At 60.2% G+C, this 461,373-nt stretch carries 414 protein-coding genes, 3 tRNA genes, 1 other RNA gene and 1 pseudogene (2 of these 419 running past the window's edge); 170 read left to right on the top strand and 249 right to left on the bottom strand.

Annotated features, from left to right (window positions below; all coding sequences use genetic code 11):
- The 15 genes from ACODTD_RS06435 to ACODTD_RS06365 form a co-directional block, all read right to left on the bottom strand.
- Positions 1-359, bottom strand: partial view of a phage tail tape measure protein gene (locus ACODTD_RS06435; protein WP_489104612.1) — the beginning only. Its footprint begins 2,113 nt before the window's first position; 359 of the gene's 2,472 nt are visible here — the first part of the coding sequence; its start codon is at positions 357-359; its stop codon lies off the left edge, out of view.
- 128 nt (positions 360-487) lie between these two features.
- Positions 488-1,069, bottom strand: coding sequence for a phage tail assembly protein (locus tag ACODTD_RS06430; protein WP_011332718.1), 582 nt, complete (start codon positions 1,067-1,069; stop codon positions 488-490).
- Between the two features lie 80 nt (positions 1,070-1,149).
- Complete coding sequence (locus ACODTD_RS06425; RefSeq protein WP_011332717.1) at positions 1,150-1,656, bottom strand: phage major tail tube protein; 507 nt, start codon at positions 1,654-1,656, stop codon at positions 1,150-1,152.
- Positions 1,656-2,822, bottom strand: coding sequence for a phage tail sheath protein (locus ACODTD_RS06420; protein WP_011332716.1), 1,167 nt, complete (start codon positions 2,820-2,822; stop codon positions 1,656-1,658). The genes ACODTD_RS06425 and ACODTD_RS06420 overlap by 1 nt, the downstream gene beginning before the upstream one ends.
- Before the next feature lie 2 nt (positions 2,823-2,824).
- Complete coding sequence (locus tag ACODTD_RS06415) at positions 2,825-3,010, bottom strand: hypothetical protein (RefSeq protein ID WP_221615122.1); 186 nt, start codon at positions 3,008-3,010, stop codon at positions 2,825-2,827.
- A gap of 100 nt (positions 3,011-3,110) precedes the next feature.
- On the bottom strand, positions 3,111-3,659 hold the full coding sequence (locus ACODTD_RS06410) for a DUF4376 domain-containing protein (protein ID WP_489104611.1): 549 nt from the start codon (positions 3,657-3,659) through the stop codon (positions 3,111-3,113).
- Between the two features lie 25 nt (positions 3,660-3,684).
- On the bottom strand, positions 3,685-6,162 hold the full coding sequence (locus ACODTD_RS06405) for a phage tail-collar fiber domain-containing protein (RefSeq protein ID WP_489104610.1): 2,478 nt from the start codon (positions 6,160-6,162) through the stop codon (positions 3,685-3,687).
- Positions 6,163-6,798 carry a phage tail protein I gene (locus ACODTD_RS06400; RefSeq protein ID WP_201816887.1) on the bottom strand — a complete coding sequence of 212 codons (636 nt, stop codon included), beginning with the start codon at positions 6,796-6,798 and terminating at the stop codon, positions 6,163-6,165.
- A complete protein-coding gene (locus ACODTD_RS06395; protein ID WP_285356606.1) occupies positions 6,795-7,790 on the bottom strand; it encodes a baseplate J/gp47 family protein in 996 nt (331 codons plus the stop codon). Before ACODTD_RS06395 ends, ACODTD_RS06400 begins: the two co-directional genes overlap by 4 nt.
- Positions 7,787-8,119 carry a hypothetical protein gene (locus tag ACODTD_RS06390; protein WP_007954853.1) on the bottom strand — a complete coding sequence of 111 codons (333 nt, stop codon included), beginning with the start codon at positions 8,117-8,119 and terminating at the stop codon, positions 7,787-7,789. Before ACODTD_RS06390 ends, ACODTD_RS06395 begins: the two co-directional genes overlap by 4 nt.
- 14 nt (positions 8,120-8,133) lie before the next feature.
- Positions 8,134-8,742 (bottom strand): phage baseplate assembly protein V, encoded by a 609-nt coding sequence (locus ACODTD_RS06385; protein ID WP_285356603.1) that lies wholly within the window; start codon positions 8,740-8,742, stop codon positions 8,134-8,136.
- Positions 8,743-8,745: 3 nt separating this feature from the next.
- Entirely contained in the window at positions 8,746-9,267 is a 522-nt protein-coding gene (locus ACODTD_RS06380) for a hypothetical protein (RefSeq protein WP_285356601.1), read from the bottom strand.
- Positions 9,268-9,337: 70 nt separating this feature from the next.
- Complete coding sequence (locus ACODTD_RS06375) at positions 9,338-9,676, bottom strand: phage holin family protein (RefSeq protein ID WP_011332709.1); 339 nt, start codon at positions 9,674-9,676, stop codon at positions 9,338-9,340.
- Positions 9,677-9,801: 125 nt separating this feature from the next.
- Positions 9,802-10,242, bottom strand: coding sequence for a tail fiber assembly protein (locus tag ACODTD_RS06370; protein WP_011332708.1), 441 nt, complete (start codon positions 10,240-10,242; stop codon positions 9,802-9,804).
- 527 nt (positions 10,243-10,769) lie between these two features.
- Positions 10,770-11,504, bottom strand: a complete 735-nt coding sequence (locus ACODTD_RS06365; protein WP_041475154.1) for an XRE family transcriptional regulator — start codon at positions 11,502-11,504, stop codon at positions 10,770-10,772.
- A gap of 210 nt (positions 11,505-11,714) precedes the next feature.
- On the opposite strand from ACODTD_RS06365, the gene mutS reads away from it, so the two are divergent.
- The gene (mutS, locus tag ACODTD_RS06360) at positions 11,715-14,297 is read left to right on the top strand and encodes a DNA mismatch repair protein MutS (RefSeq protein WP_489104609.1); all 2,583 of its coding nucleotides are present in this window, start codon (positions 11,715-11,717) and stop codon (positions 14,295-14,297) included.
- A gap of 163 nt (positions 14,298-14,460) precedes the next feature.
- Positions 14,461-14,784 (top strand): ferredoxin FdxA, encoded by a 324-nt coding sequence (fdxA, locus tag ACODTD_RS06355; protein ID WP_007908827.1) that lies wholly within the window; start codon positions 14,461-14,463, stop codon positions 14,782-14,784.
- A 489-nt stretch (positions 14,785-15,273) separates the two neighbouring features.
- On the opposite strand, the gene rpoS is transcribed toward fdxA, so the two are convergent.
- From rpoS to ACODTD_RS06315, 8 genes are all read right to left on the bottom strand, one after another.
- Positions 15,274-16,281, bottom strand: a complete 1,008-nt coding sequence (rpoS, locus tag ACODTD_RS06350) for an RNA polymerase sigma factor RpoS (protein ID WP_007954831.1) — start codon at positions 16,279-16,281, stop codon at positions 15,274-15,276.
- A gap of 106 nt (positions 16,282-16,387) precedes the next feature.
- Positions 16,388-17,269, bottom strand: a complete 882-nt coding sequence (locus ACODTD_RS06345) for a peptidoglycan DD-metalloendopeptidase family protein (protein WP_011332705.1) — start codon at positions 17,267-17,269, stop codon at positions 16,388-16,390.
- Between the two features lie 212 nt (positions 17,270-17,481).
- Positions 17,482-18,117: a protein-L-isoaspartate(D-aspartate) O-methyltransferase gene (locus ACODTD_RS06340; RefSeq protein WP_181457888.1), complete on the bottom strand. Its 636-nt coding sequence runs from the start codon at positions 18,115-18,117 to the stop codon at positions 17,482-17,484.
- Between the two features lie 41 nt (positions 18,118-18,158).
- Entirely contained in the window at positions 18,159-18,908 is a 750-nt protein-coding gene (gene surE / locus ACODTD_RS06335) for a 5'/3'-nucleotidase SurE (RefSeq protein WP_007954824.1), read from the bottom strand.
- Positions 18,896-19,954: a tRNA pseudouridine(13) synthase TruD gene (truD, locus tag ACODTD_RS06330; RefSeq protein WP_201816913.1), complete on the bottom strand. Its 1,059-nt coding sequence runs from the start codon at positions 19,952-19,954 to the stop codon at positions 18,896-18,898. Before truD ends, surE begins: the two co-directional genes overlap by 13 nt.
- Positions 19,951-20,424, bottom strand: coding sequence for a 2-C-methyl-D-erythritol 2,4-cyclodiphosphate synthase (gene ispF / locus ACODTD_RS06325; RefSeq protein ID WP_039762489.1), 474 nt, complete (start codon positions 20,422-20,424; stop codon positions 19,951-19,953). Before ispF ends, truD begins: the two co-directional genes overlap by 4 nt.
- Positions 20,425-20,477: 53 nt before the next feature.
- The gene (gene fghA / locus ACODTD_RS06320; protein ID WP_085748121.1) at positions 20,478-21,323 is read right to left on the bottom strand and encodes an S-formylglutathione hydrolase; all 846 of its coding nucleotides are present in this window, start codon (positions 21,321-21,323) and stop codon (positions 20,478-20,480) included.
- A 54-nt stretch (positions 21,324-21,377) separates the two neighbouring features.
- Entirely contained in the window at positions 21,378-22,490 is a 1,113-nt protein-coding gene (locus ACODTD_RS06315; RefSeq protein ID WP_007954819.1) for an S-(hydroxymethyl)glutathione dehydrogenase/class III alcohol dehydrogenase, read from the bottom strand.
- Positions 22,491-22,606: 116 nt separating this feature from the next.
- On the opposite strand from ACODTD_RS06315, the gene ACODTD_RS06310 reads away from it, so the two are divergent.
- The gene (locus ACODTD_RS06310) at positions 22,607-23,503 is read left to right on the top strand and encodes a LysR family transcriptional regulator (RefSeq protein WP_011332699.1); all 897 of its coding nucleotides are present in this window, start codon (positions 22,607-22,609) and stop codon (positions 23,501-23,503) included.
- Here ACODTD_RS06310 and ispD read toward each other — a convergent pair.
- From ispD to rpsB, 23 genes are all read right to left on the bottom strand, one after another.
- Positions 23,500-24,207: a 2-C-methyl-D-erythritol 4-phosphate cytidylyltransferase gene (gene ispD, locus ACODTD_RS06305; RefSeq protein ID WP_201816916.1), complete on the bottom strand. Its 708-nt coding sequence runs from the start codon at positions 24,205-24,207 to the stop codon at positions 23,500-23,502. The genes ACODTD_RS06310 and ispD overlap by 4 nt on opposite strands.
- Complete coding sequence (gene ftsB, locus ACODTD_RS06300) at positions 24,204-24,482, bottom strand: cell division protein FtsB (RefSeq protein WP_003222158.1); 279 nt, start codon at positions 24,480-24,482, stop codon at positions 24,204-24,206. The genes ispD and ftsB overlap by 4 nt, the downstream gene beginning before the upstream one ends.
- A 171-nt stretch (positions 24,483-24,653) precedes the next feature.
- A complete protein-coding gene (eno, locus tag ACODTD_RS06295) occupies positions 24,654-25,943 on the bottom strand; it encodes a phosphopyruvate hydratase (RefSeq protein WP_007954808.1) in 1,290 nt (429 codons plus the stop codon).
- Between the two features lie 156 nt (positions 25,944-26,099).
- Entirely contained in the window at positions 26,100-26,945 is an 846-nt protein-coding gene (gene kdsA, locus ACODTD_RS06290; protein ID WP_007954807.1) for a 3-deoxy-8-phosphooctulonate synthase, read from the bottom strand.
- 5 nt (positions 26,946-26,950) lie between these two features.
- On the bottom strand, positions 26,951-28,582 hold the full coding sequence (gene pyrG / locus ACODTD_RS06285) for a CTP synthase (protein WP_011332696.1): 1,632 nt from the start codon (positions 28,580-28,582) through the stop codon (positions 26,951-26,953).
- A gap of 274 nt (positions 28,583-28,856) precedes the next feature.
- Entirely contained in the window at positions 28,857-30,185 is a 1,329-nt protein-coding gene (gene tilS, locus ACODTD_RS06280; RefSeq protein ID WP_489104608.1) for a tRNA lysidine(34) synthetase TilS, read from the bottom strand.
- Between the two features lie 146 nt (positions 30,186-30,331).
- Positions 30,332-31,279 (bottom strand): acetyl-CoA carboxylase carboxyltransferase subunit alpha, encoded by a 948-nt coding sequence (locus ACODTD_RS06275; protein ID WP_011332694.1) that lies wholly within the window; start codon positions 31,277-31,279, stop codon positions 30,332-30,334.
- Positions 31,280-31,418: 139 nt separating this feature from the next.
- Entirely contained in the window at positions 31,419-34,940 is a 3,522-nt protein-coding gene (dnaE, locus tag ACODTD_RS06270; protein WP_489104607.1) for a DNA polymerase III subunit alpha, read from the bottom strand.
- A 76-nt stretch (positions 34,941-35,016) separates the two neighbouring features.
- A complete protein-coding gene (gene rnhB, locus ACODTD_RS06265; protein ID WP_489104616.1) occupies positions 35,017-35,643 on the bottom strand; it encodes a ribonuclease HII in 627 nt (208 codons plus the stop codon).
- Between the two features lie 11 nt (positions 35,644-35,654).
- Positions 35,655-36,785 carry a lipid-A-disaccharide synthase gene (gene lpxB, locus ACODTD_RS06260; protein WP_011332691.1) on the bottom strand — a complete coding sequence of 377 codons (1,131 nt, stop codon included), beginning with the start codon at positions 36,783-36,785 and terminating at the stop codon, positions 35,655-35,657.
- 2 nt (positions 36,786-36,787) lie between these two features.
- Positions 36,788-37,564, bottom strand: a complete 777-nt coding sequence (gene lpxA, locus ACODTD_RS06255) for an acyl-ACP--UDP-N-acetylglucosamine O-acyltransferase (protein ID WP_007954792.1) — start codon at positions 37,562-37,564, stop codon at positions 36,788-36,790.
- Positions 37,561-38,001, bottom strand: a complete 441-nt coding sequence (fabZ, locus tag ACODTD_RS06250) for a 3-hydroxyacyl-ACP dehydratase FabZ (RefSeq protein ID WP_003222142.1) — start codon at positions 37,999-38,001, stop codon at positions 37,561-37,563. Before fabZ ends, lpxA begins: the two co-directional genes overlap by 4 nt.
- A 106-nt stretch (positions 38,002-38,107) precedes the next feature.
- On the bottom strand, positions 38,108-39,163 hold the full coding sequence (gene lpxD, locus ACODTD_RS06245; RefSeq protein ID WP_011332690.1) for a UDP-3-O-(3-hydroxymyristoyl)glucosamine N-acyltransferase: 1,056 nt from the start codon (positions 39,161-39,163) through the stop codon (positions 38,108-38,110).
- A gap of 3 nt (positions 39,164-39,166) precedes the next feature.
- A complete protein-coding gene (locus ACODTD_RS06240) occupies positions 39,167-39,670 on the bottom strand; it encodes an OmpH/Skp family outer membrane protein (protein WP_003222140.1) in 504 nt (167 codons plus the stop codon).
- A 45-nt stretch (positions 39,671-39,715) separates the two neighbouring features.
- Positions 39,716-42,106 (bottom strand): outer membrane protein assembly factor BamA, encoded by a 2,391-nt coding sequence (bamA, locus tag ACODTD_RS06235; RefSeq protein WP_011332689.1) that lies wholly within the window; start codon positions 42,104-42,106, stop codon positions 39,716-39,718.
- A 74-nt stretch (positions 42,107-42,180) separates the two neighbouring features.
- Positions 42,181-43,533, bottom strand: coding sequence for a sigma E protease regulator RseP (rseP, locus tag ACODTD_RS06230; RefSeq protein ID WP_011332688.1), 1,353 nt, complete (start codon positions 43,531-43,533; stop codon positions 42,181-42,183).
- A 53-nt stretch (positions 43,534-43,586) separates the two neighbouring features.
- Complete coding sequence (gene ispC, locus ACODTD_RS06225) at positions 43,587-44,777, bottom strand: 1-deoxy-D-xylulose-5-phosphate reductoisomerase (RefSeq protein ID WP_201816927.1); 1,191 nt, start codon at positions 44,775-44,777, stop codon at positions 43,587-43,589.
- Positions 44,774-45,580 carry a phosphatidate cytidylyltransferase gene (locus tag ACODTD_RS06220; RefSeq protein WP_011332686.1) on the bottom strand — a complete coding sequence of 269 codons (807 nt, stop codon included), beginning with the start codon at positions 45,578-45,580 and terminating at the stop codon, positions 44,774-44,776. The genes ispC and ACODTD_RS06220 overlap by 4 nt, the downstream gene beginning before the upstream one ends.
- Positions 45,580-46,335: a polyprenyl diphosphate synthase gene (uppS, locus tag ACODTD_RS06215; RefSeq protein WP_064379010.1), complete on the bottom strand. Its 756-nt coding sequence runs from the start codon at positions 46,333-46,335 to the stop codon at positions 45,580-45,582. Before uppS ends, ACODTD_RS06220 begins: the two co-directional genes overlap by 1 nt.
- A gap of 14 nt (positions 46,336-46,349) precedes the next feature.
- On the bottom strand, positions 46,350-46,907 hold the full coding sequence (frr, locus tag ACODTD_RS06210; protein WP_011332684.1) for a ribosome recycling factor: 558 nt from the start codon (positions 46,905-46,907) through the stop codon (positions 46,350-46,352).
- Entirely contained in the window at positions 46,904-47,647 is a 744-nt protein-coding gene (pyrH, locus tag ACODTD_RS06205) for a UMP kinase (protein WP_011332683.1), read from the bottom strand. The genes frr and pyrH overlap by 4 nt, the downstream gene beginning before the upstream one ends.
- A 211-nt stretch (positions 47,648-47,858) precedes the next feature.
- Positions 47,859-48,722 carry a translation elongation factor Ts gene (gene tsf / locus ACODTD_RS06200; protein ID WP_011332682.1) on the bottom strand — a complete coding sequence of 288 codons (864 nt, stop codon included), beginning with the start codon at positions 48,720-48,722 and terminating at the stop codon, positions 47,859-47,861.
- Between the two features lie 190 nt (positions 48,723-48,912).
- Positions 48,913-49,650: a 30S ribosomal protein S2 gene (rpsB, locus tag ACODTD_RS06195; protein ID WP_008052780.1), complete on the bottom strand. Its 738-nt coding sequence runs from the start codon at positions 49,648-49,650 to the stop codon at positions 48,913-48,915.
- A 374-nt stretch (positions 49,651-50,024) separates the two neighbouring features.
- On the opposite strand from rpsB, the gene map reads away from it, so the two are divergent.
- The 5 genes from map (at position 50,025) to ACODTD_RS06170 (ending at position 56,547) form a co-directional block, all read left to right on the top strand.
- Positions 50,025-50,807, top strand: coding sequence for a type I methionyl aminopeptidase (gene map / locus ACODTD_RS06190; protein ID WP_011332681.1), 783 nt, complete (start codon positions 50,025-50,027; stop codon positions 50,805-50,807).
- 40 nt (positions 50,808-50,847) lie between these two features.
- The gene (locus ACODTD_RS06185; RefSeq protein ID WP_007954768.1) at positions 50,848-53,550 is read left to right on the top strand and encodes a [protein-PII] uridylyltransferase; all 2,703 of its coding nucleotides are present in this window, start codon (positions 50,848-50,850) and stop codon (positions 53,548-53,550) included.
- 43 nt (positions 53,551-53,593) lie between these two features.
- A complete protein-coding gene (dapC, locus tag ACODTD_RS06180) occupies positions 53,594-54,793 on the top strand; it encodes a succinyldiaminopimelate transaminase (protein ID WP_108559814.1) in 1,200 nt (399 codons plus the stop codon).
- A gap of 165 nt (positions 54,794-54,958) precedes the next feature.
- Entirely contained in the window at positions 54,959-55,693 is a 735-nt protein-coding gene (locus tag ACODTD_RS06175; protein ID WP_011332679.1) for a M12 family metallopeptidase, read from the top strand.
- A gap of 182 nt (positions 55,694-55,875) precedes the next feature.
- The gene (locus ACODTD_RS06170) at positions 55,876-56,547 is read left to right on the top strand and encodes a M12 family metallopeptidase (RefSeq protein ID WP_201816933.1); all 672 of its coding nucleotides are present in this window, start codon (positions 55,876-55,878) and stop codon (positions 56,545-56,547) included.
- 24 nt (positions 56,548-56,571) lie between these two features.
- Here ACODTD_RS06170 and ACODTD_RS06165 read toward each other — a convergent pair whose 3' ends face one another.
- Complete coding sequence (locus tag ACODTD_RS06165) at positions 56,572-58,203, bottom strand: Na+/H+ antiporter (protein ID WP_011332677.1); 1,632 nt, start codon at positions 58,201-58,203, stop codon at positions 56,572-56,574.
- Between the two features lie 181 nt (positions 58,204-58,384).
- Here ACODTD_RS06165 and ACODTD_RS06160 point away from each other — a divergent pair, with 181 nt between their 5' ends.
- The 4 genes from ACODTD_RS06160 (at position 58,385) to ACODTD_RS06145 (ending at position 61,545) form a co-directional block, all read left to right on the top strand.
- Complete coding sequence (locus tag ACODTD_RS06160) at positions 58,385-58,747, top strand: ArsC family reductase (RefSeq protein WP_003222107.1); 363 nt, start codon at positions 58,385-58,387, stop codon at positions 58,745-58,747.
- Between the two features lie 31 nt (positions 58,748-58,778).
- Complete coding sequence (gene dapD, locus ACODTD_RS06155) at positions 58,779-59,813, top strand: 2,3,4,5-tetrahydropyridine-2,6-dicarboxylate N-succinyltransferase (protein WP_011332675.1); 1,035 nt, start codon at positions 58,779-58,781, stop codon at positions 59,811-59,813.
- A 125-nt stretch (positions 59,814-59,938) separates the two neighbouring features.
- Entirely contained in the window at positions 59,939-61,144 is a 1,206-nt protein-coding gene (locus ACODTD_RS06150) for an aminotransferase class V-fold PLP-dependent enzyme (protein WP_041475152.1), read from the top strand.
- Entirely contained in the window at positions 61,141-61,545 is a 405-nt protein-coding gene (locus tag ACODTD_RS06145) for a SufE family protein (protein WP_201816935.1), read from the top strand. The genes ACODTD_RS06150 and ACODTD_RS06145 overlap by 4 nt, the downstream gene beginning before the upstream one ends.
- A 24-nt stretch (positions 61,546-61,569) precedes the next feature.
- Here ACODTD_RS06145 and tcdA read toward each other — a convergent pair whose 3' ends face one another.
- Positions 61,570-62,388, bottom strand: a complete 819-nt coding sequence (gene tcdA / locus ACODTD_RS06140; RefSeq protein ID WP_039762445.1) for a tRNA cyclic N6-threonylcarbamoyladenosine(37) synthase TcdA — start codon at positions 62,386-62,388, stop codon at positions 61,570-61,572.
- 274 nt (positions 62,389-62,662) lie between these two features.
- On the opposite strand from tcdA, the gene ACODTD_RS06135 reads away from it, so the two are divergent.
- The 4 genes from ACODTD_RS06135 to ACODTD_RS06120 all read left to right on the top strand — a co-directional run bounded on the left by ACODTD_RS06135 (position 62,663) and on the right by ACODTD_RS06120 (position 67,767).
- Positions 62,663-65,254: a glycosyltransferase gene (locus tag ACODTD_RS06135; protein WP_041475151.1), complete on the top strand. Its 2,592-nt coding sequence runs from the start codon at positions 62,663-62,665 to the stop codon at positions 65,252-65,254.
- A 99-nt stretch (positions 65,255-65,353) separates the two neighbouring features.
- Positions 65,354-66,505, top strand: a complete 1,152-nt coding sequence (gene dapE, locus ACODTD_RS06130) for a succinyl-diaminopimelate desuccinylase (RefSeq protein ID WP_011332670.1) — start codon at positions 65,354-65,356, stop codon at positions 66,503-66,505.
- Entirely contained in the window at positions 66,505-67,314 is an 810-nt protein-coding gene (locus ACODTD_RS06125; protein WP_489104606.1) for a putative RNA methyltransferase, read from the top strand. The genes dapE and ACODTD_RS06125 overlap by 1 nt, the downstream gene beginning before the upstream one ends.
- Positions 67,315-67,389: 75 nt before the next feature.
- The gene (locus ACODTD_RS06120) at positions 67,390-67,767 is read left to right on the top strand and encodes a hypothetical protein (protein WP_011332668.1); all 378 of its coding nucleotides are present in this window, start codon (positions 67,390-67,392) and stop codon (positions 67,765-67,767) included.
- A 57-nt stretch (positions 67,768-67,824) separates the two neighbouring features.
- Here the strand turns inward: ACODTD_RS06120 and ACODTD_RS06115 are convergent, their stop codons facing one another.
- Positions 67,825-68,034: a cold shock domain-containing protein gene (locus ACODTD_RS06115; RefSeq protein WP_007954750.1), complete on the bottom strand. Its 210-nt coding sequence runs from the start codon at positions 68,032-68,034 to the stop codon at positions 67,825-67,827.
- A 237-nt stretch (positions 68,035-68,271) separates the two neighbouring features.
- On the opposite strand from ACODTD_RS06115, the gene plsB reads away from it, so the two are divergent.
- The 3 genes from plsB to ACODTD_RS06100 are packed head-to-tail and all read left to right on the top strand — an operon-like array spanning position 68,272 to position 71,940.
- On the top strand, positions 68,272-70,776 hold the full coding sequence (gene plsB, locus ACODTD_RS06110) for a glycerol-3-phosphate 1-O-acyltransferase PlsB (protein WP_489104605.1): 2,505 nt from the start codon (positions 68,272-68,274) through the stop codon (positions 70,774-70,776).
- A gap of 51 nt (positions 70,777-70,827) precedes the next feature.
- Positions 70,828-71,226 (top strand): YbaY family lipoprotein, encoded by a 399-nt coding sequence (locus tag ACODTD_RS06105; RefSeq protein WP_011332666.1) that lies wholly within the window; start codon positions 70,828-70,830, stop codon positions 71,224-71,226.
- 24 nt (positions 71,227-71,250) lie between these two features.
- Positions 71,251-71,940 (top strand): DUF4197 domain-containing protein, encoded by a 690-nt coding sequence (locus ACODTD_RS06100; protein WP_221615112.1) that lies wholly within the window; start codon positions 71,251-71,253, stop codon positions 71,938-71,940.
- On the opposite strand, the gene ACODTD_RS06095 is transcribed toward ACODTD_RS06100, so the two are convergent.
- The 3 genes from ACODTD_RS06095 to ACODTD_RS06085 form a co-directional block, all read right to left on the bottom strand.
- On the bottom strand, positions 71,937-73,331 hold the full coding sequence (locus ACODTD_RS06095; RefSeq protein WP_489104604.1) for a Fic family protein: 1,395 nt from the start codon (positions 73,329-73,331) through the stop codon (positions 71,937-71,939). The two genes, ACODTD_RS06100 and ACODTD_RS06095, sit on opposite strands and share 4 nt — an antisense overlap.
- 638 nt (positions 73,332-73,969) lie before the next feature.
- A complete protein-coding gene (locus tag ACODTD_RS06090) occupies positions 73,970-77,038 on the bottom strand; it encodes an efflux RND transporter permease subunit (protein WP_201816980.1) in 3,069 nt (1,022 codons plus the stop codon).
- A gap of 6 nt (positions 77,039-77,044) precedes the next feature.
- Positions 77,045-78,145 (bottom strand): efflux RND transporter periplasmic adaptor subunit, encoded by a 1,101-nt coding sequence (locus ACODTD_RS06085; RefSeq protein ID WP_011332662.1) that lies wholly within the window; start codon positions 78,143-78,145, stop codon positions 77,045-77,047.
- 94 nt (positions 78,146-78,239) lie between these two features.
- Between ACODTD_RS06085 and ACODTD_RS06080 the strand changes: the two genes are divergently transcribed.
- On the top strand, positions 78,240-78,875 hold the full coding sequence (locus tag ACODTD_RS06080; protein ID WP_489104603.1) for a TetR/AcrR family transcriptional regulator: 636 nt from the start codon (positions 78,240-78,242) through the stop codon (positions 78,873-78,875).
- Positions 78,876-78,920: 45 nt separating this feature from the next.
- On the opposite strand, the gene ACODTD_RS06075 is transcribed toward ACODTD_RS06080, so the two are convergent.
- Positions 78,921-79,703 (bottom strand): class I SAM-dependent methyltransferase, encoded by a 783-nt coding sequence (locus ACODTD_RS06075; protein ID WP_007954738.1) that lies wholly within the window; start codon positions 79,701-79,703, stop codon positions 78,921-78,923.
- A gap of 93 nt (positions 79,704-79,796) precedes the next feature.
- Here ACODTD_RS06075 and ACODTD_RS06070 point away from each other — a divergent pair, with 93 nt between their 5' ends.
- The gene (locus tag ACODTD_RS06070) at positions 79,797-80,411 is read left to right on the top strand and encodes a hypothetical protein (RefSeq protein ID WP_011332659.1); all 615 of its coding nucleotides are present in this window, start codon (positions 79,797-79,799) and stop codon (positions 80,409-80,411) included.
- 4 nt (positions 80,412-80,415) lie between these two features.
- On the opposite strand, the gene ACODTD_RS06065 is transcribed toward ACODTD_RS06070, so the two are convergent.
- The 7 genes from ACODTD_RS06065 to ppc all read right to left on the bottom strand — a co-directional run bounded on the left by ACODTD_RS06065 (position 80,416) and on the right by ppc (position 87,660).
- On the bottom strand, positions 80,416-81,108 hold the full coding sequence (locus ACODTD_RS06065; RefSeq protein ID WP_489104602.1) for an extensin-like domain-containing protein: 693 nt from the start codon (positions 81,106-81,108) through the stop codon (positions 80,416-80,418).
- A gap of 2 nt (positions 81,109-81,110) precedes the next feature.
- Positions 81,111-81,947 (bottom strand): isocitrate lyase/PEP mutase family protein, encoded by an 837-nt coding sequence (locus ACODTD_RS06060; RefSeq protein ID WP_489104601.1) that lies wholly within the window; start codon positions 81,945-81,947, stop codon positions 81,111-81,113.
- A gap of 32 nt (positions 81,948-81,979) precedes the next feature.
- Positions 81,980-82,840, bottom strand: a complete 861-nt coding sequence (locus ACODTD_RS06055) for a DUF72 domain-containing protein (RefSeq protein ID WP_011332656.1) — start codon at positions 82,838-82,840, stop codon at positions 81,980-81,982.
- Positions 82,840-83,148, bottom strand: a complete 309-nt coding sequence (locus ACODTD_RS06050; protein WP_201816990.1) for a hypothetical protein — start codon at positions 83,146-83,148, stop codon at positions 82,840-82,842. Before ACODTD_RS06050 ends, ACODTD_RS06055 begins: the two co-directional genes overlap by 1 nt.
- A 173-nt stretch (positions 83,149-83,321) precedes the next feature.
- Entirely contained in the window at positions 83,322-83,996 is a 675-nt protein-coding gene (gene tsaB, locus ACODTD_RS06045) for a tRNA (adenosine(37)-N6)-threonylcarbamoyltransferase complex dimerization subunit type 1 TsaB (protein WP_007954718.1), read from the bottom strand.
- Between the two features lie 94 nt (positions 83,997-84,090).
- Positions 84,091-84,741 carry an adenylate kinase gene (adk, locus tag ACODTD_RS06040; RefSeq protein ID WP_007954716.1) on the bottom strand — a complete coding sequence of 217 codons (651 nt, stop codon included), beginning with the start codon at positions 84,739-84,741 and terminating at the stop codon, positions 84,091-84,093.
- Between the two features lie 288 nt (positions 84,742-85,029).
- Positions 85,030-87,660, bottom strand: coding sequence for a phosphoenolpyruvate carboxylase (ppc, locus tag ACODTD_RS06035; protein WP_011332655.1), 2,631 nt, complete (start codon positions 87,658-87,660; stop codon positions 85,030-85,032).
- Between the two features lie 214 nt (positions 87,661-87,874).
- Here ppc and ACODTD_RS06030 point away from each other — a divergent pair, with 214 nt between their 5' ends.
- From ACODTD_RS06030 to lptF (ACODTD_RS06020), 3 genes are all read left to right on the top strand, one after another.
- Positions 87,875-88,219 (top strand): hypothetical protein, encoded by a 345-nt coding sequence (locus ACODTD_RS06030; protein WP_011332654.1) that lies wholly within the window; start codon positions 87,875-87,877, stop codon positions 88,217-88,219.
- 364 nt (positions 88,220-88,583) lie between these two features.
- Positions 88,584-88,988 (top strand): DUF4398 domain-containing protein, encoded by a 405-nt coding sequence (locus tag ACODTD_RS06025; protein WP_011332653.1) that lies wholly within the window; start codon positions 88,584-88,586, stop codon positions 88,986-88,988.
- Positions 88,989-89,043: 55 nt separating this feature from the next.
- Positions 89,044-89,832 (top strand): lipotoxin F family OmpA-related lipoprotein LptF, encoded by a 789-nt coding sequence (gene lptF, locus ACODTD_RS06020; RefSeq protein ID WP_285356526.1) that lies wholly within the window; start codon positions 89,044-89,046, stop codon positions 89,830-89,832.
- A gap of 65 nt (positions 89,833-89,897) precedes the next feature.
- Here lptF (ACODTD_RS06020) and ACODTD_RS06015 read toward each other — a convergent pair whose 3' ends face one another.
- The 15 genes from ACODTD_RS06015 to ACODTD_RS05945 form a co-directional block, all read right to left on the bottom strand.
- Complete coding sequence (locus ACODTD_RS06015) at positions 89,898-90,227, bottom strand: PA3694 family proteiin (protein WP_285356524.1); 330 nt, start codon at positions 90,225-90,227, stop codon at positions 89,898-89,900.
- Positions 90,224-91,138 (bottom strand): alpha/beta hydrolase, encoded by a 915-nt coding sequence (locus tag ACODTD_RS06010; protein WP_011332650.1) that lies wholly within the window; start codon positions 91,136-91,138, stop codon positions 90,224-90,226. The genes ACODTD_RS06015 and ACODTD_RS06010 overlap by 4 nt, the downstream gene beginning before the upstream one ends.
- Before the next feature lie 58 nt (positions 91,139-91,196).
- Positions 91,197-92,474 carry a flavohemoglobin expression-modulating QEGLA motif protein gene (locus tag ACODTD_RS06005; RefSeq protein ID WP_011332649.1) on the bottom strand — a complete coding sequence of 426 codons (1,278 nt, stop codon included), beginning with the start codon at positions 92,472-92,474 and terminating at the stop codon, positions 91,197-91,199.
- A 33-nt stretch (positions 92,475-92,507) separates the two neighbouring features.
- Complete coding sequence (locus tag ACODTD_RS06000) at positions 92,508-93,062, bottom strand: hypothetical protein (RefSeq protein ID WP_221615105.1); 555 nt, start codon at positions 93,060-93,062, stop codon at positions 92,508-92,510.
- Between the two features lie 72 nt (positions 93,063-93,134).
- Complete coding sequence (locus ACODTD_RS05995; RefSeq protein ID WP_011332647.1) at positions 93,135-93,839, bottom strand: TetR/AcrR family transcriptional regulator; 705 nt, start codon at positions 93,837-93,839, stop codon at positions 93,135-93,137.
- A 118-nt stretch (positions 93,840-93,957) separates the two neighbouring features.
- Positions 93,958-95,460 carry a lysine--tRNA ligase gene (gene lysS / locus ACODTD_RS05990; RefSeq protein WP_039769614.1) on the bottom strand — a complete coding sequence of 501 codons (1,503 nt, stop codon included), beginning with the start codon at positions 95,458-95,460 and terminating at the stop codon, positions 93,958-93,960.
- A gap of 115 nt (positions 95,461-95,575) precedes the next feature.
- Positions 95,576-96,671, bottom strand: a protein-coding gene (gene prfB, locus ACODTD_RS05985; RefSeq protein ID WP_102621447.1) for a peptide chain release factor 2 whose coding sequence is annotated in 2 segments (ribosomal slippage) — positions 95,576-96,598 and positions 96,600-96,671 — 1,095 coding nt in all. Because the reading frame shifts where the segments join, the coding sequence is not laid out codon by codon here.
- A 106-nt stretch (positions 96,672-96,777) separates the two neighbouring features.
- On the bottom strand, positions 96,778-97,779 hold the full coding sequence (locus ACODTD_RS05980) for a response regulator (protein WP_011332645.1): 1,002 nt from the start codon (positions 97,777-97,779) through the stop codon (positions 96,778-96,780).
- A gap of 48 nt (positions 97,780-97,827) precedes the next feature.
- Positions 97,828-98,838 carry a chemotaxis response regulator protein-glutamate methylesterase gene (locus ACODTD_RS05975; protein WP_011332644.1) on the bottom strand — a complete coding sequence of 337 codons (1,011 nt, stop codon included), beginning with the start codon at positions 98,836-98,838 and terminating at the stop codon, positions 97,828-97,830.
- Positions 98,835-101,129 (bottom strand): hybrid sensor histidine kinase/response regulator, encoded by a 2,295-nt coding sequence (locus ACODTD_RS05970; protein ID WP_011332643.1) that lies wholly within the window; start codon positions 101,127-101,129, stop codon positions 98,835-98,837. Before ACODTD_RS05970 ends, ACODTD_RS05975 begins: the two co-directional genes overlap by 4 nt.
- The gene (locus ACODTD_RS05965; RefSeq protein ID WP_011332642.1) at positions 101,126-101,809 is read right to left on the bottom strand and encodes a chemotaxis protein CheW; all 684 of its coding nucleotides are present in this window, start codon (positions 101,807-101,809) and stop codon (positions 101,126-101,128) included. Before ACODTD_RS05965 ends, ACODTD_RS05970 begins: the two co-directional genes overlap by 4 nt.
- Positions 101,806-103,083 carry a CheR family methyltransferase gene (locus ACODTD_RS05960; protein ID WP_011332641.1) on the bottom strand — a complete coding sequence of 426 codons (1,278 nt, stop codon included), beginning with the start codon at positions 103,081-103,083 and terminating at the stop codon, positions 101,806-101,808. Before ACODTD_RS05960 ends, ACODTD_RS05965 begins: the two co-directional genes overlap by 4 nt.
- Complete coding sequence (locus ACODTD_RS05955; RefSeq protein WP_011332640.1) at positions 103,080-103,616, bottom strand: chemotaxis protein CheW; 537 nt, start codon at positions 103,614-103,616, stop codon at positions 103,080-103,082. The genes ACODTD_RS05960 and ACODTD_RS05955 overlap by 4 nt, the downstream gene beginning before the upstream one ends.
- Positions 103,616-105,238, bottom strand: a complete 1,623-nt coding sequence (locus tag ACODTD_RS05950) for a methyl-accepting chemotaxis protein (protein WP_074691247.1) — start codon at positions 105,236-105,238, stop codon at positions 103,616-103,618. Before ACODTD_RS05950 ends, ACODTD_RS05955 begins: the two co-directional genes overlap by 1 nt.
- A 259-nt stretch (positions 105,239-105,497) precedes the next feature.
- Positions 105,498-106,220 carry a tellurite resistance TerB family protein gene (locus ACODTD_RS05945; RefSeq protein ID WP_011332638.1) on the bottom strand — a complete coding sequence of 241 codons (723 nt, stop codon included), beginning with the start codon at positions 106,218-106,220 and terminating at the stop codon, positions 105,498-105,500.
- A gap of 177 nt (positions 106,221-106,397) precedes the next feature.
- On the opposite strand from ACODTD_RS05945, the gene ACODTD_RS05940 reads away from it, so the two are divergent.
- The 8 genes from ACODTD_RS05940 (at position 106,398) to ACODTD_RS05905 (ending at position 116,308) form a co-directional block, all read left to right on the top strand.
- The gene (locus ACODTD_RS05940; RefSeq protein ID WP_065259672.1) at positions 106,398-107,312 is read left to right on the top strand and encodes a LysR family transcriptional regulator; all 915 of its coding nucleotides are present in this window, start codon (positions 106,398-106,400) and stop codon (positions 107,310-107,312) included.
- Between the two features lie 99 nt (positions 107,313-107,411).
- Positions 107,412-108,899 carry a gamma-aminobutyraldehyde dehydrogenase gene (locus tag ACODTD_RS05935; protein ID WP_064593679.1) on the top strand — a complete coding sequence of 496 codons (1,488 nt, stop codon included), beginning with the start codon at positions 107,412-107,414 and terminating at the stop codon, positions 108,897-108,899.
- Between the two features lie 82 nt (positions 108,900-108,981).
- Positions 108,982-110,133, top strand: coding sequence for a putative ABC transporter substrate-binding protein YdcS (gene ydcS, locus ACODTD_RS05930; RefSeq protein WP_011332636.1), 1,152 nt, complete (start codon positions 108,982-108,984; stop codon positions 110,131-110,133).
- A 297-nt stretch (positions 110,134-110,430) separates the two neighbouring features.
- Entirely contained in the window at positions 110,431-111,468 is a 1,038-nt protein-coding gene (locus tag ACODTD_RS05925) for an ABC transporter ATP-binding protein (RefSeq protein WP_011332635.1), read from the top strand.
- Between the two features lies 1 nt (position 111,469).
- Entirely contained in the window at positions 111,470-112,405 is a 936-nt protein-coding gene (locus ACODTD_RS05920) for an ABC transporter permease (RefSeq protein ID WP_007954664.1), read from the top strand.
- Complete coding sequence (locus tag ACODTD_RS05915; RefSeq protein WP_007954663.1) at positions 112,395-113,204, top strand: ABC transporter permease; 810 nt, start codon at positions 112,395-112,397, stop codon at positions 113,202-113,204. The genes ACODTD_RS05920 and ACODTD_RS05915 overlap by 11 nt, the downstream gene beginning before the upstream one ends.
- 50 nt (positions 113,205-113,254) lie before the next feature.
- The gene (locus ACODTD_RS05910) at positions 113,255-114,679 is read left to right on the top strand and encodes a gamma-aminobutyraldehyde dehydrogenase (protein WP_489104600.1); all 1,425 of its coding nucleotides are present in this window, start codon (positions 113,255-113,257) and stop codon (positions 114,677-114,679) included.
- Positions 114,680-114,823: 144 nt separating this feature from the next.
- A complete protein-coding gene (locus ACODTD_RS05905) occupies positions 114,824-116,308 on the top strand; it encodes an APC family permease (RefSeq protein ID WP_011332633.1) in 1,485 nt (494 codons plus the stop codon).
- A 61-nt stretch (positions 116,309-116,369) separates the two neighbouring features.
- On the opposite strand, the gene ACODTD_RS05900 is transcribed toward ACODTD_RS05905, so the two are convergent.
- Both ACODTD_RS05900 and ACODTD_RS05895 read right to left on the bottom strand, forming a co-directional pair.
- A complete protein-coding gene (locus ACODTD_RS05900; RefSeq protein WP_011332632.1) occupies positions 116,370-116,996 on the bottom strand; it encodes an RloB family protein in 627 nt (208 codons plus the stop codon).
- A gap of 2 nt (positions 116,997-116,998) precedes the next feature.
- Positions 116,999-118,264, bottom strand: coding sequence for an AAA family ATPase (locus tag ACODTD_RS05895; RefSeq protein ID WP_041475508.1), 1,266 nt, complete (start codon positions 118,262-118,264; stop codon positions 116,999-117,001).
- A gap of 295 nt (positions 118,265-118,559) precedes the next feature.
- Between ACODTD_RS05895 and ACODTD_RS05890 the strand changes: the two genes are divergently transcribed.
- Entirely contained in the window at positions 118,560-119,072 is a 513-nt protein-coding gene (locus ACODTD_RS05890; protein WP_011332630.1) for a BRO-N domain-containing protein, read from the top strand.
- Positions 119,073-119,171: 99 nt separating this feature from the next.
- Positions 119,172-119,375 carry a hypothetical protein gene (locus tag ACODTD_RS05885; RefSeq protein ID WP_489104599.1) on the top strand — a complete coding sequence of 68 codons (204 nt, stop codon included), beginning with the start codon at positions 119,172-119,174 and terminating at the stop codon, positions 119,373-119,375.
- Between the two features lie 10 nt (positions 119,376-119,385).
- On the opposite strand, the gene ACODTD_RS05880 is transcribed toward ACODTD_RS05885, so the two are convergent.
- Positions 119,386-119,571, bottom strand: a complete 186-nt coding sequence (locus ACODTD_RS05880; RefSeq protein ID WP_007954656.1) for a hypothetical protein — start codon at positions 119,569-119,571, stop codon at positions 119,386-119,388.
- Between the two features lie 403 nt (positions 119,572-119,974).
- On the opposite strand from ACODTD_RS05880, the gene ACODTD_RS05875 reads away from it, so the two are divergent.
- Positions 119,975-121,603, top strand: coding sequence for a glucan biosynthesis protein D (locus tag ACODTD_RS05875; RefSeq protein WP_085711631.1), 1,629 nt, complete (start codon positions 119,975-119,977; stop codon positions 121,601-121,603).
- 12 nt (positions 121,604-121,615) lie between these two features.
- On the opposite strand, the gene ACODTD_RS05870 is transcribed toward ACODTD_RS05875, so the two are convergent.
- From ACODTD_RS05870 to ACODTD_RS05855, 4 genes are all read right to left on the bottom strand, one after another.
- On the bottom strand, positions 121,616-122,149 hold the full coding sequence (locus ACODTD_RS05870; protein ID WP_221615100.1) for a GNAT family N-acetyltransferase: 534 nt from the start codon (positions 122,147-122,149) through the stop codon (positions 121,616-121,618).
- Positions 122,150-122,240: 91 nt separating this feature from the next.
- Entirely contained in the window at positions 122,241-123,347 is a 1,107-nt protein-coding gene (locus tag ACODTD_RS05865) for an NADH:flavin oxidoreductase/NADH oxidase (protein ID WP_221615099.1), read from the bottom strand.
- A 233-nt stretch (positions 123,348-123,580) separates the two neighbouring features.
- Positions 123,581-125,290: a single-stranded-DNA-specific exonuclease RecJ gene (gene recJ, locus ACODTD_RS05860; protein WP_221615098.1), complete on the bottom strand. Its 1,710-nt coding sequence runs from the start codon at positions 125,288-125,290 to the stop codon at positions 123,581-123,583.
- 54 nt (positions 125,291-125,344) lie between these two features.
- On the bottom strand, positions 125,345-125,887 hold the full coding sequence (locus ACODTD_RS05855) for a YaeQ family protein (protein WP_011332624.1): 543 nt from the start codon (positions 125,885-125,887) through the stop codon (positions 125,345-125,347).
- A 146-nt stretch (positions 125,888-126,033) separates the two neighbouring features.
- On the opposite strand from ACODTD_RS05855, the gene ACODTD_RS05850 reads away from it, so the two are divergent.
- Together ACODTD_RS05850 and ACODTD_RS05845 are read left to right on the top strand one after the other, a co-directional pair.
- The gene (locus ACODTD_RS05850) at positions 126,034-127,233 is read left to right on the top strand and encodes a CaiB/BaiF CoA transferase family protein (RefSeq protein WP_248738214.1); all 1,200 of its coding nucleotides are present in this window, start codon (positions 126,034-126,036) and stop codon (positions 127,231-127,233) included.
- A gap of 13 nt (positions 127,234-127,246) precedes the next feature.
- Positions 127,247-128,140 (top strand): TIGR02285 family protein, encoded by an 894-nt coding sequence (locus ACODTD_RS05845; protein ID WP_489104598.1) that lies wholly within the window; start codon positions 127,247-127,249, stop codon positions 128,138-128,140.
- A gap of 174 nt (positions 128,141-128,314) precedes the next feature.
- Here the strand turns inward: ACODTD_RS05845 and ACODTD_RS05840 are convergent, their stop codons facing one another.
- The 7 genes from ACODTD_RS05840 to xerD all read right to left on the bottom strand — a co-directional run bounded on the left by ACODTD_RS05840 (position 128,315) and on the right by xerD (position 135,461).
- Positions 128,315-128,596 (bottom strand): DUF3509 domain-containing protein, encoded by a 282-nt coding sequence (locus ACODTD_RS05840; RefSeq protein ID WP_011332621.1) that lies wholly within the window; start codon positions 128,594-128,596, stop codon positions 128,315-128,317.
- A 164-nt stretch (positions 128,597-128,760) separates the two neighbouring features.
- The gene (locus ACODTD_RS05835) at positions 128,761-129,168 is read right to left on the bottom strand and encodes a response regulator (RefSeq protein ID WP_041475150.1); all 408 of its coding nucleotides are present in this window, start codon (positions 129,166-129,168) and stop codon (positions 128,761-128,763) included.
- A 118-nt stretch (positions 129,169-129,286) separates the two neighbouring features.
- Positions 129,287-130,657 carry a transporter substrate-binding domain-containing protein gene (locus tag ACODTD_RS05830; RefSeq protein WP_201817372.1) on the bottom strand — a complete coding sequence of 457 codons (1,371 nt, stop codon included), beginning with the start codon at positions 130,655-130,657 and terminating at the stop codon, positions 129,287-129,289.
- A 119-nt stretch (positions 130,658-130,776) separates the two neighbouring features.
- A complete protein-coding gene (gene thrC / locus ACODTD_RS05825) occupies positions 130,777-132,186 on the bottom strand; it encodes a threonine synthase (protein ID WP_064382412.1) in 1,410 nt (469 codons plus the stop codon).
- 66 nt (positions 132,187-132,252) lie between these two features.
- Complete coding sequence (locus ACODTD_RS05820; RefSeq protein WP_018926703.1) at positions 132,253-133,557, bottom strand: homoserine dehydrogenase; 1,305 nt, start codon at positions 133,555-133,557, stop codon at positions 132,253-132,255.
- Between the two features lie 132 nt (positions 133,558-133,689).
- Positions 133,690-134,421: a bifunctional protein-disulfide isomerase/oxidoreductase DsbC gene (gene dsbC / locus ACODTD_RS05815; RefSeq protein WP_007954633.1), complete on the bottom strand. Its 732-nt coding sequence runs from the start codon at positions 134,419-134,421 to the stop codon at positions 133,690-133,692.
- A gap of 143 nt (positions 134,422-134,564) precedes the next feature.
- Positions 134,565-135,461, bottom strand: a complete 897-nt coding sequence (gene xerD, locus ACODTD_RS05810; RefSeq protein ID WP_011332616.1) for a site-specific tyrosine recombinase XerD — start codon at positions 135,459-135,461, stop codon at positions 134,565-134,567.
- Between the two features lie 107 nt (positions 135,462-135,568).
- Between xerD and ACODTD_RS05805 the strand changes: the two genes are divergently transcribed.
- A complete protein-coding gene (locus ACODTD_RS05805) occupies positions 135,569-137,377 on the top strand; it encodes a cation:proton antiporter (RefSeq protein WP_011332615.1) in 1,809 nt (602 codons plus the stop codon).
- A gap of 27 nt (positions 137,378-137,404) precedes the next feature.
- Here the strand turns inward: ACODTD_RS05805 and ACODTD_RS05800 are convergent, their stop codons facing one another.
- The 6 genes from ACODTD_RS05800 to ffh form a co-directional block, all read right to left on the bottom strand.
- The gene (locus ACODTD_RS05800; RefSeq protein ID WP_489104597.1) at positions 137,405-137,818 is read right to left on the bottom strand and encodes an acyl-CoA thioesterase; all 414 of its coding nucleotides are present in this window, start codon (positions 137,816-137,818) and stop codon (positions 137,405-137,407) included.
- A gap of 90 nt (positions 137,819-137,908) precedes the next feature.
- Positions 137,909-138,259, bottom strand: coding sequence for a 50S ribosomal protein L19 (gene rplS, locus ACODTD_RS05795; protein ID WP_003175895.1), 351 nt, complete (start codon positions 138,257-138,259; stop codon positions 137,909-137,911).
- Between the two features lie 45 nt (positions 138,260-138,304).
- Positions 138,305-139,057, bottom strand: a complete 753-nt coding sequence (trmD, locus tag ACODTD_RS05790; RefSeq protein WP_003221981.1) for a tRNA (guanosine(37)-N1)-methyltransferase TrmD — start codon at positions 139,055-139,057, stop codon at positions 138,305-138,307.
- 3 nt (positions 139,058-139,060) lie between these two features.
- On the bottom strand, positions 139,061-139,597 hold the full coding sequence (gene rimM, locus ACODTD_RS05785; protein WP_011332613.1) for a ribosome maturation factor RimM: 537 nt from the start codon (positions 139,595-139,597) through the stop codon (positions 139,061-139,063).
- 5 nt (positions 139,598-139,602) lie between these two features.
- Positions 139,603-139,854 carry a 30S ribosomal protein S16 gene (gene rpsP, locus ACODTD_RS05780; RefSeq protein ID WP_003185073.1) on the bottom strand — a complete coding sequence of 84 codons (252 nt, stop codon included), beginning with the start codon at positions 139,852-139,854 and terminating at the stop codon, positions 139,603-139,605.
- A gap of 249 nt (positions 139,855-140,103) precedes the next feature.
- Entirely contained in the window at positions 140,104-141,480 is a 1,377-nt protein-coding gene (ffh, locus tag ACODTD_RS05775; protein WP_011332612.1) for a signal recognition particle protein, read from the bottom strand.
- A gap of 209 nt (positions 141,481-141,689) precedes the next feature.
- On the opposite strand from ffh, the gene ACODTD_RS05770 reads away from it, so the two are divergent.
- The 3 genes from ACODTD_RS05770 to ACODTD_RS05760 all read left to right on the top strand — a co-directional run bounded on the left by ACODTD_RS05770 (position 141,690) and on the right by ACODTD_RS05760 (position 145,308).
- Positions 141,690-142,502: a cytochrome C assembly family protein gene (locus tag ACODTD_RS05770; protein WP_221615094.1), complete on the top strand. Its 813-nt coding sequence runs from the start codon at positions 141,690-141,692 to the stop codon at positions 142,500-142,502.
- 12 nt (positions 142,503-142,514) lie between these two features.
- A complete protein-coding gene (locus tag ACODTD_RS05765) occupies positions 142,515-143,756 on the top strand; it encodes a transporter associated domain-containing protein (protein ID WP_011332610.1) in 1,242 nt (413 codons plus the stop codon).
- Between the two features lie 235 nt (positions 143,757-143,991).
- Positions 143,992-145,308, top strand: a complete 1,317-nt coding sequence (locus ACODTD_RS05760; RefSeq protein WP_221615092.1) for an MFS transporter — start codon at positions 143,992-143,994, stop codon at positions 145,306-145,308.
- Positions 145,309-145,355: 47 nt separating this feature from the next.
- Here the strand turns inward: ACODTD_RS05760 and purT are convergent, their stop codons facing one another.
- From purT to ACODTD_RS05735, 5 genes are all read right to left on the bottom strand, one after another.
- Positions 145,356-146,537: a formate-dependent phosphoribosylglycinamide formyltransferase gene (purT, locus tag ACODTD_RS05755; RefSeq protein WP_039769540.1), complete on the bottom strand. Its 1,182-nt coding sequence runs from the start codon at positions 146,535-146,537 to the stop codon at positions 145,356-145,358.
- Positions 146,538-146,637: 100 nt separating this feature from the next.
- A complete protein-coding gene (locus tag ACODTD_RS05750; protein ID WP_011332607.1) occupies positions 146,638-147,105 on the bottom strand; it encodes a preQ0 transporter in 468 nt (155 codons plus the stop codon).
- A gap of 64 nt (positions 147,106-147,169) precedes the next feature.
- The gene (locus ACODTD_RS05745; protein ID WP_007954618.1) at positions 147,170-147,385 is read right to left on the bottom strand and encodes a DUF1289 domain-containing protein; all 216 of its coding nucleotides are present in this window, start codon (positions 147,383-147,385) and stop codon (positions 147,170-147,172) included.
- A complete protein-coding gene (locus ACODTD_RS05740) occupies positions 147,382-147,906 on the bottom strand; it encodes a gamma carbonic anhydrase family protein (RefSeq protein WP_011332606.1) in 525 nt (174 codons plus the stop codon). Before ACODTD_RS05740 ends, ACODTD_RS05745 begins: the two co-directional genes overlap by 4 nt.
- Before the next feature lie 47 nt (positions 147,907-147,953).
- On the bottom strand, positions 147,954-148,553 hold the full coding sequence (locus tag ACODTD_RS05735) for a CoA pyrophosphatase (protein ID WP_011332605.1): 600 nt from the start codon (positions 148,551-148,553) through the stop codon (positions 147,954-147,956).
- 147 nt (positions 148,554-148,700) lie between these two features.
- On the opposite strand from ACODTD_RS05735, the gene ACODTD_RS05730 reads away from it, so the two are divergent.
- The 7 genes from ACODTD_RS05730 to nagE all read left to right on the top strand — a co-directional run bounded on the left by ACODTD_RS05730 (position 148,701) and on the right by nagE (position 157,364).
- Positions 148,701-149,252, top strand: a complete 552-nt coding sequence (locus ACODTD_RS05730) for an NUDIX hydrolase (protein ID WP_011332604.1) — start codon at positions 148,701-148,703, stop codon at positions 149,250-149,252.
- A gap of 102 nt (positions 149,253-149,354) precedes the next feature.
- Positions 149,355-149,870 (top strand): L,D-transpeptidase family protein, encoded by a 516-nt coding sequence (locus ACODTD_RS05725; RefSeq protein WP_011332603.1) that lies wholly within the window; start codon positions 149,355-149,357, stop codon positions 149,868-149,870.
- Between the two features lie 331 nt (positions 149,871-150,201).
- Positions 150,202-150,933, top strand: a complete 732-nt coding sequence (locus tag ACODTD_RS05720) for a GntR family transcriptional regulator (RefSeq protein ID WP_007954613.1) — start codon at positions 150,202-150,204, stop codon at positions 150,931-150,933.
- Positions 150,934-150,963: 30 nt separating this feature from the next.
- The gene (gene nagA / locus ACODTD_RS05715) at positions 150,964-152,070 is read left to right on the top strand and encodes an N-acetylglucosamine-6-phosphate deacetylase (RefSeq protein WP_011332601.1); all 1,107 of its coding nucleotides are present in this window, start codon (positions 150,964-150,966) and stop codon (positions 152,068-152,070) included.
- The gene (locus ACODTD_RS05710; RefSeq protein WP_086776357.1) at positions 152,051-153,073 is read left to right on the top strand and encodes an SIS domain-containing protein; all 1,023 of its coding nucleotides are present in this window, start codon (positions 152,051-152,053) and stop codon (positions 153,071-153,073) included. Before nagA ends, ACODTD_RS05710 begins: the two co-directional genes overlap by 20 nt.
- A gap of 35 nt (positions 153,074-153,108) precedes the next feature.
- On the top strand, positions 153,109-155,622 hold the full coding sequence (gene ptsP / locus ACODTD_RS05705; protein ID WP_285356454.1) for a phosphoenolpyruvate--protein phosphotransferase: 2,514 nt from the start codon (positions 153,109-153,111) through the stop codon (positions 155,620-155,622).
- Between the two features lie 23 nt (positions 155,623-155,645).
- Positions 155,646-157,364 carry an N-acetylglucosamine-specific PTS transporter subunit IIBC gene (nagE, locus tag ACODTD_RS05700; RefSeq protein WP_011332598.1) on the top strand — a complete coding sequence of 573 codons (1,719 nt, stop codon included), beginning with the start codon at positions 155,646-155,648 and terminating at the stop codon, positions 157,362-157,364.
- A gap of 681 nt (positions 157,365-158,045) precedes the next feature.
- Here nagE and ACODTD_RS05695 read toward each other — a convergent pair.
- Together ACODTD_RS05695 and purL are read right to left on the bottom strand one after the other, a co-directional pair.
- Positions 158,046-158,357, bottom strand: a complete 312-nt coding sequence (locus ACODTD_RS05695; RefSeq protein WP_201817050.1) for a YqfO family protein — start codon at positions 158,355-158,357, stop codon at positions 158,046-158,048.
- A 5-nt stretch (positions 158,358-158,362) separates the two neighbouring features.
- A complete protein-coding gene (gene purL / locus ACODTD_RS05690) occupies positions 158,363-162,259 on the bottom strand; it encodes a phosphoribosylformylglycinamidine synthase (RefSeq protein ID WP_064382426.1) in 3,897 nt (1,298 codons plus the stop codon).
- Between the two features lie 285 nt (positions 162,260-162,544).
- Between purL and mltF the strand changes: the two genes are divergently transcribed.
- Complete coding sequence (gene mltF / locus ACODTD_RS05685; RefSeq protein WP_011332593.1) at positions 162,545-164,005, top strand: membrane-bound lytic murein transglycosylase MltF; 1,461 nt, start codon at positions 162,545-162,547, stop codon at positions 164,003-164,005.
- A 53-nt stretch (positions 164,006-164,058) separates the two neighbouring features.
- Here mltF and pdxJ read toward each other — a convergent pair whose 3' ends face one another.
- From pdxJ to lptF (ACODTD_RS05645), 8 genes are all read right to left on the bottom strand, one after another.
- Complete coding sequence (gene pdxJ / locus ACODTD_RS05680; protein ID WP_201817053.1) at positions 164,059-164,802, bottom strand: pyridoxine 5'-phosphate synthase; 744 nt, start codon at positions 164,800-164,802, stop codon at positions 164,059-164,061.
- 39 nt (positions 164,803-164,841) lie between these two features.
- Positions 164,842-165,531: a DNA repair protein RecO gene (gene recO, locus ACODTD_RS05675; RefSeq protein WP_011332591.1), complete on the bottom strand. Its 690-nt coding sequence runs from the start codon at positions 165,529-165,531 to the stop codon at positions 164,842-164,844.
- Positions 165,532-165,698: 167 nt separating this feature from the next.
- On the bottom strand, positions 165,699-166,601 hold the full coding sequence (gene era, locus ACODTD_RS05670) for a GTPase Era (RefSeq protein ID WP_011332590.1): 903 nt from the start codon (positions 166,599-166,601) through the stop codon (positions 165,699-165,701).
- Entirely contained in the window at positions 166,594-167,283 is a 690-nt protein-coding gene (gene rnc, locus ACODTD_RS05665; protein ID WP_011332589.1) for a ribonuclease III, read from the bottom strand. Before rnc ends, era begins: the two co-directional genes overlap by 8 nt.
- Before the next feature lie 182 nt (positions 167,284-167,465).
- Positions 167,466-168,320, bottom strand: a complete 855-nt coding sequence (gene lepB / locus ACODTD_RS05660; protein ID WP_011332588.1) for a signal peptidase I — start codon at positions 168,318-168,320, stop codon at positions 167,466-167,468.
- Between the two features lie 9 nt (positions 168,321-168,329).
- Positions 168,330-170,126 (bottom strand): translation elongation factor 4, encoded by a 1,797-nt coding sequence (gene lepA, locus ACODTD_RS05655; RefSeq protein WP_039769508.1) that lies wholly within the window; start codon positions 170,124-170,126, stop codon positions 168,330-168,332.
- Between the two features lie 172 nt (positions 170,127-170,298).
- Entirely contained in the window at positions 170,299-171,360 is a 1,062-nt protein-coding gene (lptG, locus tag ACODTD_RS05650; RefSeq protein WP_085688950.1) for an LPS export ABC transporter permease LptG, read from the bottom strand.
- Positions 171,353-172,474, bottom strand: coding sequence for an LPS export ABC transporter permease LptF (gene lptF, locus ACODTD_RS05645; protein ID WP_011332585.1), 1,122 nt, complete (start codon positions 172,472-172,474; stop codon positions 171,353-171,355). Before lptF (ACODTD_RS05645) ends, lptG begins: the two co-directional genes overlap by 8 nt.
- A gap of 307 nt (positions 172,475-172,781) precedes the next feature.
- On the opposite strand from lptF (ACODTD_RS05645), the gene ACODTD_RS05640 reads away from it, so the two are divergent.
- The 5 genes from ACODTD_RS05640 to rlmF all read left to right on the top strand — a co-directional run bounded on the left by ACODTD_RS05640 (position 172,782) and on the right by rlmF (position 179,367).
- On the top strand, positions 172,782-174,272 hold the full coding sequence (locus ACODTD_RS05640; protein ID WP_011332584.1) for a leucyl aminopeptidase: 1,491 nt from the start codon (positions 172,782-172,784) through the stop codon (positions 174,270-174,272).
- A gap of 60 nt (positions 174,273-174,332) precedes the next feature.
- The gene (locus tag ACODTD_RS05635) at positions 174,333-174,761 is read left to right on the top strand and encodes a DNA polymerase III subunit chi (RefSeq protein ID WP_011332583.1); all 429 of its coding nucleotides are present in this window, start codon (positions 174,333-174,335) and stop codon (positions 174,759-174,761) included.
- 8 nt (positions 174,762-174,769) lie between these two features.
- Positions 174,770-175,165 (top strand): hypothetical protein, encoded by a 396-nt coding sequence (locus tag ACODTD_RS05630; protein ID WP_011332582.1) that lies wholly within the window; start codon positions 174,770-174,772, stop codon positions 175,163-175,165.
- A 199-nt stretch (positions 175,166-175,364) separates the two neighbouring features.
- Positions 175,365-178,211, top strand: coding sequence for a valine--tRNA ligase (locus tag ACODTD_RS05625; RefSeq protein ID WP_011332581.1), 2,847 nt, complete (start codon positions 175,365-175,367; stop codon positions 178,209-178,211).
- Positions 178,212-178,344: 133 nt separating this feature from the next.
- Positions 178,345-179,367 (top strand): 23S rRNA (adenine(1618)-N(6))-methyltransferase RlmF, encoded by a 1,023-nt coding sequence (gene rlmF / locus ACODTD_RS05620; protein ID WP_011332580.1) that lies wholly within the window; start codon positions 178,345-178,347, stop codon positions 179,365-179,367.
- A gap of 122 nt (positions 179,368-179,489) precedes the next feature.
- Here the strand turns inward: rlmF and ACODTD_RS05615 are convergent, their stop codons facing one another.
- Positions 179,490-179,771, bottom strand: coding sequence for an HU family DNA-binding protein (locus ACODTD_RS05615; RefSeq protein ID WP_003221909.1), 282 nt, complete (start codon positions 179,769-179,771; stop codon positions 179,490-179,492).
- 396 nt (positions 179,772-180,167) lie between these two features.
- Between ACODTD_RS05615 and yejK the strand changes: the two genes are divergently transcribed.
- Together yejK and ACODTD_RS05605 are read left to right on the top strand one after the other, a co-directional pair.
- The gene (gene yejK, locus ACODTD_RS05610; protein WP_007957356.1) at positions 180,168-181,172 is read left to right on the top strand and encodes a nucleoid-associated protein YejK; all 1,005 of its coding nucleotides are present in this window, start codon (positions 180,168-180,170) and stop codon (positions 181,170-181,172) included.
- Positions 181,172-181,522 carry a glutaredoxin family protein gene (locus ACODTD_RS05605; RefSeq protein WP_064593565.1) on the top strand — a complete coding sequence of 117 codons (351 nt, stop codon included), beginning with the start codon at positions 181,172-181,174 and terminating at the stop codon, positions 181,520-181,522. The genes yejK and ACODTD_RS05605 overlap by 1 nt, the downstream gene beginning before the upstream one ends.
- Before the next feature lie 31 nt (positions 181,523-181,553).
- Here the strand turns inward: ACODTD_RS05605 and ACODTD_RS05600 are convergent, their stop codons facing one another.
- The 5 genes from ACODTD_RS05600 to ACODTD_RS05580 form a co-directional block, all read right to left on the bottom strand.
- Positions 181,554-182,489 (bottom strand): glutathione S-transferase family protein, encoded by a 936-nt coding sequence (locus ACODTD_RS05600; RefSeq protein WP_489104596.1) that lies wholly within the window; start codon positions 182,487-182,489, stop codon positions 181,554-181,556.
- Between the two features lie 467 nt (positions 182,490-182,956).
- Complete coding sequence (locus ACODTD_RS05595) at positions 182,957-183,259, bottom strand: GIY-YIG nuclease family protein (protein WP_011332577.1); 303 nt, start codon at positions 183,257-183,259, stop codon at positions 182,957-182,959.
- Between the two features lie 39 nt (positions 183,260-183,298).
- Positions 183,299-183,772 (bottom strand): nuclear transport factor 2 family protein, encoded by a 474-nt coding sequence (locus ACODTD_RS05590; RefSeq protein ID WP_064382440.1) that lies wholly within the window; start codon positions 183,770-183,772, stop codon positions 183,299-183,301.
- Positions 183,773-183,872: 100 nt separating this feature from the next.
- The gene (locus tag ACODTD_RS05585) at positions 183,873-185,177 is read right to left on the bottom strand and encodes a CynX/NimT family MFS transporter (RefSeq protein ID WP_011332575.1); all 1,305 of its coding nucleotides are present in this window, start codon (positions 185,175-185,177) and stop codon (positions 183,873-183,875) included.
- Positions 185,167-185,826 carry a FadR/GntR family transcriptional regulator gene (locus ACODTD_RS05580; RefSeq protein WP_489104595.1) on the bottom strand — a complete coding sequence of 220 codons (660 nt, stop codon included), beginning with the start codon at positions 185,824-185,826 and terminating at the stop codon, positions 185,167-185,169. Before ACODTD_RS05580 ends, ACODTD_RS05585 begins: the two co-directional genes overlap by 11 nt.
- 166 nt (positions 185,827-185,992) lie before the next feature.
- Between ACODTD_RS05580 and ACODTD_RS05575 the strand changes: the two genes are divergently transcribed.
- Entirely contained in the window at positions 185,993-186,304 is a 312-nt protein-coding gene (locus ACODTD_RS05575; RefSeq protein ID WP_201819108.1) for a type II toxin-antitoxin system MqsR family toxin, read from the top strand.
- The gene (locus tag ACODTD_RS05570; RefSeq protein ID WP_127796992.1) at positions 186,301-186,786 is read left to right on the top strand and encodes a type II TA system antitoxin MqsA family protein; all 486 of its coding nucleotides are present in this window, start codon (positions 186,301-186,303) and stop codon (positions 186,784-186,786) included. Before ACODTD_RS05575 ends, ACODTD_RS05570 begins: the two co-directional genes overlap by 4 nt.
- Positions 186,787-186,838: 52 nt before the next feature.
- Here ACODTD_RS05570 and ACODTD_RS05565 read toward each other — a convergent pair whose 3' ends face one another.
- The 4 genes from ACODTD_RS05565 to ACODTD_RS05550 all read right to left on the bottom strand — a co-directional run bounded on the left by ACODTD_RS05565 (position 186,839) and on the right by ACODTD_RS05550 (position 191,001).
- A complete protein-coding gene (locus ACODTD_RS05565; protein ID WP_007957337.1) occupies positions 186,839-187,603 on the bottom strand; it encodes an amino acid ABC transporter ATP-binding protein in 765 nt (254 codons plus the stop codon).
- A gap of 11 nt (positions 187,604-187,614) precedes the next feature.
- Positions 187,615-188,712: an amino acid ABC transporter permease gene (locus tag ACODTD_RS05560; protein ID WP_064382444.1), complete on the bottom strand. Its 1,098-nt coding sequence runs from the start codon at positions 188,710-188,712 to the stop codon at positions 187,615-187,617.
- Positions 188,713-188,722: 10 nt separating this feature from the next.
- Positions 188,723-189,904: an amino acid ABC transporter permease gene (locus tag ACODTD_RS05555; protein WP_285356424.1), complete on the bottom strand. Its 1,182-nt coding sequence runs from the start codon at positions 189,902-189,904 to the stop codon at positions 188,723-188,725.
- Positions 189,905-189,969: 65 nt separating this feature from the next.
- On the bottom strand, positions 189,970-191,001 hold the full coding sequence (locus ACODTD_RS05550) for an amino acid ABC transporter substrate-binding protein (RefSeq protein ID WP_011332571.1): 1,032 nt from the start codon (positions 190,999-191,001) through the stop codon (positions 189,970-189,972).
- 467 nt (positions 191,002-191,468) lie between these two features.
- Between ACODTD_RS05550 and ACODTD_RS05545 the strand changes: the two genes are divergently transcribed.
- The 5 genes from ACODTD_RS05545 (at position 191,469) to ACODTD_RS05525 (ending at position 196,646) form a co-directional block, all read left to right on the top strand.
- Complete coding sequence (locus ACODTD_RS05545) at positions 191,469-192,125, top strand: alpha/beta hydrolase (RefSeq protein WP_039769482.1); 657 nt, start codon at positions 191,469-191,471, stop codon at positions 192,123-192,125.
- A gap of 96 nt (positions 192,126-192,221) precedes the next feature.
- Positions 192,222-193,700, top strand: a complete 1,479-nt coding sequence (rhlB, locus tag ACODTD_RS05540; RefSeq protein ID WP_489104594.1) for an ATP-dependent RNA helicase RhlB — start codon at positions 192,222-192,224, stop codon at positions 193,698-193,700.
- 124 nt (positions 193,701-193,824) lie between these two features.
- Positions 193,825-194,769, top strand: coding sequence for an ornithine cyclodeaminase family protein (locus tag ACODTD_RS05535; RefSeq protein WP_489104593.1), 945 nt, complete (start codon positions 193,825-193,827; stop codon positions 194,767-194,769).
- 14 nt (positions 194,770-194,783) lie between these two features.
- A complete protein-coding gene (locus tag ACODTD_RS05530; protein ID WP_489104592.1) occupies positions 194,784-195,911 on the top strand; it encodes an NAD(P)/FAD-dependent oxidoreductase in 1,128 nt (375 codons plus the stop codon).
- Positions 195,912-196,004: 93 nt separating this feature from the next.
- The gene (locus ACODTD_RS05525; protein ID WP_007957327.1) at positions 196,005-196,646 is read left to right on the top strand and encodes a helix-turn-helix transcriptional regulator; all 642 of its coding nucleotides are present in this window, start codon (positions 196,005-196,007) and stop codon (positions 196,644-196,646) included.
- Positions 196,647-196,683: 37 nt separating this feature from the next.
- Here ACODTD_RS05525 and ACODTD_RS05520 read toward each other — a convergent pair whose 3' ends face one another.
- The 6 genes from ACODTD_RS05520 to ACODTD_RS05495 all read right to left on the bottom strand — a co-directional run bounded on the left by ACODTD_RS05520 (position 196,684) and on the right by ACODTD_RS05495 (position 201,780).
- On the bottom strand, positions 196,684-197,460 hold the full coding sequence (locus ACODTD_RS05520) for an ABC transporter substrate-binding protein (RefSeq protein WP_011332566.1): 777 nt from the start codon (positions 197,458-197,460) through the stop codon (positions 196,684-196,686).
- A 181-nt stretch (positions 197,461-197,641) separates the two neighbouring features.
- Positions 197,642-198,094 (bottom strand): molybdopterin synthase catalytic subunit MoaE, encoded by a 453-nt coding sequence (gene moaE / locus ACODTD_RS05515; protein WP_085746993.1) that lies wholly within the window; start codon positions 198,092-198,094, stop codon positions 197,642-197,644.
- Positions 198,095-198,097: 3 nt separating this feature from the next.
- Positions 198,098-198,340 carry a MoaD/ThiS family protein gene (locus ACODTD_RS05510; protein ID WP_085608143.1) on the bottom strand — a complete coding sequence of 81 codons (243 nt, stop codon included), beginning with the start codon at positions 198,338-198,340 and terminating at the stop codon, positions 198,098-198,100.
- Positions 198,337-198,810: a cyclic pyranopterin monophosphate synthase MoaC gene (gene moaC, locus ACODTD_RS05505; protein WP_007957321.1), complete on the bottom strand. Its 474-nt coding sequence runs from the start codon at positions 198,808-198,810 to the stop codon at positions 198,337-198,339. Before moaC ends, ACODTD_RS05510 begins: the two co-directional genes overlap by 4 nt.
- Before the next feature lie 101 nt (positions 198,811-198,911).
- A complete protein-coding gene (locus ACODTD_RS05500) occupies positions 198,912-200,306 on the bottom strand; it encodes a PhoH family protein (protein ID WP_011332563.1) in 1,395 nt (464 codons plus the stop codon).
- A 349-nt stretch (positions 200,307-200,655) separates the two neighbouring features.
- Positions 200,656-201,780: a polysaccharide deacetylase family protein gene (locus ACODTD_RS05495; protein WP_041475145.1), complete on the bottom strand. Its 1,125-nt coding sequence runs from the start codon at positions 201,778-201,780 to the stop codon at positions 200,656-200,658.
- A 138-nt stretch (positions 201,781-201,918) separates the two neighbouring features.
- On the opposite strand from ACODTD_RS05495, the gene yaaA reads away from it, so the two are divergent.
- The 13 genes from yaaA (at position 201,919) to ACODTD_RS05430 (ending at position 219,871) form a co-directional block, all read left to right on the top strand.
- Positions 201,919-202,698 (top strand): peroxide stress protein YaaA, encoded by a 780-nt coding sequence (gene yaaA / locus ACODTD_RS05490; protein ID WP_011332561.1) that lies wholly within the window; start codon positions 201,919-201,921, stop codon positions 202,696-202,698.
- A gap of 810 nt (positions 202,699-203,508) precedes the next feature.
- Positions 203,509-204,825, top strand: coding sequence for a nucleotide sugar dehydrogenase (locus ACODTD_RS05485; RefSeq protein WP_011332560.1), 1,317 nt, complete (start codon positions 203,509-203,511; stop codon positions 204,823-204,825).
- A gap of 83 nt (positions 204,826-204,908) precedes the next feature.
- Positions 204,909-206,390, top strand: a complete 1,482-nt coding sequence (gene alg8, locus ACODTD_RS05480; RefSeq protein WP_176247718.1) for a mannuronan synthase — start codon at positions 204,909-204,911, stop codon at positions 206,388-206,390.
- Positions 206,391-206,425: 35 nt separating this feature from the next.
- A complete protein-coding gene (locus ACODTD_RS05475) occupies positions 206,426-207,595 on the top strand; it encodes an alginate biosynthesis protein Alg44 (protein WP_011332558.1) in 1,170 nt (389 codons plus the stop codon).
- Between the two features lie 9 nt (positions 207,596-207,604).
- A complete protein-coding gene (algK, locus tag ACODTD_RS05470) occupies positions 207,605-209,011 on the top strand; it encodes an alginate biosynthesis TPR repeat lipoprotein AlgK (protein WP_201819100.1) in 1,407 nt (468 codons plus the stop codon).
- Positions 209,008-210,489, top strand: a complete 1,482-nt coding sequence (locus tag ACODTD_RS05465) for an alginate export family protein (protein WP_201819094.1) — start codon at positions 209,008-209,010, stop codon at positions 210,487-210,489. The genes algK and ACODTD_RS05465 overlap by 4 nt, the downstream gene beginning before the upstream one ends.
- Before the next feature lie 26 nt (positions 210,490-210,515).
- Entirely contained in the window at positions 210,516-212,087 is a 1,572-nt protein-coding gene (gene algG / locus ACODTD_RS05460; RefSeq protein ID WP_201819093.1) for a mannuronan 5-epimerase AlgG, read from the top strand.
- Between the two features lie 10 nt (positions 212,088-212,097).
- Entirely contained in the window at positions 212,098-213,549 is a 1,452-nt protein-coding gene (locus ACODTD_RS05455) for an alginate O-acetyltransferase (RefSeq protein WP_221615080.1), read from the top strand.
- A gap of 8 nt (positions 213,550-213,557) precedes the next feature.
- The gene (locus ACODTD_RS05450; RefSeq protein ID WP_201819092.1) at positions 213,558-214,682 is read left to right on the top strand and encodes a mannuronate-specific alginate lyase; all 1,125 of its coding nucleotides are present in this window, start codon (positions 213,558-213,560) and stop codon (positions 214,680-214,682) included.
- 210 nt (positions 214,683-214,892) lie between these two features.
- Complete coding sequence (locus ACODTD_RS05445; RefSeq protein ID WP_011332552.1) at positions 214,893-216,458, top strand: MBOAT family O-acyltransferase; 1,566 nt, start codon at positions 214,893-214,895, stop codon at positions 216,456-216,458.
- 10 nt (positions 216,459-216,468) lie between these two features.
- Positions 216,469-217,641, top strand: coding sequence for an alginate O-acetyltransferase (locus ACODTD_RS05440; RefSeq protein WP_489104591.1), 1,173 nt, complete (start codon positions 216,469-216,471; stop codon positions 217,639-217,641).
- Between the two features lie 15 nt (positions 217,642-217,656).
- Positions 217,657-218,313 (top strand): alginate O-acetyltransferase AlgF, encoded by a 657-nt coding sequence (locus tag ACODTD_RS05435; RefSeq protein ID WP_011332550.1) that lies wholly within the window; start codon positions 217,657-217,659, stop codon positions 218,311-218,313.
- Positions 218,314-218,419: 106 nt separating this feature from the next.
- A complete protein-coding gene (locus ACODTD_RS05430; protein ID WP_011332549.1) occupies positions 218,420-219,871 on the top strand; it encodes a mannose-1-phosphate guanylyltransferase/mannose-6-phosphate isomerase in 1,452 nt (483 codons plus the stop codon).
- A gap of 80 nt (positions 219,872-219,951) precedes the next feature.
- On the opposite strand, the gene ACODTD_RS05425 is transcribed toward ACODTD_RS05430, so the two are convergent.
- Positions 219,952-222,780 carry an RHS repeat domain-containing protein gene (locus tag ACODTD_RS05425; RefSeq protein ID WP_011332548.1) on the bottom strand — a complete coding sequence of 943 codons (2,829 nt, stop codon included), beginning with the start codon at positions 222,778-222,780 and terminating at the stop codon, positions 219,952-219,954.
- Between the two features lie 189 nt (positions 222,781-222,969).
- Positions 222,970-225,651 carry an RHS repeat domain-containing protein gene (locus ACODTD_RS05420; protein WP_011332547.1) on the bottom strand — a complete coding sequence of 894 codons (2,682 nt, stop codon included), beginning with the start codon at positions 225,649-225,651 and terminating at the stop codon, positions 222,970-222,972.
- A 181-nt stretch (positions 225,652-225,832) separates the two neighbouring features.
- Here ACODTD_RS05420 and ACODTD_RS05415 point away from each other — a divergent pair, with 181 nt between their 5' ends.
- Positions 225,833-226,297: a hypothetical protein gene (locus ACODTD_RS05415; RefSeq protein ID WP_011332546.1), complete on the top strand. Its 465-nt coding sequence runs from the start codon at positions 225,833-225,835 to the stop codon at positions 226,295-226,297.
- Between the two features lie 35 nt (positions 226,298-226,332).
- Positions 226,333-227,157: an SDR family oxidoreductase gene (locus tag ACODTD_RS05410; protein WP_011332545.1), complete on the top strand. Its 825-nt coding sequence runs from the start codon at positions 226,333-226,335 to the stop codon at positions 227,155-227,157.
- 7 nt (positions 227,158-227,164) lie between these two features.
- On the opposite strand, the gene ACODTD_RS05405 is transcribed toward ACODTD_RS05410, so the two are convergent.
- Positions 227,165-228,046: a LysR family transcriptional regulator gene (locus tag ACODTD_RS05405; protein WP_011332544.1), complete on the bottom strand. Its 882-nt coding sequence runs from the start codon at positions 228,044-228,046 to the stop codon at positions 227,165-227,167.
- A gap of 110 nt (positions 228,047-228,156) precedes the next feature.
- On the opposite strand from ACODTD_RS05405, the gene ACODTD_RS05400 reads away from it, so the two are divergent.
- Together ACODTD_RS05400 and ACODTD_RS05395 are read left to right on the top strand one after the other, a co-directional pair.
- Entirely contained in the window at positions 228,157-229,527 is a 1,371-nt protein-coding gene (locus ACODTD_RS05400) for an MFS transporter (RefSeq protein WP_489104590.1), read from the top strand.
- Positions 229,524-229,922, top strand: coding sequence for a DUF4440 domain-containing protein (locus ACODTD_RS05395; protein ID WP_011332542.1), 399 nt, complete (start codon positions 229,524-229,526; stop codon positions 229,920-229,922). The genes ACODTD_RS05400 and ACODTD_RS05395 overlap by 4 nt, the downstream gene beginning before the upstream one ends.
- A gap of 44 nt (positions 229,923-229,966) precedes the next feature.
- Here ACODTD_RS05395 and ACODTD_RS05390 read toward each other — a convergent pair whose 3' ends face one another.
- The 4 genes from ACODTD_RS05390 to ACODTD_RS05375 are packed head-to-tail and all read right to left on the bottom strand — an operon-like array spanning position 229,967 to position 234,752.
- Positions 229,967-230,830, bottom strand: coding sequence for an efflux RND transporter periplasmic adaptor subunit (locus ACODTD_RS05390; protein ID WP_011332541.1), 864 nt, complete (start codon positions 230,828-230,830; stop codon positions 229,967-229,969).
- Positions 230,831-230,847: 17 nt separating this feature from the next.
- Positions 230,848-231,048, bottom strand: a complete 201-nt coding sequence (locus tag ACODTD_RS05385) for a DUF1656 domain-containing protein (protein WP_003221811.1) — start codon at positions 231,046-231,048, stop codon at positions 230,848-230,850.
- On the bottom strand, positions 231,038-233,230 hold the full coding sequence (locus tag ACODTD_RS05380) for an FUSC family protein (protein WP_201819091.1): 2,193 nt from the start codon (positions 233,228-233,230) through the stop codon (positions 231,038-231,040). Before ACODTD_RS05380 ends, ACODTD_RS05385 begins: the two co-directional genes overlap by 11 nt.
- A gap of 10 nt (positions 233,231-233,240) precedes the next feature.
- The gene (locus tag ACODTD_RS05375; protein ID WP_201819089.1) at positions 233,241-234,752 is read right to left on the bottom strand and encodes an efflux transporter outer membrane subunit; all 1,512 of its coding nucleotides are present in this window, start codon (positions 234,750-234,752) and stop codon (positions 233,241-233,243) included.
- Between the two features lie 182 nt (positions 234,753-234,934).
- Between ACODTD_RS05375 and ACODTD_RS05370 the strand changes: the two genes are divergently transcribed.
- From ACODTD_RS05370 to ACODTD_RS05360, 3 genes are all read left to right on the top strand, one after another.
- Complete coding sequence (locus ACODTD_RS05370) at positions 234,935-235,903, top strand: LysR family transcriptional regulator (protein ID WP_011332538.1); 969 nt, start codon at positions 234,935-234,937, stop codon at positions 235,901-235,903.
- A gap of 593 nt (positions 235,904-236,496) precedes the next feature.
- Positions 236,497-237,471, top strand: coding sequence for a 2-hydroxyacid dehydrogenase (locus ACODTD_RS05365; RefSeq protein WP_041475144.1), 975 nt, complete (start codon positions 236,497-236,499; stop codon positions 237,469-237,471).
- Positions 237,472-237,618: 147 nt separating this feature from the next.
- Positions 237,619-238,128, top strand: coding sequence for a DUF2165 family protein (locus tag ACODTD_RS05360; RefSeq protein WP_011332536.1), 510 nt, complete (start codon positions 237,619-237,621; stop codon positions 238,126-238,128).
- Positions 238,129-238,147: 19 nt separating this feature from the next.
- Here the strand turns inward: ACODTD_RS05360 and ACODTD_RS05355 are convergent, their stop codons facing one another.
- Entirely contained in the window at positions 238,148-239,050 is a 903-nt protein-coding gene (locus ACODTD_RS05355; protein WP_011332535.1) for a DMT family transporter, read from the bottom strand.
- A 231-nt stretch (positions 239,051-239,281) separates the two neighbouring features.
- On the bottom strand, positions 239,282-239,761 hold the full coding sequence (locus tag ACODTD_RS05350) for a hypothetical protein (RefSeq protein ID WP_041475143.1): 480 nt from the start codon (positions 239,759-239,761) through the stop codon (positions 239,282-239,284).
- 220 nt (positions 239,762-239,981) lie between these two features.
- On the opposite strand from ACODTD_RS05350, the gene ACODTD_RS05345 reads away from it, so the two are divergent.
- Positions 239,982-240,857: an AraC family transcriptional regulator gene (locus tag ACODTD_RS05345; RefSeq protein WP_221615070.1), complete on the top strand. Its 876-nt coding sequence runs from the start codon at positions 239,982-239,984 to the stop codon at positions 240,855-240,857.
- Here the strand turns inward: ACODTD_RS05345 and ACODTD_RS05340 are convergent, their stop codons facing one another.
- From ACODTD_RS05340 to ACODTD_RS05315, 6 genes are all read right to left on the bottom strand, one after another.
- Positions 240,858-243,287, bottom strand: coding sequence for a TonB-dependent siderophore receptor (locus tag ACODTD_RS05340; protein ID WP_489104589.1), 2,430 nt, complete (start codon positions 243,285-243,287; stop codon positions 240,858-240,860). It lies immediately after the preceding gene.
- Positions 243,288-243,391: 104 nt separating this feature from the next.
- Positions 243,392-244,381: a FecR family protein gene (locus ACODTD_RS05335; protein ID WP_489104588.1), complete on the bottom strand. Its 990-nt coding sequence runs from the start codon at positions 244,379-244,381 to the stop codon at positions 243,392-243,394.
- Positions 244,378-244,944: an RNA polymerase sigma factor gene (locus tag ACODTD_RS05330; protein WP_011332530.1), complete on the bottom strand. Its 567-nt coding sequence runs from the start codon at positions 244,942-244,944 to the stop codon at positions 244,378-244,380. The genes ACODTD_RS05335 and ACODTD_RS05330 overlap by 4 nt, the downstream gene beginning before the upstream one ends.
- 1 nt (position 244,945) lies before the next feature.
- Positions 244,946-245,272, bottom strand: coding sequence for a DUF3325 domain-containing protein (locus ACODTD_RS05325; protein WP_011332529.1), 327 nt, complete (start codon positions 245,270-245,272; stop codon positions 244,946-244,948).
- The gene (locus ACODTD_RS05320; RefSeq protein WP_201819081.1) at positions 245,272-246,861 is read right to left on the bottom strand and encodes a PepSY-associated TM helix domain-containing protein; all 1,590 of its coding nucleotides are present in this window, start codon (positions 246,859-246,861) and stop codon (positions 245,272-245,274) included. Before ACODTD_RS05320 ends, ACODTD_RS05325 begins: the two co-directional genes overlap by 1 nt.
- Positions 246,858-247,163 carry a DUF3649 domain-containing protein gene (locus ACODTD_RS05315; protein WP_007957267.1) on the bottom strand — a complete coding sequence of 102 codons (306 nt, stop codon included), beginning with the start codon at positions 247,161-247,163 and terminating at the stop codon, positions 246,858-246,860. The genes ACODTD_RS05320 and ACODTD_RS05315 overlap by 4 nt, the downstream gene beginning before the upstream one ends.
- Before the next feature lie 175 nt (positions 247,164-247,338).
- Between ACODTD_RS05315 and ACODTD_RS05310 the strand changes: the two genes are divergently transcribed.
- The 3 genes from ACODTD_RS05310 (at position 247,339) to fecA (ending at position 251,223) form a co-directional block, all read left to right on the top strand.
- A complete protein-coding gene (locus ACODTD_RS05310; protein WP_285356980.1) occupies positions 247,339-247,827 on the top strand; it encodes a sigma-70 family RNA polymerase sigma factor in 489 nt (162 codons plus the stop codon).
- Positions 247,824-248,753 carry a DUF4880 domain-containing protein gene (locus ACODTD_RS05305; protein WP_201819079.1) on the top strand — a complete coding sequence of 310 codons (930 nt, stop codon included), beginning with the start codon at positions 247,824-247,826 and terminating at the stop codon, positions 248,751-248,753. Before ACODTD_RS05310 ends, ACODTD_RS05305 begins: the two co-directional genes overlap by 4 nt.
- A 136-nt stretch (positions 248,754-248,889) precedes the next feature.
- The gene (gene fecA / locus ACODTD_RS05300) at positions 248,890-251,223 is read left to right on the top strand and encodes a TonB-dependent Fe(3+) dicitrate receptor FecA (RefSeq protein ID WP_489104587.1); all 2,334 of its coding nucleotides are present in this window, start codon (positions 248,890-248,892) and stop codon (positions 251,221-251,223) included.
- 70 nt (positions 251,224-251,293) lie between these two features.
- On the opposite strand, the gene ACODTD_RS05295 is transcribed toward fecA, so the two are convergent.
- Positions 251,294-251,701, bottom strand: a complete 408-nt coding sequence (locus tag ACODTD_RS05295; protein WP_011332524.1) for an HPF/RaiA family ribosome-associated protein — start codon at positions 251,699-251,701, stop codon at positions 251,294-251,296.
- Positions 251,702-251,901: 200 nt separating this feature from the next.
- Entirely contained in the window at positions 251,902-252,849 is a 948-nt protein-coding gene (locus ACODTD_RS05290; protein WP_011332523.1) for a LysR substrate-binding domain-containing protein, read from the bottom strand.
- Between the two features lie 135 nt (positions 252,850-252,984).
- On the opposite strand from ACODTD_RS05290, the gene ACODTD_RS05285 reads away from it, so the two are divergent.
- The 3 genes from ACODTD_RS05285 (at position 252,985) to ACODTD_RS05275 (ending at position 256,243) form a co-directional block, all read left to right on the top strand.
- The gene (locus ACODTD_RS05285; RefSeq protein WP_011332522.1) at positions 252,985-254,361 is read left to right on the top strand and encodes an L-serine ammonia-lyase; all 1,377 of its coding nucleotides are present in this window, start codon (positions 252,985-252,987) and stop codon (positions 254,359-254,361) included.
- Positions 254,362-254,424: 63 nt separating this feature from the next.
- Positions 254,425-255,726 (top strand): HAAAP family serine/threonine permease, encoded by a 1,302-nt coding sequence (locus tag ACODTD_RS05280; protein WP_489104586.1) that lies wholly within the window; start codon positions 254,425-254,427, stop codon positions 255,724-255,726.
- Positions 255,727-255,925: 199 nt separating this feature from the next.
- Positions 255,926-256,243, top strand: coding sequence for a DUF3509 domain-containing protein (locus ACODTD_RS05275; RefSeq protein WP_489104585.1), 318 nt, complete (start codon positions 255,926-255,928; stop codon positions 256,241-256,243).
- On the opposite strand, the gene ACODTD_RS05270 is transcribed toward ACODTD_RS05275, so the two are convergent.
- The gene (locus ACODTD_RS05270; protein WP_007957255.1) at positions 256,240-256,740 is read right to left on the bottom strand and encodes a phosphate-starvation-inducible protein PsiE; all 501 of its coding nucleotides are present in this window, start codon (positions 256,738-256,740) and stop codon (positions 256,240-256,242) included. The genes ACODTD_RS05275 and ACODTD_RS05270 overlap by 4 nt on opposite strands.
- Before the next feature lie 293 nt (positions 256,741-257,033).
- Here ACODTD_RS05270 and ACODTD_RS05265 point away from each other — a divergent pair.
- Positions 257,034-257,291: pseudogene (locus tag ACODTD_RS05265) on the top strand (YebG family protein); the annotation flags it as partial.
- A 155-nt stretch (positions 257,292-257,446) separates the two neighbouring features.
- On the opposite strand, the gene ACODTD_RS05260 reads toward ACODTD_RS05265, so the two are convergent.
- On the bottom strand, positions 257,447-258,466 hold the full coding sequence (locus tag ACODTD_RS05260) for a Glu/Leu/Phe/Val dehydrogenase family protein (RefSeq protein WP_011332519.1): 1,020 nt from the start codon (positions 258,464-258,466) through the stop codon (positions 257,447-257,449).
- A gap of 184 nt (positions 258,467-258,650) precedes the next feature.
- Between ACODTD_RS05260 and ACODTD_RS05255 the strand changes: the two genes are divergently transcribed.
- On the top strand, positions 258,651-259,454 hold the full coding sequence (locus tag ACODTD_RS05255; protein ID WP_011332518.1) for a SirB1 family protein: 804 nt from the start codon (positions 258,651-258,653) through the stop codon (positions 259,452-259,454).
- On the opposite strand, the gene ACODTD_RS05250 is transcribed toward ACODTD_RS05255, so the two are convergent.
- The 4 genes from ACODTD_RS05250 to hmgA form a co-directional block, all read right to left on the bottom strand.
- A complete protein-coding gene (locus ACODTD_RS05250; protein ID WP_011332517.1) occupies positions 259,378-260,775 on the bottom strand; it encodes an MFS transporter in 1,398 nt (465 codons plus the stop codon). The two genes, ACODTD_RS05255 and ACODTD_RS05250, sit on opposite strands and share 77 nt — an antisense overlap.
- A gap of 81 nt (positions 260,776-260,856) precedes the next feature.
- Positions 260,857-261,495 (bottom strand): maleylacetoacetate isomerase, encoded by a 639-nt coding sequence (gene maiA / locus ACODTD_RS05245; RefSeq protein ID WP_011332516.1) that lies wholly within the window; start codon positions 261,493-261,495, stop codon positions 260,857-260,859.
- A gap of 12 nt (positions 261,496-261,507) precedes the next feature.
- Positions 261,508-262,812 (bottom strand): fumarylacetoacetase, encoded by a 1,305-nt coding sequence (fahA, locus tag ACODTD_RS05240; RefSeq protein ID WP_011332515.1) that lies wholly within the window; start codon positions 262,810-262,812, stop codon positions 261,508-261,510.
- A 3-nt stretch (positions 262,813-262,815) separates the two neighbouring features.
- Positions 262,816-264,111, bottom strand: coding sequence for a homogentisate 1,2-dioxygenase (gene hmgA, locus ACODTD_RS05235; protein ID WP_221615062.1), 1,296 nt, complete (start codon positions 264,109-264,111; stop codon positions 262,816-262,818).
- 163 nt (positions 264,112-264,274) lie between these two features.
- On the opposite strand from hmgA, the gene ACODTD_RS05230 reads away from it, so the two are divergent.
- Positions 264,275-265,069 (top strand): IclR family transcriptional regulator, encoded by a 795-nt coding sequence (locus ACODTD_RS05230; protein ID WP_011332513.1) that lies wholly within the window; start codon positions 264,275-264,277, stop codon positions 265,067-265,069.
- Positions 265,070-265,084: 15 nt separating this feature from the next.
- On the opposite strand, the gene ACODTD_RS05225 is transcribed toward ACODTD_RS05230, so the two are convergent.
- The 4 genes from ACODTD_RS05225 to ACODTD_RS05210 all read right to left on the bottom strand — a co-directional run bounded on the left by ACODTD_RS05225 (position 265,085) and on the right by ACODTD_RS05210 (position 274,532).
- On the bottom strand, positions 265,085-268,516 hold the full coding sequence (locus ACODTD_RS05225) for a dermonecrotic toxin domain-containing protein (RefSeq protein ID WP_221615061.1): 3,432 nt from the start codon (positions 268,514-268,516) through the stop codon (positions 265,085-265,087).
- Between the two features lie 139 nt (positions 268,517-268,655).
- A complete protein-coding gene (locus tag ACODTD_RS05220; protein WP_489104584.1) occupies positions 268,656-271,208 on the bottom strand; it encodes a helix-turn-helix transcriptional regulator in 2,553 nt (850 codons plus the stop codon).
- Positions 271,209-271,347: 139 nt separating this feature from the next.
- A complete protein-coding gene (locus ACODTD_RS05215) occupies positions 271,348-272,715 on the bottom strand; it encodes a DUF1329 domain-containing protein (RefSeq protein WP_011332510.1) in 1,368 nt (455 codons plus the stop codon).
- A 23-nt stretch (positions 272,716-272,738) separates the two neighbouring features.
- A complete protein-coding gene (locus ACODTD_RS05210; protein WP_011332509.1) occupies positions 272,739-274,532 on the bottom strand; it encodes a DUF1302 domain-containing protein in 1,794 nt (597 codons plus the stop codon).
- 718 nt (positions 274,533-275,250) lie between these two features.
- Between ACODTD_RS05210 and ACODTD_RS05205 the strand changes: the two genes are divergently transcribed.
- Complete coding sequence (locus ACODTD_RS05205; protein ID WP_262415121.1) at positions 275,251-277,428, top strand: S-type pyocin domain-containing protein; 2,178 nt, start codon at positions 275,251-275,253, stop codon at positions 277,426-277,428.
- Positions 277,412-277,675: a bacteriocin immunity protein gene (locus tag ACODTD_RS05200; RefSeq protein WP_041475141.1), complete on the top strand. Its 264-nt coding sequence runs from the start codon at positions 277,412-277,414 to the stop codon at positions 277,673-277,675. The genes ACODTD_RS05205 and ACODTD_RS05200 overlap by 17 nt, the downstream gene beginning before the upstream one ends.
- 48 nt (positions 277,676-277,723) lie before the next feature.
- Here the strand turns inward: ACODTD_RS05200 and ACODTD_RS05195 are convergent, their stop codons facing one another.
- From ACODTD_RS05195 to ACODTD_RS05175, 5 genes are all read right to left on the bottom strand, one after another.
- Positions 277,724-278,635, bottom strand: a complete 912-nt coding sequence (locus ACODTD_RS05195; protein WP_011332507.1) for an SDR family oxidoreductase — start codon at positions 278,633-278,635, stop codon at positions 277,724-277,726.
- A gap of 152 nt (positions 278,636-278,787) precedes the next feature.
- Positions 278,788-279,690 carry an alpha/beta fold hydrolase gene (locus ACODTD_RS05190; protein WP_285356341.1) on the bottom strand — a complete coding sequence of 301 codons (903 nt, stop codon included), beginning with the start codon at positions 279,688-279,690 and terminating at the stop codon, positions 278,788-278,790.
- Positions 279,690-280,472, bottom strand: coding sequence for a class II aldolase/adducin family protein (locus ACODTD_RS05185; RefSeq protein WP_039769359.1), 783 nt, complete (start codon positions 280,470-280,472; stop codon positions 279,690-279,692). Before ACODTD_RS05185 ends, ACODTD_RS05190 begins: the two co-directional genes overlap by 1 nt.
- Before the next feature lie 132 nt (positions 280,473-280,604).
- Positions 280,605-281,291 carry an LrgB family protein gene (locus ACODTD_RS05180; protein ID WP_489104583.1) on the bottom strand — a complete coding sequence of 229 codons (687 nt, stop codon included), beginning with the start codon at positions 281,289-281,291 and terminating at the stop codon, positions 280,605-280,607.
- On the bottom strand, positions 281,281-281,667 hold the full coding sequence (locus tag ACODTD_RS05175) for a CidA/LrgA family protein (protein WP_489104582.1): 387 nt from the start codon (positions 281,665-281,667) through the stop codon (positions 281,281-281,283). The genes ACODTD_RS05180 and ACODTD_RS05175 overlap by 11 nt, the downstream gene beginning before the upstream one ends.
- A gap of 95 nt (positions 281,668-281,762) precedes the next feature.
- Here ACODTD_RS05175 and ACODTD_RS05170 point away from each other — a divergent pair, with 95 nt between their 5' ends.
- Complete coding sequence (locus tag ACODTD_RS05170) at positions 281,763-282,650, top strand: LysR family transcriptional regulator (RefSeq protein ID WP_011332503.1); 888 nt, start codon at positions 281,763-281,765, stop codon at positions 282,648-282,650.
- On the opposite strand, the gene ACODTD_RS05165 is transcribed toward ACODTD_RS05170, so the two are convergent.
- Positions 282,640-283,095 carry a flavodoxin gene (locus tag ACODTD_RS05165; RefSeq protein WP_064382505.1) on the bottom strand — a complete coding sequence of 152 codons (456 nt, stop codon included), beginning with the start codon at positions 283,093-283,095 and terminating at the stop codon, positions 282,640-282,642. The two genes, ACODTD_RS05170 and ACODTD_RS05165, sit on opposite strands and share 11 nt — an antisense overlap.
- A gap of 153 nt (positions 283,096-283,248) precedes the next feature.
- Between ACODTD_RS05165 and ACODTD_RS05160 the strand changes: the two genes are divergently transcribed.
- Positions 283,249-283,725 carry a PAS domain-containing protein gene (locus tag ACODTD_RS05160; RefSeq protein ID WP_011332501.1) on the top strand — a complete coding sequence of 159 codons (477 nt, stop codon included), beginning with the start codon at positions 283,249-283,251 and terminating at the stop codon, positions 283,723-283,725.
- A 55-nt stretch (positions 283,726-283,780) separates the two neighbouring features.
- Positions 283,781-284,386 (top strand): hypothetical protein, encoded by a 606-nt coding sequence (locus ACODTD_RS05155; protein ID WP_007957217.1) that lies wholly within the window; start codon positions 283,781-283,783, stop codon positions 284,384-284,386.
- Between the two features lie 3 nt (positions 284,387-284,389).
- On the opposite strand, the gene ACODTD_RS05150 is transcribed toward ACODTD_RS05155, so the two are convergent.
- Positions 284,390-285,349 (bottom strand): MerR family transcriptional regulator, encoded by a 960-nt coding sequence (locus tag ACODTD_RS05150; RefSeq protein WP_011332500.1) that lies wholly within the window; start codon positions 285,347-285,349, stop codon positions 284,390-284,392.
- Positions 285,350-285,560: 211 nt separating this feature from the next.
- Between ACODTD_RS05150 and ACODTD_RS05145 the strand changes: the two genes are divergently transcribed.
- From ACODTD_RS05145 to ACODTD_RS05120, 6 genes are all read left to right on the top strand, one after another.
- A complete protein-coding gene (locus ACODTD_RS05145) occupies positions 285,561-286,130 on the top strand; it encodes an antibiotic biosynthesis monooxygenase (protein ID WP_489104581.1) in 570 nt (189 codons plus the stop codon).
- 56 nt (positions 286,131-286,186) lie between these two features.
- Positions 286,187-286,897 carry a dihydromonapterin reductase gene (gene folM / locus ACODTD_RS05140; protein WP_011332498.1) on the top strand — a complete coding sequence of 237 codons (711 nt, stop codon included), beginning with the start codon at positions 286,187-286,189 and terminating at the stop codon, positions 286,895-286,897.
- A 22-nt stretch (positions 286,898-286,919) separates the two neighbouring features.
- Positions 286,920-287,480, top strand: coding sequence for a GTP cyclohydrolase I FolE (folE, locus tag ACODTD_RS05135; protein ID WP_011332497.1), 561 nt, complete (start codon positions 286,920-286,922; stop codon positions 287,478-287,480).
- On the top strand, positions 287,481-287,852 hold the full coding sequence (gene folX, locus ACODTD_RS05130) for a dihydroneopterin triphosphate 2'-epimerase (RefSeq protein WP_007957207.1): 372 nt from the start codon (positions 287,481-287,483) through the stop codon (positions 287,850-287,852).
- 68 nt (positions 287,853-287,920) lie between these two features.
- Complete coding sequence (locus ACODTD_RS05125; protein WP_064382510.1) at positions 287,921-288,217, top strand: DUF1244 domain-containing protein; 297 nt, start codon at positions 287,921-287,923, stop codon at positions 288,215-288,217.
- Positions 288,210-288,548, top strand: coding sequence for a HopJ type III effector protein (locus ACODTD_RS05120; RefSeq protein ID WP_011332495.1), 339 nt, complete (start codon positions 288,210-288,212; stop codon positions 288,546-288,548). Before ACODTD_RS05125 ends, ACODTD_RS05120 begins: the two co-directional genes overlap by 8 nt.
- A 64-nt stretch (positions 288,549-288,612) precedes the next feature.
- Here ACODTD_RS05120 and trxB read toward each other — a convergent pair whose 3' ends face one another.
- The gene (gene trxB / locus ACODTD_RS05115) at positions 288,613-289,575 is read right to left on the bottom strand and encodes a thioredoxin-disulfide reductase (protein WP_039769336.1); all 963 of its coding nucleotides are present in this window, start codon (positions 289,573-289,575) and stop codon (positions 288,613-288,615) included.
- Positions 289,576-289,885: 310 nt separating this feature from the next.
- Here trxB and cysZ point away from each other — a divergent pair, with 310 nt between their 5' ends.
- Together cysZ and ACODTD_RS05105 are read left to right on the top strand one after the other, a co-directional pair.
- Positions 289,886-290,638: a sulfate transporter CysZ gene (gene cysZ, locus ACODTD_RS05110; RefSeq protein WP_011332493.1), complete on the top strand. Its 753-nt coding sequence runs from the start codon at positions 289,886-289,888 to the stop codon at positions 290,636-290,638.
- Between the two features lie 42 nt (positions 290,639-290,680).
- The gene (locus ACODTD_RS05105) at positions 290,681-291,901 is read left to right on the top strand and encodes a glycosyltransferase family 4 protein (protein WP_489104580.1); all 1,221 of its coding nucleotides are present in this window, start codon (positions 290,681-290,683) and stop codon (positions 291,899-291,901) included.
- On the opposite strand, the gene ACODTD_RS05100 is transcribed toward ACODTD_RS05105, so the two are convergent.
- The 3 genes from ACODTD_RS05100 to ACODTD_RS05090 all read right to left on the bottom strand — a co-directional run bounded on the left by ACODTD_RS05100 (position 291,870) and on the right by ACODTD_RS05090 (position 294,222).
- Complete coding sequence (locus ACODTD_RS05100) at positions 291,870-292,973, bottom strand: NADH:flavin oxidoreductase (protein WP_489104579.1); 1,104 nt, start codon at positions 292,971-292,973, stop codon at positions 291,870-291,872. The genes ACODTD_RS05105 and ACODTD_RS05100 overlap by 32 nt on opposite strands.
- Before the next feature lie 157 nt (positions 292,974-293,130).
- Positions 293,131-293,613 carry a glutathione peroxidase gene (locus ACODTD_RS05095; protein ID WP_007959082.1) on the bottom strand — a complete coding sequence of 161 codons (483 nt, stop codon included), beginning with the start codon at positions 293,611-293,613 and terminating at the stop codon, positions 293,131-293,133.
- Between the two features lie 123 nt (positions 293,614-293,736).
- Positions 293,737-294,222: an FKBP-type peptidyl-prolyl cis-trans isomerase gene (locus ACODTD_RS05090; protein ID WP_011332490.1), complete on the bottom strand. Its 486-nt coding sequence runs from the start codon at positions 294,220-294,222 to the stop codon at positions 293,737-293,739.
- On the opposite strand from ACODTD_RS05090, the gene ACODTD_RS05085 reads away from it, so the two are divergent.
- Genes ACODTD_RS05085 through yihG form a run of 3 tightly spaced genes read left to right on the top strand, consistent with a single transcriptional unit; the run spans position 294,221 to position 297,596 of the window.
- Positions 294,221-294,529 carry a DUF3565 domain-containing protein gene (locus ACODTD_RS05085; protein ID WP_080511033.1) on the top strand — a complete coding sequence of 103 codons (309 nt, stop codon included), beginning with the start codon at positions 294,221-294,223 and terminating at the stop codon, positions 294,527-294,529. The two genes, ACODTD_RS05090 and ACODTD_RS05085, sit on opposite strands and share 2 nt — an antisense overlap.
- A 60-nt stretch (positions 294,530-294,589) precedes the next feature.
- Entirely contained in the window at positions 294,590-296,689 is a 2,100-nt protein-coding gene (gene pta, locus ACODTD_RS05080) for a phosphate acetyltransferase (RefSeq protein ID WP_011332488.1), read from the top strand.
- Positions 296,690-296,693: 4 nt separating this feature from the next.
- On the top strand, positions 296,694-297,596 hold the full coding sequence (gene yihG / locus ACODTD_RS05075) for a 1-acylglycerol-3-phosphate O-acyltransferase, YihG family (protein WP_221615049.1): 903 nt from the start codon (positions 296,694-296,696) through the stop codon (positions 297,594-297,596).
- 111 nt (positions 297,597-297,707) lie between these two features.
- On the opposite strand, the gene cysN is transcribed toward yihG, so the two are convergent.
- The 3 genes from cysN to ACODTD_RS05060 all read right to left on the bottom strand — a co-directional run bounded on the left by cysN (position 297,708) and on the right by ACODTD_RS05060 (position 301,440).
- Positions 297,708-299,606 (bottom strand): sulfate adenylyltransferase subunit CysN, encoded by a 1,899-nt coding sequence (gene cysN, locus ACODTD_RS05070; protein ID WP_011332486.1) that lies wholly within the window; start codon positions 299,604-299,606, stop codon positions 297,708-297,710.
- Positions 299,607-299,615: 9 nt separating this feature from the next.
- A complete protein-coding gene (gene cysD / locus ACODTD_RS05065) occupies positions 299,616-300,533 on the bottom strand; it encodes a sulfate adenylyltransferase subunit CysD (protein ID WP_007912374.1) in 918 nt (305 codons plus the stop codon).
- Between the two features lie 148 nt (positions 300,534-300,681).
- Positions 300,682-301,440 carry a Nif3-like dinuclear metal center hexameric protein gene (locus ACODTD_RS05060; RefSeq protein ID WP_489104578.1) on the bottom strand — a complete coding sequence of 253 codons (759 nt, stop codon included), beginning with the start codon at positions 301,438-301,440 and terminating at the stop codon, positions 300,682-300,684.
- A gap of 103 nt (positions 301,441-301,543) precedes the next feature.
- Here ACODTD_RS05060 and algW point away from each other — a divergent pair, with 103 nt between their 5' ends.
- The 3 genes from algW to ACODTD_RS05045 all read left to right on the top strand — a co-directional run bounded on the left by algW (position 301,544) and on the right by ACODTD_RS05045 (position 305,626).
- On the top strand, positions 301,544-302,701 hold the full coding sequence (gene algW, locus ACODTD_RS05055) for a Do family serine endopeptidase AlgW (RefSeq protein WP_011332484.1): 1,158 nt from the start codon (positions 301,544-301,546) through the stop codon (positions 302,699-302,701).
- 87 nt (positions 302,702-302,788) lie between these two features.
- Positions 302,789-304,894, top strand: coding sequence for a TonB-dependent siderophore receptor (locus ACODTD_RS05050; protein ID WP_201819045.1), 2,106 nt, complete (start codon positions 302,789-302,791; stop codon positions 304,892-304,894).
- Positions 304,895-304,906: 12 nt separating this feature from the next.
- Complete coding sequence (locus ACODTD_RS05045; protein WP_011332482.1) at positions 304,907-305,626, top strand: DUF4198 domain-containing protein; 720 nt, start codon at positions 304,907-304,909, stop codon at positions 305,624-305,626.
- 48 nt (positions 305,627-305,674) lie between these two features.
- On the opposite strand, the gene hisC is transcribed toward ACODTD_RS05045, so the two are convergent.
- The 10 genes from hisC to ACODTD_RS04995 form a co-directional block, all read right to left on the bottom strand.
- On the bottom strand, positions 305,675-306,727 hold the full coding sequence (gene hisC / locus ACODTD_RS05040) for a histidinol-phosphate transaminase (protein WP_011332481.1): 1,053 nt from the start codon (positions 306,725-306,727) through the stop codon (positions 305,675-305,677).
- Between the two features lie 2 nt (positions 306,728-306,729).
- Positions 306,730-308,055, bottom strand: a complete 1,326-nt coding sequence (gene hisD, locus ACODTD_RS05035) for a histidinol dehydrogenase (RefSeq protein WP_221615048.1) — start codon at positions 308,053-308,055, stop codon at positions 306,730-306,732.
- Positions 308,056-308,180: 125 nt separating this feature from the next.
- A complete protein-coding gene (hisG, locus tag ACODTD_RS05030) occupies positions 308,181-308,816 on the bottom strand; it encodes an ATP phosphoribosyltransferase (RefSeq protein WP_007953554.1) in 636 nt (211 codons plus the stop codon).
- Positions 308,817-308,943: 127 nt separating this feature from the next.
- The gene (gene murA / locus ACODTD_RS05025; RefSeq protein ID WP_007953555.1) at positions 308,944-310,209 is read right to left on the bottom strand and encodes a UDP-N-acetylglucosamine 1-carboxyvinyltransferase; all 1,266 of its coding nucleotides are present in this window, start codon (positions 310,207-310,209) and stop codon (positions 308,944-308,946) included.
- Positions 310,210-310,231: 22 nt separating this feature from the next.
- Complete coding sequence (locus ACODTD_RS05020; RefSeq protein ID WP_007953556.1) at positions 310,232-310,471, bottom strand: BolA family protein; 240 nt, start codon at positions 310,469-310,471, stop codon at positions 310,232-310,234.
- Positions 310,472-310,586: 115 nt separating this feature from the next.
- Positions 310,587-310,892, bottom strand: a complete 306-nt coding sequence (locus tag ACODTD_RS05015) for an STAS domain-containing protein (RefSeq protein ID WP_007953557.1) — start codon at positions 310,890-310,892, stop codon at positions 310,587-310,589.
- Positions 310,889-311,539 (bottom strand): MlaC/ttg2D family ABC transporter substrate-binding protein, encoded by a 651-nt coding sequence (locus tag ACODTD_RS05010; protein WP_011332479.1) that lies wholly within the window; start codon positions 311,537-311,539, stop codon positions 310,889-310,891. Before ACODTD_RS05010 ends, ACODTD_RS05015 begins: the two co-directional genes overlap by 4 nt.
- Positions 311,540-311,550: 11 nt before the next feature.
- Positions 311,551-312,018, bottom strand: a complete 468-nt coding sequence (gene mlaD / locus ACODTD_RS05005) for an outer membrane lipid asymmetry maintenance protein MlaD (RefSeq protein ID WP_007953559.1) — start codon at positions 312,016-312,018, stop codon at positions 311,551-311,553.
- Complete coding sequence (gene mlaE, locus ACODTD_RS05000) at positions 312,018-312,815, bottom strand: lipid asymmetry maintenance ABC transporter permease subunit MlaE (protein WP_007953561.1); 798 nt, start codon at positions 312,813-312,815, stop codon at positions 312,018-312,020. The genes mlaD and mlaE overlap by 1 nt, the downstream gene beginning before the upstream one ends.
- Positions 312,815-313,627 carry an ATP-binding cassette domain-containing protein gene (locus tag ACODTD_RS04995; RefSeq protein ID WP_011332478.1) on the bottom strand — a complete coding sequence of 271 codons (813 nt, stop codon included), beginning with the start codon at positions 313,625-313,627 and terminating at the stop codon, positions 312,815-312,817. Before ACODTD_RS04995 ends, mlaE begins: the two co-directional genes overlap by 1 nt.
- 275 nt (positions 313,628-313,902) lie before the next feature.
- On the opposite strand from ACODTD_RS04995, the gene ACODTD_RS04990 reads away from it, so the two are divergent.
- From ACODTD_RS04990 to ACODTD_RS04945, 10 genes are all read left to right on the top strand, one after another.
- On the top strand, positions 313,903-314,877 hold the full coding sequence (locus tag ACODTD_RS04990; RefSeq protein ID WP_011332477.1) for a KpsF/GutQ family sugar-phosphate isomerase: 975 nt from the start codon (positions 313,903-313,905) through the stop codon (positions 314,875-314,877).
- On the top strand, positions 314,878-315,402 hold the full coding sequence (locus ACODTD_RS04985) for a KdsC family phosphatase (protein WP_011332476.1): 525 nt from the start codon (positions 314,878-314,880) through the stop codon (positions 315,400-315,402).
- A gap of 8 nt (positions 315,403-315,410) precedes the next feature.
- The gene (gene lptC, locus ACODTD_RS04980; RefSeq protein WP_011332475.1) at positions 315,411-315,983 is read left to right on the top strand and encodes an LPS export ABC transporter periplasmic protein LptC; all 573 of its coding nucleotides are present in this window, start codon (positions 315,411-315,413) and stop codon (positions 315,981-315,983) included.
- Positions 315,970-316,515, top strand: a complete 546-nt coding sequence (gene lptA / locus ACODTD_RS04975; RefSeq protein ID WP_011332474.1) for a lipopolysaccharide transport periplasmic protein LptA — start codon at positions 315,970-315,972, stop codon at positions 316,513-316,515. Before lptC ends, lptA begins: the two co-directional genes overlap by 14 nt.
- Positions 316,515-317,240 carry an LPS export ABC transporter ATP-binding protein gene (lptB, locus tag ACODTD_RS04970; protein ID WP_011332473.1) on the top strand — a complete coding sequence of 242 codons (726 nt, stop codon included), beginning with the start codon at positions 316,515-316,517 and terminating at the stop codon, positions 317,238-317,240. Before lptA ends, lptB begins: the two co-directional genes overlap by 1 nt.
- Positions 317,241-317,426: 186 nt before the next feature.
- Positions 317,427-318,920 carry an RNA polymerase factor sigma-54 gene (locus ACODTD_RS04965; protein ID WP_011332472.1) on the top strand — a complete coding sequence of 498 codons (1,494 nt, stop codon included), beginning with the start codon at positions 317,427-317,429 and terminating at the stop codon, positions 318,918-318,920.
- A 73-nt stretch (positions 318,921-318,993) separates the two neighbouring features.
- Positions 318,994-319,302: a ribosome hibernation-promoting factor, HPF/YfiA family gene (gene hpf, locus ACODTD_RS04960; protein WP_011332471.1), complete on the top strand. Its 309-nt coding sequence runs from the start codon at positions 318,994-318,996 to the stop codon at positions 319,300-319,302.
- Positions 319,303-319,313: 11 nt separating this feature from the next.
- Positions 319,314-319,778, top strand: coding sequence for a PTS IIA-like nitrogen regulatory protein PtsN (gene ptsN, locus ACODTD_RS04955; RefSeq protein ID WP_007953580.1), 465 nt, complete (start codon positions 319,314-319,316; stop codon positions 319,776-319,778).
- A gap of 2 nt (positions 319,779-319,780) precedes the next feature.
- Positions 319,781-320,638, top strand: coding sequence for an RNase adapter RapZ (rapZ, locus tag ACODTD_RS04950; protein WP_064382531.1), 858 nt, complete (start codon positions 319,781-319,783; stop codon positions 320,636-320,638).
- A gap of 15 nt (positions 320,639-320,653) precedes the next feature.
- Positions 320,654-320,929 carry an HPr family phosphocarrier protein gene (locus tag ACODTD_RS04945; RefSeq protein ID WP_007953585.1) on the top strand — a complete coding sequence of 92 codons (276 nt, stop codon included), beginning with the start codon at positions 320,654-320,656 and terminating at the stop codon, positions 320,927-320,929.
- Positions 320,930-320,968: 39 nt separating this feature from the next.
- Here ACODTD_RS04945 and ACODTD_RS04940 read toward each other — a convergent pair whose 3' ends face one another.
- The 6 genes from ACODTD_RS04940 to pmbA form a co-directional block, all read right to left on the bottom strand.
- Complete coding sequence (locus ACODTD_RS04940) at positions 320,969-321,862, bottom strand: ZIP family metal transporter (protein ID WP_201819039.1); 894 nt, start codon at positions 321,860-321,862, stop codon at positions 320,969-320,971.
- Between the two features lie 30 nt (positions 321,863-321,892).
- Positions 321,893-322,504 (bottom strand): superoxide dismutase, encoded by a 612-nt coding sequence (locus tag ACODTD_RS04935; protein ID WP_011332468.1) that lies wholly within the window; start codon positions 322,502-322,504, stop codon positions 321,893-321,895.
- Position 322,505: 1 nt separating this feature from the next.
- Complete coding sequence (locus ACODTD_RS04930) at positions 322,506-322,946, bottom strand: DUF2753 family protein (RefSeq protein WP_011332467.1); 441 nt, start codon at positions 322,944-322,946, stop codon at positions 322,506-322,508.
- Positions 322,947-322,973: 27 nt separating this feature from the next.
- Complete coding sequence (locus ACODTD_RS04925) at positions 322,974-324,350, bottom strand: class II fumarate hydratase (protein WP_041475139.1); 1,377 nt, start codon at positions 324,348-324,350, stop codon at positions 322,974-322,976.
- Positions 324,331-324,738 (bottom strand): hypothetical protein, encoded by a 408-nt coding sequence (locus ACODTD_RS04920; RefSeq protein ID WP_011332465.1) that lies wholly within the window; start codon positions 324,736-324,738, stop codon positions 324,331-324,333. Before ACODTD_RS04920 ends, ACODTD_RS04925 begins: the two co-directional genes overlap by 20 nt.
- Positions 324,739-324,899: 161 nt before the next feature.
- Positions 324,900-326,246, bottom strand: a complete 1,347-nt coding sequence (gene pmbA, locus ACODTD_RS04915) for a metalloprotease PmbA (protein WP_011332464.1) — start codon at positions 326,244-326,246, stop codon at positions 324,900-324,902.
- 108 nt (positions 326,247-326,354) lie between these two features.
- Between pmbA and yjgA the strand changes: the two genes are divergently transcribed.
- Complete coding sequence (gene yjgA, locus ACODTD_RS04910) at positions 326,355-326,879, top strand: ribosome biogenesis factor YjgA (protein WP_007953598.1); 525 nt, start codon at positions 326,355-326,357, stop codon at positions 326,877-326,879.
- 51 nt (positions 326,880-326,930) lie between these two features.
- Here the strand turns inward: yjgA and tldD are convergent, their stop codons facing one another.
- The 8 genes from tldD to mreB form a co-directional block, all read right to left on the bottom strand.
- Positions 326,931-328,373, bottom strand: a complete 1,443-nt coding sequence (gene tldD, locus ACODTD_RS04905) for a metalloprotease TldD (protein ID WP_011332462.1) — start codon at positions 328,371-328,373, stop codon at positions 326,931-326,933.
- A 5-nt stretch (positions 328,374-328,378) separates the two neighbouring features.
- Positions 328,379-329,239 carry a carbon-nitrogen hydrolase family protein gene (locus ACODTD_RS04900; RefSeq protein WP_011332461.1) on the bottom strand — a complete coding sequence of 287 codons (861 nt, stop codon included), beginning with the start codon at positions 329,237-329,239 and terminating at the stop codon, positions 328,379-328,381.
- Positions 329,240-329,297: 58 nt separating this feature from the next.
- Entirely contained in the window at positions 329,298-333,101 is a 3,804-nt protein-coding gene (locus ACODTD_RS04895) for a YhdP family protein (protein ID WP_489104577.1), read from the bottom strand.
- Between the two features lie 75 nt (positions 333,102-333,176).
- Positions 333,177-334,634: a ribonuclease G gene (gene rng / locus ACODTD_RS04890; protein ID WP_007953605.1), complete on the bottom strand. Its 1,458-nt coding sequence runs from the start codon at positions 334,632-334,634 to the stop codon at positions 333,177-333,179.
- A gap of 57 nt (positions 334,635-334,691) precedes the next feature.
- Positions 334,692-335,288: a Maf family protein gene (locus tag ACODTD_RS04885; RefSeq protein WP_489104576.1), complete on the bottom strand. Its 597-nt coding sequence runs from the start codon at positions 335,286-335,288 to the stop codon at positions 334,692-334,694.
- A gap of 43 nt (positions 335,289-335,331) precedes the next feature.
- Positions 335,332-335,823, bottom strand: coding sequence for a rod shape-determining protein MreD (gene mreD / locus ACODTD_RS04880; protein WP_064593386.1), 492 nt, complete (start codon positions 335,821-335,823; stop codon positions 335,332-335,334).
- Complete coding sequence (gene mreC, locus ACODTD_RS04875) at positions 335,823-336,947, bottom strand: rod shape-determining protein MreC (RefSeq protein WP_201819118.1); 1,125 nt, start codon at positions 336,945-336,947, stop codon at positions 335,823-335,825. The genes mreD and mreC overlap by 1 nt, the downstream gene beginning before the upstream one ends.
- Positions 336,948-337,087: 140 nt before the next feature.
- Positions 337,088-338,125: a rod shape-determining protein MreB gene (gene mreB / locus ACODTD_RS04870; protein ID WP_002555108.1), complete on the bottom strand. Its 1,038-nt coding sequence runs from the start codon at positions 338,123-338,125 to the stop codon at positions 337,088-337,090.
- Positions 338,126-338,336: 211 nt separating this feature from the next.
- On the opposite strand from mreB, the gene gatC reads away from it, so the two are divergent.
- The 6 genes from gatC to ACODTD_RS04840 all read left to right on the top strand — a co-directional run bounded on the left by gatC (position 338,337) and on the right by ACODTD_RS04840 (position 343,556).
- Complete coding sequence (gatC, locus tag ACODTD_RS04865) at positions 338,337-338,624, top strand: Asp-tRNA(Asn)/Glu-tRNA(Gln) amidotransferase subunit GatC (RefSeq protein ID WP_007953612.1); 288 nt, start codon at positions 338,337-338,339, stop codon at positions 338,622-338,624.
- Between the two features lie 16 nt (positions 338,625-338,640).
- Entirely contained in the window at positions 338,641-340,092 is a 1,452-nt protein-coding gene (gene gatA, locus ACODTD_RS04860; protein WP_011332456.1) for an Asp-tRNA(Asn)/Glu-tRNA(Gln) amidotransferase subunit GatA, read from the top strand.
- Positions 340,093-340,102: 10 nt separating this feature from the next.
- The gene (gatB, locus tag ACODTD_RS04855; RefSeq protein ID WP_201819028.1) at positions 340,103-341,548 is read left to right on the top strand and encodes an Asp-tRNA(Asn)/Glu-tRNA(Gln) amidotransferase subunit GatB; all 1,446 of its coding nucleotides are present in this window, start codon (positions 340,103-340,105) and stop codon (positions 341,546-341,548) included.
- Positions 341,549-341,696: 148 nt separating this feature from the next.
- On the top strand, positions 341,697-342,071 hold the full coding sequence (locus tag ACODTD_RS04850; RefSeq protein ID WP_011332454.1) for a septal ring lytic transglycosylase RlpA family protein: 375 nt from the start codon (positions 341,697-341,699) through the stop codon (positions 342,069-342,071).
- 46 nt (positions 342,072-342,117) lie between these two features.
- The gene (locus tag ACODTD_RS04845; protein ID WP_011332453.1) at positions 342,118-343,179 is read left to right on the top strand and encodes a calcium/sodium antiporter; all 1,062 of its coding nucleotides are present in this window, start codon (positions 342,118-342,120) and stop codon (positions 343,177-343,179) included.
- On the top strand, positions 343,176-343,556 hold the full coding sequence (locus ACODTD_RS04840; protein ID WP_011332452.1) for a carboxymuconolactone decarboxylase family protein: 381 nt from the start codon (positions 343,176-343,178) through the stop codon (positions 343,554-343,556). The genes ACODTD_RS04845 and ACODTD_RS04840 overlap by 4 nt, the downstream gene beginning before the upstream one ends.
- A 9-nt stretch (positions 343,557-343,565) precedes the next feature.
- Here ACODTD_RS04840 and ACODTD_RS04835 read toward each other — a convergent pair whose 3' ends face one another.
- The 5 genes from ACODTD_RS04835 to kdgD form a co-directional block, all read right to left on the bottom strand.
- Positions 343,566-344,507, bottom strand: a complete 942-nt coding sequence (locus ACODTD_RS04835) for an AEC family transporter (RefSeq protein ID WP_011332451.1) — start codon at positions 344,505-344,507, stop codon at positions 343,566-343,568.
- Positions 344,508-344,604: 97 nt separating this feature from the next.
- Positions 344,605-346,158, bottom strand: a complete 1,554-nt coding sequence (gene garD, locus ACODTD_RS04830; RefSeq protein ID WP_007953621.1) for a galactarate dehydratase — start codon at positions 346,156-346,158, stop codon at positions 344,605-344,607.
- Positions 346,159-346,169: 11 nt separating this feature from the next.
- Positions 346,170-347,534 carry an MFS transporter gene (locus ACODTD_RS04825; protein ID WP_041475503.1) on the bottom strand — a complete coding sequence of 455 codons (1,365 nt, stop codon included), beginning with the start codon at positions 347,532-347,534 and terminating at the stop codon, positions 346,170-346,172.
- Positions 347,535-347,633: 99 nt separating this feature from the next.
- Positions 347,634-349,073, bottom strand: coding sequence for an aldehyde dehydrogenase family protein (locus ACODTD_RS04820; RefSeq protein WP_011332449.1), 1,440 nt, complete (start codon positions 349,071-349,073; stop codon positions 347,634-347,636).
- Positions 349,074-349,134: 61 nt separating this feature from the next.
- Positions 349,135-350,046, bottom strand: a complete 912-nt coding sequence (kdgD, locus tag ACODTD_RS04815; protein WP_011332448.1) for a 5-dehydro-4-deoxyglucarate dehydratase — start codon at positions 350,044-350,046, stop codon at positions 349,135-349,137.
- Between the two features lie 233 nt (positions 350,047-350,279).
- Here kdgD and ACODTD_RS04810 point away from each other — a divergent pair, with 233 nt between their 5' ends.
- From ACODTD_RS04810 to ACODTD_RS04800, 3 genes are all read left to right on the top strand, one after another.
- A complete protein-coding gene (locus tag ACODTD_RS04810) occupies positions 350,280-351,593 on the top strand; it encodes a phospholipase (RefSeq protein WP_201819020.1) in 1,314 nt (437 codons plus the stop codon).
- A gap of 11 nt (positions 351,594-351,604) precedes the next feature.
- Positions 351,605-351,796 (top strand): hypothetical protein, encoded by a 192-nt coding sequence (locus ACODTD_RS04805; RefSeq protein ID WP_011332446.1) that lies wholly within the window; start codon positions 351,605-351,607, stop codon positions 351,794-351,796.
- Between the two features lie 101 nt (positions 351,797-351,897).
- Positions 351,898-352,272 (top strand): hypothetical protein, encoded by a 375-nt coding sequence (locus tag ACODTD_RS04800; protein ID WP_489104575.1) that lies wholly within the window; start codon positions 351,898-351,900, stop codon positions 352,270-352,272.
- 4 nt (positions 352,273-352,276) lie between these two features.
- On the opposite strand, the gene ACODTD_RS04795 is transcribed toward ACODTD_RS04800, so the two are convergent.
- The 5 genes from ACODTD_RS04795 to ACODTD_RS04775 form a co-directional block, all read right to left on the bottom strand.
- On the bottom strand, positions 352,277-353,023 hold the full coding sequence (locus ACODTD_RS04795; RefSeq protein WP_181457905.1) for a FadR/GntR family transcriptional regulator: 747 nt from the start codon (positions 353,021-353,023) through the stop codon (positions 352,277-352,279).
- A 131-nt stretch (positions 353,024-353,154) separates the two neighbouring features.
- A complete protein-coding gene (locus tag ACODTD_RS04790; RefSeq protein WP_201819016.1) occupies positions 353,155-354,882 on the bottom strand; it encodes an ABC transporter ATP-binding protein/permease in 1,728 nt (575 codons plus the stop codon).
- A gap of 96 nt (positions 354,883-354,978) precedes the next feature.
- A complete protein-coding gene (locus ACODTD_RS04785) occupies positions 354,979-355,539 on the bottom strand; it encodes a response regulator transcription factor (protein ID WP_003221630.1) in 561 nt (186 codons plus the stop codon).
- Positions 355,532-356,794, bottom strand: a complete 1,263-nt coding sequence (locus ACODTD_RS04780; RefSeq protein WP_011332442.1) for an ATP-binding protein — start codon at positions 356,792-356,794, stop codon at positions 355,532-355,534. The genes ACODTD_RS04785 and ACODTD_RS04780 overlap by 8 nt, the downstream gene beginning before the upstream one ends.
- 216 nt (positions 356,795-357,010) lie before the next feature.
- Complete coding sequence (locus ACODTD_RS04775) at positions 357,011-357,199, bottom strand: hypothetical protein (protein WP_146615300.1); 189 nt, start codon at positions 357,197-357,199, stop codon at positions 357,011-357,013.
- Positions 357,200-357,447: 248 nt separating this feature from the next.
- On the opposite strand from ACODTD_RS04775, the gene ACODTD_RS04770 reads away from it, so the two are divergent.
- Positions 357,448-358,164 carry an SIMPL domain-containing protein gene (locus ACODTD_RS04770; RefSeq protein WP_011332440.1) on the top strand — a complete coding sequence of 239 codons (717 nt, stop codon included), beginning with the start codon at positions 357,448-357,450 and terminating at the stop codon, positions 358,162-358,164.
- Between the two features lie 184 nt (positions 358,165-358,348).
- On the opposite strand, the gene ACODTD_RS04765 is transcribed toward ACODTD_RS04770, so the two are convergent.
- Positions 358,349-358,708 (bottom strand): DUF6124 family protein, encoded by a 360-nt coding sequence (locus ACODTD_RS04765; protein ID WP_011332439.1) that lies wholly within the window; start codon positions 358,706-358,708, stop codon positions 358,349-358,351.
- A gap of 970 nt (positions 358,709-359,678) precedes the next feature.
- On the opposite strand from ACODTD_RS04765, the gene ACODTD_RS04760 reads away from it, so the two are divergent.
- From ACODTD_RS04760 to ACODTD_RS04720, 9 genes are all read left to right on the top strand, one after another.
- Positions 359,679-361,280: an ABC transporter substrate-binding protein gene (locus ACODTD_RS04760; protein WP_489104574.1), complete on the top strand. Its 1,602-nt coding sequence runs from the start codon at positions 359,679-359,681 to the stop codon at positions 361,278-361,280.
- Positions 361,281-361,540: 260 nt separating this feature from the next.
- Positions 361,541-363,166 (top strand): ABC transporter substrate-binding protein, encoded by a 1,626-nt coding sequence (locus ACODTD_RS04755; protein WP_285356270.1) that lies wholly within the window; start codon positions 361,541-361,543, stop codon positions 363,164-363,166.
- Between the two features lie 293 nt (positions 363,167-363,459).
- Positions 363,460-365,058: an ABC transporter substrate-binding protein gene (locus tag ACODTD_RS04750; protein ID WP_201819010.1), complete on the top strand. Its 1,599-nt coding sequence runs from the start codon at positions 363,460-363,462 to the stop codon at positions 365,056-365,058.
- A gap of 177 nt (positions 365,059-365,235) precedes the next feature.
- A complete protein-coding gene (locus ACODTD_RS04745; RefSeq protein ID WP_489104573.1) occupies positions 365,236-366,651 on the top strand; it encodes an OprD family porin in 1,416 nt (471 codons plus the stop codon).
- Positions 366,652-366,729: 78 nt separating this feature from the next.
- Positions 366,730-368,325, top strand: coding sequence for an ABC transporter substrate-binding protein (locus ACODTD_RS04740; protein WP_489104572.1), 1,596 nt, complete (start codon positions 366,730-366,732; stop codon positions 368,323-368,325).
- Positions 368,326-368,398: 73 nt separating this feature from the next.
- Entirely contained in the window at positions 368,399-369,409 is a 1,011-nt protein-coding gene (locus ACODTD_RS04735) for an ABC transporter permease subunit (RefSeq protein ID WP_007953665.1), read from the top strand.
- Positions 369,410-369,420: 11 nt separating this feature from the next.
- Positions 369,421-370,347, top strand: a complete 927-nt coding sequence (locus tag ACODTD_RS04730; RefSeq protein WP_011332434.1) for an ABC transporter permease subunit — start codon at positions 369,421-369,423, stop codon at positions 370,345-370,347.
- A 10-nt stretch (positions 370,348-370,357) separates the two neighbouring features.
- A complete protein-coding gene (locus ACODTD_RS04725) occupies positions 370,358-371,326 on the top strand; it encodes an ABC transporter ATP-binding protein (protein ID WP_011332433.1) in 969 nt (322 codons plus the stop codon).
- Complete coding sequence (locus tag ACODTD_RS04720; RefSeq protein WP_007953682.1) at positions 371,326-372,306, top strand: peptide ABC transporter ATP-binding protein; 981 nt, start codon at positions 371,326-371,328, stop codon at positions 372,304-372,306. Before ACODTD_RS04725 ends, ACODTD_RS04720 begins: the two co-directional genes overlap by 1 nt.
- 107 nt (positions 372,307-372,413) lie before the next feature.
- Here the strand turns inward: ACODTD_RS04720 and ACODTD_RS04715 are convergent, their stop codons facing one another.
- Both ACODTD_RS04715 and ACODTD_RS04710 read right to left on the bottom strand, forming a co-directional pair.
- Positions 372,414-372,674 carry a hypothetical protein gene (locus tag ACODTD_RS04715; protein ID WP_011332432.1) on the bottom strand — a complete coding sequence of 87 codons (261 nt, stop codon included), beginning with the start codon at positions 372,672-372,674 and terminating at the stop codon, positions 372,414-372,416.
- Positions 372,675-372,942: 268 nt separating this feature from the next.
- Positions 372,943-374,526: a peptide chain release factor 3 gene (locus ACODTD_RS04710; protein WP_285356258.1), complete on the bottom strand. Its 1,584-nt coding sequence runs from the start codon at positions 374,524-374,526 to the stop codon at positions 372,943-372,945.
- Positions 374,527-374,883: 357 nt separating this feature from the next.
- On the opposite strand from ACODTD_RS04710, the gene ACODTD_RS04705 reads away from it, so the two are divergent.
- From ACODTD_RS04705 to ACODTD_RS04690, 4 genes are read left to right on the top strand one after another with little or no spacing between them, the layout of a single operon-like run.
- Entirely contained in the window at positions 374,884-375,573 is a 690-nt protein-coding gene (locus tag ACODTD_RS04705) for an ABC transporter permease (RefSeq protein WP_169844036.1), read from the top strand.
- A 21-nt stretch (positions 375,574-375,594) separates the two neighbouring features.
- On the top strand, positions 375,595-376,488 hold the full coding sequence (locus tag ACODTD_RS04700) for a glycine betaine ABC transporter substrate-binding protein (RefSeq protein ID WP_085654604.1): 894 nt from the start codon (positions 375,595-375,597) through the stop codon (positions 376,486-376,488).
- Positions 376,489-376,501: 13 nt separating this feature from the next.
- Positions 376,502-377,155, top strand: a complete 654-nt coding sequence (locus ACODTD_RS04695) for an ABC transporter permease (RefSeq protein ID WP_007953690.1) — start codon at positions 376,502-376,504, stop codon at positions 377,153-377,155.
- Positions 377,152-378,312: an osmoprotectant ABC transporter ATP-binding protein OsmV gene (locus ACODTD_RS04690; RefSeq protein ID WP_011332429.1), complete on the top strand. Its 1,161-nt coding sequence runs from the start codon at positions 377,152-377,154 to the stop codon at positions 378,310-378,312. The genes ACODTD_RS04695 and ACODTD_RS04690 overlap by 4 nt, the downstream gene beginning before the upstream one ends.
- Before the next feature lie 156 nt (positions 378,313-378,468).
- On the opposite strand, the gene ACODTD_RS04685 is transcribed toward ACODTD_RS04690, so the two are convergent.
- Positions 378,469-379,575 (bottom strand): DUF3472 domain-containing protein, encoded by a 1,107-nt coding sequence (locus ACODTD_RS04685; protein WP_181457906.1) that lies wholly within the window; start codon positions 379,573-379,575, stop codon positions 378,469-378,471.
- Positions 379,576-380,453: 878 nt separating this feature from the next.
- Between ACODTD_RS04685 and ACODTD_RS04680 the strand changes: the two genes are divergently transcribed.
- Positions 380,454-381,617 carry a type III PLP-dependent enzyme gene (locus tag ACODTD_RS04680; protein ID WP_007953693.1) on the top strand — a complete coding sequence of 388 codons (1,164 nt, stop codon included), beginning with the start codon at positions 380,454-380,456 and terminating at the stop codon, positions 381,615-381,617.
- A gap of 60 nt (positions 381,618-381,677) precedes the next feature.
- On the opposite strand, the gene ACODTD_RS04675 is transcribed toward ACODTD_RS04680, so the two are convergent.
- Both ACODTD_RS04675 and ACODTD_RS04670 read right to left on the bottom strand, forming a co-directional pair.
- Complete coding sequence (locus tag ACODTD_RS04675) at positions 381,678-382,379, bottom strand: tetratricopeptide repeat protein (protein WP_221615234.1); 702 nt, start codon at positions 382,377-382,379, stop codon at positions 381,678-381,680.
- Between the two features lie 57 nt (positions 382,380-382,436).
- Entirely contained in the window at positions 382,437-383,117 is a 681-nt protein-coding gene (locus ACODTD_RS04670; protein ID WP_011332426.1) for a Fe2+-dependent dioxygenase, read from the bottom strand.
- Between the two features lie 207 nt (positions 383,118-383,324).
- Here ACODTD_RS04670 and ACODTD_RS04665 point away from each other — a divergent pair, with 207 nt between their 5' ends.
- Together ACODTD_RS04665 and ACODTD_RS04660 are read left to right on the top strand one after the other, a co-directional pair.
- On the top strand, positions 383,325-385,646 hold the full coding sequence (locus ACODTD_RS04665; RefSeq protein ID WP_489104571.1) for a TonB-dependent receptor: 2,322 nt from the start codon (positions 383,325-383,327) through the stop codon (positions 385,644-385,646).
- Positions 385,647-385,778: 132 nt separating this feature from the next.
- The gene (locus ACODTD_RS04660) at positions 385,779-388,307 is read left to right on the top strand and encodes a PepSY domain-containing protein (protein WP_489104570.1); all 2,529 of its coding nucleotides are present in this window, start codon (positions 385,779-385,781) and stop codon (positions 388,305-388,307) included.
- Between the two features lie 122 nt (positions 388,308-388,429).
- On the opposite strand, the gene ACODTD_RS04655 is transcribed toward ACODTD_RS04660, so the two are convergent.
- The 4 genes from ACODTD_RS04655 to ptsP (ACODTD_RS04640) are packed head-to-tail and all read right to left on the bottom strand — an operon-like array spanning position 388,430 to position 395,578.
- Positions 388,430-389,971, bottom strand: a complete 1,542-nt coding sequence (locus tag ACODTD_RS04655) for an alkaline phosphatase D family protein (RefSeq protein ID WP_489104569.1) — start codon at positions 389,969-389,971, stop codon at positions 388,430-388,432.
- Positions 389,972-390,030: 59 nt separating this feature from the next.
- A complete protein-coding gene (locus tag ACODTD_RS04650) occupies positions 390,031-391,764 on the bottom strand; it encodes a PTS fructose-like transporter subunit IIB (protein ID WP_197871373.1) in 1,734 nt (577 codons plus the stop codon).
- Positions 391,765-391,775: 11 nt separating this feature from the next.
- Entirely contained in the window at positions 391,776-392,717 is a 942-nt protein-coding gene (gene pfkB, locus ACODTD_RS04645) for a 1-phosphofructokinase (RefSeq protein WP_489104568.1), read from the bottom strand.
- A complete protein-coding gene (ptsP, locus tag ACODTD_RS04640; protein WP_489104567.1) occupies positions 392,717-395,578 on the bottom strand; it encodes a phosphoenolpyruvate--protein phosphotransferase in 2,862 nt (953 codons plus the stop codon). Before ptsP (ACODTD_RS04640) ends, pfkB begins: the two co-directional genes overlap by 1 nt.
- Positions 395,579-395,884: 306 nt before the next feature.
- On the opposite strand from ptsP (ACODTD_RS04640), the gene cra reads away from it, so the two are divergent.
- Positions 395,885-396,880 carry a catabolite repressor/activator gene (gene cra / locus ACODTD_RS04635; protein WP_197871367.1) on the top strand — a complete coding sequence of 332 codons (996 nt, stop codon included), beginning with the start codon at positions 395,885-395,887 and terminating at the stop codon, positions 396,878-396,880.
- A gap of 3 nt (positions 396,881-396,883) precedes the next feature.
- Positions 396,884-397,660, top strand: coding sequence for a TatD family hydrolase (locus ACODTD_RS04630; protein ID WP_489104566.1), 777 nt, complete (start codon positions 396,884-396,886; stop codon positions 397,658-397,660).
- Here the strand turns inward: ACODTD_RS04630 and ACODTD_RS04625 are convergent, their stop codons facing one another.
- From ACODTD_RS04625 to ACODTD_RS04605, 5 genes are all read right to left on the bottom strand, one after another.
- Entirely contained in the window at positions 397,661-398,050 is a 390-nt protein-coding gene (locus ACODTD_RS04625) for a hypothetical protein (protein WP_489104565.1), read from the bottom strand. It abuts the gene before it with no gap.
- 154 nt (positions 398,051-398,204) lie between these two features.
- Positions 398,205-400,235: a methyl-accepting chemotaxis protein gene (locus tag ACODTD_RS04620; RefSeq protein WP_489104564.1), complete on the bottom strand. Its 2,031-nt coding sequence runs from the start codon at positions 400,233-400,235 to the stop codon at positions 398,205-398,207.
- A 157-nt stretch (positions 400,236-400,392) separates the two neighbouring features.
- Positions 400,393-401,226, bottom strand: a complete 834-nt coding sequence (ampE, locus tag ACODTD_RS04615; RefSeq protein ID WP_064382581.1) for a regulatory signaling modulator protein AmpE — start codon at positions 401,224-401,226, stop codon at positions 400,393-400,395.
- Complete coding sequence (ampD, locus tag ACODTD_RS04610; RefSeq protein WP_011332414.1) at positions 401,223-401,783, bottom strand: 1,6-anhydro-N-acetylmuramyl-L-alanine amidase AmpD; 561 nt, start codon at positions 401,781-401,783, stop codon at positions 401,223-401,225. Before ampD ends, ampE begins: the two co-directional genes overlap by 4 nt.
- Before the next feature lie 64 nt (positions 401,784-401,847).
- Positions 401,848-404,037 carry a DUF1631 domain-containing protein gene (locus tag ACODTD_RS04605; RefSeq protein ID WP_489104563.1) on the bottom strand — a complete coding sequence of 730 codons (2,190 nt, stop codon included), beginning with the start codon at positions 404,035-404,037 and terminating at the stop codon, positions 401,848-401,850.
- A 255-nt stretch (positions 404,038-404,292) separates the two neighbouring features.
- On the opposite strand from ACODTD_RS04605, the gene nadC reads away from it, so the two are divergent.
- Positions 404,293-405,141, top strand: a complete 849-nt coding sequence (nadC, locus tag ACODTD_RS04600) for a carboxylating nicotinate-nucleotide diphosphorylase (protein WP_011332412.1) — start codon at positions 404,293-404,295, stop codon at positions 405,139-405,141.
- Positions 405,142-405,192: 51 nt separating this feature from the next.
- Here the strand turns inward: nadC and ACODTD_RS04595 are convergent, their stop codons facing one another.
- The 17 genes from ACODTD_RS04595 to rlmE all read right to left on the bottom strand — a co-directional run bounded on the left by ACODTD_RS04595 (position 405,193) and on the right by rlmE (position 421,242).
- Positions 405,193-405,492 (bottom strand): DUF6388 family protein, encoded by a 300-nt coding sequence (locus tag ACODTD_RS04595; RefSeq protein ID WP_041475501.1) that lies wholly within the window; start codon positions 405,490-405,492, stop codon positions 405,193-405,195.
- 234 nt (positions 405,493-405,726) lie between these two features.
- Positions 405,727-405,802, bottom strand: a tRNA-Thr gene (locus tag ACODTD_RS04590).
- 131 nt (positions 405,803-405,933) lie between these two features.
- Positions 405,934-408,039 carry a polyribonucleotide nucleotidyltransferase gene (gene pnp / locus ACODTD_RS04585; protein ID WP_011332410.1) on the bottom strand — a complete coding sequence of 702 codons (2,106 nt, stop codon included), beginning with the start codon at positions 408,037-408,039 and terminating at the stop codon, positions 405,934-405,936.
- A 194-nt stretch (positions 408,040-408,233) separates the two neighbouring features.
- The gene (rpsO, locus tag ACODTD_RS04580) at positions 408,234-408,503 is read right to left on the bottom strand and encodes a 30S ribosomal protein S15 (RefSeq protein WP_011332409.1); all 270 of its coding nucleotides are present in this window, start codon (positions 408,501-408,503) and stop codon (positions 408,234-408,236) included.
- Between the two features lie 141 nt (positions 408,504-408,644).
- Positions 408,645-409,562 carry a tRNA pseudouridine(55) synthase TruB gene (gene truB / locus ACODTD_RS04575; RefSeq protein ID WP_221615029.1) on the bottom strand — a complete coding sequence of 306 codons (918 nt, stop codon included), beginning with the start codon at positions 409,560-409,562 and terminating at the stop codon, positions 408,645-408,647.
- A 4-nt stretch (positions 409,563-409,566) separates the two neighbouring features.
- Positions 409,567-409,968, bottom strand: coding sequence for a 30S ribosome-binding factor RbfA (gene rbfA, locus ACODTD_RS04570; RefSeq protein WP_007953741.1), 402 nt, complete (start codon positions 409,966-409,968; stop codon positions 409,567-409,569).
- A gap of 159 nt (positions 409,969-410,127) precedes the next feature.
- Positions 410,128-412,644, bottom strand: coding sequence for a translation initiation factor IF-2 (gene infB, locus ACODTD_RS04565; RefSeq protein ID WP_007953742.1), 2,517 nt, complete (start codon positions 412,642-412,644; stop codon positions 410,128-410,130).
- A 27-nt stretch (positions 412,645-412,671) separates the two neighbouring features.
- Entirely contained in the window at positions 412,672-414,153 is a 1,482-nt protein-coding gene (gene nusA / locus ACODTD_RS04560; protein WP_003221546.1) for a transcription termination factor NusA, read from the bottom strand.
- A 47-nt stretch (positions 414,154-414,200) separates the two neighbouring features.
- Positions 414,201-414,659: a ribosome maturation factor RimP gene (gene rimP, locus ACODTD_RS04555; protein WP_041475500.1), complete on the bottom strand. Its 459-nt coding sequence runs from the start codon at positions 414,657-414,659 to the stop codon at positions 414,201-414,203.
- 138 nt (positions 414,660-414,797) lie between these two features.
- A tRNA-Met gene (locus ACODTD_RS04550) sits at positions 414,798-414,874 on the bottom strand.
- A 97-nt stretch (positions 414,875-414,971) separates the two neighbouring features.
- Positions 414,972-415,057: transfer RNA gene (locus ACODTD_RS04545), tRNA-Leu, on the bottom strand.
- 22 nt (positions 415,058-415,079) lie between these two features.
- A complete protein-coding gene (secG, locus tag ACODTD_RS04540; protein ID WP_011332406.1) occupies positions 415,080-415,463 on the bottom strand; it encodes a preprotein translocase subunit SecG in 384 nt (127 codons plus the stop codon).
- A 4-nt stretch (positions 415,464-415,467) separates the two neighbouring features.
- Positions 415,468-416,223 carry a triose-phosphate isomerase gene (gene tpiA, locus ACODTD_RS04535; RefSeq protein ID WP_007953744.1) on the bottom strand — a complete coding sequence of 252 codons (756 nt, stop codon included), beginning with the start codon at positions 416,221-416,223 and terminating at the stop codon, positions 415,468-415,470.
- A 65-nt stretch (positions 416,224-416,288) separates the two neighbouring features.
- Entirely contained in the window at positions 416,289-417,626 is a 1,338-nt protein-coding gene (gene glmM, locus ACODTD_RS04530) for a phosphoglucosamine mutase (RefSeq protein ID WP_285356224.1), read from the bottom strand.
- A gap of 16 nt (positions 417,627-417,642) precedes the next feature.
- Positions 417,643-418,494, bottom strand: coding sequence for a dihydropteroate synthase (folP, locus tag ACODTD_RS04525; RefSeq protein WP_201818983.1), 852 nt, complete (start codon positions 418,492-418,494; stop codon positions 417,643-417,645).
- Positions 418,495-418,502: 8 nt separating this feature from the next.
- Positions 418,503-420,410, bottom strand: a complete 1,908-nt coding sequence (ftsH, locus tag ACODTD_RS04520) for an ATP-dependent zinc metalloprotease FtsH (RefSeq protein WP_285356218.1) — start codon at positions 420,408-420,410, stop codon at positions 418,503-418,505.
- Positions 420,411-420,612: 202 nt separating this feature from the next.
- The gene (rlmE, locus tag ACODTD_RS04515; RefSeq protein ID WP_489104562.1) at positions 420,613-421,242 is read right to left on the bottom strand and encodes a 23S rRNA (uridine(2552)-2'-O)-methyltransferase RlmE; all 630 of its coding nucleotides are present in this window, start codon (positions 421,240-421,242) and stop codon (positions 420,613-420,615) included.
- Positions 421,243-421,343: 101 nt separating this feature from the next.
- On the opposite strand from rlmE, the gene ACODTD_RS04510 reads away from it, so the two are divergent.
- Positions 421,344-421,652 (top strand): YhbY family RNA-binding protein, encoded by a 309-nt coding sequence (locus ACODTD_RS04510; RefSeq protein WP_011332401.1) that lies wholly within the window; start codon positions 421,344-421,346, stop codon positions 421,650-421,652.
- A 9-nt stretch (positions 421,653-421,661) separates the two neighbouring features.
- On the opposite strand, the gene ACODTD_RS04505 is transcribed toward ACODTD_RS04510, so the two are convergent.
- The 8 genes from ACODTD_RS04505 to grpE form a co-directional block, all read right to left on the bottom strand.
- Positions 421,662-422,066, bottom strand: coding sequence for an MFS transporter (locus ACODTD_RS04505; protein WP_440780404.1), 405 nt, complete (start codon positions 422,064-422,066; stop codon positions 421,662-421,664).
- Positions 422,067-422,094: 28 nt separating this feature from the next.
- Positions 422,095-422,571 carry a transcription elongation factor GreA gene (gene greA / locus ACODTD_RS04500; protein WP_064382590.1) on the bottom strand — a complete coding sequence of 159 codons (477 nt, stop codon included), beginning with the start codon at positions 422,569-422,571 and terminating at the stop codon, positions 422,095-422,097.
- Positions 422,568-425,789 carry a carbamoyl-phosphate synthase large subunit gene (gene carB, locus ACODTD_RS04495; RefSeq protein WP_039769162.1) on the bottom strand — a complete coding sequence of 1,074 codons (3,222 nt, stop codon included), beginning with the start codon at positions 425,787-425,789 and terminating at the stop codon, positions 422,568-422,570. The genes greA and carB overlap by 4 nt, the downstream gene beginning before the upstream one ends.
- A gap of 125 nt (positions 425,790-425,914) precedes the next feature.
- Positions 425,915-427,051: a glutamine-hydrolyzing carbamoyl-phosphate synthase small subunit gene (carA, locus tag ACODTD_RS04490; protein ID WP_041475137.1), complete on the bottom strand. Its 1,137-nt coding sequence runs from the start codon at positions 427,049-427,051 to the stop codon at positions 425,915-425,917.
- Between the two features lie 256 nt (positions 427,052-427,307).
- Positions 427,308-428,114 carry a 4-hydroxy-tetrahydrodipicolinate reductase gene (dapB, locus tag ACODTD_RS04485; RefSeq protein WP_489104561.1) on the bottom strand — a complete coding sequence of 269 codons (807 nt, stop codon included), beginning with the start codon at positions 428,112-428,114 and terminating at the stop codon, positions 427,308-427,310.
- Between the two features lie 9 nt (positions 428,115-428,123).
- Complete coding sequence (gene dnaJ / locus ACODTD_RS04480) at positions 428,124-429,248, bottom strand: molecular chaperone DnaJ (protein ID WP_041475136.1); 1,125 nt, start codon at positions 429,246-429,248, stop codon at positions 428,124-428,126.
- Between the two features lie 297 nt (positions 429,249-429,545).
- Positions 429,546-431,462, bottom strand: coding sequence for a molecular chaperone DnaK (dnaK, locus tag ACODTD_RS04475; protein WP_011332395.1), 1,917 nt, complete (start codon positions 431,460-431,462; stop codon positions 429,546-429,548).
- 102 nt (positions 431,463-431,564) lie between these two features.
- Positions 431,565-432,134, bottom strand: coding sequence for a nucleotide exchange factor GrpE (grpE, locus tag ACODTD_RS04470; protein ID WP_011332394.1), 570 nt, complete (start codon positions 432,132-432,134; stop codon positions 431,565-431,567).
- Between the two features lie 240 nt (positions 432,135-432,374).
- Here grpE and recN point away from each other — a divergent pair, with 240 nt between their 5' ends.
- Positions 432,375-434,048, top strand: a complete 1,674-nt coding sequence (gene recN / locus ACODTD_RS04465) for a DNA repair protein RecN (RefSeq protein WP_221615027.1) — start codon at positions 432,375-432,377, stop codon at positions 434,046-434,048.
- 75 nt (positions 434,049-434,123) lie between these two features.
- Here the strand turns inward: recN and fur are convergent, their stop codons facing one another.
- Complete coding sequence (gene fur / locus ACODTD_RS04460; RefSeq protein WP_011332392.1) at positions 434,124-434,528, bottom strand: ferric iron uptake transcriptional regulator; 405 nt, start codon at positions 434,526-434,528, stop codon at positions 434,124-434,126.
- 97 nt (positions 434,529-434,625) lie between these two features.
- Here fur and ACODTD_RS04455 point away from each other — a divergent pair, with 97 nt between their 5' ends.
- Positions 434,626-435,153, top strand: coding sequence for an outer membrane protein assembly factor BamE (locus ACODTD_RS04455; protein ID WP_011332391.1), 528 nt, complete (start codon positions 434,626-434,628; stop codon positions 435,151-435,153).
- 61 nt (positions 435,154-435,214) lie between these two features.
- Here the strand turns inward: ACODTD_RS04455 and ACODTD_RS04450 are convergent, their stop codons facing one another.
- From ACODTD_RS04450 to ACODTD_RS04440, 3 genes are read right to left on the bottom strand one after another with little or no spacing between them, the layout of a single operon-like run.
- Positions 435,215-435,529, bottom strand: a complete 315-nt coding sequence (locus ACODTD_RS04450) for an RnfH family protein (RefSeq protein ID WP_011332390.1) — start codon at positions 435,527-435,529, stop codon at positions 435,215-435,217.
- Positions 435,522-435,956: a type II toxin-antitoxin system RatA family toxin gene (locus ACODTD_RS04445; protein ID WP_201818980.1), complete on the bottom strand. Its 435-nt coding sequence runs from the start codon at positions 435,954-435,956 to the stop codon at positions 435,522-435,524. The genes ACODTD_RS04450 and ACODTD_RS04445 overlap by 8 nt, the downstream gene beginning before the upstream one ends.
- A 7-nt stretch (positions 435,957-435,963) precedes the next feature.
- On the bottom strand, positions 435,964-437,367 hold the full coding sequence (locus ACODTD_RS04440; protein ID WP_011332389.1) for a sodium-dependent transporter: 1,404 nt from the start codon (positions 437,365-437,367) through the stop codon (positions 435,964-435,966).
- 119 nt (positions 437,368-437,486) lie between these two features.
- Here ACODTD_RS04440 and smpB point away from each other — a divergent pair, with 119 nt between their 5' ends.
- Positions 437,487-437,969, top strand: coding sequence for an SsrA-binding protein SmpB (smpB, locus tag ACODTD_RS04435; protein ID WP_007953781.1), 483 nt, complete (start codon positions 437,487-437,489; stop codon positions 437,967-437,969).
- Between the two features lie 50 nt (positions 437,970-438,019).
- On the opposite strand, the gene ACODTD_RS04430 is transcribed toward smpB, so the two are convergent.
- On the bottom strand, positions 438,020-438,787 hold the full coding sequence (locus tag ACODTD_RS04430) for an FCD domain-containing protein (RefSeq protein ID WP_007953782.1): 768 nt from the start codon (positions 438,785-438,787) through the stop codon (positions 438,020-438,022).
- Positions 438,788-439,048: 261 nt separating this feature from the next.
- On the opposite strand from ACODTD_RS04430, the gene ACODTD_RS04425 reads away from it, so the two are divergent.
- From ACODTD_RS04425 to ACODTD_RS04360, 14 genes are all read left to right on the top strand, one after another.
- The gene (locus tag ACODTD_RS04425) at positions 439,049-440,743 is read left to right on the top strand and encodes a lactate permease LctP family transporter (RefSeq protein ID WP_011332388.1); all 1,695 of its coding nucleotides are present in this window, start codon (positions 439,049-439,051) and stop codon (positions 440,741-440,743) included.
- Positions 440,744-440,893: 150 nt separating this feature from the next.
- Positions 440,894-441,718, top strand: a complete 825-nt coding sequence (locus ACODTD_RS04420) for a (Fe-S)-binding protein (protein WP_011332387.1) — start codon at positions 440,894-440,896, stop codon at positions 441,716-441,718.
- Positions 441,715-443,169 carry a LutB/LldF family L-lactate oxidation iron-sulfur protein gene (locus tag ACODTD_RS04415; protein WP_011332386.1) on the top strand — a complete coding sequence of 485 codons (1,455 nt, stop codon included), beginning with the start codon at positions 441,715-441,717 and terminating at the stop codon, positions 443,167-443,169. The genes ACODTD_RS04420 and ACODTD_RS04415 overlap by 4 nt, the downstream gene beginning before the upstream one ends.
- The gene (locus tag ACODTD_RS04410) at positions 443,169-443,840 is read left to right on the top strand and encodes a LutC/YkgG family protein (RefSeq protein WP_011332385.1); all 672 of its coding nucleotides are present in this window, start codon (positions 443,169-443,171) and stop codon (positions 443,838-443,840) included. Before ACODTD_RS04415 ends, ACODTD_RS04410 begins: the two co-directional genes overlap by 1 nt.
- Positions 443,837-446,659, top strand: a complete 2,823-nt coding sequence (locus ACODTD_RS04405; protein WP_489104560.1) for an FAD-binding and (Fe-S)-binding domain-containing protein — start codon at positions 443,837-443,839, stop codon at positions 446,657-446,659. The genes ACODTD_RS04410 and ACODTD_RS04405 overlap by 4 nt, the downstream gene beginning before the upstream one ends.
- A gap of 130 nt (positions 446,660-446,789) precedes the next feature.
- Positions 446,790-447,068, top strand: coding sequence for a hypothetical protein (locus tag ACODTD_RS04400; RefSeq protein WP_011332383.1), 279 nt, complete (start codon positions 446,790-446,792; stop codon positions 447,066-447,068).
- Positions 447,069-447,163: 95 nt separating this feature from the next.
- Positions 447,164-447,553: a transfer-messenger RNA gene (ssrA, locus tag ACODTD_RS04395) on the top strand.
- A 187-nt stretch (positions 447,554-447,740) separates the two neighbouring features.
- Positions 447,741-448,997: an integrase domain-containing protein gene (locus ACODTD_RS04390; RefSeq protein ID WP_489104559.1), complete on the top strand. Its 1,257-nt coding sequence runs from the start codon at positions 447,741-447,743 to the stop codon at positions 448,995-448,997.
- A 1,028-nt stretch (positions 448,998-450,025) separates the two neighbouring features.
- Positions 450,026-451,426 carry a YfjI family protein gene (locus ACODTD_RS04385; protein WP_489104558.1) on the top strand — a complete coding sequence of 467 codons (1,401 nt, stop codon included), beginning with the start codon at positions 450,026-450,028 and terminating at the stop codon, positions 451,424-451,426.
- Positions 451,410-451,760 (top strand): hypothetical protein, encoded by a 351-nt coding sequence (locus ACODTD_RS04380; RefSeq protein ID WP_489104557.1) that lies wholly within the window; start codon positions 451,410-451,412, stop codon positions 451,758-451,760. Before ACODTD_RS04385 ends, ACODTD_RS04380 begins: the two co-directional genes overlap by 17 nt.
- Positions 451,747-452,727, top strand: a complete 981-nt coding sequence (locus tag ACODTD_RS04375; RefSeq protein ID WP_489104556.1) for an integrase domain-containing protein — start codon at positions 451,747-451,749, stop codon at positions 452,725-452,727. The genes ACODTD_RS04380 and ACODTD_RS04375 overlap by 14 nt, the downstream gene beginning before the upstream one ends.
- Positions 452,724-452,993 (top strand): hypothetical protein, encoded by a 270-nt coding sequence (locus ACODTD_RS04370; RefSeq protein WP_489104555.1) that lies wholly within the window; start codon positions 452,724-452,726, stop codon positions 452,991-452,993. Before ACODTD_RS04375 ends, ACODTD_RS04370 begins: the two co-directional genes overlap by 4 nt.
- Positions 452,994-453,291: 298 nt before the next feature.
- The gene (locus ACODTD_RS04365) at positions 453,292-456,018 is read left to right on the top strand and encodes an N-6 DNA methylase (RefSeq protein ID WP_489104554.1); all 2,727 of its coding nucleotides are present in this window, start codon (positions 453,292-453,294) and stop codon (positions 456,016-456,018) included.
- Entirely contained in the window at positions 456,019-456,906 is an 888-nt protein-coding gene (locus tag ACODTD_RS04360; protein WP_489104553.1) for a hypothetical protein, read from the top strand.
- A 145-nt stretch (positions 456,907-457,051) separates the two neighbouring features.
- Here ACODTD_RS04360 and ACODTD_RS04355 read toward each other — a convergent pair whose 3' ends face one another.
- The 3 genes in view from ACODTD_RS04355 to ACODTD_RS04345 are tightly spaced (at most 51 nt apart) and all read right to left on the bottom strand, a layout consistent with a single transcriptional unit that may run on beyond the window.
- Entirely contained in the window at positions 457,052-460,240 is a 3,189-nt protein-coding gene (locus tag ACODTD_RS04355) for a type I restriction endonuclease subunit R (protein WP_489104552.1), read from the bottom strand.
- A 51-nt stretch (positions 460,241-460,291) separates the two neighbouring features.
- Positions 460,292-461,227: a GIY-YIG nuclease family protein gene (locus ACODTD_RS04350; RefSeq protein WP_489104551.1), complete on the bottom strand. Its 936-nt coding sequence runs from the start codon at positions 461,225-461,227 to the stop codon at positions 460,292-460,294.
- Positions 461,224-461,373, bottom strand: partial view of a restriction endonuclease subunit S gene (locus tag ACODTD_RS04345; protein ID WP_489104550.1) — the final stretch only. It continues 1,188 nt past the right edge of the window; 150 of the gene's 1,338 nt are visible here — the last part of the coding sequence; its start codon lies beyond the right edge, outside the window; it ends in the stop codon at positions 461,224-461,226. Before ACODTD_RS04345 ends, ACODTD_RS04350 begins: the two co-directional genes overlap by 4 nt.

Raw genomic sequence — 461,373 nt, 5'->3', positions numbered from 1 at the left:
TGCCTGAGCTGGGCCATGGCGGCTTTCAGGGCCATGTCCGATTGCAGGTAGGCCGGAGGCGAGCGCTGTTCAATCTCAGCCTTGAGCTTAGACTTGCTCTCGCCGCCTGCCGCCGGTGCGGCAGTTACAACCGGCACCTTGAACGATGCCAGAGCTGTGTTCAGCCCCAGGACAACGGCGCCGAGCTTGATCTGTTCACGCACCAGACTGCGGATGTCGACACTGGCCGTGAGCAGCGCCTCTTTCAGTTCGGACAGTGGTTTGATCAGGCTGTCCGTGGCCGATCCCGCTGCCGACAAACCGGAACCCGCACCTGCGGTTTGCGCGGCGTACATCAGCGAAAACGATGTGTCTGCCATGCCGCTCTACTCCTTTTTCACGCCAAGGCGAGTGATCGCTATGTCGTAGCGGCGCAACGCCTTTTCGGCGTCCCACTCCAGAATTTCCGCCTCACTTACCGGGTAAATGAGCGGCACGATATCGAGGATTACTTCGATGTCGCGTTCTGAAAGAAGGCCGCCGGCTGGTTTAAAAAATCGTCGATGCGCACCTGCAATTGCGTCCAGTCCGGGACGGTCATCAGAGCCAGATCGGGGATCATCAGACCGGTGCAATGGGCGGTGATGAACTCGGCGCGTTCCTTGGCCGTTTTCAGTTTCTTCATCACTTTGGTGGCCCGCAGCGCCGGCATTTCCAGGCTCAGCGAAGTCACGGTGCGGCCGGTGACGGCGAGCGGTTGCAGCAATTGCACCTGGTCGGGATCGTCGGATTTCTCCGCGTCTTCGACCTGATCGAGAAAGTACGACGCCGGACGGGTCGACATCTCGTGCACGTATTGCGCGATGGTCACGTAGTCCGGACGCTTGAGCTGGTCGAGTTCCTTGACCGACAAGCCGGTGGCCAGCAGCGCCAGTTCGAAGAACTGATCGTCTTCATCGTCGCCAGCGCGTTCCAGCGCTTCTTTCTGGGCGGCGTAGAACAGCGGTTTGAGCTGGATCGATTCGATCTGCGAGCCGTCGTCACCGGTGATCGGCGACAACAGGACATGCTTGGGTGGCATCCACGACATGAAAGGAATTCCTTGGGTGTTCTTGAAGATTCCTGTGGGCATGAACGCCCACAGGTTTTGTGCCTGATCTGCCGAAAGGCTTACGGCATCAGCACCGCACGACGGGCATCACCAAGGATGTCGACGCCGTTGAGCACGAACTTCTGGGTGCGCACGTCGATGTCGATCACCGGAATGCCGTTTTCCAGGCGGTTGTAGGTGCGGCAGGAGAACTCAAGAGTCGTCAGGGCTTTGCCACCCATTTTGATTGCTTCCTCACCCATGGTTTTGAGCTTGCCGCCGATGGTGTGATAGGTGAACCAGGTGTTGCCGTCCTGATCCTGACCGGCTTCGCGCACGTTCAGCAGAATGTCGTCGCCCAGTTTCACGCCCATCGCCAGCAGCACTTCAGCGCCGGTGCCTTGCAGCTTGAGCGTGGCATTCAGTGCCTTGGCGCTCTTGGCCATTTCCTCAACGATGAAGCGCCCGCCCGTCATGCTTTCCATGTCGAAGTCGATCTTCGGCGGAGTGAATTCCTCCACGGTCGCCGACAGCGGCAGGCCTTGCAGGGTGGCCGCGATGGCCTGTCTTACGCGGTTGGTAAACATTAGAGAACGTCCTCCAGGAACTGCTCGATGATTTCATCGCGGGCGTTGAGTTGATAAACCATGTGTTCGTTCGGCGCGTAGCGGCCGTAGTCGATGACCACGTACCAGGTGCCGTTCTTGTACTTCTCGACGCTGTTGAGTTCCGGGTGCAGATATACGCTGCCGCCGGGAATGGTTTCGTCGGCGACCAGGGTTTGCAGCCAGTCGTTGATGCGTTTGACTTCCTGATCCATGAACGACTTGGTCAGGTTCTTGGCCATGGCTTTCTGGCCGGCCTTCACCAGCTTGCGGCTGATGGCGTCTTCCAGACCGACGTAGCTGATGAACTTGCCGGTGATCGAACGGTTGCCCAGCAGCGAGAAGCCGCCAAGGATGGTGCGGGCGTAATAGCTGACGCCGTAGCGGTTGAGCAGATCGCCTTCGGTGGAGGTGTCGAGGATGTTGTATTCCACGACCCGCGACACGTCTTCGGCGTAGGTCACCTGGTTGCCCGGGCTTTCCCATTGCTTGACCTTGGCCAGCGCGGCGATCGCCAGGCTCGATGGCGCGAGGAACACGTTTTTCTTCGCCGCTTTCGAGTACACGGCCGGCATGTTGTGCACCACCAGGCAACGGTCGAAACCGAGGTCAGCGCCGCCCAGTTCCTGGCTATACAGCACCTGATCGGCGACCGAGACGTCCTTGCCGTCCAGCACCACACGGGCCTTGATGCGCTTGCCGAACGAGGCGAACTCGCTGGCCACCGCTTTAGTGCCGGTGAAGCCCGGTGCGCCGATGATGGTCAGGTCTTCCGGGACGCTGCCCAGTGCCGCCAGACCGAGTTTGCGACCGGTGGTTGGATCAACGCCGCCGATCACCGCGTTGACGGTGTCAGCCGGAGTCGCGCCCGCTTCGACGATCACCACGTACACCGGCACCTTGACCACTTTGAGGATCTGGTAGACGGCGTGGTACAGGGTGCCCTCTTCCGAACCGGTCGGATCGAGCAGCGCATGGGTGGTGAAGCTGTTGATGCGAAACGGTGCGTTACGCGGAATCAGCGGATCGGCTTTCGGCGCGGTGCCGACCAGACCGATGACGTTGTCGCCCAGGCCACCCATGGCCTCGGGGGATTCGGTGGCATTGACGGTAATGCCGTTGTGCTCGAAGTTCAGAACCTCAGCCATAGTCAGTCAGCCTTCTTGGCAGCGGCCTTCACGGCCTTGGTGGTAGGTGTTTTCAGCTCCAGTCGACCGGCGCTGTGCAGGGCACTGGCCTCGACGTCGAGCAGATCGAGTTCCTGGCCGAGGCTCGACCAGTGCCCACCGCCGGTGGGGAATGGAACGAGCACGGTGTAGGTTTGGCGGGTTGCCATTTTTCGTTTCTCCATAAACGGGAAAGCCCCTCAAAGGGAGGGGCTTGGCGGGTGTTGAATGTGTTGGGCGGACAAGAAAATGCCCCGGGGAGCGGGGCGCTTATTGAAGGGTTGAGTCTGAGGTGCTTGGCGAGGAATCCGGCCAGCCATCCTTCAGCATTTCATCGGTGTAGGTGCCGGCCTCAAGTGCTTCCAGCAGGATCAGTTCACGGTCGAAGCAAGCCTGCACATGAGCCCGGACAGCCTTGGCAATGGCGAGAATCTGCTCGGAACCAATTTCGATAAAACCGTTAAGGGTTTTAAAGTTGCAGCGGTATTGCGGATCAAGAAGCGCGGAGAGACCTGTACTCGCGATCAAAGCCTGACTCTCACGAGTGGTTTCGATGCGCAATCCTTCTACGGCAATACCTGAGGCTTCCCGGGTGAAACGCTCAGCCGCAAACAGGGCCGCATAATCGCGTTCGATGTGAGGGAAAGGTAACTTGACCACGTTACCGTCAACCAACTTCCAGACACCGTCCCTCTCTGTTCTGGTCGCCAGAAATAATGCGTCACTGAGTTCAATTGCCTGCTCAGGAATCACGCTATGAATATCGGAGTCATACCGTCCGGTAAGGTCTCCGTGCTCATCAAATGTTGCGAATTTCATATATAGCCCTCGTCACTCCGTTGTATTAGCGACCCACTGCAAAGTAGTAAAACTGTGCAGATGCCTGACCCAGGTTACGAATGGTCACGTTCGCTTTACTGATCCCTTTGATTTGCCCGATGTAGGTCGATCCGACCGGGGCATCTGTGGCCGTATTGGGGTAAGTGATAAATACAGACGGATTGATCATTGGGTAGGCGACCGGAAAGGCCTGCAAATAATTGGCGCCCGATGCGATGGCATTCGTCATCCCCCACTGGAGAATCAAACCTCCGAGCCAGGTCGGAAAAACGACATAGCTGCCGCTCATGTCGCCGGACACACTGATGGAGAAACCCCAGCGCATTTTTTTCGGGGTCACGAAGGTTTTATCGTCGGCACCTGCATCGACCTGTGCCTGGGTCGCTACCTTCGCGGTGCCTTGATTGAGTTCGGTAGCCTGCTGCGCCAGATCGGACAACGCAGCTACATCAATACTTCCTTGATTGACCGGGGCGTTCCAGGCCTTAATGCACCACATCACCGCTAGGTTGCGTGGACGCGTTTCAGTGCCACCTTTTTCCGCTGCCGGACCGTGAATGCTTGAGGTGAGCGTTGCTCCCAGTACCCCGGCTCCCGCTGGCTTGGGGATCGGCGCCAAGTTGGTAAAGCTACCTACCAGATTGCCAGCAATGGGATTAAGCACTCCTCCGGCATCGGCAGTTAGAACCGTGTGGTAGTGATCGACCATCGACTGGCCTTGATTCGTACCTATCCCACGTCCTACATCCACACCGCGCCCATGATCCCAGCCTCGCAGGAACTCACCGCGAGACTCCGGCAACCGGAAGTTGCCTGCACCCTCATCACCTTTGTTGTAAGTGGTGCCGAGATATGCCGCCAAATCCGGATAAGTCGAAGTGTTCTGCACACTGCCATTCAGCTCAAGAAAGCCAGGAGGCACTATCCCCGTCGGGAACGCCATGACGGCACCTACCGGAACGGCAGATCCGAGCCGCGAGACTTCCTTGACCAGTGCCGCTACGTCGATGTTTCCCTGATTGACCGGGGCGTTCCAGGCCTTGATGCACCACATGACGGCGATGTTGCGGGGACGGGTTTCTGTAGCGGCGCCGAAGTTATAGGTTCTTACACGACCGATACTCAGCTCAGCATTGTCACCTTCCGTACGCAATACCCAGTCAGCAGCCGTATCCTTCAACACTACTGTCGGAATCTCTCCATTCGGGTCAACGGCCTGTCCACCTCCCGAGCCTGTCGGAATTAAGTGGTAGTGAGCCTTCAGACTATCCGTCTGAGAACTTCCTTGAGCACGTCCGCCATCTACCCCACGCCCATGATCCCAACCGCGCAAAAATTCCCCACGCGCCTCCGGCAACCGGAAATTCCCGACACCCTCATCCCCCTTGTTGAACTTGCCGCCCAGATAGGCGCTCAAGTCCGGGTAGGTCGCGCTGCTCTTGACGCTGTTGTCCAGCTCCAGAAAACCCGGCGGCGGCGTATCGACAGGGAACGCGACAATCGACCCCACCGGCAACGCCGACGCCTTGGCAATCAACGATTCGACTTCAGCCTTGGTGTACGAATCCTTGATGCCGAAACCGGCCAGCGTGTCAGGATTCGAGCCGGCTGTCGCGCGGCCGTATTCGTCGACGCTCAGACTTTTGTAGGTACCGGCGGCAATCCCGGTGCGCCCGGCCAGCATCTTGAATGTCAGCGCGGTAGTGCCGAGCGTGATCGGTGCGTTGGTGGTCAGGTGCCACAGCGAATCGCCGTTGAGCGTGCCCTCCTCCACCATCACCGTCAGGCCCGGTGTGACCTTGGCGCTGACGTTGGCATCGTTGGCCCGAACCCAGTCGCCGTTGGTGACGATCCACAGACCATTGTCCTTGGCCAGGGTCTGATTCGGCAGCAGCACACGGTCGCCAGCAACCACTGCAACACCGTCGATTTGCTGTGCACCGTTCAACACGACATTGCCAGTCGCAGCTACGCGAACCGACTGTTTGCCATCCAGTTTGCCAAGTTCTTCGGCGAGGTAGCTCATGACCCACGCACGAGTGGCCTTTACCACCGTGTCATCGATCACCAGCGTCACCAGCGAGGCATTGCTGGTCTCGAAAATCGAGCGGATGTAGAACTCTTTGCCCGAGCCGGACGTGGCCAGCACCGGTTTGAACGACTCCGGGTATTTGACGATCGCGTAGAGAATGCCGGTGTCGGTCCACAGACCGGCTTCACGCACGTACCAGCCACCGACGTCCGGCGGGATGGTGACTTCGGCGAGCAGCCAGCTCGGATTTTTCTCGTCCTGGAACAGCGCATTGAGCGGTCCGCGCCAGACTTCGCGTTTCAGCGCGGTAGCCGTCGCGGCCGGGTTGTAGACCGCGCCGCCGCCATCGCCGACGGAAATCTGCGTCAGCTTGATCGGTACGCCCGCTGCCTTGCAGGCGGTTTCGTAGGCAATCCCTGCGTTGGTGAGCAGGGTGTAATAGTCAGCCATTCAGGCCCCCTGAGGATAAATAGTGGATGTTTCGACGGTGTACATGCCCGCGCCCAAGAACGCCTCTCCCGAGGTTTCGAGCCCTTCGATGAACACCGGATAAACCGTGGTCAACTCACCGCAGAAGGTCGCGGCGCCGATGACGTGATTGCCGAAGGCGCTGAGGCCGACCGACACCGACAGCACGTCCCGCTCGCTCTTGGCATCAGCCAGGCGCCGGTCGAGACGGGCGTCGATTTCTTCGCTGTAGGGTTGTTCGCTGAAGGCCCGCACGGAAAAGCTGTAGGGCTCGCCGGGCGGTGTCTGCTCGTACCAGGCGCGGATTTCCGGCCTGAGCTGCAAACCCTTGGCGGCGTTCTCCAGCGCCTTGCGAGTGCCGGCCTGGCGCGCGGTGGGCCAGGCCAGTTCGACGGTCAGGCGCTTTTCCGCTTCCGGTGCGTCGGTGCTCCATTCGGCCACTCCACGATCCGCTGCGAGATACGGCAGGAAGGCGACGGGGGTTGAGGCCGGGTTCATCAGTTCTGGAAACGGCGGCGCGACGCGATCAAGCAGTGCGCCGAAGCCGATGTCGAGGGCCCGTTCCAGCGCCGAGCTGTTGGCCGGCAGCAGAGTTGGACGCGGTGTCTGATCGGTCATAGCGTCTGCACCTCGACCTCGACCGCCGTGCAGTACGGCGCTTGAAACGCCGAGCACACAACGGAACCCAGAGGTTCAAGAATCTGCAATTGCACGGCGCCGGCGCTGTGCAGCGTGTAGTCGATCCAGCTCGGATCGACCCGGCCTTCCAGGCGATGGCAACTGTCGGCGTAGGCCTGCAAATGCTGCTGCGCGGCGACCTTGGTCAGGCCCGAATCCGGACCGGAATTGATCTTCGCCACCACGCGGATTTTGTAGCGCTGAATCTCGGCGGCCTGCACCGTCACCTTGTCCGTCTCGGGACAAACGTCGGGCCGTGCGAAGTGTCGACGTACGCCTTCGAGCAGCGTCGGGGACGGTGTACCGTCGCCCTCGCGGGCAAGCACGGTGACTTGCACTTCGCCAGGCGCGGTGCGGCGACCGTTGCCGTCTTTGACCTGCGCAGCAAGGCCGTCCGGGTCGAAGGTGTAGGTAACGTTCACCACACCGGCCTCGGTGGATTCGACTTTCACCGTCGGCCGTTCACCGAGGGTGAAGACCTCGCGGCGATACTGCATCCGCGAACCCGCCGCCGGCGCATGGGGTGCCAGGTAATAGCGCAGCCGGGCGTCATCGTCGCTTTCGTAGATCGCCGGCACCGGCGGGAATGCCGCCGGATCACCCGGGTCGAGCAACTGGCGCTCCAGGCCCATGTCCGCCAACCGCGCATCAAGATTGCTGCCGGTGGCCCACCACGCCAGCATCTGCTTGATCCGGGCGTTGTATTTGCGTTCGTGGGTTTGCAGGCGAACGCAAAAGGCCTCCAGAGCCAGGGTCAGCAGTTCGCTTTCGTTTTCCAGGCTGGTCTTGAGTTTTTCCGCGTTCTGCGGCGAGCGCGCGCCGACGTACTCGACCACGAAGGTCTTGAACTCGGCGAGCAGATCCTCGAAGGCATCGACCTTGATCAAGGAGGGTTCGGCCAACTGGTTCTGGCCGGGGATCAACATGCTCATGTCACGACCTCGAAAGTCTGTTGGCGGTTTTTCCAGGTGCCGGCAAACCGCAGCAGCAGACCGGCGCCCTGACGGGTGGCGACAATCACGCCGGGCTGGAAATCGCCGATACCGTTTTGCGGGTTGTAGAACGCCTGGGCCGCGTGGCTCTGGGCGAGTAACAGGATGTCGTCGCCCAGGTTCTGCCCCAGCAGCGTGGGGATCAGCGAACCGTACAAGGGCCGTTTTTGCCGGGTGCCCAGCGGCGTGGTCAGGGCCCGGGTCGCGCGCTGCACGAATTGCAGCCAGTCGTCGACCGTGGCCCCGCTGTCTCTATCGATTCCGATCATGGGAAGCTCTTGATTCAGGGGCTGATGACGCGGCCCTGGTGATCCACCAACGGGCCGCTGAAGTGCACGCCCGAGGCGTCGATGCTCAGGCCGACCGCGCCCAGTTGCAGGCTGATCGCTTGCGGGGTCATCGCCAGCCGTGCCGGACCGATGCTCAGCTCAAGCGACTCGCGAGAACCGTTGAAGGCGGCCGGCCCGTTTTGCCAATGCAGCGTGTGCGTGGCGTCGTCGTAGCCGCTTTCGCTGCCGTCCTGATGAACACGACGAGTCAACGTCGGCACCGTCGAGGTTGGTGGAAAACGGTCACTGTTCAGGCCGAACAACGCCACGCTTTGCGCACCGCTTTCACCACTGCCGTAGTTCAGCAGCAGGCACTGCTCGCCCACCGTCGGGATCCGCGACTCGCTCTGTGCTCCAGCGCTCGGGTTGAAAAATCGGATGGCCGGGGTGAGCAATCCACCGTGGCTGACCCGGCAGGTATTGCTCGCGGCGTCGACGTCCTGACAGATGCCGATGCGGCAATAACTCTCGGCACGCCGGTGCAGGTCTTCAATCTCCGCTTCCATTTCCGCCAGTCGCTCGATGATCGGGCCTAGTTGCATTCGCAGTAACGCGTCGAACATCGGTCAGGCCTCCAGCGTGGTGTACTGATCCGGATCGTCGATGTCGCTGACTTCCCAGGTGCGGGCGAATTTCGGTGTACCCAACGGATCGTCCAACAGGGCCGGGCCCAGGTAGAGCGTCTGGTTGAACGACAGCGTCCAGGCTTTGTTCGGCTGGTCGGCGCGGATGAGCAATGACGGCAAGCCATCGATGTTCATCGGCAGATCGCATTGATCGCCGGGCAAGCCCCAGCGGTTGTCGGTGACCAGATTCTTCAAGGCGGCGATCAGGTCGCAGGCAGCAAACGCCGTGGCGGACAGCGCCGGAATAACTTGCAGCGACAGCGTCAGCACATGAGCGATTCGCCCATTGGCGGCACGCTCTCCCGGTGCATTTCGCTCGATGTCGATCAGCACCCAGGCCTGCTCGCCCGGCGCATCAAAATCCCCGCGGCTGCCGACCTTGAGGTCGAGTCCGGCGGTGTTGCGCAGTGTCGTCGCGATGGCGGTGAACAGTTGCGACGGCTGCTGGATCGGTGTGGGCATAGATGACCTCCTTTTCATTCGTCCACGCGAAGCCCTGCCGCCGAAATGGCGGCATGGGGAAAATTGAAATTCAAGGCTGGTCGCGTGGCGGGACTTCGCAGACGCCAATGCGCTTGGCCGCCCAGCGCTCGTACAGACCGATGGCGACGTCGGCCCCGGCCATGGCCGTCAGGCAACCGAATGCGCCGGCAGCCCAGATCGACAGCCCGGCGGCATACAGCAGCATGATCGCCGAGACACCGCAGATCATGCAGGCGCCGGAACGCAAGGCCAGGCGCCGCAACAGTGACCAGCCGCGAGCGCCCTCCTTGTCGGCGCGCCACATTTCGCCGGACACCCCGCCGACCACGGCGAGGAGGATCACCAACCAGATCGGCATGTCCGCCAACGCTTGTTGCTCGTTTGTCATGTCACGCCTCCGGGAGTAATGGGTGAGTGTTGTGTGTAGGGTTCAAACGTTTTCTCTTGAGGCAGGCATTCCAAAAAGCCCGGCGCAAGGCCGGGATTTTCAGTAATGCGCACTCGTGGCTGAAACTAGAAGGGAGCTACCGGCCAGTTGATAGTGGCCGGATAGCCAGGCTGTTTTTTGACTTCGCTGACGGCAACGAAGTATTGCTTGTAAGCAAGTAACGCAGCTTCGTCCGCCGGCGTAGCGACGCCAAGATCCAGCTTGTATTGCAAAGGATTGAATGTCAGCCAGAGTGCAGCGACATCAAACCGCTCTTGCATGCGGGCAGCGTTGATTGCGAGATGCTCTTCGTGGGTCGGCTCGACGAAGAGCAAACCGTCTTCTTCCAGTTTAAAAAAAACCTTCCATCCCACGTGAGCCGTAGTATCTCCGGTGATGTCATACCACTCTGCGTCCGCTATCCCAACCGGAAGAGTCGTCGGCATGGGCTCATCCGATTCCAGAATCTGCAGCGCGACTTGATAACCGGACTTATAAACACGTCCTACCAAAACGTAACGATTCATTCGCTTTACCTCTGATGATTTCCAATACACGCTGCGCGTCCTTCTGCACACCTCTTGAATATCAGGCAGGCATTCCAAAAAGCCCGGCAACTCGCCGGGCTTTTCAGTAATGCGCTCCTTCGCCTTCCTTCTGTCCATTGTTCAAAGAAGGAAGCTGACTTTTCGGCGCTACTGGCGCGGTACGAGTCCATTCAAATTGTTTTTCCGACCGCGGTCCCTGCCCGCCGGATAACTGCTTCTGGTGCTTTACGCTGCACACCCGGGTCAGTTGCCAACCCTCTGAACCGTTGAGGCCGGTTCATCGCTGCCTGTTCTTGTGGAACTAAAGAGCTGTTGTTGCCAGCCGCTTTGTCGAGCGGCTTGGTGGCAAGAATATGCATGGATGCATATACAGTCAATGCGTAAATGCATTTATTTATGCACGAGAAATGCGCGGATGCATGGAAGCCCCGCCAATCAAGGGTTGCCCGGTTTTCTACAGGCGAAAAAAAACCCGCCGAGGCGGGTTTTATCCGAAAGGGATCGGGTTACCGGGCGTACATGCCCCACCAGAAAACGTGACCGAGGATGACGATCTGCTCTTCCTGCATGTCCTGGAAGCTGTAGTCCTCGTCCGGATGCTCATCGCGATTGAAGCTGCGCAGACGGATACCGGTAGGCAGGCGATAAAGCTGCTTCACCCGCAGTTGACCGTTGTGGTTGATCGCATAAAGGTCGCCATCGATGATGTCGCCGATCCCGCATTTTCCCGCGTTGACCCCGACCGTGGCACCGTCGCGCAGCACCGGCAACATGCTGTTGCCCCGCACCGTCACGCATTTGGCCTGGTCGAACTGCACACCGTTATGGCGCAGGCTGCGCTTGCCGAAGCGCAGGCTTGAGCGTTCGCTCTCTTCGATGACGAATCTTCCTGATCCAGCAGCCAATTCAACCTCGCGAAGAAAGGGCACCGACACCTCGTCGTCATCGACGGGGGTGTCGTCGTCCCACAGGCTTATGTCCTTGAGTTCGGAATGCAACTCGTCGCGTCCGGCGTTGGCGGCGGGCGCAACATCCGCGCGCCCGCGCAACTGGTCGGTGCTCACGGCAAAGTACTCGGCGATCTTCGAGATGTGCTTATCTGAAGGATCGACGATCTTCCCGCTGAGAATCCGCGAGAGCGTGGATTGAGGCACGCCGGTGCGACGGTGGAGCTCCGTGGGGGAGATCCCGTGCTGGTCGAGCAGTGCTCTTAAGACGGTAGATACGTTGCGTTTTTGCATAACGCGCATAGTGCTTGAAGTTTTTCGCGAAGACAAATGCTGATTTGCATAAATCGTGCATAGTCGACGTTTTTGCACCAGATAGATGTCACCCGGCCGCGATGCCTGCGTCCGACAGACCGCCCATGGTAACCTTGCGCCCATCGCGGAAAAGCCCGGCGACTGCCCCGCTTTTGCCCCACACCTTCCAACGAGTTGCCTGACAATCCGATGAATAAAGCCGTCTCCGACCTGTCCTCCCACACCCCGATGATGCAGCAGTACTGGCGCCTGAAGAATCAGCACCCGGACCAGCTGATGTTCTACCGCATGGGCGACTTCTACGAGATCTTCTACGAAGACGCGAAGAAGGCGGCCAAGTTGCTGGACATCACCCTGACCGCGCGCGGGCAGTCGGCGGGTCAGGCGATTCCGATGTGCGGGATTCCTTATCACGCGGCGGAAGGCTATCTGGCGAAGCTGGTCAAGCTCGGCGAGTCGGTCGTGATCTGCGAGCAGGTTGGCGACCCGGCCTCCAGCAAAGGCCCGGTGGAACGTCAGGTGGTGCGGATCATCACCCCCGGTACGGTCAGCGACGAAGCGTTGCTGGATGAGCGTCGCGACAACCTGATCGCGGCGGTGCTGGGCGACGAGCGTCTGTTCGGTCTGGCGGTGCTGGACATCACCAGCGGCAACTTCACCGTGCTGGAGATCAAGGGCTGGGAAAACCTGTTGGCGGAGCTGGAGCGGGTCAACCCGGTCGAGTTGCTGATCCCGGATGACTGGCCGAAGGATCTGCCGGCGGAAAAACGCCGTGGCGTACGTCGTCGTGCACCGTGGGATTTCGAACGTGATTCGGCGCTGAAAAGCCTCTGCCAGCAATTCTCCACCCAGGACCTGAAAGGTTTTGGCTGCGAAACCCTGACCTTGGCCATCGGCGCCGCCGGTTGCCTGCTGGCGTACGCCAAGGAAACCCAGCGCACCGCCCTGCCCCACCTGCGCAGCCTTCGCCATGAACGGCTGGACGACACCGTGGTGCTCGATGGCGCCAGCCGCCGTAACCTGGAACTTGACACCAACCTGGCCGGTGGCCGCGACAACACCCTGCAATCTGTTGTCGACCGTTGCCAGACCGCCATGGGCAGCCGCTTGCTGACCCGTTGGCTCAACCGCCCGCTGCGCGATCTGACCGTGCTGCTCGCTCGCCAGAGTTCGATCACTTGCCTGCTCGACCGCTATCGCTTTGAAAACCTGCAACCGCAGCTCAAGGAAATCGGCGATATCGAGCGGATTCTGGCGCGGATCGGCCTGCGCAATGCCCGCCCTCGCGACCTCGCTCGCCTGCGCGACGCGCTCGGTGCGCTGCCTGAACTGCAAGTGGCGATGACCGATCTCGAGGCGCCGCACCTGCAACGTCTGGCGACCACCACCAGCACTTATCCGGAACTGGCGGCGCTGCTGGAAAAAGCCATCATCGACAACCCGCCGGCGGTGATCCGTGACGGCGGCGTGCTGAAAACCGGTTACGACAGCGAGCTCGACGAGCTGCAATCGCTGAGCGAGAACGCCGGCCAGTTCCTGATCGATCTGGAAGCCCGGGAAAAGGCCCGTACCGGCCTCGCCAACCTGAAAGTCGGCTACAACCGCATTCACGGCTACTTCATCGAGTTGCCGAGCAAGCAGGCTGAATCAGCGCCGGCAGACTACACCCGTCGTCAGACCCTCAAGGGTGCCGAGCGCTTCATCACCCCGGAACTGAAAGAGTTCGAAGACAAGGCGTTGTCGGCCAAGAGCCGCGCCCTGGCTCGCGAGAAAATGCTTTATGAAGCGCTGCTGGAAGATTTGATCAGCCAGCTGCCGCCGCTGCAGGACACCGCAGGTGCCCTGGCCGAGCTGGACGTGCTGAGCAACCTCGCCGAACGTGCGCTGAATCTCGACCTGAATTGCCCGACGTTCGTCAGCGAACCGTGCATGCGCATCTCCCAGGGCCGTCATCCGGTGGTCGAGCAAGTGCTGACAACGCCGTTCGTGGCCAACGACCTGAGCCTGGACGACAACACCCGCATGCTGGTGATCACCGGTCCGAACATGGGCGGTAAATCCACCTATATGCGCCAGACTGCACTGATCGTGCTGCTGGCACACATCGGCAGCTTCGTGCCGGCAGCCAGTTGCGAACTGTCGCTGGTGGACCGGATCTTCACCCGGATCGGTTCCAGCGACGACCTCGCCGGCGGACGCTCGACCTTCATGGTGGAAATGAGCGAAACCGCGAACATCCTGCACAATGCCACCGAGCGCAGTCTGGTGCTGATGGACGAAGTCGGGCGCGGCACCAGCACCTTTGATGGTCTGTCCCTGGCGTGGGCGGCGGCGGAGCGTTTGGCGCAGCTGCGGGCCTATACTCTGTTTGCGACGCACTATTTCGAATTGACCGTGTTGCCGGAAGCCGAACCGCTGGTGGCCAACGTGCACCTCAACGCCACCGAGCACAATGAGCGCATCGTATTCCTGCACCATGTGTTGCCGGGGCCGGCGAGCCAGAGTTATGGCCTCGCGGTTGCACAACTGGCCGGAGTGCCGAGCGAAGTGATCGTGCGTGCTCGTGAACACTTGAGCCGCCTGGAAGATACCGCGCTGCCACATGAGGCGCCGAAGCCGGCCGCCAAGGGCAAACCGGCAGCGCCGCAACAGAGCGACATGTTTGCCAGCCTTCCGCATCCGGTGCTGGATGAGTTGGCCAAACTGGATCTGGATGACGTTACACCGCGTCGTGCGCTCGAAATGTTATATGCACTTAAGAACCGGATCTAAGCACCGACGAACCGGATATAACGCAAACGGCTTCAAGCTGTTAGAATCTCGCGCGGTTCGGGATGCTGCTGGCTAATAGCCTGGCTGGCAGACATCGCTCCCGAACCTGGCGACCCCAACCGTGAAGGGGCAACGCTGCCGCCGCCTGAGGAGAAAATTAGAAATGACCTTCGTCGTCACCGACAACTGCATCAAGTGCAAGTACACCGACTGCGTAGAAGTCTGTCCGGTGGACTGCTTTTACGAAGGCCCGAATTTCCTGGTGATTCACCCGGATGAGTGCATCGACTGCGCCCTGTGCGAACCGGAATGCCCGGCCGTGGCCATTTTCTCAGAGGACGAAGTTCCGGAAGAGATGCAGGAGTTCATTCAATTGAACGTCGAGTTGGCCGAAATCTGGCCGAACATCACCGAGAAGAAAGAATCGCTGCCGGATGCCGAAGAGTGGGATGGCGTCAAAGGCAAGATCAAAGACCTCGAACGCTGATCTGTCCCGCGCTCGAATGAAAAGGCCCCTCGCGGGCCTTTTTGTTTTTGCGGGTCTGGCTTTTCTTCAGGCAAAAAAAGGGGCGGTTTGACCCGCCCACATTTTTTCCCTATTCCCTGTGTTCCTTTTCATCGTCCTGATGAATCGCTTCCTGCGATGTCCATTCCCCTCTTCCTTGAAGGGCGTGTCTATCCGTCGACACAACCCAGATACTAGCGAGTTCCCCGCAGGGGGCAACCGGCCCTCAGCGCGTGAACCTGTTGTCATAAGCCCTTAACATTAAAAAATAACCATATAAATCATTGTGTTACCCGAAGATGATGAGCGCAATCGCCTTCGGCAGCAGTGTAAAAATAACGAACACTTACGATACAGTCAGCAAAGGCTTACAGCGCAAACCTACAAGGTGGGAATACCTGCCGCTTTCAGCACACAAACAAAAAGCCCCGAACCAGTCGGGGCTTTCTGCATGGCGGTCAGGCGGGCGGCTTATTGAAACAGCGACTCGCTCGACAGGCCGTTTTTCTCGAGAATTTCCCGAAGGCGCTTAAGGCCTTCCACCTGGATCTGTCTCACCCGTTCCCGGGTCAGGCCGATCTCCAGGCCTACATCTTCCAGCGTGCTGCTCTCGTGGCCGCGCAGACCGAAGCGGCGTACCACCACCTCGCGTTGCTTGTCGGTCAGCTCCGAGAGCCATTGATCGATGCTCTGCGACAGATCGTCATCCTGCAGCAGTTCGCACGGATCAGTCGGACGGTCATCCGTCAGGGTGTCCAGCAGGGTTTTATCCGAATCCGGGCCCAGCGAGACGTCGACCGAAGAAACCCGCTCGTTCAGGCCCAGCATGCGCTTGACCTCGCCCACCGGTTTTTCCAGCAGGTTGGCGATTTCTTCGGGTGAAGGTTCGTGGTCGAGCTTTTGCGTCAGCTCCCGTGCAGCCCGCAGGTACACGTTGAGCTCCTTGACCACATGAATCGGCAGCCGGATGGTCCGGGTCTGATTCATGATCGCGCGTTCGATGGTCTGACGAATCCACCAGGTTGCGTAGGTCGAGAAGCGGAAGCCGCGCTCAGGATCGAACTTTTCCACCGCTCGGATCAGTCCGAGGTTGCCCTCTTCGATCAGATCCAGCAGCGACAGCCCCCGATTGACGTAACGCCGGGCGATCTTGACCACCAGCCGCAGGTTACTTTCGATCATGCGCTTGCGCCCGGCCGGGTCGCCACTTTGCGACAAGCGCGCAAAATGAACTTCTTCTTCCGGGGAGAGCAGAGGGGAAAAGCCGATTTCGTTGAGGTACAGCTGCGTGGCATCGAGTGCCCGAGTGTAATCGATGTACTTATGTTGTTTAAGTGAAGCGGAGTGTTTGGATTTGGCACGAACGGAAGGTGGAGCAGCCCCTTCATCATTCGACATCGAATCCGAATCGATGCCGGTCTCCATCAGGAGAACCTCATCGTCGATGTCAAACTCCGGCACTTCTTTACTGAGAGCCATTGTTATAGTCCTTTGGTGAGTTCGACCCCAAGCTCAAGCGGCGCCTTTATCCTTGGCAACGCTGGAGCCTGTCCCCTCTACGTGACGGAACAGGCTGGTCTGCAAATCAACGTCTTGGCAGGAACTGCAGCGGATCTACAGGTTTACCTTGTCGGCGAATCTCAAAATGCAGTTTCACCCGGTCTGTACCCGTTGACCCCATTTCGGCAATTGTCTGTCCGACCTTGACCTGCTGCCCCTCCCGTACCAACAGCCGACGGTTGTGTCCGTAAGCACTGACGTAGGTTTCGCTGTGTTTGATGATGACCAATTCGCCGTAGCCCCTTAAGCCACTCCCGGCGTATACCACCGTCCCATCAGACGCAGCTAAAACAGGCTGTCCCAAATCTCCGGCGATATCAATTCCTTTATTCAAACTACCGTTTGAAGAGAATTTTCCAATGAGAATGCCATTAGATGGCCATCCCCAGCCGGTCGGGGCCGGGCCCGGTGGAGGCAGCGGAGCGGGTGTTTGCTTGTTGGCGACGGACGGTACAACCGTCGTCGAAGCTGCGCCGGAACCCGTGGTCGTGGTGGTTGTCGTGCCATTTGCCTGGCGCCGGATAACCGTGGTTTTGCTGGACGAAGACGCTGAAGAACCGGAGTTGCTGACGACCGCAGTCGACGTTGAACCGGTACGGCCGTCGAAGCGAATCGTCTGACCCGGATGGATCGTGTATGGCGTAGGAATGTTGTTCCGGGCGGCGAGGGCTTTGTAGTCCCAGCCGTAGCGAAAAGCGATGGAAAACAAGGTATCGCCCGGACGGACTACATACTGCCCGGTCGTCACGACCGGACGCTGGGCCACCGCATTGTTGCGATCCACGACCCGAACGTTGCTCGATTTTGTGCTGGAGCAACCGACCAGCAAGGTGCTCAAGACAAGGCCAGTCACCAGGCGCTGAAAGCTCGTGTTACCCATACGCTGCGCAATGACTGTGAGACTCACCCGCCGCTCCCTTTGTGGTGGCTGAAAAAATTTGGAATGCCGATTCCGGCATGAAACTTCGCAAGTATAACGAGCGCAACCGGCTTTACCTTTATAGAAGCGCTATCGCTCGGCGCACACGTTTGCTTGTAGACGATCCTTTCTGTTTAAACACTCGCCGCCGCTGTAAGACAGGCGCGTTCGACAGGAATTCAGCGGCCTCGAACAAATGCTCAGGCCAGCGGACCGTTGAGCAATGGCACGAAACGCACCGCCCCCAGAACGTGTCGGGAGAAACCGTTTTCTTCGCGCACGATCAGCATCAATTGCTGCACTTCGCCCGAACCGACCGGGATCACCATCCGCCCACCCGGTGCCAGTTGATCAAGCAAAGCCTGAGGCACATCGGTGGCGACCGCCGTGACGATGATGCCGTTGTACGGCGCTAGCGCCGGCCACCCTTCCCAACCATCGCCCCAGCGAAATACCACGTTGCGCAGGTTGAGCTCGATCAGGCGTTCCTTGGCCCGATCCTGCAGCACCTTGATGCGCTCTACCGAGAACACCCGCTCGACCAACTGCGACAACACTGCCGTCTGGTAACCGGATCCGGTGCCGATCTCCAGCACCTTATCCAGCGGCCCGGCTTCCAGCAGCAGCTCGCTCATGCGCGCCACCATATAAGGCTGGGAAATGGTCTGGTTGTTGCCGATCGGCAGCGCGGTGTCTTCATAGGCACGATGCGCCAGCGCTTCATCGACGAACAGGTGTCGCGGGGTGCGGCGGATCACTTCCAGCACGCTGGCGTTGGAAACGCCCTCTTCGTACAGACGCTGGATCAGGCGCTCACGGGTTCGCTGGGACGTCATCCCGATGCCGCTGCGCAGCCTGTCGTCTTGTTCACGAGCCATCAGTTGAGCCCCTCCAGCCAGCCGTCGAGACTTCTGAAGGCATCATTGAAGGTGCGATCGAGCTGCAACGGAGTGATGGATACGTAACCCTGCATCACCGCATGGAAATCGGTGCCCGGCCCGCCGTCTTCCGCATCACCTGCCGCTGCGATCCAGTAACCGGCCTTGCCGCGCGGGTCCACGACTTTCATCGGTGCCGCCGCACGGGCGCGATGGCCGAGACGGGTCAGTTGAATGCCGCGAATGTGATCGATCGGCAGATTAGGAATGTTCACGTTCAACACCGTGCGCGGTGGCAGATCGAGCCCGGCGTGGGCCTCGACCAGTTTGCGCGCAAAGTAGGCGGCCGTGGGCAAGTTGTCGACCTGCCGCGAAACCAGCGAGAAGGCAAACGACGGGCGCTCGAGAAAGCGGCCCTCGAGGGCGGCTGCCACCGTTCCGGAATACAGCACGTCATCACCCAGGTTGGCGCCAAGGTTGATACCCGAAACCACCATGTCCGGCTCGCGTTCGAGCAAACCGTTGAGCCCCAGATGGACGCAGTCGGTCGGTGTGCCATTGAGGCTGATAAAGCCGTTGGCCAGGTACTGCGGGTGCAGCGGACGGTCGAGTGTCAGCGAACTGCTGGCACCGCTCTTGTCCTGTTCCGGGGCGATAACCACGCACTCGGTGTAATCCGCCAGCGCAGCATATAGCGCGGCAAGACCGGGCGCAGTCACCCCATCGTCGTTAGAAATCAGAATACGCATGGGCTGTCCGTCTGCCCCACCGGCACCAGATCAACGAGCTCGCGCACCAATACGGTGGCGAAGCATCCGGCCGGGAGGACGAATTCCAGTTGCAGAATGTCAGGCTCGGGATAATGCCACGTCAACCCGCCAATGGGCAGCCGCAGGATGCGACGTTCGTGGCTCATACCGGCATTAATCAACCAATCGCGCAGATCCGCCTCGCGTGCGGCAATCCCCTGCTCCAGATCATGGACAACCCCGGCCGCCGGCGAGTCACCTTCGCCCCACTGCGGACCGGTCGGGTGCAGGTCAAGAATGGCCAGACGCGGATCGCTGCACTCGGCTTCACCGGCCGGAAAAAAGCTGCGGCTGTCGGTGAAGGCCAGCAGATCGCCGACCTGGGCGCGCTGCCAGGTGCCATCGGCCACCCGCGCCGCGAGCACCTGATTGAACAGAAAACTGCGCGCGGTCGACAGCAGGCGCGAGCGCACATTGCGCTGCTCCGGCAGTGCCTTGCGCGCAGCCCACGAACGGGCATCGACCACATTGCCACCGTCATGGCCGAAACGCTGGGCGCCGAAATAATTCGGGATACCTTGTTTGGCGATCAGTCGCAGGCGCTCGTCGATGGCCGCCTTGTCGCCATTGAACTGAGTCAGGCGCAGGGTGAAACCGTTTGCCGAATGCGCACCGCGTTGCAGCTTGCGCTTGTGGCGGGTGGTCTTGAGGATTTTCAGCGTGTCGTTTTCCGCCGCCGACAGATCCGGATCGGCCTTGCCCGGCAATTGCACGCTGAACCACTGACGGGTCAGCGCCTGACGGTCTTTCAGACCGGCATAGCTCACCGTACGCAACGGTACACCGGCCGCCTTGGCGATACGGCGTGCAGCCTCTTCGGTATTCAGGCCGCGCTTTTCCACCCAGATCCACAGGTGCTCGCCGTCACCGCTGAACGGAATATCGAGGACTTCATCGACCTGGAAATCTTCAGCGATGGCTTTCAGTACCGCGGTGCCGAGGGCGTCGCCATAGGCCCGCGGGCCGAGCAGTTGCAGTTCGTTCATGCGCGCAGCAACAAGGCAACGGAATGCACGGCGATGCCTTCTTCGCGACCGACGAAGCCGAGCTTTTCGGTGGTGGTGGCTTTCACGTTCACTTGATCCAGTTCTACTTGCAGATCCGCGGCAATCAGCGCGCGCATCGATTCGATATGGGGGGCCATTTTCGGAGCCTGGGCAACGATGGTGTTGTCGACGTTGCCGACCTTCCAGCCTTTGGCATGGATCAGACTGACCACGTGACGCAGCAGCACTCGGCTGTCGGCACCCTTGAATTGCGGGTCGGTGTCCGGGAAATGCTTGCCGATATCACCCAGCGCCGCCGCGCCGAGCAAGGCATCGCTCAAGGCGTGCAGCAGGACGTCACCGTCGGAGTGAGCGAGCAGCCCGAAGCCGTGTGCGATTTGCACGCCGCCCAGAGTAATGAAATCGCCTTCAGCGAAACGGTGCACATCATAGCCGTGGCCAATACGCATAAAAAAACGCCCCGAATTTTGTCAGGGCGTGATTCTACCTGCTTTGTCAGGCGTTAGGCGCCTAGAGCGCGCGCGTGATGCTGCAAGTGGTCGTCAATGAAGCTCGCGATAAAGAAATAGCTATGGTCGTAGCCCGGTTGCAGGCGCAACGTCAGCGGGTGGCCCGCTTGTTTTGCGGCTTGTTGCAGGGCTTCCGGTTTGAGTTGGGTGGCGAGGAAATCGTCACGGTCACCCTGATCGACCAGCAATGGCAGCTTCTCGTCCGCTTCGGCGATCAGTGCACAGGCATCCCATTCGCGCCATTTCGAACGGTCTTCGCCCAGATAGCGGGTGAATGCCTTCTGGCCCCACGGGCAGTCGATCGGATTGTTGATTGGCGAAAACGCCGATACCGACTGATAACGCCCTGGATTGCGCAACGCACAGACCAGCGCACCGTGACCGCCCATGGAGTGGCCGCTGATGCTGCGCTTGTCCGACGCCGGGAAATGCGCTTCAACCAGTGAAGGCAATTCCTGCACGACGTAGTCATGCATCCGATAGTGCCGCGACCACGGTTCCTGCGTGGCATTCAGATAAAACCCGGCACCGAGGCCGAAATCCCAAGCCCCGTCAGGATCACCCGGTACATCCGGGCCGCGCGGACTGGTGTCCGGCGCCACGATGATCAGGCCTAGCTCGGCCGCCATGCGCATCGCACCGGCCTTCTGCATGAAGTTCTCGTCCGTACAGGTCAGGCCCGACAGCCAGTACAGCACCGGCAACTTGCCGCCCTGCTCTGCCTGCGGCGGCAGGTACACGGCGAACACCATGTCACAACCGAGCACTTCGGAACGATGGCGATAACGCTTGTGCCAACCGCCGAAACTTTTCTGACAGGAGATGTTTTCCAGACTCATGTAGGACTCCTACGCAACCACGGCCGCGCGCTGGCGGCCATGGTTCGCGATTGATCAGAAATGAATGACGGTACGGATGCTCTTGCCTTCATGCATCAGATCGAAGGCCTTGTTGATGTCTTCCAGACCCATGGTGTGGGTGATGAAAGTATCCAGCGGGATTTCGCCGCTTTGCGCCATGTCAACATAGCTTGGCAGTTCGGTACGGCCACGCACGCCACCGAACGCCGAACCGCGCCAGACGCGACCGGTCACCAGCTGGAACGGACGGGTGGCAATTTCCTGGCCGGCGCCGGCAACACCGATGATCACCGACTCGCCCCAGCCCTTGTGGCAGCACTCAAGGGCCGCACGCATCAGTTGCACATTGCCGATACATTCGAAGGAGAAGTCGACGCCGCCATCGGTCATGTCGACGATCACTTCCTGGATCGGACGATCGAAGTCTTTCGGGTTCACGCAGTCGGTGGCACCCAATTGTTTGGCGATTTCGAACTTGGCCGGGTTGATGTCGATGGCGATGATGCGCGAGGCCTTGGCCTTCACCGCGCCGATCACGGCCGACAGTCCGATGCCGCCGAGACCGAAGATGGCCACGGTGTCACCCGGTTTGACCTTGGCGGTGTTGATCACCGCACCGATACCGGTGGTCACGCCGCAACCGAGCAGGCAGACCTTTTCCAGCGGCGCATCCTTGGAGATCTTGGCCACGGAGATTTCCGGCAGCACGGTGTACTCGGAGAACGTCGAAGTACCCATGTAGTGGAAAATCGTTTGGCCCTTGTAGGAAAAGCGCGAAGTGCCGTCCGGCATCAGGCCCTTGCCCTGGGTGGCGCGAATCGCCTGACACAGGTTGGTCTTGCCCGACTTACAGAATTTGCACTGACCGCATTCCGGGGTGTACAGCGGAATGACGTGATCGCCGACCGCCACGGATGTCACGCCTTCGCCGATCGCTTCGACGATGGCGCCGCCTTCGTGGCCGAGGATCGACGGGAAGATACCTTCCGGGTCCGCGCCGGACAGGGTGTAAGCGTCAGTGTGGCAAACCCCGGAAGCCACCACGCGCAGCAATACTTCACCGGCCTTGGGCATGGCGACATCGACTTCTACGATTTCCAGCGGCTTTTTGGCCTCGAAGGCAACGGCGGCGCGCGACTTGATCATGCTGACTCTCCAGTGAATCCATTGAATAAAAAACCAGACGGTCAGTGTAGTTCAGCGCCGCTTGATGAATAATCCGGACAAAAGCAAAACATTATTGCCATACAGGGATAATCCCCATGTCCGAAAATCGCTGGGAAGGTATCGACGAGTTCGTCGCCGTTGCCGAATGCAGTCAGTTCACAGCCGCTGCCGAACGCCTGGGCGTTTCTTCCTCGCACATCAGTCGACAAATCGTACGACTGGAAGAGCGTTTGCAGACGCGACTGCTGTATCGCAGCACCCGGCGCGTCACCCTGACCGAGGCCGGCCAGACCTTTCTGCAACATTGCCAACGTCTGCAGGACGGACGCGAAGAAGCCTTGCGCGCGGTCGGCGATCTGACCAGCGAACCCAAAGGCATGCTGCGCATGACCTGTGCCGTGGCGTATGGCGAGCGTTTCATTGTGCCGCTGGTGACGCGGTTCATGGGGCACTACCCGCAACTGCGCATCGATATCGAACTGACCAACCGGCAACTCGATCTGGTGCATGAAGGCCTGGACCTGGCGATCCGTCTTGGCCGGCTTCAGGACTCCCGGTTGGTGGCGACCCGGCTGGCACCGCGGCGCATGTATCTGTGTGCGTCGCCTTCCTACCTGGAACGGTACGGGCGCCCACACAGTTTGTCGGAACTGGGGCGGCACAATTGCCTGATCGGCAGCTCGGATATCTGGCAACTTGAACAAAACGGGCGGGAATTTTCCCAGCGGGTGCAGGGAAACTGGCGCTGCAACAGTGGGCAAGCGGTGCTGGATGCGGCGCTACAAGGCGTCGGACTGTGTCAGTTGCCTGACTATTACGTGCTGGAACATCTGCACAGCGGTGCGTTGGTTTCTTTGTTGGAGACGCATCAACCGCCGAATACGGCGGTGTGGGCGCTGTATCCGCAGCAGCGGCACCTGTCGCCCAAGGTGCGCAAACTGGTGGATTTTCTCAAGGAAGGTTTGGCCGAACGGCCGGAATATCGAGCTTAACGACGGTTGGTCCAGCGCTGACGCAACCATTCGAGGTCTTCGGGGCGGGTGACTTTCAAGTTATCCGCGCGGCCCTCGATCAGACGCGGCGCCATGCCAGCCCACTCCATCGCCGAAGCTTCATCGGTGATGACTGCATCCGCCACGAGACTGTCGGCCAAAGCCCGGTGCAGCGCACCGAGGCGGAACATCTGCGGCGTATAGGCTTGCCAGATCACACTGCGATCGACGGTTTCCACCACCCGACCGTGCTTGTCGACCCGCTTGAGAGTGTCCTTCGCCGGCACAGCCAGCAAACCACCGACCGGATCGTTCGCCAGCTCAGCGAGCAATTTGTCGAGATCGTCACGGCTCAGATTGGGCCGCGCCGCATCGTGCACCAGCACCCAGTCCTCGTCGTCGGCACCTTGGGCGTGCAGATGCAGCAAGGCATTGAGTACCGAGCCGGAACGTTCGGTGCCACCGTCGACCCGTTGAATTCGCGGATCACTGGCGCTGGCCAGGTTCGGCCAATAAGGATCATCAACGGCAAGACTGACCACCAACCCCTTGAGTCTCGGGTGATCGAGGAAACAGCCGAGGCTGTGTTCGAGAATTGTGCGCCCGCCCAGTTGCAGGTATTGCTTGGGACGGTCCGCGGCCATACGGGCACCGACGCCCGCGGCAGGAATCACGGCCCAGAAGGCCGGCAGGGAATCGATCATTGGGCCAACTGGTAAAGGGTTTCGCCGTCCTTGACCATGCCCAGTTCGTGACGAGCCCGCTCTTCAACGGTCTCCATGCCTTTCTTCAACTCGCTGACTTCAGCGTCCATCACTCGGTTGCGCTCCAGCAAGGCTTCGTTCTCGGCGTGTTGATCAGCAATTTGCTGATTCAGTTCGGCGACTTGCGCCAGACTGCCATTGCCCACCCACAGGCGGTACTGCAGACCGGCCAGCAGCAAGAGCAAGACGAGAAACAACCAGTAAGGACTGCGCATCGAATATCAGGTATCCAGTGAAAAAAGACAGCCACACAAAAACTTTGAAGCATCTGATAGCACGAAGCCTGGAATATCCAGGCTTGTGCATATAAGGCATCAGATTAGTGGCAAATCCATCGCTGTCACGACTTTTCCGACACAATCCGGTGTCTTTCTATCATTTACTGCTCAGCCGCGAAACTCGCTGCGACCGTTGTACTTGGCCTTGCCATTCAACTGCTCTTCGATACGCAGCAGTTGGTTGTACTTGGAAACGCGGTCGGAACGGCACAGCGAACCGGTCTTGATCTGGCCAGCCGAAGTACCCACGGCCAGGTCGGCAATGGTCGAATCTTCGGTTTCGCCCGAACGGTGCGAGATCACGGCGGTGTAACCGGCAGCCTTGGCCATCTGGATGGCTTCCAGGGTTTCGGTCAGGGTACCGATCTGGTTGAACTTAATCAGGATCGAGTTGGCGATCTTTTTATCGATGCCTTCTTTGAGGATCTTGGTGTTGGTCACGAACAGGTCGTCGCCGACCAGCTGGGTCTTCTCGCCGATCTTGTCGGTGAGGATCTTCCAGCCAGCCCAGTCGGACTCGTCCAGACCGTCTTCGATCGAGATGATCGGGTAACGCTCGGTCAGACCTTTGAGGTAGTCGGCGAAACCTTCAGCGGTGAACACCTGGCCTTCGCCGGACAGGTTGTACTTGCCGTCTTCGAAGAATTCGCTGGCCGCACAGTCCAGAGCCAGGGTCACGTCGGTGCCCAGCTTGTAACCAGCGTTGGCGACTGCTTCGGAGATCACTTTCAGTGCGTCTTCGTTGGAAGCCAGGTTCGGCGCGAAACCGCCTTCGTCACCGACGGCAGTGCTCAGGCCACGGGCCTTCAGCACGGCTTTGAGGTGATGGAAAATCTCGGTGCCCATGCGCAGACCTTCCGAGAAGGACTTGGCGCCAACCGGCTGAACCATGAATTCCTGGATGTCGACGTTGTTGTCGGCGTGTTCGCCACCGTTGATGATGTTCATCATCGGAACCGGCATCGAGTAAACACCCGGGGTGCCGTTCAGGTTGGCGATGTGTGCGTACAGCGGCAGGTCCTGATCCTGTGCAGCCGCCTTGGCCGCAGCCAGGGATACGGCGAGGATGGCGTTGGCGCCCAGGGTCGCTTTGTTTTCGGTACCGTCGAGCTTGATCATCGCGTGATCCAGCGCTTTCTGGTCGCTTGGGTCGGTGCCCAGCAGCAGATCGCGGATCGGACCGTTGATGTTGGCTACCGCCTTGAGCACGCCCTTGCCCAGGTAACGGCTCTTGTCGCCATCACGCAGCTCGAGCGCTTCACGCGAGCCAGTGGATGCACCGGACGGCGCACAGGCGCTGCCGATGATGCCGTTGTCGAGAAGCACGTCCGCTTCCACGGTGGGATTGCCACGGGAGTCGAGAACTTCACGACCTTTGATGTCGACGATTTTTGCCATTGTTGTAAACACTCCAAAGTTGACGAAAACGACGCAGCTAGAGGAAATCTTTTTACCGTCGGCAAGTGGTGTGCAGCGGGCAGCTTGCAGACGACAACGCTCATACCCGAGGGCATGAGCGACAAATCGTGCGGTACTTTACCGGAGAATTGAGGTTTACGCGGTTTCTACCGTCGGAAAACTCTTCACCAGTTCGTCCAGGGCTTTGAGCTGGGCCAGGAATGGCTCCAGTTTGTCCAGACGCAAGGCGCAAGGGCCGTCGCATTTGGCGTTGTCCGGGTCCGGGTGCGCTTCGAGGAACAGCCCCGCCAGCGACTGGCTCATGCCAGCCTTGGCCAGGTCGGTGACCTGGGCGCGGCGACCGCCGGCGGAGTCGGAACGACCGCCCGGCATTTGCAGCGAATGGGTCACGTCGAAGAATACCGGGTACTCGAACTGCTTCATGATGCCGAAGCCGAGCATGTCGACCACGAGGTTGTTGTAGCCGAAGCTCGAACCGCGCTCGCAGAGGATCAACTGATCGTTACCCGCTTCCACGCACTTGTTCAGGATGTGTTTCATTTCCTGAGGCGCGAGGAACTGGGCTTTCTTGATGTTGATCACAGCGTTGGTCTTGGCCATCGCGACGACCAGATCGGTCTGGCGCGACAGGAAGGCCGGCAGCTGGATGATGTCGCAGACCTCAGCGACGACCGCAGCCTGGTCAGGCTCGTGGACGTCGGTGATGATCGGCACGCCGAAGGCTTGTTTGATGTCCTGGAAGATGCGCATGCCCTCTTCCAGGCCAGGACCGCGATAGGAGGTCACAGAAGAACGGTTGGCCTTGTCGAAGCTGGCCTTGAACACGTAAGGGATGCCGAGTTTTTCGGTGACCTTCACGTACTCTTCGCAAACCTGCATGGCCATGTCACGGCTTTCCAGCACGTTCATGCCGCCGAACAGCACCATGGGTTTGTCGTTGGCAATCTCGATGTCGCCGACGCGGATGATCTTCTGTGCCATCGGGGTTACGCCTTCTTCTGGTGTTGAGCCAATGCCGCTTTGACGAAGCCGCTGAACAGCGGATGGCCATCGCGTGGCGTCGAGGTGAACTCTGGGTGGAACTGGCAAGCGACGAACCATGGATGATCCGGTGCTTCGACCACTTCAACCAGCGCTGCATCGGAAGAGCGACCGGAAATCTTCAGGCCGGCTTCGATGATTTGCGGCAGCAGGTTGTTGTTCACTTCGTAACGGTGACGGTGACGCTCGACAATCACATCCTTGCCGTAGCAGTCGTGCACCTTGGAGCCGGCTTCGAGCAGGCATTCCTGAGCGCCGAGGCGCATGGTGCCGCCCAGGTCGGACGCTTCGGTACGCACTTCAACGGCACCGGTGGCGTCTTCCCACTCGGTGATCAGACCGACAACCGGATGGCCGCTGGCACGATCGAACTCGGTGGAGTTGGCGTCTTTCCAGCCCAGCACGTTACGGGCGAACTCGATGACCGCCACTTGCATGCCCAGGCAGATGCCCAGGTATGGAACCTTGTTTTCGCGAGCGTATTGAACGGCGGTGATCTTGCCTTCCACGCCACGCAGACCGAAGCCGCCCGGTACGAGGATCGCGTCGACGCCTTCCAGCAGGGCAGTGCCCTGGTTTTCGATGTCTTCGGAATCGATGTAGCGCAGGTTGACCTTGGTGCGGTTGGTGATGCCGGCGTGACTCATCGCTTCGATCAGCGACTTGTAGGCGTCCAGCAGCTCCATGTACTTGCCGACCATCGCGATGGTGACTTCGTGCTCTGGATTGAGCTTGGCATCAACGACCTTTTCCCACTCGGACAGGTCGGCGCCATTGCATTGCAGGCCGAAACGCTCGACGACGAAATCGTCCAGACCCTGAGCGTGCAGCACGGCCGGGATCTTGTAGATGGTGTCGACGTCTTCCAGGGAGATCACCGCACGCTCTTCAACGTTGGTGAACAGCGCGATCTTGCGACGCGAGGACACATCCACCGGATGGTCGGAGCGGCAGATCAGGACGTCTGGCTGCAGGCCGATCGAACGCAGTTCCTTCACGGAGTGCTGGGTCGGCTTGGTCTTGGTCTCGCCAGCGGTGGCGATGTACGGAACCAGGGTCAGGTGCATCAGCATCGCGCGCTTGGAGCCGACTTCCACACGCAGCTGGCGGATGGCTTCGAGGAACGGTTGCGACTCGATGTCGCCAACAGTACCGCCGATTTCCACCAGGGCCACGTCGGCGTCGCCGGCACCCTTGATGATGCGACGCTTGATTTCGTCAGTGATGTGCGGAATCACCTGGATGGTTGCACCCAGGTAGTCACCACGGCGCTCTTTGCGCAGCACGTGCTCGTAGACACGGCCGGTGGTGAAGTTGTTGTTCTGGGTCATGGTCGTGCGGATGAACCGCTCGTAATGGCCCAGGTCCAGGTCGGTCTCGGCGCCGTCGTGGGTGACGAACACTTCACCGTGCTGGAACGGGCTCATGGTGCCCGGGTCGACGTTGATGTACGGATCCAGCTTCAGCATGGTGACCTTAAGCCCCCGCGCCTCCAGGATGGCCGCCAATGAAGCCGATGCAATGCCTTTCCCCAAAGAAGAAACAACACCGCCCGTGACGAATATGTAGCGCGTCATGAAAAACCCTAGAAGTCTGCGTTAAAGCGGTCCGAGCCGCCGGGGAAAGCGAAGGAAGGCCGAAGCCCCCGATCACCTGCATTAATCACAGTGCACCTTTCAAAAAAACCGCCGCGTTGGGACAGACCGGAAGTGAAAACACCGGTACGTTGCTCGCTACACATTTTTTGGAATCGCCCAGCAAAGACTGCTTGGTAATCGGCAACTCCTGCAATTCAGGCGAATCCACAGAAGTTGTATCAAGAAGGGAGCGTAGTCTACCGGAATGCCCCCTTCATCTCAAACCTTGATCTTCGTCCGAAGGCTGCCAATGCAATCGCCAGCCTTCCAGCGCATTGCCGTCGAGCCCCGGCAGGTTCGCCACGGCGAGCAATTCTTCACCGCGAAACAGCAGCGGCAATCTGCCACGCACGAAGCCCGGCACCGCGCGCTCATTGAGCAGGCGCTTGAGATCGCGATGACCGCGACCCGCCAGGTCCATTACCTCGCCGCCCTGCCGATAGCGGATGTGCAGCGGCCCGACGGGAGTCTGGCCGCTGAACATGACACGTCCGTTATCGGGCAAGCGTAGCGCTGACGACAGGTCATGCCAGTCGCCGCTGACCACCGGTGTGCGTAGCCATTCTCCGCTGAGCCACCACAAGCGGCCGGCGCTTCGATGCAGCTCGCCATCCGCCAGACGCCAGATCGGCGAGGCATCGTTGCCGGCGTCACGCACATCGACCCAACCCGACCAATGGTCGGTATCCGGCAGTCGGGTCAACGGCTCAAGCCAGTGGCTGAGTGCATTTCGCTGACGGGCATCGGACAATTTCGCGATGGCCGCAAACTCCAGCGATGGCAATCCCGACCATTCGAACTCGCTGGGCAAACTTGCTTGAGTCAGATCGATTTGTGCCAGCTCATCAAGCAAGCCCTGCGCCTCACGCAGATGCGCCGCGCTGCGGGCCATGCTGGCGTGTGCCTGCGGCCAGCGGCCGATCAGCAGCGGCATGATCTGATGGCGCAGATAATTGCGAGAGAACTGTCGATCCTGATTCGACGGATCCTCGATCCAACGCAGGCCATGGTCCCGCGCATAGGCTTCCAACTCTGCGCGTGTGACGTCGAGCAACGGCCGCACCAGACTGCCCTGCCCCAGCGCTCGCGTGGCCGGCATTCCGGACAACCCACGCACGCCGGCGCCACGCAGCAGACGGAACAACAGCGTTTCAGCCTGATCGTCGCGATGCTGCCCGGTCAGCAGCACGTCATTGGCCTGAGTCGCCGCACTGAACGCCGCATAGCGTGCATCCCGTGCCGCGCGCTCTACACTCGCCCCCGGCTGCACCTGCACACGCTGCACTTGCAACGGCACCGCCAGTTCCTCGCAAACAACCTGACAATGCGCAGGCCATGCGTCGGCCGCAGCCTGAAGACCGTGATGGACATGGATGGCGCTTAGCGCAGGAAGGGATTCGGTTTTGGCGAGATTGGCCAGAAGATGCAGCAGAACGGTGGAATCGAGGCCACCGGAGAAGGCGATCCGCCAATGGGAAGCACCGAGCCAGGGCTTGAGATTGCGCAGAAGCCTGGAAGGCAAATCAATCGAGGGCTGACCCATTTTTCTACCTTTTCACAAACCAAATGTGGGAGCGGGCTTGCTAGCGAAAGCGGTGAAACAGCCAACACAGTCGTTGAATGTTACATCGCATTCGCGGGCAAGCCCGCTCCCACAGTGTTTTGCATCGCTGGTCGGAACGGCTCGACTTAGAGACCGTAGCTCATCAGACGATCGTAACGACGCTTGAGCAGCGCTTCGTTGTCGAACTTCTTCAGCATCGCCAGTTGCGAGCTCAGCTCGGCGCGGATCGATGCGGCAGCAGCGGCCGGATCACGGTGGGCGCCGCCCAGAGGCTCGCTGATCACCTTGTCGACAATGCCCAGGCCTTTCAGACGCTCGGCGGTGATACCCATCGCTTCAGCAGCATCCGGCGCCTTCTCTGCGGTTTTCCACAGAATCGAAGCGCAACCTTCCGGCGAGATCACCGCGTAGGTCGAGTACTGCAGCATGTTCAACTGGTCGCACACACCGATTGCCAGTGCACCGCCGGAACCACCTTCACCAATCACGGTGGCGATGATCGGGGTTTTCAGGCGGGCCATGACGCGCAGGTTCCAGGCGATCGCTTCGCTCTGGTTGCGCTCTTCGGCGTCGATCCCAGGGTAGGCGCCCGGGGTATCGATGAAGGTCAGGATCGGCATCTTGAAACGCTCGGCCATTTCCATCAGGCGGCAAGCCTTGCGGTAGCCTTCCGGACGCGGCATGCCGAAGTTGCGGCGTACCTTTTCACGCACTTCACGGCCCTTCTGGTGACCGATCACCATCACTGGCTGGTCTTCCAGACGTGCAACGCCGCCCACAATGGCCGCGTCGTCGGAGAAGTGACGGTCACCGTGCAGTTCGTCGAACTCGGTGAAAATGTGCTCGATGTAGTCCAGGGTGTAAGGACGTTTAGGGTGACGCGCCAGACGTGCGATCTGCCAGCTGGTCAGCTTGCCGAAGATGTCTTCGGTCAGCGTCTTGCTCTTGTCCTGCAGGCGGGAGATCTCATCGCCGATATTCAGCGAATTGTCATTACCGACCAAGCGCAACTCTTCGATCTTGGCTTGCAGGTCGGCGATCGGCTGTTCGAAATCTAGAAAATTCGGGTTCATAGGCGTCCGTCTTGGGTCGTGTCCCAAGTGAGCTTGGGCCGGCCGGTTGTCTATTCGCGCCCTACCATAAGGGAGAGGCGCGCTGAGGTCGAGATTAAAAATTCAGGTTGTGGGCAGGCGCTTTGATTGCACCTGCCGGTCAACGGTATTGGAGGAAGACGTTGTCTCGCCCGAACTGGTCACGCAGGGCTTGAATCAAGGCATCCGCCGGGTCGATCCGCCAGGTCTCGCCAAACTGCAGCAAGGTCTTCGCATCGGGACTGGTGTATTCCATGGTGATCGGGCACGCCCCGCGATGACGCTTGAGCAAATCACCCAACCAGCGTAGCTGATCGCCCTTCAGATCCTGGGTCTGCAACTTCAGGCGCAGGCTCTCGGCCAGATTGGTGCGCGCATCTTCCATGCTCATCACCCGCTTGACCCGCAGGCGCAGGCCGCCGGAGAAGTCGTCGTTGCTGACCTCGCCTTCGACCACCACCATTGCGTCGGTCTGCAGCAGCGACTGCGCGGAGTGGAACGCATCGGCGAACAGCGACGCCTCGATCCGCCCGGAGCGGTCGTCGAGGGTGATGAAGCCCATCTTGTCGCCTTTTTTGTTCTTCATCACCCGCAGGGCGATGATCATCCCCGCCACGGTCTGGGTATCCCGGGCCGGTTTCAGGTCGATGATGCGCTGACGGGCGAATCGGCGAATTTCGCCTTCGTACTCGTCGATCGGGTGACCGGTCAGGTACAGGCCCAAGGTGTCTTTTTCACCTTTGAGCCGTTCTTTGAGGGTCAGCTCTTTCGCCTTGCGATGAACCGCGTAAACGTCCGCGTCCTCCTCGACGAACAGCCCGCCGAAAAGATCGGCGTGGCCGCTGTCACGGGTGCGCGCGGTCTGCTCGGCCGACTTGATCGCCTCTTCCATCGCCGCCAGCAGAACGGCGCGGTTGCGGTCGATGTTGGCCTGATAGGCCTTCTGCTCGTCGTGGAAGTACGGGCCGAGGCGATCCAGCGCACCGCTGCGGATCAGACCGTCCAGCGTGCGCTTGTTGATACGCTTGAGGTCAACTCGGGCGCAGAAGTCGAACAGGTCCTTGAACGGACCGGCCTGACGGGCCTCGGTGATCGCTTCCACCGGGCCTTCACCGACGCCTTTGATCGCGCCCAGGCCGTACACGATGCGTCCCTCGTCGTTCACCGTGAACTTGAATTCCGACGTGTTCACGTCCGGCGCATCGAGGCGCAGCTTCATCGTGCGCACTTCCTCGATCAAGGTCACGACCTTGTCGGTGTTGTGCATGTCCGCCGACAGTACCGCAGCCATGAACGGCGCCGGGTAGTGAGCCTTCAGCCAGGCAGTCTGATACGAGACCAGGCCGTAGGCGGCGGAGTGGGATTTGTTGAAGCCGTAACCGGCGAACTTTTCCACCAGGTCGAAAATGTTACCGGCCAGATCCGCGTCGATATTGTTCGACGCACAACCCTCAATGAAACCGCCACGCTGCTTGGCCATTTCCTCGGGCTTCTTCTTGCCCATCGCCCGACGCAGCATGTCCGCGCCACCGAGGGTATAACCGGCCATGACCTGGGCGATCTGCATCACCTGTTCCTGATACAGGATGATGCCGTAGGTCGGTGCCAGTACCGGCTGCAAACCTTCGTACTGGTAATCCGGGTGCGGATACGCCAGTTCTGCGCGACCGTGCTTACGGTTGATGAAGTCATCCACCATGCCGGACTGCAGCGGGCCCGGACGGAACAGGGCCACCAGTGCGATCAAGTCTTCGAGGCAGTCGGGCTTGAGCTTTTTGATCAGCTCTTTCATGCCGCGGGATTCGAGCTGGAACACCGCGGTGGTTTCAGCCTTTTGCAGCAGCTGATAAGTCGGCTTGTCATCCAGCGGGATGAACGCGATGTCCAGCGGCGGCTCGTTGACCTTGGCGCGGTCGCGGTTGATGGTCTTCAGCGCCCAGTCGATGATCGTCAGGGTCCGCAGGCCGAGGAAGTCGAACTTCACCAGACCGGCCGCTTCGACGTCGTCCTTGTCGAACTGGGTCACCAGACCGTCGCCGGCCTCGTCGCAGTAAATCGGCGAGAAGTCGGTCAGCTTGGTCGGCGCGATCACCACACCACCGGCGTGTTTACCGACGTTACGCACCACGCCTTCGAGCTTGCGCGCCATCTCCCAGATTTCCGCCGCTTCCTCATCGACCTTGATGAAGTCGCGCAGGATTTCTTCCTGCTCGTAGGCTTTTTCCAGGGTCATGCCGACTTCGAACGGAATCATCTTCGACAGGCGATCCGCCAGGCCGAACGACTTGCCCTGGGCCCGCGCCACGTCCCGCACCACAGCCTTCGCCGCCATGGAACCGAAGGTGATGATCTGGCTCACCGCATTGCGGCCGTATTTTTCGGCCACGTAATCGATCACCCGGTCGCGACCATCCATGCAGAAGTCGACGTCGAAGTCGGGCATCGATACCCGTTCCGGGTTGAGGAAACGTTCGAACAGCAGGTCATATTCCAGCGGGTCGAGGTCGGTGATCTTTTGCACATAGGCCACCAGCGATCCGGCACCCGACCCCCGGCCTGGGCCCACCGGCACGCCGTTGTTCTTGGCCCACTGGATAAAGTCCATCACGATCAGGAAGTAACCGGGGAACCCCATCTGGATGATGATATCCAGCTCGAAATTCAGCCGGTCGACGTAGACCTGACGCTTGGCCTCGTAATCCTCGGTGGTGTCCTTGGGCAGCAGCACGCTGAGGCGCTCTTCCAGACCATCGAACGAGACCTTGCGGAAATACTCGTCAATGGTCATGCCATCGGGAATCGGGTAATCCGGCAGGAAGTGCTTGCCCAGTTTCACGTCGATGTTGCATCGCTTGGCGATCTCGACGGTGTTCTCGATCGCATCGGGCAGGTCGCTGAACAGCTCGGCCATTTCCTCGGCGCTTTTCAGGTACTGCTGGTCGCTGTAGTTCTTGGATCGCCGTGGATCGTCGAGGGCCCGGCCCTCACCGATGCAGACACGGGTTTCGTGGGCGGCGAAGTCTTCCTGCTTGATGAAGCGTACGTCGTTCGTAGCTACCAACGGCGCGCCGAGCTTTTCGGCCAGGGCGACGGCACCGTGCAACTGCTCTTCGTCGTTCGGACGGTTGGTACGCTGAATTTCCAGATAGAAACGATCCGGGAACACCGCCATCCATTCGCGGGCCAGCGCCTCGGCTTCGGCGGGGTTGCCGCCGATCATGGCCATGCCGATCTCGCCTTCTTTGGCGGCGGACAGCATGATCAGGCCTTCGTTGGCCTCGGCGACCCACTCGCGCTCGATGATGACCATGCCGTTACGCTGACCGTCGATGAAGCCACGGGAAATCAGCTCGGTCAGGTTGCGATAGCCCTGGGCATTCATGACCAGCAGGCTGATCCGGCTCAGCGGCCCGTCCGGGTCCTTGTTCGACAGCCACAGGTCGGCGCCGCAGATCGGCTTGATCCCGGCGCCCATGGTGTTTTTATAGAATTTGACCAGCGAACACATGTTGTTCTGGTCGGTCACCGCAACGGCCGGCATGCCCATGCCGGTCAGGGCCTTGACCAACGGCTTGATCCGCACCAGCCCGTCGACCAGGGAGTATTCAGTGTGCAGGCGTAGATGAACGAATGAAGCCGGCATAGTGATCCTGTCCAGTTACATAGAGACAACAAGGCCCGGATTGTACCGGGCCCCGAACAAAACATCAGCCTCGCCGCTAAACCTGCACGAGACCTTCCAGCGCTTCATAAGCCTGACGAACCGGGGCAAAAGAACGCCGGTGAATCGGCGTCGGCCCCAGGCGCACCAGCGCTTCCAGATGAACGGGCGTCGGGTAGCCTTTGTGGCCACCGATGCCGTAACCCGGGTAAATCAACTCGAACGCCGCCATCTCGCGGTCGCGGCTGACCTTGGCCAGAATCGAGGCCGCGGCGATGGCCGGAACCTTGCTGTCGCCCTTGACCACCGCTTCGGAACGCATCGGCAGTTTCGGGCAACGGTTGCCGTCGATCATCGCCAGTTTCGGCTGGATGTGCAGGCCAGCGACAGCGCGCTGCATCGCCAGCATGGTGGCGTGAAGGATGTTCAGTTCGTCGATTTCTTCGACCTCGGCGCGGGCGATGCACCAGCTCAGCGCCTTCTCGCAGATTTCATCGTAGAGCTTTTCGCGCTTGGCTTCGGTGAGTTTCTTCGAGTCGTTGAGGCCGAGAATCGGGCGGTTCGGATCGAGGATAACCGCGGCCGTGACGACCGCGCCGCACAGCGGGCCACGACCGACTTCATCGACACCGGCCACCAGTTCTTCGACTTCGGCGACCAGGGTAAAATCCAGCCCCATCTGCATGCTTGTCTTGCTCATCGTGTTTGCCCGATCAGGTTGAGAACGGCATCAGCCGCCTGATTGGAAGCGTCCAGGCGCAGGGTGCGATGGATCTCGTCGAAGCCGCGGGTCTGCTCTTCGCCACCGTCGATCAACGGCGACAGGGTCTGGGCAAGCGCCTCGACAGTCGCATCATCCTGCAACAATTCCGGGACCAGCAATCGCTGGGCCAGCAGGTTCGGCAGGGACACGTACGGGCTCTTGACCATGCGCTTGAGAATCCAGAACGTCAGCGGCGCAAGACGGTAGGCCACGACCATCGGACGCTTGTACAGCAGCGCTTCCAGGGTTGCCGTGCCCGACGCGATGAGAACCGCGTTGCACGCTGCCAGAGCCAGGTGGGATTTGCCATCGAGCAGAGTCACCGGCAGGTCGCGGCCAGCCAACAGCTCTTCGAGCTGGGCACGACGCTCGGGATTGGCGCAAGGGATGACGAAACGCACACCCGGGCGCATGGCACGCAGACGTTGGGCGGTATCAAGAAACAGCGCCCCCAGACGACTGACTTCGCCACCCCGACTGCCGGGCATCAATGCCACCAGCGGACCGTCCGGCAGACCGAGTTCGGCACGCGCAGCGGCGCGATCGGCCTCCAGCGGAATGGTGTCGGCCAGCGTATGGCCGACGAACCGCACCGGGACGCCTTTCTCTTCATAGAATCTGGCTTCGAACGGCAGCAGCGTGAGCATCAGGTCGCAGCCTTCGCGGATCTTCAGCACCCGCTTCTGCCGCCACGCCCATACCGAAGGGCTGACGTAGTGCACGGTCTTGATTCCGGCCTGACGCAGCTTGAGTTCGATATTGAGGTTGAAGTCCGGTGCGTCGATACCGATGAATACATCCGGTTTTTCAGCGATAAGCGTGGCGATGAGGTCCTTGCGGCGCTTGAGCAGTTCACGCAACCGCCCCAGGACTTCCACCAGCCCCATGACCGACAGACGTTCCATCGGAAAATAGGAGGTCAGGCCTTCGGCCTGCATCAGCGGACCGCCGACACCGATGAACTCCACCGCAGGGTGCTGTGCCTTGAGGGCGCGCATGAGACCGGCGCCCAGAATGTCACCGGAAGCCTCACCCGCCACCAGCGCAATACGCAGATTAGCCATGGTCAGCGGGTGATGCCGCGGGTCGACGACTGGATGGAGTCACGGAACATCGCGACTTCCGGGAACTGTGCAGACGGCTCGGCCAGTTCGGCCAGCGCCTGCTCGACGGTCAGGCCCTGGCGATACACCGTTTTGTACGCACGGCGCAGGGCGTGAATGGCGTCTTCGCTGAAACCACGACGGCGCATGCCTTCGAAGTTCATGCTGCGCGCTTCGGCCGGGTTGCCGAATACGGTGACGAACGCCGGAACGTCCTTGCCGATCGCCGTGCCCATGCCGGAAAAGCTGTGGGCGCCGATGTGGCAATACTGATGCACCAGGGTGAAACCGGACAGGATTGCCCAGTCATCAACGTGCACATGGCCGGCCAGCGCGGTGTTGTTGACCAGGATGCAGTGGTTGCCGATGACGCTGTCATGTCCGATGTGGGCATAGGCCATGATCAGGTTGTGATCACCCAGGGTCGTTTCGGAACGATCCTGAACGGTGCCACGATGAATCGTCACGCCTTCGCGGATGACGTTGTGGTCACCGATCACCAGGCGGGTTTCTTCGCCCTTGTATTTCAGGTCCGGCGTGTCTTCGCCTACCGAGGAAAACTGGTAGATGCGGTTGTGCTTGCCGATACGGGTCGGACCTTTGAGGATCACGTGTGGCCCGATGACCGTTCCCTCGCCGATTTCCACACCTGCACCGATGATCGACCACGGGCCGACCTCGACGCCATCGGCCAGGACGGCCGATGGATCGATGATTGCGCGAGGGTCAATCAAACTCATAGCTTGCGTTCCGCACAGATGATTTCAGCCGAGCAGACCGGTTTGCCATCGACCGAAGCCTGGCATTCGAACTTCCAGATCTGACGCTTGCAACTGATGAACTTGGCTTCGAGGATCAACTGATCGCCCGGCAGCACTGGCTGGCGGAAACGCAGTTTGTCGGAGCCAACGAAGTAATAAAGGGTGCCGTCGGCCGGTTTCACGTCAAGCATCTTGAAACCGAGGATCCCGGCAGCCTGAGCCATGGCTTCGATGATCAGCACGCCCGGCATGATCGGGTGCGCCGGGAAGTGACCGTTGAAGAACGGCTCGTTGATGCTGACATTCTTGTAGGCGCGAATGCGCTTGCCTTCCGTATCCAGCTCCACTACCCGATCCACCAGCAGGAACGGGTAACGGTGAGGCAGGTATTCGCGAATCTCGTTGATGTCCATCATTTCGGGGGGAAGCCTATGTAAAGATTGGGAGCGCGACTGACGCGCACTCCTCTAGCAAATCAAGGAGGCAGTCCAGAGGCTGTGCACACTTGATATGGAAATGGTATCAGCCTTCAGATGAAGCATTACCGTCGGGGGTCACTTCCCCGGACCGCTTTTCCAGCTGTTTCAAACGTCGCGCGATGTCATCGAGCTGACGAATACGGGCCGCGCTTTTGCGCCATTCGGCCGCAGGTTGCATAGCTGTGCCGGAAGAATAGGCACCCGGCTCGGTAATCGAGTGGGTCACCATGGTCATCCCGGTCAGGAATACGTTGTCGCAAATATCGATGTGCCCTACCAGGCCAACACCCCCGGCGAGCATGCAGTGCTTGCCGATTTTGGTGCTGCCGGAAATCCCCACGCACGCGGCCATGGCGGTGTGGTCACCGACCTGCACGTTGTGGGCGATCTGAATCTGGTTGTCGAGCTTCACACCATTGCCGATCACGGTATCGGCCAGCGCACCGCGGTCGATGGCAGTGTTCACGCCAATCTCCACATCGTCACCGATGGTCACGCCGCCGATCTGGGCGATCTTCTGCCAAACACCCTTCTCGTTGGCAAAACCGAAGCCTTCACCGCCGAGCACGGCGCCGGACTGGATCACCACCCGCTTGCCGATCCGCACATCGTGATACAGCGTGACTCGCGGGGCCAGCCAGCCGCCCTCGCCGATTTCGCTGCGGGCTCCGACAACGCAATGCGCGCCGAGTGTCACATCTGCGCCGATTCGAGCACCGGCTTCGATCACCACGAAGGGACCGACACTGGCGCTCGGATCGACCACGGCATCCTCGGCAATCACCGCCGTCGGATGAATGCCGGCAGTGGCCTTGGGCTTCGGATCGAACAGATGGGAAATACGTGCGTAAGCCAGGTAAGGATCCGGCACCACCAGCGCATTACCGGCATAACCTTCCGCGTCGGCAGCCTTGAGCAACAGGGCTGCGGCTTGCGTGCCAGCCAGGTATTTACGGTATTGGGGGTTTGCCAGAAAGCTCAACTGAGCTGGGCCAGCCTCCTGCAAGGTGGCTAGCCCAGTGATTTGCTTCTCGGGGTCGCCACTCAGGGTGGCGCCGAGGAACTCGGCCAACTGGCCGAGCTTGATAGTCACGGTCATGGGTTACTTCAGCTGATTCATGCGCTCGATAACCTGGCGCGTGATGTCGTACTGAGGTTTGACATCGATCACTGCGCCACGCTCGAACACCAGGTCAAAACCACCTTTCTTGATGACTTCTTCCACTGCGCTATCCAGTTTCGGCTTCAGTTGCTTGAGCATTTCGCGGTCGGCAACGGCCTTGGCTTCGTTCAGTTCCTTGGACTGGAACTGGAAGTCACGAGCCTTTTGCTTGAACTCAAGCTCCAGACGCTCGCGCTCGCCTTGCTGCATCTTGTCGCCACCGGCCATCAGACGATCCTGAATGCCCTTGGCGCTGCTTTCCAGGGTCTTGAGCTTGGTCAGTTGCGGACCGAATTTCTTCTCGGCATCCACGGCGTACTTCTTGGCCGCGTCGGATTCCAGCAGCGCCATCTGATAGTTCAGAACGGCAATTTTCATGTCGGCAAATGCCGGGCCTGCCACCAGTACGGAGGCCAGGAGAACCAATTGAGTCAACTTACGCACGATGCACTCCTACAAAATCCATTGTCGTTGTCTTGGGTCAGACGCTTAGAACGTCTGGCCGAGGGAGAATTGGAACACTTGAGTTTCAGCGTCATCCGGTTTCTTGATCGGCATCGCCAGTGCAAAGCTCAGCGGGCCCAGCGCAGTGACCCAGGTCACACCGACACCGACGGAGCTGGCCATGTTGCTGAGGCTGATGTCGTTGCATTGGGTGGCAGAAGTCGAGCCGACAGTCGCGTTGGTGGTCTTCTCGCACTTGGAGTCGAATACGTTACCCACATCCCAGAATACCGAAGTACGCAGGGAACGCTGATCCTTGACGAATGGCAGCGGGAACAACACCTCGACACCACCCTGGATCAACACGTTACCACCGAACGGCAGCGGATCCTGATCCGGGTCACGCAACGTACCAGCGTTACCGGTCACATCCGCACCACGGCTAGGGGTACTGCGCGGACCCAGGGTGCTGTCCTTGAAGCCACGTACCGAGTTGAAACCACCAGCATAGTAGTTTTCATAGAACGGCAAGCCATCGGTCGAACCGTAACCGTCGCCATAACCCAGCTCGGTGTGCAGGCGCATGGTGTAGTTTTCGCTCAGTGGCTGGAACAACTGGCCACGGTAATCGAGCTTGAAGAACGACAGGTCGCTGCCTGGAATCGTGGTTTCCAGGGTCAGGCTCTGGGAACGACCACGGGTTGGCAATACACCCTTGTTCAGGGTGGATTCGGACCAGCCGGCCGAAGCCTTGAAGTTCAGGTAGTTGTCGCCTTCACGCTTAACGAAGTCGAAAATCTCGTCAACGGTGTATTGACCGGTCTTGATCTTGTCCTGTTGAGCGGACAGACCAAAGGTCAGACGCGAAGTCTCGCTGATCGGGTAGCCCACGTTCACGCCGGCGCCCAGGCTGTCTACCGCGTAGCTAGCTACGTCGACGTCAAGGTCTTTGTAGTCGGTGGTGCGGTAGAACGCGTTGTAACCCAGGCTCACGCCATCGGCGGTCCAGTAGGGGTCAACGTAGCCAAAGTTGTAGCGGCTCTGGTATTCGCTGCGGGTCAGGCCGACGCTGACGCGGTTACCGGTACCGAGGAAGTTGTTCTGGGTGATCGAACCACCGAGGATCAGACCGGCACTTTGGGCGAAACCGACGCTGGCGGTGATCGAACCGGAGGCCTGCTCTTCCACGCTGTAGTTCACGTCAACCTGGTCGTCGACACCTGGCACGGCCGGGGTTTCGACGTTGACCTCTTTAAAGAAGCCCAGACGCTCCAGACGGGTCTTGGACTGATCGATCAGGTAAGTAGAAGCCCAGCCACCTTCCATCTGACGCATTTCACGGCGCAGCACTTCGTCCTCGGACTTGGTGTTGCCACGGAAGTTGATGCGGTTGACGTAGGCACGCTTGCCCGGATCGACGGCAAACAGGATATCGACGGTGTGATCTTCGTCATGCGGTTGTGGCACGCCGTTAACGTTGGCGAAGGTGTAACCCTCGTTACCCAGACGCCGGGTGATCAGTTCGGAAGTGGTGGTCATCAGCTTGCGCGAGAACACCTGGCCTTTCTGCACCAGCAACAGGGACTTGACCTGATCTTCAGGAACCTTCAGGTCACCGCTGAGCTTGACGTCACGAACGGTGTACTTCTCGCCTTCGTTGACGTTGACAGTGATGTAGACGTGCTTCTTGTCCGGGGTGATGGACACCTGGGTCGAAGCGATATCCATGTTGATATAGCCGCGGTCCAGGTAGTAGGAACGCAGACGCTCCAGGTCACCGGACAGTTTTTCACGGGCGTACTTGTCGTCGTTCTTGAAGAACGACAGCCAGTTGGTGGTTTTCAGTTCGAACAGGTCGGTCAGGTCTTCCTCGGGGAAAACCGTGTTGCCCACCACGTTGATATGCTGAATGGCAGCGACGGTGCCTTCGTTGATCTTCACTTTCAGGCCGACACGGTTGCGCGGCTGCGAGACCACTTCGGTATCGACGGTAGCCGAGTAACGACCTTGTGCAACGTACTGACGTTGCAGCTCGTTACGCACGCCTTCAAGGGTCGCGCGCTGGAAGATCTCGCCTTCGGCCAGACCGGATTGCTTGAGGCCTTTCATCAGGTCTTCGGTAGAGATCGCCTTGTTGCCTTCGATCTCGATGCTGGCGACCGAGGGACGTTCGACGACAGTGATCACCAGAACGTTGCCTTCGCGGCCCAGCTGGATATCTTGAAAGAAACCGGTTTTGAACAACGCACGAGTGGATTCCACCAGGCGACGATCATCCGCCTGCTCGCCGACGTTCAACGGCAAGGCACCAAAGACGCTACCCGCGGAGACCCGCTGGAGGCCATTGACGCGAATATCAGAGATAGTGAAGGACTCGGCGTGAACTTCGGCGATCATCAATACGGTGAGAACCGCAGTTAGCAGCAGACGTTTCATGAAGTCCTTTCTTATTCCAACTGGCAATAAACAAACTGCCGCAAAATGCGGCAGATTCGCAATTCAGCGAAGCGTTACAGACGACCCAGATCGTTGACCAGAGCAAGCAACATCACCCCGACCACCAAACTGATACCGATCTGTATCCCCCAACCTTGCACCCGATCCGACAAGGGACGACCACGCGCCCACTCGATCAGATAAAACAACAAATGCCCCCCATCCAGTACAGGAATGGGCAGCAAATTCAGAACCCCCAGGCTAATACTCAGATAAGCAAGGAAATTCAGGAAATCAGCGACGCCCGACTGGGCAGAAGCGCCCGCCACTTTAGCAATGGTTATCGGTCCACTCAAGTTTTTTACCGAGAGCTCGCCGAAGAGCATTTTCTTCAGTGAATCCAGCGTCAGGACGCTCATGGTCCAGGTACGACGGGCACCCTCGCCAATCGCCGCCAAAGGACCGTAGCTGACCTCGCGGATCATTTCCGGTGGCCAGTCGACAGCCTTGACGCCCGCCCCCAGGTAACCGCTTGGCGACTTCTTCTCGCCACGTGCAGCCAATGTCACAGGGACGTCGATTTGAACACCGTCGCGCTCGACGCGCAGCACGATTTTGGTATCAGGACGCGTACGAACGGTGTCGACCACCTGCTGCCAGTCATCCAGCGCCTTGCCATCCAGTGTCAGCAGACGATCGCCGGTTTTCAGCCCGGCTGCCTGGGCCGGACCTTTGGGATCAAGTTCGGCCAGCACCGGCGGCAATGCCGGGCGCCAAGGGCGAATGCCGAGAGAGCGAATCGGATCCGGCTCGTCAGCCCCCTTGAGCCATTTATCGAGTGCCAGTTCACGAGGCGAATCAGCCGTAGAGCCCTGCTCGCGCACCAGTACCTGCAAGGAACCGCTTTCCCCGAGACGTCGCACCAACTGCAGGTTGACCGCCGCCCAGCCCGAGGTCGGCTCGCCGTCGATCGCGACGATTTCCTGACCGGCGCTCAGCCCAGCCGTAGCGGCGATGCTGCCGGACTCCACCGAACCGATGACCGGGCGAATCTGTTCGCTGCCGAGCATCGCCAGCACCCAGAAGAACACCAGCGCAAGCAGGAAGTTGGCCACAGGGCCGGCCGCGACGATGGCGATACGCTGACGTACGGACTTGCGATTGAATGACTGATGAAGCTGATCGGCCGGTACTTCGCCTTCGCGCTCATCAAGCATTTTGACGTAGCCACCCAGCGGAATGGCCGCGACCACGAACTCGGTGCCCTGCTTGTCATGCCAGCGCAGCAGCGGCATGCCGAAGCCCACGGAGAAACGCAGAACCTTGACGCCACAGCGACGCGCGACCCAGAAATGGCCGAATTCGTGAAAGGTGACCAGCACACCCAGAGCGATCAGGGTGCCGGCAATCATATAGAGCGCGCTCATCTACTTTCTCCGCAATCCTGTCCAGTGCCGCGTGAAGCCATGTATTGCAAGACCTATCGGCCGTGACGACTCAACCACTGCCCGGCCAATGTCCGGGCAGTCGCGTCAGCGGCGAATACCGCATCGAGATTGTCCAGGGCCACCACAGGCTCGAGATTCAAGACTTCCTCGATGATACTCGCGATTTCCAGGTAGCGAACCCGTCCGTCGAGAAACGCGGCCACCGCCACTTCATTCGCCGCATTGAGCATGGCCGGGGCGCTGTTTCCCGCCTCGGCCGCCTGCCGCGCAAGCCGAAGGCACGGGAAGCGCTCTTCGTCGGGCGCTTCGAAATCCAGGCGTGCTACAGCGAATAGATCCAGCGGCGCCACGCCCGAGTCAATGCGCTCAGGCCAGGCCAGGGCATTGGCAATCGGCGTGCGCATGTCGGGATTGCCCAACTGCGCCAGCACCGAACCGTCCACATAATCGACCAGCGAATGAATCACGCTTTGTGGATGAATCACCACTTCGACTTGCGAAGGCTTGGCATCGAACAACCAGCAGGCTTCGATCAATTCGAGCCCTTTGTTCATCATGCTGGCCGAATCCACGGAGATCTTGCGGCCCATCGACCAGTTCGGGTGGGCACAGGCCTGGTCCGGTGAAACATGCGCCAGTTCGGCCATTGGCGTCTGCCGGAAAGGGCCACCGGAGGCCGTCAGCAAAATCCGACGGACCCCGACATTGCTCAACCCGCGAGCAAAGTCCTGCGGCATACACTGGAAAATCGCGTTGTGCTCGCTGTCGATCGGCAACAGGACCGAACCGCTCTTGCGCACCGCCTGCATGAACAAGGCGCCGGACATGACCAGCGCTTCCTTGTTGGCCAGAAGAATCTTCTTGCCCGCCTCGACAGCCGCCAGAGTCGGGCGCAAACCCGCCGCGCCGACAATGGCCGCCATGACGGCATCCACCTCAGGCGCAGCAGCGACCTGACACAAGCCTTCCTCGCCAACCAGCACCTGCGTCGACAGGCCAGCGGCTCGTAAATCGTCCTGCAGGTTGCGAGCAGCACCGGCCTCCGGCACTACCGCATATTCAGGAAGATGACGGACACACAGGGCAAACAGTTCGCTCAGACGGGTAAAACCGCTCAGGGCGAAAGCCTGATAACGATCCGGATGCCGGGCGATAACGTCCAGCGTACTCAGACCGATCGATCCGGTCGCGCCCAGGACGGTAATCTGCTGTGGGCGACTCACGATGCCGCCATCCACAACAGCACCGCAAAGACCGGGATCGCCGCCGTCAGACTGTCGATGCGATCCAGCACGCCACCATGCCCCGGCAGCAGATTACTGCTGTCCTTGATGCCGGACTGGCGCTTGAACATGCTTTCGGTCAGATCACCCACCACAGAGATGAAGACAATCACCGCTGCACCGATCAACCCCTTGAACAGTTGCGCCACCGTCCAGTCACGGAACAGTGCGACCAGCGTGGTGATAACCAGGCTCAGCGCCAGACCGCCATACACGCCTTCCCAACTTTTGCCGGGACTGACTTGCGGCGCCAGCTTGCGCTTGCCGAATGCACGACCGGAGAAGTACGCCCCGATATCAGCCCCCCAGACCAGCACCATCACCGCCATGATCAACCAGTTACCGAGCGGGTACTGCTTGATCAGCACCAGCCCCTGCCAGGCGGGCAACAGAATCAGCAAACCAATCACCAGTTTGCTGGCGGCACTGGACCAGCGCTCGCTGGAACGCGGGTACGTCAGCACCAGCCAGGTCGCCAATGCCCACCAGATTACCGAAGCACCCAGCACCCAAGGCGCCAGCCCCGGAAGGATATACATGACAAACAGCATCAGCGCGACGACCGCCGCGTAGCCGACACGAAATGCCTGCGCGGTGAAACCGGCCAGACGCGCCCACTCCCAGGCACCCAGACTCACGACCAGACCGATGAACAGGGCAAAACCGGAACCCTCGAGCAGGAAAAATCCGCCCAGAGCGATCGGCAACAGAATCAGTGCAGTGATGATGCGTTGTTTAAGCATTAAACCCGGGCTCCAGCTTCGACCTGCTCGCTCGTTTTACCGAAGCGACGCTGGCGCAAAGCGAAATCGGCCAGCGCATTGCGCATGGCTTCGTGTTTGAAGTCCGGCCAGAACAGGTCGGAGAAGTACAACTCGGCGTAAGCCAACTGCCACAAGAGGAAGTTGCTGATGCGATGCTCGCCGCCGGTGCGGATGCACAGGTCGGGCAACGGCAGATCACCAGTGACCAGACAGGTCTGCAGCAGATCCGGCGTGATGTCTTCCGGTCGCAGATGACCCGCCTGAACTTCACGCGCCAGACGCTGCGCCGCTTGCGCAATGTCCCACTGACCGCCGTAATTGGCGGCGATCTGCAGAATGAAGCGGTTGGCACCAGCGGTCATCGCTTCTGCTTCACGCATGGCTGCCTGAAGCTCGGGATGAAACCGCGTACGGTCGCCGATGATGCGCAGACTGATGTTGTTGTCGTTCAGGCGCTTGGCTTCACGACGCAGCGCCTTGAAGAACAGGTCCATCAAGGCGCTGACCTCGTCAGCCGGACGCTGCCAGTTTTCACTGGAAAAGGCGAACAGGGTGAGCACTTCGACCTTGGCCTCGGCACACACCTCGATCACCGCCCGCACAGCATCCACGCCAGCCTTATGCCCGGCGACACCCGGCATAAAGCGTTTTTTCGCCCAGCGATTATTGCCATCCATGATGATCGCGACATGGCGCGGCACCGTGGACGGCGCAGTCTGCTTGGTCTTGTCCATTTAAAACTCGACCCTTATACGGCCATCAGGTCTTTTTCTTTCTCGGCCAGCTTGGCGTCGATTTCAGCCACGAACTTCTTGGTCAGATCGTCGATCTCGCCTGCGGCGCGACGCTCTTCGTCTTCGCTGATTTCCTTTTCCTTGACCAGATCCTTCAGGGAGCTGTTCGCATCGCGACGGATGTTGCGCACGGCAACACGGGCGTCTTCTGCCACGTCACGCGCCTGCTTGGTGAAACCGCGACGGGTTTCTTCGGTCAGGGCCGGCATGCTGATCAGCAGCAGCTCACCCAGGTTGGTCGGGTTCAGATTCAGACCTGCACTGCCGATAGCCTTGTCGACGGCGCCCAGCATGTTGCGCTCGAACGCAACGACTTGCAGGGTACGAGCGTCCTTGACGGTGATGTTGGCCACTTGCTTGATCGGGGTGTCAGCGCCGTAGTAAGGCACCATCACACCCTCCAGGATGCTTGGGTGCGCCTGACCGGTGCGGATACGACCGAAGTTGTGAGCCAGGGACTCAACGGACTTGGTCATGCGCTCTTTAGCGTCTTTCTTGATTTCGTTGATCATTGTTGGACTTCCTCGATCAGAGTGCCTTCAGCGCCACCATGCACGATGTTCAGCAGGGCGCCCGGCTTGTTCATGTTAAATACGCGCAGCGGCATCTTGTGATCGCGGCACAGGCAGATAGCCGTCAGATCCATTACACCCAGCTTGCGATCCAGTACTTCATCGTAGGTCAGATGATCGAACTTCTCGGCATGCGGGTCTTTGAACGGGTCAGCGGTGTAGACGCCATCAACCTTGGTCGCCTTGAGCACGACGTCCGCGTCGATTTCAATGGCGCGCAGGCAGGCTGCCGAATCCGTGGTAAAGAACGGATTGCCGGTACCGGCCGCGAAAATCACCACGTCCTTGGAGTTCAGATGACGCATGGCCTTGCGACGGTCATAGTGATCGGTCACACCAACCATCGAGATGGCCGACATCACGATCGCCGAGATATTGGCACGTTCCAGCGCGTCGCGCATGGCCAGGGCGTTCATCACAGTGGCCAGCATGCCCATGTGGTCGCCCGTGACCCGATCCATGCCGGCCTTGCTCAGCGCTTCACCGCGGAACAGGTTGCCACCACCGATCACCAGACCGACCTGAACGCCGATACCGACCAGTTGGCCGACTTCCAGCGCCATGCGATCCAGCACTTTCGGATCGATCCCGAACTCTTCCGAGCCCATCAGGGCCTCGCCGCTAAGCTTGAGTAGAATGCGTTTATAGCGAGCCTGATAACCACTGCCCTGCTGAGCCATTGCGAATCTCTCCTGCGGCGTATTTTAAAAATTCTTTGCGAGCTGTTTACAGCTGGCGTTCACTCTAGCTTGGCGCTGCTTCAGCGCCATCGGAACATGGCTTTGTAAGTCAGTTCCAAGGGGAAACCAATTAAAAATTGGTAACCCTATCTGAAAAGAGGCTGCGCGCGTGAGCGGGCAGCCTCTTTCGGGCGACAGTTGAAAAACCGTCTTATTGCTTGGCGGCAGCCAGCTGAGCAGCAACTTCTTCAGCGAAGTTGTCGACCGGCTTCTCGATGCCTTCGCCTACTTTGAAGTAGGTGAAGGAAACGATTTCAGCGCCGCCTTTCTTGGCCAGCTCGCCAACCTTGATTTCAGGGTTCTTGACGAACGCCTGCTCAACCAGGCTCGCTTCTGCCAGGAACTTGCTGATACGGCCCTTGACCATGTTCTCAACAATGTTTTCTGGCTTGCCTTTGATTTTTTCTTCGTTCAGCTGCAGGAACACAGCCTTTTCACGCTCGATCGCTTCGTCGGAGACTTGCGAAGGCAGCAGGAACTCAGGGTTGCTTGCAGCAACGTGCATTGCGATGTCTTTGGCCAGCTCGACGTCGCCACCTTTCAGGACAACAGCAACACCGATCTTGTTGCCGTGCAGGTAGGTGCCGACTACGTCGCCTTCTACGCGCACCAGGCGACGGATGTTGACGTTCTCGCCTACTTTGGCAACCAGTGCTTCGCGAGCGGCTTCTTGAGCAGCGATCAGCGGAGCTGCGTCGGTCAGCTTGTCAGCGAATGCTTTGTCAACGCTGGCAGCAACGAAGTTTTTGAAGTCGTCTTGCAGAGCCAGGAAGTCGGTCTGCGAGTTGACTTCGATCAGAACGGCAGCCTTGCCGTCGTCCTTGATGGCGATAGCGCCTTCAGCGGCAACGTTGCCAGCTTTCTTGGCAGCCTTGATGGCGCCCGAAGCACGCATGTCATCAATGGCTTTTTCGATGTCGCCGCCAGCCTTTTCCAGGGCTTTCTTGCAATCCATCATGCCTTCGCCGGTACGCTCGCGCAGTTCTTTGACCAACGCTGCAGTAATTGCTGCCATTTTAAAATTCCTCTTGGATAGGTTTTCAACCATTCCACCCGATCGAACGGGCGTTCAATTCTTCCCGAGCCACCTTGTAGCCGCTGCACGTTACAGATGCTGTAGCTGCGCTGCCGACAAATGGTTTTCGAGGTGGCAAAAAGGGGGCCAAGCCCCCTTTTTGCTTACTGAGTCAACGCCAGGGCGTCAATTACTCAGCTGCAGCCTGAGTTTCTTCAGCTGCGAATTCTACAGTACCGCCAGCAACGTTGTTGCGACCGCGGATCACTGCGTCAGCCATCGAACCCATGTACAGCTGGATAGCGCGGATTGCGTCATCGTTGCCTGGGATGATGTAGTCAACGCCTTCCGGGCTGCTGTTGGTATCGACAACGCCGATGACCGGGATGCCCAGCTTGTTGGCTTCGGTGATCGCGATGCGCTCGTGGTCAACGTCGATCACGAACAGTGCGTCTGGCAGACCGCCCATGTCCTTGATGCCGCCCAGGGAGCGATCCAGCTTCTCAAGATCGCGAGTGCGCATCAGCGCTTCTTTCTTGGTCAGCTTGGCGAAAGTACCGTCTTCGGCTTGTACTTCAAGGTCACGCAGACGCTTGATGGAAGCACGGATGGTCTTGAAGTTGGTCAGCATGCCGCCCAACCAGCGGTGATCGACGTACGGCGAACCGCAACGTGCTGCTTCTTCAGCAACGATCTTGCCAGCGGAACGCTTGGTGCCGACGAACAGAATCTTGTTTTTGCCCTGGGCCAGACGCTCTACGAAAGTCAGAGCTTCGTTGAACATTGGCAGGGTTTTTTCAAGGTTGATGATGTGAATCTTGTTACGCGCGCCGAAAATGTACTTGCCCATTTTCGGATTCCAGTAACGGGTTTGGTGACCGAAGTGCACACCGGCCTTCAGCATATCGCGCATGTTGACTTGGGACATGATAGTTCCTTGATAAGTCGGGTTGGGCCTCCACGTATCCCAATGACCAACCATTGATCCGAGGATCAAAGGCACCCAGGCCATCGTGTCGACACGTGTGTGGGTTAATGCTCCCGGGGCTATCCCCGGAAAGCGGCGCATTTTATACCACAGGGACGACGCAAACGGAACCCGGAATCTGCAATCGCGTCAGGGACATGCGCGCCAGCCCCTTGGAATCGGGACAATGCACCGCATTGTATAGAGTGAAGCGATGCACGCAGGCGCGGATTTGCGCCTTTGGTCTGTTAGAATCGCATTTTTCGGGGCCGCCAAATCAACAGCTGCGCCCCTGTTCGTATCAGCAAGCGCCGCCGAGCGCAGAGAGAGTCTGTATGACCGTCACCCTCAAAACTCCCGAGGACATCGCTGGCATGCGTGTCGCCGGCAAACTGGCCGCCGATGTGCTGGAAATGATTGCCGAACACGTAAAACCGGGCGTGACCACCGATGAGCTGAACCAGATCTGCCACGACTATATCGTCGACGTGCAGAAAGCCATCCCTGCCCCGCTCAACTACAAGGGCTACCCGAAGTCGATCTGTACCTCGATCAACCATGTGGTCTGCCACGGCATCCCGAACGACAAGCCGCTGAAAAACGGCGACACCCTGAACATCGACGTCACCGTGATCAAGGACGGCTACCACGGCGACACCAGCCGCATGTTCCACGTCGGCACCGTGCCGGTCTGGGCCGAGCGCCTGTCGCAAGTCACCCAGGAGTGCATGTACAAGGCGATCGAAATCGTCAAACCCGGCTGCCGCCTCGGTGACATCGGCGAAATCATCCAGAAGCACGCGGAAAAGAACGGCTTCTCGGTGGTGCGCGAGTTCTGCGGCCATGGCATCGGCAAGGTATTCCACGAAGAACCGCAAATCCTGCACTACGGTCGCGCCGGCACCGGCATGGAACTGAAGGCCGGCATGACCTTTACCATCGAACCGATGATCAACCAGGGCAAGGCCGACACCAAAGTACTGGGCGACGGCTGGACCGCGATCACCAAGGATCGCAAGCTGTCAGCACAGTGGGAACACACTTTGCTTGTCACCGACACCGGCTACGAGATCTTCACCCTGCGCAGCGACGACACCATCCCGCGCATCTCGGCCTGACCCAGACACCGTTCCCAGCCTATAGAAGGAAAGCCAATCGATGCCGCAGGTGGATCCCGAACTCTTCGACCGCGGCCAGTTCCAGGCTGAACTGGCCCTGAAAGCGAGTCCCATCGCGGCGTTCAAGAAGGCGATCCGCCAGGCCCGCGAAGTGCTCGATGCACGTTTTCGGGCCGGTCGCGACATCCGCCGGCTGATCGAAGACCGGGCGTGGTTCGTCGACAACATCCTGCAAAAGGCCTGGGACCAGTTCGACTGGAGCGAAGACGCCGACATCGCGCTGGTCGCGGTCGGCGGCTACGGTCGCGGTGAGCTGCACCCCTACTCCGACATCGATCTGCTGATCCTGCTGGACAGCGCCGACCACGAAATCTTCCGCGATTCCATCGAGCGCTTTCTGACGCTGCTGTGGGATATCGGCCTGGAAGTCGGTCAGAGCGTTCGCTCGGTCGACGAATGCGCCGAAGAGGCCCGCGCCGACCTGACGGTGGTCACCAACCTGATGGAAAGCCGCACCATCTGCGGCCCCGAGCGCCTGCGCCAGCGCATGCTCGATGTCACCAGCACTGCGCACATGTGGCCAAGCAAGGATTTCTTTCTGGCCAAGCGCGCCGAGCAGAAGGCTCGCCACCACAAGTACAACGACACCGAATACAACCTGGAACCCAACGTCAAAGGCTCGCCCGGCGGACTACGGGATATTCAGACAATTCTGTGGGTAGCCCGTCGTCAGTACGGCACCCTGAACCTGCGCGCCCTGGCCGGCGAAGGCTTTCTGGTCGAGAGTGAAAACGCCTTGCTCGCGTCCTCCCAGGAATTCCTCTGGAAGGTGCGTTACGCCCTGCACATGCTGGCCGGTCGCTCCGAGGACCGCCTGCTGTTCGATCACCAGCGCACCATTGCCGGGCTGCTGGGGTTTGAAGGCGACGACGCCAAACAGGCCGTCGAAAACTTCATGCAGCAGTATTTCCGGGTGGTGATGAGCATCGCCCAGCTCAGCGACCTGATCATCCAGCATTTCGAGGAAGTCATCCTCGCCCCGGAAGACGAAGCGCCACCGCAGCCGATCAACTCGCGTTTCCAGCTGCACGACGGCTACATCGAAGCTCGCAACGACAACGTATTCCGCCGCACGCCGTTCGCCATGCTCGAGATCTTCGTGCTGATGGCCCAGCAACCGGAAATCAAAGGTGTGCGCGCCGACACCATTCGTCTGCTGCGGGAAAACCGTCACCTGATCGACGACAACTTCCGCAACGACATCCGCAACACCAGCCTGTTCATCGAACTGTTCAAGTGCAAGATCGGCATCCACCGCAACCTGCGGCGGATGAACCGTTACGGCATTCTCGGGCGCTATCTGCCGGAGTTCGGCTTCATCGTCGGGCAGATGCAGCACGACCTGTTCCACATCTATACGGTCGATGCGCACACGCTGAACCTGATCAAACACCTGCGCAAGTTGCAGTACACCCAGGTGTCGGAGAAATTCCCGCTGGCCGCCAAGCTCATGGCCAAACTGCCGAAGCCTGAACTCATTTATATGGCCGGCCTGTACCACGACATCGGCAAGGGCCGGCATGGCGATCACTCGGAAATTGGCGCAGTGGATGCCGAGGCGTTCTGCCAGCGCCACCAACTGCCGGTGTGGGACAGCCGCCTGATCGTGTGGCTGGTGCAGAACCACCTGGTGATGTCGACCACCGCCCAGCGCAAGGATTTGTCCGACCCGCAGGTGATCCATGACTTCGCCCTGGCGGTCGGTGACGAAACCCGTCTCGACTACCTGTACGTCCTGACCGTGGCCGACATCAACGCGACCAACCCGACCCTCTGGAACTCGTGGCGTGCCAGCCTGTTGCGCCAGCTCTACACCGAAACCAAGCGTGCCCTGCGCCGTGGCCTGGAGAATCCGGTGGATCGCGAAGAGCAGATCCGCCAGACCCAGAGCGCAGCGCTGGACATACTGGTACGCGGCGGCACCGATCCGGATGACGTCGAGCAATTGTGGGCGCAACTGGGCGATGACTACTTCCTGCGCCACACCGCCGGCGACGTGGCCTGGCACACCGACGCGATCCTTCAGCAACCGGCAGACGGCGGTCCGCTGGTGCTGATCAAGGAAACCACCCAGCGCGAATTCGAGGGCGGCACGCAGATCTTCATCTATGCGCCGGACCAACACGACTTCTTCGCCGTGACCGTGGCCGCGATGGACCAGCTCAACCTGAACATTCACGACGCCCGGGTCATCACATCCAGCAGCCAGTTCACCCTCGATACCTACATCGTGCTCGACACCGATGGCGACTCGATCGGCGACAATCCGGTCCGGGTCAAGCAGATTCGCGACGGCCTGACCGAAGCCCTGCGCAACCCGGCCGACTACCCGACGATCATCCAGCGTCGAGTGCCGCGCCAGCTCAAGCATTTCGCATTCGCCCCGCAGGTGACGATCCACAACGATGCCCAGCGCCCGGTGACGGTGCTGGAACTCACGGCACCCGATCGCCCGGGCCTGCTGGCACGGGTCGGCGGGATTTTCCTCGAATTCGACCTGTCGCTGCAGAACGCCAAGATCGCCACCCTGGGCGAGCGGGTGGAAGACGTGTTCTTCATCACCGACGCCCACAATCAACCGCTGTCCGACCCGCTGCTGTGCAGCCGTTTGCAGGATGCCATCGTCGAACAGCTGAGCGTCAATCAGGAACCCGATATCAAACTGTCGCGCATCAGCATTTGATTGCGCGCCCGGATTCAACCGCTTTGCACGAGATCCCGCACCGATGAACAACGCTCTGTCCCAGCTTCAGCCCTACCCGTTCGAAAAGCTCCGCGCCCTGCTCGGCAGCGTCACGCCAAACCCGGACAAGCGCCCGATCGCGCTGTCCATTGGCGAACCGAAGCATCGCTCGCCAAGCTTTGTCGCCGAGGCGCTGGCGAACAATTTGGAGCAGATGGCGGTGTACCCGACCACCCTCGGCATCCCGGCCCTGCGCGAAGCCATCGCGGCTTGGTGCGAACGTCGTTTCAACGTGCCGAGCGGCTGGATCGACCCGGCGCGCAACGTGCTGCCGGTCAACGGCACCCGTGAAGCGCTGTTCGCTTTCACCCAGACCGTGGTCAATCGTGGCGACGACGCGCTGGTGGTCAGCCCGAATCCGTTCTATCAGATCTACGAAGGCGCGGCGTTTCTCGCCGGCGCCAAGCCGCACTACCTGCCATGCCTGGACGAGAACGGCTTCAACCCGGACTTCGACGCGGTATCGCCTGACATCTGGAAGCGCTGCCAGATCCTGTTCCTGTGCTCGCCGGGCAACCCGACCGGCGCGCTGATTCCGGTCGACGTGCTGAAAAAGCTCATTGCCCTGGCCGACGAATACGACTTCGTGATCGCCGCCGACGAGTGCTACAGCGAGCTGTACTTCGACGAACAGACCCCGCCGCCGGGCCTGCTCAGCGCCTGCGCCGATCTGGGTCGCAAGGACTTCAAGCGTTGCGTGGTGTTCCACAGCCTGTCCAAGCGCTCGAACCTGCCGGGCCTGCGCTCCGGTTTTGTCGCCGGCGATGCCGACATCCTCAAGGGCTTCCTGCTGTACCGCACCTACCACGGCTGCGCGATGCCGGTTCAAACCCAACTGGCCAGCGTCGCCGCATGGAATGACGAAGTGCATGTTCGCGCCAACCGTGCGCTGTACCGCGAAAAATTCGATGCCGTGCTGGCGATCCTCAGCCCGGTGATGGATGTGCAGCGTCCGGATGGCAGCTTCTACCTGTGGCCGAATGTGCAAGGTGACGATGCCGCGTTCTGCCGGGATCTGTTTGCTGAAGAGCACGTGACTGTGGTGCCGGGTTCGTATCTGTCGCGGGACGTCGATGGCGTCAATCCGGGCGCCGGGCGCGTGCGCATGGCGCTGGTAGCCCCCTTGGCGGAGTGCGTGGAAGCGGCCGAGCGCATTCGCGATTTCGTCTTGCGCCATAAGTAATCGCTCACGCCCGTGCCGGGCAATCCGGCACGGGCGATCAAACATGACGTAACACTTCCCCCGCTTTTTCTACCCCACCTTTACGCTGGCCCGACGTTAGTCTTGAGTCGCGTCATTCTGCGCATCACCCAAAATCAATCTGCAACTTCATGGAAGAAGTAAATAATGAAAGAACTTCTGGATTGCCAACTGATTCAATGGCCTGACAACCAGGCGGCTTACATCGCCGCCATCAACGAGAACCCGGCGAATGCCGGCACCCAAAGCACAGCAGGCTCTCGCCGCAAACGCTCTGTGGTCAACTATTCGAAACTCTGGGCAAATGGCCGAACATTGAAAATTGCTTTCATGGACGCACCCGACGCCGATCATAAGACAAGGATTATCAACGCGGCTCGTAAATGGCTGGCTTATATCAACCTGACATTCGAATTCGTCGAAGATCTGAAAGGCGATATTCGCATCGCAACCCGAAACAATGACAACAGTTCAATGCTGGGTACCGATGCCCTGTTGATACATCCCGACCATCCAACGATGAATCTGGGCGTCAAACCAGAGCATCCCGATTTCGAGACCATCGTGATCCACGAGTTCGGCCATGCACTGGGCGCCCTGCATGAACATCAGCACCCTCAAGCCAATATTCCGTGGGACAAACCCAAGGTTTACGAGTTTTACCGGAATCGGGAAATGAATCCGCTGACTCACGAACAGGTCGACCGCAACCTGTTCGCGACCTTCGATACGCTGGATGCGATTTATACGAACTACGACAGGCGATCGATCATGCATCATCCTGTATCGAACGATTTGACCATCGGCAACTGGGAAGTACCGACAAACCGCAAGATCAGTAAAAAAGACAAACAATTGATGAAGCTGCTTTATCCAAAATAATTCGGACATTTCAAACTAAAAAGTTTGCCAGGTGCAACGCCTGGCAAACTTGAATTGAAAACACACAACCTTACATCAAACAACTTTCACAAACCAACATCTACCACTAACTTCAACACCACCCGAACCCATCGAGCTCCGGGAAATTCAACTATCAATTCTACAAGCAAGGACATTTGAACATGAATCCGACTTTCACCGCCCCCCGTCGTAAAAAACGTGCAATTGGCAAACCGGCTCACTTCTGGACACCGGGTCAAACATTACGCATTGCCTTCTTAAACGGCGACCAGCCGTTCAAGGACGCGGTCAAGGCTGCTGCCAGCGAATGGCTGTCGTACATCAATTTGAACTTTGATTTCGTCGAGGGTGAATCGGGAGATATCCGAATCAGCAGCGAGCCCGGGATTTACTGGTCGATGATTGGCACCCACGCACTGCTGATCGAGGACGGCCCGACCATGAGGCTGTCGCCGGATCTGCAGGCACCGGCGTTTTTCGCCGCCAACGTCATGCACGAGTTCGGGCATGCGCTGGGGGCCGAGCATGAGCACCTGCATCCGGAATCGAACATCCCCTGGAACAAGGCAGCGGTCTATGCCGCGCACTGGGTCAAAGAAAACGCCGACGAAGACGATTACGCCCGCCGGTCTGTCGATGAACGCTACTTCAACCTGCTCGATGCCAGCGATTTCGACTATTCACCCTACGATCCGAAATCGATCATGCACTACGCCGTGCGTCAGGACTGGACTCACGGCGACTTCAAGATTGATCTGAATCTGGAGCTCAGTGAAAAGGACAAGACGTTCATGTCGAAAGCCTACCCCTACCCTGCTGAACAAGCGGAGTAACCCATTCGGACCAACGTGACGCCATTATTTGACCGACCCCAGATTCGCCTCACTCAAGTCCAGTTCGCCCAACACTTCACGCAGAACGTCATCGCCAATCTGGTGCTGACGACTGAGGCTGTATAACTCAAGGCGTTGCGCGCGCAGTGCCTTGAGGCGCAAGCGGCGTTCGAGCAGATCCATCTGGAACGCCAGCGCCTGGGCTTCGGCCGAATCGTTGAAGACCTCCAGTTGATGGCGATACTCGGACATGATCCGCGCCTTGAGCTCCGCTGCCAGCGCGGCTTGCGCGGCGTCCTGCGGGTTGACCTCTTCGGTTTCCAGCGCATGGATCGCCGCTTCCGCCGTCTTGCGCCAGGCGTCGCGCACTTCCTGACGACGCTTGTCGTCCGGACTTTTTTCGATACCGCGCAACAGCAACGGCAGCGCAATACAGGCCGCCACCAGCGATAACAGAATCACCCCGGCGGCGATGAAGATCAGCAGATCGCGCTCGGGGAACGCCTCGCTCCCCATCAGCATTGGCACCGACATCACGCCCGCCAGGGTCACCGCACCGCGCACGCCGCCGACGGTCAGCAGCCAGCAGGAACGGGCGGTCGGCACCTGCGTCAGATCACCCTTGCCGCGCAAGCGACGCAGCAGCACCGACAGCCGCCAGATGCTCTGCACCCAGATGAAGCGCAACAACACCAGCGCCAGAAAAATCGCCACCACATCGAGACAGCGATAGAACAGGGTCGGCCATAACGATGTCTCGTGGCTGACCACCGCTTTAACGATGTCCGGAAGTTGCAGGCCGAGCAGCAGGAAGATCAAACCGTTGAAGGCAAACTCCAGCAACGACCAGACGCTGCGGTTGAGCAACCGGGTGCTGGTCTGGCGCGGCAGCAGATCGAGCCAGCTCTGCATCATCCCCGCCGCCACTGCCGAAAGAATGCCCGACGCGCCAAGCCGCTCGGCCAGCACGTAAGCGGCGAATGGCAGCAGCAACATGAACACCACGTGGGTCGCCGGATCGTCCCAGCCCCGGGCAATCATCCAGGCGCGCAACCTTCCGACCAGCCAGCTCAGCGCCACGCCGACCGCCAGCCCGCCGACGGCCACCAGCACGAAGGTCAGGCTGGCATTGGCCAGGGAAAACGCACCGGTCACCGCCGCGACCAGCGCGAACTTGAACGTCACCAGACCCGAGGCGTCGTTCATCAACGCCTCGCCCTGCAACATGTGCATCAACGGCGTCGGCAGGCGGTTCTGTGAGATGGCCGAGACTGCAACAGCATCCGTCGGCGACAGCACCGCCGCCAGCGCAAAGGCCACCGGCAAAGGAATCGTCGGCAGCAGCCAGTGAATGAAGTAGCCGGCACCGACCACGGTAAACAGCACCAAACCCACCGCCAGCGTCAGCACCGGCCCGCGCAGGCGCCACAATTCGCGCTTGGGCATGCGCCAGCCATCGGAAAACAGCAGCGGCGGCAGGAACAGAAACAGGAACAGTTCGGGATCGAGGGCCACGTGCAGGCCGAGAGTCGGCCAGGCCAGCAAGGCACCGGCGGCAATCTGCACCAGTGGCAGCGGCAGCGGAATCACCCGTCCCACCAGGCGCGAGACACTGACCAGCATCAGCAGGATCAGGACGGTATAAGCAGTTTGCATAAAGCGGAAATCCCGGACAATCGACAGCGTTGAACTGCCATATTAGCCGCTTAGGCTGTGCGTGACCGTTGCACCTATGTCGCAGCCCGCTCAGCAAAAGCAACCTCGGCGCCGCGAAACCGTCTGGTCATGGCATAATCCGACACCATTTTTTTCCAGCACCTGTAAAGGGGGCAATTCCTTGACCGTTTCAAGCAAAACGTTGCACCTTTTCGGCATCAAAGCCTGCGACACCATGAAAAAGGCGCGCACCTGGCTCGATGAACACGCTGTCAGCTATGACTTCCACGATTACAAGACCGCCGGCATTGACCGCGAGCACCTGACCCAATGGTGCGACGAACATGGCTGGCAAACGGTGTTGAACCGCGCAGGCACGACCTTTCGCAAACTCGACGACGAACGCAAAGCCGATCTCGACCAGTCGAAAGCCATCGAACTGATGCTCGCTCAACCCTCGATGATCAAGCGCCCGGTGCTCGATCTCGGTGACCGAACCCTGATTGGCTTCAAGCCAGACATCTACGCGGCCGCCCTCAAGTAAGCAGCCCGTCACATTTTGTAGAGGTATTCACATGTCCAACTCCCTGTTCAGTATCGCCTTCGGCGTCGGCACCCAGAACCGTCAAGGCGCATGGCTGGAAGTGTTCTACGCCCAGCCGCTGCTCAATCCTTCGGCTGAACTGGTCGCCGCTGTTGCCCCGATCCTCGGCTACACCGAAGGCAACCAGGCCATCACCTTCACTACTGCACAAGCCGCCCAACTGGCTGAAGCCGTGAAAGGCATCGACGCGGTACAAGGCAAACTGCTGACCCGTCTGGCTGAAAGCCACAAGCCACTGGTCGCCACCCTGCTGGCCGAAGACGCTCAGTTGACCTCGACTCCTGAGGCTTATCTGAAGCTGCACTTGCTGTCCCATCGTCTGGTCAAGCCGCACGGCGTGAGCCTGGCCGGGATCTTCCCGCTGCTGCCAAACGTGGCATGGACCAGCCAGGGCGCCATCGACCTGAGCGAACTGGCCGAGCTGCAACTCGAAGCCCGTCTGCGTGGCGAACTGCTGGAAGTGTTCTCGGTGGACAAATTCCCGAAAATGACCGACTACGTGGTACCGGCCGGCGTGCGTATCGCTGACGCCGCGCGTCTGCGTCTGGGCGCCTACGTGGGCGAAGGCACCACCGTGATGCACGAAGGCTTCATCAACTTCAACGCCGGCACCGAAGGCCCGGGCATGATCGAAGGCCGCGTTTCCGCTGGCGTATTCGTCGGCAAGGGCTCGGACCTGGGCGGCGGCTGCTCGACCATGGGCACCCTGTCGGGCGGCGGCAACATCGTGATCAAGGTCGGCGAAGGCTGCCTGATCGGCGCCAACGCCGGTATCGGTATCCCGTTGGGCGACCGCAACACCGTCGAGTCGGGCCTGTACGTGACCGCCGGCACCAAAGTCGCACTGCTGGACGAGAACAACAATCTGGTCAAAGTGGTCAAGGCCCGTGAACTGGCCGGTCAGACCGACCTGCTGTTCCGTCGCAATTCGGAAACCGGTGCCGTGGAATGCAAAACCCACAAATCGGCGATCGAACTGAACGAAGCACTGCACGCTCACAACTAAGCGCCAGAAGCTCACCTGAGGGAGCCAGCCTGTTTGCGATGGCGTTCGACCGATCGTCATCGCGGGCAAGCCCGCTCCCACAGGGTTCGGCGTTAACCCGCCCATCTTCACCAGGGCTTGAAACCGTGATGATTCCCTCCCCCTGGCGCGCCGATTTCCCGGCCATCGCCGCCCTGCAACGGCAAGACCAGACCTATCTGGACAACGCCGCCACCACGCAAAAACCCCAGGCCTTGCTCGACGCGCTGGCGCATTACTACGCCAACGGCGCAGCCAACGTGCATCGTGCCCAGCACTTGCCCGGCGCCCATGCCACGCAGGCGTTCGAGGACAGCCGCCTGAAGGTTGCCCAGTGGCTGAATGCCGGTGACAGCGGGCAGATCATCTTCACCCACGGCGCCACCAGTGCGCTGAATCTCCTGGCTTACGGCCTGGAACATCTTCTCCATCCGGGCGATGAAATTGTCATCAGCGCCCTGGAGCATCACGCCAACCTGCTGCCTTGGCAGCAACTGGCACAACGTCGCGAACTCAAACTGGTGATCCTGCCGCTGGACGATGACGGCGTGATCGACCTCGCCGCCGCCGTTCACCTGATCGGCCCGCGCACTCGCTTGCTGGCGGTCAGTCAGTTGTCCAACGTGCTTGGTGCCTGGCAACCGTTGCCGGCATTGTTGGCGATGGCCAAAGCACACAACGCGCTGACCGTGGTCGATGGCGCTCAAGGCGTGGTCCACGGCCGGCATGACGTGCAGGCGCTGGGTTGCGACTTTTACGTGTTTTCCAGCCACAAGCTGTACGGCCCCGATGGCCTCGGCGTGCTGTTCGGGTGCAACGCAGCGCTTGAGCAACTGCGCCCGTGGCAATTTGGTGGCGAGATGGTGCTGGAAGCCAATTATCACGACGCTCGTTTTCGTCCGGCGCCACTGGGCTTCGAGGCCGGAACGCCACCGATTGCCAGCGTGATCGGCCTGGGTGCGACCCTCGACTACCTGGCCGGTCTGGATCAGGACGCCGTGTCCGCCCACGAAGCCGCGCTGCACGATTACCTTTTGCGAGGCCTCGCCGCCCGCAATGGCATCCGTCTGCTGGGCAAGCCGCAACTGGCGCTGGCCAGTTTTGTCGTCGAAGGCGTGCACAACGCCGATCTGGCGCATTTGCTGACCGAGCAAGGCATCGCCGTGCGTGCCGGGCATCACTGCGCGATGCCGTTGCTCAAGCGCTTTGAACTGGCCGGGGCCATCCGCGTGTCGCTGGCGCTGTACAACGATTCCGAGGATCTGGAGCGGTTCTTTGAGGCGCTGGATCAGGCGTTGGAGTTGTTGCGATGAGCCTGCCGGTAGAAGCCGCCGAGGCGCTGCAAACGTTTCAGAACGCTGCCGGTTGGGAACAACGGGCGCGGCTGTTGATGCAGTTCGGTGATCGCCTGCCGCCGTTGAGCGATGCGGACAAGTGCGACGCCAACCGGGTGCACGGCTGTGAAAGCCAGGTGTGGCTGGTTGGCGAGTTGAGCGACGGCCACTGGCAATTCGCAGCGAGCAGCGATGCACGGATGATTCGCGGGTTGGTGGCGTTGCTGCTGTTGCGGGTCAACGGCTTGACCGCGAGGGAGCTGCAGCAGGTGGATCTGCCGGACTGGTTCAATCAGTTGGGACTGTCGCGGCAGTTGTCGCCGTCGCGCAGCAATGGCTTGAATGCCGTTCTGCAGCGGATGAACGAGCTGGCGCAGTAAAGGGCTGCTGCGCAGCCCTATGCTTCAGGCCTGAGGCTTGACCCGATCCGCCGGGCGCCGAACACCCGCCACAATCTTGTCTACAGCCTTGGTCGCCGCGACCATGCCGAACGTCGCCGTCACCATCATCACCGCGCCAAACCCGCCGGCGCAGTCCAGCTTCACGCCATCACCGACAAAACTCTTCTGCAGGCAAATGCTGCCGTCCGGTTTCGGATAGCGCAGCTGTTCGGTGGAGAACACGCACGGCACGCTGTAATGGCGAGTCACAGTGCGCGAGAAACCATAGTCACGACGCAGCGTGGAGCGCACTTTCGAGGCCAGAGGATCATTGAACGTACGGTTGAGGTCGCAGACCTGAATCAGCGTCGGATCGATCTGCCCGCCCGCCCCGCCGGTGGTGATGATCTGGATCTTGCGCCGTTTGCACCAGGCGATCAGCGCGGCTTTTGCGTTGACGGCGTCGATGCAGTCGATCACGCAATCGATGTTCGGCGTGATGTATTCGGCCATGGTGTCGCGGGTGACGAAATCCGCCACGGCGTGCACCGTGCAGTCAGGGTTGATCCCGCGCAGACGCTCGGCCATCACCTCGACCTTGGGCTTGCCGACCGTGCTGTCCAGCGCGTGCAACTGGCGGTTGGCGTTGCTGACGCAGACGTCGTCGAGGTCGAACAGCGAAATTTCGCCCACCCCGCAACGGGCCATGGCTTCCGCCGCCCAGGAACCGACGCCGCCAACGCCGACAATCGCCACGTGGGCTGCACGCAGGCGCTCGAGGCCCTCGATGCCATACAAACGGGCGATGCCTGCAAACCGCGGATCTTCTGTACTCATGACCATTACCCTGAAAACCGGCGCGCATTATAGGGCCGTCGGCGGCCAAGAGCATCTTTGCGCTATGAACGGCGAATGCGCCTGCTTTAATTAAAGCTGCACGTAACAAAGATTTGTCTTACACGCTGAAACGAAAGAACTTAAGTCAGGTTGGATTGCCCAACGTCCGGCATTTCCCTGTCTCTTGTAGGACTAGGCGAACTGCCGGTGTAGGATGCGCGCCCTCTTGGCGTCAACCAGCCGACCCTTCGTTCCACAGCCTTTGGAACCCGACACAGCTATGTCATCGCGTAAATTTGGACTCAACCTGGTGGTGGTTCTGGCAATCGCCGCCCTGTTCACCGGTTTCTGGGCGCTGATCAATCGCCCCGTCTCCGCGCCGAACTGGCCGGAGCAGATCTCCGGTTTCTCCTATTCACCATTCCAGCAAGGACAGTTCCCACAGAAGGATCAGTATCCGTCCGACGATGAAATGCGCCGCGACCTGGAGATCATGAGCAAGCTGACGGACAACATCCGCATCTACTCGGTCGACGGCTCCCTGCAGGACATCCCGAAACTGGCGGAAGAATTCGGCCTTCGCGTGACCCTGGGGATCTGGATCAGCCCCGACCAGGAACGCAACGAGCGGGAAATCACCCGCGCCATCGAACTGGCCAACACCTCGCGCAGCGTAGTTCGCGTAGTGGTCGGTAACGAAGCGATCTTCCGCAAGGAAATCACTGCCCAGGAACTCAGCGTGTTGCTCGACCGCGTGCGCGCGGCAGTCAAAGTGCCGGTGACCACCTCCGAACAGTGGCACGTCTGGGAAGAGCACCCGGAACTGGCCAAGCACGTCGACCTGATCGCCGCGCACGTGCTGCCTTACTGGGAATTCATTCCGGTGGACAAGGCCGGGCAGTTCGTTTTCGACCGCGCTCGCGACCTGAAAAAGATGTTCCCGAAAAAGCCGCTGCTGCTGTCCGAAGTGGGCTGGCCGAGCAACGGCCGCATGCGCGGTGGCGCCGATGCGTCGCCGGCGGATCAGGCGATCTACCTGCGCACGCTGGTCAACAAACTCAACCGCCAGGGCTTCAACTACTTCGTGATCGAAGCGTTCGACCAGCCATGGAAGGCCAGCGACGAAGGTTCGGTCGGCGCTTACTGGGGCGTGTTCAACGCCGCGCGCCAGCAGAAATTCAACTTCGAAGGCCCGGTGGTGGCGATCCCGCAATGGCGCGTGCTGGCCATCGGTTCGGTGGTGCTGGCGCTGTTGTCGCTGACCCTGCTGATGATCGACGGCTCGGCCCTGCGTCAGCGCGGCCGTACCTTCCTGACCTTTATCGCGTTCCTCTGCGGTTCGGTGCTGGTGTGGATCGGTTACGACTACAGCCAGCAATACAGCACGTGGTTCAGCCTGACGGTGGGCTTCCTGCTCGCGCTCGGTGCGCTCGGGGTGTTCATCGTGCTGCTGACCGAGGCCCACGAACTGGCCGAGGCGGTGTGGATTCACAAACGCCGGCGTGAATTCCTGCCGGTGGTCGGCGACTCCGACTACCGCCCGAAAGTCTCGATCCACGTGCCCTGCTACAACGAGCCGCCGGAGATGGTCAAACAGACCCTCAACGCCCTGGCCAACCTCGACTATCCGGACTTCGAAGTCCTGATCATCGACAACAACACCAAGGACCCGGCGGTCTGGGAACCGGTGCGCGACTATTGCGAAACGCTCGGCCCGCGCTTCAAGTTCTTCCACGTCTCGCCCCTGGCCGGTTTCAAGGGCGGTGCGCTGAACTACCTGATCCCGCACACCGCCAAGGACGCCGAAGTGATCGCAGTGATCGACTCCGACTACTGCGTGCACCCGAACTGGCTCAAGCACATGGTGCCGCACTTCGCCGACCCGAAAATCGCCGTGGTGCAGTCGCCGCAGGATTACCGCGACCAGAACGAAAGCACCTTCAAGAAGCTCTGCTACGCCGAATACAAAGGCTTCTTCCACATCGGCATGGTCACCCGCAACGACCGCGACGCGATCATCCAGCACGGCACCATGACCATGACCCGTCGCTCGGTTCTGGAAGAACTGGGCTGGGCCGACTGGTGCATCTGTGAAGACGCCGAGCTTGGTCTGCGGGTATTCGAGAAAGGCCTGTCGGCGGCGTATTACCACGACAGTTATGGCAAGGGTCTGATGCCGGACACCTTCATCGACTTCAAAAAGCAGCGTTTCCGCTGGGCCTACGGTGCGATCCAGATCATCAAGCGCCACACCCGCAGCCTGCTGCGCGGCAAGGACACCGAGCTGACGCGCGGCCAGCGTTACCACTTCCTCGCGGGCTGGCTGCCGTGGGTGGCGGACGGCATGAACATCTTCTTCACCGTCGGCGCGCTGTTGTGGTCGGCGGCGATGATCATCGTGCCGCAACGGGTCGACCCACCGCTGCTGATTTTCGCGATCCCGCCGTTGGCGCTGTTCGTGTTCAAGGTCGGCAAGATCATCTTCCTCTACCGTCGCGCCGTGGGCGTGAACCTCAAGGATGCGTTCTGCGCGGCACTGGCCGGTCTGGCGTTGTCGCACACCATCGCCAAAGCGGTGCTGTACGGCTTCTTCACCAGCAGCATTCCGTTCTTCCGCACCCCGAAAAACGCCGACAACCATGGCTTCTGGGTGGCGATTTCCGAGGCCCGGGAAGAGCTGTTCATCATGCTGCTGTTGTGGGGCGCGGCGCTGGGGATCTTCCTGGTGCAGGGCATTCCGAGCAACGACATGCGCTTCTGGGTGGCCATGCTGCTGGTGCAATCGCTGCCGTATGTAGCGGCGCTGATCATGGCGTTCCTGTCGTCGCTGCCAAAACCTGCGGCTGCGCCTGAACCGGCACCAGTGGTCTAAATCCTCACCGATGCACTAAACGGCGGCCAATGGTCGCCGTTTTGCTTTAAGATAACCGCCATTTTGCGCGCCTTGCCCCCCCAGCTTTCGGAGTTTTCCATGACGGCCCACGCCGACCTTTCGCCGACCCTCCAACTCGCCATCGACCTGATCCGCCGTCCGTCCGTGACGCCGGTCGACGCCGATTGCCAGAAGCAGATGATGCAGCGCCTGGGCGATGCCGGTTTCCAGCTGGAACCGATGCGCATCGAAGATGTGGATAACTTCTGGGCGACTCACGGCAAAGGCGACGGCCCGGTGCTGTGCTTCGCCGGCCACACCGACGTGGTGCCGACCGGCCCGGTGACTGCCTGGCAGATCGACCCGTTCAACGCGGTGATCGACGAGCACGGCATGCTCTGCGGCCGTGGGGCGGCGGACATGAAAGGCAGCCTGGCCTCGATGACTGTGGCAGCCGAGCGTTTTGTCGCCGACTACCCGGATCACAAGGGCAAGGTCGCGTTCCTGATCACCAGCGACGAAGAAGGCCCGGCGCATCACGGCACCAAGGCCGTGGTCGAGCGTCTGGCCGCCCGTAACGAGCGTCTGGACTGGTGCATCGTCGGCGAACCGTCGAGCACCACTTTGGTGGGCGATGTGGTGAAGAACGGTCGTCGCGGCTCCCTCGGCGCCAAACTGACCGTGCGCGGCGTGCAGGGCCACGTGGCCTATCCGCACCTGGCGAAGAACCCGATCCACCTCGCCGCCCCGGCTCTGGCCGAACTGGCCGCCGAGCATTGGGATCATGGCAACGATTTCTTCCCGCCGACCAGTTTCCAGATTTCCAACGTCAATTCCGGCACCGGCGCGACCAACGTGATTCCGGGTGATCTGGTGGCGGTGTTCAACTTCCGTTTCTCCACCGAATCCACCGTGGAAGGCCTGCAAAAGCGCGTCGCCGATATTCTCGACAAACATGGCCTGGACTGGCACATCGACTGGGCGCTGTCCGGTCTGCCGTTCCTCACCGAGCCGGGCGCACTGCTCGACGCGGTGTCTTCGAGCATCAAGGACATCACCGGCCGCGAGACCAAGGCATCCACCAGCGGCGGCACCTCCGACGGTCGTTTCATCGCGACCATGGGCACGCAGGTTGTTGAACTGGGCCCGGTCAACGCGACCATCCACCAGGTCAACGAGCGCGTACTGGCGGCCGATCTCGACGTGCTGACCGAAATCTACTACCAGACCCTGATCAAGTTGCTCGCCTGATGCTCGCGTGCCCGATCTGCAGTGAACCGCTGAACGCGGTGGAAAACGGCGTGATCTGCCCTGCCGGCCACCGCTTTGACCGCGCGCGCCAGGGTTATCTGAACCTGCTGCCGGTGCAGCACAAGAACAGCCGCGATCCCGGCGACAACCAGGCGATGGTCGAGGCCCGCCGCGACTTTCTGAACGCCGGGCATTACGCGCCGGTGGCCAAGCGCCTGGCGGAGCTGGCGGCGGGTTATGCGCCGGCGCGCTGGATCGATATCGGCTGTGGCGAGGGTTACTACACCGCGCAGATCGCCGAAGCATTGCCGAACGCTGACGGCTACGCGCTGGACATCTCGAAGGAAGCGGTCAAACGCGCCTGCAAACGCAATCCGGCGCTGACCTGGTTGATTGCGAGCATGGCCCGGGTGCCACTGGCCTCCGGCAGTTGCCAGTTTCTGGCCAGCGTTTTCAGTCCGCTGGACTGGGAAGAAGCCAAGCGCCTGCTCAGCGTTGGCGGCGGTCTGATGAAAGTCGGCCCGACCAGCGGCCACCTGATGGAACTGCGCGAACGCCTGTACGACGAAGTGCGCGAATATACCGACGACAAGCACTTGGCCTTGGTGCCGGAAGGCATGGCGCTGGCGCACAGTGAAACCCTGGAATTCAAACTGACGCTGGACAAGCCCGAGGATCGCGCCAACCTGCTGGCGATGACACCCCACGGCTGGCGCGCCAGTGCCGAGCGCCGCGCGGCGGTCATCGAACAGGCCGAGCCGTTCGTGACCACTGTCTCGATGCGCTACGATTATTTCGTTCTTCAATAACTTTTGGACTCGGGCGAGTGCCCGGGGCCGGCTAAATCCGCGAATGGATTTTTCAGACCCGCAGTGAGGATATCCATGCGCCAACCGGACATCGAGATTTACCTGAAAGACGCCGACGTCGACCACAAGGCCATTTCCGCCTGGCTGGGCGCCGCCCTCGGCCCGTGCAGCGACTGGGTACAGAAAGGCCAGACCTGGAAGTGCAAGGCCGGCAACATCCCGGTGACCTGGCTGCCGAAAGCCGTAGGCAAGTGGAACAGCCTGTACCTGGAAAGCGATGCGACCCCTTGGGACGACGACATCGCCTGCGCCCGCGCAGCCTTTGCCGCGCTGAACGTCGAAGTGCGCTGCGCGCCGGGGACGTGGGTCGAGGAAGAAGGTGAGGAGACGGCGGATCGCTGGATCCGGATCAGCGCCGATGGTGAAGAAGAGATCACCTGGAAAACTGCCTGACGCTGATCGCTTGATCGTTCCCACGCTGCGCGTGGGAACGATCAGCTCGAAGTTGGCTTACAGACCTACAACATCTTCAGCCTGCAACCCCTTCTGCCCTTCCACCACCGCGTATTCAACCTGCTGACCCTCGGTCAGCGAACGGTGGCCTTCGCCGCGAATCGCACGGTAGTGCACGAACACGTCCACCCCGTCTTCGCGCTGAATGAAGCCGTAGCCCTTGGCGTCGTTGAACCACTTCACGTTGCCGGTTTCACGTGTTGCCATCTGTTCATACTCCTTTTTTATTATTGAACAGGCTTTTCGCAGGAAAGCCTTTGCGGAACGTCAGCCTGCGTCCGACGTCCATAAAAGGGCCCCGGCGACAGATCGCCGAGTATATGACAGGCGGCAAAACTCTCAACAGGAGATTACTTCGCCGCTTTTTTGCCGATTTTCGAGTAATCCGGCAAACTGTCGCCCTCCCGAGCAAACGCTCGGTTTATCCACTCACGCAGAAGCCGTATGACCCGTTCCCCGTTCCGCCGTCTTGTGTTTGGCACCTTGCGCCGACTGTTGTATCTCTGGGTTCGCTCCGAGACGATCAACCAGTCGTCGTTCACCCTCAACCTAGACCGCAGTCGTCCGGTGTTCTACGTCCTGCAAAACCCATCGCTGACTGATCTGGCGGTGGTCGACACCGAGTGCACCAAGGCCGGTCTGCCGCGCCCGGTGCTGCCGGTGTCCGTGGGTTCGCTGATCGAACCGGCGGCGTTCTTCTACCTGACGCCGGACCCGGACTGGCTCGGCCGCCAGGACAAGCGCGGCGCGCCGCCGACCCTGACCCGCCTGGTCAGCGCCCTGAGCCAGAACGCTGCCGAAGATGCACAGATCATTCCGGTCAGCGTGTTCTGGGGCCAGTCGCCGGACAGCGAGAACAGCCCATGGAAACTACTGTTCGCCGACAGCTGGGCCGTCACCGGACGCCTGCGCCGGCTGCTGAGCATCATGATTCTGGGGCGCAAGACCCGCGTGCAATTCTCCGCACCGATCCACCTGCGCGAACTGATCGAACACAACAAGGGCCACGAACGCACCGTGCGCATGGCCCAGCGGATCCTGCGGGTGCACTTCCGCAACCTGAAAGCTGCGGTGATCGGCCCGGACATTTCCCACCGCCGCAACCTGGTCAAAGGCCTGCTCAACCAGCCGCTGGTCAAGCAAGCGATCCTCGACGAAGCCGAGCGCGAAAACATCTCCCCGGAAAAAGCCAAGGCCCAGGCCCTGCGCTATGGCAACGAGATCGCCTCGGACTACACCTACACCGCGATCCGTTTTCTGGAAGTGGTACTGAGCTGGTTCTGGAACAAGATCTACGACGGGATCAAGGTCAACCACATCGAAGGCGTGCAGAAGGTCGCCCAGGGTCACGAAGTGATCTACGTGCCGTGCCATCGCAGCCATATCGACTACCTGCTGCTGTCGTACCTGCTGTTCCGCAACGGCCTGACCCCGCCGCACATCGCCGCCGGAATCAACCTGAACATGCCGGTGATCGGCAGTCTGCTGCGCCGTGGCGGGGCGTTTTTCATGCGCCGCACGTTCAAGGGCAATCCGCTGTACACCTCGGTGTTCAACGAATACCTGCACACCCTGTTCACCAAAGGTTTCCCGGTCGAGTACTTCGTCGAAGGCGGGCGCTCGCGTACCGGGCGCATGCTGCAACCGAAAACCGGGATGCTCGCAATCACCATGCGCAGTTTCCTGCGTTCGTCGCGGATGCCGATCGTGTTCGTGCCGGTGTACATCGGTTATGAGCGCGTGCTCGAAGGCCGCACCTACCTCGGCGAACTGCGCGGCGCGAGCAAGAAGAAAGAATCGATCTTCGACATCTTCAAAGTCATCGGCGCGCTCAAGCAGCGCTTCGGCCAGGTGGCGGTGAACTTCGGCGAGCCGATCAAACTGGCGGAATTCCTCGACAGTGAACAACCAGGCTGGCGCCAGCAGGAACTGGGCCCGCAGTTCAAACCGGCGTGGCTCAACGAAACTACCAACCGCCTCGGCGAAAAAGTCGCGCAGCACCTGAACGAAGCGGCGGCGATCAACCCGGTCAACCTGGTGGCGCTGGCGCTGCTGTCGACCACCCGCCTGGCACTGGATGATCGGGCCATGGCGCGGGTGCTGGATCTGTATCTGGCGCTGCTGCGCAAGGTTCCGTATTCGCCGCACACCACCTTGCCGGAAGGCGATGGCCGCGCGTTGATCGAGCATGTGAAGGACATGGATCTGCTGTCCGAGCAGAACGATGCGCTGGGCAAGATTCTGTATCTGGACGAGCAGAACGCCGTCCTGATGACCTATTACCGCAACAACGTGCTGCACATCTTCGCCCTGCCGGCGCTGCTGGCGAGCTTCTTCCAGAGCACCTCGCGCATGAGCCGCGAACAGATCCTGCGCTACACCCGCGCGCTGTATCCGTATCTGCAATCGGAACTGTTCATCCGCTGGACCCTGGACGAACTGGATGCAGTCATCGATCAGTGGCTGGAAGCGTTCGTCGAACAAGGCCTGCTGCGTTTCGAGAAAGACGTGTACCTGCGCCCGGCACCAAGCTCGCGGCATTTCGTGCTGCTGACCCTGCTGTCGAAGAGCATCGCCCAGACCCTGCAACGCTTCTACATGACGGTTTCCCTGCTGCTCAACAGCGGCCAGAACAGCATCAGCGCCGAAGAACTGGAAGACTTGTGCACGGTCATGGCCCAGCGCCTGTCGATCCTGCATGGCCTGAACGCGCCGGAATTCTTCGACAAGAGCCTGTTCCGCCACTTCATCCAGACCCTGCTCGACCTCGACGTGCTGCGTCGCGATGAAGCCGGCAAGCTGAGCTATCACGAACTGCTCGGCGAACTGGCCGAAGGCGCAGCCAAACGGGTGTTGCCGGCGGAGATTCGCCTATCGATCCGTCAGGTAGCCCTGCATCGCAGCGAAGATGCGGCCGATCAGGTCGCCCCTCCTGTGCAAAACGACTAAATTCCTACAGGCGCCAGGCTTCTTCTGGCGCCGTCGATACGGAGATCTGCGATGAAAAAACTCTCTCTGCTGGCCGCCGCCACCCTGCTCAGCGCCTGCCAGTCGACCTCTCCGGCCGGCAAGGTCAGCCTCGACGGCGAAGTGTTTTACCTGCAACGCATCGCCCTGCCACCCAGTGCGACCTTGAGCGTGAGCCTGCAGGACGTTTCGCTGGCCGACGCTCCGGCCGTGGTACTCGACGAACAGACAGGCCCGGTCAAAGGCCAGGTGCCGCTGCCGTTCCACTTGAGCTACGATCCGGCCCAGGTCAAGCCCGGCCACCGCTACTCGGTCAGCGCACGCATTGAAGTCAACGGCGAGCTGATGTTCATTACCACCGAAAACCATGCCGTGCAGCTCGATGGCAAGGATCCGCAGCCACTGAAGATCCGCGTCGACGCCGCCCGCTGAATCTCTCCCAACAAGGAAGCCGCCATGCTCCGCCCCACCCTTCGCTTCGCCGGCCTGTGCGCGGGCCTGATGATCTCCGCCAACGCACTGGCCCTGTCCCTCAGCGACCTGTCGCAAGGCGACGCCACCGGCGGTCTCAAGGATGCCCTGACCCAGGGCGCGCAACTGGCCGTCAAACAACTCGGCACCCCGGGCGGTTTCAGCAACAACCCGGACGTGAAGATCGAACTGCCGGGCAAACTCGGCAAAGTCGCCGGCAAGATGAAAGCCTTCGGCATGGGCGCCCAGGTCGAGGAGCTGGAAACCGCCATGAACAAGGCTGCGGAAACCGCCGTCACCAAGGCCCAGCCAATCCTGGTCGACGCCGTGAAGAAAATGAGCGTGGAAGACGCCAAAGGCATCCTCAGCGGCGGCAACGACTCCGCCACCCAATACCTGGACAAATCCAGCCGCGAACAGATCCGCACCAAGTTCCTGCCGATCGTCAAACAGGCAACCGACAAGGTCGGCGTAGCCCAGAAATACAACGCCTTCGCCGGCCAGGCCGCGACCTTCGGCGTGGTCGATGCGAAAAGCGCCAACATCGAAAGCTACGTCACCGAACAAGCGCTCAACGGCCTGTTCGAAATGATCGGCAAACAGGAAGAAACCATCCGCAAGAACCCGGCCGCTGCGGCGACGAGTCTGGCGAAGAAAGTGTTCGGTACGCTCTAAACCGGCACCACACGGGAGTGAGTTTTCTCACTCCCGTTGTTCAATCCGTCGCCAGCAGACACACGTAAAAAGTACACCCACTCGCGTCCCATTTTCTTCTTCTCGAAAACCTGCAGCTCAACCAACCCGCTCAACGTCAACACCGCTGTGTTGTAGGCACAACCAAGATGCTCCTTGACGTTCCCCGCCGTGAACTCCTTCGCCACCCCGCTCCTGGCCACCTGATAAATCGCCCGCTGCCGCTCTGTCAGCCGATCAAAAAAGCCCGAACAGGTCAGCCAGCGCTCGAAGCCTTCGCTGTACGCCACACGCTTGCGGTACGCGTCGGTAAAACCCTCCACCGCCCGCAAAATCACCGAACACTGAAACTCGATGAAGTACGTCAGGTCGAGCTCATCAGCTTCGCTGTGCAAATACGACCGCCCGTACTTTACCGGCGCGTTGCGCAGTAAAAGACTGATCGCGATATAGCGGAATGCCGAAAACTCGTGCTTGAACATGAGCCAGTAAAACAGCGCCCTGGCGACCCGCCCGTTGCCATCGCGAAAGGGATGTTCATAGCCCAGGGCAAAGTGCAGCGTGATCGCCTTGATCAGCGGATGCAGGTAGTTTTTTTGCCGAGGTGAACCCTGTGGTTGATTGACCCACTGCGAGAGCAAATCCAGTCGCCTCACTAATCCGGCGGCAGGCGGTGGCGAGTGGACGGTATTCCCTTCGCCGTCCTGCACCACCACTTCATCGTTGGTCCTGAAAAGCCCGGGGTCGTACTGCTCGTCATCAATACCCTCGACACCGACCCGATGCATCGACGCAATCAACTCCACGCTCAAAGGCTCGTAACGTTTTTCCCAGGAGAAATTCATCATCCGGAAATTACCCATGACCATCCGCTCATCCGGCGTCCGGGGCTGGCGCCGTTGCTTGAGCATGTCCTTGGCAACACGGGTAGTGGTCGCGGCGCCTTCCAGCTGACTGCTGCTGATCGCCTCATCCTCGATCAAATCGTTAAGCAAATAACTGAAATGCGCCCGCTCGCCTATCTGGCTGGTCATGTACTCCAGCGACGCCGTCGTGGTTTGCCGATCAACCACTGAAAGGGCCTTCTGCGCGGTTGGCGTCGGCACAAACTTCCCCCACTGGGCCGGCTCCCCCAAAGGCAGAAGATGAATGTACTGAGCGGCCCGCGCCTTCTTGACCAACGCCCAACACAAACGCGAATCCAGCCCGCTGGCCCAGCGATACCGCAAATCCTCAAAAGGCAGATACCGCCCGTGATCATCCAGCGGCTTGAGCAACGCAAGATAGTCCGCCAGACGCTGCTTGTGAGGCGCGCGCATCAACAACTCAAAGACCGGATCGGCCCGACCTTTCAATACCGGCGGTTTCTTCATCAACGCTGCTCAACCAAGGCTGAAAAACAGCCTCGAGTACAGCACCGCCAACACAGCGACTCAATATCGGAGGCGTCTGAAAAAAACGTAGGAGACGACACAGAGTCCTACACCATTGTTTTGCTCAGCTGTCAGGCTGACATCGCTAGCAGGCCAGCTCCGACAAGATTGAGTCCAACCGATAGAGCATGGTTGGCAGACAGGCCGCCTTCGCGAGCAAGCTCGCTCCCACAGAAACGCGCAAAACCCTACACTCCGATGCGCTTCGCTTCTAACCACTCAACACGATGAGCGTTAGCTCGAGTACCGCTCTTGACGTGCTGGCCCCTTCGGCCGGCTGAGTGGAGGGATTTATCCGGGGTAGGCGCGTAGCGCCGTTCGACGAAGTCGAACACATCGAGAGGAGGTGCAGCGAAGCAAACCGGAGGCGATGCCCCCGGATGAATCCCGGAACGAAGGAACCCCGAGCCCCAGCGAGGGGCCGAACGCCGGGGCCCAGCGTTTTGCTTACTTTTGGGCGTTTGCAAAAGTGAGCCGCTGTAAGAGCGAAACCGCCAGCCGCAACACCCGCAGAAACGGATATTCCCCCAAAACCCCAAGAGCCTGGTCGGCCCAAAGGCCGCCAAGCTCAAACAGCCTCAAGCCTCCTTGCGAACCCGGAACCAAGCCGCATACAACGCCGGCAAAAACAAAAGCGTCAACGCCGTAGCAACAATCAACCCGCCCATGATCGCCACCGCCATCGGCCCGAAAAACACACTGCGAGAAAGCGGAATCATCGCCAGCACCGCTGCCAGCGCCGTCAGCACAATCGGCCGAAACCGCCGCACGGTCGCCTCGATAATCGCCTGCCACGGCTTGAGCCCGGCGGCGATGTCCTGCTCGATCTGATCCACCAGAATCACCGAGTTACGCATGATCATCCCCGACAGCGCGATCGTCCCGAGCATCGCCACAAACCCGAACGGCTGACGGAACACCAGCAGAAACAGCGTCACCCCGATCAACCCCAGCGGCGCGGTCAGAAACACCATCGCCGTGCGCGAAAAACTGCGCAACTGCACCATCAGCAACGTCAGCACCACGACAATGAACATCGGCACGCCCGCATTCACCGACTTCTGCCCACGCTCCGAATCCTCCACGGTACCGCCGACATCCAGCAGATAACCGTCCGGCAATTCGGCGCGGATCGGATCAAGCGTCGGCAGGATCTGCTTCACCAGCGTCGCCGGTTGCTCCTTGCCGTAAATGTCCGCGCGCACGGTTACGTTCGGCAGGCGATTGCGGTGCCAGATGATGCCTTCCTCGAAGCCATATTCCAGCGTGGCAATCTGCGACAGCGCGACGCTGCGACCGTTATCGGTGGGCACCGCCAGACTCGGCAGCAACGACAGTTCGGTGCGCTCGTGCACGGTTCCGCGCAAAAGGATTTCGATCAGTTCGTTGTCCTCGCGGTACTGGCTGACGCTGGATCCGGTCAGCGAACTCTGGAGGAATTTCGCCAGATTCGCCGTGCTCACACCCAGGGCCCGGGCGCGATCCTGATCGATGTTCAGGTACACGACCTTGCTCGGCTCTTCCCAGTCCAGATGCACGTTCACCACATGCGGGTTCTCGCGCACCTTGGCCGCGACTTTTCGGGCCAGCGCACGAACTTCCTCAATGTGCTCACCAGTGACGCGGAACTGCACCGGGTAGCCAACCGGAGGACCGTTCTCCAGACGCGTGACCCGCGAGCGCAGGGCCGGGAACTGCTCGTTCAAGGTGTCGATCAGCCACGTGCGCAGCGCTTCGCGTTCCTCGATGGTTTTCGCCAGCACGACGAACTGGGCGAAGCTCGCCGCCGGCAGTTGTTGATCCAGCGGCAGGTAGAAACGTGGCGAACCGGTGCCGACGTAAGCGACGTAGTTATCGATGCCAGCGTGATCCTTGAGCATCGCTTCCAGGCGTTTGACCTCACCCGTGGTATTGGCCAGCGAGGCGCCCTCGGCGAGCTTCAGATCGACCATCAGCTCCAGACGGCCGGAAGCCGGGAAGAACTGCTGCGGCACGAACCGGAACAACGCCACCGACGCCACGAACAGCAGCACGGTGAGCACGATCACGGTTTTACGCCGACGCACACACCACTCCACCAGACGCCGCACCCATTGGTAGAACGGCGTGCCGTAGGGATCGGTCTGGCCGTCCGCCGTACCGTGTTTGGCCGCGTGAATTTTCGCCAGATCCGGCAGGAGTTTTTCCCCCAGATAGGGCACGAACACCACGGCGGCCACCCAGGATGCGAGCAAGGCGATGGTCACCACCTGGAAGATCGAGCGGGTGTATTCGCCGGTACCGGACTGCGCCGTGGCGATCGGCAGGAAACCGGCGGCGGTGATCAGCGTACCGGTGAGCATCGGGAACGCGGTGCTGGTCCAGGCGTAACTGGCAGCCTTGATCCGGTCGAAGCCCTGCTCCATTTTGATCGCCATCATTTCCACGGCGATGATTGCGTCGTCCACCAGCAGGCCCAGTGCGAGCACCAGCGCGCCGAGGGAAATCTTGTGCAGGCCGATGCCGAGGTAATACATGCAGGCGAAGGTCATCGCCAGCACCAGCGGAATGGTCAGCGCCACCACCATGCCGGTGCGCACGCCGAGGGAGAAGAAGCTCACCAGCAACACGATGGCCAGCGCTTCGACCAGCACCTGAACGAACTCGCCGACACCGGTTTTCACGGCGGCGGGCTGGTCGGAGACCTTGCGCAATTGCATGCCGGCCGGCAGGTTTTTCTGGATCCGGGCGAATTCGATTTCCAGGGCCTTGCCCAGCACCAGAATGTCGCCGCCGTCCTTCATCGCCACCGCGAGACCGATGGCGTCTTCGCCCATGAAGCGCATGCGCGGCGCCGGAGGATCGTTGAAACCACGCCGCACGTCGGCGACATCGGAGATACGGAACGTACGATCACCGACCCGGATCGGGAAGTTCTTGATCTCGTCGACTGTCTGAAAATTCCCCGAAACCCGTAGCTGCAATCGCTCGCTGCCGGTTTCGAAGAAACCGGCGGTGGACACGGCGTTCTGTTCTTCCAGCGCCTGCTGCACCGCCGCCAGCGGCAAGCCGAGGGTGGCGAGTTTGACATTGGACAATTCGACCCAGACCTTCTCGTCCTGCAAACCAAGCAAGTCAACCTTGCCCACATCCTTGACCCGCTGCAGCTGGATCTGGATGCGGTCAGCGTAATCCTTGAGCACCGCGTAGTCGAAACCGTCGCCGGTCAGCGCATAGATATTGCCGAAAGTGGTGCCGAATTCATCGTTGAAAAACGGCCCCTGAATCCCCGGCGGCAAGGTCTGGCGAATGTCGCTGACTTTCTTGCGCACCTGGTACCAGAGATCCGGAATCTCTACCGAATGCATGGAGTCGCGGGCAATGAACGTGACTTGGGATTCACCGGGACGCGAGAACGAGACAATGCGCTCGTACTCGCCGGTTTCCATCAGCTTCTTTTCGATGCGCTCGGTGACCTGACGCGAAACTTCCTGGGCCGTGGCGCCCGGCCAGCGGGTCTGAATGACCATCGCCTTGAAGGTGAACGGCGGGTCTTCGCTCTGGCCGAGCTTGGTGTAGGACAAGGCGCCGACGATCGCCAGCAAAAGCATCAGGAACAGTACGATCTGGCGATTGCGCAGCGCCCAGGCGGAAAGATTGAAACCCATCGGGGATTACTCCTTGTCCGCCAGATTGACCACGCGGTTGGAGCGATCCACCGGACGCACCTGCTGCCCTTCCAGCAGCACATGGACGCCAGCGGCGACCACCCAGTCGCTGGCGTTCAGGCCTTCGAGCACCGGCACGGTTTTCTCACCGAACGGGCCGACGCGCACCGGGGTCTTTTTCAGGGTGTTGTTGGCGCTGACGACCCAGACGTAGGTCGCGCCGTTCTCGGCCGTCAGCGCCGAGAGCGGCACAGACAGCGGGATGACATCGGCGGTCTGCACGAAGACCCGGGCGCTCTGACCCAGTTCCGCAGGGACTTTGCCGGAGGTGAATGAAATGCGTGCGGCAAAGGTGCGGGATTTCGGATCGGCGGCTGGCGACAGCTCGCGGATCTGCCCGGCGAAGCGCTGGTTCTGTTGTGTCCACAGCTCTACCGACACCGGCTGGCCGACCTTGAAGCGACCGAAGCTCTGCTCCGGCAGGCTGATCAGCACTTCCCGTTCGCCGTCAGTGGCGAGGGTGAAAACGGTCTGCCCAGCGGCAACCACCTGCCCGACTTCCACCGAACGCTTGGCCACCACGCCATCCTGGGGCGCACGCAACACGGCGTAACTGGCCTGATTGGTCGAGACGTTGAATTCGGCTTTGATCTGTTTGAGGCGGGCTTCGCCGGAGCGATAGAGGTTCTCGGCATTGTCGTAGGCCGAGCGGCTGACCATCTGCCGTTCCATCAGGGTCTTGTAGCGGTCACGTTCGGCACGCACCAGGTTCAGGTTGGCTTCGGCGGCCGCAACCTGGGCCCGGGTGGCTTCCAGTTGCAGGCGTACATCCTGCGGATCGAGTTCGGCGAGTGGTTGATCGGCCTTCACGCGCTGGCCTTCATCGACCAGTCGTCGGCTGACTTTGCCGCCGATGCGGAACGCCAGATCCGGTTCGTAGCGGGCGCGAACCTCGCCCGGATAACTCTCCATCGCCTGCGCCGAAGGCTCTGGCTGCACCACCATGGCCGGTCGCACGCTGACTGGCGTCACCTCTTCCTTGCCACACGCCGACAACAAAAACGCCAGACTGACTGGCACCGCAAAGGACAACGCATGGCGGAACATGGTGAAGGACCTTTCGCTAAGGAGGCTTGGAATAATTATACTGGCCGGTATGTTATTAATAGCAAACTCACCAGTCCAGTATTAAAAGCGAAGAATGTCGAACAATCTTTCCACTCCAAACGGCCCCGGCCGACCGAAGGATCCGGCCAAGCGCCAGGCGATTCTCGAGGCGGCGAAAATCCTGTTTCTGAGTCATGGCTATGCCAACACCAGCATGGACGCGGTAGCCGCCGAGGCCGGGGTGTCGAAGCTGACGGTGTACAGCCATTTCAACGACAAGGAGACGCTGTTCTCCGCCGCCGTGGTGGCTAAATGCGAGGAGCAATTACCGCCGCTGTTCTTCGAATTGCCGGACGGCATTGCGGTGGAAAATGTGTTGCTGAACATTGCGCGAGGCTTTCACCATCTCATCAACAGTGAGGAATCGGTGAACCTGCATCGCCTGATCATGGCCTTGGGCAGTCAGGATCCCAACCTGTCGCTGATCTTCTTCGAGGCCGGCCCCCAGCGCATGGTGCAAGGCATGGAACGATTGCTGCGGCGGATTCACGAAACCGGCGTGCTGAGCATCGACAACCCGCACAACGCCGCCGAGCACTTCTTTTGTCTGATCAAGGGCGCCGGGAATTTCCGCCTGTTGTACGGCTGCGGTGAGCCGCTGACCGACGAGGCGGCGGAAAGTCATGTGCAGGAAGTGGTCGGGCTGTTCATGCGGGCCTATCGCCCCTGAAAACAAAAATCCCACGCCATGCGTGGGATTTTCTTATGCGACGGCTCAGGCCTTGAGCGCTTTCTTCGGGTAGATGTCATAGCGGCTGGATTTGCCGTCCAGCGCATGACTCGGTTTCGGCCCTTCGATACACGGCGCCTTGCGCGGTCGCTTGACCACCACCCGGTGGGTGGCCAGTGCCAACGCCGCTTCCAGCAAGGCCGGTGCATCCGGATCATCGCCCACCAACGGGCGAAACAGGCGCATTTCCTTCTTCACCAGCGCGGTTTTCTCACGATGCGGGAACATCGGATCGAGGTAGATCACCTGCGGGGGTTCGCCCTCCCAATTGCGCATCACCTCGATGGAGTTGCCCTTGAGCAGCTTCATCCGCGCCACGATCGGCGCCACATCGAAGTCTTCCGCCGCTCGGGCCAGACCATCCTCCAGCAACGCGCCGATCAATGGCTGGCGCTCGATCAGGCTCATCTCGCAGCCGAGACTGGCCAGCACGAAGGCATCCTTGCCCAGCCCCGCCGTGGCATCCAGCACCCGCGGACGTACGCCCTGGGCGATGCCGACCGCCTTGGCGATCATCTGTCCGCTGCCACCGCCGTACAACCGGCGATGGGCCGCGCCACCCTCGACGAAGTCGACCCGCACCGGCCCCGGCGCATCCGGTCCCAGTTGTTGCAGCTGCAAACCCTGCTCGCCGACCTGCAGGGCAAACTCGCCGTCAGCCACCTGCAACGGCAGGTTCAGGCGTTGCGCCCACTGCTCGGCCTGCGCTTCGAACGTCGGGCCGAGGGCCTCGACATGGATGCGGCAGGCCGCGGGTTGCTCAATCATGGAAAACACGCTCAAAAAAGTTAAGGATCGGCAAAAACCGCCGATAACCCAATCAACGCGCATTTTGCCAGAGCTGAGCGTCAACCGAAAAAAATGTCAGGCATTCTTCCCACATCGATTGGCTACCTTTCGCCCACAGGCGATTTCAGCCGTCATAACACTCAAGCATTGGGCGGCGTCAGCCACCTGTGGCAGGATTTTTTTGCCCAGGCGCTGGCCGAACAATCGAGTGATGTGGTGCCGGCCTGCGGCACTTTTCCGCCGGTTGACCTGGAAAGCCCTGAAGAACCGACCGTCGGCAGTGAACTGCATGCGCACATCATCAGCCAGCGCGAATGCGATGTGGTGGAAACCCAGGTGCGTCCGCCGGAGCCGCTGTTCCTGCCGATCGCCGAAATCGACATGACACTGGCCGAGCCGTACCCTCCATTCCCGCCGGAAGCCATCAAGACTCAGCAAAAACAGCAGGAATTCGACAGCAGCTGGGTTCGCCCGATCGTGATCAACAACGGTCAGCCGATTCCGGAACCGGGCCCTGCCCCGCAGAAAAAACCGCTGTACCTGCCGATTGCCGAATTCGATCTGGATCTGCTGCAGCCTTACCCGCCGTTCCCGCCGGAAGCCATCGTCGAGCAGCAGAAAGCCTTGGACTTCGATAACGGCTGGGTGCGCCCGATCGTTCAGCAGAACCTGCGCATCGCCGCCTGATTTCTCAGCGACACACGCTCCAGCGTCCGACATCGACATGAAAGTGGTTGCGATGGGCGGCGTTGTAATCCGGACTCAACACCACACTGAACGACTCGCAGGCACCATCGCGCACCTGACGTAGAAACTGCGCGTCCTGATTTTGCTTCGGCCAGTCCTTGAGTACGCTGATCGCGCGACCATCCGCCAGACGGAAGCCGGCAATGTCCAGCGCATCGGCGCTGGCGTGGCGACTGAGCGCGCCGTTCTCGCGGTTGTAGACGTTGCGGCAGGCGAAGCTGCCGAGGTGATCGACCCGCGCCACCGGCTGACCATAGGCCCGCTGCGCCGCCGGTTGCAGCGTATGGCGCTCGAACATCGCAAACGCCACGGCCAACGGGCAACTGGCGAGAAAGCTGCTGCTGAGCCCCACCCCGCCACCCTGCACGCGCAAGGCGCCGATCAACGGGCATTTGGCATCGGGGCTGTCGGCCTGTGGCGAAACCCGCAGACCGGAGCTGCCCAATGCCTGCTCGCACAAGAGCGGATCGCTGCGCAGGCGCATCAACTTGTAGCCCGTGAGCCAGTTGGGCGTCGCCTGCACGTCCAGCGGCGCCCACGGATTCCACCGCGGCGGCACATCGAGCCAGCCGCGCCAGACGCCGATCAGGCTGCCACCAATGATCAGCAGCCCTGCCAACAGCAGCCAGCGCCCCATGCTCATCCCTTGAAGAATTGATTGGCCTTGGCGTACGGCATCGAACGAGAGGTGAAGGTGAACGTGCCGGACTGCTGGATTTCTTCAGCCGCGCGGAAAAACTCGCCGAACGCCGCCAGGGCCAGCGCCGAACCGGTACTGACCCGCTTCACGCCCATTTCCTCGAGCTGCTGCACCGTCAGCTTCAAGCCGCCGGACATCAACACATTGACCGGTTTCGGCGCAACCGCGCGCACCACCGCCAGGACTTCTTCGGCGGTGCGCAGGCCCGGCGCGTACAGCACGTCGGCGCCGGCTTCGGCAAAGGCCTGCAGACGGCGGAGGGTGTCGTTGAGATCGGGATTGCCGTGCAGATAGTTTTCCGCACGGGCCGTCAGGGTGAAGGGAAACGGCAAGCTGCGCACGGCAGCGACGGCGGCTTCGATCCGCGCCACAGCGTGTTCGAAACAGTAGATCGGCGAGTCTTCCCGGCCGGTGGCATCTTCGATCGAGCCGCCCACAGCGCCCGCCTCGGCGGCGCGGATCAGACTCTGCGCCGATTCGGCCGGGGCGTCGGCGAAACCGTTTTCCAGATCCACCGCCACCGGCAGATCGGTGGCCGCGACAATCGCCCGGACATTGGCCAGGGTATCGTCGAGGCTCAGGCCGCCATCGGGATTGCCCTGGGAAAACGCATAGCCGGCGCTGGTGGTCGCCAGCGCCTGATAGCCGAGACTGGCGAGCATCTTCGCGGAACCGGCATCCCATGGATTGGGAATCACGAAAATCCCGGGGCGTTCGTGCAGGGCTTTGAAGGCTTCGGCTTTACGGGCTAGTTGTTGACGGGCTTGAGCGTCCATCGGCAGGCTCCTGGGCAGGAAAGAAATCCGCCTCAGAGCAGGCCAAGTTGCTCGGCGGCGGGTTCTCTGTATAGCTCAGGCAGGGACGGCAGGCCAGGCAAACGTTGCATCAGTTGTGCGTGAAAACGTTGCGCCAGCTTCGCCGCAAGAATGTTGTCGGCGGTGTGCAGGAAGATGTACGGCGTGCGCCCCTCTTCGATCCACTCGGCGATCTTCGCCACCCACGGCACCAGAAACGGATCGTTGGCCTCAAGCTCCGGATGGCCAATGAAGCGCACCTGCGGGAATTGAGTGAACGCTGCCGGCCGCGTCGGTACGCGGGGCTTTTTCGATTGGGCGTGGATCACCGACGATTCGGTGGACAGGCAACTGAACAACGCGCGGGGATCAAGACAGATACGCTCCACGCCGCGATCCAGCAACAGCCGGTTGAGCAGTCGCTCACTCTCGCCCTTGGCGAAGAATTGTTCGTGGCGCACTTCCACCGCCAGCGGGCAATCCAGCGCATCGATGAACGCAGCAAGCTCCGGCAAGCGGTGTGGCGTGAAGCTTTTCGACAGTTGCAGCCACATTGGCGAGACACGCTCACCGAGCGGCTTGAGCAACTGGAGGAAGGTTTCGGCGGCGGTCAGTTGATCGCGCAAGTCGCCGCTGTGGCTGATGTCACCGGGGAACTTGGCGGTGAAGCGAAAGTGTTCCGGCATCACCTCGGCCCAGCGCTGCACGGTGGCCGGCGACGGGCTGGCGTAGAAGGTCGTGTTGCCTTCCACGGCGTTGAACACTTGTGAATAGAGGCCGAGCAAATCGGAGGTCTTGGCGTCCACCGGATACAGGTACTCGCGCCAGGCGTTTTCGCTCCAGGACGGGCAACCGAGGTAGTAAGGCAGATCCATCAGATGTACAGATCGAGGCCCAGCACGTCTGCATCCCAATCGACAAAACCGGCGGTGCTCAGGTAGCTGGCCAGGGCCATGGCCACGCTTTTCTTCATCGCGCGGTGATAAATCATGTCTTGTTGGCGGGCGGGCAGATTGCTCAGGCGTTGCGCGGTAGCTTTGGCGACACGGGCAGCCAGTTGCTCTTCGGTCGGGAATTCCAGCTCGCCGTCGATATCGTCGACGGACTCATCCAGCGCCGGATTGCCTTTGCGAGGCTTGCGCTTGATGGGGTAGGAATGAGTGGAAACGCCGTCTATACGCATAAAGTCATGCTCGGTATCGATGATGGCAATTTAGCGGCACCTGACCGACTTAGCAAATCGCCGAGTGATAACTAGAACACATAAAAGACAAAAGGTTTAAAGCGCGGGGTTAGAAACGGACGATTGGCAGGAACAGGGAGAACCCTGCGGCGAATGCCACAGGGTGAATAGCCTCAGCGTGCTTTCGGGGTGGCCACTTTGTCGCGCAGGTAAACCGGCTGGGCATCGTCCGCCGGAATCGCTTCACCGCGCTCCCAAGCAAATCGCGCCAGGGTCAGCAGGTCTTCGGCGTGGGGCAGCATGCCCGCATCGGACCCGCTCAGGTTTACAGCGATGCGTTCGCCATAACCCCAGCCAGTGCCGGCACCGAACCAGTCACCGGAAGCATCGTCCGGCAGCGCGGCGACTTCCGGCGGCAGCACCGCCTCGGCGCCGACCAGACGCATCTCCCCGGCCGTCTCGCGGTAGCAGCCCCAATACACCTCATCCATGCGCGCATCGATGGCGGCCGCGACCTGGCTCACGCCGTGCTCGCGATAAGCCCGCTGTGCCAGCACGGCCAGGTTCGACACCGGCAACACCGGGCGATCCAGCGCAAACGCCAGGCCTTGCACCACGCCAATGGCAATCCGCACGCCGGTGAAAGCGCCCGGGCCACGGCCGAAGGCGATGGCATCCACCGCTTGCAGGGTGGTGCCGGCATCGGCCAGCAGTTGCTGGATCATCGGCAGCAGTTTCTGCGCATGCAGGCGCGGGATCACCTCGTAATGGCTCGTGACCTTGCCGTCATGCAGCAAGGCAACGGAGCAAGCTTCAGTCGCGGTGTCCAGGGCCAGCAAGGTGCTCATCGATGTGTCCGTAAATCAGGTGGGGAAAAAGTGCGCCAGTATAAACAACTACGGCCCGCAAGCGGGCCGTGGATGATGCAGCGGATCAGGTTTTTCAGCTCAGGGCTTCAAGCACCTTGGCAGTGATCGCTTCAACCGAACCGACGCCAGGGATGTGGCTGTACTTCGGCTTGCCACCGTTCTTGGCGGACAGGTTCTGGTAGAACTCCACCAGCGGCTTGGTCTGCGAGTGGTAGACCGACAGGCGATGACGCACGGTTTCTTCGGTGTCGTCCTTGCGCTGTACCAGCTCTTCGCCGGTGATGTCGTCTTTACCGGCAATTTTCGGCGGGTTGTAGACGATGTGGTAAACGCGGCCGCTGGCCTCGTGAACGCGACGACCGGCGATACGCTGAACGATTTCTTCGTCTTCAACGGCGATTTCGACCACGGCGTCCAGCTCGACACCGGCAGTCACCAGCGCTTCAGCCTGAGGAATGGTGCGCGGGAAGCCATCGAACAGGAAACCCTTGGCGCAATCGGCTTGAGCGATACGGTCTTTGACCAGCGCGATGATCAGGTCATCCGACACCAGGCCGCCGGCATCCATGATGCTCTTGGCCTTGATGCCCAGCTCGGTGCCGGCCTTGACCGCGGCACGCAGCATGTCGCCGGTGGAGATTTGCGGAATGCCGAATTTCTCGGTGATGAACTTAGCCTGAGTACCTTTACCGGCCCCGGGAGCTCCCAGCAGAATGACGCGCATCGATGTGCTCCTCAATTTTTTATATAAAAAACAACGGATTCGCCTCGTGGGGCCAATCTCATAAAACGGGTCGTGGCCGCCCAAACGGCCAAAGGCTGATCAAGATACACAGCAGGCTGCGCCCACACAAGACGCCAAAAGTCGGAGAAACCGGCGCCCGCCGCGACCTTGCGACGCGGTTCCCCAAGTCGCAACCCCATCATTAACTGTCGCCTGACCGCATTTTTCCCACGGTCGATAAACGGCACCCGAGGTTCGCCCCGGGTGCCCCGCCCCACGCAGAAAACCTTAGCCGGTATTTCGCAAACCGGCGGCAATCCCCGCCACAGACACCAGCAGCGCCTGTTCCACCGGGCTGCCCTGCTCGACATTCTGTCGCCGCGAACGCGCCAGCAACTCGGCCTGCAATAGATGCAGCGGGTCGAGGTAGGTGTTGCGCAGGCGGATGAATTCCAGGGTGTCCGGGCTATGTGCCAGTAGCTGCGACTGGCCGGTCAGGCCGAGGACGACGGAACACGCCTGCGACAATAGGTCGCGTAAGTGCGCACCCAAAGGTAGCAAGTCCGGCTCCACCAATCGTTCGTCGTAGGACAGCGCAATGTCGGCGTCGGCTTTGGCCAGCACCATTTCCAGCATGTCGATGCGCGTGCGGAAGAACGGCCACTGCTCACGCATCTGCCCGAGCAATTCGCCTTCGCCGCGCTCCAGCGCCTTGCTCAACGCGGTTTCCCAGCCAAGCCAGGCCGGCAGCATCAGGCGAGTCTGGGTCCAGCCGAAGATCCACGGAATCGCCCGCAGGCTCTCGATGCCACCGGCACGGCGCTTGGCCGGACGACTGCCCAATGGCAAACGCCCCAACTCCTGCTCCGGGGTCGACTGGCGGAAATACTCGACGAACTGTGGATTCTCCCGCACCACCGCGCGGTAGGCGGCGACACCGTCAGCGGCCAGTTCGTCCATCAAATGCCGCCATTCAGGCGTCGGTGGTGGCGGTGGCAACAGGGTCGCTTCGAGCACCGCCGCCAGATACAGATTGAGGTTTTGCTCGGCGATGTCCGGCAGGCCGAATTTGAATCTAATCATTTCCCCCTGCTCGGTGGTGCGGAAACGTCCGGCCACCGAACCCGGCGGCTGCGACAGAATCGCCGCGTGCGCCGGGCCGCCGCCACGGCCCACGGTGCCACCGCGACCGTGAAACAGCAGCAGTTCGACTTGCTGCTCGCGGCAAATTTCCACCAGCCGCTCCTGCGCCCGGTACTGCGCCCAGGCCGCCGCAGTGGTGCCGGCGTCCTTGGCCGAATCGGAATAGCCGATCATCACTTCCTGCGGGCCTTGCAGCCGCGCACGGTAACCCGGCAGCAGCAACAGGCGCTCGATCACCGGGCCGGCGTTATCCAGGTCGGCGAGGGTTTCGAACAGCGGCACCACGCGCATCGGCCGCAGTACGCCGGATTCCTTGAGCAGCAATTGCACCGCCAGCACATCGGAAGCGGCACCGGCCATGGAGATCACGTAGGAGCCCAGCGAAGCGCCCGGCGCGGCGGCGATTTCCTTGCAGGTGGCGAGCACTTCGGCGGTGTCGGCCGAAGGTTTGAAATGCGCCGGCAGCAACGGCCGACGGTTTTGCAGCTCGCGAGTGAGGAAGCTGATGCGCTGTTCTTCGTCCCACTCCTCGTATTTGCCGAGGCCGAGGTAATCGGTGATTTCGGTCATGGCCGCGCTGTGACGGGACGAATCCTGACGTACATCGAGGCGCACCAGGAACAGGCCGAAGGTCACGGCCCGGCGCAGGCAATCGAGCAACGGCCCGTCGGCAATCACACCCATGCCGCATTCGTGCAGCGAGTTGAAACACAGCTCCAGCGGATCGAGCAGGTCGCGGTTGTTGTGCAGCACATCGGCAGGCGCCGGCGTGGTCGCCGTCAAAGATGCATGGGCCCAGTTGCGCGTGGCGCGCAGCCGTTCACGCAATTGCTTGAGCACCGCCCGATACGGCTCGGCACTGTCGCCGGCCCGGGCCTTGAGCGCGTCGCTGGCCTGCTGCATCGACAGTTCGGCGGCCAGGTGATCGACGTCGCGCAGGTACAGATCCGCCGCCATCCAGCGCGCCAGCAACAACACTTCGCGGGTCACGGCAGCGGTCACGTTCGGGTTGCCGTCACGGTCGCCACCCATCCACGAAGCGAAGCGGATCGGCGCGGCTTCCAGTGGCAAACGCAAACCGGTGGCCGCAAACAGCGCCTGATCGGCCTTGCGCATATGGTGGGGAATCGCCTGCCACAGCGAGTGTTCGATCACCGCAAAACCCCACTTGGCTTCGTCCACTGGAGTCGGCCGGGTGCGGCGGATTTCTTCGGTGTGCCAGGCCTCGGCGATCAGGCGTTGCAGGGTGTTGTGGATCTGCTCGCGCTCGGCCGTGGTCAGGTCACGGTGATCCTGAGCCGCCAGTTGCGCGGCGATCGCGTCGTACTTCTGGATCAGCGTGCGCCGGGCCACTTCGGTCGGGTGCGCGGTGAGCACCAGTTCGATTTCCAGCCGCGCCAGTTGCCGCGCCAGGGATTCGGCGCTGTGCCCTTCGTTGCGCAAGCGGGCGAGCAGTTCCGGCAGTACGCGGGACTCGAACGGCGCAGCCTGGGTCTCTTCGCGGCGATGGATGAGCTGGTATTGCTCAGCGATGTTCGCCAGGTTGAGAAACTGGTTGAAGGCCCGCGCCACCGGCAGCAGTTCGTCTTCGCTCAATTGATTGAGGCTGGCGCTGAGTTCGGCGTCCATCGAGCCACGCCGGTCGGCCTTGGCGCCTTTGCGGATCTGCTCGATCTTGTCGAGAAACGCCTCGCCGTACTGGTCACGAATGGTGTTGCCCAACAGCTCACCGAGCAGGTGAACGTCTTCGCGCAAGCGTGCATCAATATCGGTCATCAGCATCTCTCCAGCAGTAATCGGTGACGGATCGCAAGTGAGTGGATGAACAGAGAGTGCCGCTCTGGGACGCTTCTTACAAGCAGACGACGAAGGGACTTTAAACCTTGAGGGTTGAAGCTAGTCTCAAGGGTAAGCCGCACAACGGCTTGCCGCCGGCTGACGGCGGACACTCACCAAGACCTGCCATGAGCAGGTGCGACATGAGGTTTTTATGAAAATCCGTGAACTCGCCCAGCATTGGGAAGAAACCGCCAAGGGTCGCCTGACCGACACCGGCTACACGATTCATCTGGATGTGGAAGCTGCCGCACGCCTGGCGGCAATCGCCGAGATGTACCCCAAACGCCACGCCGAAGAACTGCTCGGCGAGCTGATCGGCGCCGCCCTCGAAGAGTTCGAAGCGAGCCTGCCGTATGTGAAAGGTTCGACCGTGGTCGCCACCGACGAGGAAGGCGATCCGCTGTATGAGGATGTCGGCCCGACGCCGCGTTTTCTCGCCCTGTCGCGGCGTCATCTGCACGACTTGTCGGCCGCTGCCGGCAAGCAAAAACACTGATCCCTGATACTTCAAGACGGTGGGAGATGGTTTGCCTCGATGGCGTCAATTCAGCCACAAACGGGTGAATTTAATGGCCTCATCGCTGGCAAGCCGGCTCCCACAGGGACTGTATTGCCCCTCCGCTTTTGCGCCATTTTTCGCCCGCGCGTACCTCTCTCCCCCGCCAAAGTTCCCGGTTTAGAGCCCTGTCCGTTCGGTCAAAGTTTTTTTTGGCGATGGGCCATCTTTTCTGAACTTTTGAAAAATGCCTTCGGTCGGAACAGGTAACCACGCCTGGAACGAGCGTTTCAAAACGCGCTGACACATGACGGTTGTCACTCCTCGACCAGGATGGATTTCGAAGCTTCCAAGGAGTTAACCAATGGAGTTGAAGACCATGAAGACCCAAACCTCGTTCTCCCACCTGCGCGGTCTGAAACTGGCCGCTCTGGCCATCGGCACCAGCTTCGTACTGGCCGGCTGCGCCGGCAATCCACCGACCGAGCAGTACGCCGTGACTCAATCGGCGGTCAACAGCGCGGTCAGCGCCGGCGGTACCGAGTTTGCCGCCGTGGAAATGAAGCAGGCACAGGACAAGCTGAAACAAGCCGAAATCGCCATGCACGACAAGAAGTATGACGAAGCCCGTCGCTTGTCCGAGCAGGCCGAGTGGGATGCCCGCGTTGCCGAACGCAAGGCTCAGGCAGCCAAGGCCGAACTGGCTGTGAAGGACTCCCAGAAAGGTGTTCAGGAACTGCGTCAGGAAAGTCAGCGCCCAGTGCAGTAAGCGCGCATCCCGACCGCAAGGCTGAAACTCTTATCGATATAAAGGACGAACGATTATGCGTAAACAACTGATGATCCCCGCTCTCCTGGCCGCAAGCGTTGCCCTGGCTGCCTGCTCCACGCCGCCCAACCCGAATCTGGAACAGGCACGCACCAACTACGCCGGCCTGCAGGCCAACCCGCAGGCAAGCAAGGTCGCAGCGCTGGAAACCAAGGACGCCAGCGACTATCTGGACAAGGCCGACAAGGCTTATCTGGATAAAGAGGACGCCGCCAAGGTCGATCAACTGGCTTATCTGACCAACCAGCGCGTGGAAGTGGCCAAGCAGACCATCGCCCTGCGTACCGCTGAAAACAACCTGAAGAACGCCGCCGCCCAACGTGCCCAGGCCCGTCTGGACGCTCGCGATCAGCAGATCAAGCAGCTGCAGGACAGCCTCAACGCCAAGCAGACCGATCGCGGTACGCTGGTGACTTTCGGTGATGTGCTGTTCGCCACCAACAAGGCCGACCTGAAATCCAGCGGTCTGGTGAACATCAACAAACTGGCACAATTCCTCCAGGAAAACCCGGATCGCAAAGTGATCGTCGAAGGCTATACCGACAGCACCGGTTCGGCGAGCTACAACCAGTCGCTGTCCGAGCGTCGCGCGACCTCGGTGCAGGTTGCGCTGATCAAGATGGGTGTAGACCCTTCGCGCATCGTGGTGCAGGGCTATGGCAAGGAATACCCGGTTGCGGATAACGGCAGCGTGTCGGGCCGTGCCATGAACCGTCGGGTGGAAGTGACCATTTCCAACGACAACCAGCCAGTGATGCCACGTTCGGCTGTCAGCTCGAACTAAGCGTTACGCGGTAACGAACAAGCCCCTCCTGATTTGATCAGGCGGGGCTTTTGTTTGCCGCAGGTTTACTCTTCCAGCTTCTGCGGCGTCTCCTGCCCCATGCAGCGCACGGCTTTTTTCTGCGCATTGACCAGCACGCCGGTCAGGCCTTTCTGTTCGGTGTCGAACAGCACCAGCACGCCATCGATGCATTGCGCCACTTGCGGCGCCGGCGTCAGCGAGACCTTGTAGTCTTCGCCGGGAACGGTCTTGAGCATGGTGAAGTCGTTGAGCAGCAACGCATCCTCGGGTTTGGCGAAGTGCAGGTAGCCGTAGTACCACAGGGCGCCGACGGTGCCGAGGATGCTGCAGATACCGGTGATGATCAGCGGGATGGCGTTGCGTTCTTCACTCATTGCGGACTCTCTGGTGGTTCGTCTTCAGAATTCGGGGGTGTTGGATAGTTCGGGATCTCGCCGAGACGGCGCAGGCCGTTGAAGTGTTCGGGGTCGTCGAGGTAACGCAGCATCACCTGACGCCAGACCGGGTCGCCGAAGGTCTGCACATGGCCGCCGCGAGTCAGCTGCAGCACGCGCGGTGGCGGCGCAGCTTGATACAGACGGATGCCGTTGGAAAGGGGCACCAGCGGATCGTCGAGGCTGTGGAAGATCAGTTTCGGCACGCCGTTGAGCTGCGGCATGGCGTTGATCGCACTGTCGCCATCCGGCACCAACCACGACAGCGGCACCTGAAACGGCCATGTCAGCCAAGAGGTGCTGAGGGCGTATTGGCCGACGCTGCGGTAACTGGCGGGCACGCCGTCGAGCACCAGGGCCTTGAGCTGCTTTTGTCTTTGCGGATGTTGCACCAGCCAGTGCACGGCCATCGCCCCGCCCAGGCTTTGACCGAGCAGCACCAGCGGTTTGCCTTTGACCTCCGGCGCCTTGTCCAGCCAGGCGAAGGCGGCATCGATGTCCTGATAGATCGCCGGCAGACTCGGTACACCCTCGGACAAGCCGTAACCGCGATAGTCCACCAGCAGCACTTGATAGCCGTTTTTCGGCAGCCACCAGCTCCCGCCCAGGTGCATCGGCAGGTTGCCGCCGTTGCCATGCAAGTGCAGCACCGTGCCCTTGACCTCGACCCCGGGTTTGGCCGGCAGCCACCAGGCGTTCAGTTTGAGGCCGTCGGCGGTGGTCAGGGTGACGGTGCGGTATTCGAGTTTGGCCTTTTCCGGCGTGAAGATCTGACCCGGCTCGGGGTAGAACAGCAAAGAGCTGCAACCACCGAGGGTCAGGAGCAGGCAGAGGATGCCGAGGATTCTCATCCGGTGAAACCTCGCAGGGTTCGGATTCCCGCGCGCAGCGCGGGAATGATCAATGGGCCTACAGGATGTTGGAGTAATCGGCCTCGATCCGGTCCAGGCTCAAGTGATTGAGGAAGTTGGAGAAGCACATCCACGCCGACAACGCGTTCATGTCACGGAACTGGTCCGGCAGGTACTTGGGCGGCACCACCAGGCCTTCGTCCACCAGCTGACGCAGGGTTCGCATGTCTTCCAACGTGGTCTTGCCACAGAACAACAGCGGGATCTGCTCGAGCTTGCCCTTGCGCACGGCCAACTGAATGTAGTTGTAAACCATGATGAAGCCCTTGAGGTAGGACAAGTCTTTGGTGAATGGCAGACCGGTCGGCGTCGAGCCACGGAAAACCCGACTGGCGTTGCCGTAGCTTTCCGCCATCTCGAAGCCCTGCTCGCGGAAGAACTCGAAAATCTGCAGGAAGTCCGCGCCCTCCTCGACCATGTGAATGGCGCGGGTGCGGTTGGTCAGTTTGCGCAGGCGGCTGGGGTAGGAGGCGAAGGTGATGATTTCCATCAGGATCGCCAGGCCTTCCTGAGTCACCGTCGACGAGGGCGGGCCCTTGGACAGGAAGGTGCAGATCGGCTGGTTCAAACCGTTGAGCGTGGTGCCGACGTGCACCAGCCCTTCGTGGACTTCCAGCGCGCGCACGTCACGGTCGTTGAACATCGCATCGGTGCGGATCTTGATGTAGTCGGCACCCGCCGCCGCGTCGGCGACGATGCCGTCGGACTCGAACACGCGGATGGTTTCCTCGGCCTCGCCGAACACTTTGTTCAGGCGGGTTTGCAGCAGGTGAACGGCGTCCTTGGCGGTAAGGGTCTTCGGTTCGTCCTTCAGGTCGCCACGACCGTCGATGTTGTTCAGATAGTCCGACATCATCAGGCCAAGATCGGCCAGGGTCGGGTCACCGGCGTGAAACGCATCAGACGCGGCGCCGTACAATTCCTGGGAAATCAGACCGAAATCTTCGGTGCCGCGCGCTTCGAGCATGCGCACCACCATCCGGTATTCCTTGCACATGCGACGCATGATCTGGCCGACCGGGTTGAACTGGCCGAGCTGGCGGGTGATGTCGCGCTCGATGTTCTGGAATTCCAGTTTGACCTTGCTCGAATCGAAAGACAGAGGCCGATTGAGGTAGTAGTCGCGATCCACCGCCGGCAATTCCTTGCCCTTGGCCTTGAGGAACCCCTTGCGGATGTTCTCGTCCCACTTGACCGCGTCGAGCACGCGGATCGGCGTCTGCGCCAGCACTATGCGATCGGACAGAATGCGTATCGTCTGCTGGTAATCGTCCACCCGAAACTCCTGTAGAAAACGTGACGAACTGAATTATTTGGCTTTGGCCTGATGCTGATAGCGCGCCGCTTCGACGAAAACGTCGGAATTGGCCGGGTCGTCGAGGTAAGCAAAGACCTTTTCAAGCGGGCTGTCGACCTGCACGCCCTCGCCGTCGTCGGTCTGGAAGCCCTGGCCGTCTAGGGTCTTCTGGGCGATGGCCTGGTTGATCTGTTCGAGGTCGAGGTTGTAGATCACCAGTTCGCGCTTGTCGGTGATCTCGAAGCCGGCGATGGTGAAGTGCCCGCCGTATTGCGCCGGCACCTTCGCCGACAGATACCAGCGGTTGCCGTGGCGCGACACCGTGAACGGATAGGCTTCACGCTCGCGGGGTTTGGCTTTGAAATACGCAACCGCCTGATAGCGATCGTTGCCCAGGTGCGTCAGCTCCAGATTCATCGGCTCGCCCCAGGCATTGGTGCTCGACCATTGGCCGAGTAGGCCCTTGGGCGCCGGTTCACTGGCGGGCAGCGGCTCGCGGAAGGTCACCAGACAACCACTGAGCAGCAGGAACGACAAGGCGATCAGCACGCCACGCCAGGCTTTCATTCGACACTCCCTTGAACACCCGTTACACCTGATCGTTCCTACGCTCTGCGTGGGAACGATCATGGTCGAGAATTACACCGACGCGAGTACCAGGTGCATATAGCGCGTCAGAATGCCGAGCATGTCCTCTTCAGCCAAAGGCTCGGCGTCGTTGAGCAGGCCCTGATATTCCATCCGTCCGATAATCGCCGTCAACACCTTGGCATCCTGCTGCGGCTCGCGCGAGCCCAATACCTGGAACAACTGGCAGGTGCCCTGCAACAGAATCTGCTGATGGGAACGCACCAGTTCCGCCAGACGCGGGTTGAGCAGCGCTTCCTGGCGGAATGCCTGTTCAGCCATCAAATGCTCGCGACGGTTGACCAGTTGCCGATGCACGTAATCAGCCATCAAACGCGCGATATCGTCGGCCAGTTGCGAACGGGACTCCGGGCTGCCGTCACCGCTGACCACCATTTCGCGCAGCAGGCCTTCGTTGTTGATCCACAGCTTGGCCATGTAGGCCGCGCTGCGTTCGACGTACTGGGCGAAGGTATCGGTGAGCAGGTCATCGATGTCCTTGAAGTAATACGTGGTGGCCGACAGCGGCACACCGGCCTCGGCCGCCACCGCACGGTGACGCACGGCCCGCACGCCATCGCGCACGACAATGCGCATCGCCGCATCGAGAATGTCCTGTCGACGCTGTTCACTGCCCTGCCGGCTGGCCTTGCGGCCCTGGTACTGAACACTTTCAGCGACCGCAGTGGCGATTCCCGCTGCACCCTCTTGAGCCATTGCACCGATCACGACAGGCATACCTCTGTTGTTTTCTTCAAAATTAACCATTTGATACGTTTGTACCAGACAGGCAATAAAAAGCCGCCCATTTCAGGCGGCTTTTTTATTGAAACACTTACGCTTGTGGCCGCATGTGCGGGAACAGGATCACGTCGCGGATCGACGGGGAGTTGGTCAGCAGCATCACCAGACGGTCGATGCCGATACCTTCACCGGCCGTCGGCGGCATGCCGTACTCCAGCGCGCGAACGAAGTCGGCGTCGTAGTGCATCGCTTCGTCGTCGCCGGCGTCCTTGTCGGCCACCTGGGCCATGAAGCGCTCGGCCTGGTCTTCCGCGTCGTTCAGCTCGGAGTAAGCGTTGGCGATTTCACGACCGCCGATGAACAGCTCGAAGCGGTCGGTGACGTTCGGGTTGTCGTCGTTGCGACGGGCCAGCGGCGACACTTCGAACGGATACTGGGTGATGAAGTGCGGCTGCTCCAGCTTGTGCTCGACCAGCTCTTCGAAAATCATCACCTGCAGCTTGCCCAGACCTTCGAAGCCCAGCACCTTGGCGCCGGCCTTCTTGGCGATGGCGCGCGCCTTGTCGATGTCGTTCAGGTCATCGGCGGTCAGCTCGGGGTTGTACTTGAGGATCGAGTCGAACACCGACAGACGCACGAACGGCTCGCCGAAGTGGAACACCTTGTCGCCGTACGGCACGTCGGTGCTGCCCAGAACCAGCTGCGCCAGTTCGCGGAACAGCTCTTCGGTCAGGTCCATGTTGTCTTCGTAGTCGGCGTAAGCCTGGTAGAACTCCAACATGGTGAACTCAGGGTTGTGACGAGTCGAAACGCCTTCGTTACGGAAGTTGCGGTTGATCTCGAACACTTTTTCGAAGCCACCAACCACCAGACGCTTGAGGTACAGCTCTGGCGCGATACGCAGGAACATTTCCATGTCCAGCGCGTTGTGGTGGGTTTCGAACGGCTTGGCCGCGGCGCCGCCAGGAATGGTCTGCAGCATCGGCGTTTCGACTTCGAGGAAGTCGCGCTTCATCAGGAAGCTGCGGATGTGCGCGATCACTTGCGAACGCACGCGGAAAGTCTGACGCACGTCTTCGTTGACGATCAGGTCAACGTAGCGCTGACGGTAGCGCTGTTCGGTGTCGGTCAGGCCGTGGTGCTTGTCCGGCAGCGGGCGCAGGGATTTGGTCAGCAGGCGCACGCTGGTCATCTCGACGTACAGGTCGCCCTTGCCGGAACGGGCCAGGGTGCCTTCGGCGGCGATGATGTCGCCCATGTCCCAGGTTTTCACCGCGGCCAGGGTTTCTTCGGACAGGGTCTTGCGGTTGACGTAGACCTGGATGCGACCGGTCATGTCCTGGATCACCATGAACGAGCCACGGTTGAGCATGATGCGACCTGCAACCTTGACCGGGATCGCCGCCTCTGCCAGCTCTTCCTTGGTCTTGTCCGCGTACTGTTTCTGCAGCGCATCGCAGTAGTTGTCGCGGCGGAAGTCGTTCGGGAAGGCATTGCCCTTGGCGCGCTCGGCAGCAAGCTTTTCCTTGCGCAGAGCGATCAGGGAGTTTTCTTCCTGTTGCAGGGCTTGCGGATCGAGTTGTAGGTCGCTCATGTCTTTAAATATTCCATCACAGGTTCGTTGCCCCCGGGCCTTTCGGCCCGAGGATCGCCAGCAGGCTGGCTCCTACAGGGATCGAGTTGAATCAGCCGATCCTGTATTGCGTTTCTTACAGGCCCGATTTCAGGCTGGCTTCCAGGTATTCGTCGATGTCGCCGTCGAGTACCTTGTCGCAATCGCTGCGTTCGATGTTGGTACGCAGATCCTTGATCCGCGACGCATCGAGCACATACGAACGGATCTGGTGACCCCAGCCGATGTCCGACTTGGTGTCTTCCAGCGCCTGGGACGCCGCGTTGCGCTTCTGCATTTCCTGCTCGTACAACTTGGCCCGCAGCATTTTCATGGCGGTGTCCTTGTTGGCGTGCTGGGAACGTTCGTTCTGGCAGCTCACCACGGTGTTGGTCGGTACGTGGGTGATACGTACGGCCGAGTCGGTGGTGTTTACGTGCTGACCACCGGCACCGGAGGAACGATAGGTGTCGATCCGCAGGTCTGCCGGGTTGATTTCGATTTCCACCTTGTCATCGATCTCTGGCGAGACGAAAACCGCGGAGAACGAGGTGTGGCGACGGTTGCCGGAGTCGAACGGGCTCTTGCGCACCAGACGGTGCACGCCGATCTCGGTACGCAGCCAGCCAAAGGCGTATTCACCCTTGATGTGCACGGTCGCACCCTTGATCCCGGCGACTTCACCGGCCGACAGCTCCATGATGGTCGCGTCGAAACCGCGCTTGTCGGCCCAGCGCAGGTACATGCGCAGCAGGATGTTGGCCCAGTCCTGGGCTTCGGTGCCGCCGGAACCGGCCTGGATGTCCAGGTAGGCGTTGTTCGGGTCCATCTCGTGGCTGAACATACGGCGGAATTCGAGCTTGGACAGGGACTCTTCGAGACCTTGAAGGACTTCGACGACGTCGTTGACCGCGCCCTCGTCGTTCTCTTCAACAGCCATGTCCAGCAGCTCGCGGCAATCGGCCAGGCCACCGTTCAGTTCGTCGAGGGTATCGACGATCTGCGCCAGCGCAGCGCGCTCGCGGCCCAGTTCCTGGGCGTATTCAGGTTTGTTCCAGACGGCAGGATCTTCAAGCTCGCGATTGACTTCGATCAGACGCTCATGCTTTTGATCGTAGTCAAAGATACCCCCGAATAGTTTCGGAGCGCTCGGACAGGTCCTTGATGGTGTTCAGGATCGGGTTGATTTCCATGACGGGCAGCACTCGTTGGCGAACTTTTGAAAGCCGGTGAGTATAACGTAATCACGCTGTCACGGCAGCCCGTCTGGCGGCTCTTGAGGCGAATGAACCCAATGGTTCATTCAATCCCCACCTGATTGCGCCCGTTGTTCTTGGCCAGGTACAGGCCGCGATCCGCCGCCGAGATCAGCAACCGGCAGTCGCTGCCCGACTCCGGCACCATGGTCGCCAGGCCGATGCTGATGGTCAGGCTCGATCCTTCGGCCGGGGCATTGTGCGGAATCTTCAGCGCCGCGACCGTCTGGCGCAGCTTTTCCGCCACCAGCCGTGCCCCGCCCGGCGAGGTGTTGGGCAGCACCAGCGCAAACTCTTCGCCGCCATAACGCGCCGGCAGGTCGGACGGCCGGGCACTGGCTTCGCGAATCGCCGTAGCAACCTTGCGCAACGCTTCGTCGCCTTCGACGTGCCCGAACGTGTCGTTGTAGGACTTGAAGTAATCGACGTCGATCATCAGCAGCGACAACTGGCTCTGGTCACGCAGCGAGCGGCGCCATTCCAGCTCCAGGTATTCGTCGAAATGCCGGCGGTTGGACAGTCCGGTCAGGCCGTCGGAGTTCATCAGGCGCTGCAACACCAGATTGGTGTCGAGCAATTGCTGCTGGCTGACCCGCAACGCGCGATAGGCCGCGTCCCGTTGCAGCAACGTCATGTAGGAGCGTGAGTGATAGCGGATGCGCGCCACCAGTTCGATGTTGTCCGGCAGTTTCACCAGGTAATCGTTGGCCCCGGCGGAGAACGCCGCGCTCTTGATCAGCGGGTCTTCCTTGGTCGAGAGGACGATGATCGGAATGTCCTTGGTCGCCGGGTGATTGCGGTATTCGCGCACCAGGCTCAGACCGTCGAGGCCGGGCATCACCAGATCCTGCAGGATCACGGTGGGTTTGATCCGCACCGCGTGGGCCACGGCAAGATGCGGGTCGGAGCAGAAATGGAAGTCGATGTTCTCTTCATTCGACAGCCCACGGCGCACGGCTTCGCCGATCATCGCCTGATCGTCCACCAACAACACCATGGCGGCGTTCTCGTCGGTTTTGATGTCATCGATCTGTAAGTCATTCATGGGCGGTCACCTGAGTGTTGCGGGGGCCAGGAATGCGGAGGAACACGTTCATTTGGGGAATATCTCCAGCAATCGTGGCGCTATCTTTTCCAGTGGACGGATTTCTACGGCCGCGTCGATGGCTGCGGCAGCCTTGGGCATGCCGTACACCGCACTGCTTTGCTGATCCTGCGCGATGGTCAGATAGCCCTGTTGACGCATGAGCTTAAGCCCTTGAGCCCCGTCGCGTCCCATCCCTGTCAATAAAACCCCTACTGCGTCACCATTCCAGTAGTTGGCGACGCTTTCGAAAAACACGTCGATCGAGGGGCGGTAGATCTCGTTGACCGGCTCGGCGGTGTAGGCCAGCGTGCCGTTCTTGAGCAAACGAATATGGTGGTTGGTGCCGGCCAGCAACACCGCGCCGGCCTGCGGCGGTTCGCCTTCGCGGGCCAGACGCACATCCAGACCGCTGGCGCTGGCCAGCCATTCGGCCATGCCGGCGGCGAACACCTGATCAACATGCTGCACCAGCACGATGGCCGCCGAAAAGTGGCGTGGCAGGCCCTTGAGCAAGACTTCCAGCGCCGCCGGACCACCGGCCGAAGAGCCGATCGCCACCAGCCGCTGGCGCGAGGCGGTACTGCGCGGTGCCGCAGGTGCGGGGCGCGAGCGGGCGGTTTTCTCGCCGATCAGCCAGCCGATATTAAGGATTTTACGCAGCAGTGGCGCCGCCGCTTCCTGAGGGTTGCCACCGCCGATGGCCGGGGTGTCGACCACGTCCAGCGCGCCGTGGCCCATGGCTTCGAACACCCGGTGCACGTTCTGCTGGCGGTCCACGGTGACGATGACGATCGCGCACGGGCTCTCGGCCATGATCCGGCGGGTGGCCTCGACGCCATCCATCACCGGCATGATCAGGTCCATCAGGATCAGGTCCGGGGTGTTTTCCGCGCACAGGCGCACCGCTTCGGCGCCGTTGCTGGCGACCCACACCACCTGATGCGCCGGCTCGAAGGCCAGCGCACGACGCAGGGCTTCCACCGCCAGAGGCATGTCATTGACGATTGCGATCTTCATGCCCGCGCTCCTCCGATGAGCTCAACCACCGCGTCGAGCAGGGCGTCGTCATGAAAACTGGCCTTGGCCAGATAATAGTCGGCGCCGGCGTCCAGTCCACGGCGGCGATCTTCCTCGCGATCCTTGTAGGACACCACCATCACCGGCAACGATTGCAGACGGTTGTCGCGGCGCAGCAGCGAGACCAGTTCGATGCCGTCCATGCGCGGCATGTCAATGTCGGTGATCAGCAGATCGAAGTCCTCGGAGCGCAGGGCGTTCCAGCCGTCCATGCCGTCCACCGCAACGGCCACGTCGTAGCCGCGATTGAGCAGCAGCTTGCGTTGCAGCTCGCGCACGGTCAGCGAGTCGTCGACCACCAGAATCCGTTTGCGCGCGGCTTCCGCGGCCTGATTACCGTGGCGGGCAATGCGCTCCAGACGCCCGGTATTGAGCAGTTTGTCCACCGAACGCAGCATGTCTTCAACATCGACGATCAGCACCACCGAGCCATCGTCGAGCAAGGCCCCGGCGGAAATGTCCTGCACCTTGCCCAGCCGTTCGTCCAGTGGCAGCACCACCAGCGTGCGCTCGCCGATGAAGCGCTCGACCGCCACGCCGTAGATCGCATCACGCTCGCGGATCACCACGACCTTCAGGGTCTCGCCGCTGTTCTGGCTGGCCGGGCGTTGCAACAACTGACTGGCCGCCACCAGCCCGACGTGCCGGCCTTCGTGCCAGAAATGCTGGCGCCCTTCGACCTGCACGATGTCCTCCGGCGCCAGGTCGCACATGCGCTCGATGTGCGCCAGCGGGAAGGCATAGGCCTCGTCGCCGACCTCCACCACCAGGCTGCGCACCACCGACAGGGTCAGCGGCACTTCGAGATAGAAACGACTGCCCTCGCCCGCCGTCTGCTCCAGCACCACCGCACCGCGCAACTGGCGGACCATGTGCTGAACAGCATCGAGACCGACGCCACGACCCGACACTTCGGTGACCTTGTCGCGCAGACTGAAACCCGGCAGAAACAGGAAGGTCAGCAGTTCCTCTTCACTCAACTGGGCGGCGGTTTCCGCGGGCGACAACTGGCGTTCGACGATGCTGCGGCGGACTTTTTCCAGATCCACACCATTGCCGTCGTCGCTCAGTTCCAGCACCAGCAGACCGGCCTGATGCGAGGCGCGCAGACGGATCAGGCCTTCCTCGGGCTTGCCCTTGAGCAGGCGTTCCTGTGGGGTTTCGATGCCGTGATCGACCGCGTTGCGCAGCAGGTGCGTCAGCGGTGCTTCGAGTTTTTCCAGTACATCGCGGTCGACCTGAGTCTTCTCGCCCTCGATCTCCAGCCGCACCTGCTTGCCGAGGCTGCGGCCGAGGTCGCGCACCATCCGCACCTGACCCGACAGCACATCGGCGAACGGCCGCATGCGGCAGGCCAGCGCGGTGTCATAGAGCACTTGCGCACGCTGACTCGCCTGCCAGGCAAACTCGTCGAGTTCGGCGTTTTTCTCTGCCAGCAACTGCTGGGATTCGGCGAGCAAACGTCGCGCGTCTTCCAGCGCCTCTTGAGCTTCAAGGCTCAGGGCGTGTTCCTTGAGATGAACGTTAAGACTTTCCAGCGCCCGCAGGCCGTTGTTCTGCATGCGTTTGAGGCGCTGCATGGTGGCCAGGTGCGGCTTGAGGCGCTGGGTTTCCACCAGGGATTTGCTCGACAGGTCGAGCAGGCTGTTCAGGCGTTCGGCGGTGACCCGCAGCACCCGCTCGCCACCTTCAGTGGTGCGTTTGCTCTTGCGCGGCGCGGGCTCCGGCTCGGTCACCTCGACCGAGACTTCAACCGGCGCTGGCTCAACCACCGGCAGTGGCTGAAGCTGAAACTCGGCCATCGGCGGTGCGCTCTGAGCGGCGGGCACCACGGCCGGTGCCGCCGGGTCGAGCAAACCGCCCATCAACGCCACATAAGCCTCGATGTCCGCCGGTTGCGGGCCGTTGGCCGGGGTGGCGATGCGCATCAGCAAATCGGTGCCCTGCAACAACGCGTCGATATGCTCCGGACGCAGGAACAACCGCCCCTCCTGCGCACTGACCAGGCAATCTTCCATCACGTGGGCGACGCTGACGCCGCTGTCGATGCCGACGATCCGCGCCGCGCCTTTCAACGAGTGCGCCGCGCGCATGCACGATTCGAGCTGATCGGCCTGGGTCGGATTGCGCTCCAGCGCCAGCAGCCCGGCGCTGAGCACCTGGGTCTGGGCTTCGGCTTCGAGGCTGAACAGCTCGAGCAAGGAGGCGTCGCGCATTTGCTCGGGGGTCATGTGAGGCTCCGGGACACGGCGGACAACAGCTGTTCTTCATCCAGCCAACGCAGGCTGCGACCTTTGAAAGGCAACACGCCTCGGGTGTATTTGGCACTGGCCTGTGCGCCGGAACGTGACGCGGCGTCGAGGATTCGCTCGTCGATGGCGTGAATCCCGTCGACTTCGTCAACCGGCACCACCACCGGCCCGCCCTGGGCCGCGATGATCAGCATGCGCGGCATGATCCGCGCGCCGGTCGCCGGGGCTGCGCTGCTGTCGAGATCGAGCAGTTCGACCAGTGACAGGCACGCCACCAGCGCACCGCGCACGTTCGCCACGCCGAGCAAGGCCCGGGAGCGCTGGTGCGGCAGCGAGTGAATCGCCTGCAACGGCGCGACCTCCACCAGACTGCGGGTGGCCAGACCGAGCCATTCTTCGCCGAGGCGGAACATCAGCAGCGAACGGGTCTTCAGCTCGGTCTCGACCTGGATCGCCACCGGATCGCGCTCGTCCTGCTGCAACGCATAGCGGTCGAGCAGGCGCGTGGCGGCGGCGGAATACACCGAGCAATTGCGGCAATGGATGTGCTCATCCAGCAGCGGACAGGACTTGTCGCCGTGGATGCCGATGCGGTTCCAGCAATCGTCGATGGCCCGGGCGTCTTCGTGGGTGACGTTCAAGGTGTCGGACGGGATCATCGTTTACGCTCACTGTCGGCGGTGCGGCCGCTGCGGGCGGCGCGCTCCTGCAATCGTCTGGCGCCGGCCGTGTCGCCCTGGGCCTGCAGCAACGCAGCCAAGTGCATCAAGGCTTCGGGGTGTTGCGGTTCGAGGTAGAGCGCCTTGCGGTAAAAGCCCTGGGCTTCGAGGGCGCTGCCGGCGACATCGCTCAACAGGCCGAGCCAGTAAAACACCTGGGCCACCGGCTCATGGCTGCGCAAATACTGTTCGCACGCAGCCCGGGCCTCTGCGCTTTTGCCTTCGTTGGCCAGGGCGGCGATGTTGGCCAACAAGGTCGTGGCGTCGGGATTTGTGCTTTTAGCCGTCGCGGGCAAAGGCGTCACGCCAGCAAACGGACGGTTGCGCACCGGCGTCGGTGGCGTGCTGCGCAGCGGCTGGCGCACAGGCAACGGCAGCGGAATAGCGGTCGGCATCGGCAACGGTTCGGGCTGCGGTTCGCTGTGACGACTGAAGGCGAACGACTGCGGAATTCCGATCGAACGCATGCCGAGCCGCCCGAGCAGGCTGCCTTCGGCCGGGCCGATAAACAGCACGCCATCGACATGGGTCAGGCGCTTGAGCACGGCAAATACCTGCTGCTGGGTTGGCTGATCGAAATAGATCAGCAAGTTGCGGCAGAACACGAAATCGAACGGCGGCTCGTTGACCAGCAATGACGGATCGAGCACGTTGCCAACATGCAAGCGCACCTGCTCGCGGACGCTTTCACTCACCCGGTAACCTTCGTTCTCGGCAGAAAAATGCCGCTCGCGAAAATCCAGCTCCTGGCCGCGAAACGAGTTCTTGCCGTACAGCGCCCGCCGCGCCTTGTCCACCGACAACGGGCTGACGTCCATGCCATCGACCTTGAACTGATGGGGCTTGAGACCGGCATCGAGCAACGCCATGGCAATCGAATAGGGTTCTTCACCGGTGGAACACGGCAGGCTGAGGATGCGCAGCGCGCGCATGTTGTTCAATTCGCCCAGGCGTTTGCGCGCCAGTTTGCCCAGGGTGGCGAAGGATTCCGGGTAACGGAAAAACCAGGTCTCGGGGACGATCACCGCTTCGATCAGCGCCTGCTGTTCATCCCGCGAGCCTTGCAGGGTCTGCCAGTACTCATCGGCATTCACCGTTTGCGACAGGGTGATGCGCTGGCGCACGGCCCGCTCGATGATCGCCGGCCCGACCGAAGCGACGTCGAGGCCGATGCGTTCCTTGAGAAAGTCGAAGAAGCGCTGGTCGCTGCTCATGGCTGCTCCTCAAGCCGCGCCGGATCCAGCGGCGGTGTCGGGAACAACAGCGTGCGCACCGACTCGTCGAGCAAGTCGTTGACCCGTACCCACTGCACCAGCCCTTGCGCGTCTTCGCGCACCGGGCCCAGGTACGGTGCCTGACGATTGTCGAGGCCGTACGACTGAAACTCATCCGGGTTGCAGCGCAGGGTGTCGGTGGCCTGTTCGAGGATCAGTCCCAACCACTGCGCGGGTTGCGAGTCTTCCGCGCGGTAATGCACCAGCACCAGTCGCGTGCTGGTGCGCGCTTGCGCAGGATGGCCGAAGGTCAGGGCACTGAGGTCGATCACCGGCACCACCGTGCCGCGATAGGCGAACACCCCCGCCACCCAGTGCGGCGCCCGGGCAATCGGCTTCAACGGCAGGCGCGGCAGCACTTCGGCTACTTCCGTGGCGCGCAGGGCGTAGCGTTCGCTGCCGATGCGAAACAGCAGAAACAACGCCTGCTTCGCCACCGGTGCAGCGCTGCGTTTGGCGGTGATTTCGCTCATCAGACTTTGAATCGCGAAACGCCGCTGCGCAGGCCCACGGCCACCTGGCTCAGTTCGTCGATGGCGAAACTGGCCTGACGCAACGACTCGACGGTCTGGCTGCTGGCATCACCCAGCTGCACCAGCGCATGGTTGATCTGCTCGGCGCCGGTGGCCTGGGCCTGCATGCCTTCGTTGACCATCAATACCCGCGGCGCCAGCGCCTGCACCTGATGGATGATCTGCGACAGCTGCTCGCCGACCTGCTGCACTTCAGCCATGCCGCGACGCACTTCCTCGGAGAACTTGTCCATGCCCATCACCCCGGCGGACACCGCCGACTGGATCTCGCGGACCATCTGTTCGATGTCATACGTGGCAACAGCGGTCTGATCCGCCAGACGCCGCACTTCGGTGGCGACCACGGCAAAACCGCGACCGTATTCGCCGGCCTTCTCCGCTTCGATCGCAGCGTTCAGGGAAAGCAGGTTGGTCTGGTCGGCGACCTTGACGATGGTCACCACCACCTGATTGATGTTGCCGGCCTTCTCGTTGAGGATCGCCAGTTTGGCGTTCACCAGATCCGCCGCGCCCATCACCGAATGCATGGTGTCTTCCATCCGCGCCAGGCCTTGCTGCCCGGAACCGGCCAGCACCGAGGCCTGATCGGCGGCGGTGGAGACTTCGGTCATCGTGCGTACGAGATCGCGGGAGGTCGCCGCAATTTCGCGAGACGTCGCGCCGATTTCAGTGGTGGTCGCAGCGGTTTCGGTGGCGGTGGCTTGCTGTTGCTTGGAGGTCGCAGCGATCTCGGTCACCGAGGTGGTGACCTGCACTGACGAGCGCTGGGCCTGGGACACCAGCGAGGTGAGCTCGGTCATCATGTCGTTGAAGCCGGTTTCCACGGCGCCGAACTCGTCCTTGCGGTCGAGGTTCAAGCGGCTGCTCAGATCGCCGGTGCGCATGATGTCGAGGATCTGCACGATGCGGTTCATCGGCGCCATGATCGCGCGCATCAGCAGCAGACCGCAGAAGCCGGCGGCCAGCACGGCCACAAGCAGCGAGACGAACATACTGACCTTGGCCGCCGCCACGGCCTCATCAATGTTGGCCATGGCCTTGTCAGCGACTTTCTTGTTCTCGCCAATGATGTCGTTGAGCTTCATCCGGCCCGAGTACCAGGTCGGTGTCAGTTGTTCGTGGAACAGCTTTACAGCGTCGGCTTCGAGATTGCGCTTGTGCAGGTCGAGCACCGCATCCTGAATTTTCAGGTAGGCGTCGTGATATTTCTCGAACGCCGCGAATTCGAGCTTGTCCTCGTCCGTGACCACCGTGCCACGGTAATTGGCCATCTGTTCCTGAAGCCGAGATTCGAAAGCCTTGTAATCGGCCGCATCTTCGCTGCTGATGCCCTGCCCTTCCTTGAGCCCCAGCAGTTCCTGGGTCTGCAGGTAGCTGTCGACCCACGCGCCACGAATCATCGAGCTGTAATAGACGCCGGGAATCGCGTCGTCACGGACGCTGTTTTCACTGGCCTCGATCTTCAGCAGCCGCGAATACGAGACGACCACCATCAGCAGCATGATGGCGATAATCACCGCAAAGCTCGCCAAAATGCGTTGGCGCAACGTCCAGTTCTTCACAGTCAGTCCTCGGGGCGGGTCGAAATGCGGGGGAGTATAGCTGAGGGCGGTGTTTCATTTATAAGACGGTTTGCCGCGCTCTGGCCTTTCGCTCATGAAACGCGATGGGCTCTGGACTGGGACTTTCCGGCAATCGGAGGTCGGCGTGCCAGTGACGCAATGGCAAAAAGGGGCGATGGATTGGTCATTTCAGCTGCTGCAACGAAAGAACCCGCCATCCTGTGCGGGATTGCGGGTTCTGATATCGCTGACAACAGTTTTACTGGGTAGCTACACGGACCTGCTTCTCCAGCTCCACCTTCAACCCCGGCTCCAGCTTCAACTGCCGCGCCAGTTCATCCAGATAGCTCTTCTCCATGAAGTTCTCCTCATCCACCAGCATCACGCTCGCCACGTACATCTCGGCGGCCATCTCCGGCGTACTCGCCGCGCGGGCGACGTCGGTGGGGTCGAGGGGTTTGTTGAGTTCGGCGTGGAGCCAGTGTTTGAGTTCCTGATCGTTGTCGAGCTTGGTGAACTCGCCTTCGATCAGTTGGCGTTCGCGGTCGTCGATGTGGCCGTCGGCCTTGGCGGCGGCGACCAGGGCCTTGAGGATCGCCTGGCTGTGTTGTTCGACTTGCGCCGGTGGCAGGCGATCGAGGGTTTGCGGTTCGCTTTGTGGGGCAGTGCCTTTCTGGGCGTTCCAGTTGCCGTAGGCTTTGTAGGCGATCACGCCCAGTGCGGCGAGGCCGCCGTAGAGGGCGACTTTACCGCCAACCTTGCGGGCCTTTTTACTGCCCAGCAGCAGGCCCATGGCGCCAGCCGCCAGGGCACCGCCGCCTGCGCCTGACAGCAAGCCGCCGAGTGCGCCGTTACTGGAAGATCCGCCCAGCAAGCCGCCCAAACCGCCGGCCGCCGGTTTGTTCTGCGCCCCGCCCGCCTTGTTCTGCAGCAGATCCTGGCCGGACTTGAGGAGTTGATCGAGCAATCCACGGGTGTTCATGTTCCGTCTCCAAACAGGGGGTTATCCGGATCAATAAGGCCCTCAGCCTAGTTCGAAAGTGCCCGTCATTTGGGTGCGAGTGTGCTTCCAGATGTTGCCTGGCTCAGAGCAGCCCTTCGCGAAAATAGATATACACTCGAGGCAATCTATAAAAACCGCCCACTGGGTAAACCTTCCATGATGACCTTGCGTCAGATCCGCCATTTCATCGCCGTGGCCGAGACCGGCTCGATCTCCGCCGCCGCGCAAACCGCGTTCATTTCCCAATCGACCCTGACCCTGGCCATCCAGCAACTGGAGGAAGAGATCGGTGTCAGCCTGTTCAACCGCCACGCCAAGGGCATGACGCTGACCCATCAGGGCCACCAGTTCCTGCGCCAGGCGCACCTGATTCTGGCGACCGTAGACAACGCCAAACGCAGCCTGCAACAGAGCACCGATCAGGTCGCCGGGCAGCTGATCGTCGGCGTGACCAGTCTGGTGGCCGGTTATTACCTGGCGGATTTGCTGACCCGTTTCCAGCGCGCCTATCCCAATGTCGAGATCCGGGTGATGGAGGACGAGCGGCCGTACATCGAGCATTTGCTGGTCAGCGGCGAGATCGATGTAGGTGTGCTGATCCTGTCCAACCTCGAAGACCGCCACGCTTTGCAGACCGAAGTGCTGACCCATTCGCCGCACCGTTTGTGGCTACCGGCCCAGCATCCGCTGCTGGAACACGACAGCATCAACCTCGCCGATGTCGCCCGGGAGCCGTTGATTCAGCTGAACGTCGACGAGATGGATCGCAACGCCCAACGCCTGTGGCGCGGGGCCGGACTGCAGCCGAAGATCACCCTCAGAACTGCGTCCACCGAGGCCGTACGAAGTCTGGTCGCGGCGGGTCTCGGCGTTTCGATCCAGCCCGACATGACCTACCGCCCTTGGTCGCTGGAAGGCGACATCATCGAAGCCCGGCCGATTGCCGACCTCAGCCAGACCCTCGACGTCGGTCTGGCCTGGCGTCGCGGCACAGCGCGCCCCGCGCTGGTCGATCCTTTCCTGACCGTGGCCCGCGAACAGCCTCACGGCGGACGCAAGCCATCTATTTAATCGAACGCCACCTTCAGTATTTAGAATTTGTCGACCCCGGAGCCGCGCACTAGTCTTGCTGCATCGATAAGACGGTCGGCTCCCGGAACAGGGAGCAACATGGCCATACAAGAAAAGAGATCACGGAAAATGGCTGGCGCGCAGACCCACATGCATACCGCGTTGCTGATCGACGGCGAACTGGTCGCCGGCCAGGGTTTTGTCGAACCGATCCTCAACCCGGCCACCGGCGAAGTCCTGACCCAGATCGCCGAGGCCAGCACCGAGCAAGTCGAAGCCGCCATCCTTGCCGCCCACCGCGCCTTTGCCGAATGGTCGCGCACCACCCCGCAACAACGCTCGAACCTGCTGCTGGAAATCGCCAACGCCGTCGAAAAGCACGCTGACCACCTCGCCCGCCTCGAAGCACTGAACTGCGGTAAGCCGCTGCATCTGGCGCGGCAGGACGATTTAACCGCGACCGTCGATGTGTTCCGCTTCTTCGCCGGCGCCGTGCGCTGCCAGACCGGCCAGCTCAGCGGCGAATACGTACCCGGCTACACCAGCATGGTGCGTCGCGATCCGATTGGCGTTGTCGCCTCGATTGCACCGTGGAACTACCCGATCATGATGGCCGCGTGGAAGATCGCCCCGGCCCTCGCCGCCGGCAATACGCTGGTGTTCAAGCCGTCCGAGCACACGCCGCTGTCGATTCTGGCGCTGGCTCCGGCATTGGCCGAGATCCTGCCGCGCGGGGTGATCAACATCGTCTGCGGTGGCGGCGAAGGCGTTGGCAGTCACTTGGTCGGGCATCCGAAAGTGCGCATGGTGTCGCTGACCGGCGATATCGTCACCGGCCAGAAAATCCTCCAGGCTGCCGCAAAAACCCTTAAACGCACCCACCTCGAACTCGGCGGCAAGGCCCCGGTGATCGTGTGCAACGATGCGGATCTCAAAGCCGTGGTCGAAGGCGTGCGCACTTATGGCTATTACAACGCCGGGCAGGATTGCACGGCGGCTTGCCGGATTTACGCCCAGGCCGGGATTCACGACAAACTGGTGGCTGAACTCGGCGCGGCGGTCAGTAGCCTGCGCTTCGCCGGCAAACGCGATGCCGATAACGAAATCGGCCCGCTGATCAGCACGCGCCAGCGCGACCGCGTGGCCAGCTTCGTCGAGCGCGCCCTCGGCCAGCCGCACATCGAGCGGGTGACCGGCGCGGCGGTGCATTCCGGCGCCGGGTTCTTCTATCAGCCAACCCTGCTGGCCGGTTGCAAACAGAGCGATGAAATCGTCCAGCGCGAAGTGTTCGGCCCGGTGGTGACCGTGACCCGCTTCGACGAACTGGCGCAAGCGGTGGACTGGGCCAACGACTCGGAATACGGCCTCGCCTCGTCGGTCTGGACCCAGAACCTGGACAAGGCGATGCAGGTCGCCGCACGCCTGCAGTACGGCTGCACCTGGATCAACAGCCATTTCATGCTGGTCAGCGAAATGCCCCACGGCGGGTTGAAACGCTCCGGTTACGGCAAAGACTTATCCAGCGATTCGCTACAGGACTACAGCGTGGTGCGGCACATCATGGCCCGCCACGGCCAGCATCTCTGACTACGCTAATAACAAGCCGACCACGGCATGCTTCACCGCGTTCACAACTGCCCCGACCATAATTTGAAGAAGAGGGTTCACCATGTTCGTGCACAAGACCGCACTGCTCAGTGCAATCACCATGGCCCTGCTGGCCAGCGCCAGCCTGCAGGCCGCCGAGCCGCTGAAAGCCGTCGGCGCCGGCGAAGGCCAGCTGGATATCGTCGCCTGGCCCGGCTACATCGAACGCGGTGAAAGCGACAAGGCCTACGACTGGGTGACCGGTTTCGAGAAGGAAACCGGCTGCAAGGTCAATGTGAAAACCGCCGCCACCTCTGACGAAATGGTCAGCCTGATGGCCAAGGGCGGTTACGACCTGGTGACCGCGTCGGGCGATGCCTCGTTGCGGTTGATCGTCGGCAAGCGTGTGCAACCGATCAACACCGCGTTGATCCCGAACTGGAAATCCCTCGACCCGCGCCTGAAAGACGCACCGTGGTACGTCGTCAACAACCAGACCTTCGGCACCCCGTACCAGTGGGGCCCGAACGTGCTGATGTACAACACCAACGTGTTCAAGACCGCGCCGACCAGCTGGAACGTGGTGTTCGACGCGCAGAACCTGCCGGACGGCAAGCCGAACAAGGGCCGCGTGCAAGCCTACGACGGCCCGATCTACATCGCCGATGCGGCGCTGTACCTGAAATCCACCAAGCCTGAGCTGGGGATCAAGGATCCGTACCAACTCACCGAAGATCAGTACAAGGCTGTGCTGGAACTGTTGCGCGCCCAGCAGAAGCTGATTCACCGCTACTGGCACGACACCACCGTGCAGATGAGCGACTTCAAGAACGAAGGCGTGGTCGCGTCCAGCGCCTGGCCGTATCAGGTCAATGGGCTGATCAACGAGAAACAGCCGATCGCTTCGACCGTGCCGAAAGAAGGCGCCACCGGCTGGGCCGACACCACCATGCTGCACGCCGAAGCCAAGCACCCGAACTGCGCGTACAAGTGGATGGACTGGTCGCTGCAGCCGAAAGTCCAGGGTGATGTGGCGGCATGGTTCGGTTCGTTGCCGGCGGTTCCGGCGGCGTGTCAGGGCAGTGAGTTGCTCGGGGCTGAAGGCTGCAAGACCAACGGCTTTGATCAGTTCGACAAGATCGCTTTCTGGAAAACCCCGCAGGCTGAGGGTGGGAAGTTTGTGCCGTATAGCCGGTGGACGCAGGACTACATTGCGATTATGGGCGGTAGGTAGCACTCCGGAACGACTCGGTCTGCCCCCTTTCCCCTCGCCCCCCCTGGGGGAGAGGGCTGGGCGGGCGGCGTGCCGATGAGGGGGTAGCTTTTGACTTTGCTTTTGAAATTGGAGCAATGGCTGAAATAGCTGCCCTCACCCCCCGCCCTCTCCCGGAGGGAGAGGGAGCTAAAAGCGAACCGCGTCGCCCTCATCAAAGGTGAGCCAACACGGGCATACACCGCCAAACGATCCAGTTTTTTCAGAAGTCCAGGCAGGGCCGCTGCGACGGCCTTCGCCTTTTCGGAGCACCGCACCATGACGCTTGCAGTCCAGTTCACTAACGTTTCCCGGCAGTTCGGCGAAGTGAAAGCCGTTGACCGGGTTTCCATCGATATCCAGGACGGCGAGTTCTTTTCCATGCTCGGCCCCTCCGGTTCGGGCAAGACCACGTGCCTGCGCCTGATCGCCGGGTTCGAGCAACCGAGCGCGGGCTCGATCCGCATTCACGGTGCCGAAGCCGCCGGCCTGCCGCCCTATCAACGCGACGTCAACACCGTGTTTCAGGATTACGCGCTGTTCCCGCACATGAACGTGCTGGACAACGTCGCCTACGGTTTGAAAGTCAAAGGCGTAAACAAAACCGAACGCCACAAGCGCGCCGAAGAAGCCTTGGACATGGTCGCCCTCGGCGGCTACGGTGCCCGTAAACCGGTGCAGTTGTCCGGCGGTCAGCGCCAGCGTGTCGCCCTCGCCCGCGCCCTGGTCAATCGCCCGCGAGTGTTGTTGCTCGACGAGCCGTTGGGCGCTCTCGACCTGAAGCTGCGCGAACAGATGCAAAGCGAGCTGAAGAAGCTGCAACGCCAGCTCGGCATCACCTTCATCTTCGTCACTCACGACCAGACCGAAGCGCTGTCAATGTCCGACCGCGTGGCCGTGTTCAACAAGGGCCGCATCGAACAGGTCGACACGCCGCGCAATCTGTACATGAAACCGACCACTACCTTCGTCGCCGAATTCGTCGGCACTTCGAACGTGATTCGTGGCGATCTGGCGCGCCAGCTCAGCGGTCATCCGCAGCCGTTTTCGATCCGCCCGGAACACGTGCGTTTCGCCGAAGGCCCGCTGGCCAGCCACGAGATCGAAGTCAGTGGTCTGCTCCACGACATCCAGTATCAGGGCAGCGCCACGCGCTATGAACTGAAGCTGGAAAACGGCCAGACCCTGAGCATCAGCCAGGCCAACAATCAGTGGATCGACACCAGCTCGCAGCACCAGACCGGTCAGCGCATCAGCGCGCGCTGGGCGCGGGAAGCGATGATTCCGTTGCACGACACCGTTGCGAGCGGGGTGTGACATGACCGCCCTCGCCCTCCCGCAATCGGCGCCGTTGCGCAGGTTTTCCAACCTGCTCTATCGCAAGCCGAATCTGTATCTGTCGATGCTGCTGGTGCCGCCGCTGCTGTGGTTCGGCGCGATCTATCTGGGCTCGCTGCTGGTGCTGTTGTGGCAAGGTTTCTACACCTTCGACGACTTCACCATGGCGGTCACCCCGGACCTGACCCTGGCCAATTTCGCCGCGCTGTTTCAGCCGTCGAACTTCGACATCATCCTGCGCACCCTGAGCATGGCCGTCGTGGTGTCGATCGCCAGCGCCATCGTCGCGTTCCCGATTGCCTACTACATGGCGCGCTACACCACCGGCAAGACCAAGGCGTTTTTCTACATCGCGGTGATGATGCCGATGTGGGCCAGTTACATCGTCAAGGCCTACGCCTGGACGCTGCTGCTGGCCAAGGGCGGCGTGGCGCAGTGGTTCGTTCAGCACCTGGGGCTGGAGCCGGTTCTGCAGTTCATTCTGGGGATTCCCGGGGTCGGTGGCAGCACCTTGTCGACCTCGCATCTGGGGCGGTTCATGGTGTTCGTCTACATCTGGCTGCCGTTCATGATCCTGCCGATCCAGGCCTCGCTGGAACGCCTGCCGCCATCGTTGCTGCAAGCCTCCGCCGACCTCGGGGCCAAGCCGCGCCAGACCTTCATGCAGGTGATTCTGCCGCTGTCGGTGCCAGGGATTGCGGCCGGTTCGATCTTCACCTTTTCGCTGACCCTGGGCGACTTCATCGTGCCGCAACTGGTGGGCCCGCCGGGCTACTTCGTCGGCAGCATGGTTTACGCGCAGCAGGGCGCGATCGGCAACATGCCAATGGCTGCGGCGTTCACCCTGGTGCCAATCGTGCTGATCGCCATTTACCTGTCCATCGTCAAACGTCTGGGGGCCTTCGATGCACTCTGAAAAGGCTTCAATAGGCTTGCGCATTGCAGCCTGGGGCGGGCTGGTGTTTCTGCACTTCCCGATCCTGATCATCTTCCTCTACGCCTTCAACACCGAAGACGCGGCATTCAGCTTTCCACCGAAAGGCTTCACGCTGCATTGGTTCAGCGTGGCGTTTTCCCGGCCGGACGTGCTGGAAGCGATCAAGCTGTCGTTGCAGATCGCGGCCATCGCCACGCTGATCGCAATGGTGCTCGGCACCCTCGCTTCCGCTGCGCTTTATCGCCGGGACTTCTTCGGCAAGCAGGGCATTTCGCTGATGCTGATCCTGCCGATTGCACTGCCGGGGATCATCACCGGGATCGCGTTGCTGGCGACTTTCAAGACGCTGGGGATCGAGCCGGGGATGTTCACCATCATCGTCGGCCACGCGACCTTCTGCGTGGTGATCGTCTACAACAACGTCATCGCCCGCTTGCGCCGCACCTCACACAGTTTGATCGAAGCGTCGATGGATCTCGGCGCCGACGGCTGGCAGACCTTCCGCTACATCATCCTGCCGAACCTCGGCTCGGCGCTGCTCGCGGGCGGCATGCTCGCGTTTGCGCTGTCGTTCGACGAAATCATTGTCACCACTTTCACCGCCGGCCATGAGCGCACCTTGCCGCTGTGGTTGCTCAACCAGTTGAGCCGCCCACGGGACGTACCCGTGACCAACGTTGTGGCGATGCTCGTGATGCTGGTGACCATGCTGCCGATCCTCGGCGCCTACTACCTGACCCGGGGTGGCGAGAGTGTGGCCGGCAGCGGCGGTAAATGATTTCCCTGACCTTTCCCACCCTGAATTTGCAGTAGAAAGAGGACAACAACATGCAAACCAAACTCTTGATCAACGGCCAACTGGTCAACGGCGAAGGCCCGGCGCAATCGGTGCTCAACCCGGCACGCGGTGACGTGCTGGTGGAAATCAACGAGGCCACCGAGGCTCAGGTCGATGCCGCCGTGCGCGCCGCCGACAGTGCCTTCGCCGAGTGGTCGCAGACCACGCCGAAAGACCGTTCGCTGCTGCTGCTGAAACTCGCCGACGCCATCGAAGCCCACGGCGAAGAGCTGGCGAAACTGGAATCGGACAACTGCGGCAAACCCTACAATGCCGCGCTGAACGACGAGATCCCGGCGATTGCCGACGTGTTTCGTTTCTTCGCCGGCGCCAGCCGTTGCATGAGCGGTTCGGCCGGCGGCGAATACCTGCCCGGCCACACCTCAATGATCCGCCGCGACCCGGTGGGCGTAATCGCCTCTATCGCGCCGTGGAACTACCCGCTGATGATGGTCGCCTGGAAAATCGCCCCGGCCCTCGCCGCCGGTAATACAGTGGTGCTCAAGCCGTCGGAACAAACCCCGCTGACCGCGTTGCGTCTGGCCGAACTGGCGTCGGACATTTTCCCGGCGGGTGTACTCAATCTGGTGTTCGGGCGTGGACCGAGCGTGGGCAGTCCGCTGGTGACCCATCCGAAAGTGCGCATGGTCTCGCTGACCGGCTCCATCGCCACTGGTTCGAACATCATTTCCAGCACCGCCGACAGCGTCAAACGCATGCACATGGAACTGGGCGGCAAGGCGCCGGTAATCATCTTCGACGACGCCGACATCGACGCGGCAGTCGAAGGCATTCGTACCTTCGGTTTCTACAACGCCGGCCAGGACTGCACCGCCGCGTGCCGGATCTACGCCCAGCAAGGCATCTACGACAAGTTCGTCGAGAAGCTCGGCGCAGCGGTCAGCAGCATCAAGTACGGCTTGCAGGATGATCCGTCGACCGAGCTCGGGCCGCTGATCACCGCCCAGCATCGCGACCGCGTGGCCGGGTTTGTCGAACGCGCTGTGGCGCAACCGCACATTCGCTTGATCACTGGCGGCAAGGCGGTGGACGGCAACGGTTTCTTCTTCGAACCGACGGTGCTGGCCGACGCGCAGCAGGACGACGAAATCGTCCGCCGCGAAGTGTTCGGGCCGGTGGTGTCGGTGACCAAATTCACCGACGAAGCCCAGGCGCTGGAGTGGGCCAACGATTCGGACTACGGCCTGGCGTCCTCGGTGTGGACGGCGGATGTAGGACGCGCCCATCGCTTGTCCGCACGCTTGCAGTACGGCTGCACCTGGGTGAATACGCACTTCATGCTTGTCAGCGAAATGCCTCATGGCGGTCAGAAACTGTCCGGCTACGGCAAGGACATGTCCATGTACGGGCTGGAGGACTACAGCACGGTTCGGCATGTGATGTTCAAGCACTAAAGGCATCCCCCGGCTTCAAGGCAGAAACCGGCATTACGCACCACCAGGCATTCAAAACAATAACTACCGATCCGGGCGGCGCTCACCAAGCCCCGCCACGGCTTCGGCCATCCGAAATCTGCCGATTTCACGGAGCAAACACACATGAGTGCATTACCCGATCTCTCAGCCGCCGTTGCCGACAGCGATGCCGAACAACTGCGCCAACTGGGTTACACCTCCAACTTCAACCGCAGCATGAGCCTGTGGGAAAACTTCGCGTTGGGCTTCACTTATCTGTCGCCGGTCGTAGGGGTTTATACCCTGTTCGGCCTGTGCCTGGCCGCTGGCGGGCCGCCGATGTTCTGGGCCTATTTGCTGGTCGGTTGCGGTCAATTGCTGGTGTGCCTGATCTTCGGCGAAGTGGTGTCGCAGTTCCCGATTTCCGGCGGTGTCTATCCTTGGGCGCGTCGCTTGGTGGGCAAGAAATGGGCATGGATGGTCGGCTGGATCTACTCCATAGCCCTGTGCGTGACCATCGCCGCCGTGGCAGTCGGTGCCGGCCCGTACCTCGCCGCCATGCTGGGTTTTGAGCCAAGCAACAACACCAACATCGTCATCGCCCTGGTACTGACCCTGTTCGCCACACTGGTCAACCTCAGCGGCACCAAAGTGCTGGCGCGGATCGCCATGTTCGGCTTCCTCTGCGAACTGGTGGGCGCGGTGATCGTCGGCGTGTACCTGCTGATTTTCGAGCGTCACCAGCCGATCAGCGTGCTGTTCAACACCTTCGATATCAGCGTCGACGGCTCCTACCTGCCGGCCTTCCTCACCGCTTCGCTGGCCGGGATGTTCCTCTACTACGGCTTCGAGGCCTGCGGCGACGTCGCCGAAGAAACCCCGAACCCGAGCGCAAAAATCCCGGTGGCCATGCGCATGACCATCTACATCGGCGGCATCGCGGCAATGTTCGCTTGCCTGGCGCTGATCCTCGCTGTGCCGGACATGCAGGCCGTGATCAACGGCACCGACAAGGATCCGGTCACCACCATCCTCAACAACGCCTTCGGCCCGGTGGGTTCGAAAGTGGTGATGGGCGTGGTAATGATTTCCTTCATCTCCTGCGTCATCAGCCTGCAAGCGGCGGCGAGTCGTCTGCTGTACTCCTACGCTCGCGATGAGATGGTCATCGGCAGCCGACTGCTGAAAAAGATTTCTCCTACGACCCAGGTTCCAGTTGCCGCCCTGTTCGTGTCCGGCGTCCTGCCCGGCCTGATCATCGCCCTCGGATTTTTCCTGCAAGACGCCGTGGCGACCATCGTCAGCTTCGCCGCCATCGGCATCTACCTCGCGTTCCAGATGATCGTCCTCGCCGCCCTGTACGCCCGCAGCAAAGGCTGGAAACCCAGCGGCAAATTCACCCTCGGCGCCTGGGGCTGGCCGGTGAACATCGGCGCGCTGGTATACGGCGTCGGCGCAATCATCAACATGGCCTGGCCACGCACCCCGGATGCGGCGTGGTACATCAACTACGCGATGGTGCTGAGCACGGCGATCGTGATTGGGCTGGGGCTGGTTTATATGTGGATTGGCAAGCCGTATGACCATGGGAAGGCGCCGGCTGGGGATGCGTGGAAGGTGGGTCGGTAACTCTCCTCCACTAAAATAAAGTCCCGGTTCTCAAATCACGGATCGGGACTTTGTTTGACTGCTATAGCAACTGAGGTTTAGAAAGGATTTCGAATTCATTCATTAGCAGGTGAATTTCAGTGCTGGGATTAGGTTCCCCACTGACAGCAACATCCTCAAGAACCTTCGGTGCTAAGGCTCGCGCTTTTTGAAATGGCTCACCAAGTAGCTGGGCAAAATAGCTTATATCTTTCCCCTTCTCGTATTTACCCATGTAAGGTTTCTCTCTAAGGCTTTTCGTCACGAGGTCTCCTGGAGAGTTTTTACCCACTGCAGTGAACGGCTTTCTGTTATAACCAAAATGCAACAACAACCAAAATTCGAAGCAAGGAAAGGACGCTATTATCTTTATTTTTTGATGTGGCTTAGCCAAATCAATTGCTCTATCAAAGCATAGATGAGTATCACGATCTAAAGCACAGAAGACCTTATCAAAACTCTTCTGTCGAGCAATCGCCCTTTCGACAATTCCACTTGGATGAGTTACCCCACAGTGAGCAATCTCTACTTGAGCATTAGCTCGAAAATGGTGAGCGGCGTCTTCAAGATAGCGTTTTCCAGACTTAGTATCCTCACACAGAATTAGAATCTTCGGCTGTGGTTTGAACTTCGAGCCTTTCCGATCAAAAGAATTTGCTGAGCGGCCCATGACTATTTCCTCCGGATCAGAGGTAGTCCACGATAGCGCCCTTCAAAATAACGCTTTTCTACATCCTCACCTTCTCGCCCCTCAAAATCATGGATTGAGAAAAGCTTAGTGGCACCATTTTCATCGCGCTCAGTTATCCAAAACTGATCACGCCTTAGCACCTTAGCATTCATCAAGTGCGTATCATGCGTGGTGAAAATCAACTGTGAGTCTATTTTCCTATCTAAGTGCTTCTCTATAAGATCGGCGACAATTTCCGGGTGCAAGCTACTATCAAGCTCGTCAACCGCCAATATGCCGCCTTCACTATCCGACCTAAAATTCATAGTTGTCCAAGGCAACCAAAAACCAATAAGGTTTTTTGTACCACCTGACTCCTCTGAAAAATCAAACTCCGCACTACCCAATAGAGTTGTGTGCGTTAGAGTCGTCTTATCGTTCTGATCTCCTCCAAACACATTTTCTGCCGATAAAGCTTCGGAGGCTTTCATCAGCGCCGTTTCAGCTACTGAATCTTCAAACTCAATGTTGGAAACTGGAATATCTACATCCCGCAAAAACTGTTCCAAATGTTCAGTAAACCTAGGAACTTTTTTCAGAATCCTTATTGACGCGGTAGACCAACGCAACATCGAATCCTGTTCAATTGACCAAAGAGTAGTTTTAAACCACTCAAACGGTTCTCTAAGCTGCCTCAATTCCTCACTACTATTTGCTACTGACTGCGCAATAAAAAGTGTTTTAGGGCTTGTCAGTCTCCTCCAAGCCTCATGGACCTCTTTCCCGCCCTCCAGCCCTTCACCAAAGATATAACGCTCGCCCTTGCTCGTTAGTTCACGACTATATAGCAAAGACTCCTTTCCCTTTGGGTAAGATGTAAGCCTTTCCTCAACAATTCTCTTTTCTGTAACCCCTAAAACAAACTGATAGCGAAGTCCATTTTTTATAAAGTTGTATTCAAAATTACTAGGCAGATCCGCAAGTTCAGGATCAAATCTAAATGCCTTTACAGGCAAGCCCTTATTATCTGCTGTAGGTGTGATACTCAACAACTCTGTCACTACACCCAAGGCCTGAATAAGCGAAGACTTTCCAGAGGCATTAGGTCCATAAATCGCCGCGACCTTCAGGAGATTTGGGAGTTTTTCTCCATCCACAAAAGGCTTAAACACGTTTCTTTTTTTACTAAGGCGTGGGGTTGCCACCATCGAAAGCGTCTGCTTCTCACGAAAGGAGCGATAGTTAGAAACTGAAAATTCAATCAACATGTAAAAAACCTGCACTTCGTGCGAAAAATTGAACTGAATATAGCTATTTTTGAGACGAAGTGCAGTTTTTTTACACATGATAAATTTTCAACGCCGAAAGGTCCTAGCGAACGAAGGACCTCCGCATTTCCTACAGATCACGTCGACTATGTGGACTTGGCGGTGAAACTCCTGCTAGGTAGGCTCTACTCCGGCTGTGATATCAACAGCCCGGTGTCGAAGCCGGAACAAAATCAAAATGGCGCAACCGCACTCATCCGAGTGGCGGCTCTATTCTCAATATTGGAGTCGACAAATGCCCAATCAAACTCAAAATTCCTCTAAAGATCATCCTTACTTCATCCCCACCGTATTCACCCGCCACAACCGCTTCCTCCACGCTCTCCTTCTCGATCACCAAGCCTGGTTCTGCGCTCAGGATCTCGGCCGCATGATGGGCCATCCCTTGAACCCACGCGTCACCCTGAAACTCGACCCCGACCAACGCCGCACCGTCCGGCTGAGCAAGTACGGCAAAGTTGTCGAGACGCCAATGGTCAGCGAATCCGGCATGTTTGCGCTGCTGGTTCACCATTTCATCCCGGAAAACCGCAACCTGCGCCAATGGCTGAGTAATGAAGTCATTCCCATCCTGCGGGAAACCAGCTCAGTAACAGCGGAGAACTGCCCGAGCCTGAGCTCGATGCATTGGGCCGGCGTCACCGTGCCGCTGTTGCACTGGCAACAACAGGCTTGGGTGAAATGGCGTGATATGCCGGAATTAGTGCTTGGTCAGCAGCCCTATCTGGTCGCGGGGACATGTAGCTGACGGCCTCACTTGGGCCAATGAAAAAGGGCCGGACTCCAGAGTCCGACCCTTCAATGTTTACCATCAACCTCGACCAATTTCTGACCGAGTCCCTAACAGATGCACAACGCCATCCCTGCACTACCGCCCATTCTCGAAATCATCCCGAGCGACGAGAATTTTGCTGAAGACTACCTGCAAAAACTCGTCAAACAATGTGCGGTTGCCGAGCATCTGCACGCAATCCATGTCGGCATCGCCGATGCAGATGCGGGTAAGTTGGTTGATCTGGCCACCGTGAAAGCCAAATGGCTTTCACGGTGAACCTCCTGTTTCAAAACCGCGAAACACTCCTCATCGCATCCACCAGATACCGCATCGCAATCCGGTCGCTTTCCGACAACTCCCGGTAACGCTCCACCAGTTTCAGTTCGTCAGGACTGAGCCGGCGTCTTCGCCGGACGTTGGTGAGGCAGGGAAAGATGCCCAGCATTTCGGTGATGCCTTGTCCTTTTGTCATGGACGATGTCCTTTTCCAGTACGTCAGAAATTTTCGATAACCGCATCGCCCTGCTCCTTTAAGCAGCGATTTGAGCCCTGCCGGTCGGATGGGTCGTGACCGGCGATGCCCATAGAATAGAAATTAAATCGGCGCTGAAAAGCTGTTTTTAGAGTAATTAGTCGAAAAAAGCAGATATGCCCTATAAATCAGAAAGGTCTGTGAGATAAATAACCGTAACGTCTTGTTTCATTGAGACGCTGTCGCCGTGCCATCAATGAATTTTGCAAAATCGGCGAACCGATTAAGCTAGCGGGCATCTGTTACTAGTCCGTAGCGTTTGGCCGAAGGCTTGTCCGAACCGTAATTTCTGATCCAGTACGTGCCAGGAACGGCGCGGGATTGTCCACGACAGGTTGTATCTATGCACCGCAGGAATTTGCTCAAAGCGTCCATGGCCATTGCGGCCTATACCGGCCTATCGGCTACGGGCCTGCTGGCCTCCCGCGCCTGGGCCGCCTCTGGCGGTGCCGCCGACGGTGAGGCCCAGGCCTTCGACTTTGAAACGCTGAAGCGCCAGGCCAAGCAACTGGCCGGCAGCGCCTATCAGGACACCAAACAGGTGCTGCCGCCGACCCTGGCGACCATGACCCCGCAGAACTTCAACGCGATCCGCTACGACGGCGAGCATTCGCTGTGGAAGGAGAACAAGGGTCAGCTCGATGTGCAGTTCTTCCACGTCGGCATGGGTTTCCGCCAGCCGGTGCGCATGTACAGCGTCGATCCGAAGACCCGCACGGCCCGCGAGGTGCATTTCCGCCCTCAGCTGTTCAACTATGAAAACACCTCGGTCGACACCCAGCAGCTCAAGGGCGACCTGGGTTTTGCCGGCTTCAAGCTGTTCAAGGCGCCGGAACTGGATCGGCATGACGTGGTGTCGTTCCTCGGCGCCAGCTACTTCCGCGCCGTGGATGCCACTGGCCAATATGGCCTCTCCGCCCGTGGCCTGGCTGTCGACACCTACGCCAAGAAACGCGAAGAATTCCCTGACTTCACCAAGTTCTGGTTCGAGACCCCGGATCAGAACGCGACCCGCTTCGTGGTCTACGCCCTGCTCGACTCGCCGAGCGCGACCGGCGCCTATCGCTTCGACATCGATTGCCAGGCTGAGCGCGTGGTGATGGAAGTCGATGCTCACATCAACGCCCGCACCGCCATCGAACAACTGGGCATCGCTCCGATGACCAGCATGTTCAGTTGCGGCACCCACGAGCGCCGGATGTGCGACACCATCCACCCGCAAATCCATGACTCGGATCGTCTGGCCATGTGGCGCGGCAACGGCGAGTGGATCTGCCGTCCGCTGAACAACCCGGCAACCTTGCAATTCAACGCCTTCGCCGACACCGATCCGAAAGGTTTCGGTCTGGTGCAGACCGACCACGAATTCGCCAACTATCAGGACACCGTCGACTGGTACAGCAAGCGTCCGAGTCTGTGGGTAGAACCTACAACCGCGTGGGGCGAAGGCTCTATCGATCTGCTGGAAATTCCTACAACCGGCGAGACACTCGATAACATCGTTGCGTTCTGGACGCCGAAGAAACCGGTAGCCGCCGGGGATTCGCTGAACTACGGCTACAAGCTCTACTGGAGCGCCCTGCCGCCGGTCGGCACGCCGCTGGCGCGGGTGCATGCGACCCGTTCGGGCATGGGAGGCTTCGTCGAAGGCTGGGCACCGGGCGAGCATTACCCGCCGGTCTGGGCCCGTCGCTTTGCTGTGGACTTCACCGGTGGCGGCCTGGATCGCCTGCCGCAGGGCACCGGGATCGAACCGGTGGTGACTTGCTCCAACGGCAAGGTGCAGGACTTCAGCGTGCTGGTGCTGGATGACATCAAGGGCTACCGGATCCTGTTCGACTGGTACCCGACCAACGACAGCGTGGATCCGGTGGAGCTGCGGCTGTTCATCCGCACCAACGACCGCACGCTGAGTGAGACCTGGCTGTACCAGTACTTCCCGCCGGCGCCGGACAAGCGCAAGTACCCTTGATGCGTTGAGCCGTCAGGCCAACGGGCAGTACATGTGGATATCGTGGGGTTCCAGATCAAACAGCTCGGAATCCGGTTGTTCCAGCAACCGGCAGCCTTGGCGCTGATAGAACTCCACGGTATTGCGCGACTCGGTCGCCGAGACATACAGCGCCTCGGCACCGACCTCCCGGCCATGCCCGCAAGCCAGTGCAAACAATCGCCCGCCCAATCCCTGCCCGCGCCAGGCGCGGCTGATGTGCAGAAACTTCAACTGCCGCATCTTCAAACCCTGATTGTGAATAACCCGGTTATCCACAACCACTGCCGCCACCAGCGTCTCGCCATCGAAAATCCCGTGTAGCCACCCACCGCTGCGCCAGCATTTTTCCAATACCCGCGCATTTTCCTCCGCCTCCCCTTCGGGCCAGCCGCGCATGTCGAAACGCGCCGGATACAGAATCAACTCACCGTTTTCCACGCGATAGCATTCCTCGACCAACTCGCTGCGGTCGATCAGCGCCAGCAGCGGCAAGTCCGATTCAGTCAGCTCACGTTCGATCAACATTGCGATACATTCCTTTGCAATTCCGGACGGCAGGCAAGAAAAAACCCGCCATTTCAATGGCGGGTTTTATAGGCTTTGCGGCGGGTCGGAATCAATCCCGCAGATCAGACTCGTGAATCGGCTGATCCCGATGGGTCGCACGCTGATACTGCGCCGGCCACACCGCTTTGCGTCCCCCCAGGTCATCGTCGGCGTGCAGTGGCCAGTACGGATCACGCAGCAGCTCACGGGCGAGGAAGATGATATCGGCCTGGCAGGTTCTCAGGATGTGCTCGGCCTGAGCCGGCTCGGTAATCATTCCCACGGTGCCGGTGGCGATGCCTGACTCCTTGCGCACCCGTTCGGCGAAGCGCGTCTGATATCCCGGCCCCACGGGGATTTCCGCGTTGGCTGCCGTGCCGCCAGACGAGACATCGATCAAATCAGCCCCCAAGGCTTTCAGGCGTCGCGCCAGCTCCACGGTTTCATCCGGATTCCAGCCGTCCTCGACCCAGTCGGTAGCCGAAAGGCGCACAAACACCGGCAGTTCTTCCGGCCACACCGCGCGCACCGCCTCGGTCACTTGCAGCACCAGACGAATGCGGTTTTCGAACGAACCACCATACTGATCGCGGCGCTGATTACTCAGTGGTGATAGAAACTGGTGCAGCAGATAACCGTGCGCCGCATGCACCTCGACCACACTGAAACCGGCGGTCAGCGCACGTTTGGCTGCGGCCACGAAATCCTGAATGACCTGGGCGATCTGACTCTCATCCAGCTGTTTCGGTTGGGTGTGTTGCGGGTCAAAGGCAATCGGCGAAGGCCCCACCGGGATCCAGCCACCGTCCTCCGGTTTGACGCTGCCGTGCTTGCCGATCCACGGCCGATGGGTGCTGGCCTTGCGCCCGGCGTGGGCCAATTGAATGCCGGCCACCGCGCCCTGTGCGTTGATGAAACGGGTGATGCGTTGCAGCGGTAGGATCTGTTCGTCGTTCCACAGGCCCAGGTCTTCGGCGGTGATCCGCCCGTCGGCCGTGATCGCCGTGGCTTCGGTAAATACCAGGCCAGCGCCCCCCACGGCACGGCTGCCGAGGTGCACCAGATGCCAGTCGTTGGCCAGGCCATCGACGCTGGAGTACTGGCACATGGGCGACACGGCGATGCGGTTGGACAGGGTCAGTTGGCGAAGGGTAAAGGGTTCAAGCAGCAGACTCATGGGGCACCTCTCAAATCAGTGGGCAGGCTCCAGGGTTCTGTTTGAAAAGTCGACGAGTGACAGGAAAAAGGTGCAGTACCCGCCCCCGCGGGCAAAAAATTCGACAAGACGTCACAAGGCCAATCAAGCAGTGCTTAGAGCCTAGTCGACATCCGGGGATGAGGGAGGGTTCAGAAATGAAACAGCACAATTGAAACTTCCTGCGCCCCTTCAGTTAAGGGGCGCAAAGTCCTTTAGCGCGGTTCGATGTGGGCAATCATCAACTGCACGGTTTCATTGCCGCGAAACTCGTTGAGATCGAGTTTGTAGGCCAGTTCGACCCATTTGATCGTCGGGTTCGGCCAGATATCGCGATCGATGCCGAAGGCGATGCCATCCAGCTTCACCGAGCCGCACTCAGTCTTCAGCACCACTTTCAGGTGCCGCTCACCCACAACCCGCTGCTCGACCAACTGGAACACCCCGTGAAACAGCGGTTCTGGAAAATGCTGGCCCCACGGCCCGGCGTGACGAAGGGCACGAGCCAGCTCCAGATGAAACTCCTCGACCGCCAGCGTGCCATCCGACAGCAGACGCCCGGTCAGGTCCTCTTCCCGAAGCTGCCTACGCACCTCAGCGTCAAATGCCTCGGCGAACAACGGAAAATTCTCCTGCGGCAAGGTCAGACCAGCCGCCATCGCGTGGCCACCGTACTTGCTGATCAAATCCGGATGTTGTGCCGCCACCACGCTCAGCGCGTCACGAATATGGAAACCCTGCACCGAACGGCCCGAGCCCTTGAGCAAGCCGTCGCCGGCATCGGCGAAGGCGATGGTCGGGCGGAAATACCGCTCCTTCATCCGCGACGCCAGAATACCGATGACACCCTGGTGCCATTCCGGATCGAACAGGCACAACCCGAACGGCATCGACTCGACCGGCAAGTCCTTGAGCTGGGCCAGCGCCTCGCGCTGCATGCCCTGCTCGATGGATTTGCGATCCTGGTTCATGCCGTCCAGTTGCGCCGCCATTTCGCGGGCCAGCTCTGCATTCTGGGTCAACAGGCACTCGATCCCGAGGCTCATGTCATCCAGACGCCCCGCCGCGTTCAGGCGCGGGCCGACGATGAAGCCGAGGTCGGTAGACGTAATGCGCGAAGCCTCACGCTTGGCCACTTCCAGGATCGCCTTGATCCCCGGCCGCGCACGCCCGGCGCGAATCCGTTCCAGCCCCTGGTGCACCAGAATCCGGTTGTTGGCATCCAGCGGCACCACGTCGGCAACGCTGCCCAGCGCCACCAGATCCAGCAGTTCACCGATGTTCGGCTGTGGTTTGCTCTCGTACCAGCCGAGGCTGCGCAGGCGTGCGCGCAAAGCCATCAATACGTAGAAAATCACCCCGACCCCGGCCAGCGCCTTGCTCGGGAACTCGCAGCCTGGCTGATTCGGATTGACCAGTGCATCGGCTTGCGGCAGTTCATCGCCGGGCAAGTGGTGGTCGGTGATCAAGACCTTCAGACCGTGACGCTTCGCGGCTGCCACACCTTCTACGCTGGAAATACCGTTGTCGACGGTGATCAACAGTTGCGGCTTGCGAGTCATCGCGACTTCGACGATTTCCGGGGTCAGGCCGTAGCCGTATTCGAAGCGGTTCGGCACCAGATAATCGACGTGCGCCGCGCCCAGCAGGCGCAAACCGAGCACGCCCACGGTGCTGGCCGTCGCGCCGTCGGCGTCGAAGTCGCCGACGATCAGGATCCGCTGCCGCTGCTCCAGCGCTGTCACCAGCAGGTCAACCGCCGCATCGATCCCTTTGAGCTGCTGGAACGGAATCAGCCGCGCCAGGCTCTTGTCCAGCTCTGCCTCGGACTTCACGCCCCGCGCCGCGTACAGGCGGGTCAGCAAAGGTGGCAATTCACCGAGAAACGGCAGAGTGGCGGGCAACGGGCGAGGATCGATACGCATGGGGTGACAGGAGCTTCTCTTGGATACGTGGGATTTTTCCGGAGTAGCGCGGACTTAACCGCGCTCACCCTGCAGCCAGGTGAGCTGGACTTCGTGCTGGCCACGGTCATCGGTGACGAAGATCGTGCCTTCGCTGATCATTACGTCCCACTTGATGACGCGGGGCATGTCCTTGGCCAGGGTTTCCAGCACTTCCTGCGGGACAGCCGCAATGTTGACGTTCTTCAGGTTCTTGATTGCCGGAATCACTTTGCCTTCCCAGACGCGCAGGCTGCCGTAGGCCAGCAGGCTGGTGCGCTCGGTGCGACGGGAGCACCAGGTCAAGCGGTCCGCGTCCGGTTGGCCGACTTCGATCCAGTGCAGGACACGGTCGTCCAGGCTCTTTTCCCACAGCGCAGGTTCATCCACGTCCGACAGACCACGACCGAACGAAAGTTGCTCGTTGTACCAGAGCGCGTAGGCCAACAGGCGCACGGTCATGCGTTCTTCGGTTTCCGAAGGGTGGCGGGCAATGGTCTGCTTCACGTTCTCGTAGACGCTGCGGTCAAGATCGGTGAGGTTCAGTTCGAATTTGTAGGTAGTGGACGGCTGGGCCATGAACGAGCTTCTTGATACGAGGAAAGTCGGCAAGTCTAACCGATGCTGTAGGCAATCCACGAATTGATGGCGATCAACCTTGCGCGACTGACAGCCGGCTATGTTAAAACGCTGTATCCGCTCAGCCTTGTCCTACAGGATCTCGCATGCCGTTCGCCAACAAACCGCTCAGCGGTCTGAAAGTCATTGAATTGGGTACTTTGATTGCCGGGCCGTTTGCCTCGCGCATCTGCGGCGAATTCGGCGCCGAAGTGATCAAGATCGAGTCGCCGGACGGCGGTGATCCGTTGCGCAAGTGGCGCAAGTTGTACGAAGGCACGTCGCTGTGGTGGTTCGTCCAGGCACGCAACAAAAAGTCCCTGACGCTGAACCTGAAACACCCCGACGGCCTGGCGATCCTGAAAAAACTGCTGGGTGAAGCCGATATCCTGATCGAAAACTTCCGCCCCGGCGTGCTGGAAAAACTCGGTCTGAGCTGGGAAACCCTTCACGCACTCAATCCCAAACTGGTGATGGTGCGCCTGTCCGGTTTCGGCCAGACCGGGCCGATGAAGGACCAGCCAGGTTTCGGCGCGGTCGGCGAATCCATGGGCGGCCTGCGCTACATCACCGGTTTCGAAGACCGGCCGCCGGTGCGCACCGGGATTTCCATTGGCGATTCGATTGCGGCTTTGTGGGGCGTGATCGGCGCGTTGATGGCTTTGCGTCATCGCGAGGTCAACGGTGGTCTCGGTCAGGTGGTCGATGTGGCGTTGTACGAAGCCATCTTCGCCATGATGGAAAGCATGGTCCCGGAGTTCGATGTGTTCGGATTCATTCGCGAGCGTACCGGCAACATCATGCCGGGCATCACACCCTCCTCGATCCACACCAGCGCCGACGGCAAACACGTGCAGATCGGCGCCAACGGCGATGCGATCTTCAAGCGCTTCATGCTGATCATCGGCCGTGAAGATCTGGCCAATGACCCGACGCTCGCCAGTAACGACGGACGCGACACCCGCCGTGACGAGTTGTATGGGGTGATCGACCGCTGGGTCAATTCGCTGCCGCTGCAAACCGTGCTGGACCTGCTGAACCAGGCCGAAGTGCCGGCCAGCCGGATCTTCAGCGCCGAGGACATGTTCAATGATCCGCAGTACCTGGCCCGGGAAATGTTCCTGCACGCCAAACTGCCGGACGGCAAACCCTTCAAGATGCCGGGCATCGTGCCGAAACTCTCTGAGACACCCGGCACGTCCGAATGGGTCGGACCGCAGCTCGGTGAACACAATGCGCAGGTACTCCACGATCTTGGCTACGACGAGAAGCAGATCGCCCGGCTGCGCGAAGACGGAGCCATCTGAGCTGAAGCGCCTGATGCCCTCGGCCTCGAACCGCGCCCACCATTGGTGGACCTGGCGGTTGTTCGGCCTGCTATTTCTGCTGGTGCTGCCGGGGTGGGCACAGGCCAAACCGACGTTGATCTGGCTGCTGCGCGACCTGCCGCCGCTGACGATCTTCGAAGGCCCGAAAAAGGGCCAGGGCGTTATCGATCAATTGATGCCGATGCTGATTGCCGGCATGCCGCAATACGAACACACCTTGATGCGGGTCAATCGCGCCCGTGGCACTCAAATGCTGCATGAACATCCCTTCGCTTGCGACCCGTCGCTGATCTGGAACAAGGAACGGGCACAGTGGATCGCGTTCTCCATTCCCGCGTTCCGTGCTGTCAGCAATGGCTTGGTGGTGCGTCAGAGAGATCGCGAAGTGCTGGAGCCATTTCTGGTCGAGGGCGAAGTCGACCTGTCGGCGTTTCTGGCCAACGGCGAGCGAAAAGTCGGAGTGGTCGCGGAGCGCAGTTATGGCGAGTACATCGATACATTGCTGCATCAGGCACCGAGCGGCGCGCTGACGCCTCACTACGGCAACGATGCGCTCATCAGTCTGCTGTCGATGCAGCGTCTGGGGCGTTTGCAGGTGGTGCTGGGTTACTGGCCGGAAATCCGTTATCAGGCGCGCCAGGCCAAGATCGCCGAGGACGAATTGCTGTTCTTCCCGATTCGCGGCACGGGCAAGTATCTGTCGGGCCATGTGGGCTGCACCGACACTACCGCAGGCCGGCAGGCAATCACGGAAATCAATCAGCTGTTGCGCACCCTGCCCCACGAACATCTCAACCAGCTCTACGCCGATTGGCTCGACCCCGAGAGGCGCCAGGACTATCTGGAACAGGCGCGGATTTTCTTCCAGCAACAAGCCGCGCAGTGAAATCCGGGCAAAAAGAAACCCCGAGAAGTGGGGAGACGACTCGGGGTTAAACGTGGTCTGTATCAAAGACCCGTAGCAGCAAGCGACAAGCACCGGAGCACAATGCTTGATCCTGCCGTTACGGGGTCTGACTGACCTGGGTGCAGGAAGGTTCCCACAAAAGAAAAATCAGTTTCAGAGGGTCGGGTGCTTGTCGAGGGCCGCGTTTCGCAACGCCGCGATCACACAAGGCTCCAGCCGGCCTTCGGCAATCAGGATGTCACGGTGCAGACCGTCGACTACATCCGTCAGTTGGCGCCTGTCGCTCAATTGCGCCTGATTGAATTCGCGCTCCACCACGATCGCGCCGCTGCCGTTCTTCAAGGTCACCAGGCATTCGCCATGGCGACCGCGAGGGGTCAACGTCACCTGATACGGGCTCAGAGCCTCACCGAGCAATAGACTGATACTTTCCATCTCGATCTCCACTCAATAGTCCGAAAACACAGTGTCTGGGGCGTGTTCACAGTAAATGACCACCGGCCCGAGAGGAAAGTTCTGCCTGCCGCCGGCCTCTCCCGGAGCGTCACCGGCCTATCGGAGCATGCATGGCGAAGATGACAGAAAAATAACCGGCCGCCTCAGGCACTGACCGGATGTCGGGGTGACGACAGGTAGCGGTCCAGCAACTTGCGCATCAGCACGGCCGAAACCGGCGTAGGCAGGCTGCCCAGAAGCCTCACCCCGTCGTCCTCCATGAGCACCTCAAGATCGGCCAACAGGCTGGGGGCTACCATCCCCAGCAAAATCAGCGACCGTGCCTTTTGTCGAGCGACCAGATGCGTGATCAGTGCCAGTCCGTCACCGCCCTTCAGCTGGGGATTGCATATGGCGATATCGACCGCGCCGCGTCGTTCGAGTGAACGCTTTGCCGAACTCAGCGTGGGAGCGGTCAATACATCGTAGATACCAATGGCGTTGAGCATCTGGTGCAACGCCATCAGCTGGAACGGATTGGGTTCTAGAATCAGGATCTTGAGCGAGCGCATGGGACGACCTCTGGAGCGACAATCGCGGATTCACGCCGCAGTGGCCTGTCACTCTAGGGCAGTGGTCCTAAGCCTCCCATCAGAAAAGGAATCGCTGCTTATAGGACTTTTCCCATCTTTAATGCAGACATCGACACCCGCTCTCCTTCCGCCGCTCGGTGATGTCCGTCCAGCCTCCGAGCAGGCCACGCAGCTTTCCGTCGGCACTGTAAAACGGCACCGTCCACTGATAGATCTGACGGGGGCCGCTCTTGAACATCAACTGTCGTTTGCTGAAGCGTGTTTTACGCGTACCCAGCTGCGCCATGAATTCGTCGTGCAGCATCAATGCCGTAGCCTGCGGAAGTGCATCAAACTCGAACAGCATGCGGCCCAGCACCTGCTCCTGCCGGACCGAAAGAGCATCCTCATAACTGCGGTTGCACATGATCAAGCGTCCCTGCAGATCGCGCACGAACACGGGGTCGGGCATCGCATCGATCAGTGCGTGTTGAAAGGCCAGTTGATCGCCCAGATCCTTTTCCGCCTCACGTCGCTGTTTTACTTGCGCCGCCAGTCGACGGTTCCACAATAGCGACAGCAGCCCAAACAAACCCACAGCGCCCATTGCCCAGCAGCCCCACTCGATCATGCGTGCCCCGATCGAGGGTGCGGGCACAGGGGAAACGCCTCCCAGCCATTTAAGACGCATGGCCCGCAGTTCAGCCCCCGAGAAAGCACCCAATGCCTTGTTGAGGATGCTCAGCAGTTCAGGCATTCCCTTGCGGACGGCCAGATGATCGGCCTCCCACTTGCCCTCCACGAGACCACCGACCTTGAGCAGCCCTGAGGGAAACAGCTGAGCCCCGATCTCGTTTTCGATAGTGGCGTAGGCCTCGCCGCTCTCGACCAGTGCCCGAGCCTCGGCATAGGTCTTGACCGAGCGGATCTGGATCGACGGGTAGTCGCGTCGGATGCTGTCCTCAAGCGCATGCCTGGCCGGCAGCACCAGTACCCGCTTGGTCAGCGTTGCGAGCGACTGTATCGCCGGCTCGTCCGAATGACCGACGAACACCCATCCGGCACCACCGAACGCGTGACTGAAGTCCAGAAATACCTTGCGCTCGTCATTCATTGCCAACGTCGTGCTGATGTCGGCCACGCCACTCTGGAGCCGTTCCAGCATGTGATCGGTGGAAAACGACTCCTGATGGACGAACTGCAATCCGGTCATGGTGCTGATGTGCTTGAGCACATCGTTGTTCAAGCCGCTCCACTGGCCATGCTCGTCCTGAAACAGATACAACGGGTATTGCACCGAGGCAACGACCACTCGGGGATTCTCTCGAATCCACTGACGCTCATGTTCATCCAGCTCGATAAGCTGAACACTCTCCAGCGCCTCGGAATGCTTCGCCAGATGGGCAGCTTCGGCCCACTGCGCCAGCCCGAAGCCTCCCAACAAAAACCACCAGCACAGGGCTGGTTTCAATCCTGAAAAAAACCGCATTGCCACATCCTTCGTCATCGACTCGCCCGTCCTTGGTGGGCGAAACGCGCGCAGTGTGGCATGCAAAAACAAGAAAGCCCGTCAGGAGACGGGCTTCAAAATGTGACAGCTTTGCGCGCTTAAAGAGGCTTGCCGCGGTTGCCATGCTGGCTGACAAAGGCCTGCACGGCTTTGAGCTCATTTGGCAGAACGGTGCAGCGCTCTTCTCTCTCAAACAAATCAGAAAGATGTGCAGGTAGTTCGAGAGCTTTTCCTACACCGGCTTTCTCCACCGCGTCCGGGAACTTGACCGGATGCGCCGTGCCCAGAATCACCATCGGGATATCCAGGCTGCGACGGCATTCGCGAGCGGCTTTCACGCCGATGGCGGTGTGCGGATCCAGCACTTCACCGGTCTGCTCGTAGACTTCGGCGATGGTTTCGCAGGTTTGCGCATCGTCCACGGCCAGAGAATCGAACAGCTTGCGTGCTTCGGTCCAGCGTTCCTGTTCGACGCTGAAACCGCCACCCTGCTTGAACGAATCCATCAGGCCGGCAATCGCCGCGCCGTTGCGACCGTGCAGGTCGAACAGCAGGCGTTCGAAGTTCGACGAGACCATGATGTCCATCGACGGCGACAACGTGGCGTGCAGGGTTTCCTTGACGTACTGGTTACCGCTCATGAAGCGGTGCAGGATGTCGTTGCGGTTGGTGGCGACGATCAACTGGTTGATCGGCAGGCCCATATTGCGCGCCAGGTAACCGGCGAAGATGTCGCCAAAGTTGCCGGTCGGCACCGAGAACGACACCGAACGCGCCGGGCCGCCCAATTGCAGGGCTGCGTGGAAGTAGTAAACGATCTGGGCCATGATCCGCGCCCAGTTGATCGAGTTGACTGCAACCAGGCGAGTGCCCTTGAGGAAACTCTGGTCGGCGAAGCTGGCCTTGACCATTTCCTGGCAGTCATCGAAGTTGCCTTCGATGGCGATGTTGTGGATGTTCTCACCGAGGATGGTGGTCATCTGCCGACGTTGCACTTCGGACACACGGTTGTGCGGGTGCAGGATAAAGATGTCGACGTTTTCGCAATGCTTGCAGCCTTCGATGGCGGCCGAACCGGTGTCACCGGAAGTGGCGCCGACGATCACCACGCGCTCGCCGCGCTTTTCCAGCACGTAGTCGAGCAGGCGACCGAGCAGTTGCAGGGCGAAGTCCTTGAACGCCAGGGTCGGGCCGTGGAACAGCTCCAGCACCCATTCGTTGCCGTTCAACTGACGCAGCGGCGCAACGGCGTTGTGGGCAAACACACCGTAGGTTTCTTCAAGAATCTTTTTGAAATCGGCGTCCGGAATGCTGCCGGTGACGAACGGGCGCATGACGCGGAAAGCCAGCTCGTGATACGGCAGGCCGGCCCAGGAAGCAATTTCTTCCTGGGTGAAGCGTGGCAGGTTTTCCGGAACGTACAGACCGCCGTCGGTGGCAAGACCGGCCAGCAGGACGTCTTCGAAATTCAGGGCCGGTGCCTGGCCGCGGGTACTGATGTAACGCATGACTGACTCCAATGGACAGTGTTCACGACACCGGCCCCGCTGGCGGGACCGGTGAAGGAGATCGGCTTAGTTCAAGTGCTCGACGCGGATCCGCACAACCGGACCGACCACGCCCGCCAGCGCTTCGAGGGCGGCGATCGCGTCGTTGATGTGCTGCTCCAGCACGCGGTGGGTCAGCAGGATCATCGGCACCAGGCCGTCGTGTTCCTCGACTTCCTTCTGCATGATCGACTCGATGTTGATGCCGCGCTCCGAGAGGATGCTTGCCACCTGAGCCAATACGCCCGGATGGTCCTTGGCCTGAATGCGCAGGTAGTAGGCGCTTTCACAGGCTTCGATTGGCAGGATCGGATGGGCCGACAGCGAGTCCGGCTGGAAGGCCAGGTGCGGCACGCGGTTTTCCGGGTCGGAGGTCATGGCGCGAACCACGTCCACCAGATCCGCGATCACCGACGAAGCGGTCGGCTCCATGCCGGCGCCAGCGCCGTAGAACAGGGTCGAACCGGCAGCGTCACCGTTGACCATCACCGCGTTCATCACGCCGTTGACGTTGGCGATCAGACGATCGGCCGGGATCAACGTCGGGTGTACGCGCAGCTCGATGCCGGCGGCGGTGCTGCGTGCCACGCCCAGGTGCTTGATGCGGTAGCCCAGCGCTTCGGCATAGTTCACGTCGGCGGTGGTCAGCTTGGTGATGCCTTCGGTGTAAGCCTTGTCGAACTGCAGCGGAATACCGAACGCGATCGATGCCAGGATCGTCAGCTTGTGCGCGGCGTCGATGCCTTCGACGTCGAAAGTCGGATCGGCTTCGGCGTAACCCAGCGCTTGCGCCTCGGCCAGCACGTCTTCGAAGGTGCGACCCTTCTCGCGCATTTCGGTGAGGATAAAGTTACCGGTGCCGTTGATGATCCCGGCGACCCAGTTGATACGGTTGGCGGACAGGCCTTCACGGATCGCCTTGATCACTGGAATGCCACCGGCTACCGCCGCTTCGAACGCCACGATCACGCCTTTCTCGCGTGCCTTGGCGAAAATTTCATTACCGTGAACGGCAATCAGAGCCTTGTTCGCGGTGACCACATGCTTGCCATTCTCGATGGCCTTGAGTACCAGCTCGCGGGCAACGGTATAGCCGCCCATCAGCTCTATGACGATGTCGATCTCAGGGTTCGTGGCCACTTCGAAGACATCGTTGGTAATCGCAATACCGGTCGTCTGGAACTGAGGCTTTGGCGTGCGCATGGCAATTTGTGCCACTTCGATTCCACGCCCGGCACGACGAGCAATTTCCTCGGCGTTGCGCTGAAGTACGTTGAAGGTTCCGCCACCGACGGTCCCTAACCCACAGATGCCTACTTTGACCGGTTTCACTGTGAACTCCCCATAAAACGGCCGACACGAGGCCGGCCGTGAAAACAACCGCAGGTTCGCGGCTCTCTGTTGATGGCCCGGCAATCCTGCCGCCGGACCACGCTCGTCAACGCCTGAGCGTGACGATGCGAATTACTTCGCGCCCAGCGCCAGTTTGGCGACTTGTGGCGCAGGCTGGTAGCCCGGAATGACTTGTCCGTCGGCCAAAACGATGGCCGGTGTACCGTTCACGCCGATCGACTGACCGAGGGCGAACTGTTTGGAAACCGGGTTCTCGCACTTGGCGGCTTTGATTTCCTTGCCGTCGACCATTTTGTCCATGGCGGCCTTCTTGTCTTTCGAGCACCACACGGCTTGCAGCTGTTCGTCACCCGGCGAGCCGAGGCCTTGGCGCGGGAACGCGACGTAGCGCACTTCGATGCCGCGCTTGTTCAGCTCCGGCACTTCGGCGTGCAGCTTGTGGCAATACGGGCAGGTGGTGTCGGTGAAAACGGTGATGTGCGACTTGGTTTCGCCCACGGCCGGGTAAACCACGGTCTCGGCCACCGGGATCGCGTTGATCAGTTTGGAAATGCCCAGGCGCTCGGTCTTCTCGGTCAGGTTGACCGGTTTGCCGTCCTTGAGCTGGAACATGTACCCCTGAACGATGTACTGGCCATCGGCGCTGGCGTACAGCACGCGGCTGCCCTTGAGCTTGACTTCGTAAAGGCCCGGCAGCGGGCTGGCGGTGATGGTGTCCACCGGCACGTCGAGCTGGAGGTTTTCCAGGCTTTGGCGAATCGCTTTGTCGGCCGCGTCATCGGCGACGGCAAAGGTGCTGACCAACGCAATGGCTGCGGCGGCGAAAATCTGGGTCAGACGCATGAGAACTCCTGAAGGCGGACAAATGGAACGATCAGAACGCCCGTGCCGGAACACCGGGTCATAACCGCCCATCGTGCAAACCGGCAAAGCCTACCACATAAGGCTGGCGTGGCCGAATGCGCCTGTCGCAAGACAAACGGCGCTCAGCCGCGCGGGTGATGCTTGGCATGCAGATCCTGCAAACGTGCCCGGGCGACGTGAGTGTAGATCTGCGTGGTTGACAGGTCGCTGTGGCCCAACAGCATCTGCACCACCCGCAAGTCGGCGCCATGGTTGAGCAAGTGGGTGGCAAACGCGTGACGCAAGGTGTGCGGCGACAGCGATTTACTGATGCCGGCGACCTTGGCCTGATGCTTGATACGGTGCCAGAAGGTCTGCCGAGTCATCTGCTCGCCGCGCTGGCTGGGAAACAACACATCGCTGGGGCGCCCGCCGAGCAGCTCGCCGCGACCGTCGCGCAGGTAGCGCTCGACCCAGACAATCGCTTCCTCGCCCATCGGTACAAGGCGCTCTTTACTGCCCTTGCCCATCACCCGCAGCACGCCCTGACGCAGGTTGACCTGCTCCAGGGTCAGGCTGATCAGCTCAGTGACACGCAGACCGCAGGCATACAAGACTTCGAGCATGGCGCGGTCCCGCTGGCCGATGGCTTCGCTCAGGTCTGGCGCCTTCAGCAGCGCTTCGACGTCGGCTTCCGACAGGGATTTGGGCAATGGCCGACCGAGTTGCGGCATATCCACGCGCAAGGTCGGATCGACCGAAATCAGTTTTTCCCGCAGCAGGTAGCGATAAAAGCCACGTACACCGGAGAGAAATCGCGCGGTGGAGCGGGGTTTGTAGTTCTGTTCCAGACGCCAGGCCAGGTGGTCAAGGATCAGTTCACGACCGGCATTGATCAGTTCGAGACCTTTATCCTGCAACCAGCCGTTGAACAGCGCGAGATCGCTGCGGTAGGCGTCGCGAGTGTTGTCGGAGAGACCTTTTTCCAGCCAGAGGGCGTCGAGAAACTGGTCGATCAGTGGGTGGTCGATGGCAGGCATGGGCGCTCAAGACACGCAGGCTTGGCACTGCGCGCAAATAAAGAGTGAACGGTTGAAATGGCCGCTAGTCTTTCATAGCCCGCTATTTCAAGGAACAGGGAGCTTCAATGAACGAGCAGCAAATTCTGTTGGCTTTCGGTGGTATCGGTGCCGCCGCGCTGGGCTGCCAATGGCTCGCCTGGCGCCTGAAGCTGCCGGCGATTCTGTTTCTGCTGCTGACCGGCATTCTGGCGGGCCCCGTGCTGGGCTGGCTCGACCCTCAGGAAATGTTCGGCCCGCTGCTGATGCCGCTGGTGTCGCTGGCGGTGGCGCTGATTCTGTTTGAAGGCAGCCTGACCCTGCACCTGTCGGAGTGGCGCGAGATCGGCAGCGTCGTGCATCGGCTGGTGACCCTTGGCGCGCTCTCGACCTGGATCGTGATTGCGGTCGCGACCCACTGGCTGCTGGGCTTCGACTGGTTGCTCGCCATCCTCTTCGGCAGTCTGACCCTGGTCACCGGGCCGACCGTGATCGTGCCGATGCTGCGCGTGGTGCGGCCGAAGGCTTCGATCGCCAATATCCTGCGCTGGGAAGGGATTGTGATCGACCCGATCGGCGCGCTGCTCGCGGTGGTGGTCTACAGCTTCATCATTGCTCGGGCCGAAGGCCATGGCCTGGAACAGAGCCTGCTGACATTTGGCGGGGTGATTGTCTGCGGCAGCGCGTTCGGCGTCGCCGGTGGCTGGCTGCTCGGCACGATCATCCGGCGCCAATGGTTGCCGGAGTATTTGCACAATCTGGCATCGCTCGCCGCGGTGCTGGGGATATTCATCGCCGCCAACCAGGTCATGCACGAATCCGGTCTGCTGGCGGTGACGCTGATGGGCATGTGGCTGGCGAACATGAAGGGCGTGGATGTGCGGCACATCCTGCACTTCAAGGAAAACCTCAGCGTGTTGCTGATTTCCGGGTTATTCATCCTGCTGGCGGCACGACTGGACCTCAACGCGCTGATCGGTCTCGGGCCGCTGGTGTTGATTCTGTTGCTGGTGATCCAGTTGATCGCCCGGCCGCTGAACGTGGTGCTGAGTACCGCCGGTTCGAGTCTGAGCTGGCGTGAGCGTGCACTGTTGTGCTGGATTGCCCCGCGCGGGATCGTCGCGGCGGCGGTCTCGGCGATCTTTGCGATTCGCCTGGATGAAGCGGGCCATGAAGGCGCGCTGTTGCTGGTGCCGCTGACCTTCGCCGTGATCATCGGCACCGTCGTGCTGCAAAGTGCGACTGCCCGGCCCCTGGCCCGACTGTTGAAAGTTGCGGAACCAGCGCCCAGCGGCTTCCTGATCGTCGGGGCGAACGGGCCTGCGCGCCTGCTCGGCAAGTCGCTGCAGCAGTTGGGCAGCCGGGTGCTGCTGACGGATTCAAGCTGGGAAAATATCCGGGCGGCGCGCATGGAAGGCTTGCCGACCTACTTTGGCAATCCGGCCTCGCAGCACGCCGATGCACATCTGGACCTAGTCGGGCTGGGGCATTTGCTGGCGCTGTCACCGTCGGGCGAACTCAATACGCTGGCAGCCATGCGCTTTCGTCATGACTTCGGCCATCAACGATTGTTTGGGCTCGCCAGTGGTCAGGAAAGCCGTCGCAGCGACAAGCACCGCGCCAGCCTCGAACATCGCGGCAATCAACTGGGTAACGAAGCGCTGACTTACGCCAGACTGGCCAGCCAACTGGGTCAGGGCGCCGATCTGTACAGCACGACGCTGACGGACGGATTTGGCTGGGACGATTACCGGGCGCTGCATGGCAACCGCGCGACACTGCTGTTCATGCGCGATGACAGCGGCTGGGTGCATGTCGTGTCGCCGGAAACCGTGCTGAAACCTGGGCCGGGGTGGACGCTGGTGGCGCTGATTCAGCCGGAGAGCGTCAACGCCTGACCGGCCGGATCGCGACTCGGTGCTGGATCAGGCCGCGAAACCCGGCAGCACCGGCACCGGACGCTTGTCATCATCAATGGCAACGAAGCTGAACTGCCCGTGAATGGCTTTCTCACGGCCATCGCAACTCATGCTTTCGACGAACACTTCCACTTCGACCTTGAGGCTGGTGTTGCCAACCTTGATCACCCGTCCGACCAGTTCGACTATAGAACCCGCCGGGATCGCGTGGTTGAAGTCGATGCGATCGGTGGACACGGTCACCAGCGGCAAACGGCAAAACCGTGTGGCCGTGATGAACGACACTTCGTCCATCCTGGCCAGCGCAGTGCCGCCGAACAGCGTGTTGTGGTGGTTGGTGGTCGGCGGGAAAACCGCCTTGGTCACGCGGGTCACCGACAGTTCGGTGCGGCGTTCGATTTCTTGCTCGCGAGGGGTCATGGGTCAGGCCTGAAACCGAATGCTGTGGATAAATTGCGGGCAACAAAAAAGCAGCCCGTAGGCTGCTTTTTTCTGCATCGGAAGCTGGACTTAAGCCAGTTTTTCCTTGATGCGAGCTGCTTTACCCGACAGGTCGCGCAGGTAGTACAGCTTGGCTTTACGTACGTCACCGCGACGTTTGACAGCCATGCTGTCGATCTGCGGGGAGTAGGTCTGGAAAGTACGTTCTACGCCAACACCGTTGGAGATTTTACGAACGGTGAACGCACTGTTCACGCCGCGGTTACGCTTGGCGATTACAACGCCTTCGAACGCTTGCAGACGGGAACGATCGCCTTCCTTCACTTTCACCTGAACGACGATGGTGTCGCCCGGGGCAAAGGTAGGGATTTCTTTGGTCATCTGCTCTGCTTCGAGTGCAAGGATGATTTTGTTGGTCATGCTGTGCTCCTAAGGTAAATCGTCTGATCTACCATCGATACGTTGTTAACTATCGTCCCGCTCGCGGATGTATTCCTCGAGCAGCTTCTTCTCTTCTCCAGAAAGCGAGCGGCTTTCCAGAAGATCGGCGCGTCGTTCATAGGTCCGACCAAGGGACTGCTGTAAACGCCAACGCCGGATATGCGCGTGATTGCCACTCAGCAACACGTCGGGAACACGCTGATCCGCATACACCTCAGGTCGGGTGTAGTGCGGGCAATCCAGCAGACCATCCGTAAAGGAATCTTCCTCAGCGGAATCCGCATGCCCTAAAGCTCCGGGCAGCAGTCGTGTAACCGCATCGATCATGACCATGGCCGGCAGCTCGCCGCCAGACAACACATAGTCACCAATCGACCACTCTTCATCGACATGAGCCTCAATAAAGCGCTCGTCAATGCCTTCATAGCGACCGGCAATCAGGATCAATGCATCCGATTTCGCCAGTTCGCGTACCGCCGACTGAGTCAGTTGACGGCCTTGGGGGGACAGGTAAATCACCTTCGCCGCCTCCCCGGCTGCTGCCTTGGCCTGAACCAGAGCATCTTCCAGGGGCTTGATCTTCATCACCATGCCCGGACCACCGCCAAACGGGCGATCGTCCACAGTGTGATGTCGATCCGTCGTGTAATCCCGCGGATTCCAACAGGTCAGCTGCAAGAGCCCCTGTTTGACCGCACGACTGGTAATGCCGTACTCACTGATGGCCGAGAACATCTCGGGGAACAGCGTAATGACGTCTACGCGCAGGCTGGCCATTGCTTAGAAGTCCGCGTCCCATTCCACCCTCATCACGCCTGCTTCCAGGTCGATTGCCAGCACGCATTGCTCCGTATAGGGCAACAACCGCTCGCGATCATCCAGGCTGCCAACGCAGGGCTTGACCACCAATACATCGTTCGCGCCGGTCTCCAACAGGTGATCAACCTTGCCGAACAATTGTTCGTCCTGGTTGATGACGCTCAGACCCTCCAACTGGTACCAGTAGTACTCGTCGGCAGTCAGGTCGGGCAAAAGGCTTCGCGGGATGCAAATCTCGTAACCGCTCAGAAGACGGGCTTCATCGCGATCGTCGAGGCCTTTGAGCTTTACAACCAGATCCTTTTGAGTGGACCGGCCGCTGACCAGCTCGACCTGTTTCACCACGCCTTCGCGCCGAAGCGTCCAGTTGCGATAGCCCAACAGGTTTTCAATCGGATCGGTAAAGGAAAAGACCTTCACCTCGCCGCGAACGCCGTGAACCGAAAAAATCTTGCCGACAACGATCAGGTCATCAGCTTTTTCTGGCGTCGCGCTCATACTGCTCAGGCTGCAGCCTTGGCAGATTCCTTCAGCAACTGAGCAACACGCTCAGAAGGCTGTGCACCAACGCTCAGCCAGTAGGCAACGCGCTCTTGGTTCACGGACAGACGGATTTCCTGACCACGGGCAACAGGGTTGAAGAAACCAACCTGTTCTTTGTGGGAACCGTCACGCGGGTTGCGGGAGTCGGTTACGGTCAGGTGGTAAAACGGGCGCTTTTTGGAGCCGCCAAGGGCAAGACGGATTGTTAGCATGTGAACATCGTTCCTGTAGTCGGTGCTGCAAATCTAAATGCACAGCGGGCATGGGTGCCCGAAAGGCCGCATATTCTAAGGAATATCCGGACTTTTGCAAATGACTTTTTCCGGCGCCTGTGGCATGCCGTGCAGATTTGCATATGGGGCCGTCGTTTAACACGGCCGGTCAGCTCCCGCCGAGTGCGGGTTTGCTGTGGATCCCGCTTCCTTGCGGGACTGCGCCGGTGCGACGACCGGCGAGTTCTTTTACATCTTTGGCATGCCGCCGCCGGGCAACATTCCGCCCATGCCGCGCATCATTTTCGCCATTCCGCCCTTGGCGGAGAATTTCTTCATCATCTTCTGCATCTGCTTGTGCTGCTTGATCAAGCGACCGATGTCCTGCACCTGGGTGCCGGAACCGAGGGCGATCCGGCGTTTGCGCGAACCGCTGATCAGCTCAGGGTCGCGGCGCTCGGCCGGGGTCATGGAGTTGATGATGGCTTCCATCTGCTTGAACTGCTTCTCTGCGGCATTCTGGGCATTGCCCATTTGCGAGAGATTGACGCCGCCGATGTTCGGCAGCTTGTCCATGAGCCCGCCGAGGCCGCCCATGTTCTTCATCTGTTGCAGCTGATCGCGGAAGTCTTCGAGGTCGAAGCCCTTGCCCTTCTTCAGCTTTTTAGCAAGCTTGTCGGCCTTTTCCTTATCGAGAGTCGCTTCAGCCTGTTCGATCAGGCTGAGCACGTCGCCCATGCCGAGGATACGCGAAGCGATCCGCTCAGGATGGAACGGATCGAGCGCTTCGCTCTTCTCGCCCATACCGATGAACTTGATCGGCTTGCCGGTAATCGCACGAACGGACAGCGCGGCACCACCACGGGCATCACCGTCGACCTTGGTCAGGATCACACCGGTCAGCGGCAGCGCATCACCGAAGGCCTTGGCCGTGTTGGCCGCGTCCTGACCGGTCATGGCATCGACCACGAACAGGGTTTCGACCGGGTTGATCGCGGCGTGCAGCGCCTTGATCTCGCCCATCATCTCTTCGTCGATGTGCAGACGACCGGCGGTGTCGACGATGACCACGTCGATGAATTTCAGTTTTGCTTCTTTAATAGCCGCGTTGGCGATGTCGACCGGCTTCTGGCTCAGGTCGGACGGGAAGAACGTCACACCGATGTCGTTGGCCAGGGTTTCCAGCTGTTTAATAGCAGCAGGGCGGTAGATGTCCGCCGACACGACCATGACCGACTTCTTCTTGCGCTCTTTAAGGAAGCGCGCCAGCTTGCCGGCGGTGGTGGTTTTACCCGCACCCTGCAGACCGGCCATCAGAATGACGGCAGGCGGCACGGCGCTCAGGTTCAAGTCTTCGTTGGCCGCGCCCATCAGGCTTTCGAGTTCGGCCTGGACGATCTTCACGAACGCCTGGCCCGGCGTCAGGCTGCGCGACACCTCGGTGCCGACAGCACGCTCCTTGACCGAATTGACGAAGTCCTTGACCACAGGCAGGGCCACGTCGGCTTCGAGCAACGCCATGCGCACTTCGCGCAGGGTGTCTTTGATGTTGTCCTCGGTCAGTTTCGCCTTGCCGGTGACATGGCGCAGCGTCTGCGAGAGACGGTCGGTTAAGTTTTCAAACATTGCGCGATCCTTTCAGGCCCTGTGTAGACCGGGATAATGGCGGCCCAGACCGGAATCAACATGTGCTCGGCGAGCCTGCGGCGTGGGCAGGTCGCGGATTATAGCGAAGACTGCGTCCGGCGGACACCTCGCTGTCAGCTTGCCGGTCTTTCGTGCAACGGCGGTTCTATGCCAAACTCAGCCCCTTTCGGGCTTGCCTAACAGGATTTATGCTCCCCTTGTCACCGAGTTTGCTGACCACCCTCGCCGCCGCCCTTCTCTACGCCGCTGCGACTCTCTATCAGGGCACCCGCCTGGCCACCGGCGCCAAGGCCAACAAGCGCCTGCTGGTCTCGCTCGGCGTCCTCGCCGTGCTGGCCCACAGCGCCAGCCTGCTTACGCATTTATTGACGCCGATCGGTCTGGGCCTGGATTTCTTCAGCGCTTCGAGCCTGATTGCTGCGGCCGTCATCGCCCTGACCCTGCTGGCCTGCTCGCGGATCCCGGTGGAAAACCTGCTGGTGCTGCTGTTCCCGCTGGGTGCGATCACCGTACTGCTGGCGCAGTTCGCGCCGGCCGGCACGGTGCAGATCATCGACGAGGAACCGGGCATCCTCGCGCACATCCTGTTGTCGATCCTCGCCTACGGCATGTTCACCATCGCGGTGTTCCAGGCCCTGTTGCTGCTGGTGCAGGATCATCAGCTCAAGCACAAGCATCCGTCCGGACTGATCAAGAACTTCCCCCCGCTGCAAACCATGGAAAGCCTGCTGTTCGGCTTCCTCTGGGCCGGCTGGACGCTGCTGTCGCTGTCGCTGATTTCCGGCTGGCTGTTCGTCGAGAACCTGTTTGCCCAGCACCTGGTGCATAAAACCCTGCTGGCCTGCCTGGCCTGGGTCGTGTTCAGCGTCCTGCTGTGGGGCCGTAACCGCCTCGGCTGGCGCGGCCACAAGGCAATCCGCTGGACCCTCGCCGGTTTCTGCCTGCTGATGCTCGCGTACTTCGGCAGCAAACTGGTTCGTGAATACATCCTGCACATCTGACGGGCGGCATAAATGGACGGTTTGCCCATAGGGCCGATGCTCGCGGTATTTGCCCTGCTGATTCTCTGGTCGGGGCTGTTTACCGCCGTCGAAGCGGCGCAGCAGTATCTGCTCGCGCAACGCACCGCATCCCGCGCCAGCGACAAGCCGCTGGCGAAGCTCAACTTCCCGCTCGACAGCCTGATCCTCTGCAATACCCTGTGCCGCGCCCTCGCCGTCATTCTGGCCACCCTGCTGGCAATCTTTCTCTGTGAAGAAAATGGCCCCTGGGCCGCCTGCCTCGGCGCCGGTGCCTTGCTGCTGGTTTTTGCCGACTATTTCCCCCGCGCCCTCGCCCAGCGTTATCCGGATGCGGTGCTGTCGTTCGGCAATACGCTGCTGGCAGTACCGCTGAAAGTGGTTTACCCGCTTGCCTGGCTACTCAGCCGCACCAGTGGTTTGCTGATGCAACCGTTCATCCGCAAGGCCCAGGTGGTGCAACAGAGCGAAGACGATGTGCCGGCGGAGCGTCATGACGACCCGGATCATCCGGTGCGCCCGCACCCGGTTTCAGGCATCCATGCGCTGGACAACATCACGGTCAACGACATTCTGGTGCCGCGCAGCGATGTCGACGGCATCAACCTCGACGACCCGATCGAGGAAATCATCGAGCAATTACGCAAGAACCAACGCACTCGCCTGCCGGTTTTCCACAGCGATATCAATCAGGTCGAAGCGGTGCTCAATACCCGGCAGATTCGTCACCTGCTCGACAACGGCAGCCTGACCCGCGAAGCCTTGCTGGCGGCCAGTTACGAGCCGTATTTCGTCCCTGAAAGCACCCCGCTGCAACTGCAACTGCTGAACTTCCACAAGCAGCAACGGCGTCTGGGCATGGTGGTGGACGAATACGGCGAAGTGCTCGGCATCGTCACCCTGGAAGACATTCTCGAAGAAATCGTCGGCGAATTCGAAAGCGAGCACAGCCTCGACAATCCGCACATCCACCCGCAGGCCGATGGCCGCATGGTGATCGATGGCGCGGCGTCGATCCGCGAACTGAACAAATGCCTGGGCTGGCACCTGCCCAGCGACGGCCCCCGGACCCTCAATGGCCTGGTGACCGAAGCGCTGGAAACCATCCCGGAAAGCGCGGTCTGCCTGAAGATCGGCCGCTACCGGCTGGAGATTCTCGAAACCGAAGAGAACCGGGTCAGCAAGGTCCTGATCTGGCACACCACTTCGGCCCCGACGCTGGCCACGGCCCGCTAGCCAGCCCCTTGTTCAATCGTTAGCCACCTTCCTATAATCGCGGTGCTCACCCAAGCCCCGCCGAACCGTGTGCTTACCCCGCACCCGACAAGTTCCGGCCGGTTCATCGGCAATATCCGCATCACACCGACGACTGTTCCTACCTGAAGCAGCGATCGCGCCTCATCCCACATCCCTGGGTGTTCGACCATAATAATTCGCTCCAACGGAGCTCATGACTGTCAGGGATCACCGCATGACGACCAGTACCGCTTACAGCGACACCACGCCTGCCCAACCGACCAACTCCGCCACCCGCGTGGCCACGGCAAGCTTCATCGGCACGGCCATCGAGTTCTACGATTTCTATGTCTACGCCACCGCCGCTGCGCTGGTGATCGGGCCGGTGTTTTTCCCGCAGACTTCCGGCACGGCGCAGATGCTTTCGGCATTTCTTACCTTCGGCATCGCCTTCCTGGCCCGACCGCTGGGCTCGGCGCTGTTCGGCCATTTCGGCGACCGGATCGGGCGCAAATCGACTTTGGTCGCTTCGCTGCTGCTGATGGGTGTCTGCACCACGCTGATCGGCGTGCTGCCGGGCTACGACAGCATCGGGGCCTGGGCGCCGATCCTGCTTTGCGTACTGCGTTTCGGCCAAGGCCTGGGATTGGGTGGCGAATGGGGCGGTGCAGCGCTGCTGGCGACCGAAAACGCGCCGAAAGGCAAACGGGCGTGGTTCGGCATGTTCCCGCAACTCGGGCCTTCGATTGGTTTTCTGGCCGCCAACGGTCTGTTCCTGACCCTTGCCATGAGCCTGAACGACGATCAGTTCCGCAGTTGGGGCTGGCGGATTCCGTTCCTGCTCAGCGCTGTGCTGGTGATGGTCGGGCTGTACGTGCGCCTCAAGCTGCACGAGACCCCGGTGTTCGCCAACGCCATCGCCCGTCAGGAGCGAGTGAAAGTGCCGCTGGTCGAGCTGTTCAGCCAATACTGGGCACCGACATTGCTTGGTGCCGCTGCCATGGTGGTGTGCTACGCCCTGTTCTACATCTCGACGGTGTTTTCCCTGAGCTACGGCGTATCCACATTGGGCTACAGCCGTGAGACTTTCCTCGGGCTGCTGTGCTTCGCAGTACTGTTCATGGCAGCCGCGACGCCGTTGTCGGCGTGGGCAAGCGATCGTTACGGGCGCAAGCCGGTGCTGATCGTCGGCGGTGTGCTGGCGATTCTTTCCGGGTTTCTGATGGAGCCGCTGCTGACTCAGGGTTCGACCTGGGGCGTGGCCCTGTTCCTGTGCATCGAGCTGTTTCTGATGGGGGTGACATTCGCCCCAATGGGCGCGCTGCTGCCGGAGCTGTTTCCGACACACGTCCGCTATACCGGTGCATCGGCGGCCTACAACCTCGGCGGCATTGTCGGAGCCTCGGCGGCGCCATTCTTTGCGCAGAAACTGGTGGCGATGGGTGGTTTGAGTTACGTCGGCGGGTATGTGTCTGCGGCCGCGGTGCTCAGCCTGATCGCTGTGCTGTGCCTGAAGGAAACGCGCAATAACGATTTGAATCAGGTGTCGTAAATGCCCTGATCGCTCCCGCCCGATGCGGGAGCGATCAGGTTGCGAGATTACAGCTCTACAACGACAGCCTGAGAAGCACGGGTCGCCTTGGCACGAGCGGCCTCGATCGACTCGTCACGGGCCAGTGCAACACCCATGCGACGCTGGCCATTGACTTCAGGCTTGCCGAACAGACGCAGCGCGGTATCCGGTTCGCTCAGTGCAGCGCCGAGGTTGGCGAATGCAGTCTGGGTCGACTGGCCTTCCACCAAAATCACCGCCGAAGCCGATGGGCCGAACTGACGGATCAGTGGCACCGGCAGGCCGAGGATGGCTCGGGCGTGCAGGGCGAACTGCGACAGGTCCTGGGAAATCAGGGTTACCAGACCGGTGTCGTGTGGACGTGGCGACACTTCACTGAACCACACCTGATCGCCCTTGATGAACAGCTCGACGCCGAACAGACCACGACCGCCCAACGCTTCGGTCACGGCTTTGGCTACACGCTCGGATTCAGCCAGCGCCACCGGGCTCATGGCCTGTGGCTGCCAGGATTCCTGATAGTCGCCCTTCTCCTGACGGTGGCCGACCGGCGCACAGAACGTCGTGCCGCCGACGTGACGCACGGTCAGCAGAGTGATTTCGTAGTCGAAATCGATGAAACCTTCGATGATCACGCGACCTTTGCCGGCGCGACCGCCCTCTTGGGCGTAATCCCAGGCTTTCTGCACGTCATCGGCGCTGCGCAGCAGGCTCTGACCCTTGCCCGACGAACTCATCACTGGTTTCACGACGCACGGAAAGCCGAGGTCCTGAACGGCCTTGCTGTAGTCCTCGAAGGTGTCGGCGAAGTGGTACGGCGAGGTCGGCAGGTCCAGCTCTTCGGCAGCCAGACGACGGATGCCTTCGCGGTTCATGGTCAGTTGCGCGGCGCGAGCGGTCGGGATCACAGTGAAGCCTTCGGCTTCCAGTTCGACCAGCGTGGCAGTGGCGATGGCTTCGATTTCCGGCACGATGAAGTGCGGCTTCTCGGCTTCGATCACTGCACGAAGGGCGGCACCATCGAGCATGTTGATCACGTGGCTGCGATGGGCAACCTGCATGGCCGGCGCGTTGGCGTAACGGTCAACGGCGATCACTTCAACGCCCAGGCGTTGCAGCTCGATCACCACTTCCTTGCCCAACTCACCACAGCCACACAGCAATACGCGGGTCGCGGTCGGCGACAATGGAGTTCCGATACGGGTCATCTCAGGTCCTCAAAGAAGCGGATCATCGAGGAAAGCAACGCCGGACGCGCTTTCCATGGGGAGAAAGCGCGGCATTTTACATGAACCTGAGGGTTTGGCTTCAGCCGGCGACAGCCTGTTTGCGTTCGCGCCAGGCCATGATCAGCCAGACCGCAGTCACGCCGGCGAACTTCGAGGCCAGCGCGGTGATAAGCACTGGCGGCGTCAGCAGGTCGATCATGCCAAAGAAGATGAAGGTATCGAGGGGAATGCTCAGCGCCGAGCTGATCCACAACCGGTCGCGCAACGGGCGCCTGGTGATGGTGAACACCAGCCAGTCGATGCACTCCGAGACCGCGAATGCCGTGGCACTGGCCAGCGCAATCGACGGATCGGACGTGACATAGGACAGCACCAGCGCCGCCAGCATCGCCACGATCGCGCCGTGGCCGAAACGGATCTGCACCATGTCGCGCAACACGAACACCAGCCCGCCCCAGGCCGACCAGATGATGTCCAGGTGCGGCGCGGTGGAGAAGGCGAAGTTGATCAGCACGACGCTGCTGATGTAAGCGATGAGGAAAATCATGGGCGTGACCTGTCAATTTGGCGCACAGGTTACTTCAGCCCTTCGATGACGCCAATCAAATCGGCTATTGCCCCGGCGTTTTGCCGATCATCCAGACCAGGCCACTGGCCTTCGCCCGCTCATGACAGAGCCCGAGAACAACCCGACGTTCATCATTGGTCATCCGGCTCCAGCGAGTAATTTCCTCGACCGTGCGCTGGCAACCGGTACAAATGTCGTCTTCGTCCAGTGCGCAAATGCTCACGCACGGCGAGGCAACGGGTCTTTCCGGGGTTGTCATTCTTCCTGCTCGACCAGATCGCGCGCATAGCGCTGAGAGTTATGCACATAATGCGCGGCACTGGCTTCGAGCATCTTCTTCTGTTGCTCGGTCAGTTCGCGCACGACCTTGCCCGGCGAGCCCATCACCAGTGAACCGTCAGGAATTTCCTTGCCTTCGCCGATCAGCGAATTGGCGCCGATGATGCAGTTCTTGCCGATCTTCGCGCCGTTGAGGATGACCGCGTTGATGCCGATCAGGCTGTAGTCGCCGACCGTGCAGCCGTGGAGCATGGCGTTGTGGCCGATGGTCACGCCGGTGCCGATGGTCAGCGGATAGCCCATGTCGGTGTGCATCACCGTGCCGTCCTGCACGTTGCTGTTCTTGCCGATCAGGATCAGTTCGTTGTCCCCACGCAGCACGGCGTTGAACCAGACGTTGGCGCCCTCTTCCAGTCTGACCTTGCCCACGAGCACGGCGTTGGGGGCGACCCAGCTCTGCGGATGGGTTTCGACGCGGGCGTCGCCCAGGCGGTATTTCATCTTGTTTTCCTCAGGGCTCACGATGGCTGGCCATTCGAGCGATGGCTTCAGGTGTTGATAAAGCTTTTAGGCGGCTGATGCAGGCTGATTTTGGCGTCATAGAGCAGGTTGATCAACTCGACGATCATGATCGCCGTCAGCCCCCAGATCTTGTAGTCACCGTAACGGTAGCTCGGCACGTACCAACTGCGACCCTGGTAGTCGATGCGATGAGTGTGTTCGCGCGGATCCTTGCGGAAGAACTCCAGCGGCACACTGAACACCGCAGCAATCTCGGCATCATTGGCCTGGTATTCGACAAAATCCGGAATCACCCCGACATACGGCGTGACCTTGATGCCATGCAGGGAAATCAGCGGGCTGAGCGGACCGATCACTTCGACCAGTCCCGGCGGCAGGCCGATTTCCTCTTCGGCTTCACGCAGGGCGGTGAACACCAGATCCGGGTCCTCGGGATCGCGTCGCCCACCGGGGAAGGCGACTTCGCCGCCGTGGGTCGAGAGCCCGCTGGCGCGCAGGGTGAGGACAAGTTCGGGTTCGTCACTGCGAGTAATCGGCACCAGGACAGCGGCCTCGGGGAAACGCGTGTCGGTCTCCAGCGTGCGCGGCGTGTGATTGCTTACCCGGTGCAGTAGCTCGTCCAGCATAAGTGTTCTCGATCGGTGCCTTACCCTGCATCATGCACCAATCATTGCGACCGCCCAAGCCCCGAACGGCCGTCATGTCGCGAAACGACAACTTGCCGACTGACACCGCTGCACGCCAAGATAGGCGCAGCATTCAGGAACCCCAGCATGAAATTTTGCAGCCACTGCGGCAACCCGGTGACCCAGCGCATTCCCGAAGGCGACTCGCGGCTGCGATTCGTCTGCGACAGCTGTCAGACGATTCACTACCAGAACCCCAATATCGTGGCCGGTTGCGTACCGACCTGGGGCAGCAAAGTCCTGCTGTGTCGCCGCGCCATCGAGCCACGCCTCGGTTACTGGACGCTGCCCGCCGGGTTCATGGAGAACGGCGAGACCATCGAACAGGCCGCCATCCGCGAAACCGCCGAGGAAGCCTGCGCCCGGGTGCGCAACCTGAGCATCTATACCTTGATCGACGTGCCGCACATCAGTCAGGTGCATGTGTTTTTCCGCGCCGAGCTGGCGGATCTGGACTTCGCCGCCGGCCCCGAAAGCCTGGAAGTGCAACTGTTCGACGAGGAAGACATTCCCTGGGACGAACTGGCTTTCCGCACGGTGGGCCGTACCCTGGAATGCTTCTTCGCTGACCGGCGTGTCGAGGTTTATCCGGTTCGCTCCGAATCGATCCCGCCACTCGCTCAACCGGCCATCACTTGATTTCGACGGCGGCCGGCCGATAACCGGCTGACGCAGACCGCGACAGCGCCTGCACACTATCTATAAATAAAGTATCTGCTTCATTTCTGGGGAATCGTTTCAATGCGCTGGTTGCTTGCCCTGTTCTGCCTGTCGTTCGTCACCGTCTCCCAAGCGTCATTCGTGACCACCGTGACGCCTTCGAACACCCCGCTCATCGAAAAAGTACTGGTGCTCAAATCGGCCCATCAACTGCAGTTGATCGCCGACGGCAAGCCCCTCAAGAGCTATCGCATTTCCCTGGGCAAAGGCGCGAAAAAAGGCCCGAAGCTGATTGAAGGCGACAAACGCACACCGGAAGGTTTCTATTGGATCGACTGGCGCAAGACCAGCGAAAAATTCAACCTGTCGATGCACATCTCCTACCCGAACATCAGCGACTCCGCCCGCGCCCGCCGCGAAGGCGTCGAGCCTGGCGGAATGATCATGATCCACGGCACGCCGGACTCCGAGGACAACCCCGAACAACTGTTCCACACCCTGGACTGGACCGACGGCTGCATCGCCATGCGCAACGTCGACATGCGCGAAGTCTGGAACCTGGTGCCGGACGGCACGATGATCGAAATCCGCCCCTGATTCTGTCATCCAGGGAGCACGCTCCCGAGGGGCCTTAAAACGGCCCTTTCTCCTGACCATTGGTCGCCCGCAAAAAATAAATCAAAAAGATCGCAGCCTGCGGCAACGCCTGAACAGTGATACCACTTTCACCCGCCAGAACTGCCGCAGACTGCGATCTTTTGCTTTCCAGCGCCCAGCGCTAATACCACTTGAAACCACCGAGCCTGAAACACCCGATTCCAAAGGACTACAGGCCTTTCCGACGCGTTGACATGGTATGCAAGTGGTATTAGGTTTCGCCCGACTACCGAGCGACAACAATCCTATATCAGCGCCGGAAATGCCTTACATGAATGACCTCCACGCCCTACGCCCCGACGATTCCCAGCCGACGCCGCTGTACCTGCAACTGGCGCGCAACCTGGAAGCCGCGATCCATGCCGGCCAGTGGAAAGCCGAACAGGCGATGCCCTCGGAGCGCAATCTCAGCGAGATGCTGGGGATTTCCCGGGTCACCGCGCGCAAAGCGCTGGAAGTCCTGCTCGATCAAGGTTTGATCCGCCGCCTGCAAGGCTCCGGCACCTTCATCACCCCACGCCTTGAACAACCGCTGTCGCGCCTCTCGGGTTTCAGCGAAATGCTCCGTCTCAAGGGCTTCGTGCCCAGCTCGCAATGGCTGGAGCGGGAAATCACCCTGCCGACCCACGAAGAACTGATCCGCCTCGGCCTGTCGCCGAACGACAAGGTCGCGCGCATGAAACGCCTGCGCAAGGCCGACGACACCGTGATGGCCATCGAGATGAGCACCCTGCCCGCCTCGATCATGCCCAAGCCACAGGTGGTGGGCGATTCCCTCTACGAACACCTCGACAGCATCGGCAAGCCGATCGTGCGCGCCTTGCAGCACATCCAGGCGATCAACGCCTCGGACGAGTTCGCCGCACTCGTCGGCATCGCCCCCGGCACCGCGATGCTGCTGATGACCCGGGTCGGCTACCTGGAAGACAACACGCCGATCGAAGTCACCGACACCTATTGCCGCAACGACTACTACGACTTTGTTGCAGAGCTTCGCCGCTGATCAGCAGCCAGGCCAAACGAGAGAAGCGAAATGTCCGAAGACAACATCCTCACCGCTGACGGCTGGATTCGCGGCCGGCTGATCCACGAACACGGCAGAGTCGTGTCGATCGAAGGCGAGCCTTGCGATCCGGCGACCAATGACTTGCCGTATCTGCTGCCGGGTTTCATCGACCTGCACGTCCACGGCGGTGGCGGCAAGGACATCATGGAAGGCGCCAGCGCGTTCGAGACCATCACCAAGACCCACGTGCGCTTCGGCACCACCTCGCTGCTGGCCACCACGATGACCGCGCCGAGAGCCGAGATTGCCAGCGTGCTCAAGGAGGTCGGCGAGTTCTGCGAGCAGCGTCCGAAAGGTGCTGCCCGAGTCCTCGGCGTGCACCTCGAAGGCCCGTACATCAATCCCGGCAAACTCGGCGCCCAGCCGAACTTCGCCCACACCGCGTTGATGGCCGAAGTTGAAGACTATCTGGCGCTGGCGCCGATCCGGGTGATCACCATCGCCCCGGAAATCGCCGGCCATGACGGATTGATTCGTGAACTGAGCCGCCGTGGCATCCGCATGCAGATCGGTCATACCCTCGGCAGTTACGAGGAAGGCGTCGCCGCCCTCGAAGCCGGCGCCACCAGTTTCACCCACTTGTACAACGCCATGAGCCCGCTGCATCACCGCGAGCCGGGTATCGTCGGTGCGGCGCTGGCCCACGCCAAATTCGCCGAACTGATTCCGGACTTGCTGCACGTGCACCCCGGCGCGATCCGCGTGGCTCTGCGCTCGATTCCGTGCCTGTACTGCGTCACCGATTCGACCGCCGCCGCCGGCATGCCCGACGGCGAATACAAGCTCGGCAGCCACACCGTCACCAAATGCCTGGGCGGCGTGCGCCTGCCCGATGGCACCCTGGCCGGCAGCACCCTGACCATGGATCAGGCCCTGCGCAATCTGGTGAAGATCGGTTTGCCGATCGCCGAAGCCTCGCAACGTCTTTCGCAATTCCCCGCCGACTACCTCGGCATCACCGAACGCGGGCGCCTTGCACCTGGCGCCTGGGCCGACTGCGTGCGGCTGGATCGCTCACTCACACTGACCGCCGTCATGGTCGAAGGAGAAGACATTGACTTCAAAAATGCTTGAGGAGGCGCTGTCCTCGTTCGAGGCCGTGCAAGCCCAACTGCAACAGCTCGACCCGCCAATGATCGAGATCGCCGGACGCCTGCGCCGTCAGCCACCGCAAGTGGCGATGACCGTTGCCCGTGGCAGCTCCGACCATGCCGCGAGTTACTTCGCCTACCTGACCATGCAGCAACTCGGCGTACCGGTGGCGTCGTTGCCGATGTCAGTGGTGACCATGCAACAGGCGCCGTTGAAGGTCAGCGGTCAGGTCGCGTTCGCCTTCTCGCAGTCGGGCCAAAGCCCGGATCTGGTCAACAGCCTGCGCCTGCTGCGCAAGCGCGGCGCCCTGAGCGTGTCGATGGTCAACGCCGCCGATTCGCCGCTGGAAGCCGCCTGTGAATTCAGCCTGCCGTTGCTGGCCGGCACCGAAAGCAGCGTCGCCGCGACCAAGAGTTTCATCGCCACCCTCAGCGCCAGCGCCCGTCTGATCGCGCACTGGAAAGAGGACGCCGAATTGCTGGAGGCGCACAACGCCCTGCCCGAAGGCCTGCGCGAAGCTGCGCAACAGGACTGGAGCCCGGCCATCGACGCCCTGCGCGATTGCGAGCGGTTGATGGTGATCGGCCGTGGCGCCGGTTTTGCCATCGCCCAGGAAGCCGCGCTGAAATTCAAGGAAACCTCGGCGATCCAGGCCGAAGCCTTCAGCAGCGCCGAAGTCCGTCACGGCCCGATGGCCCTGATCGACGAACACTACCCATTGCTGGTGTTCGCCCCGCGCGGCGCCGAACAGGCCGGTCTGCTGAGCCTGGCAGCCGAGATGCGTCAGCGCGGTGCCCGCGTGTTGCTGGCTGCGCCGGATGACGTGAGCGAACGCGACCTGACCCTCAGCCGTGCCGAACACCCGGCCCTCGATCCGATCCTGGCGATCCAGAGTTTCTACGTGATGGCGGCCGGCCTGGCCGTGGCCCGTGGCATGGACCCGGATCAGCCGCGACACCTGAGCAAAGTCACCCGTACGCACTGAGTCCGAACCGAACGTTTTCCTGATGAGACCGAGCCATGCACAACAACAATAAAGAGCTGACTTTAAGCGCCCCGCTCAGCGGCCCGGTGCTCACGCTCGCCAAAGTCCCGGACGCGGTGTTCGCCAGCGGCGCGATGGGCGACGGCATTGCCATCGATCCGCTGAACGACACCCTGTATTCGCCCTGCGCCGGGGTGGTGATCCACGTCGCCCGCACCGGCCATGCACTGACCGTGCGCGCCGACAACGGCGCCGAGCTGTTGCTGCATCTCGGTCTGGACACGGTGGAGTTGCAGGGCGAAGGCTTCTCGATGCTGGTCAAGGAAGGCGCGCGGGTCAGCAATGGCCAGCCGCTGCTGCGCTATGACCTGGACAAGGTCGGCCGCCAGTGCAAAAGCCTGGTCAGCCTGCTGATCCTGACCAACAGCCAGGATTTCCAGGCGCGCCCCATCACCCTGAAAACGGTGAAGGTCGGCGAACCGCTGCTGCACATCGTCGCTCGTCACAGCGCAGCGGCGAATACAGAAGAACTCGGCGGCCCGGAAGTTCACGGTCACGTAAAGGTCGCCCATCGCGGCGGTCTGCATGCGCGCCCGGCGGCGTTGATCCGTCAGACGGCGCAAGGGTTCAAGAGCCAGTCGCAGCTGCATTTCGCCGGCAAATCGGCACCGTGCAACAGCCTCATCGGTTTGATGGGCCTGGCGATTGGCGAACAGGACGAAGTGCAGGTCCGTTGTCAGGGTTCCGACGCGCAAGAGGCACTGCAAGCCTTGCTCGCTGCACTGGCCACCGCCCTGCCAGAGGATCATCACGCCGCTGCACCGCTTGCCGCCACTCCACGCAATCGCCCGGCCGAGGCCGGCGTGTTGCACGGCGTGTGCGCCGCACCGGGTCTGGTCGGCGGGCCGCTGTTTCGCCTGAACGCGATCAGCCTGCCAGCCGACAGCGGCAATCATCAGCCCGAGCAACAACTACAGATTCTCGACACGGCGCTGAATCAGGTTCGCAGCGAAATCGACGGCACCCTCGCCCAGGCGAAAAAACAGCGCAATGCCGACGAAGAAGCCATCTTCGCTGCGCACCTGGCCTTGCTGGAAGACCCGGCCCTGCTCGACGCCGCCCGGCAATCGATTGAAACCGGCACGGCGGCGACTCACGCCTGGAGCCAGTCCATCGACGCGCAATGCCAAGTGCTGCAAAACACCGGCAGCCCGCTGCTGGCCGAGCGCGCCAACGATCTGCGCGACCTCAAGCAACGGGTGCTGCGCGCCCTGCTCGGCGAAGCCTGGCATTACGACGTGCCGGCCGGCGCCATCGTCGCCGCTCACGAACTGACACCTTCGGATTTGCTGCAACTGAGCGCGCAAGGCGTCGCCGGTTTGTGCATGGCCGAAGGTGGCGCGACTTCCCACGTGGCGATTCTGGCCCGGGGCAAAGGCCTGCCGTGCATGGTCGCACTGGGCTCGGCGCTGCTCGATCAAGCGCAAGGTCAATCGGTGGTCCTCGACGCCGACGGCGGTCGCCTCGAACTGACGCCGAATGCCGAACGTCTGGCCGAAGTCCAACAAGCGCAAATCGATCGCCAACAACGGCGCGATGCCCAGCAGGCCCAGGCCCATCTGCCAGCCGAAACTCGCAACGGCGTGGCCATCGAAGTGGTCGCCAACGTCGCCTCCAGCCATGAAGCGGCGGATGCGTTTGCCAACGGTGCCGACGGCGTCGGCCTGTTGCGCACCGAGTTCCTGTTCGTCGATCGCCACACTGCGCCGGACGTCGAAGAACAACGCGCCGCCTATCAAGCTGTGATCGATGCCATGGGCGACAAGTCGGTGATCATCCGTACCATCGACGTCGGTGGCGACAAACAACTCGACTACCTGCCACTACCGGTGGAAGCCAACCCGGTACTCGGCCTGCGCGGTATTCGCTTGGCCCAGGCCCGCCCGGAAATCCTCGATCAGCAACTGCGTGCGCTGCTGCAAGTCAGCCCGTTGCAACGCTGCCGGATCCTGCTGCCGATGGTCACCGAAGTCGACGAACTGCTGCACATCCGCCAGCGGGTCGATGCGCTGTGCCTGGAACTGGGCATCAATCAACGTCCGGAAATCGGCGTGATGATCGAAGTCCCGGCCGCTGCATTGCAGGCTGAACAACTGGCCGAGCACGCCGACTTCCTGTCCATCGGCACCAACGACCTGTCGCAATACACCCTGGCCATGGACCGCGACCACGCCGGCCTCGCCGCACGGATCGATGCCTTGCACCCGGCGCTGCTGCGCCTGATCGCCATGACCTGCGAAGGCGCGGCGGTGCATAAGCGCTGGGTTGGCGTATGCGGAGCCCTGGCTTCCGACCCGCTGGCGACGCCGGTGTTGATCGGCCTGGGCGTGACCGAATTGTCGGTGAGCCCGGTACAGATCGGCGAAATCAAGGACCGCGTGCGCCAGCTGCACGAAGCCGAATGCCAACGCCTCGCCCGGGACCTGCTCAAGCTGAGCAGCGCCGCCGCGGTGCGTCATGCCTGTCATCAACATTGGCCTCTGCGCTAACAAAAACAACAAGGACAAACGCCATGTACCAACTCTTCATCGAAGGCCTGCAACGCCTCGGCCGTGCGCTGATGCTGCCGATCGCGATCCTGCCGATCGCCGGCCTGCTGCTGCGCCTGGGCGACACCGACCTGCTGAACATCGCGATCATCCACGATGCCGGTCAGGTGATCTTCGCCAACCTGGCAATGATCTTCGCCATCGGCATCGCCGTCGGTTTCGCCCGGGACAACAACGGCACCGCCGGCCTCGCCGGAGTGATCGGCTACCTGGTGATGATCTCCACCCTCAAGGTGCTCGACGCCAGCATCAACATGGGCATGCTCGCCGGGATCGTCAGCGGCCTGATGGCCGGCGCGCTGTACAACCGCTTCAAGGACATCAAGCTGCCGGAGTACCTGGCATTCTTCGGCGGCCGGCGTTTCGTGCCCATCGTCACCGGGTTCAGCGCAGTCGGCCTGGGCGTGCTGTTCGGCTACATCTGGCCGCCAATCCAGCACGGCATCAACAGCTTCGGCACCCTGCTGATGGAAAGCGGCAGCTTCGGCGCGTTCGTGTTCGGCGTGTTCAACCGCCTGCTGATCGTCACCGGCCTGCACCACATCCTCAACAACATGGCGTGGTTCGTGTTCGGCAACTTCACCGACCCGACCACTGGCGCGCTGGTGACCGGTGACCTGTCCCGCTACTTCGCCGGCGATCCGAAGGGCGGGCAGTTCATGACCGGCATGTTCCCGGTCATGATCTTCGGCCTCCCCGCCGCCTGCCTGGCGATGTACCGCAACGCCCTGCCGGAGCGGCGCAAAGTCATGGGCGGGATCTTCCTGTCGATGGCCCTGACCGCATTCCTCACCGGCGTCACCGAACCGATCGAATTCGCCTTCATGTTCCTCGCACCGCTGCTGTTTTTGCTGCACGCGCTGCTGACCGGGTTGTCGATGGCAATCACCAACGCACTGAACATCCACTTGGGCTTCACCTTCTCCGGCGGCTTCATCGACATGGTGCTGGGCTGGGGACGCTCGACCAACGGCTGGCTGGTGGTGCCGGTAGGCCTTGCATATGCGGTCATCTACTACGCGGTGTTCGATTTCTGCATCCGCCGCTTCAACCTGAAAACCCCGGGACGTGAAGACGTCGCCACTGCCGAGAAATCCGTGCTGACAGAAAACGAGCGCGCCGCTGCGTACATCAAAGCCTTGGGAGGTGCCGAGAATCTGCTCACCGTCGGCGCCTGCACCACGCGTCTGCGACTGGAAATGGTCGATCGCAACAAAGCCTCCGATGCGGACTTGAAAGCACTGGGCGCAATGGCCGTGGTACGTCCGGGCAAGGGCGGCAGTCTGCAGGTAGTCGTCGGGCCGCTGGCCGACAGCATTGCCGACGAAATCCGCCTGGCGATGCCCGCATTGGGTCGAGCCGCAGCGACTACTGCTCCTGTCGCCGTCGTCGAAACCAGCGAGCCCGTTGCTATAGCCGCACCGCAGGCCCAGCAATGGCTGAACGCCCTGGGCGGCAGCGACAACGTGCTGCAACTCGACTGCATCGCCACGAGCCGGATACGCCTGCAACTGGCCGATGGCAAAGCGCTGTCGGAAAGCCGGTTGAAAGAACTTGGATGTTTGGGTGTGAGCGCGCTGGAGGATGGCGTGTGGCACTTGCTGGTAGGTGAGCGGGCGCAGAGTTTGAGTGTGGCGCTGGAAGGGTTGGTTAATCGGAGTGAGGTGAGTGCGAAGGTCTGATGGTCGCCATCCAGTTTTGACGTGAAGCGGTTACAACCAGGGAACCCGGCCTAGGCCGGGTTTCCTGTTCCATTTGAAGCAACCACCGCATGACCGGAGCTTGCGAGAGGCAAGCTCAAACCAAATGGGAAGATTCGGTAAATCCCACACATCTTTAAACATTCGAAAATGGAACGCGGAGCGTCCCAGGCTGCATTCCCACGCGGAGCGTGGGAACGATCAAGCAGTACACAGCTAACTTTTGCTTCCTGCTTCCTGCTTCCCACCACTCAACATGATGAGCGTTAGCTCAAGTACCGCTTTTGACGTGCCGGCCCCATCGGCAGGCTGAGTGGAGGGATTTATCCGGGGGTGGGAGCGCAGCGACCGTGCGGCGCAGCCGCATGCATCGAGAGGAGGTGCAGCGAAGCAAACCGTAGGCGATGCCCCCGGATGAATCCCGGAACGAAGGAACACCGAGCCAAAGCGAGGTGCCGAACGCCGGGGCCCAGCGTTTTTGGTTACTTTTTTCTGGGCCGGCATTCCGGGCGTTTGAAAAAAGTGACTCGCCGTAAGGGCGAAACCATAAGAAGCCATTACCGCAGCAACGGATATTCACTCAATCCAAACCCAAGCCCCAAAAACCAAAAAACCCGCTGAAATCACTCTCAGCGGGTTTTCCATTTCAGCAGCCAAGGAAGATCAAAAATCCTCCAGCCGCCACACTTCATAAGCCGGCGTCTCGTAGGGATGGCTCAACTTAAGAGCCGCCACTACCGAGCGAATCAACTCATCGCCAACGACAAGCTCGACCTTCCACTCCTCGACCCGCTCAACCTGCCCAGCCTGACCAATGAACGGCTGACTCCCGTCCAGAGGCCGAAACTGACCAGAGCCAAGCACCTGCCAAGCACAGTGGTCATAGTCACCGATCCGCCCGCCACCAGCAGCGAATACAGCGTCCTTGACCACCTCGACATGACTGTCGGGAACAAAAAACGCGAGCTTGTACACAGCGCTTAGTTCACCCACACACGCGCGTTACGGAACATACGCATCCAAGGTGCGTCTTCGTTCCAGTCTTCCGAACGCCACGAGTTCTGCACAGCGCGGAACACACGCTCCGGGTGCGGCATCATGATTGTCACGCGACCGTCGCGGCTGGTGAGGCCGGTGATCCCGCGCGGCGAACCGTTCGGGTTGGCCGGGTAGGCTTCGGTGACCTTGCCGTGGTTGTCGACGAAACGCATCGCCACGCAACCGGACAGATCGGCTTCGAGCAGTGCCTCTTCGCTTTCGAATTCGGCATGGCCTTCACCGTGAGCGATGGCGATCGGCATGCGCGAACCGGCCATGCCCTGCAGGAAGATCGAGTTCGATTCCTGAACCTGAACCATCGCCACGCGCGCTTCGAACTGCTCGGAGCGGTTGCGTACGAAGTGCGGCCAGAACTCGCTGCCCGGGATCAGCTCGTGCAGGTTGGACATCATCTGGCAACCGTTGCACACGCCGAGGGTGAAGCTGTCGTTACGCTCGAAGAAACCCTGGAACGCATCGCGGGCACGGCTGTTGAACAGTGCGGACTTGGCCCAGCCTTCACCGGCGCCGAGTACGTCGCCGTAGGAGAAACCACCGCATGCCACCAGACCTTTGAACTCGTTCAGGTCGACACGGCCGGCCAGAATGTCGCTCATGTGCACGTCGATCGCGTTGAAACCGGCGCGGTCGAACGCCGCCGCCATTTCCACCTGACCGTTGACGCCCTGCTCACGCAGCACGGCAACCTGTGGGCGAATGCCTTTCTTGATGTAAGGCGCGGCGATGTCCTGGTTGACGTCGTAGCTCAGCTTGACGCTCAGGCCCGGGTTGTCTTCTTCCAGCAGCGCATCGAACTCTTGCTCGGCGCAGTCGGCGTTGTCGCGCAGACGCTGGATCTGGTAGCTGGTCTCGGCCCACTGACGTTGCAGCAGACGACGCTGGCCTTCGAACACGGTGTCACCGTTGAAGGTGATGTTGATCTGACCGTTGTTGATCGGCTGGCCGATCACCGACACGCAGTCGCCCAGACCGGCAGCGCTGAATTGGGCGAGGATGTCCGGGGTCGCGTCCTGGCGAACCTGGATCACGGCACCCAGTTCTTCGTTGAACAGGATGGCGGCGATTTCAGCGGAGCTTTCGGCAACGCTGTCCAGGTTCAGGCTCAGACCGCAGTGACCGGCGAAGGCCATTTCCACCACGGAGGTCAGCAGACCACCGTCGGAACGGTCGTGGTACGCCAGCAGGTGACCGTCGGCGTTGAGGCCCTGGATCACCGCGAAGAACGCTTTCAGGTCTTCGGCGTCATCGACGTCCGGAGCCTGCTTGCCGAGCTTGCCGTGAACCTGCGCGAGGATCGAGGCGCCCATGCGGTTCTGGCCGCGACCGAGGTCGATCAGGATCAGGTCGGTGGTGCCCTTGTCCATGCGCAGTTCCGGGGTCAGGGTCTGACGGATGTCAGCCACTGGCGCGAAACCGGTCACGATCAGGGACATCGGCGAGGTGACGGTCTTGTCTTCGCCGTTGTCGTTCCAGCGGGTGGCCATGGACATCGAGTCCTTGCCGACCGGGATGGTGATGCCTAGCTCAGGGCACAGTTCCATGCCGACCGCTTTCACGGTGTCGTACAGACGCGCGTCTTCGCCGGGGTGGCCGGCAGCGGACATCCAGTTCGCCGACAGTTTGATGTCGGAGAGCTTGTTGATGCGCGAGGCGGCAATGTTGGTGATGGTTTCGCCGATGGCCATGCGGCCCGACGCCGGTGCGTCCAGCAGCGCCAGCGGAGTGCGCTCGCCCATCGCCATCGCTTCACCGGTGTAGACGTCGAAGCTGGTAGCGGTGACGGCAACGTCGGCCACCGGAACCTGCCATGGGCCGACCATCTGGTCACGGGCCACGAGGCCGGTGATGGTGCGGTCGCCGATGGTGATCAGGAAGCTTTTGCTCGCCACGGCCGGGTGGTGCAGAACGCGCTCGATGCTTTCGCCGATGTCGAGGTTCGACGGATCGAAGTCATCGCCCAGCTCGGCTTCGCGAACCACCGAACGGTGCATGCGCGGCGCCTTGCCCAGCAACACTTCCAGTGGCATGTCCACCGGGTTGTTGCCGAAGTGGCTGTCGGTCACGGTCAGTTGTGGTTCGGCAGTGGCTTCACCGACAACGGCGAACGGGCAACGCTCACGTTCGCAGATCGCCTTGAAGCGTTCGAAGTCGGCCGGGCCGACCGCCAGAACGTAACGCTCCTGGGATTCGTTGGACCAGATTTCGTGCGGGGCCATGCCCGGCTCGTCGTTTGGAATGTTGCGCAGTTCGAAACGGCCACCACGGTCGCCGTCGTTGACCAGTTCCGGGAAGGCGTTGGACAGACCGCCCGCACCCACGTCGTGGATGAAGCTGATCGGGTTCTTGTCACCCAGCTGCCAGCAACGGTCGATGACTTCCTGGCAGCGACGTTCCATTTCAGGGTTTTCACGCTGAACCGAAGCGAAGTCCAGATCCGCCGAGCTGGTGCCGGTGGCCATGGAGGAAGCAGCGCCGCCGCCCAGACCGATCAGCATCGCCGGGCCACCGAGGACGATCAGCTTGGAGCCGACAACGATCTCGCCTTTCTTGACGTGCTCTTCACGGATGTTGCCCATGCCGCCAGCGAGCATGATCGGCTTGTGGTAACCGCGAACTTCGTCACCGTGCGGAGTGGTGATCGATTGTTCGAAGGTCCGGAAGTAGCCGGTCAGGGCCGGACGACCGAATTCGTTGTTGAACGCGGCGCCGCCCAGCGGGCCTTCGATCATGATGTCCAGCGCGTTGACGATGCGCTCAGGCTTGCCGTACGGCACTTCCCACGGCTGTTCGAAGCCAGGGATCTGCAGGTTCGACACGGTGAAACCGGTCAGGCCGGCTTTTGGCTTGGCGCCACGACCGGTTGCACCTTCGTCGCGGATCTCGCCACCGGAACCGGTGGACGCGCCCGGGAACGGAGCGATCGCGGTCGGGTGGTTGTGGGTTTCAACCTTCATCAGGATGTGCACAGGTTCCTGCACCGCACCGTACTGGCGGGTTTCCGGATCCGGGAAGAAGCGGCCGGCGACGTTGCCGACGATCACCGAAGCGTTGTCCTTGTAAGCGGACAGCACGCCTTCGCTGTGCATCTGATAGGTGTTCTTGATCATGCCGAACAGGCTTTTTTCCTGGCTCTCGCCGTCAATATCCCAACTGGCGTTGAAGATCTTGTGGCGGCAGTGCTCGGAGTTGGCCTGGGCGAACATCATCAGTTCGATGTCGTGGGGGTTGCGCTTGAGACCGTTGAAGGCGTTGACCAGGTAGTCGATCTCGTCTTCGGCCAGGGCCAGGCCCAGTTCGACGTTGGCCTTCTCCAGCGCGGCGCGACCACCGCCGAGGATGTCGATGGCGGTCAGCGGCTTCGGTTCGGCGTGGCTGAACAGACCGGCGGCCTGCTCGAGGTTGGCCAGAACGATCTGCGTCATGCGGTCATGCAGTACGTCTGCAATCTGTTGCGCTTCGGTTTCGCTGAACTGGCCGGCGACGTAGAACGCGATGCCGCGCTCCAGACGCTGGATCTTGCTCAGGCCACAGTTGCGGGCGATGTCGCTGGCCTTGCTCGACCATGGCGAGATGGTGCCGAAACGCGGCAACACCAGGAACAGACGACCGGTCGGCTCTTGAACCGGAACGCTTGGACCGTACTTCAGAAGGCGCGCAAGCACCTGCTGTTCGTCGCCGGTCAGGACGCCGGTGACTTCGGCGAAGTGAGCGAATTCAGCATACAGGCCACTGACAGCTGGAACCTTCTGGCTCAGTTGCTCAAGGAGTTTGCTGTGGCGAAAGGCAGAAAGGGCAGGAGCGCCGCGCAGGATCAACATCTTCGGGACAGCCTCGGGAAGGGGTGTGCTTTGAGGCCGTGCATTCTAGCCTAAACCGCCCTCAACATCACCCGAAACGCTACGCACGGTTGCACCCGGATGTCGAGTGGTGTTCCTGCCTTGAGGGTCAAATTTATGGGGTGCTGCAAGGCGGGTTATTTTTTCTGTCACAAAATACCTTTCGGGCCCGTTTCTGCGGGGTTTCGCGCGGTTTTGTGATGCCTAGCAGACAACCCCGCCACTGTCGAGATATGGCGCCCGTTGTCCTTTGCGTATACTGCGCACATGTTTTCCCCAACGGCTTTGCGTCCGCGATACGCCAAATGGCTGATCGCTACCGGACTCTTCCTGATGCTCAGTGGCTGTGTTGATAAACCCAACACACTCGAGCGCGTAAAGGAGGATGGCGTGCTGCGGGTGGTCACCCGAAACAGCCCCGCCACCTACTTTCAGGATCGCAGCGGTGAAACCGGCTTCGAATACGAGCTGGTGAAGCGCTTCGCCGACGATTTGGGGGTCGAGCTCAAGATTGAAACCGCCGACAACCTCGACGACCTGTTCAACCAGGTCGGCAAGCCGAACGGCCCGGTACTGGCGGCTGCCGGTCTGGTCAGCAGCGAACAGCGCAAGAAACAGGTGCGCTTCTCGCGCTCCTACCTAGAAGTCACCCCGCAGATCATCTATCGCAACGGCCAGTCACGCCCCACCGACGCCGGCGATCTGGTGGGCAAGAAGATCATGGTGCTCAAGGGCAGCACTCACGCCGAACAACTGGCGGAGCTGAAACAGAAATATCCTGGCATCCAGTATGAAGAGTCCGACGCGGTTGAAGTGGTCGACCTGCTGCGCATGGTCGATGAAGGTCAGATCGACCTGACCCTGGTCGATTCCAACGAAGTGGCGATGAACCAGGTGTACTTCACCAACATCCGCGTGGCCTTTGACCTCGGCGACGCGCGCAGCCAGAGCTGGGCCGTGGCCGCCGGCGAAGACAACAGCCTGCTCAACGAGATCAACAGTTATCTGGACAAGGTGCAGAAGAACGGCACCCTGCAACGCCTGAAAGACCGTTATTACGGCCATGTCGACGTCCTCGGCTACATGGGCGCCACCACCTTCGCCCAGCATTTGCAGCAGCGGTTGCCCAAGTACGAACAGCATTTCAAGGCCTACGCCAAGAAAGAGAAAGTCGACTGGCGCCTGCTGGCGGCGATCGGTTATCAGGAATCGCTGTGGCAACCGGCGGTCACGTCGAAGACCGGCGTGCGCGGGCTGATGATGCTGACCCAGAACACCGCCCAGGCCATGGGCGTGTCCAACCGCCTCGATCCGAAGCAAAGCATCATGGGCGGTGCCAAGTACCTGGCCTACATGAAGGATCAGCTCGACGAGTCGATCCAGGAGCCGGATCGCACATGGTTTGCCCTGGCGGCCTACAACGTCGGCAGCGGTCATCTGGATGACGCACGCAAACTGGCTGCCAAGGAAGGGTTGAACCCGGACAAGTGGCTGGATGTGAAAAAGATCCTGCCGCGCCTGTCGCAGAAGCAGTGGTACAGCAAGACCCGCTACGGCTACGCCCGGGGCGGCGAACCGGTGCATTTCGTGGCGAACATCCGTCGCTACTACGACATCCTCACCTGGGTGACCCAGCCGCAGCTTGAAGGCGATCAGGTGGCCGAGGGCAATCTGCATGTGCCGGGGATCGACAAGTCGAAACCCGCTCAAGAGCCCGCCCCGCTTTAACCCATCCCCAAAACAAATGTGGGAGCAAGTTTGCTCCCACAGGATGTTGATACTTAGTGTTTGGCAGCCGCCAGAATCAGCGTCTTCATCTCCGACACCGCCGACTTGAAACCTACGAACAATGCGTGCGCCACCAGTGCGTGACCGATGTTCAGCTCGTTGATGCCCTTGATCGCGGCAACCGCCTCGACGTTGTGATAGTGCAGGCCATGGCCGGCATTGACGATCAGGCCCTGGGCCAGACCGAAGGCCACGCCGTCCGCCACACGCTTGAGTTCTTCAGCCACTTCGGTCGGCGTTTCGGCATCGGCGTAACGCCCGGTGTGCAATTCGATGGCCGGCGCGCCGACGCGCTTCGACGCAGCAATCTGCCGCTCGTCGGCGTCGATGAACAGCGACACTTCGCTGCCGATCTTCGACAAACGCTCGACCGCCGCCCTGATCCGCTCTTCCTGCCCCGCCACATCCAGACCGCCTTCGGTGGTCAGCTCCTGACGGGTCTCCGGCACCAGACAGATGTGCGCCGGACGGATGCGCTCGGCGAACGCCATCATTTCTTCGGTGACGCCCATTTCGAAGTTCATGCGGGTTTGCAGCACATCCTTGAGCAGCAGCACGTCGCGTTCCTGAATGTGCCGGCGGTCTTCGCGCAGGTGCACGGTGATGCCGTCGGCACCCGCCTCTTCCGCGTCCAGCGCAGCCTTGACCGGATCCGGATAGCGCGTACCACGGGCCTGACGCAGGGTGGCGACGTGGTCGATGTTCACGCCAAGAAGAATGCGATTGCTGATGGTCACGGATGCGCTCCTGAAGGGAAAGATTCGGCGCACAGCATATCAGGGCTTGCGAAACAGCTCTCGACTGACGAGGGGACGACCGCCCAGATGCACCGCCAAGGCTTGACGCATCAGGCGCTTGGCGGCGGACAGTGCGCCCGGTGCCGACCAGTCGGCTTCGGCCATGGCCAGCAGTTCGGTGCCGTTGAACAGACCGGGTTGCAGCAGGTAGACACGCTCGAGTCCGGCATCCACCTGCAAACGGTAGAGACCATCAACAGCAACGGGCTCGTCGTTGATGTCGGTGTTCAGGGAAAAACCGTAACCGAGGTCATCAAGCAGCCGCCACTCGAAGGAACGCAGCAACGGTTCCAGCGGCCGGCCTTCGGCCAATGCCAGCAAGGTCGCGGCGTAATGATCGAACACCGCCGGGTGCGGGTCTTCGGCAGGCAACAGGCGAATCAACAGTTCATTGAGATACAGGCCACTGAACAGCGCCTCGCCGACCATCCAGGTCGCGTTGCCGACGCTTTCCATGCGCCCGACATTCTTCAACTCACCCTTGCCGCGAAACTCCACTTCCAGCGGCACGAATGGCCGCGCCAACGTCCCGGCCTTGCCCCGCGCACTGCGCAACACCGCCCGCAGCCGACCTTGCGGCGTGAGGAAGTCCACCAATGCGCTGGTTTCGCGGTAGGCGCGGGAGTGGAGGACGTAGGCGGGTTGGGCGGGAGGCGGGCTTTGCGACATTGAGTTCTCGATGACGAAACGCAGTTTTACACACAAACCCAAAACTACTGTGGGAGCGAGCCTGCTCGCGATGAGGGTGTATCAGACAACAAGGATGTCGACTGAAATACCGCTATCGCGAGCAGGCTCGCTCCCACAGTGGGTATCGGTGTTCTCGGGATCAGCGCTTACAGGTCGCCGTAACCCAACGAACGCAGCGCACGCTCGTCGTCGGACCAGCCGCCCTTCACCTTGACCCACAGGTTGAGCATGATCTTGGAGTCGAACAGCAGCTCCATGTCCTTGCGCGCCTCGGTGCCGATGCGCTTGATGCGCTCGCCCTTGTCGCCAATGATGATTTTCTTCTGGCCGTCACGCTCGACGAGGATCAGCGCATGGATGTGCAGCGTCGCACCCTGCTGCTTGAACTCTTCGATTTCCACGGTGATCTGGTACGGCAGCTCGGCGCCGAGCTGGCGCATGATCTTCTCGCGCACCAGTTCGGCGGCGAGGAAGCGGCTGCTGCGGTCGGTGATCTGGTCTTCCGGGAAGAAGTGATCGTTCTCCGGCAGATGATCGGCGATAACCTTTTCCAGCGCGTCGAGGTTGTGCCCCTGCTGCGCCGAGATTGGAATGATCTGCGCGTTCGGCAGCTGTTCCTGCAACCACGACAGGTGGGGCATCAGCTCGGCCTTGTCTTCGATGCGGTCGGTCTTGTTCAGCGCGACGATCAGCGGGCCGGTCACGTACTGCACGCGCTCCAACACCATCTGATCTTCTTCGGTCCACTTGGTGCGATCGACCACGAAGATCACCACGTCGACGTCTTTCAACGCCGCCGAAGCGGTCTTGTTCATGTAGCGGTTCAGGGCTTTTTCGCCACCCTTGTGCATGCCGGGGGTGTCGACGTAGATCGCCTGCACGTCACCCTCGGTCTTGATCCCGAGCATGTTGTGGCGAGTGGTCTGCGGCTTGCGCGAGGTGATTGCCAGCTTCTGGCCGAGGATGTGGTTCAGCAGCGTGGACTTGCCCACGTTTGGACGGCCGACGATGGCAACATAGCCACAGCGCGTTGCGTTTGTATCAGTCATTGCCATTCTCCACACCCAGGGCAATCAGTGCTGCGGCGGCCGCTACCTGTTCGGCAATACGACGGCTCACACCCTGACCCCGGCTTTTTTCATTCAATAGGACAACTTCGCACTCGACGAAGAAGGTACGGCAGTGCGGCTCGCCCTGGATGTCCACCACTTCGTAGCGCGGCAGTTCGCAGCCGCGCGATTGCAGGAATTCCTGCAGGCGCGTCTTCGGATCCTTGTTGGTATCGACCAGCGTCAGGCCTTCGAACTCGCCGGCCAGCCAGGCCAGTACGCGTTCGCGGGCGACTTCCATGCCGGCGTCGAGGTAGATCGCACCGATCAGTGCTTCAAGGGCGTCAGCCAGAATCGATTCGCGACGGAAACCGCCGCTCTTCAACTCGCCGGAACCCAGACGCAGGTAATCACCCAGATCGAAACCGCGGGCCAGCACCGCCAGCGTCTCACCTTTTACCAAGCGCGCGCGCAAACGCGACAACTGGCCTTCACGAGCCAGCGGGAAACGGTCGAACAGGGCTTCGCCGGCCACAAAGTTGAGGATCGCATCGCCGAGGAATTCCAGACGCTCGTTGTTGCGTCCGGCAAAGCTGCGGTGCGTAAGGGCCAGGACCATCAGTTCCTGGTCCTTGAAGGTGTAACCGAGCTGACGCTCGAGACGGCTTAGAGAAACGCTCACGGTTTACCCACGCTGAGTTCGTGGCTGGATTCCACTGCCATCGCCGGGATACGGCGCAGGCCTGGGACAATTAACGCTGTGTTCAAAAATGACGTCCTGAATATCGTGGCTTCATGCCCCGGAGCCGGTTGTGCCGACGCCAGAAATGCATTCGGCGCTGTGGTCAACAGCGCCGTGTTTGTTTACTTGATCAGGCCGACCCGCGAGAAATTCGGCAGGTGGCTGAGTTTCGGTTCCGGCCAGCTCATCCAGACCGCGAAGGCCTTGCCGACGATGTTCTGGTCGGGAACCATGCCCAGCAGATCCTTGGGAATGTTCGGATCATCCCAGTAACGACTGTCGTTCGAGTTGTCGCGGTTGTCGCCCATCATGAAGTAGTGCCCGGCCGGCACGGTCCAGGTATGGTCCGGCGTGGCGCGGTAGCGGCTCATTTCCTTGCGGATCAGGTGCTCGGCGACGCCGAGTTTTTCCTTGTAGAGTTCCGCGCTGCCCAGCGTGCCCGGCTCGGAGCCGACCAGTTGTTCGGCAATCGACTCGCCGTTGACGAACAGACGCTTGTCGGCGGTGTACCGCACGGTGTCGCCCGGCAGGCCGACTACACGCTTGATGTAGTTGACGTTCGGGTCGCTCGGGTAGCGGAACACCATCACATCGCCGCGCTGCGGGTCACCGACTTCGATGATCTTCTTGTCGATCACCGGCAAACGGATCCCGTAGGAAAACTTGTTCACCAGAATGAAGTCGCCGACGTCCAGGGTCGGTTTCATCGAGCCGGACGGAATCTGGAACGGCTCCACCAGAAACGAACGCAGCACCAGCACGATGAACAGCACCGGGAAGAACGACTTGCCGTACTCGACCAGCAGCGGTTCCTTGTTCAGCTTCTCGACCACCACCACATCAGGCTGGCTGACGCTGCCCTGATAGGAGGCGATGGCGGCACGCCGACGCGGTGCCAGGATCAACAGATCGAGCAACGCCAACAGACCGCAGACGAACACGGCAATGACCAGCAACAGCGGGAAATTTAGTGACATAGGACCTGACTATTCCAACCTGAGCACGGCGAGGAAGGCTTCTTGTGGAATTTCCACGTTGCCGACCTGTTTCATGCGTTTCTTACCGGCCTTCTGCTTCTCAAGCAGTTTTTTCTTACGGCTGACGTCGCCGCCGTAGCACTTGGCCAATACGTTCTTTCTGAGTGCCTTGACGGTTGTCCGGGCGACGATCTGACCGCCAATGGCAGCCTGGATGGCCACGTCGAACATCTGACGAGGAATCAGTTCTTTCATCTTCTCGGTCAACTGGCGACCTTTGAAGTGCGAATTGTCACGGTGCACGATCAGCGCCAGAGCGTCGACCTTGTCGCCGTTGATCAGCACGTCCAGTTTCACCAGATTAGCCGATTGGTAACGATCGAAATGGTAGTCCAGCGAAGCATAGCCGCGGCTGGTGGATTTCAGACGGTCGAAGAAGTCCAGGACCACTTCGTTCATCGGCAAGTCGTAGGTCACTTGCACCTGATTGCCGAGGAACAGCATGTCGACCTGCACACCGCGTTTCTCGATGCACAGAGTGATGACGTTGCCCAGGTGTTCCTGCGGTACCAGGATGTTGGCGCGCACGATCGGCTCGCGCATGTCTTCGATCGACGAGACGTCCGGCAGCTTCGACGGGTTGTCCACGTAAATCGTTTCACCGGTTTTCAGCACCAGTTCGAAGATTACGGTTGGCGCCGTGGTGATCAGGTCCAGGTCGTATTCGCGCTCCAGGCGCTCCTGGATGATCTCCATGTGCAGCATGCCGAGGAAGCCGCAACGGAAGCCGAAGCCCAGTGCGTCGGAGCTTTCCGGGGTGTATTGCAGCGACGAGTCGTTCAGGGTCAGTTTCTGCAACGCTTCGCGGAAGTCCTCGAAATCGTCGGAACTGACCGGGAACAGACCGGCGTAAACCTGCGGCTGGATGCGTTTGAAACCTGGCAGCACCGGAACGTCCGGGGTGGAGCTCAGGGTCAGGGTGTCACCGACCGGCGCACCGTGAATGTCCTTGATGCTGGCGATGATGAAGCCCACTTCGCCAGCCTTCAGGTCAGCGGTGGCGGTGTGTTTCGGGTTGAATACGCCAACACTGTCGACCAGATGCACCTTGCCGGTGGACTTGACGAGAATCTTGTCGCCCTTCTTCACGCGGCCGTGACGCACACGCACCAGGGAGACAACGCCCAGGTAGTTGTCGAACCAGGAGTCAATGATCAACGCTTGCAGCGGATCTTCGATATTGCCGGTCGGCGCGGGAATGGTGGCGACCAGACGCTCGAGCACTTCGTCGACACCCAGGCCGGTCTTGGCGCTGCAGGTGACGGCGTCGGTGGCGTCGATGCCGATGATCTTCTCGATCTCGTCCTTGACGCGGTCGGGCTCGGCCTGTGGCAAGTCGATCTTGTTCAGCACCGGCATGACCTCAAGGCCCTGCTCGATGGCGGTGTAGCAGTTGGCCACGGACTGGGCTTCAACGCCCTGCCCCGCATCGACCACCAGCAACGCACCTTCACAGGCCGCCAGGGAACGGCTGACTTCGTAGGTGAAGTCGACGTGACCCGGGGTGTCAATGAAGTTCAGCTGGTAGGTGACGCCGTCTTTGGCCTTGTAATAGAGGGTGACGCTGTGGGCCTTGATGGTGATCCCGCGTTCGCGCTCAAGATCCATGGAATCCAGTACCTGGGCTTCCATTTCACGCTCGGCCAGGCCGCCGCACATCTGGATGAAACGGTCAGCCAGCGTCGACTTGCCATGGTCAATGTGGGCGATGATGGAGAAATTGCGGATATGACTCAAATCACTCACGGATCAACACTCAAAAAGGCTGCAGGCTTGGCCCGCCGAAAAATAGCCGGGAATTGTACCTGATACACGGCGCAAGCGTCACGTTCGCCTGTCACCCGGATTGCATGCAAAAACGCCCCGGTCTGGCGACCGAGGCGTTTTCAAGGCTAAAGCGTGGGTGAAACCTGGTTCATCAACCGGCTCGACGCAACAGCCAGACACCCGCCAGCGCACACACGCCAGCCGGCACCAGCACCGCGAACAGCGGCGAGAAGCCGAACACCAGACTGGACGGGCCCAGCAGATCCTGAACGATGCGGAAGGTGAAACCCACCAGCACACCGGTGAACACCCGCTGACCGAGGGTCACCGAACGCAACGGACCGAAGATGAAGGAGATTGCCATCAGCACCAGTGCGGCGGTCACCAGCGGTTGCAACACCTTGACCCAAAATGCCAGCCAGTAACGGCCATTGCTCAGGCCCTGATCAGCCAGATAGTGGATGTAACCCCACAGACCGGTGATCGACAGCGATTCCGGCGCCATCACCACGGTACTCAGCAATTGCGGGCTCAGCGAGACATCCCAGCGCTCCACCGGCGTATTGACCACTTCGGTGCTGCGCTCGTGGAATTTGGTGGTGGTTACGTCGGTCAGCTGCCAGTGATCGGTGTCGAACTCGGCGCGCTTGGCGAAGCTCGAGCTCAGCAGATGACGCTCCTTGTCAAAGTGATAGCGGGTCACGCCATACAGACGACCGTTGGGCTGCACGGAGTTGATGTGAATGAACTCCTCGCCCTGACGGTGCCACATGCCGTGCTTGGCGCTTTGCGCGTCGCCGCTGCCTTGCGCCAGCGAACGGTTGGCCTGGGCCATGCTTTCGGTGGCTGGGGCCACGTATTCGCCGATCAGCACACCGGCCAGCATCAGTACCAGCATCGGCTTCATCACCGCCCAGACGATACGCCCGATGGAGACACCGGCAGCGCGCATTACGGTCAACTCACTGCTGCTCGCCAGACTGCCAAGGCCGATCAGGCAACCGATCAGCGCCGCCATCGGCAGCATGTCGTAGAGCCGGCGCGGGGCGGTCAGGAGCACGAAGCTCAGGACATCGACCAGGGTGTAGGTATCACTGACATCGCCCATCTCGTCGATGAACGCAAACAAGGTAGCCAGGCCGAGAATGATCGCCAGCACCGCGATGATCGCGATGAACACGCTGCTGCCGATGTAGCGGTCGAGTTTAACCACGGGCCACCTCCAGCGCTGCGCTGCGACGGCTGGCCAGCTTCAGGCGCAAAGGCTCCCAGTACAACAGACCGAGACCGATCGTCAGGAAGATCGCATGCACCCACCACAAGCCGAGCGCCGGTGGAATCTTGCCTTTCTCGAGGGCGCCGCGGGCGGCAATCAGGATGGTCAGGTAAGCCATATAAAGAAGAATCGCCGGCAGCAGCTTGAGGAAACGCCCCTGACGCGGATTGACCCGCGACAGCGGCACCGCCATCAGGGTCACGATGAACACCAGCAACGGCAGCGACAGGCGCCATTGCAGTTCGGTTTTCGAGCGAATGTCATCACTGCCGAGCAGGGACGAGGTCGGCATGGCGTCACGGTCGGTGACTTCCTCGCTGACATCCGGCTTGGGCAGCAGCACGCCGTAGGTTTCGTAGTGGATGGCGCGATAGTTGGCCTGACCCGGGCTGCCGTCGTAGCGGTAGCCGTTGTCGAGGATCAGGTAACGGTTGCCGTCGGGACGCACTTCCTGACGACCTTTCTCCGCCACCAGCACGGAAATCCCGCGATCCTTCTGGTTGGCACCGAGGTTCTTCTGCGAGATGAATACGCTGCCGAGGTTGACCCGGTCATCGCTGAGGGTTTCGGTGTAGGTCACCCGCGTACCGTCGCGCAAGGCCTGGAAACGGCCCGGCTCGAGGGTGTCGAATTCGGTCAGGGCATCCTGTTTGTTCAGCAGCAGCTGGAACTGGTTGGCGCCTTGCGGTGCCAGGCTCAAGCTCAGCCAGGCCACCACCACAGCTACCAGGGTGGCCGGAAACAGGGTCATGCGGAACAACCGCTGCTGACTCATGCCGGTGGCCGAAAGCACGGTCATCTCGCTTTCGAGGTACAGCCGGCCGTACGCCAGCAGAATCCCGAGGAACAGCCCCAGCGGCAGGATCAACTGCATGAAGCCCGGCAGGCGATAGCCCATGATCAGGAACAGCGATCCCGGATCGAGCTGGCCCGCGGCGGCCTGGGCAAGGTATTTGATGAAGCGACCGCTCATGATGATGACCAGCAGCACGGCGCTTACCGCACTCAGGGTCAACAGGACTTCGCGGGACAGATAACGGAAGACGATCAAACCAGACACTCCAGAGTTGTCAGGCTAAGGCGGCCAAACAAGCAAACGTATCGACGGGCCCGCAAGGCAGAGCCGTCGAAAAAAGATGCGGCATTATCCTGTGATTGAGGGCGCCTGTCACTGCGCACACTCACGCAAGCATGCAATCCGTTGAAGATCGTACAACCGAGGGTTGTCAGGCGCGGTGAGCGAGGTTCAAACTGCCGCCTCTGTCGCAGGCACTGGCCTGCGCCTCTTCTCTCTATAAGCAGGCGACGGCGGACACGTCGAACGCCTGTGTGTTGACCATTCATTCAGGGATCCGGACATGGAACTGGTTGTAAAAAGCGTTAGCCCAGAAACGTTGAAAACCGCCACCCTGGTGGTTGCCGTCGGCGAAGGCCGCAAACTCGGTGCCGCCGCCAGGCAGGTCGACGAACTGAGCGGCGGCGCCATCAGCGCCGTGCTCAAGCGTGGCGACCTGGCCGGCAAGGTCGGCCAGAGCCTGTTGCTGCACAGCCTGCCGAACCTGAAAGCCGAACGCGTGCTGCTGGTGGGCGTGGGCAAGGATGAAGAACTGGGCGACCGTCCGTTCCGCAAGATCGTCGCCGGCATCCTCAACACCCTCAAAGGCCTGGGCGGCAGCGACGCCGTACTGGCACTCGATGAAATCATCGTCAAGAACCGTGACAGTTACGGCAAGACCCGTCTGCTGGCCGAAACCCTGGTCGACGGCGAATACACCTTCGACCAGTTCAAGAGCCAGAAAGCCGAACCGCGCGCCCTGAAGAAAATCACCCTGCTGACCATCAAGGCCGCTCAGGCCGAAGTGCAACGCGCCGTGAACCACGCCACCGCGATCGCCAACGGCATGGCATTCACCCGTAACCTGGGCAACCTGCCGCCGAACATCTGCCACCCGACTTTCCTCGGCGAGCAAGCCAAGAACCTCGGCAAAGAGTTCAAGGATCTGAAAGTCGAAGTCCTCGACGAGAAGAAGATCAAGTCGCTGGGCATGGGTTCGTTCTACGCCGTCGGCCAGGGCAGCGCCCAGCCGCCGCGCCTGATCGTCATGCAATACAACGGCGGCAAGAAATCCGAGAAGCCGTACGCACTGGTCGGTAAAGGCATCACCTTCGACACCGGCGGCATCAGCCTGAAACCGGGCGCCGGCATGGACGAGATGAAATACGACATGGGTGGCGCGGCCAGCGTGTTCGGCACCCTGCGCGCCGTGCTGGAACTGAAACTGCCGATCAACCTGGTGTGCATTCTGGCCTGCGCCGAGAACATGCCGAGCGGCACTGCTTCGCGTCCGGGCGACATCGTCACCACCATGAGCGGCCAGACCGTGGAAATCCTCAACACCGACGCCGAAGGCCGTCTGGTGCTGTGCGATGCCCTGACCTACTCCGAGCGCTTCAAGCCGCAAGCGGTGATCGACATCGCCACCCTGACCGGTGCCTGCGTCGTTGCCCTGGGCGCCCACACTTCGGGCCTGCTGGGCAACAACGACGAACTGATCGAGCAATTGCTGAGCGCCGGCAAGGCTGCCGACGACCGCGCCTGGCAACTGCCGCTGTTCGATGAGTACCAGGAGCAACTGGACAGCCCGTTCGCCGACATCGCCAACATCGGCGGTCCGAAGGCCGGCACCATCACCGCCGCCTGCTTCCTGTCGCGCTTCACCAAGAACCTGAACTGGGCGCACCTGGATATCGCAGGCACCGCCTGGACCAGCGGCGGCAAGGACAAGGGCGCAACCGGCCGTCCGGTTCCGCTGTTGACCCAATACTTGCTGGACCGCGCCAAAGCCTGAAACCGATGACTGCGAGCGGCGCCTCTCTTGAGGGGCGCCGCTCGCAGCTCAGGAACCGCAATGACCAAAGTCGACTTTTATATCCTGCCCAGCGCCGATCCTTCGGCTCGCCTGGACTTTGCCTGCAAGCTCACCGATAAAGCCTGGCGCATGGGCCATCGCATCTACCTGCATTGCAGCGATGCCGCCCAGCGTGATGATCTCGATGCGCGCCTGTGGGCGTTCAAGGGTGAAACCTTCGTGCCTCACGGCCCGGCTGAAAGCGAGCCGGAAGGTTTGATCGTATTGGGAGTGGGCGAGGACTGTGGCCAGCACACAGACTTGCTGGTCAACCTCGACCTGAAAGTCCCGGTTTTCGCCAGTAAATTCGCCCGCGTTGCCGAGGTGGTGGTGGAAGATCCGGCGATCCGCACTGCGGCGCGGGAGAGTTTCCGTTTCTACCGCGAACAGGGCTATCCTCTGCAAGACCACCGTTTACAGCGACTCTGAGTACGCCGATGGACACTCCAAAACCGCTGCAAAAACCCGCGCACCTGCTGGATGACCTTGAGTCGATCCGCCAGTTGCTCGGCGATGACAACCTGCAACCGCCGCTGTTGACCGACACGGTCGATGATGGCGAACAGGAACAGATTCCGATGTTGTTCGACTCGGTCGGCACTGAGCCGCCCGCCGTCGTACCGCCTCCCGCCCCCGTCGTGAAGCCCGCCACTGCGCTCGTCGCGCCTGTGGATAAAGGCCCCGACGCCCTCCTGCACCTGGACAGCGAACTGCGCGCCGCTGCGCAACTGATCATGCAGGACGTGATCGACGATTTCGCGCCGCACATCGAAACCGAAATAAAACGCCGCCTCGAGGCGCGAATGGAACGGCTTCTCGGCCAGTACGAATAATTCCCTGATCTCCTGTGGGAGCTGGCCTGCCAGCGATAGCATCACTGCGGTTTTCCTGAAAAACCGTGGCGCCTGCATCGCTGGCAAGCCAGCTCCCACATTTAAGTCTCCACCCGGCCCGCCCCGCTCGCCCTGCGCCCCATGCCCCGCTATACTTCCCGGCTTTTCCTGAATAAATGCCAATAGGGTCCCGCCGCGCATGGATAAGACCTACCAGCCGCACGCCATTGAAACTTCCTGGTACAACACCTGGGAGTCCGAGAACTACTTCGCCCCGCAAGGCGCGGGCGACTCCTACACCATCATGATCCCGCCGCCGAACGTCACCGGCAGCCTGCACATGGGTCACGGTTTCAACAACGCGATCATGGACGCCCTGATCCGTTTCCGCCGCATGCAGGGTCGCAACACCCTGTGGCAGCCGGGCACCGACCACGCCGGTATCGCCACGCAGATGCTGGTGGAGCGTCAGCTCGAAGCCCAGGGCCAGAACCGCCACGATCTGGGCCGGGAAAAATTCCTCGAGAAAGTCTGGGAATGGAAGGATCAGTCCGGCGGCAACATCAGCCGTCAGATCCGCCGTCTCGGCTCGTCCGTGGACTGGAGCCGCGAGCGCTTCACCATGGACGACGGCCTCTCGGAAGCCGTTAAAGAAGCCTTCGTGCGCCTGCACGAAGACGGTCTGATCTATCGCGGCAAGCGTCTGGTCAACTGGGACACCAAACTGCACACGGCGATTTCCGACCTCGAAGTGGAAAACCACGACGAGAAAGGTTTCCTGTGGAACCTGAAATACCCGCTGGCCGACGGCGCAAAAACTGCTGAAGGCAACGATTTCCTGATCGTCGCGACCACCCGTCCGGAAACCATGCTCGGCGACTCCGCCGTCGCGGTGAACCCGAACGACGAGCGCTACAAAGCCCTGATCGGCAAGTTTGTCGAGCTGCCGCTGGTCGGCCGCCGCATCCCGATCATCGCCGACGATTACTGCGATCCTGAATTCGGCACCGGCTGCGTGAAAATCACCCCGGCCCACGATTTCAACGACTACGAAGTCGGCAAACGCCACAACCTGCCGCTGCTCAACATCTTCGACAAGAACGCCAACGTGCTGCCGGCAGCGCAAGTGTTCAACCTCGACGGCACGCTGAACGAGAGCATCGACGGCAAGATTCCGGCCGAGTACGCCGGTCTCGAGCGTTTCGAAGCGCGCAAGCAGATCGTGGCCGCGTTCGACGCCGCCGGCCTGCTGGTCAGCGTCGACGACCACAACCTGAAAGTGCCGAAAGGCGACCGCTCCGGCACCGTCATCGAGCCGTGGCTGACCGACCAGTGGTACGTGTCCACCAAGCCGCTGGCCGAGCCTGCGATTGCTGCCGTCGAAGACGGTCGCATCCAGTTCGTGCCGAAGCAATACGAAAACATGTACTTCTCGTGGATGCGTGACATCCAGGACTGGTGCATCAGCCGTCAGCTGTGGTGGGGCCACCGGATTCCTGCCTGGTACGACGAGTCGGGCAAGGTCTACGTCGGTCGCGACGAAGCCGAAGTGCGCGCCAAGCACAACATCGGTCCGGACGTTGCGCTGCAACAGGACAACGACGTTCTCGACACCTGGTTCAGTTCGGGCTTGTGGACCTTCTCCACCCTGGGCTGGCCGGAAAAGACCGAGTTCCTGAAGAAATTCCACTCCACCGACGTGCTGGTCACCGGTTTCGACATCATTTTCTTCTGGGTTGCCCGGATGATCATGCTGACCATGCACCTGATCAAGAACGAGGACGGCACGCCGCAGGTTCCGTTCAAGACTGTTTATGTGCACGGCCTGGTGCGTGATGGCCAGGGCCAGAAGATGTCCAAGTCCAAGGGCAACGTCCTGGACCCGCTGGACATCATCGACGGCATCGAGCTCGAAACCCTGGTGCAGAAACGCACGTCCGGTCTGATGCAGCCGAAACTGGCGAAGAAGATCGAGAAGCAGACCCGCGAAGAGTTCGCCGACGGCATCGCCAGCTACGGCACCGACGCCCTGCGCTTCACTTTCTGCTCGCTGGCGTCCACCGGTCGCGACATCAAATTCGACATGGGCCGCGTCGAAGGCTATCGCAACTTCTGCAACAAGATCTGGAACGCTGCGCGTTATGTTCTGGACAAGGGCGAAGACTGCGGCCAGAACGGCGAAGCCTACGAGCTGTCACTGGCGGATCGCTGGATCATCTCGCAGCTGCAACGCACCGAAGCCGAAGTGACCCGCCAACTGGATCAGTTCCGTTTCGACCTGGCGGCGCAAGCGCTGTACGAGTTCATCTGGAACCAGTACTGCGACTGGTACCTGGAACTGTCCAAGCCAGTGCTGTGGGACGAAAACGCGCCGGTCGAGCGTCAGCGCGGCACTCGCCGCACGCTGGTTCGCGTACTGGAAGTGGCGCTGCGTCTGGCGCATCCGTTCATGCCGTTCATCACTGAAGAAATCTGGCAGCGCATCGCGCCGCTGGCCGGCATTCAGGGCAAGACGATCATGCTGCAAGCGTGGCCGGTGGCCAACGAAGAGCGCATCGATCCGGCGGCCGAAGACGATATCGAATGGCTCAAGGGCCTGATGCTCGGCACACGCAACATCCGTGGCGAAATGAACATCGGCCCGGGCAAACCGCTGCCGATCTACCTGAAAAACGTCAGCGCTGAAGACCAGCGCCGCCTGACCGAGAATGAAGCGCTGCTGAAGAAGCTGGCGCGTCTGGAATCGATCACCGTGCTGGCGGCCGGCGAAGAAGCGCCGCTGTCCGCTACTGCGCTGGTTGGCGAAATGGAAGTGCTGGTGCCGATGGCCGGTCTGATCGACAAGGGCGCCGAGCTGGCGCGTCTGGACAAGGAAATCCTGCGTCTGCAGGGCGAAGTCCAGCGCGTTGGCGGCAAGCTGTCCAACGCCGGTTTCGTTGACAAGGCTCCGGCCGAAGTCATCGAGAAGGAACGCGCCAAACTGGCCGAAGCCGAACAGGCTCTGGCCAAGCTGGCCGAGCAGCACGCGCGGATTGCCAGCCTGTAACGGCGAATCGCACTGAAAAAGGGAGGCCCGCAACGGCCTCCCTTTTTTGTGCCCGGCACTTTTCCGGCCAACAACGCAGCGCCCTGTGGGACAATAGCCGCCACTTTCAGCCCTACCCGAATCGACCACGCCCATGAACGCCCCACGTACACCGAAACCTGCGCGCAAGAAGCCTGACTCCGCCACCCCGGCCAAGCCCGTGGAGCCGCGTAAAGAAGCCAGCCTGCACCCGCGCAATCGCCATCAGGGTCGTTACGACTTCCCGGCGCTGATCAAGACCACTCCGGAACTGGCGAAGTTCGTGATCACCAACCCGTACGGCAAGGAAAGCATCGATTTCGCCAGTCCCGATGCGGTGCGTGTGTTCAACCGGGCGCTGCTCAAATCGTTCTACGGCATCCAGCATTGGGACATCCCGGCCGATTATCTGTGCCCGCCGGTGCCGGGCCGTGCCGACTACATCCACTTTTTGGCTGACCTGCTGGCCAGCAACAACGACGGCGTGGTTCCGCGCGGCGCCATCGTCAATGTGCTGGATATCGGCATGGGCGCCAACTGCGTGTACCCGCTGATCGGTAACAGCGAATATCGCTGGCACTTCCTCGGCTCGGAGATCGATCCGACCGCCGTGGCCGCTGCCAGGGCCATCGTTCAGTCCAACGACCTGAACAAGGTCATCCAGCTGCGCCAGCAGGAGAACCGCAAGCACATCCTGATCGGCCTGCTGGAGCCCGGCGAACGCTTTGACCTGACCATGTGCAACCCGCCATTCCATGCCTCGATGGAAGAGGCCACCAAGGGCAGCGAGCGCAAATGGCGAGCCCTGGGCAAGGCCGACCCGAAGCGCAAATTGCCGGTACTGAACTTCGGCGGCCAGTCGGCCGAGCTGTGGTGTGAAGGTGGCGAGGCGCGTTTCGTGACGCAACTGATCGCCGAAAGTGCGAACTTTGCACACAAGGTGCTGTGGTTCAGCACCCTGGTCTCGAAAGCCTCGAACCTGCCTGCCATCGAAACCGCGCTGAAGAAGGCCGGTGCGCTGGAAAGCCAGGTGGTGGAAATGTCCCAGGGGCAGAAGCAGAGCCGCTTCGTCGCCTGGACCTTCCAGACCAAGTCCGAGCAGCAGATCTGGCGGCGCGAACGCTGGGTGCGCAAGTAATACGTTTCAACCTGGGCGGCGCTTGACCGCAAGCAGCCGCCGCTACTGCTGAAACACAAACAGCAGGCACAAAAAAACCGTGCCCGGATCGCTCCGGTGCACGGTTTTTTTATCGCTGCGTCTTACTTGTTCACAGCGTCGGTCAGGCCTTTGGCCACAACCAGCTTGATCACTTTCTTGGCAGGGATTTCGATGGCAGCGCCAGTCGATGGGTTACGGCCAGTGCGGGCAGGACGCTCGGTCACTTTCAGCTTGCCGATACCTGGCAAGGTGATTTCGCCGCCGTTTTCCAGCTGATCGGCAACGATTTGGCCCAGTTGGTCCAGAGCGTTACGCGCGGTGGTTTTCGGCGCGTCGATAGCTTCAGCGATGTCGGCGATCAGTTGGTCTTTAGTAAGAGCCATGTAGTGTTCCTTCCCTATCAAATTCATATGGATTGCAGAGTGCAGTGTCAGCCATCGAGCCCGATCTTCTGGATCTGGCACCCTCGGCGATAACCACGACGAGTCGGGGTTATAGATGCCGAAATCAAGGTTTGGTTCGACCTGACAAAAGCTGAATGCATGCTTGTCGCGGTGACTTCGCACAAGACCGGGCAAAACTAGCACAGAGACAAGGAAATATCCGCCTCTAGCTAGCCAAATGGTCAGGTTTATTGCGCTAAATCGGTAAATAAATGCATAAGGGCAGTCGGGTGACCCGGATTTGCCCTTCACCCCGCGCCAAATCCAGTGGTTGCGGTACACTGGGCGCTTTTTCGGGGGAGCCCGCCCTCCTCCCTTCCACCAGCCGAGAAGCCTATGCCGATCCGTCATTGCATCGTCCATTTGATCGACAAAAAACCCGACGGCACACCCGCAGTCCTGCACGCCCGTGACTCCGAACTGGCTGAGTCCGCAGCCATCGAGAACATGCTCGCCGATCTCAACGAGAGCTATAACGCCAAACAGGGTAAAGCCTGGGGGTTGTTCCATCCGGAGTCCGGTGCGTTCCCGTTCAGCGGCTGGCTGAAGGAATACATGGAAGGCGGCAAGGACTTCACCGCGTTCAGCAAGGTCGCGGTCGAGCACCTGCAAAAGCTGATGGAAGAATCGAACCTGTCGGTCGGCGGCCATGTGCTGTTCGCCCACTATCAGCAAGGCATGACTGATTACCTGGCCATCGCCCTGCTGCACCACAGCGAGGGCGTGGCGGTGACCGATCAACTGGACGTGACGCCATCGCGCCACCTCGACCTCGGTCAACTGCACCTGGCGGCGCGGATCAACGTCTCCGAGTGGCAGAACAACAAGCAGTCCAAGCAGTACATCTCGTTCATCAAGGGCAAGAACGGCAAGAAGGTCTCGGAGTACTTCCGCGACTTCATCGGCTGCCAGGAAGGCGTCGACGGCCCGGGCGAAACCCGCACCCTGCTCAAGGCCTTCAGCGACTTCGTCGAGAGCGAAGACCTGCCGGAAGATTCCGCCCGCGAGAAGACCAAGACCCTGGTCGACTATGCCAGCAGCCAGGCCAAGCTCGGCGAACCCATGGGGCTGGAAGAACTGTCTGAGCTGATCGACGAAGAACGCCCGAAGGCCTTCTACGATCACATCCGCAACAAGGATTACGGCCTGTCGCCGGAGATCCCGGCGGATAAGCGCACGCTCAATCAGTTCCGTCGCTTCACCGGTCGCGCCGAAGGCCTGTCGATCAGCTTTGAAGCGCACCTGCTGGGCTCGAAAATCGAGTACGACGAAGAAGCCGGGACCCTGGTCATCAAAGGCCTGCCGACCTCGCTCACCGATCAGTTGAAGCGCCGCAACTGATGCTCGGCAATGTGCTGAAAAAGGTTCTGCTGGTTCTGCTGGTGGTCGTGGTCTATCAGAACTGGGGCAAGATCGAGCGGGTGTTCAACCCGTCGCAGATGGCGTCCGAGCAGGTTCGCGCCAACGCCAGGGTTGTGCTGTACGCCACAGACTGGTGCGGCTACTGCAAGCAGACCAAGCGCTTTCTCGATCAGAAAGGCATTGCGTTCAAGGAATTCGATATCGAGAAGGATGCCGAAGCACGCAAGGCGTATGAAGCGCTGGGCGGACGCGGGATTCCGCTGATCGACGTCAATGGCACGTTGATCCGCGGGTTTGATCCCGACGAGATTCTCGCTGCACTGAAATGAACGAGGGAGCCAATCGGCTCCCTCAGTTGTTTCAGCGTTTCTCGATCCGGAAACCGAAACGCGGGAAGTGCACATGCACCACTCCGCCGCGTTCGTCTTCACGGCGCAGGATCAGCTCCTCGCGACCGGCAAACACCAGCTCACCGGCCACCGGATCAACACCGTAGTCTGTCGCTGCGATCAGCACCTGTTGACCTGCCACGAACCCGTTCGGATCAGTGAACTCTTCGTCCGGCAACGCCGCCGGCGTCGAACTGCGCGCAATTTCCAGTGCCTGCTCCGAGCTCATCTCGCTGGCCGCGCCATGGCCGAAGCCGAGCACACGCCCCAGCCACGCCGACACCGCCGGGTAAGCATCCACCAAGGGCGCCGTCACGTGCGTGGCCTTGAGGAACCACAGCGGATGGGCCATGGCGAAGTCGGCAATCGACGGCTCACCGAACAGGAAGTCGCCGTCTTCACGCTGCAACTGCTGCTCCAGACGCGCCATGATGGTTGGCCAATTGTGCCTGGCCTGCTCGGCTGACAGCCTGGTTGCGCTGCCACCGCTGAACAATCCGGCACGGTCGGCGAGGAAAGCCTTGATCGCTTCCGGCGGCAACTTGCCGAAACGCACCGCCACCGACTCCGGCTGAAAAACGAGGCTCACCGCATGCTGGAACACCACCGAATCGGCCCAGGCGGCGAAACTGGCGGCGATCATTTCCTGACCTTCCGGGAAGAACGAAGGTTGGGCCTTTTCCTGCTCGAGGCGACGGGCGATCAGCGCGGTGTCGCAATAGATATCAGCGCCGATCTGTAGCACCGGGGTCTTGCGGTAGCCGCCTGTCAGGGCGGTCAGATCCGGCTTCGGCATCACCGGCGAAATGTGCACCGAGCGCCAGGACAAGCCCTTGAAACCCAACAGCAGCCGGGCCTTTTCGGCGAATGGAGAGGTCGGGTAATGATGCAGAATCAACTCGGACATGCTCGGCTCCGCCGCACAGAAAGTGAGCCAGCAGCTTAGCGCGCAATTCGTTCGCAGCCTACGGATCCGGCTGATGAGAACTGATCAGTCAGGATGATAAGGCACTAAAAAACCGCCTCAGCCAAGGCCGAGACGGCTTCCCACTTCAATGAACCTACATCAGGTCATCGAAGTGATCTCGCAGGAACTCGTAAAAGCGAAACGCTTTGAACGACCTCCATACGAGGCTCAGAGTACGTAGCAAAAGCTTCATACATTTTGGCCTCCGGTTGGGGGCCAAACCTCCAGCGTGCTTACCGGACCACGTACGCCTTCGGAATACACGCTAGTGTGTCCATTGAGATGCAGTAAACCCGGCCGCAAACCGGCGTTTACAGAAAAAACCGCTCCGCAAAGGCGGTTTTTTTCGCCTGTTGTGTGCCCGAGGCAGTGCTTCGACATCCAGTGATTTTACCGTTTGCACCTGCTCAATCAGGCCGATAAGACGCCACCAGACACTCCTTCGCACTCTTCCTGAGCTTCTTGATCAACCGCTCCTGACGCAAAGCATCACCCTTGTCGCGGCAACGCTCGGTGTAGACCAGCGCCATCGCCGGGCTTGAAAGAAAGAACCGTGCGCCCTTGCCGCTCTGGTGCTTGGCGAAACGGCGCACGGGATCATCGCTGATCCCGCAGTACAGCGAACCGTTGGCGGCGCGTACGAGGTAGACGAACCAGGATTTGCTCACTGAAACGTCGGCATCGAGAGGATTTTCGCTGAGGCTGTTCACGGGACAATTCAGGCGTAAGAAAAACAGGTGGCGATCTTATCAGCGACTCGCCTGAAATGCCTTCAGCCCTTTCAGCGCCTGAGCACGGACAGCGTTGCGCACCAGAGGCGTCCAGCCCAACAACACCCCCTTGAAACCCAGCGCCTGACGCGACCAGCGCCACAGGTCGAAGTGGTCGTGGTGTTCACAGATCTTGCCGTCACGGAAGACGAAGCGCGCCTGGATGTCGTTGATCACGACATTGCCGGTCTGGCTGAACAGGTAGGTCGCCACCCAGTGGGCGCCGCCGCTGCGCTCGTCGGCGCGGACGTTGTTGAAGGTCAGGGAGAAGTCCTTGGCGCGAGTGGTGAGCATGCGCCACATGTCGCCGGCATCACGACCGCGCAGCTCGCCGAAGGCCGGATCGCTGAACACCACGTCGTCGGTGTAGCAGGCGGCCATGGCCTCGGCGTCGAGGCGCTGGAAGGCCTGGTAGAAACGGGTGATCAGGGCGCTGTGGGCTTCTTCACTCATGGGCAATCTCCAGGAAAGGTACAGATTGCCAGCACGATAATCCGCAAACGCCTGAAACACTATCGGCATTCGCATTTCGAATACCGACAGTATGTGCGCATCAGACCTTTTCGCTGACCACCTGCACGTACAGCGCACGTCCGGCACCGAGGCCAGCGAGGATTGCACCCGCACCAATGATGCCGAAAATCCAGCCTACGGCGTTCCAGCCACCGGTCCAGTCATGCACTACGCCGACCGCGAACGGCCCCATCGACGCGAGGGTGTAGCCAAAGCCCTGGGACATGCTCGACAGGTTGGCCGCGACATGGGAATCCCGCGAGCGAAGCACGATCAGGGTCAGCGCCAGGCTGAACGTGCCGCCCTGCCCCAGGCCCAGCAGGATCGCCCAGCCCCACAGGCCTTCGATCGGCGCGAAGAGGCAACCGAACAGGCCGCCCAGGGTCAACGCCATCACCACCACGATCGCCAGCCGCTGATCTTTGCCACGTGTGGCCAGCCACGGTGCCGCCAGGGAGCTGGCGAGCTGGATGATCACCGATCCGGACAGCACCAGCCCGGCCTGGGTCGGTGTCAGCCCGCGACCGATAAGGATCGACGGCAGCCAGCCGAACACGATGTAGGCCAGCGACGATTGCAGGCCCATGTACAAGGTCACTTGCCAGGCCAGCGGATCCCGCAGCAAACCGCGCACCCGGTAGGCAACGTTGTGTGCACCATGCTTCTGGCCGATTTGCGGGAGCCAGAACACTGCCGCCACCAGCGCCGGAATCACCCAGAAACCCAGGCCCATGGCCCAGCTGTGGTCAAAGTGTTCGCTCAATGGCACGGTCGATCCCGCCGCCATTGCCGCGCCCAGGCACAGGGCCATGGTGTAGACGCCGGTCATGGTGCCGGCGTGTTTAGCGAAGTCGCGTTTGACGATGCCCGGCAGCAACACGCCGATGATGCCGATGCTCGCGCCACCCAGCACGCTGCCGGCGAACAGACCGATCTCACCGAAACTGCTGCGCAGGATGATGCCGCCGGCCAGTGTCAGAAGAATCCCCAGTACCACCCGTTCGGCACCGAAACGCCGTGCGAGCAATGGGGCCAGAGGTGCGAACAACCCAAGGCAGAGCACTGGCAGCGTCGTCAGCAATCCCGCTTGAGCAGCGGACAAACCGAGACTTTTCGACACTTCACCGAGCAACGGCGCCATGCTCGACAGCGCCGGACGCAGGTTCAACGCCACCAGAATCAGCCCCAGCAGCAACAGCCACGGACGCCGCACCAGCGGATGGCTTTGCTGCACCTGCTCGTCATCGGCTTCGGCGTCGATCAACAACTCTTCGAGCTCGGCCTTGCGAACGGGTGCTGGGGAAACTTCTGGGCGGGACATGGTTTTCTCGGTTTCAAGGTTCATTGATCAACTGCCTCGACAGGGCTTTGGCCCGCTCCGGATCGCGCTGCTCGACAGCCTCAAGCAAGGCGACGTGCAAATCGAAGACTTCCTGTCGACGGGGGACGATGTTCAGGGTCTGGCGCAATTGCGCGCCGACGATGCTGGAAAAATAGCGATACAGCTCGCTGAGGGTGGGGTTGTGCGCGGCGTCCACCAGACGGCGGTGGAACACCAGATCGCAGCGGATGTAACTGTCGAGGTCGCCGTGGTAGTGGCTGCCGGCAACACCCAGCGCCTCGTGCAACGCGACGAGGTCTTCATCGGTACGACGCAAGGCCGCCAGGCCAATGGCCTCGACTTCAAGGATGTGCCGGGTCTCCCGGGCCTGGTCCAGCGAGCATTTGGACAGCGCCTTGAGCGTGTCCATCGGATCGACCACCGCCCGCAGGTAACTGCCGTCACCTTGACGGATCTCGATCAACCCGGAAAACGCCAGCACCCGCATCGCCTCGCGAACGGTGTTGCGGCTGATGCCCAGTTCGGCGCACAGCTCGGGCTCGGTCGGCAATCGCTGACCGACTTGCCACGTGCCGTCGGTAATGCGCTGGCGCAACTGATCCAGGGCTTGGTCGACCAGGGATCGCTTAATGAGTGGAGAAATGTCTGACATAGGATTCGCCCTTTCATCCAATCATGGGATGAATTTTCTGACATGTTAGTCAGCTCCTCGTAGGACAGCAACCACCTAGGGTCAGAGAGAGGCAAATGGAGCGGGATTTTCGATTGGTCAAAATTACCCTTTAAGGGTAATTTCAGGGACAGGGTTTTGGTTTCTTATGGAAAAGAACACACCCCATTACGACTTGGCGGTGATCAAGGCGGATGTCAGGCGACTCGGTTGGAAGGCATTCACGCACACGGCGAGAAAGACTGGGACTGCACTCGAACTGAGTCTCGCAGAAATGCAGGAAATCGTTCTCAGACTGCAGCGCGGCATGCTGTACAAATCGATGACGACTTATGACGACCATCGTATCTGGCAAGACGTCTATCACATCCAATCACATGGTTTGGAGATTTACATCAAGGTGTCCTATCACTACGACAGGCGCCCACCCGTGATCTCCTTCAAGGAGAACAATTCATGAACACGCAGCAGTGTTTCAGTTGCGGCGCCCCGGAAGGCATGGTGCATTTCAAAGGTCGAGGCGAAACCTTGAGCGCCAAGGGAATGGAGCGTCGCATCGACGACTTGTCGGGCTGGGAGTGCCAGAAGTGCGGCGAGGTCGAATTGGATGACGAGTGCGGGCAGCGCTATTCGGATGCATGCGATGAACTCGTTCTCGCCTGTAGAAAAATGATAGGTAACGAAATGAAAAGGATCCGCCGCAAACTGCATCTGACGCAAAAGGAAACGGTGCAATTGCTTTCAGGAGGCGGGCACAACGCATTTTCACGATACGAACGCGGCGAGGTACTTCCGCCGAAAGCATTGATGCTACTTATGCGTCTGCTGGATCGCTATCCTCACTTGCTTGCCGATGCGAGAAACCTGGCCGAAGGGGCTGATTTGAGGGGGGCTTTCAAGTTCACCGAGCACAAAGAACAAGAAGCCCTCACCGCCTCCTGACCCACAAAAAACAAACCCGGCACAAGGCCGGGTTGTTTTTACTCATCAGATCTCAATGCAGGATCTGACTCAGGAACAGCTTCGTACGATCATTCTGAGGATTGTCGAAGAAGTCGTTCGGTGCCGCCTGCTCGACGATTTCGCCCTTGTCCATGAAGATCACGCGGTTGGCCACGGTGCGGGCGAAGCCCATTTCGTGGGTCACGCAGAGCATGGTCATGCCGTCTTCGGCCAGGCCGATCATGGTGTCGAGCACCTCTTTCACCATCTCCGGGTCGAGTGCCGAGGTCGGTTCGTCGAACAGCATGATTTTCGGTTTCATGCACAGTGCGCGGGCGATCGCCACACGCTGCTGCTGACCGCCGGACAGTTGCCCCGGGTACTTGTGCGCCTGCTCCGGAATGCGTACGCGTTCCAGGTAATGCATGGCGATTTCCTCGGCCTTGCGCTTGGGCATCTTGCGCACCCACATCGGCGCCAGGGTGCAGTTCTGCAGGATGGTCAGGTGCGGGAACAGGTTGAAGTGCTGGAACACCATGCCGACTTCACGGCGGATCGCTTCGATCTGCTTGAGGTCGTTGGTCAGCTCCACGCCATCGACCACGATGCGGCCCTGCTGGTGCTCTTCCAGACGGTTGAGGCAGCGGATGGTGGTGGATTTGCCGGAACCTGACGGACCGCACAGCACGATACGCTCGCCCTGACGCACGTTGAGGTTGATGTCTTTCAGCACGTGGAACTGGCCGTACCACTTGTTCACGCCCTGCATCTGAATGATGCCTTCAGGGCCCACTGGCTTTTTGATTGCTTCGCTCATCGAAAAAACTCCTAACGCTTGTGGCCAGTGTCGAGCTTGCGTTCCAGGTGCATGGAATAGCGCGACATACCAAAACAGAAAATCCAGAACACCAGGGCGGCGAACACGTAGCCTTCGGTGGCCATGCCCAGCCATTTCGGATCGGCAGCGGCTTGCTTGACGCTGTTGAGCAGGTCAAAGAGGCCGATGATGATCACCAGGCTGGTGTCCTTGAACAGCGCGATGAAGGTGTTGACGATGCCGGGAATCACCAGCTTCAGGGCTTGCGGCAGAATCACCAGGCCCATGGCGCGCCAGTAACCGAGGCCCATCGCGGCCGCGGCTTCGTACTGGCCTTTGGGGATCGCTTGCAGACCGCCGCGCACCACCTCGGCAACGTACGCCGACTGGAACAGGATCACGCCGATCAGCGCCCGCAGCAGCTTGTCGAAGTTCATGCCTTCGGGCAGGAACAGCGGCAGCATCACCGAGGACATGAACAGCACCGTGATCAACGGCACGCCGCGCCAGAACTCGATGAAGGTCACGCAGACCACACGAATCGCCGGCATGTTCGAACGCCGGCCCAGCGCCAGGACAATCCCCAGCGGCAACGCACCGGCGATGCCGACAGTGGCGATCACCAAAGTCAGCATCAGACCGCCCCACTGGCTGGTCGCCACGGTGTCGAGGCCGAAGACGCCGCCATGCAGCAGGCACCAGGCAACGATCGGGTAGACCACCAGGAAGCTCAGGCCGTACACCGCCTTGTGCGCCACGCGCTTGATGAACAGTGGCGCCACGCCGATGACCGCCAGCCACACGGTCAGGTCTACGCGCCAGCGCAGTTCCGGCGGGTAGTAGCCGTACATGAACTGGCCGAAACGCTGCTGGATGAAGACCCAGCAGGCGCCATCCTTGGTGCAGTCGGCGCGGGTGGTGCCGACCCAGTTGGCGTCGAGGATCGCCCAGCTGAGGATCGGCGGTACCACCAGGTAGATCAGGTAGAACGCGAACAGGGTCAGCAGGGTGTTGAGCCAGCTGGAGAACATGTTCGCGCGGATCCACGCCATCGGGCCGAAGACCTTGGCCGGCGGTGGCATGTCGGGTTTGAAAGTATGAGTACTCATGCGCTATTCCTTACCGCTCGATCAGCGCGATGCGCTTGTTGTACCAGTTCATCAGCAGGGAAATGCTGATACTGATCGCCAGGTACACGCTCATGGTGATGGCAATGACTTCGATCGCCTGACCGGTCTGGTTCAACACGGTGCCGGCGAACAGCGAAACCATTTCCGGATAACCGATACCGGCCGCCAGCGAGGAGTTCTTCGCCAGGTTCAGGTATTGGCTGGTCAGCGGCGGGATGATGACCCGCAGCGCTTGCGGAATGATCACCTTGCGCAGGGTCGGGCCGTTGCGCAGGCCGAGCGAATGCGCCGCCTCGGTCTGGCCATGGCTGACCGACTTGATGCCCGAACGCACGATCTCGGCGATGAACGCTGCGGTGTACACCGTCAACGCCAGGGTCAAGGCCAGCAGTTCCGGAATCAGCACCCAGCCACCGACGAAGTTGAAGCCTTGCAGCTTCGGCATTTCCCAGTGCACAGGTGCACCGAAGATCAGCGCGCACAGCGCCGGGATCACCAGGAACAGCGCCAGGCCTGCCCAGAACTTGTGGAATGGCTCGCCGGTGGCTTCAAAGCGCTTGTTGGCCCAGCGGCTCATCAGCACGATGGCGACGATGGCCACCACGATGCTGACCACAAACGCCCAGAAGCCGTCGGCCATTTGCGCGGCCGGCATGTTCAGGCCACGGCTGCTGACGAAGAAGGTATCGCCGAAGTTGTGGCTGTTGCGCGGCCCCGGCATGGTCAGGAACACCGCGAAGTACCAGAAAAGAATCTGCAGCAGTGGCGGGATGTTACGGAAAACCTCCACGTACACCGTTGCCAGTTTGGCAATGATCCAGTTCTTCGACAGACGTGCCACGCCGACGATGAAGCCGAGGATCGTGGCCAGGATCACACCGATGAACGTCACCAGCAGCGTGTTGAGCAGGCCGATGACAAACACCCGGGCATAACTGTCCGCTTCGGTGTAGGAGATCAGGTGTTGAGCGATGCCGAACCCGGCACTGCGCTCGAGAAAGTCGAACCCCGAAGTGATACCCCGGTGTTGCAGGTTGGTCTGGGTGTTATCGAACAGATACCAGCCCAGGGAGACCACCGCCACGATGGTGATGATCTGAAATACCCACGCACGCACTCGTGGATCGCTGAGGCTGAGCCTCTGCTTTGGTGCGCCGATTGAATTTTGCATGAAGTGCCCCGGAAATAATGGAACAGAACGTCACCCGGCAGTTGGCCTGCCGGGTGACAGAACCATCAGCGCACTGGTGGTGCGTATTGAATGCCGCCGTTGTTCCACAGCGCGTTCAGGCCGCGGTCGATTTCCAGCGGAGTGCTCTTGCCGAGGTTTTTCTCGAAGATTTCGCCGTAGTTGCCGACTTGCTTGACGATCTGTACGACCCAGTCCTTCGGCAGTTTCAGGTCTTTGCCGTATTCGCCGTCTGCGCCGAGCATACGAGCGACATCCGGGTTCTTGGTGGATTTGGCTTCAGCTTCGACGTTCTTCGAAGAGATGCCGGCTTCTTCGGTGTTCAGCAGCGCGTAGCCAACCCAACGCACGATGGCCAGCCACTCGTCGTCGCCGTTACGCACGACCGGGCCCAGTGGTTCCTTGGAAATGGTTTCCGGCAGAACTACATAGTCCTTCGGCGAAGCCAGCTTGCTGCGCTGGGCGAACAGCTGGGACTTGTCGGAGGTCAGCACGTCGCAACGACCGGATTCCAGCGACTTGGCGCTTTCATCGGAGGTGTCGAAAGTGATCGGGGTGTATTTCAGACCGTTGCCGCGGAAGTAGTCGGAAACGTTCAACTCGGTGGTGGTACCGGCCTGGATGCAGATGGTTGCACCGTCCAGCTCTTTGGCACTCTTCACGCCGAGCTTGTTGTTTACCAGGAAGCCGATGCCGTCGTAGTAGGTAATGAAGCCCGGGAATTTCAGGCCCATGCCCGCGTCACGGGAGCTGGTCATGGTGGTGTTGCGCGACAGAATGTCGATCTCGCCGGACTGCAGCGCGGTGAAACGCTCCTTGGCGTTCAGCTGACTGAACTTGACCTTGGTCGCATCGCCGAACACGGCAGCGGCCACGGCGCGGCAGACGTCAGCATCGATACCCACGATCTTGCCGGTGGAATCCGGAACCGAGAAGCCTGGCAAGCCATCGCTGACGCCGCACTGCACGAATCCTTTCTTCTTCACTGCATCCAGGGTTGCACCCGCCTGAGCGAACCCGCTGACACCCAGTACTGCAGCAGCAGTCACGATCGCCAGCGTGGATTTCAACATCTTCATTCAAACCTCCAGTTTTGCTCTTGTTGTGTCGGAGCTTGAGTCCAGTCGCACCCTTTTGAGGCGTTGTTGACCCGTGTTGGCTTTTTTTGGGGTCAACCGACGCAGGACCTTCGCTATGAGTCTAGTAGGAGACAATCCACATCATGGACAACTCACTTCTCACCAGTCGGCCGAACGGGCGGTAGCCCTTTCACGTTCGCTAAGCCCGTTGCGGCCATTGGCGAACATCCATCATCGGATTCTTTGCTATCCCGTCGCCAGGCGTTCACTGATAGTGTTACCGCCAGGCGCGAGATCGATTGCACGACTACCTCATAGCAAAGCCCGTACCACACCGGCTGCTGAAGCGATTGAGTGACACGTCAATAGCAAAACTTGCAGCCTTGCGACATCTTCTTAACGGATCAACCGGGCGCGCACGCAAATCACGCACTCAATGAGAGCGCCCGCACACAATTGGAGCAGCCATGACCGAGCCCTTGATTCTTCAGCCTGTTAAGCCCGCAGACGCCTGCGTGATCTGGCTGCACGGCCTCGGCGCCGACCGCTACGACTTTCTGCCGGTGGCCGAAGCGCTTCAGGAAAGCCTGCTGAGCACGCGTTTCGTCCTGCCCCAGGCGCCGACCCGTCCGGTGACGATAAATGGCGGATATGCCATGCCGAGCTGGTACGACATCAAGGCGATGAGCCCGGCCCGGGCGATCGACCGCGATGAGCTGGAAGCGTCTGCCGATCGCATCATCGAATTGATCGAAGAACAGCGAAGCAGCGGAATAGACGCCTCGCGGATTTTCCTCGCCGGTTTTTCCCAGGGCGGCGCCGTGGTCTATCACACCGCATTCCTGAAATGGCAGGGGCCGTTGGGCGGGGTGCTGGCATTATCGACATACGCGCCGACGTTCAGCGATGAACTGGAGTTGTCCGCCAGCCAGCAGCGGATTCCGGTGCTGGCGCTGCACGGCCAGTTCGACAACGTGGTGCAGAACTCGATGGGACGCACGGCTTATGAGTATCTCAAGGCCCATGGTGTCACCGTGACATGGCAGGAATACCCAATGGAGCACGAAGTGTTACCCGAAGAAATTCGCGACATCGGCACATGGTTGAGCGAACGCCTGCGCTGACAATTGCGACAGGGGTCGCCCTTTGATCATCCCACTACGCCGCGCCCGTTTCTTGCATTACACTGGCCGGCGTACATTCCTTAACCAATTGATGAGATGACCGTGCTCAAAGCACTCAAGAAAATGTTCGGTAAAAGCGAGGCTGAGCAGCTCGCGCCAGTCCCCACTGCGCCGTCGCACGCCGCCGGTCATCGCAACGATGCCAGCCAGGCCGACCGCCAGACGCCCGCCACGCCCCCAAAGCAAGAACCGAAACCCGCTCCAGCTGCCGCGCCCGCCACCGAGCCGGCCCGCAGCGAAACACCGAAACCGGCCAGACCACGTCGCGAACCCAAGCCCAAGGCGCCGGTGATTCCCTGGAAACTCGAAGACTTCGTCGTCGAGCCCCAGGAAGGCAAGACCCGCTTCCACGATTTCAAACTCGCCCCGGAACTGATGCACGCCATCCACGACCTGGGTTTCCCGTATTGCACACCGATCCAGGCCCAGGTGCTGGGTTATACCCTCGCCGGCAAAGACGCCATCGGCCGCGCACAGACCGGCACCGGCAAGACCGCCGCGTTCCTGATCTCGATCATCACCCAGCTGCTGCAGACCCCGCCGCCGAAAGAGCGCTACATGGGCGAACCACGGGCGCTGATCATCGCGCCGACCCGCGAGCTGGTGGTGCAGATCGCCAAGGACGCCGCCGACCTGACCAAGTACACCGGTCTCAATGTCATGACCTTCGTCGGCGGGATGGACTTCGACAAGCAGCTCAAGCACCTCGAAGCGCGCCATTGCGACATCCTCGTCGCGACCCCGGGCCGCCTGCTTGACTTCAACCAGCGCGGTGACGTGCACCTGGACATGGTCGAAGTGATGGTGCTGGACGAAGCCGACCGCATGCTCGACATGGGCTTCATCCCGCAGGTCCGGCAGATCATTCGCCAGACCCCGCCGAAAAGCGAACGCCAGACTCTGCTGTTCTCCGCGACCTTCACCGATGACGTGATGAACCTCGCCAAGCAGTGGACCACCGATCCTGCGATCGTCGAAATCGAAGTCACCAACGTGGCCAACGAAAACGTCGAGCAGCACATCTACGCGGTGGCCGGTGCCGACAAATACAAACTGCTGTTCAACCTGGTCAACGACAACGGCTGGGAGCGGGTCATCGTGTTCGCCAACCGCAAGGACGAAGTGCGCCGCATCGAGGAACGCCTGGTGCGTGACGGCATCAACGCCGCGCAACTGTCCGGCGACGTGCCGCAGCACAAGCGGATCAAGACGCTGGAAGGCTTCCGCGAAGGCAAGATCCGGGTGCTGGTCGCCACCGACGTGGCCGGTCGCGGTATCCACATCGACGGCATCAGCCACGTGATCAACTTCACTCTGCCGGAAGTCCCGGACGACTACGTGCACCGCATCGGCCGTACCGGTCGCGCTGGCGCCGACGGTGTGTCGATCAGCTTCGCCGGTGAGGACGACTCCTATCAGTTGCCGTCCATCGAAGAAAAACTCGGTCGCAAGATCAGCTGTGAAACACCGCCGACCCATCTATTGCGGGCGGTTGAGCGCAAGCGTCCACAGTAAGCGCCGCCAAAACTAGAAGCGCAGCCGGCAACGGACTGCGCTTTTTTTTCGCCCGGATATTGTTCAATAATACTAAAAGTCCATAATAGACAAATTAGTTTATAAACAGTCTTCGGAGTCCGGCATGTCCAGTACGCCTTACGTGATCGACCAAACCCAGGCCCGCGAGCTGTTGGCCCGGATCGATGTGCCGCAGATCCTGCGCAAGCTGTTCCGTGATCTGGCGGCCGGGCATGCGGTGCAACCGGCGCAGCAACTGGTGGAATTTCCTCAGGGTGCCGGGGACTTCATCAACTATCTGGGCGTGCTGGCGGAAGACGGCGTGTACGGGGTCAAGACTTCGCCTTACATCGTTCGCGAACAAGGCCCGCTGGTGACGGCGTGGACATTGCTGATGTCGATGCAGACCGGCCAGCCGTTGCTGCTCTGCGATGCCCGCGAACTGACCACCGCCCGAACCGCTGCGACCACCGCCGTCGCAGTCGATGCCCTCGCCCCGTTGAAGGCCGCGCGTCTGGCAATCGTCGGCAGCGGCAAGGTCGCCCAGGCGCACCTGCATTACGTCAAAACGTTGCGCGACTGGCAGAGCATCAGCGTGTACTCGCCGACCTTGAGCGAAGACTCCGCAACCGCCCGCCAACTGCAAGCCCTCGATCCACGGGTGAACATCGCCGACAGCCGCGAAACCGCCATCGCCGAAGCCGACGTGATCATGCTCTGCACCTCGTCCGCCGGTCCCGTGATCGACCCGGCAACCTTGAGCAAACCGGCGCTGATCACCTCGATCAGCACCAACGCACCGCGCGCCCACGAAGTGCCCCCACAAAGCCTCAACGACATGCAGGTGTTCTGCGACTATCGTCTGACCACCCCGGGCTCGGCCGGCGAGATGCTGATCGCCAGCGAACGACATGGCTGGGACAACAACGCGATCATCGGTGACCTGGCGGATCTGCTCAGCGAAAAAGTGCAGCGCCCCGATTACAACCGTCACGTGTTTTTCCGCTCCATCGGTCTGGGCCTGGAAGACATCGCCCTGGCCAACGCCGTCTATCAATTGCAGCGCTGACACCGGAGATTTTCATGAGTCATGCAGATTTCATCATCATCGGCGGCGGGATTGCCGGCGCGTCCACCGGTTTCTGGCTATCGCAGCACGGCAAGGTCGTGGTGCTGGAGCGCGAGTCGCACCCGGCCTATCACTCCACCGGGCGTTCGGCTGCGCTGTTCACCGCCGCTTACGGCACTCCGCAGGTCCGGGCGCTGACCCAGGCCAGCCGCGAATTCTTCGACCATCCGCCCAGCGGCTTCTGCGAGCATCCGCTGCTGACTCCACGCGGCGAAATGACCGTGGACTTCACCGGCGACGCCGCCGAGCTGAACAATCAATACCTCAGCGCCAAGGCCACAGTGCCGGAGATGCAGTTGCTCAGCGCGGATGAAGCCTGCGCCCGGCTGCCGATCCTGCGCCGGGAAAAAGTCCATGGCGCGATCTACGACCCCACCGCCAGCGACATCGATACCGATGCCTTGCATCAGGGCTATCTGCGCGGTATCCGCCGCAACAACGGCCAGGTGCAGACCGATTGCGAAGTGCTCGGCCTGAGTCGCGACGCCGACGGCATCTGGCACGTGCAGACCAACGGCCAGACCTTCAGCGCTCCTGTTGTGATCAACGCGGCAGGCGCCTGGGCCGACAGGATCGGTGCCCTGGCCGGTGCTCCGCCTCTGGGCCTGCAACCGAAACGTCGCGCGGCGTTCATCTTCGCCGGCCCCGAAGGCGTGGACATTCATCACTGGCCGATGCTGGTCAGCCTCGACGAATCCTTCTACATGAAGCCCGACGCCGGGATGTTCCTCGGCTCACCGGCCAACGCCGACCCGGTCGAACCCCACGATGTGCAACCGGAAGAACTGGACATTGCCATGGGCATTTACCAGATCGAAGAAGCGACGACCCTGACCATCCGCCGCCCGACCCGCACTTGGGCCGGCCTGCGCAGTTTCGTCGCCGACGGTGATTTGCTGTCCGGCTTCGATCCGCAGGTGCCGGGGTTGTTCTGGGTCGCCGCCCAGGGCGGTTACGGTATCCAGACCTCACCAGCCATGGGCATGGCCAGCGCAGCGCTGGTGCGTGGCGAATCGCTGCCCGACCATCTCAAGCAGTTCGGCCTGACAGCCGCCATGCTCGCCCCTGCCCGCCTGGCCTGACCGTCCACCCGGATGACGCGCCCGACGGATTGCGGCACACTCGCAACGCCCCTGGATCACGGGGGCGTTGACGTTGCCTGGAGCTACACAGTTATGACCGCCCCCGAACACACGCCCGAGTTGCATGACGCCGCGCTGGATAACTACCACGCCATCGCCGATGCCATCGCTACGCTGTTCTTTCCCCACGCCGAAGTGGTGCTGCACGACCTGCGCACGCAGAAGGTCGACTACATCGCCAATAACCTGTCGAAACGGGTGATCGGCGATGAATCGTCGCTGGAAGACATGCTCAGCGACGACGTCAGCGAACGGAACATCGGTCCGTACGAAAAGCTCAACTGGGACGGCCAGAAGATTCGCAGCCTGAGCACCGTGCTGCGCGACAGCGAAGGTCATCCGCTGGCGGTGCTGTGCATCAATCTGAATATTTCGCTGTTCGAGAATGCCAAGGCTGCGCTAGACCTGTTCCTCTCGCCGAGCAAACTGATCCCGCAACCGGACTCGCTGTTTCGCGATGACTGGCAGGAGCGCATCAACACTTTCCTGCACGCCTGGCTACGCGAGCGGCAACTGAGCCTGAACCTGCTGACCCGCGATCACAAACGCGAATTGGTATTGGCGCTGCACGCCGAGGGGGCGTTCAAGGGCAAGAGCGCCTCGAACTATGTGGCCAATGTACTGAACATGGGGCGGGCCACGGTGTACAAGCATTTGAAGGAATTGAAGGGCTGAAACCGTGCAGCCTGCGAAGGCTGCACGGTTTTCAGATTCAGTCGCCGTAGATATCGGACTTGAAGTACTTCTCGGAAATCTTCTGGTACTCGCCACTGGCGCGAATACCGTCGATGGCAGTGTTCAACTGGCTGACCAGTTCTGTGTTGCCCTTGCGCACCGCAATCCCCGCGCCCTCGCCCACGTACTTCGGATCCTTCAGCTCAGGCCCGACAAACGCGTAACCCTTGCCGCGCGGCATCGACAGGAAGTCGGTCAACGGGATGGTGTCGGCGAAGATCGCATCGAGACGCCCGGCCGCCAGGTCCATGTAGATTTCTTCGTTGTTGCCGTAACGCTTGACGTTGATGCCCTTGGGCTCGAACACCTCGGTGGCGTAACGGTCGGTGGTGGTCGCACGCTGCACGCCGACGGTTTTGCCCTTGAGGCTGGCGTACTGGTCATCGACGCTCGCGCCTTCCTTCATCACCAGCCGCGACGAGGTGAAATAGTACTTGTGGGTGAAGTCCACCGACTTCTTGCGGTCTTCATTGATGGTCATGGACGACAGCGCCATGTCGATTTTCTTCACTTTCAGGGAAGGAATCAGACCGTCGAACTCGCCCTCGACCCACACGCACTTGACCTGCATCTGCGCGCACAGGGCATTGCCGATGTCGTAGTCAAAACCGACGATTTCACCCTTGTCGGTTTTCGAGGCGAAGGGCGGATACGCCGCTTCGATACCGATGCGCAGGGTTTTCTCGGCGGCGAACGCGCTGCTGCACGCCAACAGGCTCAGTGCCAGACCGGTGATGAGGGGGAATTTCTTCATGTTCGTTCTCTCGCGGGTTGTTGTTGGTTTGGCAAGACAGAAGAAAAAGCTGGAAACGGGGAAAGACTTTTTTGTACTTGTAAATCCATACTGGACTTTTACGTACAAACCGTCAATTGGACAAACGCCATCGGCGTCAGCCGATGGTCGGGAGTCGAGGGGAGATTGATTGGGAAAGGAATTACTGCTTCCAGCGATCCGCCGCCGCATGATCGCTGTCACGGCCTTCGACCCAGCGCGGGCCGTCGCTGGTGTTTTCTTTCTTCCAGAACGGTGCGCGGGTTTTCAGGTAATCCATGACGAAGGCGCAGGCGTCGAACGCCGCCTGGCGGTGGGCGCTGGCGGCGGCGACGAACACGATCGGCTCGCCCGGCTCCAGCGCGCCGATGCGGTGCAGCACTTCCAGTTTCAACAGCGGCCAGCGCTCCTCGGCTTCAACGGCGATCTTGCCGAGGGCCTTTTCGGTCATGCCCGGATAGTGTTCGAGGAACATCCCGGCGACATCCAGGCCGTCGTTGAAGTCGCGCACGTAGCCGACAAAGCTCACCACCGCGCCGACGCCGACATTGGCCGCGTGCATCGCGTTGACTTCTGCGCCAGGATCGAACGGTTCGGACTGCACCCGAATGCCCATGTCTCAGCCTCCGGTCACGGTAGGAAAAAACGCCACTTCGTCGCCATCGACCACCGGTTCGTCGAGCTGGCAGAGGTCTTCGTTGCGCGCGCACATCAGGTTCTGTTCGCTCAGCACCTCGGCGCCCTCACGCTGCGCCAGCAACGCACGAACGTCATCGACGGTGGCGAAATCACCTTCGACCTTCACCGAATCCACGCCCAGCGCCTCGCGGTAACGGGCGAAAAACTTCACGGTCAGGTTCATGGCTGCTCCGCCTGGAAATGCCCGCTCTTGCCGCCAACCTTTTCCAGCAGACGTACGCTTTCGATGGTCATGCCACGATCCACGGCCTTGCACATGTCGTAGATCGTCAGCGCGGCGACGCTGGCGGCGGTCAGCGCTTCCATCTCCACACCGGTCTGCCCGGACAATTTGCAGCGAGCCACGATGCGCACCGCGTCGTCACCTTCGGCACTGAGCTCGACCTTGACGCCGGTCAGCATCAACGGATGGCACAGGGGAATCAGGTCACTGGTTTTTTTCGCCGCCTGAATGCCGGCAATGCGCGCCACGGCGAACACGTCGCCCTTGGGATGGCCGCCGCTGACGATCATCTGCAGGGTGTCGGGCAGCATGCGCACCAGCGCTTGGGCCGTCGCTTCACGGAACGTCACGGCTTTTTCGGTGACGTCGACCATGTTGGCGCGACCTTGGGAATCGAGATGAGTCAGCACGGGATTACTCCTGATCAGGAGCACCGATTGTAAACCTGGGGGTCAGAATTGCGCACATAAAAAACCGGGCGACTTTGCAGTCGCCCGGTTCGGTTTGACGGTTACAGATGCGATTCGGCGTATTCGGCCAGGATCGAGCGAGGCACCCCTTGCAGGGTGATATGCACCCCGTTGGGGAAATCCTTGAAGCGTTCGGTCAGGTAGGTCAGCCCGGAGCTGGTCGCGGACAGGTAAGGGGTGTCGATCTGTGCCAGGTTGCCCAGGCACACCACTTTGGAACCGGCGCCGGCCCGGGTGATGATGGTTTTCATCTGGTGCGGCGTGAGGTTCTGGCATTCGTCGATCAGGATCAGGCTCTGCTGGAAGCTGCGACCGCGAATGTAGTTGAGCGATTTGAACTGCAACGGCACTTTGCTGAGGATGTAGTCGACGCTGCCATGGGTGTTTTCGTCATCCATGTGCAAGGCTTCGAGGTTGTCGGTGATGGCGCCCAGCCACGGCTCCATTTTTTCCGCTTCAGTGCCGGGCAGGAAGCCGATTTCCTGGTCCAGGCCCTGCACGCTGCGGGTGGCGATGATGCGGCGATAACGCTTGCTGACCATGGTCTGCTCGATCGCCGCGGCCAGCGCCAGAATGGTTTTACCCGAACCGGCGGCACCGGACAGGTTGACCAGGTGAATGTCCGGATCCAGCAGCGCATACAGCGCCAGGCTCTGATAGATGTCCCGTGGCTTGAGGCCCCAGGCTTCCTGATGCAACAGCGGTTCCTGGTGCAGGTCGAGGATCAGCAGCTTGTCTTCTTCGATCTCCTTGATCCAGCCGACGAAGCCCTGCTCATCAATGATGAATTCGTTGATGTGCACGGCAGGCAGGTTGTCGATCAGCTGTACCTGATGCCAGGTGCGGCCGTGGTCCTGACGGGTTTCGACCTTGCTCACGCGGTCCCAGAAAGAGCCGGTCATGTTGTGATAGCCGTTGGGCAGCAGGGACACGTCGTCGACCAGTTGGTCGGTGCTGTAGTCCTCGGCGTCGATCCCGCAGGCGCGCGCCTTGAGGCGCATGTTGATGTCTTTGGTGACCAGCACCACCGGTTTGCTCGGTTCGCGGGTGTGCAGGTCGATCAGCTGGTTGATGATTTTGTTGTCGTTCAGATGCTCGGGCAGAATCAGGTTCGATTCGGCCTGTTTGCTCATCAGAATCGACAGCAAGCCCTTCGGGCCGCCCTTGCCGCGCTGGATCGGCACGCCCTGTTCGACGTCATCGGGTGAGGCATCGCCCAGGGTCTTGTCGATCAGCCGGATCGCCTGACGGCACTCGGCGGCCACGCTGTGATGCCCGCTCTTGAGCTTGTCCAGCTCTTCAAGCACGGTCATCGGGATCGCGACGTGGTGTTCTTCGAAATTCAGCAGGGCGTTCGGATCGTGAATCAGTACGTTGGTATCGAGTACATAAAGGATTGGCTGGTTGGAGGAAGGGCTACGTCCGTGATCATCCATACTCGGTCACCTTTGTGGGAGCCATTCGACGCAATACCTCGGCGGTGCTGCGCCTCGAAGTGACTGCCGAATCCACCTGCACAGCTTTTGTCGGGATAGCAGGTGAACCGCACACAAAATGGGTCTTGGAAGACGCCACCTGTGTTGCAGGTTTCGGCGGTCTGACTTCGTAATACTCCAAAACCCGTGACAGAAAAAAGCACTTTGACGCTTTTTTGAAGTTTATTTTGCAAAGTGACGAAAAGCCCTTGGCGGACCGCCCTGCCCCCGTTAGAGTCGGAAGTCCGCCTGCATCAAATTCTGCAAAAAAATCACCCCAAGCCCAATGTTTCCGGGCTCTTGCCGTTTTTCAGCGAAATGCGTCCTGACAGTCTTCCCAGCCGATGCCGCTTTGCGCGGTTTGCGTGATCAGCCACGGCAACGCGGTCTTCACCGCATCCTGTTTCATGTTGAAATTGATCACCCCGTGCCGCCACAACAGCATCAGGGTCAGCACCCGCTGCGCGCTCGGAGCGCCCTTGAGCTTGCCGGCGCCGTCCTGGGCATCGATGTCCCACAGCGCCACTTGCAGGCCCTGACTGTTGAAGAAACTACGGGCATCGCTGCGACGTTGCCCTTCCGGCGGACGGAACAGCGGCACGTAGTTTTCCGGCAGCTTGTTGCGGACCAGATCGGCACTGCGCCGCACCGAATCCTGCCAGTCCTGCCAGTGGCTGTGGGAGCGGAACTCCCAGCCCTGCACGCCGACGCACTGCTGCGAAAACGCCGCTTGCAGACTGCTGACGGAACGTTCGGCCAGCCGCGCCTGAACATCCTTGCCCAGCATGAAAAAGGTGCCGCTCAGGTTCGACTTGCGCAGGTACTCGGCGAGCCAGTCGGTGTTGTCCGGTTGCAGGTTGGCGGCGCTGTCGAAACTCAGCAGAAACAAGCGATCGTGCATGTCGTCGCCGTTGCGCTCGTAGTCTCCGAAATGATCGAGTTCGCTGCTGGTCTGCGGCGACAGCGCAGCCTTGCGCATCAGCTCATCAAGGTATTGCAGGTGGAAGATCCGGCTCGGTTCAGCCCATCTGGTGTAATAGCTTTCGTCGCTGACCACGAATTTGGCAGCCTGCTCGCGCAGGGTCGGCAGGTCCTCGACAAGGAAGCAGAACGAGGCGTCCTGATCGCAGCTTTGCTGGGCAAAGTTGTAGTTGGCCAGCAGCCGCTGCCACAGCCGCTCGCGCAGACTGTTGATCGCGTCCAGATTCACCGTGCGCAGCCCCAGACGCTGGGCCAGCGCCGCTTCGTCCAGCGCTTCGGTACCGAGCAGGCCGCGGGCGAACATCAGGATTTCCGCCCGCGAGGCGACGTCGAACAGGGTCGGATTGTCGAGTTTTTCCGGCCAGGTGCTGCGATCCAGCGTCGCGATATCGCCCGGCGCCGCTACGGCACCGACGCTCAACAGCCACGCGGTGAAGAAAAGAACAATGCGCAAAGGGTGTCTCCATAACAAAACCCGCGCCGCACTATAGCCGATCCGGCTGGAAAACCGCCGATCACCTATGGACGCGATAGCTGGAGTCATCCGCCCCAACCCCCTAGAATCGCCCCCACGATTAAAGGAGACGACTTCATGCTGATGGTGATTTCCCCCGCCAAAACCCTCGATTACGAAACACCGCCGGCGACCCAGCGCTTCACCCAGCCGCAATACCTCGACCATTCCCAGGAACTGATCCAGCAACTGCGCGAACTGAGCCCGGCGCAGATCAGCGAACTGATGCACGTGTCCGACAAGATCGGCGGTCTCAACGCCGCGCGTTTCGGCAGCTGGACACCGGCGTTCACGCCGGAAAACGCCAAACAGGCGCTGCTCGCGTTCAAGGGTGACGTCTACACCGGCCTGGACGCGCAATCCTTCAGTGAAGCCAATTTCGATTACGCGCAAAAACACCTGCGCATGCTCTCCGGCCTCTATGGCCTGCTGCGCCCGCTCGACCTGATGCAGCCATATCGCCTGGAAATGGGCACCAAACTGGCCAACGCCCGTGGCAAGGACTTGTACGCCTTCTGGGGCACGCGCATCAGCGAATGGCTGAACGAAGCGCTGGCCGATCAGGGCGATGACGTGCTGCTGAACCTGGCGTCCAACGAATACTTCTCGGCGGTCAAGCGCACGGCCCTGAACGCGCGGATCATCAACACCGAATTCAAGGATCAGAAGAACGGCCAATACAAGATCATCAGCTTCTACGCGAAAAAGGCCCGAGGCCTGATGAGCCGTTTCGTGATCCAGGAAAAAATCAACGATCCGGCCCTGCTCAAACAGTTCGATGTGCAGGGTTATCGCTACAGCGCCGAGCAATCGAAACCGGATAATCTGGTTTTTCTACGCGATCACGCCCCCGAATAAAGCATGCCTAATGCACGACTCTTTATATGAAGAGTCGTGCAGCTCGCACGATGTCAAAAAACCCTCGCCACATTTCGCCATTTTACTGGCGCCAGAAAAACCTCCCTGTCTTTTCTAAGATTAGTTTCACTCGACACTGATCATTTTTTTCAGTAGTGGCACCTAAATTTTTTCACCGTAGTGGCACAAAACTATCTAACGTGATTTTTCGCCTGTTATTAAAGGTCGAAAACGAAATTGCTATCAAATTGATACTGGTGCCATCTCTGACAATATTTCAAGAAATTTCAGATTTCGCGATGAGCGGACAGGAACTTCGTCCGAATGCATAGCTCATACCACCGGTAACGATTCTCGCCGAGTTTGTACGAGATAACTTACGCGGAGCAGATAGCCATGTAACCAAGTTGTCACAGCAACTTGCCTAGATGACTAACTAGTCTCAAAACAGACGATGGACAGGAGATACGCACCATTAATATCCCCTACAAAGGCCATGGCCGCGCCCTTATAAACGTGCTCGCCTGAGCACCCAACCGCTTGATTTACGGGACTTTAATCCTGACATCGAGCGCGCAAGACGATTGCACAAGAGTCTTCTCCAAAGAAGATCGGCTGCATAACAGGGCACGTCATAATAACAAGGCCTGGTTACGCACATCTTGAGTGCACTTATTTAGACACTCGAAACTTAGTATGCCTGCACACGGCATTGTGGCGCCTGTATGCCGCACTTTCGAGTGCACTAATGAACGCTGAACACCATTAACTCCGGCCCTCTAAGGCCTGATATATACAGAGGTAATTGCGATGCGCATCAGCATATTTGGTTTGGGTTACGTTGGCGCAGTATGTGCCGGTTGCCTGTCTGCTCGGGGCCACGACGTGGTGGGCGTCGATGTTGCCAAAGACAAGATCGACATGATCAACGCTGGCAAATCTCCCATTGTTGAACCGGGCCTGGGTGAGTTGCTCGCACAAGGTATCCAGACCGGTCGTCTGCGCGGTACGACCAACTTCGCCGAAGCGATTCGCGACACCGACCTGTCGATGATCTGCGTCGGTACGCCGAGCAAGAAGAACGGCGACCTGGAACTGAACTACATCGAAGCGGTATGCCGCGAGATCGGTTTTGTCCTGCGTGAAAAGTCCACCCGTCACACCATCGTCGTGCGCAGCACCGTACTGCCGGGCACCGTGGCAAACGTTGTCATCCCGATTCTCGAAGACTGCTCCGGCAAGAAAGCCGGCGTCGATTTCGGCGTGGCGGTCAACCCAGAGTTCCTGCGTGAATCCACCGCGATCGCCGACTACGACCTGCCACCGATGACCGTCATCGGCGAGTTCGACAAGGCGTCGGGTGACGTTCTGCAATCGCTGTACGAAGAACTCGACGCACCGATCATCCGCAAGGACATCGCCGTCGCCGAGATGATCAAATACACCTGCAACGTCTGGCACGCCACCAAAGTGACCTTCGCCAACGAGATCGGCAACATCGCCAAAGCAGTGGGCGTCGATGGCCGCGAAGTGATGGACGTGGTCTGCCAGGACAAGACCCTCAACCTGTCCCAGTACTACATGCGCCCGGGCTTCGCTTTCGGCGGTTCGTGCCTGCCCAAAGACGTGCGCGCCCTGACCTACCGTGCCGGCTCGCTGGACGTGGAAGCGCCGCTGCTCAACTCGCTGATGCGCAGCAACGAATCGCAAGTACAGAACGCCTTCGACATCGTTGAAAGCCACGACAAACGCAAAGTCGCCCTGCTCGGCCTGAGCTTCAAGGCCGGCACCGACGACCTGCGCGAAAGTCCGTTGGTGGAACTGGCCGAGATGCTGATCGGCAAGGGTTACGACCTGAGCATCTACGACAGCAACGTCCAGTACGCCCGTGTCCACGGCGCGAACAAGGACTACATCGAGTCGAAGATCCCGCACGTATCGTCCCTGCTCAATTCGGACTTCGATTCGGTGATCGACAACTCCGACGTGATCATCCTCGGCAACCGCGACGAGAAGTTCCGCGCCCTCGCCGAAGAAGCGCCGCAGGGCAAGCAGGTGATCGACCTGGTGGGCTTCATGTCCAAGGCCACCAGTGCCGGTAGCCGCACCGAAGGGATCTGCTGGTAACGCAGCAGCAAGCCTCGAGCTTCAGGCCGCACGCCGTGAATCGGCGGGCGGCTTGAAGCCCCCATCACCTTCGGATGACGGTCATGTCCAAGCTCAAACATTTTTTTCTGCAATCCGCCGGCTGGCTTTTGTTTCTGAGCCTGCTGATGGGCCTGGCCCTGATGCTGCCCACGTCCACATTCGACTCTGAGTCGAAGGACTTCATTTTCCTGATTGGCGCCGTGGGTATCTGGCGCTATTCGATGGGTGCCACGCACTTTGTGCGCGGCATGATTTTTCTCTACATCGTCTACCCGCACCTGCGCCGCAAGGTTCGCAAGCTGGGTAAGGCGGCGGATCCGTCCCATGTGTTTCTGATGGTCACCAGCTTCCGCATCGACGCGTTGACCACCGCGCAGGTCTACAGCTCGGTGATCCGCGAAGCCATCGACTGCGAACTGCCGACCACCGTGGTCTGCTCCATCGTCGAAATGTCCGATGAGCTGCTGGTCAAGGCACTGTGGGCGCGGATGAATCCGCCAGACCGGGTGAAACTCGACTTCGTGCGCATTCCCGGCACCGGCAAGCGCGATGGCCTGGCGTTTGGTTTCCGCGCGATCTCCCGTCACCTGCCGGACGACCGCGCCGTGGTGGCCGTGATCGATGGCGACACCGTGCTCGGCGAAGGCGTCGTGCGCAAAACCGTGCCATGGTTCCAGATGTTCGGCAACGTCGGCGGCCTGACCACCAACGAGTTCTGCGAAGTGCGCGGCGGCTACATCATGAGCGAATGGCACAAGCTGCGTTTCGCCCAGCGCCACATCAACATGTGCTCGATGGCCCTGTCCAAGCGCGTGCTGACCATGACCGGGCGCATGTCGGTGTTCCGCGCCACCGTGGTCACCAACCCGGAATTCATCGCCGACGTCGAAAGCGACTCGCTGCAACACTGGCGTCTGGGTCGTTTCAAGTTCCTGACCGGCGACGACAAGTCGAGCTGGTTCAGCCTGATGCGTCTGGGCTACGACACCTTCTACGTGCCGGACGCGGCGATCAACACCGTTGAACACCCGCCGGAAAAGAGCTTCATCAAGGCCAGCCGCAAACTGATGTTCCGCTGGTACGGCAACAACCTGCGCCAGAACTCGCGAGCGCTGGGCCTGGGTGTGAAACGCCTCGGCGCCTTCACCTCGGTGGTGCTGTTCGACCAGCGCGTATCGATGTGGACCTCGCTGCTCGGCCTGACCGTGGCCATCATCGCCAGCTTCAAGTACGGCACCGCGTTCATCCTGGTTTACCTGCTGTGGATCGGCATCACCCGTCTGATCCTGACGCTGCTGCTGTCCTGCTCAGGCCACCGGATCGGCCCGGCCTACCCGGCGATTCTCTATTACAACCAGATCGTCGGTGCGCTGGTGAAGATCTACGTGTTCTTCCGCCTCGATCAACAATCCTGGACTCGCCAACCCACTTCCCTGACCCGTGATCTCGCCAGCTTTCAACGTTGGTTCAACACCTGGTCGTCTCGGACCATGACCTTCTCCGCCGGCAGCATTTTCGTCGCCGTGCTGCTGATGATGGTCTGACCTGCCCCTATTGAATTAACAAGGAAATCGCCCCCATGAATACCGCCGTCAACGTCAACGTAGTGCATGAATCCGAAGCCCAGCGTCAGCACGCCCGGGTCAAAATCCCGGCCAAGCTGCGTTTCTTCGGCCCCGACCGGACTCCGGTTGAAGCGCGGGTCCTCGACCTGTCCGCCGGTGGTCTGGCGTTCAACGCCGGACAACTGCCGCTGACCGTCGGCGAGGTGTACAAGGCGCGTCTGCAGTTCGTCATCGACAACCTCGGCCTGGCCATGGACGTTGAACTGCAAGTGCGCTCCTACGACCGCCAGACGGGTCGTGCTGGCTGCCAGTTCCAGAACCTCGAGCCGCAGGACATTTCGACCCTGCGCCACCTGATCACTTCGCACCTGGCCGGCGACATCGTCAGCATCGGCGAAGTGCTGGCAACCCTGCAGCGCGACAACTTCACCAAAGCGCGCAAGGTCAAGGACGGCGACTCCGGCATGACCCCGTTCGGGCGCCTGAAAGCCGTGACCTTCAGCGCCGGTATCTTCGCGGTCGGCCTGGTGGCGGCGGGTTTCATTTTCAAATCGGTGTACAGCATGTACTTCGTCAGCCATGCGCAGGCCGGTCTGGTCAGCGTGCCGGGGATGAACATCACCATGCCGCGCGACGGTACCGTACAAAGCCTGGTGAAGTCCGACGGCGTCGCCGCCAAAGGCGCTCCACTGGCAACGTTCAGTACCAGCATGCTCGACGTACTCAAAGGTCACCTGGAAGAAGATCAACTGTCTCCGGCCAAGGTTGAAGAACTGTTCGGCAAGCAAATGACCGGCACCCTGACCTCGCCGTGCGATTGCACCGTGGCCCAGCAACTGGTGGCCGACGGTCAGTACGCGAGCAAGGGCGACGTGATCTTCCAACTGGTGCCGCGCAACACCCAGGCCACCGTCGATGCGCGCTTCTCCTATCGCCAGTTCGGCGACGTGCGTCCGGGCACCCCGGTGAGCTTCCAGATCGCCGGCGAAGACAAGACCCGCACCGGCAAGATTGTCAGCAGCACCAGCCTGAAAAGCGCTGACCTGTCCTCCGACATCCGCGTGCAGATCCAGCCTGACGAGCCGCTGGACAGCCGCTTCGCCGGCCGCCCGGTGGAGGTGAACAGCGACCGCGGTCCGAACCTGAACTGGCTGATCGACAAAGCCATGGCAGCCGGTCTTTAAGTCGAGGACATGCCCGTGACGAGCCCTATCAGAATCCTGCCGGTCCCGCTGACCCTGGCCATGGCAATCGCCCTGGCCGGTTGCGCCGGCCTGCCCGACCAGCGTCTGGCCAACGAAGCGCTCAAGCGCGGTGACACCGCAACCGCCGCGCAAAACTACCGTGCGCTGGCCGATCTGGGTTACAGCGAAGCCCAAGTGGGTCTCGCCGATATTCAGGTCGACAGCCGCGACCCGGAACAGATGAAACAGGCCGAAGCCACCTACCGCGCCGCTGCCAGTGTTTCGCCGCGTGCCCAGGCCCGACTCGGTCGTTTGCTGGTGGCCAAGCCCGGCTCCACCGAAGCTGAGCATCAGGAAGCCGAAAGCCTGCTGAAGAAAGCCGCCGCCAGTGGCGAAGGCAACACGCTGATCCCGCTAGCGATGCTGTACCTGCAATACCCGCACAGCTTCCCGAACATCAATGCCCAGCAGCAGATCGACCAGTGGCGCAAATCCGGTTACCCGGAAGCCGGTCTCGCGCAGGTGCTGCTGTATCGCACCCAGGGCACTTACGACCAGCATCTGGATGACGTGGAAAATATCTGCAAGGCCGCGCTCAACACCACCGACATCTGCTACGTCGAACTGGCCACGGTCTATCAGAAACGTGGCGCGCCGGAGCAGCAGGCCGAGCTGATCAAGCAACTGCAGGCCGGTTACAGCCGCGGCACCGTCAGTGCTCAACGGGTGGATTCCGTAGCCCGTGTGCTGGCCGATTCGACCCTGGGCAAGACCGACGAAAAAACCGCGCAGTCGCTGCTCGAACCGATCGCTCCGGGCTACCCGGCGTCGTGGGTCACCCTTGCGCAACTGCTATATGACTTCCCGGAACTGGGCGACATCGATCAGATGATGAAGTACCTGGACAACGGTCGCGCCGCCGACCAGCCGCGCGCCGAACTGTTGCTGGGCAAGCTCTACTACGAAGGCAAACTGGTCCCGGCCGACGCGAAAGTCGCCGAGGAACATTTCCAGAAAGCCGTCGGCCGCGAAGTCGCCGCCGATTACTACCTCGGCCAGATCTATCGCCGTGGCTACCTGGGCAAGGTCTATCCGCAGAAGGCCCTCGACCATCTGCTGACCGCTGCGCGCAACGGCCAGAACAGCGCCGACTTCGCCATCGCCCAGCTGTTTTCCCAAGGCAAGGGCACCAAGCCCGACCCGGTCAACGCCTACGTGTTCAGCCAGTTGGCCAAAGCACAAAACACCCCGCAAGCCGATGAGCTGGCGACCACCCTCGCCGCCCAGCTGCCGCCCGAGCGCCTGGCCGAAGCCCAGCGCCTGCTGCAACAGGAACAGGCGACCCGTGGCGCCCTGAGCCAGAACACGCTGCAACTGCACGCCCTGCAAGAAGAAGACGGCGAGGAAAAATTATGAAATTGAATCCCTTTGTGAAGGCCGGCATTGGCCTCACGTTCGCGTTGATCTGGTCTTGCCCGACCCTGGCCGCGATGACTGAATCGAAAAACTTCGGCCTCGAAGTGAAAATCACCGGTCAGTCCGAAGACGACCGCGACCTCGGCACCGCCAGCGGCGGCGACGTCAACGGCCTCGGCCTCGACCTGCGCCCGTGGGTCTACGGCGAAAGCGGCGCGTGGAGCGCCTATGCCATGGGCCAGGCCGTGACCTCGACTGACATCATCGAGACCGACACCCTGCAGCAGTCCGACGGTGAACAAACCACCGACAACGGCGACCGCAAGACCAAGAAAAACTACCTGGCGATGCGCGAGTTCTGGGTCGGCTACAGCGGCCTGACACCCTACCCCGGCGAGATCCTCAAGTTCGGTCGCCAGCGCCTGCGCAACGACGACGGCCAGTGGCGCGACACCAACATCGAAGCCTTGAACTGGACTTTCGACACCACCCTGCTGCGGGCCAACGCCGGTGTCGCCGAACGCTTCAGCGAATACCGCACCGACTTGAAAGAGCTGGCGCCGAAAGACAAGGATCGCCTGCACGCCTACGCCGATGCCGCTTACCAGTGGACACCGGGCAACTGGGTCGGGATTCGCGGCCACCACACCCATGACAACGGCAAGCTCGACTATCCGGAGCCGGGCGTGGCCGGCGACTCGCTGGACAAGAAAGAAAACGGCGACATCAGCTGGCTCGGCCTGACCGCCGACAGCGACGCCTACAACTGGCGCAACACCAACACCGTCAACTACTGGGGCAGCATCACCGGCATGAGCGGCGACCGCGACACGGTCAACGCCCTCAACGCCGATGGCACTCGTCCGGCGCAAGCCAAGCGCAGTGACAACGCCGACGGCTGGGCCACCGACATCGGTGTGCGTCTGCGCCTCGATCCGCAATGGCAGGTCGGTGCGGCATATGCCCGTGCCAGCGCCGATTACGAACAGAACGGCCTGGAAAGCAACCGCTCGAACTACACCGGTACTCGCTCCCGCGTTCACCGTTTCGGCGAGGCCTTCCGTGGCGAAATGAACAACATGCAGACCGCCACCCTGTTCGGTTCCTGGATGCTCAACGACCAGTACGACGCCAGCCTGATCTACCACAAGTTCTGGCGCGTGGACGGCAACAAGCCGGTTGGCAGCAACGGCATCAACGCCGTGGAAAACAACACCGACGACGTCACCGGCGCGATCCTCTCCAGCACCTCGCTGCCACTGCAGGACGGCAACAAGGATCTGGGCCAGGAAATGGATCTGGTGGTCACCAAGTACTTCAAGCAAGGCTTGCTGCCGGCGGCGCTGAGCCAGTCGATCGACGAGCCGTCGGCGCTGGTACGTTTCCGTGGCGGTGTGTTCAAGCCGGGTGATGCCTACGGCAGCCAGGTTGATTCTTACATGCACCGCGCGTTCATCGACGTGATCTGGCGCTTCTGATGCTGACCGCCAAGGGAGTGCCCGACATGAACAGTGCCCGCAAAGGCTCACTCAGCCTGCTGGCCGGCGCTATGCTGCTGGCCTCGGCCGGCGCCTTCGCCAGTGTGGAACCGGCCAAACCCGTGACCACCGCCAAGGAGCTGCAACAGGCCAAAACCTACACCGTCAGCAGCGCGCCGACCGAAGCGCTGGAACTGGCCAAGCCGAAATTGCCCGACCTCTCCGGCTACACCGCCGAAGCCGCCGCCGCGAAAATCGTGCGCAGCAAACCGGGCAAGATCAGCGTGCGCCGGATGATGCAGGAAGACGCCCTGAAGGACTTCATCGGCGGCGACAACAAGATGGCCGAATGGGTGGTGCGTCAGCACGGCATACCGCAGGCGATCTTCGTCGACGACGGCTACATGAACCTGAAAGAACTGGCGCAGAAACTGCCCAAGCAGTACTTCAGCGAAACCTCGCCGGGCGTCTACCTGGCGAAGTTGCCGATCGTGGTCGGCCGTAAAGGCATCCTCGAAATCGACGGCCAGACCCAGGAGCTGCGTCTCTCGCAAGAGGCTGGTTCGTTCCTGGTCAACGACGGCCAGCTGTTCGTGCGTGACACCAAAGTCACCGGCTGGCGCGAGAAGGAAAACGGCCCGGCGACGTTCCGTTCGCCGAAGGAATTCCGTCCGTTCCTGCTGGCCTGGGGCGGCACCGAGACCTACATCGTCAACAGCAAGATGGCCAGCTTCGGCTACGCCAACAGTAAGTCCTACGGCGTGAGTATTTCCCAGTACACGCCGAACATGGCCAAGGTGCTCAAGCGTCCCGAGCCGACCGGCTGGATCGTCGGTTCCGAGTTCTCGGACATGTGGTACGGCTTCTACTGCTACGAGACCCGCGACTTCGTGGTCAAGGGCAACACCTACAAGGACAACATCGTCTACGGCATCGACCCGCACGACCGTTCCCACGGTCTGATCATTGCCGAGAACACGGTGTACGGCACGAAGAAGAAGCACGGGATCATCATTTCCCGTGAGGTGAACGACAGCTTCATCTTCAACAACAAAAGCTACGACAACCACCTCTCGGGGCTGGTGATCGACCGTAACAGCGTCAACAACATCATTGCCTACAACGAGATCTACAAGAACCACACCGACGGCATCACCCTCTACGAGTCTGCCGACAACCTGCTGTGGGGCAACAAGGTCATCAGCAACAAGCGCCACGGCATCCGTATTCGTAACAGCGTGAACATCCGCCTCTACGAAAACGTCGCCATGGCCAACGGCCTGACCGGCGTCTACGGGCACATCAAGGACCTGACCGACACCGACCGTGACATCAAGCTCGACCCGTTCGACGCCCAGGTCTCGCTGATCGTGGTCGGCGGTGAACTGGCGGCCAACGGCAGCGGCCCGCTGTCGATCGATTCGCCCCTGAGTGTCGAGCTGTATCGCGTGTCGATGCTGGCGCCGACCAAATCCAGCGGCATCAGCTTCAACGGCATCCTCGGCGAGCGCCAGGATGAAATTCTCGACCTGCTGGTGCGCCAGCAGAAAGCCGTGCTGATCGACCCTGTCGAACGCCAGACCGAATTGCAGGACTGAGGATAATTTTATGCACCCACACCTGATCAAATTACTCAGCCTGTCGGCCCTGACCGTGGGCATCCTGGCGGCCAGCAACGGCGCCCGCGCAGATGAAGTCCAGCCGCCGAAATTCACGGCCGAGCCTTGCTGCAGCCTGTGCCCGGCCGCCCACGACGCGAAGAACTACACCACTCGCTACCAGCAGAACTTCACCACTCTGGTACAGGCCCAGGGCGACTGGCTGTTCCGGACCCAGGAAGATTTGCGCACCGAGTTCAACACCACCCCGGCCGGCTACAAACGCCTGCAACAGCTGCACGATGCGTTCAAGGCCAAAGGCGTTGAACTGGTGATCGTCTACCAGCCGACCCGAGGTCTGGTGAACCGCAACAAGCTCAACCCGGCAGAAAAAGCCGCGTTCGATTACGAGAAAGCGCTGGGCAACTACAAGACCATGCTCGGCCGTTTCGCCAAGATGGGTTACGTGGTGCCGGACCTGTCACCACTGACCAACGAATCGCTGCCGGACACCCTGCCCGCCCACGATTTCTACTTCCGCGGCGACCAGCACTGGACGCCGTACGGCGCCCAGCGCACGGCGAAAATCGTCGCCGAGAAGGTCAAGCAGATCCCGGCCTTCGCCGATATTCCCAAGCGTGAATTCGAAACCAAACGCTCCGGACGCATGGGCAAGACCGGCACCCTGCACAACATGGCCGGGCAACTGTGCGGCACCAGTTACGCGATCCAGTACATGGACCAGTTCACCACCGAGCCGAAAGGCGAGGCTGGCGACGGCGATCTGTTCGGTGATTCCGGCAATCCGCAAATCACCCTGGTCGGCACTTCGCACAGCGGCAAGAACTACAACTTCGCCGGCTTCCTCGAAGAAGCCATCGGCGCCGACATTCTCAACGTCGCCTTCCCCGGCGGCGGTCTGGAAGGTTCGATGCTGCAGTACCTGGGCAGCGACGAATTCCAGAAGACGCCGCCGAAAATCCTTATCTGGGAATTCTCGCCGCTGTACCGCCTCGACCAGGAAACCATCTATCGCCAGATGATGGCGCTGCTGGACAACGGCTGCGAAGGCAAAGAGGCGCAAATGTCCGCCAGCACCACGCTCAAGCCGGGCGGCAAACAAGAACTGCTGGTCAACAGCAAGAACCTGAACCTGCAGAACAGCAGCCATCAGGTCGACATCCGCTTCGCCGACACCTCGGTGAAAACCCTGCAAGCCACCCTCTGGTACATGAACGGTCGCCACGAGGACATCAAGATCGAGAAACCGGAAACCTCCGACACCGACGGTCGTTTCGCCTTTGAGTTGCGCACGGACGAAGACTGGGCCTCGCAGAACCTGCTGGCGGTCGAAGTCCAGGGCCCGGAAGCGGGCACCGCGCCACAGAAAGTCGAAGCGAAAATCTGCAAACGCAACGTATTCCCGGGCGCTGGGCCACAAACCGCTCAGGTCGGGCAATGAGGTCTGCTATGCGAAATCCGAAACTGAAAACTCTTTTGGCGCCGACACTGCTCGGGCTGGCGATCTTCGCCGGCACCGCGCAGGCCGCCGCACCACTGCGTCCTCCTCAGGGCTACTTTGCGCCTGTGGATAAATTCAAGACCGGTGACAAAAGCGAAGGCTGCGATGCGATGCCGACGCCATACACCGGGCCACTGCAATTTCGCAGCAAATACGAAGGCTCGGACAAGGCCCGCGCAACGCTGAACGTGCAGTCGGAAAAAGCCTTTCGCGACACCACCAAAGACATCACCACACTTGAGCGCGGCACTGCCAAGCGGGTGATGCAGTTCATGCGCGACGGCCGTCCGGAACAACTGGATTGCACGCTGAATTGGTTGACCGCCTGGGCCAAGGCCGATGCGTTGATGTCGAAGGATTTCAACCACACCGGCAAGTCGATGCGCAAATGGGCGCTGGGCAGCATGGCCTCTTCGTACATTCGCCTGAAGTTCTCCGACTCTCATCCGCTGGCCCAGCACCAGCAGGAAGCCCAGGTGATCGAAGCCTGGTTCAGCAAAATGGCCGATCAGGTGGTCAGCGACTGGGACAACCTACCGCTGGAAAAAACCAACAACCATTCGTACTGGGCAGCCTGGTCGGTGATGGCGACAGCGGTCGCCACCAACCGCCGCGACCTGTTCGATTGGGCAGTCAAGGAATACAAGGTCGGCGTCAATCAGATCGATGCCGACGGCTATCTGCCGAACGAACTCAAGCGCCAGCAACGCGCCCTCGCCTACCACAACTACGCCCTGCCACCGCTGGCGATGATCGCCAGTTTCGCCCAGGTCAACGGTGTGGATCTGCGTCAGGAAAACAACGGCGCGCTGAAACGTCTGGGTGACCGGGTGTTGGCCGGGGTGAAAGACCCGGATCAGTTCGAGAAGAAGAACGGCAAAGAGCAGGACATGACCGACCTGAAACAGGACATGAAATTCGCCTGGCTTGAACCGTTCTGCACCCTCTACACCTGCTCGCCGGATGTGATCGAGAAGAAGCACGGCATGCAGCCGTTCAAGACCTTCCGCCTCGGCGGCGACCTGACCAAGGTCTACGACCCGTCCCATGAAAAGGGCAACAAGGGATCGTAAGGCAGAACACAAAACCCTGTGGGAGCTGCCTTGCCAGCGATTGCAATCCGACATTCAACACTGATGTCGACTGACCCGACGCTATCGCTGGCAAGCCAGTTCCCACAAGAGTTGTGGTGAATCTGGATGCAATACATCCCCCGGACTTTTCATGGGGGGTTTGGGGGGGCTTTGGCCCTTGACTGTTGGTTCAAACATGGAGAGATCGGGATGGTATTTTCATCCAACGTGTTCCTGTTTCTGTTCTTGCCGATCTTTCTCGGCTTGTACTACCTGAGCGGGCAACGCTATCGCAACCTGCTGCTGTTGATCGCCAGCTACGTGTTCTACGCGTGGTGGCGGGTGGACTTCCTGGCGCTGTTCGCCGGCGTCACCCTGTGGAACTACTGGATCGGCCTGAAAGTCGGCGCGGCCGGCGTGCGCAGCAAACCGGCCCAGCGCTGGCTGCTGCTCGGCGTGGCGGTCGACCTGTGCATCCTCGGCTACTTCAAGTACGCCAATTTCGGCGTCGACAGCATCAACGCGATCATGACCTCGATGGGGCTCGAGCCGTTCATCCTGACCCACGTGCTGCTGCCGATCGGTATCTCGTTCTACATCTTCGAGTCGATCAGCTACATCATCGACGTCTACCGCGGCGACACTCCGGCCACCCGCAACCTGATCGACTTTGCAGCGTTCGTGGCGATCTTCCCGCACCTGATCGCAGGTCCCGTGCTGCGTTTCCGTGACCTGGCCGACCAGTTCAACAACCGCACCCACACCCTCGACAAGTTCTCCGAGGGCTGCACGCGGTTCATGCAGGGTTTCATCAAGAAGGTATTCATCGCCGACACCCTCGCCGTGGTGGCCGACCATTGCTTCGCCCTGCAAAACCCGACCACGGGCGATGCCTGGCTCGGCGCGCTGGCCTATACCGCGCAGCTGTATTTCGACTTCTCCGGTTACAGCGACATGGCCATCGGCCTGGGCCTGATGATGGGTTTCCGCTTCATGGAAAACTTCAAGCAGCCGTACATCAGCCAGTCGATCACCGAGTTCTGGCGCCGCTGGCACATCAGCCTGTCGACCTGGCTGCGTGACTACCTGTACATCACGCTTGGCGGCAACCGCAAAGGCACGCTGATGACCTATCGCAACCTGTTCCTGACCATGCTGCTCGGTGGTCTGTGGCACGGCGCGAACATCACCTACATCGTCTGGGGTGCGTGGCACGGCATGTGGCTGGCGATCGAAAAAATGCTCGGCCTCAACACCGCGCCACGCAGCCTCAATCCGATCCGCTGGGCGCTGACCTTCCTGCTGGTGGTCATGGGCTGGGTGATCTTCCGTGCCGAAAACCTGCACGTTGCCGGCCGCATGTACGGCGCGATGTTCAGCTTCGGCGACTGGTCGCTGTCGGAACTCAATCAGGCCAGCCTCACCGGCCTGCAAGTGGCGACCCTCGTTGTGGCTTACGTGACCCTGGCGTTCTTCGGCCTGCGTGATCTGTACACAAACCAGCCGCCAGCCAAGAGCAAACCTGAGGTCAACGTCGAGGCCAACGGCCCGGCCACGGCGACGCCGGGAATGATCAAGGCAGCCCCGGGCGAAAACCCGGCGAGCATCCACGAGCCTGGCTACACCGTCGGCGTCGAGGCCCAGGTGCAACCGGCCTACTGGACCGCGGACTGGTCGCGCTACGTGATGCGCGGGTTGATCCTGCTGCTGTTCATCGCCTCGATTCTCAAACTCTCGGCGCAAAGCTTCTCGCCGTTCCTTTACTTCCAGTTCTGAGGGATCTGACATGACCCGCTCATTACGCATCTTCTACATCGCGCTGTTTCTGGTGACCCTGCTGGTGCTCGGTCTGTGGTCGGTGCGCAGCTTCTTCGGCTTCAGCACCAACGCCGACGCGACGGTGCTCAACGGCCACTGGACCAAAGCCGTGGAAACCCACTACGACGATGAATTCCCGATCAAGCGCCTGGGCACCAACCTCTGGGCCGCGCTGGATTTCAAACTGTTCAACGAAGGTCGTCCGGGCGTGGTGCTCGGTCGCGATCAGTGGTTGTACAGCGATGAGGAATTCAACCCGATCGTCAACGAAGAGCTGAACCTGCAAGGCAACTATGCGCTGGTCGAAGGCGTGCGCCAGACCCTGAAAGAGAAAGGCGTGAAACTGGTGATGGCGATCGTGCCGGCCAAGGCTCGCCTGTACCCGGAACACCTGGGTGAAGTGAAACCGGCGAGCATCCACGCCAATCTCTATCAGGACTTCCATGCCCGTGTCGCGGCGGACAAGATCCTCGCCCCCGACCTGCTCGGCCCGCTGCAAAAGGCCAAGCAGAACGGTCAGCAAGTGTTCCTGCGCACCGACACTCACTGGACACCTGAAGGCGCGGAAATCGCCGCCAACACCCTGGCCAGGACCATCTCCGACAAATTCCCGCTCAGCGGCGAGCCGCAAAACTTTGTCACCACACCGGCGGAGAAAGTCACGCACAAGGGCGACCTGCGTCTGTTCCTGCCGCTGGATCCGCTGTTCGAAAACCTGATGCCGGCCAAGGAACCGCTGCAAAAGCGCAACACCGTGGCCGTCGAGCAACCTGCCGGGGACGACGCGCTGTTCGCCAACAGCGAAGTGCCGGTGGCCCTGATCGGCACCAGCTACAGCGCCAACCCGAACTGGAACTTCGTCGGGGCGCTCAAGCAAGCGCTGCACAGCGACGTGGTCAATTACGCCGAAGACGGCCACGGCCCGATCCTGCCGATGCTCAGCTACCTGAAAAGCGATGACTTCAAGAACAGCCCGCCACAGGTGCTGATCTGGGAGTTTCCTGAACGATATCTGCCTGTGAACAACGAAATCGGCGACGCCGACCCGCAGTGGGTCGCAGAGCTTAAACAAGCCGGTGCTCGCCAACAAAACGTAGCCATCAACACTAAATCCGAGACGCCCGATCGGGCGCAAAACTGAAAGAGAGGTAACACCATGACTTTCACTACTACTCCTCGTCGTCTCGCCAAACGCTTCGCTCTGGTTGCGGGTCTGAGCGTGCTGTCGGTCCAGGCCTTCGCCGGTGGCGACGCTGCGCTGTACGGCCCGACTGCACCGAAAGGCTCGACCTTCGTACGGGTCTACAACGCCAGCAACGCTGAAGTCAGCGCCACCGTCGGCAGCACCAATCTGAGCGACGTCGCGCCGCTGGCCAGCAGCGACTTCAGCTTCATGCCGGGCGGTGACTACAGCGCCAAGGTCGGCAGCCAGACCCTGCCGGTCAAACTCGCCGGTGACCATTACTACACCCTGGTCAACAACGCCTCCGGCGCGCCGCAACTGATCGAAGAACCGCCGTTCAAGAACAAGCAGAAATCCCTGGTGCGCGTACAGAACCTCAGCGACAAACCGCTGACCCTGAAGACCGCCGACGGCAAGACCGAGGTGGTGCCGAACGTCGCCGCCAAGGGCCGTGGCGAGCGTGAAATCAACCCGGTGAAAGTCAGCCTGGCGCTGTACGAAGGCGACAAGAAAGTCGGCGACGTGAAACCGGTCGCCCTGGAGCGCGGTGAGGCAGCGGTGCTGTACGTCACCGGCAACGGCAGCAACCTGTCGCCAGTCTGGGTGAAACGCCCGGTGTCGACCCGCTAAGCACATGAAACCGGGCAGCCGTCGCTGCCCGGTACGGAACAACAACAAGAGTGAAACGACACAACGTTCGTGGCTCTGACCCAATCGATTTTATGGAGTAAACAATATGATTCCGGTGATCTTGTCAGGTGGTAGCGGCTCACGTCTTTGGCCGCTTTCGCGCAAGCAGTTTCCCAAGCAGTTCCTCGCCCTGACCGGCGAACACACACTGTTCCAGCAAACCCTCGAGCGTCTGGTGTTCGAAGGCATGGACACCCCGATCGTGGTCTGCAACAAGGATCACCGCTTCATCGTCAACGAGCAGTTGGCCAGCCGCAATCTGGAATGCCAACGCATCCTGATGGAACCGTTCGGGCGCAATACCGCGCCGGCCGTGGCGCTGACCGCGATGATGCTGGTCAATGAAGGTCGCGACGAACTGATGCTGGTGCTGCCGGCCGACCACGTTCTGGAGGACCAGAAAGCCCTGCAACGCGCCCTGGCCCTGGCCACCGTCGCCGCCGAAAACGGCGAGATGGTGCTGTTCGGCGTACCGGCCACCAAACCGGAAACCGGTTACGGCTACATCAAGTCCACCGGTGATTCGCTGCTGCCGGAAGGCGTCAGCCGTGTTTCGCACTTCGTGGAAAAACCCGACGTCAAACGCGCCACCGAGTACGTTGAGTCCGGCGGTTACTACTGGAACAGCGGCATGTTCCTGTTCCGCGCCAGCCGCTTCCTCGAAGAGCTGAAAAAGCACGATCCGGACATCTACGACACCTGCCTGCTGACCCTCGAGCGCAGCCAGCAGGATGCCGACACCGTCACCCTGGACGAAGCCACCTTCGCCTGCTGCCCGGACAACTCCATCGACTATTCCGTGATGGAAAAAACCCAGCGCGCCTGCGTGGTACCGCTGACCGCCGGCTGGAGCGATGTCGGTTGCTGGTCGTCGCTGTGGGAGGTCAACGAAAAGGACGCCAACGGCAACGTCAGCAAGGGCGACGTGGTGATCCAGGACAGCAAGAACTGCATGATCCACGGCAACGGCAAACTGGTGTCGGTGATCGGTCTGGAAAACATCGTCGTCGTCGAAACCAAGGACGCCATGATGATCGCCCACAAGGACAAGGTTCAGGGCGTGAAGCAGATGGTCAACACCCTCAACGCCCAGGGCCGCAGCGAAACCCAGAACCACTGCGAGGTGTACCGTCCGTGGGGCTCGTACGACTCGGTGGACATGGGCGGCCGCTTCCAGGTCAAGCACATCTCGGTCAAGCCGGGCGCGTGCCTGTCACTGCAGATGCACCACCACCGCGCCGAACACTGGATCGTGGTCAGCGGCACCGCCGAAGTGACCTGCGACGAGAACGTGTTTCTGCTCACTGAAAACCAGTCGACCTACATCCCGATCGCCTCGGTGCATCGCCTGCGCAACCCGGGCAAGATCCCGCTGGAAATCATCGAAGTGCAGTCGGGCTCGTACCTGGGTGAAGACGACATCGAGCGCTTCGAAGATATCTACGGGCGCTCGACCCCGATCGAACGCGGCGTGTCGGTGAAAACCATCGCGCAGTAAGCGTTCCGTAAAACAAGAAGCCCCCGTCCAGCCCGCTGTGTCCCCTATCCGCAGCGGGTTGGGCGGGGGCTTTTTTTACTTCAGCCAAACGACTGCTGCCTGGAAGGGGAAGACTTCGCTCCCGCCCCTCGTTTGAGCGAGTGCCGTTTGCCGGCATAGGGCGTCGGCGCAACCAGCGCGATGAAGTCCTGATTCCTGTTCAGCGCCTGAACAACGACCGGAGTTTGCGCCGACAGCTCGGAAACCTTTTCGAAGACCTCCGCCGTTGCATCATCGGATACCGCCACTTCGTCCTTGATCGCCTGTGTTCTGAATTCCAGCATGTCGATCACCGCTAGCGTATGTTCGTGGGCTTCACTCAGTGTCTCTGCATCCAATCCTTGCGAGGCATGGTAGAACTCAATCCCCGTTCTTATAAAGCCCGGCGCCTCCGAGCCCAGCTTGCCACCCACCTTGTCAATGGCTTTATCGACCACCACTCTCGCAAGTCGGGCGCGTCCTTCGGGTGTACGAGGATCCGATGCCGCGAGCTCGAATCCCAGCGTTGCCAGGCCCGGCCTCTTTTTCGGCTCGACGCTTTCGATGAAAGCCTTGGGATTCATTTCATTGCCTTTGAAATTGATCGCGCGATCCAGTTGATAGGCGTCCACCACTTTAGACACAAGGCGGTCTGCTGCCATTGACGCAGCCTTTTCCCCGGCAGCGGCACCCAATTTCGCACCACCCGGACCCAACAACCCGCCAATGCCGCCCCCAGCTGCGGAGCCTGCCGCGCTGGCGCCGGCGCTGAATGCGGAACTGCCCAACTGCGTGATGATGCGCCTGCCCAGTGCCTGAAAACGTTGACGGGCATACAGGTGATTCATGATGGAGTTGCGGGTGTTCGCAGCGGCCGATGAGACTGCTGACAACAAGGCCTGCTGTTTGTCCACGCTATTGTTCAATTCAGCGGCTTCGGTTTTGCCTCCACCGTCGCTGTCGAAAAATGTGACCGGTGAATTGGCGACCATACAGTACAGATTGAGCCCATCGATCATGCCTTTAGGGTCCGGATTCAACCAATGCTGCAACCACGGGATGTAGTAACGCAGATCAAAGTAGTCAAGCCCGGTCGCATCACGCTCCTTGCCTGAGTAACGGATGTATTTGTAGCTGAATTCGCCGTCCTGCCAGGCACTGGTACCGAAAGGGTGAAACGTTTCCCGGCTGATCATCGCACCGTCATCGGCGGTTTCCAGACTGACCGAGCCCAGGTGATCGACATGCTGGTATCGATATTGAATGTTGACTCCCCAGGGCGGTGGGCTTTCCCAACGCAGTACCCGAATACCGTCGGCCGTGATGACCTGCAACCGTTCGCCGGTGCCGTTGTCGGTGCGCAACTCCAGTCCAGGCAAATAGCGCACATCGGCAACCAGGGTCCGGGCATTGGTTAACAAGGAGCGGATCTTGCGTACCCGCTGACTGCTGCCATCGTAGAGATAGGTCTCGCTGTCATTGATACCGGAAACACGCTCCACCGGGCTGACCGATTGCAGTTGATTACGCAGGTTCCAGCTCAACAACCACCCCGGTTCCAGCTGCAGCAAGTTGCCTCTTCGATCGTATGCAGCTTCGATTTGTGCATCGGTAGGCGGCGTGACTTTGTATGGCAGACTGCGGTTGCTGTAGCTCGCCGGTCGCAGTTTGCGCCCATGATCTTGTGGGCCAAGGTGAATCAATTCGCACAGATTGCCGTCGGCGTCATATTTGTAAGTCTGCTGATAGTTGCTGATCGCCGCAGGATCGACTCGCCCCATGGATTGCGGGCCCTGACTGGCAGTGCCGGCTTCCCAGCCGCAAGCCTTGGTCAATCGGTAAAGACTGTCGTAGAAAAAGCGACTGACCGGCTCGATGCGCTGATTGGCGAAATAACGGGTCGGCAATGCCCTGTCTTCGATACTCAGGACATTGCCCGTGCTGTCGTATCCATACATCAGATGTTGCAGCACTCCACCGTCAGCATCTTCGGTTCGGCGGTCCAGCAGGCGACCGTCTTCAGGGCGGTACGTCCGGGTGGTTTGCACACCGTTGCCGGCGGTTTCCCGCGTGACACTGCCTTGCGCGTTGTAGCGGATGTCAGTGACCAGGGTTTGCTCAGGCTCATCCTTCAACTGCAAACGGCGCTCGCGCAAACGGCCATCAACGGTCAGCTCGAACGTATGCCGGTTGTCCCGGGCATCCGTCTGTTGCAGTACATCCCCCAGCGCACCATGGCGCCACCGCGATGTCGCACCAACACCAGGCTCCAGCAGCCGAAGACGATCCGCCTCCCGCTCCGGCCAGTCAGGTGCCAGCAGTTCCAGCGTGAAGTGGCGGGTGTCTTCGGTGCATGCGCCGATGATTGCAAACGCGGTGAACAGCACGCTGCCCGCCGGATGATCATGACGAATCAGCTGCCCGAACTGGTTTCGCGACTGATCCCCGCTGCCGGGATGACCGTAGGTCAGGCGCTCGACACAACGCCGAGGCACGCCTGTTCCTTCTTCGAATATCGCCACGGGGCGCAGCAAATTGTCGTGCTCGATCTCGCGCCGCGTCTGACGGCTGTCCCAACTGAACAGCGTTTGTGCAGCGAGTCCCTTCAGTTCGATTTGCGTACCGGCATCGACGCTGTCCGAGCGAATCACCGTGGCGTCCAGAGCAAACACCTGCGTCAGATTGGCCGGCGTCAGCCGGTCGTCGGCCTGCGACAGCCAAAGTCGCGGGTCCCACTGTTTCATCGCACGCCCGGCAGCGTCATGCAGGGTGCGGTTGATCCGGGACTCGACCGGTCCGTCCTCGATGTCTCGGCAATAGTCGACCGTGCGCACCGGCAAGCCGCGCGGGTCGAACACAGACATCCTCGGCGTATTGATGTGCACACTCATGGAGCCCGTTCCCCGCGCGACCGGCATTTCTTGCCTCGGGTAGCGGAGCATGCGCGGCGCTCGTGCGGCTACTGTCAGAAATTACAGTCCCGACCAACGGCACCTGCGCGCAACAAGCATTGAGCAAAACAGGAAGCCCTCGTCCAGCCCGCTGCGTTCCCTATCCGCAGTGGGTTGGGCGGTTTTTTTTTAATTCACTTTTCTGGCTCCCAGTCTTCGGGCGATAGCCGCTGATCGCGGATTGACCGCGGCCGTTCTGACTTTTTGAACATTGTGCGTGCGCACCATCCTGGCCAACGACTTGACGGTCAGGTAGGTCCCAATGCCACGCAATTTGAAAAGTCGGATGGCCCCGGTGGCCTCGGCCGATTCACCCAGGAAGTTGTCAACGCCCGGCTGCGACAGTGGGTGCGCAAGTACGTTGCTCACATGAACCGTGCTTTCTCCCCCCTTTTTTGACACGACACTCAACTCGGCGATGCCGTAAATCACTTTGTCCTGGCCCTTCTTTTCGACATCGTCGCGATTGATCAATGCGAAGAAGTGCTTGGTGACCGTTTGTTCTTCCGATACACGCGGTTCGCTTGAGTACTTCAGGGACGAGGATGTGATCTCGGCGATCTCTTTTCCCAATTCAAAGTTTTGCGCCACGCTGATATTCATGCTCTGCGGATCTTCTTGCCGCAACGAGTCGTGGTACATCTCACGGTACTGGCGCCGAAACGTCCTCAGGTGACTCAACAGTTCGCCCTTACTCACGGAAAACTCGGGGCCCTCGCCGACTTCAACCAGTTTGAAATCAGCAGACTTGCTGTATCGCCCCCCTGCCGGGTCAAGCTTGGACACATGTGCTTGAAGGGAAAGCAGCTTGAAGGCCAATCTCACTCGAATGCCCACCTCCGCTTCGTAGGTTCCGGTCTCGGCTTGCAGCCCCAGCGCGTCTCTCATCGTGAGCGGATTGTTGCGAACCATCCGGTACAGATTCAGTCCGTCGATGTCCCCTGCTGGATCAGGATTCAGCCAGTGCTGTAACCAAGGGATGTAGTAGCGGTAACGGTAGTAATCAAGCCCGCTGGCATCGCGCTCCTTGCCCGAGTAACGAATGTATTTGTAGCTGAATTCGCCATCCTGCCAGGCACTGGTACCGAAAGGGTGAAACGTTTCCCGGCTGATCATCGCACCGTCATCGGCGGTTTCCAGACTGACCGAGCCCAGGTGATCGACATGCTGGTATCGATATTGAATGTTGACTCCCCAGGGCGGTGGGCTTTCCCAACGCAGTACCCGAATACCGTCGGCCGTGATGACCTGCAACCGTTCGCCGGTGCCGTTGTCGGTGCGCAACTCCAGTCCAGGCAAATAGCGCACATCGGCAACCAGGGTCCGGGCATTGGTTAACAAGGAGCGGATCTTGCGTACCCGCTGACTGCTGCCATCGTAGAGATAGGTCTCGCTGTCATTGATACCGGAAGCACGCTCCACTGGGCTGACCGATTGCAGTTGATTACGCAGGTTCCAGCTCAACAACCACCCCGGTTCCAGCTGCAGCAAGTTGCCTCTTCGATCGTATGCAGCTTCGATTTGTGCATCGGTAGGCGGCGTGACTTTGTATGGCAGACTGCGGTTGCTGTAGCTCGCCGGTCGCAGTTTGCGCCCATGATCTTGTGGGCCAAGGTGAATCAATTCGCACAGATTGCCGTCGGCGTCATATTTGTAAGTCTGCTGATAGTTGCTGATCGCCGCAGGATCGACTCGCCCCATGGATTGCGGGCCCTGACTGGCAGTGCCGGCTTCCCAGCCGCAAGCCTTGGTCAATCGGTAAAGACTGTCGTAGAAAAAGTGACTGACCGGCTCGATGCGCTGATTGGCGAAGTAGCGGATGGGCAACGCCTTGTCTTCGATACTCAGGACATTGCGCATGCGGTCGTATTCATAAAGCAGGTGTTGCCGCACTCGACCGTCGGCATCTTCAGCCCGGCGGTCCAGCAGGCTACCGTCTTCGGAGCGATAGGTCCGGGTGGTGTGCACACCGTTGCCGGCGGTTTCCTGCGTGACATTGCCTTGCGCGTCATAGCGGATGTCAGTGACCAGAATCTGCTCGCGCTCCCCCTTCAACTGCAGTCGGTGTTCGCGCAAACGGCCATCAACGGTCAGCTCGAACGTATGCCGATTGTCCCGGGCATCGGTCTGTCCCAGCACCTCCCCCAACGCACCATGGCGCCACCGCGATGTTGCACCAACGCCTGGCTCCAGCAGCCGAAGACGATCCGCCTCCCGCTCCGGCCAGTCAGGTGCCAGCAGTTCCAGCGTGAAGTGGCGGGTGTCTTCGGTGCATGCGCCGATGATTGCAAACGCGGTGAACAACACGCTGCCCGCCGGATGATCATGACGAATCAGCTGCCCGAACTGGTTTCGCGACTGATCCCCGCTGCCGGGATGACCGTAGGTCAGGCGCTCGACACAACGCCGAGGCACGCCTGTTCCTTCTTCGAATATCGCCACGGGGCGCAGCAAATTGTCGTGCTCGATCTCGCGCCGCGTCTGACGGCTGTCCCAACTGAACAGCGTTTGTGCAGCGAGTCCCTTCAGTTCGACTTGCGTGCCGGCATCGACGCTGTCCGAGCGAATCACCGTGGCGTCAAGAGCAAACACCTGCGTCAGATTGGCCGGCGTCAGCCGGTCGTCGGCCTGCGACAGCCAAAGTCGCGGGGCCCACTGTTTCAACGCACGCCCGGCAGCGTCATGCAGGGTGCGGTTGATCCGGGACTCGACCGGTCCGTCCTCGATGTCTCGGCAATAGTCGACCGTGCGCACCGGCAAGCCGCGGGGGTCGACCACAGACATTCTCGGCGTATTGATGTGCAAGCTCATGGAGCGCGCGTCCCCGCAATCGGCATTCGGTGTGCCTCTGGCATCACAGCAAGCTCAGCGCTGTTTCGGCTACTGTCGGAAATGCCAGTCCCGACCAACGGCACCTGCGCGCAATCCGTGAATGTCCATTCCCGCGCCCCTTCGGTAGGATGGTCATCACGAGTTCAAGGAGTGTTAGAACATGTTTATCGGCGTCTTGCTGGTCATCACCTGGCTGATCCTGCTGTTGCGCTACCCGGCCAAGGCCTTGCCGGTGTCGATGGCTGCCGCTGTCGGCCTGGGGCTGGTGGCGATGTGGGTGGTGTGGCTGGACAACCGCGAGGTCAAGCAACTGGCGCGCCTCGAACTGCGCATCGTTTATGCCCCCGAACACTGCCCCGCCGACCGTCCGCTGTTGCTCAAGTTGAGCAATGGCAACGACGTGCCGCTGACCGAACTGCGCTGGCGCATTGCCGCGTACGCGCCGGGCGATACCGTGAACCTGGCCGACAATCAATACGCCGCCCCACGCTATCGCGGCCCAGGCGAATTGCAGGCGGGCGGCAACTGGGAAGACTGCCTGCCGATGCCGCCGTTGCGCCCCGGTTATCGCCCGCAAACCCTGGAGTTTCGCGCCGAGCGCTTGCAGGGCAGTTTCTCCGACTGATCCCCTCTCCCACTGTTTTGCACAAGGAATGCGCCATGCCCGTTGCGTTGATTACCGGTTGTTCCAGCGGCATCGGCCGCGCCCTCGCCGATGCCTTCAAAAATGCCGGCTACGAGGTCTGGGCCAGTGCACGCAAAGTTGAAGATGTCGCGACACTCGGCGCTGCCGGATTTACCGCCGTGCAGCTCGACGTCAATGACAATGCCGCGCTGGAACAGCTCGCCGAGCGAATCAATCAGCAACACGGCGGCCTCGATGTGCTGATCAACAATGCCGGTTACGGCGCCATGGGGCCGCTGCTCGACGGCGGTGTTTCAGCCATGCAGCGCCAGTTCGAAACCAACGTGTTTTCGATTGTCGGCGTGACCCGTGCGCTGTTCCCGGTGCTGCGCCGGGCCAAAGGCCTGGTGGTGAATGTCGGCAGTGTTTCCGGGGTGCTGGTCACGCCATTTGCCGGCGCCTATTGCGCCTCGAAAGCGGCGGTGCATGCGTTGAGCGATGCGTTGCGCATGGAGCTGGCGCCGTTCGGAATTCGCGTGATGGAAGTGCAGCCGGGGGCGATTCAGTCCAGCTTCGCCAAGAATGCCGGGCATGAGGCCGAACAACTGATCAACGAACAATCGCCGTGGTTTCCGTTGCGCGAAGGCATCCGGGCGCGGGCCAAAGCGTCCCAGGACAAACCGACGCCAGCCAGCGAATTTGCCGCCGAATTGCTCAAGGCTGTGCAGCAGAGCAAGCCACCGCGACTGATCCGCATCGGCAATGGCAGCCGGGCGTTGCCGTTGCTGGCGACGTTACTGCCGAAGGGGTTGCTGGAGTCGACATTGATGAAGCGCTTCGGCTTGCGCCGGCAACTCTGAGACAGAGTCAGCGCCGGCCCTTCATGAAATCAATGAACGCCCGCACCTTCAGTGGCAGGTGCCGGGTGTCCGGGTAAAGCGCATAAACCCCTTGCTGGGCGAAGCGGTAATCCGGCAGCAAGCGCTGCAATCGCCCGGCATCCAGGTCTTCCTGAATCAGCCACTGCGGCAGAATCGCGACGCCTTGCCCGGTCAGCGCAAAGGCGCGCAGGGTCGCCGAGTTGTCGGCGACGATGGCGGTGGTTCCCGGTTTTGGCTGGTAGATATGCTCGGTGCCGGCCGGGTCGCTGACCGTCATTTCCGGCACTCGACCATGCCCCAGCGTCGGCATCGACTCCAGCACCGCCAGCGTATCGACCGGCGCAAAACGCTCGATCAGTCCCGGCGCCGCCACGGCAAACACCTCGAATGTCGACAACTGCACCGCGCGCAGATTGGAGTCGAGCATGCGTCCCAAACGGATCGCCAGGTCGAACCGTTCGGAGATCAGATCGGCGTGGGTCGAGGATGTGGATAAGTGAATATTCAGTTGCGGCTGCTGTTGTCGAAACACTTCCAGCGCCGGCACCACCTGCGCCAGCGCGAACTCCACGGTCGTGGTGATGCGCAGGGTGCCTTTGAGTTGTGAGTGTTCCGAGCGCGCTTCCTCGACGGCCAGCCGTGCTTCGTCCAGCGTGCGCAGGCAGCGCCGATAAAAACGCTCTCCGGCATCGGTCAGGGCCAGTTGCCGGGTGTTGCGGGTGAGCAAGGTGACGCCCAACTCTTCCTCAAGACGTTTGAGGTTGAAGCTCACCACCGCCCGCGTTTGCCCCAGCGTGTCAGCGGCTGCGGTCAGCGAGCCGGCCTCGACCACGGCTTTGAAGGTATCGAATCGATCCAGGCTGACCATGTTCGCAGCGCTCCGGTGTCAAAATAATTTTGACAAACTAGCAGCCAAACCAGCGTATTTCTATTACCGCCAGCGCCCTACCCTGCACGCCTCATCACAGGGAAGCTGCCATGGCCTATCGCTCGAAAGTCGCGCTGGTGTATCTGTTGGGGTTCGCCCTCGACCTGCTGAACATGTTCGCCGCGAGCATCGCCTACCCGGACATCGCCGCGCAGTTGCGCGCTTCGGTGACGCAACTGGCGTGGATCACCAACGCCTACATGCTCGGGCTGACGCTGATCATTCCGATGAGCGTTTGGCTCGCGGCAAAGGTTGGCGAGCGGCGGCTGATCCTCGGTTCGCTGCTGGTGTTCGGGATTGCCTCCGGGCTTATCGCTCAGGCGAGCTCGATTGAAAGTCTGATCGGCTGGCGACTGCTGCAAGGGCTGGGTGGCGGGTTGCTGCTTCCGGTTGGTCAGGCGCTGGCCTATCGAGAGTTTCCGGCGACACAACGCGCGCACTTCACCGGTGTGGTGTTGCTGGTGGCGCTGATGGTGCCGGCGCTGTCGCCGGCGGCTGGAGGCTTGATCGTTGAGGCATTGTCGTGGCGCTGGATTTTCCTTCTGAACATGCCGGTGGCGCTTTTCGCTTTCGGTCTGGGCCTGCGCTGGTTGAAAGCGGATCAGGCTGCGAGTGAGCGCCCGAAACTGGACGCTCGCGGCCTGCTGCTGGCGGTGGCCGCGCTGAGTCTGTTGCTGATGGCCGTCAGTCTGGCGAGCGCCCCCGCAACCCGACATCTCGCCGGCGGTGTCCTGCTGCTCAGCGTCATCACCTTGTGGATCTACCTGCGCGATGGCTGGAGCAAACCGGGTGCCGTCCTTGATCTGCAACTGATCAGGAACCCGTCATTGCGCCTGGCGATGCTGATCTACCTGTTCGTGCCCGGCATCTTTACCGGCACCAACATGATTGCCGTGTTGTACCTGCACGATCTCGGTTTCGGCGCAGCACAAACCGGGGCGCTGATGCTGGCCTGGGCGGCGGCCTCGGGCGTGGCGATCATGCTGGGCAAACGCCGCTTCAACCGGATCGGCCCCAAGCCATTGCTGATCGCCGGCATGTTGCTGCAATGCCTTGGCATCGTTGTACTGATGCAGATCGATCAACCCGCCAGCGGCCCGTTGATCCTCGCCTATGCCCTGATGGGTTTGGGCGGCAGCCTGTGCAGCGTCACCGCACAAACTCTGGCATTTGTCGGCATCACGCCGGAAAAAATGGGTCACTCCAGCGCTCTGTGGAATATCAATCGCCAACTCGGTTTCTGCCTCGGCGCGGCACTGCTCAGCTCCCTGTTGGACGCTTTGGGCGCCAACGGATTCAAATACTGCTTTCTCGCCGCTGCACTGCTCACGCTGTTGCCGATGGCCGCCGTGTTGCGTTTCGACTCGACAAAAGTGCTAGCCCTTCTGCGCTCACCTCACCTTCAGGAAAAATCCACATGACTGACTACGCCGACTATTTTGACGAAGTGATCCAGGCCCATGAGGCCATCGAACGATGGTTTGCCGTTGACGAGGAAGAGGCAGCGCTTGAACGATTGCTGGCGCGTTTTTCGTCACGGTTTTCCATGGTGACGCCGCTGGGGCGTGTGCTGGATTTCGAGGCCTTGCGTGCGCTGTTTCAAATGGCGGGCGGCAAGAAGAGCGGGTTCAGGATCGAGCTCGGCGAGCTTCAAGGGATTGCCTTGCATGAGCACGGCGCGACAGTGAGTTATCGCGAGCAGCAGACCGATGCGAGCGGCTTGCACACGGATCGACGTTCAACCGTGGTGTTCGAAAAAGCCGAATCCGGACGGGTGATCTGGCGGCATTTGCACGAAACGTTTTGCCAGGGCTGACACCCTCCGGTTCTGGCGAGGGAGCCTGCTCCCTCGCCATCGGATTACTCGACAACGTCCTGCTTCACAACAACGGTGCAGGTAATCCCCGCCGCCAGCAACACACCCTCCGGCACTTCATCGATGTGAATCCGCACCGGCACCCGTTGCGCCAGGCGCACCCAATTGAAGGTCGGGTTCACATCGGCAATCAGCTCGCGGCTTTCAGGGTTGTCACGGTCGTAGATGCCGCGGGAAATACTTTCCACATGGCCCTTGAGGACTTCGCCGCTCATCAGCTGCATGTCGGCTTTATCGCCGACCCGCACGTGAGGCAGTTTGGTTTCTTCGAAGAAGCCATAGACCCAGAACGAGTTCATGTCGACCACGGCCATTTTCGCTTCGCCAATACGAGCGTAATCGCCGCGATGGACGTTGAGGTTGGTCACGTAGCCGTCCACCGCCGCGCGCACTTCGGTGCGTTTGAGGTTGAGTTCGGCCGCTTCCAGTTGCGCCTGGGCCTGTTGGTAATCGGCCAGTGCGGAGTCGGCGATGTTGCTGGCGTCGTCGCGGTTTTCCTTGGAGATCACCAGGTTATCGAGGTCGGCGCGGCGATGGGCGTTGACCTTGCGCATCTCCCACGTGGCCTTGCGCGAAGCGACCAGCGACTGCGCCTGTTTCACCGCCAGGCGGTAGTGCTCGGGGTCGATCTGCATCAGCAGATCACCTTTCTTCACCAACTGGTTGTCGCGGACCGGCACGTCGACCACTTCACCGGTGACGTCGGCGGCAACATTGATGATGTCGGCGCGCACCCGGCCGTCGCGGGTCCACGGGGTGTTCATGTAGTGCTCCCACAACGTGCGGCCGATCCACAGCGCCAGGGCCAGCACCAGCAGGGTCGCGAGCAGGCTGAAAAACTTTTTCATCGGGACAATTCTCAGACTCAACGGTAGACAGTCAGCGCCATCGCGCCGAACAGACAGGTAAACAGACTCAGGCGCAGCAGCGCCGGGTGCCAGAAGAAGCGGTACAGATCGAAGCCCGACAGGAACCGGTCCAGCGCCCAGGCCAGTGCCGCGGCGACGAAAAACATCAGGGTCATGGTCGGCATGTACACGCCGTGGAAGGCGATTTCACGAGGCATGGGCAAGTCCTTCGGGCTTGGCGATGGCGTAGGCAGCAAGGGGCGATTGCGGGTCGAGCAACGAGGTGCGGATGAAGTGCAGGTAGCTTTTCACCCGCCGCAGCGCCGAGGTATCGAAGTGCGGTGCGAACGGTTCGTCAGTGGCGGCGACCCGGCTGATGGCGTGATCCACCGCGACCAGTGCGCGTTCCAGATTGCTCGAATTCGGCTGCAGGAACAGCCGCACCAGCGAGCGCCCCATGACCCGGATTGCCTGGCGCCACGGCTGGGATTCGGCATACGCCGGATGCACCGGCAGGATCGCCTGTTCCTTGCGCAACTCGATGATCGCGTGGCCGACTTCCAGCACCACGAACATCCAGCGAAGCAGGTTCTTCTGCACCAACGGCTGACCGGCCGCGAGCCCGTAAGCCTGATGCATCAAATCGCGCGTGCGGCTTTCGAAACTCGACGCCAGCCCCTTGAGCTTGCCGCTGATCGCGTACACCACTTGCCCGCGCAGGTCCTGCTCCAGGCGCTGCCACAACCAGCGGCTGTTCGGCGGCAGAATGATCGCCCCCGCCGCCGCGCAGACCAGCATGCCCATGACCATGGCGATGTAGTCGTTGATGAAGGTGTAGGGGTTGTAGATCGTCAGGTTGTCCGGCACCGAACCGGTGCTGAAAAAGATCAGCAGGCCGAGACCGACACCGGCGTATTGCGGCCGCGAGGTGAGGAACGAGCCGAGCACGATCACCGGCGCGAGCATCACGCACAACAGTGGAAAACCGTCGATCCACGGGAAGATGAAAAACATCTCGACGAAGCCGATCAGCGCTCCGAGGAACGTGCCGCAGGCCATCTGGAACGCCATGCGTTTCGGGTTCGGCGTCGCCGCCGACAGGCCCACGGTGGCGGCGGCGATCAGGGTCATGGTCGCGCCGCTCGGCCACGCGGTGGCGACCCAGTAACTGCCGAGCACGATCAGGATGAATGACGCGCGAATCCCCGAAGCCGCTGCGGCCCACCAACTGGTTTGCGGGGTGAACGGCTCGTCCCAGCGCTCGCGTTCGTGGTGGTGATCGGCCAGCGACGCGTGGGTCTGTGCATAACTGTGCAGGTCATCGACGAAGCGATAGAGCAGTTCATACGCGGTGTGGAAATCCAGTTGCTCGGCGTCGCTCGGCTCGCTCTCCTGAAAGATCGCCCGCAGGCTGCGCACCCGCGCCGGCAAGGCTTCCTTGTAGACAGCGAGCGCCTGCACCAGACGCGCCGCGTCCGGGCTGGTCAGGGCGCGGCCGCTGAAGCCGTCGAGCACTTCGGCCAGATCCTGCAGACCCGGTTTGATCGCCGCTTCCACATGGTCGGCACCGTTGCGGCGCAGGCGCTCGAGCAACTGATGCAAGGCGTTGAACCGGGTGGTAATGCCCATGAACTCGCTGTTCAGGCGACTGAGGCGACCGTTGCGCCGGCGCATGTGCGGGTCTTCGAACACGGTCACGCTGCGCAGCCCTTCCAGCCCGACCGCTTCGGCGATGAAGCGCACGTTGCTGGCCTCGAACGCCTCCGGCTTGCTGCGTCCGCGCAGGCCATCGGTGACGAACAACGCGAACACACCAAAGCGCTGATACAAGGCGTTGCGCATCGCGGCGCTGGCGGTTTGCGGCAGGATCGCGGCGCTGACCAGGGTCGAGCAGAGAATCCCCAGCGAAATTTCCAGCACCCGCCACACCGCCGCCATGAACGCACCGTCGGGATGGGCGAGCGCCGGCAAACCGACCATCGCCGCCGTGTAGCCGGCCAGCACAAAACCGTAGGCGCGGAAGTTGCGGCAACGGGCGGCGCCGGCCGAGCAGATGCCGACCCAGATCGCCAGCGAGCCGAGGAACAGTTCAGTGTTCTGGGCGAACAGCGAAATCAGCGTGACCATCATCGCCGACCCGGCCAGGGTGCCGAGGAAGCGATAGAAGCTCTTGGCGAACACCTGGCCGCTCTGCGGCTGCATGACGATGAACACGGTGATCATCGCCGTGCGCGGTTGCGGCAGTTCCAGGCGCATCGCCAGCCACAGGGTCAGGAATGCGGCAATCAACACCTTGAAGATGTAGACCCAGGTCACGCCGTCGCTGCGCGCCCAGTCGAAGAAACCCCGGCGCCATTCCAGGGAGTAGAGCCAGCGCAAAGGTGCGGGCAAGGGAGTCATTAAGGCTTGCTCAGTGGTCGAGGGCTTGAAGAAGGGCCGGGGTTTTCGGGGCGGCGGTCTGCTCAGAAGTCGGCACGTCTTTACCCGCACCAAGGCCACCGCCCAATGCCGTCACCAGTTCCGCGTGGGCACTCAACCGCGCCGCCTGCACCTGCTGTTGAACCTGCTGCTGTTTGAACAGCAGGGTCTGGGCGTTGAGCACGTTGAGGTAATCGGTGAGCCCGCGCTGGTAGGCGATCATCGCGATGTCGTAGGTCTTCTGCGCCGTGGCCACGGATTCGGCGGCGAATGTCTGCTGCTTGTCCATCGACTCGCGGCGGATCAACTGATCCGAGATGTTCTTCAGCGCATTGACCAGGGTCTGGTTGTAATGCGCGACGGCAATGTCATAACCCGCCGAGGCTTCACCCAATTCGGCGCGCAGTCGCCCGCCGTCGAAGATCGGCAGCGAGATCGCCGGCCCGACGTTGTAGTTGAGCTTCTTGCCGGTCAGGAACTCCAGCGCCCCGCCGCCGGTGGCCATGTAGCCGAGGCTGCCGACCAGATCGACGTTGGGGTAGAACCCGGCATGCGCGACATCGATCCCGCGCGCCTGCGCCGCCACTTGCCAGCGACTGGCGACCACGTCGGGACGCTGGCCGAGCAATTCGGCGGGCAATGCCGACGGCAGTTTCAGCGCCGCACCAAGCGACAAGGACGGCCGCTGCAATTGCGCGCCGGCACCCGGGCCTTTACCGGCCAGTGCGGCAATCTGGTTGCGGCTCAGGGCGATCTCTTCGTCCAGTGCATCCAGTTGCCGATGGGTTTCCGGCAGCGGGGTTTCGGCCTGGCTGACTTCAAAGTGGGTGCCGATCCCGCCGTCCAGGCGTTTCTGCGCCAGCTCAAGAATCTGCTGTTGCTGCTTGAGCGTCGCCGCGACGATGTCGCGCTGAGCGTAATGCAGCGACAGCTCGATGTAGGCGCGCACGATGTTGTTCTGCAATTCGAGCTGCGCCTGACGCGCCTCGGCCGCGCTCATGTGTGCCATATCGACGGCTCGCTCAGTGCTGTTGCTTTCACGGCCCCAAAGGTCGAGGGCGTAACTGAAACCCAGCGCGGCGTTGTTGTCCCAGGTGGTGCTGTTGGCCAGCTCACCGGGGCCGTAGAACGGGTCGGTCGGCCAGTTGTGGCGCTTGAGGGTCGACTCGCCATTGATCTGCAACGACTCGGCGGCTTCGGCGACACCGGCCAGTGACCGGGCCTGACGCACGCGTGCGGCGGCCATGGCCAGGGTCGGGCTGCCTTGCACGGCGAGGTCGATCCAATGGTTGAGTTGCGGGTCACCGTAGGCTTGCCACCATTGGGCGGTGGGCCAGTTTGCGTCACGGGCGGCGTGGGCGATGGCCTCGTCGGTGGCCAGTTCATTAGCCTCCAGAGCCTTGCCCTGCGGGGCAATTCCTCCGGTTCCAATGCAGCCGCCGAGACCTAACGAAAGAGCCAGAACACTGAGCGGCAAAAGCGCTCTGTTGATGCGACGCGGCACTGCTGCGAATTCCTGAGGTGGGAGATGTTTCGAGGTGGGCGCAATTCTAGGGGGGCGTCATTACGGCGATAAGCTGGGAATCCTGTGAATCTTTGTTACCGTTAACGAGATAATCCCTTGGTCGGGGGTCTCAGCCCCTGAAACTTCGTGTCACAATTTGCCATCTCCCTTGAGAGCACCCCATGGACACTTTGCAAAACATGCGCGCCTTCAGTTGTGTAGCGGAAGCCGGCAGCTTCACCGCCGCTGCCGTGCAGCTCGACACCACCACCGCCAACGTCTCGCGCGCGGTCTCCAACCTTGAGGCCCACCTGCAAACCCGCCTGCTGAATCGCACGACCCGCCGCATCGCGCTCACCGAAGCCGGCAAGCGCTACCTGCTGCGCTGCGAGCAGATCCTCGCCTACGTCGAAGAGGCCGAAGCCGAAGCCAGCGAAGCCCACGCGCGCCCGGCCGGACAATTGAAAGTGCACACCATGACCGGCATCGGCCAGCACTTCGTGATCGACGCCATCGCCCGTTATCGCAAGACCCACCCGGACGTGACCTTCGACCTGACCATGGCCAACCGCGTGCCGGACCTGCTCGACGAAGGCTACGACGTGTCCATCGTCCTGGCCCGCGAATTGCCGGACTCGGGCTTCGTCTCGCAACGTCTGGGCATCACCTACAGCATCGTCTGCGCCTCCCCGGCCTACGTAAAAGCCAACGGCTGCGCACAAAAACCCAGCGACCTGCTGAACCACGCCTGCCTGCGCCTGGTGAGCCCGGTGATCCCCCTGGAAAAATGGGCCTTCGACGGCCCTGACGGCCAGGAAATGGTCACCATCAACAGCTCGCCTTTCCTGGTGAACTCCGCCGACGCGATGAAAAGCGCGATCACCAGTGGCATGGGCGTCGGCGTTTTGCCGGTGTACGCCGCGATTGAAGGCTTGCGCAACGGCTCGTTGGTGCGGGTCATGCCGAACTATCGCTCGCAGGAACTGAACCTGTACGCGATCTATCCGTCGCGGCAGTATCTGGATGCGAAGATCAAGACCTGGGTTGAATACCTGCGTGGGTCGTTGCCGGAGATATTGGCGGGGCATCAGGCGGAGTTGGCGGCTTATGAGCTGAGTGGGAGCCTGGCGGGGGTGCGAGTGGCGAATTGAGTTGGCCGGTCTGAAAAATGGGGGAATACGGAGGGCGCCAACCCCTCACCCTAGCCCTCTCCCAAGGGAGAGGGGACCGACCGAGTTGTTTGGGAGAGGTACGCCGACGTGAAATACCGAGGTGAACTCAGGTTCTAAAACGCACATAACTCCGCTTCCGCGTCCCCCACTCAACACAATGAGCGTTAGCTCGAGTACCGCTTTTGACGTGCCGGCCCCTTCGGCAGGCTGAGTGGAGGGATTCATCCGGGGGGTGGGAGCGCAGCGACCGTGCGGCGCAGCCGCATGCATCGAGAGGAGGTGCAGCGAAGCAAACCGTAGGCGATGCCCCCGGATGAATCCCGGAACGAAGGAACACCGAGCCAAAGCGAGGTGCCGAACGCCGGGGCCCAGCGTTTTTGGTTACTTTTTTGGCGTTTGAAAAAAGTGACTCGCCGTAAGGGCGAAACCCTAAGAAGCCGTTACCGCAGCAACGGATATTCACCCAAAACCCCAAGAGCCTGGTCGGCCCAGAGGCCGCCAAGACAACCTCAAACAGAAAATGTTAGCTTGCTTGGCAATCACATCAGCCGCCAAGCCCGAGCCCAATGCCAATGAAAAAAACAGTCCTGGCCTTCAGCCGCATCACCCCGCCCATGATCGAACGCCTGCAACAGGACTTCGACGTCATCGTCCCCAACCCGAAAAACGGCGACATCAACGCCCAGTTCAACGAAGCCCTGCCCCACGCCCACGGCCTGATCGGCGTCGGTCGCAAACTCGGCAAGGCCCAACTGGAAAACGCCGCGAAACTCGAAGTGGTCTCCAGCGTCTCCGTCGGCTACGACAACTACGACCTCGCCTACTTCAACGAACGCGGGATCATGCTCACCAACACCCCGGACGTCCTGACCGAAAGCACCGCTGACCTGGCCTTCGCCCTGATCATGAGCAGCGCCCGCCGCGTCGCCGAACTGGACGCCTGGACCAAGGCCGGCCAATGGCAGGCCAGCGTCGGCGCACCACTGTTCGGTTGCGACGTACACGGCAAGACCCTGGGCATCGTCGGCATGGGCAACATCGGCGCCGCCGTCGCCCGTCGCGGACGTTTCGGTTTCAACATGCCGATTATCTACAGCGGCAACAGCCGCAAGACCGAACTGGAACAGGAACTCGGCGCGCAATTTCGCAGCCTTGACCAACTGCTGGCCGAAGCCGATTTCGTCTGCCTGGTGGTGCCGCTCAGCGACAAGACCCGCCACCTGATCAGCCATCGCGAACTGGCGCTGATGAAACCTGACGCGATTCTGGTGAACATCTCCCGTGGCCCGGTAGTCGACGAGCCGGCACTGATCGAAGCCCTGCAAAACAACCGCATTCGCGGTGCCGGCCTCGACGTCTACGAGAAAGAACCGCTGGCCGAGTCGCCGCTGTTTCAGTTGAAAAACGCTGTCACCCTGCCACACATCGGCTCGGCGACGAATGAAACCCGCGAAGCCATGGCCAACCGCGCACTGACCAACCTGCGCAGCGCGCTGCTCGGCGAACGGCCGCAGGATCTGGTCAATCCACAAGTCTGGCGCGGATAAAAAAGTACGGGCAAGTGCATGACTGCACTTGCCCGTTAGTTACGCCATACACAAATTGAAATTGAACAGCAAACCAATTCAAACAACAGCATTATAAGCTCTCCCTGGCTGCCGAATTATCGACAAACGCTATGGAGAACTTAAATCATGAACATCCTGACGACCGACAAAATCATCCGCTACAGCAAAGTCATATTAATGGCTTACATCAGTTTCTTTGGCGTACTGGTGATGATCCACAATTTCACCGACTATGACTCAAACTACACTTACGTTTCCCATATCCTGAGCATGGACACGACCACCAGCAGTGAAAACATCAAGTATCGAGCCATTGACTCGCCAATGATTCACCACCGGATCTACTGGTTCATCATCACGATGGAAGTCACCTATACGGTGCTGTGCCTGATAGGCACCTATCAGCTATATCGAAACATCAACGCCTCGGCAGAGTTATTTCACGAGGCAAAAAGTTTCTCGATCATGGGAATACTGGCAGCAATATTCATTTACTACGTCTGCCTGCAAACTGTAGGTGTGGAATGGTTTGACATGGACACCTCTCAATCCTGGAATGCCAAGGACTGGGCACGGCATATTGTTGACTTTATATTCCCGGTGATGATCTACATCACATTGAAAGTCGAGCGCTGAAGTTCAGCGCTCGTTTATCTCACGCCAACTTTCCTTGTACCGGCGACACTAGCGCCTTCGGTTTACGAAACACCAACACATTGCCCAGCATCACCAGCACCAGTCCAGCCAACGCCGGCGCCGTCCATTGATAGCCTTCGGCAAAGGCCGATACGTTCAGCGCCACCACCGGGAACAGCACCGTGCAATAAGCCGCGCGCTCTGGTCCCATACGACCGACCAGTGTCAGGTACGCGGTGAAGCCGATCACCGACCCGGGAATGACCAGGTACAGCAAGGCGCCGATGTAGCGCGACGTCCATTCCATCTCGAACGGAATGCCCTTGACCAGGCACCACACCGACAGCATCGCTGCACCGTAAGCCATACCCCACGCATTGGTCGTCAGCGGCTTGAGGCCAGCCTTCTGTTGCAGGCTCGAGAGCATGTTGCCCGCCGAGAAACACAAGGTGCCGCAGAGTGCCAGGCCAAGGCCGAGCAGAGTTTGCGGACTGGCGTGATGCCCGGCCAGCTCAGGCCAGAACAACAGGCCCAGACCGCCAAGTCCCAGCGCCCCGCCCATCAGCACATTACGCGCGATACGCTGGCCGAAGAACACTCGCGCATTCAGCGCATTCCACAAGGTCGCAGTAGAGAACACCACCGCCACCAGACCGCTGGGAATCCATTGGCTGGCAGTCAGAAAGCACATGAAATTGACGCAGAACAGGCACAAGCCCTGCGCGACACAGATCAGATGCCCGCGCCGGTTCATCGGTTGCAGGCGCCGGCTGATCAGCAACAGCGCAAACAGGACCAGCGCGGCGAGACCGAAGCGATAGACGATCGACACCGGAATCGCCACCACGCCCAGCTGCCACTTCAAGGCGATCCAGGTGGTGCCCCAGATCAGCACGGTCAACAAATACAACGACAGGTTCATGGCAGACACTCCTCGATTGGGTTTCAGTGTCTGCTGAGGACGACCTTTCACGCTTGCAAAAAATTGCTCTTTTTAACTACCCGCACTGCACGAAGTATTCAAGACTGCGGAGATGTGAGAACAGGCGGTGAGTCTCAACGAGAACATCACCAGAAAGCCCGGTACCAATACAATTTGCGCAACAACGTTGCAGACCGACTGGATCTGCAACGTTCTGGGCCATCCGAAAAACTATACTTTCCACGTATAACCTTCAAAACCATCGACAGTGGGGCCGGAATAATCGAGTGTGTAAAACATAGACAACCAACCAATGCTGTCCCACTGACTATCACGAATTGAGTAGTCGAACTGACCGTCACTCACGTTGATTTCATCCACAAATCGACCATCCTGATTGAAAATCTGGACAACTGCGTTGAACGTGGAAATCAATTTGCATCTGATGCGCAGAATTCGCTCCTCCGATTTCAGGGTAACCTTCATTTGTGCGCGCACACCTTCGGACATGGGGTCACCAGAAAACTCAAGCACATTGCCTAGGAATCCAGCGGCAGTTTCCGTCGGTGTAGCATTACGACAGTTCAATGGAACATCTGCAGCTCCCCATGTCGTTTTTAGTTCAATATCAAAATGGGCAAGCTTGAGGATCTGATGCCGGCCTGGAGTCACGCCTTCAAATCCTTCCTCCCACAATTTTTCTTCCGCCATGATGTTTCACCTTTTAGACCTGGATCGTGAACCCACATCTAATGCTTATTCACCGCATCTACCAACTGTCAGTTCTGACAGTCTTAAAGTACTAAATGCACTAAAAAACCAACCGTTGATACTTTTTTCATGACTTGCGAAAACTTGCGGTTTTTAAGAGGCACAGGCTGGCAGCGCAGAATCTACGGAGTAGGATGCAAGGCGTTGAAGAGAACCGACTATGGCCGCCATCGATACCCTGCAAGTCTTTCAAGCCCTCAACAATTCGCTCAATGCACGCCTGGTGCACAGCGCCGAGTTGGGTGACGGCCTGTCTGCAGCTTTGTGGACCAATCACCACGACGCCCAGGAATACGAAGCGCCGAGCCATCACACCCTCTCCTGCTACATCGCCGGCGGCACCGGCACCTTCCGTCGTGGCGAACCCGGCCACAAGGGCGGCCCGGACAAGCTGTGCATCCTGCCGGCCGACCACGAATCGGGTTGGGTCATTAACGGCGACATTCGTCTGGCTCACCTGTATTTCAGCGCCGAACAATTTGCCCTGGGGTGCGTCACGCTGCTGGATCGCGAGCCCCGGGAAATGCAGCTTCGCGAACAGACGTTTCTGGAAGATCCACAACAGGCCCAACGGTTTCGCCAGTTACTGACCTTGAACTGGGACGAACCCGGCGAACGTCTGCTGACCAGCAGCCTGGCCCACGAACTGATCAGCCATACCCTGTTGAGTCAGGTCGGGGTACGTCAGGGCTTGCGTCTCAAGGGTGGACTGGCGCCGCATCAACGTCGGCAACTGGTGGAATTCATCGACAGCCAACTGGCCGAGCCGATCAGCCTCGGGCAACTGGCCGGGTTGTGTGCGTTGTCGGAATACCACTTTGCGCGGATGTTCCGGGTGAGCTTCGGTCTACCGCCGCATCAGTATGTATTGGCACGGCGTTTGAGCCGGGCGCGGGAGTTGTTGCGCAGGACAGCGTTGCCGTTGGGCGAGATTGCCCTAGCGTGCGGATTTGCCAGCGCCAGCCACTTCACCAATCGCTTCCGTCAGGTGCTGGGGGGAACGCCCGGCGAGTATCGCCAGGCGTTTTTGCGCTGATCAGAACTCCAGCGTGCTCGACAACAAAATCTGCCGCGAGTCGCCCATCGACACAAAGAACCGGCTCGCCGCCGAGGTGTAGTAGGTGCGGTCGAACAGGTTCTTCACGTTGAGCTGGAACTTGACCTTCTGCCCCTCAACCTTGGTGTCGTAGGTGGCGAACGCATCGGCCACGGTGTAGCTCGGCAGATCGAAATCATTCACTGCGTTACCCGCTCGTTCACCGACATAGCGCGCACCGGCGCCGACCCGAAGTTGATCGCCACCGATCACGCTGCCGAAGTCGTAGACTGCCGACAGCGAGCCGGTATTTTTCGCCACGTTCTGCAGCCTGTTGCCTTTGTAGTCCGGATCTTCCGTAACCTCGGCGTCGGTGTAGGCGTAACTGCCGATCATGCTCCAGCGGTCGCTGAGCTGGCCGGTCAGATCCACTTCCAGGCCACGGGAGCGCACTTCACCGGCGGCGCTGTAGATCGTGGTCGGGCCTTCGGCGTTGGCCACCAGCACGTTGCGTTTCTTGATGTCGAACAGCGCGATGTTGCCGGTGATGCGACCCGGCATGTCGAGGCGTGCGCCCAGCTCCCAGGACTTGGCCTCTTCCGGCGCAATGCTGCCGTCGAGCACGGTGCTGCTACCACTCAACGGAGCGATGGTCGAGTTCGGTTTGAACGATTCGGTGTAGCTGCCGTAGAACGACAGTTCGTCGGTGTAGCGATACACCAGACCCGCGCGCGGCACCCACTTCTGGCCGTTGCTGTCGGTGTTGGCCTTGAACGGCACGCCTTTTCCGGCGTACTGGTCGTACTCCTGGAAGCGCCCGCCGGCCACCAGAATCCACTGGTCATTGAGGTGGATCGAGTCCTGCAGGAACACCGAATCACTGCGCAGCAGATCGGTTTGCGCACTGTCCGCCGGGCTGACGGTGGTGCCTTCGACTTCGCGGCCGTAGACCGGATTGACGTAGCTGAAGGTGCTCAGGCTTTTCTGGCGGATCAGGTCGGCGCGGTAGATCTTGCGGTATTCGTCGTCGACGCCGAACACCAGGTCATGCTGCATGCCCAGCACGTTGACCTTGCCTTCGAGGCTGGCGGTGGTGAAGCGGTCGGTGCTGATCGCGCCCTGGGTGCCGTCCATGCTGCGGGTCAAGGTGCCTTTTTTGGTGTCGATCGCGGTTACACGGACCTGGCTGGCGTCGTAGGTTTCGCGGTTCCAGCTGTAGCCGAAATGGGCTTTCCAGTCGTCGTTGAGTTCGTGGTCGGCCTCGAAGTGATACAGATCCGAACGCCCTTCCATGTCGTTGAATTTCTCGTCGAGACGTTCGTTGCGCGAGATATCCAGCGGATGGTTGGTGCGCGGATCGATCAGGGTTCCACGATCGAATGGGGTCAGGAATTCACGGTGCTCGTAGGCAAACAACAGCTTGGTGCGCTCGCCATACCAGGCCAGCGACGGCGCAATCAGCGATTCACGGTGAGTACCGAAGTTGCGCCAGTAATCTTCGTCTTCGTGGTCCAGCACCATGCGATACGCGAGACCGGAATCCCCCAGCGCACCGGTGCTGTCGAAGGAGCCGCCGCTGCCATTCTTGCCGTCACCGTAGGTCGAGCCGCGCAGGGTCAGCGCGTTGTACTGAGTCAGCTCAGGCTTCTTGCTGACCATGTTGACCACGCCGCCCGGGTCCTGAATCCCGTAAAGCAGCGAGGCCGGGCCCTTGAACACTTCGACGCGATCCACGGTCGCGTTCATGCCACGGCCCTGCACCACCGGCATGCCGTCGCGCATGATCGAGCCGTTGCGGTTGTCGCCGAAGCCGCGGGTCATCACCGAATCCTGGGTGCTGCCCAAGGTGTTGCCCTGGGTGATGCCGCTGACGTTGGCCAGTGCATCATCGAGATTACGCGGAGCCTGATCGCGAATGACCTGGGCCGCAATCACGTTGACGGTCTGGGGGATTTCCTGAAGCGAAGCGGAAGAGCGCATCACCGAACTGGTTTCCGGTGGCTGGTAGCTCATCGGCTGGTTGGCCACCGAGGTGATGGTGGTCGCACCGAGGTTCAATGCGCCTGCGGTCGGTTGCGGTTCGAGCGCCAGGGTATGGCTGTCGGTGCGGCGGAAGGTCAGGCCGGAGCCGGTGAGCAGACGTTGCAGCGCCTGTTCGGCACTCATCTGGCCGTTGATCGGCGGTGCGGTCAGGCCGTAAGGGGCTTCATCGGTGTAGACCACGCTCTGCCCGGTCACGCGACTGAAGTCGCTCAGGGCTTGCGGCAGCGGTTTGGCAGCCAGAGAAAAACTGAATTGCTTTTGCAGCTGACTGCTGACGGATTCAGCGGCCAGCGCCACGCTCAGCGGCAACGGGGCCAATGCCGAAAAACTCAAGGCCGAAACGCCTAACCACTGTTTGACCGAACCCGATTTTGCCCTGGACTTCATTGCTCATGACCTGTGTAGAACCGCAACGGATGCGAATGACTCGCAGTTTCAGTCACTACACGGATGGCGTCGGGATTTACCTCACCACAAATTTGAAAATATTTTCAGCGCAGGATGATCAGCTTGCCCAACACCTGATGCTGCTCTAATCCCAACACCCCTTGCAGCGAATTCAGCACGGCTTGCGGATCCTTGCTCGGAAAGCTGCCGCTGACCTTGCGCGCGCCCAGTTCGTCGTTGAGCAACACGATGCGCCCGGGGTAATAACGCCGCAGATCCTGCACCACATCGGCCAGTGTCGACTTGTAGTAAGTCAGCCAGCCCTGACGCCATGCCAGTTGCGCTTCACTGTCCACGGCGTGGAGTTTTTCCGCGGTGCCTGCGCCGTACGCCACTTGCTGGCCAGCGGTCAGAACCTGCTGTTGGCCATCGCGGGATGCCGTCACGCCGACGCGTCCGGACAGCACTGTCACTTGGGCACCTTGCGGTTGCAGGCGCACTTCGAACTGCGTGCCCAACACTCGCGCCTGGCCTTTCTCGGCCTCCACCACAAAAGGATCGCCCGTGTGAGTCACGCTGAAAAATCCGGCGCCCCGGCGCAGTTGCACATGCCGCTCGCCGTGACTGAAATCCACGGCGATGGCGCTGTCGGCGTCCAGCGTCACCTGCGATTGATCGGCGAGGATCACGGTGCGGATCTCGCCCGGTGCCGACACGTAATCGGCGCCCAGATCATCGATCCAGCGCTGCGGCTGCCAACCTGTGCCGAGGCTGATCATCAACAACAGACAGGCCGCCATGGCCAGCGCGCCGGCCCAGCGTCGAACCGGTACACGGCGCGGTTGGTCCATCGCATTGAGCAAACCCTGCAACGCCAGCGCGTCTTCATCGGCCAGAGTGCGCGCCGGCCCTTCGCTCAATTCCCAAACCACCTGCGCCTGGGCGTAGGCCTCGGCGTGAGCCGGGTCAGCGTGCAGCCACTGGCTGAAGGTCAGTTGATCACCGGTGCTCGGGCGGTCGTGCAGCAGGCTCAGCCAGGCAAAAGCGGCCTGTTCCTGCGCGGGCGTCGGTACGACGCGTTCGGTGTTGTTCACGGTGCTTTCCCTGGCATGCGTGGCGCGGGTTCGCGCAGGCTGGCCTTGCAGGCCTCGAGGGCGCGCATCATATGTTTTTCCACAGCGCTTTGGGACAGGCCCATGGCCTTGGCGATCTCGGCGTACTTGCGCCCGTGGATGCGATTGAGCAAAAAGATCTGCCGCGTGCGCTCGGGCAGCGCGCGCAACGCCGCCTCGACGTGGCGCAAATCGTTGCCCGCTTCGAGCGCCGCCTGCGGTTCGCTGGCGCTGCTGTCCGGCTCGTCCGGTTGCCAGCCTTCGGTGACTCGAACTCGCGCGCCTTCGCTGCGCAAATGGTCGATGGCGATATTGCCGGCGCAGCGCAAAAGATAAGTGCTGAGTTCTTCGACCTGCACCAGCGGCCGACGCCAGAAACGCAGGAACAGGTCCTGCACCAGATCCGCCGCGGTCGCCCGGCAACCGACGCGCCGGCTCACCAGCGCTTCCATCTGCGAACGCTGGGACAGGAACACCTGAAGAAAATGCGCACGGGCGCCATGGGGCTCGTCGTCACGGTGTTCGGGAGGATGGCCGATCAGCATGTCACCACCACGCCCATGCGGCGACGGGCGCAGCCAACAGGCTCAACGCCGCCAGCGACAATGCCAGTTTTGGTCGGTACGGCATCAGCAGCACCAGCAACAATGCGCTGAACATCGACACGGCGAACCAGTCGACCAGACCAAATCCCCAGTCTTTGGCAGCCACGGCGGCCCAGAGTGAAAGGCACAGCAGCAACCAACCGGCGAGCTTCAGATTTCTAACTCGTCGGGATGAGGGCTTGCGACCCAGCAGCTCATCGTGATGCCGTGGCATCGACAGGCACAACGCTGTGAATCCGACGTAACACAGCAACAGCGCCAGCAACATCAGCGCGTCCCCTGCTCAAGCGTGATCGGCCGGGTCGTTTCACGACGTGTTTTTTCCACTCGGACGGTGTGAGCGGCACGCTGCATTTTCCAGGCAGCCCACGCCAGAAGCAGACCGGCAGCAAGACAGGTCAGGTCGAAACCGGCCAATGCCCAGTCCTTCTGCGCCAGCGTGACGCCGAGGTGATGCGCAGTGGTCAACGCGTTGAGCAACGGCACCGTGGTGAACAGCAGCGCTGCCAGCGTCAATTGTTCGACCCAGGCTTTGCGACCGGGCCGGAGCAACGCATGCACCAGGCTCAATGTCCAAGCGATGAAGAATGTGTTCACTTCCCAGTTGGCTCGGCCGTCGAGACTCAGTGGCAACAGACGGTTGGCCCAGAAGAACGCCGCCACCGCACCGATCAGCCCGGCCATGCTGGCGATGTTCAGCACTTCGACCAGCCGCAGTTCGAACGGCATCACCCCGGTTTTGGCGTGTTTGAGCTGACGCTTGCCGAGCCAGATCACCAGTCCGGTGCCGATCATTGCCGTGCCGGCCAGGCCGCAGATGAAATACAGCCAGCGCAGCACCGGGCCGGCGAAGTGGCCGATGTGCAGACCATAAAAACTGCCGGCAATCGCCATCGGCAGCGGCTTGGCCGGAGTCGCATCGAGGATTTGCCCGCTCACTCCATTGAAGGTCACGTCGTTACCGTATTCGTAGGTGATCCTGTCGGAGCTGGCACGCGCCACCTGCACGGAGGCATTGGCGTCGCCGGGGTTGATCACGGTCACCCGCGCAACATTACCACCGCCCAATTGTTCGCTCGCACGCGCCAGCAGCGGCGCCATTGCAGGTAATGTGGCGGGTATGCCTGCGCGCTCCGGTGTGGGCGCTTCGGGAAACACTTCGTCGTAAAACGCACTGCGATCGCTGCCATAGGACACCAGGAGGCTCGCCGGCATCACCATCGCCATGAAGATCACCAGACTGCTGTAGGTGATCATCAGGTGAAAAGGCAGCACCAGCACGCCCACCGCGTTATGTCCGTCGAGCCAGGAGCGCTGGCCTTTGCGCGGACGGAAGGTAAAGAAGTCCTTGAAGATTTTCTTGTGGGTAATGATGCCGGTGATCAGTGCGATGAACATCACCATCGCAGCGCTGGTCGCCAGCCAGCGACCCCACGGATAAGGCATTTGCAGCTGGAAGTGAAAGCGGTAGAAGAACTCGCCGCCAAAGCTTTTGCGCACGGGCACTTCGGCACCGGTCTGAGCGTCGAGGATCTTTTCGGTGAATCTGCCGCGCTCGCCGGGTCTGGCCGGGGCTTGCTGCCAACTTACAGATATTCCGGGATCGCGCGCATCGGGAAGCGTGATCTGCCAGCTCGGCGCGTCGGGTGCACGCTGCTGCAGATAGGTTTGAGCAAGCGTCAGGCTCGCGGCGGCATCGAGCGGGCGTGACGGGATTTCCGGCTGCATCCAGTGATTGATCTCGTCCTTGAAATAGGCCAGCGTCCCGGTCAGGAAAATCGCGAACAACAGCCAGCCGAAGACCAGCCCGGTCCATGTATGCAGCCAGGCCATCGCCTGCCGAAAACCCTCTTTCATGCCAGACCCAGACCGCGCGCAGCCCCGGAAACAGTCGCCAGAATCACGCTCGGCACCAGCAGACCGACCCACGCCGACCACGCCGTGCGACAGGCGAAACACCAGAGCACCGCCACCAGATAGACCAGAAACGAAACGGTCATGCCGGTCACCACCGCCTCGGCACGGTTCAGCGGCAGCCACAGCGTCAGCGTGACACTGGCCAGCGCCGCGACCAGATAGCCGCCAAACACCGCCGCGAGCACCCGCGAAGTGACGGCCAGACGATAGGACATGGGGAGTGCGGCGAGTTTGGCTTTCATGTTTCGACCCTGAAACGATTAACGTCCGACCAAGACGCCGAACGACAGGTGAGCAATATTAATGATAAATATTCTCATACGCAAAAGAGTCTGATTGCCGGGCATCCCTGACAGCCCTACAATGCGAACCATTCTTGTTCTCTAACGCATCCCGCATGCGCCCGGAGTGATGCCGTTGTCGTCCGCCCATCCTGTCGAATCGCTCTACCAGGCCCACCACAGCTGGCTCACCGGCTGGCTGCGGCGCAGACTCGGCTGCCCGGACAGCGCCGCCGACCTGGCCCAGGACACCTTCATTCGGCTGCTGACCGCCCGCGAGCCGGCGGTGATCATCGAGCCGCGCGCATTCCTCACCACCTTGGCCAAGCGCGTGCTGTTCAACCATTACCGCCGCCAGGACCTGGAGCGCGCCTATCTCGACACCCTCGCGCAGATGCCGGAAATGGTCGCGCCTTCAGAAGAAGAGAAAGCGATCATCCTGCAAACCCTGATGGAGCTGGATCAGTTGCTCGATGGTCTGCCGCGCGCCGTCAAACGCGCATTTCTGCTGGCGCAGGTCGATGGCCTGACCTATCCGCAGATCGCCACCGAACTGGGCATTTCCGTCGCCACGGTCAAACGTCATCTGAATAAAGCGGCGATGCGCTGCTACTTCGCCCTGTGAACCCGCCGATGGATTTTTCCGCGCAGGTCGCCGAACAGGCGGTGCACTGGTTGCTGGAAATGCAGCAGGGCCCCTTGAACCCGCGTCAGCAACAAGCCTGGCAGCAATGGATCGACGCCCACAGCGAACACCGCCGCGCTTGGGAGCACATTCAGCGAGTCAATTCGCGGTTGCGCGGGTTGTCGTCGCCACTGGCCCACGCCGCGTTGAATGCGCCGAAGTCCGGCAGCCGTCGTCAGGCACTCAAATTTTTGCTGATTCTCGGCGCTGGCTCGGCGGTGACCTGGGGCATGCGCGAGCACAATCCTCTGCCATCGCTGCTGGCCGATTACCGCAGCCCGATCGGTCAGCGACGCAAGATCTCGCTCGGCGCCGGCGGCCAATTGCAGCTCAACACCGCCAGCGCGGCGGATGTCCGGGGCGATGGCCTGATCCGCCTGCTCGAAGGCGAAATGCTGCTGACCGCCACTCAATCCTTCGAAGTGCAAACCGCCCAAGGCCTGTTGAAAACCCAGGGTGCGCGGATCAACGTGCGGCAGTTTGCCGACCGTACACAGATCGCACTGTTTGAAGGTCGGGTCGAATTGAACGCGCAAGGTCGCGCGCCGATGCTGCTGCCGGTCGCCCGACAACTGAGTTTCAGCGCCACCTCCATCATTGACGCCAAACCACTGGACGCCAACAGCGGTGCCTGGGCCGACGGCATGCTGGTGGCCGCACACATGCGCCTTGGCGATTTCCTCGATGAACTCGGTCGCTACCGTCGCGGGCAGCTCCATTGCGATGCGAAAGTCGCTGATTTACTGATCTCCGGGACTTATCCACTGGACGACAGCGAGCGGATTCTCGACCTGCTGGAAATCAGCCTGCCCGTGAAAGTGAAGCGTTTTACTCGCTATTGGGTGACGGTCGAAGCCAGAGCCTGATCGCTCCCACGCTCTGCGTGGGAACGCAGCCCCGGGACGCTCCGCGTCCCCCGTAAAAATAAATGAGCCGTTTTTCAGATCTGGCGTGACAGAGAAGGAAAGCCCCCTTGATTCAACCTTCTCAGGACTGTCCTTCATGCAACCCACCCGCCTCACGCCGCTGGCCCGAACCCTGCGTAACCTCGTCCTCGGCGCCAGCCTGAGCTTCAGCGCCCTGCCCCTTGCGCAGGCTGCCGACACCAAGGCTTATCACATCGCCCCGTCGTCGTTGGAGAACGCCCTCAACCAGTTCGGCCGTGAAGCCGGTGTGCTGATTTCGTTCGGCTCGCAAGTCACCAGCGGCGTGCAGAGCCGTGGCCTAGAAGGCAGCTACACAGCCGAGCAAGGTCTGAACGCGCTGCTCGAAGGCACTGGTCTGCAAGCCCGCGCCGAAGGTGGCAATGCCTTCAGCCTGCAACCGTCGAACGACGGCGCACTGGAGCTGGACACCTCGAGAGTGGTCGGCGACTGGTTGGGTGAAGCGGCGCAGGTCAACGTCTTCGAACATCCCGGTGCCCGTGACGTGATCCGCCGCGAAGAATTCGAACGCCAGGGCGCGACTCAGGCCCGCGATGTGCTCAACCGCATTCCCGGGGTCAACGCGCCGGAAAACAACGGCACCGGCAGCCACGACATGGCGCTGAACTTCGGTATTCGCGGTCTCAACCCGCGCCTGGCCGCACGTTCGACGGTGTTGATGGACGGCATTCCGGTGCCGTTCGCGCCTTACGGTCAGCCGCAGTTGTCGTTCGCGCCGATCAGCATGGGCAACATGGATGCGGTGGACGTGGTGCGCGGCGGCGGCGCCGTGCGTTACGGCCCGCAGAACGTCGGCGGCGTGGTCAACTTTGTGACCCGGGCGATTCCGGACGAGCCGACCGTCAAGGGCGGCTTCCAGACCGAAACCAGCCCATCGTCCAGCCACGACGGCTTCAAGACCAGCGCCAACCTGCTGGCCGGCGGCACCAATGCCAACGGCCTGGGCGGCGCCCTGCTGTACTCCGGCACTCGAGGCGGCGACTGGCGCGAACACAGCGACACGGAAATCGACGACCTGATCCTCAAGGGCAAATACCAGCTCGACGAAGCCAACAGCTTCAACGCCATGGCCCAGTATTACGAAGGCAAGGCCGACATGCCGGGCGGCCTGAACGTCGCCGATTACGATGCCGACCCGTATCAGTCGACCCGGCCGAAAGACCAGTTCTGGGGCCGTCGCACGATGTTCAATGTCGGCTACCGCTATCAGGAAGACCGCCGCGAATTCACCGCCAATACTTTCTTCACCAAGACCCTGCGCAGCGGTTATCTGGACCAGGGCACCTTCCTCTCCCTGTCGCCGCGCGAGTATTGGGTTCGCGGTCTGGAAACCCGTTTCGCTCAAGGCTTCGACCTCGGCGCCACCAGCCATGAAGTCGGCGTCGGCTATCGCTATATCAACGAGGCCGGCCACGAACTGCGCTATCGCACGCCGATCAGCAGCAATGAGTACCCGACCACCAATAGCCGCAATGACCGCGACACGCGCGGCGGCACCGAAGCCAATGCGTTTTTCGTCGATGACCGGATCGACATCGGCAAGTGGACGATCACCCCGGGTGTGCGCTACGAGATGATCGAATCGCAACAGACCAACAACCTGACCAACGTCAAATACAAGGGTGACTACAACACCGCGCTGCCGGCGCTGAACGTGCTGTATCACCTGTCCGACAGCTGGAACCTGTACGCCAACACCGAAGGTTCGTTCGGTAGCGTGCAATACAGCCAGATGCCCAACCGCGTCAGCAGCGGCGAAGTAAAACCGGAGAAGGCCCGCACCTGGGAAGTCGGCACCCGTTACGACAACGGTGCCCTGCGAGCGGAAATCGGCGCGTTCCTGATCAACTTCGACAACCAGTACGAAAGCAACCAGACCAATGATTCGGTGATCGCCCGTGGCGAAACCCGGCATCAGGGCATCGAGACCAGCATCAATTATGCTCTCGACGACTTGAGCCCGGCGCTGGCCGGCTTCGATGTTTACGCCACTTACGCCTATGTGAACGCGACCATCCGCGAAGACGGGCCGAACAAGGGCAATCGTGTGCCGTTCTCGTCGAAACACAAAGGCACGATCGGCGTCGGTTACACCGAAGGGCCATGGAAACTCAACCTGGACAGCAGCTTCCAGAGCGACCAGTTCGCCGACAACGCCAACACCTCGAAAGAAAGCGCCGACGGCAGCACCGGCAAGATCCCCGGCTACATGCTGTTCAGCAGCCGTGCCGGTTATGACTTCGGCCCGCAGCTGTCGGACCTGAACGTGGCGGTGGGGGTGAAGAACATCTTCAACACGCAATACTTCACCCGCTCGTTCGATGACAACAACAAGGGCAAGTATGTCGGCGAGCCGCGCACGGTGTACGTGCAGACCTCCGTGGCTTTCTGATCCTGTTGAAAACAGAAAGGGCCTGCAATTGCAGGCCCTTTCTCATTGGGTGGCTTGGAAAATCAGCGCATCAACTGTTGATCGCTGCCTGTTCGTTCTCGTCAAACTCCTCCGCCAACAGCTTGTCATTGGCTTTGCTTGTGAATGGCACCACAGCGGCTCGCGGTTTGCCGCGCAGTTTGCCAAACAGGTGCTCCAGCGCGTGCTCCAGTTTTTCGGCTGCACCATCGATCGCCTGTTCCAGCGAATCGGCTTTGTGGGTGACGGAAATCGGTTGATGGCCTTTTGGCCGCGCTTCCAGTTGGCAGCGCAAATCATGAGGACCTGGTTTGTCACCGTTCTCGTCGCTCAGGTGGACTTCGACACGGGTCAGGTCTTCCTCATAACGGTCGAGCGTGCTCTCAATTGTGGTGCGTACCCACTCCTCCAGTCGTTTGCTGCTTTGAATATGGTTGTCGCTGTTGACTTGGATTTGCATAGTTCATCCCTTATTTCAGCTAGCTCGCAAGAGGCCTGGAACAGGATTTCGTGACCTCTTGATTACAACAATCGGCCCGCCGGACGAACATTTCAACCCCTGAAAAAAGATAAATATTCATTCGCAAAAAAAGCCGGACAACCGAGTAAAGCGCTGGTAAGGTCGGGAGTTGGGTTGCCCCGCCACCCCGAAAAATCTGCTCACAATTGGCCATCACCCAACGGGTGCAGGCTGCGAAAAATCCCCGCCTCTTCCACCAGCCAGTCATGCACCGCCCGCACCCCCGGATGGCTCAGGGCCCCCGGCGCATAAAGCAAGACATAGCGCTTGTGATTGGGCACCGAAATCCCGAACGGCACGATCAACGTCCCTCGCTCCAGCTCGTCGTTGAGCAGCGTGCGCCGGGCAATCGCCACGCCCATGCCGGCAATCGCCGCTTCGATGGTCAGGTGGTTGCGATTGAACGTGTGCCCGCGCCGCACATCGGCACCCTCGAAACCGATGGCATTCAGATAAAACTCCCACTCCGCGTATTCATAGCTGCCGCGCCAAGCGGTGATGTCATGCAACAGCGGGAAGTGCACCAGATCCGCCGGCCCGTGCAGCGGCGGCCGTCCGCGCAACAGGCCCGGTGCGCACACCGGAAATATCTGCTCGTCGAGCAAGGCTGTGGATAACAGTCCCGGATAACTGCCGTCGTTCAGGTCGATCGCCAGGTCGAAATCCCCCTCATGCAACGGCACGCTGCTGTCCTCGGCCACCAGCCGCAGCTGGATGTCCGGGTAACGCTGTTGCAGGCGCGGCAGGCGCGGGGTCAGCCATTTGCTGAGGAACGATGGAATCGAGCGCACCCGCAGAATCCCGCTGATCATCCCCGCATCCAGCCGACGCAATTCCGCGTCGATGCTGCCGTAAGCCTCGTTGACCGTGATCGCCAGTCGCTGCCCTTCCGCGCTCAACTCCACGCCTCGCGCACGGCGATGAAACAGGCGAAATCCCAGCCGCTCTTCCAGCTGTCGGATTTGCTGACTCACCGCCCCCGGCGTGATGTGCAGTTCTTCGGCACAACGGGTGAATGACAGGTGCCGCGCGGCACAGGAAAACACCTGCAGCCAGACGTAAGTCTGGGCATGCAATTGACGACTCATGGTTTAGTCCTGCTAAAGGCTTACTTAGGAAGTTTCGTTAGTCACGTCGAAGCGAGGTAGGCAGTATCGCCGACATTGCGCTTGTCCTACAAAAAATGGCAGCGATTCCTACTCCATTGCTTGTAAGGGTTTAGCATGGCTATCAGTGTTTTCGATCTATTCAAAGTCGGCATCGGCCCGTCCAGTTCCCACACCGTCGGCCCGATGCGCGCCGCCGCGACCTTCGCCCAGGCGCTGATCGACCAGCATTTGCTGAACGATGTGCAGCGGGTGGAAATCCGTTTGTACGGCTCGCTTTCGGCCACCGGTGTCGGCCATGCCACTGACCGCGCGACGGTCATGGGTTTGATGGGCGAATGGCCGGACAGCATTGATCCGTCGACCATCGAGCCTCGTATCCAGCAACTGCGCGAGACCGGCCAACTGTTTCTGGTCGGTGAACGTTCAATTGCCTTCAACTGGCAGCACGATCTCCTGCTGCTGGACGAGAGCCTGCCCTACCACCCGAACGCCATGTCGCTGACGGCCTTCGGTGCATCCGGCCAACTGTTCGAGCAAACGTACTACTCCGTCGGCGGCGGTTTCATCATCGAAGCGGCCGAAGCCGAATCCGGCGTAGCGCCGGCCGGCGACGTCGAGTTGCCTTACGAATTCTCCAGCGCCGTCGAACTGCTGGCGCTGTGCAAGCAACACAACCTGCGGGTGTCCGAACTGATGATGGCCAACGAACGGGCCTGGCGCAGCGACGCCGAGATCCGTCAGGGCCTGCTGCACATCTGGTCGGTGATGCGCGAATGCGTCGAGCAAGGCCTGCGTCACGAAGGCATCCTGCCTGGCGGTCTGAATGTTCCCCGCCGCGCTGCGAAATTGCACCGTAGCCTGCTGGAAATCGGCAAGCCGAACGTCATCAGTTCGACCCTGTCGGCGATGGAGTGGGTCAACCTGTTCGCCCTCGCCGTCAACGAAGAAAACGCTGCCGGCGGGCGCATGGTGACCGCGCCGACCAACGGCGCTGCCGGGATCATTCCGGCCGTTCTGCACTACTACATGAAATTCAATCCGGACGCGTCCGACGACGACGTGGTCGCGTTCTTTCTGGGCGCGGCAGCGGTCGGCATCCTGTGCAAGAAAAACGCCTCGATCTCCGGCGCCGAAGTCGGCTGCCAGGGCGAAGTCGGCTCTGCCTGCGCCATGGCCGCTGCGGGTCTGGCCGATGTGCTGGGCGCTACGCCCGAGCAACTGGAAAACGCCGCCGAAATCGGCCTGGAACACAACCTCGGCCTGACCTGCGACCCGGTCGGCGGCCTTGTGCAGGTGCCGTGCATCGAGCGCAACGCCATCGCTGCGGTGAAGGCGATCAACGCCACGCAAATGGCCCTGCGCGGCGACGGCAAACACTTCATTTCCCTGGACCGGGTGATCCGCACCATGCGCGATACCGGCGCCGACATGCATGACAAATACAAAGAGACTTCACGGGGCGGCCTGGCCGTGAGCTGGGTGGAGTGCTGAGGAGCACTCCCTGACCGCCCGTAACACGTGAGCCCGAGCAAGAATAATAACGAGGCAAAAACGATGACCGATGTACGCACACCTGCTGCCGAAAATCCCGCTGTAGACCGCACACGCAATAACGAAACAGCCCACAAGGGCTGGAGCAAATTCGACACCACCTGGATGCTCGGCCTGTACGGCACGGCCATTGGTGCCGGCACCTTGTTCCTGCCGATCAACGCCGGTGTTGGCGGCTTCTGGCCGTTGCTGATCCTGGCGTTGCTGGCGTTCCCGATGACCTTCTTCGCGCACCGTGGCCTGACCCGCTTCGTGCTGTCCGGCCGCTCCGGTGACATCACCGAAGTGGTGGAAGAACACTTCGGCATCGGTGCCGGCAAGCTGATCACGCTGCTGTATTTCTTCGCGATCTTCCCGATCCTGCTGGTGTACAGCGTGGCGCTGACCAACACCCTCAGCAGCTTCCTCGAACATCAATTGCACATCGCCCCGCCACCGCGAGCGGTACTGTCGCTGGCGTTGATCCTCGGTCTGATGGCCATCGTCCGCTGCGGTCAGAGCGTGATCGTCAAAGCCATGAGCGTGCTGGTGTATCCGTTCGTCGCCGCGCTGCTGTTGCTCGGCTTCAGCCTGATTCCGAACTGGAACGGCGCGTTCTTCGCCAGTGCTCAAGAACCGATGGAAATGTCGGTGTTCCTCAAGACCCTGTGGCTGGCGATCCCCGTGATGGTGTTCTCGTTCAACCATTCGCCGATCATCTCTGCGTTCGCCGTCGAGCAGAAACAACGCTACGGCGACCAGGCCGAGCGCAAGAGCAGCGGCATCCTCGCCATGGCCCACGGCATGATGGTGGTGACCGTGATGTTCTTCTGCTTCAGTTGCGTGCTGGCGCTGTCGCCGGCGAACCTGGCAGCGGCCAAGGCGCAAAACATCTCGATCCTGTCGTACCTGGCCAACCACTTCCAGACTCCGGTCATCGCTTACGCCGCGCCGCTGATTGCGCTGGTGGCGATCACCAAATCCTTCCTCGGCCATTACATCGGCGCCAGCGAAGGCTTTCAGGGCATGATCGTCAAAAGCCTGCGCAGCCGTGGCCGGGTGATGTCGGCGAGCTGGCTGAACCGTGCGACCGCACTGTTCATGATTCTCAGCTGCTGGGCCGTGGCGACCTTCAACCCGAGCATCCTCGGCATGATCGAAACTCTTGGCGGGCCGGTGATTGCCTGCCTGTTGTTCCTGATGCCGATGTACGCAATCCGCCGTGTGCCAGCCTTGCGCCAGTATTCGGGCCAGGTGTCGAACGTGTTCGTGGTGCTGATCGGCCTGATTGCACTGTCAGCGATCATCTACTCGGTTCTGCCCTGAAACGGGCCGTAAACGAAGAAGGCGAGCCATGGGCTCGCCTTCTTTTTGGCCGGTTTCATTGTTCGACAATATTCCCGGCATGTCCCTTGCTACATCGCTGAAGGAGACAGGACCACGGAAGGGCCGATGGTCAGGTTTGGCGAACCAACCCGATCAAGGCCGGTCAACAACTGCACGTTCAATCAGGCGGTGACGCATCATGGACAATCCTTTTCAGATCATTACCGATGCCTTTGCGCCGGACTATCAGATCAACCTGAGCATTCAGGGCCTCGACGGCAGCATCATGCTGACCCTCTCCAATGGCGGCCGGATCGTCGCCAAACGGATGATCAGCGCCGAACAGCGCAATGATCCCAAGCGCCTGAAGCGCCTGGTGCAAAGCATTCAGTTCGGCATCGCCATCGAGCAGGGCCACAGCGCCATGGCGGTACTCGACGCCATGACCCGCGGTGACGCAATCACTCCGCCACCGCGTCAGGCCAAACATCAGCCCCGGCCAACGGCCGGCCTTTAGAGTTCGCCCTTCTCCACTTCCGGATGTTCACTGGAGCCCGTGCCGATCTTGCGGTGCGGGTTCTCGATTTTCACCGAAGGAAACTGCGAGGAGGCGTAACGCACCACCAGAATCGAGAATGCGAGCAGCAGAATCCCGCCGCACAGGTAAATGATCCCCATGTCCGGCGGATTGTGGTGCGAGACGTTGGAGATCAGCAGGCGCGTCAGTGCCGTAATCGCCACGTAGATCAGGAAGCGCACCGGCATGTGGTTGGTCTTGAAGTAAATCCCGACCATCGCCCCCAGTTCCAGATAGATGAACAGCAACAGAATGTCATCGATCTTGATGTGCCCTTCCTCGAGCATCCCGAGAAATTCCATCACCGCCGCCCAGGCGGTTACCGCACCAATGGCGAACAGCGCCAGGTAATGGAAGGTCTCGACGAACAGGTTGCCCAGGGACTCGGCCAGTTGATGCACGTTTTGCCGCAGTTTCTCGGCCCAGTTGATTTTCACGATGAAGGTTCCTTAGCCCGGTTCGAGCGGATGTTGCTTGCTGGACGTGACGGTTATTGCGCACGTACGCAGATGCATGCAGAAAAGAGGCCACGCCATCATGGCGAGCCGCCGCGAAACCCGCGCCGTGGCGTTTGGTCGCACCTGTGCGCAGGCGTCGGGCTGACAAAATCCGAATCCGGTCTACATTGAAAAGCCACTACCCAAAGCGCAGGGATTCGCTTATCCTTTTCGCTGTATATAGATACAGTAGTCGCGAAGACAACTTAATGTGAAGGCATGTGAGGTGGTGAATGGCCGTCGAAGTGGTATACCGCAGCAGCCGAGATCTGGAGCGCTTGTTCATGGATAAAGCCGAAGCTGACCGTCATGACAAAATGCTCGAACTGGCCGAACTATTGGCCGAAGTGCTGGAAAAAGCCGTTCCATCGTTGAGCGAGCAGCAAGTGGAAGAAGTTGGGATCTTCATGGCGAAGAACCGCGATGTATTCGCCCGGGCGTTCAAGAGCCAGCCTGATGCCCTGTCGGAGCTAATCAACGCACCGGCTGCACCGGTTGTGGCAACCGAGCCAGCAGACGTGGCTGAACCGGTAGAAGCGCCAGCCAAACCTGCCAAAGCGGCAAAGGCTGCGAAGTAATTGAAGCCTCTGAATTGAATAGCCCCTGAGTTGAAAGACTCAGGGGCTTTTTCATGCCCGGACGAATCTCAGCGGTACAACACCTTTTCCGCCAGTTCGTCAGCCACCCGCGCGGGTGAACGTTTTTCCGCCTGGGCGTGGGCGAAGACTTCGGTAAGGCGCGAGCTGATCTTCGACAGGTGCGCAGTGATGGTCGTCAGCTCTTCGCCCCGATGCTTGAGGGAAACGTAGATCAGCCCGCCGGCATTGATCACGTAATCCGGCGCATACAGGATGCCGCGCCGTTCCAGTTGATCGGCGACGTCCAGGTGCGTCAGCTGATTGTTGGCCGAACCCGCCACCGCCGAGCAGCGCAACTGGGTGACCGTGTGGCTGTTGAGCACACCGCCCAAACCGCACGGCGCGAGAATGTCGCATGGCGTGCTGAGCAACGCGTCGTTGGCGATCGGATGGGCGTTGAGCTGCTCCATCGCCAGTTGCACTTTGCCGTGGTCGATGTCGCTGACCAATAGTTCGGCACCGGCAGCGTGCAGCTGTTCAGCGAGGGCATAACCGACGTTGCCCAGCCCCTGAATCGCCACGCGCAAGCCTTCGAGATTGTCGCTGCCCAACCGCGCCATGGCCGTGGCGCGAATCCCGGTGAACACGCCCATCGCCGCATGCGGTGCAGGGTCGCCGGCCGAGGTGGTACTGGTGACATGCTGGGTCTGCTGGGCGATGCAATCCATGTCCGCCACCGAAGTGCCGCTGTCGATGGCGGTGATGTAGCGCCCGTCGAGCTGATCGATGCAACGGCCGAAGGCTTCGAACAGTGCGGCGCGGTTTTCCACGTGGGCCGGCCGCACGATCACGGCCACCCCACCGCCTTGGGCGAGACCAGCCAATGCGGCCTTGTAGCTCATGCCCTGGGCCAGGCGTATGGCATCCTCGACTGCGGATTCGTCGTTCGGATAGGCAAGATAACGACACCCGCCCAGGGCTGGCCCGAGGCGACTGTTATGGATGGCAATGACCGCCTTCAATCCGGACACCGGATCAACGCTAAGGTGCAGCGATTCCAGGCGAGTGCTTTGCATGAGAGCGAACATCGGCAGGCTCCCGAATCACTTCTGGTAGACGCCAGTATAGGCTTGCGCCCGAAAATTGCTGAAGCGCACCGGAATAAGCGCCGCCACCGATTACAGGGTTGTGGCATAACCCGATGGCAGCGCGGCCCGGCACTGGACGAATGGCAAAGACGGGGCTAAAACGAGGCATGCCCCGGAGATTTAGATGAGTCCGCGCCAACGTTTCTTCGATTGTCTGCACCGTTCACCGCCCGCGCTGTTCGAAGCGGCGTTGTGGATGGCCGCCGAGCACGACAAACAAGCCGATCCCGAAGCGCTGTTGCAGGAATTCAAGGAACTGCAGCAGCGGGTCAGCTATGGCTTGCCGTTGCTGCCGGTCAGCGAGCTGGCGCAACCGCTGCTGCGGCGCATGACCGATCTGGGGTTTGCCCAGGATGATTTCGTACCGTTGCGCCCACAGGCAGCGATGGTGCACAAAGTCATGCAGACCAAACGCGGCCAGCCGCTGGCGCTGGCACTGATCGCTCTGGAACTGGCCCGTGGTCTGGAGATTCCGCTGGTTGGCGTGAACTTCCCCGGGCATTTCCTGCTCAAGGTTCCCGGGGCCGATCACCTGCTCGATCCGTGCGGCGGACGACGTCTGTATCCGAACGATTGCCGCGAACTGCTGCATCGCCAGTACGGCCATCAGATGAAACTCAACGCCGACCACCTGCTGACTGCCACTCCTCTGCAAATGCTTCAGCGTCTGTCACGCAACCTGCGCCAGTTGCACCTGACCCACGACGACTTCATCGCGGCGCTGATCGATGCCGAGCGCGTGCTCGAGCTGGGCAACGCCAGCGCCGCCGACTACCTGGCGCGGGCCAGTCTGTACCAGCGTCTCGATTGCCCGAACGCCGAGCGTTTCGATCTGGAGCATGCGCTATTGCTCAGCGACGACCCGATTCAGCGACTTCGCCTGACGGAACGGCTGGGCCATCTGCCACCGAACGCGGTTGTCCACTGAAAAGCGCAGTGGCTGGCGAACGCACCTGAATGATCAGCAACGCCGCAATCACCGCCGGAATCGCGCAGAAGAAGAAAATCTGCTCCACCGGAATGTGCGTTGCCAGCAACAGGCTGCCGAACAGCGGCCCGAGAATCGAGCCGAACCGCCCTACTCCCAATGCCCAGCCGGTGCCGGTAGCGCGCACGTGGGCCGGATAGAAATTGCTGGCGAACGCATTGAGCGTCAGTTGCCCGCCAATGATGCAAAACCCCGCCGTAAACACACAGGCCACCAGATAACGCGGATTGTCGTGGTTCAGGCCCAGCAGGATCGTGCACACCGCCGCGCCGGCCAACACGCCGGACAGCAGTCGCACCTTGCTTTTCAAGCGGTCGGCGAACCACGCCATGCAGATCGCGCCGAGCGTGCCGGCGAACAGGAACATCGACGTCACCAGGTTCGCTTCATTGAGTTTCAGCCCGCTTTCGAGCAGCAGCGACGGCAGCCAGCTGATCATGAAATACAGCAGGATCAGGCTGACGAAAAACGTCGCCCAGATCAGCAAGGTCGGACGGGCGTAACCATTGCGGAACAACTCCACCACGGTCAGTTTGCTGCCCTGCTCGCGCTCATTCTGCTCAACCGATGCGGCGGGCGGTTGCCAGTCTGGCAGCATTCGCGCGGTGACTTTGCGCAGGCGCGCATAGGGTGGTGCGTCACGCAGCAGTCGTGGCAAGGATTCCGGCAGCATCCACCAGAGAAACGGGAACAACAGCAACGGCGTGACACCGCCGGCGAGGAACACCGCTTGCCAACCGAAACGGTCAATGAAACCGGCCGCGACAAAACCACCCGCCGCACCGCCGAAAGAAAAACCGCAGGCCGCCAGCGTCACCATCAGCGTACGCAGGCGTGGCGGTGAATATTCCGACATCAACGCCATGGCGCTGGGCATCGCGCCGCCCATGCCGATGCCGCAGATGAAACGCGCGATCATCAGGGTATTCAGGGAATCGGCGAACACCATCAGCACGGTGAGGCTGGCGTAGATCAGCACGCAGGCGAGCAGAATCCGTCGAACGCCGAAGCGATCGGCCAGCGGCGTCACGGCGAGCGAACCGAGGGTCAGGCCCAGAAGGTTGGCGCTGAATACCGGACCGAATGCGGATTTTTCCAGGCCCCAGTCCTGCGCCAGTGCCGGCACCACGTAACCGAGCACCTGGGCGTCATAGCCGTCGGTGACCAGCAGCAAGGCGAGAAGAATCAGGAGCAACCACTGAAAGCGGGACACAGGACGGGCGTCGAGTGCCGCCCGAAAGCTGGCAATCTGGTTATGCATCGCAAGGTACCTGTTTTGTTTTTATGATTTTTTGCGGGTAACCGTAATGGCTCCCGTGCGCTGCACGGGAGCCATCAAATGCTACTTCGGCGTGTCCGGCTGATTCGCCGGATGCGCCGCAATGAACGCCGGATGTTCAGCAGCCAACGCAGCCACCCGACGAATCCGTGGATACGCCTCCAGCGAAACATTGAAACGCTCGGCCGCGTACAACTGCGGAATCAGGTACACGTCCGCCACACACGGCCACTCGCCGAAACAGAAGCCGCTGTCGCCGATCAACTGCTCCACCGTCGCCAGCCCCTGACTGATCCAGTGGCCGATCCACTCGTTGACCTGCGGCTCGTCATGCCCCAGACCGCGCAGGCGATTGAGCACGCTGACGTTGTGCAGCGGATGCACGTCGCAGCCGATCACCGCCGCCACACCGCGCACCCGGGCGCGGGCAACGAGGTCTTCGGGCAACAACGGCACCTGTGGATAACGCTCCTCCAGATACTCGATGATCGCCGGCGACTGAATCAGCAACTTGCCATCGTCAGTGCGCAGCGCCGGCACCCGGCCCTGGGGATTGATCGCCAGGTACGCCGGTTGCCGATGCTCGCCACCGGGCGGTGCGATCAGGTTGACCGGCAACGCCTGATAGTCGAGGCCCTTGAGCGCCAGCGCAATCCGCACCCGGTACGACGAGGTGGAACGGTAATAGGTGTAGAGATCCATGAGCCGCTCCTGTCAGCGCGCCGCCAGCACGGTGCCACGGCATTCGCCGAAACCGATGGAGGCAAAACCTTCGCGGGCGCAGCGGGCGCGCAGGATGATTTCGTCGCCGTCCTCAAGGAATTTGCGCACCTCACCGGAGGCCAGTTCGATCGGCTTTTTGCCGCCCTCGGTGATTTCCAGCAGGCTGCCGAACTGACCGTTCTCAGGGCCGGACAAAGTGCCCGAACCGAACAGGTCACCGGCCTGCAACTGGCAGCCATTGACGCTGTGGTGCGCGACCATTTGCGCGACGGTCCAGTACATGTAACGGGTGTTGCTCAGGGTCAGGCGATGGGCCGGCAGGTTCTGCTCGCGCATTTTCTCGGTGAGCAGCAGCACTTCCAGCTCGATGTCAAAGCCACCACCCTCCTGATCGCGCTTGTCGAGCAGGTACGGCAGCGGCTGCGGGTCACCTTGCGGACGCGCCGGCTGCGCGGTACGGAATGGCGCCAGCGCTTCGGCGGTCACCACCCATGGCGAGACGCTGGTGATGAAGCTCTTGGACAGGAACGGGCCGAGCGGCTGGTATTCCCAGGCCTGGATGTCACGGGCCGACCAGTCGTTGAGCAGGCAGAAACCGGCGATGTGTTCGGCGGCATCACCAATGGCGATCGGCTCGCCCATCTCGTTGCCCTGACCGATCCAGATCCCCAGTTCCAGCTCATAGTCCAGCCGCGCGCACGGGCCGAAGGTCGGCTCGGTCGCACCGGCCGGCAGGGTCTGGCCTTTAGGGCGGCGCACGTCGGCACCGGAAGCGCGCACAGTGGACGCGCGACCGTGGTAGCCGATCGGCACGTGTTTGTAGTTCGGCAGCAACGGGTTGTCCGGACGGAACAGTTTGCCGACGTTCTGCGCGTGTTCGATGCCGACGTAGAAGTCGGTGTAGTCACTGATGCGCGCCGGCAGGTGCAGCTGGCAATCGGCGGCCAGTGGCAGCAGTTTTGCGCCCTGGGCTTCAATGTTGCCGCGGTGAGTGCTGCCTTCGCTGAACAGTTCCAGCAGACGCTCGCGCAAGGCAGCGCGGGCGTCGCGGCCGAGTTCGAAGAACGCGTTCAACTGACCGCCGCGCATGGCTTCGACTGCACTGCGCGCGGCGCCGTCGAACAGACCGGATTCCAGCGCCACTTGCAGATCGAAGATGTGTTCGCCAATCGCCACGCCCGCGCGCGGTGCCGAACCGTTGGTGCTGAATACGCCCAGCGGCAGGTTCTGCAATGGGAAATCCGCGTGACCGTTGGCCGAGGCGACCCAACTGCGGGTGATGGAATTCTGAGTCATGGGTTATCTCCGGGTCGGATCGAACGTGGCGGGCAGCGTGGCCCAGCAGGCGTCGTAAGTGGATTGCAATTGCGGGCAGTCGAGGGCGAAGCGGCTTGGGCGCAGCACCTGGCTGGTCTCGAACATGAAGGCCATGGTGTTGTCGATCTTCGCCGGTTTGAGGTCCGCGTTGATAGCTTTGGTGCAGGTCTCGCCGTCCGGGCCGTGGGCGCTCATGCAGCTGTGCAGGGACGCGCCGCCGGGCAAGAAACCTTCGGCCTTGGCGTCGTATTCGCCCTGGATCAGGCCCATGAATTCATTCATCAGGTTGCGGTGGAACCACGGCGGACGGAAGGTGTTCTCGGCCACCATCCAGCGCGGCGGGAAGATCACGAAGTCGAGGTTGGCCAGACCGTGGACGCTGGTCGGCGAGGTCAGCACGGTGAAGATCGATGGGTCAGGGTGATCGAAACTGACGGTGCCGATGGTGTTGAAGCGGCGCAGGTCATACTTGTACGGCACGTTGTTGCCGTGCCAGGCGACCACGTTCAGCGGCGAGTGATTGAGTTCGGTACCCCACAACTGGCCGAGGAATTTCTGCACCAGGGTGGTCGGTTGTTGCAGGTTTTCGTAGGCGGCGACCGGGGTCAGGAAATCCCGTGGATTGGCCAGGCCGTTGCTGCCGATCGGCCCCAGGTCCGGCAGGCGCAGTGGCGCGCCATGGTTCTCGGCGACGTACCCGCGTGCTTGCGGGTCGAGCAGTTCGACGCGGAATTTCAGGCCCCGTGGCAACACGGCGATTTCCAGCGGCGCCACGTCCAGCACACCCAGTTCGGTGGCGATGCGCAAGCGACCCAGTTGCGGTACCAGCAGCAGCTCGCCGTCGGCGTTGAAGAACACGCGCTCCATCGAACGGTTGGCGCCATAGTGATAGATGCTGATGCCGGCCGGTTTGTCGGCGCCGGAGTTGGCCGCCATGCTCACCAGACCGTCGATGAAGTCGGTCGGTTCGGTCGGGAGGTCCAGCGGGTTCCAGCGCAGGCGATTGGGGGTCACTTCACCCAACGGGCCGCCCGCCAGTTGCCGCTCCAGTTTGACGAATGCCGGGTGATTGGCCGACGGCTGGATCCGGTACATCCACGTACGCCGCGCTTCGCTGCGGGTCATGGTGAACGCGGTGCCGGAGAACAGTTCGGTGTACAGACCGTACGGGGCTTTCTGCGGGGAGTTCTGGCCGACGGGCAGTGCGCCGGGCAACGCTTCGGAGCTGAATTCGTTGCCGAAACCGGACTGGTAAGCCAGGGCTGAATCGAGGTTCATGGAGCCTCCTGAACAGGGCGTCGGCATGGCCGGACGCTCTGGATCAGAGGTCTTGGCACGCCGGGGTTATTTTTATCGTAATTCAATTACGCATAACGTAATTTGCTCGCTATCCAGCGTCAAGCTATAAAGACGCCCATTCGTTCCGGGACACGGCAGCACCATGGAAAAGACCAGCGACAGCAACGGCAAACAGAAAGTCCGCTCCGCCGAAGTCGGCACCGACATCCTCAAGGCCCTGGCCGAGTTGTCGCCGTCCACTTCGCTGTCGCGTCTGGCCGAACATGTGCAGATGCCGGCGAGCAAGGTTCACCGTTATCTGCAGGCCTTGATCGCCAGCGGTTTCGCCGAACAGAACACCGCCACCAACCATTACGGCCTCGGCCGCGAAGCGCTGCGCGTGGGCCTGGCCGCACTCAACAGTATGGACGTGCTGAAAGTCGCCGCCCTGCCGCTGGCCGAGTTGCGCGACGAACTCAACGAAACCTGTTTCCTCGCGGTGTGGGGCAATCAGGGCGCGACCGTGGTGCACATCGAACCGGCGGTGCGCGCGGTAACGGTAGTGACGCAACTGGGCTCGGTATTGCCGCTGCTCAGTTCCTCCACCGGTCTGGTCTTCGCCGCGTACCTGCCGCACCGGGAAACCGATGAATTGCGCGAACAGGAAATCGCCAGCGGCGGCCAACCGCTGGCGGACGAAAAAGCTTATGAGGCGTTGTGCGAACAGATCCGCGAACGCGGTCTGCATCATGTCCACGGCTTGCTGATGCCCGGTGTGGATGCCTTGTCGGCACCGGTGTTCAACGCCCTCGGACAGGTCGCTGCGGTGTTGACCATCGTCGGCCCGACCTCGCTGTTTCATGCCGACGAAAACGGCCCGGCGGCGCAGCGGTTATTGGCTGCGACGCGGGCCGTGAGCTGGCGGATGGGTCATGAGCCTCAAGCACTAGACGCTTGAGGCTCGATCCGCCTGTCACAGGACGGTGGTCTGACTCCTGCGGCTCTGATGATCCTTCATCAATTGCTCGATGATTTCGATCAGGCGCTTTTCTCCCAACTTCTGCCCTGTGGCCTGGGCCATCCAGCCCACCACGGTCCTGGCATCCTTGCCCAGGTCAAACAAACTCTTCTGAGCCTGTGTCACCTTGACCGGTTTGCCGGCTGCGGCTGCCTTTCCGAGACTCACCAATCCGATCAGCGCGGATTTTCCGTGGCCAAAGGCGGATGAGTAATCACCCTGCTCATACGCTCTGGCACCGTCATAAAGGCTCTTGAACACTTCCACGGCGGTGACCACTACCCCAACGGGAGGAATCACAAGACTGATAATGTTGGCGGCAAAAATCACATTGTCATACACCAGACCGGCTATGACCTCATTCAGACTTGTGGTTCGTGCGTCAATATCGCTGAGAACGCGATAGATACTGTCGTCATGAAGCATAGAGAGACCCAGCAACCGTACCTGGCCTTCGGGTTGAGGTGGTGCGACGGCATTGACCGTGGCAACAAGGTTGTCGAAGTAATCATCCACAACCTTGCGGTCGTCAATCTTCACCCTCGCCGTGTAGTAATCACGGAAAGGCCCATAACGGTAACGAATGGAGCCGACAAACTCGTTGAGCGAACGGAAACTCACACCGTCAGGCGCATTGGGCGTGTAAAGATAGTCATGGAATTTTCCATTAATGGACATCCGGAAAATATAAACACCTTCGACGATTCGCCGGCTCAGCAGGCGGAACTTGTAGATCCCCTCGTTTGTATTCGATGGAAACGGAGAGCCATCCGTGCCGGCGGTCTCGCTCAGGTTGTCGACCAGGCGTTGAATCCCTTTGAAGACTTCCGTAGAGAGGTTCCCGGAGAAATACTGATGACAGGCGTCGAAGTGCATCTCGCAGCGGATTTTTGTGGCATGCACAGCCCGCTTGAACTCATAGCCCGGATGTTTCCGGTCCAGATAGTCGTTTTGCAAAAGACGGGTGTAGTGATTCCCAGGACGCAAGGTTTCCGACCAGCTGGAAAGATCCCTGATATCCAGTTTTTCAATCGAAGGGTGTCCACCGGTCACGTAGAACTTCGGATTCTCATCAGGCGTCCGACCGGGCGTCTCGGGGACGTCGAAGTTATGGCCTTCAATCAGGACAGTGGTCAGATCCAGATGAAAATCGTCGGTCTGAATCATGATTTTATCGGGATCGACTTGAACCGTCTGACCACGAGAAAGCAGTAATTCTTCAATCCTTTGTTTGATCAGGGCACGGGTAAATTGCTCAAAAGTCGGAAAGCCATTATCCCGGGAGTTCACCATCGACAATGCCCTGAGTTCAGTACTGAGGCGCACATATCTTTGCCGCGCCGCTATTCCCGCATAGGTGTAGGCTGGAGGTGCCAGCGCTCGAACACGGCCTGCTTCATTCGCATAAGCCACTTCGCTATAACCGAATAACGGCTCACCCGCCTTCAGAGCCATGTAACCCGGCAAAGGATCCAGTTCATACATGTAATGCAGTGCGGTAGATCCTCCTCCCATCAGTTGGCCGGCAGTGGCCAGGTCGTCAGGCGGGATCAATGATTCGGCATACGCGCGATTATCCGACAACATAGACTCCAGCCAGCGATTGAACTGGTAAATGTCGGCAAACTTCACGAATTCGAATTGACCATGGGGCATTTTCATCAACGCGTAACGAGTACTTGTTGTGCGCGAAACGAACAACAGCACGTCTTGCAAAATCGAAGGTCGAGATTTCAGTTTCACTCCGCGAATTTCCACGGAAGGGTCACCCTGCAACGTGCGTTTGATCAATGCAGCATCTGCTTCATTGAAAACTGCAGAATGTTGGGCAACGAACAGTGCGAACTCCGCCTGACTGTGCAGATAATTGAAGTAGGACTCGCGAAACATTTGCGGACTGTCGGACGGCAGGGAATTGCTGAACTCCACGCGCAGGTCCCGATTGGATAACCAGCCTTCCAGTCTGGCGACGGTCAACCCGCTATCTGCCGGAGCACCCTCTATGCGCAGGCTCGCGCGGTTGCCGGCATCCTGCAGGCCGATAACGATGAACTCGGTCAGGGTGCAAGTGTCCTCCTGCTCGATCGTGCGTCCGCCGACCTTGATCCGGTGCAGGCTGTGGACCTTGATCGCATCCGGGTCCAGACGCATGCCCAATGCGCTTTCACACCAGGCACCGAAATGTTCTACGGCGAAATGACGCAGTGAGAACAGCGTATCGAATACCTGGGCGTGCTCGAATTCATACCCTTCTTTCGAAGCCTCCAGGGTTTCGTAAGCATGACCTACAGACTCACCGGCCGATTTTAACCAGTCTGGCCACGTCAGACGCTTGACGAGTACGCGCAGAGCGCCGATCCGTTGGTTCAGATCCGAATGCATCGCAAAGACCTGATGAATTTTTTCCAGTTCCTGGACAAATCCTTCCTGGCGTTGCTCACCGGATCTGAGCCGTGCAGCAAAGTGTGTCTCCTGCTCCTTGAGCCTGCTGTCCACGCAGTGTGTGAACAGGCTGACTGACAATGCCGGATACCTGATGGCATCAGGCGCGACTGCCAGTCGGCTGCACAGTGCTGCATGCAAGTCGGAACTGCTGGAGAAATATTCGAAACCCTTGTCCGGGGTATAAAGGAACCAGCCATAAGCATCGCTGGACAGCTTGACCTCAGAATCTGCGATGCTGGAATAGGACATGACAAAGCCAGACGCCAGATCCCGCGCAATACCGGATGTCGCGCGAATACTGATTTTATACGCACCGGGCGAGTCCATCCTCAACATCTCCCTGGCACGCAGTGCCTGATAACTCTTGAGCGAACCTGCTACTTCCGTCAGAGCCAACTCGGCCCGCAATGCTTCGGCAAACGCCGCTTCCAACAATACTTTGTGAGTTGTCAACTCCCCGGACTGGCTGCGAATTGAACTGCTCCAATATTGACGCGAGGCGCTCGCCTGATCACTGGCCAACTGTTGTAACGCCTGAGTCAAAACGTCCTCGACGTCGACAATCTTTAAACTCTCGATTTTCAAGCGCGCATCTGTTGTACCCGGGCTCAAATAGACAAAGTCATGATTCTGGATATAAGACGGATAAACAGCACGCTTCAGGAGATCAAAAAAAACATCAAGTATGGAACCGGACGGCCTGCTCTCGATTTCATATTGATCAGAACCGGCATTGATATACAAACGCTCCACATCAAGAGACTTCCCCAATCGTTCGAATCGTTCCGAAAGCCTTTTTCGTACAACTTCTCTCAGGGAAGGAGAACGTTCCAGCATCCCCCTCAACTCTTCCCCCGCACGCCGTGCGTCATCCAGCGCAACTTGCCCATCCGGATTATCCAAAACAGCGTCAACCATTGATTCTTTAAACATCATCCCCATTGGGCACATCCTGTATGTCATACAAAACGAAAGCAACTCAATGTCACTTTCACTGTAGCGAAAATGCCCCATCCAATTAAAAAATCAAAGACGCCATATATTTCAACAAGTCTAAATATCAAGGCGAGACTTAAACAACTCAACACAAATTCAGCAACTTGGCCTTCGCCACCGCCTGAGTTCGGCGCTCAACACCCAATTTGCTATGTATACGACGGACATGAGTTTTTACTGTATGCAATGAGATGAACAACTTCTCGGCAATTTGTAGATTGGAATCGCCGAAGGCAATCAGTTGCAGGACTTTAAGTTCTCGCTGACTGAGAGGGTTGATCGTCGTAGATTGTTCGTCCACCTGTTCCGCTGCTTCATCAATGCGCCAGCGCGAGGGCATCTCCACGCATCGGATATAGAGCTCAGCCAGCATTTGCTGCAGGCTGCAGCGCGTTATGATCTGGCAACCCTGATCGAAGAAACTCCTGGCTTGATCTGGCTCGCCCAGGATCAGCGCCACTTCGGTCAGCGTCAACAGTAACTCCGCCTCCAGCCTCACCATTCCTCGAGCCTGTGCCGACGTCAGCAAGGCACGCAGGCGAACCAGAGAGGTTTGCATCTGATGCAAGCGGGTCTCGGACAGAATCAACAAACACTCGATGCGCGGAACCAGTTCCAGCGTCGCCGGCGGGGCCTGCCGTGCGCGCGGGCCACGATAGTGCCTGAGCACGCGACTCAATGCTTCGCGAGCCAGTTCTGGTCGCCCTTGTTGCAACCAGAATTCGCTGCTGACCTGCAGCAGAACGCCGCGATAAACCGTGTCGGGAATCTGCCGCTGTTGCATGAGCCGCTCTGCATCACGCAGACGCATGAATGCCCGCGGATAATCGCCCTGATCGGCGGCCAGTTGTGCCTGTCCCAGAAAGCCGTACAGCACTCGTTTGTCATAGCTGCGCAGGCAGTCGTCGAGCCCTTGTTGAAAGAACACGGCCGCCCGGCCTTGCTGCCCCATGGTCAGTGCCAGCCGCCCTCGACGCAGGGCGATGCGCCCCAGCATCGGCGTCGGTCGCTCGACGGACGCGCCGAGCATTTCGCAAAGACCGGCCAGCAAGTCTTCGGCGCGAGCCGTCGCCCCCCGTTGCTCCAGCAGCTGGGCGTGATCCAGCTCCAGCAACGCCTCGAACAGCAATGCCCCCTCGGCCCGGGCCAGGCACAACGCTTCACGATTGATCGAATGCGCCAGCTCCAGATCACCGCACAGCAACGCTTGCTGAGTGCGGCCCGACAGGCACAGCAGGCGCGCCGTCCAGGCCTGCGGCGAAAGATCGTTCAAGGCTTGCTCGAAATGCGCGCGCGCCTCGTCCATGTGCCCCTGCAAATGCAACAGCCAGCCTTGCTGAGCCTGCCAGCGCGCGATCAATTGCCGTTGCTGACTCGCCGACGGCGGCGGAAGAAAACGCGACAGTTGCCCGATGCAATCCGCCGCCTGGGCAAAACGCCCGGCAAACAACAGCGCTGCCGTGATCAGCCCGACCAGTTGCGCCGAACCCAGCAGCAACTCCTCGCCTCGCTGCTCGTAGAGGCGCAACAACAGCACAACCGTCTGCTCCTCGAACAGATGCTCGAAAGTAAAGTGCTGCAGCAGGCTCACCGCAACTTCGTACTCTTCGGCCAGCAACGCCTGTTCGAAGGCGCATTTCCAATGCTGGCCGGCAGCAAACCACTGGCAGGCCAGGCGATGCCAGGAACGTCCGGCCGACCAGGGTTCGTCGCGCATCAAACGCGACAGCGGAGCACACACCTGCAACCAGTCCGGCGACCCTTGCCAGGGTTCGATAAAACACCCGAGGGTTTGTAGCGTGCGCATCCACTGCGCTCCTTCGCCGGCACCGAACAGGTGATCGCACAGGCTGGCGTTGAACCGCGGCAAATGCGCCAGCACCCGCCAGGCGTCGGCCAGCTCCGGGCTCAAACCGTTGAACAGTTCGTGTTGCAGATAGTCCAGCAGGGTATCCATGCGTTGCTGCGGCAAGGTCTTTTGCGACCAGTCGCATTTTTGCATCAACAGTATCCGCACCCCGGCGCACCAGCCACCGCTGCGCTGGAGGATCCGCCCGGCCACGTCGCCGGCCTGGGCTGGCGGCAGGTGCCGCAACAGTTGTGCAATCTCGCCGCGACTCAACGCCAGCGCCGCGCTTTCGCACTCGTACACGGCGTCATCAAGCAGCAGGCGCGGCCAGTTGCATTGCGGGCGTCGACGGGTGCCGATCCACCAGGTGACGGCGGGACTGGCAAGCGCCAGCATCCGGTCGAGCAATGCATCCAGCGCGGGTTCTTCAACACGGCAGTAATCGTCGAGAAACACCCACACCGGCGAGGACCGGCGCGCCAGCTCATGCAGCAGCGACGACTCATCCGCCGCTGCCAGCCCCAATGCCTGCGCCAGCCGCTCGCAAAATGCCGCGACACTCATCGACAGGCCCGCCAGCGGCAGCCAGCACACCGTACATTCGGCGGGCGCCTGCAGCAGGCATTCGGTCAACAGCGTGCTTTTGCCACTGCCGGCCGGTGCACAGATCAGCCGGACCCGTGCCGCAGACTCGAGCAGTGATGCAGTCAGATGTGGACGTGGAAGATGATGAGCTGAGAGTCTGGGCAGAAATCCCGGGCGATCCGGAGCGTGGGTCATGGCGGTCATCGGGTACGCCTTTTTATCGTTGTACGCTCACCCTAGCCCTCTCCCCGGCGCTTGTTGACGAGTATTCAGTACGCTGATTGGTGCCCATAAAAAAGGCGACCGTACGGTCGCCCTTTGCCTTGCAAATGTATCGAAACCCTTACCGTACGCCCTCGGCACGCAGGGCCGACGGGGTGTAGTCGGCGGCCTTGGCTTCGAAGCCGAACTCGAAGCTGTGCTTCTCTTCGTTCTTCATCCCCAGAGCAATGTAGCGGCCGGCGATGATGTCGTAGAGCGCCTCAAGGGTGTAGGCCTGCGCCTGGTGATCGTAGTAGTACTGAGCGTGTCCTTCGGCCACTCGCCACAGTTGCCCGCGACCGTCGTAGTGGTCGGCCAGTGCCACTTGCCAGCTGTCCTCGTCGATGTACATGTGGCGTTTGGCGTAGATGTGCCGCTCGTTCGGTTTGACCGTACCGACCACTTCCCAGACCCGGTGCAGTTCATAGCGGGTCAGGTCCTGGTTGATGTGCCCGGCCTTGACGATGTCGTCGTACTTGAGGCTCGGCGAGTCGAGCTTGTAGCTGTTGTACGGAATGTACATTTCCTTCTTGCCGATCAGTTTCCAGTCGTAGCGATCCGGCGCGCCGGAGAACATGTCGAAGTTGTCCGAGGTGCGCAGGCCGTCGGCGGCGGTGCCCGGCCCGTCATAGGCAACCTGCGGCGCACGCCGTACCCGGCGCTGGCCGGCGTTGTAGATCCACGCCAGGCGCGGCTCTTTCACCTGATCGAGGGTCTCGTGCACCAGCAGCACGTTACCGGCCAGACGCGCCGGGGCGGTCACCGACTGTTTGAAAAAGGTCAGGACGTTGGCGGCTTTTTCCGGATCGAGATCCTTCATCAGTTGCGGCACCGCGATCTCTTCTTCGAAGCGGATCGGCGTGTAGCTGCCGTTGGTCTGCGGGGTCACCTGAGTGATGATCCGTCGCAGATTGCCGCCGTGATAGCGGGTGATGTGATTCCACAGAACCTCAACGCCATTCTTCGGAATCGGGAAGGCGTAGTAGCGATTGCCGGTGAAGTTGGCCAGACCGTTGCCGTCGTTGATCGTGGTGACGTTGAGCGCACTGCGCTTGGCCGACTCGTAGATTTCCGGTGGCACGGCCACGGTGCGGTGGGTCGGGTAGACCGGAATCTTGTAGGTTTCGGGATAGCGCTTGAACATCGCCACCTGCCCGTCGGACAGCTTGTCCTTGTACTTGTCGACGTTGGCGGCGGTGATGGTGAACAGCGGTTTTTCGCTGGCGAACGGGTCAGCCAGGAAGCCCTTGCTGTCGACCGCCCCGGCGTTTTTCGGGATACCGCCGGTCCAGGCCGGAATCGACCCGTCGGCATTGCCGGCCTTCTCGGCCCCCAGCGGTGTCAGGCTGGTGCCGAGCTTGTTGGCTTCGTCCGGCGACACCGCCGCGATCACGTTGGCGGCCAGCAGGCTCAGGGCCAGGACACCGCATTGCAGAATCATCTTGCGCATTGCACTCATCCTTCTCGGGCAGATCAGAAGTTCACACCGAAGCTCAGGGCCACGAAGTCACGGTCTTCGAGGGTGTTGTAGTCACCGCCGAAAAAGTCGGTGTAACTCAGGCTCGCGGTATAGGTGTTGCGGTAGTCGGCATCGACCCCGACGCTGACGGCCTTGGCGCCTTCGTTGAACAGACCGTTGGGGCCATAACCGGCGACGTCGTGGGACCAGGACAGGTTGGGCTTGAGGTTGATCCCGCCGATCACGTTGGCGTAATCGAGGATCGCCCGTGCGCGATAGCCCCAGGAGGTGGAGGTGACGAAGCCGTCGGTGTCACCGCCGAAACCGTACTGGCCGTAGACCGAATCGCGGCCGTAACGCAGCTTGCTGCGCGACTCCAGCCCACCGACCCGGACCACCGCCGCTTCACCGACCAGGGTCAAACGTTGAGCGCCCCAGACCTGATCGAAAAAGTGCGTCAGCGTGCTCTGGATCTGCGTCACTTCCTTGCGCCGGTAGCCCTTGTTGTCGGCCCCTGGCGAGGTGACCAGCGGCGACGCAGCACCGCCGGCAATCGGATTGAGCAGCGCCAGGGTCAGGTCGTTGGTGTTGACCTGCACCGGCGCATTGGGCCGATAGCTGATCTCGCCGGTCCAGGCGGTGCCGGTCGGCAACGTGGTGGAGAAACTCGCGCCGTACAGGCGAATGTCTTCCGGGTATTCGAGGTAGTACTGACCACGCCCGAGCATCACGCTTTGCGCCAGTCCCGAACCACTGCCGGGTGCCAGCCGGTTGGCGATCCCGACCATGCCCGGCAATGACGCCAGGGTCGACAGGCCGGCGGTGCTGGTGCCAACGGTCGGCGTGCGGCTGTGGTAGTTCATGAAGTAGAGGCCGTACTCGGTGTCATCGCCGAGCCAGCGCAGTGCCGTACCCCATTGTCCGGAATCCCGCGCATCGCGGTCGCCGCCACGGGGCACGATCACACCTTCGCGGGTGACCTGGATCGGCTGACCGAAGGCTGCCGTCAGCGGCGCCAACGGAGCGATCGCCGGGCTGCCGACGGTGTAGCCGTTGTTGCAACCGTCCGCCGCCACGTCGACACCGAAGAAGGTGCCGCAGTTGTCGAGGACGGTCTGATCCCATTCCAGTTGATAGAAGCCCTCGACCGTCAGTTGATCGGTGAGCCCCTGAGAGGCGAACAACATGTTCACCGGAATCAGCCCCTCCTTGATCTCCGCACCCGGCCGACGGAACGCCGAAACGTCGATCGGGTTGATGCTGTTGATCGAGTTGCCGATGAAGGTGCTTTCGCCCCAGCTCACCACCTGTTTACCGGCGCGAACCGTGCCCGGCAGATCGGCGATGGAATAGTTGTGATAGACGAACGCATCGAGAATCTGCGCGCCCGAAGACTTCGCGCCCTCCTTGCGGCCCTTGTCGCTGATCGGTTTGAACTCGCGGTCTTCGTCCTTGAGTTCGAAGTCGTACCAGTACTTGCCGCGCACGAACACACCGGTGTCGCCGTACTTCAGTTCGAGGTCGTGGATGCCTTTGAAGATCTTGGAAAAGGTCTCGCCCTTCTTGAAGTTCAAACGCCCGTCATCACCGGTGGACGACTGGCCCGTCCCGCCGTTGACCGTACCCACCAGCGACTTGTCGGCATCGCGCATGCCCCAGCTCGCACCGACCGACAGCGACGAGTCGAACGTGCCTTCGATTTCCCCGATATTGAAAGCGACCGCGTGCGCCTGGGCACAGCAACCCAAAGCCACCGCAGCGGCAAGCGCCTGCGGAGTGAAGATGGCGCGCATTGTTGTTTTTGTCATGCGTCTTCCCCGGTGAGTGACAGAAGGCCTCACCCTACTGCCGCCACACGGGGACGATAAGCGCACCAAGGAGGTATTCACGCTGTCGCTCGAAAGGATGAATCCCCGCCTGCGACAAGGGTTTGCGCCCACCATGAACAGGCTGGATGGACCACTATCAACGCAGCGGATAATGACCACCCCGGTGCGCGCCACTGTTACACGCCCCGTAACAGTGCATGTCCGGAATCGCTATTTTTCCCCGAGGCGCCAGCCCGTATTCTGAGCGGGCTTTCACGGCAGACCGCCAGAAAGCCCGAAGTCCGCGACCTAGTCGTCGGCAACCGATTTCTGATGGACCGAAGCGTTTTTCGACCCATCGCCCCGGTGTTCACTGACGTTGATTTGTAGCTCCTTGATCCAACGTCTTACCTTGGCCGCTGCGTTTGCAGCGGCCTTTTTTATGGGCGCTGGTTTACCGCATTGAGCCAGTAATCAGTCACTCCCCCGCCACTGTCAGATGCTTCCTGAATCCTTTTCGGAAACTTCCTTATTGAAATAACGAACAACTTCTATTCGTTATTTATCACCGAATTTTCTGCCGCGCTCCTCTGTAACTGCCTACAGGACTCTCGGACCCGCGCCCGGCGTTTCACCTGTAACTTTAAATGGCAGAACAACTCATCACTTTTAAACAACGCACATTCAAAAGGATATGAATATGCAAAGGCCTCCAGCATTGGAGCTGACTGAACCTGTCCACACGACAGCGGTAGCGCCTCCCGGCTACAACCCGTTACCGGCAACTACATTTGATGTCAGCAGCAGCGGCGCCTTTCAAAGGCCGCCTGCCTTTGCGGGCAACGTACATATCGTGAAAGGCACCGCTCAAGTGCTGGATCAGGAGTTTCAGGCCAGAGCCAGTCAACTTGCACAAACCCTCGAACATGAACTTGCCGCCGCCAGACTCGAAGTTTCAACTCACCCTCTGCCGCCCGCCGAGGCAATCATTCGTGAACTCGGTGTTCGCAATACGCTGATGGCGCGCAAGACTGCCGAGTTTCATCGCCAGACCGCCTTGGGCAACACGTTTTATGGCAGCGATCCCCTGAACCGGCCGTTGAACGATTTCACCGCGCGAGCGCGAATGATGGAGCGCCCTCTCAAGCCTGATGGCATTGCCTTTCAGACCTGGTCGTTCTCATACCGGGCCGCTCACGAAGCGAGGCTGTTGTCGCAATCGCTGCAGTTGCTCAACCAGCAGCAAGTCAATGTGCTCAACTGGCTGGCGACCGTTCAGGCCAACGATCAAGCGCGAATCGCCGCCGAGCAACAAGCGCAGAGAGCTGCTGCCGAACTGGCGCGGATCAATGAACAAGCTCGACTTGAAGCGCTGGCACAAGCTGCACGTGTAGTGGCCGAGCGAGAGCGCGTTGCCGCCGAACAACACCGTCAGCAAGCACTCGCAGAGGCGGCACGGCAGCAAAAGGAACAAGAGGAAATCCAGGCTCGTGAAGAGGCGCGCCTTGCAGCGCTGGCTGAAGCACAACGGCTTGCTGCTGAGCAGGCGCAAATCGCCGCCGACGCTGCAGCGCAACAGATTGCTGCCGAACAGGCACGTCTGCAAGCGCAAGCCGATGCTCAGCGCCGCAATGAAGAGCGCTGGCTGCTGGCTGAAAAAACACGGCAGGAAAAACAGCAGAAAGCGCTGCGAAAGGCACAGAAAAAACGCCGTAAAAAAGCGCGCAAGATCGCCAGGGAACAGGCCCGACGGCAAGCAGAAAACGCCCTGAGCGGACAATCTCCCGTCTTTGCCAATGCCGGATCGATGGCTGCAATCGGCCCGACCTTTACCGGGCCTCTCGGTGTTTTTGGCAACAACCCGGCAACCACGCTGGCACTCAGAACATCGCTGCGAACGGCGGTGTCCCTGGCGCTGGCGGCCATATCCACAGCGGCGGCGCCGGTGATAGTCGGGTTCGCCGCTTTGCTCGTTCCCTCGGAACTTGGGAACGGCGACCTGTTTGCTGCAAGTGTCCCGCTATCAGAACTTGCGCCTGATTTGGACACCGACCTGTACGAACTGGCGACGACCGGCGGTGAAGTCGATCTGCCGGTCAGGCTTGGCTCCAGAACGTTCGGTAACACAGTCGAAGTTGTCGTCGTCAGCACCGATGGCGTGACAGTCCCCAGCAAAGTGCCGGTGGTACTCGCACGCTTTGACGTACAGAAAAACACTTACATTTCCACTGCTAATGCAAGCGACTCCAAAGGCCCTGTCGTCACTTGGACGCCGTTGGTAAAACCGCTGAATCCTTCGACAGATTTGCCAGTCGCCGACACAGACTTGCCGAACTACGAAGGCGCCGATGTCACGCCTGACAGCGGACGGATCGATCCATTTCCTCAGCTTGATCAGTATGGGTTTGATGGGTGGGTTACGGTTTTCCCGATCGACTCTGGAATACCGCCGATTTTCACGATGTTTCGGGATCGGCGGCAGGATCCCGGTATCGCCAGTGGGATAGGGCAAACGGTTTCAGGCAATTGGTTGGGAACAGCTGCGACGCAGCAAGGTGCGCCGATTCCGACGCAAATTGCGGATAAGCTCAGAGGTAGGGAGTTTTCGAGTTTCAGGGCATTTCGCAAGGCGTTTTGGAAGGCGGTAGGGGATGATCAAGCGTTGTTTGAACAATTCACCACTTTCAGTAAATTTGACATAAAAAAGGGTCTTTCACCAACAGCTCCCAGGTCAGAACAAGTGGGTGGAAAAACAAAACTGGATATACATCATGTCGTACCTATCGCTGAAGGTGGTTCGGTTTACGATCTAGACAATCTTCGTGTATTAACTCCAAAACGACACATTGAAACCCATTCCGAAATGAGAAAACAAAAAAATGAAATTCAAGAATAAATTTGAGGAATATACGGAAGCCGAATATGTAGCACTTATTAATCGGCTGGTCGAAGGTGATTACTCATCAGAAAAAGAGCATGACGCTATCGTCGACAACATTGTAAAAACCTCGGAGCACCCAAATGGAACGGACGTTCTTTACTACCCGGAAGAGGGTACGGACGACAGTCCGGCAGGAGTTTTAGAAACCATCAAGGCTTGGCGCGCTGCCAACGGAAAACCCGGATTTAAAAACGAAGAATAGAAAGCAAACAACGAGCAGGCAACTCATGCCTGCTCGTCTCTTTATGTATTACAACGAATACTTCTGCAAATTCCCCATCATTTCCTTCAGCGCCTCGATATTGTCCTTCGGATGCGCCGCACCTTCGAAATCACAGATCTGCTGCCAGTGCGCCGCGACGTCTTCCGGGGAAAACCCGACGCGTGGATCGAAGCCGGCGCCCAGGCTGCGCTCCCAGCGCACCTTGCCCATCCAGCCGCCGCCGACTTCGAACAGGCCCGAGGTTTCCTGGCACTGTTCACTGGCCAGGTACACCACCAGCGGGCTGACCAGTTCAGGCTTGAGTTGTTCGAACACTTGCGGCGGAATCAGGCCTTCGGTCATGCGGGTGCCGCCGGTGGGAGCGATGGCGTTGACCAGGATGTTGTTCTTGCGACCTTCGATGGCCAGGGTGCGGGTCAGGCCGTAGAGGCCGAGTTTGGCCATGCCGTAGTTGGACTGGCCGAAATTGCCGTAGATGCCCGAGGTCGAGGCGGTGAAGATCACCCGGCCGTAATTTTGCTCGCGCAGATGGGGCCAGGCGGCGCGGGTCACTTTATAGGCGCCTTCGACGTGGACGCGGTAGACCAGATCCCAGTCGGCGTCTTCCATTTTATGGAAGGTCTTGTCGCGCAGGATCCCGGCGTTGTTGACCACGACATCGACGCGACCGAACACGTCGAGGGCGTTCTGTACCAGTTTGTCGCCGTCGGTAACCGAATCGTGGTTGGCTTCGGCGATGCCGCCGGCCTCGCGGATTTCCGCCACCACGCGGTCGGCGGCCGAAGCGTTGGCGCCTTCGCCCTGAGTCGAGCCGCCGAGGTCGTTGACCAGCACTTTGGCGCCCTGTTTGGCGAACAGCAAAGCGTGAGCGCGTCCCAGGCCACCACCGGCTCCGGTGACGATCACGACTTTATCTTCGAAACGCACAGACTCATTCATCGGGGCAACTCCAGCAGACCTGAGGGACAGTGTCCCTGAGTGTCAGGCACAGAGCGTGCGGTCACAACGAACACGGCTGGGGCTGAATGGTGCGCGATAAGGCTGAAGGATGATGAAAACGTGCCGAGGCGCCAAGCGCGTTCGGCACGAACTCAGGAACACGCTACCTTGCGCGGAGGCAGCACGAAGTGATCGCGAAATTCGAGGTAGTGCCTGAGCACCTGCACCGGCGCTTCTATTTGCGGGTAGTGACCGATGCCCGGCAACTGCACCGTGTCGGCGTCAGGGATCAGCTCGCGATACCGTTCAACCATGTGCGCCCCGGAAATCGGATCGACTTCGCCATCGATCACCCGCAACGGCACCTCGCCACGCTGCATTGCCGCGACCCAGCGATCACGCTGAACCCGTCGTTCGGGAATGTAGTGAATCAGCTTGTGCATGACCCGTTGCCCGCGATTGCATTCGATCAGGCTCCAGAAATCATCCATCTCGCTTTCACTGGGCCGAGTGTCCGGGCCGAAAATCTGCTGGAAACTCTTCACCAGCGCATCGCGGGTGAATGCCCGGCCGATCATCCAGCCCAAAGGGCTTAGCAGCAGCTTTTGCGCCAGCAGCGGCCGATGGGTTTCCGGGAACAGACCACCGTTGAGGAATACGCAACTGGCGACCTCGATCCGATCTTCGTAATGCCGGGCCAGCAGTTCCTGGGCAACACTGTCGCCGTAGTCATGGGCCAGAATGTGCACCGGTTGTTCGACCTGCAGATGCGACAGCAAGGCCTGTTGCAGATCGGCCTGCTCCAGCAGGCTGTAGGTGTGATTCAGCGGTTTGGCCGAGTCGCCAAAGCCGAGCATGTCGCAGGCAATCACCCGGTAGCGCTGGGACAGCGGCTGCCACAGGTAATGCCAGTCCCAACTGGCCGTCGGAAAGCCGTGGATCAGCAGCAGCGGATCGCCCTGCCCGGCCGTCCAGTAGCGGATCGGCTGACCACGGAAGACAAACGTCTGGCTGCGCTTGCGCCAGACACTCAGAGGGATCTCGGCGAGAGGCATTAGAGTCTGTACCCCGGGTCTTGTTTATCGAGTTTGCGCAGCAGCGCCGGCCAGGCCAGCGCGCCCCCCATGCCTTGAGCACTTTTCGTGACGCCGGCAATCATTGCCTTGGCACCCGCCAGTATCTGCGGTTCGATGGCGATCAGTTCGGCCCCGCCGGTCTGCGCCATGACCTGAATGTCGCAGGCACGCTGGAAGGTGAACATCATCAGAAACGTGTCGGCGATGGTGCCGCCACAGGTCAGCAAACCGTGGTTGTGCAGCATCAGGAAATTGTTGTCACCCAGGTCCGCCTGCAACCGCGCTTTCTCTTCATGGTTGAGGGCCACCCCTTCATAGGCGTGAAAGGCCAGGCTCGACAGTACGAACAGCGATTGCTGACTGATCGGCAACACGCCCTGCTTCTGCGCCGACACCGCGACACCCGAAGCGGTGTGGGTGTGCAGCACGCAGGCCACGTCGTGCCGCACTTCGTGCACGGCGCTGTGGATCGTGTAGCCGGCGGGATTGATCTCGTAGGGGCTGTCCATGAGTTTGTTGCCGGCCTGGTCGACCTTCACCAGACTGGACGCGGTGATCTCATGGAACATCAGGCCGAACGGGTTAATCAGGAAATCTTCGGTGCCGGGGACCTTGGCGGAAATGTGCGTGAAGATCAGATCGTCCCAGCCATGCAGCGCGACCAGACGATAACAGGCGGCCAGATCGACCCGGGTCTGCCATTCCGCGGCACTGACCTGGTCTTTGACATTCACGGACGAGGGGACGGGGGCTACGCTCACTGTATGCACCTCTGCGTTCTTATTGTTTTTGCGTGTGTCAGCAGTCTAGTCAGCCCCGGACGGTCGCGTAGTTGCATTGGCAGCCAGCTTGATGACTGAACGAGTCAGCAACGCAAACAGCTTGGATCCATGTCAAAGCACCGCCGCCAACAAAGGCGCGGCGAACAGATTGAGCAACCCCGTCAGCACCATCACCAACCCCGCCACCGAACCTTCTTCGCCGCCCACTTCATGGGCCCGGCTGACCCCGGCACCGTGCGCACCGACGCCGAACAATGCACCGCGCGCCAGGGCGCTGCGCAAAGGCAGCCACTTGAGCAGCACACCACCGAGCATCGCGCCGAACACACCGGTGAACATCACGAACACCGCTGTCAGCTCAGGCACACCACCCAGGTCCTGCGCCAGCGGCATGGCGAACGGCGTGGTGATCGAACGCGGCACCAGCGACAGCGTCACCGAACTGTCCAGCGCCAGCGCTTTCGCGAGGCCGAACGAGGTGGCGATCGACGCCGCACTGCCAGCCAGCATGCCCAGCAGCAACGCTGACCAATGCCGCACCAGCAAACGCCGCTGTTGCCAGATCGGCACCGCAAACGCCACGGTGACCGGGCCGAGTACCCGCATCAGCCAATGGGTGTTGCTCGAATATTCGGCGTAAGCGGTGTGCAGCGGCACGGCCAGCGCCAGCAGCAACGCGGGGACCAGAATCAGTGGCGACAGCACGTAGCGCCCGGTCCGGCGATACAGCCAGCGACTGAACAGATAAGCCAGTAACGTGAACGCCAGCCAGAACATCGGCATCAGCTCAAGCTTCATGGGACCGCCTCAGGCGCACGGCCAGTTCCACGGTGAACGCGGTCACCAGCATCACCATCAGCGTACTGGCCACGATCACCAACAAGATCCGCCAGCCGTCATCGCGCAGCAATGCGCCGTAATCCAGCAGGCTCATCAGCGCCGGAATGAAGAACAGCAGCATCTCGGCCATCAACAATCCTGCGCCCATTTGCAGCGCCGCCGGTTTAATCCAGCCGAACGCAAAGCCCAGCAGTAATAGCGCCATGCCGATCACGCCGCCGGGAATCGGCCAGGCCAGCCACGCTGCGATCTGGCAGCCGAGCAGGTAAAGAGCGAGCAGCACGGCCAGTTCGGCCAGCAGGCGAGAGAGGTATTTGAGGGTCGAGGCTTTCATCGATGGGCTCCTTTCAGGTGGCTATCTTACGAACCCGGCTACCATCTCCGAAGCGAATTGTTAGACTCAAAGCCATTCCAATCTGGAATCAGGCCATGGAATTCAAACAACTCAGAAGTTTCGTCGAAGTCATGCATCAGGGCGGTTTCACTCAAGCTGCGAAGACCCTGCACATCAGTCAGTCCGCCGTGAGCAAGCAGATCGCCCAGCTCGAACAGAGTCTCGGCACCCCGCTTCTCGAACGGCTCGGCTCGCAGATACGCCTGACCGCCGCCGGCAGTGTGGTGTTGCATCGGGCCGAAGGCATGCTGCGCTTGCGCAATGAATTGCTCAGCGAACTGGATGACCTCAGCCAACTGGCACGGGGCGAGTTACGTCTCGGGCTGCCCTTGCTGGGCAGCGATGCATTGTTTGCCGGGCTGTTTGCCGAATACCGACGGCGCTATCCGAACATCAGCGTGCAGTTGCTTGAAGGTGGCAGCCGCAATATCGAACAGGCGGTGCTCAGCGGGGAGCTGGAGTTGGGTGGCAGTCTGCTGCCGAAGGATCCGCAATTCGACTTTCAGCCGTTCTGTGATGAACCGCTGGATGCGCTGCTTCCGGTGGATCACCCGCTGGCGGCAAAAGGCGAAATCGGTCTGGAGGAACTGGCCGATACGCCGTTCCTTTTGTATCAGCGCAGTTTCGTGCTCAACGATCGTTTGCTTCAGGCGTGCCAGCAAATGGGCTTCACGCCGAAAGAAGGCGGGCGCAGTGGTCAGGCGGATTTTCTCGCGGCGCTGGTCGCCGCCGGGCAGGGCGTGGTGTTGCTGCCCAGCGTGGTGGCGCGCGGTCTGGTGCGGCCAGGCGTGGTGCGCCTGACCTTGAACGCGCCGGACTACCTGCGCTGGGACATCGCTTTCATCTGGCGCCGGGGCGCCTATCTGTCGAAGGCTGCGCAGGCCTGGCTGGCGCTGCTGCGTGAACGCGGGATCAGCCCTTGAGCGTGGCGATCAACTGTTGCAGCCAAGGCTCGGCGTCGGTTTCCGGGGTGACGCTTTCGCTGGCGTCGATGCGCAGCATGTCCTGCACCTCGCGTACGCCCAGTTCGCCGAACAACTCGCGCAGTTGCTCGCCGCCGCCGCAGAAAGTGTCGCCGTAACTGGCGTCACCCAAGGCGATTACCGCGCCGGGCAAGCCCCGCCAGGCCGCCGGTAACTGATCGCGAATGGCCGAATACAAAGGTTGCAGGTTATCCGGAAGCTCACCCATGCCGGTGGTCGAGGTCACGCCCAGCAGGGCTTCAGGGCCAAAAGCCTGGAGATCGGCAAGGCTGGCGCGCGAGTTGTAGAAGGTTTCAAAACCGGCGGCGTTCAACAGGCTCTGAGCGTGGCGAGCGACTTCTTCGGCCGTGCCGTACACCGAGCCGGAGAGGATGGCGACTTTCATCAATCTGATCCTGAAACTGAAAAAAAGAGCGCCGATAGTAACAGCCGGCGACGTCATGTTGCGATTGGCTCTCGATAAGCGCTGATGGCCAGTAGACAGCGCCGGGCGATCTTCTAGAATGCCTTCGGTCGATAACCTTGAAAGGATTCAAAGATGATCAATGCCAGTCTCATGCAAATGGTGATCAACGCGTCGAACGATGGAATCGTGGTGGCCGAACGGGAGGGTAAGGATGACAACATCCTGATTTACGTGAACCCGGCCTTCGAACGCCTGACCGGCTACACCAGCGAAGAAATCCTTTATCAGGATTGCCGTTTCCTGCAGTCGGGCGATCGCGATCAGGAGAACCTGGCCCTGATTCGCGATGCCCTGCGCAACAACGGCTCATGCCGGGAAATTCTGCGTAACTACCGCAAGGACGGCACGCCGTTCTGGAACGAGCTGTCTCTTTCAACGGTTAAAAATGTGGACGACGGGCAGACCTACTTCGTCGGCGTGCAAAAGGACGTCACCGTTCAGGTCAAGGCTCAGCAGCGGGTTGCGCAACTGGAAGCCCAGGTGGCGGCACTGGAAGCAGAACTTGCAGCCTTGAAAGCGACGAACGGCGCAAACAAAACTGCGAACTAAGTGTCAGTAACTACAATCACCAATGACTTTGTAATTATTCATTTCGAGTTAACCAATGCAGCGCGACGCCCTCCTCACTCAGGATGAGCTGGATTTCATCCAGACCATGCAACACAACCCGCAACTCAATGTGCGGGATGCGACGTCGAGCCTGCTGGTCAATGGTGGTTCGCAGATCCGTGACCTGCTAACGCGTCTGGCGGCCCATGAGCAAGTCACCATCCAGGCCAACTTCGAAAATCAGCAGATGACTTTCCCGCTGCATCTGGTGGAGGACGAATTTCACGCCCTGCACCTGCGCCTGGGTGTACCGAGCATCTATGAAGACGGGCCGATGGTGCGTCCATGGCGCCTGACTCTGGAAGAGCCAGTGGCACTGGAAAATGCCAAGGGCCAGCCAGGTACGTTGTGGGTGCACGAGGTTTCCCACAAGGGTGTGCTGCTGGAAGTGCGCAACAAGACCAAACCGCCGAAGCATTTTGCCTTGTGGTTCAGCCCCTCGGGCTACGAGCGGATCTCCCTGCGCGGGACGTTCGAGCGGGAAACCGAAAGCGGCTTTTACGCTTACGAGCTGAGCCAGAGCGATGCCGACGAAACCGAGCGTCTGCGCCAGTTCATTCTGCAACAGCATCGTCTGACCCACCCTGCCCTGCACACCTGATACTCAGGTATCCAGCGTCCCCGCCAGAAACTGATTCATTCGCTGGCGCATTGTCGAACCTTCATTGCCCAGACAGCCGACCGATGATCCCGCCAGGCTGTCCTGGGCCAGATCGGCCGCATCGCCCGCCAGCAGCAACTGACAATCCAGACTCAGCGCCAACCGGTTCAGCCGCCTTGGAAGCTCGGCAGTCGGTGCGTGATTGGAAAAAAGCACGAGGGCTTGAGGTTTGATCTTTTCGCACACCAGCGTCAGCTCATCGAACGGCTGACCGGTCGTGAGCACACGAACGCCCGCGTCATTGCCACTGAGGAACAGCGCCGCCACCAGCAATTCGAGCTCGCGACATTGACCGGCCAGCGCGCTGACAATTACCTTGCGCGGTTGCGAGCCACGCAGCACGACAATGCGCTGCAGCACCTTGGCTCTCAGAAAACCATCGAAGAACAACCACTCACTGGTTTGCCCGAATGCATCCTGACGCTGCAGCATTTGCAGCCACAGCGGCATCAGGATGTCCTGAAACACCACGGGCAAAGCATAGGAAGAGAAAATCTGACCGTAGACCCGATCAAGCAACTGATCGTCGAAAGTGCTGACCGCCTGCTTAACCTGCTCCTGCCACTGGATATAGTCCGCGTGCACCAGGTCATCGGGAATCAGATGAGCCAGCACCTTCATCGGCTCGGTCTTGGCCAGGATCTTGCCCACCTTGCTCACGGCAACACCCCGGTCGATCCAGTCGACGATGCTGCGAACACGCTCGATATCGGTCATCGAATACAGGCGATGCCCACTCTCGGTGCGCGTTGGCTGGATCAATCCGTATCGCCGCTCCCATGCGCGCAATGTCACCGGGTTCACCCCGGTCAGGCGCGCCACTTCACGTATAGGGAAAAGATCCTCGCGCTCCAGCGCAACAGATTCCTGCGAAGCAGGGCGAACGTCTGTGATCACAGGCATTGGTGCGGACACGTCCTTGTTGGCAAAGTTGGATCCATTCTACTCCTGATGCCCCATGAAGGTTCAAGCGATCAAATGGAACGAAAGTCTCGGGTTCGTCACGGAAATAAGGAATAATCCTTGCTTGTCAAAAAACGCAGCCCTCTACCCCGGCGCTGCGTCAGGCGAAACTCCTACCCGGAGCGACGCACATGCAATACGGAGATACACAATGTCTACTTCCCCCGTCACGCTGATGGTCGCGCGTCGTGTCGCCAATGGTCGTTATCAGGACCTGATCGCTTGGTTGCGAGAAGGCGAACAACTGGCCACCGACTTCCCCGGTTATCTCGGCTCCGGCGTACTGGCTCCGCCTCCCGGCGACGATGAATTCCAGATCATTTTCCGCTTCGTCGACGAACAGACCCTGCACGCCTGGGAACACTCGGCATCGCGCACTGCATGGTTGGCCCGCGGCAGCGATCTGTTCGCCCACCCGACGGAACATCGGGTCAGCGGGATCGAAGGCTGGTTCGGAGCCGCCGGGCATCGCCCGCCGCGCTGGAAACAAGCTGTGGCGATCTGGCTCGCGTTCTTCCCGGTGTCGCTGCTGTTCAATTTAGTGCTGGGCCCGATGCTCGCGGAAATGAGCCTGTTGCCGAGGGTCTTCATCAGCACGCTGTGCTTGACCCCGTTGATGGTCTATTTTTTCATTCCGCTGTCGACCCGCCTGCTGGCCGGCTGGCTCAACCCGGCGCCTGCACGCCCGCTGCCTGCCGCACCCTCCACGCAAAATCGCTGAAACCGTCGCTCGCGTCGCTGTTATAGTTTTTGCTCTGACTTCGACGCGAGCCGTACATGACTTCTCCCACCGCTCCCATCCTTATCACCGGCGCCGGCCAGCGGGTCGGCCTGCATTGTGCGCAGCGTCTGCTGGAAGATGGTCATCGGGTGATCTTCACTTACCGCAGCGAACGGCCGGGTGTGAAGACCTTGCGGGATCTGGGCGCCCTAGGGCTGCACGCGGACTTTTCCAGCGAAGCTTCGATCCTCGCCTTCATCACCGAGCTGAAGTCACACACCGACAGCCTGCGCGCGATCGTGCACAACGCCTCGGAGTGGCTGGCGGAAACCGCTGACGGCGAAGCCGAAGCCTTCAGCCGCATGTTCAACATTCACATGCTGGCGCCGTACCTGATCAATCTGCATTGCGCTGAATTGCTGCAACGTTCGAGTCCTGCCGACATCATCCACATCAGCGATGACGTCACCCGCAAGGGCAGCAGCAAACACATCGGCTATTGCGCCAGCAAGGCCGGGCTCGACAGTCTCACGCTGTCCTTCGCCGCGCGCTACGCGCCGTCAATCAAGGTCAACGGCATCGCACCGGCCCTGCTATTGTTCAATCCCGACGACGACGCGGAGTACCGTGCCAAGGCGCTGGCCAAGTCCGCGCTGGGCATCGAACCCGGCAGCGAAGTGATTTATCAGAGCCTGCGTTATCTGCTCGACAACCCGTATGTCACCGGCACCACCCTGACCGTCAACGGCGGGCGGCACGTCAAGTAATACGCCCCCGCGAGGATGCTCCATGACCCGTTCCCTGCCCGAGAATTACCGCGAGATCCTGATCGGCCTCGGTGAAGATCCCGACCGTGAAGGCTTGCTCGACACACCGGTGCGCGCGGCCAAGGCCATGCAGTATCTGTGTCACGGCTACGAACAGAGCGTCGACGAGATCGTCAATGGCGCGCTGTTTGCCTCCGACAGCGACGAGATGATCATCGTCGCCGACATCGAGCTCTATTCGTTGTGCGAACATCACCTGCTGCCCTTCATCGGCAAGGCCCATGTGGCTTATATTCCGACGGGCAAGGTGCTGGGGCTGTCGAAGATCGCGCGGCTGGTGGACATGTTCGCCCGCCGCCTGCAGATCCAGGAAAACCTCACCCGCCAGATCGCCGAGGCGGTCCGGCAAGTCACCGATGCCGCCGGTGTCGCGGTGGTCATCGAAGCCCGGCACATGTGCATGATGATGCGCGGTGTCGAGAAACAGAATTCGACCATGAACACCTCGGTCATGCTCGGCGCCTTCCGCGAGTCGAGCAACACCCGTCAGGAGTTCCTGCAATTGATTGGACGGAGCAAGTAAATGCCACAACTTCAACCGGGAATGGCGCGCATCCGGGTCAAGGATCTGCGCCTGCGCACCTTTATCGGGATCAACGAGGACGAAATCCTCAACAAGCAGGATGTGCTGATCAACCTGACCATCCTGTACGCCGCACAGGAAGCGGTGCGTGACAACGACATCGACCACGCGCTGAACTACCGCACCATCACCAAGGCGATCATCGCCCACGTGGAGGGCAACCGTTTTGCCCTGCTCGAACGCCTGACCCAGGAGCTGCTGGATCTGGTAATGGCCAACGAATCGGTGCTGTACGCCGAAGTCGAAGTCGACAAGCCGCATGCCTTGCGATTTGCCGAATCGGTGTCGATCACCCTCGCGGCCAGCCGCTGAACGTGTCTGGCGCTCCGGGCGTCAGACTTTTATCATCCGCGCCACGATTTGACTGCACAGAGCCCATCATGACCGAGCAACAACGCCTCGAACTCGAAGCCGCCGCCTTCCGCCGACTGGTTGCCCACCTGGACAGCCGCAAGGACGTGCAGAACATCGACCTGATGAACCTTGCCGGGTTCTGCCGCAACTGCCTGTCCAAGTGGTACAAGGCCGAGGCCGACGAGCGCCGGATCGAGGTCAGCCTCGACGATGCCCGTGAAGTGGTTTACGGCATGCCGTACGCCGAGTGGAAAGCCCAATATCAGCAAGAAGCCAGCGCCGAACAGCAAGCGGCGTTCGCCAAAGGAAAACCCCATGAGTGATCTGAACACCCTGCGCGCCAGCCTCAAGAGCGGCGAACACGTTTTTGCCGACACCCTGTCCTTCATCGCCGCCGGTTACGACTACCAGCCGCAGGCGTTCAACAACGGCGGCGTGGAAAACGCCGCCGGGCAGAACGAAGGCTCGTGCAAGACCCTGGGTCTGGCGTTGCTGGAAGGCCTGAGCGATGAAGAAGCGCTGCTGGCGTTCGGCGAGCACTACCGCTCGGTCGTGGCAACGCCTGAAGGCAGCGATCACGGTAATATCCGTGCGCTGATCCAGCACGGTCTGGCGGGCGTGAAATTCGAAGCGCAACCGCTGACCCGCCGCTGATTCCCCAGCGAATCGCAGGCATGAAAAAACCGGCCACGTGGCCGGTTTTTTCGTTTCCGCGATCTTAGAACGAAGCGTTCTGCAAACCGTCCAGGTAACGCTCGGTGTCCAGTGCCGCCATGCAGCCGGCGCCGGCCGAGGTGATGGCCTGACGGTAAACGTGGTCGGCCACGTCACCGGCAGCGAAGATGCCTTCGACGCTGGTCGCAGTGGCGTTACCTTCACGGCCACCCTGAACGACCAAGTAGCCGTCTTTCAATTCCAGCTGACCTTCGAACAGCGAGGTGTTCGGAGTGTGGCCGATCGCGATGAACACGCCGTCGACCTTGATTTCGTCGAAGCTGCCGTCGTTGTTCTTCAGACGCGCACCGGTCACGCCCATGTTGTCGCCCAGCACTTCGTCCAGGGTCGCGTTCAGTTTCAGCTCGATCTTGCCTTCGGCCACACGGGCGTTGAGCTTGTCGATCAGGATCTTCTCGGCGCGGAAGGTTTCGCGACGGTGGATCAGGGTGACCTTGCTGGCGATATTGGCCAGGTACAGGGCTTCCTCGACAGCGGTGTTGCCGCCACCGACCACGGCCACCGGCTTGTTGCGATAGAAGAAACCGTCGCAGGTCGCACAGGCGGAAACGCCTTTGCCCATGAACGCTTCTTCCGAAGGCAGGCCCAGGTAACGAGCGCTTGCGCCAGTGGCGATGATCAGCGCGTCGCAGGTGTAGGTGCCGCTGTCGCCGGTCAGGCTGTATGGCTTGGAAGCGAAGTCCACAGCATTGATGTGATCGAACACGATCTCGGTTTCAAAACGCTCGGCGTGCTCGCGCATGCGCTCCATCAGCACCGGGCCGGTCAGACCATGGACGTCGCCCGGCCAGTTGTCGACTTCGGTGGTGGTGGTCAGTTGACCGCCGGCCTGCATGCCGGTGATCAGCAGCGGCTTGAGGTTGGCGCGGGCAGCGTAGACGGCAGCGCTGTAACCGGCAGGGCCGGAACCGAGGATGATCACTCGCGAATGACGGACTTCAGACATGAACCTGCTCCTGTTGACCGGCCAAGACACCTGGCCGGACGCCGGACTGCCGGCGGGAATAAAAAAGGACTGTGGATAACCTTGGGGAAGGCGTGAGCTCGACAGTCCTGTAAAAAGTTGGGTGCAGCGTATCGAGGGGGGCAAGATTAAGGAAATACGGTTTAACAATCCAGCTCATAGGTGGTCTCTATGCCGACACACTGACGAGACGGACGTCTTTGTTACAGTGAATGTCGATCTCGCCGCCGCGCTTTCACAGGTTCTGCAAAGTCGGTAAGGTCGGCGCGTTTTCCCTTGTTCGGAGCACCTTATGCCCGCCCCTGTTCTGTCCGGCCCGCAATACCTGCGCGAAGGCCTCAAACTGGTCTTGAGCCCGGGCCTGCGCCTGTTCGTGCTGCTGCCGCTGGCCATCAACCTGGTGCTGTTCGTCGGATTGATCTATCTGGCCGGCCACCAGTTCAGCCTGTGGGTTGATACGCTGATGCCGTCGCTGCCCGAATGGCTGAGCTTTCTCAGTTACATCCTGTGGCCACTGTTCGTGGTACTGGTGGCATTGATGGTGTTCTTCACCTTCACCATGCTGGCCAACGTGATCGCTGCGCCCTTCAACGGCTTCCTCGCGGAAAAAGTCGAAGTCGTAGTGCGCGGCACCGACGACTTCCCGGCCTTCAGCTGGGGTGAACTGATCGCGATGATCCCGCGCACCCTGGCCCGGGAAATGCGCAAGCTCGGTTATTTCCTGCCCCGGGCGATCGGCCTGTTCATCCTCTCGTTCATCCCGGTGGTGAACATCGTCGCCGCACCGCTGTGGCTGCTGTTCGGGGTGTGGATGATGGCGATCCAGTACATCGACTACCCGGCGGACAACCACAAACTGGGCTGGAACGAAATGCTCGCCTGGCTGCGCCAGAAGCGCTGGCAGAGCATGAGCTTTGGCGGGATCGTTTATCTGGTGTTGCTGATTCCGGTGGTCAATATCCTGATGATGCCGGCCGCGGTGGCCGGGGCTACATTGTTCTGGGTCCGCGAACGCGGGGCCGAGAATCTGGTGACGCAACGCTGAGGCCGCGTCACAAATCCATCATCCGAACGTCACAACCGCGACATGGCCTCAGCCGACACTGAGGTCATGACGACAGCTCTACATATCACCCTCATCAGCGAAACCTTCCCACCGGAAATCAACGGCGTGGCCAATACCCTTGGCCGTTTGTGCGACGGTTTGCGCGCACGCGGGCATCGGGTGGAACTGGTCCGACCGCGTCAGGCTGACGATCCGCAGCGCACTGAAGACGACTCCCTGCTGTTGTGCCGGGGCTGGCCGTTGCCGGGTTATCCGGGGTTGCAATGGGGTCAGTCGTCGATGCACAAACTGTTGCGGCGCTGGACCCGCCAGCGCCCGGATGTGCTCTATATCGCCACCGAAGGTCCGCTCGGGCTGTCGGCATTGCGCGCAGCACGGCATCTGGGGATTGCCGTGGTCAGCGGATTTCATACCAATTTTCAGCAATACACCCACCAGTACGGGCTGGGATTGCTGACCCGTTTGCTCACCCATTACCTGCGCTGGTTTCACAACCGTTCGGCGCTAACGCTGGTTCCGAGCGTCAGCCAGCGCCTGGAACTGGAGCGTCGGCACTTTGAACGCCTGGCGCTTCTGTCGCGGGGTGTCGACAGTCAGTTGTTTCACCCGGCGAAACGCCTGAATGCCTTGCGTGAGCAATGGGGTCTCGGCGAGCAGGACATTGCGGTCATTCACGTAGGACGCCTGGCGCCGGAGAAGAACCTCGGCCTGCTCAAGCGCAGTTTCGACAAGCTCGCCGGCACTTATCCACAACGCAATCTGAAGCTGATCGTGGTCGGCGACGGGCCGCAACGGTTGGCACTGGAAAAGGAACTGCCCAAGGCAGTTTTTTGCGGCTCGCGACGGGGCGAAGCACTGGCGGCGCACTATGCGTCGGGGGATGTGTTTCTGTTTCCGAGCCTGACCGAAACCTTCGGCAACGTCGTGCTGGAAGCGCTGGCTTCGGGCCTTGGGGTGGTGGCTTACGATCAGGCCGCGGCGGCCCAGCATATTCGCCATGGCTACAACGGCGTGCTGGCGATGCCCGGGGATGAAGAGGCGTTCTGCGAGGCAGCGGTGTGGCTGCTGGAAGAGGATGAAAGGCTGCGCTGCGTACGCCTGAACGCACGCCAACACGCCAGCCGCCAGGGTTGGGCGGCTATCGTCGAACAGTTTGAAAACCATTTGGTGGGGGCTTGCCGCGACCTGCGCGACAAGCCTCCCACAACGATCAAACCAGCGTCATCAACGCCTCACGGCTGAACGGCAGAATGTCCTGCTCGCGGCCTTCGCGCACTTTCTGCGCCCAGTCCGGATCGACCAGCAGCGCACGTCCCACCGCCACCAGATCGAACTCGTCGTTGTTCAGACGCTCAAGCAGTTTTTCCAGACTGGCCGGTTGCGCGACCTTGTCGGTGTTGACCATGAACTGCAGGAACTCGCCATCGAGGCCGACGCTGCCGACGGTGATGGTCGGTTTGCCCGTCAGTTTGCGTGTCCAGCCGGCCAGGTTCAGGTCGGAACCGTCGAATTCCGGCTCCCAGAAACGCCGCGTCGAGCAGTGGAAAATGTCCACGCCGGCGTCGGACAACGGCTTGAGGAATTCGCCCAGCGCTTCGGCGGTTTGCACCAGACGCGCGGCGTAGTCCTGCTGTTTCCACTGCGAGAAGCGGAAGATGATCGGGAAGCCTTCGCCAACAGCGGCGCGTACGGCCTGGATCAGCTCGATGGCGAAACGCGAACGGTTGGCCAGGCTGCCACCGTATTCGTCAGTGCGCTGATTGCTGCCTTCCCAGAAGAACTGGTCGATCAGGTAACCGTGGGCGCCGTGGATTTCCACGCCGTCCATGCCGATGCTTTGGGCATCTTTCGCCGCTTGGGCGAAGGCTGCGATCACGTCCTGGATGTCCTGCTTGGTCATGCCGTGCACCACGACCTGACCGTCCTTGAGTTTTTCCGACGGGCCGTAACCCGGCACGCTCGCATCCGGCTCGGTGCCCAGACGGCGCACATTGCCGACGTGCCACAGCTGCGGAACGATCTTGCCGCCTTCGGCGTGTACCGCCTCGACGACTTTTTTCCAGCCGGCCAACGCCGCTTCACCGTAGAAGTGCGGCACGTTCGGGTAACCGTTGGAAGCCTGGTGGCCAACGGTGGTGCCTTCAGTGATGATCAGGCCGACACCGGCCGCCGCACGACGACGGTAGTATTCGATCACTTTGGAATTGGGTACGCCACCCGGGGAAAACGAACGGGTCATCGGCGCCATGACCACGCGGGTCGGCAGTTCGAGGGCACCGAGCTGGAACGGTTTGAACAGGGCTTGCACGGGCATGGGAGGCTCCACGAAAAGGTTATCGACGGGCATGCGATTCATATGACGGCGATAATATGTTTAGTTCCACCCAGCTGCTAGCACTATTGATCTGAATGATTAAGGGTCAAAAGGCAGGCGAAAAAAATCGCAGCTCGAGGGCTGCGATTTTGGTGTTTCAGCTCAGGGCTTTTTCAATCGCCGTAATCACCGAAGGATCATCCGGCGCCGTGCGCGGCGAGAACCGGGCCAGTACCCGACCGTCCTTGCCGAGCAGGAATTTCTCGAAATTCCAGGTGATGTCACCGGGAAACTCCGCGCCCTCGCCCGCCAGCAGACGGTACAGCTGATGACGGTCGTGGCCATTGACTTCGAGCTTTTTCGACAACGGAAAACTCACGCCATAGTTGAGGCTGCAGAATTCCTGGATCTCCTGCTCACTGCCCGGTTCCTGACCGGCAAACTGGTTGCACGGCAGGCCCAGCACACTGAAGCCTTTGCCTTTGTATTGCTGATAAAGGTTTTCCAGCGCCGCGTACTGTGGGGTCAAGCCGCATTTGGAGGCGACGTTGACCACCAGCACGACTTGGCCCTTGAAGGGTGCCAGCGGTAGCTCCTGACCATCCAGGGCTGTCAACTTAAGGTCGTGAAAAGCACTCATGACGAACTCCAGATTCCCGTGTTCTACTCGAAACAGCCACTTGGCGAGGCCACCAAGGACAGCCGCGGACTAAAAAGGCGCCCTCGGGCGCCTCTCCAGTACTCGAAAGCTTAGCGCAGAAAATCAGTGGTGATGGCCACCTTCGCCATGGACGTGACCATGAGCGATTTCTTCCTGGCTGGCGTCACGGATGGCAACGACTTTCACTTTGAAGTTCAGGCGCTGACCGGCCAGCGGGTGGTTGCCGTCGACGGTGACGTCGTCGCCGTCCAGGTCACGAATGGTGACGATCTGCATCTGGCCGTCCGGCGCCGAAGCGTGGAACTGCATGCCGACTTCCAGCTCGTCAACGCCTTCGAACATGCTGCGGCTCAGGGTGCTGACCAGTTCAGCGGCGTATTCGCCGTAGGCATCTTCCGGCTCGACGGAAACTTCCAGATCGTTGCCGACTTCTTTACCTTCCAGGGCTTTTTCCAGGCCCGGGATGATGTTGCCTGCGCCATGCAGGTAGACCAGCGGAGCGCCGCCGGCGGAGCTGTCGATGACCTCACCAGCGTCGTTGGTCAGGGTATAGTCGATGGAGACAGCCTTATTGGCGGCGATCAGCATGGGGCGAGACCTTTTGCATAAGAATGAAGAACGGACAAGTCTAAACAAGGATTTGCCCGAAAGCGAACAGAACCCGGACAGACGGGATCGATTGGCGCCCGTGACCGTCACCGGATTCCATCAGGACGAGGACGGCCACTGGGTCGCCGAGCTGTCCTGCGGCCACACCCAGCACCTGCGCCACCTCCCGCCCTGGCAGTCCAGGGCATGGGTCCTGGACGCAACGCAACGTATTGAAAAAATAGGCCAACCCTTTGCTTGCGGTTGGTGCGCTCAAGGCTCGGTTAGCGATAACCTTGGCGACTGAATTGCGGCAGATCGGCACACAGAGACGATCGCCATTGCCATGCACCCTTAGAGAATCCGCATGCAAACTTTTTTTATCGCGCCCACCGACTTTGGTGTGGGTCTGACCTCCATCAGCCTCGGGCTGGTGCGTACGCTGGAACGGGCCGGGCTGAAAGTCGGCTTCTTCAAACCGATTGCCCAGCCGCATCCGGGCGACACCGGCCCTGAGCGCTCCACCGAGCTGGTTGCCCGCACCCACGGCCTGAAACCGCCGCAGCCACTGGGCCTGGCCCACGTCGAGCGGATGCTCGGCGACGGCCAGCTCGACGAGTTGCTCGAAGAAATCATCACCCTCTACCAGCAGGCTGCCATCGGCAAAGACGTGCTGGTCGTCGAAGGCATGGTGCCGACCCGCAGCGCCAGCTACGCCGCGCGGGTCAACCTGCACCTGGCCAAGAGCCTGGATGCCGAGGTGATTCTGGTCTCGGCCCCGGAAAACGAAGTGCTGACCGAACTGTCGGGCCGCGTCGAGTTGCAGGCGCAACTGTTCGGCGGGCCGAAAGACCCGAAAGTCCTCGGCGTGATCCTCAACAAGGTCAAGACCGACGAGAGCATGGACGCCTTCGCCGCGCGCCTGAAAGAGCATTCGCCGTTGCTGCGTACTGGCGACTTCCGTCTGCTCGGCTGCATTCCGTTCCAGCCGGAACTCAACGCTCCGCGCACCCGCGATGTGGCCGATCTGATGGGCGCCCAGGTGCTCAACGCCGGCGACTACGAAACCCGGCGCATGACCAAGACCATCATTTGCGCACGCACCATGCGCAACACCGTGGATCTGCTCAAGCCCGGCGTGCTGGTGGTGACCCCCGGCGATCGCGACGACATCATCCTCGCCGTCAGTCTCGCCGCTATCAACGGCGTGCCGCTGGCCGGCCTGCTGCTGACCAGCGATACCCTGCCGGATCCGCGCATCATGGACTTGTGCCGTGGCGCGTTGCAGGCCGGTCTGCCTGTGCTGTCGGTGAGCACCGGCTCCTACGACACGGCCAACCTGCTCAACGGCCTGAACAAGGAAATCCCCGTCGATGACCGCGAACGCGCGGAGATCATCACCGACTTCGTCGCCAGCCATCTGGACGCCAACTGGCTGCACCAGCGCTGCGGCACGCCACGGGAAATGCGCCTGTCGCCGGCGGTGTTCCGTTATCAATTGATTCAACGCGCGCAGGCCGCCAACAAACGCATCGTCCTGCCCGAAGGCAGCGAGCCGTTCACCGTGCAAGCGGCGGCGATCTGTCAGGAACGCGGGATTGCCCGTTGCGTGCTGCTGGCCAAACCGGCAGACGTTGAAGCCGTGGCCAGAGCCCAGGGCATCACGCTGCCGCCGGGGCTGGAAATCCTCGACCCGGACCTGATCCGCGAACGCTACGTCGAACCGATGGTCGCCCTGCGCAAGAGCAAAAGCCTCAACGCGCCGATGGCCGAGCAGCAACTGGAAGACACCGTGGTGATCGGCACCATGATGCTCGCGCTGGATGAAGTCGACGGCCTGGTCTCCGGCATCATCAACACCACCGCCAACACCATCCGCCCGGCGCTTCAACTGATCAAGACCGCGCCGGGCTGCACGCTGGTGTCGTCGGTGTTCTTCATGCTGTTCCCCGAGGAAGTGCTGGTCTATGGCGACTGCGTGATGAACCCGCACCCGAGCGCCAGCGAACTGGCCGAAATCGCCCTGCAAAGCGCCGACTCGGCCGCCGCGTTCGGCATCACCCCGCGCGTGGCGATGATCAGCTACTCCAGCGGCGAATCGGCCACCGGCGAGGAAGTCGAAAAGGTCCGCGAAGCCACCCTGCTCGCCCACGAACAACAGCACTCTTTGCTGATCGACGGCCCGTTGCAATACGACGCCGCCGCCAACGAAACCGTGGCCCGCCAACTGGCGCCGAACAGCCAGGTGGCCGGTCGCGCCACAGTGTTCGTGTTCCCCGACCTGAACACCGGCAACACCACCCACAAAGCCGTGCAGCGCAGCGCCGATTGCGTCAGCCTCGGCCCGATGCTGCAAGGCCTGCGCAAACCGGTGAACGATCTGCCGCGCGGCGCGCAGGTCGACGACATCGTCTACACCATCGCCCTGACCGCGATTCAGGCTGCCAACCGACCTCTGGATATCTGACCCGATGCTGGCTTTTCTCCCTGCCACCCTGCGCGGCGTGATCGCCGCGCTGCTGCTGGCGCTGAACACGATCCTGCTGTGCTCGTTCCTGTTTCTCGTGGCGCTGATCAAAGTGCTGCCGTTCGACCTCGCACGCCGCGCTTCGCGCTGGCTGATGAGCCACACCCACGAAGCCTGGATCAGCAACAACAAAGGCTGGATGAACCTGGTCCGCCGCACCCGCTGGCACCTCAGCGGCCTGCAAGGCCTGGACTATCAACACTCGTACCTGATCACCAGCAACCACCAGAGCTGGGTCGATATTCTGGTGCTGCAATACGTGCTCAACCGACGCATCCAGCCGCTGAAGTTCTTCCTCAAACAGGAACTGATCTGGGTCCCGGTCATCGGCCTGGCTTGGTGGACACTCGGCTTCCCGTTCATGAAGCGCTATTCGAAAGCCTATCTGGAAAAACACCCGGAAAAGAAAGGCAAAGACCTCGAAACCACCCGCAAGACCTGCGCTAAATTCCGCGACAACCCGGTAGGCATCTTCAACTTCGTCGAAGGCACACGCTTCACCGAAGGCAAACACGCGCAGCAGCAATCACCGTTCAAATACTTGCTCAAACCAAAGGCCGGCGGCATCGCATTCGTACTGGATGCGATGGGCGAACAGCTGGAATCGATCGTCAACGTGACCATCCACTACCCGGGCGGACGCCCTGGCTTCTGGGACCTGCTGTGCGGCAACGTCCGAGACGTAGTGGTGCACTTTGAAGAGCTGAAGATCCCGCCGCAGTTCATCGGCAAGAACTACGACCAGGACGGCGAGTACCGCCTGCAATTCCAGGGCTGGATCAATCAGCTGTGGCAAGACAAGGATGCACTGCTGGAACAGATGCACCGCGAATATCCAACGAAGTAATCAGGTGTCTGTAATACCCTCATCGCGGGCTTGCCTGCGATGACAACTTCAAGGACACAAAAAAACCGCCGATGATCCCTCATCGGCGGTTTTTTCATTTCCAGTCAGCGCTTAAATCGCGCCACGCTTACGCAACAGATCCAACACCTGCTTCACGCTTTCATCAAGCGACAACGATTGAGTGTCGATCACCAGATCAGCATCCAGCGGCACGTCATACGGGAAAGACTCACCCGGAATGTTATCGCCACCCGCAGCGTACAAACCTTGCGGATCACGCTCGGCGCACACAGTCGGCGAGGCCTGGACATAAACCGTCAACAGACGCTCCCTGCCAATCAGATCCTTCGCCTGCTCACGACCTTCGGCACTCGGCGCCACAAACGCAGCAAGCGTCAACAGACCCGCTTCGTTGAACTGACGCGCCACGTGTGCAGCACGACGCCAGTTCTCGGTGCGACCGGCGCGATCCTGCGGCAGACCTTTGTTGAGGTCATGACGCAGATTCTGACCATCCAGCACAAACACCGCACGACCCAGATCGAACAGCTTGCGCTCGACCGCGTACGCCAAGGTGCTCTTGCCAGCGCCCGACAAGCCGCTGAACAACACAGTGGCCGGTTGCTGACCGAAACGCTGAGCGCGCTCTTCGGTCGCTACATGGGCCAGTTTGCCGTGGTGCGTAGCCGTGCCATGGGTCACCGGCTGAGCGACGATCATACCGGCGCCTACAGTGCCGTTGGTCAAACGGTCGATGACGATGAACGCGCCGGTGGTGCGGTTGCTGTCGTAACCGTCGAGGGCGATCGGCGCGTCGAGCGCGATCTTCACCTTGCCGATTTCGTTGAGCTGCAACGCGCTCGCCGGGCCTTCTTCGAGGGTGTTGACGTCGACCTTGTTGACGATGCTGGCGATGGAGCCCGGCACGTAACTGGTGGCACGCTTGATGTCGTATTTCTTGCCCGGCAGCATCGGCTCTTCAGCCATCCACACCAGCATCGCTTCGAAGCTGTCGGTCACCGGCGGAACGTTGTCGGCGTGTACCAGCAGGTCGCCACGGGAGATGTCGATCTCGTCTTCCATGGTCAGCGTTACCGCCTGGCCAGGACCTGCGTGTTCCAGTTCACCCTCGAAAGTGACGATGGATTTCACGCGGCTGCTCTTGCCCGACGGCAGGACCACGACTTCGTCGCCCTTCTTGACGATGCCGCTGGCCAGGGTACCGGCGAAACCGCGGAAGTTCAGGTTCGGACGGTTGACGTACTGCACCGGGAAACGCAGATCGGTGAAGTTGCGGTCGCCCGCCACTTCCACGGTCTCGAGTATTTCCATCAGCGACTGCCCGGTGTACCACGGCGAGCGCTCGGACTTGTTCACCACGTTGTCGCCCTTGAGAGCGGACATCGGCACGAAGTGCATGCTCGTCGGCTTCATCTTCAAGCCTTCGGCGAACTTCAGGTAGTCGGCCTTGATCGACTCGAACACGCCCTGATCGAAGCCCTTGAGGTCCATCTTGTTGATGGCGACGACGATGTGCTTGATGCCCAGCAACGAGGCAATGAAGCTGTGGCGACGGGTCTGGGTCTGCACGCCGTAACGGGCGTCGACCAGGATAATCGCCAGGTCACAGGTGGAGGCACCGGTGGCCATGTTGCGGGTGTACTGCTCATGGCCGGGGGTGTCGGCGATGATGAATTTGCGCTTGGCGGTAGAGAAATAGCGGTAGGCGACATCGATGGTGATGCCCTGCTCGCGCTCGGCCTGCAGGCCGTCGACCAGCAATGCCAGGTCGATGTCGTCACCGGTGGTGCCGACTTTCTTCGAATCGCGGGTGATGGCTTCCAGGTGATCTTCGTAGATCATCTTCGAGTCGTGCAGCAGGCGCCCGATCAGGGTGCTCTTGCCGTCATCGACGTTACCGCAGGTCAAAAAGCGCAGCAGCTCTTTACGTTCGTGCTGGCCCAGGTAGGCGAGGATGTCCTCGCTGATCAAATCAGATGCGTGCGACATGACAACCCCTTAGAAATAACCCTGACGTTTCTTGTCTTCCATCGAGCCTGCGCCATCGTGGTCGATGACCCGGCCCTGGCGCTCGGAAGTTCGCGTCAGGAGCATTTCCTGAATGATGTCCGTCAGGCTTTCGGCCTCGGACTCCACCGCGCCCGTCAACGGGTAGCAGCCAAGGGTACGGAAACGCACTTTCTTTTTGACGATGCGCGCCTTGTCCTCGTCGGACAGGTGCTCGAGGATGCGCTCGTCGTCGATCATGATCAGCGTGCCGTTCTTCTCGATCACTTCGCGCTCGGCGGCGAAGTACAGCGGTACGATCGGGATGCCTTCGAGGTAGATGTACTGCCAGATGTCCAGCTCGGTCCAGTTCGACAGCGGGAATACACGAATGGATTCGCCCTTGTTGACCTTGCCGTTGTAGACGTTCCACAGCTCGGGACGCTGGTTCTTCGGGTCCCAGCGGTGTTTGCTGTCGCGGAACGAGTAGACGCGCTCCTTGGCGCGGGACTTCTCTTCATCGCGACGGGCACCGCCGAAGGCTGCGTCGAAACCATGCTTGTCGAGTGCCTGCTTCAGGCCCTCGGTCTTCATGATGTCGGTGTGCTTGGCGCTGCCGTGGGTGAACGGGTTGATGTTCTGCGCCACGCCGTCGGGGTTGATGTGAGTGATGAGGTCCAGGCCAAGCTCTTCGACCATCTTGTCGCGGAACTTGTACATTTCCTGGAATTTCCAGCGGGTGTCGACGTGCATCACCGGAAACGGCAGTTTGCCCGGGAAGAACGCCTTGCGTGCCAGATGCAGCATCACGGCGGAGTCTTTACCGATGGAGTACAGCATCACCGGGTTGTCGAACTCGGCGGCCACCTCGCGGATGATGTGGATGCTTTCCGCCTCCAGCTGTTTCAGATGCGTCAGTTTGTCGACCATGGCTACTCACGAAAGCTTTCTTATGAACGGCCAGCGGGCCGTGTTCGAGCGAGGAATCCTAGCACAGCGACCTCTTCTAATCAGGACGCCAACTAGATCGAAAGGGTATATGAATATGCCTGCCCGTTCGGGTGCTTCCAGGCAAAAGTCAGATCGGATTCGGGCAGTCGATGAAGATGTGCTCGAGGGCAAAACGCTTCGCCAGGTAGTCGCCCAGCGCCTGCACGCCATAGCGTTCGGTGGCGTGGTGGCCGGCGGCGATGAAGCTGATGTCGTTTTCCCGGGCGCTGTGGAATGTCTGCTCGGAAGCTTCACCGCTGAGGAACAGATCGACGCCGGCCGCGATCGCATTGTCGATGTAACCCTGGCCGCCGCCGGTACACCAGCCGACTAGACGGATCATCGCGCTGCCTTCGACCAGCAGCGGTTCGCGGCCCATGACCTCCTGCACTTTGCGGGCGAAGTCGCGCGGGGTCATCGGCTCGCTCAGCGAACCGACCAGACCGACGATCTTCAGATTGTCCGGGTCCAGCGGCCCTTCGACGGTGATGTCCAGTTGCCGGGCCAGCTGCACGTTATTGCCGACGTCCGGGTGCAGATCCAGCGGCAGGTGGTAACCGAGCAGGCTGATGTCGTGCTTGAGCAGCGTCTTCAGACGGCGCTGCTTCATGCCGGTGATGCACGGGTTCTCGCCCTTCCAGAAATAACCGTGATGCACCAGCACCAGATCAGCTTCGGCCTCGACGGCGGCATCCAGCAGCGCCTGGCTGGCGGTGACGCCGCTGACGATGCGCATCACCTGCGGACGGCCCTCGACCTGCAGGCCGTTGGGACAATAATCGGCAATTTTCGCACTGCCGAGGTAACGGTCGGCTTCTTCGACCAGGGTGCTCAGGGCGACGGCCATGAAAGACTCCTAAATATCCCGTTCAGAGGCGCGCGCGGCCTCGTATAATGCGCGACATTATGGGCGGTCTGACCCCGCCTGCAACTTTTCCAGGACGTGCTTAATGCTCAAGGCGCTGCGTTTTTTCGGCTGGCCGCTGTTGGCCGGTGTGCTTATCGCTCTGTTGATTATTCAGCGTTACCCGCAGTGGGTCGGGCTTCCGAGCCTCGACGTCAACCTGCAACAGGCCCCGCAGACCACAAGCGTGCAGCAGGGGCCGGTGTCCTATGCCGACGCGGTGACCATCGCCGCGCCGTCGGTGGTCAACCTCTACACCACCAAAGTCATCAACAAGCCAAGCCATCCGCTGTTCGAAGACCCGCAGTTCCGCCGTTTCTTCGGTGACAATTCGCCGAAGCAGAAGCGCATGGAATCAAGCCTCGGCTCCGGCGTGATCATGAGCCCGGAAGGCTACATCCTGACCAACAACCACGTCACCAGCGGCGCCGACCAGATCGTCGTGGCGCTCAAGGACGGTCGCGAAACCCTGGCCCGAGTGATCGGCAGCGATCCGGAAACCGACCTCGCCGTCCTGAAGATCGACCTGAAGAACCTGCCGGCGATCACCGTCGGACGCTCCGACAATATCCGCATTGGCGACGTCGCACTGGCGATCGGCAACCCGTTCGGGGTCGGCCAGACCGTGACCATGGGCATCATCAGCGCCACCGGCCGCAACCAGTTGGGCCTGAACAACTACGAAGACTTCATCCAGACCGACGCGGCGATCAATCCGGGCAACTCCGGTGGTGCGCTGGTCGACGCCAACGGCAACCTCACCGGCATCAACACTGCGATTTTCTCCAAGTCCGGCGGCTCGCAAGGCATCGGCTTCGCGATCCCGGTGAAACTGGCGATGGAAGTGATGAAGTCGATCATCGAGCACGGCCAGGTGATTCGCGGCTGGCTGGGCATTGAAGTGCAACCGCTGACCCAGGAACTGGCCGAGTCGTTTGGCCTGTCCGGGCGTCCGGGAATTGTAGTGGCGGGGATTTTCCGCGATGGCCCGGCCCAGAAGGCCGGCCTGCAACTGGGTGACGTGATTCTCAGCATCGACGGCGAACCGGCCGGTGATGGCCGCAAGTCGATGAACCAGGTGGCGCGGATCAAGCCGACCGACAAGGTCACGATTCAGGTGATGCGCAACGGCAAGGAGTTGAAGCTGACCGCTGAAATCGGTCTGCGTCCACCGCCGGCGCCGGTGAAGGAAAAAGAAGAGTAAGACTTTGTTCGCGTCACTGACGCGAATAACAGACATTCTCAACAGGCATGTTATATTGTTTCAATTAGCACATTGGAACAACATAACATGTCGTCTCGAAAAAAGGCCTCCCTCCTCGGCCTGACCCTTGGCCTGCTGGGCGATCCCGCGTTTGCAGATGAACCGCAAACGCTTGAACTCGACGCCATCAGCGTCATCTCCGATTACGAATCCCCTGCCGGCCCGGTCAAAGGCTATCGCGCTACCCGCTCGTCCAGCGCCACCAAAACCGACACCGCGATCCGCGATATTCCGCAGGCCATCAGCGTGGTGCCCGCCAGCGTGCTCAAGGATCTGGGCAGCACCAGCGTAGAACGCGCGCTGGATTTCGCCGGTGGCGTGTCGAAGCAAAACAACTTCGGCGGCCTGACGCTTTACGAATACAGCGTGCGCGGCTTCACCACCTCTGAGTTTTACCAGGACGGTTTCAGCGCCAACCGTGGTTATCCGAGCACACCGGACGCCGCCAACATCGAGCGCATCGAAGTGCTAAAAGGACCGGCCGCCAGCCTGTATGGCCGAGGTGATCCGGGCGGCACGGTAAACATCGTCACCAAAAAACCGCAGCCAGCGGCCTTCACCACCCTGCAAACCAGCGCCGGCAGTTGGGATCGCTATCGCACCGCGCTGGACGTCAACACGCCGCTGGATGATCAGGGTGATGTGCTGTCGCGAATCAATCTCGCGGTCGAGGACAACAACAGCTTTCGCGACCACGTCGACAGTAAACGTGTATTCGTTGCCCCCTCTTTCAGTTGGCAGTTGAACCCGGACACCAGCCTGCTGGTGGAGAGCGAATTCGTGCGTCATAGCTCGACCTTCGACCGCGGCATCGTTGCACCTAACAATAAATGGAGCGGCGTCTCGCGCTCGACATTCCTGGGTGAGCCGAACGACGGCAACATCGACAACCACAACAACAGACTGCAAGCCACGCTTGAGCACCACCTCAACGATGCCTGGAAACTGCGCCTGGCCAGCCATTACAAGGAAGGCAAACTCTGGGGTTTCGCCTCCGAAAACCGTCCCTTGAATGCCGATGGCCACACCGTCAACCGCCGCTATCGCGAACGCGATACCAACTGGCACGACAGCATCACCCAACTGGAACTGCGCGGCCTGTTCGACCTCGGCACCTGGCAGCACGAACTGCTGATCGGCAGCGAGTACGAGAATTTCCGCAAGAACGAGCGCGTCACCACCATCGCCGGCGGGCCTTACGCCATCGATATCTATAACCCGGTGTACGGCCAGCCCAAACCCAACGGCGCACGCTCCGGTACAGACTTCTTCGAACACGTCGAAAGCCATGCGCTGAACCTGCAGGATCAAATCGTCTTCAGCGAAAAACTGCGCGGGATGATCGGGGCCCGATTCGAGCACTTCGAGCAAACCATCGATGACCACAGCCGCAACACCACCAGCCGCCAGACCCACGACGCGCTCACCCAACGTGCCGGCCTGCTCTATCAACTGACACCGGACACCGGCCTGTTCGCCAACGCCTCGACCTCATTCAAACCGAACAACGGCCTCGATGTGGCTGGCAAATCCTTCGATCCGGAAGAAGGCGTGGGTTACGAAATCGGGATCAAGAACGAGCTGTTCGACGAACGTTTAAGCAGCACCCTCGCCTTCTTCCATATCGACAAGGAAAACGTCCTCGCCCTCGACCCGGGCACCGATACCAGCCGCGCCATGGGCAAGGCCCGCAGCCGGGGTTTCGATCTGCAGGTCACCGGGCAAGTCACCGACGCCGTCAGGGTGATCGGCGCCTTCGCCTGGATCGACGCCGAAGTCACCAAGGGTGATGCCGCGATCCCCGCCGGTAGCCGCATCCTCGGGGTGGCCAAACGCAGCGGCAGCCTGCTGGGTGTCTACGAGTTTCAGGACGGCCGCTTGCGCGGCTCGGATATCGGCGCGGCGTTCACTTACGTCGGTGACCGCTCAGGTGAGTCCGGCAGCGATTTCGAGCTGCCGGCCTATCACACCGTCGACCTGCTGGCCCATTACAAGGCCAGCGACACCGTCACTCTCGGCCTGAACCTGAACAACCTGTTCGACGAAAAGTACTACGAGCGCTCGTACAGCAACTATTGGGTCAACCCCGGCGAGCCGCGCAATTTCACGGTCAGCCTGACATTCAACCTGTAAAAGGACGTCACCATGCATTTCGGCAAACTCTTATTGATCATCGCTGCGTTGTTCGCTGGCCAAGCATCAGCGCATGGTCTGTGGACCGAACAACGACGCGGCAATATCGAAGTGATCTACGGCCACGGCGCAGAAGACAACGCGTTCAAAGCGCAGAAAATCAGCGGTGCATGGGCATATGACGTCAGCGGCAAGATGATCCCGGTCAACGTGCAACGCCTGACCGATCATGCACGTCTGCAACCGCTGAAACCGCCGGCGGTAATGGCCGTGGCCCTGAACAATGGCATGTGGTCGCAAACCGCCGACAAGAAATGGGTCAACGAGGGGCGCAGCAAAGTCCCGGGCGCCATCGAGTCGACCGAGACCCTCAAGTACAGCCTGGCGATTTATCAGCCGGGAGCGAAGTTGCCCAAACTCGATCAGATCAAATTGCTGATTTTGCCGGAGGTCGATCCTCTGACCGTCGGCCCGGGGAAATCATTGCCGGTGCGGGTGTTGCTGGATGGCAAACCGGCAGCGGGCGTGAAGTTGATCGGTGACTACCGCAGCGCGCCGAATACCTTGAGCACTGAAACCGACAAGGACGGCCGCGCTCAGGTGCTGGTGCGTAACGAGGGATTGAATGTGATTGCAGCGCAGGTGGAGGTGCCGGTGAAGGACAATGCAGAGGTGAGCAGTCGGGGGTTATTCAGTTCGTTGACGTTCCTGGGCGAACCGCATCACGAATGAACCAACGCTGATCCCTGTGGGACGAAACCCACAGGGATCAGCGTCGTTTCAGAGTTCGCCCAGACCGTCGATCAACGCCTGATTCTGCTCCGGCGTGCCGATCGAGATCCGCAGGAACTGGGCAATCCGCTCCTGCTTGAAGTGGCGCACTATCACGCCCTGTTCACGCAGTTTGGCTGCCAGCCCCGCCGCATCGTGTTGCGGATGCCGGGCGAAGATGAAGTTCGCCGCTGACGGCAGCACTTCAAAGCCCTTGGCCTGCAACTGCGCAACCACCCATTCGCGACTCTCGATCACCAGTGCGCAGGTCTTGTCGAAGTATTCGCGATCCTCGAATGCCGCTGCAGCACCGACATTCGCCATGCGATCGATCGGGTAGGAGTTGAAGCTGTTCTTGATCCGCTCCAGCGCCTCGATCAGGTCCGGATGGCCGACCGCCAGACCGACCCGCAGGCCCGCCAGCGAACGGGACTTGGACAGGGTCTGAGTCACCAGCAGGTTCGGATAACGGTCCACCAGGCTGATCGCGGTTTCGCCGCCGAAGTCGATGTAGGCCTCGTCGACCACCACCACCGAATCCGGGCTGCCCTTGAGAATCTGCTCGACCGCTTCCAGCGCCAGCAGGCAACCGGTCGGTGCGTTCGGGTTGGGGAAAATGATCCCGCCGTTCGGCTTGGCGTAGTCAGCCGGGTTGATCCGGAACTGGGCATCCAGCGGCACCGCGTCGAACGTGATGCCGTAAAGGCCGCAGTAGACCGGATAGAAGCTGTAGCTGATGTCCGGGAACAGGATCGGCTGATCGTGTTGCAGCAGACCGTGGAAGATGTGCGCCAACACTTCATCCGAGCCGTTGCCGAGGAACACCTGATTGTTCTGTACGCCGTAGTACTTGGCGACGGCATTTTTCAACAGATCGCTGTTCGGATCCGGATACAGACGCAGGTTGTCGTTGAGTTCGGCCTGCATCGCCGCCAAGGCTTTTGGCGACGGGCCGTACGGGTTTTCGTTGGTATTGAGTTTGACCAGACGGGTCAACTTCGGCTGCTCGCCCGGCACGTAAGGCACCAGATCCTTGACGAACGGGCTCCAGAATTTGCTCATGTTCAGTTCTCCTTCACGTCGTCTTTGATGCGGTATTCGGCGCTGCGCGCGTGGGCGCTCAGCGATTCGCCACGGGCCAGGATCGATGCAGTCTTGCCAAGTTCCGAAGCACCGGCCTCGGAGCAGAAGATGATCGACGAACGTTTCTGGAAGTCATACACGCCCAGCGGCGAGGAGAAACGCGCGGTGCCGGAGGTCGGCAGCACGTGGTTCGGGCCTGCGCAGTAGTCGCCCAGCGCTTCGGAGGTGTGGCGACCCATGAAGATCGCGCCGGCGTGGCGGATCTGCGGCAGCCAGGCCTGAGGGTCGGCGACCGACAGCTCAAGGTGTTCCGGGGCAATGCGGTTGGCGACTTCGATGGCCTGGGCCATGTCGCGCACGTGAATCAGGGCACCACGGCCGTTGATCGAGGTTTCGATGATGGTTGCGCGATCCATGGTCGGCAGCAGCTTGTCGATGCTCGCGGCGACCTTGTCGAGGAACTCGGCGTCCGGGCTGACCAGAATCGCCTGGGCGTCTTCGTCGTGTTCGGCCTGGGAGAACAGGTCCATGGCGATCCAGTCCGGATCGGTCTGGCCGTCGCACACCACGAGGATTTCAGACGGGCCGGCAATCATGTCGATGCCGACCTGACCGAACACGTGACGCTTGGCAGTGGCGACATAGATGTTGCCCGGGCCGACGACCTTGTCCACCTGCGGCACGCTTTCGGTGCCATAGGCCAACGCAGCAACGGCTTGTGCGCCACCGATGGTGAACACCCGGTCGACGCCGGCAATGCACGCCGCCGCCAGCACCAGTTCGTTGACCTCGCCACGCGGGGTTGGCACCACCATGACCACTTCAGTCACGCCAGCGACCTTTGCCGGAATCGCATTCATCAATACCGACGACGGGTACGATGCCTTGCCGCCCGGCACATACAGACCGGCGCGATCCAGCGGCGTGACCTTCTGGCCCAGCACGGTGCCGTCGGCTTCGGTGTAGCTCCAGGAGTCCTGCTTCTGTTTTTCGTGATAGCTGCGCACACGGGCGGCGGCTTTTTCCAGCGCTTCGCGTTGAGCCACGGTGATACGGGTCAGGGCCAGTTCCAGACGCTCGCGCGGCAGGATCAGGTCTGCCATGGAGGCGACTTCGAGGCCGTCGAATTTCTGGGTGAACTCGACCAGCGCCGCGTCACCGCGCTCGCGCACAGCCTTGATGATGTCCAGCACCCGCTGATTGACCGAGTCGTCAGACACACTTTCCCAGCTCAGCAGATGATCCAGATGATGCGCGAAATCCGGGTCAGCAGCGTTGAGTCGGCGAATTGCAGTCGGTGCGGTCATAGCGAGAGCCTCATAGGAATGGCAAAAACTCAGGCGCCCTAACTTAGCAGTCGTTTCCGCTTGGGCACCTGAGATTCTGGCTATGAGGCGGATAGACGGGCGCGACTTAACGTCGCGCAGGTACATCAGCCGCGGTGTCGAGACTCCACTGCCTTGCGCAGGGTGTCGATCAACGCCTGGATTCGGGCGTGTTGCATTTTCATCGAAGCTTTATTGACCACCAGACGCGAGCTGATCGTGGCGATCAGTTCCTGGGGTTCCAGACCATTGGCACGCAGGGTGTTACCGGTGTCGACCACGTCGATGATCTTGTCGGCCAGACCGATCAGCGGTGCCAGCTCCATCGAGCCGTACAGCTTGATGATGTCGACCTGACGGCCCTGCTCGGCGTAATAACGCTTGGCGACATTGACGAATTTGGTGGCGACGCGCAGGCGGCCCTTGGGCTCGACCGCGCCGACCTTGCCGGCGGTCATCAGCTTGCACTGGGCAATCTGCAGGTCCAGCGGCTCGTACAGGCCCTGGCCGGTGTATTCCATCAGCACATCTTTACCGGCAACGCCGAGGTCGGCCGCGCCATGCTCGACATAGGTCGGCACGTCGGTGGCCCGCACGATCAACAGGCGAACGTCTTCCTGGGTCGTGGGGATGATCAGCTTGCGGCTCTTGTCCGGATTCTCGGTCGGCACGATGCCCGCTTCGGCGAGAAGCGGCAGGGTGTCGTCAAGGATGCGGCCCTTGGACAGTGCGATGGTCAACATGGGAAACGTCAGTCCTTATCAAGGTACTCATGTCCGGTCGCAATCGGCGCCGGACATACTTCGAGGGCGTTGCCACCCCCGATCAAAACGAATTCAACGGACACTTCCCTGTGTCCAGATGCAGCGATTAGCCCGGAACGCGACGGATCTTGGCGCCCAGCATCTGCAGTTTTTCCTCGATGCACTCGTAACCACGGTCGATGTGGTAGATGCGGTCGATCAGGGTATCGCCCTGTGCCACCAGCGCCGAAATCACCAGGCTCGCCGAAGCACGCAGGTCGGTTGCCATCACTGGCGCGCCCTTGAGTGTTTCGATACCGGTCACAATGGCGGTGTTGCCTTCGACCTGGATGTGCGCGCCCATGCGGTGCAGTTCGTACACGTGCATGAAGCGGTTTTCGAAGATCGTCTCGATCACGGCACCGGTGCCTTCGGCAATGGCGTTGAGCGAGATGAACTGCGCCTGCATGTCGGTCGGGAACGCCGGATACGGCGCAGTGCGCACGTTGACCGCTTTCGGGCGCTTGCCGTGCATGTTCAGCTCGATCCAGTCTTCACCACAGGTGATTTCTGCACCGGCTTCACGGAGTTTTTCCAGAACGGCTTCGAGGATGGTCGGATCGGTGTCCTTGACCTTCACGCGGCCACCGGTAACCGCAGCGGCCACCAGGTAGGTGCCGGTTTCGATACGGTCAGGCATGACCTTATAGAAGGCCGAGCCCAGACGCTCGACGCCGTCGATGGTGATGGTGTCGGTTCCGGCACCGGAAACCTTGGCACCCATGGCGTTGAGGAAGTTCGCCAGGTCGACCACTTCAGGTTCGCGAGCGGCGTTCTGCAACACGCTGCGGCCCTTGGCCAGAGCGGCAGCCATCATGATGTTCTCGGTACCGGTCACACTGACGGTATCGAAGAAGAAGTGCGCGCCGCGCAGGCCGCCTTCAGGCGCCTTGGCCTTGATGTAGCCGCCTTCGACATCGATGACTGCGCCCATGGCTTCCAGGCCACGGATGTGAAGGTCGACCGGACGCGAACCGATGGCGCAACCGCCAGGCAGTGCGACTTCGGCTTCACCGAAACGCGCAACCATCGGGCCCAGCACCAGGATCGACGCACGCATGGTTTTCACCAGTTCGTACGGGGCGATCAGGGTCTTGATGGTGCGCGGGTCGATTTCGACGCTGAGCTTCTCGTCGATCACAGGCTCGATGCCCATGCGACCGAACAGCTCGATCATGGTGGTGATGTCATGCAGGTGCGGCAGGTTGCCGACGGTAACCGGGCCATCGCACAGCAGGGTGGCGGCCAGGATCGGCAGGGCGGAGTTCTTCGCCCCGGAAATGCGGATCTCGCCATCAAGACGAGCGCCACCGGTAATAATCAATTTATCCATAAGAATCTCGACGCCCTAGGGCTCAGGTGCGCTCGGCCCAGGCCGCGCTGCTGAAAAATTTCATAGTGACCGCGTGGATGCTGCCATCGGCGATCCAAGGGTTCAAATGGGCATAGATGCTTTGCTGACGCTTGACCGGGCTCAACGCCGCCAGTTCATCACTAATCACGTTCAGCTGAAAGTTGCAGCCTTCGCCTTCAACTTCCACCTGCGTTCCTGGCAGCTTTCCTTCAAGGAAGCTCTTCACTTCTACGGCCTGCATGCTCAACCTCAATCGGCGCCCTGTGCGCACGGGTCGGACATCATACAAAAAAGCCCCGCGCCTGCGAACCCCGCTGCGCAGGACTCTGACGGGGGGCTTCTCTACTGATGCGGGTTCAGGGTTGCGCCAACAGCTCGGTCAGCTCGCTGACCTGAGCAATTTCGCGCATGTCTTCGGGCATCCCGCGAATGCTGACCGCCTTGCCGGCGGCCTTGGCATCGCGAATGAAGCACAGCAGCAGCGAAAGACCGACGCTGCTGGATTTCTCCACCGCCGAGCAATCGATCACCAATGCCGGGGCATTGCACGACTTGATCAGCGCCCGGCCCTGCTCGCGCAGATCAGGGCCGGTGCGGTAATCCAGCACACCGCTGAGCTGCAGCTCACTGGCTTCGTCCAGACGAATGGCCGACTCGGTCATTGGGCAGGCTTCTCGTTCTGCTCGGCCGACTGTTTGGCCTTGGCGACTTCCCCGGCCCAGCCGTTGATGGTCTTGTCCAGGTCGTTGCCATTGCGCTGCATTGCGTCGGCGAACTGATCACGGAACAGCTTGCCGATGTTGATGCCGTTGATGATCACGTTGCGCAGCTTCCACTCGCCGTTGATCTTCTCGAGGGTGTACGACACCGGATAGATCGCGCCATTGTTGCCCTTGACGGTCATGCCGACGCTGGTGCGGTCGCCCGACTCATCCTTGGGCGCATCCACGGTGATGCCCTGATTGTTGTACTCGAGCAAGGCGTTGCCGTAGAACTGGAACAGGCCGCGCTTGAAGTTTTCCTCGAAGGTCTTCATCTGCGCCGGGGTTGCCTTGCGCGAATACTTGACCGTCATGATGCTCTTGGAAATGCCCTCGGCATCCACGACCGGCCCGACGATGGTGTTCAGCGCCGTGTAGAAATCCTGCGGATCCTGCTTGTACTTCTCTTTATTGGCCGACAGATCGGCAAGCATCCGGTTTGTGGTGTCCTGAACCAGATCGTGCGCCGATTGTGCCGCCACGGCGTTAGCCACCAGCGGCAGCGTCGCAAGCAACACCAACAGGCCACGTCGCAAGGTAGAGATCATTCAAAAGCTCCTCATTTGGCGTCTTTGCTAACGGTATTGAGCAGGAATTTACCGATCAGGTCTTCCAGTACCAGAGACGACTGCGTGTCGTGGATGGTTCCACCATCCTTCAGGCGGGTGTCTTCCCCACCCACGCTGATACCGATGTATTTCTCGCCCAGCAGACCCGCAGTCAGGATAGATGCTGTGGAGTCGGTCGGCAGATTGTCGACGCTTTTATCCACTTGCAGGGTCACCCGACCGGTGAAGCTGTCGCGGTCCAGATCGATCGCGGTGACCTTGCCGATGGTCACACCCGCCATGGTCACTTTGGCTCTGACCGTCAAACCGGCGATATTGTCGAAATACGCGTAAAGCTTGTAGGTATCGGTGGTCGAAGTCGGAGACAGGCCACTGACCCGCAGGGCCAGCAGCAACAAAGCCAGGATCCCTGCCAGCAGGAACAGGCCGACACCGATTTCCAGGGTGCGGTTTTGCATCAGAAATCTCCAAACATCAAAGCGGTCAGAATAAAGTCCAGGCCGAGTACTGCCAGCGAGGCGTAAACCACGGTCTTGGTGGTGGCACGACTGATCCCCTCGGAAGTGGGTTCGCAGTCATAGCCTTGAAATACGGCGATCCAGGTGACGACAAAAGCGAATACTGCACTTTTGATGATGCCGTTGAGCACATCGTCACCGAAGCTCACGCTGTTCTGCATGTTCGACCAGTAGGAACCTTCGTAGACACCCAGCCAGTCGACGGCAACCCACGAACCGCCCCAGATGCCGACCACACTGAAGATCATCGCCAGTACCGGCAGGGAAATGAAGCCGGCCCACAGACGCGGAGCGATGATGTACTTGAGCGGGTCGACCCCGATCATTTCCAGGCTGGACAACTGCTCGGTGGATTTCATGTTGCCGATTTCCGCCGTCAGCGCCGAACCGGCACGACCGGCAAACAACAGCGCGGTCACCACCGGCCCCAGCTCACGTAACAGGGTCAGCGCCACCATCTGCCCGACAGCCTGCTCCGAGCCGTAGCTCGACAGGATGTTGAAGCCCTGCAGGGCCAGCACCATGCCGATGAAAATCCCCGACACCACGATGATCACCAGCGACATCACGCCGACGGAATGCAGCTGTTTGACCAGCAGGCCGAAACCGCCGCCGATGCCGCCACGACCCAGCAAGGCATGAAACAGGAACAGGGTCGAACGCCCGAACACTGCGACGCTGTCGATTCCGGCGAGGCCAAAGCGACGCACACGCTCCATTAATGTAATTCTGCGCATCAGCGGCGCTTCCCCAGAAGATCGGCGCGGTAATCCGGCGCTGGAAAGTGATACGGCACCGGGCCGTCGGGTTCACCGGTCATGAATTGACGGATACGCGGATCGTCCGAGCTCATCAGTTCGTCCGGCGTGCCCTGTCCCAAAACCTGGCCATCGCCGACCACATAGATGTAGTCGGCGATGCTCGCGGTTTCGGCGAGGTCGTGGGACACCACGATGCTGGTGATCCCCAGGGCATCGTTGAGCAGACGGATCAGGCGAACCAGAACGCCCATGGCGATCGGATCCTGGCCGACGAACGGTTCGTCGTACATGAGGATCTGCGGGTCGAGGGCAATGGCCCGGGCCAGGGCAACACGACGCTTCATCCCGCCGGACAGCTCGTCAGGCATCAGTTCGATCGCACCGCGCAGTCCTACCGCCTGCAACTTGAGCAGCACGATGTCGCGGATCATCTCGTCCGGCAGTTCGGTATGAACGCGCAGCGGAAAGGCGACGTTCTCGAATACATCGAGATCGGTGAACAGCGCACCGCTCTGAAACAGCACGCCCATGTGCTTGCGCGCATCGAACAGATCGCTGCGCGACAGCTTCGGCAGGTTCTGGCCGTTGACCCAGACCTCGCCCTTGGATGGCCGCAACTGGGCGCCCATCAGGCGCAACAGCGTGGTCTTGCCACACCCGGAAGGCCCCATGATGCCGGTGACCTTGCCGCGCGGGATGCGGATATCGACGTTATTGAAAATGCTCCGCGCACCGCGCTTGAAGGAGACTCCCTTCAGCTCGACCGCGTAGGCGTTATCGGCACTCATCTAAACTCCTTGCGATGCAGCCTCTCACTCGGACGCCTGGCTTTCTTGAGAAAGCCCCTACATCCCGGGCAGGCCGAACTGGCGGCGAACTATATCACTGCAAAGGGCAAGCGCCCAAGGCCTGCACCGGTCCGCATTCTGCGAGTTGAAGGGCTTGAAGCCTTATTTATGGAGTTTTGGTAACGAGGAATGACAAAGCACGACGAACTTGCGTGAGGCTTTTCAACATAACCGCTATAATCGCCGCCTTTTCATCGGGCTATACGATTTCTGACATGAGCCAAACCAGCGACCTGATTCAATCGGCACAACGCACTATCCGCCTCGAAGTGGAAGCCGTACAAGGCTTGTTGCCCCATATCGACGCCGATTTCGTACGCGCTTGCGAGATGATTCTGGCCAGCAAGGGCCGTGTTGTCGTGGTCGGCATGGGCAAGTCCGGGCACATCGGCAACAAGATTGCCGCGACCCTGGCCAGCACCGGCACCCCGGCGTTCTTCGTACACCCGGCCGAGGCGAGCCACGGCGACATGGGCATGATCACCCGTGACGACGTGATACTGGCCCTGTCGAACTCCGGCTCCACCAACGAAATCGTCACCCTGCTGCCACTGATCAAACGCCTGGGCATCCAGCTGATCAGCGTCACCGGCAACCCGCAATCGCCGCTGGCCAAGGCCGCCGAGGTCAACCTCAACGTTCACGTCGAACACGAAGCCTGCCCGCTGAACCTGGCACCGACCTCCTCGACCACCGCCGCGCTGGTCATGGGCGACGCCCTGGCCGTGGCGCTGCTGGAAGCGCGCGGTTTCACCGCCGAAGACTTCGCCTTTTCCCACCCGGGCGGCGCACTGGGCCGACGCCTGCTGCTGAAAGTGGAAAATGTCATGCACGCCGGCCAGGAACTGCCGCAGGTACAGCGCGGCACCCTGCTCAAGGACGCGCTGATGGAAATGACTCGCAAGGGTCTGGGCATGACCGTCATTCTTGAAGCGGACGGCAAACTGGCCGGAATCTTCACTGACGGCGACCTGCGTCGCACCCTGGATCGCAGCATCGATATCCACAGCGCTACCATCGACCAGGTGATGACCGTGCACGGCAAGACCGCCCGCGCCGAGATGCTCGCCGCCGAAGCGCTGAAAATCATGGAAGACCACCGAATCAACGCGCTGGTTGTCGTGGATGAGGAGGATCGCCCGATCGGCGCCTTCAACCTCTCCGACCTGCTGCGCGCAGGAGTGATGTAAATGAGCACCGATCTGCTGCAACGCGGCAAAGCCATCAAACTGGCGGTATTCGACGTCGACGGTGTTCTCACCGACGGGCGCCTGTACTTCCTTGAAGACGGCAGCGAGTTCAAGACTTTCAATACGCTCGATGGCCAGGGCATCAAGATGCTGATGAACGCCGGCGTTCAGACCGCCATCATCAGCGGTCGCAAGACCCCGGTGGTCGAGCGTCGGGCAAAAAACCTGGGGATCCCGCACCTGTTTCAGGGCCGCGAAGACAAACTGGTGGTTCTCGACGGTCTTCTGGAGCAACTGGGCCTAAGCTATGAACAAGTGGCTTACCTTGGTGATGACCTGCCCGACCTGCCGGTGATCCGCCGTGTGGGGCTGGGCATGGCCGTAGCCAACGCCGCTGCCTTCGTGCGCGAACACGCTCATGGCGTCACCCAGGCCCGCGGCGGCGAAGGTGCCGCCCGCGAATTCTGCGAACTGATCCTGCGCGCCCAAGGCAGCCTCGACGCCGCCAACAACGCGTACCTGTGAGTCCAACCATGTTTAGCAAAAAGTTTCGCAACATCCTGCTGTTCGGTTGCATCGCAGCGATTTTCGGTGCGGTGGGCTACTGGAACATCAGCCCTGAGCGCTTTCTCGACAAGCCCCCCGTCTCGGCGGCGGAGAGCCCGATCGACTGGTATGCGACCAATACTCACACGATCCAGTACCTTGAAGACGGCAAAGTGCAGTACGAAATGACGTCCGAGAAGGCAGAGCACGTCAAGGTGACCGACATTACACTGGTCACCAAGCCCGATCTGAACATGTTCCGCGGCACCGATTTCCCATGGCACGTGACCAGTGAACGCGGTGAAGTGAACTCCGGTGGCACCGAGGTCGAGTTGATCGACTCGGTACGCGTCAAGCGCACCGACGAAAAGAACCGCGACACCTTGATCACCTCCACTCGCATGACGGTGTTCCCGCAGCAGCAATATGCGCAGACCCAGCAACCCGTTAGAATCGACGGCGCTGGCGGTGTATCGACTGGCGTGGGAATGAAAGCGTATTTGAAGGAAAGCAGGATACACCTGCTATCGAACGTAAGAGGACAGTATGAGGCTCGTTAAAACCCTCCCTATTTTGCTCAGTCTGGGCGCAGCACTGGGAAGCGTGAGCGCCTGGGCTCTGCCGAACGATAGTCAGCAACCGATCCGCATCCAGGCTGACGATGCTCAGCTCGATGACAAGAATGGCATCGCGACCTACAAGGGCGACGTGATCATTACCCAGGGCTCGATGATCGTCAAAGGCAATACCGTGACCATGACCCGTGCGCCCAATGGCGATATCGATGTCGTGACCTCGGTGGGCAACCTGGCCTACTTCGAGCAATTGCAGACCCAGGGCGACGCCAAGCCGGTCCAGGGCTACGGCGTGACCATTCAGTACCACGCGCAGCAGAACCGCGTTGTGCTGATCGACAAGGCCAAGGTCGTCGACAAGGACAACAACGTCACTCAAGGCGAAAAAATCGTCTATGACACGGTGAAGAAACTGGCCAGTGCCGGTCGCGCCACCGGCAGCAAGGTCACCGAAGCGCGTCCGCGCATCGACATGGTGATCCAGCCGAAGAAGAAAACCGACGAGAAGACCCAGTAATGGCAACCCTGAAAGCTCAGCACCTGGCCAAGGCCTATAAAAGCCGCCAGGTCGTGCGTGACGTCAGCCTGTCGATCGACAGCGGCCAGATCGTCGGCCTGCTCGGTCCGAACGGTGCAGGCAAGACCACCTGCTTCTACATGATCGTCGGCCTGGTTCAGGCCGATCAAGGTCGCGTACTGATCGACGACCTGGACGTCAGCCACCAGCCGATGCATGGCCGTGCGAAGGCCGGTATCGGCTATCTGCCGCAAGAAGCGTCGATCTTCCGCAAACTGTCGGTGGCCGACAACATCATGGCCATCCTCGAGACCCGTCAGGAACTCGACAAGGCAGGTCGTCGCAAGGAGCTGGAAAGCCTGCTGCAGGAATTCCACATCAGCCACATCCGCGACAACCTCGGCATGAGCCTGTCCGGTGGTGAGCGCCGCCGCGTGGAAATCGCCCGAGCGTTGGCCACGGCACCGAAATTCATCCTGCTCGACGAACCGTTCGCCGGTGTCGACCCGATCTCGGTCGGCGACATCAAGCAGATCATCCATCACCTCAAGGCCAAGGGGATCGGCGTACTGATCACCGACCACAACGTCCGCGAGACGCTGGATATCTGCGAAACCGCCTACATCGTCAACGACGGCCAGTTGATCGCCGAAGGCGACTCAGAAACCATCCTCGCCAACAATCTGGTGAAGGAAGTCTATCTGGGTCACGAGTTCCGCCTGTAAGCGTGACAGCATTCGACCAGCCGTCCGGGTGCTGTAACATTGAAGCGCCTTTTTATACGCTTTTATTGTTACAGCGCTCTAGGCAAACACGACAGTTTCAGGCATATAATTTGCTTAAGTTTGGCGCTTCGGCGCCCTGTAGTGGATGGCGCATAGCGCCGGCGAATAAGGTGTTAAGCCCCTGCCATGAAACCATCGCTAGTCTTGAGAATGGGCCAGCAGCTGACGATGACACCGCAGCTGCAACAGGCCATCCGCCTGCTCCAATTGTCGACCCTGGATCTGCAACAGGAAATCCAGGAGGCTCTGGAATCCAATCCGATGCTCGAACGCCAGGAAGACGGCGACGACTTCGACAACTCCGATCCCATGGCCGACAACGCCGAACAGAAGCCCAACACCGAGATCCAGGAACCTTCCTATCAGGAGACCGCGCCGACAGTCGACAACCTCGAAGACGGCGAATGGAACGAGCGCATCCCCAACGAACTGCCCGTCGACACCGCTTGGGAAGACGTCTATCAGACCAGCGCCAGCAGCCTGCCGAGCAGCGATGATGACGAGTGGGACTTCACCACCCGCACCTCCGCCGGCGAGAGCCTGCAAAGTCACCTGCTGTGGCAGTTGAACCTTGCCCCGATGTCCGACACCGATCGCCTGATCGCTGTCACCCTGATCGATTGCATCAACAATCAGGGTTACCTCGACGAAACCCTCGAAGAAATTCTCGACGCCTTCGATCCGGAACTCGACATCGAGCTGGACGAAATCGAAGCCGTCCTGCACCGCATCCAGCAGTTCGAACCGGCCGGCATCGGCGCACGCAACCTGGGCGAATGCCTGTTGCTGCAATTGCGCCAGCTGTCGGCCAAGACCCCTTGGCTGGCAGAGGCCAAGCGTCTGGTCACCGATTACATCGACCTGCTCGGCAGCCGCGACTACAGCCAGCTGATGCGCCGCATGAAGCTCAAGGAAGACGAACTGCGCCAAGTCATCGAACTGGTGCAGAGCCTCAACCCGCGCCCCGGCTCTCAGATCGAATCCACCGAAGCCGAATACGTGGTACCTGACGTCATCGTACGCAAGGACAACGAGCGCTGGCTGGTCGAGCTGAACCAGGAATCGGTGCCGCGCCTGCGGGTCAACGCCCAGTACGCCGGTTTCGTGCGCCGCGCCGACACCAGCGCCGACAACACCTTCATGCGCAATCAGTTGCAGGAAGCCCGCTGGTTCATCAAGAGCCTGCAGAGCCGCAACGAAACCCTGATGAAAGTAGCGACCCAGATCGTCGAGCACCAGCGCGGCTTTCTGGAATACGGCGACGAAGCGATGAAGCCGCTGGTCCTGCATGACATCGCTGAAGCGGTGGGCATGCACGAGTCGACGATTTCCCGCGTGACCACGCAAAAGTTCATGCATACCCCGCGAGGCATATATGAACTGAAATACTTTTTCTCCAGCCATGTGAGCACTTCAGAAGGCGGTGAATGCTCGTCCACGGCGATCCGCGCGATCATCAAGAAACTGGTTGCCGCGGAAAATCAGAAAAAGCCGTTGAGTGACAGCAAGATCGCTGGTTTACTGGAGGCACAAGGCATTCAGGTGGCTCGCCGCACCGTCGCCAAGTACCGCGAATCCCTCGGGATCGCGCCTTCGAGCGAACGCAAGCGGTTGATGTAAGCCACGTTACAGCGTTCCAGTGGCAGGCTTTTCGGCCTGCCGCTTTATGCACTGGCAACGAAGGAGAAGCTGTATGCAAGTCAACATCAGTGGACACCAACTGGAAGTTACCCAGCCTCTGCGCGAGTACATCGAGCTCAAGCTCAAGAAGCTCGAAGGGCATTTCGACAAGATCACCAACGTACAGGTCACGATGTGCGTCGAAAAGCTGAAGCAGAAAATCGAAGCCACGCTGCATATTCCCGGCAATGAGGTCGTCGCAAACGCGGAACATACCGATATGTACGCTGCGATCGACGCGTTGACCGACAAGCTTGATAAACAACTCAAAAAGCATAAGGAAAAGACCCAGAGCCTGCTTCAGGGCGCTACCGGTCGATAACCCCCAACCCCATGATCCGACTTGAAAGTATCCTGACCCCCGGCCGTTCCCTGGTGAACGTGCCGGGCGGCAGTAAAAAGAAAGCCCTCGAACAAATTGCCAACCTGATCGCCCGGGAAGTTCCGGATCTGGAGATGCAAGATGTCTTCGAGGCATTGATTGCCCGTGAAAAACTGGGTTCCACCGGTTTTGGCAACGGCATCGCGATTCCCCACTGCCGCCTCAAGGGCTGCGAAGCGCCGATCAGTGCGCTGATGCACCTTGATGCCCCTATCGATTTCGACGCTATCGACGGCGCGCCTGTGGACCTGCTGTTCGTCCTGCTGGTGCCCGAAGCCGCCACCGATGCGCACCTGGAGCTGTTACGCCAGATCGCCAGCATGCTCGACCGCAAGGACGTGCGCGATCGACTGCGCAGCGCGCCAAGCAACGAAGCCCTGTACCAGGTTGTACTGGAAGAGCAGAACAGGCCGTAATCATGCGCTTGATCATTGTCAGCGGCCGTTCCGGCTCGGGTAAAAGTACCGCCCTGGATGTCCTTGAGGACAACGGTTACTACTGCATTGATAACCTGCCGGCCGGCCTGCTGCCGGAGCTGGCCGAACGTGCCCTGATTCACACCGAACTGGCGCAGCCACTGGTGGCGGTATCGATCGACGCACGCAATCTGCCGAGCCATCTGAGCCGATTTCCGGAATTGCTCGAGGACGTACGCGCCAAGCATATTCAATGCGATGTCCTGTACCTGGATGCCGACGAAGAAACCCTGCTCAAGCGTTTCTCCGAAACTCGCCGCCGCCACCCGCTGAGCAACGCCAATCGTTCACTGGCAGAAGCCATTCAGGATGAAAGCGCCCTGCTCGGCCCGATTGCCGATCTCGCCGATCTGAAGATCAACACCACCCATCTCAACCTGTACCAGCTACGTGACACCATCAAACTGCGCTTGTTGAACCAGCCGGAGCCGGGCACGGCGTTTCTGGTGGAGTCGTTCGGTTTCAAACGCGGCATGCCGGTGGATGCGGATCTGGTGTTCGATGTACGCTGCCTGCCGAACCCGTACTGGAAGCCGGAACTGCGCGCGCAATCCGGTCTCGATCAGCCGGTCGCCGAGTATCTGGCGGCCCAGCCCGAGGTCGAGGAGATGTACCAGGATATTTACACGTACCTGCACAAATGGCTGCCGCGCTTCGCCGCGAGCAACCGCGCTTACGTCACCATTGCCATCGGCTGCACCGGCGGGCATCACCGTTCCGTTTACCTGACCGAACGTCTGGGCCAGGCGCTGCAGAAGACCCTGAAGAACGTCCAGGTCCGCCACCGCGACCTCAGCTAAAGGATTCACACCGCGATGCCTGCTCGTGAAATCGAAATCATCAACAAGCTGGGCCTGCACGCCCGCGCATCGGCAAAATTCGTCGGAGTGGCGGGACAGTTTCCCGATTGCACGATCCGAGTGGGCCGCACCCCGGAAACCACGGTCGACGGTAAAAGCATCATGGCAATGATGATGCTCGCTGCGGGCAAGGGCACCAAAATCCACCTGAGTACCGACGGCCACCAGGAACAGGAAGCCATGGACGCGCTGGTGACCCTGATCAACAACTATTTCGACGAAGGTGGTTGAAACCGTTTCAGGCGAGGGAGCTCACTCCCTCTTCCCGGCTCAGCCCAACGCCGTATCCATCACCATCATCAGACAGAAACCGATCAACAATCCCAGGCTTGCAAGCTTCTCGTGACCATTGCGTCGCGACTCCGGGATGACCTCGTGAGTCACCACCAGCAGCATGGCACCCGCCGCCAACGCCAAGCCCAAGGGCAGCAACAACTCGGCAAGACTGACCAGCCAGGCACAGAGCAGCGCGAACACCGGCTCGACCAGACCTGACGCTGCGCCAATCAAGAATGCCTTGACCCGCGACATCCCGGCACCGGCCAGTACCAGTGCAATCACCAGCCCTTCCGGCACATCCTGCAAGGCAATGCCCATGGCCAGACTGTCTGCGTCCGGCATTCCACCACCCGCCGAGACACCGACCGCCATGCCTTCCGGGATGTTATGGGCAATGATGGCGAACACGAACAACCAGATCCGCGGCGGAATCACCGGATGCTCGACTGTGCCGATGAGCATTTCCGGCGAGGCGCCCGAGACCCGGCGATCAACCAGATAAAGGCCAAACGCCCCGAGCATGATGCCAAAGCAGATCAGGCCGCTGGCGCCCCAAGGGCTCAACCCCAGACCTTCGGCCGCGGCGATTCCCGGCACGATCAGCGAAAACGCGGTCGCTGCCAGCATCACGCCAGCGCCAAAACCCAACAGCGTATCCCCCAATGCCTGAGGCATGTTGCGAATCACCAGCACCGGAACAGCCCCGAGTGCGGTGCCGAGGGCGCAAATCGCCCCGCCCTGTAGAGCCCGCGACAACCTCGGCTCCAGGTTCAGCCATTCCAGTCCGTGGGCGATCAGCAAAGTCATACCCGCCAACAGCAGCAGCGATCCGATTGCGTAACGAAACATGCGCCCACTTCCGATCGCCAGTGTTTCAGTGCCCATAGTCAGCCTTGGATTGTTTTTATAGGAGACTCAAACCAGCGCGGCCTGATAACGCGCAGCGACTTGTGGCCAGTTGATCACGTTGTAGAACGCGCTGATGTATTCCGGCCGACGGTTCTGATAACGGAGGTAGTAAGCGTGTTCCCACACGTCGAGCCCGAGAATCGGCGTGTTGCCGTTCATCAGCGGGCTGTCCTGATTGCCGCTGCTTTCCACTACCAGTTTCTTGTCCGGCGTCACGCTGAGCCACGCCCAGCCACTGCCGAAGCGGGTCAGCGCGGCTTTGGTGAAGGCTTCCTTGAAGCTGTCGAGGCCACCCAGTTGCTCATCGATCGCCTTGGCCAGCGCGCCGTCCGGCTTGCCGCCACCGCCAGGCACCATCACTTCCCAGAACAGCGAATGGTTGGCGTGACCGCCGCCCTGGTTGATCACCGCCGCGCGAAGTTTTTCCGGGAGTTGCTGAACGCTGGCGACCAGTTTTTCCACCGGCCATTCCGCGAATTCGGTGCCCTCGACCGCAGCGTTCAGATTGTTGATGTAGGTCTGGTGATGCTTGGTGTAGTGGATCTCCATGGTTTGCGCATCGATGTGCGGCTCCAGTGCGTCGTAGGCGTAAGGCAAAGCTGGCAGGGTAAAAGCCATTTCAGTGGACTCCATGGTGATGTGGGGCAGGCGCGCGCCGCGCATTGCCGGTATCCGGATGCAGCAAACGCTGGGTGCGCGGGTATTCGCCGTGTTCGCTGATGAAATTGAGCAGCTCGACGTAGGTCTTGCTGCTCTGGCGCAGGGCCGCTTCACGCAGCGCCGGGCGCATGCGCTCGTCCTGCATGGTCTGCAACAGCCGTTGATGGATCGCGCACAGGTACTCGGCGCTCTCCTCCGGCTGATTCAGGCGCAGATGCAGATCCGCCAGGTTGTGATGGGAGATGACACAGGCCGCCACCGCTTCGTCGGCATCGGCCCAGCGCTCGAACAACACCTGCGCCAGGGCCAATGCTTGCAGGTAGGCCTCGCGGGCATCGATCAGCTCGCCAAGCATGAAGCAGCGATTGGCCCGTTCGATCGTGCGTTTCCAGTGCTCCATGGTGAACCTCCAAAGCGGTTGCGGTGCTTACACGCCGCCGGCGGTGAGCTTCTCGGGATTGAGCAACTCTTCCAGCTGGCTGCGCGACAGGTCGGTGTGCTCCAGCGCAACGTCGATCACCGGGCGACCCTGTTTGTAGGCCTGCTTGGCGATTTCGGCGGCTTTCTGGTAACCGATGATCGGGTTGAGTGCGGTGACCAGAATCGGGTTGCGCGACAGCGCTTCCTTGAGGCGCGACTCGTTGACCCTGAAGCTGGCGATGGCCTTGTCAGCCAGCAGACGGCTGGAGTTGGCCAGCAACTCGATGCTGCTCAACAGGTTCTGGGCGATGATCGGCAGCATCACGTTCAGCTCGAAATTGCCTGACTGCCCGGCGATGGTGATTACAGAGTCGTTGCCTATCACTTGCGCGGCCACCATGGCAGTGGCTTCCGGAATCACCGGATTGACCTTGCCCGGCATGATCGACGAGCCCGGTTGCAGGCCTTCGAGTTCGATCTCACCGAGGCCGGCGAGCGGGCCGGAGTTCATCCAGCGCAGGTCGTTGGCAATTTTCATCAGTGAAACGGCGGTGGCCTTGAGCTGACCCGATACGGCCACAGCGGTGTCTTGCGAGCCGATCAGGGCGAACAGATCCTTGCCTGGCGTGAACTGGACGTTGGTCAACTGGCTCAATTGGCGGCTGAAACGCGCAGCAAATTCCGGATGCGCATTGATCCCGGTACCGACTGCCGTGCCGCCCTGGGCCAGGGATTGCAGGCTTGGGAGCAAGTCCTGCAGGTGACCGATATTGGCTTTGAGCTGCTGCGCCCAACCGTTGAGCACCTGGCTCATGCGCACCGGCATGGCGTCCATCAGGTGGGTGCGGCCAGTCTTGACGTGGTGATGGACTTGCTCGGCCTTGCGTTCGATCACTTGCACCAGGTGCAGCAGCGCCGGCAGCAGTTGTTCGTGCAGGGCCAGCGCGGCGCTGACGTGAATAGTGGTTGGAATAATGTCGTTGCTGCTTTGCCCGCAGTTCACATGATCATTGGCGTTTAATGGCTCCTCGAGCAGACGACTGGCCAGTGTGGCGATCACCTCGTTGGCGTTCATGTTGGAGCTGGTGCCGGAACCGGTCTGGAAAATGTCCACCGGAAAATGCTGCATGAAGTCGCCTTCCAGCAGCCCTTGGGCGGCATCGCTGATGGCTTTGCCTTGCGCGGCGCTGATCTGGTTGAGTTCGACGTTGGCGCGGGCGGCGGCCGCTTTCGCCAGAATCAGGGCGCGGATGAACTGGGTTGGCATCGGCTTGCCGCTGATCGGGAAGTTATCCACTGCACGCTGGGTCTGCGCGCCGTAGAGAGCGTCCACCGGCACCTGCAGTTCGCCCATGCTGTCGCGCTCAATACGTGTCTTGGTCATCTGAAAATCCTTGCACCAGTTCTATGAGAGGAATCGAGGGAAGCAACTCGCAGGTCGCCAATTGCCAGGTGTAGCTTTGCCAGCGTTTGAGCCGGCACTTGCACAGCGAGAGGCGCTCCATTTCACGCAAGGGGCGCCAGGCTTGATCGAGACACAGGCTGCGCCAATGCCACGGCAGCGCGATATCAGTGGCCGTGTCGAGCAGCAGACGGAAAGAGGTTTCAGCGATCATCCAGCGCGAGGTCGCCGTGCAGCAGGCCAGGTATCGACCTTCGGCAAGGTAATGCTCGATCAGGCGCGGTTCGTCGGGATCCATCGCGCAACGGATCTGGCGACTCATCCAGCGCCAGCTTTCGAGGTACGGCTGCTCGTGCAAGGCAGAACTCATGATCCTGGGCTCATCCGATAATGAGATTTATTATTAGATGATAATGAGAACCAAAACAAGAGCAGCTTTTTTGCTGCCCTCATCAGCTCGAAAAATTTACAGACACAAAAAAGGCGCGCCTCCCAATCGGGTGGCGCGCCTTTTTTGTACCTGCCTGCTGCTTAGCTGCCCGCGACAGTCATCCTCTCGATCAACACCGAACCAGTGCGAATGTTGCTGCGCAGTTCCAGATCGTTACCGACTGCGACAATTTGTTTGAACATGTCGCGCATGTTGCCGGCGATGGTCACTTCCTGCACCGCGAACTGGATTTCACCGTTCTCGACCCAGAAACCCGCCGCACCGCGCGAGTAATCACCGGTCACCATGTTCAGACCATGGCCCATCAACTCGGTGACCAACAACCCACGCCCCATGCGTCGCAGCAAGGCCGCCTGATCTTCATCGCCATGGGTGACGAACAGGTTGTGCACGCCGCCCGCGTTGGCGGTACTCGGCATGCCGAGTTTGCGACCGGAATAAGTGCCAAGAATGTACGACACCAACTCGCCCTTCTCGACGAACGGTTTGGCATAGGTCGCCAGACCGTCACCATCGTAGGAAGCACTGCCCATGGCACGCATCAGGTGCGGACGCTCGTCGATGGTCAGCCACTCCGGGAACAGTTTCTGCCCCAGGGTGCCTTCGAGGAACGACGATTTGCGGTACAGGCTTCCGCCGGAAATCGCCGACAGAAAGCTGCCGAACAACCCGCCCGCCAGTTCCGCCGAAAACAAAACCGGCACTTCGCAGGTCGGCACCGGACGCGCGCCCAGGCGACTCGCCGCCCGCTGCGCAGCACGCTGGCCGATGCTCACCGGATCCGCCAGCAAACTGCCCTGGCGGTTCACGTCATACCAGTAGTCGCGCTGCATCTGGCCATCGGCCTCGGCGATCATTACGCAGCTCAGGCTGTGTCGGGTCGAAGCGTAACCGCCGATAAAACCGTGGCTGTTGCCGTACACGCGGCAACCCTGATGGGTACTCAACGTGGTGCCATCGGCATTCTTGATGCGCGCATCAGCGTCGAACGCGGCAGCTTCGCAGAGCAACGCCTTCTCGATGGCCTGCTCCGGAGTGATGTCCCACTGGTGGAACAGGTCGAAATCCTGAATATCCCTGGCCATCAGCGCGGCATCGGCCAGCCCCGAGGCTTCGTCCTCGGAGGTGTGTTTGGCAATGGCCAGCGCCGCAGCGACGGTCTCGCGAATCGCATCCGGCCCGGTGGCAGAGGTGCTGGCCGAGCCCTTGCGCTGGCCGACGTACAGCGTGATGCCAAAACCCTGATCGCGGTTGAACTCGACCGTTTCGACTTCACGTTGACGCACCGACGTCGACAGGCCCTGCTCCAGCGACACCGCTACTTCGCAGGCACTAGCACCCTGACGCCTGGCTTCGGCGATGATCTGCTCGACCTGTTCCTGCAGTGCCGGCAATGCCTGTGGGCCGACGCTTTCAACTGCACTCATGCTCATCTCCACTCAAATTCTGCTTTCGGCTGGGGCCTTCGAGCGACCGGGCCGGACAAGCGGCCCCCGACTGGTTATCATGGCGGCGTTTCTTTGCGGACTGCCACCATGGTTGATTCTTACGACGACTCCCTCGATACGGGAGAAAAAAGCAAATCCCAGGTCAAACGCGAGCTGCATGCTCTGGTTGACCTTGGCGAGCGCCTTACAACGCTCAAGCCCGACTTGCAGGCAAAACTGCCATTGACCGACGCCTTGCGCCGGGCCCTGGCCGATGCGCCCAAGCACACCGCGAACATCGCGCGTAAACGGCATTTGCAGTTCATCGGCAAACTGATGCGCGATCAGGACACTGACGCCATTCTCACCTTGCTCGATCAACTCGATGCCTCTACCCGTCAGTACAACGAGCGTTTCCACAACCTCGAACGCTGGCGTGACCGCCTGATCGCCGGTGACGATGCCGTGCTGGAGAAATTCGTCGTCGATTACCCGGACGCCGACCGCCAGCAACTGCGTTCCCTGATCCGTCAGGCCCAGCACGAGGTTGCGCAAAACAAACCTCCTGCCTCGAGCCGCAAGATCTTCAAGTACATCCGTGAGCTGGACGAGACTCAACGCGGTCTGCGTTGATATTCGTCACCGGGTGGCCGCACCGCGCGCCACCCGAAGCTCCATCCCTTCTTACGCGCCCGTGCCACCCACGGTGATCGCATCGATTTTCAGCGTCGGCTGACCGACACCCACCGGTACCGACTGCCCGTCCTTGCCGCATGTGCCCACACCGCTGTCCAGCGCCAGATCGTTACCGACCATCGACACTCGGCTCATCGCTTCCGGACCGTTGCCGATCAACGTTGCGCCTTTGACTGGCGCGGTGATCTTGCCGTCCTCGATCAGATAAGCCTCACTGGTGGAAAACACGAACTTGCCGCTGGTGATATCGACCTGACCGCCACCGAGGTTGGCGCAGTAGATACCCTTCTTCACCGACGCGATGATTTCCGCCGGATCGCTCTGGCCGCCGAGCATGTAGGTATTGGTCATCCGCGGCATCGGCAGGTGCGCGTAGGATTCGCGACGACCGTTGCCGGTGCGGGCCACGCCCATCAGCCGCGCATTCAGCTTGTCCTGCATGTAGCCCTTGAGCACACCGTTTTCGATCAGCGTGGTGCACTCGGTCGGAGTGCCTTCGTCGTCGACGCTAAGGGAACCGCGACGACCGCTCAGGGTGCCGTCATCGACTATGGTGCAGAGTTTCGAAGCAACCATTTCGCCCATGCGACCGCTGTAGGCAGAGCTGCCCTTGCGGTTGAAATCGCCTTCCAGACCGTGACCGACCGCTTCATGCAGCAACACGCCGGACCAGCCCGAGCCCAGAACCACCGGCAAGGTGCCGGCCGGTGCCGGAATCGCCTCCAGATTCACCAGCGCCTGACGCAACGCTTCACGGGCATAGCCCATGGCTCGGTCTTCGGCGAGGAAATAACGGTAGTCGGTACGCCCGCCGCCGCCATGACCACCGCGTTCGCGACGGCCGTTCTGTTCGACGATCACACTGACGTTGAAACGCACCAGCGGACGCACATCGGCAGCCAGGCCACCGTCAGTCGAGGCCACCAGAATTCGCTCCCAGACCCCGGCCATGCTTACGCTGACCTGCTGGATACGCGGGTCGAGGGCGCGGGTCGCCACGTCGATGCGTTTGAGCAGTTCGACTTTTTCAGCGCGGCTCAGGACTTCCAGCGGGTTGTCCGGCGCATACAACTGGGCGACGTCCTGGCTGCTGAAAGCCTGCACTGTGCCGTTCTGCCCGGCGCGGGAAATCGAACGGGCCGCACGGGCCGCTGCGCCGAGGGCTTCGAGGGTGATCGCGTTGCTGTAGGCGAAACCGGTTTTTTCGCCGGACTGCGCACGCACGCCGACGCCCTGGTCGAGGTTGAAACTGCCTTCCTTGACGATGCCGTCTTCCAGCGACCAGGACTCGGAAATCTGCCCCTGGAAATACAGGTCGGCCGCATCGATGCCTGGACCCGCCAGATCACCGAGCACGCCTTGCAGACTCTCGATCGTCACGCCGCCGGGCGCCAACAGGTGATCACTGACTGAGGACAACAACTCGCTCATAGGTTTTACGCCTTAAATTCGTGTTCTGAAGCAGGTCGCTGTGCGCCCTGCGAAAAAAACCGCCGATGACCCGTCACCGGCATTCGCGCCCGGATGGACGCTTGTTCATTGCTGTCGCGCTCGGCCAGCAGTACGGCTTCGCCCTGCTCCTGCTGTGCCAGCACGCGGCCCCACGGGTCGACAATCGCCCCGTGCCCAAAGGTTTCCCGCGGCCCCGGATGCGTCCCGCCCTGAGCGGCCGCCAGCACGTAGCACTGGGTTTCAATGGCCCGCGCGCGGATCAGTACATCCCAGTGCGCCGCACCGGTCACCGCGGTGAAGGCCGACGGTGCGGTAATCAGTTCAGCCCCGGCTGCGCGCAATTCGCTGTACAGCTCCGGGAAACGCAGGTCGTAGCACACCGTCAGGCCCAGTCGCCCGACCGGGGTGTCCGCGACCACCACGCCACTGCCATAAGCATAGTCATCGGATTCGCGGTAACGGCCGCGATTGTCCGCCACGTCGACATCGAACAGGTGCAACTTGTCATAGCGCGCAACGATTTCGCCCTGATCATTCACCAGCAGCGAGCAGGCATGGGACTTGGCCTCAGGCTGCCCCACCGGCGGCAACGGCAAGGTGCCGGCCACAATCCATAACTTGAGGTCACGGGCGGTCTGTTTCAACCACGGCAGAATCGGGCCTTCGCCGAGTGCTTCGGCGCGGCCGATATCGGCGATGTCGCGACGGCCCATGGCCGCGAAATTTTCCGGCAGCACCGCCAGCTTCGCACCGGCGTTAGATGCGTGTTCGAGCAAACGTCGGGCATCGCGCAGATTGGCCAGCACATCGCTCTGGCTGACCATTTGAATCACCGCTAAAGACATGGCGCACTCCGCAAGAGGTATGCGGCCATGCTACTCCATCGGTTCAGGGGCTGGCTGTTCAAAAAGGCTTGTCGAAGGTGATTTTCGGCTCTTTCCACGGGCCTTTGACGGTGTATTTGACGCTGGCGAACCGTGCCACGCGATCGCCGATCAGCTTGTCGATCAGGAACAAGGCACCGCCGACCGCCGGTGCGCCGACAATCAGCGCGGCAATCGGCAGATTATTGGTCACCGGCAAGGTCACCAGCAATTTGGCATCAACCTGATCGCCCACCAGATCCAGCGTGCCGTCCAGTTCCAGGTTGCTCGAAGGCCCGGTCAACTTGATCGGCTCTTTCGTCACATACACGCCATTGGTCGCCACCAGCAATCCCTTGACCCGGTCATAGCTCAAGCCTTTGCCGAACAGGTCGGAGAAGTCGAGGCGCAAACGCCGGCCAATCGAGTTGAAGTTGAGCAGACCAAATACCCGCAATGCCTGAGCGCCGCCCTCCACTTCAACAAACTGGCCTTTGTTGAGGGACGCATCGAGGGTGCCGGAGAAGCGCTTGGTCGCCAGCCACGCCGGCGAGCCCGGCCAGCGGCCGTCGACATCCATGTGGAATTCTTCGCTGGTCACGCTCGGTGCAAAGCCCCAGCCCTTGAGCACATCGGCGAGATTCTTGCCGCCGATCCGGCCCTTGTACCAACTGCTCGTAGCACCGGGCGCGCCTTCCCAGCCGCCGCTGCCCTGCAAAAGAATGCCCTTGAGGCCCAGATCGAGATTGTTCAGGGCGATGCCTTTGGCGGTCGGGCGAACCTTGAGCGACCAGCCGCCGACCAGATCCTGGCCCTGGAACAATTGATTGATGGTGATATCCAGCGCCGGAATCTTGCTCGGATCGACCGAAGCCAGTGGGTCCGGCGCGTTCTCGTCGGCCTGCACCGTCGGGTCCGCTGCCGGCAACCGCACATATTGCAGGTTCACCGCAATCGGCGCGCCCTTGGCGTCGGGAATGCCGGCGGTGCCTTTGGCCTGCTGACTGTCGAGGGCCAGAGCCCAGGCACCGGGCTTGCGATTCACCTGCACGGCTGCCTGATCCAGTGTGGTGCCGAAGGCGGTGAGTTTGCCAATCTTGAAGTCCGCACTGCTGAGCAACTGCTTGGCGCTGCCACCCGGATCCTGACCAGCGTACTTGTCCAGCAGATCCTGCCAGGGTTTGACGTCCAGCTCGGACAACACGCCGCGCACCCGCAGGCCTTTGTTGCCCGGCAACACCGCTTCGCCGGTGCCGAGGAACAACTCGCCCCGACCATCGACAAAATTGCCCGGTGGCGCGGCGAAGGTAAAGTTGGCCAGTTGATCGTAATTGACCCAGTAACGCCGCTCTTGCCCCTGCAACGTCATGCGGAACACCGTGTCACGCCCGACATCGGCCGCCATGCCGAACGGCGCCGGCAGATCCACCGCCACACCTTTCAGACTGGAACTGACCATCAATTGACTGTCGGCGCCGTCCAGATTCACCTGCAGCTGGTAAGGGATGGTTCCGGATACCGGCAACGGTTGAGTCACGCCTAGCCAGTCGGTGAGTTTCTTGACTTCGACCTGCCCCAACGCCGCCACCCGGGTCTTGAGTCTGCCGGGGCCGCCGTCGGCGAAGATCTGCGCCGAGACCGGTTTATCGAAGGCCCTGGCGCTGATGTTCTGACCGCTCAGCCCCTTGTCGCTGTCGAAGCGGAAATCACCCTTGAGCTGGCTCAGTTCCAGCTTCGGCTCGGCAAGCTTCAATCGCGCATTGGCGGTTTTGAAGTCGACGAGGATTTTCGGCTGATCGCCCTTGGCCAACGGCACATCGAGCTTGAGCTTGCCCTGCAGATCACCCTCGCCTTCCCAACCGGCAAAGGTGTCGGCAGTGCCGATCGGCGCCTCCTGAAGAATCTTCAGGCCATCGCCCAACCCACCCGCGAACGCGCCGTCGAGGAACATATGGCTGTGCTCGCCGCTCGGCACATGGGGAATATTGACGAAAACATCACTGACCTGGGTGTCGAGCAATTGGCCCTTGCTCGCGAGAATGCGCACGCCGCTGTCTTCGATGAACACGTCACCGCTGACCTTGCTCACGTGCGGCCAGCCCGGCTGGAACGCCAGCTCGGCGTCGTGCACCTTGAAGAACAGACTGATGCTGCGATCCGCTTCCCCGGCGTTCTTGTTCAGCGAACCCTGATACTGAAAGAAGCCCTGATCCACCGCGCCTTTGAGAATTGCCGTGCGCAGCCATTCATCGAGGGCCGGGCTCAGGACTTGCGGCAGATACTTGGCGGTGTAGCGTCCATCGCCATCCACCAGACCGACCCGCAGGTCCATGTAGTCTTCCTGGCTGTGATCGAAGTGCAGGCGGATCAGGAAGTCGCCGGCGATCTTGCCTTCCTCGCCGAGCACCTTCAGGTACGGCGCGATCAGGGTGAAACCTTCTTTGTCGAGCTTCCAGGTCAACCGGGCGTTGGCCTGAATGTACTGCCATGGCTTGGCGAAAATCGGATCGAGGTGCAGAACGAAGTCCTTGCTGTCCATGCGCAGCTCGCCGCCGCCGAGATTGCCGGTAAGGCTGCCGCTGACATTCCGTGCCGCCGGCGCGCCGTGGTAGGCGTCGAAGCCGACTTGATCGAGATTGGCGGCGAAGCTGAATTTGCTGTCGTCGGTGGCGTTCGGCCGGAAATCCAGCAGTACGTTACGCAGGCCGCCGGTCACTTTCAGGCGCTCGACCACGGTGGCGAAACCTTGGGGCAATGGGCCGAGGGCATTTAGTAAAGGTGTGATCGGCGTCAGGTCAAGCCGGTCGGCCTGCAGATGCCAGAGCTCTTGCGCTTTGTCGGTGGCGGCCGTCTGTTTGATCTGGACATGGGATTCGAAGCGGGTTTCGCCGACATTCATCGCCAGCGAATCAAGCGTGATTGTGGCCCCTTCGGAGCCGCGCTGAAAATAGCCGTTGAGCGCCAGATTGTGGATCTGGATCGGCTTGCGCTCGGCGTAGGCACCGGTCAGTTGCGGCGCGTTGAGACGGATCGCAGCACTCTGCAACGCCCCCTCGCGCCAGTTGACCCACAGCTCGCCACCGGCCTTGATTTCGGAGAAATTCCATTGCTGGGTGACGCGCTCGGGCAGCCATTTCGACCAATCGCTCTGCGGCAGGCTGACATAACCTTCCACTTCGCTGCTCTGCCACTGACTCGGACGAATCCGCGTGCGCAGACTCAGCGCCACGGGCTGGCCGTCAGGCAGGGTCAATCGGGCATCGAGGCGCTGACGGCTGGTGCCGGTCTTGAGATTGAGGCCGACATACGTGAGCGTCAGCGGCGCCTGCTCCCGCGGTTGCAAGGTCACCTGACTGTCGAGAACCGACAGTTGTTGAATCATTTGCATGCGGTTGAACAGTTGCTCGGGATCCATGGGCTGGTCCTGCTGCACCGGCAAGCCTTCCAGCGCCCACTTGCCGTCTTCGCCTTCCTTGAGGCTGATCTTCAGACCGTTGAGTTCCAGATGGGCGATGCGCACTTCCCGGGCCAGCAAACTGGCCCAAAGATCCGGCACCGCGCGCACCCGATCCAGGCGCAAGGCGTTGGCGCCGCTGCCGACCATCACGTCGTGAGCCAGCAGGATCGGGGCAAATCCGCTCCAGTTGCCTTCCAGCTCGCCGATCTGCAGCGGCATGCCCAGGGCGTCACTGGCCTTGTCTTCGATATCGGTGCGGTATTCGGCCACCAGTGGCGTGAGTTCCCGGCCGAGGCTGACGTACAACGCCATCAATACCAGAACCAACGCGCACAGGCCCAGACCCCAGCGGGTCAGCGCAGCCAAAATGCGTGTCAGACGTTCCATGTCAGTTGGCTCCCATGGCAAAAATACTGCAAAAAGCTGAGGCCAGCCGTTTCAGGAAAAGGGTGATGCAGGGATTCAGAGCAGCACCACGTCATATTGTTCCTGGGAATACATGGTTTCCACCTGGAAGCGTATGGTGCGCCCGATGAAACCTTCAAGTTCGGCCACGTTACCGGACTCTTCATCGAGCAGGCGATCCACCACTTTCTGGTTCGCCAGCACCCGATACCCCTCGGCCTGATAGGCCCGGGCTTCACGCAGGATCTCGCGAAAAATCTCGTAGCAAATGGTTTCCGGGGTTTTCAGCTTGCCCCGGCCCTGACAGCTGCTGCACGGTTCGCACAGCACCTGCTCGAGACTTTCGCGGGTGCGCTTGCGCGTCATCTGCACCAGGCCCAACTCGGTGATGCCGATGATGTTGGTCTTGGCGTGATCGCGCTCCAGTTGTTTTTCCAGGGTACGCAGCACCTGACGCTGGTGCTCTTCGTCTTCCATGTCGATGAAGTCGATGATGATGATCCCGCCCAGATTGCGCAGGCGCATCTGCCGGGCAATCGCGGTCGCGGCTTCGAGGTTGGTCTTGAAGATGGTTTCTTCGAGGTTGCGATGACCGACAAACGCTCCAGTGTTCACATCGATGGTGGTCATGGCTTCGGCCGGATCGATCACCAGATAACCGCCAGACTTCAGCGGCACCTTGCGCTCCAGGGCCTTCTGGATTTCGTCTTCGACGCCATACAGGTCGAAAATCGGTCGTTCACCCGGGTAGTGTTCCAGACGATCGGCGATTTCCGGCATCAGTTCGGCGACGAACTGCGTGGTCTTCTGGAAAGTTTCTCGGGAGTCGATGCGGATCTTCTCGATCTTCGGGCTGACCAGATCGCGCAGGGTGCGCAGTGCCAGGCCGAGGTCTTCGTAAATCACGCTCGGTGCGCCGATGGTCTTGATCTGTTCGTTGATCTGATCCCACAGGCGGCGCAGATAGCGGATGTCCATCAGGATCTCATCGGCCCCGGCACCTTCGGCGGCGGTGCGCAAAATAAAGCCGCCAGCCTCCTTGATGCCTTCTTTGGCCACGCAATCGCTGACCACCTGCTTGAGGCGTTCGCGCTCGGCTTCGTCTTCGATCTTCAGGGAAATGCCGACGTGGGCGGTTCGCGGCATGTACACCAGATAGCGCGACGGGATCGACAGTTGCGTGGTCAGCCGCGCGCCCTTGGAACCGATCGGGTCCTTGGTGACCTGCACCACCAGGCTCTGGCCTTCGTGCACCAGAGCGCTGATGCTTTCTACTGCCGGGCCTTCACGCAGTGAAATTTCCGATGCATGAATGAAGGCTGCGCGATCCAGACCGATGTCGACGAAGGCCGCCTGCATGCCCGGCAGGACTCGCACCACCTTGCCTTTATAGATGTTGCCGACGATCCCGCGTTTTTGCGTACGCTCGACGTGCACTTCTTGCAGCACACCGTTTTCGACCACCGCCACGCGCGATTCCATCGGCGTGATGTTGATCAGAATCTCTTCACTCATGGCAGGGTCTCGTTCAGGCATGTTCACGATAATGGCCGCATCTTGTCCGTTCGACGCTCATTGCGCGTTCAGGGTTTGCCAACAGGGTATGCCGAAATGGCCGAGCAGTTCTGCGCTTTCGCACACCGGCAAGCCGACGACCGCCGAGTAACTGCCATTGAGGCCGGCGACGAACAACGCGCCGAGCCCTTGAATGCCGTAGCCACCCGCCTTGTCCCGGGGTTCGCCGCTGGCCCAGTAGGCGGCGGCTTCTTCGCGGCTGATCGAGCGGAACCGCACCAGACTGCGCACCACCCGCGACTCGCAACGCTCGCCGTCGAGCACGGCAATCGCCGTCAGCACTTCATGCTCCTTGCCGGACAACATCATCAGCATGGCGCATGCATCGGCTTCGTCCACCGGTTTGCCAAGAATTTTGCCGTCCAGCACCACGGCGGTGTCGGCGCCGAGTACGCAAAACGGTGGCTCGGAGGTGACGATGCGCCGCCCGGCCTCGGCCTTGCCGCGCGCCAGGCGCTCGACGTAGGCCGATGGGGATTCATTGGCGAGAGGGGTTTCATCGATATCCGCGCTGATGGCGGTAAACGGGATGCCGATCTGCGTGAGCAATTCACGCCGACGCGGCGATCCTGAGGCGAGGTAAAGCTTTTTCATCAAGACATCTCCCTGTCGAGGTGCGGGCAAATGCCTGACCGAATCAGTTGATTTTGTAGCGCCGACGCAATCCACGCAAAGCGAAGCTGACCCAAGGCCAGAGCAAGGCACTGACCAGTGCCGGCAGGACCAGTGCGAGGGTCGGCTGACGGTTGCCGGTCAAGGCACTGAGCCAGAGTTGTACGAGCTGGGCCAAGCCGAAGATCACCAGAATCACCAGGCTCTGCTGCCACATCGGGAACATTCGCAGGCGTTGTTGCAACGACAGCACCAGGAACGTGATCAGGGTCAGGATCAGGGCATTCTGACCGAGCAGATCGCCTTGCAGCACATCTTCGGCCAGTCCCAGGCAGAAGGCCGTGACCATGCCGACCGTATGCGGCAGATACAAAGCCCAGAAGGTCAGGAGCAAGGCCAGCCAGAGCGGACGCAGGATTTCCATGAAAATGGGCAGTGGCGACACACTGAGCAGAATGCCGACGATGAACGTCAGCCAGACGATCCAGCCGTTACGCGATGCGGTAGCTCCGACCATTATTCTTGCCTCCCGGTGGTCGCCGGCGCAGTGACAGGCGGCTTGGCCGCTGGTCGAGCCGCCGGCTGATTGGCCGGTGGCTTGCTGGCCGCGGGTGTGGCTGCAGGCGGTTTGCTCGCAGCGGGTTTGGCCGGCGCGGTGTCGGCAGCAGGCGCAGCCGACGGAGTCGTCGTGGCAGGAGTTGCGGCTGCGGCTGGCGGGGTGACGATTTTCGGCACCGTGGATGGAATCACCGGACCACCACCAAAGGCATCGAGGTTTTCCTGAGCCTGCGCGGCATCGTTGGCACGCTCTTCGGCCGTGCGGTTGTCACTGAACACCAGCAGCAGGTAACGGCTGCGGTTCAGCGCGGCGGTCGGCACGGCGCGAACAATGGCGAAAGGCTGGCCGGAATCGTGGATGACTTCCTTGACCGTCGCCACCGGATAACCGGCCGGGAAACGCTGACCCAGGCCGGAGCTGACCAGCAGATCGCCTTCCTTGACGTCGGCAGTGTCCGCCACGTGGCGCAGTTCCAGACGCTCAGGGTTACCGGTGCCGCTGGCAATCGCCCGCAGACCGTTACGGTTCACCTGCACGGGAATGCTGTGGGTCGAGTCGGTCAGCAGCAGCACACGGGAAGTGTACGGCATCAGTTCGACCACCTGCCCCATCAGGCCGCGAGCATCGAGCACCGGCTGACCGAGCACCACGCCATCACGCTCACCTTTATTGATGATGATGCGATGGGTGAAAGGGTTGGGGTCCATGCCGATCAGCTCGGCCACTTCGACCTTCTCGTTGACCAGCGCGGAGGAATTGAGCAACTCGCGCAGGCGGACGTTCTGCTCGGTGAGGGCGGCAAGCTTCTGCATGCGACCCTGCAACAGCAGGTTCTCCGACTTGAGTTTTTCATTTTCGGCGACGAGCTCGGTGCGACTGCCGAACTGGCTGGCGATACCTTCCCACAATCGTCCGGGCAGGTCAGTAATCCAGTAGGCGTCCATCAGCACCAGCGAGGCCTGGCTGCGTACGGGTTTAAGCAGGCTGAAGCGCGCGTCAACGACCATCAGCGCGACCGACAGTACGGCCAGCACCAACAAGCGCACGCCCAGTGAGGGGCCCTTGGCGAAAAGCGGTTTAATAAGCCGCTCCTCCCAGGCAAATGTTCTGTTTATTCATACGGCATCAAACCGGCCTGGATGAAGACTGACAGAAGATAAACGCCAACAGGCAGCACTGCAAAGTGCTGCCTGTGCGCTCACCCACGTATTGCACCCGGCGATTATTCGCTGGAGAGCAGGTCCATGGTGTGCTTGTCCATCATTTCCAATGCACGGCCACCGCCGCGAGCGACGCAGGTCAGCGGATCTTCGGCAACGATCACCGGCAGACCGGTTTCCTGAGCCAGCAGCTTGTCGAGGTCACGCAGCAGCGCGCCACCACCGGTCAGCACCAGGCCACGCTCGGCGATGTCGGAAGCCAGTTCCGGCGGCGATTGCTCCAGAGCACTTTTCACCGCCTGAACGATGGTCGCCAGCGACTCTTGCAGAGCTTCCAGCACTTCGTTGGAGTTCAGGGTGAATGCACGTGGAACGCCTTCGGCCAGGTTGCGACCACGAACGTCGACTTCGCGAACTTCGCCGCCCGGGTAGGCCGTGCCGATTTCCTGCTTGATGCGTTCGGCGGTGGATTCGCCGATCAGGCTGCCGTAGTTGCGGCGCACGTAGGTGATGATCGCTTCGTCGAAGCGGTCGCCGCCAACACGTACGGACTCGGCATAGACCACACCGTTCAGGGAGATCAGCGCGATTTCGGTGGTACCACCACCGATATCCACGACCATCGAACCGCGAGCTTCTTCAACCGGCAGGCCGGCACCGATCGCTGCCGCCATCGGCTCTTCGATCAGGAACACTTCACGGGCACCGGCGCCAAGGGCCGATTCACGGATGGCACGACGCTCAACCTGGGTGGACTTGCATGGAACGCAGATCAGCACACGAGGGCTGGGCTGCAGAAAGCTGTTTTCGTGAACCTTGTTGATAAAGTATTGCAGCATCTTTTCGCAGACGCTGAAGTCGGCGATCACGCCGTCCTTCATCGGACGAATGGCAGCAATGTTGCCCGGCGTACGGCCGAGCATGCGCTTGGCCTCGGTGCCGACAGCGACGACACTTTTCTGGTTACCGTGTGTCCGAATGGCCACAACCGATGGCTCATTCAGGACGATACCGCGCTCGCGCACGTAAATAAGGGTGTTGGCAGTGCCCAGGTCAATGGAAAGATCGCTGGAAAACATGCCACGCAGTTTCTTGAACATGGGAAAGGGACCCTAGGCAACGCGTGGGTAAAAAAGTGCGGCAAACTCTAACAACGACAGGGATTTTGGGCAAGGCGCCAATATGTTAAATTGGCCGCTTTTCTGTGCACCAAGCCCCACAATCGCGGCCTTATGACCGTAGAAGTGCGGTAGTGTTCCGACAATCTAACACACGGACGCCGTCCGTCCTGTTTTCCACTGGAGAAACCCGATGGCGCTAGAACGCTCCGACGTGGAAAAAATCGCTCATCTGGCCAGCCTTGGCCTTAATGACGCCGATCTTCCACACATCACTTCGGCCCTCAACAGCATTCTCGGGCTGGTCGACGAAATGCAGGCGGTCAATACCGACGGTATCGAACCGCTGGCCCACCCGCTGGAAGCCAGTCAGCGCCTGCGCGCCGACGTCGTGACCGAAAGCAATAACCGCGAGGCTTATCAGTCCATCGCACCAGCGGTCGAAAACGGCCTGTACCTGGTTCCGAAAGTCATCGACTAAAGGGAAAGAGCCTGCAATGCATCAATTGACTCTGGCCGAGATCGCCCGCGGTCTCGCCGATAAAAAGTTTTCTTCCGAAGAGCTGACCAAAGTCCTGCTGGCGCGTATTACTCAGCTCGACCCGCAGCTCAACAGTTTCATCAGCCTCACCGAAGAGCTGGCCCTTGAGCAGGCGAAAGCCGCCGACGTGCGCCGGGCCAATGGTGAGAGTGGCGCCCTGCTCGGTGCGCCGATCGCCCACAAGGATCTGTTCTGCACCCAGGGCATCCGCACCAGCTGCGGCTCGAAGATGCTCGACAACTTCAAGGCTCCATACGACGCCACCGTGGTGTCGAAGCTGGCCGCCGCCGGCACCGTGACCCTGGGCAAGACCAACATGGACGAATTCGCCATGGGTTCGGCCAACGAGTCGAGCTGGTACGGCGCGGTGAAAAACCCGTGGAACCTGGAACACGTGCCGGGCGGTTCGTCCGGTGGTTCGGCTGCCGCGGTTGCCGCTCGTCTGTTGCCTGCCGCAACGGCCACCGACACCGGCGGTTCGATCCGTCAGCCAGCAGCATTCACCAACCTCACCGGCCTGAAACCGACCTACGGTCGCGTGTCGCGCTGGGGCATGATCGCTTACGCCTCCAGCCTCGATCAGGGCGGCCCGCTGGCTCGCACCGCCGAAGACTGCGCGATTTTGTTGCAAGGTATGGCCGGCTTCGATCCGAACGACTCCACCAGCATCGATGAGCCAGTGCCGGACTACGCCGCCGGCCTGAATGGTTCGCTGCAAGGACTGCGTATCGGCGTGCCGAAGGAATACTTCGGTGCCGGTCTCGACCCGCGCATCGCCGACCTGATCCAGAACAGCATCAAGGAGCTGCAGAAGCTCGGTGCTGTGATCAAGGAAATCAGCCTGCCGAACATGCAGCACGCGATCCCTGCGTACTACGTGATCGCCCCGGCAGAAGCCTCCTCCAACCTGTCGCGTTTCGACGGCGTGCGCTTCGGCCACCGCTGCGCAGACCCGAAGAACCTGGAAGACCTGTACAAGCGCTCCCGTGGCGAAGGCTTCGGGCCTGAAGTGCAGCGCCGGATCATGGTCGGTGCCTACGCGCTGTCCGCCGGTTACTACGACGCCTACTACCTGAAAGCGCAGAAGATCCGTCGCCTGGTGAAGAACGACTTCATGGCTGCCTTTAATGAAGTCGACATCATCCTCGGCCCGACCACGCCAAACCCGGCCTGGAAACTCGGTGCCAAGAACAGCGACCCGGTCGCCGCCTACCTGGAAGACGTCTACACCATCACCGCCAACCTCGCGGGCCTGCCGGGCCTGTCGATGCCGGCCGGTTTCGTCGACGGCCTGCCGGTCGGCGTGCAACTGCTCGCTCCGTATTTCCAGGAAGGCCGTTTGCTCAATGTTGCGCACCAGTATCAGTTGAACACTGACTGGCACACCCGCACCCCAACCGGCTTCTGAGGAGACACACATGCAATGGGAAGTCGTGATCGGGCTGGAGATTCACACCCAGCTCACCACCCGGTCGAAAATCTTTTCCGGTAGTTCCACCCAGTTCGGTTCCGAGCCGAACACCCAGGCCAGCCTGATCGACCTGGGCATGCCCGGCGTGCTGCCGGTGCTCAACCAGGAAGCGGTGCGCATGGCGGTGATGTTCGGTCTGGCGATTGACGCCGAGATCGGTCAGCACAACGTGTTCGCCCGTAAAAACTACTTCTACCCGGACCTGCCGAAGGGCTACCAGATCAGCCAGATGGAGTTGCCGATCGTCGGCAAGGGCCACTTGGACATCGCTCTGGAAGACGGCACGGTCAAACGCGTCGGCATCACCCGCGCGCACCTGGAAGAAGACGCCGGCAAGAGCCTGCACGAAGAATTCAGCGGTGCCACCGGCATCGACCTGAACCGTGCCGGCACGCCGCTGCTGGAAATCGTGTCCGAGCCTGACATGCGCAGCGCCAAGGAAGCCGTGGCCTACGTCAAGGCGATCCACGCGCTGGTACGTTACCTGGGCATCTGCGATGGCAACATGGCCGAAGGCTCGCTGCGTTGCGACTGCAACGTGTCGATCCGTCCGAAAGGCCAGGCCGAGTTCGGCACCCGCTGTGAAATCAAGAACGTCAACTCGTTCCGCTTCATCGAGAAGGCGATCAACTCCGAGATCCAGCGTCAGATCGACCTGATCGAAGACGGCGGCAAAGTGATCCAGCAGACCCGTCTGTACGATCCGAACAAGGACGAAACCCGTCCGATGCGCAGCAAAGAGGAAGCCAACGACTACCGTTACTTCCCCGATCCGGACCTGCTGCCGGTGGTCATCGAGGACTCGTTCCTCAATGACGTGCGCGCCACCCTGCCGGAACTGCCACCGCAGAAGCGCGAGCGCTTCCAGAGTGCGTTCGGTCTGTCGGCCTATGACGCCAACGTGCTGGCCACCAGCCGTGAGCAGGCGGACTACTTCGAGAAAGTCGCCAGCATCGGCGGCGACGCCAAACTGGCGGCGAACTGGGTGATGGTCGAGTTGGGCAGCCTGCTCAACAAGCAGAACCTGGACATCGAGGATTCGCCAGTTTCGGCCGAACAACTGGGCGGCATGCTGCAGCGCATCAAGGACAACACCATCTCCGGCAAGATCGCCAAGGTGGTGTTTGAAGCGATGGCCAACGGCGAAGGCAGCGCAGACGAGATCATCGAAAAGCGCGGCCTGAAGCAAGTGACCGACACCGGCGCAATCTCGGCGGTGCTGGACGAAATGCTCGCGGCCAATGCCGAGCAGGTCGAGCAATACCGTGCGGCAGACGAAGCCAAGCGCGGCAAGATGTTCGGCTTCTTCGTCGGCCAGGCCATGAAAGCCTCCAAAGGCAAGGCCAACCCGCAGCAAGTGAACGAACTGCTGAAAAGCAAGCTCGAAGGCTGACCACAATGGAGCCAGATCCAAAGCCTGGCTCCATTCCCTGTGGGAGCGAGCATGCTCGCGACAGCGCAATTTCAGACACTGCAAAAGTGACTGACGGATCGCCTTCGCCAGCAAGCTCGCTCCCACATTGTTATTTGGGAGCTTTCGAATGAAACGTCTGCTCGGCGCCTGCGCCCTGCTCTCCTTGCTGGCCGGTTGCGCCAGCACCGATGTCATCGACCCGCACGGTTACGACCAGACCGGCGTCGCCTCCTATTACGGTGCCAAGCACCACGGTAAACGCACCGCCAGCGGCGAAGCGTTCAACCAGAATTCTTTGACAGCCGCCCACCGCCAGTTGCCGTTCGGCACCCGGGTGAAGGTCACCAACCTGAAAAACGATGAATCCGTCGTGGTCCGCATCAACGACCGCGGCCCGCACACCCGTGGCCGCCTGATCGATGTTTCACGTGCGGCGGCCGAACAGCTCGGTATGCTGCGCAGTGGAACCGCCCGCGTTCGGGTCCAGGCCCTCGACGACTGATGGAGCGTCCACTATTTTCGGACTGACCGACTTACCCCTGATCAGTGTGATCGAATTGCTCAGCGGGCTGTTCCTGCTGATCGCCGGCGCCGAGCTGATGGTGCGCGCCGCCGTGCGCCTGGCCGCGCGTCTGCATGTCCGACCGCTGATCATCGGCCTGACCATCGTCGCCCTCGGCAGCAGCGCTCCGCAAATGGCCGTCAGCCTGCAAGCCGTACAGGCGCACACGCCGGACATCGCCGTCAGCAGCGTGATCGGCAGCAGCATTTTCAACATTCTCGTCACCCTCGGCCTGTCGGCGCTGATCATTCCGCTGCGGGTATCGCGGCAATTGGTGCGCCTCGACATTCCACTGATGATCGGTGCCAGCCTGCTGGTGTTCGTCCTGGCATGGAATGAAGAGCTCGGGCGCTTCGACGGCATTCTGTTGCTCGGCGCCCTCGCCCTGTATCTCGGATTATTGCTGCGCCAGTCGCGGCACTCGGCCCGCCCGCACTCCGATCAACCCCACGATCCGCAGGCCCCATGGTTCACCAGCCTGCTGATGATTGTCGGCGGTCTGGGCATGCTGGTGTTCGCCGGGCATCTGCTACTGGGGGCGGCCGTGGTGGTGGCCACCGACCTGGGGTTCTCCGAGCGGGTGATCGGCCTGACCGTGGTCGCGGTCGGCACCTCGCTGCCGGAACTCGCCACCTCGCTGATCGCTGCGTTGCGCGGTCAGCGGGACATCGCCGTGGGCAACGTGATCGGTGCCAACCTGTTCAACCTGCTTGGGGTGCTGGGCCTCACCGCACTGATCGCGCCGACGCCGCTGTCGGTCTCGCCGAACGCACTGGATTTCGACCTGCCGGTGATGCTCGGCGTCGCCGCGCTGTGCCTGCCGGTGTTCTATTCCGGTTACCGCGTGACCCGGGCCGAAGGCCTGTTGCTGCTGGGTTTGTACCTGGCGTACGGGCTGCACGTGGTGTCGTTCACCACCGGCATGCCACTGGCCGGCAAACTCGAGCGATTGATGCTGTTTTATGTGCTGCCGACGCTGCTGGCGTTTCTGTTTTTCACGTCCGTGCGCGCCTGGCGCCGCCAACACCACAAGAGGGATATGCCATGACCGAATCGAAGAAATCCGGGGTTGAAGTCCGCCGTCAGGTAATGGGCGACGCGTTTGTCGACCGCGCGCTGGGCAATGCCACGGAGTTCACTCAACCCTTGCAGGATTTCGTCAACGAACACGCCTGGGGCGGCGTGTGGAATCGAGAAGGTCTGCCGCTGAAAACCCGCAGCCTGATCACCCTCGCCGCGCTGACTGCGTTGAAGTGTCCGCAAGAGTTGAAGGGCCACGTGCGCGGTGCGCTGAACAATGGCTGCACGGTCGATGAGATCCGTGAAGCGCTGCTGCATTGCGCGGTGTACGCAGGCGTACCGGCGGCGATCGATGCGTTCCGCGCGGCGCAGGAAGTGATCGACAGTTACCAGAAGCCCGAGTAACCGCCGGCCTCAGATCCACCCGCCCCACTGCAGGAAGAAGATCCCGATATTGGTGGTGATCGCTGCCATCAATGTGGTCAGCACGATGATCGCCGCCGCCAGTTCATGGTTGCCCTGTGCCGCACGGGCCATGACGAAACTGGCGGCGGCGGTCGGGCTGCCGAAGTACAGAAACAGAATTCCCAGCTCCGCCCCGCGAAAGCCCCAGAGCCACGCGCCCAGCGTGGCGATCACCGGCAGACCGACCATCTTCACCAGACTCGAACTGAGCGCCATGTTGCCGCTCTTGCGCAGCGCCGCCAGCGACAGCGTACCGCCAATGCAGATCAGGGCCAGCGGCAGCGTGGTTTGCGCCAGGTACTGGCCGGAGGTTTCCAGCCACCCCGGCAGACCGATCTTGAAATAAGCGAACGGCGCCGCCGCGATCACGCTGATGATCAACGGATTGCTGACCACGCTTTTGCAGATGCTCCACGGATCGGACTTGATCACCGGGCTGTACACCGCCAGCACGATGGTCGACAGGGTGTTGTAGAACAGGATCACCAGCGCCGCGAGAATCGCCCCGAGGGAAATCCCGTAGTCGCCATACATGCTCGCCGCCAGCGCCAGGCCGATCACCCCGTTGTTGCCGCGAAACGCGCCTTGGGTGTAGATGCCCCGGTCTTCACGCGGGCAGCGGAAAATCGCCCAGCCCCAGGCCAGGGCAAAACTGACCAGCGTGGCAAGGGCGAAATAGATGAGCAGCGCCGGTTGCAGCGCGGCGTGCAGGTCGGCGTGCAGGATGCCGAGAAACAGCAGCGCCGGCATGGTGACGTTGAACACCAGCGACGAGGCCGTGTGGATAAAGTTGTCGTTGATCCAGTCGATGCGCTTGAGCAGCACCCCCAGAAACAGCATGGCAAACACCGGCGCGGTGATATTCAGGGTTTCGAGGAAGATTGCCAGCATGCCGGGGAGCCTTGGAGGTGAGCGTCGTTAGGGGGCTAATGATAAGCCACTTTCACCCCGTTCGTTCCCACGCTATGCGTGGGAACGATCAACAGACTCAGGTGATAGGCGCCGGATTGAACAACGTAATGTCGTTATGCAGCTTGTGCTTCTCCGCCCACGTCTGCTGCTTGCCGCTCGCCACATCCAGGTAGTAGTGGAACAACTCCCAGCCCAACTCCTCGATGGACGCACGCCCGGTAGCAATCCGCCCGGCATCGATGTCGATCAGATCCGGCCAGCGCTGCGCCAGCTCCGTACGGGTCGAAACCTTCACCACTGGCGCCATCGCCAACCCGTAAGGCGTGCCACGACCGGTCGTGAACACATGCAGGTTCATCCCCGCCGCCAGTTGCAACGTACCGCAGACAAAATCACTCGCCGGCGTCGCACAAAAAATCAAACCCTTCTGCTTGAAGCGCTCCCCGGGGCCGAGCACGCCGCTGATCGCACTGCTGCCGGACTTCACGATCGAGCCCAGCGACTTCTCGACGATGTTCGACAACCCGCCCTTCTTGTTGCCCGGCGTGGTGTTGGCGCTGCGATCCGCTTCACCCTTGGCCAGGTAACGGTCGTACCAGTCCATCTCGCGCACCAGTTCCTCGGCAACGGTTTTGGTCTGGGCCCGTGAGGTCAGCAGGTAAATCGCGTCGCGCACTTCGGTGACTTCGGAAAACATCACCGTCGCCCCCGCACGCAGCAGCAAGTCCGAGGCATAACCAAGCGCCGGGTTGGCGGTGATCCCGGAAAACGCATCGCTGCCGCCGCACTGCATGCCCAGGATCAACTCGGACGCCGGCACGGTTTCCCGGCGGCGCTGGTCGAGTTTCTTCAGTCGGACTTCAGCCAACTCCATGATCTGCTCGATCATCTCGGTGAAACCGTGACTGGAATCCTGCAAGCGATACAGCCATGGCTCGCTCAGATCCACCGAAGCATCGTCTTCATGCATCACCTGCCCGGCCTGCAATTTTTCGCAGCCCAGACTGATCACCAGCGCCTCGCCACCGAGGTTCGGGTTGCGCGCCAGATTGCGCACCGTGCGGATCGGGATGTAGGCGTCGGTGGCCGTGATGGCCACGCCGCAACCGTAACTGTGGGTCAGCGCCACCACGTCATCGACGTGCGGGTACTTCGGCAACAGTTCATCCTTGATCCGCTTCACCGCGTGATCCAGCACCCCGGTGACGCATTGCACGGTAGTGGTGATCCCGAGGATGTTGCGCGTGCCGACCGTACCGTCGGCGTTGCGGTAACCCTCGAACGTGAAGCCTTCCAGCGGAGCCTGGGCGGCCGGCACATCGGTGGACAGCGGCAGGCTGTCCAGCGGCGGCGCGGTCGGCATGCGCAGTTGATCTTCCTTGACCCAACTGCCACGGGGAATCGGCTGCAACGCGTAGCCGATGATCTGGCCGTAGCGAATCACCGTGCCGCCCTCGGGAATATCCACGAGGCTGACCTTGTGACTCTGCGGTACAAAATCCACCGTCACCAGGCCATCGGCAAATGCGGTGCCGGCCGGCACGCCCTGGTCGTTGACCACTACCACTACGTTGTCCCGCTCGTGCAGGCGGATGTAGCGCGGCGAGTCGGAATGTTCAATCAACTGCATGACGCCGCTCCTCAGGAATGCGCTTGAGACAATTTGCCGGTGGCTTCGGAACCGCCATTGGTTGGCGGCTCTTTAAGTACCACACGTTTGATCGGGCCGACGATCACCAGGTAGCTGAACACCGCCACGAGTGCGTTGGCGCCGACGAACACCAGTGCCCATTTGAACGAACCGGTGGAGCTGATGATGTAGCCTATGACGATCGGGGTGGTGATCGACGCGATGTTGCCGAAGGTGTTGAACAGGCCGCCACTCAGACCAGCAATCTGTTTCGGCGAGGTGTCGGAGACCACCGCCCAGCCCAGTGCACCCACGCCTTTGCCGAAGAATGCCAGGGCCATAAAGCCGACCACCATCCATTCAACGTCGACATAGTTGCAGGCCACGATGCTGCTCGAAACCAGCAGACCGGCAATGATCGGCGCCTTGCGGGCGAAGGTCAGCGAATGGCCCTTGCGCAGCAGGTAATCGGAAATCACCCCGCCGAGCACGCCACCGATAAAGCCGCAGATCGCCGGCAACGAGGCAATGAAACCGGCCTTGAGGATGGTCATGCCGCGCTCCTGCACCAGGTACACCGGGAACCAGGTCAGGAAGAAATAGGTGATGCCGTTGATGCAGTACTGGCCCAGGTAAACGCCGAGCATCATGCGATTGGTCAGCAACTGCCGGATGTAATCCCATTTCGGGCCGTCAGCCTTTTTGCCTTGTTTCTGGTCCATGTCGACCATGCCGCCGTTGTCGGCGATGAACTTCACTTCCGCTTCGTTGGCCATCGGGTGTTGGCGCGGGCTGTGGATAACCTTGAGCCAGACCAGCGAGAACACGATGCCGAGCAGGCCCATGACGATGAACACGTGCTCCCAGCCAAAGGAGAACACGATCCAGCCCATCAGCGGTGCGAACAGCACGGTGGCGAAGTATTGCGCCGAGTTGAAGATCGCCGAAGCGGTGCCGCGCTCAGCGGTCGGGAACCAGGCCGCGACGATGCGTGCGTTACCGGGGAACGATGGCGCCTCGGCCAGACCGACCAGAAAGCGCAGCATGAACAGCGCGACGATGGCCGTGGACATGCCGAACTCACCGACGAAGCCTTGCAGCACGGTGAACAGCGACCAGGTGAAGATGCTCAGGGCATAGACTTTTTTCGAGCCGAAGCGATCGAGCAGCCAGCCGCCGGGAATTTGCCCGGCCACGTAGGCCCAACCGAAAGCAGAGAAGATGTAGCCGAGGGTGACCGCGTCGATGCCGAGGTCTTTTTGCAAACTGGAACCGGCGATCGCGATGGTGGCACGGTCGGCGTAGTTGATCGTGGTCACCAGGAACAGCATGAGCAGGATCAAATAGCGGACGTGAGTCGGCTTGGACGATTGCATGTAGATGTACTCCCACTGATTATTTTTATGCGGGTAAAACACTCTTTGGTCTTGTGCCGCGCTGGGCCTCAGGCGAAGGCCCGGCGCGGGTGCAGCGATTTACGAACCGATGTAGCTGGTCTTCACGACCGTGTAGAACTCTTGTGCATAGCGGCCTTGCTCACGTGAGCCATAGGATGAACCCTTACGGCCACCGAACGGAACGTGATAATCGACACCGGCGGTCGGCAGGTTGACCATCACCATCCCGGCCTGGGAATGACGCTTGAAGTGGTTGGCGTACTTCAGCGACGTGGTGGCGATGCCCGCCGACAGACCGAATTCGGTGTCGTTGGCCATGGCCAGTGCAGCCTCGTAATCGGCCACGCGGACGATGTTGGCCACCGGGCCGAAGATCTCTTCGCGGCTGATGCGCATCGAGGCTTCGCTGTCGGCAAACAGGGTCGGCGCGAGGAAGTAACCCTCGGTGTCACACGTCACCAAACCACCGCCGCTGACCAGACGCGCACCTTCGGACTGACCGATGTCGATGTACTTCATGTCCTGCTCAAGCTGCGCTTGCGAGACCACCGGACCGATGTCGGTGCCGGCCTTCAGCGCGTGACCGACCTTGATCGACTTCATGCGCTCGGCCATGGCTTCGACGAACTTGTCGTGAATGCCGGCGGTGACGATCAGACGGCTCGATGCCGTGCAACGCTGGCCGGTGGAGTAGAACGCGCTCTGCACCGACAGCTCGACCGCCTGCTTGAGGTCGGCGTCGTCGAGAATGATCTGCGGGTTCTTGCCGCCCATCTCCAGCTGAACCTTGGCCTGACGCGACACGCAATTGACCGCGATCTGACGGCCCACACCGACGGAGCCGGTGAAGCTGATGCCGTCGACTTTCGGGCTGTTGACCAGTGCTTCACCGACCACGCGACCGCTGCCCATCACCAGGTTGAACACGCCGGCCGGGAAGCCTGCGCGGGAGATGATTTCGGCCAGCGCCCAGGCACAGCCCGGCACCAGATCCGCCGGCTTCAACACCACGCAGTTGCCGTAGGCCAGGGCCGGGGCGATTTTCCACGACGGGATGGCAATCGGGAAATTCCACGGGGTGATCAGACCGACCACGCCGAGGGCTTCGCGGGTGACTTCAACGTTGACGCCCGGACGCACCGACGGCACGTAGTCGCCGGACAGACGCAGGCATTCACCGGCGAAGAACTTGAAGATGTTGCCGGCGCGGGTCACTTCGCCGATGGCTTCGGGCAGGGTCTTGCCCTCTTCCCGGGCCAGTAAAGTGCCGAGCTCTTCGCGACGGGCGAGGATTTCAGTGCCGACTTTGTCCAGCGAGTCGTGACGGGCCTGAATGCCCGAAGTCGACCACGCCGGGAATGCAGCGCGAGCGGCGTCGATGGCGGCATTGACTTGAGCCAGGTCAGCCTTGGCGTAATCGCCGATGGTATCGCTCAGTTCGGACGGGTTGATGTTCGCCGAGTAATCGTTGCCGGCGACCCATTCACCGTTGATGTAGTTGTCATAGCGCTTGGTCACGAATCATTCTCCTGACGCAAAAAGCCGCTGATTGCTCAGCGGCCTTGTTTATAGAGGTGTGTTACTGCGCACCTTGCTTGTCGATCAGCGCAGCGAGCATTTCGTACTCTTCGCCGGTCAAGTCGGTCAGCGGCGCCCGCACCGGGCCGGCGTCATAACCGGCGATCTTGGCGCCAGCCTTGACGATGCTCACGGCGTAACCGGCCTTGCGGTTGCGGATGTCGAGGTACGGCAGGAAGAAGTCGTCGATGATCTTGCCGACGGTGGCGTGATCTTCGCGGGCAATGGCGTGGTAGAAGTCCATCGCGGTTTTCGGGATGAAGTTGAACACCGCCGACGAGTAGACCGGCACGCCCAGGGCCTTGTAGGCAGCGGCGTAGACTTCGGCGGTCGGCAGACCACCGAGGTAGCTGAAGCGATCGCCGAGGCGACGACGGATCGACACCATCAGTTCGATATCGCCCAGACCGTCCTTGTAACCGATCAGGTTCGGGCAGCGCTCGGCCAGACGCTCCAGCAGCGGCGCGGTCAGGCGGCAGACGTTGCGGTTGTAGACCACCACGCCGATGTTGACCGATTTGCACACCGCTTCAACGTGGGCGGCAACGCCGTCCTGGCTGGCTTCGGTCAGATAGTGCGGCAGCAACAACAGGCCTTTGGCGCCCAGACGCTCGGCTTCCTGAGCGTATTCGATGGCCTGACGGGTCGAACCGCCGACACCGGCGAGGATCGGCACGCTGCTGGCGCAAGTGTCGACGGCAGTCTTGATGATTTCCGAGTATTCGCTGGCAGCCAGGGAGAAGAATTCACCGGTGCCACCGGCGGCGAACAGGGCTGAAGCACCGTACGGGGCCAGCCATTCCAGGCGTTTGATGTAGCCAGCGCGGTTGAAATCGCCCTGGGCATTGAAATCGGTCACCGGGAACGACAGCAGGCCGGCGGAGAGGATGGACTTCAGTTCTTGTGGATTCATTATTCGAACACCCTGGTAGCAACGTTTTTTGTGAGTGGACCGTTCAGCCTTCGCCGAAGTTGTAGGTCATCGTACAACTTAAAATATAACCGTCAACTGCATTTCATCGTCTTCGCCTCCTCCTGCGTGGGACTCTGCTTACCTTGACGTAGGAAACTTCTGGGCTAGGCTGCCGATTACTGTATATAAGTACAGTTAAATATTTTTACGGATGGCATATCAAGGAGCAAGAAATGTCAGATCCACAAAACGATCCACAACAACCGCCGGTCCCGCTCATTGCCCGGTTCGAGGAGTTGTTTAGCGAAACGGGGATCGAGATCGACGGCGAACAGTCTCACCTCATATTGCTGGCGACCGATTCGCACATCGAGCCCCCGCCTCCCAACCCGGGTAAACCAAGGGCAAGCAAAGGGATCGGGCTGTATTACGAAATACTTGAACACACGGCCATCGGCGACAATGTGCTGCTGCGTCAGGACACAACAACGCCACCAAGACCGGCCAGCAAGGTTCCCCTGCATCTGCCCAATGGATTGGCACTGACCTACGGTCAGATATTGGGCTTGGGTGGCGATTTCTATGGGATCCCCGAGCAACCGATCTGCGACGGCGCGACAGCCGCCGAGCGCCTTCAGCGCTTTACTGCTGCGTTCAATTCCCTGGCAACCGCATCTTCTGCGAAAGCTGAGGCAGGCAAGATTCTCGAGGTCGCCAAACAAGAGGCTGCGGCGGTCGAACAAGCCATCCACGAGGGCAAGCCCGCGCATGAGGCGTACGAGAAACTGGGTGATACGTTGTCCGAAGAGTGGAATAAAATCACCGGCGGCGGAAGTTTTGTCTCCGCCCTTTTTCCACTGGGTCGCTATCTGAAACTCGCGGCCAACAACCCCGACCATTTTGGCAAATGGGCAAAACGCGCCTATATCGCCGGCCACTCGGCAGCACTCAAACAGGCCGTCGCCGCCCATGGGACGCAGGACACCGCGGCCCTGGAACTGGCCTACGCCATGAATGCCTTCGCCGATCATTTCCTCACCGACCTGTTTGCCTCCGGTCACCTGCGCGTTCCGCGCCGTGAGCTGGCGGCGGTGGTGACACCCGGCGATCTGGGTTCGCTGATTTCTCGTTTCATGCACGACGAAGACAACCAGTTTGGCCTCAAGGTGCGCAATAGCCTGAGCGAGCACTGGCGCACTTTTGGCGACAAACGCTACTTCGACCTCATCCCTGACGAGGAACAGTTCGCCAACCAGTCCCATGTCAAACAGGCTACCCAGGCCTCCGCCGACGAAGTGTTCGACGCCTACCTCAGTGGCAAGCGCCCTGATGAGTCCGATTTCGCCGCGCTGAAGCACCTGCCGGATCTCGATGATGTGCACAAAGTGGAGAACAACTTCTCACCACTGTTCCGCGTCCAGGGCAACAAAGTCCTGCGGCGCAAGGACGTCAACAACCTCAACGACACCGCCACCGTCGACGACTGGTGGGGCTGGAGCACTTACCTGCTGCTCAAGGACTATCACCCAGCCGGCAATACGAATTAAGGAGCGATTCGATGAGCATCAAATTGAAACTGGAACTGGCCTCGGGCCAATCGTTGAAAGGTGCGCCGCTGCAATTGCTGCGCGACGGTGTGGCCATCGCTCGGGCGTCGGTGGACGCTGAGGGCCACGCGACGTTCGACGTCAGCCCCGGCCCCGGCAAACTCGCGGTCAGGGTGGATCGTTCGATTCTGCCCCACAGCTGAAATGCCCGGACAAGATTGCCCCGGCGCGCCTCACGAATTCGCCGGGTAAAGTGCAACGACTGCCGCGAAGGATCGCGGCAGATCTTTCAAGGAGACGAACCATGACGTTTGCCGCTGCACACCTTTCGCAATTTCCCGATCACGCCAGCGACTCGATCATCCTGCGGTTATCGAGCCTGGATGACGACCTGATCGTTCGTGTACCCGATGGCCAGAACACACCGCCGAACTGGGATGTGTACCCGATCCTCGGTGACGATCCTGAAGAGCCTGAATGGCAGGGTTTGTCGGAGCCGACCGGCGTCTGGGATGACGCACTCGACGATATGGTCGGCCTGACCGGGATCGAACTGAGCATCCCCAGATTCGAGCTGGAAAAGTACCTGAACAACACCGTCGAACTGCGTTACAAGTTTGCTGATGAGGCCAGTCTGGAGCCGTGTTCGGAACCACTGAAACTCTACATCGAAGCCTGATTTCTCACCCCTGCGCCTGCGCCTCTTCATGCGCCTGACGCAGCCGTTCGCGGCTGTTGGTCAGGTGCAGGCGCATGGCCGCACGGGCGGCATCGGAATCCTGACGGGCGATGGCGTCGTAGATTTCTTCGTGTTCGCGGCTCAGGCGATTCATGTAGTGCTGCTGATCGTCATGGGCCAGGCGCGCCGAATTCAGGCGAGTGCGCGGAATGATGCTGGTGCCCAGGTGGGTCATGATGTCGGTGAAATAGCGGTTGCCGGTGGACAGCGCGATTTGCAGATGGAACTGGAAGTCCGACGCCACTGCATCGCTGGCGTGGGCCACGCTGTCATTCAGCGCATCAAGGGCCGCGCGCATCGCAGCAAGTTGCTCGGCGCTGCGGCGCTGTGCGGCGAGGCCGGCGGATTCGACTTCGAGGCTGATACGCAGTTCGAGAATGGCCAGCACGTCACGCAGGGTGACCACGGTGGCCGGGTCGATCCGGAAACCGCTCGGGCTCGGGGTGTCGAGCACGAAGGTGCCGATGCCATGACGGGTTTCCACCTGCCCCGCCGCCTGCAAACGGGAAATCGCCTCGCGCACCACGGTGCGGCTGACGCCATGGGCCTCCATGATCGCCGACTCGGTCGGCAACTTGTCGCCGCGCTTGAGCAGACCGTCGCGGATCTGCTCGGTCAGCACCGTCACCAGTTCCTGAGCCAGGCTGCGGCGCTTGCGAGGGAGACGCGGGGTGTCGATCGTGTTTTCCATGGTTTGCATCTTGTCTCGAAAATTCGGCTTGTGGGCATCATAGCTCAAGCGGGTTGTACGATCACTTTCCGTTTCCACACAAACCCTGTGGGAGGCGGCAAGCCAGCCCCCACAGGGTTTGTGTGGATATATCAGGCGGTCACGTTCTGCTCAACCAGGTGACCACTGTCGATCCGCACATGCCGTGGATGGAAGCGCTTGAGGCTGCTGCGATGGCCGACGCTGACAATGCTCAGGCCCGGCAACTGGTCGATCAACGCCTGATACAGCGTGGCTTCGTCTTCCTCATCCATCGCCGAGGTTGCTTCGTCCATGTACAGCCATTGCGGCGCGTAGAGCAGCGCTCGAGCGAAGGCCAGACGTTGTTGTTCACCCGGCGACAACATGCGCTGCCAGTGGTTGGCTTCGTCCAGTCGAGCCACCAGATGTGGCAAGCGGCAGGTTTCCAGCACTTGTGCATAACGCTCGGGCGCGTAGGTGTCGCCCGGTTGTGGATAACTCAAGGCGTCGCGCAGGGTGCCGATCGGCAGATACGGTTTCTGTGGCAGGAACAGATAACGCGAGGCCGGCAAGCGAATGCTGCCGTGCCCCGCCGGCCACAAATGTCCCATCGCCCGTAACAGAGTGGATTTACCGCTGCCGGAACGACCGCTGAGCATCACCCGCTCGCCCGCCTCCACGGTCATGTCGGCATTGGTCAGCAGGTGACGACCGTCGGCCAGATCAAGGCCGAGGTTGTGCACTGTCAGCTCATCGCCCTGATTCTGCACGTCGATGGCCGGTGCCCGTTCTTCGTTGTCGGTCATCGCCTGGCGGAAACTCAGCAGACGATCACACGTGGCGCGCCACGCGGCGAGGTCCGAATAGGCGTTGATGAACCAGCTGAAGTTCTCCTGCACGTTACCGAACGCCGAGTTGATCTGCATCAGCTCACCCAGCTCGATCTTGCCGGTCAGGTAACGCGGGGCCGCGACGATGAACGGAAAGATGATTGCGATCTGGCCGTAACCCGAGGTGAAGAACGTCAGGCGCTTGGACACCCGCATGATGTCCCAGAAGTTGTGCCAGACCAGACCGAAGCGATTGCTCAAACGACGATTCTCGTTCGGTTCGCCGTTGTACAACGCAATGCTCTCGGCATTCTCACGTACCCGCACCATGGAGAAACGCAGGTCGGCTTCGAAGCGTTGTTGCTGGTTGTTCAGGCCGATCAGGCGTCGACCGATCAGGTGCGTCAGCCAGCTGCCGACCGCCGCGTACAGCAGCGCACACCAGAACATGTAGCCGGGAATCTCGACGCCGAACACCTCGATGCTGCCCGACACGCCCCACAGAATGATCGAGAACGACACCAGGCTGACCACCGTGCGGATCAGGCCCAGGGCCAGACTCAAGGTGTTGCTGGTGAAGGTGTTGAGGTCTTCGGAAATCCGCTGGTCAGGGTTGTCGGTGTAACCGCCCTGCTCCAGTTGGTAATAGTTCTTGTGCCCGAGCCAGCGCTTGAAATGGTTCTCGGTGAGCCATGCCCGCCAGCGGATGGTCAGCATCTGCGTCAGGTACAGACGATACACCGCGCCGAGAATCGCCACCGCCGCAATGCCGCAGAAATACAGGATCAGTTGCCAGAACGCCGCCTCGTCCTTCTTCTGCAAGGCGTTGTAGAAGTCCTTGTACCAACTGTTGATCCACACCGAGATCGCCACGCTGAACAACGTCAGCGCAATCACGGCAATCAGCAACGTCCAGGCCTTGCCCTTCTCTTCGCTGCGCCAGTAAGGCGTGGTCATGGCCCACACCTTGCGAAAAAACTGCCCGCGCACAGTATCGTTGACCGCGGAATATTCAGCGTTCTGATTCATGAAAAAGGCTCGATAAAGAAAAGAACAGACACGCACCGATCATAGATGATCGGTGCGCTTTATCGCGAGGGCTGGCGATGGTCGTTCAGCGCAGGTTCAGCGACGAACCGGGCGCTTCTGCAGTTTGCGCTGCAGGGTGCGGCGGTGCATGCCCAGGGCGCGGGCCGTGGCGGAGATGTTGCCTTCGTGCTCGGTCAGCACGCGCTGGATGTGCTCCCACTGCAGGCGATCTACCGACATCGGGTTTTCCGGCACCAGGCTGTCGAGGTCGGCGTGTTCGGACAGCAGCGCTGCCAGCACATCGTCGGCGTCGGCCGGTTTGCACAGGTAATTGCAGGCGCCGCGCTTGATCGCTTCAACCGCCGTGGCGATGCTCGAGTAACCGGTGAGGATCACCACGCGCATTTCCGGGTCCAGCTCCAGCAGTTTTGGCAGCAGCACCAGACCGGAGTCGCCGTCCATTTTCAGGTCCAGCGCGGCGTAATCCGGCAGATCGGCCTGGGCGATGGTCAGGCCTTCTTCGGCGGAACCGGCGGTGCTGACGCGGAAACCACGGCGGGCCATGGCACGGGCCATCACCCGGGTGAAGGTCGCGTCATCGTCGACCAGCAGCAAATGCGGCAGTTCTTCGCCTTCGACTTGGATTTCGTCACTCATGTTGCTCTCCTCGGGCGCCGTGGGGCAGGCGCAGCTCGGTGAGCGTGCCGCCTTCCTCATGACTATAGAGTTTCACTGAGCCGCCGGCGCGTGTCACGCTGGCCTTGCTCAAAAACAGGCCCAGGCCGAAACCTTTGCCCTTGGTGGTAAAAAACGGTTTGCCGATCTGCTCGGCGATGGCCAGCGGCACACCGGCGCCATGATCGCGGATGCTGATGGTCAGGTCTTCGGCGGTCCAGTCCAGGGTCACCTGAAGGTTTTCCGGGCAGGCATCGGCGGCGTTGTTCAACAGATTCAACAAGGCCTGAGTCAGATCCGGTGGCGGCGCCACACGCGGCAACGGGCCCTGGCCCAGACGCTGGAAGCGGTAACTGGCTTCCGGGCGCATCAGGTGCCAGCGGTTGAGCGCTTCGTCGAGCCACTCGGTGACGTCCTGCATCTCCACCGCCATCCGGCGGTTGGCTTCGGCGGCGCGCACCAGTTGTTGGAGGGTCTCCTTGCAGAGCTTCACCTGATCCTTCAACACCTTCAGGTCTTCCTGAAGCATCGGGTCGTGATGATCCTGCTGCATTTCGTTGAGCAACACGCTCATGGTCGCCAGCGGCGTACCCAGTTCATGAGCGGCACCGGCGGCCTGAGTCGCCACGGCCAGCAATTGCTGATCGCGCAGGCCTTCTTCGCGGCGGATCGCACGCAACTCTTCCTGCCGGCGCAGCTCTTCAGCCATGCGCGCGGCGAAAAACGTAATCACCGCTGCTGCAAGAGCAAAACTCAGCCACATGCCGTAGATCTGCAGGTTCTCCCGGGCCACCGGCAGGGTTTCCAGTGGATAGAAGTGCGTCAGCATCAGCGTATACAAGGCCAGCGCAATGCCCGACAGCACCACCGAATAACGCCATGGCAGCGTCACCGCAGCGATGGTCAGCGGCACCAGATAATACGAAACGAACGGGTTGGTCGAACCACCGGAGAAATACAGCAAGGCGCTGTGGATAACCAGATCGCAGGCCAGTTGCAGCGCGTATTCGAGCTCGGTCACCGGCCACGAAGTGCGCAAACGCACGGCGGTGAACACACACAGCAGAATCGAACAGCCGAGGGTCATCACCAGTTGCACCCACGGCAACGGCAAGAGGTCCAGCCAGTAAGCCAGGCCCACGGAGCCGGCCTGCGCGGCGAGCACCAGGGTGCGGATGAAAGTCAGCCGCCAGAGGTTCTGGCGAGTGGCGGAAGTCAGTTGTACGGGGGCGAGCATGAGCTCTCCTGATGAGCGCTCCAGGCGGATCGCACGGAGTATAACCAAGGCGCGGGCTTGAGAGGCGAAAGTGCGGCAAACGACCACATGGCGCAAAGATTTTCTGCGGCTATAGGGGCGTCTTCGCTACGGGCGGTCACCGGCGTTGCGCACGGCGATCTGATACTCAAAAAACCGGCGATCTTCACGATTACCGGTTTTCACGATCAGTCGAATTCATATCCCGTATGTTTGTTGATTGATCAATCCCTGCACGCAATTCCACCCTTCATTCTCTGAACCAAAGGGGCCACCCACCTCATTGCTATTGAAGTAAACCCAATACGACCAACTGCCGGGAACCCGTTCCTGGAGCTGAACTGAATAACCTCGACTTGTTGCATCGGCTTGTTCTTGTGCGTTCATCTCAGATTTCCTTATTCGTAATTGTCGTGTGTGAAGCCGAGTGAAATGGCGATTCACAAACATGCTCAATCCGCCGACGAAATCCGTCTACTGTCAGAACCAACAGGTATCCCGTCCTATACGACGGACGGCGCACTCTCGTATCTGTATAGAAGTTGTAACTGGGCGAACCGGATCATAAAAGCTAGAGTCTGATGGTTTCACGCAGGCCCCCGAACCATCACCTGCGCCCTCATCAAGGAGCTTTCATGCACACATTTCGCCGCAGCGCCGCCCTTCTCGCCCTGACCGTCGGCAGCGTCGCCAGCCTTCCGGCCCTGGCCGCCGACGAGCTGCACTACAACCAGATTTCCCTGCGCGCCGAAGTCAGCCAGGAAGTGGCCCGCGACCTGATGATCGTGACTCTCTACACCGAAGAGCAAAACACTGACCCGGCCAAACTCGCCGCCGACGTCAGCACCACCATGAACAAGGCCCTGGCCCAGGCCAAGCAAGTCAAAGACATCACCCTGCGCCAGGGCAGCCGCAACAGCTACCCGATCTACGACACCAAAGGCCAGAAAATCACCGGCTGGCGCGAACGCGCCGAACTGCGCCTGGAAAGCGCCGACTTCGCCGCCCTGTCCAAACTCACCGGCGAGTTGCTGACCGACCTGAAAATGGGCGGCATGGACTTCGCCATCGCCGACCCGACCCGCAAGGCCAGCGAAGACAAACTGCTGAAAGAAGCCGTCACCGCCTTCAAGGCCCGCGCCCAACTGGCCACCGACGCCCTGGGCGGCAAGGGTTACAAAATCGTCAACCTGAACCTCAACAGCAACGGCTTCCCACAACCGTACATGCGCGCCCCGATGATGATGAAAGCTGCCGGCATGGATTCGGCACCCGTGACGCCTGAAGTCGAAGCCGGCACCAGCCAGGTCAGCCTGACGGCCGATGGCTCGATTGAAGTGTTGATGCCGTGATTGAGTAACGGCTGAATGAAAACCGGCGATCAGTGATGATCGCCGGTTTTTTTATGCTCGGGATTTGAGTTGTCAGCTCTGCCGTCATCGCTGGCAAGCCAGCTCCCACCAGTTCTGCGGATTTATTGAAATCGCGCACGACCCTGTGGGAGCGGGCTTGCCCGCGATGAACGATGACGCGGTCTCAAGCTTGCGGATCAACCCGATCCAGCGCGCGGTTCACTGCAAGCTCAGCCAGCATGACGATCTGCTGGATGCCGAGCGCCGTACTGCGCTGCGGGCCGCTGAGTTCGTTGGCGAAATTGCTGGCGATGGTATTGGCCGAGGCCAGGGATTCGCAGGCGTTGGCCAGCAGGCTTTCGGTGTCGACGTTGGGCGTGACCATATACATCGTGCTCGGGCGCGGTTTGGAAGGGTTGGGGCACAGGTAATAGTCGAGGGCGCGTTTGATGGCTTCGCGGTTGCGGGCGAGGTCTTCGGCGCGCATGGCTTCTTCGAGGGGCGTTGGTGATTCGAGGGGTGGGTCGGGTACGGGCTTGTTCATGGAGCATTTCCTTATGAATTTGCGCCACTCATTTCCGATCTCACTCGAGAAATGAGGTGGCAACTATGTACGGAGTGAGATTACCGGTAAGGAAACCAACCCGGCCGGACCGAAGTCCGCCCGTACATAGCCGCCATAAAGAACTGCCGACAGCATGAACTGGCGGCGATTATGGGGCGGCTTGCTCTGGTTTCCAAATTCAGTAACCGGGAATCTCACCTCCCGATCGCAGAGTCTTCTGCGACAACCAAAGACTAGGGATCGCGCTTCCGACGGACAACCTGAAAACCTTGTGGGAAGGTTCGGTGAATCCCACACATCTTTAAACATTCGAAAATGGAACGCGGAGCGTCCCGGCTACATTCCCACGCGGAGCGTGGGAACGATCAAAAGCTGCCCTCACCCTAGCCCTCTCCCGGAGGGAGAGGGGACTGACCGCGTCGTTTAAATGAAATACGCCGACGTGAGATATCGAAGGTGAATTCAAAATCCGAAAAGCACACAAACCGCTCTAGCTGTTGCCCCACCACCACTCAACAGGATGAGCGTTAGCTCGGCTGCAGCTTTTGATCTTGATCCACGGGCGACGTCGGAAGGCTGAGTGGAGGGATTTGTCCGGGGGTGGGAGCGCAGCGACCGTTTGGCGAAGCCAAACACATCGAGAGGAGGTGCAGCGAAGCAAACCGTAGGCGATGCCCCCCGGATAAATCCCGGAGCGAAGGAACCCCGAGCCTTAGCGAGGGGCCGAACGTAGGAGCAAGCGTTTTTGGTTACTTTTTAGGCGTTTGTAAAAAGTGACCCGCCGTAAGGGCGGAACCATAAGAAGCCGTTACCGCAGCATCGGATATGCACACAATCACCCCAGATATACCGAGATAGACACCTCACCTAGAAAAACGATATTTCCGCGCCCACCGAAACCCCGGCTACCCTCCTCCCCACAACTACCTCCAATACACCCGGGGACTCCATGGATCGATTCACCCTCAAACCACTTCTAATAACCCTGGCCCTGACCGCCATAACCCCAATCGCCAACGCAGCCACAACCCTCGTCTACTGCTCCGAAGCCAGCCCCGCAGGCTTCGACCCCAGCCAATACACCAGCGGCACCGACTTCGATGCCTCCGCCGAAACCGTCTTCAACCGCCTCACCCAATTCAAACGCGGCGGCACCGAAGTCGAACCCGGTCTGGCGACCAAATGGGACGTAAGCCCGGACGGCCTCCAGTACACCTTCCACCTACGCCAAAACGTAAAATTCCACACCACCGACTACTTCACTCCGACCCGAACCTTCAACGCCGACGATGTCCTCTTCACCTTCCAGCGCCTGCTCGACCCGGAGAACGCCTTCCGCAAAGCCTACCCCGCCGAATCCCCGTACTTCACCGACATGGGCCTGAACACCACGATCAAATCCGTGGAAAAACTCGACGACAACACCGTGCGCTTCAATCTCAACAACGTGGACGCCGCGTTCGTGCAAAACCTCGCCATGAGCTTCGCCTCGGTGCAATCGGCCGAATACGCAGCCCAACTGCTGAAGGAAGGCCACGCCGCCGACCTCAACCAGAAACCGGTCGGCACCGGCCCGTTCGTGTTCAAGCGCTACCAGAAGGACGCGCAGATCCGCTACGCGGCGAACAAGGACTACTGGAAACCCGAGGACGTGAAGCTCGATAACCTGGTGTTCTCGATCACCCCGGACGCCGCCGTACGCCTGCAAAAGCTCAAGACCGGCGAATGCCAGGTCAGCGGTTACCCGCGCCCCGCCGATATCGAAGTGATGGAAAAAGACCCGAACCTGCGGGTGTTGAAGCAGCCCGGTTTCAACCTCGGCTTCCTCGCCTACAACACCACCCATCCGCCGCTGGATCAGCTCAAAGTGCGCCAGGCGCTGGACATGGCCATCGACAAACCAGCGATCATCAAGGCGGTTTACCAGAGTGCCGGGCAGCTGGCGCAGAACGCCTTGCCGCCAGCGCAATGGTCATTTGATCCGAACATAAAAGACGCGCCGCACGACCCGGCAAAAGCCAAGGCGCTCCTCAAGGAAGCCGGGGTTGCACCGGGTACAACCATCAACCTCTGGGCCATGACCGTGCAGCGCGCCTCGAACCCGAATGCGCGGATGTCGGCACAGATGATCCAGCAGGATTGGGAGAAGATCGGCATCAAGGCCAACATCGTCAGCTATGAATGGGGCGAGTACATCAAGCGCGCCAAGAACGGCGAACACGACGCGATGATCTACGGCTGGACCGGTGACAACGGCGACCCGGACAACTGGCTGGGCGTGCTTTACAGCTGCGCGGCGGTGAACGGCAGCAACTACGCCAAATGGTGCGATCCGGCCTACGACAAGCTGGTACAGCAGGCCAAGGTGTCCACCGATAAATCGCAACGGGTAAAACTGTATCAACAGGCGCAACTGATCCTTAAACAGCAGGTGCCGATCACGCCGATCGCCAACTCCACGGTGTTCCAGCCACTGCGCAAGGAAGTCAGCGACTTCAAGATCAGCCCGTTCGGTCTAACCCCCTTCTATGGCGTGGGTATAAATAAGTAACACCCGGCCCCAATCCGGCGCGCACAGCGTGACCAACGCACCGTTTTGGGGCTCCATTTGCACCGTAAAAACCGGTCGCAAACGGTCAAATGCGTCAGAAGTTATACGGATGCGACATTAAGGTACGTTCGTGCCACGCTTTGAGGCCGCCGAGCGCTCTGGATCTTGCATTGGGTATGGGCCCTGCATAAGTATCCGCAGGCACGACTCACGAGGTCGTACCTCACTACTAAAAAATGACAACAAATCATGAGGCCAACATGCTTAAACACGCGGTCATTCCGTTTTTAGTCGGCGCAGGCTTGTTAGCCTCCGCACCTTTCGCCACCGCTGCGACTAACCTGGTGTTCTGCTCCGAAGGCAGCCCGGCCGGTTTCGATCCAGGCCAGTACACCACCGGAACCGACTTCGACGCCTCAGCCGAAACCATGTTCAACCGTCTGACCCAGTTCGAGCGTGGCGGTACCGCCGTGATTCCTGGGCTGGCGACCAAGTGGGACATCTCGGATGACGGCCTGACTTACACCTTCCACCTGCGCGAAGGCGTCAAGTTCCACACCACCCCGTATTTCAAGCCGACTCGTGAGTTCAACGCCGACGACGTGCTGTTCACCTTCAATCGCATGATTAACAAGGATGACCCGTTCCGTAAGGCGTACCCGACCGAATTCCCGTACTTCACCGACATGGGGATGGACACCAACATCACCAAGATCGATAAAGTCGACGACCACACCGTCAAGTTCACCCTGAAAGAAGTCGATGCCGCGTTCATCCAGAACATGGCCATGAGCTTCGCGTCGATCCAGTCCGCCGAGTACGCAGCCCAGCTGCTGAAAGAAGGCAAGGCTGCCGACATCAACCAGAAGCCGATCGGCACTGGTCCTTTCGTGTTCAAGAGCTACCAGAAAGACTCCAACATCCGCTATACCGGCAACAAGGACTACTGGAAGCCTGAAGACGTGAAGATCGACAACCTGATCTTCGCCATCACCACCGACCCGTCGGTACGTATCCAGAAGCTGAAGAAGAACGAGTGCCAGGTCACCCTGTTCCCGCGTCCGGCCGACCTCGCGGCACTGAAAGCCGATCCTGCGCTGAAGATGCCTGACCAGGCCGGCTTCAACCTGGGCTACATCGCCTACAACGTGATGGACAAGGTCAAGGGCAGCAACGAAGCCAACCCGCTGGCCGACCTGCGCGTTCGCCAGGCGCTGGACATGTCGGTCAACAAGCCACAGATCATCGATTCGGTTTACCAGGGCGCAGGCCAACTGGCCGTCAACGCCATGCCGCCGACCCAGTGGTCCTACGACACCACCATCAAGGACGCCAAGTACGATCCTGAGAAAGCCAAACAGCTGCTCAAGGAAGCCGGCGTCAAGGAAGGTACCGAGATCGTTCTGTGGGCGATGCCGGTTCAGCGTCCGTACAACCCGAACGCCAAACTGATGGCCGAAATGCTCCAGTCCGACTGGAAGAAAATCGGTCTGAACGTGAAGATTCAGAGCTACGAGTGGGGCGAGTACATCAAGCGCTCCAAAGGCGGCGAGAACCAGGCGATGATCATTGGCTGGAGCGGTGACAATGGTGATCCGGACAACTGGCTCAACGTGTTGTTTGGTTGCGACTCCCTGAGTGGCAACAACTTCTCCAAATGGTGCGACAAGAAATTCGACGGCCTCGTGAAAGAAGCCAAGCGCACCACTGACCAGGCCAAGCGCACCGAACTCTACAAAGAGGCGCAGCACGTCCTCAAAGATGCAGTCCCTATGACACCTATCGCTCACTCGACGGTGTATCAACCCATGCGCGCCAACGTGCAGGACTTCAAGATCAGCCCATTCGGCTTGAACTCCTTCTACGGCGTCAGCGTCAGCAAATAAAAGAAGCAGCGGCGACGTTTTCAGCGTCGCCGCTGTTTTTTTGCCGAGAAGTCAGGAATTTGCCTACAGCCCTTTCTAACCAGTCTTACTAGGTTGGGTTAGGACGCGTTGCCTTTTCCTACGAGTCTTTAGGACTCAGCGCATTTACTGCCAGACCCACGGCCCCTACCGTCGGGTTCTGACCAGTGACTGCGTGGGCTATCGGTTTGCTGTTGGTTTGAGCTCAATGCGGCCACAACGTCCCTGGACGGGATCGCGGCGCATTGAAAAACACTAAAAAAAGAGGGAGCGTCATGCGCCATACCTTGGTTTTTTCCGCATTGCTGGGCGCCGGCCTGTTGGCCGCCACGTCTGCCAGTTACGCCGCCAGCAACAGTCTGGTGTTCTGCTCCGAAGGCAGTCCGGCCGGTTTCGATACCGCGCAGTACACGACGGCGACCGATAACGACGCCGCCGAACCGTTGTACAACCGACTGGCCGAGTTTGAAAAAGGCGCGACCAATGTCGTACCGGGCCTGGCAACCAGCTGGGATATTTCCGAGGATGGTCTCAAGTACACCTTTCACCTGCGCGAAGGTGTGAAATTTCATACAACGCCGTACTTCAAACCTACGCGCGATTTCAACGCCGACGACGTGCTGTTCACGTTTAACCGCATGCTCGATCCGCAACAGCCATTCCGTAAGGCTTATCCGACCGAGTTTCCGTATTTCAATGGGATGAGCCTCAACAAGAACATCGCCAAGGTCGAAAAGACCGGGCCGCTGACCGTGCAGTTCACGCTCAACAGCGTCGACGCCGCGTTCATCCAGAACATTGCCATGAGCTTCGCCGCCATCCTGTCTGCCGAATACGCCGACAAGCTGCTGGCCGAAGGCAAGCCGAGCGACATCAACCAGAAGCCGATCGGCACTGGCCCGTTCGTGTTCAAGAGCTACCAGAAAGATTCGAACATCCGTTACACCGGCAACCCGCATTACTGGGATCCGAGCCGGGTGAAGCTGAAGAACCTGATTTTTGCGATCAATACCGACGCCTCGGTGCGCGTGCAAAAGCTCAAGGCCGGCGAATGCCAGATCACCCTGCACCCGCGCCCTGCCGATGTGCCGGCACTGAAGAACGATCCGAAACTGCAATTGATCGAGAAGCCGGGCTTCAACCTTGGCTACATCGCCTACAACGTCCGTCACAAGCCGTTCGACCAGCTCGAAGTGCGTCAGGCGCTGGATATGGCAGTAAATAAACAGGGGATTCTCAACGCTGTTTATCAAGGCGCCGGCCAACTGGCCGTCAACGCCATGCCGCCGACCCAATGGTCCTACGACGACACCATCAAGGACGCCGCCTACAACCCGGAAAAAGCCAAAGAGCTGCTCAAGGCTGCCGGCGTCAAGGAAGGCACCGAGATCACCTTATGGGCGATGCCGGTACAACGTCCGTACAACCCGAACGCCAAACTGATGGCCGAGATGCTCCAGGCGGACTGGGCCAAGATCGGTCTGAAAGTGAAGATCGTCAGCTACGAATGGGGCGAGTACATCAAGCGCACCAAGAATGGCGAGCACGACATCAGCCTGATCGGCTGGACCGGTGACAACGGGGACCCGGACAACTGGCTCGGCACGCTGTACAGCTGCGACGCCATCGGCGGCAACAACTACTCCATGTGGTGCGATCCGGCTTACGACAAGCTGATCAAACAGGCCAAGGTCGTCACCGACCGTGACCAGCGCACCGTGCTCTACAAACAGGCCCAGCAACTGCTCAAGCAGCAAGTGCCGATCACGCCTGTCGCCCACTCGACGGTCAACCAGCCGCTGAGCGCCAAAGTCGAAGGGTTCAAGGTGAGCCCGTTCGGTCGCAACGTGTTTTCGGGTGTCAGCATCGATTAAACAAACAACCGATTAGCCGCAATGCTGAGGGGGCCGTCTACCCCCTCACGCAAGCGCTTTGCCGAAATTCGCCAATCTGGCCTTTTGCAAACGTTTGCGATGTGTGAATGAGTTCTAAACCAATAACCGGCCAACCCAAAAAAGCCGGCATAAAAAGAAAGTAAAGGAGCTTCACCCATGAAACTGAGCAATACCGCGATACTGGCCTTGGCCATCAGCAGCATCACCGCCACGGCTTACGCGGAAACCCAAAGCCAGGCGTTCACTCCGGTGACCGTCAACGAGAAGAGCGCCCAGGCTGAAGCCACCGGCTTCCTCGAAGGTCAGTCGATCAGCGGCTCGACCCGTAACTGGTACGCCAACGAACAACTGAAACGCGGCGGCAAGTTCACCTATCGCAAGGATGGCGTGGCCACCCCGACCGATCGTCGTATCAACTGGGTGCAAGGCACCATCGTCAAGTACAACTCGGGCTTCACCGAAGGCACCGTCGGTTTCAGCACCGAAGTGGCGGCGTACAACGCCATCGCGCTGGAGCGTGACCGCGAGAACCTGGCGTCCAATAACGGTGGCGCACCGGGCACCCGTCCAGGCGCAGGCAACAACCGTACCCTGACCCGTGAAGGCGGCGAAGCCCAGGGCCAGTGGAGCAAAGTCGGCCTGGCCAACGTCAAGGCGCGCATCTCCAACACCACCCTGACCGCCGGCCGCATGAACTTCAGCAGCCCGCAGGTCGATGTGATCGGCAACCGTCCGCTGCCATCGAGCTTCGAAGGTATCGCGATCCACAGCGAAGAGCTGAACAACCTGTCCTTCGACCTGGCCTCGTTCGACCGCGTTTCGCCGCGTACCGAAGAAAGCCTGAGCAAGTTCCGCTCCGAATACGGCGCGATCGATGCCGAAGCCAACCACGTTCACACCGGCGGCATCTCGTACCAGCCGTTCGCCAGCCTGACCACCAGCCTGTGGGGCACCCAGGCCGAAGACCTGTGGAACCAGTACTACTTCGGCGCCACCCACGTGCTGGGTGACAGCTCGGTTCTGGCCCTGACCACCGGTCTGAACTACTACAAGACCGTGGACGAAGGTAAGAAAAAACTCGGTGAAATCGACAACGACACCTACTCCCTGTCGTTCGGCCTGACTCACCAGGCGCATACCCTGACCTTCTCCTACCAGGAAGTGAACGGTAACGAGTACTTCGACTACCTGCACGAAACCAACGGCATCTACCTGGCCAACTCCCTGCTGTCGGACTTCAACGGCCCGAACGAGAAATCCTTCCAGGTGGCCTACGGTCTGAACATGGCCGAATACGGCGTGCCAGGCCTGAAGTTCAACATCTACCAGGCCCGCGGCTGGGGCATCGACGGCACTCACTACAAGGGTGGCGGCTACGACGGCGTGCAGTCGATGGACGGCGAGCACCACTATGAATACGGCATCGGCGCCTCTTATGCCGTACAGAGCGGTCCTCTGAAAGCCACTACCGTTCGTGCGACCTACACCGCGCACCGCGCCAGCGAAAACCAGGCTGACGGCAGCATCAACGAGTTCCGTCTGGTGACCACCGTTCCGTTCAACATCCTGTAAAAACGCCAGCCGACGGCTGACTCAGTGACGAGTCGGCCGTTCGGCTTTTTGTCTTCAACCGATTGCAGAGGGTTCTTGATGAAAATGCTTCCCCTACGTGCGGCCATCGCGGCTGCGTTGCTGAGTGTCGCTGTCGGCGTCTCGGCCAAACCCTTGGTGGTCTGCACCGAAGCCAGTCCGGAAGGCTTCGATATGGTCCAGTACACGACTGCAGTCACTGCCGACGCGGTGGCCGAAACCATCTTCAACCGTCTGGCGGACTTCAAGCCCGGCACCACCGAAGTGATTCCGGCGCTGGCCGAGTCCTGGGACATCAGCGAAGACGGCCTGACCTACACGTTCCATCTGCGCAAAGGCGTCAAGTTTCACACCACCGAATATTTCAAGCCGACCCGCGACATGAACGCCGACGACGTGGTCTGGAGTTTCCAGCGTCAGCTGGACCCGAATCATCCTTGGCACAAGCTGTCGAGCGTTGGCTTCCCGTACTTTGAAAGCATGGGCTTCAAGGAACTGCTCAAAAGCGTCGAGAAAGTCGACGACAACACCGTCAAGTTCACCCTGACCCGCCGCGAAGCGCCGTTCCTGGCCGACATCGCCATGGCGTTCTCCTCGATCTATCCGGCCGAATACGCCGACCAGTTGCTCAAGGCCAACAAGACTGGCGACCTGAACAACAAACCGGTCGGCACCGGCCCGTTCATCTTCCAGCGTTACGCCAAGGACGCCCAGGTTCGCTTCAAGGCCAACCCGGACTACTTCCGCGGCAAGGCCCCGGCTGACGCGCTGATCCTGGCGATTGCCACCGACAACAACGTGCGTCTGCAGAAGCTCAAGGCCAACGAGTGCCAGATCGCGCTGTATCCGAAACCGGATGACATCCCGAGCATCAAGAAAGACAGCAACCTGAAAGTCGATGAACTGGATGCGATGACCGTCTCGTACATCGCCATGAACACCCAGCACAAGTACATCAGCGACGTGCGGGTGCGCAAAGCGATCGACATCGCCTTCGACAAGGAAGCCTACGTCAACGCCCTGTTCGGCAAAGGCAACGCGACCGTTGCGGTCAACCCGTACCCGCCGACCCTGCTGGGCTACAACCACGAGCTGAAAAACCCGCCACGTGACCTCGACAAGGCTCGCGCCCTGCTCAAGGAAGCCGGCGTACCGGAAGGCACCACCTTCACCCTGTTCACCCGCAACGGCGGCGGCCCGACCAACCCGAACCCGATGCTGGGTGCGCAGATGATGCAGGCTGATCTGGCGAAAGTCGGGATCAAGATCGACATCCGCGTGATGGAATGGGGCGAGATGCTCAAACGCGCCAAGGCCGGCGAGCACGACATGGTTTCGGCCGGATGGGCGGGCGACAACGGCGACCCGGACAACTTCCTGACGCCTATGCTCAGTTGCGAAGCCGCCAAGAACGGCGAAAACTACGCGCGCTGGTGCAACGAGAAATTCCAGGCCCTGCTCGACGAAGCACGGGCTAAAGTAGATCCGGCCGAACGCGCCAAACTGTATGAAGAAGCCCAGGTGATCTTCAATCAGGACCAACCGTGGATCAGCATGGCCCACACCCGCATGTTCACCGCAATGCGCAACAACGTAGAGGGTTATCACATCAGCCCTCTGACAACCAATAACTTCGCCACCACCCAGGTGAAGTAGATAAGAAACTCCCGGCGCCCCTGACCCCAGGGGCGCCGGGCACGCCTAACCGGCTGATGAGGTACCACACACGATGTTTAGTTTTATTGCCCGCCGACTGGGGTTATTGATCCCCACGTTTTTCGGCATCACCTTGCTGACTTTCGCGTTGATTCGCATGATTCCCGGCGACCCCGTGGAAGTGATGATGGGCGAACGTCGGGTCGACCCCGAAATGCACGCTCAGGCAATGGAACGCCTCGGTCTGAACAAACCGCTGTACGCCCAGTACCTGGACTACATCGGCAAACTGGCCCACGGCGACCTCGGCGAATCCCTGCGCACCCGTGAGAGCGTATGGACCGAGTTCACCTCCCTCTTCCCGGCGACCCTGGAACTGTCCATGGCCGCCCTGCTGTTCGCTGGCATCCTGGGCCTGCTGGCCGGGGTGATCGCGGCCCTCAAGCGAGGATCCCTGTTCGACCACGGGGTGATGGGCATCTCCCTCGCGGGTTATTCGATGCCGATCTTCTGGTGGGGCCTGATCCTCATCATGTTCTTCTCGGTAAGCCTGGGCTGGACCCCGGTGTCCGGGCGGATCGACCTGCTTTACGACATCGAGCCGCGCACCGGTTTCATGCTGATCGACACCCTGCTGGCCGATGACATGGGCGCGTTCCTCGATGCCCTGCACCACCTGATCCTGCCGGCCATCGTGCTGGGCACCATTCCGCTGGCGGTGATCGCGCGGATGACCCGTTCGTCGATGCTCGAAGTGCTGCGTGAGGACTACATCCGTACCGCCAAGGCCAAAGGCCTGTCGCCGTCGCGCGTGGTGTTCGTGCACGGCCTGCGCAACGCGCTGATCCCGGTGCTGACCGTGGTCGGCCTGCAAGTCGGCACCCTGCTGGCCGGTGCGGTCCTGACCGAAACCATCTTCTCCTGGCCCGGCATCGGTAAATGGCTGATCGAAGCCATCGGCGCCCGGGACTACCCGGTTGTGCAAAACGGCATCCTGTTAATCGCTTGCCTGGTGATTCTGGTCAACTTCGTGGTGGATATCCTCTACGGCTTTGCCAACCCACGCATCCGTCATCAGCGCTGAGGTCAATACCCATGAGCACTCCAACTTCCTCAGTAGCCACCGCTGCCACCGCCGTGGATCAAAGTCTGCTGTACCCGTCTCCGTACAAAGAGTTCTGGCAGGCCTTCGCCAAGAACAAGGGCGCCGTCGCCGGCCTGCTGTTCATGCTGCTGGTGATTTTCTGCGCGATCTTCGCGCCGTGGGTCGCCCCGCATAACCCGAGCGAGCAATACCGCGACTTCCTGCTGACGCCGCCGGCGTGGCTCGAAGGCGGGCAGATGCAATTCCTGCTCGGCACCGATGAACTGGGCCGCGACCTGCTGTCGCGTCTGATCCAGGGTTCGCGCCTGTCGCTGCTGATCGGCCTGTCGTCGGTGGTGATGTCGCTGATCCCGGGGATCCTGCTGGGTCTGTTCGCCGGTTTCTTCCCGAAAGTGGTCGGCCCGACCATCATGCGTCTGATGGACATCATGCTGGCCCTGCCGTCGCTGCTGCTGGCCGTGGCGATCGTCGCCATCCTCGGCCCAGGCCTGATCAACACCGTGATCGCGATTGCCGTGGTGTCCTTGCCGTCCTACGTGCGTCTGACCCGTGCCGCCGTGATGGGTGAACTGAACCGCGACTACGTGACCGCCGCGCGCCTGGCCGGTGCCGGTCTGCCACGTCTGATGTTCATCACCGTGCTGCCTAACTGCATGGCACCGCTGATCGTTCAGGCGACTTTGAGCTTCTCCTCGGCGATCCTCGATGCCGCCGCTCTGGGCTTCCTCGGCCTCGGCGTCCAGCCGCCAACCCCTGAGTGGGGCACCATGCTGGCTTCGGCCCGCGACTACATCGAACGCGCCTGGTGGGTGGTGAGTCTGCCTGGTTTGACCATTTTGCTCAGCGTGCTGGCAATCAACTTGATGGGCGACGGCCTGCGCGATGCGCTGGACCCGAAACTCAAGAACGCCGCCTGAGGAGATTCCCATGTCACTGTTAGAAATCAAGAATCTCAACGTTCGCTTCGGCGACAAGAACGCCACCCCGGTCGTCGACGGCCTCGACCTGAAAGTCGACAAGGGCGAAGTCCTGGCGATCGTGGGCGAGTCGGGTTCCGGCAAGTCCGTGACCATGATGGCGCTGATGGGCCTGATCGAGCACCCGGGGATCGTCACCGCCGACTCGCTGAGCTTCGACGGCAAGAACATGCTCAAGCTGAACAACCGCCAGCGTCGGCAGATCGTCGGCAAAGACCTGGCGATGGTGTTCCAGGACCCGATGACCGCGCTGAACCCGAGCTACACCGTCGGTTTCCAGATCGAAGAAGTGCTGCGCCTGCACCTGAAAATGTCCGGCAAGCAGGCGCGTAAACGTGCGATCGAACTGCTGGAAAAAGTCGAAATCCCGGGTGCCGCCAGCCGTATGGACGCCTACCCGCACCAACTGTCCGGCGGCATGAGCCAGCGTGTGGCGATTGCCATGGCGATTGCCGGCGAGCCGAAACTGCTGATCGCCGACGAACCGACCACCGCACTCGACGTGACGATTCAGGCGCAGATCATGGATCTGCTGCTGGCGTTGCAGAAAGAGCAGAACATGGGCCTGGTGCTGATCACCCACGACCTCGCCGTGGTGGCCGAAACCGCCCAGCGCGTGTGCGTGATGTACGCAGGTCAAGCCGTTGAAGTCGGTCAGGTGCCGCAACTGTTCGACATCCCGGCGCACCCGTACAGCGAAGCGCTGCTCAAGGCGATTCCGGAACACAGCCAAGGGGCCGAGCGTCTGGCCACTCTGCCGGGCATCGTTCCCGGCCGTTACGACCGCCCGCAAGGCTGCCTGCTGTCGCCGCGCTGCCCGTACGTGCAGGACAGCTGCCGCGCGCAACGTCCGACCCTTGACCCGAAAAGCCACAGCCTCGCCCGCTGCTTCTATCCGTTGAACCAGGAGGTGGCGTAATGGCCGTCGTACTTACCGCCCGCGACCTGACCCGTCACTACGAAGTCTCCCGTGGCCTGTTCAAGGGCCACGCCACCGTGCGCGCCCTCAACGGCGTGTCGTTCGAGCTGGAAGCCGGCAAGACCCTCGCCGTCGTCGGTGAATCCGGCTGCGGCAAATCCACCCTCGCCCGCGCCTTGACCCTGATCGAAGAGCCGTCGTCCGGCTCGCTGAAAATCGCCGGGCAAGAAGTGGCCGGCGCCGACAAGGCTCAGCGCAAACAACTGCGCAAAGACGTGCAGATGGTGTTCCAGAGCCCATACGCATCGTTGAACCCACGGCAGAAAATCGGCGATCAACTGGCCGAGCCGCTGCTGATCAACACCAACCTGTCGGCCGCCGAGCGTCGCGAGAAAGTCCAGGCGATGATGAAGCAGGTCGGCTTGCGTCCCGAGCACTACCAGCGTTATCCGCACATGTTCTCCGGCGGTCAGCGTCAGCGTATCGCACTGGCGCGCGCCATGATGCTGCAACCGAAAGTGCTGGTGGCGGACGAACCGACCTCGGCGCTGGACGTGTCGATCCAGGCGCAGGTGCTGAACCTGTTCATGGACATGCAGCAGGAGTTCAACACCGGTTACGTGTTCATCTCGCACAACCTGGCGGTGGTGCAGCACGTGGCGGATGACGTGATGGTGATGTACCTCGGTCGCCCGGTGGAAATCGGTCCGAAGCACGACATCTATGCCCGTCCTCTGCACCCGTACACCCAGGCGCTGTTGTCGGCGACCCCGACCATCCACCCGGATCCGGACAAGCCGAAAATCAAGATCGTCGGCGAGCTGCCCAACCCGCTGAACCCGCCACCTGGCTGCGCGTTCCACAAGCGCTGCCCGTACGCCACCGCACGTTGCAGCAGCGAGGAGCCGGCCCTGCGCCAGCTCGACACGCGTCAGGTTGCATGCCACTACGCCGAGCAATTCCTCGACGGCGCGGCATGAAAAAACCCGCCCCGTTTCCCGGGGCGGGTTGTTGATGTGTTGACCCAACCCCTTCTGCCCCGATTGCGCATCGATCGGGAAAGAAGGGGTTTTCTTTTGCGCGGAATCTACGTCTGGCTATCGCCTTCGTCCGCATCGTCGGAGTCCGGCTCATCGGTGGTCGAATCGTCATCGTCGGCGCTGCCACCCTGGCCCTGATCGCCCGGCTCGGACTCGGACTTGGCCAGCATCAGCGCGCTGTGCCCCTCCTGCCCGCTCGATGCCTGGGTATCGTGATCCTCGCACTCGGCCCAGGCCGTCGCGGTGCCGAGGGACAGCATCACCATCACTTTCAACAGCAGCAAAACCCGTAGCAACCTGTTTTTCATAGCCGAGTCCATCCTGTTCCAGGTGAGAAATTCATGCTGACCTGACGCTGATTGAAATCTAGTTCCGATCCGCCGGGTTCACCAGATAGGACGCTAACCACTGCCCGGAAATGCCATGCGTGGACAGACCGCTTTCGAATAACACTCATAACCGGATCGGCTAAGCGAGGTCGCCACTCTCGGACGCCTGGTGAGCAACCGTTTCTGCAGCCAACAAAAAGCCCCCGAGGCTTGCGCATCGGGGGCTTTGGATAGAGCAACTCAGCGCTTAGTGATGCTCGCGCGTCGCACGGAATTTCACGTCCGGCCAGCGCTCTTCCATCAGGGCCAGGTTGACCCGGGTCGGCGCGAGGTAGGTCAGGTGACCGCCACCGTCCAGTGCCAGGTTTTCCACCGCCTTGTTGGAGAATTCCTCGAGCTTCTTCTTGTCGTTGCATTCGATCCAGCGCGCGGAGTACACGGTGATTGGCTCGTAGGAGCACTCGACCTTGTATTCCTCTTTCAGGCGGCTGGCGACCACATCGAACTGCAGCACACCGACGGCGCCGAGGATGATGTCGTTGCTGCGCTCCGGGAAGAACACCTGGGTCGCGCCTTCTTCGGCGAGCTGTTGCAGGCCCTGGCGCAGTTGCTTGGATTTCAGCGGGTCGCGCAGGCGTACGCGGCGGAACAGTTCCGGGGCGAAGTGCGGGATACCGGTGAAGCCCAGGGTTTCGCCTTCGCTGAAGGTGTCGCCGATCTGGATCGTGCCGTGGTTGTGCAGACCGATGATGTCGCCGGCGTACGCTTCTTCCAGCTGTTCACGCTCGGAGGAGAAGAACGTCAGGGCGTCGCCGATACGCACATCCTTGCCGGTACGCACGTGGCGCATCTTCATGCCTTTCTCGTACTTGCCGGAGCAGATACGCATGAAGGCGATGCGGTCGCGGTGTTTCGGGTCCATGTTTGCCTGGATCTTGAAGATGAAGCCCGAGAACTTCTCTTCCACCGGCTCAACGGTGCGCTCGTTGGCTACGCGTGGCAGCGGGCGCGGGGCCCAGTCGACCACAGCGTCGAGTACGTGATCGACACCAAAGTTGCCCAGTGCGGTACCGAAGAACACCGGGGTCAGTTGACCGTCGAGGAACTCCTGCTGGTTGAACTCGTGGCAGGCGCCCTGCACCAGTTCCAGCTGTTCGAGGAAACGCTCGTACTCGTCGCCCAGGTGCGCGCGTGCTTCGTCGGAATCGAGCTTCTCGATGATCTTGGTTTCGGTGCGTTCGTGACCGTGACCGGCGGTGTAGACAATGATGTAGTCGTCCGCCAGGTGGTACACACCCTTGAAGTCGCGGTAGCAACCGATCGGCCAGGTGATCGGCGCAGCCTTGATCTTCAGGACGGCTTCGATCTCGTCGAGCAGTTCGATCGGGTCGCGGATGTCGCGGTCGAGTTTGTTGATGAAGCTGACGATCGGCGTGTCACGCAGACGGCAGACGTCCATCAGGGCGATGGTCCGTGGCTCTACACCTTTACCGCCGTCGAGGACCATCAATGCCGAGTCCACCGCAGTCAGAGTGCGGTAGGTGTCTTCGGAGAAGTCTTCGTGGCCCGGGGTGTCGAGCAGGTTGATCATGTGTTCGCGATACGGGAACTGCATGACCGACGTGGTGATCGAGATGCCCCGCTGCTTTTCCATCTCCATCCAGTCGGATGTCGCGTGGCGGTCGGATTTACGGGATTTCACCGTACCGGCCACGGCAATCGCCTTGCCCATCAGCAAGAGCTTTTCGGTGATGGTGGTTTTACCGGCATCGGGGTGGGAAATAATGGCGAAAGTGCGGCGTTTCGCGACTTCGGCGGCCTGTCTGGTCATGGGAAATCGCCTGGCGGTGATTCAAAAAAGGGCGGCGATTATAGCCCAACTCGATTCAATAACCGAACCGTTGAGCACATTAAGGGTGGCCAAATGCTGCCTCGGATGGGAACCTTTTAAAGCACGGAGACGTCCATCCCCTGTTACGACAATTCGTCAGGGGCTGAAAAATCAGCAAGTTAGCCTGACGAGGCTGCGCTCATGGCTCGCTTTCAGACCGCTTTTGCCGGGCTGAAAAAAAGCTGCTTCTCGCGAACGACTCTCCCGGCAGCCAAGGCTTGGCATGCCACACGGGACTGCGTTCGCCGACTAAAAAAAAGGAGTCCGCCTGTGGCTATCCGCTATGGCAAAGGGCTGATGGGAGGTGCGGTGGTGATCGCGCTCCTGGCCCTGCTGGTCCACTGGATCGGCATCAACACGATCGAACACTACCGCGACGATTTGTTGTTTTACCTGCAAGCTCATCTGATTCTCGTCCTCGCTTCAATGCTGGCCGCCCTGGTCGTGGGCATCCCCGCCGGTATCTTCCTGAGCCGCCCGACCATGGTCGGCCGCGCCGAACGCTTCATGCAGATCTTCAATATCGGCAACACCGTGCCGCCGCTGGCCGTGCTGGCGATTGCCCTGGGGGTTCTCGGCATCGGCAGCGGTCCGGCGATCTTCGCTTTGTTCCTCGCCTCGCTGTTGCCGATTGTGCGCAACACCTATGAAGGCCTGAAAAACGTCCAGGGCTCACTGAAAGAAGCCGCCGTCGGCATCGGCATGACCCCGCGTCAGGTGCTGTGGAAAGTCGAGTTGCCCAACGCCGTGCCGATCATCGTCGGCGGTGTGCGGGTGGCGCTGGCGATCAACGTCGGTACCGCGCCGCTGGCCTTCCTGATCGGCGCCAACAGCCTCGGCAGCCTGATCTTTCCCGGCATCGCCCTGAACAATCAGCCGCAACTGCTGCTCGGCGCCGCGTGCACCGCGCTCCTGGCCCTGCTGCTCGATGGCGTGGTCACCCTCGCCAGCCGTCTCTGGCTGGAACGCGGTTTGCGCCCGTCTTGAGGCTTTTGCGAAGGAATGAATATGAAACGACTTAGCTTGATTCTGGGCTGCGTGCTGCTCTTCGCAGGTATCGCCCAAGCCGCCGACAAACCGGTGATTCGCCTTGGCGCCCGGGTCTTCACCGAGCAGACCCTGCTCGCGGAAATCACCGCGCAATACCTGCGCAGCAAAGGCTACGACGCGCAGATCACCGGAGGCCTGGGCAGCAACCTGGCCCGCAGCGCCCACGAAACCGGACAACTGGACATGCTCTGGGAATACACCGGTGTGTCGCTGGTGGCCTACAACCACGTGACTGAAAAACTCGACAGCGCACAGTCCTACGCCCGGGTCAAAGAACTCGACGCGAAAAAAGGCCTGGTCTGGCTGACACCGTCGAAATTCAGCAACACCTACGCCCTCGCCCTGCCGAAAAAAGTGGCTGAGGAATATCCGCAAATCCACACCATCAGCCAGTTGAACGACGTGTTGAAGGCTGAAGCCAAAACCAATCACCTGGTCGCGCTGGACACCGAATTCGCCAACCGTTCCGACGGTCTGGACGGCATGGTCAAGCTCTACGACATGAACCTGACCCGCAAGAACATCCGGCAGATGGACGCGGGCCTGGTCTACACCGCGCTGCGTAACGGCCAGGTGTTCGCCGGTCTGGTCTACACCACCGACGGCCGCCTCAACGCGTTCGGTCTGAAGCTGCTGGAAGACGACAAGCATTACTTCCCGGATTACACCGCAGCGCCGGTCGTGCGTCAGGCCTACCTCGACGCGCACCCGCAACTGGCCGAGCAACTCAAGCCGCTGGCCGAGCTGTTCGATGACGAAACCATGCGCCAGCTCAATGCGCGGGTCGATGTCGATCACGAGAGCCCGTCGAAAGTCGCTGCCGATTTCCTGCGCCAGCATCCACTGAACTAAAGGAGGAAAAGTCATGGAATTTTTGAACGCCTTTTCCCACCTCGACTGGCAGCAGGTGATGCACCTGACCTGGCAGCACATCACCCTGGTCGGCATCGCCGTCAGCCTGGCGATTCTTATCGGCGTGCCGCTGGGCATTTTGATGACGCGCTTCCCGAGCCTCGCCGGTCCCTTGCAGGCCAGCGCCACGGTGCTGCTGACCGTGCCGTCGATTGCCCTGTTCGGCCTGCTGCTGCCGTTCTACTCGAAATTCGGCCAGGGCCTCGGCCCGATGCCGGCGATCACCGCCGTGTTCCTTTATTCATTGCTGCCGATCATGCGCAACACCTACCTCGCCCTGACCGGCGTCGAGCCGGGCATCCGTGAAGCCGCACGCGGCATCGGCATGACCTTCGGCCAGCGCCTGCGCATGGTCGAGTTGCCGATCGCCGTGCCGGTGATCCTCGCCGGCGTGCGCACTGCGGTGGTGATGAACATCGGTGTGATGACCATCGCCGCGACCATCGGCGCCGGTGGTCTCGGCGTGCTGATCCTCGCCTCCATCAGCCGCAGCGACATGTCGATGCTCATCGTCGGCGCGCTGCTGGTCAGTCTTCTGGCGATCTTCGCCGACCTCATTTTGCAGTGGCTGCAACGTTCGCTGACTCCAAAAGGACTCCTCAAATGATCGAACTTCAAAACCTCAGCAAGACCTTCCAAAGCAACGGCAAAGATGTGAAAGCCGTGGACTCGGTAAGCCTGACCGTCAATGAAGGCGAAATCTGTGTGTTCCTCGGGCCATCGGGCTGCGGCAAAAGCACCACGCTGAAAATGATCAACCGCCTGATCAAGCCGACCTCGGGCAAGATCCTGATCAACGGCGAAGACACCACCGACCTCGACGAAGTGACCCTGCGCCGCAACATCGGCTACGTGATCCAGCAGATCGGTCTGTTCCCGAACATGACCATCGAAGAGAACATCGTCGTCGTGCCGAAACTGCTCGGCTGGGACAAACAGAAATGCCACGACCGCGCCCGCGAACTGATGAGCATGATCAAGCTTGAGCCCAAGCAATATCTGCATCGCTATCCGCGTGAACTGTCCGGCGGCCAGCAGCAACGGATCGGCGTGATCCGCGCACTGGCGGCGGATGCACCGCTGTTGCTGATGGACGAACCGTTCGGCGCGGTGGACCCGATCAACCGCGAGATGATTCAGAACGAGTTCTTCGAGATGCAGCGCGCGCTGAACAAGACCGTGATCATGGTCAGCCACGACATCGACGAAGCGATCAAGCTCGGCGACAAGATCGCGATCTTCCGCGCCGGGAAGCTGCTGCAGATCGACCATCCGGACACTCTGCTCGCCCATCCGGCAGATGACTTCGTCAGCAACTTCGTCGGCCAGGACAGCACTCTCAAACGTCTGCTGCTGGTGAAAGCCGAGGACGCGGCGGACAATGCGCCGTCGGTGAGCCCGGAAACCCCGGTGGCCGATGCGCTGGAGTTGATGGATGAACATGACCGTCGTTATGTCGTCGTGACTGACGCTGAGAACAAGGCACTGGGTTATGTGCGCCGTCGAGACCTGCATCGTCAGACCGGCACCTGTGCGCAGTTCTTGCGCGAGTTCAACGCCACGGCGGCATACGACGAGCATTTGCGCATCCTGTTGTCGCGCATGTACGAGTTCAATCGTGCGTGGTTGCCGGTGATGGATGCCGAGCGAGTATTCCTCGGCGAGGTGACTCAGGAGTCGATTGCGGCTTACCTGAGTTCCGGTAAATCACGTGGCGTGGGAAAGACCAGTATTGTTTCCCCAGCCGACACTGCAATAGCCTGATATAGAAATATCGCCGCCACTTCGCCGAGTGAGCGGCGATACATTTAGAACATCCAAATTGGTTACGACCAAAGAAATATCTTCGGCGTATCGACACCGAAAAACCCCGCAACCCAGCAAATTACTTTAAACCTCAAATACAGGAAACCCCGAAAACTACAATAATTTCGTATACCCATAGTTCGATTGCTGATTGAAAATATCGGTCAACACCAGACTTACATAACACTCCTCTTGTGGTTTGCCCATAGCAAATGCAGCAGAGCGCTTTTCCGGAAAAAAGTCAGTATTACTTGCTATTACAGGACCTGTCGCACTGCCCGTATGCACCCGCAACAAGTGACTAAACTGTGGGGTTCGGCCATCATCAGTTACCCATTCGACATAAACTCCATCATTTTGATAGCGGGCATTCATCCCCATAACAGCAATTTTATTATCCACAGGAGCCGGCTTGTCACTGTGTGGCTGCACGTTGACCTTTTTGTAGTTTTCAGTATTTGAATTAGTCCCACCACATACCACCTGCACTCGACCTAGTGCCTGATCCCCATCAGGAACAATATCCCACGTCCAAGGCCTATTACCTCCTGCTGCCCCCTCGAAGTAAAGCGGTTTTTCCCACACCCCATCAGCACTCATGCGGTAGGACGGTCCCCAAAAGCCATCATAACGCGTAGCACTTCCACCAAACCGTTCTAGAAATCCCGCAGTAGTAGGATTCACAAATGACACATTTCCCTCTGGAATCTTAATAGTTGAAAAGTGCGTCCACTTCCCTGTTTCGTAGGAATACATAAACGTCGCAACTCGCGTAAAGCTGTCTCCTGGCCGATACCATCTGCGCAAAACTGTCGCATACACATAGCCAGCTTTCCAAGGCATCGCATGAGAAGTATGCAGACCTACTCCCTCCCCCGTAAAAATGTCACTGTACAATCCCTCAACCCCATACTCCAGCTCAGGATTGACCCCCCCCACACCCCAAACGGAACAAATATTATTATTATAATAAGGCACACCACCAATGACAGCACCACCATTAGTTTGCAACCCAAAATACCCTCCCCAGCGCCCTAACCTAAAGTTACTCCCACACCAATAAATGCCAGGATAATCTCTACCTGCCGCAACTTCCTGCTCCATATATATCAGCTCAGCCATAGGTGCTGAAAATACTGCACTGACATGTGGTCCATCATCTGGAAAGTCTGGATTGCGTTGCGCCGTTACTGTTTCATTTCCTTTCATATTCACGTTCATTATCTGAGTCTCCGAAGTAGCTGAGAACATAACGTACTCCACACCACCTCGACTGCCACCTGTCAACTCTGACAGTCGAAATCGCAGAAATATATAACTGCTTATTTATCAAGGATTATTTCTTGGTTGCCTGCACGGGCTCGAGGTCGCTGCCTGCTCGTGTATCCGAGTTCGAGTCGTTCACGTTGGACGAAGATCAATATCGTCTTGCCCGTGGAGACTGTGGAGAGGTAAAACGCGGCCCTATAGGAGCGAGCGCTTGCTCGCGAAGACGAAATGTCATTTAGCAATGACGCCGACGGTGAAAATATCTTCGCGAGCAAGCTCGCTTCCCCAAAGAACTGTCTGGTTTCGTTCCCCTCACAGAGCGGAAAAAAATCTCAACAGCAGCGCCCGCAGAACCTCCTCAAACGAGCCTTACCAAACTACCAAAAACCACCCCTGATCCTTCTCTAGCAGCCAACGTCGCCGATATTGAAGCGATCACACTTACCCTTGATTTGGCACTCATCAGCTTCGAACGTGCAGGTATTTTTAACACCTGAAATTTATTGCGGAACATCTGGCCGTCATCTCGGTCGGGTACAAAGAGTGATATCCGCGACGTACGTCAGAAGCGTGCAAAAACGCGACATTTTTAGTTGATCTCAGGCCCCTCACGCCCTAAAGTTCGCGCCGAACGTCCATGCTGGAAACGATCCATCCGGCTCAAGTACTGACGACGAGACAGCAAGGCCAAGGGAAAGAAAGACTACATTTCCCATGGCCTTTTTGCTTTCGGCGACATGCCTTGGGAAGTAGGCGAACCAAAGTGGGGATACGGAGGACGTTCATTTGCACCCATTGATTAACGACGTTTGCCACTAGGAGTCCCAAGTATGTCGATCCAGGTCGAAGACTATTTCGCGCGCGAAACCTTTCAGAAAATGAAGGCGTTCGCCGACAAACAGGAAACCCCGTTCGTGGTGATCGACACCGCGATGATCGCCCAGGCTTACGATGACCTGCGCGCCGGTTTCGAATTCGCCAAGGTCTACTACGCGGTCAAGGCCAACCCGGCCGTCGAGATCATCGACCTGCTCAAAGAGAAGGGTTCGAGCTTCGACATCGCCTCGATCTATGAGCTGGACAAAGTGCTGAGCCGTGGCGTCAGCGCGGATCAGATCAGCTACGGCAACACCATCAAGAAATCCAAGGACATTCGCTACTTCTATGAGAAGGGCGTGCGTCTGTTCGCCACCGACTCGGAAGCCGACCTGCGCAACATCGCCAAGGCCGCACCGGGCGCCAAAGTCTATGTGCGCATCCTGACCGAAGGCTCGACCACGGCCGACTGGCCACTGTCGCGCAAATTCGGCTGCCAGACCGACATGGCCATGGACCTGCTGATCCTCGCCCGTGACCTGGGCCTGGTGCCGTACGGCATCTCGTTCCACGTCGGTTCGCAACAGCGTGACATCAGCGTCTGGGACGCGGCGATCGCCAAGGTCAAAGTGATTTTCGAGCGCCTGAAAGAAGAAGACGGCATCCACCTGAAGCTGATCAACATGGGCGGAGGCTTCCCGGCCAACTACATCACCCGCACCAACAGCCTGGAAACCTACGCTGAAGAAATCATCCGCTTCCTCAAGGAAGACTTCGGTGATGACCTGCCGGAAATCATTCTGGAGCCAGGCCGTTCGCTGATCGCCAACGCCGGTATCCTGGTCAGTGAAGTGGTGCTGGTCGCCCGTAAATCCCGCACCGCCGTCGAACGTTGGGTTTATACCGATGTGGGCAAGTTCTCGGGCCTGATCGAAACCATGGACGAAGCGATCAAGTTCCCGATCTGGACCGAGAAGAAAGGCGAGATGGAAGAAGTCGTGATCGCCGGCCCGACCTGCGACAGCGCCGACATCATGTACGAAAACTACAAGTACGGCCTGCCGCTGAACCTGGCGATCGGTGATCGCCTGTACTGGCTGTCGACCGGTGCGTACACCACCAGCTACAGCGCCGTCGAGTTCAATGGCTTTCCGCCGCTGAAGTCGTTCTACGTGTAAGCGATGCTGGCGTAATGCAAAAAGCCCATGACGTGTCATGGGCTTTTTTGTGGCTGCGATTCAGGTGTTCTGTAACTCGGCGCAACGACGAGCGTAGGCCTGCGCCAGTGCCTGGATTCGCGGATCGGTTGCGCTTGCCAACGTCTGGCTGGCCACTCGCAGGAAGTTCAGGTTGCCGCCGGTCAGCGCTTTCTCCAGCCAGACCAACGCATCATCAACGCGCCCCTCCGCCGCCAGTACTGCCGCGTGGCTGAACTGCCCGCGAAAGTCTCCGCCTTCGGCCGAACGTCGATACCAGTCACGGGCCGCTGCCGGATCCGACGGGCACACTTGCCCTTCCTCCAGATAACGCCCGAGCAAGTTCATCGACTTGGCATGACCGGCCTCGGCAGCGCGTTGATACAACGCCATGGCCTGAAAATGATCGACCGCTACACCGCGTCCGGTTGCGAGCAGATTGGCGAAGTTGTACATCGCCCAATCCAGCCCTTCATCTGCTGCAACGCGATAATGCCTGGCGGCAACTGCTGCGTCCGCCACACAACCCCATCCGTGTTCATGGCAGCGACCGAGCATGTTGCGCGCCATCAGATGACCTTGCCCTGCAGCAATCTCAAACCAGCGCAATGCCAACGGCTGATCCTGAGCAATCCCGTGGCCATCGAGCAGGATCTGCCCGAGCAGCGCCTGCGCCTCCAGCACGCCCTCACCCGCCGCCAGCAGAATTGCCTGAGCCGCGCGGGCAGGACTTTCTTCGAGCATGGCCGTGAGGCGTTCGCCGTCGAGGACTTCTTCGCGACGCAACCGAAAGTCCGCCACTTACACCTCGACCCAGCGGCGCAAGAGGTTGTGATAGGTGCCGGTAAGGCGGATCAGCGAAGGGTGATCGGGCATGTCGTGGGTCAGTTGCTGGATCGCACCGTCCATCTCGAACAGCAAGGCGCGCTGGCTGTCCTCTCGCACCAGGCTCTGGGTCCAGAAGAACGAGGCATAACGCGCACCACGAGTGACCGCGTTGACCTTGTGCAGGCTGGTGCCGGGGTACAGCACCATGTCGCCGGCGGGCAGTTTCACCCGCTGGGTGCCGAAAGTGTCCTGGATTTCCAGTTCGCCGCCGTCGTAGTCCTCGGGCTCGCTGAAAAACAGCGTGGCGGACAGGTCGGTGCGTACGCGCTCGATACTGCCCTTGGGCTGGCGCACGGCGTTGTCGATGTGGAAATCGAAACTGCCGCCCGCCGTGTAGCAGTTGAGTAACGGCGGGAACACTTTGTGCGGCAGCGCGGCGGACATGAACAGCGGATTTTTCCACAGGCGCTCAAGCATCGCCGCGCCAATCTCTTTGGCCAGTGGATGGCCTTCCGGCAACTGCAGATTGTGCTTGGCCTTGGCCGATTGATAGCCGGCGGTGATCTTTCCATCAGCCCAGTCGGCTTGTTCCAGAGCCTCGCGGATGCGCCGCACTTCGTCTTTCTCAAACAGAGCGGGGATGTGCAGGAGCATGGCGACGTCACCAGATGACAAAAGGATGCCAATGGTATTGATTCTTATTGGCCGTGTAAAACGCGCTAGACGAATGAACTGGCAAAAACCGTAAGGTTAAATTGTAAAGAATGTAAATTCAGTGCGAATAACAATGTTTCGCAATTGATACGAATACCTGTTTACCCTATATTTCGCCGCCTCAAATCCTTGGGGAGGGGAATAAAAATGGCACGTCAACCCGCACAATTACCGGTCAGTTCACCGCGTCTGCTCGCTTCCGCCATCGGCGTGGCAATTACCGCCGGCTCCGCAGGCCACATGGTGTTCGCCGCCGAAAAAACCGACAGTAAAGCCACCGGCAATGCCATCGCCCTGGACGCCACCGCCATCACCGGCGAAGCCCAGGACTCGACGTCCTACCAGGTCGAGAAAGCCTCCTCGCCCAAGTACACCGCGCCGCTGGTCGACACGCCGCGCTCGGTCACCGTCATTCCGCAACAGGTACTCAAAGACACCGGCGCCCTGAACATGCAGGACGCACTGCGCACCGTGCCGGGCATCACCTTCGGTGCCGGTGAAGGCGGCAACCCGCAGGGCGACCGTCCGTTCATCCGCGGTTTCGACGCCCAGGGCGACACTTACCTCGACGGCGTGCGCGACACCGGCTCCCAGAGCCGCGAAATCTTCGCCGTGGAAAACATCGAAGTCAGCAAGGGCCCGAACTCCGCCATCGGCGGTCGCGGCGCGGCGGGCGGCAGCATCAACCTGGTGAGCAAGAAAGCGCACCTGGGCAATTCGTTCGACGGTGGCTTCACCTGGGGCTCCGACCAGACCCAGCGCTACACCATGGATGGCAACTACCAGTTCAGCGACACCGCTGCCGGTCGTCTGAACCTGATGAGCCACGAGAGCAACGTCGCCGGTCGCGACAAGGTCGACTACGACCGTTGGGGCATCGCGCCGTCCCTGGCCTTCGGCCTGGGCACCGACACCCGCGTCAACCTCGACTACTACCATCTCGAAAGCAATGACACCCCGGATTCGGGCATTCCTTACACCATCCCTGCCGGCGGCTCGGCGGTGCGCACCAAGTCCAACCCGGACAAGCCGTACGCCGGCGGCGATCACAGCAATTTCTACGGTCTGGACCGCGACTTCCGCAAGGGCCGCACCGACACCGCGACCTTCGCCATCGAGCATGACCTGAGCGACTCGCTGACCATCAAGAACACCCTGCGTCACGGCACCAGCATGCAGGATTACATCCTGACCCAGCCGGACGACAGCAAGGGCAACGTCAACAACGGCAGCGTCTGGCGTCGTGCGAACACTCGCGTGAGCAACACCGAGACCACCACCAACCAGACCGATCTGTTCGGCAACTTCTACGTCGCCGGTTTCAAGAACAGCTTCTCCACCGGTGTCGAATACACCCGTGAGGAAAGCAGCAAATCCTCGTACAACGTCAACACCGACACCACGCCGCGCACCTCGGCCGTGACCACCAACTGCAACCCGGGCCTGATCGGCGCCGCCAGCGGCTACAACTGCACCTCGCTGTCGAACCCGAACCCGAACGATCCGTGGAACGGCGCGATCTCGCGCAACTACGCCGGCACCGACACCCAGTCCGATACCTACGCGCTGTATGTGTTCGACACCCTGGAGCTGTCCGAGCAATGGCTGGTGAACATGGGCCTGCGTTACGACCACTTCGAAACCGGCTACAAGACTTACAACAACGCTGGCCGCACCACCTCCAAGGGTGCTGACACCAGCGAGTTCGTCACCGGTCAGTTCGGCATCGTCTACAAGCCGGCAGAGAACGGCAGCATCTACGCGTCCTACGCCACCTCCGCCACACCGCCGGGCAACACCCTGGGTGAAGGTCAGGAAGGCAACCCGCTGGGCGGCACCCCGGATCGCAATGGCAACCTGCTCAAGAGCGACATGGAGCCGGAAACCACCAAGAACTACGAAATCGGCACCAAGTGGGATCTGCTGAACGATCGCCTGTCGCTGACCGCCGACATCTTCCGTACCGAGAAAGAAAACGCGCGTGTCCAGGTTGATACCACCTCGTACGAAAACGCCGGCAAGACGCGTGTACAAGGTATCGAGTTGTCCGCCAGCGGCAAGATCACCGACAAGTGGCAAGTGTTCGCCGGTTATGCCTACATGGACAGCGAACAGGTTGACGGTGGCGACCTGCCGGCCAACAAGGCCAACAACGGCAACGAGCTGCCTAACACGCCGAAAAACAGCGCCAGCCTGTGGACCACTTACCAGGTCACGCCGAAGCTGACCATCGGTGGCGGTGCGTTCTACGTGGATGACGTGTTCGGCAACGTGGCCAACACCACCATGGTCGATTCCTACGTTCGCTACGACGCGATGGCGGCGTACAAGCTGAGCAAGAACGTCGACCTGCAACTGAACGTGCAGAACCTGACCAACGAGACCTACTACGACAAGGCCTTCTCGACCCACTTCGCCAACCAGGCGGCGGGCCGTACGGCATTGCTGAGCACCAACTTCCACTTCTGATAGAAGCCGGAAGCACCGGGCCCCGTTCATTCATTTGAGCGGGGCTTTTGTGCGTAATAAAGAACGTTTCTCGATAGGCCACGGCATAATGCACGCCGTGAACACAACCTCCGAACGGACAAGGCAAGCAACGTGTTGAAGAAAACCCTGTTCCAGTTGCACTGGTTTTTTGGCATCACTGCCGGGCTGGTGCTGGCCCTGATGGGCATCACCGGCGCTGCCTATTCGTTTCAGGACGAAATTCTCAAAGCCCTCAACCCCTCCGTGTTGCAGGTCGAGAAACAGGTCGCCGGCGTCCTGCCGCCCGCCGATCTGGTGGCACAGATCGAAGCAGCCTCGGGCAAGAAAGTCTCGATGCTCTCGGTCGAGACCGAAAGCGGCAGCGCCGGACGCGTCTGGTTCACCCCGCCCAAAGGCGAGCGCCGGGGCGAGATGCGCTACTTCGATCCCTACACCGCCGAGTTCAAGGGCGAGGCCACCGGCCAGGACTTCTTCGGCCTGATGCTGCAACTGCACAGGTTCCTCGCCATGGGCGATACCGGCCGCAACATCACCGGCGCCTGCACCCTGATGCTGCTGTTCTTCTGCCTGTCCGGCCTGTACCTTCGCTGGCCGCGCCAGTGGAACAGCTGGCGCGTGTGGCTGACCCTGGACTGGAAGAAAAAGGGTCGCAGCTTCAACTGGGATCTGCACTCGGTGTTCGGCACCTGGTGCATGCTGGTGTATCTGCTGCTGGCACTGACCGGACTGTCCTGGTCGTACGAGTGGTACAACAAGGGCCTGACCAAATTGCTTTCCGACGCGCCGCAAAACGAACGCGTGCGCGGCGGACGCGGCCCTGCCCCTGAAGGCCCGGCGCCGACCGCCGATTACGCCGCGATGTGGGTCAGCATCTACAGTTCCGCAGGTCCAGGCCTCGCCGCCTACAACATCCGCATGCCGCCAGTGGCCGGCCAACCGGCGACCGTGTTCTACCTGCTCGACAGCTCGCCCCATGACCGCGCGCTGAACCAGATCACCCTCGACCCGGCCACCGGCGTCGTCAAACGGGTCGACCGCTACGCCGACAAGAGCTTCAAGGCGCAATTGCTGACCAGCATTTACGCGCTGCACGTCGGCAGCTATTTCGGTCTGGTCGGACGGATCATCGTCACTGTCGCGGCCGTCTTGATGCCGCTGTTCTTCATCACCGGCTGGCTGCTGTACCTGGATCGCCGGCGCAAGAAAAAGCAGATCAAGGATGCCCGCAAAGGCCTCGATCAACCGGCCGGCGATACGCCGGCGTGGCTGATCGGTTTCGCCAGCCAGAGCGGTTTTGCCGAGCAACTGGCGTGGCAGACTGCGGGTCAATTGCAAGCCGCCGGATTGCCGGTGAAGGTGCAGCCGCTGGCGAATGTCAGCGAGCAGGATCTGCGCGAATCGAACAACGCGCTGTTCGTGGTCAGTACCTTCGGCGACGGCGAAGCACCGGACAGCGCTCGCGGTTTCGAGCGCAAGGTATTGAGCAACGCCTCGACCCTCGACAGCCTCAACTACGCGGTGCTCGGCCTTGGCGATCGGCAGTATCAACACTTCTGCGGTTTCGCCCGACGCCTGCATCAATGGCTGGGCGAACACGGCGGCAAGACCCTGTTCGCCCCGGTCGAAGTCGACAGTGGCGATCCTTACGCCCTGCGTCACTGGCAGACCCAGCTCGGCCTGATCACCGGGCAAGCGCCGGTCGACACCTGGCAGGCGCCGAGCTACGAGAACTGGACACTGGTGCGCCGCGAGCTGATGAACCCGGACAGCAGCGGCGCCCCTGTTTTCCTGCTCGGCCTGACCGCGCCGACTTCTCGCAGCTGGCTGGCCGGTGACCTGGTGGAAGTGCTGCCGCGCAACTGCCCGTGGGCCATCGAGCATTTCCTCGACGGTCTCGGCATCCGTGGCGAAACCAGCGTCAAGGTCAACGGCCTGCAAGAGCCGCTGGAAGTGGCCCTCGCCAGCCGCCAATTGCCCGAGCACCGCGCGCATCTGGTCGGCCTGCACGCTCAGGCGCTGGTCGATGCGATGGTGCCGCTGGCGATGCGCGAATACTCGATCGCCTCGATTGCCGCAGACGGCGTGCTGGAACTGATCGTGCGTCAGGAACAGCATGCCGACGGCAGCCTCGGCATCGGCTCCGGCTGGCTGACCGAGCATGCTCCGGTCGGCGGCAGCATCAGCCTGCGGGTCCGCCGCAACAGCGGTTTCCATCTGCCGAACGCTCCGGTGCCGATGATCCTGCTGGGCAACGGCACCGGCCTTGCCGGACTGCGCAGCTTGCTCAAGGCACGGATCGCCGATGGTCAACAGCGCCACTGGTTGCTGTTCGGCGAACGCAATCGCGAGCACGATTTCCTCTGTCGCGCGGAGCTGGAAGAGTGGTTGATCAATGGCGATCTGGAACGCCTGGATCTGGCGTTCTCGCGGGATCAGGCCGAAAAGATTTACGTGCAGGATCGCCTGCGCGAATCGGCCGCCGAGTTGAAGAAATGGCTGGCGGACGGTGCGGTGATCTACATCTGCGGCAGCCTTCAAGGCATGGCGTCGGGCGTGGATCAGGTGCTCAATGAAGTGCTGGGCGCCGCCGAAGTCGAACGCCTGATCGAACAGGGTCGCTATCGCCGCGACGTTTACTGACCACACATGACAAATGTGGGAGCGAGCTTGCTCGCGATAGCGGTTTTACATTCAACTCATTCGTTGTCTGTTATATCGCTATCGCGAGCAAGCTCGCTCCCACAGTTTTTTTTGCGGTGAACTCAAGTCGGTTGCAGCTTCTGCTCGAACACCGCAACCCCCTCCAGATCCCGCAGCACCACACTCATGTCCCCGCTCTGCCCGTCAATGTTCACCTCACCGAAAAACTGAAACCCGGCAAACGGCGATGCGTTCTGCGTCAGTGGTGCTTTCTGGAACACCACCTGCGGGCCAAAAGTCTTGTCCAGCGGATTGGGTCCGAAACTGCCGGCGTTCAACGGTCCTGCGACAAACTCCCAGAACGGTTCGAAATCCTGGAATGCCGCGCGATCCGGGTGGTAGTGATGCGCTGCGCAGTAATGCACGTCCGCCGTCAGGAACACGAAATTGCGCACCTGTTGCGCGCGCAAAAAGCCCAGCAGCTCGGCGACTTCCAGCTCACGTCCCTGCGCCGGGCCGGGGTCGCCGTTGGCCACCGCTTCCCAGCGCGCAACACCGGGACTGACCTCGCCATCCGGCACGCCGAGACCGATCGGCATGTCGGCGGCGATGACTTTCCACTGGGCTTTCGACGCCTTCAGTCCGCGCTTGAGCCAGTTCAATTGCTCACGCCCGAGGAACGGTTTTTCCGCCCCGAGATTGTCGTCGTTGGCGCCGCGATAACTGCGCATGTCGAGCACGAACACATCGAGCATCGGCCCGTAGCTCAGCTTGCGATAGATCCGCCCGCCGCCATCGGCCGCCTGCAAACGCATCGGCGAATATTCGAGCCAGGCCTGACGCGCACGGCCGACCAGGGTGTGGATATTTTTTTCCTGATAGCGCTCGTCGAGCTGCTTGCCCGGCGACCAGTTGTTGACCACTTCATGGTCGTCCCACTGCCAGATCTGTGGCACTTCGGCATTGAAGCGACGGACGTTTTCATCCATCAGGTTGTAGCGGTAATTGCCGCGATAATCGTCGAGGGTCTGGGCGACTTTGCTCTTGGCTTCGGTGGTGAGGTTGCGCCAGATCCGGCCACCTTCAGTGCTCAGTTGCGCCGGCACCGGGCCGTCGGCATAGATGGTGTCGCCGCTGTGGATAAAGAAGTCCGGCAGGCGCATGCGCATGGCTTCATAGATGCGCATGCCGCCGATATCGGGGTTGATGCCGAAGCCCTGGCCGACGGTATCGCCGCTCCAGACAAAACGGAGATTGCGCCGCGCCGTCGGTGCACTGCGCAAGTGGCCGAGCCACGGCTCGCTGGCAACGCCGGTGCGGGCGTCCTTGAAATACACGCGATAGAAAATCGCCTGATCGGCGGGCAGCCCGGTGAGTTCGACGCGGGCGGTGAAATCGCTGCGGGCATCGGCCAGCGCGGAGATGACGCGGCGCGGATGGCGGAACTGACTGCGGGTGTCCCACTCCACCACCATCTGCGCCGGGCGGTCGGCGCGGCTCCAGATCATCGCGCGGTCGCCCTGCAAGTCGCCGGATTGCACGCCGTCAGTGAGTTGCGGTCGATCCTTGACCGACGCGATCACGGCCGGCGCCAGCCCCGGCATCAGCAGTCCGGCACCGACGGCTTGCATCACGCGCCGGCGACCGGGATTGAAATCGCTCATGGTGTTCTCCCTGAAAAAAGGAAAACTTAAGCACTGCTAGATGAAAGGGGTGTGACACCTCACGCCTTCGCGGGCTCCAGCGCCAGTTCCACGGCTTCCGGTCGTTTGACCAGCGCGTACACCACCGCCGTCAGCAGGCTGCCCGCGACAATCGCCAGCAGGTACAACAGCGCATGGTTGATCGCATTCGGAATCGCCAGCACGAACAGGCCACCGTGGGGCGCCATCAGTTTGCAGCCGAAATACATCGACAACGCACCGGTCAACGCACCGCCGGCAATGCTCGCCGGGATCACCCGCAACGGGTCTTTCGCGGCAAACGGAATCGCCCCTTCGGAGATGAAGCACAACCCGAGCACCAGCGCCGCTTTACCGGCTTCGCGTTCGGTCTGGGCGAACTTGCGACGGGCGATGAAGGTGGCAATGCCCAGACCGATCGGCGGCACCATGCCGGCGGCCATGGTCGCGGCCATCGGTGCGTAACTCTGCGAGGCGAGCAGCCCCACCGAGAATGCATAGGCAGCCTTGTTGATCGGCCCGCCGAGGTCGACGCACATCATGCCGCCCAGCAGCACACCGAGCAGAATTGCGTTAGTGGTGCCCATGCTGTCGAGAAAATGCGTCAGCGCCGCGAGCATCCCGGCCACCGGTTTGCCGACCACGTAAATCATCACCAGCCCGGTGAACAGACTGGCGAACAACGGGATGATCAGAATCGGTTTCAGCGCTTCCAGGCTTTGCGGCAGCGCCACATACCGACTGATCGCCTTGGCCGCGTAGCCTGCGATAAACCCGGCAACGATCCCGCCGATGAAGCCGGCGCCCAGAGTGCTCGCCAGCAAACCGCCGATCATGCCCGGCGCGAGTCCAGGACGGTCGGCAATCGACCAGGCGATGTAACCGGCCAGCAAAGGCACCATCAATTTGAACGCGGTCTCGCCACCGATCTGCATCAGCGCCGCCGCCAGCGTGCCTTCTTCCTTGAACGCGGTGATGCCGAAGACGAACGACAAGGCGATCATCAGACCGCCCGCCACCACCATCGGCAGCATGAAAGAAACGCCAGTCAGCAGGTGTTTGTAGACGCCGCTTTTCTCTTGCTTGGCCGGGACTTTTGCATCGCCGGCAGCGTTTTCCACGACACCGTCGGCCAGGGCTTTTTTCAGCGTGGCTTCGGACTGCTTCAACGCAATCCCGGTGCCGCAGCGGTAGATTTTCTTGCCAGCGAAACGCTCGGTGGCGACTTCAATGTCAGCCGCCAGCAGCACCACGTCAGCCTCGGCAATCGCGGCTGCGCTCAGCGGATTGCGCGCGCCGACCGAGCCCTGGGTTTCGACTTGCAGGTCGTAGCCCAGACGCTTGGCAGCTTGCTGCAAGGCTTCGGCGGCCATGAAGGTGTGGGCGACGCCGGTCGGGCACGCGGTGACCGCGACCAGTCGCGGCGCTTGTGCGCTAGCAACTGTGGATGGCGTTTCGGCAGCGACGTAAACCTCGGCCTCGACTGCGCCACGTCGCAGCACGTCTTCGACATCCTGCAGGGCTTGCGCCGGTGCAATCCGAAAGACTTTCTTGCCGATGAACCGGGTCATGTCCACCGGTCCCGTGGCCACCAGCAATACCCATTCGGCGGCCTCGATGGTGGCCGCCGACAATTCACGTTCCGGGTGCGCGGCGTCTACCACTTCGACGCTGGTGCTCCAGCCCTGACGCTGGGCCGCGGCATCCAGCAACCGGGCGCACAGCACACTGGTGACCATGCCGTTCGGGCAGGACGTGACAATGGCTAACTTCATGACAAACCCTCTTATTGTTCTGTCAGGGGGCGCACGCGCACGCCCTGTTCGAGCCGCGCCAGTTGCGCAACATCGTGAATGCCGAAACCGATCTGGGTTACCGCCTGCGCCGCAATCGCCGTAGCAGTGCGCAGGGTTTGTTCCGGCGTGTCGGCGCTGAGCAGACCGTGGAGCATGCCGGCCAGCAACGAATCGCCGGCACCGACCGTACTGGCGACGCTGACCTTCGGCGGCGTCGCATGCAGCGCCGAGCCGACGCTGAACCAGTTCACACCGTCGGCGCCGTGGGAAATCACCACATGCTCGATGCCCTGGGCGTGCAGCCGATTGGCCGCTTCGGCCTGAGACGCGTGGGACACGACTTCACAGCCCAGCGCATCGGCCAGTTCTTCGGTATTCGGCTTGATCAGCCACGGACCGGCCTTGAGCGCTGCGCGCAAAGCTTCGCCGCTGGTGTCCAGGGCGACTTTCAAACCCAACGCCTTCAAACGCTCGACCAACTCGCGCAGCCACTGTGCAGTCACGCCGCGCGGCAAACTGCCGGCCACCACCACCGCGTCATGCCCCGGCGCGATCTGCACCAGACGCTCCAGCAATGCCTGTTGCGCCACCACGCCCACAACCGGGCCCGGGCCGTTGATGTCAGTGATGCGTCCGTCCTGCTCCGCGACCTTGATGTTGCTGCGGGTCTCGCCGGGCACCCGGATAAACGCATCGGTGAAACCGCGCTTGGCGAACAGGTTTTCGAACGCCTGCAAATTGTCTTCGCCGAGAAAGCCGCTGACCGTCAGTTGATGACCGAGGTCGGCCAGAACTTGTGCGACGTTCACGCCCTTGCCGGCGGCGTGGGTGTGCATCTCGTCGCTGCGATTGACCTGACCGGCCTCAAGACGTGGCAACTGCACCGTGAGGTCCAGCGCCGGGTTGAGGGTCAGGGTGAGAATCTTGGCCATTACAGGGCCTCCACTAATGCGCGCACTTCGTTGGCGCTGCCCACGGCCAGGGCTTGTTGAGCAAGGGTTTGCGTCTGGGTCAGGCTGAGTTCGCGGATGCGTGCCTTGACCTCGGCGATGCTGCGCCCGGAGACGCTCAGTTCATCCACACCGAGGCCGACCAGCACCGGTACCGCCAGCGGATCAGCCGCTAGCTCGCCGCAGACGCCGACCCATTTGCCGTGGGCGTGGGCCGCGCGCACGGTGATGTCGATCAGTTGCAGAACCGCCGGGTGCAAGCCGTCAGCCTGGGCGGACAGGGTCGGATGACCCCGGTCAATGGCCAGGGTGTATTGGGTCAGGTCGTTGGTGCCGACGCTGAAGAAATCCACTTCTTTGGCCAGCACCGGCGCGAGCAAGGCTGCGGACGGCACTTCGATCATGATCCCCAGTTGCAAGTCGGCAACCGGGATTTCCAGACGCAGGCGCTCGGTCATGTCGCGGGCCTGACGCCACTCTTCGACGCTGCCGACCATCGGGAACATGATCCGCAACGGACGGTGGTCCGCCGAACGCAGCAAGGCGCGCAACTGCGCTTCCATGATCTGCGGACGCTGCAAGGTCAGGCGAATCCCGCGCACGCCGAGGAACGGATTCTCTTCCTTGGCGATCGGCCAATAAGGCAGCGGTTTGTCGCCGCCGACATCGAGGGTGCGCACCACCAGCGGCCGACCGGCGAGGCCGTCGAGGACGCGGCGGTATTCGGCTTCCTGAGTCGCCTCGTCCGGCGCTTGCGGATGGGCCATGAAAATCAGCTCGGTGCGCAGCAGGCCGATGCCTTCGGCGCCCTGCTCCACCGCGCCGATGACGCCAGCGCTTTCACCGATGTTGGCGAACACTTCCACGGCGTGGCCGTCGGTGGTGTGCGCCGGTTGATGGCGTTGTTCGGCGGCGGCTTTCAGGCGTTGTTCGCGGGTGTCGCGTTCCTCGCTGGCGCGTTGCAGGGTCGCGCCATCCGCGTCCACGTGCAAGCGACCGCGCTGGCCGTCGAGCAGCAACGGCGTGCCCGGTTTCAGCAGCAACACTGCAGCGCCCGCACCGACCAGCGCCGGAATTCCCAGCGCGCGAGCCACGATGGCGCTGTGAGCGGTGGCGCCGCCACGGGCGGTAAGAATCCCCGCGACCCGCGCCGGATCCAGACGCGCCACGTCGGACGGGCCGACCTCGTCCATCACCAGAATGTACGGTTGCTCAGGCTCGGCGGGCGTCTGCACGCCACACAGTTGCGCCAGCACCCGGCGCCCGATATCACGCAGGTCGGCAGCACGTTCGGCGAGCAACGCGTCGTGCAACGCTTCCTGTTGTTTTGCAGCGGCCTCGATCACGGCCATCCAGGCTGCTTCGGCGCTTTCGCCCTGCTTGAGGCGAGTGTCGACTTCATCGGTGAGTTCCGGGTCGTCGAGCATTTCCTGGTGGGTGATGAAAATCTCGCGGATCGCCTTGGCCTTGCTGCGCTCGATCAGGCCTTGAATGTCCTGACGCACGTCGGCCAGCGCTTGCTTGAGACGCTCGCGCTCAATGGCGGCGGACTCGCCGCGCAACGGGTAATCGATGGTTTGCTGGACCTGAATGTGCGCCGGGCCGATGGCGATGCCGGGGGCGGCGGGAATCGCTTGCAGCAAGCTGCCGGAGGCCGGGGCGATGATAACTTCGGCTATGTCGGTGATCACTTCGGGTTGTTGGCTGACGGCCGGCAGCGGTTCGACTTCTTCGCCGAGGCCTTCTTCGATGGCGGCCAGCAAGGCCGGCAAGGCGTCGGCGGCGATGCTCGGTTCGGCGATGATTTCCAGCACCTGGCCACGACGGGCGCCGAGGCTCAGCAATTTGCTCAGGCTTTTCACCGATACGGCGCTGTCCTGACCGTCGACGATGCGCACACGGATTTCGCCGTCAAAACTTTTCGCCAGTTGCGCGAGGATCTTCGCCGGCCGCGCGTGCAGACCATGGGCGTTGGCCAATGCGATACGTGCGCTAGGCCAGTCGGCCGGCAACTCGCCGCCGAGCACTTCGAGGACTTTGCGGCTACTGGTGGCGCGACCCAATTCATGGCCGCGACCTTCGATCAGCAACGCGCACAGCCGTTCGAGCAACGCCTGATGCGCTTCACCGAGACTGGCCAGACAGAACAGACCGCTGAGGGGCTGACCGAGGTAGCGCATCGGTTTGTCCGGCGTGACGAAGGCCAGGCCCGGACGCTTCACGGTCTGCTCGCTGTGCAGCCACCACAGGCCATCGCCCAGCGGCAGCGCTTCGACCTGCTGTAACACGCCGGCGAAACCGTTGCTCACGCAATCGGCCTGGCGCAGCAGGCGTGCTCCGCGCCAGACCAGTTCTTCGAAATCGTCGGCCGATACGCCGAGGCCGATCATCTGCGCATCCAGCGCCAGCTCTTGCGGCGCGCCTTGCAGCAGTTTCAGCAGCGCTTCGGGCGAACTGGCGCGGCGCAGGGCCTGGCCCAGATCGGTCTCGCCGAGGGCGCGGGTCAGCAGTTGCAGCAGGCGCAAGTGTTCGTCGGATTTGGCGGCGATGCCGATGGCCAGATACACGATCTGGCCGTCGCCCCAGTCCACGCCGTCAGGAAACTGCATCAGGCGCACGCCGGTGGCGAATACCTGATCACGGGTTTCGGGCGTGCCGTGGGGGATCGCAATGCCTTGGCCGAGGAAGGTGGAGCCCTGAGCCTCCCGGGCCTGCAGGCCGGCGAGGTAGCCGTCGGCGACAAGTCCATCGGCGACCAGATGACTGGCCAGCAATTGCAAAGCGGCGGGTTTATCCACAGCCGACTGGCCCATGGATATCTGCTCTACAGTGAGCTCGAGCATGCGATCTCCTTTTTGGCGTCGTGTGACGCCAGGTATTGTTTTGAATGGTTGCAGCTTAGGCGCTGTAGGCCATCCTTTTCAGGAGGCAGTTTTGGCGGTTTCACGGCAGAACCGGCCAAAGGCGTCTAAAACGTAGAAAATACGCTTGCTGAAACGTTTAATCTAGATTGATCGGCACGTTACTCGATAATGTCCCATCCTTGAAGTCCAACTTGTCGGATGCGCTGAGACAATGGTCGCCTGCCTGAATCGGGTAGGATTGGCGAAAATGTCGCGGCAAGCTCGAAAAAACAAGGAAATCCCGGGTTGAAACTCAGTGATATCGCGCGGTTGGCCGGAGTGTCCGTGACCACCGCCAGCTACGTCATCAACGGCAAGGCCGAACAGCAACGCATCAGCAACGCCACCGTCGAGCGGGTGCGGGCGGTGGTCGATCTGCACGGCTTTACCCCCAATCCACAGGCGGCCGGGTTGCGCAGTCGGCACACCCGGACCCTGGGTTTTATCCTGCCGGATCTGGAAAACCCCAGTTACGCGCGGATCGCCAAACTGCTGGAGCAAGGCGCTCGGGCACGCGGCTATCAGCTGCTGATCGCCAGCTCCGACGATGCGCCAGACAGCGAGCGGCAATTGCTGCAACTGTTCCGCGCCCGGCGCTGCGATGCGTTGATCGTCGCCAGTTGCCTGCCGGCCGGTGACGACAGTTATCGCCAGTTGCAGACCAAGGGTTTGCCGATCATTGCCATCGACCGGGTGATGGATGCCGAACATTTCTGCTCGGTGGTCAGCGATGACCGCGAAGCCAGCCTGCACCTGACCGAAAGCCTGCTCGACCCGCAGCCGAAACAGATCGTACTGCTGGGCGCCCGCCCGGAACTGAGCATCAGCCAGGAACGTGAAGCCGGGTTCAAGCAAGCCCTGGCCGGGTTCAAGGGCGAAGTGCTGATCGAACACGCCGAGTCCTTCAGCCGCGAGTGCGGCAAGCAGCTGATGGAAGAACTCCTGCAACGCCTCGGGCATTTACCGGACGCGCTGGTGACCACGTCCTACGTGCTGCTGCAGGGCGTGTTCGACGCGCTGCATGACTTCCCGCTCAAAAACCGCCCGCTGCGCCTCGGCACATTCGGCGACACCCAGTTGCTCGACTTCCTGCCGCTGCCGGTCAACGCCATGGCCCAGCAGCACCAGTTGATCGCCGACAAGGCGCTGGAACTGGCGCTGGCGGCGGTCGAACAATCGGACTACCAGCCTGGCGTGCAGGCCATCGCCCGTACCTTCAAGCAGCGTATTCACCGGGACTGAGCCGTGGAGCTGATCGACAGCCACACCCATCTGGACTTCCCCGACTTCGACGCCGACCGCGCGGCACTGCTGAGCGAAAGCCGCGCCCTCGGGGTGCGGCGGATGGTGGTGCTCGGGGTCTATGAGGGTAACTGGCAACGGGTGTGGGATCTGGTGCAAAGCGATGCCGATCTGTACGCAGCGTTCGGATTGCACCCGGTCTATCTCGATCAGCATCGGCCTGAAGACCTGCTTGCTCTGGGCGATTGGCTGACACGGCTAAAGGGTCATCGGCAGCTGTGCGCGGTCGGCGAAATCGGCCTGGATTACTTCATCGAAACCCTCGACCGCGAACGCCAGCAAGCGCTTTTCGAGGCACAACTACAATTGGCGGCAGATTTTGAACTGCCGGCATTGATCCATGTGCGGCGCAGTCATGCGGCGGTGATTGCCACGCTCAAGCGCTTCAAGCTCAAACGCGCTGGCATCATCCACGCCTTCGCCGGCAGCCGTGAAGAAGCGCGGGAATATATCAAGCTCGGTTTCAAACTTGGCCTCGGGGGGGCACCGACCTGGCCGCAGGCGTTGCGCATGCACCGGGTGCTGGCCGACTTGCCACTGGATTCGGTGGTGCTGGAAACCGACTCACCGGACATGGCGCCCGCCATGTACCCCGGCACTCGCAATACGCCGGCGCATCTGCCGGCGATCTGCGACTCACTGGCCGCCTTGATGAACATCGATCCGGAACAACTGGCCGCCGCCAGTACCGCCAACAGCTGCGACGTGTTCGGCTGGTAGTCAGTCGGCGTGGGCCTTGGCCGCGTCGAGAATCAGCGTCAGGTGCTGACGGTGCCGGGCATAACGAATCACCGCGAAGTACACGAAGATCGCGATCAACGACGCGTTCAACTGCTCGGTGACGCTGAGCAACCCTACCCATTCCATCACCAAGGCCACCAGCAACGCGGTGCACACCGTCACCAGCGCACTGGCGCGCAGCAGGCCGAGTGAATCGAGCGAACGAAAGCGTTTGATCTGCTTCGGGCAGCGCAGCTCCAGGCTTTTCTGGCAATGGGCACAGGTGAACGCTTCGTGGATCGAAATGGCATTCAGTTGCCAAGGTTTGAGCACCAGCGTGGTCTGGCAGTGGGCGCAGAGGCCCTGGACGCCCAGGGTTGCGACGGACATGTGCGATCTCCTCCAAGTGGTCAGTGAACTGAGCTTGGTTCATTGAAGCCGAGAAACCAGCGCCTGGAGGAAAACAGGATTGGGCTTACAGATGTAGGCAAAAAAGTACTACAAGCCATTCCGAAAAAACCTGCCTCACAGGAGGCAGGTCAATTCAAACCCGGAACGCGCTGATCAGCTGTTTCAACTCGACCACCTGCGCCGACAACGCACGGCTGGCATCTTCGGTCTGATGCGCACCTTCTGCAGTGCGCTCGCCGGCACGGTTGATCTCGACGATGTTCTGGTCGATATCGTGGGCGACGGCGGTCTGTTGTTCGACGGCGGCGGCGATCTGCTGGTTCTGGTCGACGATCATGCCGACAGCGCCGAGGATGTTTTCCAGCGCCTGCTGGACTTTCTCCGACTGCCCCACCGTGCCGTTGGCCATCTGATGGCTGACGCCCATGGCCTTTACTGCCGCGCCGACGCCGCCGTGGAGTTTGGCGATCATCTGCTCGATTTCTTCGGTCGATTGCTGGGTGCGCTTGGCCAGCGTGCGGACTTCGTCAGCGACCACGGCAAAACCGCGGCCCTGCTCACCGGCCCGCGCCGCCTCGATCGCGGCGTTGAGCGCCAGCAGGTTGGTCTGCTCGGCGATGCTCTTGATCACTTCCAGAACACGGCTGATCGCCTGGCTGTCGCTGGCCAACTGGTTGATCACCAGCACCGACTGATCGATTTCGCTCGCCAGTGCCGCGATGCTGCCCTGCTGCGATTCCACCAGCCCGCGACCACTGATGGTTTCGTCGTTCACGCTGTGGGCGCTGCTGACCGCTGCCGCTGCACTGCGTGCCACCTCCAGCGATGTCGCCGACATCTGGTTCATCGCGGTGGCCACTTGTTCGATCTGCGTGCGCTGCCCGGCGACTGCCTGATTGCTTTGCGCCGAGACGTTTTCCACTTGCCCCGCCTGCCGCTCGACCTCGCCAACGGTTTGGCCGACCCGTTCGATCAGGTCATGGATTTTCCGCACCGTACCGTTAAACACTTCGCCCAACTCGCCGAGTTCATCGCGGCTGTTGGCGCGGAAATTCACCGTCATGTCGCCTGCCGCCACTTTATCCATCATGGCGCCGAGGTTTTTCAGAGTGGCGCGGGTCGACGCGTAGAAGCCACCGTACAGGTAGAAAATCAGCACGAACACCACCGACAACGCCACAGCTTGCAGCACCATGTGCGTGCGGTTTTGCCCCAGGCGCTGCTGCAATTGGGTGTCGAGGAATTTCAGAGTGGCGTCGTCGAGCTGATAGGTCTGGTCCATCAGCCCGGTGACCTGGTCATAAAACCCCTGCCATGGAGCGTCGAGCGTTTCGGCCATCACCACTTGTTCTTCGATCAGTGTGCCGGCCTGTTTCAACGACGCCTTGCTGGCATCCGCCAGTGCGCTCAGGGAGTCACGGGCGGCTTTGCTGGAGCCCAGCGCGTCCTGCAATTTCAGGCCATATTCGGCCTGAAGTTTTTCAATCTGCACCAGCAGCTCGTCGAAACGGGTGCTCGACGAACTGTTGAGAAAGCCCTGGCCCAATGAATACGAACCCATCGCCCGACCTTCGCCCAAGGCCTGGGTGACGGCCGGCGTATTCGCGGTGATCAGCTCGGTGAGCTGGCGAATGTCGCTCTGGTTGTCGCGACTCAATCCGGCCTGACTGGCCACGATCTGGCTGAAAACCTGCGCATTGCCCAGCAGTTTGCCGATCAGCGCACTTTTGCTTTGCAGGGAGTTTTCCGCTTGTTGGTTCTTGAACGCAGCGATCATTTCATCGCGCTTGGTCTCGAAGAATTTGATCTGCTCAGGATCCTCGGTCATCGGCGTCAGCCCTTGCAGGCGGGCCAGGACGTTTTGCTCAAGGCCGGTGATCTGCACCTCGACATTGCCGGCCTTGCCGGACTGACCGAGGGTGACGTTGATCTGCACCAGATTGTTGAGGGTTTCCAGATCCCGGCGCAGGGTCAGGCTGCTGCCCAGCAGGTCGAGGCTCTGCAGCTCCACCCGGGTGCCCTGGAATTCGCGATAGGAATCGCGCACCAGATAGAAATTGGTCACCAGCATCGGCACCAGGAACAGCACGCTGATCAGGCTGAACTTCATGCCGAAGCTCAAGCGGTTCATCAGCGAGACGGCGGGATAGAGCAAGCTCTTCACTGGAAGTCTCCCTTGGTTTTTTCTTGTTTTTATTGGCAGGCGCGGGGCGACAGCAGATAGCCACTATCGGGCGCCATCTCTGTATAGCTCAAATCGAAGGGAGGTTTTGTAACTTAAGGTTAACGAGGGGGATTGCCCCCCTCGTCACAGGAACGGCCTACGCCAGCACCGTCCACAGGGCAAACCCGGCATACCACAGCACCGCCGCCCGCAGCAGCAGTTCCCACAGACAGTCGAGGGTATTGATGCCTTCGGGACCGACGGCGGCCGGCGGGATTTCCCCGGCAGCCAGTCCGACCTTGTTGATCAGTTGCGCAGCGCTGATGTTCCAGTTCAGCAGCTCGTGCAGCATTACTCGGCTGACCGCGACGAAATTGCCGACCAGGGCAAGGCTCGCCGCCAGCAGGCGCACCGGCACCCAGTCGAAGGCATGACGCAGTTGCCCGGCCCGTTCGGCCACCGCCGGGTTCTGGGCGTTTTCTTCGGCCAGCGCCAGCAAGCGATAGCTCAGCGCCGCCACCGGACCGAGCAGGAAATACCAAAAAATCACCGCAAAAAAGCTCTGGTAGGCCTGCCACAACAGATGTCGTTGCACTTGCTCCAGCAATTGTTCGCCGCTTTCGGCGCAGATGTTCAGATCACGCTTGGCCACATGGGCAGCGGCCTGCAGATCCTCACGGCGCCAGGCGTCGCGGAACGGCCCGAGCTCGCCGAGCAGGTCACCCCGCCCCAGGCTGTAAATCACCACCAGCAAATGCACCGGCAACGCCAGCAGACCGTAGGCCACCGGCTCCAGCACCACCAGCAGCAAGCCCAGCAGCGCCACCGGCAACAGCACCAGGATGGTCAGCACCAGCCACGGCTGCTTCGCCAGCCCGCCGGTTTCAAGCTTGTGCAGTTCGCGGATCCATCCGCCATCGCGTTGCACCCGTTGGCGCAGGGCCGAGAACTTCTCGATCCAGACCGCCAGCAGTAACACCAGAAAACTCATTGTCCTTCCTCTTGTGCCAGGGCGGCGCGGTAGCGTGCCCAGTCGAATGCGGGTCCGGGGTCGGTCTTGCGTCCGGGGGCGATGTCGCTGTGCCCGCAGATCCGCTCGACGGTGATCGCCGGGAACGCCGCCTGTATCTGCCGGGTCAGCACGGTCAGCGCCTGGTACTGCGCATCGGTGAACGGCAGATCATCGGTGCCTTCCAGCTCGATGCCCACGGAAAAATCGTTACAGGTTTCCCGTCCTTCGAACACCGAAACACCGGCATGCCAGGCACGCTCAAGACAGGAGACAAACTGGGTGACCTTGCCGTCACGTTCGATCAGAAAATGCGCAGACACGCGCAGGTCGGCGATCCCGGCAAAGTAGGGATGTTCCGTGACATCCAGACGATTCTGGAAAAATTCCTGGACCTTGCCGGTGGCGAACTGCGCCGGTGGCAAGCTGATGTTGTGGATGACCAACAGGGAGACTTCGCCCGCCGGGCGTTCATTGAAGTTGGGCGAAGGGCAGACCTGCACCCCGTGACACCACCCGCTTGCGGGATCCAACTGCATACCGATTCCTTCAACGCCGACTGTGTTGGCGACCAGTATGCCGTGATCGGCCCCCGGCGCGCGATCACTTGCCGCGATTGAGCCGCCGCAGATTACCGAGCACCGACTCCAGCGCCCGATCGAACAGCAAGGTGTCGTCCAGCGTCCGCACCGCGCCGCGACGAAACGCCAGGGCCAGTTCGGTGCGCTCGCGCTCCAGCACTTTCATCCCGGTACGGTCGACGAATACGTACTTGCCGGTCGCCTCGATGATCGCCGCCAGTTTGCAGCGCAGGGTGTGTTCTTCGTCTTCCTCGAACGCCACCCAACTGCCCAGGCGCAACTGATCGACCTGGCGCAAACCGACATCGTCGGCCGGCAAACGCGCCGGCGTGCGTGGCTTGAGACCGTCGTCGGCCATCTGCAAGACAATCGTCTGCGGCACCTCGATCATTTCCGACAGCACGGACTGATCCGGTCCGCTGGACGGCTCGAGCAGGCGCACATGCAGCGCTTCCAACTCACTGAAAAAGCCGCTGGTGGCAAACGGGTCAAAAGCTGAAGTGCTCAGGCCGTCCCTCAATGACTTGAGCAATCCCGGCACCAGCGCCAACAGACGCAGACCGGCTTCGGCGTCGTCGTGGCGCTGCACACTCCAGATCAATTGCTCCATGGTCTGCACGTCGGCATGCCATTCGGCGGACTGATCGCCGTGCTTGAGGCAAGTCAGCAGCAACACCTTGCTCCAGGCCTCCTGCACGAACGTCACTACCGACGGTGGCAGGACTTTGCCCAGCAACGCCTGATTCAACGCCTGCTCGACCCGCTGACGAGCCAGTTCAGTTTTCGCCCGGCCCTCTTCGGCATCGCGCAAACGCTGTTCAAGCAATTCGCTGCGACGGCGTTCGTCACTGGTGAAGGCGAGGAAATCCGCCAGCAACTCGGAAAAAATCGCCGGGTCATCGACGAAATCCGCCAGCAGGCGCTGCACCACCTGTTCGATGCGCAGATACAGGCTGTCGCGCGCATTACCGTCGCACTCGCCCCAGCCCATCGCCGCCTCGGCAATTTCATTGAGCAGCCGCCGCGCCGGGTGGCTGCTGCGGCTGAAGAAGCTTTTGTCGATCACCGCGACCTTCAACATCGGGATCTGCAACCGGGCGATCAGCGCCTTGAGCGAGTCCGGCAGGTTGCGATCATCGAGGATGCAGTCGAAGACCATCGCCACCAGATTGATCACGTCCTCGTCCGCCCCGCCGACGATTCGTGATTTGCCGCTGCGCACGCTGACCCGGGTCAGCAACTGTTCAAGTTGATGGCGCAGATCGAAATCGTCCTGCACTGCCAGCGCCGGTACGTATTGCTGCAGGTGCGAGAGCAGGCGCAGCAGGTCGCGGGTGGAAATCGGCTGGGCGGGAGCGCTGGGCTCCAGGGTCGGCGCAACGGTGCCGCGCACGTGCAGCAGCAACTCCTGCAACGCGGCGAAGACCTCCTGCACGCCCGCATCGGTCTGGGTTTTGTCGACGCCCTCGAATTCGCCCTGCACGCTGGCCACGGCCTGATCGATGGCGCGACGGGCCGGTGCCGGCTTGAGCTCGGGCAATACGCCCGTGGCGATCAGCAGTTGATTGGCTTCGGCGTAGAGTTGATCGGTATCGGCCAGCACATACCGCTCGAACAGTTTGAGCAGGATCAGTTTGACCTTGATCTCCACCCCCAAGTTGCGCCCGGCCTGCAGGAAGTATTCGCAAAGCATCGCCGGGCCCAGCGGGTTGTAATGATCGTCCAGGGTCTTGCCCAACAGCGCATTGAATCGCGTGGTCAGTTGATCGAGGGCGAAACCGTCGCGATTCAGTACGCGGCCGACCATGGTCTCGACCGCGACGTTGCGCTCCATGTCATCGGTGCGCACTGTCGTGTCCTCGTGCTGCAAAGCATGAGAGAGGACGGTGGGGACGGGATCGAATTGAGTGAGGCCGACAAAGGCCTCGAAGAACTGCTCGAGAAAACCGCGCTCGATGTTCTTGCGCTTGAGGCGCAGGTCGCGCATGGCTTCGAAAAAAATGTTCTGTTCGACGTCATTGCGTGCCCGATCGGCCATTTCGAACAGGGTGTCGTCGGCGTTATCGAACAACTCCTGCAAACCGTTGCGCAGGCGCTGGGCAGCCTTGTCGCGAACCTGAAGCAGAATCACAGGCAGGCGGGCGAGCGGCGAGTGAGTCGCCTGATCGGTAGTGGCCTTGTGCAGAGGCACTACATTCCCGTCGTTGTGCATCCAAGCCTCCTGAAACGGTGATTCGCCGACGTCAAAGTCATGGCGTCAAATGCAAGGCGGATTATCTTGCAAAAGTTGTCCCCGGCGCCAGAGCCGTCAGGGTTTCCCCTATGCGCCAACACCTTGCAGTGACCACGACAGAAACGGGTTTGCTCAAAGAAAATCGACCGGATGCAGCGCTGCCTGGCTGTTCTCGCCTTGGGTTGGCCGACGCCATGCCCCTATAATCGGGCCACTTAGTTTGTGGAGCCCGTTATGCCGAATCTACGTCTCGCCGATTTGACCGCCGAAATCGAAGCCAACGTGCGCCGTGCGTTGCTCGAAGACATCGGCAGCGGCGACATCACCGCGCAACTGATCCCGGCCGAACGCCTGGCCAAAGCCACCATCATCACCCGCGACGCCGCCGTCATCAGTGGCACAGCCTGGGTCGATGCGGTGTTCCGCCAGCTCGATCCGCGGGTGGCGGTGCACTGGCAGGTGCGCGATGGCGAACGGGTTTCGCCGAATCAGCCGCTGTTTCATCTGGAAGGCCCGGCCCGTTCGCTGCTGACCGGCGAGCGCAGCGCCCTGAACTTCCTGCAATTGCTGTCGGGCGTGGCGACCCGCGCGCAATACCTGGCGGACTTCGTCGCCGAGACCTCGGTAAAACTGCTCGACACCCGCAAGACCCTGCCGGGCCTGCGTCTGGCGCAGAAATACGCGGTCACCTGCGGCGGTTGCCATAACCATCGCATCGGCCTGTACGACGCGTTCCTGATCAAGGAAAACCACATCGCCGCCAGCGGTGGCATCCCACAAGCCATTGCCGCTGCGCACAAGATTGCCCCGGGCAAGCCGGTGGAAATCGAAGTGGAAAGTCTGGAGGAACTGAAAGAAGCGCTGGCCGCCGGTGCCGATATCATCATGCTCGACGAACTGAGCCTCGATGACATGCGCGAAGCCGTGCGCCTGAACGCCGGCAAGGCAAAACTGGAAGCCAGTGGCGGCATCAACGAAAGCACGCTGCTGCCGATCGCACAGACCGGGGTGGACTACATTTCGATCGGCGCGATGACCAAGGATGTGAAGGCTGTGGACCTGTCGATGCGCCTGAGCATCTGAGTCGATCACGCAATAAAAAACGCCAGCCCTTTCGAGGCTGGCGTTTTTGTTTCAGACCACCAGATTGTTCATCTCGCAGTACTCTTCCCACTCGACACCCAGCACTTCAGCCGCTTCCTTGTGCAGCTCCAGACGCTTGGCCTCAAACTCTTCAGGCGTACTGGTGTACTTGAGGGTCAACTCCCAAGGTTGCAGGCCCTGGGCTTCGGCTTCGTCTTCGAACGCCCACTGGATCTGGTCTTTCTGATCATCGGGACTCAGGTCCTTGATCTCTTCCTGCAGATCCGGAACATCCAGGATGTATTTTCTTAGCGCTTCTTCGTGACGTTGCTCTTGAGTTAATTCGGTCATGGCGTTCTCGCTGATCATGGGAATGGAGGATGGATCTGGATCATCAAGGATCTCTCTGACGCGGACTGTCCGGCCTTCGGAACCATTCGGGATCATCTGAAAACTGCTAAGCGATGCTCATGCAGGCACCGAATATAGGACGTTTGCATGACGAATTACACGGCTCTTTACATCTCTCCCACAAAAAGTTGACCTGTGGAACATAAATGCCGGTTTAAAAGGATTAGGGAGAGGTGGTGCCCGAGACAGGAATCGAACCTGCGACCTTCGCGTTACGAGTGCGCTGCTCTACCGGCTGAGCTACACGGGCGGTGGGCTAAACCTAGCACTGGTCTTGCGGGTCGGCAACTTCGCCGAATGACTCGATATTTCATGGACAAAAAAAATGCCCCGCCGTTTTCACGGCGGGGCATCTTTCATTGCGCTAGAGCTGCGGGGTGATTAAACGCCCGAAGCCTTGGCAGCTGCCACGTCTTTGATGGACAGCTTGATACGACCGCGGTTGTCCACGTCCAGTACCAGCACTTCCACTTCCTGGCCTTCTTTCAGGATATCGGTCACTTTCTCTACGCGAGCGTCGCTCAGCATCGAGATGTGAACCAGACCGTCCTTGCCCGGCAGGATGTTGACGAATGCGCCGAAGTCGACGATGCGCTCAACCTTGCCGACGTAGATCTTGCCGATCTCGGCCTCAGCGGTGATACCCAGAACGCGCTGACGTGCTGCTTCAGCCGCTTCCTTGGTTTCGCCGAAGATCTTGATCGAGCCGTCGTCTTCGATATCGATCGAAGCCTTGGTTTCTTCGCAGATCGCACGGATGGTCGCGCCGCCCTTACCGATAACGTCACGGATCTTGTCGGTGTCGATCTTCATCGCGATCATGGTCGGAGCGTTGGCCGACAGTTCGGTACGCGACTGGCCGATGATCTGGTTCATCTGGCCGAGGATGTTCAGGCGCGCTTCCAGGGCTTGGCCCAGAGCGATTTCCATGATCTCTTCGGTGATGCCCTTGATCTTGATGTCCATCTGCAGCGCGGTCACACCTTTGGCGGTACCGGCTACCTTGAAGTCCATGTCGCCCAAGTGGTCTTCGTCGCCCAGGATGTCGGTCAGGACGGCGAACTTCTCGCCTTCTTTAACCAGACCCATGGCGATACCGGCAACCGGTGCCTTCATCGGAACACCCGCGTCCATCAGGGCCAGGGAAGCGCCGCAAACGGAAGCCATCGAGCTCGAACCGTTGGATTCGGTGATTTCCGATACCACACGGATGGTGTACGGGAACACGTCAGCGGCAGGCAGCATGGCCGAAACCGAACGACGGGCCAGACGGCCGTGACCGATTTCGCGACGACCGGCGCCACCCATGCGACCACACTCGCCCACCGAGAACGGAGGGAAGTTGTAGTGCAGCATGAACGGATCTTTTTTCTCGCCTTCCAGGGTGTCCAGCAGCTGTGCGTCACGGGCGGTGCCCAGCGTCGCGACGACCAGAGCCTGGGTTTCGCCACGGGTGAACAGTGCCGAACCGTGAGTCTTCGGCAGAACGCCGACTTCGATGTTCAGCGGACGTACGGTGCGGGTGTCGCGACCGTCGATACGTGGCTTGCCGTTAACGATGTTTTCGCGAACGGTGCGGTATTCGATTTCACCGAAAGCGGCTTTGACGTCGGCAGCCGAAGGCTGGCCTTCTTCACCGGACAGCTTGGCCACAACCTGGTCACGCAGCTCGCCCAGACGCGCATAACGGTCGGCCTTGATGGTGATGGTGTAAGCCTGGGAGATCGCTTCGCCGAACTCGGAACGGATAGCGGCCAGCAACTCGGTGGCTTCTGGAGCAGGTGCCCAGGTCCAGGTTGGCTTGGCTGCTTCGGCAGCCAGTTCTTTAACGGCGTTGATGACGACCTGGAACTCGTCGTGAGCAAACAGTACCGCGCCCAGCATCTGGTCTTCGGTCAGCTCTTTGGCTTCCGATTCAACCATCAGCACAGCGTCCGAAGTACCGGCAACAACCATGTCCAGGCTCGAAGCAGCTTGCTGCTCGTAAGTCGGGTTCAGCAGGTAGCCGGTGCTTTCGTGGAAAGCCACGCGAGCGGCGCCGATCGGGCCATCGAACGGAATGCCGGAGATCGCCAGGGCAGCCGAGGTACCGATCATCGCAGCGATGTCCGGATCGGTCTTTTTGCTGGTGGAAACGACGGTGCAGACAACCTGCACTTCGTTCATGAAACCTTCCGGGAACAGCGGACGGATCGGACGGTCGATCAGTCGGGAAGTCAGGGTTTCTTTCTCGGAAGGACGGCCTTCACGCTTGAAGAAACCGCCAGGGATCTTACCGGCAGCGTAAGTCTTTTCCTGGTAGTGAACGGACAGAGGGAAGAAGCCCTTGCCCGGATCGGCTTGCTTGGCACCGACTACGGTCACCAATACGCTGACGTCGTCGTCAACGGTGACCAATACTGCGCCGGAGGCCTGACGGGCGATACGGCCAGTCTCGAGGGTAACGGTCGACTGACCGAACTGGAATTTTTTGATTACCGGGTTCACGGTGTCCTACCTTCTTTGTGGCTCTTGGGGGAACTGGTTTCTTGCGAAATTCTTGGGCAATGCCGGGAATCGGCCCGACGCCTGTCCAGGGTAAAACGTGTATCCAGATAAAACTTGAGGCTGGGAGCCTGCCGGACGCCGGCGGAAACCCGCTGACGTCTGACAGACAACCAACCTCATAGCGCAATCGCTGATTAGCGACGCAGACCCAGGCGAGCGATCAGAGCGCTGTAACGGCTCACGTCCTTGCCTTTCAGGTAGTCCAGCAGCTTGCGACGCTGGTTAACCATGCGGATCAGACCACGACGGGAGTGGTGGTCTTTACCGTTGGCCTTGAAGTGACCTTGCAGTTTGTTGATGTTGGCGGTCAGCAGTGCAACTTGCACTTCTGGCGAACCAGTGTCACCAACAGCTTGCTGGTAGTCGGCAACGATTTGAGCTTTTTCTTGAACGTCGAGAGCCATGAGGCAATCCTTTTATCAGGAAACTGTTTCAAAAACAGTTTCAACAGGCCAGGGACAAATCCCTGTATCTATAAATGAGTAGTGACCGTGCCTGTTGACAGCCACACTCGCCGGCCTGCTGTTACACAGACCGGTTTCCGGTCATTCTGACCGAATCAGTCGACGCGGCGCGATGCGCCCGTCTTCGCTCACTTCACCGATACCGATGAAGCGACCGTTGTGATCCTGTACCCGCACCATGCCGAACTTCGGAGCATCCGGGGCACGTACCGGCTGGCCGTTGAGCCAGTAGAACGCGCTCGCTTCCGAGAACTGCAACAACGGCCAATCCTGCAGGCCACTGTCCGATGGCATCAGGAAGCGATCGACCGCTTCGTTGCCGCCTTCGGCATGTACCGCTTCCAGCTCTTCGAGAGTCACGGTCTGCGCCAGGGTGAAAGGCCCGGCCTGGGTACGACGCAGTTCAGCGACGTACGCACCACAACCGAGTTGCTCACCGATATCCTCCACCAAGGTGCGAATATAGGTGCCCTTGCTGCAATCCACCGCAAGACGCGCAGTATCGCCTTCGAAGGCCAGCAATTCCAAGCGCGCAATAGTAACAGAACGCGGTTCGCGCTCCACTACTTCGCCTGCACGGGCCAACTTGTACAGGGGCTGGCCATCACGCTTGAGAGCCGAGTACATCGGCGGTATCTGACTGATTTGCCCACGAAATTTCGGCAGAACCGCTTCAACGTCGGCCTGACCAACGGTCACCGGACGCTCCTGCAAAACCTCACCTTCGGCGTCCGCCGTGGTGGTGGTCTTGCCCAGTTGCGCCAGGGTTTCGTAACCCTTGTCGGAATCGAGCAGGTACTGCGAGAACTTGGTCGCCTCGCCAAAGCACAACGGCAGCACGCCAGTAGCCAGTGGGTCGAGACTGCCGGTGTGACCGGCCTTCTCGGCGTTGAGCAGCCAGCGAACCTTCTGCAACGCGGCGTTGGAGGTGAACCCCAGCGGCTTGTCGAGCAGGATGATGCCGCTGACATTACGACGGATACGTTTGACCTGAGCCACCGAGTTACTCCTTGGTGTCTTCGGGTTCTGCCGCAGCCACGTGCTGATTGTCCTCAGCCACGGCGCGCTCGATCAGGGCCGACAGGTGCGCACCCCGCACGACGCTTTCGTCGTAGTGGAAGTGTAATTGCGGCACGCTGCGCAGCTTCATTTCGCGGGCGAGCTGCATGCGCAGGAAACCGGCGGCAGCGTTGAGCACCTTGATGCTTTGCGCGATGTCTTCGGCGTTGTCCTGCCCCATCACGGTGATGAAGATCTTCGCGTGACCGACGTCACGGCTGACTTCCACAGCGGTAATGGTGACCAGGCCGACGCGCGGGTCTTTGACTTCACGACGGATCAGCTGGGCCAGCTCACGCTGCATCTGATCGCCGATACGTTGGGTACGGCTGTATTCTTTTGCCATGATTTGTTACCTGTTACTGCCCTGCGGTGAAACCCGCAAGGTCTGAAAGCGGCAAACGCCCGGCCTGACAAAAGCCAGACCGGGCGTTGCGTTTAGAGTCCTGACGCCGTGCCGCGCACTTGCATGCGGCGGCCCGACGTGGCCCTTGAAGTGCGCGAGTCAGAGGCTGCGAGCAACCTGAACCTTCTCGAAGACTTCGATCTTGTCGCCGACTTTGACGTCGTTGTAGCTCTTCACGCCGATACCGCACTCCATGCCGGCACGTACTTCGGAAGCGTCATCCTTGAAGCGGCGCAGGGATTCCAGCTCGCCTTCGAAGATAACGATGTCTTCACGCAGTACACGGATCGGACGGTTACGGTGGACAGTACCCTCGATCACCATGCAGCCGGCGATAGCGCCGAACTTAGGCGAACGGAACACGTCACGGACTTCGGCCACACCGAGGATGTTCTCGCGAACGTCGCTGCCAAGCATACCGGTCAGGGCTTTCTTGACGTCTTCGATGATGTCGTAGATCACGTTGTAGTAACGCATGTCCAGACCTTCCTGCTCGACGATCTTCCGTGCGCCGGCATCGGCACGCACGTTGAAGCCGAACAGTACAGCGTTGGAAGCCAGTGCCAGGTTGGCATCGGACTCGGTGATACCACCGACGCCGCCACCGACCACGCGCACTTGCACTTCGTCGTTGCCCAGGCCGTTCAGAGCACCCTGCAAAGCTTCCAGCGAACCACGGACGTCGGATTTGAGGACGATGTTGAGCGTCTTCTTCTCTTCCTGACCCATGCTTTCGAAGATATTTTCCAGCTTGCCGGCGTGAGCGCGAGCCAGTTTGACTTCGCGGAACTTGCCCTGACGGAACAGAGCCACTTCACGGGCTTTCTTCTCGTCGGCAACCACGCTCATCTCGTCGCCAGCGTCAGGCGTACCGTCCAGGCCGAGGATCTCGACCGGAATGGCCGGGCCCGCTTCCTTGATCGGCTTGCCGTTCTCGTCGAGCATGGCGCGCACGCGGCCATAGTTCGAGCCGACCAGCACCATGTCACCTTGACGCAGCGTACCGTCCTGAACCAGAACAGTCGCCACCGGGCCACGGCCCTTGTCGAGACGAGATTCAACCACGACACCACGGCCAGGAGCCGAAGGCGTGGCGGTCAGTTCGAGAACTTCAGCCTGCAGCAATACAGCTTCGAGCAGTTCGTCGACGCCGGTACCCATCTTCGCGGAAACCGGAACGAATGGAGTGTCGCCACCCCAGTCTTCAGAGGTCACGCCGTGGGCCGACAGTTCGCTACGGATGCGATCGAGATCGGCACCCGGCTTGTCGATCTTGTTCACCGCAACCACCAGCGGAACGCCGGCAGCAACAGCGTGCTGAACCGCTTCGATGGTTTGTGGCATCACGCCGTCGTCCGCCGCAACCACCAGGATCACGATGTCGGTCGCCTTGGCACCACGGGCACGCATGGCGGTAAACGCGGCGTGACCCGGGGTGTCGAGGAAAGTGACCATGCCGCGTTCGGTTTCAACGTGGTATGCACCAATGTGCTGGGTGATACCGCCGGCTTCGCCAGCAGCTACCTTGGCACGACGGATGTAGTCGAGCAGCGAGGTCTTACCGTGGTCAACGTGACCCATTACGGTCACAACCGGCGCACGAGGAACCGCTTCACCTTCGAACTTCAAGGACTCGGCCAGGGAATCTTCCAGGGCGGTGTCGCTGACCAGAGTCACTTTGTGGCCCAGTTCTTCGGCTACCAGTTGAGCAGTTTCCTGATCAAGCACCTGGTTGATGGTCGCTGGAGTACCCAGTTTGAACATGAACTTGATGATTTCGGCAGCCTTGACCGACATCTGCTGGGCGAGATCGCCAACAGTGATGGTTTCGCCGATCTTCACTTCACGCACGACAGGGCCGGTCGGGCTCTGGAAACCGTGGGCGTTGCGTTTCTTCAGCTTGGCCTTGCCGCGACCGCCGCGACGGAAGCCATCGCTTTCTTCGTCGGTCGTGCGTGGCGCCACACGTGGCGCCGGAGCCTTTTCCTTGACCGATGCGCGATGCGGAGCGTTTTTGCGCTCGCCATCACCACCACCACGACGGTTGTTGTCGTCGGCACGTGGTTTGTCCGGGCGGCGCTGCTCGTCACGCTTGCGAGTGTCGGCAGCTGGGGCAGCAGCCACAACCGGCGCGGCTTCGCGCACTGGTTCGGCCACTGGCGCAGGTGCAGCGACGGCTTCGGCAGGAGCGGACGGCGCAGCAGGCTGGCGACGCGCTTCTTCTTCGGCGCGCACGCGGGCTTCTTCTTCAGCCTTCTGACGGGCAGCATTTTCTACTGCGCGACGTTCATCCAGTTCACGCTTGCGCTCGGCTTCGATTTCTTCCGGGCTACGCTGTACGAAAACTTTCTTCTTGCGGACTTCAACGCTGATGCTTTTGCTGCCAGCCACACGCAGGGTGCTGGTGGTTTTACGCTGCAGCGTGATCTTGCGTGGTTCTTCCACTTTCGCCTTGTGGCTGCTTTTCAAGTGGGTCAGCAGGGATTGCTTCTCACTGTCAGTCACATTTTCTTCGGCGGCGGTGTGCGGCAGACCTGCCTCACGCATCTGCTGCAACAGGCGCTCTACCGGTGTTTTGACCTCATCGGCCAGTTGTTTCACCGTGACTTGCGTCATGCACTTCTCTCCTCAGGCCGCGCCTAATTACTCGAACCAGTGGGCTCGGGCGGCCATGATCAACTTGCCGGCACGATCATCGTCAATGCCGTCGATGTCGAGCAGGTCGTCAATAGACTGCTCGGCCAGGTCTTCGCGGGTAATTACGCCGCGCACCGCCAGTTCCATCGCCAAATCCTTGTCCATACCCTCAAGCGAGAGCAGGTCTTCGGCCGGATGGGCGTCTGCCAGCTTTTCCTCAGTAGCGATGGCTTTGGTCAACAAGCGATCCTTGGCACGAGCGCGAAGCTCGTTGACGATGTCTTCGTCAAAGCCGTCGATGTTGAGCATTTCTTCCAACGGTACGTAGGCAATCTCTTCCAGGCTGGTGAAGCCTTCGTCTACCAGCACCTGAGCCAGTTCTTCGTCGACTTCCAGCTCGTCGATGAAGTTGCGCAGGATGTCGCCGGTTTCCGCTTGCTGCTTAGCCTGGATGTCCGATTCGGTCATCACGTTCAGGGTCCAGCCAGTCAGCTGGCTCGCCAGACGCACGTTCTGACCACCACGACCGATGGCCTGAGCCAGATTGTCTGCGCCAACGGCGATGTCCATGGCATGGGCATCTTCGTCAACGATGATGGCCGCCACTTCTGCCGGCGACATGGCATTGATCACGAACTGAGCCGGATTATCGTCCCAAAGGACGATGTCGACACGCTCGCCACCCAACTCGCCCGACACGGCCTGGACGCGCGAACCGCGCATACCGATGCACGCGCCTTGCGGGTCGATGCGTTTGTCCTTGGAACGGACAGCGATCTTGGCACGCGAACCCGGATCACGGGATGCGGCCATGACTTCGATCAGACCTTCAGCAATTTCCGGCACTTCGATACGGAACAGCTCGATCAGCATTTCCGGCGCGGTACGCGACAGGATCAGCTGAGGACCGCGGTTCTCGGTGCGGATTTCCTTGAGCAGCGCACGCAGACGCACGCCAACACGGAAGGTTTCGCGAGAAATGATGTCTTCACGGGCCAGCAACGCTTCAGCGTTATTACCCAAGTCGACGATCACGTTGTCGCGGGTCACTTTCTTCACGGTGCCGGAGATGATTTCTCCGAGGCGCTCGCGATAAGCGTCAACCACTTGAGCGCGTTCGGCTTCGCGCACTTTCTGCACGATGACCTGCTTGGCGGTCTGCGCAGCGATGCGGCCGAACTCGATGGACTCGATCTTTTCTTCAACGACGTCGCCAACCTTGGCGCCAGGGTGCGTTTCAGCAACCTTGCTCGGCCAGGTTTCGATGGCCGGATCATCGAGATCATTCTCTTCGACGACCGTCCAGCGACGGAATGTTTCGTAGGAACCGGTGTGGCGGTTGATTTCCACACGCAGATCAACTTCGTCTTCAAAACGCTTTTTGGTAGCAGTGGCCAGAGCCAGCTCCAGCGCTTCAAAAATTACGCTTGCCGGTACACCCTTTTCATTGGATACCGACTCAACAACCAGCAGTACTTCTTTGCTCATCGTACGCCTCGCCTTTCGCAAGCCATTGGATCCGCGGGATCCGCGTCTCAGTCAAAACTGGGAATAATGTTGGCCTTGTCGATCATATCGATCGGCAACAGGAACTCATGGTTTTCCACCTGCACCACGACGTCCTGCTCTTCTACACCGCGCAGAAGGCCCTGAAAGTTGCGTCGACCTTCAAAAGGCGAGCGCAGCTTGATCTTCACTTGTTCACCGACATATTTGGCAAACTGCTCAAGAGTGAACAGTGGGCGTTCCATGCCTGGCGAGGAAACTTCAAGGGTGTATTCAACGGAAATCGGATCTTCAACATCCAGCACACCGCTGATCTGACGGCTGACGATGGCGCAATCGTCCACCAGTACGCCGCCTTCCTTATCGATATAAACGCGCAACATTGAGTGGCGACCTTGAGCCGAAAACTCAATACCCCAGCATTCATAGCCTAGGGCCACGACCACCGGGGCCAACAAGGCCTGCAACTCTTCTAGCTTGCTCGACACCTGAACCCCCTCGTGCATGTATGTGCATGCTATGCAAAATAAAAAAATGGGCGAAACGCCCATCCTTGAAACGCCGTCGAACAGCGGCGTTGAAAGTGTCCAGCTAACAAAAAGCCCCTTAAAAGGGGCTCCTTAAACTGGTTGCGGGGGCCGGATTTGAACCGACGACCTTCGGGTTATGAGCCCGACGAGCTACCAGACTGCTCCACCCCGCGACAAAGCTGGGGCGGAAGTATACGACCGATCCCTTATAGGGTCAATGTAACCTTCCACCTGCAAGAAAGCCCGCAACAGCGGGCTCTCCTGACTAATTGGTACCGAGAAGGGGACTCGAACCCCTACACCCTATGGGCACAACCACCTCAAGGTTGCGTGTCTACCAATTCCACCACCTCGGCAATACTACGTTTGAAACCCTTCTTACTTCTGCTCTTGAGCTGGAGGTACGTCAGTCGCTGGAGTAGCCGACTTTTGCTCTTGAAGCACCGGGACATCATCAGAAGCCGGTTGTTGCTTTGGAACTTCCAACACTGCCGGGTTTGGCAAACCTGCTTGAGTCAGCTGATGAGCCTTCTCTTTAGCAAAGTACCCTAACCCCAAGCTGGTTATGAAGAAACCGGCGGCAAGTATAGCAGTAAACTTACTAAGAAAGGTAGAGGAACCTTGGCTTCCGAACACAGTATTTGAAGCACCTGCTCCGAAAGACGCGCCAGCGTCCGCACCTTTACCCTGCTGCAGCAAAACCAGAGCAACTACGCCCAATGCACCCAGCAGATGAAAAACGACTACGACTGTTTCCAGCATTTTTTCAGTTTCCCGCGGCGCGACAAATCGCACCGAACTCATCTGCATTCAGGGAAGCCCCACCAATGAGCCCCCCATCGATATCCGGCATGCCGAACAGTTCGACCGCATTGGCCGCCTTCACGCTGCCGCCGTATAGAAGTCGCACACCTCGTGCCACTTCAGAATTCTCTGCCGCCAACTGCTCACGAATGGCCTTATGCACATCCTGAGCCTGCTGCGGCGTTGCAGTCAGCCCGGTACCAATCGCCCAGACCGGCTCATAAGCAATCACCGCATTGGCAAAAGCACCGACACCCAGCTCCTCGATGATACTGCCCAGCTGACGCCCGACAACCTCAAGAGTCTTTCCGGCTTCGCGCTGCTCCAGGGTCTCCCCTACACACAACACCGGAATCAAGCCACATGCCTGCGCCGCTGCAAACTTGCGATTCAGCATTCCGTCTCGCTCGCCCATGATCTGGCGACGCTCGGAGTGCCCGACAAGCACCAGGGAACAACCTGCATCCACCAACTGACTCGGCGCAATCTCGCCCGTCAAGGCACCTTGCATGGATTCCACCGCAGAATTCTGCGCACCAACCGAAATCGATTTACCTTTCAAGCCATCAATCACTTGATTGATATACAAGCAAGGCGGGAATACCGCGACATCAACACCGCTTGGCAAGGCCAGATGACGAAGGCCGTTGATCAGCTCAGCGACGCTGGCGCGGGTACCGTGCATCTTCCAGTTACCAGCTACCATAGGGCGACGCATGCTGTACCTCGTCGGTCAAAGTGGGCGCAGATGTTACCCAACACAATCATGGCTGGCAAGCCGAATCAGGCAGAAACTTCAGTTACCAGTTTTGCCAGTTCCTCGGCATAGCCACGAACCTGGGATTCGTCCTCGCCTTCGACCATCACACGCACCAGAGGCTCTGTTCCGGACTTGCGCAAAAGCACGCGACCACGACCCGCCATCGCCTGGGTTACGCGAGCGCTCGCTTCCTTGACAGCCGGGTGCTCCAGCGGGCTGTCGCCACCGCCGAAGCGCACGTTGATCAGCACTTGAGGACACTTACGCAGGGCCTGACGAGTTTGCGCCAGACCTTCGTTGCGTGTTTTCAATGCCATCAGCACCTGCAACGCCGCAATGATCGCATCGCCAGTCGTCGTGTGGTTGAAGCAAACGACATGTCCGGAGTTCTCGCCCCCGACCAGCCAATCGCGCTCCAGCAATTCGGCAATCACATAGCGGTCGCCGACATTTGCACGCACAAAAGGAATACCCAGATCCGCCAGAGCCAACTCCAGGCCCAGATTGCTCATCAGCGTACCGACCACACCGCCCTGCAATTTGCCTCGCTCATGCAGATCGCGCGCGATGATGAAAATCAGCTCGTCACCATCGACTATCGCCCCGGTGTGGTCGACCATCAGCACCCGATCACCATCACCGTCGAAGGCGATACCCAGATCCGCATGCTCGGACAACACCGCCGCCTGCAATTGGCCCATGTGCGTGGAGCCACAGTTGTCATTGATGTTCAGACCGTTAGGCTGAGCCGACAGAACAACGACCTCGGCACCCAGCTCACGAAAAACACTCGGCGCTACCTTATAAGTGGCACCGTGTGCGCAGTCGATGACGATCTTCAGGCCGGAGAAACTGGTGCCAGTCGGCACGGAGCTCTTGCAGAACTCGATATAGCGGCCTGACGCATCATTGATGCGCGACACCTTGCCGATCTTGCTCGACTCGACAACGGTCATTGGCGTATCGAGCAGCTCTTCAATCATCAGCTCCAGCTCATCGGGCAACTTGGTGCCCTTGCCGGAGAAAAACTTGATGCCGTTATCGTCATGCGGATTGTGCGATGCACTGATCACGATCCCGGCCTCAGCCTGGAAGGTCCGCGACAGGTAGGCAATAGCTGGAGTCGGCATCGGGCCGAGCAGCATTACATCGGCGCCGGCAGATGTCAGGCCAGCTTCAAGTGCCGATTCGAACATGTAACCGGAAATCCGCGTGTCCTTGCCGACCAGCACCTTGCAGGCGCCCATCTTGCGAAAGGCCATGCCGGCAGCCCAGCCGAGCTTGAGCATGAAGTCCGGAGTGATCGGGTATTCCCCGACACGACCACGAATGCCGTCAGTACCAAAGTATTTCTTGCTCATAAGTGCTCCATCATTCTTATTCGGCTGATTCCACGGCTGCGAGCATTCGCACCACGTCCACCGTTTCCGCCACATCATGGACGCGCAATATACGCGCACCTTTCACCGATGCCAGGGCAGCCAATGCCAGACCACCGTAAAGACGCTCACCTACAGGGCGATTCAACGCATGACCGATCATGCTTTTGCGCGAAACGCCCACTAACAGTGGCCGCCCCAGCGCATGCAGGGCTTCCATATGCTTGAACAAGCTTAGATTGTGCTGCAGGGTTTTGGCGAAGCCGAAGCCCGGATCGAGAACGATCCGCTCGGCCGGAATGCCTGCCACCTCACACCGAGCCATGCGTTCAGCAAGAAACTCACCCACTTCCCGGGTGACATCCTGATAACGCGGATCATCCTGCATGTCGCCAGGCTCGCCGAGCATGTGCATCAGGCACACGGGCAATCCCGTGGCCGCCGCCGCATCAAGCGCGCCATCCCGCCGTAGCGAACGAACGTCGTTGATCAAGCCGGCACCCAAACGCGCTGTTTCGCGCATGACCGCCGGAGTGGACGTATCGACCGATATGACCACATCCAGTTCGCGATTGATCAGCTCGACGACAGGAGCGACGCGCTCCAGCTCCTCCAATGGAGAAACTGCCCGCGCGCCCGGACGGGTCGACTCCCCGCCCACATCGATCAGCGTCGCACCCGCTGCAACCATGGCTTCTGCATGACGCAAGGCAGCATCGTGCTGGCTGTATCGGCCACCGTCGGAAAAGGAATCGGGAGTTACGTTGAGAATGCCCATGACGTGCGTCCGGGCCAAATCAAGAACCCGGTTGCCGCAAGGCAACCGGGTCAGGGACTGTACAGAAGTCATTTCAAACCTTAAACGTCGGCAGCCGGGCCGCCAATCGGTGTTTCCGAACGCTCGCCCTGAATGACAGGCGGCGTGCCAGTACCGGTACCACCCGACCAGTCGCGAGGCTCGCGCGGTGTACGACCGGCCATGATGTCGTCGATCTGCTCGGCATCGATCGTCTCGTACTTCATCAGGGCATCCGCCATGGCATCGAGCTTGTCGCGGTTGTCCGTGAGTATCTGTTTGGCGGTGCCGTAGCACTGATCGATGATGCTGCGCACTTCGGAGTCGATCAGCTTGGCTGTCTCACCTGAGAAGCTGGCATTCTGACCGCCACCGCCGCGACCGAGGAATACTTCACCCTCTTCTTCGGCGTACATCAACGGACCCAGTTTTTCCGACAGACCCCACTTGGTCACCATGTTCCGCGCAATCTGACTCGCACGCATGATGTCGTTGGAAGCACCCGTGGTTACACCGTCAAAGCCCAAAGTCATCTCTTCGGCAATACGGCCGCCGTACAGCGAGCAGATCTGACTGATCAGCGCACGCTTGGACAGGCTGTAGCGATCCTCTTCCGGCAGGAACATGGTCACACCCAACGCACGACCGCGCGGGATGATCGACACCTTGTAGACCGGATCATGCTCGGGCACGACGCGGCCAACAATGGCGTGGCCTGCTTCGTGATAAGCGGTGTTCTGCTTTTCCTTCTCGGACATGACCATGGATTTGCGCTCGGCGCCCATCATGATCTTGTCTTTGGCCAGTTCGAACTCCTTCATTTCGACGATGCGCTTGCCGGCACGGGCAGCAAACAAAGAAGCCTCGTTGACCAGGTTCGCCAGATCGGCACCGGAGAAACCCGGCGTGCCACGTGCGATAACGGCCGGAGCGACATCGTCACCCATTGGCACTTTACGCATGTGAACCTTGAGGATCTGCTCGCGACCACGGATGTCCGGCAAGCCGACCACCACCTGACGGTCGAAACGACCCGGACGCAGCAAAGCAGGGTCCAGCACGTCAGGACGGTTGGTCGCTGCAATGACGATGATGCCGTCATTCATTTCGAAACCGTCCATCTCGACCAGCAACTGGTTGAGAGTCTGTTCGCGCTCGTCGTGACCGCCCCCCATGCCGGCGCCACGATGGCGACCAACGGCGTCGATCTCGTCAATGAAGATGATGCATGGAGCGTGCTTCTTGGCCTGTTCGAACATGTCACGAACGCGGCTCGCACCGACACCGACGAACATTTCGACGAAGTCGGAACCGGAAATGGTGAAGAACGGCACCTTGGCTTCGCCGGCAATCGCCTTGGCCAGCAAGGTTTTACCGGTACCCGGAGGGCCAACCATCAGCACGCCGCGAGGAATGCGGCCGCCCAGGCGCTGGAACTTGCCCGGATCACGGAGGAACTCGACCAGCTCACCCACTTCTTCCTTCGCTTCGTCGCAACCGGCAACGTCAGCCAGGGTGGTTTTCACCTGATCTTCGGACAGCAGACGCGCCTTGCTCTTGCCAAAGCTCATCGGCCCGCCCTTGCCACCCGCACCGCCCTGCATCTGGCGCATGAAGAACATGAACACCGCGATGATCACCAGGATCGGGAAGCTGGCTACCAGAAGCTGGGTCCAGATGCTTTGCTGTTCAGGCTGCTTGCCTTCTACTACAACGTGGTTGTCGACCAGGTCGCCAATCAAGCCATTGTCCTGAATTGCCGGACGAATGGTCTTGAAGCTGTCGCCATCGTTGCGCTTGCCGGTAATCACATAGCCGTCGACGGCCACGCGCTCGACCTTGCCATCCTTGACCTGCTGGATGAAGTCGGAATAGTTGAGGGTCTGCGGCTCGTTAGGGCTGGAGAAGTTGTTCATCACCGTCACCAGGACAGCCGCGATGATCAACCACAGGATCAGATTCTTTGCCATATCGTTCAATTAACTACCCTCTGAAGCAAGCTCCGCTACTGGCGCGCGCTTCGCATGATATTCACCGGCCTAACTTACTACATTACCTACAGCTCTGGCAGGCGCCGTCTGTAACCCTTTGTGAAACACTTTCTACACAATATTCGCTTATGCGCGCGGGGCGAAATATGAAAAACCTATCGCCCCGCCAAAAAACCTCGTTTTACTCGCTACGACCGCGGTAGCCCCAAGCCAGCATGTACTGCTCGCGAGAGCTGCCACGAGAGGAGTCCGGCTTGATCATCTGGATCTTGTCGAACTTCTTACGAGCATCCTTCAGGTAAGTATCGAACCCTTCGCCCTGAAAAATCTTGATCACGAAATTGCCACCCGGCTTGAGTATCCGTTCCGCCAGATCAAGCGCCAGCTCGCAAAGGAACATGGCTTTTGGCATGTCCACTTCAGGCGTACCACTCATATTGGGGGCCATATCGGAAATCACAAGGTCCACCTGCGAATTACCCACAGCCTCAAGGATCTGAGCGAGCACTGCATCCTCGGTGAAGTCACCCTGGATAAAGGTCACATCCGGAATACTGTCCATCTCCAGGATGTCCGAGGCGATCAATCGCCCCTGGCCACCGATCAGCCGACTGGTGACTTGAGACCAGCCGCCAGGCGCCGCACCCAGGTCAACGACGCTCATGCCCGGACGGATCAGCTTGTATTTTTCCTGGACCTCCAGAAGCTTGTAACTCGCACGCGAACGGTAACCGTCCTTCTGCGCCTGCTTCACATAGGGGTCATTGACATGTCTTTTCAGCCAACCAAGGCTTGTCTTGGAACGCGCCATTGGGCACCTCGTTGATTAGGGTCGTGATTAATTGGGCGGATCCACGAGCCCTCGGGTAAAATGGCCGCCATTTTACAGAATCCAGACGAAAGGGTCAGATTATGCCGCTCACTCCAGAGCAGAAGAAACAGTACAAATCCATTGGCCACCACCTGAAACCGGTTCTGACTGTGGCTGACAACGGTTTGACTGAGGGTGTTTTAGCCGAACTCGAACGCGCATTGGCAGATCACGAGCTGATCAAGATCAAGCTCAACATCCTCGATCGCGAGGCGCGCCTGGCGTCCGTTGCAGAGCTGTGCAAGGTCGGCAAGGCCGATCTGGTTCAAGTCATCGGCAAGATGGCACTGATTTACCGCAAGAACTTCAGCGTCAACAAGCAGCTGTCGAACGTCCATCGTTTCAAGTGATGGCAAGGGTCAAGGGTGTGCTTCGCGCACCCTGCCACTCCATCCCGGCACCGGCTGCAATACCAGCACCAGCCCGGAAAAACCCAACACGAGAAAGCTGAACACCTGCCAGCGCTGCGCATCCGGCCAGCCGCCACGCACTGCGACAAACATCGCACACGCATACAACGCCATCAGCAACACTTGCCCGCGAAAATCCCGCCATAGACTGTCAAGGCCCTCGGCCTGTACCAGCACCAAAGCCTGAAATATCACGCACGCGACGGCAAACCCCACCACCGCCACTTCAAACGTACTTGCAACTTCATCGATCAACAGCGGTGCCAGGCCGATTTGCCCCAGCACCGGTCGCAGACCGAGATGTACCAGCCACAGGCCACCGACCCACAACATCTGGGCCAGTTGCCAGAGCATTGCGCCCGCATGCAGCAGGCGCCCACCCTCAGATGTGACGGACTTCGACAATCTCGTACTCGATAACGCCACCTGGCGTCTTCACGACGACCGTATCGCCCTCTTCCTTGGCAATCAAGGCGCGAGCGATCGGCGAGCCGACGGAAATCTTGCCGAGTTTGATGTCCGCCTCATCCTCACCCACGATCTGGTAAGTCACGCTTTCATCAGTCTCGACGTTGGCGATTTCGACGGTAGTGCCGAAAATCACTTTGCCGGTGTGCGGAATGGTCGTCACGTCAATGATCACCGCGTTCTGCAGGCGACCTTCGATGTCACGGATCCGCGCCTCGACCATGCCTTGCTGTTCGCGAGCGGCATGGTATTCGGCGTTTTCTTTCAAGTCACCCAACTCGCGGGCCGTACCGATGTCCTGGCTAAGCTTCGGACGAACGACCTTGGTCAGGTGAGCGTACTCTTCCTCCAGGGCCTTGGAGCCCTGGACGGTCATTGGGTATTTATTCATGCCTTCAATCCTGCGTGTAGATCCTGCAAGCGGCGTACGGTCTTCTCGGGACCGAACTTCAGCGCTTCACAGATAGCTTCGCCAGCAGCAATGGTGGTGGTGCAGTAAATCTTGTGCTGCAAGGCATTACGACGAATGGAGTACGAATCAGCGATCGACTGACGACCTTCGGTGGTGTTGATGATCAGAGTGACTTCGTCATTCTTGATCATGTCGACCACGTGCGGACGCCCCTCGGTCACCTTGTTCACGCGACGCACTTTCAGACCTGCGGCTTCGATCAGCTTGGCAGTGCCGGCAGTGGCGACGACTTCGAAGCCCAAGTTGATCAGATCACGGGCCACGCCTGCAACCAGTGGCTTGTCATCATCGCGCACGCTGATGAATGCGGTACCGCCGGTCGGCAGCACTTCGCTGGCGCCCATCTGGGCTTTGGCAAAGGCTTCGCCGAAGGTGTCGCCGACGCCCATCACTTCACCGGTGGACTTCATCTCTGGGCCGAGGATCGGGTCAACGCCAGGGAATTTGGCGAACGGGAACACCGCCTCTTTCACACTGTAGAAGTTCGGGATGATTTCCTTGGTGAAGCCGATTTCCTTCAGGGTTTTACCGGCCATCACGCGAGCCGCGACCATTGCCAGGGAAATACCGATGCACTTCGACACGAACGGTACGGTACGGGAAGCACGCGGGTTGACTTCAATGACGTAGATGTCTTCGCCCTGCAGCGCCAACTGAACGTTCATCAGGCCGACCACGCCCAGTTCCAGGGCCATTTTCTTGACCTGTTCGCGCATCTCGTCCTGGATGTGTGCCGGCAGCGAGTACGGCGGCAGCGAGCACGCGGAGTCACCGGAGTGAACGCCCGCCTGTTCGATGTGCTGCATGATTGCGCCGATCACTACGTCCTTGCCGTCGCAGACCGCATCCACGTCCATCTCGATGGCGCAGTTGAGGAAGTGGTCGAGCAGCACCGGACTGTCGTTCGACACTTGCACCGCGTCACGCAGGTAACGCTTGAGCTCTTCTTCCTTGTAGACGATTTCCATCGCCCGGCCGCCCAGTACGTAGGACGGACGCACCACCAGCGGGTAACCGATTTTCGCGGCAGCGCGAACGGCTTCGTCTTCGCTGCGCACGGTAGCGTTTGGCGGCTGACGCAGGTTTAGACGCTCGACCATTTGCTGGAAGCGCTCACGGTCTTCGGCACGGTCGATGGCGTCAGGGCTGGTGCCGATGATCGGCACGCCGGCTGCTTCCAAGGCGCGAGCCAGTTTCAGAGGCGTCTGGCCGCCGTACTGGACGATCACGCCTTTCGGCTTCTCGACGCGGCAGATTTCCAGCACGTCTTCCAGGGTCACCGGTTCGAAGTACAGACGGTCGGAAGTGTCGTAGTCAGTGGAAACGGTTTCCGGGTTGCAGTTGACCATGATGGTCTCGTAACCGTCATCGCGCAGCGCCAGTGCCGCGTGAACGCAGCAGTAGTCGAACTCGATGCCCTGACCGATACGGTTCGGGCCACCGCCGAGGATGATGATCTTGTCGCGACCGGACGGCGCGGCTTCGCACTCTTCCTCGTAGGTCGAGTACAGGTAGGCGGTGTCGGTGGCGAACTCGGCCGCGCAGGTGTCGACGCGCTTGTAGACCGGGAACACTTCCAGCTTGTGGCGGTGAGTGCGCAGGTTCTTCTCGGTGACGCCCAGCAGCTTGGCCAGACGCTGGTCGGAGAAACCTTTGCGCTTGAGCTTGTACATCAGATCGCGGTCAATAGCGGACAGACCGAGGGTCTTGACCTTCTCTTCATCCTTGATCAGATCTTCGATCTGCACCAGGAACCACGGATCGATCATGTTCATGCCGAAGATTTCTTCGACGGTCATGCCGGCGCGGAAAGCGTCCGCCACGTACCAGATACGCTCGGCGCCCGGCACAGTCAGTTCGCGCTTGAGCACGCTCATGCTTTCCGGGTTGCTCAGGTCGACTTTCTCGTCCAGACCGCAAACACCCACTTCCAGACCGCGCAGAGCTTTCTGCAGGGATTCCTGGAAGGTACGGCCGATGGCCATGACTTCACCGACCGACTTCATCTGAGTGGTCAGGCGCGCATCAGCGTTGGCGAACTTCTCGAAAGCGAAGCGCGGCAGCTTGGTCACGACGTAGTCGATGGACGGCTCGAAGGACGCCGGGGTACGACCGCCGGTGATGTCGTTCTGCAGTTCGTCGAGGGTGTAACCGACCGCCAGCTTGGCCGCGATCTTGGCGATCGGGAAACCGGTGGCTTTCGAGGCCAGAGCCGACGAGCGGGATACACGCGGGTTCATCTCGATCACGACCATGCGGCCGGTGTCCGGGCAGATACCGAACTGAACGTTGGAACCGCCGGTCTCGACGCCGATCTCGCGCAGCACCGCCAGCGAGGCGTTACGCAGGATCTGGTATTCCTTGTCGGTCAGGGTCTGGGCCGGGGCAACGGTGATCGAGTCACCGGTGTGCACGCCCATCGGGTCGAAGTTTTCGATCGAGCAGACGATGATGCAGTTGTCCTTTTTGTCGCGGACAACTTCCATCTCATATTCTTTCCAGCCGATCAGCGATTCGTCGATCAGCAGCTCTTTGGTTGGCGACAGGTCCAGACCACGGGCGCAGATTTCTTCGAACTCTTCACGGTTGTAAGCGATACCGCCACCGGTGCCGCCCATGGTGAAGGACGGACGGATGATGCACGGGAAGCCCAGGCGCTCGAGCACCGCGTTGGCTTCTTCCATGCTGTGGGCGATACCGGAACGCGGGCATTCCAGGCCGATGGCTTTCATCGCCTTGTCGAAACGCGAACGGTCTTCAGCCTTGTCGATGGTGTCGGCGTTGGCACCGATCATCTCAACGCCGAACTTCTCCAGAACGCCTTCGCGCTCCAGGTCCAGGGCGCAGTTCAGAGCAGTCTGGCCGCCCATGGTTGGCAACACGGCATCCGGACGCTCTTTCTCGATGATCTTGGCAACGGTCTGCCATTTGATCGGCTCGATGTAGGTCGCGTCGGCCATGTCCGGGTCGGTCATGATGGTGGCCGGGTTGGAGTTCACCAGGATGACGCGGTAACCCTCTTCGCGCAGGGCTTTACAGGCCTGGGCGCCGGAGTAGTCGAATTCGCAGGCCTGGCCGATAACGATCGGGCCAGCGCCGAGAATCAGGATGCTTTTAATGTCTGTACGTTTTGGCATGGGTTTGTCACTCAAATCCGCAGGTCAGTCGGCAAGCCGTCTTGATCGATTTCTGAAGTCCCGAGGGGGCCGCCGGTTCCGGGGCCGCCCTCAAGGGCTTCTCGCTACAGTCTCAAGGCGAGCGCTTAGCGTCGCTTGGCCATCTCGTTGATGAAGCGGTCAAACAGAGGGGCCACATCGTTCGGGCCCGGGCTCGCCTCAGGGTGACCCTGGAAGCTGAACGCGCTCTTGTCGGTGCGCTCGATGCCTTGCAGGGTGCCGTCGAACAGCGATTTATGGATCGCGCGGACGTTGGCTGGCAGGGTTTCTTCGTCAACCGCGAAACCGTGGTTCTGGCTGGTGATCATCACGACGCCAGTGTCCAGATCCTGCACCGGGTGGTTGGCACCGTGGTGGCCGTGGCCCATTTTCAGGGTCTTGGCGCCGGAGGCCAGAGCCAGCAGCTGGTGACCGAGGCAGATGCCGAAGACTGGAATTTCGGTTTCCAGCACTTCCTTGATCGCTTGGATCGCGTAGTCGCAAGGCTCCGGATCACCAGGACCGTTGGACAGGAACACGCCGTCCGGCTTCAAGGCCAGCACGTCGGCCGCCGGGGTCTGTGCCGGAACGACAGTGACGCGGCAGCCGCGCTCGACCAACATGCGCAGGATGTTGACCTTGACGCCGTAGTCGTAGGCAACCACGTGGTAAGGCAGCTCGGAGGCTTCGATGGTCGCGTGGCTGTCGGTTTTCAGATCCCAGACAGTGGAGCGCCATTCGTATTGGGTCTTGGTGCTGACGACTTTCGCCAGATCCATGCCCTTCAGGCCCGGGAAGCCTTGCGCCGCGGCGATGGCCGCCTCTTCGGAGATGTTGTCGCCGGCCATGATGCAGCCGTTCTGTGCGCCTTTTTCACGCAGGATGCGGGTCAGGCGGCGGGTGTCGATACCGGCGATCGCCACAACATTGTTGGCTTTCAGGTAATCGGACAGGGACATCGTGTTACGCCAGTTGCTCGCTACCAGCGGCAGGTCACGAATGACCAGCCCAGCGGACCAGACGCGATCGGACTCGGCGTCTTCCGGCGTGGTGCCGGTGTTGCCGATGTGCGGGTAAGTCAGGGTAACGATCTGTTGGGCGTAGGAAGGATCGGTAAGGATTTCCTGATAGCCGGTCATTGCGGTGTTGAACACCACCTCACCAACGGTCTGACCGTCGGCTCCAATGGCTTCGCCGCGAAAAATGCTGCCATCAGCAAGGGCGAGTATGGCTGGCTTAGTCAAGAAGACCTCCCGTAAATAACGCATGAAAGGGCAATCGCAGGTTGTAAAAAAGCGGAGTGACGTATGGACACGTCACCCCGCTTCTTCACTGAATTATTCTGCGCGCTTTTAGTGGACACACTAAAGCTGTAGCTTACAGAAAAAGGGATTTTTGGTCTACCGCCAATGAGCCTGAAAGGCCAGAGAATGCGACAGGGCGTCGCCCGGCGGAGCAAAACCGGCACAAACAGGGCGTTTGCGCCGGCTTCAGAACATCTCAATGCAGGCCGAGCACGTCCTGCATGTCGTACAAACCAGGCTCGCGAGCATCCAGCCACAACGCCGCACGCACCGCGCCCTTGGCGAATGTCATGCGACTCGAAGCCTTGTGCGTGATCTCCAGCCGCTCGCCCTCGCAGGCAAACAACACCGTGTGATCGCCCACTACATCACCACCGCGAACAGTGGCAAAGCCGATAGTTTCACGCTCACGGGCACCAGTGTGGCCTTCACGACCATAGACCGCGACTTTCTGCAGATCACGATCCAGCGCATTGGCGATCACTTCACCCATGCGCAGGGCCGTACCCGACGGCGCATCAATCTTGTGCCGGTGATGGGCTTCGATGATTTCGATGTCCGCATCTTCCGCCAACACCCGTGCCGCCATGTCGAGCAGCTTCAGCGACAGGTTGACGCCGACACTGAAATTGGCGGCGAAGACGATCGGAATATCCTTGCCCGCCTCGGCCAGCAACTGCTTCTGCGCAGCGTCCAGCCCGGTCGTGCCGATCACCATCGCCTTGCCGGCCTTGCGGCAGAAGGCCAGGTTTTTCAGCATCACTTCCGGCAAGGTGAAGTCGATCAACACATCGAACTCTTCCGCCACCGACTCCAGATTCCCGGACAGCGGCACGCCAATTCGACCGAGCGAAGCCAGCTCACCGGCATCCACACCGATCAGCGTACTGCCAGGGCGGACAATCGCGGCCGTCAGACCGGTCAGTGGGGCGCACTGCTGCACGGCCTCGACCAGAATCTTGCCCATGCGCCCGGCAGCGCCCATCACAGCTATACGTCGCATGCCGACTCCTTACAGATCGCCGAAGAAGCGTTTCACACCGTCGAACCAACCGGTGGTTTTCGGGGAGTGACTGTTGTCGTCCGCCAGGGAGCTGCGGAACTCTTCCAGCAGTTCACGCTGACGACGGGTCAGGTTGACCGGCGTTTCGACGGCCACACGGCACATCAGATCGCCCGCCCCACCGCCACGCACTGGCGCAACACCTTTGCCGCGTACGCGGAACTGCTTGCCGGTCTGAGTTCCTTCCGGAATCTTCAGCTTGACGCGACCGTCGAGGGTCGGAATTTCCAGCTCGCCGCCCAGGGCCGCGTCGACGAAGCTGATCGGCACTTCGCAGAACAGATGCTTGCCGTCACGCTGGAAGATGTCGTGTTCGCGGACATTGATCACCACGTACAGGTCGCCGGTCGGACCACCCTGAGTGCCCGCCTCGCCTTCACCGGACAGACGAATGCGGTCACCGGTGTCGACACCGGCCGGCACTTTGACGGAAAGGGTTTTGTATTCTTCGACGCGACCGTCGCCGTGGCAGGAGTCGCACGGGTCGGAAATGATCTTGCCCTGGCCATGGCAGCGCGGGCAGGTCTGCTGCACCGAGAAGAAGCCTTGCTGCATGCGTACCTGACCGATGCCGCCGCAAGTCGGGCACGTCGATGGTGACGAGCCTTTCTTGGCGCCCGAGCCATCGCATGGTTTGCAATTGACCAGCGTCGGAACGCGGATATTCACGGTCGTACCGCGTACCGCTTCTTCCAGGTTCAGTTCCAGGGTGTAACGCAAATCGCTGCCGCGCTGAGCGCCGCCACGGGAACCGCCGCGACCGCCACCGAAGAAGTCACTGAAGACATCACCGAAGATATCGGAGAAGTTCTGACCGCCGAAACCGGCACCGCCGCCGCCCATGCTCGGGTCGACGCCGGCATGACCGTACTGATCGTACGCTGCACGCTTGCTGGAATCGGACAGCACTTCGTAGGCTTCGTTGGCCTCCTTGAACAGATCTTCCGACGCCTTGTCACCGGGATTACGGTCCGGGTGGTGCTTCATCGCCAGACGGCGATAGGCCTTTTTCAGGTCTGCTTCGCTTGAGCCGCGCTCAACACCCAACACTTCGTAATAGTCACGCTTAGCCATAAGTTCTTCATACTCTTGAGGACGTTCGGCAAACCCCTCCTGAGCTTCGCCAAACTCGTTGAGCCCCAATACAGGCCCGGACCCAACTCACGTCAATTCAACGATCCTGGTCTTTGGTTCATGCGGTATTTGCGGCGCGAAAAGCAGGAGCATTCCCGGCCATACCGCCAACACACGAAGCTTGTCGCATGCTGTAAAAATTCGCGTATTCCAGATACGCCAACGCGGGAGCAAGCTCCCGCGCGGCGACATCCTACCAGTCACCGCCGCAAGGCAGTCAACCGGGCGACCAACAACTTACTTGTGGTCTTTGACTTCTTCGAACTCGGCATCGACAACATCGTCAGCCTTTTCAGCTTTCTCGTCGTGCGGTGCTGCGCCTTCAGCAGGCTGAGCCTGTTCGGCGTACATCTTCTGAGCAACCGGTGCAGAGACTTTCGACAGCTCTTCAACCTTGGCGTCGATGGCAGCCTTGTCGTCGCCTTTGACGGCAGCTTCCAGGGCAACCACAGCCGCTTCGATTGCAGTCTTCTCTTCTGCAGTCACTTTGTCGCCAGCGTCGGCGATCATCTTGCGAGTCGAGTGAACCAGTGCATCACCCTGGTTACGGGCAGCGGCCAGCTCTTCGAACTTGCGGTCTTCCTCGGCGTTCAGCTCGGCGTCGCGCACCATCTTCTGGATTTCTTCATCCGACAGACCAGAGTTGGCCTTGATGGTGATCTTCTGCTCTTTGCCAGTCGCCTTGTCCTTCGCACCTACGTGCAGGATGCCGTTGGCGTCGATGTCGAAGGTCACTTCGATCTGCGGCACACCACGTGGAGCAGGTGGAATATCGGCCAGGTCGAACTTGCCCAAGGACTTGTTCTGTGCGGCTTGCTTGCGCTCGCCTTGCAGGACGTGAATGGTCACGGCGCCCTGGTTGTCGTCGGCCGTCGAGAACACTTGCGATTTCTTGGTAGGAATCGTGGTGTTTTTCTCGATCAGCGCGGTCATCACGCCACCCATGGTTTCGATACCCAGGGTCAGCGGGCTGACGTCGAGCAGCAGAACGTCTTTCACGTCACCGGCCAGAACGGCGCCCTGGATCGCAGCACCCATGGCAACAGCTTCGTCCGGGTTCACGTCTTTACGTGCTTCTTTACCGAAGAAATCCGAAACAGCTTTCTGCACCATCGGCATACGGGTCTGACCGCCGACCAGGATCACGTCGTCAATCTTGCTGGCGTCGATGCCGGCGTCTTTCAGAGCAATGCGGCATGGCTCGATGGTACGAGTCACCAGATCTTCAACCAGCGATTCGAGCTTGGCACGGGAGATCTTCACATTCAGATGCTTCGGACCGGTCGCGTCTGCAGTAATGTACGGCAGGTTGACGTCGGTCGACTGCGAGGAAGACAGCTCGATCTTGGCTTTCTCAGCGGCTTCTTTCAGACGCTGCAGGGCCAGAGGATCGTTCTTCAGGTCCATGCCGGACTCTTTCTTGAACTCGTCGACGAGGTAGTCGATCAGGCGCATGTCGAAGTCTTCGCCACCCAGGAAGGTGTCGCCGTTGGTGGCCAGCACTTCGAACTGGTGCTCGCCGTCAACTTCAGCGATCTCGATCACGGAGACGTCGAAAGTACCACCACCGAGGTCGTAAACGATCACGGTGTGATCGCCCTTGGCCTTGTCCATACCGTAAGCCAGAGCAGCAGCGGTCGGTTCGTTGATGATACGTTTTACGTCCAGACCGGCGATGCGGCCAGCATCTTTAGTTGCCTGACGCTGACTGTCGTTGAAGTACGCCGGAACGGTGATCACCGCTTCGGTCACAGCCTCACCGAGATAGTCTTCGGCGGTCTTCTTCATCTTTTTCAGGACTTCGGCGCTGATTTGCGGCGGAGCCATCTGCTTGCCGGAGGCCTCGACCCAAGCGTCACCATTGTTAGCCTTGACGATCTTGTAAGGCACCAGCTTGATGTCTTTCTGTACAACTTCTTCTTCGAAGCGGCGACCGATCAGACGCTTCACTGCGAAAAGGGTGTTGTGCGGGTTGGTCACAGCCTGACGCTTGGCCGACTGACCGACCAGGATTTCGCCATCGTTGGCGTAAGCGATGATCGACGGCGTGGTGCGCGCGCCTTCAGCGTTCTCAATAACTTTGGCTTTGCCGTTTTCCAGCACGGAGACGCAGGAGTTGGTAGTCCCCAGGTCGATACCGATAATTTTGCCCATGTTCACTCTCCCGAAACTTTGGATTTTTTTGCCGCAGCAGTGGTGGCTGACTGCGGTAATACTTAAACGCTTGACTTGTAAATGGGGGCCTTGCGGCTAATTTCAAGCCTTCTCGTCAATCGAAGGCGAAACTGGCGCCGGCGCCTTGCTGACCACGACCATCGCCGGACGCAGCAGGCGACCGTTGAGCTGGTAGCCCTTCTGGAACACCTTCAGAATGCTGTTCGGCTCCAGGTCAGCACTTTCCTGCATGGCCATCGCCTGATGCTCCACGGCATTGAACGGTTCGCCTTCCTGCGGGCTGACAGCGACAAGCTGATAGCGCGTGAGGGTGTCGTGAAACATTTTCAGGGTCAGCTCGATGCCTTCGCGCATCGGACGGATGCTTTCGTCATCCGGGCTCGACAGCTCGAGACCACGCTCCAGGCTGTCGACGATCGGCAGCAGATCGCCGGCGAATTTTTCCAGCGCAAACTTGTGCGCCTTTTCGACATCCTGCTCGGCACGGCGGCGGACGTTCTGCAGATCGGCAGCTACGCGCAGCGATTGATCCTGCGCGGCGGCCAATTGCTCTTCGAGCACTTGTACACGGGTCGCCAGGTCATCACCCGAGGCCTCGGGCGCCTGATTGGCTTCTGGATTTTGCGTATCTACTGTCTGTTCGTCAGCCATAGAATTCTCCTTTCAATATCGTCCGCGAGTTCGATTCGCGCTTCTGCCCCGATATATGGGGCCGCAAAATCAGGCTTCAAGGGCTGACAACGATTAACCCTACAAAAAAGTGCTGCATTGGCATTCCCGGGCGCGACAGGCATTTGATCGGATCATCCTCATCGATCCAAGCGAGGGCATTGTCAGCCCGAAACAAAACACTGTATAAATAACCAGACCTGAAGCCTGGGAGCGGCCTTTATGCTGGTGCACCTGTCCGTACACAACTACGCCATCGTTGAACATCTCGATCTCGAACTCGATCGCGGCATGAGCGTGATTACCGGGGAAACCGGCGCCGGCAAGTCGATCATGCTCGACGCCCTGGGCCTGACGCTCGGTGATCGCGCCGATAGCGGCGTGGTTCGACCGGGCGCCGACAAGGCCGATATCCTGGCGACCTTCGACCTGGCCGACATCCCCGAGGCCAGCGCCTGGCTGGCGGAACGCGACCTGGAAATCGACGGCCCGTGCATCCTGCGCCGGGTCATCACGTCCGAAGGTCGGTCACGCGGCTATATAAATGGCACGCCCTGCCCGCTTGGCGATCTCAAGGCACTCGGCGAGCTGCTGATCGATATCCACAGCCAGCACGAACACCAATCCCTGCTCAAGACCGACACCCACCGGCGCCTGCTCGACGAGTACGCCGGGGCCACCGATCTGGCACGCCAGGTTCACCTGGCCGCCCAGCGCTGGCGCCAGACTCGCCAGGAGCTGGAACGCCTTTCCAACTCCGGCGACGAACAGCGTGCACGCCATCAACTGCTCAGCTATCAACTCGAAGAACTGGAAAACCTCGGCCTCGGTGAAAACGAGCTGGAAGAGCTGGAGCAGCAACACAAGAACCTGACCAACGCCGAAACCCTGCTCGGCATCTGCCGACAAGTGGTCGAGCAATGCAGCGAAAGCGATTCCGGCAATGTGCTGAATGCCTTGACGGCCAGCCTCAACCGACTGTCGAGCGTGAACAGCTCGGTGGGTGCGCTGGGTGAAGCGAGCAGCCTGCTGACCAGTGCGCAAATCCAGGTCGAAGAGGCCGTCGGCGAGCTCAATCGTTTTCTCGACAACTTCGACGCTGATCCGGCGCGCCTGCAATATCTCGAGGAACGCCTGGACTCCATTTACACATTGGCACGCAAACACCGCATTCAGCCGACGGAAGTGGCAGAGATGCAGCAGAAGCTGCTCGACGAAATCGAAGCGCTGGACGCCAACGATGAATCCATCGAACGCCTCGCCGAAGAACTCGCTTCCTATGCCCGCCACTATCAGGAAAAGGCTCGGGAACTCAGTGAGCTGCGCCATCAGGCAGCCGGCAGCCTGGCAAGCGCGGTGGAACAGGAGATTCAGCGCCTGGGCATGCCCGGCGGGCGCTTCACCATCGAACTGCGCGCCAACAATAGCAGCGAGTTGCAACCCAATGGTCTGGAACAAGTCGAGCTGCTGGTGAGCGCCAACCCGGGTCAACCCTTGAAAGCCTTGGCCAAAGTGGCGTCCGGCGGTGAGTTGTCACGGATCAGCCTGGCCATCCAGGTGATTACAGCCCAGACCTCTCGCGTACCGACATTGGTATTCGACGAAGTGGACGTGGGGATTGGCGGTCCGACGGCGGAAATCGTCGGCCAATTGTTACGCCGCCTCGGGGATCGCGGACAGGTTCTGACGGTCACGCATTTGCCGCAAGTTGCGGCTCAGGGGCATCAGCACCTGTTCGTGCACAAGGTACGTGGCGAGCAGGCGACTCATACGGCCGTTTCGAAGCTGAGCAAGAATGACCGCATAGAAGAAGTCGCGCGGATGTTGGGCGGCATCGATCTGACCAAAGAGTCCTTGGCGCACGCGAAGAAGATGGTCGTAACCGCAAAGGTTTAAGAACCGCAGAAAGCACGAAGGCGACCCTCGGGTCGCCTTCGTTCGTTTCGCGAACCTGAAATTCGCGCGACATGCTTACTTTTTCTTGCGTACGTACAGGACGAGATTGTGATCAACCAACTCGTAATCGTGCTTCTCGACGATCGCCTTCTGAAGCTTTTCGATTTCTTCGTCGAAGAATTCGATGACTTCGCCCGACTCCACGTTAACCATATGGTCGTGGTGGCCACCATCGGCCAATTCGAATACCGCGTGGCCGCCGTCGAAGTTGTGACGGACCACGAGGCCAGCCGCTTCGAACTGGGTCAGAACACGGTAAACCGTGGCCAGACCGACATCCTCGCCAGCTTCCATCAACGCCTTGTAGACGTCCTCGGCACTCATGTGACGCTGCTCGGTAGAGTCGAGCATTTGCAGGATCTTGACCCGTGGCAGGGTCACTTTGAGGCCGGCTTTGCGTAGTTCGCTATTTTCAACCATGGTCAGCTTTCTCGCGATGCTGCTTCGCAGCTTCTCTTAATGCGGGTATGATCGGCGTTTACGTTGTCCCAGCCAAGATAGTGGAAGTCGCCCACCGATGCAAAACACCAAGCTCTTGCTAACCAGTTTCACCTTTGTGGGACTGCTCGCACTCGCCGGTTGTTCATTCCCCGGGGTTTACAAAATCGACATCCAGCAGGGCAATGTCGTCACGCAGGACATGATAGACCAGTTACGCCCGGGAATGACCCGGCCGCAAGTACGGTTTATCATGGGCAACCCTCTGCTTGCCGACACGTTCCATGCCAACCGCTGGGATTATCTGTACAGCCTGCAACCGGGTGGCGGTGAACGCCAGCAGGAACGCATGAGTGTCATTTTCGACTCGAATGACCGTCTTGTCAGCCTGTCCGGTGACTTCATGCCGGGCGTCAGCCGTGACGAAGCCATTCTCGGCAAGGACAGTGGCACCAGCGTGACCGCTCCTGCTGAGAACACCGAGCAGCCGAAACCGGAAAAACCGGCCAAGCCAGGCTCCTTGCTGGATCAGATCCAGAAGGACGTCGATGGTGTGGAAACCGTTCCGGTTCCAACGCCAGAACCGCTGGACACCTCGCCGCAATAATTTGCGACGCAATAAAAAACCCGGAAATTCCGGGTTTTTTATTGCCTGCCGTTCGACCACCCTACTGGTTTCGCGCCTTGGCTTCGGCAGCCTTGGCGGCACGCAGACGGCGCACCTCTTTCGGATCAGCCAACAACGGTCGATAGATCTCGATGCGATCGCCTTCCTGAACCCGCCGGGCATCAGGATCAGCGATCACTTTGCCGAAGATCCCCAAAGGACAACTGATCAGATCCAGCTCCGGAAACTCAGCATCAATCCCGGACGCCATCAGCGCCGCACGCACCGTCGTACCCTCGGCAACACTGATTACACGCAAAACCTGACGATCAACGGCGGCATACACCACTTCGATTTCGATCACCGGCTCAACCATGCATCTGCTTGGCGCGCTGGCAGAACGCATCCACCAGTGTATTGGCTGCCTGATTGAACAAAGGACCGAGCGTCGCGCGGACCAGCGGCCCGGCGTAGTCGAAGGACAGATCCAGACTGATCTTGCAGGCCTTCTCGTTCAGCGCCTTGAACACCCAGACGCCGTGCAGTTGATTGAACGGCCCCTCCTCCAGGTTCATCTCAATCGACTGCCCCGGCACCAGCGTATTGCGCGTCACGAAGTGCTGACTGAGCCCCCCCTTGGCCACGCCGACACTGGCGCGCATATGCTCGAGCGAGCTTTCCAGGACTTCTGCAGACGAGCACCACGGCAAAAACTCGGGGTAACGCGCCACGTCATTGACCAGGTCGTAGAGAAATTGCGCCGGGTAAGGCAGCAGCGCCGATCGTTGAATATGTGTCGTCATGTAAGCGTCACTTCCAGAGCTGGGCGGCAAACACTACAAGAATGCCGATGGGCGCCACATAGCGCATCAAGAACAGAGACAGGGCGAACAGCGCCGGGCTGCGAATCGACAATTCGTCACGCACCGCTTCACGCCCCATCACCCAACCGGCAAACAGCACAAAGCACAGCCCGCCGAGCGGCAACATGATCCGCGAGGTGAAGAAGTCGATCACACCAAAGAAGTCCAGGCCACCGGCCGCACCCCATTGGTAGAGATGGAACACCCCGCCATCGTTCACGAAAAATTTGGCTTCCTTCCAGATATTGAAGGAAAACACCGTGCCCAGGCCAACGAACCAACAGGTGAACGCCAACCAGAATGTCACCCAGGCACGACTGATTTTAGTCCGCTCGACCAGATAGGCGACCATCGGCTCAAGCAAGGAAATCGCTGAGCTCCAGGCGGCAATCGCCACTAAAACGAAAAACACCACGCCCATCAACTGGCCGAAAAGCACGTTACCGAAAGCAAATGGCAGGCTGACGAACATCAGCCCCGGGCCTTCGCTCGGGTTCAAACCACCGGCGAACACAATCGGAAACAAGGCCAGACCGGCCACCAGCGAAACAAAGGTATCGAGCAACGCCACACCCACAACCGTACCGGACAGCGAAGCTTCCTTGGTCATATAGGCGCCGTAGATCATGATCGAGCCCACGCCCACGCTCAGGGAGAAGAACGCGTGGCCCATGGCCGGCAGCAAGCCGTCGAGGACTTTTTCCGGGTGGAAATCGAACATGAAGTGCACACCCTCCATGAAATGCCCGGTGGTCATGCTGTAACCCAGCAGCACCAGCACCATCACGAACAGCAGCGGCATCATGATCCGCAGGCTGCGCTCAAGCCCGGCAACCACGCCCTTGGCGATCACCACAGCCGACAACAGCATGAAAACCGTGTGCCAAAGTGTCAGGCGCCAGGGGTCGGAGATGACATTGCCAAAATAGGCCCCGACCTGATCGGCCGTAGCCCCCTGAAAATCTCCGCGCCCCATATCAATGATGTAATCCAGCGACCAGCCGCCGACCACACTGTAGAAAGACAGGATCAGCAACGCCGTGATCATCCCGGCGAACGCACCCCACGACCATTTGCCCGAGTGACCGGCTTCCAGCGCCAGCATCTTCAGGGCATTCGCCGGGCTCTGACGGGCACGGCGGCCGATCAGGGTTTCGGCGAGCATCACCGGGATACCGATCAGCGCGATACACGCCAGAAACATCAGCACGAAGGCGCCGCCACCGTAGACCCCGACCATGTAGGGGAATTTCCAGATGCTGCCCAATCCCACGGCCGAACCGGTCGCGGCGAATATGAAAACCCAGCGGCTAGCCCAACTGCCGTGGACAGAAACCTTGTCTGTCGACATCGTTTATCACGCCCAAGCGTTAGAAAAAGAGGCCGCATTGTCCGGGATTCACTCAACCTGCTCAAGCACGCAGCATCACCGTAGCCGACAGCCGTTTATCTCCATATAATGCCGCCCCTATGGCTAAACAGAAGAAACACCCAACAGGGACCATCGCGCAAAACAAAAAAGCGCGACACGATTACTTCATCGAGCACAAGTTCGAGGCTGGTCTGGTCCTGGCCGGCTGGGAAGTAAAAAGTCTGCGGGCAAGCAAACTGCAACTGGTCGACAGTTACGTGTTGCTCAAGGATGGCGAAGCCTGGTTGCTCGGCAGCCACATCACGCCTCTGATGACCGCCAGCACCCACGTCATTGCCGACCCGGTGCGTACCCGCAAGTTGCTGCTCAACCGCCGCGAACTGGACAAGCTCGCCGCCGCCGTGCAGCAAAAGGGTTACGCCTGCGTGTGCCTGTCCTGGTACTGGAGCAAGCACATGGTCAAGTGCGAGATTGCTCTCGGCAAGGGCAAGAAGGAATACGACAAGCGCGATACCGAACGCGAACGCGACGCCGGTCGCGAGTTGCAGCGTGCGGTGCGCAACAAGGGCAAGGAAGACTGATTCCTCTGCCTGAATGACCGTTCCCGCGCCTGGCACGGGAGCGGTCTTTTTTACATCCCTTTGCGTCGCTCGGCGCGAGCCATGCGCTGCACTTCCTGTCGCACTTCTTCCAGCACTTCCTGCACATACAGAATGTGTCGGCTGGAGACCTCACGCGCCTGCTCCGCGCGCCCCTCGATAATCGCCAGATACAATTCCCGATGCTGGGTGATCAGCATGTCGCGGGTTTCCGTGCGCTGCTTGTACATGCCACCGATGTTGGTCACCACGTTACGCTTGAGCAGATCGAACAAGCCGCGAATGGTGTGCAGCAACACTGCGTTGTGACTGGCTTCGGCAATCGCCAGGTGGAATTTCGCATCCGCCGCACCCTCTTCCGCCCGGCTCACTTCATCGTGACGCGAATAGCAATCCTGTAACTCTTCAAACGCCGCCGTCAGCCGTTCACGATCCACGTCTGTGGCGCGCAACGCTGCGTAATAGGCGCACGATGCCTCCAGTGTGTGACGAAATTCCAGCAGATCGCGCTGTGCCTCGGGATTGCTTTCCAGCAATTGCAGCAGCGGATCGCTGAACGTCGAACCGAGGCTTTCCACAACATAGTTGCCGCCGCCCTGCTTGCTGACCAGCAAGCCCTTGGCCGCCAGTTTCTGAATCGCCTCGCGCAACGAAGGCCGGGAAACGCCGAACTGCTCCGCCAGTGCCCGCTCGGCCGGCAGACGCTCGCCGGACTTCAGCGTGCCCTCGAGAATCATCCCTTCCAGTCGCTCGACAATGTCATCAGACAAACGGCGCTGACGTATCTGATCAAACCCCATCACTCAATTCTCCACCATCCCGACCGCTCGCCGGGCTCTCTATTCTGGCCTATCGGCGCCTTGCCGACACCTGCCAGATGAAACGCCCCGGACCGGATCAGATCGATTCTGCACCGGTGATTCGACGAAAGTTTCAGGGCGGCAAATTGACACACCGACATCAAGGCTTTTACCCTAGCCAACAGCGATTGTAAATTGGTCTTACCAATTAACCAAGAACGCTGACAGTGCCTGACCAACAACAATTAGGGGCCACCCCATATGCAAACCTGGCAACAGCTCTACAGCCCGCTCGGCAGTCTCGGCGTGTCCGCACTCGCGGCCGTCATCCCCATCGTTTTCTTCTTCCTTGCCCTGGCGGTGTTCCGCCTCAAAGGTCATGTGGCCGGCAGCATCACGCTCGCCCTGGCCATCGCCGTGGCGATCTTCGCGTTCCAGATGCCGGTCGACATGGCGTTCGCCGCCGCCGGATATGGCTTCGCCTACGGCCTGTGGCCGATTGCCTGGATCATTGTGGCGGCGGTGTTCCTGTACAAACTGACGGTCAAGAGCGGTCAGTTCGAGGTCATCCGCAGCTCGGTGCTGTCGATCACTGACGACCAACGCTTGCAGGTGCTGCTGATCGGTTTCTGCTTCGGTGCATTCCTGGAAGGCGCCGCCGGTTTCGGTGCGCCCGTGGCGATTACCGCTGCGCTGCTCGTAGGCCTGGGTTTCAACCCGTTGTACGCCGCCGGCCTGTGCCTGATCGCCAACACCGCACCGGTGGCGTTCGGCGCACTGGGGATTCCGATCATCGTGGCCGGGCAAGTCACCGGCATCGACGCGTTCAAGATCGGCGCCATGACCGGCCGCCAGCTGCCACTGCTGTCGCTGTTCGTGCCGTTCTGGCTGGTGTTCATGATGGATGGCCTGCGCGGCGTGCGTGAAACCTGGCCAGCCGCACTGGTTGCCGGCCTGAGCTTCGCCGTGACTCAATACTTCACTTCGAACTTCATCGGCCCGGAACTGCCGGACATCACGTCGGCCCTGGCCAGCCTGATTTCGCTGACCCTGTTCCTGAAGGTCTGGCAGCCAAAACGTGCCGCCGGCCAGCACATTGCCGGTGCCGTTTCCGCTTCGGTGGTAACTGCCAGCGTCGGCGGTTTCGGCCAGAAGCGCACCACAGTTGCTTCGCCTTACAGCCTCGGGGAAATTTTCAAGGCGTGGTCGCCGTTCCTGATCCTCACCGTGCTGGTGACCATCTGGACGCTCAAGCCCTTCAAGGCCATGTTCGCCGCCGGCGGTTCGATGTACGCCTGGGTGTTCAACTTCGCGATTCCGCACCTTGATCAACTGGTGATCAAGACCGCACCGATCGTGGCCGCCCCGACCGCGATCCCGGCCGTGTTCAAACTCGATCCGATTTCCGCGACCGGCACGGCGATTTTCTTCTCCGCGCTGATCTCGATGCTGGTGCTGAAGATCAATTTCAAAACTGGTCTGACCACTTTGAGAGAGACCTTCTACGAACTGCGCTGGCCGATCCTGTCGATCGGCATGGTGTTGGCGTTTGCCTTCGTCACCAACTATTCCGGCATGTCCTCGACCATGGCTCTGGTGCTGGCGGCGACCGGCGCGGCGTTTCCGTTCTTCTCGCCTTTCCTCGGCTGGCTCGGCGTGTTCCTGACCGGTTCCGATACTTCGTCCAACGCCCTGTTCAGTTCGCTGCAAGCGACCACCGCGCACCAGATCGGGGTCAACGACACTTTGCTGGTGGCCGCCAATACCAGCGGCGGTGTGACCGGCAAGATGATCTCGCCACAATCGATCGCCGTGGCCTGCGCCGCGACCGGTCTGGTGGGCAAGGAATCCGATCTGTTCCGCTTCACCCTCAAGCACAGCCTATTCTTTGCCACGATCGTCGGCCTGATCACTTTGGCTCAGGCCTACTGGTTCACTGGCATGCTGGTGCATTAAGACTACAAGCGACATGGAAATAACCGACGCCGGTTCGTGATTCCGGCGTCAGCAATTCACAACCCGGTCTGTAAGGCTGCTGAAAGCAACGCGCTCTATATTCGGCAGCCTCAACAGACGGATAACCGGGCCCACCCGGAGACACGCCTGATGAGCGAGCTTTTTTACAACGCTGTGCCCAACGCCACTCGCGTCGCACCGCCACTGCCCGAACCCCGGCAATACCCCAGCGAGAAACCGTCGCGGGTCTACCTGTTCGGCACGTGTGTGGTCGACCTGTTCTACCCGGAAGCCGGGATGGACGCGATCCACTTGCTGGAGCGCGAAGGCATCCGGGTCGACTACCCGCAAGGGCAGAGCTGCTGCGGACAACCGGCCTACACATCGGGTTACACCGAGCAGGCACGGACGGTGGCGCGCTCGCAACTGGCGCTGTTTGCCGGGGACTGTCCGGTGGTGGTGCCGTCGGGTTCGTGCGCCGGAATGATCCGCGAGCATTACGCCGACTTGTTCAAGGACGAGCCGGAAACGTTGACACAGGTTCAGGCCCTTGCGGACCGTACCTATGAGCTGGCCGAGTTTCTGCTGTTCGTCTGCAAGGTGCAGCTCAAGGACAGCGGCGAGCCGGTCAAAGTGGCGCTGCACACCTCGTGTTCGGCGCGACGGGAAATGAACACCCACCTGCACGGCCGCGAGTTGTTGGCGCAGTTGAGCAACGTGGAACGGGTCAACCACGATCACGAAAGCGAATGCTGTGGCTTCGGTGGGACATTCAGCGTCCGTATGCCAGACATTTCCGGCGCGATGGTGGCCGACAAGACCCGGGCGTTGAAGGAATCCGGCGCGCATCAGGTACTCAGTGCCGACTGCGGCTGCCTGATGAACATCAACGGCTCGCTGGAAAAACAGCAGGAAGCACTGCGCGGGCAACACCTGGCGAGCTTCCTCTGGCAACGAACCGGAGGTGCGCGATGAGCACTTCCACGATTATTCCTACGGTTGCCGTAGAAGAAGACTTCCGCACCCGGGCACACAATGCCTTGGGCGATTCGCAGTTACGGAACAACTTCCGCACTGCGATGGATTCACTGATGACCAAGCGGGCAGCGGCTTTCAGCGATGCCCACGAAAGAGAACACCTGCGTGAACTGGGCAATGCAATCCGTGCCCGCGCGCTCTCCAAGTTGCCCGACCTGCTTGAGCAACTGGAACAGAACCTGACCCGCAAGGGTGTGACAGTGCACTGGGCGGAAACGGTGGACGAGGCCAATGGCATCGTCCTTTCGATCATCCGCGCTCACGAGGCGCGGCAAGTGATCAAGGGCAAATCGATGGTCAGCGAAGAGATGGAGATGAACCATTTCCTCGAGGCTCGGGACATTGAATGTCTGGAGTCCGACATGGGGGAGTACATCGTCCAGCTCGACCACGAGAAGCCTTCACACATAATCATGCCGGCAATCCACAAGAATGCCGGTCAGGTCGCGTCCTTGTTCCACGACAAACTTGGCGTGGAATACACCAAGGACGTTGACCAACTCATTCAGATCGGTCGCAGGGTCCTGCGGCAGAAATTCTTCGAAGCGGACATCGGCGTTTCCGGTGTCAACTTCGCCGTGGCCGAAACCGGCACCCTGCTGCTGGTGGAAAACGAAGGCAACGGCCGCATGACCACCACCGTGCCGCCGGTGCACATCGCCGTCACCGGCATCGAAAAAGTCGTGGAAAACCTGCGCGACGTGGTGCCGCTACTGTCGCTGCTGACCCGCTCGGCGCTGGGCATTCCGATCACCACCTACGTCAACATGATCTCCGGCCCGCGCAAGGAGCATGAACTCGACGGCCCGCAGGAAGTGCATCTGGTACTGCTCGACAACGGTCGCAGCCAGGCGTTTGCCGACAGCGAACTGCGCCAAACCTTGAACTGCATCCGCTGCGGCGCCTGCATGAATCATTGCCCGGTCTACACCCGCGTCGGCGGCCATACCTACGGCGAGGTTTACCCCGGCCCGATCGGCAAAATCATCACCCCGCACATGGTCGGCCTGGCGAAAGTCCCGGATCACCCGAGCGCTTCTTCGTTGTGCGGAGCCTGCGGTGAAGTGTGTCCGGTAAAAATTCCTATTCCTGCACTGCTGCGCCGCCTACGCGAAGAGAACGTCAAAGCCCCCGACAGTCCTCATCAAGTGATGCGCGGTCAGGGCAGCAAATACTCGCGCAAGGAACGCTTCATCTGGAACGCCTGGGCGAAGCTCAACAGCTCGCCGACCTTGTATCGACTGTTTGCGTTTTTCGCCACGCGCCTGCGCGCCCTGGCGCCGAACAATGTCGGGCCGTGGACGCAGAACCACAGCGCACCGAAACCCGCCGCCCGCTCACTGCATGACATGGCTCGCGAACACCTGGCCAAACGAGGAGACCGTTGATGAGCGCCAAACAAAACATCCTCGGCAAGTTACGGAAGAGTCTGACCGGCACCACACCGATTGCCGACAACTTTGACGTCGATCTGGTGACCCAGCCTTACACCTACAGCGCCGAACAACGGATCCCGCAACTGCGCAAACTGATGGAAGCGGTGCACACCGAAATCCACCTGACTTCCGCTGATGGGTGGCCGGCGCTGCTGGCGCAATTGCTGCGCGACCGCCAATTGCCGAGCCTGCTGATCGCACCGACTACACCTCACGGGCAGCGCATCACACAGCACTGGGCGAACAATCCTGATCTACCGGCGCTGAAGTCCTACGACCGGCCGATGGAAGAGTGGAAAGCCGAGTTGTTCAACGACACCCCGGCCAGCCTCACCGGCACCCTCGGCGCCATCGCCGCCACCGGCAGCCTGATTCTCTGGCCGACCCGCGAAGAACCGCGGCTGATGAGCCTGGTACCGCCAGTGCATTTCGCCCTGCTCAAGGCCAGCCAGATCCGCGACAACTTCTATCAGGTGCAGCAGGAATTCGAGTGGGCCCAAGGCATGCCGACCAACGCGCTGCTGGTGTCCGGCCCGTCGAAAACCGCCGACATCGAACAAGTCCTGGCTTACGGCGCCCACGGCCCGAAAGATCTGGTGGTGTTGATCCTGGAGGACCAATGACCTTACCGGCGACTTTCCTGCGCGATGCGCAGCAATTGATTCCTGCCGAACGGCGTTTCGACGATCCGCTGTCGACCCTGGCCTTCGGCACCGATGCCAGTTTCTACCGATTGATTCCGCAACTGGTGATTCGCGTCGAATCCGAAGACGAAGTGGTGGCGCTGCTGAAACTGGCCCAGCGCGATCAAGTCCCGGTGACCTTCCGCGCCGCCGGCACCAGCCTGTCCGGCCAGGCGATCAGTGATTCGGTGTTGATCGTGCTTGGGGATAACTGGAACGCTCGTGAAATTCGCGGCCAGGGCACGCAGATCCGCCTGCAACCCGGCGTAATCGGTGCCCAGGCCAATGCATGGCTGGCGCCATTCGGGCGCAAGATCGGTCCGGATCCGGCGTCGATCAACGCCTGCAAGATCGGCGGCATTGTCGCCAACAACGCCAGCGGCATGTGCTGCGGCACCGCGCAAAACACCTATCACACGCTGGCCGGAATTCGTCTGGTGCTGGCCGATGGCACACGTCTCGACACTGAAGATGCCGCCAGTGTCGCGGCGTTTCGAGTCAGCCACGGTGACTTGCTGGAACGTCTGGCGACTTTGGGCCGCGAGACCCGCGCCAATGCCAAACTGGCCGCGCGAATCCGCCACAAATACCGTCTGAAAAATACCACCGGCCTGTCGCTCAACGCCCTGGTGGATTTCGATGAGCCTGTGGATATCTTGAGCCACTTGCTGGTCGGTTCCGAAGGTACACTCGGCTTCATCAGCGCGGTGACCTACGACACGGTGATCGACCACCCGAACAAGGCTTCGGCGCTGATCGTTTTCCCGGATGTGGAAACCTGCTGCAACGCCGTCACCGTGCTGAAAAGCCAACCGGTGTCGGCCGTGGAACTGCTCGACCGCCGCAGCCTGCGCTCGGTGCAGGACAAACCCGGCATGCCGGCTTTCGTACAGCAGCTGTCGAACAATGCCTGCGCGCTGTTGATCGAATCCCGCGCCGCCTCTTCCACTTTGCTGCAGGAACAACTGGCGCAGATCATGGCGTCGCTCAGCGCCTTTCCGGTGGAAAAGCAGGTCGATTTCACCGAAGACCCGGTCAAAAACGCCCGCCTCTGGGCGATCCGCAAAGACACCTTCCCTGCCGTCGGCGCCGTGCGCAAGACCGGCACCACGGTGATCATCGAAGACGTGACCTTCCCGGTGGAGCAACTGGCGATCGGTGTGAACCGTCTGATCGAGCTGTTCGACAAACACTCCTACGACGAAGCGATCCTTTTCGGACACGCACTGGAAGGCAATCTGCACTTCGTCTTCACCCAAGGCTTCAACAGCCCAGAAGAAGTCGCACGCTATCAGGCGTTCATGGACGACGTGGCGCAACTGGTGGCCGTGGAGTTCGGCGGTTCGCTGAAGGCGGAACACGGCACCGGACGCAACATGGCGCCCTTCGTCGAACTGGAATGGGGCAGCGACGCCTATCAATTGATGTGGCAGCTCAAGCGCCTGCTCGACCCCAACGGCATTCTCAATCCGGACGTGGTACTCAGCGAAGATCCGCAGATCCACCTCAAGCACCTGAAACCGCTGCCGGCGGCCGACGAGATTGTGGATAAATGCATCGAGTGCGGTTTCTGCGAGCCGGTCTGCCCTTCGAAAGGCCTGACCCTGAGCCCGCGCCAGCGCATCGTGATCTGGCGCGATATTCAGGCGCGAAAGCGCGCCGGTATCGACACCACCGAACTGGAAAAAGCCTACGAGTACCAGGGCATCGATACCTGCGCCGCGACCGGTTTGTGTGCGCAACGCTGCCCTGTAGGCATCAACACCGGCGAGCTGGTGAAAAAGCTTCGCGGCCGTCACGCCACGCATACGAAAACCGCCAACTTGATCGAAGGAAATTTCGCCACCACCCTGCAAGGTGCGCGTTTCACCCTGCATGTGGCCAACGGTGCACGGATGTTGTTAGGGGCACCGCGGCTTGCGAAGCTTTCAGCGACCCTGACGCGGCTGTCCAAGGGTCAGGTGCCGCTGTGGACCAACGCGATGCCGCAACCGGAAAAAGCCATTCGCTTCAGCCCGGCCGTGACGGACGAACGCCCGCGCGTTGTGTATCTGGCGGCCTGCGTCTCGCGAGTGATGGGGCCGGCGGCGGGCGACAAGGAGCAGACGTCGCTGTACGACAAAACCCGTGGTCTGCTGGAAAAGGCCGGTTATCAGGTGGTGTTCCCGGACAATCTGGACAACCTCTGCTGCGGTCAGCCCTTCGCGTCCAAAGGCTATGCCGAACAGGCCGAACACAAGCGTCAGGAACTGATCGGCGCATTGCTCCAGGCCAGTCGCGGCGGGCTCGATCCGATCTATTGCGACACCAGCCCCTGCACGTTGCGGCTAGTGCAGGATGTGGGAAATGTTCGCCTGGATCTGTATGACCCTGTGCGATTCATCCGTACGCATCTGATGGATCGGCTCGAGTTCACGCCGCAGGAAGCACCGATTGCCGTTCACGTGACCTGCAGCACTCAGCATCTTGGGGAAAGCCAGGCGCTGATCGACCTGGCGCGCCAATGCAGCAAGACGGTTGTGATTCCGGAAGGTATTCACTGCTGCGGTTTCGCCGGCGACAAGGGTTTCACCACGCCGGAGCTCAACAGCCACTCACTGCGAACGCTCAAGGATGCGGTGCAACAATGCAGCGAGGGGATTTCCACCAGCCGCACCTGTGAGATCGGTCTGACGCAACATGGTGGAATCGACTACCACGGTCTGGTGTATCTGGTGGATCGGGTGACCCAAGCCAAAGCCCCCGCAACCGCCCTCTGAAGAAAAATAGAACCCTTGCGAGCGACCGCAGTCCACAGAACAGGCCCCGAACAATCGGGGCTTGTCCTCCATTCGGTTGCCCGTCCTGACGGCCAGCGAAGTCTGGATCCCTCAGTTCAAGGAGATTCATATGAAACGTTCTGTACTGTTAGGTCTGTTCGTTACTGCCTCGATGATGGCGTCGGCTTCGTTCGCTGCCGACAAGCCCGCTGACCTGTGTGATGCCAATCTGCAAACCATCAACAACGCCAAGGCGCAGGCAATGGCCTCACCCGACCTGAGTCAACGGGTAGAAGCCAGCGTGCAAAAAGCCCAGGCACTCAAGGCCCAGGGCAAGATCGACGAATGCGTGGCTGAAACCCAGCAAACCATTCTGGAAATCCGCAAAACCAGCGGAACCAACAACTGATCGAAGCTCAGGCCAACCTTCGGGTTGGCCTTGTGAGCCGTTTGGCGTACACTGCGCAGGCTTGTTGCTCACAAGATTCACAGAGCACCAGGCTCGGGGCCGTTTAGGATTCGACGCCGGTTGCGAAACTCTAGGTGCATGCCGACTTGGTAACAGAAGTCGTAAATCCACTGTTGCAACTACTTATAGTTGCCAATGACGACCAATACGGTGCTGCTCTCGCTGCTTAATTGCAGCTGACATGCACTCCTGGTACCTTCGGGTCCAGCAATCATCAGGGGATGTCTGTAAACCCAAAATGATTGTCATATAGAACAGAATCGCCGTGCAGTACGTTGTGGACGAAGCGGCTAAAACTTACACAACTCGCCCAAAGCACCCTGCCCGTCGGGTCGCTGAGGGTTAACTTAATAGACACGGCTACGCATGTAGTACCGACAGCGGAGTACTGGCGGACGGGGGTTCAAATCCCCCCGGCTCCACCACTTCATCATCTAAAGACGTCCACGGACGTCTTTTTTTGTGCCTGCGATCCAGCAAATACGCGGCCTCCAGCGCTTTTCCGGTCTTTTGAGAGTTTTTGAGTTCCAGCCATTTGGGTATTCCAGACGGTATTCCATCCCATCCGGTGCTAATCTTTGGAATACCGAATCAGTGCCTGAGGACAATCTCATGCCTGCTCAAAACCTCCGCCTCTCCGATCGACAGCTCAAGGGAGTCAAACCCGCGTCCAAGGATTACGTCCTCACTGACGGTGACGGTTTGCAGCTCCGCGTACGCAGCAACGGCTCGTTGCTGTGGAATTTCAACTATCGCGAACCGCTCACCAAAAAGCGCATCAACATCGGCTTCGGGACCTACCCCGAACTGTCACTGGCGAACGCACGAAAGAAGGCAGTCGAAGCGCGCGAGCTGCTCGCCCTGGGCATCGATCCGAAGGTGCAGCGCAATACGCTGAATGAAGCCAAGCGCGCAGAAACGGAACATACGTTCGAGAACGTGGCCACCGCCTGGTTCGAGCTAAAGAAGGACTCCGTCACGCCGGCCTACGCCGAAGACATTTGGCGCTCGCTCACGCTGCATGTATTTCCAGACCTGAAAACAACGCCGCTCTCGAAAATTACCGCACCGATGGTCATCGAACTGCTTCGCCCAATCGAGGCCAAAGGTAGCCTCGAGACAGTGAAGCGACTGAGCCAACGACTCAACGAGATAATGACCTACGGGGTAAACTCCGGGCTGATTTTCTCTAACCCCCTCAGTGGTATTCGAGCGGTATTCAAGAAGCCCAAAAAAGAGAACATGCCCGCGCTACGACCAGACGAGCTTTCCGAGCTCATGATCGAAATCGCGAATGCCAGCATCAAGCGGATCACCCGCTGCCTGATCGAATGGCAACTGCACACCATGACCCGTCCTGCCGAAGCGGCGACCACCCGATGGGCAGATATCGACTTCGACAAACGCATCTGGACCATCCCGCCGGAGCGCATGAAAAAGCGTCGTCCGCATACCATCCCACTGACCGAACAGGCACTCGCGTTACTGGAGGCGCTCAAGCCCCACAGTGGTCACAGGGAATACGTGTTCCCGGCAGATAGAAATCCGCGCACCCACGCCAATAGCCAGACCGCCAACATGGCGTTGAAACGCATGGGCTTCCAGGACCGCTTGGTCAGCCACGGCATGCGCTCCATGGCCAGCACCATCCTGAACGAGCATGGCTGGGATCCGGAGCTGATCGAAGTCGCGCTGGCGCATGTCGACAAGGATGAAGTCCGAAGCGCTTACAACCGAGCTGACTACATCGAACGCCGGCGTCCGATGATGGCCTGGTGGAGTGAGCACATCCAGAAAGCGGCCACTGGCAACCTGTCGGCATCTGCGATCAATCAAACCAGGGACCACAACGTCGTGCCGATACGGTGAGCGCTCACCGGACGCCGCCAGTAACCGAGAATGACTCCCCAGATGGAGTGATGGTTGATTTGGCGACAGCGGCGACACCGGCGACAACCCGCGTAATACCTGGTCTGCAGCATGGCGACAGAAGTGGCGACTGTCGCCGTTGCAAGCTTCTCTCCTGGGGCTTTCTCGGCCAAGCCCACGCGAGCGGGAAGGCTCCGCATTCCCACTCGCATGGGCTCACATTAAAAACCGACGAACAACCACCCGGCCATGGAAAACCACCAGACTCCAAGATCTTCCAGCGCTACCGATTGACGCAAGAGCAGCCCCCAAAATACGGTTGACCGCGAGCAGAACGAGCGCTAAACCAGAACCGTACAAGCGCTGTCCTCGACAGCACCCAGGTAGCCAGAACCTTTGAGGCTACGCCATATCGCGGTGGTTCTCCCCAAGTGCGATTAGCGTCCGGCGGCTCGCACGGTCACAGCGATGTGATGGATGCCACTTCTTCCAGAATGCCCACTGCGGCAACTCATGCCCCCTCCTGGCTGCTCTGCAGCAACTTATCCGCTTGGCCATTTCTTGCGCCAACCTTTTGCCCGTCTCTTTGCCCCCTAAAGAGACGGGCGCTCCTACCACTGCTGCAGCCCTGCTCGCATGGGCCTTTGCGGCTTTCCCCCTCGTGACAATCGGCGTGACAAACACCGAATGCTCACTCGCCCCAGCGATGCAGATGATGGTGCCGCAGCCCATGAAATGGACTGCACCTGACTGACAATCAGGCATGTCCCGGTCATCACCTCGCAGCCTTCACCCGACTCAGGATCTCGCGGCACCGGTCTCGTCAGCCAGTGCAGCCTCCATCCGCCCACCGCTATCGGTGTTCAGGAGGCCAGATCATGAGATGCCCAAGCTCCCGGCCGTAAGGAGCCGTCAGTCCCGCGTTAGTGGACAAACCTCACAGGTCGCAGGGGCCTTGATCCCTGATAACACTCAACAACCGTGGCGGGATGAGTGAGGACGAAGTCGATAATTTCAGGAGAGTTGGGATGCAACTGTGCGAAGCGTTCGAGCCCCCACAACCCTTGCTGGAGTACCAGCAGGCGCCACTGCCCTACCCGGTCGAAGCACTCGGGGATCTGTTAGGCCCTGCGGTCGAGCGACTGGCCGAGGTGATCGGCGTGCCCTGCGCCATGGCCGCTCAATCGGTGCTGGCCAGCGCTGCCCTGGTGAGCCAGGGCCATGCCAATGCCCAACTCGACGGTCGAACCTATCCGCTGTCCCTCTACCTACTGACGGTGGCGTCTTCGGGTGATCGAAAAAGCGCGGTGGATCACCTGGCCCTGAAGGCGGCGCGCGAGTGGGAACGACAGCAGTGGACCCTGTATGAGGAAAAGCTCAAAGCCTATCGCGCCGCTACCAGCATCATGGCCAAACCCAAAACCTCAAAGACAACCTCCAGGGCGGATGGCGGCGAGCTGTCCGAGCCGGTACCACCGAGACTGATCATTGCCGAGCCCACTATCGAGGCCCTGGTCAAAAGCCTGTGCCATGGCTTGCCCAGCATGGGTTTGTTCAATGATGAAGGTGGCCAATTCTTGGGTAGCAGCACCATGAGCAAAGAGAATCTGCTCAAGGCAATCACCACCTTGTCGATGCTGTGGGATGGCAGCCCGATCGACCGGGCCCGCGCCATGGCCGGAGAAAGCCTGCGAGCCTATGATCGCCGCCTCAGCCTGCATCTGATGCTGCAGCCTTACCTGGCCAACCAGATTTTCAAAGACCCGGTGATCAATGGCCAAGGCATCCTCGGCCGTTGCCTGATCAGTTGGCCCGAGCGCTTGGTTGGCCAGCGGCTCTACCAGGCGATCGACCTGAGCCGAGATGCCAGAGTCCAGCGCTACCAACAACGGATCACCGCCCTGCTGCAACAGCCCTGGTCGCTTCATCAAGATGGCTCACTCAATCCCGCCACGCTGGAACTGACTCCCCGTGCCCGTCGTGCCTGGATTGATATTCACGACACCATCGAGTGCCAGTCTGGCGAGTTCGGCGAACTGGCCGGCGTCCAGCCGGTCGCGGGCAAGGCCGCGGCGAATGTACTGCGCATCGCGGGTGTGCTGGCCATGGTTGAAGAGGACAGTGCGTTGGACGAAGCACACATCCAGCGGGCTTCCACGCTGATGGATTATTACCTGGCCGAGATCCAGCGCCTGACCGAACAAGAACCGGTTAATAGCCGAAGCGAAGAGGCGGATCGGCTGCTGCGCTGGTTGGTGCATAAAGGCTGGACCCACTTCAGCATCCGAGACGTCAATCGCAACGGCCCTCGTTTTGCCCGCAAGAGCGCTGACCATACCGCCTCTTTATTGGTCGTGCTGATCACTCATCGCTGGCTGAGCAGCCGTGATGGAAGAACCTTCGAGGTCCGCCATGTTCCGCCTCAATGACGCGGTGCGCCGCTACCAAGCGCAACATCAAACGCCGCAAGAATCGCGCCGTGTCGCCGCTTCTGTCGCCACCCTGTCGCCACGCCCCAGGCCAGAAACGACGCGGGTTGTCGCCACTGTCGCCGCTGTCGCCACACCACCCCTGGAGCTTACCAACCCCGCCCTGCTGATCGAGCAACTGCGTGAGGAAGGGGCACTGCTGCAACACCACGAGAACGCTCTCCTGATCCGCCCGACACACTGGCGGCAGGTGGACAAGCTCAGCCCTCACTGGAAAGCCCTGCTGCTCTTTCTGCAAACAAACGAAAACGGTGATGACGATGACCTTGATTAGTCGGCGTGAGGGCCGCAACTTTGGCTATGGCCGCCAACTGAGCTACGCCGGCCCGCAAGCGCTCAAGGATCTGTTTGCCGGTGGCCACTTCGCCACGGTCAAAGCGCATAGTGATCGTTGGCAAGCGTTCGTGCGCTGGTGTCGGTCAGAAGACGGCCCCGGTTACAACGATGCGCGCCAGATTGATCGCGGGACGTTGCAAGACTACGCGGCTTACCTACGCCAGCAGATCCAGCAAGGTGAACTCTGCATCGCCACCGCGCAGAACCGCCTGAGCAGCGTCAACCGCACCCTCGCTGCGCTGCGCGGTGATCAGGACGTCAGGATCGCCAGTCCGAGCCAGGCGTTAGGACAGCAGCGCTCGAGCGTACGCACCCGCGCACCGGATGGCCAAGACCACCAACAGGTGCGGCGAGTACTCGAGGCACTTGGCGAACAGCACCACGAGCGGGTGGCCGCGATTGTCCTTTTGGCCCGAACAACCGGTATGCGCCTGCGCGAAGCAATCCTGGCTGACCTGCCACGCTTGCACCGCGAAGCCGAACACTTAGGCCGCATCAACATCCAGGACGGCACCAAAGGCGGCCGCTCAGGTGCTTCAGCGCCGCGATGGATCGTGGCCAATGAAGCGGTGAAAGCGGCCCTGCAGTTGGCTCGTCATGCCTCGCCGCCCCGTAGCCGCAACTTGCTGGCTCGAGACGAAAGCTACGCCGTGTTCCTGCATCAGACCGTACTCCCCGCCCGCGAAACGCTGCATGAACACGGGCTGAAGGGTTTCCATGAACTGCGAGCGGCCTACGCCTGCGAACGTTACGAGCAGCTCACTGGCCACACCGCTCCGGTCAATGGTGGCCACTGCTATCGCATTGACCGCGACCTTGATCAGCAAGCGCGACAACAGATCAGCGTTGAACTCGGGCATAACCGGATCGAAGTGATTTCGGCCTACATTGGAGGTCGAGCGTGACCAAACTGTTCGATATGGAGCTGTTCCTAGGCGGCGCACTGACCGGCTCAAAGGCCACTCAGCAACGCCACCTGCGCCAAGCCCGAATCATGCAAGCGGCCATTCAACAACGATGGCAGAGGGACAACCCGTGGAGATGGCAGGTAAAGCACATTCGCTGGTTTTTCACTCATCACCTGAAAGACCATTCCAGCAACACACGCTATTATTACCAACTCACCGCCATGTTGATCTGGAGACGATTAGAGAATGACCTCAAACTGTGATCTCTTACATTTGTATCTTGAATTGGTACGGCTCTTGGCGCAGAGGCCCGCGTTGCTCCTTGGCTGGGAAAACAACCCATTGCCTAAACTACCAATCCAGCTTTCAGTAGACAGGCCACTCCAGAGTCTCTCTGGCACAAACAATTGCTTTGTAGAGCCCGTGAGTCTTTCTGTACAAAGATCCTGAGCCAATGGATCGCAATAGATCAAAACAACTAAAAATTTAAGCATACCCAAGAAGAAGCCAGCATTGAACTCAGCACATAGTCACTTACCCACTACTTCGCCGGAGACTCCAGTGCAGCTAACTGAAGAAATATTAGGCATTGTAGAAAAGCGCCCTCTTACCGCATCAGAAATCACAGAAGAATTAAATTATAGACGCAGCAGAAAATACTCAATCATCGATATAATCGACATAGTCAGAAAAAACCAAGAGACACTTCAAGAGATCAATGGAAAAATAGTATCAATATCCAACAATAAATGGAAGGAACTGATAAGGGCGCATTGGTACTTACTAAGCACGCTTCAAGCCAACTACAAAAACCATGAGCTGCACTTCCTAGTGATCGCTCTCTTTTATTACAAAAGACTTATAGACACACACAAGAGACACGGCGAATATACCGAGTTAAGAAACCGAATAATTCACAGCAGCAAACTAAACTCAAAGAGTATACTCGCAGCATGGCTTGATCTCATTAAGTCTGTCAAACATGACCAGAAAGACGACTTAGGTCTCTTCAATGACTTCTCTAACCTTCTCAGCAAATGCCCACCTGAGAGATTAGAAAATATAATAAACATGACACAACAAGTAGACACCTTACTTTTCAGCACAAGTGAATTTAGCACTGCGTTCGAATATATACTCGAAACACGTACACCTTCGACACAAAAAAAACACGCTACTGGTACAGCTCCGCAAGTTTCTGAGCTGATGGCTAAACTACTAAACCCTAAATCTGGAGTCGTTTACGATCCCGTTTGCGGAACAGGAAGCATACTAAGCCACGTATCCAGAATAGCTGATGCACAACCGCATATTAAAGGCAGTGAAATCCACAACAGCACAGCTCAGATTGCACTAATGAATCTTGAGATGCATGCAATATCAAACTATGAGATCATTCCAGAAAACTGCTTAAACCATATAGACGACGGCTTGCACTACGACCATATCATTGGAGACCTTCCTCTTACCGGTTATTCCAGCCATGTATCTCCGTGGAAGGAAAAAGGCTTTATCCCACTGCTAGAGTTTGTGACTTCAAAGCTTGCCGAGCAGGGAAAAGCAGTGCTTACAGTTTCAGATAGCTTTTTACTATCCCAAGGAAAAGAGCAGAGCTACAGAGAGCATCTTTTATCTAACGACATTATAGAATGCATTATCAGCTTGCCAGCAGGTAGCTTGAGACCATATACAAACGGCAAGTCATCAATAATAATTTTAAACAAGTCAAAACCATCCTTCTTAATCAATAGAATAAAATTCATAACCGCTGAGAACCTAGCCCCAGCGTCGCAAATACCAATTCTTGACATATATAGCATCCTTGAGCAATACCAAGAGAAAGATACTGACTCCTCAAACTCACAAATAGTGAGCACAGAGGAAGTGTCATCTCAAAAAAGTTTGAGCGCATCCTACTACACCGACGAATTCAAAGAAGCTGGAAAGTTACTGAAGGGCGGCAAAGCTAGAAAACTTGGCGATCTCGTTGAAATAATCTCCGGCACCATAACTCGAGATATCCAAGCCCTCGATGAAGATACCCCATTTATTAAAATTGAAAGCCTAGAAAAAGACATTTTGGACATGCGCCTTTCCTCAGGAAAGTCCAACTCACGCATAGTTAAAACCAAACAGTCCGAAAAATCGTTAGTCAGGGAAGAGTCGCTTCTTATTGCCCGCATTGGTGATAATTTAAAGCCTACAATATTTAAACCATCCGAGACGCTCCCCGAAATCATAACTCACAACGGAGTACTTACTTTACGCCCATTTCCAAAGTCATCTCTCGACATTGAGTACTTATATTATCAACTTTATTCACCACTAATACAAAAACAAGTTGAACAGAGACGCATTGGCACCGTGATGCCCTTCATTAGCAAACGTCTACTTTCAGAAATAATTATTCCAATGATGCCGTTGGACTCCCAAAGAGAATTCATAGCAACACAAAAATCTAACCTGATATCTGCGGAGAAAGAAAGGGTCACCCAAAGGTTACGAGCAATCGGCTTTGAAGAGGAAAGCATTCAAAAGGAAAATGAATTAATAAGCACATTAGTTCATGAACTCCGACCAAAGCTCGTCAAAATTAACTCTCTGTCTAACAAGCTTATTCGAATCATTGAGAGACATAACATCTCTACGCTAGCTCAATACGGCGAGGAGGAGCTAGAGCTAGATGATGATTTCATGGAACTACTTGAGCAGCCTGAAAATCTTGACATTGGTTCTGTATCTAAAAAAATAGCCACCAACTCTAAAGAACTAAACGACACTCTGTCACTTGTTAAAGAAATCATGAGTCTGAACTTAAAACCTTCAGAGTTCGTAAAAACCAGGCTACTAACCTTTCTTAGCAATCATCTTAACAACAAAACAATTGAACGCCCTCACAAGTACAAATTGGAAGTCAAAGGCTATGACATTGAGGTCAACATACATCAGGCCTCAATATTGCAAGTAATAGACCAGCTTATAGCAAACGCTGAACACCACGCATTTACAGCACCATCCAGCAAAGATAAAATAACCTTCACGGTAAAGGAAGATAAAGAACGAAAGATTGCAATCTTAGAGTACAGCAATAACGGAAAACCATTTACTCTAACAAAATCAGACTACATTCAATTCTTCACAAAAAGCAAATCAAGCAACGGCTCTGGCATTGGCGGAAACTACATCTACAGAATAATTAGAGCGCATGACGGAGACATTGAAATAGATGAAAACAAGGTGAAAGGCTTTTCAATGAGAATCGAAATACCTAACAAGGAAGAGCAATAAATGAATAACATCCTCCTCATCGACGACGACGAAAACTTCAAAGACACTTTCAAAATCGAGGCTCAGAACAACAATCTTCGTCTAATATATAGAAAAAGCCTTGAGGGTTTACAGGAGGTGATGCCAAAGCATCACACCTCCATTTCCGCCGTAGTTCTTGATATAAAATGCTTGATTTCTGATGACCAGGCAATTGAGAATGAAAATTTTATTGGCACCGCACTTAAATATCTCGACACCAACTTTCCAAATTTCCCTCGAATCGTGCTCACAGGCGACGACGATGCTTTCAATAACTTTAAGCGATTTGCAGAAGAAAAGAATATATTCCAGAAAACACCAGACGGCCTGAGTGAAGCCGTCACAAAATTAAAATACTACTGCGACAACTCTGAACTTATTAAAATAACCATCGCACACAGCGAAGCATTCTCCATCCTCAGAACTTACGGCTATAATCAAAATGCGGAGTCAACTCTTGTAGAGATTCTGAAAAACGAAAATGAGACCAGCTTCCCTCGTTTTGGCGGTATACTTAGAGACATAAGATCGCTTCAAGAGACCATCTATAAAACCATCAACCAACACAACAAGCCCGTTGTTCCAGACAGCCTGATAAGACCTAACGGGATGTTAGATTTCAACAAATTAATGAAGCACCTCAATGGATACCCGTCCGCCAATTTCACTCCAACAAAAGCGGAATATCAAAATTCAGCCATATTTAACTTATCGAACTCTTTATACTGGGTGTGTGGCAAATACATCCATGCGGACCCCGCTGAAAAATACTACATCAGCAATTACACTCTAAGGTCTTCAATCCTAAGCTTACTTGAACTCATATTCTGGTCAAAGCTTTACCTACCAAAAAATATGCAAACCTAAAGAACGCCTTCATTAGTACTATTAACAAGGGGACTTCACCCAATACGACCCCAACACTCATCAGGTAGCTCCTCGACTTCAAAAAATTACCTACAGAGCTTGGCAAGCGGCCCCGGTGGCTGCTTGCACGCTTACCGCAAGAGTGCTAAGTATTCGGCCTCGCTAACTCAAAAAGCCCTTTCCCCGAATCCTTCTTCAGCAGCTCGTACACTACCGTGAGGAACACATCCCGCGTAGACTCATCACTGAGCAGCTTGGTAGCCATACTATTGTGGCTGCTCATGGCTGCGGCAATGGCTGCAACGGCCTTGGATGGCAGGTCAGCCTTCATAGCCTGCTCCATGGTGTTGTTGTGCACCTGGGCCATCACCACGTTATCTGCGCGCAGTTTCTCAGACACATGCATAGCGAAGGCCACCTGGTCAGTGTCGGTGATGTCCTTGCCAAAGGCGTTGTTGAGTTTCTCGATGAGTTCGGTGAGGTACTTTTTCTCACGATCGCGGGCATCACGTAGTCCGTTGTCGGTTACGCCGTAAAGGCCTGGCGTTTCCGACACGACGGTTACACCGTCCAGGTTGTTCCCTTTCTTGATTTTGTAATGGCTGAGCTTGAGGTCGCCCAGATCCACCTGCTCGGCTGTAATGCCTTTTAGGCGCTTTCGCAGCAGGCGTGCATAGCTGGCAAATGCCTCCAGGCTCGGATCGCCAAAGTCGATGAGTTGAGCGATGTACTCGTAGCTACGCACGAACTTGGTCAGGCTTTCACTGAAAATCATCAGCTCGTCGCGGGCCTTGCAGTACTCTGAGCGCTGTACGTCAGCGTACTCCATGTCCTTTTCGTTGCCTTCGTCATGAGACTTTTCCCAAGCTTTTTCCCACAAGTCGATAGCATCATTGAGTGTCTTCAACTTGCCGTTGAAGCGGTCAGTAGCCGACTGAGTCAGGGAGAACAGCTTTTGATGCGTAACCTTAGGGTCGACGATAGCGTCGCCGAAGGCCTCCACCTCAACTTGCTCATAGATGAGCATGCCGTCCAGCCGCTGCTTGATGTCGTAGACGATGTTCGGATCCTGGATATCCGCCACCTGAGCATCGCGGTAGAAAGTCTTGAACGACGCCAGGATCTCCTCAGCCTTGTTGGCGAAGTCAATGACGAAGGTCTTGTCCTTGCCGGGGAAGGTACGGTTTAGACGTGAGAGTGTCTGTACGGCCTCTACACCGGATATTTTTTTGTCCAGATACATGGCCACCAGCTTCGGCTGGTCGAAGCCGGTCTGATATTTATTGGCGACGATCATCACCCGGTAGTCCGGAGTGTCGAACACCTTGCGCATATCACGACCAAGGAATCCGGGGTTCAGATTGGTTTCACTGAATTGATGATCGACAGGCAAGCTCGGCGCCTCTACATCGGTATTTGGCACCTCACCGGAGAAAGCCACCATGGCCTGCACATTTCCATAACCTTTGCGTTTGCAGTAGTCCTCCAACGCCAGGTGATACTTCACCGCTGCCGCACGTGAGCTGGTCACCACCATTGCCTTGGCCTGGCCGCTGAGAAGGTGCGCGACGTTCTTGCGGAAATGCTCAACGATAAGCTCGACCTTCTGCCCCACATTTACGGGGTTAAGCGAGAGCCACTTGGCCAACTTACGTCCGGCGCTTTTCTCGTCGACCCGCGTGTCATCGACCATGTCGCTGCCGATCTTGAACGCCACTTCATAGCTGGTGTAGTTCTTTAACACATCGAGAATGAAGCCTTCGTCGATGGCCTGCTGCATGGTGTAGAGGTGAAACGGTGCCGGTGGATTATCGATGCTTACCGGTTGGCCTGCATTGCGTGGCCGGCCGAACAGGCTAAGTGTCGAGTGCTTGGGCGTGGCGGTGAAGGCGAAGTAACTGGCGTTGCCCGGACGCGAGCGCGAGCTCTGCCAGACCGACAACCGCTCTTCCTTGGAAAGTTTCTCCCACTCGGCCTCGCTTTGGCCGGTCAATACATAGCGCAGGTCGTCAGCAGTGCTCCCTCCCGTGGAGCTGTGCGCCTCGTCGATAATAATGGCGAAGCGACGGTTGCGCAGGCTCTGTTCACTGAGAATGGCCTTCTGCGCATACGGAAAAGTCTGCAGGGTACAGACGACGATCGGCACCCCGTCAAGCATGGCATTGGCCAATTGCTGGCTCTTGGGCAGATTCGACCGCTGACGATCGATCGCACAGACCACACCCGTCTGGTGCTCTATCTGTTGAATAGCGTCCTGCAGCTGCTGATCCAGCACTTGGCGGTCAGTCACCACAATCACGCTATGGAAGTACGGATCACCATCGGGACGACGGACGCGGATTAGCGAATGCGCTGTCCAGGCGATTGTGTTCGTTTTACCGGAACCGGCACTGTGCTGGATCAGATAAGGCTGACCAGGACCTTCTACACGTACGGCGTCGATCATCTTGGTCACGCCTTCCCACTGGTGGAAGCGCGGGAAGATCAAACCTTCTTTGAAATAGGTTTTGCCGTTGGCGTCCTGTGCTTCCTTGCGCTCTTGCAGCACGAAACGATGGAAAATGTGCAGCCAGTTGTCCTTCTTCAGCACCCGCTCCCAGAAGTAGCTTACGGGGTAGCTGCCGTTCTCACCGGGCGGGTTGCCTGCGGCGCCCTCATTGCCACGGTTGAACGGCAGGAAGAAGGTTGCATCGCCAGCCAGCTTCGTGGCCATGCGAATGTCGCTGTCACTCATGGCGAAGTGCACTACAGCGCCTCGTTTGAAGCTCAGCAATGGCTCCTGACCGCCGCTTCTACGTTCAGGCTTTCGGTCCATGCGGTACTGCTGCATGGCAGCTTCGACAGACTGGGTGAAGTCGGTCTTCAGCTCCACCGTAGCCACCGGGATGCCATTGATGAAGAAGACCAGATCGATTTCGTCGGCCTTGTCCAGCGAGTAACGCAGCTGTGGCACCACACGCAGGCGATTGGCCGCATATTGAGCGATCACTGTTTCGTTACGGTCATCTTCCGGCAGTGCCTGACTCATGGCCAAAGTACCGCCACCGGCTACGGTAAAGCCGTAACGCAGCAGGTTGATCGTACCGCCATCGACCTTGTTTTCCAGCTGTCTGACCAGACGATCCAACACCACCGCTTCAGTACCAACGCCATTCATCGCACAGATCCTGGCCATGGCTTGCGGATGACTGTCTTCCAGCCAACCGAACACATCTTCGGGATACAGCGCTCGACCTGCATCGTAGTCAGCAGACTTACCGACCAACCAGCCAGCTAAAGCAAGCTGTTCGACGATATGGCGCTCCAATTCGCACTCGTGGTGAAGTTGGCTCATGGTTCCCTTCTCTTCCCTGTCTTCTGCCGGCCGCAAAGGAGCCGGACGGGTTTACTCGTTACCAGTACCGGGGGCGAGGCCAACCAGTTGTTGATTCTGCCATTCGGCATAAGTCTGGCCAGTGCCATCTACGATCCAGGCCTTTCTGCCATTGGAAGAGCGCCCCGACACAACGGCGGCCGCCGCACTCGGACTTCTGAAAGCGTAATCATCGGTAAATCGCAAGTGGTTGGGGCCGTCAGCCGTTAAGACTCCTTCGAACACCAATTGCTTGAACAACGACTCGTAGCCACCCGATACACCGCTCCACTGAGCTCGCGCCTGCGAGCCTTTGAGCACGAAGAACTCGCCGTCAATTTCCTGCGCATAGGCCACACCGCCTTCCTTCGGAACCGCACTACGGAAGCGCGGCGAATGTTGAATAGCAGAGGCATCTGATTCCACTACTGGCGACGAAGGCTTGATCAACTCACGCAGGAAATCGAAACCCAGAACCGGCAATACGGTGCGGATCTGTTCGAGGAAAAAGGCCATGTCAGCTCGGTCGGGCTCAGGCAGCCCCACGTATTCGTGAGCGGTGCCATTTGCCAACAAGCTACGACCAGCGCTAATCGCTACGCCGATCAGCTTGCTTTCCAGATATTTCACATGGGCTTTGGTGAGGTTTTGATCTTTGCTGGTGATCAGACACACCCGCTCCCAAAAATCCTTACCACCCTGCTCTTCGAGGCGATTGTGCTGTTTAAGGCGCTGAGCCACATCATCGGATTCGCCGACATAAACGCGGGTGCGCAGATTGTCGTCTGGGTCAGGGCCGACCAGAAAGTACACACCAGTGCGTGCGCATTCGGGGCGCTGTACCAGTTCGGCGAGTTTGGAGCGCGGGCCAGTTAGCACATGGCCCGTCCAGTTCATGATCTCGGCGGTGAGCAGGCCGTTGGGTGTGCCATCCACCAGGAACAGACGCAGGCTACGGCCCTGGTTCATACCGCCTCCCGCAGGTCGATCTGGCCGGTGACGGCTGCGGTGATCAGGGCGGAGCGGCGCTCCTTGAGCAGGTCGATGCTGCGCTCGGTCTTTAGTTGAACCTTCTCCAAACGCTGGACATGGGTTCGTATGTGCCCGGTAATCTC

Source organism: Pseudomonas sp. FG35 (assembly GCF_057809295.1).
Note: the sequence above shows the minus strand (reverse complement) of the source record. Positions and strands in the feature narration are given on the sequence as shown.

Coding starts and splice junctions, on each gene's coding strand:
- ACODTD_RS05770 (WP_221615094.1), top strand. CDS start 141,690: ATGCTCCCCTTGTCACCGAGTTTGCTGACCACCCTCGCCGCCGCCCTT.
- yaaA (WP_011332561.1), top strand. CDS start 201,919: ATGCTGATGGTGATTTCCCCCGCCAAAACCCTCGATTACGAAACACCG.
- ACODTD_RS05445 (WP_011332552.1), top strand. CDS start 214,893: ATGGTATTTTCATCCAACGTGTTCCTGTTTCTGTTCTTGCCGATCTTT.
- ACODTD_RS05585 (WP_011332575.1), bottom strand. CDS start 185,177: ATGAACCTTGAAACCGAGAAAACCATGTCCCGCCCAGAAGTTTCCCCA.
- ACODTD_RS06025 (WP_011332653.1), top strand. CDS start 88,584: ATGGAGTTGAAGACCATGAAGACCCAAACCTCGTTCTCCCACCTGCGC.
- ACODTD_RS05805 (WP_011332615.1), top strand. CDS start 135,569: ATGAACGAGCAGCAAATTCTGTTGGCTTTCGGTGGTATCGGTGCCGCC.
- pfkB (WP_489104568.1), bottom strand. CDS start 392,717: ATGGCCAAGATTCTCACCCTGACCCTCAACCCGGCGCTGGACCTCACG.
- ACODTD_RS05870 (WP_221615100.1), bottom strand. CDS start 122,149: ATGTTGATCGAACGTGAGCTGACTGAATCGGACTTGCCGCTGCTGGCG.
- ACODTD_RS05760 (WP_221615092.1), top strand. CDS start 143,992: ATGACGACCAGTACCGCTTACAGCGACACCACGCCTGCCCAACCGACC.
- ACODTD_RS06430 (WP_011332718.1), bottom strand. CDS start 1,069: ATGTCGTGGATGCCACCCAAGCATGTCCTGTTGTCGCCGATCACCGGT.
- ACODTD_RS05325 (WP_011332529.1), bottom strand. CDS start 245,272: ATGTTGCTGGCGCTGTTGCTGTGTTACGTCGGATTCACAGCGTTGTGC.
- ACODTD_RS05170 (WP_011332503.1), top strand. CDS start 281,763: ATGGAATTCAAACAACTCAGAAGTTTCGTCGAAGTCATGCATCAGGGC.
- ACODTD_RS04985 (WP_011332476.1), top strand. CDS start 314,878: ATGAGCACCGATCTGCTGCAACGCGGCAAAGCCATCAAACTGGCGGTA.
- uppS (WP_064379010.1), bottom strand. CDS start 46,335: ATGGACAAGACCAAGCAGACTGCGCCGTCCACGGTGCCGCGCCATGTC.
- ACODTD_RS06085 (WP_011332662.1), bottom strand. CDS start 78,145: ATGTTCCGCCATGCGTTGTCCTTTGCGGTGCCAGTCAGTCTGGCGTTT.
- ACODTD_RS04935 (WP_011332468.1), bottom strand. CDS start 322,504: ATGGCTTTTACCCTGCCAGCTTTGCCTTACGCCTACGACGCACTGGAG.
- lptC (WP_011332475.1), top strand. CDS start 315,411: ATGTTTAGCAAAAAGTTTCGCAACATCCTGCTGTTCGGTTGCATCGCA.
- ACODTD_RS05455 (WP_221615080.1), top strand. CDS start 212,098: ATGCACCCACACCTGATCAAATTACTCAGCCTGTCGGCCCTGACCGTG.
- algG (WP_201819093.1), top strand. CDS start 210,516: ATGAACAGTGCCCGCAAAGGCTCACTCAGCCTGCTGGCCGGCGCTATG.
- infB (WP_007953742.1), bottom strand. CDS start 412,644: ATGACGCAAGTCACGGTGAAACAACTGGCCGATGAGGTCAAAACACCG.
- hisC (WP_011332481.1), bottom strand. CDS start 306,727: ATGAGCAAATTCTGGAGCCCGTTCGTCAAGGATCTGGTGCCTTACGTG.
- ACODTD_RS04925 (WP_041475139.1), bottom strand. CDS start 324,350: ATGACCAAGACACGTATTGAGCGCGACAGCATGGGCGAACTGCAGGTG.
- ACODTD_RS04680 (WP_007953693.1), top strand. CDS start 380,454: ATGTCGATCCAGGTCGAAGACTATTTCGCGCGCGAAACCTTTCAGAAA.
- ACODTD_RS05200 (WP_041475141.1), top strand. CDS start 277,412: ATGAAATTCAAGAATAAATTTGAGGAATATACGGAAGCCGAATATGTA.
- ACODTD_RS05920 (WP_007954664.1), top strand. CDS start 111,470: ATGACCGCCCTCGCCCTCCCGCAATCGGCGCCGTTGCGCAGGTTTTCC.
- ACODTD_RS04455 (WP_011332391.1), top strand. CDS start 434,626: ATGCAAAACACCAAGCTCTTGCTAACCAGTTTCACCTTTGTGGGACTG.
- ACODTD_RS06275 (WP_011332694.1), bottom strand. CDS start 31,279: ATGAACCCGAATTTTCTAGATTTCGAACAGCCGATCGCCGACCTGCAA.
- ACODTD_RS04675 (WP_221615234.1), bottom strand. CDS start 382,379: ATGCTCGAAGAAAGTCCTGCCCGCGCGGCTCAGGCAATTCTGCTGGCG.
- gatB (WP_201819028.1), top strand. CDS start 340,103: ATGCAATGGGAAGTCGTGATCGGGCTGGAGATTCACACCCAGCTCACC.
- ACODTD_RS04410 (WP_011332385.1), top strand. CDS start 443,169: ATGAGCGCCAAACAAAACATCCTCGGCAAGTTACGGAAGAGTCTGACC.
- ACODTD_RS04945 (WP_007953585.1), top strand. CDS start 320,654: ATGCCTGCTCGTGAAATCGAAATCATCAACAAGCTGGGCCTGCACGCC.
- fur (WP_011332392.1), bottom strand. CDS start 434,528: ATGGTTGAAAATAGCGAACTACGCAAAGCCGGCCTCAAAGTGACCCTG.
- ACODTD_RS05840 (WP_011332621.1), bottom strand. CDS start 128,596: ATGGAAAGTATCAGTCTATTGCTCGGTGAGGCTCTGAGCCCGTATCAG.
- ACODTD_RS05045 (WP_011332482.1), top strand. CDS start 304,907: ATGCATTTCGGCAAACTCTTATTGATCATCGCTGCGTTGTTCGCTGGC.
- ACODTD_RS04360 (WP_489104553.1), top strand. CDS start 456,019: ATGAATAACATCCTCCTCATCGACGACGACGAAAACTTCAAAGACACT.
- ampE (WP_064382581.1), bottom strand. CDS start 401,226: ATGAGTTTTCTGGTGTTACTGCTGGCGGTCTGGATCGAGAAGTTCTCG.
- ACODTD_RS05410 (WP_011332545.1), top strand. CDS start 226,333: ATGCCCGTTGCGTTGATTACCGGTTGTTCCAGCGGCATCGGCCGCGCC.
- ACODTD_RS05175 (WP_489104582.1), bottom strand. CDS start 281,667: ATGAAAGCCTCGACCCTCAAATACCTCTCTCGCCTGCTGGCCGAACTG.
- fdxA (WP_007908827.1), top strand. CDS start 14,461: ATGACCTTCGTCGTCACCGACAACTGCATCAAGTGCAAGTACACCGAC.
- yihG (WP_221615049.1), top strand. CDS start 296,694: ATGCTGGCTTTTCTCCCTGCCACCCTGCGCGGCGTGATCGCCGCGCTG.
- ACODTD_RS04735 (WP_007953665.1), top strand. CDS start 368,399: ATGTTTAGTTTTATTGCCCGCCGACTGGGGTTATTGATCCCCACGTTT.
- ACODTD_RS05535 (WP_489104593.1), top strand. CDS start 193,825: ATGTCCAGTACGCCTTACGTGATCGACCAAACCCAGGCCCGCGAGCTG.
- ACODTD_RS05555 (WP_285356424.1), bottom strand. CDS start 189,904: ATGCAAAATTCAATCGGCGCACCAAAGCAGAGGCTCAGCCTCAGCGAT.
- lptB (WP_011332473.1), top strand. CDS start 316,515: ATGGCAACCCTGAAAGCTCAGCACCTGGCCAAGGCCTATAAAAGCCGC.
- ACODTD_RS04715 (WP_011332432.1), bottom strand. CDS start 372,674: ATGAAAAACAGGTTGCTACGGGTTTTGCTGCTGTTGAAAGTGATGGTG.
- ACODTD_RS05190 (WP_285356341.1), bottom strand. CDS start 279,690: ATGCCTCTCGCCGAGATCCCTCTGAGTGTCTGGCGCAAGCGCAGCCAG.
- gatA (WP_011332456.1), top strand. CDS start 338,641: ATGCATCAATTGACTCTGGCCGAGATCGCCCGCGGTCTCGCCGATAAA.
- ACODTD_RS06370 (WP_011332708.1), bottom strand. CDS start 10,242: ATGAATCGTTACGTTTTGGTAGGACGTGTTTATAAGTCCGGTTATCAA.
- ACODTD_RS04825 (WP_041475503.1), bottom strand. CDS start 347,534: ATGCAATCGTCCAAGCCGACTCACGTCCGCTATTTGATCCTGCTCATG.
- recN (WP_221615027.1), top strand. CDS start 432,375: ATGCTGGTGCACCTGTCCGTACACAACTACGCCATCGTTGAACATCTC.
- rng (WP_007953605.1), bottom strand. CDS start 334,634: ATGAGTGAAGAGATTCTGATCAACATCACGCCGATGGAATCGCGCGTG.
- yejK (WP_007957356.1), top strand. CDS start 180,168: ATGCCGATCCGTCATTGCATCGTCCATTTGATCGACAAAAAACCCGAC.
- ACODTD_RS06380 (WP_285356601.1), bottom strand. CDS start 9,267: ATGCCCACACCGATCCAGCAGCCGTCGCAACTGTTCACCGCCATCGCG.
- ACODTD_RS06135 (WP_041475151.1), top strand. CDS start 62,663: ATGTCATCGCGTAAATTTGGACTCAACCTGGTGGTGGTTCTGGCAATC.
- ACODTD_RS05510 (WP_085608143.1), bottom strand. CDS start 198,340: ATGAACCTGACCGTGAAGTTTTTCGCCCGTTACCGCGAGGCGCTGGGC.
- ACODTD_RS05845 (WP_489104598.1), top strand. CDS start 127,247: ATGCCCTCGGCCTCGAACCGCGCCCACCATTGGTGGACCTGGCGGTTG.
- nagA (WP_011332601.1), top strand. CDS start 150,964: ATGTCCGAAGACAACATCCTCACCGCTGACGGCTGGATTCGCGGCCGG.
- plsB (WP_489104605.1), top strand. CDS start 68,272: ATGACCCGTTCCCCGTTCCGCCGTCTTGTGTTTGGCACCTTGCGCCGA.
- pta (WP_011332488.1), top strand. CDS start 294,590: ATGCAAACTTTTTTTATCGCGCCCACCGACTTTGGTGTGGGTCTGACC.
- ACODTD_RS04800 (WP_489104575.1), top strand. CDS start 351,898: ATGACGTTTGCCGCTGCACACCTTTCGCAATTTCCCGATCACGCCAGC.
- ACODTD_RS05720 (WP_007954613.1), top strand. CDS start 150,202: ATGAATGACCTCCACGCCCTACGCCCCGACGATTCCCAGCCGACGCCG.
- ACODTD_RS04510 (WP_011332401.1), top strand. CDS start 421,344: ATGCCGCTCACTCCAGAGCAGAAGAAACAGTACAAATCCATTGGCCAC.
- cysN (WP_011332486.1), bottom strand. CDS start 299,606: ATGTCGCACGCATCTGATTTGATCAGCGAGGACATCCTCGCCTACCTG.
- ACODTD_RS05230 (WP_011332513.1), top strand. CDS start 264,275: ATGGAAAAGACCAGCGACAGCAACGGCAAACAGAAAGTCCGCTCCGCC.
- ACODTD_RS04785 (WP_003221630.1), bottom strand. CDS start 355,539: ATGAGTGACGAAATCCAAGTCGAAGGCGAAGAACTGCCGCATTTGCTG.
- ACODTD_RS04625 (WP_489104565.1), bottom strand. CDS start 398,050: ATGTCCGTCGCAACCCTGGGCGTCCAGGGCCTCTGCGCCCACTGCCAG.
- ACODTD_RS05125 (WP_064382510.1), top strand. CDS start 287,921: ATGACCGAGCAACAACGCCTCGAACTCGAAGCCGCCGCCTTCCGCCGA.
- dapD (WP_011332675.1), top strand. CDS start 58,779: ATGTCCAACTCCCTGTTCAGTATCGCCTTCGGCGTCGGCACCCAGAAC.
- pmbA (WP_011332464.1), bottom strand. CDS start 326,246: ATGAGTGCAGTTGAAAGCGTCGGCCCACAGGCATTGCCGGCACTGCAG.
- ACODTD_RS05590 (WP_064382440.1), bottom strand. CDS start 183,772: ATGAGTGAAGAAGCCCACAGCGCCCTGATCACCCGTTTCTACCAGGCC.
- ftsH (WP_285356218.1), bottom strand. CDS start 420,410: ATGGCAAAGAATCTGATCCTGTGGTTGATCATCGCGGCTGTCCTGGTG.
- ACODTD_RS04745 (WP_489104573.1), top strand. CDS start 365,236: ATGAAACTGAGCAATACCGCGATACTGGCCTTGGCCATCAGCAGCATC.
- ptsP (WP_285356454.1), top strand. CDS start 153,109: ATGCACAACAACAATAAAGAGCTGACTTTAAGCGCCCCGCTCAGCGGC.
- ACODTD_RS05315 (WP_007957267.1), bottom strand. CDS start 247,163: ATGAAAGCCAAACTCGCCGCACTCCCCATGTCCTATCGTCTGGCCGTC.
- ACODTD_RS04765 (WP_011332439.1), bottom strand. CDS start 358,708: ATGAACAAGCCCGTACCCGACCCACCCCTCGAATCACCAACGCCCCTC.
- smpB (WP_007953781.1), top strand. CDS start 437,487: ATGGCTAAACAGAAGAAACACCCAACAGGGACCATCGCGCAAAACAAA.
- ACODTD_RS04780 (WP_011332442.1), bottom strand. CDS start 356,794: ATGCTCGCCCCCGTACAACTGACTTCCGCCACTCGCCAGAACCTCTGG.
- ACODTD_RS05940 (WP_065259672.1), top strand. CDS start 106,398: ATGATGACCTTGCGTCAGATCCGCCATTTCATCGCCGTGGCCGAGACC.
- surE (WP_007954824.1), bottom strand. CDS start 18,908: ATGCGTATTCTGATTTCTAACGACGATGGGGTGACTGCGCCCGGTCTT.
- rnhB (WP_489104616.1), bottom strand. CDS start 35,643: ATGCAGATGGGGCTGGATTTTACCCTGGTCGCCGAAGTCGAAGAACTG.
- ACODTD_RS04900 (WP_011332461.1), bottom strand. CDS start 329,239: ATGTCTTTAGCGGTGATTCAAATGGTCAGCCAGAGCGATGTGCTGGCC.
- ACODTD_RS04840 (WP_011332452.1), top strand. CDS start 343,176: ATGACCGAATCGAAGAAATCCGGGGTTGAAGTCCGCCGTCAGGTAATG.
- ACODTD_RS04380 (WP_489104557.1), top strand. CDS start 451,410: ATGTTCCGCCTCAATGACGCGGTGCGCCGCTACCAAGCGCAACATCAA.
- ACODTD_RS06165 (WP_011332677.1), bottom strand. CDS start 58,203: ATGCAAACTGCTTATACCGTCCTGATCCTGCTGATGCTGGTCAGTGTC.
- ACODTD_RS05740 (WP_011332606.1), bottom strand. CDS start 147,906: ATGAAATACCGCCTGGGCGACGCCCGCGTCGAAACCCATCCGCAGAGC.
- cysD (WP_007912374.1), bottom strand. CDS start 300,533: ATGGTCGACAAACTGACGCATCTGAAACAGCTGGAGGCGGAAAGCATC.
- ACODTD_RS04965 (WP_011332472.1), top strand. CDS start 317,427: ATGAAACCATCGCTAGTCTTGAGAATGGGCCAGCAGCTGACGATGACA.
- nusA (WP_003221546.1), bottom strand. CDS start 414,153: ATGAGCAAAGAAGTACTGCTGGTTGTTGAGTCGGTATCCAATGAAAAG.
- ACODTD_RS05255 (WP_011332518.1), top strand. CDS start 258,651: ATGAGTCCGCGCCAACGTTTCTTCGATTGTCTGCACCGTTCACCGCCC.
- rpsP (WP_003185073.1), bottom strand. CDS start 139,854: ATGCTAACAATCCGTCTTGCCCTTGGCGGCTCCAAAAAGCGCCCGTTT.
- ACODTD_RS05730 (WP_011332604.1), top strand. CDS start 148,701: ATGAAATTTTGCAGCCACTGCGGCAACCCGGTGACCCAGCGCATTCCC.
- rpsO (WP_011332409.1), bottom strand. CDS start 408,503: ATGGCTCTCGACGTTCAAGAAAAAGCTCAAATCGTTGCCGACTACCAG.
- ACODTD_RS05360 (WP_011332536.1), top strand. CDS start 237,619: ATGAACATCCTGACGACCGACAAAATCATCCGCTACAGCAAAGTCATA.
- ACODTD_RS05945 (WP_011332638.1), bottom strand. CDS start 106,220: ATGAACACCCGTGGATTGCTCGATCAACTCCTCAAGTCCGGCCAGGAT.
- tilS (WP_489104608.1), bottom strand. CDS start 30,185: ATGGGTCAGCCCTCGATTGATTTGCCTTCCAGGCTTCTGCGCAATCTC.
- mlaE (WP_007953561.1), bottom strand. CDS start 312,815: ATGCGCAGAATTACATTAATGGAGCGTGTGCGTCGCTTTGGCCTCGCC.
- ACODTD_RS05600 (WP_489104596.1), bottom strand. CDS start 182,489: ATGTCCGAGTTGATTCTGCATCATTACCCGACCTCTCCATTCGCCGAA.
- ACODTD_RS05485 (WP_011332560.1), top strand. CDS start 203,509: ATGCGCATCAGCATATTTGGTTTGGGTTACGTTGGCGCAGTATGTGCC.
- ACODTD_RS05370 (WP_011332538.1), top strand. CDS start 234,935: ATGGACACTTTGCAAAACATGCGCGCCTTCAGTTGTGTAGCGGAAGCC.
- ACODTD_RS05365 (WP_041475144.1), top strand. CDS start 236,497: ATGAAAAAAACAGTCCTGGCCTTCAGCCGCATCACCCCGCCCATGATC.
- algW (WP_011332484.1), top strand. CDS start 301,544: ATGCTCAAGGCGCTGCGTTTTTTCGGCTGGCCGCTGTTGGCCGGTGTG.
- rplS (WP_003175895.1), bottom strand. CDS start 138,259: ATGACCAACAAAATCATCCTTGCACTCGAAGCAGAGCAGATGACCAAA.
- ACODTD_RS05850 (WP_248738214.1), top strand. CDS start 126,034: ATGCCGTTCGCCAACAAACCGCTCAGCGGTCTGAAAGTCATTGAATTG.
- ACODTD_RS05165 (WP_064382505.1), bottom strand. CDS start 283,095: ATGAAAGTCGCCATCCTCTCCGGCTCGGTGTACGGCACGGCCGAAGAA.
- dapE (WP_011332670.1), top strand. CDS start 65,354: ATGACGGCCCACGCCGACCTTTCGCCGACCCTCCAACTCGCCATCGAC.
- ACODTD_RS06420 (WP_011332716.1), bottom strand. CDS start 2,822: ATGGCTGAGGTTCTGAACTTCGAGCACAACGGCATTACCGTCAATGCC.
- ACODTD_RS04705 (WP_169844036.1), top strand. CDS start 374,884: ATGGGAGGTGCGGTGGTGATCGCGCTCCTGGCCCTGCTGGTCCACTGG.
- ACODTD_RS05975 (WP_011332644.1), bottom strand. CDS start 98,838: ATGAAGATCGCAATCGTCAATGACATGCCTCTGGCGGTGGAAGCCCTG.
- ACODTD_RS04740 (WP_489104572.1), top strand. CDS start 366,730: ATGAAAATGCTTCCCCTACGTGCGGCCATCGCGGCTGCGTTGCTGAGT.
- ACODTD_RS05830 (WP_201817372.1), bottom strand. CDS start 130,657: ATGCGGTTTTTTTCAGGATTGAAACCAGCCCTGTGCTGGTGGTTTTTG.
- ACODTD_RS04350 (WP_489104551.1), bottom strand. CDS start 461,227: ATGAACCAGGGCCGTAGCCTGCGTCTGTTCCTGGTGGATGGCACACCC.
- ACODTD_RS05285 (WP_011332522.1), top strand. CDS start 252,985: ATGGCTATCAGTGTTTTCGATCTATTCAAAGTCGGCATCGGCCCGTCC.
- ACODTD_RS05895 (WP_041475508.1), bottom strand. CDS start 118,264: ATGTTGATTGAATTTTCAGTTTCTAACTATCGCTCCTTTCGTGAGAAG.
- ACODTD_RS04940 (WP_201819039.1), bottom strand. CDS start 321,862: ATGGGCACTGAAACACTGGCGATCGGAAGTGGGCGCATGTTTCGTTAC.
- trxB (WP_039769336.1), bottom strand. CDS start 289,575: ATGTCTGAAGTCCGTCATTCGCGAGTGATCATCCTCGGTTCCGGCCCT.
- ACODTD_RS04795 (WP_181457905.1), bottom strand. CDS start 353,023: ATGGAAAACACGATCGACACCCCGCGTCTCCCTCGCAAGCGCCGCAGC.
- ptsN (WP_007953580.1), top strand. CDS start 319,314: ATGATCCGACTTGAAAGTATCCTGACCCCCGGCCGTTCCCTGGTGAAC.
- ACODTD_RS05390 (WP_011332541.1), bottom strand. CDS start 230,830: ATGAAAAAGTTTTTCAGCCTGCTCGCGACCCTGCTGGTGCTGGCCCTG.
- ACODTD_RS05530 (WP_489104592.1), top strand. CDS start 194,784: ATGAGTCATGCAGATTTCATCATCATCGGCGGCGGGATTGCCGGCGCG.
- rlmF (WP_011332580.1), top strand. CDS start 178,345: ATGAACGCCCCACGTACACCGAAACCTGCGCGCAAGAAGCCTGACTCC.
- ACODTD_RS04385 (WP_489104558.1), top strand. CDS start 450,026: ATGCAACTGTGCGAAGCGTTCGAGCCCCCACAACCCTTGCTGGAGTAC.
- recO (WP_011332591.1), bottom strand. CDS start 165,531: ATGTCGCAAAGCCCGCCTCCCGCCCAACCCGCCTACGTCCTCCACTCC.
- ACODTD_RS06185 (WP_007954768.1), top strand. CDS start 50,848: ATGCCGCAGGTGGATCCCGAACTCTTCGACCGCGGCCAGTTCCAGGCT.
- ACODTD_RS05400 (WP_489104590.1), top strand. CDS start 228,157: ATGGCCTATCGCTCGAAAGTCGCGCTGGTGTATCTGTTGGGGTTCGCC.
- ispF (WP_039762489.1), bottom strand. CDS start 20,424: ATGCGTATTGGCCACGGCTATGATGTGCACCGTTTCGCTGAAGGCGAT.
- ACODTD_RS05545 (WP_039769482.1), top strand. CDS start 191,469: ATGACCGAGCCCTTGATTCTTCAGCCTGTTAAGCCCGCAGACGCCTGC.
- hisG (WP_007953554.1), bottom strand. CDS start 308,816: ATGTTGACCATCGCACTGTCCAAGGGCCGCATCCTTGACGACACCCTG.
- ACODTD_RS06415 (WP_221615122.1), bottom strand. CDS start 3,010: ATGGCAACCCGCCAAACCTACACCGTGCTCGTTCCATTCCCCACCGGC.
- ACODTD_RS04450 (WP_011332390.1), bottom strand. CDS start 435,529: ATGGTTGAGCCGGTGATCGAAATCGAAGTGGTGTATGCCGCCGTTGAT.
- ACODTD_RS05320 (WP_201819081.1), bottom strand. CDS start 246,861: ATGAAAGAGGGTTTTCGGCAGGCGATGGCCTGGCTGCATACATGGACC.
- ACODTD_RS06100 (WP_221615112.1), top strand. CDS start 71,251: ATGCTCCGCCCCACCCTTCGCTTCGCCGGCCTGTGCGCGGGCCTGATG.
- ptsP (WP_489104567.1), bottom strand. CDS start 395,578: ATGCTCGAGCTCACTGTAGAGCAGATATCCATGGGCCAGTCGGCTGTG.
- dnaJ (WP_041475136.1), bottom strand. CDS start 429,248: ATGGCTAAGCGTGACTATTACGAAGTGTTGGGTGTTGAGCGCGGCTCA.
- ACODTD_RS04375 (WP_489104556.1), top strand. CDS start 451,747: ATGACCTTGATTAGTCGGCGTGAGGGCCGCAACTTTGGCTATGGCCGC.
- ACODTD_RS06390 (WP_007954853.1), bottom strand. CDS start 8,119: ATGATCGGAATCGATAGAGACAGCGGGGCCACGGTCGACGACTGGCTG.
- lptA (WP_011332474.1), top strand. CDS start 315,970: ATGAGGCTCGTTAAAACCCTCCCTATTTTGCTCAGTCTGGGCGCAGCA.
- ACODTD_RS05435 (WP_011332550.1), top strand. CDS start 217,657: ATGACTTTCACTACTACTCCTCGTCGTCTCGCCAAACGCTTCGCTCTG.
- adk (WP_007954716.1), bottom strand. CDS start 84,741: ATGCGCGTCATTCTGCTGGGAGCTCCCGGGGCCGGTAAAGGTACTCAG.
- ACODTD_RS06395 (WP_285356606.1), bottom strand. CDS start 7,790: ATGAGCATGTTGATCCCCGGCCAGAACCAGTTGGCCGAACCCTCCTTG.
- ACODTD_RS06425 (WP_011332717.1), bottom strand. CDS start 1,656: ATGTTTACCAACCGCGTAAGACAGGCCATCGCGGCCACCCTGCAAGGC.
- ACODTD_RS06090 (WP_201816980.1), bottom strand. CDS start 77,038: ATGGGTTTCAATCTTTCCGCCTGGGCGCTGCGCAATCGCCAGATCGTA.
- ACODTD_RS05605 (WP_064593565.1), top strand. CDS start 181,172: ATGCTCGGCAATGTGCTGAAAAAGGTTCTGCTGGTTCTGCTGGTGGTC.
- gatC (WP_007953612.1), top strand. CDS start 338,337: ATGGCGCTAGAACGCTCCGACGTGGAAAAAATCGCTCATCTGGCCAGC.
- ACODTD_RS06220 (WP_011332686.1), bottom strand. CDS start 45,580: ATGCTTAAACAACGCATCATCACTGCACTGATTCTGTTGCCGATCGCT.
- ACODTD_RS04750 (WP_201819010.1), top strand. CDS start 363,460: ATGCGCCATACCTTGGTTTTTTCCGCATTGCTGGGCGCCGGCCTGTTG.
- ACODTD_RS04920 (WP_011332465.1), bottom strand. CDS start 324,738: ATGAGTTCTGCCTTGCACGAGCAGCCGTACCTCGAAAGCTGGCGCTGG.
- dapC (WP_108559814.1), top strand. CDS start 53,594: ATGAACAACGCTCTGTCCCAGCTTCAGCCCTACCCGTTCGAAAAGCTC.
- ACODTD_RS04655 (WP_489104569.1), bottom strand. CDS start 389,971: ATGAGCGATTTCAATCCCGGTCGCCGGCGCGTGATGCAAGCCGTCGGT.
- nadC (WP_011332412.1), top strand. CDS start 404,293: ATGCCGAATCTACGTCTCGCCGATTTGACCGCCGAAATCGAAGCCAAC.
- ACODTD_RS04850 (WP_011332454.1), top strand. CDS start 341,697: ATGAAACGTCTGCTCGGCGCCTGCGCCCTGCTCTCCTTGCTGGCCGGT.
- ACODTD_RS05745 (WP_007954618.1), bottom strand. CDS start 147,385: ATGACAACCCCGGAAAGACCCGTTGCCTCGCCGTGCGTGAGCATTTGC.
- kdgD (WP_011332448.1), bottom strand. CDS start 350,046: ATGAATCCACAAGAACTGAAGTCCATCCTCTCCGCCGGCCTGCTGTCG.
- rlmE (WP_489104562.1), bottom strand. CDS start 421,242: ATGGCGCGTTCCAAGACAAGCCTTGGTTGGCTGAAAAGACATGTCAAT.
- ACODTD_RS04835 (WP_011332451.1), bottom strand. CDS start 344,507: ATGCTGGCAATCTTCCTCGAAACCCTGAATATCACCGCGCCGGTGTTT.
- mreD (WP_064593386.1), bottom strand. CDS start 335,823: ATGGTCGGAGCTACCGCATCGCGTAACGGCTGGATCGTCTGGCTGACG.
- ACODTD_RS05570 (WP_127796992.1), top strand. CDS start 186,301: ATGAACACGCAGCAGTGTTTCAGTTGCGGCGCCCCGGAAGGCATGGTG.
- thrC (WP_064382412.1), bottom strand. CDS start 132,186: ATGCGTTACATCAGTACCCGCGGCCAGGCACCGGCCCTGAATTTCGAA.
- glmM (WP_285356224.1), bottom strand. CDS start 417,626: ATGAGCAAGAAATACTTTGGTACTGACGGCATTCGTGGTCGTGTCGGG.
- ACODTD_RS04790 (WP_201819016.1), bottom strand. CDS start 354,882: ATGAATCAGAACGCTGAATATTCCGCGGTCAACGATACTGTGCGCGGG.
- ACODTD_RS04405 (WP_489104560.1), top strand. CDS start 443,837: ATGACCTTACCGGCGACTTTCCTGCGCGATGCGCAGCAATTGATTCCT.
- ACODTD_RS06075 (WP_007954738.1), bottom strand. CDS start 79,703: ATGATTGAGCAACCCGCGGCCTGCCGCATCCATGTCGAGGCCCTCGGC.
- rbfA (WP_007953741.1), bottom strand. CDS start 409,968: ATGGCAAAAGAATACAGCCGTACCCAACGTATCGGCGATCAGATGCAG.
- ACODTD_RS05765 (WP_011332610.1), top strand. CDS start 142,515: ATGGACGGTTTGCCCATAGGGCCGATGCTCGCGGTATTTGCCCTGCTG.
- ACODTD_RS05295 (WP_011332524.1), bottom strand. CDS start 251,701: ATGCAAATCCAAGTCAACAGCGACAACCATATTCAAAGCAGCAAACGA.
- ACODTD_RS06145 (WP_201816935.1), top strand. CDS start 61,141: ATGAGCCTGCCGGTAGAAGCCGCCGAGGCGCTGCAAACGTTTCAGAAC.
- rapZ (WP_064382531.1), top strand. CDS start 319,781: ATGCGCTTGATCATTGTCAGCGGCCGTTCCGGCTCGGGTAAAAGTACC.
- secG (WP_011332406.1), bottom strand. CDS start 415,463: ATGCTGGAAACAGTCGTAGTCGTTTTTCATCTGCTGGGTGCATTGGGC.
- dapB (WP_489104561.1), bottom strand. CDS start 428,114: ATGCGACGTATAGCTGTGATGGGCGCTGCCGGGCGCATGGGCAAGATT.
- hisD (WP_221615048.1), bottom strand. CDS start 308,055: ATGACCGCACCGACTGCAATTCGCCGACTCAACGCTGCTGACCCGGAT.
- ACODTD_RS04605 (WP_489104563.1), bottom strand. CDS start 404,037: ATGCACAACGACGGGAATGTAGTGCCTCTGCACAAGGCCACTACCGAT.
- ACODTD_RS06055 (WP_011332656.1), bottom strand. CDS start 82,840: ATGGATCTGCCTTACTACCTCGGTTGCCCGTCCTGGAGCGAAAACGCC.
- ACODTD_RS05150 (WP_011332500.1), bottom strand. CDS start 285,349: ATGCCTGTGATCACAGACGTTCGCCCTGCTTCGCAGGAATCTGTTGCG.
- ACODTD_RS04895 (WP_489104577.1), bottom strand. CDS start 333,101: ATGGAACGTCTGACACGCATTTTGGCTGCGCTGACCCGCTGGGGTCTG.
- ACODTD_RS06115 (WP_007954750.1), bottom strand. CDS start 68,034: ATGGCAACACGTGAAACCGGCAACGTGAAGTGGTTCAACGACGCCAAG.
- ACODTD_RS06000 (WP_221615105.1), bottom strand. CDS start 93,062: ATGAAAGCCTGGCGTGGCGTGCTGATCGCCTTGTCGTTCCTGCTGCTC.
- ACODTD_RS05420 (WP_011332547.1), bottom strand. CDS start 225,651: ATGAGCTTGCACATCAATACGCCGAGAATGTCTGTGGTCGACCCCCGC.
- rimM (WP_011332613.1), bottom strand. CDS start 139,597: ATGAGCGCGACGCCAGAAAAAGCTGATGACCTGATCGTTGTCGGCAAG.
- ACODTD_RS05155 (WP_007957217.1), top strand. CDS start 283,781: ATGCAGCGCGACGCCCTCCTCACTCAGGATGAGCTGGATTTCATCCAG.
- truD (WP_201816913.1), bottom strand. CDS start 19,954: ATGAACGAACTGCAACTGCTCGGCCCGCGGGCCTATGGCGACGCCCTC.
- ACODTD_RS05450 (WP_201819092.1), top strand. CDS start 213,558: ATGCGAAATCCGAAACTGAAAACTCTTTTGGCGCCGACACTGCTCGGG.
- ACODTD_RS04725 (WP_011332433.1), top strand. CDS start 370,358: ATGTCACTGTTAGAAATCAAGAATCTCAACGTTCGCTTCGGCGACAAG.
- ACODTD_RS05750 (WP_011332607.1), bottom strand. CDS start 147,105: ATGATTTTCCTCATCGCTTACATCAGCAGCGTCGTGCTGATCAACTTC.
- tpiA (WP_007953744.1), bottom strand. CDS start 416,223: ATGCGTCGCCCTATGGTAGCTGGTAACTGGAAGATGCACGGTACCCGC.
- fecA (WP_489104587.1), top strand. CDS start 248,890: ATGCAACCCACCCGCCTCACGCCGCTGGCCCGAACCCTGCGTAACCTC.
- ACODTD_RS06125 (WP_489104606.1), top strand. CDS start 66,505: ATGCTCGCGTGCCCGATCTGCAGTGAACCGCTGAACGCGGTGGAAAAC.
- ACODTD_RS04420 (WP_011332387.1), top strand. CDS start 440,894: ATGAGCGAGCTTTTTTACAACGCTGTGCCCAACGCCACTCGCGTCGCA.
- hmgA (WP_221615062.1), bottom strand. CDS start 264,111: ATGAACCTCGATTCAGCCCTGGCTTACCAGTCCGGTTTCGGCAACGAA.
- ACODTD_RS06365 (WP_041475154.1), bottom strand. CDS start 11,504: ATGCAAAAACGCAACGTATCTACCGTCTTAAGAGCACTGCTCGACCAG.
- ACODTD_RS04650 (WP_197871373.1), bottom strand. CDS start 391,764: ATGAAGTTAGCCATTGTCACGTCCTGCCCGAACGGCATGGTCACCAGT.
- recJ (WP_221615098.1), bottom strand. CDS start 125,290: ATGCGTATCGATCCTCGCCCGTTGCCCGCCACTCTGCCGTTTCTCGGT.
- ACODTD_RS05015 (WP_007953557.1), bottom strand. CDS start 310,892: ATGACCGAGTCGGCCATTCGTCTGGACGAAGCCAGTGAGCTGCAGCTC.
- fabZ (WP_003222142.1), bottom strand. CDS start 38,001: ATGATGGACATCAACGAGATTCGCGAATACCTGCCTCACCGTTACCCG.
- pyrG (WP_011332696.1), bottom strand. CDS start 28,582: ATGACGCGCTACATATTCGTCACGGGCGGTGTTGTTTCTTCTTTGGGG.
- ACODTD_RS04760 (WP_489104574.1), top strand. CDS start 359,679: ATGGATCGATTCACCCTCAAACCACTTCTAATAACCCTGGCCCTGACC.
- ACODTD_RS05980 (WP_011332645.1), bottom strand. CDS start 97,779: ATGAATGACTTACAGATCGATGACATCAAAACCGACGAGAACGCCGCC.
- ACODTD_RS05425 (WP_011332548.1), bottom strand. CDS start 222,780: ATGAGTGTGCACATCAATACGCCGAGGATGTCTGTGTTCGACCCGCGC.
- ACODTD_RS05580 (WP_489104595.1), bottom strand. CDS start 185,826: ATGTCAGACATTTCTCCACTCATTAAGCGATCCCTGGTCGACCAAGCC.
- ACODTD_RS06030 (WP_011332654.1), top strand. CDS start 87,875: ATGAAAATCCGTGAACTCGCCCAGCATTGGGAAGAAACCGCCAAGGGT.
- ACODTD_RS05835 (WP_041475150.1), bottom strand. CDS start 129,168: ATGCGCTCGCTCAAGATCCTGATTCTAGAACCCAATCCGTTCCAGCTG.
- ACODTD_RS06340 (WP_181457888.1), bottom strand. CDS start 18,117: ATGACGTCCCAGCGAACCCGTGAGCGCCTGATCCAGCGTCTGTACGAA.
- ACODTD_RS05250 (WP_011332517.1), bottom strand. CDS start 260,775: ATGCATAACCAGATTGCCAGCTTTCGGGCGGCACTCGACGCCCGTCCT.
- ACODTD_RS05275 (WP_489104585.1), top strand. CDS start 255,926: ATGGACAATCCTTTTCAGATCATTACCGATGCCTTTGCGCCGGACTAT.
- ACODTD_RS04400 (WP_011332383.1), top strand. CDS start 446,790: ATGAAACGTTCTGTACTGTTAGGTCTGTTCGTTACTGCCTCGATGATG.
- ACODTD_RS06105 (WP_011332666.1), top strand. CDS start 70,828: ATGAAAAAACTCTCTCTGCTGGCCGCCGCCACCCTGCTCAGCGCCTGC.
- ACODTD_RS04805 (WP_011332446.1), top strand. CDS start 351,605: ATGAGCATCAAATTGAAACTGGAACTGGCCTCGGGCCAATCGTTGAAA.
- ACODTD_RS05640 (WP_011332584.1), top strand. CDS start 172,782: ATGGAACTGGTTGTAAAAAGCGTTAGCCCAGAAACGTTGAAAACCGCC.
- ACODTD_RS05615 (WP_003221909.1), bottom strand. CDS start 179,771: ATGGCTCTTACTAAAGACCAACTGATCGCCGACATCGCTGAAGCTATC.
- mltF (WP_011332593.1), top strand. CDS start 162,545: ATGTTTTCCCCAACGGCTTTGCGTCCGCGATACGCCAAATGGCTGATC.
- purL (WP_064382426.1), bottom strand. CDS start 162,259: ATGTTGATCCTGCGCGGCGCTCCTGCCCTTTCTGCCTTTCGCCACAGC.
- ftsB (WP_003222158.1), bottom strand. CDS start 24,482: ATGCGCAGTCCTTACTGGTTGTTTCTCGTCTTGCTCTTGCTGCTGGCC.
- ACODTD_RS05430 (WP_011332549.1), top strand. CDS start 218,420: ATGATTCCGGTGATCTTGTCAGGTGGTAGCGGCTCACGTCTTTGGCCG.
- ACODTD_RS05800 (WP_489104597.1), bottom strand. CDS start 137,818: ATGACCCCTCGCGAGCAAGAAATCGAACGCCGCACCGAACTGTCGGTG.
- ACODTD_RS04690 (WP_011332429.1), top strand. CDS start 377,152: ATGATCGAACTTCAAAACCTCAGCAAGACCTTCCAAAGCAACGGCAAA.
- ACODTD_RS05195 (WP_011332507.1), bottom strand. CDS start 278,635: ATGAATGAGTCTGTGCGTTTCGAAGATAAAGTCGTGATCGTCACCGGA.
- ACODTD_RS05160 (WP_011332501.1), top strand. CDS start 283,249: ATGATCAATGCCAGTCTCATGCAAATGGTGATCAACGCGTCGAACGAT.
- ACODTD_RS05960 (WP_011332641.1), bottom strand. CDS start 103,083: ATGAGCAGCGACCAGCGCTTCTTCGACTTTCTCAAGGAACGCATCGGC.
- ACODTD_RS04770 (WP_011332440.1), top strand. CDS start 357,448: ATGCACACATTTCGCCGCAGCGCCGCCCTTCTCGCCCTGACCGTCGGC.
- ACODTD_RS05340 (WP_489104589.1), bottom strand. CDS start 243,287: ATGAAGTCCAGGGCAAAATCGGGTTCGGTCAAACAGTGGTTAGGCGTT.
- ACODTD_RS04720 (WP_007953682.1), top strand. CDS start 371,326: ATGGCCGTCGTACTTACCGCCCGCGACCTGACCCGTCACTACGAAGTC.
- ACODTD_RS06120 (WP_011332668.1), top strand. CDS start 67,390: ATGCGCCAACCGGACATCGAGATTTACCTGAAAGACGCCGACGTCGAC.
- ACODTD_RS06010 (WP_011332650.1), bottom strand. CDS start 91,138: ATGAGAATCCTCGGCATCCTCTGCCTGCTCCTGACCCTCGGTGGTTGC.
- dnaE (WP_489104607.1), bottom strand. CDS start 34,940: ATGCCGGCTTCATTCGTTCATCTACGCCTGCACACTGAATACTCCCTG.
- ACODTD_RS04755 (WP_285356270.1), top strand. CDS start 361,541: ATGCTTAAACACGCGGTCATTCCGTTTTTAGTCGGCGCAGGCTTGTTA.
- ACODTD_RS04430 (WP_007953782.1), bottom strand. CDS start 438,787: ATGGGGTTTGATCAGATACGTCAGCGCCGTTTGTCTGATGACATTGTC.
- ACODTD_RS06375 (WP_011332709.1), bottom strand. CDS start 9,676: ATGACAAACGAGCAACAAGCGTTGGCGGACATGCCGATCTGGTTGGTG.
- grpE (WP_011332394.1), bottom strand. CDS start 432,134: ATGGCTGACGAACAGACAGTAGATACGCAAAATCCAGAAGCCAATCAG.
- ACODTD_RS05215 (WP_011332510.1), bottom strand. CDS start 272,715: ATGCGCAAGATGATTCTGCAATGCGGTGTCCTGGCCCTGAGCCTGCTG.
- murA (WP_007953555.1), bottom strand. CDS start 310,209: ATGGATAAATTGATTATTACCGGTGGCGCTCGTCTTGATGGCGAGATC.
- ACODTD_RS05525 (WP_007957327.1), top strand. CDS start 196,005: ATGACCGCCCCCGAACACACGCCCGAGTTGCATGACGCCGCGCTGGAT.
- ACODTD_RS05885 (WP_489104599.1), top strand. CDS start 119,172: ATGCACAACGCCATCCCTGCACTACCGCCCATTCTCGAAATCATCCCG.
- ACODTD_RS04425 (WP_011332388.1), top strand. CDS start 439,049: ATGCAAACCTGGCAACAGCTCTACAGCCCGCTCGGCAGTCTCGGCGTG.
- mutS (WP_489104609.1), top strand. CDS start 11,715: ATGAATAAAGCCGTCTCCGACCTGTCCTCCCACACCCCGATGATGCAG.
- ACODTD_RS05020 (WP_007953556.1), bottom strand. CDS start 310,471: ATGCAGGCCGTAGAAGTGAAGAGCTTCCTTGAAGGAAAGCTGCCAGGA.
- ACODTD_RS04685 (WP_181457906.1), bottom strand. CDS start 379,575: ATGAACGTGAATATGAAAGGAAATGAAACAGTAACGGCGCAACGCAAT.
- mreB (WP_002555108.1), bottom strand. CDS start 338,125: ATGTTCAAGAAACTGCGTGGCATGTTTTCCAGCGATCTTTCCATTGAC.
- ACODTD_RS04445 (WP_201818980.1), bottom strand. CDS start 435,956: ATGACGACACATATTCAACGATCGGCGCTGCTGCCTTACCCGGCGCAA.
- ACODTD_RS05440 (WP_489104591.1), top strand. CDS start 216,469: ATGACCCGCTCATTACGCATCTTCTACATCGCGCTGTTTCTGGTGACC.
- ACODTD_RS05060 (WP_489104578.1), bottom strand. CDS start 301,440: ATGGCCGTCGCCCTGAGCACCCTGGTCGAAGAAGCCGACCGTTACCTC.
- dsbC (WP_007954633.1), bottom strand. CDS start 134,421: ATGCGTCTGACCCAGATTTTCGCCGCCGCAGCCATTGCGTTGGTCAGC.
- ACODTD_RS04695 (WP_007953690.1), top strand. CDS start 376,502: ATGGAATTTTTGAACGCCTTTTCCCACCTCGACTGGCAGCAGGTGATG.
- ACODTD_RS05050 (WP_201819045.1), top strand. CDS start 302,789: ATGTCGTCTCGAAAAAAGGCCTCCCTCCTCGGCCTGACCCTTGGCCTG.
- map (WP_011332681.1), top strand. CDS start 50,025: ATGACCGTCACCCTCAAAACTCCCGAGGACATCGCTGGCATGCGTGTC.
- ACODTD_RS06170 (WP_201816933.1), top strand. CDS start 55,876: ATGAATCCGACTTTCACCGCCCCCCGTCGTAAAAAACGTGCAATTGGC.
- purT (WP_039769540.1), bottom strand. CDS start 146,537: ATGACCCGTATCGGAACTCCATTGTCGCCGACCGCGACCCGCGTATTG.
- ACODTD_RS05350 (WP_041475143.1), bottom strand. CDS start 239,761: ATGGCGGAAGAAAAATTGTGGGAGGAAGGATTTGAAGGCGTGACTCCA.
- ACODTD_RS05385 (WP_003221811.1), bottom strand. CDS start 231,048: ATGCCTCGTGAAATCGCCTTCCACGGCGTGTACATGCCGACCATGACC.
- greA (WP_064382590.1), bottom strand. CDS start 422,571: ATGAATAAATACCCAATGACCGTCCAGGGCTCCAAGGCCCTGGAGGAA.
- ACODTD_RS04415 (WP_011332386.1), top strand. CDS start 441,715: ATGAGCACTTCCACGATTATTCCTACGGTTGCCGTAGAAGAAGACTTC.
- lysS (WP_039769614.1), bottom strand. CDS start 95,460: ATGAGCGACCTACAACTCGATCCGCAAGCCCTGCAACAGGAAGAAAAC.
- ACODTD_RS05280 (WP_489104586.1), top strand. CDS start 254,425: ATGACCGATGTACGCACACCTGCTGCCGAAAATCCCGCTGTAGACCGC.
- nagE (WP_011332598.1), top strand. CDS start 155,646: ATGTACCAACTCTTCATCGAAGGCCTGCAACGCCTCGGCCGTGCGCTG.
- ACODTD_RS05120 (WP_011332495.1), top strand. CDS start 288,210: ATGAGTGATCTGAACACCCTGCGCGCCAGCCTCAAGAGCGGCGAACAC.
- ACODTD_RS05180 (WP_489104583.1), bottom strand. CDS start 281,291: ATGAAGCTTGAGCTGATGCCGATGTTCTGGCTGGCGTTCACGTTACTG.
- ispD (WP_201816916.1), bottom strand. CDS start 24,207: ATGATCGATTCCCTGCCGGCCTTCTGGGCCGTGATTCCTGCCGCGGGC.
- ACODTD_RS05560 (WP_064382444.1), bottom strand. CDS start 188,712: ATGAGTACTCATACTTTCAAACCCGACATGCCACCGCCGGCCAAGGTC.
- ACODTD_RS05550 (WP_011332571.1), bottom strand. CDS start 191,001: ATGAAGATGTTGAAATCCACGCTGGCGATCGTGACTGCTGCTGCAGTA.
- frr (WP_011332684.1), bottom strand. CDS start 46,907: ATGATCAACGAAATCAAGAAAGACGCTAAAGAGCGCATGACCAAGTCC.
- pyrH (WP_011332683.1), bottom strand. CDS start 47,647: ATGGCTCAGCAGGGCAGTGGTTATCAGGCTCGCTATAAACGCATTCTA.
- rpsB (WP_008052780.1), bottom strand. CDS start 49,650: ATGTCCCAAGTCAACATGCGCGATATGCTGAAGGCCGGTGTGCACTTC.
- maiA (WP_011332516.1), bottom strand. CDS start 261,495: ATGGATCTCTACACCTATTACCGTTCCACCTCGTCGTACCGGGTGCGG.
- eno (WP_007954808.1), bottom strand. CDS start 25,943: ATGGCAAAAATCGTCGACATCAAAGGTCGTGAAGTTCTCGACTCCCGT.
- ACODTD_RS05905 (WP_011332633.1), top strand. CDS start 114,824: ATGAGTGCATTACCCGATCTCTCAGCCGCCGTTGCCGACAGCGATGCC.
- ACODTD_RS04670 (WP_011332426.1), bottom strand. CDS start 383,117: ATGCTCCTGCACATCCCCGCTCTGTTTGAGAAAGACGAAGTGCGGCGC.
- ACODTD_RS04390 (WP_489104559.1), top strand. CDS start 447,741: ATGCCTGCTCAAAACCTCCGCCTCTCCGATCGACAGCTCAAGGGAGTC.
- mlaD (WP_007953559.1), bottom strand. CDS start 312,018: ATGCAAAACCGCACCCTGGAAATCGGTGTCGGCCTGTTCCTGCTGGCA.
- ACODTD_RS06410 (WP_489104611.1), bottom strand. CDS start 3,659: ATGAAATTCGCAACATTTGATGAGCACGGAGACCTTACCGGACGGTAT.
- ACODTD_RS05970 (WP_011332643.1), bottom strand. CDS start 101,129: ATGACCCCCGAGCAAATGCGCGACGCCTCCTTGCTCGAGCTGTTCAGC.
- ACODTD_RS05630 (WP_011332582.1), top strand. CDS start 174,770: ATGGACACTCCAAAACCGCTGCAAAAACCCGCGCACCTGCTGGATGAC.
- ACODTD_RS05935 (WP_064593679.1), top strand. CDS start 107,412: ATGGCCATACAAGAAAAGAGATCACGGAAAATGGCTGGCGCGCAGACC.
- ACODTD_RS04885 (WP_489104576.1), bottom strand. CDS start 335,288: ATGAAAAAGCTTTACCTCGCCTCAGGATCGCCGCGTCGGCGTGAATTG.
- ACODTD_RS05210 (WP_011332509.1), bottom strand. CDS start 274,532: ATGACAAAAACAACAATGCGCGCCATCTTCACTCCGCAGGCGCTTGCC.
- ACODTD_RS04595 (WP_041475501.1), bottom strand. CDS start 405,492: ATGACCGAATTAACTCAAGAGCAACGTCACGAAGAAGCGCTAAGAAAA.
- fahA (WP_011332515.1), bottom strand. CDS start 262,812: ATGACTCAGAATTCCATCACCCGCAGTTGGGTCGCCTCGGCCAACGGT.
- ACODTD_RS05405 (WP_011332544.1), bottom strand. CDS start 228,046: ATGGTCAGCCTGGATCGATTCGATACCTTCAAAGCCGTGGTCGAGGCC.
- yjgA (WP_007953598.1), top strand. CDS start 326,355: ATGGTTGATTCTTACGACGACTCCCTCGATACGGGAGAAAAAAGCAAA.
- bamA (WP_011332689.1), bottom strand. CDS start 42,106: ATGAAACGTCTGCTGCTAACTGCGGTTCTCACCGTATTGATGATCGCC.
- trmD (WP_003221981.1), bottom strand. CDS start 139,057: ATGGCCAGCCTGCGCGTAGACGTCATTACGCTGTTCCCCGAGATGTTC.
- ACODTD_RS05100 (WP_489104579.1), bottom strand. CDS start 292,973: ATGCCCGTGCAAGCCCTGTTCAAACCGTTCCAGCTCGGTGCCCTCGAA.
- dnaK (WP_011332395.1), bottom strand. CDS start 431,462: ATGGGCAAAATTATCGGTATCGACCTGGGGACTACCAACTCCTGCGTC.
- ACODTD_RS05520 (WP_011332566.1), bottom strand. CDS start 197,460: ATGAAGAAATTCCCCCTCATCACCGGTCTGGCACTGAGCCTGTTGGCG.
- ACODTD_RS06065 (WP_489104602.1), bottom strand. CDS start 81,108: ATGGGGCGCTGGCTGCTGTTGGCAGGGCTGCTGATCATTGGTGGCAGC.
- ACODTD_RS05090 (WP_011332490.1), bottom strand. CDS start 294,222: ATGCTGATCGCCGCCAATAAGGCTGTCTCCATCGACTATACCCTGACC.
- ACODTD_RS04990 (WP_011332477.1), top strand. CDS start 313,903: ATGAGCCAAACCAGCGACCTGATTCAATCGGCACAACGCACTATCCGC.
- rseP (WP_011332688.1), bottom strand. CDS start 43,533: ATGAGCGCGCTCTATATGATTGCCGGCACCCTGATCGCTCTGGGTGTG.
- ACODTD_RS04355 (WP_489104552.1), bottom strand. CDS start 460,240: ATGAGCCAACTTCACCACGAGTGCGAATTGGAGCGCCATATCGTCGAA.
- ACODTD_RS05910 (WP_489104600.1), top strand. CDS start 113,255: ATGCAAACCAAACTCTTGATCAACGGCCAACTGGTCAACGGCGAAGGC.
- tsf (WP_011332682.1), bottom strand. CDS start 48,722: ATGGCAGCAATTACTGCAGCGTTGGTCAAAGAACTGCGCGAGCGTACC.
- rpoS (WP_007954831.1), bottom strand. CDS start 16,281: ATGGCTCTCAGTAAAGAAGTGCCGGAGTTTGACATCGACGATGAGGTT.
- ACODTD_RS05085 (WP_080511033.1), top strand. CDS start 294,221: ATGGGGCGAGACCTTTTGCATAAGAATGAAGAACGGACAAGTCTAAAC.
- ffh (WP_011332612.1), bottom strand. CDS start 141,480: ATGTTTGAAAACTTAACCGACCGTCTCTCGCAGACGCTGCGCCATGTC.
- ACODTD_RS05880 (WP_007954656.1), bottom strand. CDS start 119,571: ATGACAAAAGGACAAGGCATCACCGAAATGCTGGGCATCTTTCCCTGC.
- ACODTD_RS05725 (WP_011332603.1), top strand. CDS start 149,355: ATGCGCTGGTTGCTTGCCCTGTTCTGCCTGTCGTTCGTCACCGTCTCC.
- ACODTD_RS05625 (WP_011332581.1), top strand. CDS start 175,365: ATGGATAAGACCTACCAGCCGCACGCCATTGAAACTTCCTGGTACAAC.
- ACODTD_RS05260 (WP_011332519.1), bottom strand. CDS start 258,466: ATGTTCGCTCTCATGCAAAGCACTCGCCTGGAATCGCTGCACCTTAGC.
- ACODTD_RS06015 (WP_285356524.1), bottom strand. CDS start 90,227: ATGAGTGAAGAACGCAACGCCATCCCGCTGATCATCACCGGTATCTGC.
- ACODTD_RS05735 (WP_011332605.1), bottom strand. CDS start 148,553: ATGCTGGACGAGCTACTGCACCGGGTAAGCAATCACACGCCGCGCACG.
- alg8 (WP_176247718.1), top strand. CDS start 204,909: ATGTCCAAGCTCAAACATTTTTTTCTGCAATCCGCCGGCTGGCTTTTG.
- lpxB (WP_011332691.1), bottom strand. CDS start 36,785: ATGGCTAATCTGCGTATTGCGCTGGTGGCGGGTGAGGCTTCCGGTGAC.
- algK (WP_201819100.1), top strand. CDS start 207,605: ATGCCCGTGACGAGCCCTATCAGAATCCTGCCGGTCCCGCTGACCCTG.
- ACODTD_RS05290 (WP_011332523.1), bottom strand. CDS start 252,849: ATGAGTCGTCAATTGCATGCCCAGACTTACGTCTGGCTGCAGGTGTTT.
- ACODTD_RS04775 (WP_146615300.1), bottom strand. CDS start 357,199: ATGAACGCACAAGAACAAGCCGATGCAACAAGTCGAGGTTATTCAGTT.
- cysZ (WP_011332493.1), top strand. CDS start 289,886: ATGCCCGCCCCTGTTCTGTCCGGCCCGCAATACCTGCGCGAAGGCCTC.
- xerD (WP_011332616.1), bottom strand. CDS start 135,461: ATGCCTGCCATCGACCACCCACTGATCGACCAGTTTCTCGACGCCCTC.
- folP (WP_201818983.1), bottom strand. CDS start 418,494: ATGACTTCTGTACAGTCCCTGACCCGGTTGCCTTGCGGCAACCGGGTT.
- ACODTD_RS06310 (WP_011332699.1), top strand. CDS start 22,607: ATGTCCGAAAATCGCTGGGAAGGTATCGACGAGTTCGTCGCCGTTGCC.
- ACODTD_RS05225 (WP_221615061.1), bottom strand. CDS start 268,516: ATGGGGATGATGTTTAAAGAATCAATGGTTGACGCTGTTTTGGATAAT.
- lpxD (WP_011332690.1), bottom strand. CDS start 39,163: ATGACCGTGACTATCAAGCTCGGCCAGTTGGCCGAGTTCCTCGGCGCC.
- ACODTD_RS04810 (WP_201819020.1), top strand. CDS start 350,280: ATGTCAGATCCACAAAACGATCCACAACAACCGCCGGTCCCGCTCATT.
- ACODTD_RS05890 (WP_011332630.1), top strand. CDS start 118,560: ATGCCCAATCAAACTCAAAATTCCTCTAAAGATCATCCTTACTTCATC.
- ACODTD_RS05995 (WP_011332647.1), bottom strand. CDS start 93,839: ATGGCTCAAGAGGGTGCAGCGGGAATCGCCACTGCGGTCGCTGAAAGT.
- ampD (WP_011332414.1), bottom strand. CDS start 401,783: ATGCAGTTGGATCCCGCAAGCGGGTGGTGTCACGGGGTGCAGGTCTGC.
- ACODTD_RS06060 (WP_489104601.1), bottom strand. CDS start 81,947: ATGGACGCTCAAGCCCGTCAACAACTAGCCCGTAAAGCCGAAGCCTTC.
- ACODTD_RS04665 (WP_489104571.1), top strand. CDS start 383,325: ATGGCACGTCAACCCGCACAATTACCGGTCAGTTCACCGCGTCTGCTC.
- ydcS (WP_011332636.1), top strand. CDS start 108,982: ATGTTCGTGCACAAGACCGCACTGCTCAGTGCAATCACCATGGCCCTG.
- ACODTD_RS04930 (WP_011332467.1), bottom strand. CDS start 322,946: ATGGAGCACTGGAAACGCACGATCGAACGGGCCAATCGCTGCTTCATG.
- folE (WP_011332497.1), top strand. CDS start 286,920: ATGACCCGTTCCCTGCCCGAGAATTACCGCGAGATCCTGATCGGCCTC.
- ACODTD_RS05095 (WP_007959082.1), bottom strand. CDS start 293,613: ATGAGTGCTTTTCACGACCTTAAGTTGACAGCCCTGGATGGTCAGGAG.
- ACODTD_RS05330 (WP_011332530.1), bottom strand. CDS start 244,944: ATGCTGATCGGCCATCCTCCCGAACACCGTGACGACGAGCCCCATGGC.
- era (WP_011332590.1), bottom strand. CDS start 166,601: ATGACTGATACAAACGCAACGCGCTGTGGCTATGTTGCCATCGTCGGC.
- carB (WP_039769162.1), bottom strand. CDS start 425,789: ATGCCAAAACGTACAGACATTAAAAGCATCCTGATTCTCGGCGCTGGC.
- ACODTD_RS05925 (WP_011332635.1), top strand. CDS start 110,431: ATGACGCTTGCAGTCCAGTTCACTAACGTTTCCCGGCAGTTCGGCGAA.
- hpf (WP_011332471.1), top strand. CDS start 318,994: ATGCAAGTCAACATCAGTGGACACCAACTGGAAGTTACCCAGCCTCTG.
- ACODTD_RS05010 (WP_011332479.1), bottom strand. CDS start 311,539: ATGATCTCTACCTTGCGACGTGGCCTGTTGGTGTTGCTTGCGACGCTG.
- ACODTD_RS05465 (WP_201819094.1), top strand. CDS start 209,008: ATGAAATTGAATCCCTTTGTGAAGGCCGGCATTGGCCTCACGTTCGCG.
- ACODTD_RS04700 (WP_085654604.1), top strand. CDS start 375,595: ATGAAACGACTTAGCTTGATTCTGGGCTGCGTGCTGCTCTTCGCAGGT.
- ACODTD_RS04440 (WP_011332389.1), bottom strand. CDS start 437,367: ATGTCGACAGACAAGGTTTCTGTCCACGGCAGTTGGGCTAGCCGCTGG.
- ACODTD_RS05575 (WP_201819108.1), top strand. CDS start 185,993: ATGGAAAAGAACACACCCCATTACGACTTGGCGGTGATCAAGGCGGAT.
- ACODTD_RS05355 (WP_011332535.1), bottom strand. CDS start 239,050: ATGAACCTGTCGTTGTATTTGTTGACCGTGCTGATCTGGGGCACCACC.
- ACODTD_RS05955 (WP_011332640.1), bottom strand. CDS start 103,616: ATGAGCGAAATCACCGCCAAACGCAGCGCTGCACCGGTGGCGAAGCAG.
- ACODTD_RS04730 (WP_011332434.1), top strand. CDS start 369,421: ATGAGCACTCCAACTTCCTCAGTAGCCACCGCTGCCACCGCCGTGGAT.
- lpxA (WP_007954792.1), bottom strand. CDS start 37,564: ATGAGTTTGATTGACCCTCGCGCAATCATCGATCCATCGGCCGTCCTG.
- lepB (WP_011332588.1), bottom strand. CDS start 168,320: ATGTCACTAAATTTCCCGCTGTTGCTGGTCATTGCCGTGTTCGTCTGC.
- ACODTD_RS05500 (WP_011332563.1), bottom strand. CDS start 200,306: ATGGATGATCACGGACGTAGCCCTTCCTCCAACCAGCCAATCCTTTAT.
- ACODTD_RS05855 (WP_011332624.1), bottom strand. CDS start 125,887: ATGGCCCAGCCGTCCACTACCTACAAATTCGAACTGAACCTCACCGAT.
- tcdA (WP_039762445.1), bottom strand. CDS start 62,388: ATGGTCATGAGTACAGAAGATCCGCGGTTTGCAGGCATCGCCCGTTTG.
- ACODTD_RS05145 (WP_489104581.1), top strand. CDS start 285,561: ATGTCTACTTCCCCCGTCACGCTGATGGTCGCGCGTCGTGTCGCCAAT.
- rhlB (WP_489104594.1), top strand. CDS start 192,222: ATGACCGTGCTCAAAGCACTCAAGAAAATGTTCGGTAAAAGCGAGGCT.
- ACODTD_RS04995 (WP_011332478.1), bottom strand. CDS start 313,627: ATGAGTGCCGATAACGCCTACGCGGTCGAGCTGAAGGGAGTCTCCTTC.
- ACODTD_RS05220 (WP_489104584.1), bottom strand. CDS start 271,208: ATGACCGCCATGACCCACGCTCCGGATCGCCCGGGATTTCTGCCCAGA.
- ACODTD_RS06315 (WP_007954819.1), bottom strand. CDS start 22,490: ATGATCAAGTCGCGCGCCGCCGTTGCCTTCGAGGCCAAAAAGCCGCTG.
- fghA (WP_085748121.1), bottom strand. CDS start 21,323: ATGAGTCTGGAAAACATCTCCTGTCAGAAAAGTTTCGGCGGTTGGCAC.
- kdsA (WP_007954807.1), bottom strand. CDS start 26,945: ATGGCACAGAAGATCATCCGCGTCGGCGACATCGAGATTGCCAACGAC.
- ACODTD_RS04710 (WP_285356258.1), bottom strand. CDS start 374,526: ATGACCAGACAGGCCGCCGAAGTCGCGAAACGCCGCACTTTCGCCATT.
- folX (WP_007957207.1), top strand. CDS start 287,481: ATGCCACAACTTCAACCGGGAATGGCGCGCATCCGGGTCAAGGATCTG.
- ACODTD_RS05475 (WP_011332558.1), top strand. CDS start 206,426: ATGAATACCGCCGTCAACGTCAACGTAGTGCATGAATCCGAAGCCCAG.
- ACODTD_RS06385 (WP_285356603.1), bottom strand. CDS start 8,742: ATGTTCGACGCGTTACTGCGAATGCAACTAGGCCCGATCATCGAGCGA.
- ACODTD_RS06070 (WP_011332659.1), top strand. CDS start 79,797: ATGTCAGGCATTCTTCCCACATCGATTGGCTACCTTTCGCCCACAGGC.
- ACODTD_RS06080 (WP_489104603.1), top strand. CDS start 78,240: ATGTCGAACAATCTTTCCACTCCAAACGGCCCCGGCCGACCGAAGGAT.
- ACODTD_RS05415 (WP_011332546.1), top strand. CDS start 225,833: ATGTTTATCGGCGTCTTGCTGGTCATCACCTGGCTGATCCTGCTGTTG.
- tldD (WP_011332462.1), bottom strand. CDS start 328,373: ATGAGCGAGTTGTTGTCCTCAGTCAGTGATCACCTGTTGGCGCCCGGC.
- ppc (WP_011332655.1), bottom strand. CDS start 87,660: ATGACCGATATTGATGCACGCTTGCGCGAAGACGTTCACCTGCTCGGT.
- ACODTD_RS05635 (WP_011332583.1), top strand. CDS start 174,333: ATGACCAAAGTCGACTTTTATATCCTGCCCAGCGCCGATCCTTCGGCT.
- ACODTD_RS05380 (WP_201819091.1), bottom strand. CDS start 233,230: ATGACTCCCTTGCCCGCACCTTTGCGCTGGCTCTACTCCCTGGAATGG.
- ACODTD_RS05865 (WP_221615099.1), bottom strand. CDS start 123,347: ATGAGTCTGCTGCTTGAACCCTTTACCCTTCGCCAACTGACCCTGTCC.
- ACODTD_RS06095 (WP_489104604.1), bottom strand. CDS start 73,331: ATGAAGAAACCGCCGGTATTGAAAGGTCGGGCCGATCCGGTCTTTGAG.
- ACODTD_RS05395 (WP_011332542.1), top strand. CDS start 229,524: ATGACTGACTACGCCGACTATTTTGACGAAGTGATCCAGGCCCATGAG.
- ACODTD_RS05900 (WP_011332632.1), bottom strand. CDS start 116,996: ATGGGCCGCTCAGCAAATTCTTTTGATCGGAAAGGCTCGAAGTTCAAA.
- ACODTD_RS05565 (WP_007957337.1), bottom strand. CDS start 187,603: ATGAGCGAAGCAATCAAAAAGCCAGTGGGCCCTGAAGGCATCATTCAG.
- ACODTD_RS05105 (WP_489104580.1), top strand. CDS start 290,681: ATGGCCTCAGCCGACACTGAGGTCATGACGACAGCTCTACATATCACC.
- tsaB (WP_007954718.1), bottom strand. CDS start 83,996: ATGAGCACCTTGCTGGCCCTGGACACCGCGACTGAAGCTTGCTCCGTT.
- garD (WP_007953621.1), bottom strand. CDS start 346,158: ATGCAGTTGATTGAACATTCCGACTCGCCGCGCTACATCCGCCTGCAC.
- ACODTD_RS06400 (WP_201816887.1), bottom strand. CDS start 6,798: ATGACCGATCAGACACCGCGTCCAACTCTGCTGCCGGCCAACAGCTCG.
- ACODTD_RS06175 (WP_011332679.1), top strand. CDS start 54,959: ATGAAAGAACTTCTGGATTGCCAACTGATTCAATGGCCTGACAACCAG.
- ACODTD_RS05345 (WP_221615070.1), top strand. CDS start 239,982: ATGGCCGCCATCGATACCCTGCAAGTCTTTCAAGCCCTCAACAATTCG.
- ACODTD_RS05965 (WP_011332642.1), bottom strand. CDS start 101,809: ATGATCCCGTCCGACACCTTGAACGTCACCCACGAAGACGCCCGGGCC.
- moaE (WP_085746993.1), bottom strand. CDS start 198,094: ATGGGCATTCGGGTGCAGTCCGAACCGTTCGATCCTGGCGCAGAAGTC.
- ACODTD_RS04505 (WP_440780404.1), bottom strand. CDS start 422,066: ATGCTCTGGCAACTGGCCCAGATGTTGTGGGTCGGTGGCCTGTGGCTG.
- ACODTD_RS05915 (WP_007954663.1), top strand. CDS start 112,395: ATGCACTCTGAAAAGGCTTCAATAGGCTTGCGCATTGCAGCCTGGGGC.
- folM (WP_011332498.1), top strand. CDS start 286,187: ATGACTTCTCCCACCGCTCCCATCCTTATCACCGGCGCCGGCCAGCGG.
- ACODTD_RS06050 (WP_201816990.1), bottom strand. CDS start 83,148: ATGCGTATAGACGGCGTTTCCACTCATTCCTACCCCATCAAGCGCAAG.
- ACODTD_RS06405 (WP_489104610.1), bottom strand. CDS start 6,162: ATGGCTGACTATTACACCCTGCTCACCAACGCAGGGATTGCCTACGAA.
- ACODTD_RS05875 (WP_085711631.1), top strand. CDS start 119,975: ATGCACCGCAGGAATTTGCTCAAAGCGTCCATGGCCATTGCGGCCTAT.
- lptF (WP_285356526.1), top strand. CDS start 89,044: ATGCGTAAACAACTGATGATCCCCGCTCTCCTGGCCGCAAGCGTTGCC.